The sequence below is a fragment of the Kribbella sp. CA-247076 genome (assembly GCF_050942445.1).
Taxonomy (GTDB): domain Bacteria; phylum Actinomycetota; class Actinomycetes; order Propionibacteriales; family Kribbellaceae; genus Kribbella.
The window spans coordinates 5,014,504-5,460,860 of the sequence record NZ_CP192051.1; the positions used below are offsets into that span (position 1 = coordinate 5,014,504).

Consider the following 446,357-nt stretch of genomic DNA (forward strand, 5'->3'; position numbering starts at 1 on the left):
TTGGTTCCCGCCGTCGGGCCTACAGAAACGGTCCGGGTCACACCTCGCGGTAGTCGTAGTACGGCTTGATCTCGGTGTTGACGTACGCGCCGATGCTGGGCGCCGCGAGCAGAGCGGCGAAGGTGGTCTGCGGCACGTCGAAGTACTGGTACCTGGAGCCGTTGACGAATTCGAGCTCCAACGTGCCGTCGGTCCAACCGACCGATCGCACACTCGACGAGTTCACCGGGCGTCGCCTCACACGCGCTCCCTCCGAGTACGTCGTACGTCGCCTAGTGTGCCGTTGATCGCTCCGGCTCCGCGGACTCCAGGCGCGCCACGGCGCGGGCCAGATCGCCGAGCGCCTCGTTGAGTTGGCTCAACACGTCGTGGTCGAGCACAACCTGCGGCTCGTCGAGACCCAGGTTGGCGGCGAACCTGACCTGTGCATCGGGCGGCGCCTGTCTGAGTGCGCTGTCGAGTGCTTGCTGAATCTGCTTGCTCGGCACCATGTCCGGCCGCTCGCGCCATTTGGTGACCGTCCTCGGCGCGACGTTGAGTTGGTAGGCGAAGGATTCGTTGGTCATCCGGAGCGCGGTGCGCAAGGCGTGCGCGTGCCGGCCCGTCCATTCCTCGATGATCGTCATCGGTATCACTCCCTGCGCGGTTGTCACTCCTTGCAATCAGGTTACGGCGATCAGGTGATCGGCAGAGTGCCGGATTTTTGCCCTGTGGATACCGGTTCAGTTCATGGTGAGGGCGTGGCCGCAGGCGTTGACTGTCGGCATGGACGAGATCAGCGGTCGAACGACCACGCTGCCGCGGACGATCCCGCGACGGCGTCATCTGAAAGTCGCCGGCAGGGCCGGACCACGATGTTTCCAGTTGGTCCGCCACCTCGATGTATCCGGCGTCAGCGGTACGGGCGTTGTCGCCGAGGGGGTCGAGTGGACCGACGGGACGGTGGCCCTGCACTGGGGTGGGCGCTATCCGACCACCACGGTCTGGCCGGACGGCATCGACGCCCTCCTCACGGTCCACGGTCATAACGGCGCGACCACCATCCAGTGGCTGGATGGCTGACATGCGCCCCCAGACTCGGTGGGGCGGGCCCACCCTGCAGACAGTCCGCCTCACCGACCTATTCGGACGAGAACTCCTCGCGGTACATGCCATGTGGTTGTTCGGACGCGGACCTTGGCGTGCCGTTGTGGGAGGTCTGAGACATCGCGTCGTCGCCCGGCGACGGGCTGGTCCGTTCCTTGCCGGGCTCCAGGAGGTGGTCGACTGCTGAGGTGAAATCGAGTTCGGCTCGACTCGGCTGTGCGCGATCGACGACGTCGGCGGGCGAGCGCCGTACCGGAAGGTCGTTCGCCGCAGCCGACAGCTCGGCGAGGGTGTCCAGCAAGCCGAGCGCGGTCTCGACTTCGCCGGGATTGTTGACCAGCCACCAGACGGCCGCCGAGCCAGGCGTGGCGAAGACGTCGTTCTTCAGATACTCGCGCTTGCCCTGTTCCATCCGGCGTTCGAGCAGCGTGGTCTGCTCCCGGCGGTGCAGGGCGGCGAGGTGCTGAAGGTGCTTCTCGTCCGGGTCCGGCAGGCGCAGGCGAACCTCGGTCGCCCAGCTGCGCACCTGTCCCTTCTCGTCGAGCGCGGGCTCGCCGAGCATCGCGGCCAGGCGGTGCTGGTTGAGCGACTCCTCGGTCACCTGCTGCGTGGCGGTCAAGGCGCGGGCGCGCTCGAGTAGGGCATGGACCGCGACCGCTCCGAGGTCCGCGTGCCTCGCGCCGGACAGCACCGTCGACCACTGCACTACCGCCGAGAAGCTGAAGTGGAAGTCAGGTGATGCGGATGGCAGACGTACGTCGGCGACCGTGCGCGACGGCGGCCCGGTGAACACCGGGTCGCGATCCGGCAGTACGACGGAAGGCGCGGGCGGCGGCGGGGTCGCGGCCGGCCGGGGTGGGTCGGGTTGCTTCCAGACCACGGCGAGCAGGACGAGCAGCACCACCGAGAGCACGAGTGCGGCCCAACCCGGCAGGCCGACGATCAGACAGACGACGTACAGGACCAGGACGATGGCGGCAGCTGTCAGGAGGGAGTTGCGATGGAGCTTCATGGTGGCGTTCCTTCACCACGTTGGGCGGACGTCAGGAGGTCGGCCAATGCGTACCGGACGGCTTCCCCGTCCTACCGCCACCCGGGTCACCGGCAACCCAGTGCACGGACCTCGCCAGGCGACGAGCCCACGAAAAGTCTCCCATTCCTAACCCAAAGTAGTCGCCGTCCGCGTGTCGGTGAGCTTGCGGATCAGCGCGGGCTGACCGGCCCTCGGTCAGCCAGTGAGGGAGCGGAGGGCTCGGCGGGAGGGTCTCAGGAGGACCGGCTTGTAGGGGCAGCGGGCGTCGGTAAGGGTCTCGTACGCGCTGATGGCTCTGTTCGCGGCGTCCCAGCCCTGCTCGGCGGGAGTCCGGCCGAGGCCTCGGTTGCGAACGAGGGCGCCGTAGAAGGCCGAGCAGAAGACGGTCGCCTCGTACCAGCCGATGACCGTGCTCGTGCCGATGTAGGTGATGTCGTCCTGGAGACAGTCGCGGATGGCGCGCTGCCATTTGCCGATGCCCGTCTTGCATCCGTCAGCGATCACGACACCGCTGGCGATGCCCCACTGCCGGTCGAGAAACCACTCGGCGAGCGACCTGAGCGAGACCTGGGTCTGGCCGTCGGTGGACAGGAAGGAGGGCTCCTCGCTGTGGTCACCGTGCGCCATCACGTGCAGGACGGTCGACGGCGTGGTGAGCGCCGAGAACGCTGTCTCGTGGTCGCGGGTGCGGACGAAGTTCACGTCGATGACCGGTTGGTCCCAGCCGGCGTTGATGTTCCCGGTGATGCCCTGGACGAAGCTCATCGACGCGTCGAACGAGCTGTCCAAACCGAGATCCACCAGAGTGATCAGCCGGTTCTTCATTCGCCCACCCCTCCTGACGTTCCCATCCCGCCGCACCATGATGAACTACGCCCCCGACAGTTGGCTCCCGCTTGCGATCCGCTGAGACGGGTACGACGTACGGTGGCCGAACCCCGTGCCCGTCCGAGGAGGACTTCGATGAGTTCAGTTCCAGTCGTCACGCTGAGTGGTGGGACCTCGATGCCGCGGATCGGGCTCGGTACGTCGCCGATGGACGACGCCGACGCCGAGCGGACGGTCTCGACGGCGCTGGAGCTCGGGTACCGGCTGATCGACACCGCGGAGAACTACCGCAACGAGACCGGTGTCGGCCGGGCCCTCAAGGGCGTGCCGCGGGACGAGGTGTTCGTGACGTCGAAGTTCAACAAGCGGTGGCACAGTGTCGACGGGGCACGGACGGCGTTCGAGGCGAGCGCCGAAAAGCTCGGCGTCGAGTATCTGGATCTGCTGCTCATTCACTGGCCCAACCCGGATCAGGATCAGTACGTCGAAGCGTGGCAGGGGTTGATTGCGCTGCGTGAGGCCGGGCTGGTTCGGGCGATCGGGACGTCGAACTTCAAGCCGGCTCACTTGCAACGGCTGATCGATGAGACCGGCGTGGCACCGGAGGTCAATCAGGTGCAGCTGAGTCCGGTGTGGGCGAAGTCGGCTGAGCGTGAGTTCCATCAGAAGCACGGCATCGTCACCGAGGCGTGGAGTCCGCTCGGGAAGGGGACGGATCTGCTGGAGCACGCGACTGTGCGCGAGATTGCAGAGGCACATGATCGGACCCCTGGGCAGGTCGTGATGCGGTGGGAGACGCAGCAGGACGTCGTGCCAATTCCCAAGTCTGCCAACCGAGCGCGGCTCGAGCAGAACTTGGCTGTCTTCGACTTCGACCTGACCGATGAGCAGCTCGCGGCTCTGGCATCCCTCGACGGCACCGCTCGTCCCGCCGCCGACTCCGACCACTCAGGCCACTGAACGATCCGCGCAACCCCCGCGGTCCGGAGGCGCACGAGCGGCGGCCTCAGCACTCCACGCGGGTGGGCGGGCTATTTGTGGGCGATGTAGTAGGTGTTGAAGGGGTCGGGGGCTAGGTGGGTGGGGTGGATGGTGGTGAAGCCGGCGGTGGTGAGCATTTGGTGGGCTTTTTGTTCGCCCCAGACTGTGCCTAGGGCGTCGCCGTTGAGGGAGAGGGAGACGGTCATGCAGTGCATGGTGGAGATGCCGTAGAGGAAGGTGGCGAAGGGGTTGTCCAGGTTGTCCTCGAGGTTGCTCGAGGCCCGGATGTCGACCATCAGGAAGACGCCACCGGGACGGAGCGAGTCGGCGATGCCGGCGAGGACCTGGACGGGGTGGGCCTGGTCGTGGATCGCGTCGAAGGCGGTGACCAGGTCGAAGCGCTCGTGCTCACCGAGATCGGCGGCGTCGCGGACGACGAACTCCGCGTTCGACAGTCCTAGCGCGGTGGCTTCAGCCTGGCCGGCGGCGATGCCTTCGGCGGAGAAGTCGTAGCCGACGCACCGGCTGCGGGGGTAGGCGGCGGCGATGAGGTTGATCGCGTGCCCGCTGCCACAGCCGACATCGGCGACCTCGATGCCCTCCGAGAGGCGAGCGGGCAGCCCCGGCACGAGCGGGAGGATCGTGTCGATCAGTGCTGCGTCGAAGATGGCGCCGCTGTCCTCGGCCATGAGCCGGTGGAACTCCACGAACTCCGAGTACGGAACTCCCCCGCCGCGCCGGAAGCACTCGACCAGCGACGATTCGACGCCGGCGAGCAGCGGGATGAACTGCATTGTTCGCGCGAGGTTGTCCGGGCCGGCTGCGCGGGTCAGGAAGGCGGCGTGCTCGCGCGGTAGCCAGTACGTTCGGTCGTCGGCGTCGTACTCGACGATCCGGGCGACGGTCATGGCGACGAGCCACTCGCGCACGTATCGCTCGTGCAGGCCGGCGGCGCCGGCGATCTCGTGGCTGGTGGCGGGTGGCAGGTCAGCGAGGGTGTTGTAGAGACCGACCTGGTGGCCGATGCTCAGCAGGAGGGCGAGCGTCCCGTGATTCAGTACGTCGACCATCTGCTGCCCGAAAGCCTCCACGCGCGTTGTGTCCATCAGTGTCTCGCTCATGGTGAGCTCCTTTCGACACAGCGAGCGTTGCAGCGCTAGGTCGCGCCGGGCATCGGTGAACTCGCCTATTCGCTCACCCGGGTGAGGTAGGCGGCGACTTCGGTTCGGTTTCGGGCGCCGAGCTTGGACAGGATGCTGGCTACGTGGTGTTCGACCGTACGGCGGCTGATGTAGAGCCGGGCCGCGATCTCCGGATTCGGCAGGCCCTCGGCGAGTACGGCGAGCACGTCGCGCTCCCGTTGGGTCAGCAGCCCGAGGCCACGCGGACCGACCCGAGCGGCCGACGCGCCGGCGGCCCGCAACCAAGCGGAAGCCGCATCGGCATCAGCCCGAGCACCCAAGTCCTCGAACACCGCGAGAGCGATCCGGGCCTCGGCCACCGCAGGCGTCGGCTCGTCCGGGCACAGAGCCTGCGCCAGCATCATTCGGGTCCGCGCCACCTCGAGCGGCATCTCCAACAGCCCGAACCAGGTCATTGCCGCTGACAACCGTGCCACGGCCTCCCGAGACTTCCCCTGCGCCAGCAGAGCCCGTCCGCATAAGCGGGCAGCCCGGGCTGCGATCAGCCCGCTGTCGGTCGTCGTACCGAGAGCAGTAAGCCGCTCTGCCTCAGCAACAGCGCCGGCAACATCACCAGCGGCCAGGCAAGCGGCGCCAAGAACCTCGCGCAGCCGCGCTTCGTCCAGTGGAGTGGCCTCGTCGAGGTGACGACGTACCAATGACAGCGCCATCGCCACCTCCCCTGCGGTCAGGTAGGTGGCTGCCAGGACGGGCCGGACGACAGCGCGGTCCTCGAAGCCGGTCAACAGGAGACGGGCCTCCGCAACACGCCCCTGCCCGAGGCGGAGGTCAGCGAGGAAGGCAGCCGCCTCCGCCTGGACCGCGGGTGCTGCGTCCTGTGCCAGCTCCGCTGCGGCGACCAGTTCGTCCTCGGCCCGGGACCAGTCGCCGATCGCGATGAGCACAGCACCGTACGACGCCCGGCACGACGCATTCAGATAGGGGCAGCCGTAGCGCGAGATGAAGCCGTCGAGCGAACGCGTCCACTGCACGACTCGAAGGAAGTCAGCGCCGCGAACACACGAGCGCATCAACAGGCAGCTGGTCAGCACGACCGTGTCAGGCCGGGCTCCCTCACCGCCGAGCGCACCCGCGAGAGCCTCGTCCAGCAAGGCAGTGCCCTCGATGACGTGGCCCAGCTCGATGAGAGCCGAGCCCCACATGCTGAGCGCGCACAGCTCGAGATCCCGGTCCCCCGCGTCCGCCCCGACCTCGTACGCCGCTTCGCACCAAGCGGCCACATCAGCCGCATCGGCCCCGGGCGCAGACCCGGCACGCGCCAGCGACGCCCACGCCGACACCACTGGATCCCCCAGCGATGCAGCCACGCGAACCGCCCGAGCAGCCCAGCCCTGTGCCGCTGCCCGGTCGCCGAAGTTGGCGTCGTACACGAAGCTGAGCCCCAGTGCGGTGAAGACCGCCTCTGCCGGGTCGGACCGGCGGTACAAGGCGTAGGCGCGTTCCCAGCACGAAAATGTGGACCGGGTGTCGCCCAGCCACCACTGCGCGGTGCCCAGCCCGTTGAGGCCCGCAGCGGTGTCTCGCACACCGTCGGACCCGAACGCGGCACGTGCCGCCGGCCAGTCCCCGTCGCCGAGTGCCTTCGCCCCGGCCGCGAGGAGACCGTCGATCTCCTCCACAGCTCGACGGTAGTCGCGCTGCGGCCCCCGGGGAAAGTGGGAAGTTCCCGGGGGCCGTGGCGCTTTCAGCTATCGAGCCGACCGCAGTCGGCGACCGGAGCCGGCCAGCCAACCCAGCCAGCTATCGAGCCGACCAAGCCAGACTGCAGCGAGCAACGTTCAGCTGCAGCCGGACGTGCTGCCGCAGCCTTCGCAGACGTAGCAGGAGCCGCTGGGCCGCATCTTCGTGCCGCAGGTGAAGCACAGTGGCGCGTCCACCGACGTACCGGTGATCAGCTCGAACATCTCCGCCGTGGTCCGCACCTCCGAGGTGTCGACCGGCTTCGCGGTCGCCGCCTCGGCGACCGCCGGCTTCTCCGGCGCGGGCTCGACCGACTTCAGCGACTCGGCCTCGGACACCTCGACCGGGGCCGGCTCGTACGAGCCGGTGTCGAGTTGCCGCGACCGCTCCTCGGCGGAGTAGATGCCCAGCGCGGCCCGCTCGTCGAACGGCAGGTAGTCCAGCGCCAGCCGGCGGAAGATGTAGTCCATGATCGACTGCGCCATCCGGACGTCCGGGTCGTCGGTCAGGCCGGCCGGCTCGAACTTCAGGTTGGTGAACTTCTGGACGTAGGTCTCCAGCGGTACGCCGTGCTGGAGCGCGATCGAGATCGCGATCGAGAACGCGTCCATCACGCCGGCCAGGGTCGAGCCCTGCTTGCCCATCTTCAGGAAGACCTCGCCGAGACCGTCGTCCGGGTAGGAGCCGGCCGTCATGTAGCCCTCGGCCCCGCCCACGCTGAACGACGTGGTCCGCGACGGCCGCGACTTCGGCAGGCGCTTGCGGGTCGGCCGGTACTCGATCACCTTCTCGACGATCTTCTCGGCGACAGCGGCCTCGGCGGCCACCGCCTCCGACGACGCGGCCTTCTTCGCCTTCGCGTCCGCCAGCGGCTGGCCGACCTTGCAGTTGTCGCGGTACACCGCGAGCGCCTTCAGGCCGAGCTTCCAGCCCTGGAAGTAGACGTCGGCGATCTCCTCGACCGTCGCGGTCTCCGGCAGGTTGACCGTCTTCGAGATCGCGCCGGACAGGAACGGCTGCGCGGCCGCCATCATCCGCACGTGGCCCATCGGCTTGATCGCCCGCTCGCCCATCGCGGTGTCGAAGATCTCGTAGTGCTCGGGCTTCAGGCCGGGCGCGTCGACCACGTGGCCGTGCTCGGAGATGTACTCGACGATCGCCTCGATCGTCTCCTCGGTGTAGTTGTACTGCCGCAGCGCCCGCGGGACCGTCTGGTTGACGATCTGCATCGAGCCGCCGCCGACCAGCTTCTTGAACTTGACCAGCGAGAAGTCCGGCTCGATGCCGGTGGTGTCGCAGTCCATCATGAAGCCGATGGTGCCGGTCGGCGCGAGCACCGAGGCCTGCGCGTTCCGCCAGCCGTTCTTCGCGCCGATCTTGAGCACGCCCTCCCACGCCGCGGTGGCGTGCTTCTGGACGTCCTTGTCGATCTCGTGCATCGTGCGGATCGCGTCGTTGGCCGCCGCGTGCTTGCGCATCACCCGGGTGTGCGCGTCCTTGTTCCGCTCGAAGCCGTCGTACGCGCCGACGACACCGGCCAGCTCGGCGGAGCGCTTGTACGACGTACCGGTCATCAGCGAGGTGATAGCGCCCGCCAGTGCGCGACCACCGTCGGAGTCGTACGCGTGGCCGGTCGCCATCAGCAGGGCGCCGAGGTTCGCGTACCCGATGCCGAGCTGCCGGTAGGCGCGGGTGGTCTCGCCGATCGCCTCGGTCGGGAAGTCGGCGAAGCAGATCGAGATGTCCATCGCGGTGATGATCAGCTCGACCGCCTTGACGAACTTCTCCGAGTCGAACTGGTCGTCGTCACGGAGGAACTTCATCAAGTTCAGCGACGCCAGGTTGCAGGACGAGTTGTCCAGGTGCATGTACTCCGAGCACGGGTTGGAGGCCGTGATCCGGCCGGTCTCCGGCGTCGTGTGCCAGTCGTTGATGGTGTCGTCGTACTGCAGGCCCGGGTCGGCGCAGGCCCAGGCGGCCTGGGAGATCTTGTCGAACAGCTCGCGCGCGTCGACGGTCTCGATCACCGAGTTGTCCAGCCGCGCCCGCAGCCCGAACTCGCCCTTGTCCTCGACCGCGCGCATGAACTCGTCGGTGACCCGGACCGAGTTGTTGGCGTTCTGGTACTGCACCGAGGTGATGTCGCGGCCGCCGAGGTCCATGTCGAAGCCCGCGTCGCGCAGGACGCGGATCTTCTCCTCCTCGCGCATCTTGGTCTCGACGAACTCCTCGATGTCGGGGTGGTCGACGTCGAGCACGACCATCTTCGCCGCCCGCCGGGTGGCGCCGCCGGACTTGATCGTGCCGGCGGACGCGTCCGCGCCGCGCATGAAGGAGACCGGGCCGGACGCCGTCCCACCGGAGGACTGCAGCAGCTCCTTGGACGAGCGGATCCGGGACAGGTTCAGGCCGGCGCCGGAGCCGCCCTTGAAGATCAGGCCCTCTTCCTTGTACCAGTTCAGGATCGAGTCCATCGAGTCGTCCACGGCGAGGATGAAGCAGGCCGACACCTGCTGCGGCGAGGACGTGCCGACGTTGAACCAGACCGGCGAGTTGAAGCTGAAATACTGGTGCAGGAGCATCCAGGTGATCTCGTGCTCGAACACCTCGGCGTCGGCCGGGGTGGCGAAGTACCCGTGCTCCTCGCCGGCCTTGCGGTAGGTCTTGACCACCCGGTCGAGCAGCTGCCGGAGGCTCCACTCGCGGTTGTCGTGCCCGACCGCGCCGCGGAAGTACTTCGTGGTGACGATGGTGGACGCGTTCACGCTCCAGTAGTCGGGGAACTCCACCCCGCGCTGCTCGAAGACGGTCTCACCGGTCTTCCAGTTCTGCTGGACGACGTCGCGGCGCTCCCACGTCACCTCGTCGTACGGGTGTACTCCCTCGGTCGTGAAGATGCGCTCGATGGTGAGTCCCGTGGGCGCGTTCTTCCGCCCGCGGAACCCGGCCGCCGACCTCTTGGTCGACCCCGAGTGGCCGGTCACCGTCTCTGTCATGGTTGCTCCTCGCCCTGTGTTTGTACCGCCGCGGTCTGTCGGGACCGCCCCGTTGGTTACTGCCGGTCGTGCTGGTTCCCCGATTTACGTCTGCTGGGTCGGCCGCAGCGGGCGCGGCTCGGTGCCTTCCGGCTCCTTCTCCGCCCGCAGCAGCGCGATCTCCGTCTCGAAGTCGTCCGCGGACTCGAACTGCCGGTACACGCTCGCGAACCGCAGGTAGGCGACCTCGTCGAGCTCCCGCAGCGGCCCGAGGATCGCGAGTCCGACCTCGTGCGCGGGCACCTCCGGCGAGCCGCTCGCCTTGAGCGCGTCCTCGACCCGCTGGCCCAGCCGGGCCAGGGCGTCGACGTCCACCGGCCGGCCCTTGCAGGCCTTGCCGACGCCGTTGACGACCTTCTCCCGGCTGAACGGCTCGGTCGCGCCGGAGCGCTTCACGACCGTGAGCTGCATCTGCTCGACGGTGGTGAACCGCTTCTCGCAGACCGGGCACTGCCGGCGCCGGCGGATCGCTCCGCCGTCCTCGGCCACCCGGCTGTCCACGACCCGGGAATCGACGTGCCGGCAATACGGACAGTGCACGACGAATCACTCCTCCCGTGGGCCGCCGAGGGGGCGTCCTGTGGATCTGCCTGGGGACAACTTGTGTAGAAGCTGTGTGCAACCGACCACTACCTGTGGAAAATTACACCCGTGTAACCACTACATCTAGGGATCCTAGATCGCTGCTCCGACAGTTTGCAAGGACGCCAAGTTGTCGGGCGCGTCTCTTTGTTCCAACAACCGTGCGGCCCCGTGTACTCCCGCGTGGCGCCACCGGAACGAGCCCGGAGAGGCACAAACTACGGCAGCGTCAGAGGGCCGCGGGCGTCCGGCGCAGATGCTCCTCGAGGAGCCGGAACATGCTCTCCGGCGGTACGGCGGCCGGCGGGCGGACCGCGTCGTACGCGATCAGACCCCGGAGCACCAGGCTGCGTTTACGCAGGCCGAGCGCGATCCCGGCCTGGAACTCGAAGTTGACCAGCGGCAGGTAGTCACGCCAGACCGCGCGGGCCGCCTCGAAGCCGCCGTCCCGGAACGCGCCGACACACGCCAGCAGCCCCTCGGGCACGGAAAAGCCGGTCATCGCTCCGGCCGCACCGACGGCCAGTTCGTCGAGCAGGCAGGTGCCGCCCAGGCCGCCGAAGATCGGTACGTCGAGGCCGGCCGCCAACTCGGCGACCGCGGGCGGGCTCGGCGAGGACTCCGACTTCACCGCGACGACGGACGAGACGGCGCGTACGGCGGTCACCAGGTCGGCGGTGGCGATCGGGACGCCGCTGATCACCGGGTAGTCCTGGACGACCAGCGGACATTCGGTGCGCTCCGCCACGGCGTTCAGGTGCTTGCTCAGGGCCTCCGGATCGCTGGAGTTCACTTGAACCATCAGTCCGGCGAGGCGGGATCCGGCCACGGGCAGGACGTTCGCGGCCTCCGCGTAGACGTCCTCCAGCCCGAGCGCGCTGACGCCTACGACCAACGGCAACTCGCCGGAGGCAACGACCGTGTCCACGACAGTACGGCGTTCCGCGGGCGTAAGCCGGGCCGCCTCACCGAAGACACCGAGCACCGTCAGCCCGGTCGCTCCGATCGACTCGTAGTGCCGCACCTGCCGGGCCAGCGACTCGGTGTCGACGGCCGAGCCGTCCTCCGTAAGCGGCGTCGCCAGCACACCCCACACTCCGGGATCCAACGTCATGGAACTCCCCTTCGCCGGTGGCCCGCTTCACGTCACCATGCTCAGAATAACGAGGCTCAAGGAAGGAAGCGGCAGCTCGAGCGTCAGGCGCAACCGGCCATCGACGACCATCCGCGAGTCGTCGGCGAACCGCTCGAGGCCCTGTCGGGCCGTGATCGCGGCGAGTTGCTCCGGCGTCGGATCCTGCGGGGCGCCGAGGTCACGCCAGACCGTGTGGCTGTTGCTGTGACTGCGGTCGATGCGGAAGTGCTGGACGGTCCACTCGCCGTCGATTCCGTCGACCTCCAGGTCGACCCGGGTGGTGCCCGGGTCCTCGGCGTACTGGTCGTCGGTGTGCCGCCAGACCAGGATCGCGACGCTGCCGTCGGTGGAGTGCCGGCCGGCGATGACGTCGACTTCCTCGGGCAATCCGTTGCCGAGGGCGCTGATGTCGGAGATGTCCGCGGACCGGTCGGAGGTTGCCGCCAGTCGTCGGTCACCCAGGCGGGCGAAGGCGCGGTAGGCGTTCATCAGTGGCTTCTCGATGCCGGACGCGGTGACGAAGCTGCGGGTGCCCTCGAAGTAGCGTTCACCCTCCATCGAGAAGCTCCACGTCGTTGCCTCATGCACCTTCGCGGTGTGCTGCTCGTTGAGGTCCAGCACCTTCTTCATCAGCTTGGCCTGGAACACCGGGTAGTACTCGTTGTTGCGGTAGGCGAAGTTCGCGTTGTCGTAGATCCCCCAGTGCGCCGGGACCGAGGCGTCGCACTCGTCCACGATCACCGGCGCACCGACGTACCGCGGGAACTGCTCGATGACTGTGAGCGCGCGGTCGATCTCGCGAAGCATCTTCGGCGTGGACGGTGACTGCCGCTCCGGCGCCGGTGCGCCGATCGGCCCGTAGGTACGCCACGGCGTGAAGTGCGAGCCCTTGGTGTGGAAGGAGATGAAGTCGATCGGCAGGTCGCGGTCGGCGCAGGCCTGCAGGAAGCCGTGCAGGAACACCGCACCCTGGTCGCCACCGGTGACGGCCGGCCCGCCGACACGTGCCGTCGGGTGAACGTCGCGGATCGCCTTGACGGTCACGTCGTACAGGTCGTGGAACTGTTCCGGCGTACCGCGCCAGTAGGAGATGTCCGGCTCGTTCCACAGCTCCCAGAGCCAGGGCTGGATCTCGTCGGCGCCGTAGCGCTCGAGCACGTGTTCGACGAGTGCCGCGACCAGACCGGCCCACTTGCCATAGTCCTTCGGCGGATAGACCACCAGCCGGCCTCGTACGCGCTGTACTGGCTGGGACTGCCCTCGAACGGGAACTCGGTCTTCGCCGACTCCGGCACCAGGGCCAGTGGCGTGAAGGCGAGCTCGACCAGCGGATGGTGGCCGGCACCGACGATTGCGTCGTACGTGAGGTCGGCGATGGTGAAGTCGTAGTACGGCTTGCCGTCGGCGTCCTCGTGGTAGACGTTGCCGCTCCCCCAGTGCGGCAGGCCCAGTCCGGTGCCGCTGGTGAAGATGTTGTGCGGCCGGACGTGGTACGGCGTCTCCGCGAAGCCGCCGATCGTCTGCAACGTCCGGCGGCCCTGCGGCGTGTACGTCCAGTTGATCTCGTCGTACCCGAGGCTGGCCCACGGGCGGGCGAGTACGCCGGTATCGGCCGACGCGTCGACCGTGACGCGAGCCGTCCGCAGCGGAGTGGCCTCGGGGTCGGACGGGGCGTAGGAGAGGCGTTGAACCGCGCTGGGAGACGCGTTCTCGGTCATGTCAGGCTTTCAGCGTGCGGCGAGAGCGTTGGCCTCCGCCACGATCTGCTGACGGCGTTCGGGCGTCAAGCCGCGAGCACCCGGCGTCCGCGCGTACGTCGCGAGGACGGCGTACTGCTTCTGACCGAGGAGCGTGGTCAGCGTCGAAACGGTCGACGGGGTCGCGCCCGAGGTCAGGATCAGGCTCGCCAGGCCCGTCGGTGTGGCGACGACGTCGAAGCTGCTCTGCACGGTCGAGCCGGCGACGGTCGCGGTCAGCACATGCTTCCCGGCGGTCAGCGTGGTCGTGTCGACAATCGCACCGTTGACAATCGACACGCCGTCGAGCGTGATCGCGACGGGCTCGGCGGAGTTGTTGCCGACAGCAACGCGCAGGACCTGGGCCCGGTCGATGCGCTCGCCCGCGGCCGGGCTGAGAATGGTCGCGGCCGGCTTCACCCGCTGCGCGAAGGCGGCGTTCCAGCCCGCCAGCTCGGCCGGCCGGTTCGTGATGATGCCGTCGACGCCGGCCTTCTCCAGCGCGTTCCAGCGGTTCGCGTCGTCCACCGTCCAGACGTTCACCGCGACACCGGCCTCGTGCAGCTCGGCGACGATGCCCGGCCGGGTCTGGAACGCGCCGTCGGACGGGTTGTACGCCGACAGCTCGAGGTCCTTGGCGATCGCGACCGGATCCGGGTCGAGCGTCGACCGCAGCAGACCGAGCGGCAACTCCGGAGCGAGCTCACGCATCCAGCGCAGGTGCTGCGGCTCGAAGCTCTGCACGAACACGCGGCTGCTCATCCCGCGGCTGTGGATCTCCTGCACGATCCGCGCGACCGACTCCCGCGTGTGCTCGCCCTTGACCTCGAGCAGCAGGTTGCCACCCCGCGTCCTCAGCCCGTCGAGCTGCGACGCCAGGGTCGGCACCCGCTGGCCGACGTACGCCGGGGCGAACCACGACCCCGCGTCCAGCCCGGCCACCTGGGCCGCGGTCAGCGAACGCACCGCACCGGTCCCGTCGGTCGTCCGGTCGACGGTGGTGTCGTGCAGGATCACCGGTACGCCGTCCTTCGTCGGCTGGACGTCGTTCTCGATCCACTCGGCCCGGGCCCGGCGGGCGACCTCGTCGGAGGCGGCCGTGTTCTCCGGCGCGGCCGACGACCCACCGCGGTGCGCCCACACACGCAGCGGCGCGCCAGGCTTGCGGATGAACGACTCCTTCTCGAGTGGCGTCACCTTGAGGTGGTCGAACGAGACGGTCGCGCCGTTCACGAGCAGTCCTTGCACGCCCGTCGTACTGCGGTTGACCATCGTGGTCCGCAGCGACTCGCGGCCGTCGACGTACCAGGTCGCGCGGGTGCCGCGGACCTCGACCGCTACGGCGACCTCCTTGCCGACTCCGACCTGCACCGGCGCGGCGGCGGTGTCGGTGACGTTCCAGGCGTTGGCGGGCGTGCGCTGGGCGAACTCGAGGCCGTTCGTGGCGGTCGAGCCGTTCCGCAGGGTGGCGATCGACCACGGGACCGCGCCGGTCGCGGCGAGGTCGAGGCCGAAGGCGACCCAGCGGCCGGCGTCGAGCGCGGACTCGAAGCGCAGGCGGCTCTCGATCCGGAAGTCGGTGAGCGGGGTGCCGAAGGTGATGCGGCTCTGCTGGCCGGAACTGGTCGACGTACCGATGAGCCGGCCGCCCTCGACCTTCCACGTCCCGTCGACGGCGGACCAGCCGGCCGGCAACGTCGTACCGTCGAACGTCTCGTCGACCGTCGGCACCGGCGCGACCGCCGGGATCGGTGCCGCCGCCGAGACCGGCCCCGCCGACGGGATCGGTGCGGCCGCCGGCTCGGCGACTGCGGCTGGCAGTGGCGTGCTCAGGAACGCGGTAATGGTGGCTCCGGTGGCGAGAGCGGCCAAGACTGCACGGGGGCGGCGTGACATCAGCATCATGGCCACCGACCGTAGGAAAGCGACACCAACAGCACCAGAGCAGGTGATGAATTGACTCCCAACGCCGAGTGGATCCGGCGATGCGTGAGGATGGCGCCATGAAGCCGGTGATTCTCGATGTCGACACGGGTCTCGACGACGCGTGTGCGCTGCTCCTCGCCGCCCGCCATCCCGAGCTCGACCTCAAGGCGGTGACCTGCGTCGGCGGCAACGTCGGCCTGGACGACGTCGTGGTCAACACACTGACCGTGCTGGATGCGGCCGGCCGTTCGGACGTGCCGGTGGCGGCCGGTGCCGCCGTACCGCTGCTCCAGCCCGTACGCGCCGCGCCGCACGTGCACGGCGCCGACGGACTCGGCAACCTCGACTGGCCGCGCTCCACGCGTACGCCGGGCACCGGCCACGCCGTCGAACTCCTCCGGGACGTACTGCGGGCCGCGGCGACGTCCGGCGAGTTGGTGACCCTGATCCCGCTGGCACCGATGACCAACATCGCGTTGCTGCTGCGCACGTACCCGGACGCCGCGGCCGGGCTGCGGGAGATTGTGTTCATGGGCGGTGCGGCCGGGATCGGGAACGCGACCGCCTCGGCGGAGTTCAACATCTGGACCGACCCGGAGGCGGCCGCGATCGTGCTCAACGCGGCTGCCGAGCTCGGCGTATCCGTGACGATGTACGGGCTGGACGTGTTCTACGACGTGGTGATCTCGCTGGAGCAGGCGCGCTCGCTGGGCGGTTCGCCGTCGGCCGAGCTCGCGCGGAAGCTAATCGAGAAACGCAGCGAGCTGTACGGGTCCGACGGCGCGAGCATCGGCGACGGCGGAGCGGTGTGCGCGGTCATCGATCCGGCCGGCCTCACGACGCAGTCGTTCCCGCTGCGGGTCGAGCTGTCCGGGAGTTGGTCGCGTGGACGGACGATCGTCGACACCCGCGGCTCGCTCGACCTCGGCCGCGATCCGCACGGGCCGTCGCCGACCGTACAGGTGGCGACTGCTGTGGACGGTGCGCGGTACGCGGACCTCTGGCTGAGCACCGTCAAGTAGCCAGTAAGTCGTCGAGGCGGGCGCGGACGCCGTCCATGAAGAGCTCCAGCCCGTCCTTGAAGCGGTCGGGCGTGGTCGGCTCGGCCACCACGGCGGCCAGGGTCCAGTGGGCGCTGGTCTCGAAGATCTCGCGTGCCTGTGGTTCGGGTACGCCGAGGCCCACGAGTGAGCGGATCTGGACGCGAACGAGCTCCGCGCGGGAGCCGTCGCCGCGGTCGCGGTCCGGGGTCGCCTTCGCCTGGATGAGGGCGGCCAGCCCCGGGTGGTCGGCGTAGAACGCGCGCAGCTCGAGCGCACCGGCCGTGGTGACCGCGATCCAGTCGTCGACGCTGCGGATGTCCTCGTACGCCGCGAGGCCGGCGGTGAACTGGTCGAACGCGTTGCGCGCGACCAGATCGAGGAGCTCGTCCTTGCTGCGGACGTGGTGGTAGAGCGACGGCGCGCGGACTCGCAGGCGCTCGGCCACCGCGCGCATCGTCAGCCCGTTGACGCCCTTGGTCTTGATGATCGCCAGGGCCGCGTCGGCGATCGCGTTCACCGAGATTCCGGCTGCGGCGTGGGACGACGGGTGGCGTGCGGTCACGGAGAAACCTCGTTGTCGCCGGTTACTGCGTTGAACTAGTGTCTAACAGCGTTAGACAGCCTACCCGAGGACGGCACCTGTGCCTGGACTGCGCCCGACGTACCCACTGCGGACCGAGCGGCTCGACCTGCGGCCGCACCGGATGGACGACCTGGACGACCTGAACGCGTTCCACTCGCGACCGGAAGTCGTTCGCTACACGCCTTGGCCGGTCCGCGATCGCGAGCAGACCCGGAAGGCGCTCGAGGCCAAGCTCACCCAGGACGCCCTGACCGAGTCGGGTCAGTGGCTCGTGCTCGCGATCGAGCTGCGCGAGACCGGGACGGTGATCGGCGAGGTCCTGCTCAAGTGGGCGAGCGCGACGGACCGCCAGGGCGAGATCGGCTTCGCGCTGCACACCGACTACCAGGGCAGAGGGCTCGCGTTCGAGGCAGCGGCCGAGGTACTGCGTCTGGGCTTCGAGGACCTGGGGTTGCACCGGATCTGCGCCGTACTCGACGACCGCAACACACCCTCGGCCCAACTCCTCGAACGCCTGGGCATGCACCGCGAAGCCCACCTGATCGAATGCGCCTTCTTCAAGGGCGAATGGGCCAACGAGTACATCTACGCCCTCCGCGCGAGCGAATGGCGAGCCGCCCTGGGTTGATACTGGGCTGGGGGTGGGTGTGGTGGCGGTCGACAACCGGATCTACGACCGGCTCGGCGGGAGTTGGTGGGACGAGGGGAACCCGCTGAACATGCTGCACGGCAGCTTCACGCCGGGGCGGTTCGGCTACTTCCGCGGGGTGCTCGAGCGGGTCGGTCGGGAGCCGGCCGGGATGCGGGCGCTGGATGTCGGGTGTGGCGGCGGATTCATGGCAGAGGAGTTCGCGCGGCTCGGGTGTGAGGTGGTGGGGATCGACCCGTCGCCGGTGTCGATCGGGACGGCCCGGCAGCACGCCGCATCCGGTGGACTGACGATCGGCTACCTGGTCGCGACCGGCGAGCGCCTGCCGTTGGCCGACGAGTCGTTCGAGCTCGCGTACTGCTGCGACGTACTCGAGCATGTGTCGAGCGTGGAGCAGGTGATCAAGGAGACCGCGCGGGTGCTCAAGCCGGGCGGGATCTACCTGTTCGACACGATCAACCGGACGCCGGCGAGCAAGGTGCTCGCGATCAAGGCGATGCAGGACTGGCGGCTCACCCGGATGGTCGACACCCGGCTGCACTGCTGGGAAATGTTCATCAAGCCGGCCGAACTCGAGGAGACGCTCCGCCGGCACTCCCTACGCCTCGACGAAATCACCGGCCTCGGCCCGCGGGCGAACAAACTCGCACTCCTTCGGAATTTCACCCGAGCCCGCCGGGGCCGCCTCACCTACGGCGAACTGAGCCGCCGGATGAACGTCGGCCGAACCACGTCCACCGCCATCTCCTACATGGGCTACGCCACCAAGCAGCCGTGACCGTTCTACGGACGTGCGCAAGTCGCGATCAGCGGGCGATCGGGATCTGGAGGGTCTGGCCGGGAACGACGTCGGCGGGGCCGGCGAGGTTGTTCAGGTCGGCGATCTCTTCGACGACGATCGCCGGGTCCTGACCGGGGTTGGTGGTCTGGGCGATCGACCAGAGGGACTGGCCAGGGGTCACCTGGACCGGGACGGTGTGGGTGAAGTCCGGGCCGGGTTCGAGCACGCCGGTGATGCGGAGGCCGAGCACGACGACCGCGGAGCCGAAGACGAGCACCGACAAGGCGGTGAGCAGCACCCGGCCGCGGCGGGTGAGTCGCAGCGGCCCATCGGCGGCCGCCTGGCGTTGGGCGCGACGGCGGTCGGCGACGCGGGCCGTCTGGGCGCGGCCGAGGTCGGCGCCGGAGCAGGCACGGACCGGGAGGCGCTCGGTGGTCGTCCCGGCGATCGTGGGCCGGCGGCGCGGCCGGGCACCAGGATGCGTGCCGGGAGTCGCGTCAGGAACCGCCCCTGGTGCCTGGCGCGCCGCCAGTGCGTCTGCCGCGAGAGCCGCTGTGCTCATCGGATCCTCCAGACCTCGTCCAGCCTCGTCCTGCGGTGTCGATCCCTGTCTACCGGCCGCCTCCGACAGTTTCCGGATAAGCGACTCCGGCGACCCGGCCCGAACACCTGTTCGATCGAACGCCTGTACGAATGATTAACCGAACCGCACCCGTCGCGCAACCACCTCCAACCGGGACACGCCCAGGAAATTCCCGCTCCACCGGACGACCTCGCCCGCGCCTTATAACCGGACACACGAACAAACGTGCGAACCGACACGCCTTCGAACAGATGTTTGAAGAATCTCAGGATTCGGTCTACGGTCGTGTCATTCGACAAAGCCGGCGCGGGACCGCCCGGCCCGACCCGAGGAGCAAGCACCGATGGCCAGGACGCCGAGCGGTTCCAGCAAGGACGAGCGCAACGCGGTGCGCGCCGGTGGCCACGCCGACGCGACCCCGACCGCATCAACGGCGCCGGACCAGACCGTGACCGAGCTGCCCGACGGCCCGGCCGACGCGACCGGGCTGACCCCGCGGCAGCGCCGGGTGCTGGACGTCATCCGCGACTCGGTGGACAGCCGGGGCTACCCGCCCTCGATGCGCGAGATCGGCGAGCGGGTCGGCCTGACCAGCTCGTCGTCGGTGTCGCACCAGTTGCGCGTGCTCGAGCAGAAGGGCCTGCTCCGTCGCGACCCGAACCGGCCGCGCGCGATCGAGGTCCGCTACCCCGGCGAGGTCGACGCCGCCGCCCGCCGGACGACGGTCGGCCCGGTGCGCCAGACGACGTACGACGAGACCGGTGCGGGCGACGTGCATCCGGACGCGGCCTACGTTCCGGTGGTCGGCCGGATCGCCGCCGGTGGGCCGATCCTGGCCGAGCAGGAGATCGAGGAGGTCTTCCCGTTGCCGAAGGCAATGGTCGGCGAGGGCACGCTGTTCATGCTCCGGGTCAAGGGTGAGTCGATGATCGACGCGGCCATCTGCGACGGCGACTGGGTCGTGGTCCGGCAGCAGCCGACCGCGGACAACGGTGACATCGTCGCTGCCATGATCGACGGCGAGGCGACCGTGAAGACGTTCAAGAAGACCAAGACCGAGATCCTGCTGCTACCACACAACCCGGCGTTCGAGCCGATCGACGGCAAGGACGCGATCATTCTCGGAAAGGTCGTAACAGTTCTGCGGCGAGTCTGACATCTCAGACGGCGCGCGAAGTCGGGCGTGTCGTGTCAGCATTGAGTCATGACGACTGTCTATGACTTCAGCGCCCGGCGGATCGAAGGCAATGAACAGTCTCTTGCCGATTTCCGCGACCAGGTGCTCCTGGTGGTGAACACGGCCTCGCAGTGCAGCCAAACCCCGCAGTACACCGGCCTGCAGAAGCTTTACAAGGCATATCGCCGGCAGGGCTTCTCGGTGCTTGGCTTCCCCTGCGACCAGTTCGGCCACCAGGAGCCTGGTGACGAGAACGAGATCGCGAACTTCTGTTCGACGATCTATCACGTCACGTTCCCCATGTTCGCCAAGATCGACGTCAACGGCTCGAAGGCGCTTCCGCTGTACAACTGGCTGAAGCGTGAGCAGGGCGGCCTGCTCGGCGGGCGGATCAAGTGGAACTTCACCAAGTTCCTGATCGGCCGGGACGGCGGGGTGATCGCCCGGTACGCGCCGACCCATTCACCCGAGAAATTGGTCGACAAGATCGAGGCGGCACTCGCGATTCCGGCGCCTTCCCGGGAAGCGAACGACTGACTCAACCGGCACGGAATCGTGGCGGCGATTCCGGGCCAGGCGGTAACCGACGTGAGAAGCACCAGAGTTCTCCGCGGCATTGCCTGAAATCCGCGCAGAATTGAGACACCTGAACACCGTCCGTCTCAGCGCTACAGGCGCATTCGCCGCATTCCGAACAATCTCCCGGACGTTGCACGCGCGGCGTTTCCCGCGCGCACAGGAACATTCCCGTGCATTCGCACGGACGTCGGCTCAGACCCTAGTCGCGGTCGACCAGCACGGACTCCGGGTCGACGTCCAGCCGCAGACCACGCCAGACCGGGTGACGGAGCCGGGCGTCGGCGGCCCAACCGGAGTAGGTCACCTCGGCGACCAAGGCGGGATCGAGCCAGTGGGCCCGGCGCCGGTCCGAGGTCGGGACCGTGGACGGATCGAACGGCGGACGGTCGATCTCCAGGCCGGTGAGCTCCGCGCTGAGCATGTCCAGCGTGGCGAAGTCCAGGCCGGAGCCGACCTTGCCGATCAGCACGAGGTCACCACCCGGCTCGGAGTACGCGCCGCAGTAGAACGAGCCGATCTTGCCGGACCGGTTGCCTTCGCCCGGGTGCCAGCCGCACAGGATCACGTCCCGGGTCTTGACCGGCTTGACCTTGACCCAGTCCGCACTGCGACGACCGGGCAGGTAGCGCGACTTGCGCCGCTTGGCGACCACCCCTTCGAGTCCGGTCGACGCCGACAGGTCCAGCGCCGCCTCCCCGTCGGCGTACGCCGGCGGCGTCTCCCAGAACGGGTCGCCGATCTCCAGCGAATCGAGCAGCCCACGCCGGTCGTCGTACGTTGCGTCCAGCAACCACTTGCCGTCGAACCGCAGCAGGTCGAAGAGCCGGACGGATACCGGCACCTCGGTGATCAGGCGACGCAACTGCCGCGGGTCCCGCACGTGCATCCGCCGCTGCAGCAGGCCGAACGAGGGCGCACCGCTCGCGTCCAGCGTGACGATCTCCCCGTCCAGTACGGCGGGAAGCCGCAACCCCGGCGCCTCCGCCAGACCGATCAGCTCGGGATACCCACCGGACACGTCGCGACTGTTCCGCGACCACAGCCGGCAGACGCCGTCGTCCACCTCGGCGATCACCCGGATGCCGTCCCACTTCATCTCGTACGACCAGCCGGACCCGGACGGCATCTCCCCCAGCGCCGCCATCATCGGCAGCACCGGCGGACTGGTCACCGGACTCATGTCGACTGCAACCGCTTGAGGGCCCCGAGCACCTTCTCACGATCGGCGGTCGGCCACATCGGGGGCAAGGAGGCGCGCAGGAAGGCGCCGTACCGCTGGGTGACGATGCGCGGGTCGAGGATCGCGACCACGCCGCGGTCGCTGCTGCGGCGGATCAGCCGGCCGGTCCCCTGGGCGAGCAGCAAGGCGGCGTGCGTCGCGGCGACCGCCATGAACCCGTTTCCACCCGCTTCGTCGACCGCCCGCTGACGGGCGGCCATCAACGGCTCGTCGGGGCGCGGGAACGGCACCCGGTCGATGATCACCAGGTTGCAGGTCGAGCCGGGGACGTCGATGCCCTGCCACAGCGACAGCGTGCCGAACAGCGAGGTCTCGGGGTCGTCGACGAACTCGCGGGCCAACTCGCCCAGTTGCGCGTCGCCTTGGCAGAGCACCTTGAGGTCGGTCGCCTCCCGGACCGCGGCCGTTGCCGCCTCGGCGGCCCGGCGGGACGAGAACAGCCCGAGCGTCCGGCCGCCCGCGGCCGTGACCAGGTCGATGATCTCGGTGAACTGCTTCTGCCCGAGCCCGTCGCGATGCGGTGGCGGCAGGTGCTTGGCGACGTACAGGATGGCCTGTTTCTCGTACTCGAACGGCGAGCCGACGTCGAGGCCGCGCCAGGGCAGCGGCCCGGTGTCCGACGAGTCGTCGAGCTCCGGCATCTCGTCGTCGTCGGCGAGCTTGTCCGACGGTCGCAGACCGACCTGCCGGGCGATCGCGTCGAAGTCGCCGCCGAGCGTGAGCGTGGCGGACGTGAGCACGGCCGTCCTGTCCTTCAGGACGAGCTCGCGCAACAGGCCGGCGACGGTCAGCGGAGCGATCCGGAGCTCACGGCCGAAGCGATCGCGGTCGATCATCCAGACGACGTCGAGATCGCTCAGCGCGGCGACCCGCTCGGCGACGTCGAAGATCTCCTTGACCGCACCCTTGGACTGCCGCTTCGCGCCGTCCGGGTCGTCGTCCTTGTCGTCGGTCTTCTTGTTGAGGTCGGAGTACAGCGCGCGGGCGGCGTCACGGACCAGGGCGGCCGCCTCCAGCACCGGGCCGTTCGAGGCCTCGATCCGGCCCTCGCGGCTGCCGTCGAGGGCGGCCCGGAGCGCGTCGGAAGCGTCGATCAGGTCGTCGGCCTTGTCGTCGTCCACGAACCGGCGCGAGCGCTTCGCGGCCCGCTCGACCATCTGCGGTGACAGCTCGTCGCCGGCGGCACCGGTCACCCGGCCCGGCAGCTCGTGCGCCTCGTCGACGATGACGACGTCGTGCTCGGGCAGGACCGTGCGGTTCTCGAAGGCGTCGATCGAGAGCAGCGCGTGGTTGGTGATCACGATGTCGGCCTTGCGCGCTTCCTCCTTCGCCTTCTCGGCGAAACACTCCTCGCCGTACGGGCACTTCTGCGCGCCGAGGCACTCGCGGGCCGCGATCGCGACCTGCTGCCAGGCCTGGTACTGATGCGGGGGCGCGTGGTCGCGGTCGCCGGCCTCGCCGTCGAGCAACTGCTGCTCGGCCCAGTCGCGCAACTCCAGCACCTGCTGGCCGATCTGCCCCGGCGGCGGCACGTCGATCAGCATGCCGTCGTCGTCGGGGGCACCCTCACGGATTCGGTGCAGGCAGGCGTAGTTGTTGCGGCCCTTCTGGATCGCGTACGTCGGCCGGCGCGGCAGCAGCTTCTCGGTCGCGTCGAGCAGCGCGGGGACATCGCGGTCGACGAGCTGGGACTGCAGCGCCAGCGTCGCGGTGGAGACGACGACCCGCCGGTCCTCAAGTGCGTGGACGAGCGCGGGCACGAGGTAACCGAGCGACTTACCGGTGCCCGTGCCGGCCTGGACGAGCAGGTGCGACCCGTCGTGCATCGAGGTGTTGACGGCCTCGGCCATCTCCACCTGACCAGGCCGGGTCTGCCCGTTGATCCCCGAGACAGCGGCTTCCAGCAGTTCGTGTACGTCGACTCCCACCGCCACACCCTAGCCCGCAGGACCGACTAATTTCTGGTCCGGCGGGCTGGGCTGTGGACAAGCCGCGCGGCCGTGTCCTAGACGACCGCGCCGCGGTCCGGTTGCGCGTCCCGGTCGACCTGCGGACGCTTCGGCCGCGGCGGCGGCGCCGGGTAGCGGCGTTCGAGCTCGAGCAGCAGCGGAGCGGCGGTCAGGTTCGACGAGTAGGTGCCGACCAGGATGCCCAGCAGCAACGCGAGCGCGAAGTCGGCCAGCGAGTCGCCGCCGAGGAACAGCAACGCGCTCAGGATGAACAGCGTCGAGATACCGGTGTTGATCGTGCGGGGCAGCACGTTCACGATCGCGGTGTCGATGACGGACCCGAGGTTGTCGGTGGCGCGGGCGTTCCGGGTTTCCCGGATCCGGTCGAACACGACCACCGAGTCGTTCACCGTGTAACCGATGATGGTCAGGATCGCCGCCAGGAAGATGCCGTCGATCGGTTTGCCGAGCCAGGCGAACACGCCGACCACGACCGCGACGTTCTGCACCAGGGCCAGCACGGCTCCGGCCCCGAACGTCCATCGGAAGCGCGCGGCCAGGTACAGCAACTGGACCAGCAGCGCGATCCCGAGGGCGATCAGGCCCTTGTTGCGGATCTCGGTGCCCAGCGACGGGCCGATGCTCTCGTTCCGGATCACCTCGGTACCGCCGCTGATCCGGCCGATCGACTCGCGGATCTTCTCCGTCTCGTCGTCGCTGATCCGCTCGGTCCGCACGGTGATGTCGTCGGTCCCGGAGGACTGGACCACCGCGTTCGGGTAGCCGGCCTCGGCGACCGCGGCGCGGGCCTGGTCGGGCGTGATCCGCTGCGAGGTGCTCACCTCGAGCAACCGCCCACCGGTGAACTCGATGCCGAGATTCAGCCCACGCACCAGGACCCCGGTGGCGGCGATCAGGATCGCCACCACGGTGACCAGCAACCAGCGCCGGCTGTGCTTCATCAGCGCGGGCCGGCGCGCCTCGAGCCACGTCCGGACCCGGCCGTGGCCGGCGATGCCGCTGATCCCCGGACGCTTCTGCACGAACTTGCGGGAGACGAAGAACTCCGCCAGCACGCGCACCAGCACCAGGGCGGACAGCAGCGAGGCGATCACACCGATGCTCAGCGTCACGCCGAAGCCGCGGACCGGGCCGGCGGCCAGGAAGAACAGCAGTCCGGCGGCCAGCAGGGTGGTGATGTTCGAGTCGGCGATCGCGGAGAGCGCGTTCTGGAAACCGCTGCGCAACGACCGCGCCAGACCGTCCGTGCGGCCTTCGATGTAGTCCTCCCGGGCGCGCTCGAAGACGAGCACGTTCGCGTCGACCGCCATCCCGATGGCGAGCACGAATCCGGCGAGGCCGGGCAGGGTCAGGGTGGCGCCGAGCGCGGTCAGCGCGGCGTACGACATACCGGAGTAGGCGATCAGGCCGAGGACGGCCATCAGGCCGACCAGGCGGTAGACCAGGATGATGAACAGCGCGGTCAGCGCCAGGCCGATGATCGCGGCGGTCGCGCTGGCCTCGATGGCGTCCTTGCCGAGCGACGGGCCGACGGTGCGCTGGTCGATGACCTCGACCGGGACCGGCAGCGAACCGCCCTCGATCAGCGCGGCCAGGTCCTTGGCCTCGGCCTCGGTGAAGGTCCCGCTGATCGTGCTGCTGCCGCCGGTGAGGCCGATGTTGCAGAGCTGGCTGCCGCCGTTCGGGTCGACCTGCGGGGCGCTGATCACCTCGTTGTCGAGCACGATCGCGATCATCCGCGGCGGCGTGTTCACCTGCTCGCAGGCGGCCTTGCCGGTGATGTCGGCCCAGATCTTGCCGCCGTCGCCCTTGAAGTTCAGCTCGACGAACCAGCCCTGCGCGACCTGCTGCGGGTCCAGCCGGCCCTCGGCGCTGCCGACCATTTCTCCGGTCATCGCGGGCTTGGCCAGCCGGAGGAAGCCCTGGCCGTCCTCGGGCGGCAGGTACAGCTCGCCGGCGGCCGGTTTGGCCGGCTTCGCGGCGACCTGGTCGAGCACCGCGTGGAAGGTGAGTTGCGCGGTCTTGCCGATCACCCGGGCCGCCTCGCGCGGGTCCTGGACCCCGGGCAGCTCGACGATGATCCGGTTCTCGCCCTGGCGGGTGACGGTCGGCTCACTGACGCCGAGGGCGTCGATCCGGCGGTGCAGGACCGTGGTCGCCTGGTCGGTGGTCTCCCGGTTCGCCTTGACCGTCGGCGAGTCCTTCGCCTCCAGCACGATCTGGGTGCCCCCGCGCAGGTCGAGCCCGAGCTTGGGCGTGGCCGTGAGGACGACGTACGTCGACAGGGCCAGGACGACGAGCGCGAGCAACGCACGGACGATGGACGACCGGTTCACCAATTGCCTCCGGGGCTGGGCACCCGCGCCGCGGGTGTCATAACAGAGCAGACCACACCGGAGCAGGCTCGACGTGGAACGCACAGTGTACGAAGCCATTCAAACGCATCCGGGCGGCCAGTGAGTGCCATGGCATCAGGTCGCAACCGAACTGATTGACGCGTCAGGTGAGCACGCCCTAACTTCACACCACCCTCGGTCCGTAATCGACTGCGGACCGAGGGTGATCACCCCTCCGCCCCGGTGGGTGATGAGTTCCCTGAGGAGGAACCGTGCGTCATCGTCGCATCAGTCTGTCCCTCGCCGCCGCCGCTCTGGTGCCGGCCCTTGCCCTCGGCACCGCCGGAAACGCCGGCGCGGCTTCCACTCCCGAGCCGCAGCGGATCGTCCCGGTCCAGCTCGCTAAGGCCGAGCCCGGTGTCACCGCGGTCAAGGACACCTACATCGTCGAGCTGAAGAAGGGCGCCCGGCTGAAGAGCAAGCTCGGCGTCGCGCCGCAGCGGCAGTTCAGCACGGCGGTCAACGGGTTCAGCGCCAAGCTCACCCCGGCCCAGCTCGCCGAGCTGCAGCGGAACCCGGACGTCATCGCGATCTCGCAGGACGTCTACGTGCAGAACGCCCTGGACGCGACCCAGACCAACCCGCCGTCGTGGGGGATCGACCGGATCGACCAGCGCAACCTGCCGCTGTCGAGGTCGTTCACCTACACCCGGACCGGCTCCGGCGTGCACGCCTACATCATCGACTCCGGCATCGACCCGTCGCACCCGAACTTCGGCGGTCGCGCCAGCTTCGACTTCAACGGCATCGACTCCAACAACACCGACTGCAACGGCCACGGCACCCACGTGGCCGGCACCATCGGCTCCACGTCGTACGGCGTTGCCAAGAACGTCCGCCTGCACGGGGTGAAGTGGCTGAACTGCAGTGGCGGCGGTACGGCGTCGTCGGCGATCGCCGCGGTCGACTGGGTCACCCGGAACGCGGTGAAGCCCGCAGTGGCGAACGCGTCCTGGAACTACAGCGCGAACACCACCCTGGAGAACTCGCTGCGCGCGATGATCAACTCCGGCGTCTTCCTGGCCGCATCGGCCGGCAACACCGGTGGCAACTCGTGTGACCGGCTGCCGCGAAAGATCTCGACCGCTCTGGTCGTCGCGGCGTCCACGAGCACGGATGCGCGGGCGTCGTACTCCAGCACCGGCTCCTGCGTGGACATCTACGCGCCGGGCTCGGCGATCGTCTCGACGCTGCCCGGGAATACCACCGGCTCCTACAACGGCACGTCGATGGCGACGCCGCACGTCGCGGGCGTCGCGGCCCTCTACCTGCAGACCAGCCCGTCGGCCAGCCCGGCGACGGTGAAGTCGTACATCGAGGCCAACGCCACGCCGAACGTGATCAGCGGTGGCTCCACCGGCGGCACGGTGAATCGCCTGCTGTTCTCGAACGGCCTGTAGTACCTCCGTGCGACGCCCCCGGGTCTCTACTCGGGGGCGTCGTCTATTCCGTGCTCGATGGCGTAGCGGACGAGCTCGGCCCGGTTGTGCAGTTGCAGCTTCCGCAGGGTGTTCTGCACGTGGTTCTCCACCGTCCGATGCGACAGAACGAGCCGGGTGGCGATCTGCCGAGCGGTCAGCCCGCGTGCGACCAGCCGGAGGACCTCTGTCTCCCGCTCGGTCAGCTTGGGTACCTCGGGACCTGAGGAGCCGGTCCCGAGCCGCCGGTACTCCCCCAGCAGCAGTCCGGCCAGTCCGGCGCTGAACACCGCGTCGCCCTCCGCGGTACGCCGTACTGCGTCGTCGAACTCGTCCAGCGACGCCGACTTCACCAGATAGCCCGACGCACCGTTCTTCACCGCGGCGAGTACGTCGTCCTGCTCGGCGCTGGCCGACAGCACCAGCACTCGGGTGTCCGGAAGGGCTGTGGTGATCTCACGGGTCGCGTCGACACCGGATCCGTCACCCAACTGCAGGTCCATCACCACCACGTCCGGCCGGGTCGCGAGCGCGATCTTCACCGCACCCGACACGTCCGACGCGGTCGCGCAGACGTCGTACCCCCGGCTGCCCAGGTCCCGCGCCACCCCTTCCCGCCACATCGGATGGTCGTCGACGATCATTACCCGGATCATGTTGTGCTCACCTTCAGTTCCCACTCGGTTCCTTCGCCTGGGGCGGTGCGGACGGCGACGGAGCCGCCCAGGTCGGTGATCCGGCCGCGGATCGACTGGCTGACACCCAGGTGACCGTCGACCCGGGCCTGTTCGAGCCGGGCGGGCGTCGTACCGCTGCCATCGTCGCGGACCGACACCAGCACCTCGTCACCGAGGTCCTCGACCACCACCCAGGACCGGGCCTGCGGGCCCGCGTGCTTGTCCACGTTCTTCAACGCCTCTTTGACCGCGGCAACCAGCTCCCCGGCGACCGCGGCCGGCAGCAGGACCTGTCCGGCGGGTACGACGACGTCGACTCGCGTCGTGGCCAACGGCAACAGCAGCCCGCACAGGTCGATCCGGTCGCCCTGGGCAACGGTCGGCCGGGACGTCATCAGGGTGCGCAGGGCAACCTCCTGCTCGGCGGCCAGCTTCGCCAGCTCGACCGCCTCGCCGCCGATCGCCGTACCGCGCCGCTGGACCTGGGCCAGCACCTGCAGGACGCCGTCGTGGATCGACCGGCTCAGCCGCAGCCGCTCGGCGGTCGCGCTCTCCGCCGCGATCGCCTCCCGCAGCCGGGCGCCCGCCTGCCGCATGGTCGAGGCGGCGTACCCGACGACCAGACCGGCGACCAGCAGCAACTGGACGTTGCTGAGGATCTTCGAGGCGTTGTCGACCCCGCGCAGCGACAGCAGCGCCAGGCTGACGGTCGCGGCGCCGAGCAGTCCGCCGTCGCGGCCGCGGGAGATCGCCAGCGCGATCACCGGTCCGGCCGCCCAGACCGAGGTCAGTACGGACGCGCCGGCGCGGATGTCGAGCAGTGGCTGAGCCAGCAGGGTCGCGTACATGCAGCCGACCGTGACGACCAGGTCGGCGAACGCGAGCCGGGTGTTCCGCCGGCCCCAGCGCCGGCTGTAGCCGATCGAGGAGATGACCGTCCAGACGCCCATGATCGCCAGCTGCAGCACCGCCCCGGACGGCCGGACGATGCCGTCCCACCGGGTCCAGACCCCGAAGCAGGCGAACGCCCAGGTCATCACCCGGAACACGACCAGCGCGCGCCACAGCGGCTGCAGCAGGTCGTCGACAGGGTCACGCTCCATGACCGACAGTCTGCCAACCGGTCCGGTCCGGTCGCCTGAGTAGTTCCCCCGATCCCGCAGGAATTCCCGCACGTTTCCGGTTTTTTCCCGCTGCTACTTCAGCTCTCGCGATTTTGGACGTACTGTCGCGCGAAACACGCTCGGGGGAGCTCTGAACACACCGCGTCACCAAGCGCGGTGCGTCTCGACGAATGTACGGAGGGGAATCGTGCGCAAGCTACCCGCCGGGCTCTTCAGCCTGGCACTGGCGGCGACGGCAGGCTTCGGTATGGCCTCAGCCGGCAACGCCGCACCGCCCCAGGACGTGGGCACGGCGCCGGCCGTGGGCGACGCGCCCATGTCCGACGAGCTTTCCAGTCCGCTTGAGGACAAACGTCGCGAGCTGCGCCAGGAGGCCCTGACCAAGGTGCTGAACGGCCAGGCCAAGGTGGAGAAGCGCGGCGCCAGCAGCGTGGTCAACCTCGGGCCCAAGGCCAAGGGCGCGAAGGGCACCAAGAACGCCAAGGGACGGGTCGACCAGTACGTCGAGCTGGCCCGGGAGAAGACCGACAAGATCTTCGTGGTGCTCACCGAGTTCGGCAACGTCCGGCACCCGAGCTATCCCGACCAGGACACCTCACCGAACTTCCCCGGCCCGGCCACCTTCGAGGGACCGCTGCACAACGCGATCCCGGAGCCGGACCGCTCGGTCGACAACTCGACCGTCTGGCAGCCGGACTACAACCGGCAGTGGTTCCAGGACATGTACTTCGGCTCCGGCAACTCGGTGAAGAAGTACTACGAGAAGCAGTCGTCCGGACGGTACTCAGTCGACGGCATGGTCACCGAGTGGGTCAAGGTCCCGTACAACGAGGCCCGCTACGGCCGGTCCAACGGCTTCCCGTGCCCCGGCAACGTCTGCAACAACACCTGGTACCTGCTCCGCGACGGCCTGGACGCGTGGGTCGCCGGCCAGAAGGCGGCCGGCAAGACCGATGCGCAGATCGCGGCCGAGCTGGCGACGTTCGACGTCTGGGACCGCTACGACTTCGATGGTGACGGCAACTTCAACGAGCCGGACGGCTACATCGACCACTTCCAGGTCGTGCACGCCGGCGGCGACCAGGCCGACGGTGACCCGTGGCAGGGTGAGGACGCGATCTGGTCGCACCGCTGGTACGCCGGTTTCGCCGGCGGCCCGGCGAACAACCCGGCCGGCGGTATCCAGATCGGCCAGAGCGGACTGTGGGTCGGCGACTACACGATCCAGCCGGAGAACGGCGGCATCAGCGTCTTCGCGCACGAGTACGGCCACGACCTCGGCCTGCCGGACCACTACGACACCTCCGGCCCGCCGGTCGAGAACGGCGTGAACTGGTGGACGATCATGGCGCAGAGCCGGGTCGGCAAACCGTCCGACGGCGGCATCGGTGAGCAGGCGGCGGACCTCGGTGCCTGGGACAAGCTGCAGCTGGGCTGGCTGGACTACGAGGTCGTCATCGCCGGGCAGAACCGGACCGTCGAGCTCGGCCCGCACGAGTACAACTCGAAGAAGGCCCAGGGCCTGGTGGTCACGCTGCCGAAGAAGGAACGGGTCAACGAACTCGTCCCACCGGCGGCCGGCAGCAAGTCGTGGTGGAGCGGCCGCGGCCACATGCTCAACAACACGATGAGCCGGCAGGTCGCGATCCCGGCGGGCACGACGACGCTGTCGTTCAAGGCCAACTGGGACATCGAGGACTGCGGCACCACCGCCTGTGACTACGCCTACGTCGAGGTGGACGACGGCACCGGCTACAAGCCGATCGCCGGCAACATCACCAAGCCGACCGAGGGCAACGGGATCGACGGCAAGAGCAACGGCTGGGTCGACGCGACCTTCGACCTGTCGCCGTACGCGAACAAGACGATCGGTCTGCAGTTCCGCTACAGCACCGACCCGGCGGCCGGTGGCAAGGGCTTCTTCGCCGACGAGATCAAGGTCGTCAACGGTGCGACCACGCTGGTGAGCTCCGGTGCGGAGGCGACGCCGGAGGGCTGGACGCTCAACGGCTTCAGCTCGATGGGCGCGAGCTTCATCAGCATGCACGACAACTACTACCTGGCCTCGCACATCAACTACGTGTCCTACGACAAGCACCTGCAGACGGGGCCGTACAACTTCGGCTGGGCCAGCACGTTGCCGGACAAGGTCGAGCACTTCCCGTACCAGGACGGCCTGCTGGTCTGGTACTGGGACACCTCGTTCGACGACAACAACACCAGCGAGCACCCGGGCGGCGGTCTGATCCTGCCGGTCGACTCGCACCCGGTGCCGATCAACCGAATCGACGGCCAGCTGTGGCGCCCGCGGGTCGGCGGGTACGACGCTCCGTTCGGCCTGGAGAAGGCGGACTCGTTCACCCTGCACATCAACGGCCAGCCGAGCTACATCCGTGGCCAGAACGGGGTGTCCACCTTCAACGACAGCAAGACCTACTGGTACCCGGAGCAGCCGAGTGCCGGGGTGAAGGTGCCGAACAACGGCGTCAACATCAAGGTCCTCGAGCGCGACGGCACGACCATGAAGGTCAAGGTGTCCAAGCGCAACTGATGTCCTGAGCACCACGGAGAACGGCCCCGGGAGATCCCGGGGCCGTTTCTCGTTCGCGGCTTACTGCCGGTCTACTGCGCCGTCGCGACCTGGTACGGCGTGAGCTCGCCGGCCAGGGCCGGGTGGACGCGAGCGCTGACGCGGGTGCCGTCGGCGGTGTGCTCGAGCTGGTCGACCGAGCCCTCGGAGTGGATCCGGGAGACCAGGTCGCCGCGGTCGTACGGCAGCAGCAGGTCGAGGGCGACGTCGGGCTGCGGCAGGGCGGCCTCGACCAGCGAGCGCAGCTTGTCGATGCCCTCGCCGGTGTGTGCCGACACCACCAGGGCCCGGGACTCGCGGTGCAGGATCGGCGCCAGCGCGAGCGGGTCGGCGATGTCGCCCTTGTTGATCACGACGATCTCGGGGACGTCGGTGGCGCCGATCTCGGCCAGCACCTCGCGGACCGCCTGGATCTGCGCCAGCGGGTCCGGGTGCGAACCGTCCACCACGTGCAGCAGCAGGTCGGCGTCCGCGACCTCCTCCAGCGTGGAGCGGAACGCCTCGACGATGTCGTGCGGCAGGTGCCGGACGAACCCGACGGTGTCGGTGAACGTGTACACCCGGCCGTCGGACGTGGTCGTCCGCCGGGTGGTCGGGTCGAGGGTCGCGAACAGCGCGTTCTCGACCAGCACCCCGGCACCGGTGATCCTGTTCAGCAGCGAGGACTTGCCGGCGTTGGTGTAGCCCGCGATCGCGACCGACGGGATCGCGTTGCGCCGGCGCTCCTGGCGCAGCGTCGACCGCTTGCCCTTCAGGTCCTTCAGCTCACGCCGCAGCTTGGCGATCTTGGTGTTGATCCGGCGCCGGTCGGTCTCGATCTTGGTCTCACCGGGACCACGGCCGCCGATACCGCCGCCGGCCGCGCCGACGCGTCCACCGGCCTGGCGGGACAGGTTGCCACCCCAACCGCGCAGGCGCTGCTTCATGTACTGCAGCTGGGCCAGCTCGACCTGCGCCTTGCCTTCCTTGCTCTTCGCGTGCTGGGCGAAGATGTCCAGGATCAGCGCGGTCCGGTCGACCACCTTGACCTTGAGCCGGTCCTCCAGGTTGCGCAGCTGCGCGGGCGCCAGCTCGCCGTCGGCGATCACGGTGTCCGCGCCGAGCGAGGCGACCAGCTCGCGTAGGTCGGTCACCTTGCCGGAGCCGATGAAGGTCGCCGGGTCGGGCCGCTTGCGGCGCTGGATCACGCCGTCGAGCACCTCGGAGCCGGCGGTCTCGGCGAGCAGTTTCAGCTCGGTCAGCGAGTTCTCCGCGTCCTCGGCGCTGCCCTCGGTCCAGACGCCGACCAGCAGCACCCGCTCGAGCAGCAGCTTGCGGTACTCGACCTCGCTGATGTCGGTCAGCTCGGTCGACATGCCGACGACGCGGCGCAGCGCCTGGCGCTCTTCGAGATCCAGGCCCTCGGTGGACGGTTCCGGGTCGCGACCCGTCAACGAATCGCCGGAGTCATCGCCCTCAATGAGGTCGAGTTCGACGTCGGTGGTCTCGTCGTAAGAATGTGAATGGGTCGTCATATACCTTCCATCGTGGCACGGGCCACCAGTACAAGCGACCCGATTTCCCACGTCAACGCCCCACGCCCGGGCTGAATTCCCGATCAGACCGGAATCCAGGCCCGATCGAACTCCCCGCGAGCGTGTACGACGGCCGGCCCGGTCATCTCCAGGTGGTTGTCTTCCCGCCACGTCACCGTGATCGAACCGCCGGGTACGCCGACACGGTACGTGACCGGCCGCTCCTGCCGAGCCTGCCGGGCCGCCGCCACCGCGACCGCGCACGTACCCGTCCCGCACGACCGTGTCTCCCCCGCGCCCCGCTCGTGCACCCGCATCTCGACCTCGTTCGGCCCCCGGCGTACGACGAACTCCACGTTCGCCCCGGACGGGAACGCCTCGGCCGGGGTCCACAGCGGCTGGTCGACCAGGTGACCGGGCTCGCTCAGGTCGTCCACGAACGCGACCGCGTGCGGATTCCCCATGTCGACGTGGGTGGCCGGCCACTGGTGGCCGTTGGCCTCGACCACGATGCCCGCCGGACCGGGCAACACGGGCTCGCCCATGTCCACGGTCAGCGTGCCGTCGTCGTTCAGCACGACGTCCTTGCCCCCCGCGCGGGTCCCGACGCGGACCGGCTTGTCCCCGGCCAGCCCCGCGTCCACCAGATACCGGACGAACACGCGGATCCCGTTCCCGCACATCTCCGCGATCGAACCGTCGGCGTTCCGGTAGTCCATGAACCAGTCGCCGCCGTCCTCGACGTACGACTGCTTGCCACCCTCGATCACCCGCAGGACGCCGTCGGCCCCGATCCCGGCGTGCCGGTCGCAGAGGAAGCGCACCAGGCTCGCGTCCAGCTCCCCGTGGACCGATCCGTCGGGGTCGGGCAGCAGCACGAAGTCGTTCTCGGTGCCGTGCCCCTTCAGCCAGGCGAAGGTGCTCATGCGGTAGATCGTACGGTGTGTCCCATGGAGCTGATTGCCTACTTCTGGGAGCAGGAGGACGCCGAGGCGGTCGCTGCGCGGCTGGGCGGTACGGTCCGGCGAGGGCGGTTCCACGGTGAGGACGACGACGAGGACCACCCGTGGATCGTCGTCCTGGACGCGGTGGACCGCGCCGTGGTGGAGGAAGTGCTGACCGAGTACGACGGCTGGCTCGAGAGCGCGGCCGCCCAGCCGCCGTCGGCCCCGCCGCCGTTGCCGAACGGACCCCGCAGGTTCAAGAACCGCTGAGCACGCGCCCCGGCCGGCGACCGGTCGGTACGCCGTCCGCCAGCACCGGGACGCCCGCCACGAGAACGTGCTCGATGCCGACCGACAACTGCCACGGATCGTCGTACGTCGACCGGTCCGCCACCCGATCCGGGTCGAGGACGACGACGTCCGCGATCGCACCGGCCGTCAGCACACCCCGATCGCCGAGACCCAGCCGGGAGGCGGGCAGCGAGGTCATCCGGCGGATTGCCTCCGGCAACGACAGCACCCCCTGATCGCGCGTGTACCGGCCGAGGACGCGCGGGAACGTGCCGAAGTTGCGGGGATGCGGATGCCCGGATCCGGCGGCCGCGAGGATCCAGCCGTCGCTCGCGACACTCGTGCACGGGTGCTGCAGGACCGTCACCACGTCGTCCTCGCTCATCGCGTGGTTGACCACGCTGACCGCGGCCCGGTGGTGTTCGAGGATCCGGAGCATCGCCTCGGCGGCGTCCACGTCGTCGCGGCGGGCGATCTCGGCCAGGCTGCGGCCGCGGCAGTCCTCGTAGCGTCCAGGCGGCAGCGAGGCGATCACGACCGCTTCCGGCGCGAGCCCGCTGTCCGTGCGCAAGGCCACGGCGATCCGCTCCCGTTCGGCCGGATCCGCGAGGCGCGCGAGCAAAGAGGCCGTGCCGCCGGCCATCGCCCAGGTGGGTAGGCGTGCGGTGAGCGTCGTACTCGAGGCCGTGTACGGATAGACGTCCCAGGTGACGTCCACTCCGTCGGCGCGGGCCTGGTCGAGGCGCTCGAGGGCAGCGGTGACGAGCCCGTGGTTCGCTGCGCCGACGGCCTTGAGGTGCGAGACCTCCAGCCGTGCGCCACCGGCCCGCGCGGCGGAGATCGCCTCGTCGAGGGAGGCGAGCAACTGCGCGCCCTCGTTGCGGATGTGGGTCGAGTAGAGCAGCCCGCACTCCCCCGCTGTTGCGACCAGCGCGGCGACCTCCTCCTCGGAGGCGAACGTGCCGGGCGCGTAGATCAGCCCCGTCGAGAAGCCGACCGCGCCCTGATCGGCCGCCTCGCGGAGCAGGTCCTGCATCTGCCGCAACTCGTCCGCCGACGGCGCCCGCTCCGCGCCGCCCATGACAGCGAGGCGCAGGGACGAGTGACCGACCTGGAGCGCGAGGTTCACCGCTAGCCCGTCCCGCCCGACCGCCTCGGCGAAGCCACCCGTGTCCCGCCACGACCAGTCGTGCTCGGGCGCCAGGAACGCCGTACCGGCCTTCATCTGCTCGAGGTCGGTGATCGGGAACGGGGACCAGCCACAGTTGCCGGTGACCAGCGTGGTGACGCCTTGGTACAGCTGGGTGGTCGCGTCCGGCGAGGTCTGCGCGGTGAAGTCCGCGTGCGAGTGCAGGTCGACGAAACCCGGTGCCACGATGTTGCCTGCGGCATCGATCACGTCGGCGTCGGCGACGACCGTGTCCGGAGCGACGACGTCGACGATCCGCTCGCCGTCGACGAGCACGGTCGCGGGGACGGCGTCCGTGCCCGTGCCGTCCACGACCTGGCCGCCGGTGATCGCGATCATGTCGTCACCAGCAGGATGACGGCGTACATGACGCAGGCGGGCAGGAGCAGCATCCAGCCGGTGATGAGCATGCTCTTCAGGTCCGACGATCTGGCCAGGCCCATCGCGCCGACCATGTTGGCGTTCGGGAACGGCCCGTAGGTGTCGGCCTTGGACGCGAACAGCAGTACGACGACCCAGGCGGCCGGGCCGACGCCCGCACTCGCGGCCAGCGTCCCGAACACCTTGTCCAGCAACACGACCTGGGCCGCCGTCGCGCCGGGTACGCCGACCCAGCCGAGCAGCGCGACCGCGATCGCCACCCCGAAGCCGGAGATCGTGGCCATCTCCGGCCCCAGCTCGTCGAGGATCACCTGGAACGGCGCGAGCTGGTCGATCAGCGCGAACAGGGCCGCGAGCAACCAGAACAGCAACAGGATGCTGATCAACTTGGCGCCGCCGCGGTACATGTGCTCGGCGATGTCCCGCGCTCCCAGCCGGCCCGCGAAGCCGGTGACGATCCCCAGCAGCGGCAGGGCCAGCAGCGGGAAGCTCGTGCCCGCCTCGGTGATCGTCGCGTAGACGACCGACGCGAGCAGGACGACGAGGAACGTCGCGGTCGCGAGCCGCGGTGACCGGGCGGTCGTCGCGCTGTCGTCGGACACGAGCTCGGACAGGTCGTAGTCGTCGCCCGTTCCGGTGGTCCGGCGCTGGATGAACGCCACCACGAACGGGCCGAGCACCAGCGACAGCAGCGCCAGTGGCCCGGCGCCGTACCCGAGGTAGGTCAGGTAGTCGACGTCGGCGGCGGTCATGATCGCGACGTTGGAGCCGGCGAACGGCGCCACCGTCAGGCCGGCGCAGCCGCCGATGAAGATCATCGACGCGGTCGCCGCCCGGGTGTAGCCGAGCCGGGCGGTGATCGGCAGCACGATCGGCGCCGCGACCGCCAGCGCCCCGGCCAGCGTGCCGAGGCTCGCGACCAGGATCAGGCAGGCGATCATCACGCCGAGCACGACCGCCACCCGGCTGCGATCGCCCGCGACCCGCATCACGCCGGACACGATCGTCGAGGCGACGCCGGTGACCCGGAGCACCTCGCCGACGCCGGCACCGAGCACGATGATCAGGCCGATCGCGGTCACCGAGTCGGCCAGCGACTCCCCCAGCAGGGTGCCGGTCTTGATCGGACTCAGGCCCGCGATCAGTACGCCGGACAGCACCGCGACGACCGTGCCGACGACGATGTCCATGCCGAGCAGGCAGAGCACGGCGTACAGGACGATCGGGAGCAGGCCCCACAACGTCGGGCCGTCGGTGAGCAGCCCGGCGACGATCGACGTCACCAGGCCAGCGCCAGCGAGCGCGTTCAGCAGGCGACGGCGACCGGGGGCCACGTCCACCTGGTAAGCGTTCGCCGTCTCGGTCCTGGTCTGGTCCTGGCTCATGCGGGGTCCTGTTCTGTCAGAGTGCGAGCGTGGCCACGGTGTGCGCGGCGATCAGGCCGGTGTCGACCTGGTGGCCGAGACCCGTTGCCGTCGGCACCTGTACGACGCCGTGGTCGGCCGTGACCGCGGGCGTGATCACGTCGTGGGCGTAGTACTTGTCCGAGGCGGACACGTCCGAGGGGAGGGTGAAACCGGGCAGGCTGGAGATGGCCACGTTCGCGGCCCGGCCGATGCCGAACTCGTGCATTCCGCCGCACCAGACCGGCAGGCCGGCCTGCCGCGCGCGGTCGTGCGCGGCCCTGGCGGTGGTCAGGCCGCCCATCCGGGAGACCTTGATGTTGAGCACCCGCAAGGCCTCCAGGGCTAGCGCCGTCTCGAGGTCGTCGAGGGTCTCCACGCTCTCGTCCAGGCAGATCGGCGTCACCAGGTGCCGCTGCAGGCGCGCGTGCGCGAGCAGGTTCCGCGGGGCGAACGGCTGCTCGATCATGGTCAGCTCGAACTCGTCCAGCGCCCGCAGTGCGGTCAGGTGCTCGACCGACTCGGTGTAGATGCCGTTGGCATCGACATGGAGATCCAGGTCCGGGAAGTCCGCCCGGACGGCACGGACCGGCTCGACGTCCCACCCCGGCGCGATCTTCAGCTTGACCCGCGGATAGCCGGCCGCGACCTGACGGCGTACCTCGGTCAGGAGGTCGCCGATCGTCGGCTCGATCCCGAGCGAGACGCCGGCGGTGACCTCGGTCCGCGTGCCGCCGAGCGCCTGCGCGAGCGGAACGCCTTGCAGAGAAGCCCAAAGCACCCACGCGGCCACATCCACCCCGGCCTTGGCGAACTGGTTGCCGCGCACCTTCGACCACAGCTGCGAGACCTGCTCCGGCCGTTTCCACGACTGGCCGAGCACGGCCGGGAGCAGGTAGCGCTCGGCAACCTGCCAGCAGGTCTCGACGGTCTCGGACGCGTAGTACGGATCGGTGGGCGACGCGATCTCGCCCCAGCCGACCGCTCCGGACGCGTCCTCCAGCTCGACCAGGATGTGGTCCAGCTCCGTCTTGCGGTGCGAGCTGGTGCGGAACGCGTGCACCAGCGGCAACCGGACGCGGTGCAGCCGGGCGGCGGTGACCTTCAGCTCAGTTGACATACAGCCCCAACTCCGTGTTCAGCCGGTCGCGCTCGCCGAGTCGCCGGCGGGCTCCCTTGGCACTCGCGGTGGTCAGCGTCGCCAGCACGTGCAGCACGGACGCGACGACGGTCGGCGAGTCGACGTACGACGCGCTGCCGGTGGCGACGTAGATGCACTGGTCGGCGATCTTCGCCAGCGGTGCGTCCTCGTAGTCGGTCACGGCCACCAGCTCGCCGCCGGCCTCGGCGAACCGCCGGGCGATCTCGACGGTGTCGCGGCGGTAGCGGCGCAACGAGAATGCCACCATCAGGTCGCTCGACCGGACGTCGGACAGGACGTCGACGCCGCGCACCACCGTGCCGTCGATCAGCGTGACCTGGGACAGGCCGGCGCTCAGGTCGAAGGCGAGCAGCGAGGCGTACGAGAAGGACTTGGCCGAGCCGACGATGAAGCGCCGGCGCGCGGCGACGATCCGGGCCGCCGCCTGGGCGATCGAGTCGTCGGCCAGGATCCGGTCGAGGGCCGCCTCGATCGAGGCGCGCTCCTGCTCGACCACGCGGCGCTGCAGCATCGTCGACGACCGGCGTTGCAGGCGGGCGTCGTACCGCTCCTGGGGGCTGGTCAGCTCGCGGTTGAGATCCTCAGACATCGCTCACCGCCCCGAAGAGGTAGACGCCGGTCCCGTTCGGCAGGCGGCGGCACGAGTCGGCGGCCAGGCCCTTGCCGAGCAGGTCGGTGAAGCCCTGCCGCACCCGCTCGGCGATGTCGGGCGTGACCGCGGCCGGGTCGTCCGGCAGGGCCAGCCACGGCCGGTCCCCGGAGCCGCCCATGACGCCCCAGTCGGCCTCGGTCAGCTCCAGGTCGAGGACCTCGGGTGGACGCGGCGTGGAACGCAGGTCCCACTCGATGATCACCCGGTCGCCGCCCGGGCCGTACATGTCCGGGGAGTACCACCGGCCGCGGGCGCCGAGGACGTCGAGGTTGAAGTGCCCGTTGCGGATCTGGAACGGATCGTAGGTCCAGCGCATCCGCGTCATGCCGTGGCTGAGCGCCACCTCGCGTTGCGCGTGCTTCAGCAGGCGCCCGAGCCCGTGGCCCTGGTGGTTCGCATCGACCACGGCCGACTGGGAGTAGTGGTAGAAGCCGCGCCGGTCGGTCCCACAGAAGCCGTACGCGAACGCGACCAGCCGGTCGTGCTCGTCCAGGACGCCGACGACCGAGCCGCCGTTGCTCACCAGGGCGCCGAGGAGCCGCGGGTTCAGCGCGTAGTCCGGGTCCTGGTAGCCGAAGACCTGGCGGTACAGCACGGTCGCCTCCGCGAACCGCTCCGGAGTGGTGAGCGTGACGGGCCGGAACTCCACCGCGGCCTCCTTCAAAGATACGTAACGGATCTTGACACTGCCCTGAGTAAAACCCTCGTGGACAGAGGGAGTCAATCGATGACCGAATGATGATACGTTGACTATCTATGAGCCTGATCGAGCGCCTGCGGGAGTACGCCGAGCACGAGACGCCGACCGGCGCGGTCGACGCGCTGAACGCCTTCGCCGACCGCCTGGTGCTCCGGTACGGCGAGCTCGGCGGCACCGCCCGCCGGGTCCCGGCGCCGACCGGCGACCACGTGGTCGCCGACTTCCCCGGCCGCGGACCGCGAGCCGGCGACGCTCCCCTGCTCTTCCTCGGTCACCACGACACCGTCTGGCCGATCGGCCAGCTGGAGCAGATGCCGTGGCGCGAGGAGGACGGGGTCATCCACGGCCCTGGCGTCTTCGACATGAAGGGTGGCCTGGTCGTCCTGGAGACCGCACTCGAGCAGGTGGCCGATCAGGACCACCGGCCCGTGCGCGTGATCGTCACCGCCGACGAGGAGGTCGGTTCGCCGTCGGCGCGCGAGCTGGTCACCGCCGAGTCGGCCGGCGTGGTCGCCGCCTTCGGCCTGGAGCCGCCACATCCGAACGGCGATCTGAAGACGTCCCGTCGCGGCAGCACCCGCGTCCGGATCGAGGTCACCGGCCGGGAGGCCCACGCCGCCCTGGACACGAGCAGCGGGGTGTCCGCGATCGACGAGCTCGTCGACCAGCTGATCGCGGTCCGCGCACTCGTCTCGGAGTACGACGAGGTGCTGTGCAACGTCGGCACGATCGCGGGTGGTGGCCGGACGAACGTCGTACCGGGAAGGGCTTCGGCTGAGCTGGGATTCCGGTTCGTCGATCCGGAGACGGAGCGTGCGGTCCTCGACGCGGTGACCGGGCTACAGGCGGCGCGGGAGCACGCCGTACTCAACATCCAGGTGATATCGAGTCGGCCCGCGTGGCAAACGTCGGCGGCGGTCGACGAGCTGCTGGCGAAGGTCGCCTCAGCAGGACGGTCGGTTGGGCAGAAGGTCGGCGGTGCGGCCGCGTCGGGGGCAGCGGACACCAACCTGACCGGCTGGCTCGGGGTGCCGACGCTGGACGGCCTGGGCCCGTTGGGCAAGGGCGCGCACGCCGTCCACGAGCAGGTGATCGCGGCGACCCTGGCCGAACGGGTCGCCTTGGTCGCCGCGATCATCACCACGATCTAGCGGGGGTAGATTTCCCAGACGGTGCCGGCGGAGCCGCCGCCTCGGCGCGTCGGCTCGGCTGCGGCCAGGATCGCGCCACCGGGCAGGAACTCCAGCGCCGCGACCGCGCCGATCTCCGCCGCCGAGGTGAACGCGTCACCGGACGGGACCAGCACGTGCCCGTACGGCGTGAGCGCGGTCTTGTAGGCGTCGATGAACGGCGGCTCGGCGGTCACGGTCGCCGTGTTGCGCTGCGACGCCCGCGGCGCGGCAACGGCCTGCGGCAGCGTCATACCCCGGTCGAGCCGGTTCGTCAGCGTCTGCAGGACGGTCGTGATGATCGTCGAGCCACCCGGCGAACCCAGCGCCAGGAACGGCTTACCGCCGCGCAGCACGATCGTCGGCGACATCGACGACCGCGGCCGTTTGCCCGCCTCGATCCGGTTCGGGTCGGCCGGGTTCGGTGCGGCGGAGAAGTCGGTCAGCTCGTTGTTCAGCAGGAAACCACGACCCGGCACGGTGATGCCGCTACCGCCGGTCTGCTCGATCGTCAGCGTGTACGACACGACGTTGCCCCACCGGTCGGCGGCGACCAGGTGCGTGGTCGACAGCCCCTCGGTGTCCGGCCGCTGAGCCGTCGGGACACCGGACGCACACCGCTCGTACGACCCGTCGGGCGATCCGGCCTGCAGCGGCTTGGCGAGTGCGGTGGTCGGGTTGATCAGGCAGGAGCGCTCGGCGCCGAAGCCGCGCGAGAGCAGTTCCTTCGTCGGTACGTCGACGTAGGCCGGGTCACCGACGTACGCGCCCCGGTCGGCGAACGCCAGTGCGGACGCCTCGAGGTAGGTGTGCAGGGCCTGCGGAGTGCTCATCCGCCGGATCTTCTGCGGCGTCAGGATGTTCAGCGCCTCGCCGACCGTGGTCCCACCGGACGAGGACGGCGCCATCCCGTAGACGTCCAGGCCGTCGTACCGGACCTTCGTCGGCGCGCGGTCGATCACTCGGTACTTCGCCAAGTCGGCGGTCGTCAGCAGGCCGGGGAACACCGGGAGCTCTGCGTTCGCGGTCTTCGGCGGGTTCTGGGCGGTCGCGGCCATCTCGGCCGCCAGCTTGCCGCCGTAGAACGCCGACAGGCCCTTCTTCCCGATCAGCTCGTAGGTGTCGGCCAGATCCGGGTTCTTGAACACGGACCCGACCACGGGCGCGTCGCCGTTCGGCAGGAACAGCTTCGCGGTCGGCACGATCTGCGCGAACCGGGCCTTGTTGTCCAGCGTCTGGCCGCGGAACGTCTGGTCGACGACGAAGCCGCGATCGGCCAGCTCCGCGGCCGGCTTCAGCGCCTTGCCGAGCGACAGCGAGCCCCACTTCCGCAGCGCGGAGTCCCAGGTCGCCAGCGTCCCGGGTACGCCGACCGACAGGCCGGACGTGACCAGCTGCGCGAACGGATACGGCTGACCGGTCGCGGGGTTGACGAAGGAGTCGATCCTCATCCGGGCCGGCGCGGTCTCGCGGCCGTCGATCGTGGAGACCTTCCGCCTCTTCGCGTCGTAGTAGACGAAGTACCCGCCGCCGCCGATCCCGGCGGAGTACGGCTCGGTCACGCCGAGGGCGGCCGCGGTGGCCACGGCGGCGTCGACCGCGTTGCCGCCACGGCGCAGGACGTCCAGCCCGACCTTCGTGGCCTCCGGGTCGACCGAGGAGACGGCACCGCCGAACCCGATCGAGGTCGGCGTCTTGACCGGCGGCTGCGGTGGACGCGCGGTGGCGTTGCTCGCGGTCAGGACGGACAGGACAAGCGCACCAGCAGACAGGGATGCGACCAGCTTCTTCGGTGTCACCGGGTACTCCCGCAGGCGTCGACGGACAGGGACAAGCCCTTGCCTATCCCGAAGTCGCCGGTTGCGCCAGTCGTGGCGCGGCTGGTTGACGATGCAGGGACTCGGTTGCTTGACGGTGGAGGGGCGCGGTTGTTGCCGGCGCAGGCGGTCAGTTGACGGTGCAGGAGGCGAGGAAGCGCTGCAGGAGCTCGTCGTTCCACTCCAGGCTGCCGGCCGGGAGCTCGACCAGGAGCCACCGGTCGGCGAGCTTCACCTGACCCGCGGCGCGCCCGTCCAGCGTGCCGAGGTGGAAGGCCTTGCCGCCCTCGTCCTTCACCCGCACCGAGGTCAGGCTCTGCGCGGTCGCCGCCGAGTGCAGCACCACCTTGGTGGCGGTGTCCGCGGTCCGCGTCGTCGACCGGGACAGGACGACGCGGTCCCGCGCGATCGGGAGCTCCGGCGTCCAGCCCCTCGGCGCGAGCGTGCAGCCGATCGTGTTCCAGGGCTGCCGGTTCGCCACCAGCTGGACCGTCGGGGTGCCGAACGTCGACACCGTCTCACTGCCCTCGGCGATCATCGGTGTCGGCGTCACGGCGCCGGACGCGGTCGCGGGCGCCTGCGAGGTCTTCTCCCCGTCGCCGGTGGCGACCTCGGTGCTGCCGTTGTTCCACCACTTCACCTGGTTGCCGACCGCGAGGACGGCGGCCGACACCGCGGCCACGCAGAGTACGCCGGTCACCCGGCGGCGCCGCTTGATCCGGCGCAGGGCCCGCCGGCCGCGGCTGACATCGGCCTCGATGTCCGCGGGCGGGAGTCCGTCGGCCACCTGGTCGGCGAACCCCTCCAGCAGTTTCTTCACGTCGTCCACAGTTTCTCTCTTCCCCGCCCCGGTCGGGCTCAGTTACTCCCCGTCGCAGGATCCGTTTCCTCGCTCATCAGATCCTTCAGTCGTTTCAAGGCCTTGGCGGTCTGGCTCTTCACGGTGCCCTCGGTGCACTCCAGGATCCGCGCGCAACTGGCCACGTCCAGGTCCTGGAAGTACCGCAGGACCAGGACCGCGCGTTGCCGCGGTGCCAGCTCCAGCAGCGCCCGCCGCACCGCGAGCGTGTCCACCGGGTCCACCTCGTCGGTGAGCCGCGGCTCGAACGTCTCCGCGGTCACCACCTCCGGGTGGCGGCCGGCCCGCCGGCGTTCGTCCAGGAACGCGTTGACCAAGATGCGGTGCGCGTACGGTCCCGCGCCCTCGTGCCGGATCCGGTGCCAGTGCACGTAGACGCGCGTACAGGCGGTCTGGACCAGGTCCTCGGCGGTGTGCACGTCACCCGCGGTGAGCAGCAGCGCCGTCCTCATCAGTCGGGTTCGGTCCGCGAGCAGATACTCGCGGAACTCGGCCTCACGGTCACCCCCTCGCATCTCTGGCCCCCAGGCCTTCTTCCATCCCGACTACGCCGTCGCCCTCGGTTCGGTTGCCTTCGGCTATCACGTTCAGTGCCTTCTCCACCAGATCGGGGTCGTCGTACCGGAGCCAGGTGATGCGACGGTCCTTACGGAACCACGAGTCCTGCCGCCGGGCGAACCGGCGGGTGGACTGCGCGGTCCGCTCCCGCGCCTCCCGCTCACTGATCTCGCCGTCGAGCAGCGCGATCACCTGCGAGTAGCCGAGGGCACGGTTGGCCGTCCTCCCCTCAAGCAAACCCTTGTTCAGCAGATCTCGCACCTCGTCCACGAATCCCGCGTCGAACATCCGGTCCACCCGGCGGCCGATCCGCTCGTCCAGCTCCGGCCGCGGTACGTCGAGGCCGAGCTGGACGGCCCCCGGGTAGACGTAGTGGTGCTCGGGCAGCGTGGCGACGTACGGTCCGCCGGTGAGCTCGATGACCTCGAGCGCCCGGACGATCCGCCGGCCGTTGCTCGGCAGGATCTGCGCGGCCGCGGCCGGGTCCTTCTCCGCGAGCCTGGCGTGCAGCGCCCCGGAGCCGATCTCCGCGAGCTCCTGCTCGAGCCGCTCCCGGATCGCCGCGTCGGTGCCCGGGAAGACGAAGTCGTCCAGGATCGCCCGGACGTACAGCGCCGACCCGCCGGCCAGAACGGGCGTGGTCCGCCGGCTGATGCAGTCGTCGATCGCCGCCCGGGCCAGCTGCTGGAACTCGGCCACGGTCGCGGTCTCGGTCACGTCCAGGAGGTCCAGCAGGTGGTGCGGTACGCCGTCGCGCTCCGACGGGCCGATCTTCGCCGTACCGATGTCCATCCCGCGGTAGACCTGCATGGCGTCGGCGTTCACCACCTCGCCGCGGAGGCGTTTGCACAGGGCAACGGACAGGTCGGACTTGCCGGCCGCGGTGGGACCGACGACCGCGACGACGAGTGGTTCGGCCATCGCTCCAGTGTGTCAGTGCGCGGTTGAAGTCTTGGACAAGAGGGTGCCGCGGACCTTGTGGTTGACCCTGACTGTTCGGTAGGAACTCTGGAGATCGCAACACTCATACGGGAGGATGAACGACGTGACGAATCCGTTCGAGGAAGGCTCCGACGAGGCCAAGGACGCACTGGGTCTGGGGGAGGACGAGCAGGCCGACCAGCTGAAGCGCAGCGGCGGCGATGTCGAGTTCAGTGGTGGTGACGTCGAGTCCGGCGGAGACGTCGAATCCGGCGGTGACGTGGAGTCCGGCGGGGACGTCGAGTCCGAGCCCGACTCCGGCGTCTGATTTCAGGACAGCGGAGATCCCACAGTTCCGGCGTACGAGGTGCGAAGATCACCGTTAGCTGTCTGTAAGCATTCAACTACGCAGGAATGGGAGCCCCGGCGATGGGCATCTTCGACAAGTTCAAGGGCAAGGCTGAGGACCTGAAGGACAAGGCCGGCGACCTGGTCGACCAGCACGGCGACAAGGTGGGCCAGGGTCTGGACAAGGCCGGTGACTTGGTCGACGACAAGACGGGCGGCAAGTACGGCGACAAGATCGACCAGGGTGTCGACCAGGCCAAGAACCGTCTCGACGGTCTCGACGGCCAGAACGACGACATCCCCGACAACCCGAACCGCCCCGCCTGATCACACCACCTGGAGGGCCGCAGGCACCCGCTTGCGGCCCTCCGGCACGTCCACCTCCGGCTGCTACCTGACCGGCGGCCCGGATGTCAGCCGAGTTGGTCGCGGCGGCGGGTGAGGTAGGCGGTTTCGGCGGTGTTGCCGGCCAGGGCGATGGCCTGGTCGTACGCCTCCCGGGCCTGCCGGCTGCGGCCCAGCCGGCGCAACAGCTCGGCCCGGGTCGCCTGGTATGCGTGATAGCCGGCCAGCTTCCCGTCGAGGCGTTCGACCGCCGCCAGCGCCACCTCCGGCCCGTCCAGCTCGGCCACCGCGATCGCCCGGTTCATCGCGACGATCGGCGACGGATCGACCCGGACGAGTTGGTCGTACAGGGCAACGATCTGCGACCAGTCCGTGTCGCGGACGTCGCGCGCATCCGTGTGTACGGCGTTGATCGCGGCAAGGATCTGGTACCTCCCCGGTGCCTCCCCCGCGGCCAGCCGCTCACGGACCAGTTGATGGCCCTCGGCCACCATCGCCGTGTCCCAGGCACCACGATCCTGCTGGTCGAGCGACACCAGCTCCCCGGTCGCCGAGACGCGCGCCGTACGACGGGCCTCGGTGAGCAGCATCAACGCCAGCAACCCCGCGACCTCCCCGTCGTCCGGCATCAAGGCACGGATCAGCCGCGTCAGCCGGATCGCCTCCGCGGTCAACTCGTGCCTCACCGGATCGGTGTCCGGCCCGGACGCCAGGTAGCCCTCGTTGAAGACGAGGAACAGGACGGCGAGTACGCCGGACACGCGGCCCGGCAGGTCCTCCGCGGCCGGCACGCGGTACGGGATGCGCGCCGCCTTGATCTTCGCCTTCGCCCGGGTGATCCGCTGCCCGACCGTGTTCTCCTGCACCAGGAACGCGCGGGCGATCTCGGCCACGGTCAGCCCGCCGATCATCCGCAGCGTCAGCGCCACCCGGGCCTCCATCGCGAGCGCCGGATGGCAGCACGTGAAGATCAGCCGGAGCCGCTCGTCGTCGATCACCCCGAGAGGCTCGGGCGGGTCGTCGGACAACATCTGAGCCTCCCTGTGCTTGTCGTCGCGCTTGCTCTCGCGCCGGATCCGGTCGATGGCCTTGCGGTTCGCGGTCGTGGTCAGCCAGGCGCCCGGGTTCGGCGGTACGCCGTCGTCCGGCCACCGCGCCACGGCCGTCGCGAACGCCTCCGCCGCCGCCTCCTCGGCGATGTCCAGGTCGCCGAAGCGCCTGGTGAGCGCGGCGACCACCCGCGCCCACTCCTCGTGATGGACCCGGGTGATCGTCTGCTCGACGTCCGCCGTACTCACAGGAACGGCCGCACCTCGACCTTCCGGTTGCACGCCTTCGACCCGTCCGCGGCCAGCTTGAGCGCCACGTCCAGGTCGGGCGCCTCGAAGATCCAGAACCCCGCGAGGTACTCCTTCGACTCCACGAACGGCCCGTCGGTGAACAACGGCTCCCCACCCCGGTTGTCGATCACGGTCGCCGTCGTCGGCGAGCTGAGCCCACCCGCGAACACCCAGTGCCCCGCGGCCCGCACGCCGTCGTTGAACGCAGTGATAGCCGCCATCTCGTCCGAAGTCGCCGAGTTGGTCCTGTCGTCAATCACCGAAACGAAGTACTGCATCACGCTCTCCCATCTGTCGGTCACCCCTACAACGAACGCCCCCCACCCGATCCGACACCCACCCCGAAACATGATGTCGAACTACTAGAACACGAAGCCCGCTGCTTGCTCCCCTCGGACCTAGTAACTACCTTTGAGGTATGGCCGAGCTTCCGGAAGTCACCTTCACCGACCTGCTGCAGCGACCGACCGAGACCGTCGAGAAGCTGAAGCGAGGACGTGCGCTGCGAGTACATCGGCGGGGCACGGAGGACGACCTGATCCTCACCACGGCGGCCCGGGCCGACCAGGACGATCAGCTCGTCGAGGTCGCGACCCGGCTGCTGCGAGCGATCATGAGCGACCCGGTGATGCGCTCGACGCACCTGCTCGACGTACTGCCGCAGGTCTTTCCCTGGATGCGGTTCCTTCCCACGGCCGACCGCACTGAGTTCGTCCGAGAGTTGATCGAGGTCATGAGCGCCGGTCAAGAAGTCGGGTCGTCGGTTCCTGCGCTGCAGCTGATCACGGAGTGGCGCAACACCGCCCAGGTCCACGCCGATCCGGAGCTGCTCGAGACTCTCCGCTCGACGACGATCGAGGACGCCGGCAACAGTCCCGAGCCCCCGGCCCCCAACTCGAGCCCCGCAAAGCGCACGCCACACAGCCAGCGCTAGGTGCCGTCGCGATCCACGATGCCGACGAGTCCTTTGGGCATCTCGCGCCCACGCCAGGCTCACCGCAGTCCGGTCGCACAGGAATCACACCCGGCCGCCCGCCTGCTCGCAGCCGTCCGCCGATCGGATTGGCCAGCATCCACGGGTTGCGCGCGCCGGAGGCGCCGACAGGGCAGCCGCCGCGCAGCGGTGTCCTTTCTCGTATTACCGTCGGTGGGGGTGCATAGGGTGGTTGTATGGATCGGTTTCGGGTGGTGCCGGCGGCTTATGTGGTGTTGCGGCGGGGGGACGAGGTGTTGATGTTGCTGCGGGCCAACACCGGTTATATGGACGGGTACTGGGCGGTGCCGGCCGGGCATGTGGAGAAGGGGGAGTCGGTGCTCGCGGCGGCCGTTCGGGAGGTGCGGGAGGAGGTCGGCGTGGAGATCGCGCCGGAAGATCTCGTGCCGGTGACCGCGATGCACCGGACCGGCGGGAACGGGGATCCGATCGACGAGCGGGTGGACTTCTTCTTCACGGCGTCGAAGTGGAGTGGTGAACCGCGGTCGATGGAGCCGGGCAAGGCTGACGGGCTCGACTGGTTCTCGCTCGGCAAGCTGCCCGATCCGGTGGTCCCGCACGAGGCACGCGTCCTGGCCGGCCTGTACGGCGGCGGTCTCCCCGCGGTGATCGCCCACGGGTTCTGAGCCCCCCAACCGCACTGACCCGAAGCACATGCCGGCGGTCAGCGATCGGGGGTATGACCAGGCCGCGGTGGATGTGCACACGTTATTACCTGTCGACGCCCACCAGAACCTGTTCACACCACCGGGCGGCGGCGGTCAACGTTCGCTTCGCGTTTACCGGGTGAGGGGCTGAACCGCTTTAGAGTTCCCTGCTGTGTCAGCGAGCTCTGGAGGCGGGATGAACGAGCGGTACGACGGGACCAGCCGGCGGCGGCTGTTGCAGGCGGGGGCACTCGGGGCCGGCGCGGTGATCGCGCCCGGCGTCCTCGGGGCCGGCGAGGCCGCGGCAAACTCGGCGACAGCGGGCAGCACGACGGCAGCCAATGCAAGGACCGGGACCGACGCCGGGTCCATGTCCGCGGGGCGGCCCGACACGGACAACCCCCGGTTCACGCTGGCCGTCGTACCGGACACGCAGTACCTGTTCGACCTCGACCGGGGTGACTCGGCGCCGCTGATCGCCAGCTTCGAGTATCTGATCGAGCAGCGCGAGCACGACAACATCGTGTTCACCGCGCACCTCGGCGACATCGTCGAGAACGCGCAGGCGTCCGAGTTCGCCCAGGCCGACCCGGTCTTCAAGGTTCTCGACCGCGCTCGGATGCCGTACTCCGTGCTCGCCGGCAACCACGACATCGACGCGTCGAAGGACGACAGCCGCGGCGACTCGGCGTACCTGCGGACGTTCGGACCGCAGCGGTTCCGGCGGATGGCGACGTACGGCGGGTCGACGCCGAACGGGTACAACAGCTACCACGTGTTCCGCGCGGCCGGGCGGCAGTGGTTGCTGCTGGCCATGGACTGGCGGCCGTCGGACGCGAGCTTCGCCTGGGCCCGCGGGGTGATCGCGGCGCACCCGCGGCTGCCGGTGATCCTGACCACGCACGAGCTGGTGAACGCCGATCACGGCAACCCGACCGCGTACTTCAGCGACCACGGCAACCGCGTCTGGGACCAGCTGATCAACGACAACGACCAGGTGTTCCTCACCCTGAACGGGCACTACTGGCCGCCCGGTCGGGTCACCCGGAAGAATGCCGCCGGCAACGACGTACACCTGCACCTGACCAACTACCAGGACCGGTATTACGGCGGCTCGGCGATGATCCGGCTGTACCACTTCGACCTGGCCCGGAACACCATCGACGTCGAGACGGTCTCGCCGTGGATCATCGGCCAGGACCCGGCCCGGCGCACCGAGCTGGCCGAAGGTGAGATCGAGTTGACCGACGACACCAACCGGTTCAGCGTGCCGCTCGACTTCGAGCAGCGGTTCGCCGGGTTCGCCCCGGTCCCGGTCCGCCCGGCGCGGCCGGCGAGGCAGCTCGTCATCCCGGGGACGGCGGCGTACTGGCGCTTCGACGGACCGCTCGCGGACAAGGTGACCGACCAATCCGGACTGGGCAACCACCTGACCCGCGTGGACCTGTCGGGCAACGGGGTCGCCGCGTCTGCCGAGTTCCACCCGGATCAGCCGGGGCACGCGAGCTGGTTGTTTGCCGGCGGCAAGCGGCCGGCCCGCGGGAGCTACCTGCGTACGGCGGACGGCGCGCCGCTCAACGCGATGACGTTCACCCGGGGCTACACGATCGAGGCGTTCGTCAAGCTGACCGACGACGGCGCGGACCACGCGTGGCAAGGCCTGCTGAGCCGGATGGGCACCGGTGCGGACGCGGGCAAGACCGGCAGCGACCCGTCCGAGCCGGTCGTCAACCTCGGCTTCTCCGGCGGCCGCCAGGTGCAGTGGGCGGTGTACCCGGTCAACCGCAACGACACCTTCACCAACTGGGGCCACGAGCAGGTCGCCGGCGAGTGGTTCCACCTCGCGGTCGTCAACGACGGCCGGCATTCCACCCTGTACGTCGACTCGTCGCCGCTGCTCCGGAACCCGGCGACTCCGTCGAGCGGGCTCGCCACCGCGGGCAAGCCGTGGCTGGTCGGGGCGAACCACTACGACAACGTGATCGAGCAGGCCTTCGCCGGGCACATCGGCGAGCTGCGGATCGTCGCGCGTCCGCTGAAGCCCAGCCAGTTCCTGAGTGCCTAGAGGAACGACCTGATCAGCTCGTCCTGCGCGGGTAGCAGCGCCAGCTCCTCCGGGGTGAGGGTGGTGTTGCGCCCGCGTTCGGCGAGCGCGTCGGGGAGGCCCGGCGTCGGGTCGATGGAGTTGGCGAGGTAGACCGCGAGGGCCTCACGCAGCATCGGGCTCAGTGCTTCGAAGGACGGCTCGAGGGCGACCTGGGCGAAGATGATCGCGGTCATCGCGACGTCGAAGGCCGGGGTGCCTTCGACCGCGTTGCGCCAGTCGATGACGACCGGGCCGCCGGCGGTCGCGATCACGTTCTGCGGGTGGAGATCCCCGTGGACGACGACCAGACCCGGCGTACCGCTCGGGGCGGGGATCGCCTGTAGCCGGCGGTGCAGGTCGGCGTGGATCTCGCCGACCTCGGTCGCTGTCAGGTCCCCGGCGATCGCCGCGTCCGCGAGCGTTGGCCCGTCGAGCCGCTGGATGACCATGTCTGGGCCAGCCACCTCGCGGACGGCCGGGACCGGGTAGTCGTACTGAGCGACGTGCCGCATGAAGTCGGCCTCGTCGCGCACCGGATGCCCGTTGCGATACCGCCGCAACACCCACTCCCCGTCCAACGCGTAGACGTCAGCATCCCGCCCGGCCGCAAACGGCCGCGCATCCGGAGCAAGCTTGTCGGTCACGCGGGTTGGCAGCCGCCGGCGGCCGGCTCCAGCGGCTTGGCGCCGATCGTCGGCATCCCGAGCATCACACCCGGCGTGCCCGCGGCGGCCGGCGTGTCCTGCGCCCGCTCCCACGCGTCGCCGGCGCGCGTCCGTCGTACCGATCCGAAGACGTCCGCGACCAGGTGATGCGGGGCGCCGTACGTGACCTCGACCGTTGCCACGTCACCCGGTCGGGGCGCCTCGACGCCCTCGGGGAGCGCGAAGTGGACCAGCCGGTTGTCGCGAGCGCGCCCGCTGAGCCGGTGGGTGGCGGCGTCCTTGCGCCCCTCCCCCTCGGCCACGAGCACCTCGAGCGACCGCCCGACGATCTTCTTGTTCTCCTCCCACGCCATCTCGTCCTGTAACGCGACCAGCCGCTCGTACCGGTCCTGGACGACATCGCGCGGGACCTGCTCGTCCATCGACTCCGCCGGCGTCCCGGGACGCTTGGAGTACTGGAAGGTGAAGGCGCCGGAGAACCGGGCCTGCCGGACCACGTCCAGCGTGCCCTGGAAGTCTTCCTCTGTCTCCCCCGGGAACCCGACGATGATGTCGGTGGTGATCGCCGCGTCCGGCATCGCCGCGCGCACGTCCTCGATGATCTTCAGGTACCGGTCCCGCCGGTACGAGCGCCGCATCGCCTTCAGCACCCGGTCGGACCCGGATTGCAGCGGCATGTGCAGCGAAGGCATCACGTTCGGCGTCTCGGCCATCGCCTCGATCACGTCGGCGGTGAAGTCCCGTGGGTGCGGCGAGGTGAAGCGAACCCGCTCCAGCCCGTCGATCGCCCCGCAGGCGCGCAGCAGCTTCCCGAACGCGTAGCGGTCACCGAACTCGACGCCGTACGAGTTCACGTTCTGACCCAGCAGCGTCACCTCGAGCACGCCCTCGGCCACGAGCGCCTCGACCTCGGCGAGTACGTCCCCCGGACGGCGGTCCTTCTCCCGGCCCCGCAGCGCCGGGACGATGCAGAACGTGCAGGTGTTGTTGCACCCGACGCTGATCGACACCCAGGCCGAGTACGGCGATTCGCGGCGGGTGGGCAGCGTGGACGGGAACACCTCGAGGGACTCGAGGATCTCGACCTGCGACTCCTCCTGGACCCGGGCCCGCTCGAGCAGCACCGGCAGCGAGCCGATGTTGTGCGTGCCGAAGACGACGTCCACCCAGGGCGCCTTCTTGGTGATCGACGCCTTGTCCTTCTGCGCCAGGCACCCGCCCACGGCGATCTGCATGCCGGGCTTCTTGGCCTTCACCGGCGCGAGGTGCCCGAGGTTGCCGTACAGCTTGTTGTCGGCGTTCTCCCGGACCGCACAGGTGTTGAAGACGACCACGTCGGCTTGGTCACCCTCGGGCGCGCGGACATAGCCCGCGTCCTCGAGCAGCCCGCGCAGGCGCTCGGAGTCGTGGACGTTCATCTGGCACCCGTAGGTGCGGACCTCGTAAGTACGCATGACAGCCACCTAGAGTACGTGCCGCGGTAGACATTCCCCTACCTGGGACCGGCGGCCTGCTACCCCTGACCCGCGAGCCCGTGGGCAGAATAGTGATGGGCATGAACAGTTCTCGCCGTCAGTTCCTCGCCCGTACCGCCGCCAGCGCCGCCGTGATCGCCGGCGGCGCGACCTTCACCACCGGCAACGCCCAAGCCTCCGGGCGCCGGCGCGTCACCGCCCTCACGCACGTGACCGTCATCGACGTCGCGACCGGCCGCCGGCATCGCGACCAGACCGTGCTCATCGTCGGCGATCGGATCACCGGTGTCGGCCGCCACCTGCCGATCCCACGCGGCGCGGTCGAGCTCGACCTGACCGGGAAGTTCGTCATCCCGGGCCTGGCCGACATGCACGTCCACAGCATCGGCGACGAGCGGGTGTCTCCCCCGCTGTACCTCGCGAACGGCGTCACCACGGTCCGCGAGATGGCCGGCACCAACCCGCTCCTGTACCAGTGGCGGGACCGGATCGCGGCCGGCACCCTGCTCGGCCCGCGGATGATGGTCGGCAGCAACATCATCGACGGCGACCCGACCCTCTGGGACCCGAACCTGATCCAGGTCATCGTGGTCGACGACGGGCCGTCCGCGCGCGCCGCCGTACGCCGGGTGAAGGCCGAGGGCGCCGACTTCGTCAAGGTCTACTCGCGCCTGAGCCCCACGGCGTACGCCGCCATCCTGGACGAGGCCCGCCGCACCGGCCTGACCGTGCACGGCCACGGACCCGACCAGCTCACCACCAAGCAGGTCAGCAACGCCGGCCAGCGCAGCATCGAGCACATCCACTCCCTCGGCCTCGCGGTCTCCACGCGAGAGGCCGACGTACGGCGGATGGTCCGCGACATCACCGTCTCCGCGGGAGACTACAACTCCTGGTTCCGGCAGTTGCATCCGATCGAGTGGATCGCGGCGAACACGTTCAGCCGGGCCCGTGCCGCGGACGTGTTCGGCACGCTGCGCCGCAACCGCACCCGGGTCACGCCGACGCTGACCATGCACAACGTGCTCGACCAGCCCGACTACAGCGCCCTCGACCCCGCCCTGGCGAAGTACCTGAGCGCCGACGCGGTCTTCAGCTACGAGTACGCCATCGACACCCTCTACAAGCCCAACCGGCCGGCCGAGGAGATCGCCCGGCAGCGCCGGATGTGGGCGTGGCGGAAGCGCTTCGTCCGCGAGTTGTTCGACCACGACGTCCCGATCCTGGCCGGCACCGACACCGGTACGCCGTACTCCGTCCCCGGATTCGCCCTCCACGACGAACTCGAGCACCTCGTCTCCGCCGGCGCGACCCCACGCCAGGCCCTGTACGCCGCCACCGTCGAGCCGGCCCAGTTCCTCGGGATGCGGGCCGACCTGGGCTCGGTCGAACCGCGGAAGGTCGCCGATCTCGTCGTACTCGACGCGGATCCGCTGACCGACATCCGCAACACCCGCCGGATCCACACCGTGGTCACCCGCGGCCGGGTGATCTCGCCCACGGCCCGGCAGCGGATGCTGGCCGAGGTGGAGGCCGCGGTGAAGGAACCGCCGACGGCGGGCACGATCGCGGCCGGCGGCTGCTGCTGAGGCTCATTTCGAGCAGGCTGTGACGGTGGCGTCACAGCCTGCTCGTCATATTGCAGATCGTTACCACCGTGGAACCGACCAGCGCTGCGACGGCACCCCGGCCTCCGCTAGGTTCTGGCCATGAGCGATTCCGGCACCTTGACGACAACTGGTCTGGTGGCACTGACCGACGTCAACAAGCACTTCGGCGACCTGCACGTCCTGAAGGACATCAACCTGTCCATCGACAAGGGCGAGGTCGTCGTGGTGATCGGGCCGTCGGGGTCCGGCAAGTCGACGCTCTGCCGCGCGATCAACCGGCTGGAACCGATCGACTCGGGCACCATCACGCTGGACGGAGAGCCGTTGCCGAGCGAGGGCCGGGCCCTGGCCAGGCTGCGGGCCGACGTCGGCATGGTGTTCCAGTCGTTCAACCTGTTCGCGCACAAGACGATCCTGCAGAACGTCACGCTCGGTCCCTGCAAGGTCCGCAAGACGGACCCGAAGGCGGCCGAGCAGCGGGCGATGGAACTGCTGGAACGGGTGGGGGTGGCCAACCAGGCCTCGAAGTACCCGGCTCAGCTGTCCGGCGGCCAGCAACAGCGGGTCGCGATCGCGCGGGCGCTGGCCATGGACCCGAAGGTCATCCTCTTCGACGAGCCCACCTCGGCGCTCGACCCGGAGATGATCCAGGAGGTCCTGGAGGTCATGATCGACCTGGCCAAGCAGGGCATGACGATGGTCGTGGTCACCCACGAGATGGGATTCGCCCGGACCGCGGCGAACCGGGTGGTGTTCATGGCCGACGGCGAGATCGTCGAGGAGGCCACTCCGGAGACGTTCTTCACCAACCCCACCTCGCGGCGTGCCCAGGACTTCCTCGGCAAGATCCTGAAGCACTGACGCCGGTGACCGTTTCCGTCCGCTGCCGTACCAGCAACCACACGAAGGGGAACCAGATCATGAGAATGCGCAACCTCGTCGCCAGCCTCGGCGTCGCGGCGCTCGCGCTGACCGCCGCCGCCTGCGGGTCCGACGAGCCCGCCGCCGGCGGTGGCGACGGCGGCGGCAACACCGCCTCCGACGCCTGCGGCGAACTGCACAAGTTCGACGTCGCCAGCGGCGCGGACGTCGCCGGCAGCGCGACCTTCACCAAGATCAAGTCCCGCGGGAACCCGGTCGTCGGTGTCAAGGCCGACCAGCCGAACCTCGGCTACAAGGATGCCGACGGCAAGCGCTGCGGCTTCGACATCGAGGTCGCCCGGATGGTCGCGGCCAACCTGGGCTTCGACCCGGAGAAGATCGAGTACAAGGAGATCCCGTCGGCGAACCGCGAGACCGCGCTCGCCGGTGGTGAGATCGACTACTACGTCGGCACCTACTCGATCACCGACAAGCGCAAGACCCAGGTCGGCTTCGCCGGTCCGTACTTCATCGCCGGCCAGGACCTGCTGGTCCGCAAGGACGACACCTCGATGGACGGCGGCAAGACCGCGCTGAAGGGCAAGAAGGTCTGCTCGGCCACCGGGTCCACCCCGATCCAGCGGGTCAAGGACGAGCAGCTCACCGAGGCGAGCAACATCTCTGAGTTCAAGACGTACTCCGAGTGTGTCTCGCAGCTGCTCGACAGCAAGGTCGACGCGGTCACCACCGACGACGCGATCCTCAAGGGCTACGCGGCGACCGCGCCGGACGAGCTCCGGGTGGTCGGCAAGCCGTTCAGCACCGAGAAGTACGGCATCGGCCTGCCGCTGGCCGACAAGGCGCTGCGTACCCAGGTGAACACCATCCTGGAGAAGTCGGCCTCCGACGGCACCTGGAAGAAGATCTACGACGAGACGCTCGGCAAGTCGGGTTCGGACTCGACCCCGCCGCCGCTCGAGAAGTACTGATCCACTCCCGGCCGCGGCGTCCTGCAGGGCGTCGCGGCCGGTCCGCGCTCCGCTGATTCCAGGGACTGCGCGCCACTCATTTCTGGAAGGTCGCGATGCTCTCGGTCCTCACCGACAACTGGGAACTGTTCGTCGACGGGTTCTGGACCACCCTCCGGCTGTTCCTGATCGCCGCGGTTCTGAGCCTGGTGCTCGGCACCGTGCTGGCCGGGTTCCGGGTCTCCCCGGTGCCGGCTCTGCGTGCCATCGGCACCGGCTACGTGAACACGTTGCGCAACACCCCGTTGACCCTGGTGTTCGCGTTCCTCGTCTTCGGCGCGCCCAAGATGCAGATCTCGCTGCCGACGTTCTTCTGGTCCGCGGTGGTCGCGCTGACGGTCTACACCTCGGCGTTCGTCTGTGAGGTCGTCCGCTCCGGCATCAACACGATCCCGGCCGGCCAGGCCGAGGCCGCCCGCTCGGTCGGCATGACGTTCCTGCAGGTGCTGGGCATCGTCGTCCTCCCGCAGGCGTTCCGGGCGATCGTGCCGCCGCTGACCAGCGTGATGATCGCGCTGCTGAAGAACACCACGATCGCGGCCGGCTTCTCGGTCGCGGAGGCCGGTGCGATCCCGGCGGTGATGGCCGAACGCGGTGAGAACCAGATCGCCACGCTGGTCTGGATCACCATCGGCTTCCTGATCCTGATCATCCCCCTGGTCTTCCTGCAGCGGTGGGCCGAGCGACGGACGGCGGTGGCCTGATGAGCGCGGTCCTGTACGACGTACCCGGCCCGCGGGCGAAGGCGCGCAACCGGATCCTGAACGCGATCGTCATCGTCGCCGTGCTGGCCGCCATCGGCTGGGTGGTCTACCGGCTGAACGAGAGCGGACAGTTCGCCGAACGCCGCTGGATCCAGTTCACCTACGAGTCGATCCAGCGGGAGCTGCTCAGCGGTCTGGTCAACACGCTCAAGGCGGCCGGGCTGGCCGCAGTGCTCGCGCTGCTGTTCGGTGCGATCTTCGCGGCGGCGCGGATCAGTGACCACTGGTGGTTCCGGGCACCGGCGACGTTCGTCGTCGAGCTGTTCCGGGCGATCCCGCTGCTGATCCTGATGTTCTTCTTCTACTACGGCAATCTGCAGTTCCAGCTCGGCCTGAGCCCGTTCTGGGCGGTCGTCTTCGGTCTAACCCTCTACAACGGCTCGGTGCTCGCGGAGATCTTCCGCGCCGGTATCGCCGCCGTCCCGAAGGGTCAGCGGGAGGCGGCGTACGCCACCGGCCTGCGGAAGAACCAGGTGGTCCGGCTGATCCTGTTGCCGCAGGCCATCACCTCGATGCTGCCGGCGATCGTCAGCCAGCTCGTGGTCCTGCTGAAGGACACCGCGCTCGGCTTCATCATCACCTACGCCGAGCTGCTGTACGTCGCCAAGCAGATGGGTGGCCGGCTCCAGTACGGCTTCCCGTACATCCCGACGTACATCGTGGTCGCGATCATCTACATCGGCCTGTGCTCGCTGCTGTCGGTGCTGGCGCGCTACCTCGAGGGCCGCTCCCGCCGGCAACGCCGCGTCCGCGGGACTCCCCCGCCGTCGGCCGCCGAAGCGGCGACCTCGTCGGAAGCTCCGCTCTGACCTTCAGGGCCCCCGGTCGACCGGGGGCCCTGTTCTTTGCTCAGCGCAGGGTGTTGAACGAGTCGCGGATGATGTCGAGCGCCTCCGTGGTCTCAGCCTCGGTCAATGTCATCGGCGGCGCCATCCGCAGGACGTTGCCGTAGAGGCCGCCCTTGCCGACCAGGAGGCCGCGATTCTTGGTCTCCTGCTGGAGTTTCGCGGTGGTGGCCGGGTCGGGGCTCTTGTCGTCGGGCTTGACGATCTCGGCCGCCAGCATCAGGCCCTTGCCGCGGACGTCGCCGAGCTCGGGGAACTCCTCGGAGATCCCGCGCAGCCCGTCGGCCAGCTGGGCGCCGCGCTTGGCCGCGTTCGCCTGCAGGTCGTGGTCGAGCACGTAGTCGATGGTCGCCTTGGCGGCGCTGGTCGAGATCGGGTTGCCGCCGAAGGTGGACAGGGAGTTCGCGCTCAGGCTGTCCATCAGGCCGGGCCGCGCGACGACGCCGCCGATCGCGAACCCGTTGCCCAGGCCCTTGGCGAACGTCATCGCGTCCGGGACCACGTCGTGCGCCTGGATCCCCCAGAAGTGCTCACCGGTGCGGCCCCAGCCGGTCTGCACCTCGTCCGCGATCAACAGGATCCCGAACTCGTCCAGGACCTCCTTGAACGCGCCGTACAGCCCGTCGGGCGGGGAGGAGAACCCGCCGACGCCCTGGATCGGCTCGACGATCAGGCAGGCGACGTCACCCGCGGTCGTGGTCTCGATGACGTTGCGGAGGTCGTCGACGCAGACCTTGATGTACTCGGCGTCGGGCAGGTCGCGGAACGGGCTGCGGTACCGGTAAGCGCCCTGGACGTACTGCACGTTCACCGGGGACAGGCTGCTCGCGGACCAGCCGCGGTTGCCGGTGATCGCGACCGTGCCGAAGCCGCGGCCGTGGTAGGAGTTCCGCATCGCGAGGACCTGGTTGGACCGGCGGTTCTGGGTGGCGAGCATCATCGCCGCCTCGTTCGCCTCGGTGCCGGAGTTCGCGAAGAAGACCTTGGCGTCCGGGATCCCGGAGAGCTCGGCGATCTGCTCGGCCAGCTCGATCTGCTTGCGGATCAGGTACACCGTCGAGGTGTGCGCGATCCCGGTGGCCAGTTGCTCGCGCACCGCGTCGGAGATCTCCGCGATGTCGTAGCCGATCGCGTTGGTCAGGATGCCGGCGAAGAAGTCGAGGTAGGTGTTGCCCTCACCGTCGGTGACCCGGCGGCCGGACCCCTGCACGATCTCGATCGGCTCCTCGTAGTACAACGCGAGCCAGTCCGGCATGACGGCCTTGTGACGCTCCCAGAGCTCCGCATGTGTCATGTCCAACCTTTACCTCACCTGATAGTGAACGTCTATCGCGGCCCAGGGGTGCGACTAAGGTGCTCTCCGTGACACTGCCGAGCATCCCGCACGTCGACATCGAGTCGCTCGCCTACTTCGACCGGGTCGTGGCCGCCGGCGCGGTCACCATGGAAGGCTGGCGGGTCCAGTCCGTCGACCTCACTGCCCGGACGGCCAACCTCCTGGGGATGGACCCGCGCGGCTCGCTGTTCCTCGGCTGTGCCCTGGAGGAGAAGGCCGAGGCCTGGATCCGCGACGGCGGCGGCCTGATCTTCCCGGCGATCCCCGCCCTGCCCTTCGACGCCTACCGCGGCACGCTGTACGACGCCGAGGAGCTCTACGCCGGCCTCGAGAACGGGTACGACGCCACCCCGGACGCCCAGATCTACGCGTGGTCCCGGCAGCACGACGAGAAGGGCGACACCAGCCGGACGCTCGCGGCGGCCCTGCACGACCACGCCATCGCCGACGCCCTGACCGAGTTGCCCGACCACAAGCCGTGGATCGGCGTGATGGGCGGCCACGGGATCGCTCGCGGCAGTACGGCGTACCGCTCGGCCGTGCTGCTCGGTCGCACACTCGCCCGGGCCGGTCAGACGGTGGTCACCGGCGGTGGTCCGGGTGCGATGGAGGCGGCCAACCTGGGTGCTTCGCTGGCGGCGTACGACGATGCCGGGCTCGACAGGGCCCTGTCCAAGCTGGCCGCCGTACCATCGTTCCGTCCGTCGGTGGCGGCGTGGGCCGGCGTGGGGCTCGACGTACGGCGGGAGTTCCCGGGCGATGGTGGGGTGTCGATCCCGACGTGGTTCTACGGTCACGAGCCGCCGAACGTGTTCGCGTCGTCGATCGCGAAGTACTTCTCGAATGCCCAGCGCGAGGACGTGCTGCTGAGCCGCGCCCGCGGCGGCATCCTCTACCTGCCCGGTGCGGCCGGCACGGTCCAGGAGATCTTCCAGGCCGTCACCCCCAACTACTACGGCGACCAGGCCACCCAGATCCCGCTCATCCTGGTCGACGTCCACCACTGGACCACCAAGCTCCCGGTCTGGCCCCTCCTCCAGTCCCTGGCCGCCACCCGCCCGATGGCCGCCACCATCCACCTCGTCGACACCATCGAGGAAGCCGCGGCCCTGGTGGGTTGATGGACGGGTCGGCTAGGCGACCCGGCGAGGGGTGAACTCCAGCTTCGGGTGGGCGTACGCCTCCTGTGACTCGATCAGCTGCAACTCGCGCTGACCGGACTCATGGGTTCGGGTGAGCAGCTCGAAGACGCTCGAGGTCGTCCGGGCGAGCGCGTCCGCGAGATCGCCGGTGCGGCGGAGGTGCGCGGTGAAGAGGGCAGCCGTCACGTCGCCCGAGCCGTTGGCCTTCATCGGGATGTACGGCGTCTGCACGAGCCAGGCCCCGTCGTCGCCGACGGCCAGCATCTCGATCGTGCCCTCCTCGCGGTCCGGCCGCTCGACACTGGTGACGAGCACCGTGCGCGGTCCGGTCGCGCGGACCAGCTCCACCGAGGCGAGCGTGGAGTCGAGCGTGTCCGGCTCGGTGCCGGTCAGGAACCCCAGCTCGAACTGGTTGGGCGTGATGATGTCCGCCGCCGGAACGACGCGGTCACGCAGCAGCACCGGAATCGCGGGCGCGACGAAGCACCCGGATTTCGCATTGCCCATCACCGGGTCGCAGGAGTACACCGCCGCCGGATTGGCCGCCTTCACCCGCTTCACCGCGTCGAGGATCACGTCCGCGATCCCCTCACCGCCCTGGTAACCCGAGAGCACCACATCGATCTGCGGCAGAACTCCCCGGTCCTCGATCCCCAGCAGAACCTCGCGTACGTCGTCCGGGCTGATCAACGGCCCCCGCCACGCGCCGTACCCGGTGTGGTTGGAGAAGTTCACCGTGTAGACCGGCAACACCTCCACGCCGATGCGCTGCAGTGGGAACACCGCCGCCGAGTTCCCGACATGCCCGTAGGCCACCGCCGACTGAATCGAAAGGATCTTCACCCCTCGATCATCCCACCGCCCGAATCCACGAGGTCGTGGGCTTGGTCTACTGTGCGCGGCATGGGTGAATTCGTACTCGTGCCCGGGGCTCGGCTGGGTGCGTGGGTCTGGGACGCCGTCGCGGAGCGTCTGCGGGCCGCCGGGCACGATGTGTACGCCGTCACCTTGAGCGGACTCGCCGAACGGGGTGGGCCGGAGGCGCATCGGGTCGGGCAGCAACAGCACGTCGACGACATCGTCTCGGTGGTCGAGGGCTACGAGTTGTCCGACGTGGTGCTGGTCGGGCACAGCTACTCCGGAATCCCCGTCGGGCAGGCGGCCGGACGGATCGGCGACCGCCTGAAGCGGGTCGTGTACGTCGACGCCGGCATCCCGGCCGACGGCAGGTCGTTCGCGGACAGTTGGCCCGAGGACGAGCGGACGTGGCTCGACGAGCAACTGATCCAGGGTGACGGCACGTGGCTCCCCGCGGCTCCGGAGTACTTCGCCGGACAGGACCTCCCGGACGAGGCGATCCGTCTGCTCGTGTCTCGCAGTACGCCGCATCCGGGCTTGACGCTCACTCAGCCGGCGCGGTTGACCCGTCCGATCGGTGAGCTGCCGACGACGTACGTCAGGTGCCTGATGTCGGGCGAGTCGCCCTCCCCCGACGTTCAGGAAGCCCTGCGGTCACCACACTGGCAGTTGGTCGAGTTACCCACCGGCCACTGGCCGATGCTCTCGCGACCTGAAGCCCTCGCTGCGGTCCTCAGCGCCGCGGACACGCCACAGTTGGCCGCGGACACGCCCTAGTTGGAGGCGGCGGCGAGCTGGCCGCAGGCGCCGTCGATCTCCTGGCCGCGGGTGTCGCGGACGGTGGTGGGGATGCCGCCGGCCTGCAGGCGGCGGACGAACTCACGCTCGTCGGCCGGGTCGGAGGCGGTCCACTTCGAGCCGGGCGTCGGGTTCAGCGGGATCAGGTTGACGTGCACCCAGCCCCAGTCGCCGCGGGCGGCGAGCTTCTCCGCCAGCAGGTCCGCCCGCCAGGCGTGGTCGTTGATGTCGCGAATCATCGCGTACTCGATCGACACCCGGCGCTTGGTCTGCTGCGCGTACGCCCAGGCCGCGTCCAGCACCTCGTCGACCTTCCAGCGGTTGTTGATCGGCACGAGCTCGTCCCGCAGCTCGTCGTCCGGCGCGTGCAGCGACAGGGCAAGCGTGACCGGGATGCCCTCGGTAGCGAGCTGGTTGATCCGCGGCACCAGGCCGACGGTCGACACGGTCACCCCCCGCGCGGAGATGCCGAGCCCCTCCGGCGACGGGTCGGTGAACCGCCGGACCGCACCGATGACGGCCTTGTAGTTCGCCATCGGCTCGCCCATGCCCATGAAGACGATGTTGCTGACCCGGCCCGGACCTCCGGCGACCTCGCCGCGAGCCAGCGCGCGGGCGCCGTCGACGACCTGCTCGACGATCTCCGCCGTGGTCATGTTGCGGGTCAGGCCGGCCTGCCCGGTCGCGCAGAACGGGCACGCCATCCCGCAGCCGGCCTGCGAGGAGACGCACATGGTCGCGCGGTCCGGATACCGCATCAGGACGGACTCGACCAGCGAGCCGTCGTGCAGCTTCCACAGCGTCTTCCGGGTCTGCCCGTTGTCGCACTCCAGGTCGCGCACCCGGGTCAGCAGCGGCGGCATCAGCTCAGCGACCAGCTTGTCCCGGGTCGCGGCCGGCAGGTCGGTCATCTCGGCCGGGTCGGACACCAGCCGGGAGAAGTAGTGGTTCGACAGCTGCTTGGCCCGGAACGCGGGCTCTCCCAGCGCGGCGACCGCCGTACGCCGCTCCTCCCCGCTGAGGTCGGCCAGGTGCCGCGGCGGCTTCTTGGCGCGGCGCGGCTCATCGAACACGAGCGGAAGGGAGGTAGTCATAACCGACCCATTGTCGCCCGCCGCCGACGTGCTTCACAAATTCACATCCCCCACGTGCCCAGGATCACAGCCGTGCTCACCGAAGGGGCGGACCGGTGAGCACGGCGGCGCGCCGGTCAGGCCGAGTAGCCCTTGGGCGGGATCAGGGTGGCGAGTTGGTTGAACGTGAGCCAGTACGTCGCGGTCGGGGCGAAGCCGGCCGGGTCGGCGATCAGCACGGTCATGTCGCTGGTGTCGTAGCCGATCACGGTGAAGTAGTGCCAGATCGTGTAGTTCGGGTAGCCCGGCGGGTGGTTGTTGGCCGGAGCAACGATGTTGGCGACGATCGGGTAGTTGTTGTCGATGTCGAGGACGACGTCCCGCCAGAGCAGGTCGCGCTGGGCCTGCGTGGGCGGGTCGTTCGGCATCTCCTTGGTCTCGTACCAGCCGGTGCCGAGGTGGTTGTTGAGCACCCGGGTCACCTGCCCGATCCAGTCGGTGCCGTTCTCGTCGGTCGGCAGTTCGTTCGCCAGTTGCTGCTGGCTCGGGGGCGAGATCCGCGCCGACAGGGCGATCCGGGTGGCCGCGGGACCGCACCAGTAGCCGGTCTGCTGGTACTGGAAGTCGATGTTCAGCGTCTTCAGCGTCTGCGTCGAGTAGCCGAGCGCCGGCACCGGCTTGGCGGCGGCCGCGGCCTGAGCCTGTACGGCGCTGGACACCTCGACTGCTGCCGCAGTGGCGCTCGGTGTGGATGCCAGCGGGAACGCGGTGGCGGCGATCAGCGCCAGACCGCATGCGGCGGCCTTGAGTCTCGTCGTGGTGTGCTTCGGGATCCTCATGTCACTCCTCGGACTCGATGGATGACCGGGCGTAGCCACCCAGCACTCAGTTTCCACCCGCTGGCAGAGCGCGGTGAAAAACTCACCAACCCTTTCGATCCTGATCGAAAGGAATGACCTCACCGAACCGGCCGTTGCACTTCGTATGCCTGCCTTGTCCGGAGTCCCGCTGTCGGTGCTCGACCGCTCGCGGACCCGCATCGGCGAGTCGGAGGCCGAATCCCTCCGGCAGACGGTCACAGTCGCCGGGCAGGTGGAAGAGCTCGGCTACCAGCGGTTCTGGGTGTCAGAGCACCACAGCGTCCCCGGAGTGGCCGGCTCAGCGCCGACTGTCCTGGCAGCGGCCGTCGCAGCCGGCACCAGCCGGATCCGCGTCGGCACAGGCGGCGTGATGCTGCCGAATCACCGTCCGCTCGTCGTGGCCGAGCAGTTCGGCGTGCTGGAGTCACTGTTCCCCGGACGTATCGACATGGGTCTAGGTCGCTCAGTCGGCTTTACCAACGGCATTCGCCGGGCACTCGGCGTCGAGAAGGACGCCACCGAGGACTTCGCCGCCCAGGTACAGGAGCTACTCGCCTACTTCGAGGGCACGCACGAGAATCAGGTCCACGCGCGCCCTGGTGAGGGTCTGCGCGTCCCAACGTTCGTTCTCGCGGTCGGAGACGGTGCACTCATCGCAGCGTCACTCGGCCTGCCTCTGGTCATCGCGGGCGTCAAGGCGGAGTCGGACCTGCTGCGACTGCTGGACCGCTACCGCACCGAGTTCCAGCCGTCCACGTGGGCTCCTGAGCCGTACGTCGTACTGGCAACGACTGCTGTGGTCGCGGCGACCACCGAGGAGGCTCGTCGGCTGCTGCTGCCTGAAGCGTGGTCCAGCGCCTACTCGCGCACGCGTGGCGTCTTCCCGCCGTTGGAGCCGGTGCGGGACCGGGACATGACCGACAAGGAGCGCGAGTACTTCGAGCAGTCGCTGAGCGGGCAGATCTACGGCACCGCGTCGGAGGTGGACGAGGCGCTGGGCGGACTGGTACGCCGTACCGCGGCCGACGAAGTGTTGCTCACGACAAGCACCTACGACCGCTCGGACCTGGTCGCCTCGTACGCCGCCCTGGCCGAGCTGGCCGGCACGCGCAGCACCGTCAGCTGAGCCGGTCCTCGAGCCGCTTGCGGACCGCCGGCCACTCGTCGGCCAGGATCGAGAACACCACGGTGTCGCGGAACGACCCGTCCGCGAGCCTCTTGTGCCGGCGGAGTACGCCCTCACGCGTAGCGCCCAGCTTCGCGATCGCGGCCTGCGACCGCGTGTTCGCCGTACCGGTCTGGATCTTCACCCGGCCGAAACCACAGTCCTCGAACGCGTGCCGCAGCAGCAGGAGCTTGCACTCCGGGTTGACCGCGCTCCCCCACACCGCCGGCGCGTACGCCGTCCAGCCGAGGTGGACCGACTCGTTGGCCAGGTCCACGTCGCCGAGGCTCGACGTACCGACGACGGTGCCGTCGGCAACCAGCCGGACGACGTACGCCACCCGCTGCGCCGACGACCTGATCCACTGCGCGGCCATCTCCGCCGGAGCGGCGGGCAGCCCGGCGACACCGCCGCCGAAGCCCGACGCATACACCTGCTCGTGCGCGATCGCGTCGTACAGCGGCTCGATGTCACCAGCAACTAGCCGGTCCAGCTGTACGACGGTGCCGGCCAGCGACCGCCCGTCGGGCGCGATCGTCATCGGTTCCTCACCGGGCGAGCAGGTGGAGTACGAGCCAGACGGCCGGAGCCGTTGCCAGCAAGGAGTCCAGCCGGTCCATCACGCCACCGTGGCCGGGCAGCAGGTTCGACATGTCCTTGATACCGAGGTCGCGCTTGATCATCGACTCGCCGAGATCGCCCACGGTCGCGGTGCAGACGGCGACCGCGCCGATGATCGCGCCGGCCCACCAGTCCCCGTCCAGCAACCACACGACCGAACCGATCCCGGCGCCGATGCAGGCGAGCGTCGAGCCCGCGAAGCCTTCCCACGACTTCTTCGGGCTGATCGTGGGCGCCATCGGGTGCTTGCCGAACAGCACCCCGGCCGCGTACCCGCCGACGTCGCTGGCGACCACGACCAGGAAGAACGTCAGCACCCGCTGCGGCCCGTCCGCCTCCGGCTGGACCAGCAGGATCGCGAACCCGGCCAGCAACGGGACATAGCCGATCAGGAACACGCCCGCGCTGGTGTCCCGGACGAACCCGACCGAGCCGCCCGGCATCCGCCAGAAGATCGTCGCCAGCACCGTGAGCGCCATCGCGACCAGCAGCGCCATCGGGCCGCCGTAGTACGCCGAGAGGAGCATCGCCGCCGTACCGACGAACAGCGGGATCCGCGGAATGACCGCGCCGCCGGTCCGCAGCGCCTTGATCATCTCGTCGACGGCCAGCAGCACGACCGCCAGCACCAGGAAGGCGAACAGGACCTTCTGCCAGAACAGCGATCCGAGGATCAGCGCGCCGAGGCCGACCCCGACCGCGATCGCGGCCGGCAGGTTGCGGCCGGCGCGGCTCGGGCTGGGACTCGGCGCAGGCGTGCTCTCGACGCCCATCACACCTCGAGCAGTTCGGCTTCCTTGTGCTTGAGCAGGTCGTCGATCGAGTCGACGTACTTCTTCGTCAACCCGTCGAGCCGCTTCTCAGCACTCTTGCCCTCGTCCTCACCCGCGTCGCCGTCCTTGACGGTCTTGTGCACCTGGTCCATCGCGTGCCGGCGGATGTTGCGCACCGAGACCCGGGCCTCCTCGGCCTTGGACTTGGCGACCTTGATGTACTCCTTGCGCCGCTCCTCGGTCAGCTGCGGCATGACCACCCGGATCACCGCGCCGTCGTTGCCCGGGTTGACGCCCAGGTCGGAGTCGCGGATCGCCTTCTCGATCGCCGCCATCGCGCCCTTGTCGTACGGCGAGATCAGCACCGTGCGCGGTTCCGGCACCTGGAAACCGGCCAGCTGCTGCAGCGGCGTCGGGCTGCCGTAGTAGTCGGCCAGGAGGCCCGCGAACATCTGCGGGTGGGCCCGGCCGGTGCGGATCGCGGCGAAGTCGTCCTTCGCGACCTCCACGGCCTTCGCCATCTTCTGCTCGGCTTCGCGGAGAGCTTCGTCGATCACGGCATTCCTCGCTTCCTCAGGGCCGCCTCGGCGCGGCCACCTAACCCTACGAACGCAGGTCTACCAGACAACGGACGTCATGCCCGTGTGTCGACCGATCCTAGTGCTTGTCCCCCGCGAGGCCGATCCCCGGTCCTCGGGACCCGGCTCACTGGCCCGGGGAGACGACCGTCCCGATCTTCTCGCCGTGCACGACCCGGGCGATGTTGCCCTCCTCCAGGCCGAAGATGACGATCGGGAGCGCGTTGTCCCGGGCCAGGCTGATCGCGGTGGCGTCGGCCACCCGCAGACCGCGGGCCAGGAAGTCGTCGTACGACAGCTGGTCGAACTTGACCGCGTCCGGGTTCTTCTTCGGGTCGGAGTCGTACACCCCGTCCACGCCCTGCTTGCCCATCAGCAGCGCCTCGGCACCGATCTCCAGCGCCCGCTGCGCGGCGACGGTGTCGGTGGAGAAGTACGGCATGCCGGAGCCGGCGCCGAAGATGACCACGCGGCCCTTCTCCAGGTGCCGCTCGGCCTTGCGCGGGATGTACGGCTCGGCGACCTGCCCCATGGTGATCGCGGTCTGCACCCGGGTCTCGATGCCGAGCTTCTCCAGGAAGTCCTGCAGCGCCAGGCAGTTCATCACCGTGCCGAGCATGCCCATGTAGTCGGCCCGGTTGCGCTCCATCCCGCGCTGCTGCAACTCGGCGCCGCGGAAGAAGTTGCCACCGCCGACGACCACCGCGACCTGGACACCGGCCCGGGCCACCTCGGCGATCTGCTTGGCGATCGAGTTCACCACGTCCGGGTCGACGCCGAGCTTGCCGCCGCCGAATACCTCACCCGACAGCTTCAGCAGCACCCGGTGATAGGCCGGCGCGAACGGCGAAGAGGCCGGACTCGTCTCGGTACCCAGGGTTTCCGTCACGATTCCGGCCTCCTCGATCGTTGCTGTGGCTGCTCGTCCTTCGGAGGTCAGGCGCCGACCTCGAAGCGGGCGAACCGCTTCACGGTCACGCCGGCCTCGTCGAGCACGGCCTTGACGGTCTTCTTGCTCTCCTGGACCGACGGCTGCTCGAGCAGCACGACCTCCTTGAAGAAGCCGTTCACCCGGCCCTCGACGATCTTCGGCAGCGCCTGCTCGGGCTTGCCCTCCTCGCGGGCGGTCGCCTCGGCGATCCGCTTCTCGTTCTCGACCGTCTCGGCCGGGACCTCGTCGCGGGTGGTGTACAGCGGCCGCATCGCGGCGGCCTGCATGGCAGCGCCCCGGGCGGCGTCCAGGTTGTCACCCTCGAACTCGACCAGTACGCCGACCTGGGCCGGCAGGTCCGCGGCACGCTTGTGCATGTACGCCGCCACCGTGCCGTCGAACACGGCCACCCGGCCGAGCTCGAGCTTCTCGCCGATGACCGCGGCCAGGGCCTCGATGTTCTCGGCGACGCTCTTGCCGTCGGCCAGCTTCTCGTTCAGCAGGCCCTCGACGTCGCCGACCTTGCTGGCGGCGGCGTGCGCGACGATGTCGGCGGCGAGCTGCTGGAACTGCTCGTTCTTGGCGACGAAGTCGGTCTCGCAGTTGAGCTGCACCAGGGCGTTCTCCGCCGCGGCCACCAGGCCGTTGGTGGCGGAGCGCTCGGCGCCGCGCTTGGCGGCCTTGGCCGCGCCCTTGATGCGCAGCTCCTCGATCGCCTTGTCGAAGTCGCCGTCGGTCGCCTCGAGCGCCTTCTTCGCGTCCATCATGCCCGCACCGGTGGCGTCGCGGAGCTTCTTCACGTCAGCGGCGGTGTAGTTCGCCATTCCTCGTTCTCTCGTCTTGTCGGGGCGTCAGCTTGGGGGGACTGCGGCGGGCGGTTTCCCGGCCCGGTCCGCGCCGTGTTCCGGCCTCGTGTTCTCTCCGGTGTCCCGGATCGTGGCCGGGGCGCGCCGTACGGTCCGGGTGCGGCCGCCCGGCGCGAACCGGGCGGCCACGGGCACTCAGGCCTCGTCGGACTTCTCGGACGCCTCGGCCGGGTTGACCGGCACGACCGGGGTGTCGTCGGCCTTGGCGACGGTCTCCGCGACCGCGCCGGACTCGGCGAGCGGCGGCTGCTCGGCCACCGCGTCGGTCTTGGCGGTGCCGTTCTGGCTCTCCAGCAGCTCCCGCTCCCAGGCGGCCAGCGGCTCCTCGGCGCCCAACTCCTCACCGGCCGCGGCGGCACCCTGGCCCGAGCGGGCCATCAGGCCGTCGGCGACGGCGTCGGCGACCACGCGGGTCAGCAGGCCGACCGAACGGATCGCGTCGTCGTTGCCCGGGATCGGGAAGTCGACCTCGTCCGGGTCGCAGTTGGTGTCCAGGATGCCGATGATCGGCAGCTTCAGCTTGCGCGCCTCGTCGACGGCGAGGTGCTCCTTCTTGGTGTCCACGATCCACACGGCGGCCGGGACCCGGGCCATGTCGCGGATACCGCCGAGGGTCTTCAGCAGCTTGTCGTGCTCGCGCCGCTTCTGCAGCAGCTCCTTCTTCGTGACGCCCGAACCGGCCACGTCGTCGAAGTCGATGAGCTCGAGCTCCTTGAGCCGCTGCAGCCGCTTGTTGACGGTCTGGAAGTTGGTGAGCATGCCGCCCAGCCAGCGCTGGTTCACGTAGGGCATGCCGACCCGGGTCGCCTGCTCGGCGATCGCTTCCTGGGCCTGCTTCTTGGTCCCGACGAACAGGATCGAGCCGCCGGAGGCGACCGTGCTGCGGACGAACTCGTAGGCGCGGTCGATGTACGACAGCGACTGCTGCAGGTCGATGATGTAGATGCCGTTGCGCTCGGTGAGGATGTAGCGCTTCATCTTCGGGTTCCAGCGCCGGGTCTGGTGCCCGAAGTGCACGCCGCTCTCAAGGAGCTGCTTCATGGTCACGACGGCCATGAGGGTGTTTCCTCCTGTCGGCCCGGGCGCTCATCCGGGCCTGTTTGTCGGCCCGGGCGCAGTTCCTGTCCGGGCCTACTCGGTTGTCTCGCGACGGACCGGGCGGTCCGCCACTCCTGATGCCCGTCGCACGAACTCATCCCGGCATCAGCCGGGACCGAGGAGAACGCGCTCTTGTGCGGGCATGCGTAGTCGCCCCACTCACATGGGACGCCACCGGAAGTGTACGTGACCACCCCCGCGGGAAGCGAACCGGCCACCCCTTGTCCACAGCCTGTGAAATCACCGTCTGTGAGCGCCCGCCCCGACGGCACATTTCCTGCATGAACCCCATCCGGAGTCTCCTGCCCGTCCTGCCCCTTGTCGTCCCCGTCTCCTGGACCGTTGCGACCACCGCACCGGCAGCCGCGGCGTCCGAGCCTGCCGTCTGGCCGCTCACCCCACGCCCCGCGATCGTGCACCCCTTCGACCTGCCCGCCAAACCCTGGCTCCCAGGCCACCGCGGAGTAGACCTCTCCGGCTCCCCCGGCCAACCCGTCCGCTCCGCCACCGCCGGCACCATCACGTACGCCGGTCACCTAGCCGGCCGAGGCGTCGTCGTCGTGTCCACCGGCCCCCGCCGTACGACGTACGAGCCAGTCGTCCCGTCCGTCGAAGTAGGCACGCCGGTCCACCCCGGCACCGTCGTCGGCCGCCTCTCCGCGGCCGGCTCCCACTGCGCCCCCGCAACCTGCCTGCACTGGGGGCTACTCGAGGGCAAGCACTACCTCAACCCGCTAACCCTCCTCCCCACCCGCCCAGTCCGCCTACTCCCCCACACCCCGAGACCCCAACCTGACCCTGGGTCCGTCCGCCACGCCGCCCGACAACACCCAGCGCACGTCATTCCGCACTTTGCCCCCAGCCCCCCGGCCGAGCACGGGAATCCGGCGCCCACCTCGCCAGGTGCAGATCCACCGCAGGTCCACGCCCTGGCCGACCCACCGGTTCCACGCGGCGAACGCACAGCCGCAGCCGTCGTCGCCACGACCGCAGCCCTCACCGTCGGGGCCGGACTACTGATCAGGCGGCACTGAGATGAGCAGATCCGACTCAGCTGCCGGGGACTCGCGCCTGCCAGGCGTCCTCGTCGCGGGAACGTCGTTCGACCCCGGCCGGAAGCTTGTTCTTGGCGAGGTCGACGAGCGTCGTGTGCTCGAGCACGTCCCGCAGACTCGCGCGGGCGGCGATCCACACCCGCTGCAGCACGACGGCCCGCTCGTTGTACGCGACGCTCTCCGGCCGGACGCCGGAGATGCTCACGATCGGCCCGTCCACCGCCCGCATCACGTCAGCCACGGAGATCTCGTTCGGATCCACCGCCAGCTTCCACCCGCCGGACTGCCCTCGCTGACTGGAGACGACCCCGGCCCGCCGCAGGTCGGCCAGGATGCCTTGCAGGAAGCCATGCGGGATCCCCTGGGCGCGGCTCAGCTCCTCCGCCGAAACCACCGACGGGTCGTTGGCGACCCAGCGTTGAGTGATCTCGATCAGCGCACGCAACGCATAGTCAGACTTCGCCGAAACCCGCATGCCCCGAAGTCTGCCGCATTCCCCCACCGCCCCGCCGCACCCCGCGCACTGCCTCACGTCTCTCGGACGCATCCGCCGGACGGCCGGACCGCCGGGTCGACGCGGCGGCCGGGCACCGGGCGTCACCACCAGTCCGGCCCGGACGGGCTTGCCTCACGCGCGCGGATGCGCCTGCTCGTAAGCCTTCCGGAGGCGATCGGTAGAGATGTGCGTGTAGATCTGAGTGGTCGCCAGCGACGCATGGCCGAGCAGTTCCTGAACGCTGCGAAGGTCCGCCCCACCTTCCAGCAGATGGGTCGCGGCCGTGTGGCGCAGCCCGTGCGGCGACAGGTCCGGTGCGTCGACGACTCCGATCCGCTGGTGCACAAGGCGTCGTACCGCTCGCTGATCGATCCGCCCGCCGCGAGCGCCGAGGAACACCGCCGGCCCGCTCCCCGGCCGGGCCAACTGGGGTCGCGCCTCGTCCAGCCACCGGCGGAGCGCGTCCGACGCCGGCACGCCGTACGGCACCGAGCGCTCCTTCCGCCCTTTTCCGAGCACGCGCACGACCCGCCGCGAGGTGTCGATGTCGTCCACGTCGAGCGCGCACAGCTCGCCGACGCGGATGCCCGTCGCGTACAGCAACTCCATGATCGCCAAGTCGCGGAGGCCGATTGGGCTGCCGTCGTCGGCCGCGACAGCCGCCGCGTCCAGCACCGCACGGGTGTCCGCCTGCCCGAGTACGCCGGGAAGGCTTTTGTGCGGCCGTGGACTCGCCAGCAGCGCGCCCGGGTCCGTGGTGATCCGCCCGGTCCGCTGCGCCCAGGCCGTGAAGACCCGCGCGGCGGTCGCCCGGCGCGACATCGTGCTGCGCGACTTGCCGAGGCTCTGCTGCTTGGCCAGCCAGGACCGCAGCCCCCGGATGTCGAGGGCCTCGAGATCATCGTGACCAAGCCGAATCAAATGTTCGAGTAAATCCGCGACGTCTCCACGGTACGCTCTGACGGAATGTCGACTGAGGTCTCTCTCCGCCGTCAGATGCCGTTCGTAGTCGGTCAGTAACGCTGTGAAACCTTCCGGCCAGGAAGGGTTTGTACTGACTTCGTCCGGCGCCATGCCCCGACGATGCGGGAGCGGACCCGGCATCGCAAGGCACCGCGCGGGGGCCGAGGAGAGGAGGTCTGGTCGATAGCCCGACGGTCGACTACTGTTCGGCCCGATTGCCCTAGTAGCAACGGAGGCACCCCTGACCATGGCCCCCTCAGCGAACGGACAGACCGTAGGCCGGCGCCTGCCGGTCGAGTCGGCGTTCACTCGAGTCGAGGACGCGCGGCACCGTCTGCCGCGCCTGTTCGGTCGTCGCGACCTGGTCGTTCTCGGCCTGGGCGTGATGATCGGGTCCGGCATCTTCAGCATCAGCGGCAACCAGGCGGCCAAGGTCGCCGGTCCGGCCGTGATCCTGTCGTTCGTCATCGCCGCGATCGTGTGCGTGCTGGCCGCGGCCTGTTACGCCGAGCTGTCGTCCACGATCCCCGTCTCGGGTAGCGCTTACACCTTCAGCTACGTGACGTTCGGCGAGATGTGGGCCTGGCTGGTCGGATGGGCGCTCGTGCTCGAGCTCGTCACCGCAGCCGCGATCGTCGCCCGCGTCTGGTCGGCGTACTTCCTGGCCACCCTGGACGGATTCGGGGTGTCACTTCCGGCCGGCGTCGCGCAGTTCTTCGGCCCCGACGCCGAGGTCAACCTGGTCGCCCCCGTGCTGCTGCTGTTCCTGACCGCGATGATCGTCACCGGTACCAAGCTGTCCGCCCGGGTCCTGACCGTCGTGGTCATCGCCAAGGTCGCGGTCATCCTGCTGGTGATCGTCGTCGGCGCGATGCACATCGACACGGGCAACTACCAGCCGTTCGTGCCGATGGCCCGGGCGGCGCCCGCGACCGCGAGCCCGACCTTGCTCGGCTGGATCCTCGACTCGTCGTTCGGCTCGTTCGGCATGATGGGCATCTTCACCGCGGCCAGCTCGATCGTCTTCGCCTACATCGGCTTCGACCTCATCGCGACCGCGTCCGAGGACGCCCGCAACCCGCGCAAGACGGTCCCACAGGGCATGCTGCTCGGCGTCGGTGCCGTCACGATCCTCTACATCGCCATGGCCGTCGTGCTGGTCGGCATGCGCCCGTACGGCGAGCTGGGCGGCAGCGCACCGGTGTCGGAGGCGCTCGCCGCGGTCGGCGTCGGCTGGGCCGCGAAGGTGGTCAACCTGGGCGCGCTGCTCGCGCTGATGACCGTGATCATGGTGGTGCTCATCGCGCAGAGCCGGGTGCTGTTCAACATGGGCCGCGACGGTCTGCTGCCGAAGAGCCTCGGCCGGGTCAGCCGGGTCTACTCCTCCCCCGCGCGTGCCGCCGCCGCGGCCGGCTTCGCGGCGCTGGCGCTGACGCTGTACCCGAAGGTGCTCGAGCTGGAGGAGCTGCTGGTCATCGGTGCGCTCTTCTGCTTCGCGTTCTGTGCGATCGGCGTACTCACCCTGCGCCGTTCCGAGCCGAACCTCGAGCGTGGGTTCCGGGTGCCGATGGTGCCGCTGATCCCGCTGCTGTCGCTCGGCGCGACGTTGTGGCTGATGCTCAACCTGAAGACGAGCACGTGGACCAAGTTCGGCATCTGGATGCTCCTCGGCCTGCTGATCTACGGGCTGTACGGGCGCTGGCACAGCCGGCTGGCGAACGAGGACAGCTGGGACTACGACATGGCCGACACCGACCCCGGGTCGGGACGTCTGCAGGCGATCCGGCCGGAGAGCGAGCTCCGCGCCGTCCGGACGCCGCCGCAGAAACCGACCCGCGGTAAACACATGCGCAACTGAACCCTCGCGACACCGAGCAGTGACCACTGCTCGATGACCCTCAACAGCCGCTCGTGCCTCGGCGCGGGCGGCTGTCGCGTTGTCCACAGCGCCGAAAGTCGCTGAAAATCCGGCGCCCGATCCCGGCATGTTCTGTGTCGGAGGTGGTCATCGATGCGGACCAAGAACGCAGTCGGGCGGTACGGCGAAGATCTCGCCGCCAGATATCTCACGGCCGAAGGTTTCGTCATCCTCGAGCGCAACTGGCGCTGCGAGCTCGGCGAGATCGACATCGTCGCGCGGGACGGCAACGCGCTCGTCGTCTGCGAGGTGAAGACCCGCCGCGGGCTCAACTACGGCAGCCCGCTGGAGTCGATCACGTACCGGAAGCTCACCACCCTGCGGAAGCTCGCCGGCCGGTGGCTGCAGACCCACCAGCTCAATCCGGGGACGGTCCGAATCGACATCGTCGCCGTTCTCTTCGACCACAACACGCCGCCTCAGGTCGACCACGTGAGGGGCGCCGCCTGATGCCGCTCGCACAGACCTGGTCGGTGGCGCTCGTCGGCCTCGAAGGCCACCTGGTCGAGGTCGAGGCGGACATCGCCCAGGGCCTGCCGAAGACGACCCTCATCGGGCTACCGGACGCCTCGCTGTCCGAGGCGCGCGACCGCGTCCGCGCCGCCGTGGTCAACAGCGGCGAGCGATTCCCCGACCGCAAGGTCACGATCGGCCTGTCCCCCGCCACCCTTCCCAAGACCGGCTCGCACTACGACGTCGCGATCGCCTGTGCCCTGCTCACGGCGGCCGGGGTGCTCGAGGCCGGCTCGTTGCGACAGACCGCGATCATCGGCGAGCTCGGTCTCGACGGCCGGATCCGCGAGGTCCGCGGTGCGCTGGCGATGACCCTGGCCGCCGCCCGCTCCAGCTTCGAACGCATCATCGTCCCCGAGCTGAATGCGGGCGAGGCGCGTCTGGTCCCCGGCATCGAGGTCTACGGGATGCGATCGCTGCGACAGGTGGTCGCCATGCTGCGCGGAGCCGAGATCCCGGACGAGGCGCCGCCACGGGCCGAGCCACGGCTGCTGTCGGAGTCGCTGACCAGGGTGCCCGAGGTCGACCTGGACGACGTCATCGGCCAGCAGGAAGGCCGTCGAGCGATCGAGGCAGCGGCTGCCGGCGGCCACCACCTGTTCCTCCACGGACCACCAGGCTCCGGCAAGACGATGCTGGCCGAGCGCTTGGCCGGCTTGATGCCGGATCTGAGCACCGACGACTCCTTGGAGGTGTCCGCGGTGCATTCGCTGGCCGGCCTGCTGACCGGCGACGCGGAGCTGGTGGTCCGGCCGCCGTTCATCGCGCCGCACCACACCGCGTCCCTCTCGAGCCTGGTCGGCGGCGGTTCGGGCATGCCACGCCCGGGTGCGATCAGCTGCGCGCATCGAGGGATCCTGTTCATCGACGAGGCGCCCGAGATGCATCCGCTGACCCTCGACACCTTGAGGCAGCCGCTGGAGTCCGGGTTCATCGAGGTGCACCGTTCAGCGGCGGTCGCCAAGTTCCCGGCGCGCTTCATGCTCGTGCTCGCGGCCAATCCGTGCCCGTGCGGGCTGGCGGGCACGGCCGGTGCGATCTGCAGCTGCACTCCTCAGGTGCTGGCGCGGTATCAGCAGCGCATCAGCGGGCCGATCAAGGACCGGATCGACATCCAGCGCCAGATCCTGCCCGCTGCTCGTGGAGCCACCGGCGAGGTCTCCGAGTCGACCGCGACCGTGGCGCAGCGCGTCGGCGCCGCCCGGGACCGACAAGCGTTCCGCTACCGCCACCTCGGCTGGGGCCTCAACAGCGAGGTCCCCGGGCCGGTCCTGCGCCGTGACTTCCCACTCGATCCGGCCGGCCACACCATGCTCGAGGACCTGTACGCCGCCGGCCGGATCACCGCCCGCGGTTTCGACCGGGTCGTCCGCCTGGCCTGGACGCTGGCCGATCTCCAAGGCCTCGACAGACCCACCGCCGAGCTCACCCACCAAGCCTTCCAACTACGCACCGGCGAACCGCTCACCGACCTGTCGGACCACCGCCCGCTGAAGGGAACCGCAGCATGACCGTCAACTGCACTCAACTGGCCGGCTCGGGTGGACGGGACGAGGTCCCGACGTCATCGATCGGCAGTCCGGACGACAACGAGCGCTTGGTGCGCGCGGGGTTGTCCCGCGTCGTGGAGCCGGGCGACCTCGCCGCCTTGAAGACGTTCGCCGGGCTGGACGTGCTGGAGATCTGGGAGCTGCTTCAGCGGAACGGGCCCCGGACCGAGCGGTGGTCAGCGCGGTTGGACGACGCGCGACCGGAGCGGGACCTCGAGCGCGCGGCTGCGGCGGGAGTGCGGTTCGTCATCCCTGGCGATGACGAGTGGCCGGATCAGGTGGAAGTGCTCGCGGACGCGGGGCAGTTGACACGCCGAGCCGGGGTGCCGTTCGGCCTGTGGGTCCGCGGGGCGGCGAATCTCCGCCAGGTGCTCGAGCGATCCGTCGCGATGGTGGGTGCCCGCGCGAGTTCGTCGTACGGGGAACATGTCGCGGCTGAGCTGGCGGCGGGGCTTTCGGACAACGGGTTCACGGTGGTCTCGGGCGGCGCGTTCGGGATCGACGCGGCGGCGCATCGAGGTGCGCTGGCCGGCTCGGGAGTGACCGTGGCGGTGCTCGCGTGTGGGGCGGACGTCAGCTATCCGACCAGGAACTCGGCGCTGTTCAGCCGGATCGTGGAGTCAGGGCTGGTGATGAGCGAGCTGCCGCCCGGCTGCTCGCCGACGAGGTTGCGGTTCCTCGCACGGAACCGGCTGATCGCCGCGACAACCCTCGGCACGGTCGTCATCGAGGCAGCCGTGCGGAGTGGGGCGCTCAACAGTGCCGGTTGGGCCGATCAGTGCGGTCGGGCGGTCCTCGCCGTGCCGGGCCCGATCACCTCGCGGATGTCCGAGGGTTCCCACCTGCTGGTCCGTGAGCGGGACGCCGTACTCGTCACCAACGTCGAGGACATCATCGAGGCGGTCTCCCCGCTCGGCACCCGACTGACGTCGTACCCACAGGCGCCGAGGAACCCGATCGACGACCTCGACCACGACCTGCGCCGGACCATGGACGCCGTACCGGTCGTCAACCCGGCGCCCGCCGCACGCATCGCCACCACGGCCGGCCTGGACCTGGAGACCACTCAGCACTGCCTGGAAACCCTCGCCGACCTCGGCCTCATCCAGCACACCCCATCCGGCTGGCACCTGACCCCGCTCACCGCCCCACCCTGACAGGCAGGCGGTAGACCGAGGCCGAGACCCGGCGGTTGGGGTGAGGGCCGGCGTCCCCGCGCCGCGACGGCTGACGTGGTCGGAGCCGCCTGCTGACGTGGCCAGCCGGCTGCTGGCTTGGTCCGGGACAGGCTGGCGGAGCGGTCAGGGCCGACTGAAGCAGTCGGGGTGAGGTGGTGCGTGGTGGGGGTCAGCGGCCGAAGTCGGAGTCTTTGGGGACTTCCAGGTCGGACTTGGCGAGCTCTTCGATGTTGACGTCGCGGAAGGTGACGACCTTGGCGTTCTTCACGAAGCGGGCGGAGCGGTACACGTCCCAGACCCAGGCGTCGGCCATGGTCACCTCGAAGTACACGTCGCCGCCCTCGGTGCGCACCTTGAGGTCGACCGCGTTGCAGAGGTAGAACCGCCGTTCGGTCTCCACGACGTACTTGAAGATCCCGACGACGTCCTTGTACTCCCGATAGAGCTGCAGCTCCATATCGGTTTCGTACTTCTCGAGATCGTCGGCGCTCATGCGTCCACCTCGCTGCGCTCGGGTACGGCATGAGCGCTGAGGCGCGCTGTGCTGTTGGTTCGCTCGCTCACAGGCTCTCCACTCCGGTGGGACTGGTCACATTCTGTCCCATATCGGGCCGCAGACTGCGGCGGACATTCTCGAACCGCCGTCGGTGTTGCGGGCACGGGCCGTATTCGTCCAGTGCCGCCTGGTGTTCAGGCGTGCAGTAGCCCTTGTGGATCCCGAAACCGTACTGCGGGTACACCTGGTCCCAATGCTCCATCACCCGATCGCGGGTCACCTTCGCGATCACTGACGCCGCGGCGATACAAGCCGCCACGCGGTCACCCTTCCAGATCGCCAGGCCCGGTACGCCGAGACCGTCGACGCCGAAGCCGTCCGTCAGCACGTACGACGGGCGGACGTCGAGCCGGAAGAGGGCCCGGCGGAGCGCCTCGACGTTCGCGACGTGCATGCCGAGGCGGTCACACTCCGTGGCCTCGATCGCAACGACCGACCAGGCGAGAGCGCGCTTGCGGATCTCGTCGTAGCAGCGTTCGCGGGCCTTCGCGGTGAGGAGCTTGGAGTCGGCCAGCTCGGGGATCTGGCCGCGTTTGCCGTCCGGCAGGACGACCGCCGCGGCGACGAGCGGGCCGGCGCACGGGCCGCGGCCGGCCTCGTCCACGCCGGCGATCGGGTCCAGGCCGACACGGCGCAGGGCGCGCTCGTACCCGTAGAGCCCGGCATCCCGCCGTACCGTGCTGCCCCGAGGCATCACACTCATCCAGCACTCCCAACTCCACCCACAATTCCCACCCTAGGCACCCCCAGCACCCCGTGCAGAACCCGGGGTGAGCCAAGCCCGACGCTGCTTCCGCATCACCGGCAAGCAGACCGCAGAGTCCTCCACGTACGTCCGCGCTCGCTTACTTGGGGGGTGCGGTGAGGGAGATGGAGGGTTTGGCGGGGGGTGGTCCGGCGGCGGGTGGGACGGACTTGAAGGTGTCGGGGACGTTGAGCTTCGACCAGCGGCTCGCGGGCCAGACGACCACGACCGCGCGGCCGGTGACCTTGTCCATCGGGACGAAGGCGGCGTCGCCCAGGTTGCCGCCGCCGTCGGCGTTGGTGTCGCTCAGGTGGACCCGGGAGTCGCCGGAGGCGGACCGGTGGTCGCCCATCACGAACACCTTGTCGGCCGGGACCGTGACCTGGAACTCCATCTGCGACGGCGCGTCGCCCGGGTACAGGTAACTGCTCTCGTCGAGCGGCTGGCCGTTGACCATCAGCCGGCCGCGCTCGTCGCAGCAGGCGACCTTGTCGCCCGGCATGCCGACGAGGCGCTTGATCAGGTGACCGTGGCTGGAGTCCGGCAGCAGGCCGACGACCTCGAAGAACCGGCCGACCGAGCCGCGCTTCTGGCCGCTCTCCTCCGGGCCGAGCCAGCCGCCCGGGTCCTCGAAGACGACCACGTCGCCGCGTTCGACGCCGGTGAGCTTCTCCACCACGACCCGGTCGCCGACCAGCAGGGTGTTCTCCATCGACTCGCTCGGGATGATGAACATCTGCCCGACGAACGCGCGCAGGATCGACGAGACGATGAGGGCCCCGACCACGATCAGGACGAACTCACGGGCGGCGGCGGCGAAACCCGAGCGGTGAGCGGGTTTCTCCGGCGTCTTCGTCGGCGTATCGGTCACTTCATCAGCCCCGGCTTCTTGAAGGTTTCCGGAGGACGCAGCATCGTCATCCGGTCAGACGGCCAGATTACGCAACAGGCCCGGCCAACCACGTTCTCGACCGGGACGAACCCGCCGCCGGGGCCGCCCATGTGGGCGCGGGAGTCGGCGGACTCGGCTCGGTTGTCGCCCATCACCCACAGGTGCCCCGGCGGCACCTGCACGTTGAACGGCAGCATCGACGGCTTCGCGTCAGGCAGCAGGTACTCCTGCTCCTCGAGCGGGATGCCGTTCACGGTGATCCGGCCGGCCCGGTCGCAGCAGATCACCCGGTCGCCGCCGATGCCGATGACCCGCTTGACCAGGTGCCCCTCGCCGCTGCGCGGCAGGATGCCGACGAACTCACCGACGCGGCGGAACGGGCCGGGCTCGACCTGTTCCTCGTTCAGCCAGTTGCTGGGGTCCTTGAAGACGACGATGTCACCGCGATCGACGTCGCGGTGCATGTAGCTGATCTTCTCGGCCAGGATCCGGTCGTTCGTGGTCAGCGTGTCGTACATCGACTCCGACGGCACGTAGAACGCCTCGGCGACGAACAGCCGCAGTACCACCGTGATGACGAGCGCGAGCACCGTGACGCTGCTCATCTCGATGAGCAGGCTGAGCAGCGGGTTGCGCTGCTTCAGCCTGCGGTGACGTCCCTTGCTGCGACGTGCCCTCCTGGCTACCGGGCGAGGGCGAGCGCGAGTCGCAGTGCTCGGCGCCATAGGTGACCGTCGTCGCTAGGACGCTCAGGAGGCCGGGACTTCCCGCTTCTCCTTGATCTTGGCTGCCTTGCCGCGCAGCTCACGCAGGTAGTAGAGCTTGGCCCGGCGGACGTCGCCGCGGGTGACCACCTCGACCTTTTCGACGATCGGGGTGTGCAGCGGGAAGGTCCGCTCGACGCCGACGCCGAAGCTGACCTTGCGGACCGTGAAGGTCTCCTGCAGGCCACCACCCTGGCGGCGGATCACGACACCCTGGAACACCTGGACGCGGGACCGGTTGCCCTCGACGACCTTGACGTGCACCTTGACGGTGTCACCGGGGCGGAAGGCGGGGATGTCGTCGCGCTTGCTCGCGTTGTCGAGCTCGTTCAGGACGTTGCTCATCAGGTGTCTCTTCCTCGCGCGTGCCACAGGTCACCCACGAATCTCGGTGGTGATGAAGTCATCAGAAGGCTGCCGGTCGGTGGTCACCCCCTGTGGCAGGAGCACCGAAGGGCAGCAGCGAACAATCTTGCCACACCGGTCGCACGGTGACGAAATCCGGCACCGCCGGCTGCGCCCGGTGACCGGGTTCAGCGGCGGCGGCGACGCTTCGTGAGGTGGACCAGGTCGACTTTGGGCGTCTGAGGCTCACGGCGTTGCTCTCGGTAGCCGGCTTTCTGGTAGAGGGCGAGATTGCGGGTACTCCGGTCGCCGGTGGTCAGCTCGTACGTCCGGACCTCGGCGGGGGCGAGCTGTTCGGCGGCGCGAAGCAGCCTGAGGCCGAGACCACGCCCCTGCCAGTCGGGAGCGACCACGAGCCGCTCGAGGTGGCCCACCGAGCCCTCGACGACGAGCTGCACCGACCCGACGATGCGGGCGCCGGCGACGGCCTTCAGCACCGTGCCGCGCTCGAGCCGGGCCGCAACAGCGGCGGGGTCGTCGGTCAGCGGCGGGATCGTGTAGTCGTCGTACAGGCGCCCCTCGGAGAGGAAGGCGGCCAACTGAAGAGTGTGGATCTCTCCCGCATCGGCCACAGTCGCCGGCAGCAGCCTGACCTGCGACGACGCGTCATCCGCCACCGCGACCACATCGCCCCACGCCGCGAGCAGATCAGGCCGACGCTCCGCAGTACGCCGTACCGACTCCTCGTGGCGCCAATCCGCGATCAGGCCGTGGTTCCCCGACAGCAGCACGTCCGGCACGTCGTACCCGCGCCAGGTCGGCGGCTTCGTGTAGACCGGGTACTCCAGCAGCCCGTCTCCCGAGTGCGACTCCTCGGACAGGGACTCCGGGTTGCCGATGACGCCGGGCAGCAGCCGGGCGATCGCCTCGACCATCACGAGTACGGCGACCTCGCCGCCGTTGAGCACGTAGTCGCCGATGGAGACCTCGTCGACGCGCATCCGCTCGCCCGCGTACGACGCGACGCGTGCGTCGATCCCCTCGTACCGGCCACAGGCGAAGGCGAGCCACGGCTCGGCGGCAAGCTCGTACGCGAGCTCCTGCGTGAACGGGCGACCAGCCGGGGTCGGCACGATCAGTCGGGGCTGGGTAGCCCCGTCAGCCGGTGCGATGGCGTCCAGGGCCTCGCCCCACGGCTCCGGCTTCATTACCATGCCCGCTCCCCCGCCGTACGGGGTGTCGTCGACGGTCCGGTGGCGGTCGTGCGTCCACTCGCGCAGGTCATGCAGGCGGACGTCCAGCAGACCGCTCTTCGCCGCCTTGCCGACCAGGGACACGTCCAGGGCGGCCAGGTACTCCGGGAAGATCGTGACGACGTCCAGCCTCATCAGTCCGCGCCCGGCTCGGTCGGAACCACCTCGGCGCCCTCCGGGTCGAGCAGGCCCGGCCGGTCGGCCACGACGACGTACCCCTTGTCGACGTTCAGCTCCGGGACCAGCTCCTCGACGAGCGGCACGAGTACGGCGTTGCCGGCCGGACGGCGGATCTCCAGCAGATCCTGCGAGGGCAGGTGGACGACGTCGACGACCTCGCCCGCCTCGTCGCCGTCGGTCGTCCGGACGGCCAGCCCGATCAGCTCGCGGTCGTAGAACTCGTCCGGGTCCTCCGGGCGCTCGTCCTCGGCGACCTCCGCCTGCACGACCAGGTTGCGCAACTGCTCGGCGGCGGTCCGGTCCGGCACCTCGGCGAACTTCACCAGCAGCCGCCCGCTGTGCCACCGGCTGGCCGCGACGGTCAGGGTCCTGGGCACCTTGGCGGCCGTGACCACGGTCGCGCCGTCGGCGAACCGCCGCTCCGGCTCGTCCGTGCGGACGTCCACGCCGACCTCGCCCTTGATCCCGTGCGCCCGGCCGATCCGCCCGACTGTCACCAACACCGCTGCAACCCTTCCGCTGTCACCGATTCACCTGAGGATATGGCGAAGGGCCGCACCCGCGACGGGTGCGGCCCTTCGAGACGTACTACGAGCTCAGCGGCGTCCGCGCCGGTTGAACTCGTCGACGAAGTCGATCCGGATCGACGACTCGGAACTGAGCGCGCCGACGACGGTCCGGATCGCGGTCGCGGTCCGGCCGTTGCGGCCGATCACCTTGCCGATGTCGTCGGGGTGCACGTGCACCTCGAGCGTGCGGCCACGCCGGAGATTGCGCGCCCGGACACTGACGTCGTCGGGGTTGTCCACGATGCCTCGGACCAGGTGCTCGAGCGCCTCGGTCTCCATCATGGTCAGGCCTTGGCGTCGTCGGCGGGCGCCTCGGCCGCGGCAGCCTCGGGCTCAGCAGTCTCAGCCTTGGCCTCGGCGGCCTTGGGGGCCTCGTCCTTCGGAGCCTCGTCCTTCGGAGCCTCGTCCTTCGGCGTCTCGGCCTTCGGGGTCTCGGCCTTCGCGGCGTCGTCCTTCTTGTCGGCCTTCTTCGCCGCGGTCTTCTTCGCGGTGGTGGCCTCGGTCTTCAGCGTGCCGTGCGCCTCGGCCAGGGCCTCGTTGAAGATCTCCTGCTTGTCCCGCTTCGGCTCCTTGACCTTCAGCGGCGCCGGAGCGTCCTCACCCTTGAACTTCTGCCAGTCGCCGGAGGCCTTGAAGATCGCCTCGACGGCCTCGGTCGGCTGCGCGCCGACGCCCAGCCAGTACTGCGCCCGGTCCGACTCGACGTGGATGAACGACGGCTCGGCCTTCGGGTTGTACTTGCCGATCTCCTCGATGGCGCGGCCGTCCCGCTTGGTCCGGGCGTCCATCACGACGATGCGGTAGTGCGGCGCACGCTTCTTGCCGATGCGCTTCAAACGGATCTTGACTGCCACGTTTGTGGGGTCTCCCTTGGATTACATGTCTGGGTGAGCAGCACAGCGTCGTGGGGACAACGGGTGACCACTCGGATGGGCCGAGCCAGGCAGTGGAGTTAGAGGGCTGCACGAACCTGGACGGGCTCAGCAGGCCATTGTGCCAGATCCGCGGCCCGCCAACCAACACGGCGACCGACCGGCGACCGACCCGGCGACCCAGCCGAGGTCAGGGCCGGAACGGCGCCAACTCGGGGAGCTCCCGAGCGTACGCGTCCAGCAGCTTCCGCGCGGCGGTGACCGAGTCGATCAGGGGGTGCCAGGCGAAGGCTCGCAGGGCGGCGTCCCGGGAGCCGCCCGCGGCGGCCTCGATGGTGGCGCGTTCGACCGCCTTCACCGCACAGACCAGGCCGGCCTGGTGGTCGGTCAGCTGGGACACCGTGACCGGCAGGGCTCCGTTGGCGTCCACCGTGCACGGGATCTCCACGACCGCGTCGTCGTCGAGGTGACGCAGTACGCCGCGGTTGCGCACGTTCAGGATCAGCGACGCGCGCTCGTTGTGGGCGATCGCCCGCATCAGCGACAGCGCGACCTGCTCGTACCCGCCGGCCGCCATGTCCCGCTCGTCCCGCTCCCCCGCGTCCGCGACCTCACGGCTCTCCACCATGTACGTCGACTCGCGCTCGGCCCGCGTCTTCTGCCAGAGCTCCAGCGCCTGCTCGGGATGCCGGGCCGTCTCCGCGTAGAACGCGGACTGCTGTTCCAGTAGGAACGTCCCGCGCGTCTGCCGGACAGTCTGTACGGCGGCCAGCGTCTCGCGGGCGAAGTAGTAGTAATGCAGGTACTCGTTCGGGATCGAGCCGAGCGACCGCAACCAGTCCGCCCCGAACAGCCGCCCCTCCTCGAACGACGCCAGCGCCTCACCCGACTCCAGCAGCGCAGGCAGCCGGTCGACTCCACCGGACTGCAGTCCACGCAGCCAGCCGAGGTGATTTAGCCCGGCGTAGTCGTAGAACGCGGTCGACGGGTCCACGCCGAGCGCCAGCGCCGCCCGCCGCCCCAGCCCGGACGGGGAGTCACAGATCCCGATCACCCGGTCGCCCAGGTACGGGATCATCGCCTCGGTCACCATCCCGGCCGGATTGGTGAAGTTGATGACCCACGCCTCCGGCGCCACAGCCGCGATCCGCTGCGCGATCCGGGCGGCGACCGGCAGCGTCCGCAACCCATAGGCGATGCCGCCCGCGCCGACTGTCTCCTGCCCGAGTACGCCGAGGTCGAGAGCGACCCGCTCGTCGACGGTCCGGCCCTCGAGCCCGCCGACCCGAATGGCGGAGAACACGAAGTCCGCACCGCGGAGCGCCTCGTCCAGGTCGGTCGTCTCGGTCACGACCGGCGGCTCCACAGGGCCTGGCTCGGCGATCGCCGTACCAGCTGCCGTTGCCTGCTGCCGCAGTACGGCGCCGATCGAGGACAGCCGGGTGCGGTCGGTGTCGAAGAGCGTGACCGACGTGATCCGGCCGTCGCCGCGGTCGCCGAGCAACGCCTGGTAGACCAGCGGGACCCGGAACCCACCGCCGCCGAGGATGGTCAGCCTCACGTCAACACCACCTGTACGCCTGCCTCCGTCAGTTGGGCCCGGGTCGCCTCGTCGGCGCCGGGCTCGGTCACCACCATGGTCAGCTCACCCGGCTCGCACACGCGCGCGACGCCGTGTCCCGGGAACTTCGTCGCGTCCGCCAGCAGGACGACGCGGTCGGCGGCGTTGATCATCGCCCGCTTGACCGGCACCTCGATCATCGTGCTGTCCATCACCCGTCCGTCCGGCCGCACCCCGCTGGTCCCGAGGAAGAGCCAGTCGACGTGGAGCTGCCGCAGGCTCTCCTCGGTCAGATACCCCACCAGCGAGCGGTAACTCCGCCGGACGAACCCACCGAGCACGATCAGCTCGATCTGCTCGTCGTTCTGCAACTCCTCCAGGACGGCGAGGTTGCTGGTCACCACCGTCAACGAGCGGCCGTGCAGGTGCTGGGCGACCCGCAACGCCGTGGTCCCGATGTCGAGCAGCACCGACTCGCCGTCGGTCACCAGCTCGGCGGCCTTCCGCGCGATCCGGTCCTTCTCCTCGGCATGGACGGCGTTCACGTCGGCGAACGGCTCGTCGCCGCCGTCCACCGCGAGCGCACCGCCGTACACCCGGGTCAGCCGGCCCTCGGCGTGCAGCTGCTCGAGGTCGCGGCGGATCGTCGCCTCACTCACCCCGAGCCGCTCGGCCAGCACTTTCACGCCCCCGGCACCGTCGGCCCGGAGCGCGCGGACGATCTGATCCTGCCGCTGCTTTGGCAACACCGTCAGACCGTATCACGCAAACTCCGTCATTTTCAGTCAAAGTCGTGATCAGCTATTGCGTATCCTGCGCAAGAGATCCAAGATTCATGCACGAGTTTGATCGAGCGTGCAGGAGTGTGGCGACGCCGTGGACGAGCGAAGCGAGTGCACCGTCAGGCACAGCGGGTTTCGAGCCTCAGCCGCGCCCGGAGCGAAGCGAGGACGTGGATGAGCCTGGAGCTGGACGTAGTGGTGTCCGGCCTGGTCTTTCAGGACCTGGTGCTCGGTCTGCCCACCCCGCCGCGCCCCGGCACCGAGGTCTGGGCGACCGACTCGCTCGAGAGCCCGGGCGGGATCGCCAACTTCGCCGTCGCGCTGGCCCGGCTCGGGCTGCGGACCGGCCTGGCCGCCGCCTTCGGCGCGGACGACCTCGGCGACCGCCTCTGGGACCGGCTCACCGACGGCGAAGGCATCGATCTGACTCTCTCCCGCAAGCTCGCCGGCTGGCGGACCCCGCTGACCGTGGCCCTTGCCTACGACAACGACAGGGCACTGGTCGCCCGGGGCACCCCTCCCCTGCTGTCGGCCGACGAGCTGATCACCGCACCGCCGGCCGCCCGGGCCGTCGCCGCCCATATCGGTCCCTGGCCGAACGAGTGGCTGGCGAAGGCAAAGGCGGCCGGCTGTGTGGTGTTCGCCGACGTCGGGTGGGACCCGTCGGAGCAGTGGGACCCACAGGTGCTCGACCAGCTCGAGCACTGCGACGTGTTCCTGCCGAACGCCGGCGAGGCGATGAGCTACACCCGGACGGACAGCCCGGAGCAGGCACTCGAACAGCTGGCCACCAAGGTCCCGGTGGTCGTCGTGTCGAACGGTGCCGACGGGGCGCTGGCGCTTGATGCCGCGACCGGCGAGCGCGTCGCCGTACCGGCGTATCCAGTGCAGGCGGCGGACACCACCGGGGCGGGTGATGTGTTCGCCGCCGGTTTCATCGCCGCCACGCTGTGGGACCTGCCGCTGGCTCAGCGGGTGCGGTTCGCGTCGCTGGTGGCCGCGCTGTCGGTGACCCGGCTCGGTGGCGCGGACGCCGCGCCCCGCTGGGCCGACCTGGCCGCGTGGCAGGCCGCCCACCCCGAAGACCACCACCTCGAAGCGCTGATCAGCGCCCACTCAGGAAGGTAGAACCATGGAGCTCTCACGTCGGACGCTGCTCGCTGGGGGCTTCGCAGCCGTGCTCGGCGGAACGGTCGTCGGCTGCTCGTCCGGGATGGACGCCGGGACGACCCAGAAGAACACCGCCACCGAGCTGACCCTGTGGTGCTGGCCCGGCGGCCTGGGCAAGTCGGTGCTGGACGACACCGTCGCGCACTTCCCGGACCCGAAGATCAAGTACTCCGAGGTCGGCGGCGACTTCAAGCAGAAGCTGATCACCACCTTCAACGGCGGTACGTCGATCCCGGACATCACCGGCATCAAGGGCGAGGACATCGCGTCGATGCTGCCGCAGGCCGAGCGGTTCGTGGACCTGAAGACCGTCGGCGCCGACTCGGTGCTCGGCGACTACGTCGAGTGGAAGGTCAAGCAGGCCACCACGCTGGACGGCAAGGTGATCGGCCTGCCGATCGACATCGGCCCGACCGCGCTGTACTACCGCGAGGACGTGTTCACCAAGGGCGGCCTGCCCGGCGACCCGGCCACGGTGTCGGAGCAGCTGAAGACCTGGGACGACTTCTTCGCCGCGGGCGTCGAGCTGAAGAAGTCGAACCCGAAGGCGCTGATCGTCTGGGACGCCACCGACCTCTACGACCTCGTCGTCGGTCAGGGCACCGAGCGGTACGTCTCCAAGGACAACACGTTCATCGGCGACCAGGACCACATCCGCAAGGCCTGGGACACCGTGGTCAAGGCGATGACGCTGAAGATCGACGGCAAGACCGCGAGCGGTTCGCCGGACTGGAACGCCGGCCTGGACCAGGGCACGGTCCCGGCCCACATCGGCGCCGCCTGGGTGGCCCTCGACCTCAAGTCCGCGGTGAAGTCCAGCGTGGGCAAGTGGCGGCTGGCGCCGACCCCGGGCGGCCCGGCGAACTTCGGCGGCTCGTTCCTCACCATCACCAAGAACGCGGCCGACCCGGCCAAGGCGTTCGAGGTGATCAAGTACATGCTCAACCCCGACAACCAGGCCAAGGCGTTCACCGACGCGCAGATCTTCCCGGCCACGCCGGGCGCCTACGACAAGCCGCAACTGAAGGTGGCGGACCCGTTCTTCGGCGGCCAGGTGCCGATCGACGTGTTCGGCCCGGCGGCCAAGTCGATCCCGGTCGGCTACGAGGCACCGTCCGACGGCGCGGTCGCGCAGCCGTTCAAGGACGAGCTCAAGACCGTGCAGTCCGGCGCCAAGACCTCCGACGCGGCCTGGTCCGCCGCGGTGTCCAAGGCGAAGGCCATCGCCAAGCGTCAGGGCGTGCAGTGACGGTGTCCATGACCAGCGCGCCGGTCGGGTCGTGGCCGGGAGAGGCTCGATGACCGGGACCGCGACGGTGCCGACCGCGCCGGCCGCGCCGCTGACCGGCCCCTCCTCCGGCCAGCGGCACCGCCGGCGCGTCTGGTCGTACTGGCGGTTCTACCTGGCGCTGTCGCCGTTCTACGTTCTGTTCACGGTCTTCGGGCTGTACCCGATGCTGTCCACGATCGTGCTGGCGTTCCAGCGCTGGGACGGCCTCAGCGCCCGCCGGTTCACCGGCCTGGACAACTTCCGGTTCCTGGTCGAGGACCCGACGTTCTGGCTGGCGCTGGAGAACACCGTCGTCCTGTTCCTGATGTCGACGATCCCGACGCTGGTGATCGCGCTCGTGCTCGCGGTCATGCTGCAGTCGGCCGTCCGGTTCACCAGCGTCTACCGGATCGGCTACTTCATCCCGAACGTCACCTCGCTGGTGGCGATGGCGATCTTCTTCGGCTCCGTGTTCAGCACGAACTTCGGCCTGGTGAATGCCGGGCTGCGGGCGCTCGGCATCCCCGAGCAGGACTGGCTCGGCCAGCCGTGGGGGATCAAGATCGCGATCTCGACGATGATCGTGTGGCAGTGGGTCGGGTACAACACGCTGATCTACCTGGCCGGCCTGCAGGCGATCCCGCGGGACCAGTACGAGGCGGCCAAGGTCGACGGCGCCGGCACTGTCCGGACGTTCTTCTCGATCACGCTGCCGCAATTGCGCCCGGTGATCCTGTTCACCGTGGTGATCTCCACCATCGGCGGGCTGCAGACGTTCACCGAGCCGCAGGTGATGGTCGGCAACAGCGGCGGCACCGGCCAGAGCGGGATGACGGTCGTGCTGTTCTTCTACCGGGCGGCGTTCCTGGACAACGACTACGGTTACGCGGCCGCGATCGCGCTCAGCATCTTCGCGCTCGTGCTGCTGTTCACGGCGATCAACTGGCGGATCTTCCGCGGCAGGGGTGAGGACCGGTGACCCGTTACCGGCTACGAGGCGTCGCGCTGCACGTCGTACTGGTGGTCGCGCTGCTGGTGTTCATGTTCCCGTTCGTGTGGACGATCATCATGGCGTCGAACAGCACGGCGGACATCTACCGGTTCCCGCCGAAGTTCAGCTTCGGGTCGCAGTTCGACGACAACGTCCGGCACGTGCTGGCGAACGTCGCGTTCTTCCAGTCGATGCTGAACACCGCGGTGGTGGCGGTCTCGACCACGCTGCTGGTGCTGTTCTTCGACTCGCTGGCCGCGTTCACGTTCGCGAAGTTCCGGTTCCCGGGGCGGAACGCGTTGTTCGTCGTACTGCTCGCGACGATGCTGCTGCCCGCGCAACTGGCCGCCGTACCGCAGTTCCAGACGATGGCGTTGCTTGGGTGGGTGGGCTCGCTCAAGGCGCTCATCATCCCGGGGGCGGCGAACGCGTTCGGGATCTTCTGGATGCGGCAGTACTTCCAGAACTCGATCCACGACGAGTTGGTCGAGGCCGCGACGCTGGACGGGTGCGGCTTCCTGCGCACGTACTGGCACGTGGCGCTGCCGTCGGCGCGGCCGGCGTTGGCGTTCCTCGGCATCTTCACGTTCGTCGCGTCCTGGAACGACTACATGTGGCCGCTGATCGTGCTGACCAACCCGGACCACCTGACGCTGCAGGTGGCGCTGTCCACGCTGAACCGCAGCCACGGCGTCGACTACAGCATGGTGATGACGGGCGCGCTGCTGGCGATGGTGCCGCTGGTGATCGTGTTCGGGATCTTCGCCCGGCAGTTCATCAAGGGGTCGACCGAAGGCGCCATTCGCGGCTGAACACACCGGCCAGGATCAGGGCGTTGCCGAGGAGCGCGAGCAGGAACGCGGGTGGCGAGTCGCCCTCGGTCAGGGCCGGAACGGCCGCGACGACATTGATCACGACGTACGTCGTCGCGGCCGCCGTCAGCCAGGTCCGGGAGCTGGTCCGGGTCGCGGCCAGCGCGAGCCAGGCGAGGCCGATGGCGACGAACGGCTCGACGATCGCCAGCCAGGTGACGTCGACGAAGGCGAAGCCGTCGGGGTGCGGGACGAACGGTTGCACGAGCAGCAGGATGCCACCGGCAACAATCAGGACGCCTCCGAGCGGTGGAACCGGCCACGCGCGCCACGCCCACGGCCGGAGGACGAGCAGGAGTACGACGGCCATCGCGGCGGCGATCCCGGTCGAGATCAGCCAGGCGGTGGTCTCGTCGTCGGAGATCCCGCCACCGAGGATCAGCAGCCCGTCCTCGAGCACCGAGGCGACGCAGCCAGCGACGATCCCGAGGGCGATCAACCCCGCCTGCCGGGCGACGAGGCTCGCCACGAGCGCTCCCACGCAGGACACGAAGACTGGGTCCGTCCAACTCCGGTCGACGTACCAACCAGTGGTCGCCTCGTCGTCCCAGAGCTCCCGCGATTGAGCCGGCCCCGGCCAGTTGAAGTAGATGAGCAGGGCCGCACCGAGGACCAACACCACGACAGCACCCCAAGGCACCGCAAACCCGACACCACGCTCCTCGGGCGCGGCGATCGCCTGCGCATCCGGTGTGCCGCCCCGGTCGACCTCGCGCGTGACGGTCGCCTCAGCCGCGCCGCCGCCTGCGGGTGCGTCAGGTACGGCGGTCGCCGCCAGCCCACCCGGCGCAGTGGTTGCTGCCGGTGTCCCGGGTGTGGCGTCGCTCGTGGATGCGTCAGGTGTGGCTGCCGTCGCCGGCACCCCCAGCGCGGTGGTTGCTGCCGGTGTCGTGGGGGTCGTGGGCGCTCGTAGGGGTTGCTGCAGGAGGTGTTGGGTGTGGGGTGGTTCGGGGGTGGGGGTTGGTTTGGGTGGGTCGGGTTCTGGTTCAGGGGGTGGTGGGGGTGGTTCGGACTCGGTGTCGGGCATGGTGAGGCGGACCGGGACGGTGAGCTCGCCGGTGGGGCCGGTGATCACCACGGTTGCCTGGTCCTCCGTCGGGTTCTCGGCGCGGGCCCGGATCACCGGGCCGTCCTGGTCGAGTTTGAGCCAGTCGGCGGTGGACGACGCCACGGCGGCCAAGGCGAGCGGCGGTCCCGCCAACCGGAGCTCGTTCGTCGTCCCCAGGTCGAGCTCAGCAGGCGTCACCCGCAAGGTGCTCTGCTCGAGCGCCTCCGAGGCAGCGAGCGCCACCCGGCGGCTGTCGTCGTCCACCATCGGGCCCAGCGCCTGCCACGCGGCGTACGCCTGACTCAGATCGCTTCCGAGCAACCGCTCGCGCAGATAGTCGACCACCCCGAACCTTGCTGCCGGCAACGGGCTCTCCATCGCCTCGAGCAGCTCCGGCGCGAGTGGAGCGGGCGTGATCCGGCGTACCCGGCTGCGGGCGATCAGCAGCTCGCCCTGCGAGCCGAACGTCCACATCTGCGGATTCTGGTTCGGCGTCACCCGGCGGACCCGGTCGGAGACGAAGCCGACCAACTCGGTCAGCCCGACCCAGCCGTCACCGTCCCGATCGGCCTCACCTGTCGACAGCCCGTCCACGACCGCGCTGGTGAACACCGACGGCGCCGACGCGTCCGACGCCAACTGCCCACCCTCGAAGGCGTACTCCATCGCACTCGACGCCGTCACGACCACCCGCCCGCGTCCGCCGCCGACCTCCTCCTGGCCGGCGAAGGCGTCCCGCACCTGCGCCTCACCGGCCGCGCGCACGACCATCCCGCGCGGGAACGCGCCGCCGTAGCAACAGTCCAGGAACAGCGCGATTCGTTGCGCGCGGCTGTCCGCCATCTGCCGGTTCACGAAGTCCGCGGCGACGGCGGTCGAGGCCAGCCGCGTCGGCTTGGTGTCGGCGACGGCCAGGAACAGCTCGCCCGCCGCGTTCTTCAGCCCGTGGCAGGAGAAGTGCAGCATCAGCAGGTCCTCGGGCGCGCGGTCGGCGAAGAAGTCCTCGACGGCGAACCGGATCTCCTGCGCGGCCGCGTTGTGCATCACCTGGACGTCGAACCCACCGACCGCCGGATCCGCGAGCACCTCCGCCAGCGCGGCCGCGTCCCGGGCCGGCGCGACCAGGCTGCGCAGGCCGGCGTCGTCGTACCGGTCGTTCGCGATCACGAGCGCGACGCGCGAGCCGTCCATGTCAGGCTGCCGTGTGCTTGCGGACCCAGGCGTCGACCAGTTGTTGCTGGATCGCGTCATTCGCTCCGCTCAGCTCGATGGTGTCGCCGTCGATCGTGACCTTCACGGTCCGTCCGCTTCCGGACCTCCGCAACCAGTCCCGCACCACCGAGACCACCGACCCGAGCACCTGCAGACCGGGCTGCAACGACACACTCAGTACGCCGGCGATCGCAGCCAGCCCGGGACCGCGCGTACCGTCCGGCACGTCGCCTTCCCGGTACGGCTCGACCGCGCGGACGTCGAGCGCCAGCAACTCCTGCCGCAGCAGCAGGGCCAGCTCCTCGAGCCGAGCGTCGTCGGACCCCGCCTCGACCACACCGACCCGGACTTCAGCTCCCATTCAGCTCTCCCCCAACGCCCCCAGGCCGACCACTTCCAACGATGCGCCTGTGCCGTCACGGTCACAAGCCGTCAGGGCACTAGGCTTCGGGAACTGAAGTGGGCCGGGCTACGTCGGAGGGGCGTCATGGTGGGGAAGCGGGGACGCGTGATCGGCCGGATCGGGCCGGGGATCGTCGGCGAGGTGATGCTGCCGGTCCGCGGTGCCACCGAGGCCTTCTACGCTTACCCGGCAACCGACGAGGTGATCGAGGTGGGCACGCCGGTGGTGGTGGTCGAGTTCGACCCGCCGCGCACGGTCTACGTCGCTCGCGCCTTCTGACCGTACTTGTTCCCTTGGAGGGGAAATGCTCTGGACGTACCTGATCGTCGGCGCGATCGCGCTGGTGGTCCTGCTCATCCTGTTCCGGATGGTCTGGCGGGTGGCCGAACCGAACGAGGCCCTGATCATCTCCGGTCTCGGCGCGCACTCCAGCCAGGACCAGGTGAACGAGACCCTGGGCTTCAAGATCGTCGTCGGCCGCGGCACCGCGGTGCTGCCCGGTTTCCAGACCGTACGGCGGCTGCCGCTCGACATCCGCGCCACGCCGCTGACCGTGACGTGCGTGTCCAGCCAGGGCATCCCGCTGCACATCAAGGGCGTCACGGCGTACAAGGTCGGTGACGACTACGGCTCGATCGCGAACGCGGCCCGGCGGTTCCTGGAGCAGAGCGACGAGCAGGTGATGAGCACGATCCACGAGCTGTTCGCCGGCCACCTGCGCGCGATCGTCGGCTCGACCACGGTCGAGGAGATGCTGCACGACCGGGAGACGCTGACCACGAACATCCGCGGCTCGCTGGCCGGTGACATGGAGAAGCTCGGCCTGGTGGTCGACTCGCTGCAGATCCAGGAGATCGACGACGAGTCCGGCTACATCAAGAACCTGGGCCGCCCGCAGGCCGCCGCGGTCGAGGCGGCCGCCCGGATCGCCCAGGCCGAGCGGGACCGGGAGGCGACCGAGCGCGAGCAGGCCGCGGCCGCGAAGAAGGCCGCCGCCGTCCGGGAGAGCTCGATCGCGCAGGCCGGCTACCAGGCCGAGGTCGACCAGGCGAACTCGAAGGCCTCGCAGGCCGGCCCGCTGGCCGAGGCGCTGGCCCGGCAGGAGGTCGTCGTCGCCGAGACCGAGACCGCGAAGCTGAACGCCTCGCTGGCCGAGAAGCAGCTGGAGTCGACCGTGCTGAAGCCGGCCGACGCCGAGGCGTACCGGCAGCGCACGCTCGCCCAGGCCGCCCGGGACGCGCAGATCGCGGCCGCCGAGGCGAACGCGCGGGAGGTCCAGCTGCGCGGTGAGGCGCAGGCGAAGGCCACCGAGCTGACCGGTAAGGCCGAGGCGTCCGCCGTCCAGGCGAGGGCGATGGCCGAGGCGGCCGGTATCAAGGCCCGGGCCGAGGCGCTGGCCACCAACACCGACGCGGTCGTCGCCCAGCAGCTGGCCGAGGCCTACCCGGAGATCGTGTCCGCGGCCGCGGGCTCGTTCGAGAAGGTCGGCAACATGGTCGTGCTGAACGGTGCCCAGGGCATCGAGGACACCCTGGTGAAGACCATCACCATGGGCGGTTCCGGGTTCGCGCTGGCCAAGCAGCTGATCGACTCGCTCGGCGCCAAGAAGGACGACGAGAAGCCGACCCTCGAGCCGGTGCCGAACGAAGCCTGACCACCGCACCGCGGCTCCCCGTGTGCGCACGGGGAGCCGCGGCGTTTCTCAGGCGGTGTGCAGGGTGAGGCCGTACGCCGACAGGATCTCGTTGACCGGCTGGAACCACGTCTCGCCGCCGCTGCTGCAGTTGCCCCAGCCACCGGACGTGACGCCCTGGGCCTGGTCGCCGGTGATGAACGACCCGCCGGAGTCACCGCCCTCGGCGCAGACGCTGGTCTTGGTCGCGCCGTGGAACAGCTGGCCGTTGCCGTAGTTCACGGTCTCGTTCTTCGCCAGGATCGTGCCGCAGTGCCAGTGCGTCGTCGACCCGCTCCGGCAGACCGACGAACCGATCGGCGCCTCCCAGGAGCCGCGGACGAGGTGGTCGCTGACCTGACCCCAGCCGTACACCACCGGCACGGTCCACCAGCCGTTGCCGACGGAGACCCAGCCGTAGTCGTTGTCCGGGAACGACCAGCCGCGGAAGCTGCCGATGTCGGTGCCGTCCCAGCCGCGGACGGTGCCGCCGCGACCGCAGTGGCCGGCGGTGACGAAGCCGCCGTGCACGGAGAAGCCGATCGAGCAGCGGATGTTGCTCACGTAGTACGGGTCGCCGCCGACCGTGCCGGCCGCGAACGTCCGCGGCGCCTGGGCTGCCACCTCGCGGACCGTGACCGCACCCGCCTTCGCGACCTTGGCCACGAACGCGTCGACGGCTTGGGACCGCTTCCCCGACTGCACGTTGATCACCACCGTGCCGGTGCGCGGATCGGCAGCCCAGCCGCTGACGGCGTCGGGCACCGACCTGCCGGCAAGCTTGTCGACCGCGGCCTTGCGCTGGTCGAGCACCGCAGCGGTCACCGGTACGGCGGTGGTCTCGGCACCCGTGGCTCGTACGGCGGCCGCGCGGCCGGGCCGGGCGAGCCCGACCACGAGCTTCTGCCGGTCGGCGTCGTACCAGGCGCCACCGAAGTCGGCGCCCGCGGCCTTCTGCGCGGCAGGCAGCAGCTTCGCGGCCGACGTCTCGGACTTGAGGCGTTGCTGCACCTGCGGCTCGGTCAGGCCGAAGTCTCGGTGCATCGCCGCGGCCTGGGCGGGCACGGCGATCGGCTCGGCCGCGAGGGCCTGACCGGGAACCGTGACCGCGCTCGCGACGAGCACGGCAGCTAGCAGGACTTTCATCGGACTCTCCTCACCTAGGGGCGGTTCGGTGCGTGAGAGCGCTCTCGCACTTGAGGGTGGCCTACCGCGGGCGACGCGTCAAGAGCGGGTGACCGACGTTGTCACAGACCCAGATGCGCGAGTACGGCGAGCACGCGGCGGTGGCCGGAGTCGGTCGGCGGCAGATCGAGCTTGAGGAAGACGTTGCCGACATGCTTGTGGACGGCGCCTTCGGAGATCACCAGCTTCTCCGCGATCGCGGTGTTGCCCAGCCCTTCGGCCATCAGCGCGAGCACCTCGCGTTCGCGGGGCGTGAGCCGGTCCAGCGGGCTGCTCCGCTTCACCATCAGCTGGCTGACCACTTCCGGGTCGAGCACGGTCCCGCCGGCGGCCACTCGCCGTACCGCTTCCAGGAACTCGTCCACCCGGGACACCCGGTCCTTGAGCAGGTAGCCGACGCCCTCACTCCCGGCGGCCAGGAGCTCGGCGGCGTACACCTCCTCGACGTACTGCGAGAAGACGAGCACCGGCAGGCCGGGACGGGTCCGGCGGGCCTCGATCGCGGCCCGGAGGCCCTCGTCGGTGAAGGTGGGCGGCAGCCGTACGTCGACGATCGCGATCTCCGGGTCCTGATCGGCCACGACCTTCGCGAACTCGTCCGCGTCCGCGGCGACCGCGACCACCTCGAACCCGGAGTTGCCGAGCAGCAGACCGAGTCCCTCGGCCAGGATCGGGTTGTCCTCCAGGATCACGACGCGCACGGCAGCACCACCTCGACCGTCGTCGGCCCGCCGATCGGGCTCCGCAGCTCCAGCCGTCCGTCGATCGCCTCCACTCGGTGGAGCATGCCATGCAGTCCGCTCCCCCGGCCCAACTGGTCGGACTGCGCGCTGACCCGCGCACCGCCGATCCCGTCGTCGGTGATCGCCAGGTACAGCTCGGGACCACGCCGTTCCATCAGTACGTCGACATGCCCGGCCGCACTGTGTTTGGTGATGTTGGTGAGCGACTCGGCCACGACGAAGTACGCAGCGGCCTCGACCGCGGCCGGGACGTGGCCAAGCTCGCCCAGCCGGAGCTCCACCGGTAGCGGGCACCGGGCGCACAGTGCGGAGACAGCACCGGCGAGACCGCGGTCCGAGAGGATCGGCGGGTACATGGTCCGCAGTACGCCGCGGAGCTCGTTCATGGCCTGTTCCGCGCCGTCACGGGCGTCGTCGAGCAGCTTGGCGGCCCTGTCCGGGTCCTCGGCCATCATCTGCTTGGCGATCCCGATACGCATCGCCAGCGAGACCAGTTGCGCCTGGGTGCCGTCGTGCAAGTCCCGCTCGATCCGACGGAGCTCGGCACCGTGGGAGTCCACCGCACCGGCCCGGCTGCGGGTGAGCTCCTCCACCCGCTGGCTGAGCTGTTCGGCCTCGTTGGGAGCCAGTACGTCGTAGACCACGCGGGCATGGCGTCGTGCGAGAGCAGGTGCACCCCAGCCGAGCACGGCCAGGCTGACCAGGACCTGCAGCGGGCCGAGTGTCAGCGCCTCGAGCCAGTTGTCGACGCCGAGGCCCATCAAGCTGACGTTGCCGGGGTCAACCTTCCACAGGGCCATGCTGGCAAGCGCTGCCGGCGCACCGACCACGGCGACGACTGCAACGAACAGCTCGGGCACGGCCACGAACGGCAGCCCCAGGAGCGTGAGGCTGCGTTTGAACGACCAGGTGCCGACGGCCTCCGGGAGACCGAGATACCTGGCCGCCTGCGACCGCTCGAAGCGCGCCAGCCGGACCAGGCCTCGGCGCACATCCGGTAGCCAGACGACGAGCAGAGCGAGCGGCAGGGACACCAGCAGCCCCATGCCGATCAGAAAACGAACCGCCAGGTACCCGCAGGCCGGGCCGCCTCGCGAGAGGATCTTGGTCACCATGACCCCATCCTCCGCCAGACGACCCGGCCGGGTCGGTACAGCAGGCTCTACTCTTTCCTCACCCGCCGGCTAGCACTCCGGTACGCCGGGGAGCTTCGCGGCGGGGTGGTCGATGTAGATGTTGGTCATGTAGCCACCCTGGTCGCGCAGCTTGGCCCACCAGTTGTTGGTGGTGCCTTCCGCGGTGACCGGGTCGCCCTGCACCTGGCAGGTGACGAACACCTGGGTCGGTCCGGGCAGTGTGGTCACGACCGAGGCGGACAGTCGCGGCGCCGAGCGGACCCGGACGCCGGTGCCGTAAGTGGTGAAGTTGTACTCCGGCGGGTTCGGGTTCCCGCCGTTCACCAGCTGCATGTAGTAGTTCCAGTTCCAGTGCGGACCCGGGTCGGTGTGGTCGTTGCCGGGGATCTCGTTGTGACCCTTGATGTGGGCCCGGTCCTTCGGGATGCCGCGGCGGTCGGCGATGTTGCGGGTCAGCGCGGCCGACGAGCGGTACATCGCGTCGGTGAACCAGGACGGCTGGTCGACCCAGCCCTCGTGCTCGATGCCGATCGTGTACGGGTTCGCGCTGCGGACGTGCCAGGCGGTGTCCTTCTCGGCCACCATCTGGGTGACCTGGCCGTCGCTGGAGCGGACCACGTAGTGGGCGCTCACCTGGGACGACGGGTTCTTGAACCAGCTGATCGTGCCGGCGTACGAGCCCTGGGTGACGTGGATGACGATCGTCGAGATCGCCGCGGTCCGGCCGACGCGGTAGTTGCTGCTGCTGGCGGCGTTCCAGATCGCGCCCGGGTAGTCCGCGGCCTGCACCGAGGACGGCGTCCGGGTGCCGAGGGGTGCGACATTGGCGTACGCGCCACGGTCCGGCGTGACCTGCTGCGGTGCGGTGGTGACGCCGGCGGCGTTCACGCCCTGACCGATGATCTTGTAGACCTCGTCGGTGTAGAGCCGGCCGGTCGGCGCGTCCGCGGAGTGCGAGTACTTCGCGATCACCTCGTACCACTGGCCGAGGTCCGAACGGTCGGTCAGCTTGGCGGCGTCGGCGTACGAGTCCAGGACGGCGGCCGCGCCGAGGATGTTCGACGCGGTGTCCTTGGCCAGCTTCTCGACCGGCAGGCCGGTGAGCTTCGCCGCCTCGGACATCGTCGGGTTCACGTTGTTGCTGACCAGGTGCATCACGCCGTACCCGTTGGCCTGGCTCGGCAGGCCGTTGTGACCGTCGAGGTGCGATTCGGCGTAGCCGACACCGACGAGCACTTCCTTCGGTACGTCGTACTTGGCGGCCGCCGACTCGAAGGCGGCGGCGATCCCGGTGGTTGTCGTCTGCTCGACCGGCTCGGCCGCGTTGCTCGGCAGGGCACTCAGTGCGAGGGCGCCGGCCGCCGCGGTGGCGAGCAGTGCGGTGAGTCTGGACATGGGTACTCGGGCGGTTTTCCCCATTGGGCGGTTCCTTCCCCTGATTCGGTCCGCCGAGGGGCGTCGGCGGTCCCGAGGTCACGCTAAGCCAAATTCTTCCGCCAGGACCAGGGTTTGGGTGAACTTTTTCCGGTCACGGCGTGAATTCGTGCTGTCACGCGCTGAAGACCACCTTGCCACGCAACAGGATCACCCGCGGATGGGTGAGCACGGCCGGGTTCGCCCGCGGGTCCTCGTCGTACACCACCAGGTCGGCGGGATCGCCCGGCCGGAGGGTGCTCGGAGCCCCCAGCCAGTCGCGCGCCGCCCACGATCCGGCCGCGAGCGCCTGCTCCCCCGACAGGCCGATCGAGGTCAACGCCTGGATCTCCTGCGCCACCAGGCCGTGCCCGAGGACGCCGCCCGCGTCGGTCCCGGCGTACACCGGTACGCCGGCCTCGTAGGCGTCCCGGAGTCGCTCGAGGCGGCGGTCGTACAGGTCGCGCATGTGCGCCGCGTACACCGGGAACTTGGCGGCCGCCTGGTCGGCGTACTGCGGGAAGTTCTCGAGCTGGATCAGCGTCGGGACCACGGCGACGCCGTGCTCGGCCATCCGGTCGAGCATGTCCGGGAGCAGGCCGGTGCCGTGCTCGATGCAGTCGATGCCGGCGGCCAGCAGGTCCGGGAGGGCCTGCTCGCCGAACACGTGCGCGGTGACGCGGGCGCCGAGCTCGTGCGCGCGGGCGATCGCCGCGGTCAGGGCCTCGGCCGGCCAGCAGGCGGTCAGGTCGCCGGCGTCCCGGTCGATCCAGTCCCCGACCAGCTTCACCCAGCCGTCACCGCGGCGGGCCTCCTGCTCGACGTACGCGACCAGCTCGTCCGGCTCGATCTCCCAGCCGTAGTTGCGGAGGTAGCGCTTCGAGCGGGCGATGTGGCGGCCGGCGCGGATGATCTTGGGCAGGTCCTCGCGGTCGTCGATCCACCGGGTGTCCGCGGCCGACCCCGCGTCCCGGACCAGCAGCGCACCGGCCTCCCGGTCCGCGATCGCCTGCTGCTCCTGGGTCTCGCGGTCGACGGCACCGTGCTGGTCCAGGCCGATGTGACAGTGGGCGTCGACCAGGCCGGGCACGATCCAGCCGCCGGTGTGCACGGTGGTGACATCGGCAGCGGTGGGCCGGTCGACGACCAGCCCACCGCTGAGGTGGAGCTCCTGCCGCTCGCCGGCCGGCAACACCGTGCCGACGAGCCTGAGTACGCCCCGGTCTGTCAGTGCACTGTCCGTCATAGCGCGACGGTAACCGGCGTCGGGTCAGCCGTGCGAGCCGCCGCCCGGGGTGCAGGTGGGCGTGGTCGGGTCGGTGCTGGCGCAGGGTGAGCTGGTCGGCGTGTCCGACGGGGTCGGAGTCGGCGTCGGGGTGGGGGTCGGCGTGGGTGTCGGAGTCGGCGTCGGGGTGGGAGTCGGCGTCGGGGTCGGCGTCGGCCGCGTCGTCGGCCTGGTCGGCTTGAACGTCGGCTTGGTGGTCGGCGTCTCCACCGGATCCGGAACGGTCGGCTTCTCCGTGGTCGACGGCGCGGTCGGCTTCGGCGTCGCCGAGGTCGCCGTGGCCGGCTTGTCGTCCGCGACGTCCGGCACCTCGCGCGGGTCCACCTTCCGCTCGGCGTTGCCACTCGCGCGGGCGACCGACAGGCTGCCCTTCTCGTTCGGGATCAGCACCGCGTTCTTGCTGTAGACCCGCATCCACTTCAGCACGGTGGCGACGAAGTCCTTGGAGTGCTGGTACCGCAGCAGGGAGGCGACCAGGTCCCGCGGACGCTTCAGGTCGTCGCCCTCGGAACACAGGTACACCGCGACCGTGGTGACCGCGTCGTACACGTTGTTCGGGTTGCGGAAGCCGTCACCGTTGCCGTCGGCGCCGAACTCGGTCCACACCTGCGGGATGATCTGCATCGGCCCGACGGCCCGGTCCCAGGTGAGATCGGCGTCGTACCGCCCCTTGTCGGAGTCGGTGATCCGGCCGTTGCCGCCGCGGCCGTTCAGCACCGGGCCGAGGATCTTGCCCCGGGTGGTGCCGGCCACGTCGACCCGGCCGCCGCTGGCGTGGTCGGACTCGACCTTGCCGATCCCGGCCAGCAACGGCCAGGTGAGGCCACAGTTCGGCCGGACCACGGCGAGATTGGCGGTGGCGCGGCGGTAGGCGGGGAAGACCCCGCGCGGGATGCCGTTGACGGCATCCGGTCGTCCCGGTCGGACCACCGACCGGCCGTCGGTCGCGCCCTGCACGGGCACGTCGGCGCGGGCAGGCTTGTCCGAACCGAGCCGGCCGTCCACTCCGGGACGCTGCGGGACGATCATCGTCAGTTCGTCGAACTCACCGCTGTTGAGCCCGGCCCCAGGCGATGGGGCGACCGGGCTGTCCGCCGTGAGCTGACCGGAGGCACCGGCCCCGCCCGAGGCGACTGTCACGATGGCCCCGACCAGGAGCGGGGCCGTGCACAGTGAAGCGATGATGATTTTGACCCGACGGTTACCACTACGGGTTAGGCGCATAGTCCCCTCAACGACCCATGCGCCAGAAAGTTACATCAAGTCGACGCTAAGTTACCTGACCCGCCAGGACTCCCGAAAACGGGCGCCGTCCGAGCGTGCGGACGGCCGCCGGGGCGCGGGAGGCCGATGTCATCTGCCCGGCTACTTCGCGGTGAAAACCTGGCTGTTCAGCTGTTCGGCTGAGGTGCCTGGTCCGGAGTCGAGTCACCCTGCGGGGCCGTGGTGTCGCACGGTTCGGGAGTCGGTGTCGGCGTCGGCGTCGCGGTCGGCGTGGGCGTCTCGCAGGACGGCGACGTGGTCGGACTCGTCGTGGTGGGCGACGTCGTCGGAGTCGTCGTCGTGGGCGTCGACGTGGTCGGAGTCTCCGACGGCGACTCCGACGGGCTCTCCGACGGCGAGTCGGACGGCGTGCCCGGGGTGTTCGTCGGCGACGTCGGCCTGGTCGTCGGCGGCTTCGACGTCATCGGCGGCTTGTGGGTCGGCGAGGTCGGCGGCGTCGACGAGGGCGGCTTCGAGGTGGTCGGCGGCGGGGTCGTCGTACTGCGGGTGACCGTCGGGGTCGGCGTGGGCCTCGGCGTCGTCGCCGGGGTCTGCGTGTCGGTGTCGGTGTCGCTCTCGTTGCCGTTGTCCGTGCCGGTCCGGGTCGGGTCGTTCGAGTGGTCGACGTTGCCGGTGTCGTCGGCCGGCGGGTCGATCGTGCCGTCTGTGTCCGGGATCGTCACCGTCTGGTTGGCGTACGTCTGCATCCACCGCAGCACCGTGGACACGTAGTCCATCGAGTGGTTGTACCGCAGCACCGCCTGCACCAGACCCTGCGGATCCGACAGGTTCGCCCCACCCGAGCACAGGTAGTCACCCGCCGACCGGGCCGCGTCGTAGATGTTGTGCGGGTTCTTCACCCCGTCACCGTTGCCGTCAGCCCCGAACGCCTTCCACGTCCCCGGAATGAACTGCATCGGCCCGACCGCCCGGTCCCACGACGTGTTCCCGTCGTACTGACCCTGATCGGTATCGGTGATCGCCGCCATCCCCGGCCCACCGTCCAGCACCGGCCCCAGAATCTGGCCCCGCGTGTTCCCCGCCGCGTCCACCCGGCCGCCGCTGGCATGCGCGGACTCGACCTTGCCGATCCCGGCCAGCAACGGCCAGGTGATGTGACACCCCGGCTTCGCCACCGCCAGATCGTTGGCCGCCTTCTGGTACGCCGCCAGCACCGTCCCCGGGATCCCCGACGGATTCCCGGTGATGCCGGGGATCGGCTGTACCTGACCGTCGACCGTGCCGGTCACCGGCACCTGGATCTGCGACTTCTCCTGGGTCGGCAGGCTGCCGTCGGCCCCGGGCTGGGTCGGCAGGTTCTCCGCCAGTTCGTCGAACTGGGCGTCCTGGCGCGGCTGGGCCAGCGCGTGCGCGTCCACGATGAACGTGTTCGAGGTGACGCCGCCGGCGACGAAGACGGCGACCATCGCGGTGGGCGGAGCCAAGATCACCCAGGTGGCGGTCAGCTTCCCCCGCCACGTGTCCAGGTTCTTGAACTGCTGCCTCATCCAGCCGTCCTTCGACGATCGCAGTACACGGTGGTGCTTCGGGCGTACGCACGATCTTAGTCGCCCGAGGTTTACGGACAACCGCTGACGGTGAGCCACTTCGTGCAGTCACCGAGTACCGAAAGGGCAGCCCCGTCCGCGTCACCGACCGTAGGCGGCTCCTACTGGCCGCCGCCGAGCATCTTCTTCAGGTCGTCGGGAAGCTCGAAATCGCCGCCGTTCTGGGCGCCGCCGCCGAACGCGGCCGGTAGCTGGCCCGGCTGCGGCTCCGACGGCTGCCGGCCCGCCTGGCCGGCCCGCTTGGCCGGGTTGCCCGAGCCGCGCTTCTTGCCCTTCTTCGCCTGCTGCTTCGCCTTCCGGGCGCCGCCACCACCGGCCATGCCCGGCATCCCGGGCATCCCCGGCATGTTCGGCAGGCCCTTGCCGGTCGCCATCGCGTTCATCATCTTGCGGGCCTCGAAGAACCGCTCGACCAGCCCGCTGACGGTGGCGATCTCGGTCCCGGAGCCCTTCGCGATCCGGGCCCGGCGGGAGCCGTTGATGATGTTCGGGTCGGCCCGCTCGGCCGGCGTCATCGAGTGGATGACCGCCTCGATCCGGTCGATCTCGCGCTCGTCGAAGTTCTCCAACTGGTCCTTGAACTGGTTCGCACCCGGCAGCATGCCGAAGATCTTCGTCAGCGGACCCATCTTGCGGACCGACTGCATCTGGGCGAGGAAGTCGTCCAGGGTGAAGTCCTTGCCGCCCTTCTTCTGCAGCTTGGCCGCGGTCTTGGCGGCCTGCTCGGCGTCGAAGGTGCGCTCGGCCTGCTCGATCAGGCTCATCACGTCACCCATGCCGAGGATGCGCGACGCCATCCGGTCGGGGTGGAAGACGTCGAAGTCCTCGAGCTTCTCGCCGTTGCTGGCGAACATCACCTGACGGCCGGTGACCTGCGCGATCGACAGCGCGGCACCACCGCGGGCGTCACCGTCCAGCTTGGACAGGACGACGCCGTCGAAGCCGACCCCGTCGAGGAACGCCTGCGCCGTGGTGACCGCGTCCTGGCCGATCATCGCGTCGACGACGAACAGGATCTCGTCCGGCGTGACCGCGTCGCGGATGTCCGCGGCCTGCTTCATCAGCTCCTCGTCGACACCCAGCCGGCCGGCCGTGTCGACGATCACCACGCTGTGCTGCTTGGTCCGGGCCTCGTCCATCGCCCGCCGGGCCACGTCCACCGGGTCGCCGACGCCGTTGCCCGGCTCCGGCGCGAACACCGGTACGCCGGCCCGGTCGCCGACCACCTGCAGCTGGGTCACCGCGTTCGGCCGCTGGAGGTCGGCCGCGACCAGCATCGGTGTCTGGTGCCTGGTCTCCTTCAGCCACTTGGCCAGCTTCCCGGCCAGGGTCGTCTTACCGGCACCCTGCAGGCCGGCGAGCATGATCACCGTCGGCGGCCGCTTCGCCATCCGCAGCTCACGGGTCTCGCCGCCGAGGATCGTGACCAGTTCCTCGTTGACGATCTTGATGACCTGCTGGGCCGGGTTCAGCCCGCCGCGCACCTCGGACCCGCCGGCCCGCTGCCGGACGGCGCCGATGAACTCCTTCACCACCGGCAGCGCGACATCCGCCTCCAGCAGCGCGATCCGGATCTCCCGTGTCGTCGCCTCGATGTCGGCATCGGTCAGCTTGCCCTTGCCACGCAAGTTCTTGAAGGTGGCCGACAACCGATCAGAAAGCGTATCGAACACGAAACAGTCCGTTCTCCAGAGAAACCCAGTACAACCCCACCGAGTCTACCGACCACCCCACCTGTGGATAACTCCCGCGGCAGATCTCCCGCCCTCGCCAGCGTGACAACCAGCAGCCGACCGACTGCTGGCCGAGGGAGCGGCTTGGGTTGATTGACACCGTCCCTGCTCGACCTGGAGGATCTAACCGGTCAGCGATTATCTAGCGGTTAGGTCGGATTTTATGAGCACTCGGGTCGTGGTGGACGGGCCTTCCAATCTGGGGTTGCGGCCGCCGGTGGTGGGGGCGGTGCCGGGGTGTTACAAGTTGGCGGGGGCGGTTCGGGACCGGGGGTTCGTGGAGCGGGTCGGGGCGGTGGACGGGGGATGTGTGACGCCGCCTCGGTACGACCGGGAGGGGTGGCAGCCCGGGGACGGGGTGTTCAACGCGGCCGGGATGGCGGCGTACACGGTGAAGCTGGCTGACCGGCTGACGCGGTTCTTCGACGACGGGCGGTTCGTCATCCTGCTCGGGGGTGAGTGCAGCAACGTGCTCGGACCGGCGCTGGCGTTGAGACGGCGCGGGCGGTACGGCGTCGTCTACCTGGACGGGCACTCGGACTTCCGGACGGTCGACAACTCGCCGTACGTCGGTGCCGCCGGCGGTGAGGCGCTCGCGTTGATCACCGGGCACGGACAGCCCGACCTCACCGACCTCGAAGGACGCGGCCCCTACATCAAGGACGCGGCCCTTCTGGGCATCCGGGACGACGACGAGTACGTCGACGACGTGAAGGCCGCCGGGATCCCGGTCTGGCCGGCCAAGAGGATCATCGAGGACCCGGCCACGGCGGCCAGCGGCGTACTCGAGCACCTCAAGGCGCTCGACGGGTTCTGGGTGCACCTGGACGTGGACATCCTGGACGCCGCGATCATGCCGGCTGTCGACAGCCCCGACCCCGGCGGCATCGACCACGCCCAGCTGGTCGAGCTGCTGCGACCGTTGCTCGTGGCACCGGCCTGCCAGGGGATCGACGTCGGTATCTTCGACCCCGACCTGGACCCGGACGGACGGTACGCCGACGAGCTCACCGACACCCTGGTCGCCGCCCTCACGTGACGACACACCGTGGTCGCCGCGTTCACGTGACGGCCGGCTCCCAGACCAGGTCCTGGCCGTGAGGCTCGGCCCGGCCGAGGATCCGCGCCTGCCCGGTCGGCCAGACCTGGAGCTCGACCAGGAAGTCGAGCGGACCGTCGGCGGTCCGGCGCAACGGCTCGAGCCGCAGCCGGGCCAGCGGTGAGCCCGAGTCCGCCCGCGCGCCGAGCTCGGCCAGTCGCTCCTCGACCGCGGCCCGGTCGGCACGCGTCATGTACTGCCACATGATCGAGTGCCAGACGACGGTCACGTGCCCGGCCGACAGCTCCAGCCCGCGCAGGAACGAGACCGCGTCCTCCCGCCGTACGTCGGCCGGCACCTGGCGCGCGATCTCGAGCGCACCGCGCAGCCGGGCCAGCCGGACCGGCATGTCCGGCCACACGTACGACGTCAGCGTGCGCGCACCCTCCTCGGACAGCGGGTTGACCGGCGCGATGTCGCTGCCCACCCGCTCGGCGATCCGCAACGGCACCGGCTTCAACGCCTGCCCGGACCACGCGTCGTCGAACACGACCGGGCTGTCCGCCGGGCCGAAGCCGGTCCCGTCGGCCAGGTTGTAGCGGAAGTGGTCCGCGCGCAGGTTCAGTCCGCCGCTCGCCCCGATCTCGAACAGCCGCACCGGCAGCGGCACCGCGTCGACCAGTTGCAGCAGCCCGCCGTACAGTGCGGTCGCCCGGCCGACCTCGTTCGTCTGCGGCGGTTGGGTCAGCAACGAACGCAGCTCGGCCTGCCGGGACTGCAGCACCTGTTCGAACGCCTCCCACCCGAGCACTGGGTCCCACGACCCGCCCACGCTCGGGTAGAACGCCGCGAGCTCCGGCGCCTCCCCTGCCAACACCAACCGATGCACCGAACCCAGCAACCGCAGTGCGATCGCATCACCGAACGGACGGTCCTCGTAGCCGGCCAGAACCTGGGTGGACACGCCACCGAGCTCGTAGTCGTCCACCAGGAGCCGGCACAGCTCGGCGTACATCGCGGACCCGAGGTCCTCGCAGGCGACCGCTTGACGCTGGAGAGTCTCTACGACATGCACACTGCCGACACTAGAAGGTCAGGCGATTCAGGACGGATTTTGCGGTCGTGCGCGCGTCCTCCTCGTCCAGCGGTGAGCCTTGACTGTCCGTGAGGTAGAAGACGTCCACGCACTCGGCACCCAGCGTGCTGACGTGGGCCGAACGGATGTCCGCACCGGTCGAGGCGATGGCCGAGGTGACGTCGTACAGCAGGCCCGGGCGGTCGTGTGCACGCACCTGCAGCACCGTCGCCGTCTCGGATGCGCCAGGCAACAGATCGACCCGGCTGGCGACCCGTGCCTTGACCGCGGACGAGTCACGCGCGGCCAACCGCCGTACGAGGTCGGTGTCGTCGCGCAGGGCCACGGCAAGCCGGTCCCGCAGCCGCACCGGGTCGGGAGCCGAGCCGGCCACGGTCCACTGTGAGATCCCCAGGCCTTCGACCGAGGTGATCACCGCGGACCGTACGGCGAGCCGCTCGACCGCCAGCACCGCCGCAACGGTCGACAACGTGCCCACCTGATCCGGCACGGCGACGTTGACGCGGACGTCTCCGTGATGCTCGGACACGGTCACTCCCAGCCGCCCGACGCCGACGACCGGGTGCAGCACCGGGACCGGGATCGGAGGAGCGTCGTTCCACATGCTCTCCCCTCCCCCGGACAGCTCGCTGCGTACGCGTCGGCACAGCTCACCGACCAGCCGCATCCGCCACGGCGACGAGGCCGCCGGGCCGGCTGCACGCGCGTCGGCGTACGTGAGGGCTTCGAGCAGGTCGAGCGTCTCGGTGTCGCGGACGATCCCGGCGACCAGCTCGACCGTCATCGGGTCGTCCAGGTCCCGTCTGGTGGCGACCTGCGCGAGCATCAGGTGCTGCCGGACCAGCAACGCGATGGTGTCGGCATCCGCCGCAGCAAAGCCGAGTCGCCGAGCCACTCGCGCGGCGATCACGGCTCCGGTGACGCTGTGGTCGCCGTCGACGGCCTTGCCGAGGTCATGCAGCAGTGCGGCCACCAGCAGCAGGTCCGGCCGCCGTACGTCGCGGACCAGCTTGGCCGCCTCGACACAGGTCTCCAGCAGATGGCGATCGACGGTGAACCGATGGATCGCCGACTGCGGCGGCCGGAACCGCACTGTGTCCCACTCGGGCAGGATCCGCGAGATGTACCCGGCCTGATCCAGCGCCTCCCAGACCTCGAGCAGACCGTTGCCCGCACCAAGCAATGCACAGAGCAACCGCCGCGCCTCACCCGGCCAGGGCTCCGGCAAGTCCTGTGCGCGGTTGGCCAGCCGCCCGCACACAGCAGGCGACAGCACCAGCTCCCGGTCCGCAGCCACGGCAGCAGCACGCAGACCGAGTACTGCGTCCCGCTCGGGCCGCGCGTCCGGCATCAACACGACTTCACCCTCGTGTTGACCGACTCCCTCGTCGAGGGCCAGCAGCAACGGTCCCCCGGTCCGGTGGCGACGCCGGGACCGCGGCGGCCGGGTCATCAGGCTCTCGATCCGCCGCCAGGACACGTCGCATACGTGCGCCAACGTCCGGCCGGTCGAGTACACGTGCCGGAGCAACTCGTCCCGCGATCCCAGACCGAGGCCCGCGGCAACCTCTCCGGCCACGTCCGCGACCAGCCGGTCGGTGGAACGCCCCGCCACCATGTGCAGCTCGTCCCGGATGTCCAGCAGGTCCAGTCGCGCCCGCTCCACCACCGGATGCGGTACGTCGATCAGCCACGACGCCACCAACGCCCGCAGTACGACGGCGTCCCGCAGACCGCCGTACGCCTCCTTCAGGTCGGGCTCCGCCAGATGTGCGAGCTCCCCGACGGACGCGGCCCGGTCCTTGCAGGCCTGGGCGAGCCCTGGCAACCGCTCGCGGGCCGTACGTCGCCAGTCCGCCATCAGCACCGAGCGCAACTGCAGCGTGAGGTGTGAGTCCCCCGCGACGTGCCGTGCGTCCAGCAGGCCGAGGGCGACCCGGATGTCGTCGGCAGCGGCCTGCCGCGCCTGCGCGACCGTGCGGACGCTGTGGTCCAGCTTCGTCCGGGAGTCCCACAGGGGGTACCAGATCCGCGCGGCCAACTCGTCCACCCGCGGGTAGTCCTCGCCGTGCACGAGCATCACGTCGAGGTCGCTGTACGGCGACAGCTCCTCCCGGCCGTAGCCGCCGATGGCGACCAGCGCGACGCCCTCGGTGGGCACACCGAGGGCGTCACAGGCTTTCGAGAGGAGCAGGTACAGCAGCGCGTCGGCCTCCTCGGCCCGGACGCGCCGCTGCTCTGCCCGGTCCACCATCTAGAGGGCGTCTCCGTCCAGTTCACCGGTGCGGACCCGGACGATCGTCTCGACCGGGGTGACCCACACCTTGCCGTCACCGATCTTGCCGGTCTGCGCGGCCTTGACGATCACGTCGGTCACGTCGGCGCTGTCGCCGTCCTCGACGACGACCTCGAGCCGGACCTTCGGGACCAGGTCCACCTCGTACTCCGCGCCGCGGTAGACCTCGGTGTGGCCCTTCTGCCGGCCGTAGCCGCTCGCCTCGGTCACCGTCATGCCGGTGACACCGAACGTCTCCAGCGCGGCCCGGACGTCCTCCAGCTTGTGCGGCTTGACCACCGCGGTGATCAGCTTCATGCGTTGGCACCTTCCTTCTCGGACGCCTCGGTGGTGTCATTCTCGACCGCGGCCTGCGGACGTGCGAGGGCGGTGTGCCCCCGCAGCCCGGCCGCGCCCAGGAAGTCGTACGCCGTCTCCGCGTGCTCGACCTGGTCGACACCGGTGACCTCGTCGTCCTCCTTCAGCCGGAAGCCGATCGTCTTGTCGATCAGCTTGCCCAGCAGGAACGCGATCGCGAACGAGTACAGCGCGACCACCACGTTGGCCAGGGCCTGCTTGCCCAGCTGCGAGGCACCGCCACCGTAGAACAGGCCGTCCACGGCCGACGGCGCGGCCGCCGTCCCCAGGAAGCCGATCGCCAGCGAACCGACCAGACCGCCGACCAGGTGGACACCGACCACGTCGAGCGAGTCGTCGAAGCCGAGCTTGTACTTCAGCGAGACCGCGAAGGCGCAGATGCCACCGGCGACCACACCGAGGATCAGCGAGCCGACCGGGGTCAGCGCGCCACAGGCCGGGGTGATCGCGACCAGACCGGCGACCGCACCGGACGCCATGCCCAGCGTGGTGGCCTTGCCGTGCCGGATCCGCTCCACGATCAGCCAGCCGATGACCGCGGCGGCGGTCGCGACCTGGGTGTTGACGAACGTGACCGCCGCGGTGGTGCCGGCGCTCAGCGCGGAGCCGGCGTTGAAACCGAACCAGCCGAACCACAGCAGCGCGGCGCCGAGGACGACCAGCGGCAGGCTGTGCGGCCGCATCGGGTCCTTGCGCCAGCCGATCCGCCGGCCGAGCACGATCGCCAGCGCGAGCGCGGCGGCACCGGCGTTGACGTGCACCGCCGTACCACCGGCGAAGTCGATCGCGCCCAGCTTGTCGCCGATCCAGCCACCGTTGCCCTCGTCAAGGAACCAGACCGAGTGCGCGACCGGGAAGTACACCAGCAGGGTCCAGCCGACGACGAACGCGATCCAGCCCCGGAACGTCGCCCGGTCGGCGATCGCGCCCGAGATCAGCGCCGGCGTGATGATCGCGAACATCAGCTGGAAGGCGACGAAGGCCAGCGTCGGGATCGTCCCGCTGACCGCCTCGGGCGCGATCAGGCCGGACAGGCCGACCTCGGAGAAGTTGCCGATCACGTGCCCGGTGTCACCGCCGAACGTCAGCGAGTAACCGACCAGCACCCACAGCACGGTGACGACGGCGATGGTGATGGCGCTCATCATCATCATGTTCAGCACGCTCTTGACGCGCACCATGCCGCCGTAGAAGAAAGCCAGGCCCGGTGTCATCAGCATCACCAGGGCGGCGCTTACCAAGACCCAGGCGGTATCGCCGGCGTTGATCTCCATCAACGTCATCCCTTCCATCGATCTGGGGAGTGGCCGGCGTCCTCAGTCGAGAAGTTCTCCACAACGCCGGGGAGCCCGCGCTCGGCCACACCGCACACGGTGTCGGCGCGGGGTTTCAGCCGATCGGTCCGTTTGTTTCAGGCATGTGACAAAGAGGGCTTTCAGGTGACATCGAGGTGACATCGGCAAAGTTGTGGCACTCTGGCCTGGACCACACGGGACCGCAGCCGCGCCACTGCACCCGTCCGAGCTGGGGAACACGAAATGGGGACCAATCACGGGGTGAGGCCGCGCCGGGGCAGGCCACGGGATCCGGACGCGGAGCCGAGGATCCGCCGGTACGCCGTGCAACTGCTGCTGGAGCGTGGATTCGACGGGATGACGGTGGACGACGTCGCCGAGGCCGCCGGAGTCGGCAAGGCGACCATCTACCGCCGCTGGGCGAGCAAGGAGCAACTGGCCAACGACGCCCTGGCCGACCTGTTCGACATCGAGATCCCCGATGCCGACACCGGGTCGATCGAGGGCGACCTGCGGCAGGTGTACTTCGACGCCCTGAAGTTCGTGAACAGCAAGGAAGGGCTGGCCCTGATCCGGCTGGCGGTCTCGGAGGCGACCCGCGACGAGCGGTCGGCCGCGATCTACCGGGCCTTCCTGGGCCGGCGGGTCCAGCTGACCGAGGCCGCGCTGCACCGGGCCCGGGCCAGAGGCGAGCCGATCCGGACGAACGTGGACACCACGCTGCTGGTGCAGTGGCTGGCGGGCGTGTTCGTCATCCGCGCGCTCACCGGTGAACCGATGCCGGCGCCCGAGGACGCCGACCGGCTGCTGAAGTTCACCATGCGGTGCATCCTGGACGACGGCTCAGGGCCGGATCCCCGGGCCGAGGGCAACACCGTCGACGGCTAGCTCGGTGATCCGCTGCACCTTGCCGGACCGGACGTCCCAGGCGAGCAGCCAGCCCCGGACCTGGATCACCGGCTGGTAGTCGTCGTACCAGCCGAGGACGGCGCAGCAGCCGGGCTGCCGGAGGTCCTGCGGGTCCATGGCGGGAGAGGTGCGGTCGGTCTCCCCCAGGACCAGCAGGCTGCTCGGCAGGGCACGCAACGTGGAGATGGCGGCGACCACCTGCGGCTGGGAGGCCTTGGTGGGCACCTGCTGGAGGTCGTCCGCGACGAACAGCCGGGCCGTCATCGTGTACGTCGAGAACGTCTGGCCGACCCAGGTGCGGACCGGCAACCGCAGCTCGCTGTCGACCACCCACTGGCCCCTGGCCTGGTAGCGGAGGACGGCGTTGCTCTCGATCCGGAACGGTGCGGTGATCGATGCCGGGTTCATCGACGGCGGGATGGCGACCACCGGCTGCTGCCCACTGTCCCCCTCACGCGCCTGCACGCGGTACGCCTTGCCCGGACCACTCACGAGCACCCGTTGCGCGTCCGGAGTCCACGCGACGCTGCGGAGATCCCTTGTCGGCAAGGGATAACGGGAGACCTCGGCGGTGACCACGTCGAGCGTGACCAGCTCACCCGGCTGCGGGAACGCGGCGGTCCGCCCGTCGGGCGAGACGGCTCCCGAGCTCAGCGGCGAGCCGCCGTCGATCGGCGCCAGTTGGAGATCGGCGCGCGCCCAGGTCGAGTCGGAGCCGAGCAGGAGCGCGTCGTACCGGCCGTTGCGCTCTTCCAGTACGAGTGCGGCCAGGTTCTCGATCGGGTGCTCGGTCAGCGGCTCCGGGTCGTCCGGCTTCTCCAGTCGGTCGCCGAGCGGTGTGTAGACCCGGTCGAGGAATCGCTCGCTTCCGGCCGGCGGAGCGATCCAGTAGTCGATCCCGGCGATCTGTCCCTCCGGCGGGACGTAGCCGGGCGGGAGACTCGGAGTGGTGGGTGGCGGGACGAGCTCGGCGTTCCGGCTGCCACTGACCCCGGCGCCGATCGCCAACACGGCCGCGATCACGAGCACAGCGAGCAGGGCGATCACGATGGTGCGGCGCTGCCGGCGCCGGGCCTCCAGTCCGCCGGTCCAGGCGGCGTCGGCCAGGTCGGGCTCGGGCAGGCCGTCCGCGGCCCGGTACAGCAGCGGCTGGACGTCCTCGCGCCTCATCGCGGCCCGCCTGCGTCCCGCCAGTCGCCCGCGCCGAGCGCCGTACGGAAGCGGCTGAAGGCGGTCAGGCCGTGTCCGTGCACGGTGGTGTGCGACAGGTTGAGGACGTCGGCCACCTCGAACTCGGTGAGCTCCTCGAGGTGCAGCAGCACGAACACGGCCCGCTGGGCCGGAGTCAGCTGGGCCAGCGCGAGCTTGACGGGGTCGTCCTCGTCCGGGAACGCCTTCACCCGGTTCCACCGCACCAGGGCCGGTTGGTAGAGCAGCCGCTGAACGAACGCGTCCGGGTCGTCCACCTTGGTCCACTGCTGGGACAACCGGGTGAAGGCGTGCAGCAGTGCGTCCTCAGCCCGCTCCAGGTCGCCGTACACGAGGTACGCCGTCCGGAGCCACCTGCCCTGCCGCGCGTCGACGTACGAGGCGAAGTCCGGGTCGACCGATGTCTCCATCCACCCTCCCGCCTCTATTCAACTCCTCAACGACTGCGTGCGGCCACCGCCAGCCGGGTCTCTTCCGCGATCAGGTCCGCGTTCACGCCACCGGCCGCCATCAGTCCGCCCGCGGCGGCCGGCATCACGGTCGCCCGGGCGTCGGTGACGTTGCCGGCCACGAACACGCCCGGAACGGCGGTCGCACCCTGCGCGTCGGCCGCGACGATCGTGCCCACCACCAGGCCGTTGCTCTCCTGCTCGACGATCTCCAGGCCCAGGTCGGCCAGGAACCCTGCGCGCGCCCGCAGGCTGGTCTGCACCGCCAGCGCCTGGCGCGGGATCACCCGGCCGCCCTCGAGCCGGAGGCCGGTCAGCCGGTCGTCCTCGACCTCGAGCCGCTCGACCTTTCCCTGGACGACGGAGATTCCACGCGCCGCGAGCTGTTCCCACTGCTCGTCGGTCGGCTCCGGCGCGGTGTGCAGGAACAGCGTGACGTCGTCGCTCAACTGCCGGAACAGCAGTGCCTGGAACGTCGCCATCCCGGTGGTCGCCAGGATGCCGATCGCCTGGTCGCGCACCTCCCACCCGTGGCAGTACGGGCAGTGCAGGACGTCGCGTCCCCACCGCTCCGCCAGCCCCTGGACGTCGGGCAGCGTGTCCGTCAGCCCGGTCGTCACCAGCAGCCGCCGGCCCTGGTACGTCGTTCCGTCGGCAAGCTCGACCGTGAACAGGTCGTCGCGGCGGACCGCGGTCACGGTGCCGGTGGCGAACTCGCCGCCGTACCCGGCGACCTCCTCGCGGCCGAGCGCGTACAGCTCGGCCGGCGGGGTGCCGTCGCGGGTCAGGAAGTTGTGCACACCCTCGGCCGGGGCGTTGCGCGGGGTGCCGTCGTCGACGACCAGCACCGATCGGCGCGACCGCGCCAGCGCCAGTGCACCACTCAGCCCGGCGGCTCCCCCGCCGATCACGATCACGTCATAGGTCTTCATCTTGTCGGACTCCTCTCTCGGTGACTCGAGGATCCGTGATGGTTTTCGTTTTCGACAACATTGTTTGCCACAATGGCAACATGGACACCTTCGACGACGTACTCGAGGCGGTCGGGCCGCGGCTGCGCAAGCTGCGGGCCGAGCGGCGGACGACCCTGGCCCAGCTGTCGGAGTCGACCGGGATCTCGGTCAGCACGCTGTCCCGGCTGGAGTCGGGGCAGCGCCGGCCGACGCTGGAGCTGTTGCTGCCGCTCGCCCGCGCGCACCAGGTGCAGCTGGACGAGTTGGTGGACGCGCCACCGACCGGCGATCCGCGGATCCACGCCAAGCCGATCAAGCACCACGGCGTCGTCCACATCCCGCTGTCGCGGCGGCCGGGCGGGCTGCAGGCGTTCAAGCAGATCGTGCCGGAGGGCTGGCCGGGTGGTGACGTGGAGCAGAAGGTCCACGAGGGGTACGACTGGTTCTACGTGCTGTCCGGACGGATCCGGCTGGTGCTCGGCGACAAGGACTTCGTGCTGGCCGAGGGCGAGGCGGCGGAGTTCGACACCCGGGTGCCGCACTGGTTCGGCAACCCGGGACCCGGCCCGGCCGAGATGCTGTGCCTCTACGGCCCGCAGGGCGAGCGGATGCACGTCCGCGCCCGCACCCGGTAGCACTGTTGCCCCGAGCAACTGAAAATGCTTGCCCGAAGCAACAGACAGTGGAGACAGAGGAAATAAACTTTCACCAGGTGCGGTGAGGATGTCAACGGCTCGCACGACAATCGGACGGATCGTGACCAATCTTCCGCGAGGCCTTGATTTCGACACCGGACAGTGCTCGTATCGTCACCGCTCGGGGACCGATGACGAGGACTGGGAGATGGTTGCGCCGTGGTCGAGCAGGCACACGACAACACCGGGGGAAACAGCGACTACGCGGCGGTCGGCGGTGGTCCGGCGGTCGCCTCGGTGGTGGAGCTCTTCTACCAGAAGGTGCTCGGCGATCCGCAGCTCGCCGGCTACTTCGAGAACACCGACCTGGCCCGCCTCAAGCGGCACCAGGTGCAGCTGGTCTCACAGGTGATGGGCGGCCCGGTGTCGTACGAGGGTGCCGACCTGGCCGAGGCGCACCAGGGCCGCGGGATCACCGGTGAGGACTTCGGCAAGGTGGTCGTGCACCTCGTGCACGCACTGGAGGAGCACCAGGTGCCCGCCGACATCGTCGGGCGGGTCGTGACGGCGCTGGGGGCGACCCAGGCCGACATCATCACCGCCAGCTGACCCGGGGATGGACCCGGCAGCGCTGAAGAACAGCTGGGCCGTGGTCGCCAAGGCGGGCGACGAGGTGCCGTTGTTCTTCTACTCTCACCTGTTCCTGTCCCATCCCGAGGTCCGGGAGATGTTCCCGGTCTCCATGGCCGCCCAGCGGGACAAACTGGTCGGTGCGCTCGGTGCGGTGGTCAGCAACGCGACGCAGCTCGACCAGGTGGTGCCGTTCCTGCAGCAGCTCGGCCGGGACCACCGCCGGTTCGGTGCGGTCGCCGAGCACTACTCGGCGGTCGGGGCGTCGCTGCTGGCGACCTTGCAGCACTTCCTCGGTGCCGCCTGGACCGCCGAGCTGGCAGCCGACTGGGCCGAGGCGTACGGCCTGGTGTCGACGGTGATGGTCCAGGCCGCCGAGGAGTCGGCCGAGGACAGCCCGGCCTGGTGGTCCGGCGAGGTCCTCGGGGTCGACCGCCGGACGATGGACGTGACCGTCGTACAGATCCGTCCGGAGCGACCGCTGGAGTACCAGCCCGGGCAGTCCGTGGCGGTCGAGATCCCGTACCGGCCGCGGCGCTGGCGCTACTACAGCCCGGCCAGCGCGCCCCGGGACGACGGGTCGTTCGAGTTGCACATCGGCCTGGTGCCCGGCGGCCAGGTCAGTGGACCCGCGGTGCGGTCGCTCAAGCGCGGCGACTCCGTCCGGCTCGGCGCTCCGGTCGGCGACTCCCTCAAACTGCCGGAGAACGGCCGCGACATCCTGATGGTGGCCGGCGGGACCGGCCTCGCGCCGTTCCGGGCGATGCTCGAACAACTCGACCGGCGGATGCGACCGGCCGACGTACCGCGGGTGCACCTGTTCCACGGCGCCCGGATGCCGTGGAACCTCTACGAGCACAAGCGGCTCAACAGCCTGACCCAGCGGCCGTGGTTCAGCTACACCGGCGTCGTGTCCGACGACAAGTCGTACCCGGGTCCGCGGGGTCCGGTCGGCTCGGTCGCGGCCGGCCACGGGCCGTGGGCCGGCCGGACCGCGCTGGTCTGCGGTTCACCCGGCATGGTCCGGCACACCGTCGACGAACTCACCGGAGCCGGGGTCCCGGTGGCCGACATCCGCACCGAGTCCCTCGGGACCACGACCTCGGCAGGGGGACCGCAGTGACGCCCGACGACCCGTTCGCCCGCAGACCGGCGCAGTCGCCGTACGCGATCCGGCACCAGACGTTCCGGACCCGGCGCCGGGGCCTGGACCCGGACGAGGTCGCCGCGTACCTGAACGACCTGGCCGACCAGATCGAGTACGCCGACGCGGACCGGGCCGAGCTCCGGTCCGAGGTCGAACGGCACCGCAACAGCAGCCCGGACGCCGACCAGCGGGCGCACATCACCGCGCACGCGGTCGGACTGCTCAGCCAGGCCCAGCAGATCGCGGACAACCTGGTCGCCGAGGCCGAGCAGTACGCGAAGGACCTGGTGGAGTCGGCCCGCGGCCAGCAGCGGGACGCGCTCGAGCAGGCGCGGGACTCGGTGGAGAGTGCGGTCAAGCAGCTACCGCCGAGCGACGCGCAGGTGGTGGCCGAGCTCGAGTACGTGCGCACGTTCACCCAGGTGGCCAGGGTGCAGCTCCGCTCGGTCCTCGACGCGCTGGCGGAGCAGGTGGAGCGGCTCGGTCACCTGCCGCGGGTTCCGCACGAGCCGGCGGCTCAGCAGGAGGAGGTGCAGTGGTGGACCGACCTGTCGGCCGACACGGCGGACGCTATCCGCGATTCCCGGTCGCAGGCCGGTCATCGGAAGCAGATCTGACCGCGGCCGCCTTCGCGGTCAGGTAGTCGCGTTCCGGCATGCTCGTCGTCCGGCGGGCGGCCGCACCGAAGTGATGCGCGGCGGTCTCCGCATCGCCGCGCATCTCGTACAGGTGCCCGCGAACGGCGTCCAGCCGGTAGTGACCGGCCAGCTCCTCGTCCAACGGCTCCAGGAGCTTCAGCCCGGCGTCGGGACCGTGCACCATCGCGGCCGCGACGGCACGGTTCAGCTTCACCATCGGATTGCCGGACAGGTCCGCCAGCAGTCCGTACAACGCGAGGATCTGCGGCCAGTCGGTGTCCTCCGGCCGGTCCACCTCGTCGTGCAGCGCGGCGATCGCGGCTTGCAGCTGGTACTCGCCGAGCGGCGGCGTATCGAAGGCTTCGACCGCCAGGGCGAGGCCTTCGGCGATGTAGTCCTTGGTCCACAGCGTGCGGTCCTGCTCCGCCAACGGGATCAACTCCCCCGCCCTACCTGTGCGTGCGGCCCGGCGGGCGTCGGTCAGCAGCATCAGCGCGAGCAGTCCGGTCACCTGGCCGTTCTCGGGCAGCAACGCGTGCACGGCGCGGGTCAGGCGGATCGCCTCACCGGACAGGTCGCTGCGGTGCAGCTCAGGACCGCTGCTGGTGGCGTAGCCCTCGTTGAACATCAGGTAGAGCACGTGCAGCACGTTCCGCAGCCGCTCGTCGTCCGCGTCCAGCTCGAACGTCGCACCCTTGAGCTTCTGCTTGGCCCGGCTGATCCGCTGCGCCATCGTTGCCTCAGGCACCAAGTAGGCGTGCCCGATCTCCGCGGTGGTCAGACCGCCGACGGCGCGCAGGGTCAGCGCGATCGCGGAGGCGGGCGTCAGCGCCGGATGACAGCACAGGAACAGCAGGCGCAACGTGTCGTCGTGTTCCTCGACGTCCTCGGGCGGTACGTTGCGCAGCGCCGCCCGCTCCTCGCGACGGCGCCGGGCCTGCTCCTGCCGGACCTCGTCGATCAGCCGCCGCGAGGCGGTCTGGATCAGCCACGCCTTCGGCTTGTCCGGCGTACCGTCCCGGGGCCACGTGGTCGCGGCCGCGAGCAGGGCCTCCTGGACGGCGTCCTCGGCCGCGGCGAAGTCACCGGACCACCGGACCACCGCGCCGAGGACCTGCGGCGTCAGCTCCCGCAGCAGCTCCTCGATCGAACGGCCGGTCACATCGCCGGGTCGCTGCGCGGGAGGTCCCCGACGTCGTACAGGTCGGCGTCGGAGTCCATCACCCGGCGGACCTCGATCGGCTGCTCGATCGGCACGCCGCCCGGGCCGGGCGCCGCGGACAGCTCGGCCGCGATCTCCAGCGCCCGTTCCTCCGAGGAGACGTCGACCATCTGGTAGCCGGCCAGGATCTCCTTGGACTCGGCGTACGGACCGTCGGTCACCACCGGCGCGTTCACGCCGGTCGCACGGACCACCTTGGCGTGCGAAGGCCAGGTCAGCGCCTGGGCCTCGACCAGCTCGCCGCTCTCGCGCAGCCGGTCCAGGTGGTCGGTCAGATACTGCAGGTGCGCCTTCATGTCCGGCTCGTCCCACTCCAGCATCGGGGTGTCGACGTTCCCGCCGTCCATGGTCACCAGCAGCAAGAACCTGGTCATGTCGTCTCCTCCTCCGGCCCGGTCCCGCGGCGGTCAGTGCTTCCTGGTCCGCTCCGGACTGGCGGTCTCCAGTGGTACGTCGGCAGCCGGGATGACCCCGAGTTGCGTGGTCTGGCGTCGCAGCACGGCGTCGTACAGCCAGTCTGTCGCGGTGCGGACCCGGTTGCCCGGCATCGAGAGCAGATGGTAGCCACGGGTGACGACCTTAGCCGGTAGGCCGGCCAGCGGGACCTGCAGCGGATTGGCCGCGGCCTGGGTTCCCCCGAGGTCGACGACGAACCCGAGGTCGTGGTGCACGTAGGGCCGGCGCTCTCCGGTCCCGAAGCTCGCCGCGACGTTCTTCGCCGCCTGTCGGCCCTGCCGCTCGGCGTGCTGCGCCGTCATCGGCGTGACCTCCCCCGGCATGGTCAGGTCGGGCACCGCGGCCGCGTCGCCGCACGCGAACACGTCCGGGTGGTCGGGGACGTTCAGGTACTCGTCGACGAGCAGGCGTCCCTTCTCGGTCTTCAGCCCGAGCCCGTCGACCATCGGGTCCGGCCGGACGCCGACGCACCAGACCAGCGAGTGCGTCGGGACGAACGACGAGTCGGTGAGCCGTACGCCGCGATGCGTGGCCTCCTCGACCGACGTACCCATCAGCACCTCGACGTCGCGCTCCCGCAGCACCTTGTCCGCCGTACGGGACAGGCGTTCGTCCAGCTCGGGCAGCACGCGGTCGGCGATGTCGAGCAGCATCCAGCGCATCCGCTGGTGCCGCAGCCGGGGACGGCGCTTCTTGAGCAGCTCCGTGTAGAGCACACCGTGGGCGGCGACCTCGGTCCCGGTGTAGCCGGCGCCGACGACCACGAAAGTGCAGTGCGCGTCCCGCTGGGCCGGGTCGTCGGTGGCGTCGGCCAGCTCGATCTGCTGGGTCAGGTGGTCGCGCAGGAACACGGCCTCCGGGATGCCGCGGAAGCCGTGCGCGTACTCCGTGACGCCGGGGATCGGCAGCAGCTTGTTCACGCTGCCGGCGGCGATGACGAGCCGGTCGTACCCGATCTCCTCGCGCCGGTCGAGCGGATCGGCGTACCGGACCGTGCGGCGGTCGAGGTCGAGCCCGTCGACCTCACCGAGCACCAGCCGGACCTCGGGCAGGCTGTCGGCGAGCGACACGGTCAGCCGCCGGGGCTCGAGAATCCCGGCCGCCACCTCGGGGAGCAGCGGCACGTACAGGAAGTAGTCGGTCGGATTGATCACGACGATCTCGGCCCGGCCGCGGGCCAGCCGGCACAGCGTCCTGGCCGCGTTGTACCCCGCGAACCCGGCCCCGATGATGACGATCCTCGGTCGCTTCATGATCCCTGGGTACCAGATCCCCCGGGGGTGAAACGAGCCCTTCAGTCGAGCAGCGCGTCGACGAACTGCTCCGGGTCGAACGGCGCCAGGTCGTCCGCGCCCTCGCCGAGGCCGACCAGCTTGACCGGGACACCGAGCTCACGCTGGACCGCGATCACGATGCCGCCCTTCGCCGTACCGTCCAGCTTGGTCAGAACCAGGCCGGTGACGTTGATGACCTCGGCGAACACGCGCGCCTGGGTGAGGCCGTTCTGGCCGGTGGTCGCGTCGATGACGAGCAGCACCTCGTCCACCGCCGCGGACTTCTCGATCACCCGCTTCACCTTGCCGAGCTCGTCCATCAGGCCGGTCTTGGTGTGCAGCCGGCCGGCGGTGTCGACCAGGACGACGTCGGCCTCCTCCTCGATGCCCTGCTTGACCGAGTCGAACGCGATGCTCGCCGGGTCGCCGCCCTCGGGACCGCGCACGGTCCGTACGCCGACCCGCTCGCCCCACGTCTGCAGCTGGTCCGCGGCCGCTGCCCGGAAGGTGTCCGCCGCACCCAGGACGACGTGCTTGTCCTCGGCGACCAGGACCCGCGCCAGCTTGCCCACGGTCGTGGTCTTGCCGGTGCCGTTGACGCCGACGACCATGACGACGGCCGGCTTGGCCTCCTTGCGGCTGACCTTGAGCGAGCGGTCCAGTGACGGGTTGACCAGCTCGACCAGCTCCTCGCGGAGGATCTGCCGGGCCTGCTCGCCGCCGACGCCCTCGACCCGGATGCGGGTCCGCAGCCGCTCGACCAGCTCCTGCGTCGGCGCCACGCCGACGTCGGCGGTGATCAGCGTGGTCTCGATGTCCTCCCACGCCTCCTCGTCCAGCTTGTCCCGGGACAGCAGCGCGAGCAGTCCCTTGCCGAGCGAGCCCTGCGACCGCGCCAGCCGGGCCCGGAGCCGGACCAGCCGCCCCTGAGCGGACTCCGGCTTCTCGATCGTCGAAACCGGCTCCTCCGGGAGCGCTGTGTCCTCGATCGTCTGGGTCGGGGTGTCGCGGGGTTCCTCAGCGTCGTCGCCGACCTTGGGCTCGGCCGTGTCCAGCGGCGCCGGCGGGGTGGCCGGCGGCAGCTCGGAACGGCGGCGCCGAGTCACGACGAGTCCGGCCGTACCGGCGACCAGGATCACGGCGGCCACGATGATGGCGATCAGAACGGAGTCGGCGAGCTGGGCAACGAGCTGAGGAGTCAACACGGTTCCCCATCCTGACAGACACTCAGCCCGCCGCCCGCATCCATCACGTCAGGCGCACCAGCTGTCGCGGTACGTGATCAGGAACCAGCTCCGGCCGGTGCGTGAGCAGCACGACCGTCCGGTGACCGGCCGCGGCGAACAGGTCCGCCAGCAGCGCCCGGCCGGTCTCCTCGTCCAGGTGTTCGGTCGGCTCATCCAGCACGAGTACGTCGCGATCGGCCAGCAGCAACCGCGCGAACGCGAGCCGCTGGCGCTCACCGCCCGACAGGCGCGCACCGTGCTCGCCGACCATCGTGTCGAGCCCGTCCGGCAGCCTCTCCACTGACACGCCGAGCCGGGCCCGGTAGAGCGCCCGCCACAGCTGCAGATCGCTAGCACCCGGCTTGGCGAGCAGCAGGTTCTCCCGGATGCTCGTGTCGAACACATGGCTCTCCTGGGTCAGCAAACCGACCACCGAGCGCACCTGGTCACCGTCGAGCCTGGCGAGATCCACACCATCCATCCGGACCGCACCGGCTCGCGGCTCCAGGAACCGCAGGAGTACGGCGGCCAGCGTGCTCTTCCCCGAACCACTCGGCCCGGTGACGACCACCCGGCTCCCGGCCGGCAGGTCCAGACTCAACCCGGCCAGTACGTCGGTTTCGCCGTACCCGACCCGCAGGAGCTCGACCTCGAGGTCACGGCCGTCCGGAAGCGACAACGGCCTCGCGGGCTCGGTGACGGGCTCGGGGGTGTCCAGAAGCTCCTGCACCCGGCCGAGCGACGCGCGCACTCGAATCGCGAGCTGTGCGGCGGCGGGGATGCCACCGAGTACGTCGGCGAGCGCGAGCGGCGTCAGGACGAGCACAGCGAACACCGCGCCGGTGATGTTCGCCGTGTTGCCGAGCACTAGGCCGGCCACGCTCGCCCCACCGACGCACAGCATCAGCAACGCACCGCCAAGTCCTGCGCTCCAGGCCGAACGCCGTTCCGCTCTCGCCAGCTTCGCATCGCTGGCGCTGAAGGAACGCAGTACGTCGTCGACCGCGTTGAAGGCGACCACATCGCCCGTGGTGAGCAGCGCCTCGGTGGCGTTGGCCGCGACCTCACCCCGTGAGCCGGCGACGTTCCGCTCCGCTCGGGCCGCCGTCTGGGCGGTCAGCCACGGGACGACCGTGCAGGCGATCAGAACAGCCAGCGCCACCGCGGCGCCCGCTGCAGGAAGCAGCACGGCGAGAAGCGCGACCGTCGCGGTTGCCGTGACCGCGGCTACCGCGATCGGCAGCAGGACTCGCAGCCACAGGTCGAGAACGGCGTCGACGTCCAGCACGAGCCGTGCCAGCAGATCGCCCTTGCGACGCGAGCTCAGTCCACCTGGCGCCAGCTTCTCCAACCGCCCCGTGATCCTGGCCCGGGTCTCACCGAGCACTCGGTACGCCGCGTCGTGCCCGACCAGCCGCTCGACGTACCGGAACACCCCTCGGCCGACACCGAACGCGCGCACTGCCACGATCGGGACCAGAAGCAGCAGCACCGGAGGCTGGGCTGCCGCGGTGGTGATGAGCCAGGCCGACGTCGCCAGCAGCGCCACCGCGGAGCCAGCTGCCAGCACTCCGGCCAGCAATGCCAGTGAGAGTCGCCACCAGATCCGTCGCTCGGGCCTCACCAGGTCCCACAGCGCGGCCGTGCTCGCACTCATGCGTTCACCAGCTCTCTCGCACGTACGTCGACTGTCCGGTCGGCGGCAGCGATCAGCGCCGGCCGGTGCGCGATCATCAGGACGGTCCGACCACTGGCCCGTAGCCCGGCGACCACGTCGGCTTCGGCCTCGGCGTCCAAGCCTGCGGTCGGCTCGTCCAGCAGGAGGACCGGCGCGTCGGTGATCAACGCCCGCGCCAGCGCCACCCGGCGCTGCTGCCCACTCGACAGCAGTTGCCCCTGCTCCCCCACCGGCTTGTCCAGGTCGAGCTCACTTGCGCCAGCGCCGATCAGTGCCAGCCGAACGTCGTCGTCCGAGGCCTCCGGGCGGCCGAGCCGCACGTTTTCCGCGACCGTGCCCATCCGCAACCCCGGTCGCTGCGGCACCCAGGCGAACTGCCGCCGCCACGCCGTCGGCTCGAACTCGTCCGCCGCACTCCCACCGGCGACGACCACACCGCCCTCGGGCTGGACGAAGCCCAGCAGTACGGCGAGCACGGTCGACTTGCCGGCACCGCTCGGACCGGTGAGCGCGACCACCTCTCCTGGCCGGAGCTCCAGGTCGAAGCCGTCCAAGGCCGGCTCGTCGCGACCCGGGTACCGCACGGTCACGTCGTACAAGTGCAGGGGCGTCGTCCGCAGGTCGGGTACGTCGGTGCGGTCGCCACGCTCGGGTAATGGGGTTTCCAGCACGCGGAAGACCTCCTCGCCGGCCGCGATGCCGTCGGCGCTGGCATGGAAGTGCATGCCGACCTGTCGCAGCGGCAGGTAGGCCTCCGGCGCGAGGATCAGCACCATGAGGGCGGTCTCCAGTCCCAGCCTGCCTTCGACCAGCCGGAGCCCGACTCCGACCGCGACCAGGGCGACCGAGATGCTTGCCAGCAGTTCGAGTGCGAAGGACGACAGGAACGCCAGCCGCAGGCTGCTCATCGACGCCGCCCGGTGCTTGTCGGTCACCCGCCGTACGGCGGCCTGTTGCGCCTTGGCCCGGCCGAACAGCTTCAGCGTGGGCAGACCGGCGACCACGTCGGCGAAGTGGTGGGCGAGCACGGACAGCGCGCGCTGACGCCGGCGGCTGTGCGCTTGGGTCGCCCAGCCGATCAGCACCATGAAGACCGGGATCAGCGGCAGCGTGACCGCCACCGTCCCGGCGGCGATCAGGTCACCGGTCGCCATCCAGCCGATCACCCCGGCCGGAACGGTTGCCGCGAGCACCAATTGCGGGAGGTAGCGGGCGAAGTACGGGTCCAGGTCGTCGAGTCCCTTGGTCAGCAGGGTGGTCAGGGCGCTACTGCGCTCACCACTCAGCCAGACCGGGCCCAGCTTCAGCGAGTGCTCCAGCACCTGCCGGCGCAACGTCGACTTCACCGCGGCCGCCGCCCGCTGTGCGACCACCTCCTGTGCCCAGACCAGCAGCGCCCGCCCGACGACGACCGCACTGAGCCCCCAGGCGACGCCCACGATCGACTCACCGTGCAGGACCACGCCGGCGATCCCGCGGGCCAGCAGGACCGCCTGCGCGATGATCAGCAGCCCACTAACGACACCGATCACCACGGACGCGGCCAGGAACACCCGGGCGGCCCGGGCCCGCCGCAGCAACCGCGGGTCGAGCGGTTTCATGACCCGGACGCCGACACCGCGACCGGCTCGACGGTGATGCGCTTGCGGAACACCCAGTAGGTCCAGCCCTGGTACAGCATCACCAGCGGCAGGAAGATCCCGGCGATGATCGTCAACACCTTCAACGTGTACGGCGTTGACGCGGCCTCAACTGTTGTCAACGCTGATCCGGGATCAAGAGTCGACGGCATGACCGCCGGGAACAGCGCGGCGAACAAGGACGTCACCGCCAGCGCCACCGCGAGCGCCGTCCCGAGGAAGGCCCAGCCCTCGCGGCGGACCCGATTGGCCAGCAGCCCCCCGGCGAATGCGACCACCGCGCCGACCGCGAGGATCACCGAGGCGGTGTCGCCGCGGATCGCCTGGGCCCACCAGAGGAAGGCGATCACCAGGACGGCGGCCGCCCACCCTGCCTGGGAGGCCAGCCGGTTGGCGCGGGCCCGGAGGTCGTCGGTCGTCCGCAGCGCCAGGAAGATCGCGCCGTGGGCGACGAAGATCGCGGTGAAGGCGACCGCCCCGAGGACGGCGAACGGGCTGAACAGGTCGCCGAGACCGCCGACGTACTCGTGGGAGGCGTCCAGCGGCACCCCGCGGACCAGGTTCGCGAACGTCAGGCCCCACAGGAACGCGGGCACGACCGAGCCGATCGCGATCATCGCGTCCATCCGGTCCTTCCACTCCGGCTCGTCCCGCTTCCCGCGGTACTCCAGCGCCACCCCGCGCAGGATCAGCGACACCAGGATCGCGAACAGCGGCAGGTAGAACCCGCTGAACAGCGTCGCGTACCACTCCGGGAACGCGGCGAACGTGGCCCCGGCGGCCACGATCAGCCAGACCTCGTTGCCGTCCCAGACCGGCCCGATCGTGGTGATCACCGCGCGCCGCTCCGGCTCGTCCCGGCCGAGCACCCGCAGCAGCATGCCGACCCCGAAGTCGAACCCCTCGAGGACGAAGTACCCGATCCACAGCGCCGCGATGGCGACGAACCAGACCGTCGTGAGTTCCATCTCCCCTGCCCTCTCAGTACGCGAACGACAGCGGCTTGCGGTCGGACGAGTCGTCCGGCGCGTCGTCCGGCCCGGTCTTCGGATCGGTCCCGGCCAGGCCGCCGCGGATCGTCCGCAGCATCAGCTTCAGCTCGACCACGGCCAGCACGCCGTACAGCACGGTGAACCCGGCCAGCGACGTGATCACCTCGGCACTGGTCGTCCCCGGTGACACACCCGATGCCGTCGGCAACAATCCGAACACCAGCCAGGGCTGCCGCCCGGTCTCGGTGAAGATCCAGCCGAAGGTGTTCGCGGCCAGTGGCAGCAGCGGCAACGGCGCCGCCAGCCAGACCGTCCACCGGCTCGGCGCGCGGCCGCGCCGGGTCACCCACAGCAGCCAGGCCGCGAGCACCGCCGACGTCATCCCGACCCCGATCATCAGCCGGAACGTCCAGTAGGTCAGCGGGATGTTCGGGTTGTAGGAGCCCGGCCCGTACAGCTGCTCGTAGGCCTCCTGCAGCGAGTTGATCCCCTGCACCTCACCGTCGAAGGTCCCGGTGGCCAGGAACGACAGCAGATACGGCACCTTGAGCGAGTAGATCTCCCGCGACCCGTCCAGCGTGCCGACGGTGAACACCGAGAACGAGGCCGGCTTCTCGGTCTCGTACAGCGCCTCGGCCGCGGCCATCTTCATCGGCTGCACCTCGGTCATCACCTTGCCTTGCTGGTCGCCGCTGATCGCGACCCCGGCGCCGGCCACGAGCACGATCACCGCACCCAGCCGGAGCGCCGTCCGGAACACGTCCCGGTCCACGTCCGGGCGCCGTACCAGATGCCAGAGCGCGACACCGGCGACGAACGCGCCGCCGACCATGAACGCCGCGAAGATCGTGTGCGGATAGGTGACCAGCACGACCTTGTTGGTCAGCACCGCCCACAGGTCGGTCAGCTCCGCCCGGCCGCGCGCCTCGTTGACCCGGAAGCCCACCGGGTTCTGCATCCAGGAGTTGGCCGCCAGAATGAAGTACGCCGACAGTTGCGTGCCGAGCACCACCACCCAGATGCAGCCCAGGTGGACCAGCTTCGGCAGCCGGTCCCAGCCGAAGATCCACAACCCGATGAAGGTCGACTCGAGGAAGAACGCGAGCAGTCCCTCCAGCGCCAGCGGGGCGCCGAACACGTCACCGACGAACCGGGAGTAGTCGCTCCAGTTCATCCCGAACTGGAACTCCTGCACGATGCCGGTGACGACCCCCATCGCGATGTTGATCAGGAACAGCTTCCCGTAGAACTTGGTCAGCCGCAGGTACTTCTCCTTGCCGGTGCGGTACCAGGCGGTCTGCAGGCCGGCCGTGATCGCGACCAGCGAGATCGTCACCGGGACGAAGAAGAAGTGGTACACGGTGGTGATCGCGAACTGCCACCGGGCCAGATCCAGAGTGTCCACGCGCCCGCCTCCCCATCTACGACGTTACGTAGTAGATGGTAGCGCGGATCTACTACGATGTGTAGTTATACTGGTCACGTGGCGAACGACGAGAAGGCACCGAGGCCCCTGGGGGACCTGGAGCGACTGGTGATGGAGCAGCTCTGGGCGGCGCCGGGAGCGCTGACCGTCCGCGAGGTGCACGAGCAGCTGTCGGCCTCCCGCGATCTCGCCTACACCACCGTGATGACGGTGCTGGACCGGCTGGCCAAGAAGAAGCTGACCGAGCGGGAGCGCGACGGGAAGGCCTGGCGCTACCGGGCGGCCGCACCCCGCGAGGACCTGGCCGTCGAGCTCATGCGCGACGCCCTCGACCGCGCCGGCGACCGCCGGGAGGCTCTGGTCCGCTTCGTCGGCCAGGTCAGCGACGAGGAGGCTGAACTCCTGCGCGAGGCGCTCGCGCAACTGGAGGAGCGGGCGGGGTGATCACCCCGGTCCTGCTCGCCGCTCTGGCCCTGGTGCTGACCGGCCCGGCGCCGGCGCTGCTGGCCCGCTCGACCTGGCCCTACCGGATCCCGCGGGCCGCAGTGGCTCTGTGGCAGGCGATCGCCATCGCGGCGATCCTGGCCGCTCTCGGCGCGGGCATCTCGCTCTCCTACTCCACCGCAGGCCGGCCAGGTGAGCCGAACTTCGACCCGTCGTCCCTCCGGGACCTGGTGGCCGCGGCCATCCTCGCCCTGACCGCACTGGTCCTGGTGAAGCTCCTCTGGGTAGCCGGACGTGTCGCAGTGGGCACGAGAGCCCGCCGCAAACGGCACCGCGACCTGGTTGACGTACTGGCCACACCGGACGGTCTCGTCCCGGGGCTGCGGGTGCTGTCCGAGGAGACTCCGCTCGCGTACTGCCTGCCGGCGTTGCGCGGTGCGCGGGTGGTCGTGTCGGTCGGTGCGCTCGAGAGACTCGACGAGAGCGAGCTGCACGCCGTACTGGCGCATGAACAGGCGCACCTGCGAGCACGGCACGACCTGGTGCTGGAGGCGTTCACCGCGTTGCACCAGGCGTTCCCGAGGTGGGTGCGCAGTGAGGTGGCGCTGGAGCAGGCGCGCACGCTGGTGGAGCTGCTGGCGGACGACGACGCCCGCCGACGCAACGGACCGCGCCCCCTGGCCCGTGCCCTGGTCGCGCTCGCCGGTGCGCCCGCCCCGGAGGCAGGGCTGGCCGCGGCCAAGTCGGCCACCGTCCTACGGGTCCAGCGCCTGGCCGGCCCGGAACCGCGCTACCCGCTGCTCTCGGCCGCGACGTACGCCCTCGCCGTCGGACTGCTCGTCGTGCCGACCGTCACCGTCGCGGCGCCGATCGTCACCGCGATCGTCGACGCGGTCAGCTGATCGGCCGGTAGCGCAGCAGCGCACCGCCGTTCGCCCACGGTCTGGCCTCGAGGAACTCCATCACCCGGGTCTCCGCGCCGCCGGGGAACACCGGCTTGCCCGCCCCGATCAGCACCGGGCACACCCGCAACTGGATCTCGTCGACGAGCCCGGCGATCAGCAGCGTGTGGAACAGCGAGATGCTGCCCCACAGGATGATGTCCTTGCCCTGCTCGCGCTTGAGCTCGCGGACGTCCTCGACCGCATCCCGGACCACCAGCGCGGAGTCGTCCGCACCCCAGGGCGCGCTGTCCAGCGTCCTCGACACGACCACCTTGCGCAGCGCGTTCAGCTTCGGCGCGATCGGGTCACCGGCCGCGGCCTCCGTCGGCCAGAACGACGCGAACAACCGGTACGTCTCCGCCCCGAGCAGCATTGTGTCGACCGTCTCGAGCAACGCCAGGTTGTCGACGTCCGCCTGCTCGGAGATCGTGCCGGAGAAGTCGAGGCCGCCCTCGGCGTCGGCGGCGTACCCGTCGAGCGTCACGTACTCCTGGAAGATCAACCGTCTCATTCGAGCAAGCTACCCGAAATTCTTGCCTTCCCCCCGCGCGACCGCCAGCAGCACCAGCCCGGACAGAACCAGCAGAACCACCATGGTGATGACGAACGTCAGCACTTCTCTCCCCGAATCCCCACACCCAACCTACTGAAGGTCTTACGCGTTCATTGTTCCAGAAGTTCCCCGTAGGCCTTGGCCACCTCGTCCACCTTCCAGTCCAACGTGCTCGGCGTCACCACCAGCTCGACCCACGACCAGCCCGGTACGTCGGCCGGCCGCCACGGCTGGCAGATCGCCTCGCGGGTGCGTTCCATCCGCTCCACCGACGCCACGTCGATCGCCTCGGCGGCCCGCGGGGCGTAGACGCGGAAGGAGTTGGTGTGCGGCGGCTCCGGGAACACCCGGAATCCCTCGGCCTGCAGGGCCATCGAGAGCTCGACGGCCCGCCGGTACAGCTCGCCCATCCTAGGCAGCACGGTCCGCAGCCCCTCGCGCGCGGACACGGCGTACGGGAAGAGCGTGTAGACGTTGCCACCGAGCCTGCGCTGCCAGCGGCGTACCTCGGCGATCACGTCCTCCGGACCGGCCAGCGCGGCACCGCTCAACCCGCCGAGCACCTTGTAGAAGGACACGTACACACTCGACGCGAGCGCAGCCACCTCAGCCAGGCTGTGCTCCAGGTACGGCGTGCTCTCCCACAGCCGCGCGCCGTCGAGGTGCAGTGGTACGCCGCGCTCCGCACAGGACTCGGCGAACACGACCAGCTCGTCCCACGTGGGCAGGACGAACCCGGCGTCCCGCAACGGCAGCTCCAGCGTGACCGCGGCCAGCTTGCCCGGGATGGCGGCCAGCTCGTCCGGGCGGGGTTGCCGCGGCTCGGCCGTGAGTCGCTCGATCCGGAGCCGGTGGACCTCCTCCAGCGCGTTCAGCTCGTGGACCAGGAGGTGCGAGAGGCCGTGCACCGCGACCCGGTCGGTCCCGGCGCGGTCGGCGTACACCCGCAGGACGCTCTGCTGAGCCATGACTCCGGTCGGCATGAACACCGCCGCCGGCTTGCCCAGCAGGTCGGCCACCTCCCGCTCCAGCGCGGCGACGTCTCCGCCGGCGCCGTACGTGTCGACCTCGTCGTCGGTGGTGGCCTCCACCAGCTCCTGCAGTCTGGTCCGCACCGGCAGCTTGTGCGCGGACAGCCAGCGCTCGCAGTCGGCGGCCGCGGCCGTGCGGCGGACCCGGAGGTCGTCGGAGGTAGTAGCCACGCCCTCATCCTCTCGTGCGCCGCAAACTCAGACCGGCGTGGTCACCACGTGCTGCCCCTGGAGCGTCCGGACTTCCACCGACTTCACCTGGTCGATCGGCACCAGCACGCCACCGGCGAACCGGCTGCCTTCCCGGGCCGACTTCTCCGACACCACCCACGTGCCGGCCACCCAGGTCTTGCCGCCCTTGTCGGTGACGATCATCTCGCACTCGGCTCCGGCCTTCAGATTGGTGAGCTCGACCTCGACCCAGCTCCACCCGGCGCGCGGCTCGACCGTGGTCGCCATCGTCGTCCCGGTGGTGCCGTCCGTCGCGATCACCTGCTTCGACCCGGCCACCGGCGTCTCCGCCGGGCTCGTGGACTGCCGGCCGATCAGGATCCCACCGGCCAGTGCACCGGCGATCAGCACGACCGCGGCCGCCACGAGCAGCCACGGAGACCGTCGCTTCGGTGCGGCCGTCGTACGGACCTCACGCAGGGTGCGCTGCAGCAGGAGGTCGCCGTCCGGCGGCGGGCCGTCCAGGAACGCCTCCGGCGGCACCTCGCCGAGGAACGCCTTCATCTCCTCGAGCTCGGCCAGCTCGGCCCGGCACTCCGCGCACGTGGCCAGGTGCTGGTCGACCTCACGGGCCTCGTCGGGCTCCAGCGCGCCGAGGGCGTAGGCGCCGAGCTGCGAGCTGTCGTGCTCGGTCATCGGGCCACCTCCGTCTCGCTACCGGCCATCACCGCGCGCAGTGCTCGGAGGGCGTAATACGATCTCGATTTCACCGTACCGGGCGGCACACCCAGCTCCTTCGCGGCCTCGGTCACCGACCGGCCGCGGTAGTACAACTGCACCAGGACCTCGCGGTGCTCGGGCGACACCTGGTCCAGCGCGTCCAGCACCACCATGGTGTTCACCACCGACTCGGAGTGGTCGCCCGCCACGGGCGGCCGGTCCTCCACGTCCGCCACCTCGGCCGGGCGGGCCGCCCGCGCCCTGGCCCGGTCGGTGACGAGGTTACGCGCGACCGTCAGCAGCCAGCCGCGGACGGACCCCTTGCCCTCGCTGAGGTCGTCCGCGTGCTTCCACGCGCGGAGCAGCGTCTCCTGTACGACGTCCTCGGCGGCGGCCCGGTCTCCGGTGAGCCTGGTCGCGTAGGCGAGCAGGCTGCGGCCGTGTTCGGCGTACAGGGACCGGACGAGCGTCTCGGCCGCCTCCGGACCCCGATAGTCACCCACCGACCGCACGATACCGGTCAAGGCGGGCACCACCAGGGGGAAAGGCTCAGTAGCCGTAGCTGTCATCGCCGGCCGGCTGGGGCGTGTTCTTCTTGCCGTCCGCGCCCACGACCCACCAGACGCTGCCGACCGCCTGGCCCTTGGCCTCACCGGCCCGGGTGTCCTGGGCGAACAGGTAGATCGGCAGCCCGCCGACGGACAGCTGCTTGCTGCCGTCGCTGCGGGTGACCGTCCCGACCAGGGAGGCGTCGATGCCCTCGAGCTGCGGCGCACCCTCACCGGCCGGTACGACCGGCCACTTGGCCAGGCAGTCGCCCTCGCAGGTGGACTTGCCGGAGGTGTCCTCGTCGAACACGTACACGGTCCGCCCGTTGCCGTCGACAACCACCTTGCCGAGGCCGGGAACGTCTGCGGTCGCCAGCTTCGCCCCGCTGCTCGCCGCCATACTCGCGCTGCCGACGGCCGGGGTCTCGCTCTCGTCACCACAGGCGGTGAGCCCGGCCAGACCGAGCGCGACCACACCGACGAGACTGCTCAGACGCTTCATGACGCTCTCCCCTCCAGGGTCCCGATCTACCCTGCACACGTCTCGCGCGCCCGAACGGTTCAACCGGGAGGAGATATCGTCGGCGGCATGAGCCACGAGATCCCGGCCGCGGTCCAGCGGGTGCTGGCCGCGATCGCCGAGCAGGACAACGACGCCTTCGTCGCGGCCTTCGCCGAGGACGGGTACGTCGACGACTGGGGCCGTCAGTTCCGCGGCCCGGACCGGATCCGCTCCTGGAGCGAGAACGAGCTGATCGGCAAGCGTGCCACCTTCACCGGCACCAATGTGTCGACCCCCGGTAACCCGCTGACGATCGCCACCCTGGTCGGCGGCGACGGCTTCAACGGCCCGTCCCACTTCACCTTCGAGGTCCAGGACGACCGGATCGCCTCGATGACGATCACGGCCTGATCCGCGGAACGGGCTAGGGCGTGTCTGACAATTCAGCGCCGTAGCGAGCAGGTGCTCGGTGCGGTAGCTCGGCGTGCTGGAGTGAAGGCCTCGATGTGGGTTTCATCGTGGCCTTTGCTCCAGTGCGGCGAGGTGCCGTGCCGAGTGCCGCGCAGTAGGCGATGGATTGTCAGACACGCCCTAGACCGGCTCGGGTTCGCGGATGCGTTGGGAGATGACGGAGGAGACGCCGTCGCCGCGCATGGTGACGCCGTACAGGGCGTCGGCGACCTCCATCGTGCGCTTCTGGTGGGTGATGACCAGGAGCTGGCTGTTCTCCCGCAGCTCCTCGTAGATCTCCAGCAGCCGGCCGAGGTTGGTGTCGTCCAGCGCGGCCTCGACCTCGTCGAGGATGTAGAACGGCGACGGCCGGGCCTTGAACAGCGCGACCAGGAAGGCGACCGCGACCAGCGAGCGCTCACCACCGGACAGCAGCGACAGCCGCTTCACCTTCTTGCCCGGCGGGCGCGCCTCGACATCGATGCCGGTGGCAAGCATGTCGTCGGGGTCGGTGAGCACCAGCCGGCCCTCACCGCCCGGGAACAGCCGGCTGAACACGTGCTGGAACGCCACCTCGACGTCGCGGTAGGCCTCGGTGAAGACCTGCTCGACCCGCTCGTCGACCTCCTTGACGATGTCCATCAGGTCGCGCCGCGACTTCTTCAGGTCGTCGAGCTGCTCGGACAGGAAGCGGTGCCGCTCCTCCATCGCCTCGAACTCCTCCAGCGCGAGCGGGTTGATCCGCCCCAGCTGGTTCAGCGCCCGCTCGGCCTGCTTGAGCCGCTTCTGCACCTTGGTCCGGTCGAACGGCTCTCCCTCGAGCTCGAGGGTGTTCTCCTCGCCGTCCTTCGGCAGCGGCGGCACCAGCTGGTCCGGCCCGTACTCGGCAACCAGTGCGTCGACCTCGATCCCGAGCTCGCCGAGCGCCTTCTCGTACAGCGCCTCCAGCCGCATCTTCTGCTCGGCCCGCGCCAGCGCGTCCCGGTGCACGGTGTTCGTCAGCTGCTCGAGCTCGGAGCTCAGGTTCCGCGTCGCGGACCGGGCCTGCGCCAGCGCCTGCTCGCGGTCGGCCCGCTGCGCCTGGATCTCGGCCCGCTCGGCCGCGGCCTGCTGCAGCGAGGTTTCCAGGTGGGCCAGCACGTGCCCGGCGGCCAGGTGAACGGCCTGCGCCGCCTCCGCCTGCCGGGCCCGCCGCGCCGCCCGGGCGATCGCCCGCGCCCGCGCCTCCCGCTCCTGCCGGGCCGCGCGCTCCAGCGAGTCCGCGCGCCCGGACAGTGCCCGGGCCCGCTCCTCGGTGGTCCGCAGCGCCAGCCGCGCCTCCATCTCGGCCGCCCGGCCGGCCTTGGCCGCGTCGGCCAGCCGGTCCCGCTCGCTGGTGTCCGGCTCGTCGCCGTCGTCGTCGAACTGCTCGGCGTCGGTGAGCCGCTCCTCCAGCTCGGCCAGGCCGGACAGGTTCCGGTCGCGCTCCTCCTCGGCCGCCGCGATCGCCTCGGCCATCCGCTGCGCCTCGCCGCGGGACGCCTTCGCCAGCGACCCGAAGTGCGCCAGCTGCTCGGCCACCGCGGCCATCGCCGCGTCCGACTCGTGCAGCCGGGCCAGCGTGATCTCGACGGTGTCCTTCTGCCGGGTCCGCTCGTCCTCGAGCGCCTGCAGCTCGAACCGCAGCCGCTCGCTCCGCGCCGTCGCCTCGGTCAGCTTCTCCGCCGCCTCGTCGACCGCGGACTGCACCTCGATCAGGCTGGGCGCCGCGTCCGAACCGCCGTACGCGAAGTGCGCTCCCAGTACGTCGCCGCCGCGCGTCGTGCAGGTGACGTCGGGCAGATGCCGTACGAGCGACTGCGCCGCGGGGACGTCGTCCACCACGGCCACCTTGCGCAGGAGTCGCCGCAACGCGGGCCGCAGGCTCTCCGGGCAGTCCACGACGTCGACGGCGTACGCCGCGCCGTACGGCAACTGCGGCCAGGTCGTGTAGTCGTCGGCCGGCGCATCACCCAGGAGCAGCCCGGCGCGGCCGAGATCGTGCTGCTTGAGGTGACCGACCGCTTCGAGGGCGGCGTCGGCGTGGGTGACGGCGACGGCGTCGGCGGCTTCGCCGAGGGCCGCGGCGATCGCGGTCTCGTAGCCGGCGCGCACGCTCAGCAGCGCGGCCACGGACCCCATCAGGCCGTTGACCTGCTCGGAGGCGGCCAGCAGGGCGCCGGCGCCGTCCTTGCGGTTCAGGCCGAGCTCGAGCGCTTCCTTACGGGCGGCCAGGCCGGTGCGCTCACGCTCGGCGTCGCGCTCCTCGGCGCGAACCTTGGCGAGCCGCTCGTCCATCTCGTCCAGGACCGCCTGGGCCGCCTCGTACTCCTCGTCCAGCCCCCGCTCACCGGCGTCCAGGCCGGCCACCTGGGTCTCCAGCGCGGTGAAGTCGTGCTGCGCCTTGGCGGCCCGGACTTCCGCCTCGCGCCTGTTGGTCGCCAGCCGGCCGATCTCGGACTCGGCGGCCGCGGCGCGGCTCTTGAGCGCGTTCACCTGGCCGGTCAGCCGGGCCAGGCCCTCGCGGCGGTCGGCCGCGGCCCGGATCAGCGCCGCGATCCGGCGCTCCTCCTCGGCCTCCTGCGCCTCCAGCTGCTGCCGCCGCTCGACCGCCTCGGCGAGCAGCTCCGAGTGCGCCTCGACCTCGGCCTCGATCTGCGCCTCGGTCTCGCGGACCCGGGCGGCCTCCAGCTCGAGCTCGTCCGGGTCCCGCCCGGCGCGCGGCTCCTCGGCCTCGTCGTTCAGCGACCGGATCCGGTCCGCGGCGATCCGCGCCGTTCCCTTGATCCTCTCGGCGAAGCCGGACAGCTGGTACCAGGTGTCCTGCGCGGCCTGCAGGGCCGGCGCGTCCTCACGGAGCGCGTCCTCCAGCTCGGCCTCGAGCTCGCGGGCCGCGCGCAGCTTGGCCTCGGTCTCGGCCCGGCGCTCGGTCAGCAGCGCCTCGTCCTTGAGCTCGGCCTCCAGCGCGGACTGCGCCTGCACGATGTCGTCGGCCAGCAACCGGGCCCGGCCGTCGCGGACCTCGGCCTGGATCGTCACCGCCCGGCGCGCCACCTCCGCCTGGCGCCCGAGCGGCTTCAGCTGACGGCGGATCTCGGTGATCAGGTCGCCGAGGCGGTGCAGGTTGCCCTCGGTGGCCTCCAGCTTCCGGATCGCCTTTTCCTTGCGCTTGCGGTGCTTCAGGACCCCGGCCGCCTCCTCGACGAACCCGCGCCGCCCCTCCGGGGTCGCGCGCAGGATCGAGTCGAGCTGGCCCTGGCCGACGATGACGTGCATCTCCCGGCCGATGCCGGAGTCGCTGAGCAGTTCCTGGACGTCGAGCAGCCGGCAGTTCTGGCCGTTGATCTGGTAGTCCGACCCGCCGTTGCGGAACATCGTCCGGCTGATCGTCACCTCGGCGTACTCGATCGGCAGCGCGCCGTCGGTGTTGTCGATGGTCAGCACGACTTCGGCGCGTCCCAGCGGGGCCCGGCCGGAGGTGCCGGCGAAGATGACGTCCTCCATCTTGCCGCCGCGCAGCGACTTCGCGCCCTGCTCACCCATCACCCAGGCGAGGGCGTCAACGACGTTGGACTTCCCGGAGCCGTTCGGGCCGACGATGCAGGTGATGCCCGGTTCGAAGTTCATCGTCGTGGCCGACGCGAACGACTTGAAGCCTCGGAGCGTCATGCTCTTCAAATACAAAGCGAAGCTCTCCAACCCGTGAAAGGACAGACGATACCGAAGGAACCGTCGTAACTGCTCGTGACGCTGCCGCTACCCGGGGAAGTAGTTCCGCTTCGCAGTCTACAAAGATCTCGACCCGAACCGGTGGAGGCCGACCGCGGGAGCGGCCGGGAAAAGCCGTGGGAGCTCAACATTCAATGAACAAACGGTGCACAAAAAGGGCGGCGGAGGCCCGGACGGGGGCCACCGCCGTGGTTGTGCGGACGGTAGAGATGGAACTCTGGTGTCGCGGCTCGGGTCCTCAGACCGAAGCAGGGGCGCGCAGTGCCTCGTCGACGGTGAGCAGCCGGCCCTCGTGGACCTGTGCGACGAGGTGGTCGTTCTCTGCCTGCAGCCGCATCACGTGCGCCTCCAGGTCGGCGACACGCCGGTTGAGCAGTCGAACCTGCTCGAGCATGCGCGGGTCAGTGCCTCCAAGGTGCCCTAGAAGAGCCTTGGCCATTGTGCTGTCCTCCGGAAGGGTTCTGGCCTGTGAGCGCCCCTGGTCCACGGAGCGCCGAACAAATAATGTGTGCCGTCTTTCAGGGTGACACCGGTGGGGCCGACGGTCAACCTAGGCCCTCACTCTTTAACGATACCTCTCTCACCAGCGGACGTGCCGCGGCACCGGCTGGCATTTCGGGCACCGGTACGACGAACGGTTCATGAACGGCTCGCGACGGATCGGCCGGCCGTCGCGCGGACAGGGCGTTCCCTCCTGGCCGTAGACGTTCAGGCCGCGCTCGAAGTAGCCCGATTCCCCGTTCACGTTGACGTACAGGGCGTCGAAGCTGGTCCCGCCGACGTCCAGCGCCGCGGCCATCACCTCGTGGGCGTGCCGGAGGATCTCCCTTATCTGCAAGGGTTTCAGCGTCTCGGTCGCCCGGGCGTAGTGCAGTTTCGCCCGCCACAACGCCTCGTCGGCGTAGATGTTCCCGACCCCGCTGACCACCCGCTGGTCCAGCAGAGCACGCTTGAGGCCGGTCTTGCGGCGCCGGATCGCCGCCACGAAGGCGTCCGGATCGAACAGGGGATCGAACGGGTCCCTGGCGATGTGGGCGATCTCCGCGGGCAGGTCCGCGCCGCCCTCGGAGTACGACAGACCACCGAACATCCGCTGGTCCACAAACCGGACCTCTCCGCCGTCGTCGGCGAACCGGATCCGGACCCGCAGGTGCGGCTCGTCCGGCGCGCCGACCGGCTGGACCCGGAACTGACCGCTCATCCCGAGGTGGGTCAGCACCGCGTCGCCGGACTCCAGCGGCAGCCAGAGGTACTTGCCGCGGCGGGCCGGCTCGGCGAACACCTGGCCCTTGAGCCGGGCGGCGAAGTCGTCCGGCCCGGCGGCGTGCCGGCGGACCGGGCGGGGGTGCAGGACCTCGACGGCGTCGATCGTCCGGCCGGTGGTGAACTCCGCCAGACCGCGGCGGACGACCTCTACCTCGGGAAGCTCGGGCACCTCAGGCTGACGGGTCGGTGCTGTCGGGATGCGCCGCGCGCAGTGCCTTCCAGGCGGTCTCGGCGGCCTGCTGCTCGGCTTCCTTCTTGCTCCGGCCGATGCCGTGCCCGTAGGTGTCCGAGCCGATCCGGACCCGCGCCTCGAACGTCTTGGCGTGGTCCGGGCCGGACTCGGCGATCACGTACTCCGGTACGCCGACGCCGAGCTGGGCGACCAGCTCCTGCAACGAGGTCTTCCAGTCCAGGCCGGCACCGAGCCGGGCCGACGACTCCATCAGGTCGTCGAACAGCTTGTGCACGACCTCGCCGGCGGTCTCGAACCCGCGGTCCAGGTACACCGCGCCGATCAGCGCCTCGACGCAGTCGGCCAGGATGGACGACTTGTCCCGCCCGCCGGTCGCTTCCTCGCCCCGGCCGAGCCGCAGGTACTTGCCCAGCTTGAGCTCCCGGGCGACCCCGGCGAGCGCGCGCATGTTGACCACCGCCGCCCGAAGCTTGGCCAGCCGGCCCTCGGACAGGTCCGGGTGGTTGCGGAACAGCGACTCCGTGACGATGACGCCGAGGACGGAGTCCCCGAGGAACTCCAGCCGCTCGTTCGTCGGCAGCCCACCGTTCTCGTACGCGAACGACCGGTGGGTGAAGGCGTGCTCCAGTAAATTGTCAGCCAGCGATACGCCGAGCCGCTGGTTCAGCTCGGCGTAGAGGCCCCGTTTCGTTGACCGAGTTCACTGATTGGCGCCGATTAGCTCTCGACGACCTGGCGACGCTCGCCCTTGGCGCCGTACTGGCCGCAGGTCGGGCAGACGGTGTGCGGCAGGTGCTTCGCGCGGCAGGCCGGGTTCACGCAGATCACCAGCGACGGGGCAGTGGTCTTCCACTGGGCCCGGCGGTTGCGGGTGTTGCTGCGCGACATCTTCCGCTTCGGAACGGCCACGGTTATGACTCCTCGGTTCGGCCGGGGGCTGGTGGACCCGGCCGGCTGGCTGGCAAGTGATTCGGTCTTCAGTTGTCCTGCGGTCGTTCGTCCTGCGGGAGCAGGCCGCTGAGCGCGGCCCAGCGCGGGTCGGTCCGGTCCTCGTGCTGGTGGCCGGGCTCGTCCGCCAGGCGCACCCCGCACTCGGGGCACAGACCCGGACAGTCGTCCGTACACAGCGGCTGGAACGGCAGCGCGAGCACCACCTGGTCCCTCAGCACCGGCTCGAGGTCGATCAGGTCGCCCTCCATCCGGCTGGCCTCGTCGGGCTCGGCGTCGCTCTCCGGGTAGACGTACAGCTCCTGGACGTCGGCGAGGAACTCGTCCTCGATGTCGACCAGGCACCGCCCGCACTCCCCGACCAGCCGGCCGCGGGCCGTACCGGTGACGAGCACCCCTTCGACGACCGACTCCAGCCGTAGATCGAACTGGATCGGATCACCCTCGGGGACGCCGATCACGTCGATTCCGAGATCCGCCGGCGCCGGGGCCGTGAAGGTGACTTCGCGCTGGGACCCGGCGCGGCGTGTCAGCTCGTGCGTGTCGATCACGAGTGGGGACCGCGGGTCCAAGACGCTCAGGACATCCCTTTCAGGCGTGGGCAGGCAAGATCTCGGTCTCGTCGAGACCGGTGGTCAACATTACCAACTCCGCGCCCGGTCGCCCAATTCGGGGTTTCTAGAGCTTGTCCAGTAACCGAGCGTGAACGGGCGGCGGCACGAAGGCGACCACGTCGCCACCCAGTTTCGCGATCTCCTTGACCCAGCTGGAGGAGACGAAGGAGTTCTCCGAGCGGGTCGGCAGGAACATGGTGTCGACCCCGGTCATCGCGTGGTTGAGCTGCGCCATCTGCAGCTCGTAGTCGTAGTCGGCGGCCGACCGCAGGCCCTTCAGGATCACCCCGGCGCCCTCGGCCCGGCAGTAGTCGACCAGCAGGCCCTCGAAGCTGCCGACCCGGACGTTGCCGAACGGCGCGGTCAGCTCGGTCAGCATCTCCAGCCGTTCCTCCGGGCTGAACAGCCGGTTCTTGGACTGGTTGATCCCGGCCGCGACGATCACCTCGTCGAAGGCCGCGGCCGCCCGGGTGATGATGTCGAGGTGCCCGACGGTGGGCGGGTCGAAGGTACCGGGGAAGACCGCCTTAGCCATGGCGGTGACCGTACCAAAGCCGGGCCTCGCCGTACTTGCGGTCCCGGAGCGCAGCGAACCCCTCCGGCCAGTCCCACGGCTCCCGCTTGCCGCGCTCGACCACCACCACGGCGTCGTCGGCCAGCCAGCCGTTGGCGGCGAGCCCGGTCAGCACGTCCTGCAGCTCACCGGTCTCCAGCTTGTACGGCGGGTCGGCGTACACCAGGTCGAACGGGCCCTGGCTCTCGCCCGCCGCGACCTTCTCCACCGGCCGGGTCAGCACGGTCGCGCCCGGCAGACCGACCGACCGGACGTTCGCGGCGATCACCTCGGCCGCCCGCCGGTCGGACTCGACCAGCACGACCCGCGCGGCGCCGCGGGACAGCGCCTCCAGGCCGATCGCGCCGGACCCGGCGTACAGGTCGAGGACCGCGAGCCCGTCGAAGCTGCCGAACTCGGACTCCAGCGACGAGAACAACGCCTCCCGCACCCGGTCCGCCGTCGGCCGCGTCCCCGTCCCCGGCGGTACGCCGATCCGCCGCCCACCCGCCGCTCCCCCGATGATCCTGGTCATGTCTTCTCCAGGTACTCGGTGGTCTCCGACTCGAGCGCGCTCCGTACGAAAGACCGCAGAGTCGGATATTCGGCCAGGTCCGCGTCGACGGAGACGATCGAGTTGGCCACGTGCCGCGCGGTCAGGATGATCTCCTCGTCCCGCAGCACGCTCAGCAGCTTCAGGCTGCTCCGCCGCCCCGACTGCGCCACGCCGAGTACGTCGCCCTCCCGCCGCGTCTCGAGGTCGATCCGGGACAGCTCGAAGCCGTCCGTGGTGGCGGCCACCGCGTCCAGACGGCCGTACGACTTCGACCCCGGCCAGAGATCCGTCACCAGCAGGCACAGCCCCGGCACCCGCCCCCGGCCGACCCGGCCACGCAGCTGATGCAGCTGGGAGATGCCGAACCGGTCGGCGTCCATGATCACCATCGTCGAGGCGTTCGGTACGTCGACGCCGACCTCGATGACCGTGGTCGCGACCAGCACGTCCACCTCGCCGGTCGCGAACCGCGACATCACCGCGTCCTTCTCCTCGGCCGGCAGCCGGCCGTGCAGGATCTCGACCCGCAGGTCGTGCAGGATCTCGGCGAGCGCCTCGGCCACCTGCAGCACCGAGATCGGCGGCCGGGCCTTCGAGGTCTTCTCCTCCTCGCCCGCGACGAACTCGCCCTCCTCGTCGGCGGCGTTCTTCACCTCGTCGCCGATCCGTGGGCAGACGACGTACGCCTGGTGGCCCTTGCCGACCTCCTCGCGGACCCGCTGCCAGGCGCGCTGCAGCCAGTCGGGCTTCTCCTTCGCCGGGACCACGGACGACTGGATCGGCGACCGCCCGGCCGGCAGCTCGGTGAGCGTGGACACGGCGAGGTCGCCGAACACCGTCATCGCGACGGTCCGCGGGATCGGGGTCGCCGTCATCACCAGCACGTGCGGGGTGTTCTCGCCCGACTTCTGGCTGAGCGCGGCGCGCTGCTCGACGCCGAAGCGGTGCTGCTCGTCGACGACCACGAGCCCGAGGTCCGCGAACTGCACCTTGTCCTCGAGCAGCGCGTGCGTGCCGACCACGATCCCGGCCGCTCCGCTGGCCGCGTCGAGCATCGCCGTACGCCGGGCCGCCGCGCCGAGCGACCCGGTCAGCAGGCCGACCCGGGTGGCCCGCTCCGCGCCGCCTAGCATGCCCTCCTCGGCCAGGTCGCCGAGCATCTTCGTCAGCGTCTTGTGGTGCTGGGTCGCGAGGACTTCGGTCGGCGCGAGCAGCACGGCCTGGCCGCCGGCGTCCACGACCGACAGCATCGCCCGCAGCGCGACCACGGTCTTGCCGGAGCCGACCTCACCCTGCAGCAACCGGTGCATCGGGTGCGGGCGGGCCAGGTCGGCGAAGATCTCCTCGCACACCTCCGCCTGGCCCTCGGTGAGCGTGAACGGCAGCCGCTGGTCGAACTCGTCCAGCATGCCGCCGGCGGTCCGCGGCCGCGGTACGGCGTTCAGCGCGTCGGTGACCGCCCGGCGCTGGGCCAGGATCGTCTGCATCACCAGCGCTTCCTCGAACCGGAACCGCTGCTGGGCGTCGCGGATGTCCTTCTCGGTGTCCGGCAGGTGCACCTTCTGCAGCGCCTCGCGCAGCCCGAGCAGCTTCTCCCGGCGCAGGATCAGCTCCGGGATCGGGTCGTCGAGGGTCTCGTCCAGGCTGTCCAGGACGATCTTGACCGACCGCTCGATCGTTGCGGTGGGCAACTTCGCGGTCGCCGGGTAGAGCGGGCGGAACGGCCGAGCCCGGCGCTCGATCTCGGCCTCGGACAGGTCCTCCTCGTCGAGGATCTCGGTGCCCGGGCTCTTCAGCTGCATGATGTCGCGGAACATCGTCACCTCGCCCCAGAACAGGGCGGCGGTGCCGGGTGTCAGCTTGGTCGCGAGCCAGGGCTGGTTGAAGAACGCCAGCTCCAGGTCACGCCGGCCGTCGGTGACGACCACCTTGGTCAGGGTCTTGCGCCGGGCCCACTTCTGGACGTCGGCCAGCGGGATGTCCATCTTGGTGTCCAGCGACCGCACGGTGACCTTCTTGACCCGGCCGTTCACGGTCGCCTGGTCGCCGACCTCGAGCTCGTCGAACGGGGTCAGCTCACCCTTCTTCAGGTACCGGCGCGGGTAGTGCCGCAGGAGCTCGCCGACGGTCTCGATCCCGAGCACGTCCGCGAAGGTCTTGGCCGTGCGGGCACCGAGGAAGTCGCGGAGTTTCCGCTCGATATCAGTCTTCATGGTCCGATTTCATTCCACCCCGATCAGCAGCGGGTACCTGTCCTGACCTCCGTCGTACACCACGACGTCGACATCTTTGCGGTTCCGGCGGACGTGCCGCTCCAGCGCGTCGACCAGACCGGGCTCCGCGTCCCGGCCGGTGACGATGGTGAGCAGCTCGCCGCCACCACCGAGGAGCCGGTCGACCACGCCGATCGCGGCGTCCTCGAGATTCTCCGTGATCAGGGCGAAGTCGCCGTCCACCACCCCGAGCGCGTCGCCGACGCGGCACATCCCGGCCATCGTCCAGGCGTCCTTCACCGCGATCGTGACCGCGCCGTGCCGGGTCTGCCCGGCGGCCGCCGATTGGTGTACGACGTCGTCGTCGAAGCTGCGCCCGGGGTCGTGGACGGCGATCGCCGCGAGCCCCTGGACCTGCGCCCGGGTCGGGATCACCGCGACCCGGAGGCCATCCTGCCGGGCCGCGGTCGCGGCCGCCTCGGCGACCGCGATGGAGTCCTTGTCGTTCGGCAGCAGCACGATCTCGGGGGCGTTCGACCGCTCGATCGCCCCGAGCAGCTCACCGGTCGAGCACCGCCGGCCGGGACCGCCCATGATCGTGTGCGCCCCGGCCTCGCCGAACAGTCCGGCCAGCCCCTCACCGGCCACGACGGCGATCACCGCGCGGCCCGGGGCCGGCTCGTGGTGGTGGGTCTGGTCGGCGAAGTGGGTGACCCGGATCCGGTGCGGCCGGCCGATGTCGATGCCCTGCTCGATCGCGGCGCCGACGTCGTCGGTGTGCACGTGCACGTTCCACAGGCCGTCGCCGCCGACGACCACGACGGAGTCGCCCAGTCCGGCCAGGGTCTGCCGGAAGTCGCCGATCTTGTCGTCCGGCGCGTCCAGCAGGTACATCACCTCGTACGCCGGCCCGTCCTGGCTCTCGGCGCCCTCCCCCTGCGGCTCGACCCGCGCCGGTACGTCGACCCGCACCGTCTGCCCGGTCAGCACCGACTCCATCGCGCCGAGGATCACCACCAGGCCCGCTCCCCCGGCGTCCACGACGCCCGCACGGCGCAGTACGTCGAGCTGCTCGGTCGTCCTGGTGAGCGCCTGCCGCGCGGAGGCGACCGCGGCCAGGCAGACGTCGGCGAGGCTCTTGCCGTCGTTGGCGGCCGTCATCGCTCCGGTCGCGGCCGCCCGGGCGACGGTCAGCATGGTGCCCTCGACCGGCTGGGCGACCGCGCCGTACGCGGCATCGGCGGCGTAGCTCAGGGCGTCCGCGAAGGCCACGGGTTCGCTCATCCGGGGATCGGCCAGGACGCCGGTGTCCTGATGCCGTGGGAGGTTCTCGGCGAGGCGGAGGCCGCAGGCGCGGACGAGCTGGGAGGTGATCACGCCGGAGTTCCCGCGGGCGCCGAGCAACGCGCCGCGGCCGAACGCCTGGACCGCCTCGGCGAAGGTCAGCTCACCCTGCGGCAGCGCGTCGCAGGCGGCCTCCCAGGTGAGGTAGAGGTTGGTCCCGGTGTCGCCGTCGGGCACCGGGTACACGTTCAGCTCGTCGATCTCGGTCCGCGCCCGGCCCAGCTCGGCCAGCGCCGTCCGAGCCCAGGCCCGCAACACGTCGACGGTCAGTTCCTCCACGCCCGGAAGGCTAACCGGTCGGCCTACCATGTGCTGTGCCTCGCTCGATTCTGTTCTCGTTCGCGCCGGACAGCTACCGGTACGCCGTCCGCGAGGTGCGGGAGGTGTTTCAGGGCGACTACCGGATCGAGCGGCTCGGAGCGGACCTCGGCCGGATCAGTGAGCACGCGTTCGCGATCGACGAGCTGGCCGCGGCCTGTGACCGGGGTCGCATCATGTTCGTCCGGCACCTGACGCAGGAGCTGGCCGGCTACCCGCTGGACGACCTGCCGACCGGCCACGAGCTCGCGACCACGGTCCTGGAGGGCATGACCGCCCGTTCGGTCGCGGTGCAGACCTGGATCGACGGCGCGGGCACCGGCGGCTCGTACTACCACCTGCTCGGGGACGCGCTCCAGAGCCGCGGGATCAGCGTGAGCCGGTCGGGTCAGGACGTCGTCGTGTCCTGTGTCGAGGTCGGCAAGCAGCTCGTCGTCGGCACCAACCGCCGGGAGCACAGCCTCTCGGACTGGCCGGGCGGGCGGATGCGGCTGGCCCGGTCCGAGGAGCGGGTCTCGCGGTCGGAGTTCAAGCTGGAGGAGGCGATCGCGACCTTCGGGCTGGAGCTGCCGGCGGGTGGGAAGGCCGTCGATCTCGGTGCCTCGCCGGGCGGCTGGACCCGGATCCTGCGGATGCACGGGCAGGAGGTGTGGTCGGTGGACCCCGGCTCGCTGGACCAGCGGCTGCGCGGCGACCGCCGGATCCATCACGCGGCGACCACGGCCGGCCGGTTCTTCGCGGAGAACCGGGTGCGGTTCGACGTGGTGGTGAACGACATGCGGATGGACCAGGTGATGTCCGCCCGGATGATGGTGGACGCTGCCGCGCACCTGCGCCGCGGCGGCCTGGCGGTCGTCACGCTGAAGGGCGGCGGCAAGAACCCGCTGGACGGGGCACGCCGCGGGATGGACGTGCTGCGGCAGGAGTACGCCGTACTGCACGCCCGGCAACTGCATCACAACCGGAACGAGATCACGGTCGTGGCCAAACGCGAATAGGCGCCCGGGGTGATCCCCGGGCGCCTGATTCAGGCCCTACACGGAAGAGAGAGCTGGGTCAGCCGACGACGCGCTGGACCTTGCCGGCCTTGATGCAGGACGTGCAGACCTTCAGGCGGGTCGGGGTGCCCTTGATGAGCGCCCGGACCGGCTGGATGTTGGGGTTGAACCGCCGGGGCGTGCGAGCCTTGACCCGGCGGATCATCGCGCCCTTACCCAGGCGGGCAACGTTGTTGCCGAACGTCGGCTGCTTGCCGCAGACATCGCACTTCTTAGACATGATTCTCCGTGTTCAGGGTCGTGACACCGACAGACCATGTTACATGGGTGCCACTGCACGACCAATTCGGCGTCAGGCGCGGATCACTGCGTGAGCCAGGCCACTTCCTCGGGGGTGAGCTCCACCGACAGGCCCGGCATCGAGGTGCGGGTCTCGCTGATGTGGCGGGGCCCGATCAGCGGGAACACCGGGTACGGCTGGTGCAGCAGCCAGGCCAAGGCTATCGCGGTCGGCTCGACGCCCTTGGCGGCGGCCAGTTCGCGGGCCCGGTCCAGCCGGCGGAAGTTCTCGTCGGAGTAGAAGCAGCGGACCAGTTCCTCGTCCGAGCGGACCTCCGGCGTCGCCCGGCCGGTGAAGAACCCGCGGGCCTGGCTCGACCAGGGGAACAGCGCGACCTGCCGGTCCCGCAGCCAGGCCTGCGACGCGTCGTCGGCAACGTGCCGGCAGCCGGCCCACGGTACGTCGTACGCGCGGGCGAGGCTGAGGTGGTTGCTCAGCAGCGTGAACGGCTGCTTGCCGTTCGCCTCGGCGTACGCGTTCGCCTCGTCGAACCGCTCCAGCGACCAGTTGGACCCGCCGAACGCCTTGATCCGCCCGGCCTTGAAGTGCTCGTGCAGGACGTCGACGAACTCGCCGACCGGGACCTCCTCGTTGTCGCGGTGCATCAGGTAGAGGTCGACGTGGTCGGTCTGCAGCCGCTCGAGGCTCTCGGTCAGCTGCCGGGTGATCGACTCCGGGTCGCAGTGCGGCGTGTGCGCACCCTTGCCGATGACAACGACCTGGTCGCGGTTGCCGCGGGACGTCATCCACTGCCCGAGCAGCTTCTCCCCGCGGCCGCGCCCGTAGATGTACGCCGTGTCGAACGTCGTCCCGCCGCGCTCGACGAAGTCGTCGAACATCGCGGCCGCGTGCGTGAGCGTCTCCTGGTTGTCGACGCCCATCACCAGCCGGGACACATCCTTGTCCAGCCCGGGGACGCGGCCGTACTTCATCGGTGCGTCCTGCTTGCGGGCCAGCGGCCGGCCGGTCGCGGTCGGGATGACCGCGTCGTCGCGCTCGCTCGCGTACTGCTGCCCGATCGCCTTCCGCCAGGCGTCCTGGACGGTCAGGTTGCCGAGGGTGTCGGCCCAGGTCATCTCTGGTGCCTGCCGCTGCTCGATCGCGGCCGCGACCGCCTCCGCCTCGGCGGCGTAGATGAGGGCGGTGTCCGCGGAGATGTCCCGCGGCTCCTCCCCGACCTTGTGCAGGGTGACGTGGGTCGGCTCACCGTCGCCGCCGAACCACGGGTCCTGGACGACGAGGTACCCCTCGCTGCCGTAGATGCGGACCTGGTTGTCGTCGCGCAGCCGGACGCCGGTGCTGACCTGCGCGGTCACTCCGCCCTCGAAGAACAGGGTCGCGACCGACCACTCGTCGGCACCGGTCTCGCCGACGTGTCCGACCGCGGTCACCGCGGCCGGCTCGGCGTACGGCTGACCGGTCGCGGCCCCGGCGATCAGCCGCGCCATCGACACCGGGTAGCCGCCGACATCGAGGATGCCGCCGCCGGCCAGCTCGTCGGCGAAGATCCGGCTCTCCGGCCGGAACGACGAGGCGAACGCGAAGGTGGCCTGGATCTGGTGGACGGTGCCGAGCTCGCCGTCGCGGACCAGCTGGGTGATCAGCTTGGTCTGCGGCAGGCACCGGTACATGTACGCCTCCATCAGGAAGACGTCGTTCGCGACCGCGGCCTCGATCATCGCCTCGGCCCAGGCCTTGTTGATCGCCAGCGGCTTCTCGCAGAGCACGTGCTTGCCGGCCTCGGCGGTCTTGATCGCCCACTCCACGTGCATCGGGTGCGGGGTGGCGATGTAGACCGCGTCCACGGTCTCGTCGGCCAGCAGGTCGTCGTACGAACCGTGCCGGTTGGTGATGTCCCACCTGTCGGCGAAGGTGTTGGCCGAGTCGATCGACCGGCTGCCGACGGCGACGACCTCGTTGTTCGGCGACGTCGGCACCTGGCTCGCGAACCGGGACGCGATGTTCCCGGTGCCGATGATTCCCCAGCGGAGCTTGCTGTCAGTCAAGAGGTGTCCCGTTCGGTTGTGGGGTCAGAACTTCATGGCGCCGGCGGCGATGTCGGCGATGAAGTGGCGGCCGCCGATGATGAAGACGCCGATCAGCGGGATGACGCTCATCAGGGCGCCGGCCATCACCATCGAGTAGTCGGTGCCGTAGATGCCGTTCAGCTGCTGCAGGGCGACCTGGAGCGGCAGCTTGTTCGGGTCCGTCATCACGATCAGTGGCCAGAGGTAGTCGTTCCAGACGTTGATGAAGGTGAAGATACCCAGGAAGGCCAGGCCGGGCCGCAGCACCGGGATGCCGACGGTGAGGTACTGGCGGAAGAAGCCGGCGCCGTCGACCTTGGCCGCGGCGATGAGCTCGTCGGGGATCGCGCCGCGGGCGTACTGGCGCATCCAGAAGATGCCGAACGCGTTCGCCGCGCCCGGGATGATCAGCGCCTTCAGCGACCCGATCCAGCCGAACTCGGCCAGTGTCACGAACTGCGGCACCAGCGACAGCTGGGCCGGGATCATGAACGTTGCCAGCAGCAACGCGAAGAGCCAGTCCCGGCCGGGGAACTCGTACTTCGCGAACGCGAACGCGGCCAGCGAGTCGAAGAACAGCACCAGCACGGTGACCGCGAGCGAGACCACCAGGGTGATCATCATCGCGCCGAAGAAGTCGATGTTGTCCAGCACCTTGCCCATGTTCTCGAACAGGTGCGGGCCGATCACCAGTTTCGGCGGGTAGCTGAAGATGTCCGAGGTGGTGTTGGAGGCCATCACGACCATCCAGTAGAACGGGAAGATCGACAGCAGCACGCCGAACATCAGCACGACGTGGCTGAGCACGTTCCGGGTCCGGTCAGCGCGCATCGGCCGTCTCCTTCGCGGTCGCGGCCCGGCGGGCGGCCCGGCGGCCGACCCGCTCGTCACCACCGCCGATCAGCCTCCAGTTGATGATGCTGAACAGCACGATCAGGATGAACAGCGCCCACCCGATCGCGGCGCCGTACCCGAACTGGTTGTCCAGGAACGCGCTCTCGTACAGGTAGGACACGATCGTCGTCCCGGAGCCGCCCGGGCCGCCGGTGTCGCCCAGCAGCACCTGTGACTCGGTGAAGATCTGCAGGCCGCCGATCGTCGAGGTGACCGCGGTGAACAGGATCACCGGGCGCAGCAGCGGGACGGTGATCCGCCAGAACGTCTGTCGCGGTGACGCGCCGTCGACCTTGGCGGCCTCGTAGACGTCGTTCGAGATCGCCTGCAGGCCGGCCAGGAAGATGATTGCGTTGTAGCCGACCCAGCGCCAGGTGACGATGGAGGCGATCGCGATCTTGATCCCCCACGGCTGGGTGAGCCACTCGATCTGGTTCAGCCCGACCGACTGCAGGAACGCGTTCAGCAGACCGAAGTTGTTGCTGAAGATCGAGCCGAACACCATCGTGATCGCGACCACCGAGGTGACGTTCGGGATGAAGTACGCGACCCGGTAGAAGCTGCGGAACCGGGTGGCGTTGTGCAGCGCGTTGGCGATCACCAGCGCGAGCAGCAGCATCGGCACCGTCGACAGCACCCAGATGATCAGCGTGTTCCCGATCGACTGCCAGAACTTGGGGTCGGCGAGCAGGTAGCTGTACTGCTCCAGGCCGACCCACTTCATCTCGCCGATGCCGTCCCAGGAGTGGAACGAGATCCAGATCGAGAACAGCACCGGGAACGCGCCGAAGATCGCGAACAGGATGAAGAACGGCGAGATCGCGGCGTACTGCGGCAGCGCCTGCCGGTACCGGCCGGGTGGTTTCGGCGGGGCGGGTTCCGCGCTGGTGCCGACCTCGGCGGGGAGGGTCTTGCTGGTGACTGCCATCTCAGATCGCCCCCGCTCGGGTGAGTTCGCGTTCGATCTGCTCCTGGGCGTCGGCCCACGCCAGGTCGGGCGACTTGCCGGCGGTCTCGACGTTGACGAGCTCGGCGGAGATCGGGGCGCCGATGATCGAGTCGTACGGACTGAAGTAGGCACCCGGGTACTTCGTCGCGGACTCGCCGAACACGTCGACGATTTTCTGGCCGCCGAAGAACGGGTCGGGTGCGGTCATCCGCTCGTCGGTGTAGCTGGCCGGCGTGGACGGGAACAGCACCGGGTCCAGGAACGCCTGGGCCTGGTTCTTCGCCGACTCCAGCCAGCTGATGAACGCGAACGCGGCCTCCGGGTTCTTGCAGTACTTCGTGATCGCCAGGAACGACCCGCCACGGTTGCCGGCCCCACCAGGAGCTGCCGTCACCCGCCAGAGTCCCTTGGTCTTCGGGGCCGCGTTCTTCGGCCCGAGCTGCGCCCACCAGACGGCCGCGTTGTAGGCGACGAGCTTGCCGTTGGTGACGACCGCGTCGGCGTCCGTCGTGTCCGCCTGCGCGTTCGCCGACAGCCCTTCCTTGACCACGCGGATCGCCAGGTCGAACTGCTCGCGGATGTGGTCCTGGTCGCCGATGTACTGACCGTCCTCGGTCATGTAGCGCTTCGACTGCTGCGCCAGCGCGTACAGGTAGACGCCGGTGATGTTGTCGGTGATGGCCGAGCCCGGCACGGCCGCCTTGAGCTTCTTGCCGAGCTCGATGTAGGCGTCCCAGGTCGGCGCCAGCTCGGCGACCGCCGCGGGGTCGGTGTTGATCCCGGCCTTCTGCAGCATGTCGGTGCGGTAGAAGAGCGCGGTCGGGCCGGTGTCCATCGGGTAGGCCATCATCTTGTCGTCCGGCGTGATCCCGAGCTTCCACTTCCAGTCCAGGAACTCCGACGCGCGGTCCTTCGCGCCGAGCTCGTTGAGGTCGTGGAACTGGTCGGCGTTCGGGAAGTACGTCGCCACGTCGTCGTTGATCGCGACGATGTCCGGGACCAGCGACTTGCCGGCCAGCGAGGTCAGCACCTTGGTCTTGTAGTTCGTGCCGATCCGGGTCATCGCGAGTCTCATGTCCTCGTGCCCCGGGATCGCCTGCTCCGCCTGGGCGATCAGGTCGTCGTTCACCGAGCCGACCCAGGTCCACATGCTGAGCTCGTTGGATCCACCCAGCGAACTCCGGGACCCGCCGCAGCCGGTGAGGCCGGTCGCGGCCGCGGCGGCCCCGCCGCCGAGCGCGAGGAACGTCCTTCTGCTCACTGTCATACGCCTCACCTGGCGCTTTCTGTTGGATTTCGCCGGAAGGTGTCCAGATATGTTTACGTGGCCATTAGGTAAGCGCATACCGACTGAACCGGTCAAGAGGCCACCCTCCCGGTGTCCGAACCTGGCCTGATTCATCCCTCCCCGGCCTCCGGCCCGGTGCGCCCTGCCAGGATGGGCCGCATGATCTCCGCCGTACTGTTCGACGCCGACGGCGTCATCCAGCGCCCGACCATCGACTGGTGGTCGCGGCTGACGTCGTTCGTCCCCGCGGGCTCCGGCGAGGCCTTCGTCGCCGACCTGATGGCGGCCGAGCGGCCGAGCCTGGTGGGCAAGGGCGACTTCAGGGACGCGGTGGCCGCGGTCCTCGAGCGCTGGGACTCGCCGGTGTCGCTGGCGGAGGCGCTCGAGCCGTGGCACTGCTTCGCGGCCGAGCCGGCGGTGGTCTCACTGATCGCCCGGCTCCGCGCGGACGGCGTCGGCTGCCACCTGGCGACCAACCAGCAGCCGTACCGGCGGGCGATCATGCAGGACGAGCGCGGGTACGGCGAGTGGTTCGACCAGACCTTCTACTCGTGCGATCTCGGGCTGGCCAAACCCGATCCGGCGTACTTCCGGGCCATCCTCGGCGCCCTCGACGTACCCGCGTCGTCTGTGCTGTTCGTCGACGACAACGAAAGCAACGTGGCCGGTGCCGCGAGCGTCGGCCTGCAGGCGGAGGTGTACGACCTGTCGTCCGGGGTGGACGCGCTGGTCGACCTGCTTCGCCGCTACGGACTGGGCTGAACCCTTGTGATGCGGTGACGGTTGTGGCATCGTCGCCGGGCAGATGACAACGTAGGACAGTCACCAGCCGCTCCTGGAGGCACCGCATGTCCGATCGACGACGTCTCACCCGCCGCCACGCCCTCGGCCTGACCGCCGGGCTGGGCCTGGCCTCTGTCGCTCCATCCGTCACCCTGCCCGCGTCGGCCGGGTCGACGTCTTCTCTGTCGGCGTCGACGGCTGACTTGTCGGCGTCTGCTTGGTCGGCGTACCCGAAGGGTCGGCGGCCGCGGCTGCTGAACGTGCTCACCGAGGACTCGCTGAGTCTGCCCGAACGCACGCTCGCGACCACGTTGCAGGGCCTGCTGGCGCGCCGCGGATCCGAGTCGCTGTACCTGAACCTTCCCTCGCTCGGCTACCAGTTCTGGCTCGACGACCTCGTCTCCCGGTACGGCGTCCGCACCCGTCCCGGCGACCTGTGGAAAACCGTCAGCCGCTCGCGCGTGAGTGGATATGTTCTCTTCCGTACGGGCACTCCGTCGGTCAACGTGGCGACCACGCTCGCCGGCGTGACGGGTGCCGTCGCTGTCGAGGAGAGCTTGGAGGCACTCGCGATCCGGCACGGATTGCGCAAGGTCCTGGACGTGCGGGACAAGGACGAACGCTGGGTGGTGGACAACTACTGGCACCGGGTGCGGCACGACGTCGCGGTCGAGCAGCGGGCAGACATCGCGGAGCGGATGCGGGACTACGTCACGATGGCGGGGACGCTCGCCTTCTTCGACGGCAACTCGGCGTTCCGCGCCGAGGTGGTCGGCGCGCTCGACGACGACGCGACGGTGATCGGCTGGGGCGACGCCTCCGAGGGCGAGGACACCTTCATCGGCCCGAACTCCGACGCCGGCGTCAAGGCGATCCCGGCCGACCATGCCCGCAACCTGTCCGTCCTGTCCGGCATCACCGAGGCCCGGTTGAGCCAGCGTGGAGGGGGTGGGGGGAGGGCCCTCGAACCGGACCCGAACGCTCACTACGTCACCTTCCTGATCACCGACGGCGACAACATCCAGTGGATGCTCGGCGACTTCCCGACCGACCAACGCTGGTTCGGCAGCCCGCACCGCGGCCGCGTGAACCTCGGCTGGGGCATCTCCCCCTCGCTCATCGACCTCGCACCCTCGGTGATGCGCTGGTACTACGACCGGTCCGTCAAGGACCGCTGGGTCGTCGGCCCGTCCGGCGGCGGCTACATGTACCCCAGCCGCTATCCCGCCCGCGCTCTCGAGAAGCACACCTCCTCGCTGGCGAGGTCGATGGCCCGCGCGGACCTGTCGGCGGTCCAGATCATCGACTTCGACTCGTTCCCGGACACGCGCCTATGGTCGACGTACCTGAAGCATCGTGAGATCGACGGCCTGATCTACCTCGAGTACTCGCGCTACGACTCCCACAAGGGCAAGGTCGTCTGGGCCGAGGGCAAGCCGGTTATCTCGGCGCGGACCATGCTGTGGGACGGGCTCCCGGGCGCCGACGAGGCCTCGGTCACCGCCGAGCTCAACAGCGCGGTCCGGAACCCGCGTTCGACCGCCGGCTACTCGGTCGTCCTGTGGCATGCCTGGAGCAAGTCGGTCGACGACGTGATGACGGTCGTCAACGGGCTCGCGCCGCACGTCAAGGTCATCCCGCCCGACACCCTGGTGAAGATGGTCGGCAAGTACGCACGTCCCTGACCCACGGCACGACGCACCCGTCTGAGCTCGCGCACACCCGCCGCGAGCCCAGACGAGTGTGGGGTGTTCAGAGCTCGCGGTAGTACACCGCGACGGGTAGCTTGACGCAGCCGAGGCTCTCGTACAGGGCGCGGGCAGGCGCGTGGAAGTCGTCGCCCCCGGTGCCGATCTCGACCACCTCCGCGCCGTGCTGCCGCATCGCATCGAACGCGTGCTCGCACAGAGCGGTGCCGAGATTCGCCCGGCGGTGTTCGCTCGCGACTGCGAGGATCGTGATGGTGCCGTTCCGACCGGAACTGTTGACGCTCCACGCGACGTAGCCCGCGAGTACGTCGTCCTCTTCGGCGATCGCGACGTACTTGTGCGTGCCAGGGTCGTGAAGCTCCGCGACCTACTTGCGGTAGTCGTCGCGCCACCTGCCGTGCTGGTTGGCGAAGATCGTCTCACCGACCAGTGGCCGGAAGGAGTCCTCGTAGAACGGGCCGAAGGTGTCGATCGTCAGCTGAGTGACTCGCTCGAGGTCGGCGTGAACGTACGAACGGATGATCATGGAGCGTGCCTCTCGCACTGAAGGAAATGGGCATGACTCGATCCGCCCACCGCTGGAGAGGCGGCGGCGGTGCTTCAGATACGAGTACGCCCGGCGGCAAAGCACTCCATGCACACAACCTTACTGATCTCCGATCCACGCTCGCTCGCCTTTTGCGCTACCGTCCGGCTGGTGGTTGGGACGGGCGGCGGCGGTCGTGAAAGCGCCGTGAAAGCGGTCGCTGGGATCATGCAGCAGACATCGATGCAGCACTCGGAGGAGCAGCAATGGACACGTCCACGTACTTGAACGCTGTTGTCGAGCAGACGGACACGTTCGCCGGCTGGGTGGACGGCAAGGATGCGTCGGCTCCGGTGCCGACCTGTCCGAAGTGGACCCTGGCCGACCTGGTCGAGCATGTCGGCGCGACGCAGCGGATGGTGGCGATGCTCGTTGGCGAGCGGCTGTCCGAGCCGAGCAGTGCGTTCGCCCGGCAGGCTTCGGCCCCGGCGGACTCGGCCCAGTGGGGCGCCTGGCTGACCGAGGGCGTGGCCGAGGCGAAGCAAGCCTTCGACGGGGTCACCGACGACACGCCCGTCTGGGACCCGTCCGGCGCCGAGGCAGGCGTCCCGTTCTGGTCGCGTCGGCTGTTCGGCGAGGCGTGCATCCATCGCGCGGACGCGGCATCGGCAGTTGGTCAGCAGTACGAGCTGGCGCCGGAGTACGCCGTCGGGGCCACCGAGGACTGGCTGGACACGATGACGTCCCGCGGCTACTGGGAGAACAGGCCGGACTACGCCGACGCGATGCGCGGCAACGGCCAGACCCTGCACGTCCACGCGACCGACGCGCCCGGAGAGTGGCTCGCCCGCCGGGAAGCGGACCAGATCGTGCTCGAGCGCACGCATGGGAAGGCCGACCTCGCGGTCCGCGGTCCGGCCACCGACCTCATGCTCGTGCTCAGCCGGCGCCGGCCGCTGAACGAGTCTCCTGGCTTGGAAGTACACGGCGACCGGGCACTGCTCGAGCACTGGCTCGAGCACATGGACTGGGTCACCGACTGACCTGTCAGCCGGCAACGGCGCGAGTGTGCACCTTCTCGCGCCGGAAGGCGGCCGACAGCCGGTTCGGGCGCTGGGACAGGGCCATCAGGAGAACAAGCAGCGGGATCGTGATCAGATAGGCGGTGCGGAGATCCGCGACTCGGGAGAGGGCAGCCAGGGCTGCCGGGGTCAGGAGGATCGCGGTGCCGGAGGCCAGTGCGCCGATGGCGGACAGACGGGTCGGGTTGAGGCCCGGGGTCGCGACCAGCGCGGCGAGGGTGACCGGGTAGAGCGGAGCAACTCCCGCACCGGCGATCACGAGGCCGAGGGCCACGGCGGCAGGCGTGTCGAACAGGCTGACCAGAAGCGTGCCGATGACGGCCAGCAGACTACCGGGGATGACCGGAGACACGGTGCGCCAGTGGATGGGGCCGATCGCCCGACCGAGCGCCATACCGATCGGAAATGCGCTGCCCAGGAGCGCCGCTGTTGCCACGGGCAACCCGGTGGCCAGGAGTCGCGCGACCGCCCAGACCACGAAGCAGAACTCCACACCGACCGCCAGCACGACCCGCAGCCACCCGAGTGCGACGGTCACGGCAACACCCGTCGGCGGTACGTCGTCCTGCGGCGTCTGGGCACGTGGTTCCTCAGGGGCGCGCTCGACCCTGCCCTTCAGTACGGCGAGGGCCACAAGCGGCGGTACGGCGGCCAGCAACGCCAGACGGCCCGTGGGACCGAGCGAATCGACCGCACCAATCGCAAGCGGAGCCGTGATCCCGGTAGCGCTGGCGACCGCGTTGACTCGGCTCAACCGCGAGGCCGCCGTCGGACCGTGCAGCACGAGTGGAGCGACGAGCACGAGCAGCGCACCACCCAGCCCGATGCCCAGGCCGCCCGCGACCGCCACGCCGTACGCCGGTGCGACCGCCAGCAGCGCCGCTCCGGCCGCGCACACGAGCGAGCCGAACCGCAGCACGGTCGGAAGCGGCCACAACCGCAGCAGCATCGGGCCGATCATCGCGACGGCGATGAGCCCGACCGCGAAGGCGGACGAGAGCAGCGCGAGGCGGCCGGTGGACTCGTCCAGGTCGCGCGCGAGGATCGCGATGCACGCGCCCAGCCCGGCCAGCAGGTATCCCATGGACGAGAGGCCGACTCCGATCCGGAGCGCGTCCGTCCGCGCGGTCATCCCGCTTCCAGGCCGCTGGAGTTCTCCGCCGAGGACGCGGTCAGCAGGGCGGCGAGTTGATGGAGGTCGGCGAGCTCGATGTCGGCCGGGAGCCCCTTCAGTCCGGCCGTGACCGCGCCGGCGGCGCGGCCGGCCGCCAGGCCGACGGGGGCGTCCTCGACGACCAGGCAGTGCTGGGGCGGTACGCCGAGCAGCGAGGCGGCGTGGAGATACCCTTCCGGGTCCGGCTTACCGCGCGAGATGTCTTCCACGGTGACGAGCACGGGCGGCGCGATGCCTGCGACGGCCAGCCGCAGCTTCGCGAGCCGGTCGTCCGCACTCGTCACGATCGCCCAGGGCAGTCCGAGCCGCTCCAGCACGCGGAGAACCTCGTGGGCTCCGGGCGTAGCGGTCACGTCGGACAGGTCGTCGTACTGCAGCTCGAGCTGGCGGACCGCCGCGGCGGCTCGTTCGCCGGCCGGGAGGTCGGGGCAGATGCGGTCGACCGTCGACTCGGCGGGGCTGCCGTGGGCGATGGCGAGGACGTCGGCCGCCGGTACGCCGTACTCCGCCGACCAGACCGTCCAGGCGCGCTCGACGGCGGCGTCGGAGTCGACCAGCGTGCCGTCCATGTCGAACAGCACGGCGCGGATGTCGCGGATCTCCATCACCCCTCCATTAAACTCGTTCTCCGAGCATAAGGTAGAACCATGCCATGACAACACCCGTTCGCCGCGGACAATGGCAGACCGCAGCCGACGTGCTTGCGCAGGTGAGTCGCCGGCCTGGGATCACCCGCGCCGCTGTGGCCCGCGAGCTGCGGCTGAGCACCAGTTCGGCGACCGAGGTGACCGCCCGGCTACGCGACGTACGGCTGCTCACAGAGGTGCCGGCGCCCAGTCAGGGGCGCGGCAGGCCGACGACCGTACTGCGGGCACACCCACAGGGGCCTGTGGTCCTCGCGCTCGACCTGAGGCAGGGCAGTTGGCGGAGTGCTGTGGTCGCCCTGGACGGGTCGTTCCTGGAACAGCAGTCCCGGCGGCACCGGAGCCGACGGCCACAGGCGGTGCTCGGCAACCTGCGGAAGGTCGTGGAGCAGGTGCAGGAGCAATACGGCGACCGGCTCCGACTGGTGAGCCTGGCGGCCCCGGGCACGATCCGCGACAACCGTCTGATGCAGGCACCCACGCTCAACTGGGTCGACCTCGACCTGGAAACGGTCACGGCGGGCACGAACGTGCCACTGCTCGCCGGCAACGACGCAACGCTGAGTGGTGTGGCCGAAGCCCGCACCGGAGCCGCCGCCGGCGCTGGTACGGCGCTGCACCTCATCGTCGAGGTGGGGATCGGTGGCACGCTGCTGATCGACGGCGTACCGGCGCAGGGAGCGTCCGGAGCCGGCGGTGAGTACGGGCACATCCCCTTCGACGACGCCAAGCGCGAGTGTCCGTGTGGGGCCCGCGGGTGCTGGGACCTAGAGATCGACGGACGCGCACTGGCTCGGCACCTCAAGGAGCCGACGCCGGAGGACCCGTACGCCTACACGGAAGCCGTCCTGCGACGTACTGACCGCACTGCGGGCCGTGCGGTCACCAGAGTGGTCACTGCCCTCGCCACAGGCATCGCCGGCCTCGTCAACGCCCATGACCCGGACGTGGTGACGGTGGGCGGGCTGGCCATCCCACTCCGCGCGGCCGCCGAGCCCGCGTTCGAGCAGGCCTACCTAGCCGGCCTCATGACGTTCCACCGGGGCTCTCCCCCGCCGGTGCTGCCGGCCACGCATCAGCCCGATGGTCCGCTGCGTGGTGCCGCGGCGCTGGCACTCGACCGGCTCACCAGCGAGCCGTCGATCGCTAGCTGGGCTGATCGGCGCTGACTTCGTCCTGCGCCTGCTCGGCGGGCGCCTTGGGGACGATCGGCGGCTCGACCTTCGCCAGGATCGTGGTGATGTCGTGGCGGTGGTGCTGGATCTCGTGGGCGGTGTGGCGGATCACCCAGCCCAGAGTGCGCGGCGCACGTACGGGATAGTTGTAGAGGCCCAGCTTGCCGAGTTGCGGCGGCGTGAGCACTCGGGCGGCCGCACCGAACTCGCGAGCGAACCGCATCAGCGCGGCCGCGACCTCCATCGGATCCTGGTCCTCGTACTTGAGCTCCTTGACCCGACCGGTCCGGTCCATCGGCGCGTACACGGGCCGGTCCTCCGCCAGACACTGCGCGATCCGCTGCCGCTGGACCTCGAGCACGTCGCGGACGTGGCAGGCGTACTCGATCGCCGACCACACGTCCGGCTCGGGCCGCAGCCGTACGACGTCCGGATCGGGACCGGCCGCCGCCTTCGTCAACGCCATACTGCAGTCCGCCGCCTGCCGGATCAGCGTGGTCACCGTGCCCTGCAGGTCACCGGTGTCGTAGTTGAACCCGCACTGCTCGCAGTACCCGTCCACCGGCGGCTGCTGCCTGCTCAACTGCTGCTCCCTCGAAATCGCCAGGCGTGATCGACCGGACCGATTCCACCACCGAGCGCGAACCCGGCCGCGATCGCCCCGGTCACGTACTCCTTCGCCGCCCCGACAGCACCGGGTACGTCGTACCCGCGCGCCAGGTACGACGCGATCGCGCTGGCCAGCGTGCACCCGGTGCCGTGCGTGTGCCGGTTGTCCGCCCGTACGGCGCTGTAGGCCCGGCGTACCCCTGGACCGTGCAGCACGTCGGTGGACGCCGTACCGACGTCGTGGCCGCCCTTCACCAGCACCCACGAGGCCCCGGCGTCCAGCAGCACCTTCGCCGCGAGCTCCCGGTCCTCCACCGTCTCCAACTCCATGCCGGCGACCGGACCGAGCTCGGTGAGGTTCGGCGTGAGGACGGTTGCCAGCGGCACGATCTCGGAGCGGACCGCGTCCATCGCGTCGGCGGCCAGCAACGCGTCGCCGTGCTTGGAGACCGACACCGGGTCCACCACGACCGGCACGGACGGCGGCAGGGTGCGGAGCAGCGACGCCACGACCCGGACCATCGACGCCGAAGCCAGCATGCCGGTCTTCACCGCGTCGACGCCGATGTCGTCGACCACACTGCGGAACTGCGCGCGGACCTGTTCCTCCGGCAGCTCCCACGCCCCCTGGACGCCGAGGCTGTTCTGCGCGGTGATCGCGGTCAGCACGCTCATGCCGTGCACACCGTTGGCCAGCATCGCCTTCAGATCCGCCTGGATCCCGGCGCCGCCGCCGGAGTCGGAGCCGGCGATCGTCAGCACTCTGGGCAGCATGTCAACTCCTGAAATGGGCGTGACCGGACTCGGCGGCGTACCGGGCGCCGTCCACCGTGACCGTACCGGCCGGGCGATCCTCGTTGCCCTCAGCAACCGAGCCGATGACGGTCCAGCCCTCGGGGACGTCGGCCGGCTCGAAGGTTCCCACCAGCGCATGGTCCTCGCCACCGGTGAGCACGAACTTGAGCGCGTCCACACCGGTCGCGGCAGCGACGGCCTGCAGCGGCTCGGGCACGCTCAACGCGTGCGAGTGCACGTCGATGGTCACCTCGCTGGCGACCGCGATGTGCCCGAGATCGGACAGCAGCCCGTCGCTGACGTCGCACAACGACGACGCGCCGGCCAGGGCGGCTCGGGGCCCCTCGGCGTACGGCGGCTGCGGGCGCCGGTGCGCCTCGACCACGGACCGCGGGGACCGGAACCCGCGGGTCAGCACGGTGTAGCCGGCCTCCGCCCAGCCCAGCCGGCCCGTGACGGCCACCTCGTCGCCGGGACGGGCACCCGAGCGCAGCACCGGCGGACGGCCGTCCAGCGTGCCGAACGCGGTCACCGAGACGACGATCTTGTCCGACTGCACCGTGTCGCCGCCGACGATGGTGGCCTCGACCAGCTCGGCCTCGTCGACCAGGCCCTGGTTCAGCTCGAGCGCCCAGGCGGTCGGCAGGTCGGCGGGCGCCCCGAACCCGACCACGATTGAGGTCGGCCGGGCGCCCATCGCCATGACGTCGGCCAGGTTCTGCGCGGCGGCCTTGCGGCCCACGTCGTACGCCGACGACCAGTCCCGGCGGAAGTGCCGGCCCTCCACCAGCAGGTCGGTGGTGATCACCATCCGGCCGTCCGGCACGGCCACCACGGCCGCGTCGTCGCCGGGACCGACCAGGACGTCCTCACTGGTGGACAGCCCCTTGGTGACGGCCGCGATCAGGCCGAACTCACCCGTGCTCCCCAACGTCTCTGTCACGTCAGCAGACCTCCCATATCGCCAACCGGAGTCTAGGCGGTACCGTGACCGGGCAACGAAGAGTACGCCCGGCCGGCTCGCAGTACGCCCGGCCGGTGCCCCGCTGAGGACGACTGAGTGGAGAACGACGTGGTGGTCCAGGCCTACATCCTGATCCAGACCGAGGTCGGCAAGGCTGCCGACGTCGCGGCACAGATCGCCGAGGTCCAGGGCGTCACCCTGGCCGAGGACGTCACCGGCCCGTACGACGTGATCGTCCGCGCGGAAGCCCGCAACGTCGACGAACTGGGCAAACTGGTGGTTGCCAAGGTCCAGAACGTGCCCGGGATCACCCGCACCCTGACCTGCCCCGTCGTCCACATCTGATCGCCACGGGGTTCCACCCTCCGTCCGCATGCCCAGAGTCCTGCTCGCTGTCCTCGGCCTGATCCTGCTGGCCGGGTGCAGCCCCGGTCCGGTGCGCGTCGCCGTACCCTCGCCCGGGCCCGAGGTCGCGACGGCCTGCGGACCGCTGATGGAGGCGCTGCCCGCCAAGGTGCTGGACGGCGAGCGGCGCGACACCGAGCCCGTCAGCCCGTTCACGGCGGCGTACGGCGATCCGCCGATCGAGGTGACCTGTGGGGTCTCGGCGCCGGCCGGGATGGCCCAGGCGCAGTCGCAGTGCTTCGAGGTGAACGGTGTGGGCTGGTTCGCCAAGGAGGCCGAGAACGGGATCGTCTTCACCACCATCGGCCGCGCCGTGTACCTCGAGGTCGCCGTCCCGTCGGAGTACGCCCCTGAGGCGAACGCGCTGACCGACGTCTCCGACGCTGTCCACAGGTTCAACAAGCTCGTCTTTCCGTGCACCTGACGACGGCATACTCCAGTCGAACCGAGAATTGTTCGTCGGCGGTGTCCGGTTGATTCCGGCGGGGGCGACGTACCAGGCGAGAGGCACCGCGGTGGTGCCCGGGACGACGGGAGATTCCGATGAAGTACATGATCCTGAGCTACGCGTCGCAGCAGGACTACGACGGGATGGCGGGTCAGGAGAGCGGCAAGCCGGCGTGGACCGCCGAGGACTTCGCCGCGATGGGCGCGTTCATGGAGAAGTTCAACAACGACCTGATCGAGTCCGGAGAGCTGGTCGAGACGCGCGGGCTCGCGGCGCCCGTGCTGACCAGGCGGATCGGGCAGAAGGACGGCGCGGCGGTGGTGACGGACGGGCCGTACGCCGAGACGCAGGAAGTGCTCGCCGGGTACTGGATCGTCGAGTGCGAGTCGATGGACAGAGCGACCGAGATCGCGGCCCGGCTCGGCGACACGCCCGCCCCGGACTTCGTTCGCGCAACCGCGTACGCCGACATCCGGCCCGTGCTCGAGGGCCGCGACGACCTGGTCGGCTGACGGCCATGCCCGCAGCGCTCGAGGATCTGCTGCGTGAGCTGACGCCGCAGGTGCTCGGGGCGTTGGTTCGGCGGTACGGGCACTTCGACACCGCGGAGGACGCGGTGCAGGAGGCCTTGCTGGCGGCCGCGCAGCAGTGGCCCGCGGAGGGTGTGCCGGACAATCCGCGGGCGTGGCTGATCACGGTGGCCTCGCGCCGGCTGACGGATCTGCTCCGCCGGGAGCAGGCTCGTCAGCGGCGGGAGGACCGGGTGGCGCAGTGGGCGACGGCGCCGAGCGAGCCGATCGCGGACACCGACGACACGCTGATCCTGCTGTTCATGTGCTGTCATCCGTCGCTGTCACCGGCGTCGCAGATCGCGCTGACGCTGCGGGCCGTGGGTGGTCTGACGACGGCCGAGATCGCACGGGCGTTCCTGGTGCCGGAGGCGACGATGACCCGGCGGATCACCCGGGCGAAGGCGAGCGTGAAGGACAGCGGGGCCCGGTTCGCGCTCCCGGCGGGCCAGGACCGGGACGAGCGGCTCGGCGCGGTGCTGAAGGTCGTGTACCTGATCTTCAACGAGGGCTACACGAGTACGACGGGGCCGACGTTGCAGCGGGTCGAACTGGCGGCCGAGGGGATCCGGCTGGCGCGGATGCTGCGCCGGCTGCTGCCGGACGACAGCGAGGTCGCCGGGCTGCTGGCGTTGATGCTGCTGACGGACGCACGGCGGCCGGCGCGTACCGGCCCGCTCGGCGAGCTGGTGCCGATGGACGAGCAGGACCGGTCGCTGTGGATCCCGGAGCTGATCCAGGAGGGCGTCGACCTGATCACGGCAGCGCTGCCGCGGGGTCCGGTGGGGCCCTATCAGCTGCAGGCGGCGATTGCGGCCGTTCACGACGAGGCGCCCTCCGCGGCCGAGACCGACTGGCTGCAGATCGTCGGGCTGTACGAGGCACTACTCCGGCTGGTGGACAACCAGATGGTGGCGCTGAACCAGGTGGTCGCGGTCGCCATGGCACGCGGCGCCGACGCCGGCCTCAAACTGCTCGCCACCATCGAAACCGACGAACGCCTCGCCTCCGACCACCGACTGTCCGCCGTCCGCGCCCACCTCCTGGAAATGTCCGGCGACCTGCCCGCAGCCCGAGCCGCCTACGAACAAGCCGCGACCCGAACCACCAGCCTCCCCCAACAGCGCTACCTCCACACCCGAGCCCAACGCCTCTAACCCGCAGCAGATCATCAACCGCCACCACCACACGCACACGACGTACCCGCCTCAACCGCACCCCGCCGTACGGTGACTACTCCCGGCCTCGCTGGACGACCTGGACGGGTGGGCTGTGGGTCAGCGGAGGCCGGTGGGGCGGGTCATGGCCAGGGTGAGGAGGCGGTCGACCAGGGCGGGGTAGTCGAGGCCGGTGGCGGCCCAGAGGCGGGGAAACATGCTGGTCGGGGTAAAGCCGGGCATGGTGTTGATCTCGTTGATCACGACCCGGCCGTCCGCGTCGAGGAAGAAGTCGACCCGCGCGAGTCCTTCACCCTCGATCGCGTCGAAGGCGGTCAGTGCCTTCGCCCGGATCTCGGCCGCGATCTCCTCCGGCAGGTCGGCCGGCACGGAGAGCGCGGTGTACTCCTCCCCCTCCGGCAGGTACTTGGTCTCGAAGTCGTAGAAGTCGTGCCCGCCGCCCGACACCGCGATCTCACCGCACACGCTCACCTCGGCCGGACCGCCGTTCACACCACCGAGTACGCCGACCTCGATCTCACGCGGGTTGTTCGCCGACGCCTCGACGATCACCTTCGGGTCGTGCGCACGTGCCTCGGCGACCGCGTCGTCGAGCTCGTCCAGGCTGTTGACCTTGCTGATGCCGAGGCTGGAGCCGCCCCGGCACGGCTTCACGAACACCGGGTAGCCGAGCGCGTCGACCGCCTCCCGGCACGCGGCCGGGTCGCGGGTCCAGTCGCGGTCGCGGATGACGACGTACGGCGTGACCTCGAGGCCGGCGGCCTGGAAGACGACCTTCATGTGGTGCTTGTCCATGCCGACCGCGCTGGCGAGTACGCCGGAGCCGACGTACCGGATGTCCGACATCTCCAGCAGGCCCTGGATCGTGCCGTCCTCGCCCCACGGGCCGTGCAGCAGCGGGAAGACGACGTCGACCTCGCCGAGCGTGCTCGGCATCTGGTTGGGTTCGCTCACGACGAGCTCACGGTTCGCGCCGAACAGCACCGGCAGCGCGGTCACGTCGACCTCCGGGAGCTTGCCGTCGGTGATCGACAGCCGCTCCGGGTCGCCGCTCTCCAGGACCCAGTGGCCGCTGGTGCTGATGCCGATCGGAACCACGTCGTACTTGTCCCGGTCGATCACCTGCAGGACGTTGGCCGCGGTCACGCAGGAGATGGCGTGTTCGCTCGACCGGCCGCCGAAGACCACGGCGACGCGGGGCTTGCGCTGTTCTTCCCTCGAGTGCTCACTCACCGGCTCGACTGTAGCGGCCCCGGGATCAGGTTCCGATCGGGGTTCGGTTAAGAGCTCTTCAGATCGCGGTCAGTAGCGGTCGCCACACGGTGATCGACCCGTCACTCCCAGGCACGATTCGGGGCTGCGGTCGCCGGCCAGGGAGAATCCCCGGTATGACCTCCCCACTCGACCCCTCCACCGTCGTCGTCCACGCGGGCCGTCCTGAGCGCGTGCCGGACGCCCCGGTCGGCAACTCCCCCGTCTTCAGCTCGACGTACGTCGCGGGCGGCGAGCGCGGGTACGGGCGGTTCGGGAACGACGCGTGGATCGCCCTGGAGGAGACCCTGGGCGAGCTCGAAGGTGGCCGCGGGCTGACGTTCGCATCGGGGATGGCGACGGTGGCCGCGATCGTCGACCTCGTCCCGGTCGGCGGCCGGGTGGTCGCGCCGCAGCACGCGTACTCCGGCGTACTGTCACTCCTCGACCAGCAGGCGACCGCCGGCCGGCTCGAGGTCGACCGGGTGAACGTCGCCGACACCGACGAGGTCGTGAAGGCGGTGGACGGCGCGGACCTGCTGTGGATCGAGTCGCCGACCAACCCGGCGATGGAGGTCGCGGACATCCCGGTGCTGGCCGAGGCCGCCGGCGAAGCGACCGTTGTCGTCGACAACACGTTCGCGACGCCGCTCCTCCAGCAGCCGCTCAGCCTCGGCGCGGACATCGTCATGCACTCGGCCACCAAGTTCATCGCCGGCCACTCCGACGTCATCCTCGGCGCCGCGATCACCGCCGACGAAGCCCTCTGGCAGGCGATCGAGCTCCGCCGCCGCACCATCGGCGCGATCCCCGGCCCGATGGAGGCCTGGCTCGCACTCCGCGGCCTCCGGACGCTCGCCCTCCGGCTGGAGCGTGCGCAGTCGAACGCCGCCTTCCTCGCCGAGCGCCTCCGCGAGCACCCGGGAGTCAGCCGCGTGCGCTACCCGGGCCTCCCGGACGACCCGGGGCACGACCGCGCGGCCGCCCAGATGAGCGGCTTCGGCGCGATCCTGTCGTTCGAGCTCGGCGGTGACGCCGCGGCCGCCCAGCGGGTCTGCGAGAGTACGGCGCTCTGGGTGCACGCGACCAGCCTCGGCGGGGTCGAGTCGATGCTGGAACGCCGTCGCCGCTGGCCGCTCGAGGTGCCGACGATCCCGGTCGACCTGATCCGGCTGGCCGTCGGGATCGAGCACCCCGACGACCTGTGGGCCGATCTCGAGCAGGCGCTCAGGACCGCGCTGACGACCGGGGCTTGAGCACCGGCGCCCCGAGGAACGTCAGCACGCACAGCGCCACCGGCAGGATGAACGCGAGGTTCAGCGGCATCCAGTGGGCCAGCCCGCCGACCAACGCCGGCCCGGCCAGCAGGCCGACGTACCCGAGCCCGACCACGCGGGCCATCAGGGCGCCGGCGGCCCGCGGGTCGAGGTTGCCGGCGGCGGTGAACAGCTGCGGTACGCCGCCGGCCAGTCCGAGGCCGAACAGCGCCCAGCCGAACAGGGACACCGGCACCCACGGTACGACGATGACGATGGTCAGCCCGATCGCGGCCATCGCGGCGCCGTACCGGACGATCGCGGCCGGGCCGACGACGGCCGCGACCCGGTCGGTGAGGAAGCGGCCGACGGTCATAGCGACCGCGAAGGCGCCGTACGCGTAGGCCGCCGTACTGACCGAGGTGCCGAGGATGTCGCGGAACTGCAGGGCCGCCCAGTCGTTCGCGACGCCCTCCGCGAGCATCAGGCCGAAGGCGAGCCCGCCGAGCGCCCAGACCAGCTTGGCCGGTGGCTTCGCCCGGTCCTCCTGGTCCTCGTGCTCCTCGACCGTTGCCTCGATCAAGAACCGGCTGACAGCGAGCGAGACAACGATGCAGATCACGCCGGCCACGCCCAGAGTCACCGCGGTCGGTACGCCGGCTCGCAGGGTGGCGGCACCGATCAGCGCGGCGAAGGCACCGCCGATCGACCACATGGCGTGGAACGCGGCCATGATCGGCCGTGGATAGCCGCGCTCGACCACGACGGCCTGCGCGTTCATGCCGACGTCGATCGATCCGTTCGCGAAGCCGAGCGCGATCAGGGTGAGGCCGAGGCTCCACCAGCTCTGCGCGAAGCCGGGGCCGAACAGAGCCAGGCCGAGGAGTACGCCGGCCGCCGGGACCAGGCGGCGTTGACCGAGACGGTCGACGAGCGGCCCGGCGACCTGCATACCGAGGAAGGCGGCCCCGCCGAGCACGAGCAGCAGGAGACCCAGGGTGCTGTGGGTGATCCCGGCGGCGTGCTCGATGTTGGGGATGTGGACGACCCACATGCCGACGGCGAACCCGTTCAGACCGAAGTAGGTCCAGGTGGCGATCCGGGCGGCGCGGGGCGGTGCGGGCTGTGGACGCAGCTCGGTCGAGGTCAAGACGCCACCTCGACGAGCACGCCGCGTTGGGTCAGCACGGTGCGTTGGTCCTCCGGGGCAGTGGGATCGGTGACGATCAGGTCGGGGCGGTCGGCCGGGCACACGTAGGCGAGCGCGGCCCGGTCCCACTTGGCGCCGTCGGCGAGCACCATCGACCGGGTGGCGACGGCGAGCGCCTCCTGCTTGACCTCGGCATCGCCCAGGTCGAACGCGGTCAGCCCGGCGTCCAGGCTGAACGCGCACGGGCTGAGCACGGCCAGGTCGAAGCGCAGCGCCCGCAGCGAGGCCACGGTCAGCGGACCGACCAGCGCCAACTCGCCCTTGCGGGCCTCACCCCCGGGCATCAGCAGCCGGATCCGCGGCGCGTCGGCCAGCTCCTGCGCGATGTGCAGCGACAGCGGCATAACCGTGACCGCGCGGTCGTGCAGGCGCCTGGCCACCTCGAGAGCCGTCGTACCGCTGTCGAGGACGATGGTCTCGCCGTCGTGGATGTGTTCGACGGCCGCGGCCGCGATGGCTCGCTTGGCGGCGATCGCGGCCTGGGCCCGCAGCGAGTACGGCGGCTCGACGCCGGACGGCATCGCGGCGACCGCGCCACCGTGGACGCGCTTGAGCACGCCCTGCGCGGCCAGGAAGTCGAGGTCGCGGCGGACCGTCATGTCCGACGCCTCGGTGGCCTCGACCAGTTCCTGGACCGAGACTCGTTCCGTCCGGCGTAGTCGCTCTACGATCACTTGATGCCGTTCTGCGCTCCTCACGCGCAGAAATCTACCATCCGGATGTTCGATCAAACAAAGAGAGTGTTTGCCTGTGGCTGACGTGGTACGCCGTTCCAGGTACGCCGTGGCCGCGGTCTTCTGCGTGCACGGCGCGGTCACCGGCTCGTTCGCCACCCGGGTGCCGTGGATTCAGGACCATTCCGGGGTGTCCGCCGGTCAGCTCGGGCTCGCCCTCGCCTTCCCAGCGCTCGGCGCCGCGGTGATGATGCCCCTCGCCGCGCGCGTCAGCCACACCCTCGGCACCCGCAACGCACTCCGCGGCCTGCTCGCGCTGTGGACCCTGGCACTGATCCTGCCGTCCCTCTCCCCGAACCTCCTCACCTTGTGCGCCGCCCTCTTCGTGTACGGCGGTACGGCGGGGATGGCCGACGTCGCGATGAACGCGCTCGGGGTCGAGGTGGAGCACCGGCTCGAGAAGTCGATCATGTCCGGCCTGCACGGCCTGTGGAGTGTCGGCGCGTTGATCGGATCCGCGGTCGGCACGGTCGCCGCGCACGCCGAGCTGAGCGCCCAGGTTCACCACGCACTCGCGGCTGCCGTCCTGACGGTGATCGGCCTGGTGGTGTGTCAGTTCGTGCTGAACATCCATCCCGCGGACGACGAGGAGCCGCCGGCGCGCTTCACCTTGCCGCCGCGATCGGCGTTGCTGATCGGGGCGGTCGGGTTCTGCGCGGTCTTCGCGGAGGGCGCGAGCCTGGACTGGTCGGCCGTGTACCTGCGGGACGTCCTCGACAGCTCTCCTGGCGTGGCGGCCGCGGCGACCACCGGCTTCACCTTGACGATGGCGGTCGCGCGGATCAGCGGTGACGCGGTGGTCGACCGCTTCGGCGCCGTACGGACGGTTCGATGGAGCGGCGTGATCGCCACGATCGGCGGCGTACTGGTCGTCGTCGCGTCGCATCCGGTCGTGGCGATGACCGGGTTCGGGCTGCTGGGGATCGGGATCGCGGTCGTCGTACCGCTCGCGTTCGCCGCGGCCGGGCGGAGCGGCACCAACGCGAGCCAGGCGATCGCGGGCGTCGCGACCATCACCTACGCCTCCGGCCTGGTCGCGCCGTCGATCATCGGCGGGATCGCGCAGGCGAGCAACCTGACCATCTCGTTCCTGGTCGTCACTCTCCTCGCCACCGGCCTGGCCGTCTTCGCCCCGGTCCTGCGCACCCGCGCCCGGTCACAGGTCAACTGACCGATCCTCCGCCGTCGCCGTGATCCGACACCTCCTTTGACGCAACTCATTGGTTGCTATAAAGTAGCAACTAGTCGGTTGCTATTAAGGAGTAGTCATGGTGAACGCCCGTCAACGCGTCGTCCTGCTGGTGCTGCTCGGTGCCGGCTTCATGCTCTCGGTGGACTTCTCGATCCTGAACGTCGCGCTCCCCCAGGCCGGCGCCGGCGTCGGACTCGGACCGGACGGGCTGCCGTGGATCACCTCGGCGTTCGCACTGCCCGCGGCGGGGTTCACCCTGCTGTTCGGTCGATTGGCGGACTACTTCGGCCGGCGCCGGCTCTTCCTGATCGGGATGATCCTGCTCGCGGGCGCGTCGTTGCTCGGCGGTTTCGCGGTCAATGCCGAGACGTTGCTGACAGCCCGCGTCCTGCAGGGCATGGCCAGCGCGATGGCGTTGCCGACGTCGTTGTCGTTGCTGACCACGACCTTCGACGGCTCGACGCGCGAGCGGGTGCTCGGTCTGCGCGGCGCCCTGTTGTCGGCGGGCTTCGCCGTCGGCGCGCTCGTCGGCGGTGCACTGGTCAGCCTGCTCGGGTGGCGGGCGGCGTTCTTCATCAACGTGCCGGTCGTGGTGACGATCCTCGTGCTCACGCCGTTCGTGATCCACGAGACGAGGACGCCCGAGCGGACGAAGCTCGACGTACCCGGTGCCGTGACGGTGACCGGCGGTCTGCTGGCGGTGATCTACGGCGTGATCGAGCAAAGCATCCCGTCGGCCGTCGTCGGCGTCCTGCTGCTGATCGCCTTCTGGCTGATCGAGCGGCGTTCGCCCGCGCCGCTCGTACCGGTCGGGATCGTCCGGCGGCCGTCGGTGTTGTGGGGCAACGTCGCCGGGCTCGTGGTGTGCGCGATGGAGCCCGCGATGATCTTCCTGACCACGCTGTACCTTCAGCAGGTCCTCGGTTTGTCGCCACTCGAGACCGGGCTGGTCTTCGGCATTCCGGGCGTGGCGTCGGTGGCCGCCGGAGTCGTTGCCGGACGCATCATCGGGCGCTTCGGCGTTCGCACGGTGCTGACCGCTAGCATGGCCGCGCAAGGTCTGGCGACGCTGCCGCTGGTCTTCCTCGGCACCTCCCGGCTGGCTCTGGTCGTGCTGATTCCGGCCCTGTTCATCGGCTTCTTCGGACACGTCGCCGCGATCGTCGCGTACACGGTCACCGGGATGGCGGGGGTCCCGGCCGGCCAGCAAGGCCTGGCGGCCGGACTCACGTCGATGACCGACGAGGTCGGCGGCACCCTCGGTACGCCGGTGCTCGCCGCGATCGCCGCCACCCAGGCGGCCCAGCTGACCGGCTTCCACCTCGCACTCTCCGTCGACGTCGCGCTGACTCTCGTCTGCGTCGTACTCGTCTGGCTCGGACTGCGGCCGCGCAGCAGGAAGGCCGACCCGTGCCGATCCACCGCTGAGCTCGCGACCGTCTAGTCGACGTCCGCGCCGGGGCCCGGCAGGAGGTCGATGTCGCGGGCGTGCATGGGCTTGTCGCAGTGGGAGCAGTGCAGGTCGACGTGGCTGATCTCACCGCAGGCGTGGTGGCGGTAGAGGACCGGCGGCCCGGCCTCGCCCGCCAGCCACTTGTCGCCCCAGCCGGCCATCACCATCAGCAGGTCGACGAGCTCGGTGCCCTTCTCGGTCAGGTGGTACTCGTACCGCGGGCGGTTATCGTACGGCCGGCGCTCGAGCACCCCGTGGTCGACCAGGTGGTTGAGCCGCTCGGTCAGCACCTTCCGGGAGATCTTCAGATCGGCCTGCAACTGGTCGAACCGGGTCATCCCTACCCACACGTCCCGCAGGATCAACGGCGACCACGGCTCCCCGATCACGTCCAGCGTGCGCGCGATCGAGCAGACCATCTCACCGAAGTTCGTGCGTTGCATGGCATCAGCCTAGCACTTGGGGTTCCCTTACGGAACTCCAGTCTGCTACGGTCACGGAGTCTCTTCAAGAAACTCACAGCGAGGGAGTACGACGATGGGCAAGGTCATCACCGCGTCGGCGGTCTCGGTCGACGGCTTCATCACCGGACGCGATCCCGGTCCCGGGCGGGGGCTCGGCGACGGCGGCATGCTCTTCGACTGGTACGGCGACCGCGACGAACGCAACACGCGCTTGTTCGACACGCTCTCTGGCCGGGTCGGTGCGATGGTGGCCGGTCGCAACACCTACGACGACTCCGAGGGCTTCGACGGCGGCAGCCCACACCCGACGGCCCCGCTGGTCGTGGTCACCCACCGGCCGGTGCCGGAGGCGAGCGAACGCCAGACGATCGTCACCACAGGCATCGAGGACGCGGTCGAGGCGGCGCAGAAGCTTGCCGGCGGCAAGGACGTGGGTGTGATGGGTGGCGGCGCGGTGACCGCGGCGCTGCAGGCCGGACTCATTGACGAGCTCGTGCTGCACCAGGTGCCGATCATGCTCGGCGCCGGCCGTCCGTACTTCCAGGAGCTCCCGAGCCACATCCGGCTCACCCTGGTCGACGTGGTCGCGGCTCCGGGCGTCACCCACCTGCACTACGAGGTGCAGCGATGATTCTGGTCACCGGCGGTCTCGGGATGATCGGGGCCAGCACGGCGCGGGCGCTGCTCAACCTGGGCGAGCAGGTCGTCGTCACCCGGCACCACAGCGCGACCGTCCCGTCGTTCCTCGAAGGCCGGGTCAGCGTCGAGCACCTCGACGTCACCGATCGGGAGGCGTTCCTCGATCTCGGCAGACGCTACGACGTCACCGGGATCGTGCACCTCGCGGCTCCGCGGCCGCCGTTCGCGCCCTCCCCCACCGGTGAGTCGGTCGCCGACCCGGTCGAGTTCCTCCGGATCAACACGACCGGCCTGCTGAACGCCCTCGACGCCGCCCGGGCGTGGTCCGTCCGCCGGTTCGCGGTCGCCAGCAGCATCGGCCTGTACCTCGGCCGCCCGGAGACCAGCTTCCACGAAGAGCTGGACCTGCCGCCGATGACGATCGACAACCCGATCCTCGCGTTCAAGAAGGCCGCCGAACCGCTCACCAAGCAGGCCCTGGCAGGCAGCGGCGTTCACCCGCTACTGCTCCGGATCGGGAGCATCTGGGGACCGCTCGGCGACCCGGTGTCCCCGTTCTACCCGCTGCCCGCGCTGGTCAACGCCGTCGTCCGCGGCAGCGAGCGCCCGCAGGTGTACGCCGACGACGGTGGCGACCGGTGTTACGCGCCGGACGCCGGCCGGGCGATCGCGCTGCTCATGACCGCTCCGACGCTCAACCACGACACGTACAACGTGTCCAGCGGCCGCCCGATCGCCAACCACGAGTTCGGGGCCGCGCTCGAGGCCGCCGTACCCGGAGCGGGTGTCGAGCTGACCCCCGGCGGCGGTCCGCTGGAGCCGTACCTCGACATCAGTCGGCTCACCGCCGACACCGGCTTCACCCCGAAGTACGACCCCACCGCCGCCATCGCCGACTACGTCGGCTGGCTCGCCACGAACCCACGCTAGGAGCTGTCATGCTGGATCCCGACGTACGCCGGATCGTCGACACCACCGCGGTCGCCCACCTGGCGACCGTGCTTCCCGATGGCGGACCGCACGCCGTACCGCTGTGGGTCACCACCATCGGTGACCGCATCGCCTTCCTCACCGGGCCGGGCTCGCAGAAGGCGCGCAACCTGCGGAAGGACCCGCGGGTCGCGCTGTCGATGACCCCGCTCGACAACCCGCTCGAGCCCGTGATCGTGCGCGGGCGGGTGGTCGAGTGGATCGAGGGCGATCCCGCGTGGGAGATCGCCGACCGGATCGCGATGAAGTACATCGGCCAGTCGTACCCGCGCGAGCAGGAGCGGGTGATCGGCCTGATCGAGCCCGACAGCCAGCAGGTCGGGATGCGCTGAGGGCTACTTGTCCGTGGCGAAGGCCGCGTCGAAGGCCGCCTCGGGCTTGTCGAAGGCCAGGGCGCGGATGACGTTGACCGCCTCCGCGGCGCCGACCTTGCGCTCCATCCCGGCGTCCTCCCACTCGACCGAGATCGGGCCGTCGTACCCGATCGCGTTCAGGACGCGGAAGCAGTCCTCCCACTGGACGTCGCCGTGACCGGTCGAGTAGAAGTCCCAGCCGCGCCGCGGGTCACCCCAGGGCAGGTGTGACCCGAGCCGGCCGTTGCGGCCGCCGCCGACCCGCATCCGGGTGTCCTTGCAGTCGACGTGGTAGATCCGGTCCTTGAAGTCCCACAGGAACGCGACCGGGTCGATGTCCTGCCAGACCATGTGGCTCGGGTCCCAGTTCAGCCCGAACGCCTCCCGGTGGCCGATCGCCTCCAGCGCGAGCGTGGTGGTCCAGTAGTCGTAGGCGATCTCCGACGGGTGCACCTCGTGCGCGAACCGGACGCCGACCTCGTCGAACACGTCGAGGATCGGGTTCCAGCGGTCGGCGAAGTCCTGGTAGCCGGCCGCGATCCGCTCGGCGGGCACCGGTGGGAACATCGCGACGTACTGCCAGATCGAGGAGCCGGTGAAGCCGATGACCGTGTTCACGCCGAGCTTGGCGGCCGCCCGCGCGGTGTTCTTCACGTCCTCGGCGGCGCGCTGCCGGACGCCTTCTGGATCACCGTCGCCCCACACCCGCGAGGGCACGATCGCCTGGTGGCGGAAGTCGATCGGGTCGTCGCAGACCGCCTGACCGACCAGGTGGTTCGAGATCGCGTAGACCTTCAGGTTGTACTTCGCCAGGATGTCGTGCCGGCCCTGGACGTAGGCGTCGTCCTCGACCGCCTGCTGGACGTCGAAGTGGTCACCCGAGCAGGCGATCTCGACCCCGTCGTACCCCGACTCGGACGCGAACTGGCAGACCTCCTCGAACGGCAGGTCGGCCCACTGACCCGTGAACAACGTGATCGGACGTGGCATCTGGCTGGCTCCTCAGCGATTAAGGGTTCTCGACGGTCATCCAGGCGCTGTCCGCGGCCGCCGACCGCAGTACGGCGTCGATCAGCCGGGCGGACCGCGCACCGGCGGCGAAATCGGGCAGGCCGTCCGGGCGGTCGCCCAGCACGGCGGCATAGCTGTCGGCGACGAAACTGTCGAACGCGTCCTGATACCCCTGCGCGTGCCCGGCGGGCAGCCGGTTCACCCGGGCCGCGGGTGGACTGAGGGTCTCGGGGTCCCGGCTCAGCACCTGCGAACCGGCCCGGTGGCCGACCCACAGCCGGTCCGGGTCCTCCTGGTCGAAGCCGAAGCTCGACTCGGTCCCGGAGACCTCGAGGTACAGACGGTTCTTCCGGCCGGCCGCGACCTGGCTGACCACGATCGTGCCGACCACGCCGGCCTCGGTCCGGAACTGGGCGGTGGCCAGGTCCTCGGTCTTCACCTCGACGCCGCCGCGTTCTGCGCGAACCGTCCGCAGTTGCGCGCTGATCGCGGCGATCCGGTCGCCGGTGACGAACTCGGTCAGGTCGCACCAGTGCGAGCCGATGTCGGCGAACGTCCGGGACGGGCCGCCGGCCGCGTCGTCGACGCGCCAGTTCTGGTCGTCTTCACCGGCCAGCCAGTCCTGCAGGTACGAGCCGTGCAGGCTGGTGATCACCCCGGCCTCGCCCTCCGCGATCCGGGTGCGAAGCTCGCGGACCATCGGGTGGTAGCGGTAGACGAACGGCACGGTGCCGACGCGTTCGGCCTCGAGCGCGGCCGCATGGAGTCCGGCCGCGTCCTGGACCGAGGTCGCCAACGGCTTCTCGCAGACGACGTGCTTACCCGCCTCGAGCGCCTTGAGCGTCACCGGGAGGTGGGTGTTGTTCGGCGTACAGACGTGGACCACATCGATGTCGGCGGCAAGCAGTTCGTCGAGGTCCGGGTAGCCGCGCTCCGCCCCGGTCGCCTCCGCGGCCGCCTCGGCCCGCTCCGGCGAGGAGCCGATCGCGCCGACCACCTGGGCGCCCGCGACCAGCGCGGACCTGCCGTGGACGCGGCCCATGAAGCCGCCGCCGACGATCCCGACCCGGAGCTTGCGCGCACTGGTGGACACGTCGAAGGACGCTATGTGACACTTTTGAACCCTGTCAAGCAAAAGTCCGGCGGTCCTTCGACGGAAGTCTTCGTGATGAGTGATCTGGGTACGGCGGGAAGCGGCGCGGTGCTGCGGTTGCTTCTCGACGGCCGGCCGCGGACCCGGGCCGAGCTCATCGACCTCAGCGGGCTCGCGCGGTCGACGGTGACCGGCCGGATCGAGGCGCTGGTCGCGGCCGGCCTCGTCGTACCCTCCGGTGAGGCGGCGTCGACCGGCGGGCGGCCGCCGGCGCGGTTCCGGTTCAACCCGAGCGCGCGGCTGATCCTGGCGGCGGACGTCGGCGCGACCCATCTGTCGGTGGCGCTGACCGATCTGACCGGGACGATCATCGATCGGTCCACGACGGCGCTGAACATCGCCGAAGGACCCGAGGTGGTCCTCGGTGCGGTCGTGCGGACCGGGCGTGCGCTGCTGCGGAGGGCGCGGCGATCGGTGAGCGACCTCGCCGGCACCGGGGTCGGGCTGCCGGGCCCGGTCGAGCACAGCACCGGCCGGCCGAACCATCCGCCGATCATGCCCGGCTGGGACTCGTACGACGTCGTCGGCCGGCTGAGCGGGGAGCTGGCCGGCCCGGTGCTGGTCGACAACGACGTGAACATCATGGCGCTCGGTGAGCACGCGACCGAGTACGCCGACGTCGAACACCTGCTGTTCGTCAAGGTGGCGACCGGGATCGGCGCCGGCGTGATCAGCGGCGGCCGCCTGCATCGCGGAGCCCAAGGGGCCGCCGGCGACATCGGCCACATCCAGGCTCCCGGCCACACCGAACGCTGCCGCTGCGGCAACCGCGGCTGCCTGGAAGCCGTCGCCTCAGCCGCCGCGATCGCCGGTCGACTCGGCGTCGCGGGCAGCGCGGACATCGTCGACCTGGTCCGCTCCGGCGACACCGCCGCCACCGCGGCCGTCCGCCAGGCGGGCCGCGAGATCGGCACCGTCCTGGCCGCCTGCGTCAGCCTCCTCAACCCCTCGGTCATCGTCGTCGGCGGCTCCCTCTCCCAAGCCGGCGACAGCCTCCTGGCCGGCATCCGCGAGGCCATCTACGCCAGATCGTTGCCCCTAGCCACCACCAGCCTCCGGGTCCTCCCCACGACCACCCCGGACGCCGCCCTCCAAGGCGCCGCCACCCTCGTCCTTCAACACCAACTCACCACCAGCTGATCCACGAGCGCAAGGATCCGGTCGAGCTCCGGACCGCCTCGTGCCCGGCCGAACCCGTGCCGCCTGCCGTGGAACGCCGCCTGGACGGCTTGGAGGTGCGCCCACCCGCGGACACGCTCGCGATCCAGCTCGGCCGCCCCGGCGTACAAGTCCAGCTCGTGGTGCAGCGCCTTCGTCAGATCCGCGGAAGAGCTCAAGGCCAACGCACGCGGCTTCAGGAACGTTGCGCCGTCGTACGCTGGATCGCCGGTGCAGCCCTTCGGGTCGACAGCCAGCCACGGTTCACGGGCCGAGGGCAGGATGTTGCGCTGATGGAAGTCACCGTGCACGAGGAGGTCCGGCTGGTCCCGGCCGAGCTCGCCGACGACCGCGAGCGCGGTGTCGACCGAGGCCTTGGGGACGGCGCCTGGAAAGTCCACGACTCCCTGGCGTAGCTCCTCGGCCCAGCGGTCGGCCTGATCCGCGAGCCGCGGCAGCCCGCCTGGTGCCGGGATGGCAAGCCGACGGCTGAGCTGTCCCGCCGCGACCGCGATCTCGTCGCCGTCACCGAGCTCGCCCAGTGTCGACGGCTGCGCTCGCTCGAGCAGGATCGCGAACTGCTCGTCGTCACGCTCGTACAAACGCACTGCGCCGCATCCGTTCCAGGCGACGAACGCGTCCGGCTCGTGCACATTGCCCGGATGCGGGAACGACACCTTGAGCACAGCCGGACCACGAGCGTGCTGGACCGGCACGATCACCCCGACCCGGCCGTGGGTCACCTCGCCGTCGCGAGTGCAGTCCCACCGCGACAGCAGGCCCTCGACGATCGTCGGCAGTTCGGTGAGCCAGCGTGTCGCAGACTCTCCTTCGCGGGCCAGCGTGCCCTGGACGAAGGCCTCCGGGATCATCCCCAGCGTTCCGACTTGGCGGAGCGGGAGACAAGGCTGAAGAGCATGTCCTTGGGGGTCATCTCGCCGGTGACGACCTTGGTGACGTGCTCGGCGATAGGCATCTCCACGTCGTGGTGGTGGGCCAGGTCGGTGATGGAGGCGCAGGACTTCACGCCTTCGGCGACCTGGCGGGTGGCGCCGGCGATCTCGGCGACGGTCATGCCCTGGCCGAGCTTCTCGCCGAACGTACGGTTGCGGGACAGCGGCGACGAGCAGGTCGCGACCAGGTCGCCCAGGCCGGCCAGGCCGGAGAACGTGTGCTCCTGGGCGCCGAGCGCCGTACCCAGGCGGGCGGTCTCGACCAGGCCCCGGGTGATCACGGACGCGCGGGCGTTGTCGCCGAAGCCGAGGCCGATCGCCATCCCGACGGCCAGCGCGATCACGTTCTTGGTCGCGCCGCCGAGCTCGCACCCGATCACGTCGTTGTTCGTGTACGGGCGGAACGTCTGCGAGTGGCACAGCTTCTGCAACCGGGTCGCCGTCCCCTCGTCGGCACACGCGACGACCGACGCGGCCGGCTGTCCTTCGGCGATCTCGCGCGCCAGGTTCGGCCCGGACACGACCGCGATCCGCTCCGGCCCGGCGCCGGTGAGCTCGGCGATCACCTCGCTCATCCGCTTCGTCGTACCGACCTCGACGCCCTTCATCAGGCTCACCAGCGGTACGGCGTTGGGCAGCACGCCGGCCCAGTCCTTCAGGTTGTCCCGCAGCGACTGACTCGGCACCGCGAGGACGACCGCCTCCGCGCCGGCCACAGCCTCGGCCGGATCATGGGTCGCGGTGATCGCGTCCGGGAGCCGCAGTCCGGGCAGGTAGTCGGGGTTCTCGTGCCGGGTGTTGATCGCCTCGCACAGCGACTCCCGCCGGCCCCAGACGGACACCTGGTTGCCCGCGTTCGCCAGCACGGTGGCGAACGCCGTCCCCCAGGAGCCCGCCCCGAACACCGCGACCTTCGTCATGCCTTCTCCTCACCGTCGTCTGCAGCCCGGGACTTGCGCAGGTCGAACAGTTGCTTGGGCGGGGTCTCCGCGCGCAGCTCGCCGAGGGTGTCGGCGATCGCCCGCATGATCACCTCGGTTGCCTCGTGCAACAGCTGGTTGGTGATCGGCTTGCCCTGGAACGCGCTCAGGTCGACCGGCTTCCCGGCCCGCACCTGGATCCGCTTGCGCGGCAGCAGCCCGATCCGCAGCTTGCCGCTGTAGGACTCGATCACCTGGTGCGCACCCCAGTTGGCGATCGGGACCACCGGGCACCCGGTCATCAGCGCGATCCGGGCGGCGCCGGTCTTCCCGGTCATCGGCCACAGCTGCGGGTCGCGGGTGATCGTGCCCTCCGGGTAGACGCCGACGCACTCGCCGCGCTCGACCGCCGCGACCGCGTCCCGGAAGGCGTCGGCGGCCTGCGTGGACTCCCGGTACACCGGGATCTGGCCGGCGCTGGAGATGATCCGGCCGGCCACCGGGATCTTGAAGACCGAGGCCTTGCCCAGGAACCGCGCGATCCGCCGGCACTCCCAGATGTAGAACCCGAGCACCAGCGGGTCGAAGTGCGAGATGTGGTTCGGTGCGAACACCACGCCGCCGGAGCGGGGCATGTTCTCCCGGCCGGTGAAGTCCGGCTTGGTGAAGACCAGCATGAACGGCTTGACGATCGCCACCACCAGGCCGAACCAGAAGCCCCGGCGCGGCCGGGGATCGTTCCGCTGGCCGTCCACTGCTGCCTCCTGATGCTCGTCATTGCCGTCGCTCATGGGAGAATCCTGCCTGATGGCAGACCTACAGGTCGCTCCCTGGACCCTGGCGATCCCGGTGAAGCGTACGGCGATCGCGAAGAGCCGGCTCGCTGCGGCCTACCCGCAGCACCGTCCGGAGCTCGCCCGCGCCTTCGCTGTCGACACTACTGCGGCCGCCCTCGCCTCTCCGCTGGTCCGCGCCGTCCTGGTCGTCACCGACGACCCGGTCGTGGCCGCGGACGTCACCGCCGTCGGCGCGCGCGTCGTTCCCGACCTCCCGGCCGCGGGCCTGAACGACGCCCTGTTGCACGGTGCCGAGGTGGCCGCCACCGAGTTCCCGGACAACGGGGTCGTCGCCCTCTCCGCCGACCTCCCGGCGCTGCGGCCGGCCGAGCTCACCGCCGTACTCGCGGCCTGCGTGGCCCCGCGGTCGTTCGTGATCGACCTTCCCGGCACGGGGACGACGTTGCTCGCGGCAGCTCCCGGGGTCGCGCTGGATCCCCGCTTCGGCGTGGGTTCCGCACTAGCCCACCAGGCGTCGGGCGCGGTCCCGGTCGAGCTGTCCGGAGTCGAGTCGGTACGGCGTGATGTCGACACGGCCGCCGATCTGGCGCACGCCGTCCAACTGGGTGTGGGGCCGGCGACCGCCGACGTGATGTCGCTCGTGCTCGGTGCCGCCACCGGGACCGAGGGTCTAGCCTGCTGACATGCAAGGAACCGTGAGCCGCTACGACAGCGAGACCTTCTCCGGCGCGGTGCTGACCGACCGCGGGGTGGAGCTGCCCTTCACCGTGCACGCCGTCGCCGACACCCCGGTCCGGCATCTGCGCGTCGGCCAGCGGGTCCGCCTGGAGACCAGCGGATCCGGCGACGGCCTGACCGTCACCAGAGTGGACTTCATCACCACCCTGTAGTTGCCATCGGCACCCTGCCGCGACCCTGACCTGGCTCGCAGACACGGCGAAGGCCGGTCGCCCCGGGTGGGGTGACCGGCCTTCGCTGGTGTTGCCGTGCTGCAGTGCGTCGAAGGTCAGCGGGCCGTGCGCTTCGCCGCGGCCTTCTTGGCGGGGGCCTTCTTGGCCGGCGCCTTCTTCGCGACCGTCTTCTTGGCCGGAGCCTTCTTGGCAACGGTCTTGGCCGGCGCCTTCTTGGCCGTCGTGGCCTTCTTGGCGGTGGTCGTGGCCTTCTTGGCCGGCGCCTTCTTGGCGGCGGTCTTGGTCGGCGCGGCCTTGGCCGGGGTGGCCTTCTTCGCCGGGGCGGCCGCCTTGGTGGCGGTCGCGGACGGCTTCGGCACGACCAGCTTCGGCAGCTTCTTCGCACCGGAGACGACGGCCTTCAGCTCCGCACCCGCGCGGAACTTCGGCACCGTGGTCTTCTTGGCACGCTTGGTCTCACCGGTCCGCGGGTTGCGCACGATGCGCGCGCCACGCTCGATGGCCTCGAAGGCACCGAAACCGGTGATGGCGACCTTGCCACCCTTCTTGGTCAGCTCACGCTGGACGGTGTCGATCACCGACTCCAACGCGTGCTGGGCCTGGCGGCGGTTTCCGTCGAAGTGCACTGCGAGCGCTTCGACCAACTGGCTCTTGTTCACTGCTTCCCTCCGTGAACACTAGGCGTCGAGCACAGCGCTCGATCTCACGTGAACGTTATGGACTCAACCGGCGGTTCACAAACACCAACGCGGCAATTCGGCCTTGTTTTGGGCGATTCGGGCCATAATTTCACCCGAATCGGCCGATCCGAGGTCTCCGAAGGTCCCCGAAATCCCTTCAGCGCAACGATCCGGTCCGCGTCCGTGACCGGCTAACGACGCTTGCCGCGCAGGGTTCGCAGGCCCGACTGGGCCGTGTCGAGCCCCCGGGTCACGGCCGACTCGCCCTTCCTGGCACGCAACTCGGCGGCCACCTTCCCGAGCAACCAGTCCAGCAACGGGATGGCGATCGCCAGCACCGCCCACATGATCAAGCGCCGGCGCAGGAACAACCACATGGTCCGCCTCCAAGGTCTACAGGTGTCTGCAGACTAGTGCCCCGGCGAGGCAGCGGACATTCAGAGCCAGCCGCGCCGCTTGAAGATCTGGTGCAGACCCCCACACACCAACGCCATCAGGCCGATCGCGAACGGGTAGCCGTACTGCCAGTGCAGCTCGGGCATGTGGTCGAAGTTCATCCCGTAGACGGTGCCGATCAGCGTCGGGGCGAACAGGATCGCCGCCCACGCGGAGATCCGCTTCACCTCTTCGTTCTGCTCGCTGCTGGCGATGGTGAGGCTCTTCATCTCCTCGTTCTGCTGCTGGGCCACCAGGGTCGCGTTCACCGTCAGGATGTCGCGCAGCAGTTCGCGGAACCCGTCGACCTTCTCCACCACCTCGGTGACGTGGTCGGCCACGTCCCGCAGCGAGCGCTGCAGTTCCTCGTCGACGCCGTACTTCTCGAAACCGCCGCGCAGCGACTCGAGCATGCCGACCAGCGGCCGGGTCGCGCGCTGGAACTCGATCACCTCACGGGACAGCTCGTAGATGCGCCGGGACACCTTCGGGTCGCCGCGGAACACCTCGGTCTCGATCTCGTCGATGTCGTTCTCCAGCCCGGCGACCACCGGCGCGTACCCGTCGACGACCTTGTCCATGATCGCGTAGAGCACGGCCTCGGTGCCGCGCTCGAGCAACTCGGGATCGCGTTCGACCCGGCGCCGTACCGCCGCCAGGTTGGGCGCCTCGGCGTGCCGGACCGTCACCACGAAGTCCGGGCCGACGAACACGTGCACCTCGCCGAACTCGACCTCCTCGGTCGCGTCCCGGTAGCGGGCGGCCTTGAGAACGACGAACAACGTGTCGCCGTACCGCTCGAGCTTCGGCCGCTGGTGGGCCTGGATGGCGTCCTCGATCGCCAGCTCGTGCAGGTCGAACTCCTGCGCCAACGAGGCGAGCTCGCGCCGGTCGGGCCGGTACAGGCCGATCCAGGCCAGGCTGCGCGGCGCCTTGTGCAGGACGCGGTAGGTCTCGGCCAGCGACTCCGGCGACGCGACCCGGCGGCCGTCGCAGTAGATCGCGCTGTCGACGACGCTGTGCCCGTTGGGCTTCGGGGTCGCGGGCTCCCGGAGCGGCTGCTCGGCCGGCTCGGCCGGGCCGGTGACGGCTCGACCGGTGACGGCTCGGCGGGCGGCGGCCCGGATCGGGGTGCGGCTGAACGCGCGGAGCGTGAGCGTACGCAGGTCGGACATGAGTCCTCCAGATGCGGTGGTGCGGGTGAAGTGGGCACACGTCTGCCCGACCCCCGCGGCACCCAGGCCGCATCAAGAGAAGAGAAAGTCAGCCTCTCGAAGGTCGAGCGAGATCGGTATGTCTGGAGGGATCGCTGCTCATGAGCGCCTCACCTCCCGATCTCGCAAGCCTTGTACTGACAACCCCGCAAGGGTAACACCAGAGTTATCGCCGCCGATGTCCTGCGCGTTACGGCGGCGACAACTCCACGGTGGTTCAGGCCTTGGCGGGCAGGGTGGCCGGCTTGAAGCTCGGCCGGGTCGCCTCGTAGGCGGCGATGTCCGCCTCGTGCGACAAGGTGATGCCGACGTCGTCGAGACCGTTCAGCAGCCGGTAGCGGGTGTAGTCGTCGATCTCGAACGGCGCGGACACGTCACCGGCCGAGATCGTCGTGTGCTCCAGGTCCACCGTGACCTTGGTGCCCGGGTCGGTCTCGATCGTGGTCCACAACCGCTCCACGACATCCTGCGTCACCAGGGCCGCGAGCAGTCCGGCCTTGCCGGAGTTGCCGCGGAAGATGTCGCCGAACCGGGACGACACCACGACCCGGAATCCGTAGTCGAGCAGTGCCCAGACCGCGTGCTCCCGGGACGATCCGGTGCCGAAGTCGGGCCCGGCCACGAGCACCGAGACCCCGTCGTACTCCGGCTGGTTGAGCACGAACGACGGGTCGTTGCGCCAGGCCGCGAACAGGCCGTCCTCGAACCCGGTGCGGGTCACCCGCTTCAGGTAGACGGCCGGGATGATCTGGTCGGTGTCGACGTTGCTGCGGCGCAGCGGGGCCGCCGTACCGATGTGCTGGGTGAAGGCTTCCATGATTCCGTTGCTCCTCAGGCGTTCACGGGTACGGCGACGGGCGGCAGGTCGGCCGGAGCGGCCAGGGTCCCGGTGACCGCGGTCGCGGCGGCGACCAGCGGCGAGACCAGGTGGGTCCGGCCGCCCTTGCCCTGCCGGCCTTCGAAGTTCCGGTTCGACGTGGAGGCGCTGCGCTCGCCGGGGGCGAGCTGGTCCGGGTTCATGCCCAGGCACATCGAGCAGCCCGCGCCCCGCCACTCCGCGCCGGCGTCCTTGAAGATCCGGTCCAGACCTTCCGCCTCGGCCTGCAGCCGGACCCGGCCGGAGCCCGGGACCACGAGCATCCGGGTGCCCTCGGCAACCTTCCGTCCGGCCAGTACGCCGGCCGCGGCCCGCAGGTCCTCGATCCGGCCGTTCGTGCAGGAGCCCAGGAAGACCGTGTCCACGTGGATCTCGCGCATCGGCGTACCTGCGGTCAGGCCCATGTACTCCAGCGCCCGCTCGGCCGCGCGCTTGTCGTTGTCGTTGTCGAAGTCGTCCGGGGACGGCACGGTCTCCGACAGCGGGATGCCCTGGCCCGGGTTCGTGCCCCAGGTGACGAACGGGGCGATCTCCTCGGCCCGCAGGACGACCTCGCGGTCGAAAGTGGCATCTTCGTCGGTCGCGAGGCTCTTCCAGTACTCGACCGCGGCCTCCCAGTCGACCCCCTGCGGCGCGTGCGGCTTGTCCCGCAGGTAGGCGAACGTGGTCTCGTCCGGCGCGATCATGCCGGCCTTCGCGCCCCACTCGATCGACATGTTGCAGATCGTCATCCGGGCTTCCATGCTCAGCGCCCGGATCGCCTCGCCGCGGTACTCGACGATGTAGCCCTGGCCGCCGCCGGTGCCGACCTTCGCGATCAGCGCCAGCACCAGGTCCTTGGCCGAGACCCCCTCGGGCAGTACGCCGTCGACCGTGACCGCCATCGTCTTCGGCCGGGCCTGCATCAGCGTCTGGGTGGCCAGCACGTGCTCGACCTCGCTGGTGCCGATGCCGAAGGCAATCGCCCCGAACGCGCCGTGGGTGGAGGTGTGGCTGTCGCCGCAGACCACGGTCATCCCGGGCTGGGTCAGGCCGAGCTGCGGGCCGATCACGTGCACGACGCCCTGGTCCGGGTCGCCGAGGGTGTGGATCCGGATGCCGAACTCCTCGGCGTTCTTCCGCAGCGTGTCGACCTGGGTCCGCGACACCGGGTCGGCGATCGGCTTGTCCACGTCGTACGTCGGGACGTTGTGGTCCTCGGTGGCGATGGTCAGGTCCGGGCGGCGGACCGGCCGGCCGGCCAGCCGGAGGCCGTCGAACGCCTGCGGACTGGTCACCTCGTGCACGAGGTGGAGGTCGATGTAGAGGAGGTCGGGCTCTCCGTCGGCATGGCGCACCACGTGCGCATCCCAGACCTTTTCCGACAGCGTCCTACCCATCAGACCTCTCCTCCTCGGATACTTGTCCCACCCCACGGTCCCCGGTCGAGGGGGTTCCTGAGGTGCTGTATCGCTCACAGTGCTCTCGATTGGGCAGCGGAAGCGACTTGCGTTCCACGATTCGAGACGGCAATATCGTCTCATGGACAACTCTAGCGGAGTCGGCGTTCTCGACAAAGCAGCCCTCGTTCTGTCCGCGCTCGAGTCCGGGCCGGCGACCCTGGCCGGGCTGGTCGCGGCCACCGGCCTGGCCCGCCCGACCGCGCACCGCCTCGCGGTGGCGCTGGAGCACCACCGCCTGGTCGGACGGGACATGCAGGGACGGTTCGTGCTCGGACCGCGACTCAGCGAGTTGGCCTCCGCCGCGGGTGAGGACCGCCTGCTGGCAACCGCCGGGCCGGTGCTGGCGCGGCTGCGGGACATCACCGGTGAGTCGGCGCAGCTGTTCCGCCGCCAGGGTGAGTACCGGGTTTGTGTGGCCGCCGCCGAGCGTCCGTCCGGTCTGCGCGACACCGTGCCGGTCGGCAGTCAGCTGACCATGGCCGCCGGTTCGGCCGCGCAGATACTGCTCGCCTGGGAGGACCCGGAGCGGATGCACCGCGGTCTCCACAACGCGACCTTCAACGCCGCGGCGCTGGCCGGCGTACGGCGTCGTGGCTGGGCGCACTCGGTCGGCGAACGCGAGCAGGGGGTCGCGTCCGTGTCCGCTCCGGTCCGCTCCCCCAGCGGAAAGGTGATCGCCGCCGTCTCCGTCTCCGGCCCGATCGAACGTCTGTCCCGCCAGCCGGGCCGCATGCACGCGCCCGCCGTGATGGCCGCCGCCGAGCGCCTCTCCGAAGCCCTCCGCCGCGCATCAGAGTAGCCAGACCTGACCGGTCCCACTGTCGACCAGAGCTGCCCGGTCGGCGGTGACCTCCAGCGGCAGTACGTCGTACACAGCCGCCGCGAGCACCGGCAACGCAACCAACGGGACGCGGGGTGCGAGGGTGCAGTGCGGCACCCATCGGCCTGGTTCGTAGTGCCGGTGTAGGTCAGCACCTGTCTCCAGGACTGCCGAGACCACGTCCCGCTGCAGTTGCAAGACCTCCACCCCGACCGCCGGCACCAGCCAGACCCGCCCGCGCCGAAAGCTGCCGAGCGCATCGAAGTACAGGTCGACCGCATTGTCACGTAGGGAGGGCTGGACGGCCTTCATCACCTTGTCGTGGTCCCACTCGCGCAGGACGGCCAGCGACAGATGCGGAACGTGCTGCCCGTGGGTGTGCGACTTCAACGTCGGTACGCCGAGATCCTCCAGCCGGTCCCAGAGTCGACGGAGGAGCCGGTCGGAGCGTCGGTCGAACAGCAGGCAGACCGCGAGCGCCATGCGACCACGGTAGGCCGGGCTGTTGTGCCCCGGCCCGGACGGGCTGACCATGACGGTATGGAACGGGAATGGTTCACGGCCGGGTGGAAGATGCTGATCGTCCGTGGCGTGATCGGCATGGTGTTCGGGGTGCTGGCCATCATCTGGCCGATCGAGACCGCGATCGCGCTGGCGTTGCTGTGGGGTTTCTGGGCGCTGACGGACGGCATCGGCTCACTGGTCCAGGCGTTCCGGCCGGAGTCGCGAGGCAGCAGCCGGCTGTGGCTGGTGTTGCTCGGGGTGATCGCGCTCGTCGCGGCGTTCTTTGCGATCTTCAGCCCGGCGGTGACGGCGGTGACGCTGACCTGGATCCTCGGGATCTGGCTGATCGTGCGCGGGGTGTTCGAGGTGGTCGGCGCCTTCGGCAGCACCCGGACCCGGCCGCGCGGGCTGCTGCTGCTGAGCGCCGCGTTCTCGATCCTGCTCGGCATCCTGTTCGTCGCCAACCCCGGCGCCGCCGCGGTCGGGGTCGCGGTCTTCCTCGGCGTCGTCGCCCTGATGTGGGGCGCGGTCTTCGTCCTCGGCGGCCTCGCCCTCCGCCGCGAACTGACCACCGCCGACACCAGCACCACTCCACACCCGTAACCACGACCAGCATCTCCGCCGGCCATGGACAACCTGCTCAGGGTGCTCCCGCTGGCGATCGTGATGGTCGCCGGGCCGCAGATCGTCGTCGCGCTGATGCTGGCGACGAGCCGGCAGGCACGACGGAACTCGGCCGGCTACGTGGCCGGCGCGATCGCCGGCGCCACCCTGGCCACGACCGTCTTCTACTACCTCGGCAAGGCGCTGGACCTGGACGGGTCGCGCCGGTCCGGCGGCCCGGACTGGTTCGGCTGGCTCCTGGTCGGCCTGCTCCTGGTGGCGGCTGTCCGCGTCTTCCTCCGGCGGGCGGACACCGAACCACCAAAGTACCTCCGACGCCTGCAGAACGCGACGCCCGCGCGATCGCTGCTCCTGGGCTTCCTGTTGTTCCTGCTGATGCCGACCGACCTGATCATGACCTTCACCGTCGGGACGTTCCTCGCGTCGCACGATGAGCCGTGGCGGCACTCGATCGGCTTCCTGATCGTCACCGCGCTCCTCGTCGGCGCACCGCTGCTGGCGCTGGTCGTGCTCGGCCGCCGGGCCGACGCCGTGCTGCCGTCCGTACGGCGCTGGATGAACGACAACTCGTGGGTGGTGAGCGAGGTCGTGATCGCACTGTTCCTCGTGCTCCAACTGCAGTCGCTGCTCGGCTCGTGACCGCGCAACCGGGCCAACCGGACCGGACCGGGCGGGGCAACCAGGGCGGCCGGGGCGGGAGGCATGACGAAGGCCCGGACCTAGTGGTCCGGGCCTTGTCTTCTCTGGTAGCCCCGACGGGATTCGAACCCGCGCTACCGCCTTGAGAGGGCGGCGTGCTAGGCCGCTACACAACGGGGCCAGAGGGTTGTCGACCGGTCCTTGCGGGCCGGGCAACGAGGTTGAACTCTACCGATTTCCATCGGTGCGGTCCAATCCGCTGGGGTACTAGGACTCGAACCTAGACTAACTGAACCAGAATCAGTCGGGCTGCCAATTACCCCATACCCCAAAGGCATTTCACTGCCGCTGTGAGTTTGTCTCCGCCCTCACAACCTGGCCCGCTGAGCCTACCCGAGCAAGGGCCCGGATTCCAAAACGGGGTCCTCCGACCGGGTTGTCACTCCCGTCACACCAGTTTCTTGCCCGGCAGCGGAGCCGCGGTCAGCGGCAGGCTGCAGACGGTGGTCAGCTTCGCCCGCCGGGCCAGCCACAACACGACCAGACCGAACGCCGCGAACTTCGCCACGTCGACGGCAACCAGCGACCAAGGCGCGTCGGCGGCGCCCAGGCTGTCGCCCACGCTGTCCGTCAGTGCGGCGTACACGAAGGTCACCACGTTGTTCGCCGCGTGGATGGCGATCGCCGCCTCCAGCCCACCGGTGCGGACGACGAGGAAACCGGCGATCAGCCCGAAGGCGAACCGGTCGAGGAACAGCGCCGGGCTCTCCCACGGCCAGATGCCGTGCGCCATCGTGAACAGGACGGTGGTGACGAGCACGGCCACGACCGAGCTCCGCACCAGCGCACCGACAGCCTGGAGCAGGTACCCGCGGAAGAAGTACTCCTCCCCCGCCGCCTGGAACGTCGACGTCAGCAGCGTGACCGCGATCACCGCGGCCGCGTCCGGTGCGATGCCACCGGTGCCGTCACCGAGCAACTCGACGCCGCCGACCTTGATGACCCCGAGCATCAGCAGCTCGAGCAGTACGGCGGCCAGCGCGAACCACCCGAGCCACCGCCACCGCAGCGTGCCAGTCACCGAGGACAGCAGCCCCGGCGCCTGCCGGTTGAGCTTCTGCGCGACCAGCATGCTCAGCGGGATCAGCACGATCAGCGACAGGTTCGTCGCCAGCAGCCCGAACCAGGAGACGGTGCCCTCGGGGTCCTTCCGGATGACCTGCTGGACGGACAGGATCACCAGGCTGGTGAAGATCCAGCCGGCGAAGATCGTGAACGCCCCGAGGATCACGTACGCGCTCGGGGTCACCTCGTTGCGCAGCAGCCGGTGGTACCGCGGCGGGAGCTCTTCAGGCATCAGTCGGCCGGCAGCGAGGAACGGGCCTGCTCGAGCCGGTGCAGTGACTTCTCCCGGCCCAGCAGCTCCAGCGACTCGAACAACGGCGGCGAGATCCGGCGGCCGGAGATCGCCACCCGGACCGGGCCGAACGCGTTCTTCGGCTTCAGGCCGAGGCCGTCGACGAGCGACGTACGCAGGGCCGCCTCGATCGCCTCGGTGGTCCACTCGACATCGCCGAGGGCCTTCACCGACGCCTCGAGCACCGCGCCGGCGTCACCGGTCAGCACCTTCCCGGCGGCATCCGGGTCGAGCGTGAACCCGGCCTCGTCGACGAACAGGAAGCCGAGCATGTCGACCGACTCCGACAGCGTGTTCATCCGCTCCTGCACCAGCGGTACGGCGGACCGCAGTACGGCGAGCTGGTCGTCCGACGGCTCGGCCGGGAGGATGCCCTCCTTGGCCAGGAACGGGATCATCCGCCGCGCGAACTCGTCCGGGTCCAGCAGCCGCATGTGCGCCGCGTTGATCGCCTCGCACTTCTTCGGGTCGAACCGGGCCGCGTTCGCGTTCACCTTGCGGATGTCGAAGGCCTCGATCATCTCCGCCATGGTGAAGACGTCGCGGTCCTCGGCGATCGACCAGCCGAGCAGCGCGAGGTAGTTGAGCAGGCCCTCCGGCAGGAAGCCGCGCTCCATGTACTCGCCGAGGCCGGAGCCCGGGTCGCGCTTGGACAGCTTCTTGTTGCCCTCGCCCATCACGAACGGCAGGTGCCCGAACCGCGGCGTCCGGCCGCTGCCGATCCCGATGTCGGCGAGCGCCGCGTAGAGCGCGATCTGCCGCGGGGTCGACGGAAGCAGGTCCTCGCCGCGGAGCACGTGGGTGATCTCCATCAGCGCGTCGTCGACCGGGTTCACCAGCGGGTACAGCGGGTACCCGTTCGCGCGCACCAGGACGTAGTCGCCGAGGTTCTCCGGCAGGAAGGTGATCTCGCCGCGGACCAGGTCCTCGAAGACGATCGGGCGGTCCGGCATCCGCAGCCGGACCACGGGCCGGCGGCCTTCGTCGACGTACGCCGTGACCTGCTCGTCGGTGAGGACGCGGCAGTGGCCGTCGTACCCGCTGTGCTGGCCGGCGGTGCGGGCGGCCTCGCGGCGCTGGTCGAGCTCCTCCTGCGAGCAGTAGCAGTGGTACGCCTTGCCGGCCGCGAGGAGTTTCGCGACCACGTCGGCGTAGACGTCCATCCGCTCGGACTGCAGGTACGGGCCGTACTCGCCGCCGACCTCGGGGCCCTCGTCCCAGGTCAGGCCGAGCCAGCGCAGCGACTCCAGCGTGTAGGCGAGCGCCTCCGGGGTGTTCCGGGACTGGTCGGTGTCCTCGATCCGCAGCACCAGCTTGCCGCCGTAGTGGCGCGCGAAGGCCCAGTTGAACAGGGCGCTGCGGATGTTGCCGACCGTCAGCAGCCCGGTCGGGGACGGTGGGAAGCGCACCCGCACCTTGGTCGGTTCCAGGTCGCCCAGCACCTCGTCAGTCACGCACGATCACCTTGTTCGTCAGAGTTCCGATTCCTTCGATGCTGACCGACACCTCGTCGCCGGGCAGCATCGGGCCGACACCCGCGGGGGTGCCGGTGAGCACCACGTCGCCGGGCAGCAACGTGGTGAAGGAGGTGACGTAGGCCAGCACCTCCGGGATGCCGAAGATGAACTGCGAGGTCCGGCCGTCCTGCTTCGGCTCGCCGTTCAGCTCGGTGGTGACCCGCAGGTCGGACACGTCGAGCTCGGTGCTGATCCACGGGCCGAGCGGGCAGAACGTGTCGTACCCCTTGGCCCGGGCCCACTGCCCGTCGGACTTCTGCAGGTCGCGCGCGGTGACGTCGTTGGCCACGGTGTAGCCGAAGATCACCTCGTTCACCCGCTCCTTGGGCAGGTCACGGGTGATCCGGCCGATCACGATCGCCAGCTCGCCCTCGAAGTGCAGGTCGTTCGTCTGCTCCGGGTAGACGATGCCGTCGCGCGGGCCGATCACGCTCGTGTTCGGCTTCAGGAAGATCAGCGGCTCGGCGGGGACCTCGTTGCCCAGCTCCTCGGCGTGCGCGGCGTAGTTCCGGCCGACACAGACCACCTTGCTGCGCGGGATCACCGGCGCGAGCAGCCGGACGTCGGCCAGTTGCAGCTTCTCCCCGGTGAACTGGGCCGCCCGGTAGAGCGGGTCCGAGTCGAGCACCGAGACGGTGCCGACCAGCCCTTCAGGGTCGTCGGTCTCGACGACGCCGTACCTCGGCTCGTCGTCCACGGAGAATCTGGCAATACGCACGGCCCGAGCCTACCGTCGGCATCGGATGAGACAGTTATCCGGTGAGCACTGAGATCCGGCTTGCCGTTCCGGGCGAGTACGACGCGGTGGGTGAGCTGACTGTCGAGGCCTATGCGTACGACGGGTTCGTGCCGGAGGGATCCGACTACGCGTCGACGCTGAGGTCGGCCGCGGACCGGGCGGCCAAGGCGGAGCTGTGGGTCGCGGTCGACAGCGACGGACTGCTCGGGACGGTGACGTTCTGCCCGCCGGGTTCGGTGTACCGCGAGATCGGGCTCGAGGACGAAGGCGAGTTCCGGATGCTCGGCGTGGCCGGGCGTGCACGCGGTCTCGGTATCGGCACGGCGCTGACGGTCCGCTGTGTCGAGCGGTCCCGCGAGCTCGGGCTCAGCCGCGTGGTGATGAGCAGCGCGACGTACATGACGACCGCACACCGCATCTACGAGCGCCTCGGCTTCACCCGCCTGCCCGACCGCGACTGGTCGCCGATCACCGGTGTCGATCTCTACGCCTTCTCCCTGGACCTGTGACCGTCACCCTGACCCGCACTGAATGGACGCCGCTGGCCGACGCCCATCGCGTTCGCGTCGACGCGTTGGTCGCCGATCACCTCGACCGCCGCAAACGCCGCGAGGCACACCCGGTCGAGGACTTCCTCTTCACCTACTACCCGACCCGGCCGAACCAGCTCCGCGTCTGGCACCCCGGCCCCGGCGTACGTCTCCTGGACGCAGTCGAGTACGACGGACGCCGCGGCTACACGTACGTCGACGGCACGGCGACCCTGGATCCGGCCGAGGTGGACCGGCGACGCGACAGCATCACGTGGATCCGGCGGCTGCTCTCCGCGACCGCGGATCGTCAACCGCAGTTCGGCTGTTTCGGGCTGCACGAGTGGGCGATGGTCTACCGGACGTCCGACGTACGGCACGAGAAGTGGCCGCTGCGGCTAGGTGCCGAGGGCACCGATTCGGTGGTCGCGTCGCACAAGATCGCGTGCTCGCACTTCGACGCCTTCCGCTTCTTCACCGCGCCGGCGCGTGGACTGAACGTCCTGCAACCCACCCGGGAGTCGCAGCCGGCGCTGGAGCAGGGCGGCTGTCTGCACGCGAACATGGACCTCTACAAGTGGGCGTCGAAGCTGATGCCGTTCGTCCCCAGTGCGCTGGTGCTGGACTGTTTCGAGTTGGCCCGCGACATCCGCACGCTGGACATGCGCGCGTCGCCGTACGACCTGGCCGCCCTCGGCTACTCCCCGGTCCCGATCGAGACGCCGGCCGGGAAGGCGGAGTACGCCGCCGCCCAGCGTTCGTTCACCGCGCGTGCCCGGCCACTTCGTTCCCAACTCGTGGCCTTGTGCGACGAGTTGCTCGGCTAGGGTCGATCCATGGGGAAGATCGTCGCGATTGCGCTCGGCGCCGTGCTCACCGTGTCCGGGGCGATCTTCACGTTCCAGGGCCTCGGCTACCTCGAGGGCAGTTCGATGACCGGCAGCAGTTTCTGGGCGATCGTCGGCCCGATCATCGCCGCCGCCGGGGTCTCACTGCTGTACGTCGCGATCCGCGGGCCGCAGCAACGCCGCTAGCAGGAGCAGCGCGAACATCACCAGCAGCAGGATCCAGCGCGGGTCGTCGAGCATCAGGTCGTCGTACGCCTGCGTGCGTTCGGCCGGGGTCAGCGGCTCGGTGGAGTGGTCGGAGTCGGCCCAGCCGAGCCGCGCCGGGACGAAGGCCAGGTAGGTCCAGACCCGCATCGCGAAGTACAGGGCCGCCACGGCGACGATCAGGATCCGGCGCCTGCCCGGACGCCAGCCGACGTACAGGATCAGCGGGATGACGAGGATCTCGAGGATGCTGTTGACCGCGATGTAGTACGGGATGGATGGCAGGAACATCTGCTCGAGCGCGTCGCCGGTGAGCGACGTACTGGTCAGCGCGCCCTTGAGCAGCAGGATCGCCATCAACCCGCCGCAGCCGGCGAACGCGAACCCGGTCGCGGCGGCCGCGATCAGTGCATCCTCGGCTCTCCGCCAACGGATCCGTTGGGCGATCAGGCCGACGAGCGCTCCCCAGCTCGCGCCGATGAGGATCGCGAGCGGCCAGGGCAGGAACTCGCCGAGATTGAACAGTCCGGTGATCAGCGCGCTGAACGGCACCACCAGGAAGTACGGCGTCCAGGTCGAGGTGGTCGTGGTCGTTGTGGTCATATTCGGAGTGAAGCATTTCGCTGCTTCAAGCAGCTACTGCTGGAAGCAGTTACCAGGGTTGGTTCAGGGCAACCCGTAGGTTTGGTCCATGGCGAGCAAGCGCGACGAGCTCCTGGACGGGCTGATCCGGGAGATGCCGTGGTACATCTCAGCCGCGACGCGCTTCCAGATCGCCGTCGCCGACCAGCTCGGCATGCCGCTGACCGACGTCCACGCCATCGGCGCTCTGCTGGAGATCGGGCCGGCCGGGGTCCGCCGGCTGGCCGACCTGATGGGGATGACGACCGGCGCGGTCACCCGCATGGTCGACCGCCTGGAACGCGCCGGCTACGTGCACCGCGAGCCGGACCCCGCCGACCGCCGCCGCGTAGTCGTCCAGGTCGTCCCCGAACGCGTCGCCGACATCGCCCGCTACTACGAACCCATCGGCCAACGCTGGCAGCATCAGGTCGCCGGCTACACCGACGCCCAACTCAGGTTCCTCCTCGACTTCCTCCGCCAGGGCCGCGAACACGCCCAACTGGAGACCACGAACCTCCGCACCACCGGCCGCCCCCACGCCACCCGCCGCCGAGCCCCCACGAACTAGGCGCTCGCCGGCTTCGTGGCCTTGAGGGCGAAGAGGAGGGGGACTCGTGGGGACTCGTCGGGGAGGCGCCACCAGCCTTCCGGGGTTTGTTGCATGGACGGCCAGCGGGGCCATTGGAGGACTTCGGACTCGCGGAGGGTGGTGATGGTGAGGCCGGTGGTGGCGAGCGTGGTGAGCAGCTCGCCGAGGCCGTGGCGCCACTCGTAGCTGCGTTGGCGGCCGGGCACCTCGTCGCCGGTGTACGTGACGGTCGAGTCGTGCGCGATCGGGCCGCGGCCTTCGAGGTAGTCGGTGCGGATCGTCAACTCGTCGGACTCACCCGGCAGCGAGACCGGGCGCAACGCGTTGAGCAATGGATGAAACTCGACGACATACAGCGCACCGCCCGGCTTGAGCAGCTCACGCACCACCCTGGCCCACTGCTGCAAGTCCGGCAGATAGCAGAGCGCGCCCTTGCCCGTGTAAACGACGTCGAACTGCCGCCCTGCCAACGCGTTCACCGCGTCGTACACATCGGCATGTGCGTACTCGACCTCGACCCCGGCGTCGGCCGCGATCCGCCGCGCCTCGTCGAGCGACCGGGCCGACAGATCCAGCCCCGTCGTCCGCGCTCCGCGCCGCGCGAACGCGATCGTCTCGGTCCCGAGGTGACACTGCAGGTGCAGTACGTCGCGCCCCTCCAGCGGCCCGAGATCCTCCCACTCGTAGTCGGCGAACCAGAACTCGGCCGGGCGACTGTAGAACCCGCTCGCCGCGTGCAACGGCGCCCGCGCGTCCCAGTCGGCCTCGTTGGCCGCCACCATCTCCCGCGTCTCAGCATCCAGCGTCACCGGCGCCTCCGTTTCTCCACGTTGACCGGCCACCCAGTCTGCCCACAATCGGGTCCACACCTCGCCGCTCATACTCATTCGCACTCCTCGGTTCCTTGTTCAAGGTTGTGGCGTAAGCTTGAACAAAGGAGGGAGCTGCTCATGGCGCGCGTCGAGTTGCATCGGTGGCCCGGGCACCCGGACGGATTCACCCGGGCGGAACGCTTGGGCGGTTCGTACGAGTTGTACTTCCCGGATCCGCTGACCGGGCGGGTGTTCGACCTGAGCGACGAGGTGCTGGCCGCCCTGGAGGACGCCGCCGGCGATCTCGGCCGACTCGACGCGACGGCCGCCGTACTCACGAACAGCGAGGCGCTGGCACGTCTGCTGCTCCGGGCGGAGGCGGTGGGCTCGTCGCAGATCGAAGGGCTGGTCGTCGGGGCCCGGCGCCTGCTGAAGGCCGAAGTCCTGAGCGAGCGGCAACGGGACGTGACAGCCGAGGAGGTGCTCGGCGCGGTCGACGCGATGACCTGGGTGACCGAGTCCGTGCGGGCCGGCGACAAACTCGAGGTCGAACATCTCCTCGAGGCGCACCGGCACCTGATGAGCCACTCGCCGAATCCTGAGCTCGGCGGAGAGATCCGCTACCTGCAGAACTGGATCGGCGGCCGCTCCCCCGCCGAGGCGTACTACGTCCCGCCGCCGGCGCACCTGGTCCCCGACCTGCTGGCCGACCTGATGTCGTTCGTCCGCGAGTCCCGCCTGCCGGTGCTGGCGAAGACCGCGATCGCGCACGCCCAGTTCGAGACGATCCATCCCTTTGCCGACGGCAACGGCCGGACCGGGCGCGCGCTGATCCACCTCATCCTGCGCGCGGACGGGCTGGTCGAGCGCACCGTCCCGCCGGTGTCGCTGTCGCTCGCGACCCACGCCACCCAGTACGTCGAGGCGCTCACGGCCTTCCGGTACGTCGGCAAGCCGACCGGACCACGAGCCCGGACCGCGGCCAACCAGTGGTTGCTCATGTTTGCCGCCGCCTGCAGTCACGCCACCGCCGAAGCGGCGCGCTTCGAACGGACGACGGCCGACCTCAAGGCGGCCTGGCGGAAGCGGGCGGCGCCGATCCGGGCCGGCTCGGCCGTGGAACTGCTGATCGAGACGCTGCCCGCCGCGCCGGTGCTCACCCTGGCCGGCGCGGCCCGATTGATCGACCGGTCGCAGCAGGCCGCCAACCAGGCGCTTGCGCGGCTCGTCGAGGCCCGCGTGCTGCGCGAGGTCACCGACGGCCGGCGGAACCGGATCTACGAGGCGCCCGAGCTCATCGATGCCTTCACCCTGCTGGAACGCCGGTTCGCCAGCCCGGCGGCGGACACCCGGATCGCACCGCCTAGCAGACCAGTCCCGTCGAGGCCAGAACCGACACACCGCGCTCATTGACTTTCTCCTCCCGTTCGAGCCACAATTCGAACACATGTTCGATCGCAGTGCAAAATCCGACCGGGAGCGTGAGGAAAGTGATGCCGGAGCCGTTCGACTGGGACATCCTGCACCGCCCATCGGCGATGGCGATGGTCCGCGGGCAGCTCGGCTTCAGCTGGATGGTCTTGTCCGGCCGGCTCGCTGAGCTGACCGACGAGCAGTACTTCTGGCGCCCGAGCGGCGAGGCGCTGACCGTCGTCCGGCGCCACTACGCCGGCCGGTTCCGGTCGCTGGGCTCCGGGGAGTGGGTCGCCCAGTGGCCCGACGAGCCGGACCACCGCGGCCCCCGCACGATCGCGTGGCTGATCGCGCACCTGACCGAGCAGTTCTTCGAGCGCTGGGAGTGGACGTTCGGGGAGAGCCGGCAGGGCCGCGCCGACATCACCTTGCACGGCAACGCCCAGGATGCAGTGGCCTGGCTGACGCACTGGGTGGACGCCTGGCAGGAGTCGATCGCCGCGCTGGACGAGGCCGAGGTGATGACGGTCGGCCTCAGCCAGGCCTCCGAGCTCGACGCCGCCGAGCCGTTCGGCCACGTCGTACTGCGGCTCAACCGCGAGTTGATCCACCACGGCTCGGAGATCATGACGCTGCAGGACCTCTACGCCGCGGCGGCCTGAGACCAGCCGCGTCACACAATCTGCGAGAACACGGCGTGGCGTTTCAGGAAATGTCGGTGGCGCCACCTAGCATCACTACTGCTGGTGGTTCAGAGTGGTCGACACCACAACATGTGGGTCACTCTGAGGCAACAGGGGAATCCGGTGCGAATCCGGAGCTGCCCCGCAACGGTGAGCGGAAGCCTTCCGCAAGTCCGAGTACCTGCCACCGGCGCGCGCACCGCCGGTGCGCGCGGTCCGAGACCTCGAGGGCGGGTCGCAGGGCGTGACAGCGGTAGACCCGGCCGGTGCCGCCTGTCCCGTCGTGCTCCCCACCCCGAGTCGCGGCCCTTCGGAACTCGCGTGGAGAGAGCACCTGTGACCGTCACTTCCTCATCGCGACCGACGGCTGACCAGCCGGCCCGGTCGATCGAGCTGACCGTCGTCCGCCGCGACGGCACGAGTACGGCGTTCGACCAGTCGAAGATCGCCGTCGCCATGACCAAGGCGTTCCTCGCGGTCGAGGGCGCCGAGGCCGGTACGACGCACCGGGTCCGGGACCTGGTCACCGAGCTGACCGGCCGGGTCGTCGACGCCCTGACCAGCCGCGGCGACGCGCGGCGCAGTGTCCAGGTCGAGGACATCCAGGACCAGGTCGAGCTGGCGCTGATGCGCGCCGGCGAGCACCAGGTCGCCCGCGCGTACGTCCTCTACCGCGAGGAGCGCACCAAGGCCCGTACACCCGCCGACCCGGCCGGTGTCACCGAGAAGCCCGCGATCACCGTCCGCGCCGCCGACGGCAGCACGGCACCGCTGGACGTCGAGCGCCTGCGGGTGATCGTCGCCGAGGCGGCCGACGGTCTGGATGCGGTCGACCCGGAGCTCATCCTCGACGAGACCCTCGGCTCCTGCTACGACGGCATCGCGCAGCACGAGGTGGAGCTCGCGCTGGTGATGGCCGCCCGGTCGTACGTGGAGACCGAGCCGCAGTACAGCTTCGCCGCGTCCCGCCTGCTGCTGGACCAGATCCGCCGGGAGGCGCTCGGCCGCGTCCACGGCGAGCCGCGTCAGGCGATCCAGGCCGACATGACGACGGCGTACGCGGACTACTTCCCGGAGTACATCCGGACCGGGATCGAGGCGGGGCAGCTCGATCCGGAGCTGGCAGACTTCGATCTGACCAGACTCGCCGCGGCGATCCGGCCCGAGCGGGACCTGAACTTCGCGTTCCTCGGTCTGCAGACGCTCTACGACCGGTACTTGCTGCACATCGACAAGGTCCGGTACGAGCTTCCGCAGGCGTTCTTCCTCCGGGTCGCGATGGGGATGGCGCTGCGCGAGGACGACCGCGAGGCCCGGGCGATCCAGTTCTACGAGCTGCTCAGCTCGTTCCGGTTCATGTCGTCGACGCCGACGCTGTTCAACTCCGGCACCACCCGGCCGCAGCTCTCGTCGTGCTTCCTCACCACGGTCGAGGACGACCTGGCCGGCATCTTCACCAAGATCCGCAACAACGCGCTGCTGGCAAAGTACTCCGGCGGCCTCGGCAACGACTGGACGCCGGTCCGCGGCATCGGCGCGAAGATCCGCGGGACCAACGGCGAGTCGCAGGGCGTCGTACCGTTCCTGAAGATCGCCAACGACACCGCGGTCGCGGTCAACCAGGGCGGCAAGCGCAAGGGCGCGGTCTGTGCCTACCTGGAGACCTGGCACATCGACATCGAGGAGTTCCTCGACCTCCGCAAGAACACCGGTGACGAGCGCCGCCGGACCCACGACATGAACACGGCGAACTGGGTGCCGGACCTGTTCATGCAGCGGGTCGAGTCGGACGGCCAGTGGACGCTGTTCTCCCCGAACGAGGTCCCCGACCTGCACGACCTGTACGGCGCCGAGTTCGCCGCGGCCTACCAGCGGTACGAGGCCGCCGCGGACCGTGGTGAGATCAGGGTGTTCCGGCGGGTCCGGGCGGTCGAGCTGTGGCGGCGGATGCTGACCGTGCTCTTCGAGACCGGCCACCCGTGGATCACCTTCAAGGACGCCTGCAACCTGCGGTCGCCGCAGCAGCACGACGGCGTGGTCCACTCGTCGAACCTGTGCACCGAGATCACGCTGAACACCACCGTCGACGAGACGGCCGTCTGCAACCTCGGCTCGGTCAACCTGGTCGCGCATCTGACCGACGGCGGTCTCGACGCCGAGCTGCTCCGCGACACCGTCAAGACGGCGGTCCGGATGCTCGACAACGTGATCGACGTGAACTTCTACACCACGCCCGAGTCCGAGCGCGCCAACCAGCGGCACCGCCCGGTCGGTCTCGGCCTGATGGGGTTCGCCGACGCGCTGTTCGCACTGCGGATCCCGTACTCCTCGGACGCGGCGGTCGAGTTCGCCGACAGCTCGATGGAGCAGATCAGCTACCACGCGATCGAGGCGTCCAGCGATCTCGCCGCCGAGCGTGGCCGCTACTCGTCGTACGACGGTTCGCTGTGGAGCCAAGGTGTCCTGCCGATCGACTCGCTCGAGTTGCTGCGGACCGCCCGGGACGGTGACGTGATCGTTGACGAGGGCAAGCAGCTCGACTGGGACACGCTGCGGGCGAAGGTGCTCCGGGACGGGATGCGTAACTCGAACGTGATGGCGATCGCGCCGACCGCGACGATCTCCAACATCTGTGGGGTCAGCCAGTCGATCGAGCCGACGTACAGCAACCTGTTCGTGAAGTCGAACATGTCGGGTGAGTTCACCGTGGCGAACCCGTACCTCGTCGCCGACCTGAAGGCGCGCGGGCTGTGGGACCAGGTGATGGTGTCGGACCTCAAGTACCACGACGGCATCCTGGCCGGTATCGAGCGGATCCCGGCCGACCTGCGCGAGCTGTACGCGACCGCGTTCGAGATCGACCCGCAGTGGCTGGTCAGGGCGGCGTCGCGGCGGCAGAAGTGGATCGACCAGGCACAGTCGCTGAATCTCTACATGTCGGCGCCGTCGGGGCGGGCGCTCGACGAGCTGTATCGGTCGGCCTGGCGGCACGGCCTCAAGACGACGTACTACCTGCGTTCCCAGTCGGCCACTCACGTGGAGAAGTCCACTCTGAAGGGCACCGACGGCCGGCTGAACGCCGTACCCGTGACCGTCGCGGCGCCCGCAACGGTGCCGTCGCCGTCGCCCGACCCGCTCGCCGCTCCCCTGCCCGAACCCACCGGAGCTGTCTGCTCCCTCGACGACCCCGACTGCGAGGCCTGCCAGTGACCACGACCGACAACTCCTCCGGCCTCGGCTCGATCTCGGTCGGCGCGGACCGGGTGCACGTCGCCGACAAGGCGATGATCAACGCACGCGCCGACGTCAACCAGTTGCTGCCGCTGAAGTACCGCTGGGCCTGGGAGAAGTATCTTGCCGGGTGCAACAACCACTGGATGCCGACCGAGGTGTCGATGCAGGCGGACATCGCCCTATGGAAGTCGCGGGACGGCCTCACCGACGACGAGCGGCTGATGCTCAAGCGCAACCTCGGCTTCTTCGCAACGGCGGAGTCGCTGGTCGCGAACAACATCGTCCTGGCCGTCTACCGGCAGCTGACCAACCCCGAGTGCCGGCAGTACCTGCTGCGCCAGGCGTTCGAGGAGGCCGTGCACACGCACACCTTCCAGTACATCTGTACGTCGCTCGGCCTGGATGAGGGCGAGTTGTTCAACATGTACCGGGAGGTCCCGTCGATCTCGGACAAGGACGCCTGGGCGCTGAAGTACACCCAGCACCTGGAGGACCCGGACTTCCGGACCGGCACGCCCGAGACCGACACTGCGTTCCTGCGCGACCTGATCGCGTTCTACGTGGTGTTCGAGGGGATGTGGTTCTACACCGGGTTCGCCCAGATCCTGTCCCTCGGCCGGCGGAACAAGATGGTCGGGATCGCCGAGCAGTACCAGTACATCCTGCGCGACGAGTCGATCCACCTGAACTTCGGCATCGACTGCATCAACCAGATCAAGCAGGAGAACCCGCACCTGTGGACGGCTGAGTTCCAGGCCGAGGTGCGGCAGATGCTGACCGAGGCGTGCGAGCTCGAAGTCGCCTACGGGCGGGCGACGATGCCGAACGGCATGCTCGGGTTGACGGCGGAGTTGTGCGAGCAGTACATGCACTTCATCACCGACCGCCGGGCCGAGCAGATCGGCCTCCCCCCGATCTTCGGTGAGAGCCGCAACCCGTTCGGCTGGATGTCGGAGGTGATGGACCTGAAGAAGGAGAAGAACTTCTTCGAGACCCGCGTGATCGAGTACCAGTCGTCGAGCGGACTGAGCTGGGACTGAGTTGGGACTGAGTTGGGCCTGAGTTGGCACTGATGGACAGGTGGCGCGCACTGCCGGTAGGCGGTGCGCGCCATGTCCGCTGACGTTCTCCGCGCAGCGCGGGCGGTACTCGCCGCGGTGACGAGCGACCTGCGGTACGCGCACACGAGCCACCTGCAGGTCGTCGTCCGCGGCTCGGTTGTGGTCGACGAGCACCTTCGCGGGCCGATGGTCTCGGACGTGTTCTCGGTGACCAAGAGTGTGCTGGCGACCGTCCTCGGGGTAGTGGCCGGGCGCGGGTTGCTGCCGGAGTTGGACAGCCCGGTCGGCGACGTACTGCCCGCCCTGCGAGGGCAGCCGCACACCTGGCGTCAGCTGTTGACGATGACTCGCGGCGCTCGGATCGAGGATGTCGACGAGCTCACCGCCATGCCGGGCGGGCAAGTCGCGCGGATCGCGGGAGCGCCGCAGGAGCACGAGCCCGGCACCCGTTTCGGGTACGACGACGGAGCCGCGCATCTGTTGTCGGCCGCGGCGTGCGAATTGCTCGGCGAATCGGTCGCGGACTTCGCATCCCGTGCGCTGTTCGACCCGCTCGGGGTCGCGGGCACGGACTGGCGGTGCGACCCGGACGGTATTCCCTTCGGATACGCGCATCTGTCGATGAGCGCCGACGGCCTGGCCCGCGTCGGCCAGCTCTGGCTGGCGGACGGTGCTTGGGACGGTCGCCAACTGCTGTCACCGGCGTACTTCGAGGAGTTCCGACGACCAGAGTCGACCGGCGGTCCGCCTGAGGGGTTGCCGTACGCCTTCCTCACCTGGATCGACGGCGACGCGCTACTCGCCGGCGGATGGGCGGGACAACATGTCCTTGTGGTGCCGCGTGCCGAGACGGTGATCGTGACCACCGGCTTCCTCAACTTCCGCTTCGGCCCCCCACCCGCGGACGACCTCCCTCCGGACTGGCGACCGGCCGTCGACCTGATCCGAGCACACATCCTGCCGACGCTTTGACACGCAAACCATGGTCACCAGAGGTCCCGGCAACGACAGCCGGGCTACGACGGCGGCGCAACGACAGCCGGGCTACGACGGCGGCGCTACGACAGCCGGGCGTCGACGGCGGCGGGTGAGTAGACCTCGTCGACCACCAGGCGGGCCATGCCTTGCAGCGCGGCCTGGTCGGCCAGCCGGGCAGGCACGACCTTGAGATGACGGGTCGCCCTCGGCAGCGTCAGTTGGTACAGGACCTCGTTGACGCCGGTGATGAAGTCGGTGTCGGCCAGGTCGCCGGCGATCATCAGGACGCCCGGGTTGATGACGCTCACCACGGTCGCGAGCACCTCGCCGACCCGGCGGCCTGCCTCGCGCGCGAGCCGGAGCGCGTCCGGTTGACCGGCCGTCAGCAGCGCGCGAACATCCGCACCGGAACGAGCCGTGACGCCCAGGTCGGTGAGGGCTGCCGCCACGGCCCCACCACTCGCGACCGCGGCGAGACAACCGACCGAACCGCACTGACACCTCGCGTCGCCCGCGTCCCGGACCCGGATATGGCCGATGTCCCCCGCGCCGCCGTCGATCCCCCGAAACACCTCGTTGCCGATCACCACGCCGGCACCGATCCCGGTCGACACCTTGACCAGGACGAACGCCGGGCAGTCGGCGTACCCGGCGGCGTGCTCGCCCAGCGCCATCGCGTTCGCGTCGTTGTCCACCACGACCGGTACGTCGAAAGTCCGGCGCAGATGCTGGATCACCGGGTACTCGTCCCAGCCGGGCATGATCGGCGGCCGGACCACCACACCGGCCTCGAACTCCACCGGACCTGGCACCGACAGGCCGATCCCGGCGACCTCATCGAGCGATCGGCCGGCTTGCTCGAGCAAGGACGTGAACCAGGTCGCCAGAGTGTCAAGCACGGGCACCGGGCCCGCGGCGACCACCAGCTCGCCAGTGGTTTCCTGCAAGACCGTGCCGCCCAAGTCCATCACGGCGGCCCTGGCATGCCGAGTATCGAGATCGGCCGTCAGCACCACCGCGTGGCGCTCGTCGAACTGCAGGACAACGGGTGGCCGCCCACCGGTCGAGGTGGTGGACCCGGCCTCGCGCAACCAGCCACGGCGCACGAGACCGTCCAGCCGCAGTCCGACCGTGGACCGGGACAGACCGGTCAGCTCCTGAAGCTCGCCGCGGGTCCGCGCCCTGCCGGTCCGCACGAGCTCCAGGAGGTGACCCGACGACGTCGTGACGTCAGCTCTTATCTGCCCCACTCGTCAACCCCTCCGTCAGCATCCGCTCCGCCGCATAGAACATCAGCACCACCGGCAGTGTCAGCACGACCGAACCGGCCATCAGCACAGTCTTCGGCACTTCCACCCCGTTCGCGAGCTGCTGCAGCCCGAGCGAGACCGTCCAGCGCGTCGGCTCGGCGGCCAGGAACAGCAACGCGAAGAGGAACTCGTTCCACGCGATCATGAAAACGTACAGGGCAGTGGCCATCACCGACGGCGCGGCCAGCGGCAGCACCACCCGGCCGATGATCGCCAGCCGCGAGCACCCGTCCAGCGCGGCGGCCTCCTCCACGCTCACCGGCACGGTCGTGAAGTAGCTGCGGAGCATGTAGATCGCCACCGGGACGGTCTGCGCGATGTAGACGATCACCAGACCGACCAGGCTGCCCTGCAGCCCGGCCTTCGCGAACATCACGAACAGCGGCACGGCCAACAGGGTCGCCGGGAAGAGGTAGACGCCGAGGAACAGCGCGCTCACCTTGCGACGCCCGGTGAACCGCAACCGGCTGACGGCGTACGCGCCTGGGATCGCGACCAGCAGGGTGAGGATCACCGCGCCGATCGAGACGAGCGCCGAGTTCCGCAGCATGGTCAGGAAGCCCTGGCCGCCGTCCTCGACCGAGGTCAGCACCTGACGGTACGAGTCCGCGATGAATTCGCTGACCGACACCCAGATGCGGCCCGGGTCCAGCAGCAGGTTGTCGATCGGCTTCACCGACAGCAGGACCATGTAGTAGAAGGGGAAGAGCGTCGCCACCACCAGCGCGGCGATCACCACCCACCGCATCACCCCGAAGAACCTCTCCTGGAACGCTGCCCTGCTCACGACTCCTCCTCTTCCGCGCGCCGGCCCCAGAACCGGAAGTACAGCCCGAGCAACACGATCAGTACGACGGCCAGCACGACGGCCTGCGCGGACGCGAGTCCGACATCGAACCGCGCGGTCAGGAACCGGTAGACCCGCACGGCGACCACGTCGGTGCCGGCGCCGCCACCGGTGAGCAGATAGACGTCGTCGAACTTGTTGAACGTCATGATGAATCTCAGCACCGAGAGCAGGGCGATCACCGGCATCAACTGCGGCAGCAGGATGAACCGGAATCGCTGCCACGGTGTCGTCCCGTCCACCACGGCGGCCTCCTCCAGCACCGGCGGAACCGCCTGCAGCCTGGCCAGCAGGAACAGGAACGCGAACGGGAAGTACCGCCACGTCTCGAACCCGATCACGGTGAACAGCGCCATCGGCACGGGTACGCCGAGCACGTCGTACGACCGTTGGGTGAGGAACGCGATCGGGCGGTCCCAGCCGAAGACGTTCACCCCCCAGTGGTTCACCACACCGAGGTCCGGGCTGAGCAGCACCTGCCAGACGAACGCCACCGCGACGACGGGCGCGACGTACGGGAGCAGCATCGCCCCGCGGACCAGCGCGCGACCGGGGAACGGCCGCCGAAGCGCGAGGGCCGCGACCAGACCGATCAGGATCGACCCCAGGGTCGAGCCGATCGTGTAGACCAGCGTGGTCCACAACGACGACCAGAACCCTGGTGAGCTGAACACCCGCTCGAAGTTGCGAAGCGTCCAGTGTCCCCACAGGCCCTGGCTCTGGATGTCGACGAGTCGCACGTTCTGGAACGCCAGCACGACGGTCCACAGGATCGGCAGGACGACGACGACCAGCACGATCAGGAAGGTCGGTGAGACCAGCGCCAGGCCGGTCCGGTTCTCCTGCCGGCGCGCGGTGTTGCGGTTGGCGCGGCGCACCGGCTCGACGGCCGGGGGTCGCTCGGTCACAGTGGTCATCGCCGCCTCATCCCAACGTGTCCTGGATCGCGGTGATGTCGTCGGCCGCCTGTTTGGCGGCTTCGTCGGCGGTCACCTGACCACTCGCCTGCGCACTGATCGCCTTGGGCACCGGCAACTCGCCGAGGGTGGCGCCGACCAGGGTGCCCTGCCCCTCGGTGATCCCCCAGCGCTGCATCCGGCCGAGGCCCGCGCGCAACTCGGCGATCACCGGCGCGGGGTAGATCGCGGCGAGCGGCTTGCGTGCGTCGACGCCGATGTCCGCCTTGTCCCAGGCGAGGTCGAACTTGTCCGGGTCCGCCGCGGTACCCCGCCGGACCGGGAACTTGCCCTCGGCAGCCATCCCGAACCACTGCTCGTAGCCGCCATCTAGCATGTACTCGACGAACTGCTTCGAGGCGTCGGCCTTCGCTGTCTTGGTGACGGTCCAGCCGGTCAGCTCGCCGAACTGCGCGGGCTCCTTGCCGTCCGGGCCCTGCACGGCCGTGACGACGCCGGTGTTGCGGGCCAGCCAGCCCTTGTCGTCCTTGCACTGCTCACAGCTCGGCAGGGCGTCGTCCCGCAGCCCCGCCAGCTCGTCGAGCAGGAACGACGACCAGACGACCATCGCGGACTTCCCGGCGAAGTACGACGCGCGCGTCGAGTCCACCGTCTGGGTGCCGGCGGCGCCGTACTCCGTGGCCAGATCACCGTAGAAGCGGAAGGTGTTCCGGCAGGCCGGGCTGTCGAGCGTGACCTTGCCGTCGGCATCGACCAGCTGGCAGCCGTTGGCCAGGGCGAGATGCTCGAAACTCTGCTGGGTGAACGGGTCGGCCGGATCGGTCGCGACCGAGATCCCCTCGACCTCGCCCTTGTCGAGCGTGCGCGCCGCGGTCTCGATGGCCTGGTACGTCGTCGGCGCGGGCAGACCGGCGGCAGCGAACAGGTCCTTGCGGTAGTAGAGCAGCTGCGTCCAGCCGTCGGACGGCACGGCGAGCTGCTGGTCGCCGTCGCGCGTCAACTCGAGCGCCCGCGGGTTGAAGGTGGACTCTCCGAGGTCGTCCACCGACTGCCCCGCGACGTCCGGGTTGAGCAGCCCATTGCTGGACAGCTGCTGGATCGCGGCCAGGGGGACGGCGCCGATCACGTCCGGCAGCTTGCCGGCGGCCGCGGCCGACATCACCAGCTGGCTGAGCTGCGCCTCGTCGACGCCGACGAGCTTCACCTCGATGCCGGTGTCGGCGGTGAACTTCCTCAGGATCTCGCGGGTGGTCTCGAGCCGGCCGGAGACGTTCTCCAGCGACCAGACGGTGATGCTGCGCTGGTCGCCGGCGGCGGAGTCGTTGCCGCAGGACGTCAGCAGTCCCGCGGAGACCAGCAGGGTGCACGCGATGGCGAGCACTCTGGTCAGACGTGGCATGCGCCCTCCTCGATGGATGGTCACCACGCATAACATCAGGACTTCTGCGTTTTGACAAGACCTAAGTCCAGATGATTTGTTGTTCCTGTCCCGCTCGCCAGCGCCGGAGGTGCCCATGGCCCACGTCGTGCAGTTCTCCGCTCCCCATGTCGCCGAGGTGGTCGACTTCGACCCGCCCCCGCTGCCTCCCGGGCACGTCCGCGTGCGTACGGCGTACTCCGGGATCTCGGCCGGCACCGAGCTGACGGCGTACCGCGGCACGAATCCGTACCTGACACGCACGTGGGATCCGGACGCCCGGCTGTTCCGGGACTCGGCCGCGGGGGTGTCGTTCCCGGTGGTCGGGTGGGGGTACTCCGAGTCGGGTGAGGTGACCGAGGTCGCCGACGACGTCACCGGCTTGGCGGTCGGAGACCAGGTGTGGGGGATCTGGGGTCACCGGAGCGAGGCCGTCGTCCCGGCGGAGAAGTTGGTTGGTCACCAGCTGCCGCCCGGAGTAGACCTCGCCGCAGCCGCGTTCGCGCGGGTCGGCGCGATCGCCTTCAACGCGATCCTCGCCGCCCGGATCACCCTAGGAGACCTGGTGGCCATCTTCGGGCAGGGCGTGATCGGCCTACTCGCCACCCGGCTGGCGACGCTGAGCGGCGCGCAGGTGGTGACGGTGGACGCGGTGCCTTCGCGGCGGGAGCAGTCGCTGTGGTTCGGCGCGGTCGAGTCACTGGCGCCCGGAGCGGTGGCCGAGCGGATCCGCGAGCTGCACGCGCCCGGCGCCGACACCGCGATCGAGCTGTCCGGAGCGTACGCCGCGCTGCAGGAGGGGATCCGGTCGGTCGGTGTCGGCGGCCGAGTCATTGCCTCAGGCTTCTACCAGGGTGCGGGTGACGCACTGCGGCTCGGGGAGGAGTTCCACCACAATCGCGTCGAGCTGGTGAGCTCCCAGATCGGCGGCGTGCCGCCGGAGCTGGCTGGTCGCTGGACGGTCGACCGGTTGCAGAAGACGTTCCTCGGCCTGGTCGGCAGCGGTCAGGTCGACGTGGGGCCACTGATCAGTCATCGCGTGCCGGTGGAGAACGCCGCGGACGCCTATACCCTGCTCGACACGCGTCCCGGTGACGCCCTTCAGGTACTGCTGGAGTTTCGATGAAGATCGCTTGTCAGGAGCAACTGCTTCCCGGTACCACCCTGCAGGAGAAGTGGGACTTCGCCGTCGCCGCGGGGTACGACGCCATCGAGTTGCGCGGTCGTGGAGACTTGGCGTTCCGCGACCGGCTGCCGGAGCTGCGGAAGGCGCTGGCCGACGGAGTGGTGATGCCGACGGTGTGTGTCGACATGCTGCACTTCTTCGGTGCGTTCGATCCGGAGCGGCGGGCGGATGCGCTGGTGCAGATGAAGTCGCAGTTGTCGGTGATCGCGGAGCTCGGCGGGCTGGGTGCGCAGACGCCGGCGTCGTACGGGATGTTCTCGCGCCGGCTCCCGCCGTTCGAGCCGCCGCGGGACGAGTCCGGCGACCGGGAGGTGTTGCTGGACGGGCTTCGTGAGCTCGGCGAGCACGCGGCCGCCGAAGGCGTGGAGCTGTTCCTCGAGCCGCTGAACCGGTACGAGGACCACATGGTCAACCGGCTCGCGCAGGCGGCCGAGCTGATCGACGCGGTCGGGCTGGACTCGGTGCGGATCGGCATCGACAGCTACCACATGAACATCGAGGAGGCCGACCCGGCCGCGGCGATCCTGACCGCGGCGCCGTACATCGGGCATGTCCAGCTGAGTGACTCGAACCGGCTGGAACCAGGGGCCGGGCATCTCGACTGGGCCGCGTTCCTGGGAGCGCTCGACGCGATCGGGTACGACCGCTACCTGGCGGTCGAGTGCCGGCTGAGTGGGGATCCGGTCGAGGCGGTTCGGTCGATCCCGGCCGCGGTCAGGCGGTACGGGTGATCCGGCCGGCGGCGGCGCGGGTTCTCTTCGGGAACTGGACCGGCCACTCGACCGTGCCGTCGCGTTCGCTCTATCCGCATCAATGGAGCTGGGACTCGGCGTTCATCGCGATCGGGCTGCGGCATCTGTCGCCCCGGCGGGCCCAGGTCGAGCTCGAGTCGTTGCTCGGGTCGCAATGGGCGGACGGCCGGATCCCGCACATCAGCTTCTCCCCCAGCGTTCCGCGGGACGCGTACTTCCCGGGTCCCGACTTCTGGCGTGCGGAGACGCAAGCCGGGGTCGAGACCTCAGGGATCGTGCAGCCGCCGGTGCATGCGCTCGCCGCCTGGCTCACTCACCAGGCCGACGAGGACGAGTCGGTCCGGCGAAGCTTCCTCCAACGCGTCTATCCGAGACTCGCCGCCTGGCACACCTATCTGCGGGAACGCCGAGACCTCGCCGGGCGTGGGCTGGTGGCGATCGTGCACCCGTGGGAGTCCGGGATGGACAACAGTCCCGCATGGGACGAGGCCCTCGCCCGGGTGGAGCCCGCGCCACTCGATTCGTTCGTCCGCCGGGACACCGATCACGCGAGCGACGACGACCGCCCGACGGACCTCGACTACGGACGCTACGTGCAGTTGGCCGCGACGTACCGGGATCACGGGTACGACGATGCGCGGACGCCGTTCGCGTTCGCCGTCGAGGATCCCTGCTTCAACGCGCTGCTGATCGCCTCGGAGCACGCGTTGGCCACGGTCGCCGAGGAGTTGGCGCTCGATCCGGCGCCCCACCTGACGGCTGCGGCCGACCTCACTCACGCCCTCGGACAGCTCTTTGCTGACGGCAACTTCCACGCCCGCGACCTCCGAACCGATGCAGACAGCGGTGTGGGCGTCGGGCGGCTGATCTCTGCCGATACCGTCGCGGGTCTCGTCCCGCTGGTCGTGCCGGATCTTCCGCAGGCCGACGAACTACTGGTCACCGCGCGCGGGCCCAAGTTCCGGTTGGGCGAGGCGCGGATGGTGCCCAGCTACGATCTGACCGGGCCCGAGTTCGAGCCCGGGCGGTACTGGCGCGGCCCGAGTTGGTTCAACACCGCCTGGCTGGTGCACCGCGGTCTCGTTCAGCTCGGCGAGGACGAGCTGGCCGAGGCGATCCGTGCCGAGGTGCTCGAGCTCGCGGCCACGACTCAGTTCGCCGAGTACGTCGAGCCGTTCAGCGGCGCGGCGCACGGCGCACGCGACTTCTCCTGGACCGCGGCCCTGGCCCTCGACCTCGAGACGACGGGCTGACGGACCACGACACGCTGACCGTGGTCGCGGGCCGCACCTGCTCGCGCACCGACGACAGGTCAGCGGTAGTCGACCTCGAGGACGCCGATGATCTTCTCCAGCCGGGCGGCGACCCGGCCGGCGTCGAAGCCGTCGCCCTCGACGGTGATGCTCAGCGTGCAGTCGTCGAGGGACAGCGACAACTCGCGGACGTCGTACGGGTTGAGGAGTACGGCGATCCGCGCGAGCAGGCCGCCGGTCTCCACCACGCGTGCGGTGAACTCGGTGACGGTGCGTTCGACAGCGACCAGGCTCACCGGGCCACCTCCAGCCGGCTCGCGTTGTCGTCGTGGGTGGCGTTGTGGCGGAGGAGGCCGTAGGTGACGCCGTCGACGAGGGCCTCCCAGGAGGCTTCGACGATGTTGTGGCCGACCCCGACGGTTACCCAGGAGCCCTCGCCGTCCGCGGTCTCGATGAGCACTCTGATCACCGCGTCCGTGCCGTGCCCCTGGTCGAGGATGCGGACCTTGTAGTCCACCAGCTCGAACTTGGTCACCACCGGGTGCGCGCGCTCGATCGCGGTCCGGAGCGCGTGGTCGAGCGCGTTCACCGGGCCGTTGCCCTCGCCGGTGACGATCTCCCGCTCACCCGCTGCCACCAGCTTCACCGTCGACTCCGAGACCGCCTCGCCGTCGGCGCGCGATTCGGTGATCACCCGCCAGGACTCCACGTCGAAGAAGCTCGCCCGCCGGCCGGTGACCTCCTCGGTCAGCAGCAGCTCGAACGACGCGTCCGCGGCCTCGAAGGTGTAGCCGCGGGCCTCCATCTCCTTGACGCGGTCGGTCACCCGGCTGACCAGCTCGCGGTCGCTGCCGAGGTCGAACCCGAGCTCGCGGCCCTTCAGCTCGACGCTCGCGCGGCCTGCCATCTCGGAGACCAGCATCCGCATGTCGTTGCCCACCAGGGCGGGATCCGTGTGCTGGTAGAGATCCGGATCCACCTTGATGGCGCTGGCGTGCAGCCCGGCCTTGTGGGCGAAGGCGGACACGCCGACGTACGGCTGCCGGGTCGACGGCGGCACGTTCGTCACTTCGGCGATCGCGTGCGCGATCCGGAACGACTCGGCGAGCCGGCCGGGCGGCAGCAGCTGCATCGACCGCTTCAGCTCAAGGTTGGCGACGATCGCGAGCAGGTCGGCGTTGCCGGTGCGTTCGCCGTACCCGTTGATGGTGCCCTGGACGTGAGTGACACCGGCCTCGACGGCGGCGATCGAGTTCGCCACCGCGCAGCCGGCGTCGTTGTGGCAGTGGATGCCGAGACGCGCGCCGGTGGATTCGAGGACGTCGCGGACGATGTCCTGCAGCTCCCGCGGCAGCGTCCCGCCGTTGGTGTCGCACAGCGCGACCACGTCGGCGCCCGCCTCGGCGGCGACCCGGACGACCTCCAGCGCGTAGGCACGGTTCGCGCGGTAGCCGTCGAAGAAGTGCTCGGTGTCGAGGAACACCCGCCGGCCGTGCTCGCGCAGGTGCCGGACCGTGTCCGTGATCATCCGGAGGTTCTCGTCGAGGGTCGTCCGCAGCGCGCGTTCGACGTGCGCATCGTGGCTCTTGGCAACGAGGGTGACGACGGCGGCGCCGGACTCGCGCAGCGCGGCGACCTGCTGGTCGTCGGCAGCGGCGGTCTCCGGTTTGCAGGTCGCGCCGAAAGCCGCGAACGTCGCGTTCCGCAGGTGCAGCTCCGTCCGGGCCCGCTCGAAGAACTCGGTGTCCTTCGGCACCGCGCCGGGCCAGCCGCCCTCGATGAAGCCGACCCCCAGGTCGTCCAGGTGCTGCGCGATGGCGATCTTGTCGGCCACGGACAGCGCCAGCCCCTCCTGCTGCGCGCCGTCGCGCAGAGTCGTGTCGTACACGTGGAACTCGTCCGAGATGCTCATTGGTCGACCTTCCGCAGGGGCTGGGCGAACGTGCCGGGCAAACAAAAAACCTCCCGCAAGGTGCGAGAGGTCTGCGCGCTCAGGTACTGCCGGCTGAGCGCGCCTAGGAAATAATGACCCGGTGGTTCTTCATGACAATCCGGAGTCTGCCACAACATGTCCACGGGGTGGCGAGAACGTCTCGAATCACGAACATTCAGTACTGCGGAGTACCGCAGAGTTCAGGTCCTACGCGGTGAGCGACCAGCCCGGGTCGTCCCAGGCGGTGTAGAAGTCCTCGCGGGTGAGCGGGCGCAGGCCCCACTCCGCCCGGTCCAGCGACTGGTCGGTGAGCATGCCCTCGTCGTCTTCGAGACGCTGCCACCAGTACCGCGTGAGCGTGCCGTCCTCGGCCGCGCCGAGCTGGCGGACCACGACCCACTCCCGCTCGTGCCAGACCGCCTCGTACAGCCGGTCGGTGCCGTCGTCGCCGGCCAGCGCGCCGTACGTCCGCGGCGCCGTACCGCGGTCGAGATCCCGGATCAGCTCGACGGTGGAGCGCATCGCCGCCGCCGTCTCGGGCGACCAGCCGCGCCGCTCGGCGAGCTCCGCGTAGTAGGCCTCGACGTCGTCCGGGAAGCTGCTCATGGGCCCCGACCCTATCGAAACCGGCCGCTGCGCAGCGACCGTCGGTCCACAGCGCAGACCTGAAAAGATGCTGTGAAAACACCGTCCCCGCTCTCCGGGCGGGACACCCGACCACCTGAAAGGAATCTCCGTGAGTGACGAGGCGCGTCGCGATGCCTTCGAGGACGACGTCCGTACGGCGCTCTTCCGCCCCGGCGGCGAGCTCAAGCGGCTGCAGTTCCGGCTGATGGGGTTCACGACCGGGATGGCGCTGCTCGTGGTGCTCGCGCCCACCTGGCTGAACACGCGATCCGAGAACGGCCGGATGATCCGGATCTACAGCGGGATGAGCCTGATCGGGCTGACACCTGGCTCGGAGTCGCCGATGGGTGCTCTGGGCACCGTTCTGTTCCTCACCTACCTCTTGCTGGCCGTGGTCCTGCTGGCCGTTCCACCGGAGCTGGTGGTCGCCCTGATCGTCGGCATCGCGGGGGCGGCGGTCACCTTGGCCATCGTGGTCAACCAGCCGGAGGACAGCAGCGGACGGACCGCCGACTGGACCGGCGCGCCGGCGGTCGCGCTCGGCCTGTGGATGGCAGCGGTCATCCTCGCCGGCGTCGCCCACAACACCACCCGCGAGTAACCCCGCGCGATCCGCCCGGGCCGACGCAAAACAGTCCGCCGCCCGGGCCGACGCAAAACAGTCCGCCGCCCGAGGCCGACGTACGACGACCCGCTCCGCGGTTCGGAGCGGGTCGTCGGGGGTCGGGGGTCAGCAGACCTTCGTCATCCAGCCGTGCGGGTCGGCGGCGCGGCCGTACTGGACGTCGAGCAGGGCACTGCGGACAGCGGCGGTCACCGGACCACCGTTGCCGTCGGCCACCTGCACCTCGCCGTCCTTCCACTTCAGCGACGCCACCGGCGTGATCACCGCGGCGGTCCCGCAGGCGAACACCTCGCGGATCCGGCCGGAGGCGGCGCCGTCGCGCCACTCGTCGATCGCGATCTTCCGCTCGGTGACGTGGTAGCCGAGGTCGGTGACCAGCTTGAGGATCGAGTCCCGGGTGACGCCCTCGAGGATCGTCCCGGACAGCTCCGGGGTGACCACCGAGTTGTCGTCGAGGACGAAGTACAGGTTCATCCCGCCGAGCTCCTCGACCCAGGTCTTCTCGACCGCGTCGAGGAAGGCGACCTGGTCGCAGCCGTGCTCGATGGCCTCGGCCTGGGCGAGCAGTGAGGACGCGTAGTTGCCACCCGTCTTCGCCGCGCCGGTACCACCGGGGGCGGCCCGGGTGTACTCCTCGCTCAGCCAGATCCGGACCGGCTTCACGCCGTTCGCGAAGTAGGAACCGGCCGGCGAGGCAATCGCGCAGTACGTGACCTGGGCCGACGGGCGGACGCCGAGGAATGGGTCCGAGCCGAACATGAACGGGCGCAGGTAGAGCGACGTCTCACCGCCGCCGGGCACCCAGGCCTTGTCGAGCTCGACCAGCTTGTGCAGCGAGTCCAGGAAGGCCGCCTCGGGCAGCTCCGGGAGCGCGAGCCGGCGCGCGGACTTCGCGAACCGGGCCGCGTTGGCCTCGGGGCGGAACAGGTGGATCGAGTCGTCGGGATGCCGGTAGGCCTTCATCCCCTCGAAGATCGTCTGGGCGTAGTGGAACACCGCGGTGGCCGGAGACAGCTCCAGCGGCCCGAAGGCGGTGATCTTCGCGTCGTGCCAGCCGTTCTCCTTGTCCCAGGTGGCGATCGCCAGGTGGTCGGAGAAGTGCTGCCCGAATCCCGGGTTCGCCAGGATCGCGGCGCGCTGGTCGTCGCTGGCCGGTTGGGTGTTTGGCTCAACGGTGAACTGCAGATCGGCGCTCATAGCCGCACCGTACCTCTCGCCTCAGTGGTCATGCGAGCCTCAGCCTGCTGCGCGCTTGGTGATCGCGTCGCCGATCTCCGCCGTGGTCCGGGCGGCGCCGGTGCGCTCCTCGATGTCGGCGGTGACCGCGGCCTCGATCGCGGCCGCGGCCTCGGTCAGGCCGAGGTGGTCGCACAGCAGCGCGGCCGACAGGATCGCCGCCGTCGGGTCCGCCTTCTGCTGGCCGGCGATGTCCGGGGCGGAGCCGTGCACCGGCTCGAACATGCTCGGGGCGGTCCGGTCCGGGTTGATGTTGGCGCTCGCCGCCAGCCCGATCCCACCGCTGATCGCGGCCGCGAGGTCGGTGATGATGTCGCCGAACAGGTTGTCGGTGACGATCACGTCGAACCGGGCCGGGTCGGTGACCAGGAAGATGGTCGCCGCGTCCACGTGCAGGTAGTCGACGGTGATCTCCGGGAAGTCCGCGGCCACCGCGTCGACGGTCCGCTTCCACAGGTGGCCGGCGTGCACGAGCACATTGTTCTTGTGCACCAGCGTGAGCTTCTTGCGCGGCCGCGCCTGGGCCCGGGCGAACGCGTCCCGGACGACCCGCTCGACGCCGTACGCCGTGTTGACCGACACCTCGGTGGCGATCTCGGCCGGCGTCCCGACGCGGAGGGCGCCGCCGTTACCGACGTACGGGCCCTCGGTGCCCTCGCGGACGACGACGAAGTCGACCTCGCCCGGATCCGCCAGCGGGGACCCGACGGACGGGTAGATTTTCGACGGCCGCAGGTTGACGTAGTGGTCCAGGGTGAACCGGAGCTTCAGCAGCAGACCGCGCTCGAGCGTGCCGGACGGCACCGTCGGGTCGCCGATCGCGCCGAGCAGGATGGCGTCGTGGCCGCGAATGCTCTCCAGCTCCGCGTCCGGCAGCGTCTCCCCGGTCGCGTGCCAGCGCCGGGCGCCGAGGTCGTACTCCGTCCGCTCGAACGTCACGCCGTGCTGCCCGGCGACCGCGTCGAGCACCTTCAGCGCCTCGGTGGTCACCTCGGGGCCGATCCCGTCACCGGGGACGACGGCCAAGCGGAAGGTCTTCTGAGCGCTCACTTCTTGGGTTCTCCCCCGTTGTAGAGGCGGTTGATGGCTTCCTGCGCCGCCCTGGCCTCGGGCGCGGTGCCGGCGCTGCGGCGGACCGGGCGGCGGCGCCGGGCCGCCTTCCGTTCACGGGCGTCGATCGCGGGCCAGTCGGCTGGGTACATGTCATACATGCTGCACTCCGGAGGGTCGCGTCAACCGCCGGGGCGAACCGACGGCTGCGGGCGGCATGATGCGGCCGAATTTACTCTGACGTCCGACTAAATCGCCACTATGCGGGCAGCATGTCCCGGAATGTGAGATGCCGGTGCGATGACTGGACCGATGCTGTGCGAGTCTCAGCCGGTGAGTGCTCCTCCAGAACTGCCGCCGCTGGTGTCGGCGGCCCTCAGCCTCTCCGGCCGGCGCGGCTTCGTCAGCTCGACCCGCAACGAGACCGGCCGGCTGCTCGCCAGCCTGGCGGCGTCGAAGACCGGGATCGTCGGCGAGCTCGGCACCGGCTGCGGCGTCGGCTCGGCCTGGTTGCGCAGCGGCGCGACCGAGCAGACGAATATCGTCACTGCGGAGTCCGACCCGCAGCTGGCGCAGGCGGTGGCGGAGCTGTTCGCCGACGACGAGCGGATCGAGGTCGTCTCGGCCGACTGGACCGCGCTGATCGAGCGCGGACCGTTCTCACTGCTGTTCGTGGACGCGCGCGAGGCGAAGATCTCGGCCCGCGACATCATCGCCGACGTGGTCGAGCCCGGCGGCTTCGTGGTGCTGGACGACTTCACGCCGTCGGCCGTCTGGCCGCCGATGTACGAGGGCCGGGTCGACACGCTGCGCCAGGAATGGCTGATGGACAAGCGCTTCACCACCGTCGAGGTGATGGTCGCCCCCGACGCCGCCGTCCTGCTGGCCACCCGCCGCTGAGCCCACACAGGCGGCGGGCCCGAGTCATTGGACTCGGGCCCTGATCGGCCGCCATGCGCCTGCGGGCGGCTGACTGCCTCCTAGTAAAGCAGTCGTTGTTTTGAATCAGGCGTCCAGGTCCACCGCGCGGGCGGTGTCGGCCTGGACCGCGGTCGCGATGTCGTCCAGGACCGCGGTGGGGATCGCGGAGTCGACGGCGAGCGCGACCAGCGCCTTGCCGCCCTTGCGGTCCCGGCTGACCTGCATGCCGGCGATGTTCACGTCCGCGTCGCCGAGGATCCGGCCGATCTGGCCGACGATGCCCGGCCGGTCCTCGTAGGTGAGGAACGCCAGGTGCGCCGACAGCTCGACCTCGACGTCGAACCCGTCGACCTCGACCAGCCGCTCCGACTGCCGTACGCCGACCAGCGTGCCACTGACCGACACCTGCGCACCGTCGGCGAGCGTGCCGCGCAGCGTGATCAGGTTGCGGTGCTCGGGGCTGTCGTGGTCGGTGACGAGGCGGACCTCGAGACCACGCTCGGCCGCCAGCAGCGGCGCGTTCACGTACGAGACGTTGTCCTCGACCACGTCCGCGAACACCCCCTTGAGGGCGGCGAGCTCCAGCACCTTCACGTCGTACTGCGTGATCTCGCCGCGGACCTCGACGTCGAGCTGCTGCGCGACGCCGCCGGCCAGCGCGGTGAAGATGCGGCCGAGGTTCTCGGTGAGCGCGATGCCCGGCCGGACGTCCTCGGCGATCACCCCGCCCTGGACGTTGACCGCGTCCGGCACGAGTTCACCGGACAGTGCGAGTCGGACCGACTTGGCGACCGCGATCCCGGCCTTCTCCTGCGCCTCGTCGGTCGAGGCACCCAGGTGCGGGGTGGCGACGACGTTCTCGAACTCGAACAGCGGCGAGTCCGTGCACGGCTCGGTCGCGAACACGTCCAGGCCGGCGGCGGCCACCCGGCCCTCCTTCAGGGCGGAGTACAGCGCCTGCTCGTCGACGATCCCGCCGCGGGCGGCGTTCACGACGATGACCTCGGGCTTGACCTTGTGCAGCTCCTCGTCGCCGATCAGGCCGATCGTCTCCGGGGTCTTCGGCAGGTGCACCGAGATGAAGTCGCTGACCGAGAGCAGCTCGTCGAGGGTCGCGAGCCGGACCCCCATCTGCGCGGCCCGGCCGGCCTGCACGTACGGGTCGTAGGCGATCACGTTCATGCCGAAGGCGGCCAGCCGCTGCGCGACCAGGACACCGATCTTGCCCAGGCCGACGATGCCGACGGTCTTCTCGAACAGCTCGACCCCGGAGTACTTGCTGCGCTTCCACTCACCGTTCTTCAGCGACTGGTCGGCGGCCGGGACCCGGCGGGCGGCGGCCAGCAGCAGCGCGACCGCGAGCTCGGCGGCGCTGACGATGTTGGAGGTCGGCGCGTTGACCACCATCACGCCCGCTTGGGTGGCGGCCTTCACGTCCACGTTGTCGAGGCCGACGCCGGCCCGGGCGACGACCTTCAGCCGCTTGGCCGCGGCCAGCGCCTCGGCGTCCACCTTGGTGGCGCTGCGGATCAGGATCGCGTCGACGTCGGCGATGGCGGGGATCAGTTCGGCGCGGTCGGCGCCGTTCGCGTGCCGGATCTCGAAATCGGGGCCGAGCGCCTCGACGGTGGCCGGGCTGAGCTCTTCGGCGATCAGGACGACGGGCCTGGTTGCGTCAGTCATGGGAGAAGTCTCCTGCAGAAGCGGTAGGGGCTCGAAAGTCAGAGCACCGCGCTGTGCCCGCTGTCACCGATAGTACCCTGTCCCCGGTAACGCCCGCCTGCGGACCAGGATCCGGAAGCTCCGGTCAGTCGCTGTCGCAGCTGCGGACCGGGCTCATCTCCGTGGAGCCGTCCATGCGCAGCTGGCCCTTCTCGCGGACCAGGACGTAGCGCAGATCGAGCAGGTTGCAGGCATGGCCGGCGGCGCCGCTGGCGTTCGGCGAGAACAGGACGGCGAACATCATCCGCACGTTGACACCGCCGGACGGCGTCGGACTGACCTCGGTGATCCGGGAGTTGAAGAAGTACGACGTCTGGTGGTTGTCGCGGTCCCGCTCGAGCGGCAGCCGCCGGCCGAGGCTCTGGGAGTAGACCGGCCGGAGTGCCTCGAAATCGTGCCGGTTCTCCAGGGTCAGGTAGGTGCCGAGCTGCTTCTGGGCCTCGAGCGCGAGCGGGGTGCTCGCAACCAGCAACTCCGGGAGCACCGCGGTCTGCGGCCCCCGGGAACGCTTGCACGTGCCGCCCGGCTCGGCGGTCAGGCCGGTGGCTTTCGGCCCCACGTACTGCTGCAGCCGGTCCAGCGGCACGATCGTGCTGGTCGCGACCGTGTCGCCGGTGACGAGACCGACCACCTGCCCGGACTTGTCGACGACCGGGCCGCCCAGCTTGGACTGGCTCATCACGGAGCTGAGGGCCTGCTGCCGCTCCGCCGTACCGACCGAACGGGACGTCAGGTCGCCGGCCGCGGTGTAGCCGATCAGGGCGCGCTCTGCCTTCGGGTCGGCGGTGCCCGCGGCGAGCGGCACCGGTTCGTTGTCGAGCCGGCCGATCATCCGCAGTACGGCGACGCCGTCCGCGCTGCTGCCGAGCTGGTTCGCCGTGCGGACCCGCCCGTCGCCGGTGACGATCGCGATCGACAGCGGCTGCCTGAGTGCGGACGCGGCGGTCAGGATCAGGCCGTCACCGATCAGTACGCCGCTCGCCTGCCCGGTGCCCTCGCACGTCGTGGCGACGACGTGGACGACGCCGGGCGTGACCGAGTCGAGGACCTTCTCGGTGTCGATCTGGAGGCTCTGCGCGCGGACGTACCAGCCGGCGCTCGCGCCCGCGGCGAGGATCAGCAGCACGACGACGAACCCGGCCAGGAACCGGCCGAACTTCCACGGCCGGCGGGGCGGCGGCTGCGGCGTACTGGTCTGGAGCTGGGTGAGCGTGGCGGCGCCCGCGGGGACGCGCCGAGGCGGCCGCGGCAGCGCTCTGCCGTCCTCCACCACCCGTCACCTCCCCCGCCACCTGCATCGGATCCGTCACTGATTGTGCCAAATCTGCGGCCGACGACCGGGACCTGGGACACGAAACCGGGGCCTTGGACAGGAAATAACCTGTCCAAGGCCCCGGCCGGGTGTTCAAACCCCCTGTGGTCGGCGGGCTAGCGGGCGGCGGTGCCCTCGACGTAGTCCTCGTCGTGGGACTTGACCCACGCCATCAGGCCGCGCAGTTCCTTGCCGACGGCCTCGATCGGGTGCGACTCGCTCTGCTTGCGGAACTCGGCGAACTCCGGCGCGCCGGCGTCCTGGTCGGCGATGAAGCGGGCGGCGAAGGTGCCGTCGGTGATGTCGCCGAGGACCTCCTTCATCCGGGCCTTCACCGACGCGTCGATGATCCGCGGGCCGGACACGTAGTCGCCGTACTCGGCGGTGTCGGAGACCGACCAGCGCTGCTTGGCGATGCCGCCTTCGTAGATCAGGTCGACGATCAGCTTGAGCTCGTGCAGGCACTCGAAGTACGCGACCTCCGGCTGGTAGCCCGCCTCGGTCAGCGTCTCGAAGCCGGCCTGGATCAGCGCCGACACGCCACCGCAGAGGACGGCCTGCTCACCGAACAGGTCGGTCTCGGTCTCCTCGGTGAAGGTGGTCTTGATGCCGCCGGCCCGCAGCCCGCCGATGCCCTTGGCGTACGAGAGCGCCAGGTCCCACGCCTTGCCGCTGGCGTCCTGCTCGACCGCGACCAGCACGGGTACGCCGCGGCCCTCGGAGTACTCGCGGCGGACCAGGTGGCCCGGACCCTTCGGGGCGACCATGAACACGTCCACGCCGGCCGGCGGCTTGATGTAGCCGAACCGGATGTTGAAGCCGTGGCCGAACACGAGCGCGTCGCCGTCGACCAGGTTCGGCTCGATCGCCTCGGCGTACAGCTTGCGCTGGGCCGGGTCCGGCGCGAGGACGACGATCACGTCGGCCTCCTCGCAGGCCTCGGCCGGGGTGAGCACCCGCAGCCCCTGCGCCTCGGCCTTGGCCCGGCTCTTCGATCCCTCGGGCAGACCGACGCGGACGTCGACCCCGGAGTCACGCAGCGACAGCGCGTGGGCGTGGCCCTGGCTGCCGTAGCCGAGCACGGCCACGTGCCGGCCCTGGATCACCGACAGGTCGGCGTTGTCGTCGTAGAACATTTCAGCTGCCACTTGGGCTCTTCTCCTCTGTGATGGTTCGGGGTACGGCGGTCAGCCCTGACGGGCCGGGGCCACGGGCCGGCCCGGCGGCGGGGTGGGCACCGGGTGCGGTCGTTCGGCGGGTTGCGCCTGGACGTTGGGGGTGCCGGACGCGATGTGCGGCGGCGGCACCGGAACCGGGCGCAGCGTGCGGTCGGAGATGGAGCGGCTGCCGCGGCCGATCGCCACCATGCCGGACTGCACCAGCTCGCGGACGCCAAAGGGTTCCAGCACGCGGAGCATGGCCTCGAGCTTCTCGGGATTGCCGGTCGCCTCGATCGTGATCGCGTCCGGAGCGACGTCCACCACCTTCGCGCGGAACAGCTGGACGGTCTCCAGCACCTGTCCCCTGGTCAGGGTGTCGGCCTTGACCTTCACCAGCAACAGCTCGCGCTGCACCGTCTGGCTGGGCTCGAGCTCGACGATCTTGATCACGTTCACCAGCTTGTTCAGCTGCTTGGTGATCTGCTCCAGCGGCTGCTCGTCGACGCTGACCGCGATCGTCATCCGGGACACCTCGGGGTGCTCGGTCGGGCCGACCGCGAGCGAGTCGATGTTGAACCCGCGCCGGGAGATGAGTGCGGCCACCCGGGCCAGCACACCGTGCTTGTTCTCGACCAGGATGCTCAACGTGTGCTTGGACATCACAGCTCCTCGCTGTCCCAGTTCGGCGCCATGTCGCGGGCGATCTGGATGTCGTCGTTGCTGGTGCCGGCCGCGACCATCGGCCAGACCATCGCGTCGCGGTGCACGACGAAATCGACCACCACGGGCGCGTCGGTGACCGCCATCGCCTTCTCGATGGTGGCGTCGACGGAGTCCTTGTCCGAGCAGCGCAGGCCGACGCCGCCCATCGCCTCGGCCAGCTTGGCGAAGTCCGGGATCCGGGCGGAGTGCAGGTCGGTGTTGGAGTAGCGCTGGTCGTAGAACAGCGTCTGCCACTGCCGGACCATGCCCAGCGACTGGTTGTTGATCACGGCAACCTTGATCGGGATGCCCTCGAGCGCGCAGGTGACGAGCTCCTGGTTGGTCATCTGGAAGCAGCCGTCGCCGTCGATCGCCCACACGGTCCGGTCCGGCCGGGCGACCTTGGCTCCCATCGCGGCCGGAACGGCGTACCCCATGGTGCCGAGTCCGCCGGAGTTCAGCCAGTGACCGGGCTTCTCGAAGGGCAGGTAGTGCGCGGCCCACATCTGGTGCTGGCCGACGCCCGCGGTGTAGACGGCGTCCGGGCCGGCGATCTTGCCGATCCGCTCGATCACGTACTGCGGGGACAGCGTGCCGTCGTCCGGTTCGTCGTACGCGACCGGGTACTTCGCCCGGACGGACTCGAGCAGGCCGCGCCAGGCGTCGTACGACGGGGTGCGGCCGGTGTTCGCGATCTCGGTCCGGAGCGCGGCGATCAGGTCGGCGATGACCTCCTTGCAGTCGCCGACGATCGGCACGTCCGCGGCCCGGTTCTTGCCGATCTCGGCCGGGTCGATGTCGGCGTGGATCACCTTCGCCTCGGGGGCGAACGAGTCGAGCTTGCCGGTCACCCGGTCGTCGAACCGCGCGCCCAGGCAGACCAGCAGGTCGGAGCGCTGGAGGGCGCCGACCGCGGATACCGAGCCGTGCATGCCGGGCATGCCGAAGTGCAGCTCGTGGGTGTCCGGCAGCGCGCCGCGGGCCATCAGCGTGGTGACCACCGGGATGCCGAGGAGCTCGGCGAGCTCCTTCAGCTCGGCGTGTGCCTTGGCCCGGATCACGCCCCCGCCGACGTACAGCACCGGCTTCTCGGCGGCCGCGATCAGCCGGGCCGCCTCACGCACCTGCTTCGGGTGCGGGCGGGTCACCGGCCGGTAGCCGGGCAGCGAGAGCTCGGTCGGCCACTGGAAGTCGACCTTCGCCTGCATCGCGTCCTTGGTCACGTCGACCAGGACCGGGCCGGGCCGGCCGGTGGCGGCGATGTGGAAGGCCTCGGCGACCGTGGTGGCGATGTCGTTCGGGTCGTTGACCAGGAAGTTGTGCTTGGTGATCGGCATCGTGATGCCGCGGATGTCGGCCTCCTGGAAGGCGTCCGTGCCGATCGCGGCGCTGGCGACCTGGCCGGTGATCGCGACCAGCGGCACCGAGTCCATGTACGCGTCGGCGATCGGCGTCACCAGGTTGGTCGCACCGGGGCCGGAGGTCGCCATGCAGACGCCGACCTTGCCGGACGCCGAGGCGTACCCCTGGGCGGCGTGGCCGGCGCCCTGCTCGTGACGTACCAGGATGTGGCGGATCTGGGTCGAGTCGAGCATCGGGTCGTACGCCGGGAGGATCGCGCCACCCGGGATGCCGAAGACGGTGTCCACCCCGGCATGTTCCAGTGCGCGGATCAGAGCCTGTGCCCCGGTCAGCTGCTCACTCATGAGTGCCTTCCTTGTCCTGTCACGTGATGCCCATTGGCCGATACTGCGTCTGCGACCGATCCATCCTCGCTCGTGGTTGCCGCCGCTGCTCCTCCGGGTCGCGGATAGTCGCATTGGCAACAAAAAACCCCTTCCGCCGGGTTGGCTGAAGGGGCGCGCTCGACTCTGTGGTCGCGTCAGTCGGCGCGCCGCACAAGTACGAGGAGAATCGATCGCATGTAGGCAACATTCGCCGACAGCCCGCGACCGGGTCAAGTTCGGCGCCGGAGTGTCCCATGATCTGAGATGAGTGTCTTTAGATGCAGACCGCTCCCTCGGACGCCGAACGGACCAGGCGGGTGTACTTGCCGAGCACGCCCTTGGTGATGTTCGGCGCCTTCGGGGCCCAGCCCTGGCGGCGGTTGGCCAGCTCCTCGGCGCCGACGTGCAGGTCGAGGGTGCGGTTCTTCACGTCGAGTGTGATCCGGTCGCCGTCGCGGACGAACGCGATCGGGCCGCCATCCACGGCCTCCGGCGCGACGTGGCCGACGCAGAGTCCCGTCGTACCGCCGGAGAAGCGGCCGTCGGTGAGCAGCAGGACGTCCTTGCCCAGGCCGGCGCCTTTGATCGCGCCGGTGACCGCGAGCATCTCGCGCATCCCCGGGCCGCCCTTCGGCCCCTCGTACCGGATCACCACCACGTCGCCGGGGACCAGCGTGGCGATCGCGTCCATCGCGCCGCGCTCGCCGTCGAACACCCGGGCGGTGCCCTCGAACACGTCGGAGTCGAAGCCGGCGCTCTTCACCACCGCGCCTTCGGGCGCGAGCGAGCCGTGCAGGATGGTGATCCCGCCGGTGCCGTGGATCGGCTTGTCGAGCGCGCGGATGATCACCCCGTCGACGTCCGGCGGAGCGATGTCGGCGAGGTTCTCGGCCATCGTCTTGCCGGTCACGGTCAGGCAGTCGCCGTGCAGCAGACCGGCGTCCAGCAGCGCCCGCATGACCACCGGGATCCCGCCGACGCGGTCGACGTCCGTCATCACGTAGCGGCCGAACGGCTTGAGGTCGCCCAAATGCGGCACGCGGTCACCGATCCGGTTGAAGTCGTCCAGGGTCAGCTCGACCTCGGCCTCGCGCGCGATCGCGAGCAGGTGGAGTACGGCGTTCGTCGAGCCGCCGAGCGCCATCACCACGGCGATCGCGTTCTCGAAGGCCTCCTTGGTGAGGATCTGCCGGGCGGTGATCCCCTTCCGCAACAGGCCGACGGCGGCCTCGCCGGACTTGCGGGCGTAGCCGTCGCGGCGCCGGTCCACCGCGGGCGGAGCGGCCGAACCGGGCAGCGACATCCCGAGCGCCTCCGCGGACGCGGCCATCGTGTTCGCGGTGTACATCCCGCCGCAGGCACCCTCGCCCGGGCAGATCGCACGCTCGACAGCGTCGACCTCGTCCTGGGTGATCAGGCCGCGGACGCAGGCGCCGACCGCCTCGAAGGCGTCGATGATCGTGACGTCCTTGTCGCCGAGCTTGCCCGGCATGATCGAGCCGGCGTACAGGAAGACGCTCGCCAGGTCGAGGCGAGCGGCGGCCATCAGCATCCCGGGCAGCGACTTGTCACAGCCGGCCAGCAGGACCGAGCCGTCGAGGCGCTCGGCCTCCATCACCGTCTCGACCGAGTCGGCGATGATCTCCCGGCTGACCAGCGAGTAGTGCATGCCGACGTGTCCCATCGAGATGCCGTCGGACACGCTGATCGTGCCGAACTCCAGCGGGTACCCGCCGGCCGCGTGCACCCCCTCCTTGACCGCCTTCGCGAGCCGGTCGAGGGACAGGTTGCAGGGAGTGATCTCGTTCCAGCTCGACGCCACCCCGACCTGCGGTTTCGCCCAGTCGTCGTCACCCATCCCGACCGCCCGGAGCATCCCGCGGGACGCGGTCGCCTCGAGTCCGTCGGTCACTGTCCGGCTGCGTGGCTTCACATCGACCATGAGCTCACTCTAGGACTAATCCCGGGTGGCTGTTTCCGGTGAGAGCTGGTGGGTGCCGGAGGCAACGGCTTGGCGGACCACGGCGGCGGTCGCGGCCGGGTCGAGATGGGTGGTGTCGATGACGTGTCGCTCGAGGTCGCCGAGGTCGGCGAAGGCGGCGTGGAGTCCGGTGATCGCGTCGACGTCCTTCAGTTCGCCGGCCGCCCGACCCTGGGCCCGGGTCAGCGTGGTCTCGAGGTCGGGGCGCAGTACGACGTACGACAGCGACCACTGCTCGTCCGCCGCGGCCCGGCGAAACGGCGGCAGGAACCACGGGCCGACCACGCCGTCGACGACCACGTCGTACCCGCCGCGCGCGTACGCCGTCACCGCCGCGACGATCGCGTCGACGACCACCTCGTTCTGCCGCTGGGCCTCGGGCAGGTACGGCGCGACGAAGCCGGTCCGGATCGCCCGGTAGAACTCGTCCGTCGTCACATGCACGGTCGGCCGCCCGGCGTCGGTCGCGACGAGCCGGGCCACCGTCGTCTTGCCCGAGCCGGGCGAACCGGTCAGCACGAGTACGTCGCTCATGTCGCCCGACCGTAGCCGGGACCGCCACCAACCGCAGCCCGGTTTCCCGACCGCCGTCAGCCGCCGGCCACGCTCGGGAGGATCATCAGTTCGTCGCCGTCCTTCAGCGGTGTCGCGAGGCCGTCCAGGTCGCGGATGTTGTCGTTCCCGAGGTAGATGTTCACGTGCCGCCGGACGGCGCCCTGCTCGTCGGTGAGCCGCCGCCGGAGGACCGGGTCCAGCGCGGCGACGACCTCTCCGACGGTGGCGCCGTCGACCTCGACCCGCTCGGCACCGCCCGCGAACGGCCTGAGCACGGTCGGCAGTTTGATCCCGATCGCCATCTCAGCCCACGACGGCGGCGCGGACGGTCAGCACGTCCGGGAGGTGCCGCGCGACCTCGGTCCAGGTGTCGCCCGCGTCGGCGCTGGCGTAGACGCAACCGTCCCGCGTCCCGACGTACACCCCGGCCGGGTCGGCCGCGTCCGTGCACATCGCGTCCCGGAGGACCGGCGCGTACGACGGCACGTCGGGCAGCCCGTCCGACAGCGGCTCCCAGGTCGACCCGGCGTCGCGCGACCGGAACACCCGGCACTTGGCGTCGGTGGGGATCCGGTTCCCGTCGGCGATCAGCGGGAAGACGTACACGGTCTCCGGCTCGTGCGGGTGCACCGCGATCGGGAACCCGAAGTCCGACGGCAGCCCGTCCGCGATCGACTCCCACGACTTCCCGCCGTCGTCGGTCCGGTAGACGCCGTGGTGGTTCTGCGCGAACATCCGCTCCGGTACGTCGGGATGGGCGGCCAGCTTGTGGACGCACTGGCCGAACTCCGGATACGGGTCAGGGAAGAAGTACGCCTTGATGCCCTGGTTGGCGGGCGACCACGACGCGCCGCCGTCGGTCGTCTGGTAGACGCCGCCGGTCGACATCGCCACGCTCACGCGGCCCGGATCGGTCGGGTGCGGCAGCACTGTGTGCACCGCCTGACCGCCGAACCCTTCGCCCCACTCCTTGCGGTGCGGGTGGTCCCACAGGCCGCGGACGAGCTCGAACGTCACTCCCCCGTCGGTCGACTTCCACAGCGCGGACGGCTGGGACCCGGCGTACACGACACCCGGCTGGTCGGACGGGGCCGGCTGGATCTGCCAGACCCGCTCGAGCGAGGTGTCGGCGTCCTCGGGGAACCCGATCGACCCCTCCGGCGGCTCGTCCCAGGTCGTGCCCAGGTCGTCGCTGTGGAAGACGGCCGGCCCCCAGTGCTCGCTGGTCCCACCGGCGAACACGCGCGGGCGGTCACCGCGGGTGTCGACGCCGACGGCGTACACCCCCTGCATCTCGAACTGCGGCACCGGCCCGTCGAGGGTCCACTCCCGGCGCGCGGCGTCGCTGCGGCCGATCCAGAGCCCTTTCTTGGTCCCGATCAGCAGTACGGCTTCGGACATCGTTGTCCTCCCTTATCGCGGTGGACCCCCCACCACGTTGATCAACGGTTCGCCGGCGGCGTACCGCTCCAGCTGGGCCCGCACCAGCCGGGCCACCCGCGGCGCGAACGCCGTCGAGGCACCCCCACGGTGCGGGTTGATCAGCACATTCGGAGCGGACCACAGCGGATGCCCGGCGGGCAACGGCTCGGGATCGGTCACGTCCAGCGCGGCCCGGATCCGGCCGGTCGCCAGCTCGGCGAGCAGGGCGTCGGTGTCGACGATGACGCCGCGGGCGACGTTCACCACCAGGGCGCCGTCCTTCAGGCGGGCCAGGAACCCGGCGTCCACCAACCCGCGGGTCTCGTCGGTCGCCGGCGTCAGCAGCACGACGACGTCCGCGAGCGGGAGCAACTCCGGCAGCTCGGTGATCGGGTGCACGCCGTCGCGCGGCCGGCGCGCGACCCGGATGATCTCGCACTCGAACCCGGTCAGCCGCCGCTCCAGCGCCTCGCCGATCGACCCGTACCCGAGGATCAGCACCGTCCGGTCCGCGAGCGAGTCGTCCATCTCGTCGTACGACGCCGGCCACACCTGCCGGTCCTGGTTGCGGACCGCCCGCGGGAGGCGACGGTACGACGCCAGGATCAGGCCGACCGCGAGCTCGGCGGTCGAGGCGTCGTGGACCCCACGCGCGTTGCACAGGGTCACCCCCTCGGCGAGATGCGGCAGCACGTTCTCGAACCCGGCGGTCTGCAGCTGGACGACCTTCAGCGCGGGCAGGTCGCGGACGATCTCGACCACGTCGGAGCCGCCCATGTACGACGGGACGTAGAACTCCACCCGGTCGAGTGAGGCCGGCGGCTCACCACCGGCGTACCACTCCACGTCGAACCCCGCGGGCACCCCACCGAGGGTGGAGTCCGCGTCCTTCCACGGGAGCCACGCCAGCACCTGATCAGCCATGCCCTGAACCTACTCGCCTGCCTGGACATTTTTCATCCCGTCGTCCACAGGTTCGTCGTACATTGGATCGGTGCCTTCGACATCGGATCTGGCCAGGACCGTCGATCACGATCAGGCCGTGGGGCGGTTGCGTGCGTCGTACCAGCGCATCCCGCAGGGGGAGCCGGTACGGCTGGCGAAGCGCAGCTCGAACCTGTTCCGGCCGCGGACCGAGATCGGCCGGCCCGGGCTGGACGTGTCCGGGCTGACCGGGGTGATAGGCGTCGATCCGGCCGCGCGGACCGCCGACGTCCAGGGCATGTGCACGTACGAGGACCTCGTCGCCGCGACCCTCCCGCACGGCCTGACGCCGATGGTCGTGCCGCAACTGAAGACCATCACGCTCGGCGGCGCGGTGACCGGGCTCGGCATCGAGTCGTCGTCGTTCCGGGCCGGCCTGCCGCACGAGTCCGTGCTCGAGCTCGACGTCCTCACCGGCGCGGGCGCGATCGTCACCGCCCGGCCCGAGGGTGAGCACGCGGAGCTGTTCCGCACGTTCCCCAACTCCTACGGCACGCTCGGCTACGCCACCCGGCTGAAGATCGAGCTCGACCGGATCTCGCCGTACGTCGCCCTCCGGCACGTGCGGGTCGGCCTCGACCGGCTGGCTCCGGTGATCGAGGAGATTGTTGCCTCCGGCATGTACGAGGGCGAGCCGGTGCACTTCGTCGACGGGGTCGCGTTCAGCCCGTCGGAGGCGTACCTGACACTCGGGCGCAACAGCGACGCCGCGGTGCGGACCAGCGACTACACCGGTCAGCAGATCTACTACCGCTCGATCCAGCAGCGCCAGACCGACTTCCTCACCGCGCACGACTACCTGTGGCGCTGGGACACCGACTGGTTCTGGTGCTCGGCAGCCTTCGGTGCCCAGAAGCCGTTGGTACGGCGGCTCTGGCCCCGACGCTGGCGGCGGAGCGACGTGTTCCACAAGATCGTCGGCTTCGAGAACCGGCACCAGGTCGCCGCGCGCCTCAACCGCCGACGCGGCCACGCGGACCGCGAACGCGTCGTCCAGGACGTCGAGATCCCGGTCGGCCGGTTGGCCGGCTTCCTGCGCTGGTTCGACGCCGAGGTCGGGATGCGTCCGGTCTGGCTGTGCCCGCTGCGGCTCCGCGGTACGACGTCCTGGCCGTTGTACCCCCTCGAGCCCGGGACGACGTACGTGAACGTCGGCTTCTGGGGCACCGTGCCGATCGCTCCCGGCGCGGCCGACGGTGACGTCAACCGTCGGATCGAGGCCGCCGTGGCCGACTTCGACGGCCACAAGTCCTTGTACTCCGACGCGTACTACGACCGGGACACGTTCGACCGGCTGTACAACGTCCCGGCCCTGACAGCGGTGAAGAAGCGCTACGACCCCGACGCCCGGCTCACCGGGCTCTACGAGAAGGCGGTGACACGCCGATGACCACCCTCGAGACCCGTGTCTCGATCGCCGAGGCTCTGACGACCGTGACTCCCGACGGGCTGCCGTTCCGCTTCACGGCGTACGACGGCAGCGCGACCGGACCGGAAGACTCCCAGATCCACATGCACCTGGCCTCCGAACGTGGACTGTCCTACGTGCTGACCGCACCCGGGGATCTCGGACTGGTCCGTGCGTACGTCATGGGTGACCTGGAGATCACCGGCGTCCACCCTGGCAACCCGTACGCGCTCATGCAGATGATGCTCAACCAGGTGCACTTCCGGCGGCCGGCGCCGGCCGAGGCGCTGCGGATCGTCCGCGGGCTGGGCTGGAGCCACCTGAAGCCGCCGCCTCCCCCGCCGCAGGAGCACCTGCCGCGGTGGCGCCGTACGTTCGAGGGACTGCGGCACTCGCGGACCCGGGACAAGGCCGCCATCCACCACCACTACGACGTGTCGAACCGGTTCTACGAGTGGATCCTCGGCCCGTCGATGACATACACGTGCGCGGTCTACCCGTCGCTGGACGCGACGCTCGAGGAGGCGCAGTACGAGAAGTACGACCTGGTCGCGCGCAAACTCGACCTGCGCCCGGGGCAACGACTTCTCGACGTCGGCTGCGGCTGGGGCGGCATGGTCCGGCACGCGGCCCGCGAGTACGGCGTCCAGGCGCTCGGCGTCACGCTGTCGGCGTCCCAGGCCGAGTGGGCGACCGACGCGATCAAGCGCGAGGGGCTGGAGGACCGCGCCGAGGTACGTTTCCTCGACTACCGCGACGTCGCCGAACGCGACTTCGACGCAATCAGCTCGATCGGCCTCACCGAACACATCGGCGTGCGCAACTACCCGGCGTACTTCGGTTTCCTGCTCGACCGCCTCAAGCCGGGCGGCCGCCTGCTGAACCACAGCATCACCCGGCCGGACAACCGCTACCGACCGGTCGGCGCGTTCATCGACCGCTACATCTTCCCCGACGGCGAACTGATCGGCTCCGGCCGGATCATCTCCGAAGCCCAGGACGCCGGCTTCGAGGTCCGCCACGAGGAGAACCTCCGCGAACACTACGCCCTCACCCTCGCCGCCTGGTCCGACAACCTCGTCCACCACTGGGACGACGCCGTCGCCGAAGTAGGCCACCCCACCGCCAAGATCTGGGGCCTCTACCTGGCCGCCTGCCGCGTAGGCTTCGAACGCAACACCACCCAACTCCACCAAATACTCGCCACAAAACTCGACGACAACGCCAACGCCCACTTCCCGCTACGCCCCACCTGGCTCAGCTGACACCGGAGACCACAGCCTAGGGAGAAGAAACTACCGAGGCAGGATCTCCAGCTACCGTCCGACACCTTCCGCACTGATGCGAACACCTCCGCTGCCGCGTTCACCCTGGCGACCACTCAACCCAACTCATTGATCGACTGGACTTCATGCAGCAATTTCTGAACTATTACATGAGCCCCAAGGCCGGGGTGCCTATGTGTCAGCATCGCGACCTCACTGAGAACGAAAGCCTTGACGCTGTCGACGAACGCACCGTAGCCCACTGCGATCAACACTGAGTCAAGCGTGCTCGAGATTGTTACCGAGCCATCGTCACTGCGCTCGAAGAAGATCACCTCGTCGACCTCCGTGAACGCGTATTCATATGCCTGACCTGCAACCAAACGCCGACATGCCTCAAGAGTCGAACCCGCGAAATGCAATGCTGGGACGGAACCAACGGACGACGAGATGACCGCATCGTCAAGACCGATTCTCACATCACCTGAAAAGTAATACCATAAGAGGTCCTCCGACGACGCTACTGACGGATCCTTCCGTCGCTCCCATCCCGGGAGGTATTCATTCAGACGATGTTCAATTTCCAAAGTTACCCAGATTCTCCCTTGCTCGGATGCATCGCCGGCGCCATCACCTGTCTGGGCAGGGCGAGCTGCGCTGCGCACCAGTATCATGGCGGTGAGCACCACCGGTGAACAGTTCTTTATCGGCTTGCTGATGGATGTTCGTAGGACGAGTACCACGGTGAACGGATGAGGTACAAGACGCACCGACTGGGGCGCCGTAGACGCTACGCGACTGGCGACAACGAGGCTGCCAAGGCATTTGCGACCTCTATGGCCTGCTCACGAAAGAACCCGAGACGCAGATAAAATTCTTCCTCGCTTTGCATCATCAACGCAGCACCCACGAGCACTGAATAGATTACGTGTAGCTCTTCTATGGCTAACAGAGCGTCTTCCGCCAGAGCCTTCTCCATGATATTTGAAGCAACTGCTTGACCAACACCGAAGCGAACGACAGAATCGCTTGCGTCAGGCCGATCTTGTACGAAGAGGCCAACCGACCTCAATAGCGATCGTTGAGTGTCAGTGAAGTCAACCCGGTATTTCTCCCCGAGCCGAACTGTCGCCACCGTGGTTCTCATTCGACATACCTGCCACTCGTGAACGCGCTTTGACTGAATCGGTATCCATGGATCATGTAGGAATTCTGAACGATCAGGACGCCCCTCGAGCCATCGTAGCCAACACGTGCGCCGGTTCGCGAATCAGTATGCGTCAACCGTCCGCGCCATGATCCGAAGTAGTCGCCGAGTGCACCAGGATCGTGACCGATGCCGGGAATCTCATGGTCACGCGCTGTCGCGGAACCGTCGTGCATCCGCTGGACCTGGTAGTCGACCCCTTCCGCCACGTCCGCACCATGGGAATCCGAAATTCGTTCGTACGCGTCATCGTTCAATCCGCCAGCTACGGGGTCACGTTCCTTGCAGTTATGCACAAGCAGACCGCCGCTACCCACAACATAGTAAGTGTGGATGTTTCGGACGGTGAGGTTATGGACCCTCGAGGTAGCTTTGTAACGCGTGATCGAACCGACTTTCGGGAGCTGACTCGGGTTGGACGCAGCGAGTTCATCTCCTGCCACAAGCTCAGTCGCGTCCACCCAGCGATTCAGTCGTGGCAGGTAGAACGGGTGTCCCGCAGTGGCGGTGATCGTAGCCATGTGGGTGCCGCCATCGACCGAAGCCGTCGCTATTTCCAGGTCAACAAGATCCTTGGGGCCCTCGCCGATGATAGTTCGTACCACGGGTTCGGCCGAAGTCTTGCCCGTGACCGGATCTGTAGCGAGAACCTTGTCGTTGAGTTCGAGTTGCTCGATAGGTTTCTTGGTACCGTCGCCAAGAATCACCAACGTGCCGGGCGCGAAGGAATTGGCGACGCAGCTAGCAGCCTTGAGTTCTTCTTCGGCTTTGCGGAGACCCTTGATGCCGTCGACAGCTTCGCCGACCAAGGCCTTGATTCGGCCGATCAGCTTCCACGCCTTCTTTGCGTGGAAGGCATATTTGGTGATGAGTTTGCCGGCTATGCCGCCGGCGAAGGAGGAGAGGACGGTGACGCCGGTGGCGACGCAGGCGCCGACGTCGCCGTTGGTGAAGCAGTTGAGTGCGTCGGTGATGCCTAGTTCGTCGGCGACGATCTTGACGAGGTCTTTGATGACCTTCTTGGCCTCGCGGTGCTTCGTGATCTTCTGGACCTGTTCACGCTCTTCGCGCTTCTTGACGGTGCGGTCCGGCTCTTCTTTGGTGTCGAGCCAGTGCTGGAACTCGTTGTCGGTCCAGTTCTCCATGATCGCTCAGACAGATCAGGAGCTCGGTGGGTTCGTCCGGGTCGTCACCGTGGATGGTCACGAGGTTCGAGGTCGCCGCGACCGGTAGAACCAACTCGAACGTGCCGGCGGGGTCGTAGATCCTCAAGCTTTTACGGGGCAGTTCCAGCTCGCCGCGGAACAGCTCAGACAGATGCGCCGGAGCGACCTCGCGTGACACGCAAACGACGGTGACAGGTCCGCTGGCGGCCTGCTGGGCCGAGACATAGATCGAGTCCCTGCCCGCGTGCACCGGCTCGACGGCAGCATTCCAGTCCGCATGATCGTCAACGCTGTCCGGCGACGCCACAACCAGGAGCCCGTAGGGAAGCCTCGCAAAGCCCCCGCCAAGGAGGTCCTCCTGCCCGACTCCATATCTAGCCTGGAGGAAACTCATAGCATCCCTGCACAATCCCATCCACTTAGCCACCGTGTTGCCGAGTGTGAACCGTCCCGGGTTTGATCCACGCTCTGTTATGTGAGCGCGACCGGCTGGTCAGCTCGGGTTGTGCATAGTAGTCGGCTTGGTTTCGGTCTCGGGGCTCATGTGTGGTTTGCATGGAGAGGGTGGGGAGTTGGCATTGGACGGGGTGGTGGGGGCGGGGGACGGTGGGGGATGGGTGTTGAGTTTGGGGTGTTGGTGGATGTTCGGGAGGGGGCGTATGGCGAGGAGACGGTTGAGGGGGTGGTTCGGGCTGAGGGGTTAGGGTTTGCGGGGGCTTGGTTGTCGGAGCATCACTTGACGGGGGACGGGATGTTGCCGGCGCCGTTGGTGATGGCGGGGGTGTTGGTGGGGCGGACTTCGCGGATTCGGGTGGGGACGAACATTCTGGTGTTGCCATTGCATCAGCCGTTGCGGGTGGCTGAGGAGGTGGCGGTGCTGGATCGGGTGTCCGGGGGGCGGGTAATGCTCGGGGTGGGGCAGGGGTATTCGGAGCGGGAGTTCGCGGCGTTCGGGGTGGATCGGCGGCGGCGTGGGGCGTTGCTCGAGGAAGGCGTCGAGCTCATCCGGTGGGCGTGGGCAGGTGATCCGGCGCCGGCAGGCAATCCCGCGTGGGCGGGAGGTCCGGCGTCGGAAGGAGGTCCGGCGGCGGCAGGCAATCCCGCGTCGGCAGCAGGTTCGGCGGCGGGAGATGCGGCGCCAGCAGGCGATCTGGTCGCGGAGGGAGGGGCGGCGTGGGTGGGTGGGGAGGTGACGCCTCGGCCGGGGGGTCAGGTGCCGGTCTATGTGGCGGGGGTGACCGCGGCTGGGTTGCGGCGGGCGGCTCGGATTGGGGACGGGGTGATCGTGTACTGCGCGACGCCGAAGGATCTGGTCGCGCGGAGGCAGCTGCTCGACGAGGTTGTCGACAATCCGCCGCCGTTGATCTGCACCGGGATCATGCACGTGGACGAGGACGCGGATCGGGCGTGGGCGGACGCGGCTCCCGGGATCGCGTACCTGGAGGGTGAGATCGCGTCGTACGGCGGGACCGAGCCGCCGGCGCTCAACCGGGCGGACTACCTCGTGGGTACGCCGGACGACGTCGCCGAGCGGTTGATCGCGCTGCACGCGGCGACCGGGTTCGTCCACTTCGCGCACTGGCTCCGGCTGCCGGGGATGTCGCACGAGGTCGCGATGCGGTCTCTCGAATTGGTCGCGGGTCGGGTGATTCCCGCCGTACGGGCTGGTGTGAGCCGCTAACTTGGGAGGCACATCGACCTGAGGAGACGGCGTGAAGGCTCGTGCAGCGGTGATGGTGGCGGCGCTCGCGTTCGTGGCCGGGTGTTCGGACGACGGCGGCGAGCCGTCCGGTTCGGGGACGTCGGCAACCAGCCCCAGCAGTACTACGCCCACGCCGACGAGCCCCGGTACGACGTCCGCGCCGCCGCGGACCACGCCCACCGCACAGGGCCCGGTGAAGCTGGCCGTGGCCTCAACGGTCGCCACCGGGATCGAGGTGCCGTGGGGGCTCGCGTTCCTGCCCGACCAGAGCGCGCTGGTGACCGAGCGCGACTCGGCGAAGGTCAAGCGGATCGCCGGTGGCCGGGTGAGCGAGGTGGGTGAGGTCGACGACGTGGACCCGTCATCCGAGGGTGGACTGCTCGGGCTGGCCGTCGACCCGCAGTACCCGAGCCGCCCCTACGTGTACGCGTACTACAGCGCCGGCGGCGACAACCGGATCGCCCGGCTGACGTACCGGGACAACCGGCTCAGCGACCAGCAGGTGATCCTGGACGGGATCCCGGAGGCGTCGATCCACAACGGCGGCCGGCTCCGGTTCGGGTCCGACGGTTTCCTGTACGCCGGGACCGGCGACGGCGGCGACCGGCCGAACTCGCAGAACGACGGCTCGCTGGGCGGGAAGATCCTGCGCATCACCACCGACGGCAAGGCGGCCCCGGGCAATCCGGGCGGGCGGCTGTGGTTCTCGAAGGGTCACCGGAACGTCCAGGGTCTGGCCTTCGACGGGAACCAGTTGTACGCCGCCGAGTTCGGGCAGAACACGTGGGACGAGCTGAACACGATCACCTCCGGCGCGAACTACGGCTGGCCGGCCGCGGAGGGGATCGAGACCGTGGACGGGATGACGAATCCGATCGCGCAGTGGCGCACGGACGAGGCGTCGCCGTCGGGGATCGCGTTCGCCCAGGGACACGTGTTCATGGCGTCGCTGCGGGGTGAACGGCTGTGGGCGATTCCGGTTGCCGGAGGCAAACGAACAGGTGAACCGCAGGCGTTCTTCACGAACGAGCTCGGCCGGCTGCGGACGGTCGAGACCGCGCCGGACGGCTCGCTCTGGCTGACCACCTCGAACACCGACGGCCGCGGCGACACCCGCGACGGCGACGACCGCATCCTCCGCATCACCATCAGCCGCTGACCCCGCATCACCATCAGCAGCTGATCCCGAGCACTACTAGTCGCTGACCCCGACCACCGTCAGCCGCTGATCCCGAGCACCGTTAGCCCCTGATCCCGACCACCGTCAGCGGCTGATCCCGCGACATCCTGGCCCTCTTCGCGCCAACCGTTTAAGGGCTTTGGTCGTCTGGTACTTGTGGAGAGAGCCCACAGCGCCAGAGGAGGATTGATAGTGATGCGGCCCGACCAGGTGTCCGTCGTACCCAGCAGTGTGATCGCTTCCGTCGGCAGCTTCGAGGACGCTCAGCGGACAGCGGACTATCTGCGAAGTTTCGGGATGGACGCGGGGTCGCTGAGCATCGTCGGGGCCGATCTGCGACAGGCGCGAAAACGGCAGGCCGTGCCGGTCGTCAAGCTCACCGCCGCGGGTGCACTGCGGGGCGCCGTGCTCGGGTTGCTGGCCGGGGTGTTCGTCACGCTGGTCGCCGAGACCAGCCTGACCGGGCTCGCCGTGGTCGTCTGGGGTTTCGTGTACGGCGGCCTGCTCGGCACGCTGCACGGACTCTTCCGCGGGCTGATCCGCAACCGCCCGGACGCTGTCGAGACCGAGGTAGTGCCGACCCGCTACGAACTCCGCTGCCCGGCCGACGAACTGTCCGTCGCCCACACGCTCCTCACGACCGCCGGCGCCACCGACTACACCGCAGACGCCGACCAAGCCCCAGTCGAGCAAGAGGTCGTCGCCGAGCCGGAGGAACGCACCGAACACAAGCGCGCAGCCTGACGTCAGGATCTAGAGCCGGCCGACCGGCCGGCTCCAGATCCCAGCAGTCGGTAAGCCGGGCTACTCCGGTTGAAGCACACGCCCGACCCGCTCGGGCTTGCAGACCGTCGGCGCCCGGCCCGCCGGTTCCGGGTCGTGTAAGAGGTCGGTCCTGAGCCGGCGGAGCGTACCGAGCACAATCGCGCGGCTCGACAACCAGAAACCCCGGAGCCGGACTAGGGCCGGCTCCGGGTCTGGCTCAGATTCCCAGCTTGGTGTTGAGGAGTTCGCGGACTTTGGCTGCGTCGGCTTGGCCGCGCATGTCTTTCATGACGGCGCCGATCAGGGCGCCGGCGGCGGCCGGTTTGCCGGAGTTGACCTTCTCGACGACGTCCGGGTTGGCGGCGATCGCGCGGTCGATGGCTTCGATCAGGGCGGAGTCGTCCGAGACCAGGGCGAGCCCGCGCTTCTCGATGATCTCGGCCGGCGTGCCCTCGCCCTTGATCAGGCCGTCGAACACCTGCCGCGCGAGCTTGTCGTTCAGTGAGCCCGCGTCGACCAGCTTCTGCACCTCGGCGACCTCGGCCGGGCCGACGCCGAGCGCGTCCAGCTCCTGGCCGGACTCGTTCGCCGCCCGGGCCAGCTCGCCCAGCCACCACTTCTTCGCCGCGGCCGGCGTGACGCCGAGCTCGACCGTCTTCACGATCGGCTCCAGCGCGTTGCCGTTGACGACGTCGCGCATCTCCAGGTCGGTGAAGCCCCACTGCTCCTGCAGCCGGACCCGCCGCAAGGAAGGTGCCTCCGGCAACGACGAGCGGATCTCCTCGACCCACTCGCGGGTCGGGGCGACCGGGACCAGGTCGGGCTCGGGGAAGTACCGGTAGTCCTCCGCGTCCGACTTCTCCCGGCCGGACGTGGTGATGCCGGTGTCCTCGTGCCAGTGCCGGGTCTCCTGCACGACCTTGCCGCCACCGGACAGGACGGCCGCCTGCCGGGTGATCTCGTAGGTGATCGCACGCTCGACCGAGCGGAACGAGTTCACGTTCTTCGTCTCGGTCCGCGTCCCCAGGACCGTGGAGCCCTTCGGCTTCAGCGAGACGTTCGCGTCGCAGCGCAGGGATCCCTGGTCCATCCGGACGTCGGAGACGTCGAGCGCGAGCAGCAGGTCCCGGAGCATGCTGACGTACGCCCGGGCGACCGCGGCGGCCTTCTCGGCCGGCACCTCGATCGTCTTGGTGACGATCTCGATCAGCGGGATACCGGCCCGGTTGTAGTCGACCAGCGAGTGCGAGGCGCCGTGGATCCGGCCGGTCGCGCCACCGACGTGGGTGGACTTGCCGGTGTCCTCCTCCATGTGCGCGCGCTCGATCTCGATCCGGTACGTCTCGCCGTCGACGACCACCTCGGTCCAGCCGTCGTACGCGATCGGCTCGTCGTACTGCGAGGTCTGGAAGTTCTTCGGCATGTCCGGGTAGAAGTAGTTCTTCCGGGCGAACCGGCACCACTCGGCGATCTGGCAGTTCAGCGCCAGACCGATCTTGATCGCGGACTCGACCGCGCGCGCGTTCACCACCGGCAGCGCGCCCGGCAGGCCGAGACAGACCGGGCAGGTCTGCGTGTTCGGCGGCGCGCCGAACACGGTCGGGCAGCCGCAGAACATCTTCGACTTCGTGTTCAGCTCGACGTGGACCTCGAGGCCCATCACCGGGTCGTACTGCGCCAGCGCGTCGCCGATCTCGAGAACGTCGACGGTCATCGGGTCACCTCCAGCTCCGGAGCCTGTGCCATCAGGACGCCGCCCCACTGCTCGGCCAGGGCGGCCTCGAGCGCGGAGCCGACCTGGTACAGCAGGTCGTCGCGCATCACCGGGGCCATCACGTGGAAGCCGACCGGCAGGTTGTCCTCGTCGGCCAGGCCGCACGGGAACGACGCGGCCGCGTTGCCGGCCAGGTTGACCGGGATCGTGCACAGGTCGTTCTTGTACATCGCGATCGGGTCGTCGGCGCGGTCGCCGACCGGGAACGCGGTCGTCGGCGTGGCCGGCGAGACCAGGACGTCGACCTGCTCGTAGGCGTTGGCGAAGTCGCGCTGGATCAGCGTCCGGACCTTCTGCGCCTGGCCGTAGTAGGCGTCGTAGTACCCACTGGACAGGGCGTGCGTGCCGAGCATGATCCGCCGCTTGACCTCGTCGCCGAAACCGGCCTCGCGGGTCAGGCTCATCACCTTCTCCGCGCTGTTCTCGCCGTCGTCGCCGACGCGCAGCCCGTAGCGCATCGCGTCGAACTTGGCCAGGTTGGACGAGGCCTCGCTCGGCAGGATCAGGTAGTACGCCGGCAGCGCGTACTCGAAGTGTGGGCAGGAGACCTCGACCACCTCGGCGCCGAGCTTGGTGAGCAGCTCGACCGCCTCGTGGAAGCGGGCCTCGACACCCGGCTGGTAGCCCTCACCGCCGAGCTCCTTGACCACGCCGATGCGCAGACCGTTCACGTCCGCACGCCGGGCGGCCTCGACCACCGGCGGAACGTCCTGCTTGATCGACGTGGAGTCCATCGGGTCGTACCCGGCGATCGCCTCGTGCAGCAGCGCGGTGTCGAGCGTCGTGCGCGCACACGGACCAGGCGTGTCGAGCGACGACGCCAGCGCGATCAGCCCGTACCGCGACGTACCGCCGTACGTCGGCTTGACACCGACCGTGCCGGTGAACGCACCGGGCTGCCGGATCGAGCCGCCGGTGTCGGTGCCGATCGCGAGCGGCGCCTCGTACGCCGCGACCGCGGCCGACGACCCGCCGCCGGAACCACCCGGGATCCGGCTCAGGTCCCACGGGTTGTGGGTGGTGAAGTACGCCGAGTTCTCCGTGGAGGAGCCCATCGCGAACTCGTCCATGTTGGTCTTGCCGAGGATGACGATGCCGGCCGCCTTCAACCGCTTGACCACGGTCGAGTCGTACGGCGGCTTCCAGCCCTCGAGGATCTTCGAGCCGGCCGTGGTCGGCACACCCTCCTGGGTGAGCACGTCCTTGAGGGCGAGCGGGACGCCGGCGAGCGGGCCGAGCTCCTCCCCCGCCGAACGCTTCCGGTCCACCTCGGCCGCCTGCGCCAGCGCGCCCTCGGTGTCCACGTGCAGGAACGCGCGCACGGACGAGTCGACGGCGGCGATCCGGTCCAGGTGGGCCTGGGTGATCTCCACCGAGCTGGCCTGGCCGGACGTCATCAGCTCGCCGAGCTCGACCGCGGTCTTGCGGGTCAGGTCACCCATCAGTCCTCCTCCAGGATCCGCGGCACCCGGAAACGCTGCTCCTCCGCGGCCGGAGCGCCGGACAGCGCCTGCTCCGGCGTGAGGCACGGCACGTTCTCGTCCGGCCGCATCACGTTGGTGATCGGCAGGGCGTGCGAGGTCGGCGGGATGTCGTCCGCGGCCACCTGGCTGACCTGCCCGACCAGGGCGATGATCTGGTCGAGCTGGGGAGCGAGGTGGTCGAGCTCGGCGTCGGTGAGCTCGATCCGCGCCAGTCGCGCCAGGTGCGCGACCTCTTCGCGGGTAATCGATGGCATGAACTGATCCAATGGTTTCGCAGGATGACCGGGCTGGTTTCCGACCGGACCCGGCCATCCTAGTGGGCTCGTGTGACGCTCGTGTTGCCTCGGTCCCGGTGCTGTGGACAACGCCGGACCGGCCGCCGGATGGACGGGCCGGGCGTGTCCTCGCGCTCCGCTCTGTAACATTGGCGGCGACAAGGCGTTACGCGCACGGTGATGGGCTGGGAGATGATCGTTCGGTGTTCCTGCTGCGCTTGATCATCCCGGACCGCCCCGGTTCGCTGGGCACGGTGGCCACCGCCCTCGGCGAGGTGAACGCCGACATCCACGCGATCGAGATCGTCGAGCACCGCCGCGAGAACGGCACGGCCGTCGACGACATCGTGGTCGACCTGCCGCCCGGTGTGCTGCCCGACCGCCTGGTCTCCGCCTGCAACGGCGTGCCCGGCGTCGAGGTCATCTGGTTCTCCCGGTACGGCGCCGGCGGTGGACTGCACATGGACCTCGAGGCCGTCGAGCAGATGACGTCCGCGCCCGCCGACGCGATCGACATCCTGGTCGAGCAGTCGCCCGCGGTGCTGCACGCCGACTGGGCCGCTCTGCTGGACGGTACCGGCAGCGAGGTGAAGGTCGCGCTGGAGACGAGCGCGACGCCGGAGTTCGGTGACATGGCCGAGGCGTGGTTGCCGCTGGAGAAGGCGTCGACGCTGGCGGCGCCCGATCAGCACAAGGGGCTGGCGGAGTCGGTGCTCGTCGCCGCGCCGCTGGAGTCCGGCCACCGGATCCTCGTGATCGGCCGGCGCGGCGGGCCCGAGTTCCTGGGCTCCGAGGTCGCCCGCCTCAGCTACCTGGCCTCCCTCGCCGTCACCATCCGCGCCACCGCGTAACCGCGCGCGGCGCGAAGGTCGTCGTACAGCCAGAAACCCCTCTCCGTGGACGGAGAGGGGTTTCTGTGGTGGCTAGCTGAAGCGGAAGTAGGCGAAGGTCCAGAGGCCGGCCAGGATCAGCAGGACCACGACGCCGACCAGGACGACGATCAGGATCGTCTGGCCGTTGCTGCCGCTGCGGTCCGGGAGGTCGAACTGGGTCGGCCCCCACGGACCGCCGCCGTCGACCCGCTGGAGTGCCTCGGGCGGCGGCGTGACCACCGTCCGGGACTCCCGCTTCTCCTTGGGGAACTTCATCCGACTCCCGTCGTACCGGCTCAGACGTAGAAGGACTCGTACTCGATCTCGATCTCCGACCTCGCGTAGGTGTCGTCCTTGTCCGCGATGATGTTGACCCGCCACCCGGCGACATAGGCAGAGTACGCCTTGCCGTCACTGTGCGCCTGCAGGTACGCCTTCAGGGCCGCGATGTCCTCACCCTTGATCGCGCCGAACGCGTCGTTGACCGCCGCCGGGAACGCCTTCTTGACGTCCTCCGGCTCGCCCGACGCGCTCACCTCGACGCTCCGCAGGCCTTCGCCCTTGGTGCCGTAGGAGTAGACCCGCTGGGTGCCGTACTTGCCGACCTTCTTGCTGCAGGAGGTCGTGCAGACGTAGTTCTTCGCCTTCAGCGCGGCGACCAGCTGCTCCGCGGTGGTGTCGAAGCTCTTCCGGGGCAGGTCGAAGGAGTCCGAGCCGGACTTCCCGCCGGACAGCTCGAGCCGGTCACCGGAGTGCGACAGCTCGAACTCGCCCCAGGTGCTGCCGACCTTCTGCGACTTCTGCCCGGTCTTGACCGCGTCCTGGATCTTCTTCACCTCGCTGCCGCCGAAGGTGTCGTTGCCGATCGCCTGCAGCGCCGAGTCGAAGGTGACCCCGGCGTTGTTGACGTTCTCCCGGTTCGTCGACAGCAGCTTGACGCCGATGATCGTGCCGTCGGGCTGGAACTGGAAGATCGCCTCGGCCGCGGTCGGACCGTCGTACTTGAAGCAGCCGCGGTGCGCGCCCTGGCCGGTGTTGAACAGGTCGCTGCACTGGTAGCCGTCGCCCTGCAGCTTCTCGGTCGCCGTCTTGGCCTGACCGGTCGCGTTGCCGAGCGAGCCGTTGTTCTCGCCGCCGTTGGACGGTTCGCCGGTCGGCTCGGTGGACTGCGAGGTCGTCGGGCCGGCCTCGGGCTCGTCGTCACCGCCGAGCGCCTTGACACCGAGGAACACGAGCAGGCCGATCAGCACGATGCCGACCACGCCACCGCCGATCAGCAGCGGCATCTTGTCCTTGCCGAACCCACCGGAACCGCCCGAGCCGCCGCCCTGCGGCTGCCACTGCGGCTGACCCTGCTGCTGGTGCCAGCCACCTTGCTGCTGGGAGCCCTGCTGACCCCACGGCTGCTGCTGGTAGGAGCTACCGCCCTGCTGCGGGGAACGCTGCCCCCAGCCGCCCTGGCCGCCCTGACCCGGCTGACCCTGGCCCGGCTGACCGTGGGACGGCTGGCCCGGCTGCGGCCGCCCGGGCTGTTGCTGACCCGGCTGCTGGCCCGGCTGCTGACCCCACCCGCCGCCTTGCTGCGGAGGCTGGCCCTGCTGCGGAGGTTGCTGGGGCTGCTGCGGGCGCTGGCCCCAGCCGCCACCACCCTGACCTGGCGGCTGTTGTCCCCAGCCACCCTGGCCTCCCTGACCCCCGTGCTGCCCGCCTGACTGGCCCCCCGGCTGCCCAGGACCCCACGGTCCCTGCGGCGGCGTCGTCATATTCGCTCCTTCTGACCCACGTGTCGACGTGCAAAACTAACAGTCCGACGGCTCAGGCCGGCCGTCGGATCCACCGGTCCGTGGACGTGTTTCCTAACCGTCGCCGGGCTCGGGCGTGCTCGCGACCTTCGACGCCGCGTCGGCGCCGTCGTCGAGCAGGACCTGGAAACCGGCCGCGTCCAGAATGGGAACGCCGAGCTGGACGGCCTTGTCGTACTTCGATCCCGGCGAGTCACCGACGACGACGAACGACGTCTTCTTCGAGACCGAACCGGCCGCCTTGCCGCCACGGGACACGATCGCCTCGGTCGCCTCGTCCCGGCTGAAGCCCTCGACCGTGCCGGTCACGACGATCGAGAGCCCGGCGAGGGTCTGCGGCACGCTCGGACCGGTGCGCTCCTGGCGCAACTGGACGCCGGCCGCCTTCCACTTGTCCACAATCGCCTGGTGCCAGCCGACCTGGAACCACTCGATCACCGCATGGGCGATGGTCGGCCCGACCCCCTCGATCCCGGACAGCTCCTCCTCGCTCGCCGCCCGGACGGCCTCGATGTCGTCGTACACCGCGGCCAGGGCCTGCGCCGCGGTCGGGCCGACGTGCCGGATCGACAACGCGACCAGGCCACGGGCCAGCGGCTGGGTCTTGGCGGTCTCGAGGTTCGCCAGCAGGCGCTGGGCGTTCGCCGACAGCGAGCCGGCCTTGGTGGTGAAGAAGGCACTGCGCGCCAGGTCGTCGGCGGTCAGCCCGAAGAGGTCGCCCTCGTCGGTGATCAGGCCGTCGCCGATCAGCGCGTCCGCGGCCTTGAACCCGAGCACCTCGATGTCGAACCCGGACCGCCCGGCCAGGTGGAAGATCCGCTCCCGCAGCTGCGCCGGGCAGGACTGCGCGTTCGGGCAGCGGATGTCGACGTCGCCCTCCTTCATCGGCCGCAGCGCGGTGCCGCAGGACGGGCAGGTCACCGGCATCACGAACTCGCGCGCCTCGTCCGGGCGCAGCTCGACCACCGGCCCGAGGATCTCCGGGATCACGTCCCCTGCCTTGCGGAGGACGACGGTGTCCCCGATCAGGACGCCCTTGCGCTTTACTTCCTGGGCGTTGTGCAGGGTCGCGAACTCGACCGTCGACCCGGCCACCCGGACCGGCTCCATCCGCCCGTACGGCGTGACCCGGCCGGTGCGGCCGACGTTCACCTCGATGTCGAGGAGCTTCGTGGTGACCTCCTCCGGCGGGTACTTGTACGCGATCGCCCAGCGCGGCGCGCTCGAGGTCGACCCGAGCGCGCGCTGCAGGTCGACCTCGTCCACCTTCACCACGACACCGTCGATCTCGTGGTCGACCGAGTGCCGGTTCTCGCCGTAGTACGCGATGAACTCGTTGACCTGGTCGAGCGTCTCCACCTTGCGCGCGCGGTCGCTGACCGGCAGGCCCCAGGCCTTGAGCTGTTCGTACGCCGACGACAGCCGGTCGACGTGGTAGCCGTCGACCCGGCCCAGACCGTGGACGACGAACCGCAGCGGGCGGCTCGCGGAGACCCGCGGGTCCTTCTGCCGCAGCGAGCCCGCGGCGCTGTTGCGCGGGTTGGAGAACGGGTCCTTGCCGGCCTCGACCAGCTGCGCGTTCAGCTCCTCGAAGTCCTCGACCCGGAAGTACACCTCGCCGCGGACCTCGAGGAAGGCCGGCAGGTCCTTGCCCTGCAGCTGGTTCGGGATGCTCTTGATGGTGCGGACGTTCAGCGTGACGTCCTCACCGGTGCGGCCGTCGCCGCGGGTCGCGCCGGTGACGAGCTTGCCGTTCTCGTAGACCAGGTCGAGGGCGAGACCGTCGACCTTGAGCTCGCAGAGGAAGCCGCTGTCGTGGATCTGCCGGACCGTGACCTCGCGCTCCAGCCGCTTCGCCCACGCCTCCATCTGCTCGGCGGAGAACGCGTTCGCCAGGCTCTCCATCCGGGTCGGGTGCTGCACCGGGGTGAACAGGGTGGAGATCGGGATGCCGACCTTCTGCGTCGGCGAGTCCGGCGTGCGGAGCTCGTTGTACTGCTCCTCGAGCCCCTGCAGCTCGTGCATGAGCGCGTCGAAGTCGGCGTCCGAGATGGTCGAGGAGGCCAGGTAGTACCTGACCCGGTGCTCCTCGATCTCCTGGCTCAGGGCGGCGTGCCGCTCGCGCACCTCCGGCGGCGCGGCGGGCTGTTCGGCGGCAGTCGTCTCCGGGATCTCCGTGCTCATGACCCGAATTTACCGCCGGGCACCGACGTTTCAGGTGTTCTCGGCAGCCTCGGCGACGACGTCGGCGGTCCGGCGGAGCAGGTCGAGTCGCTGCCGGGCGTCGGCCGTCGACGGGGAGGCCGCGAGACCGCAGGCCGGGGTGATCACGACCTGCTTCAGCAGCTCCGGGTCCAGGCCGAGCTCGCGCCAGCGGCGTACGAGTGGATCGGCGGCCTTCTCCGGGTCGGGGATCGGGCCGGTGGTCGGGATCAGGCCGGCGTAGACGGTCGTGCCGGCTTCCGCTGCCAACGCGAGCTGGTCCCAGGCCGCGGGGTTGAGAAGTGAGATGTCCACGGCGATTCCGGAGGCGCCGGCCTTGGTGAAGACCTCGATCGGTGGTCGCGCGGCGCAGCAGTGCACGACTGTGGGTGCCGCGGTCGTCAACAGGCTCAGCAACTCCACAGCGCCCGGTCCGTCGACCGAGCGGTGCTTGCCCCAGCCGGATGCCGTCGGCACGGCTCCCGCGAGTACGGCGGGGAGCGCGGGCTCGTCCACCTGTACGACGACCTCCGCCCCGGGCACCCGCCGCCGTACCGAGGCCACGTGCTCGCTCAGCCCCTGCGCGAGCGCCTCCGCCAGGTCACGCCGGGCGCCGTGGTCGGCGAGCACCTTGTCGCCGCGCGGCAGCTCGACTGTGGACGCGAGGGTCCACGGTCCGGTCAGTTGGACCTTCAGTGGCCCGGTGTAGCCGTCCGCTAGCTCTTCGAGCACATCCAGGTCCTCGGCGAGCAGCGAACGCGCCCGCCGCTGGTCCAGACTCGCCCGCGGGTCACTGCCGCCCGTGAGCCGCCAGCCGACCGGTTGCAGGTCGGCCGCCAGCTCGGTCAGTACGGCGACCGCGCGGCTGACCATGTCGCCGTACGGGCGCGCCGGCAGCTCGGCGAGATACGGGATGTCGACCGCGTCGAGCAGCACCTTCGTCCACTCGCGGAGGTCGTCACCCGGAAGCGAACCCAGGCCGGTCGTGGTCATGCGTGCTGAGCCGCCACGCGCGAGACCGTGTCGATCGTGGCGGAGCCGATGACCCGGGTGCCGTCGTACAGGACGACGGCCTGGCCGGGGGCGACCGCGGACGTGGGCTCATCGAAGGTGACGTGCACCTGGTCGTTCTCGACCCGCGCGGTGACGGCGACCTGCTCACCGTGGGCGCGCAACTGGGCCTTCACGTGCAGCTCCTGCGTCGGCTCCGGGCCGCACCACCGCGGCTTGGACGCGGTCAGCGACGACACCGCGAGCTCCTCCCGCGATCCGACGGTGACCGTGCGGTCGACCGGGCTGATGTCCAGGACGAACCGCGGCTTGCCGTCCGCCGCCGGCGTACCGATCCTCAGGCCCTTGCGCTGGCCGACGGTGAACCCGTGGGTGCCCTGGTGCTCGCCGAGCTTGTTGCCCTGCGCGTCGACGATGTCGCCGGGCGCCTCGCCGAGGTGCTTGCTGAGGAAGCCCGGGGTGTTGCCGTCGGCAATGAAGCAGATGTCGTGGCTGTCCGGCTTGGCCGCGACCGACAGCCCGCGCCGCTCGGCCTCCGCGCGGACCTCCGTCTTCGGCGTGTCACCGAGCGGGAAGAACGCGTGCCGCAACTGCTCCTGCGTGAGGACGCCGAGCACGTAGGACTGGTCCTTCGCCGGGTCGACGGCCTGATGGAGCTCGCGCCCGGCGTCCGTCTCCACGATCCGCGCGTAGTGGCCGGTCGCGACCGCGTCGAAGTCGAGCGCGAGCGCCCGCTCGAGGACGGCGCTGAACTTCACCTTCTCGTTGCAGCGCAGGCACGGGTTCGGCGTGCGGCCGGCGGCGTACTCGCTGACGAAGTCCTCGACCACGTCGGCGTGGAAGCGCTCGGCCAGGTCCCACACGTAGAACGGGATGCCGATCACGTCCGCGGCGCGGCGGGCGTCGCGGGAGTCCTCGATCGTGCAGCAGCCGCGGGCGCCGCTGCGGTAGGACTGCGGGTTGCGGCTCAGCGCCAGGTGCACGCCGACGACGTCGTGCCCGGCCTCGGCCATCCGCGCCGCCGCGACGGCGGAGTCGACCCCGCCGGACATGGCTGCGAGTACCCGCATCAGGTGTTCCTTCCCACGTTCTGCAGACCGGCGGACCTGGCCCGCTCCACCACCGGTCCGATGTTCTCGAGGACCGCGTCGACATCGGCGCGGGTGCTGGTGTGCCCGAGGGTGAACCGGAGCGACCCGCGCGCCCGCTGGTCGTCGTACCCCATGGCCAGCAGGACATGACTGGGCTCGGCGACCCCGGCGTTGCACGCGGACCCGGTGGAGACCTCGATCCCGCGCGCGTCGAGCAGCAGCAACAGCGAGTCGCCCTCGCAGTCGCTGAAGGACAAGTGTGCATTGTTGGGCAAACGGTCGGTCGGGTCGCCGGACAGCTGGGCGCCCTCGATCGTGCCGACCACCCCGTGGACGAGCGCGTCCCGCAGCTCGGTGAGCCGACGCGCCTCGTCGGCCTGGTGCTTGACCGCGTGCTCCACGGCGACCGCGAACCCCGCGGTCGCGGGGGCGTCCAGCGTGCCCGACCGGACGTCGCGCTCCTGACCACCGCCGTGCAGGACCGGCGTCAGCGTCGTCTCCTTGTGCACGACCAGCGCGCCGATCCCGTACGGCCCGCCGACCTTGTGCGCGGACACGGTCATCGCGTCCACACCGAGCTCGGAGAAGTCCACCGGCACCTGCCCGACCGCCTGGACGGCGTCGGTGTGCACCGGGATCTCGTACTCGCGGGCCAGCGCCGCGACCTCCTGGACCGGCTGCAGCGTGCCGACCTCGTTGTTCGCCAGCATCAACGTGACGAAGGACACGGTCTCCGGGTCCTGCTCGACGGCTCGCCGTACGTCGTCCGGCCGCACCCGGCCGAGCTCGTCGACCGGCAGCCACTCGATCTCGGCCTGCTCGTGCTGGGCCAGCCAGACGGCCGGATCCAGGACGGCGTGGTGCTCGATCCCGCTGAGCAGGATCCGGCGGCGGCGCGGGTCCTCGGCCAGGCGGGCCCACCACAGGCCCTTCAGCGCGAGGTTGTCGGCCTCCGTCCCGCCCGAGGTGAACACCACCTCGCTCGGCTGCGCGCCCAGCGCGGCGGCGATCGTCTCCCGGGACTCCTCGACCGTCCGGCGGGCGGCGCGGCCGGAGCCGTGCAGGGACGACGCGTTGCCGGTCCGCGCGAGGTGATGGCTCATCGCCTCGATCGCCGCCGGCAGCATCGGAGTCGTCGCGGCATGGTCCAGGTACACCGTGCGACGGTCGGAAGAAGTCATATCGGATTCAAGGGTATGTCCGCCGCGGTTGTTCCCGCTCCTCGGGCCTCAGCGGTGGGACAGCAGGGTGAGGGTGTAGGCGTGCTCGAACCGGGCGCCGATCCGCTCGAACCGGGCCGCCGCCTCGGTGAGCGCGGCCCGGTCACCGGTCAGCCGCCCCCGGGCGCGCTGCAGCACGGCGTCCGACCAGGCGTTCTCGCTGACGGCGAGCGCGAGGTACCGCTCGGCGTCCGGGTCGCCTGTGGCGGCCGCCAGCTCGGCCCCGGCGGCTCGGGCGTACGGCGCCCACCACGGCTCGGGGAAGTCGGCGAACGCCCGCTCGACCACCTTCCCGGCCTCCTGCGACCCATCGAAGCCGCCGTCCAGGCGCTGGAGCGCGAGGCGGGCGTCGACGAAAGTGGCCGTCGCGACCAGGACCGGAGACTCGGCCGCGTCCCCGACCCGGGCGATCTCCAGCGCGCGGGCCTGCCAGACCGCGTCCTGTCCGGTGCCGAGGAGCCCGTGGGCCAGCGCCGCTGTCGCCGCCGACGACGCCATCCAGGCGCGTGGTGGACAGCCGGCAGCACGCCATCCCGTCCACATCACCTCCGCCGCCTCGACGGCCTCCGCGAACAGCCCGCTGAGCGCGAACGCGCGGATCTTGCGCGGAGCGGTGATGTACGGATGCCCGTGGACCGGGTCGTCGGTCACCCGGGCCAGCCGGAGGGCCTCGTCCAGGTCGCCGACCGCCACGGCGGTCGTGGACGCGACGTGGAAGGCGTCCACGATCTCAGCGACCGCCCGCGGCTCGTGGTCCGGAAGCGTCGCCGCGAGGTCCAGCCTCTCCTCAGCGGTTCGCCGGGCGTCCGCGAGGCGGCCGGCGTTCGCCAGCGCAACGCTGTACACGTCCAGCGCGTTCATCAGGTCGAGCGGGTCGTTCGCCTGGCGGGCGGCCTCGACCGCCGTCTCCGCGAGCGTCAGATCGGTCCGAGCCACCCAGGCCCGGGCGATCCGGACCGCGACGCTGTCCACGTCGTCGGGTATCAGTCCGGCGCCACGGTCGTCCGGGACCGGCCCCGGATCGTAGCGGTTCACAATGCTGACCGCGTACGCCGCCGCGTCCGGCCGATCTGCCTCGGCGGCTGCCCGCATCATCAGCTCGAAGGCATGCCTCGCGTCCGCGATCGCCAACGCCGCGTCGGCCGCGTCGCGGAGGTCGTCGTACAGCTGTGCCGCGTCCTCGGCCTGTGCGGCCGCGGTCAGGTAGTGCTCGCGGGCCTCGACGAACCGTTTGCGCGCAAAGGTCAGGTGTGCCAGTCGCCTCGCCAGTCGGTGGGCCTGCGGGCGACGTACGGCGGCGCGGAGGTCGGCGTTCACGAGGTCGAACTCGCTCTGCCAGTCCTCGCCCTGCTCGAGCCGCGCCTCCAGCCGCTCGGCCGTGCTCGCGGCCCAGGCGAGGTGCAGCGCGGCGACCGCGTCGTACTCCGCCCGCTGATCGAGCTCGTCCCGCGCGAAGGCGCGGACGGTCTCCAGCATCCGCCACCGGCTGGTGTGGTCGAGTTGAGTCCGGTGCAGCAGGCTCTTGTCGGTCAGGCGGCCGAGCAGATCGCTCACCTCGGTCCTGCCGGCCGGGCTGAGGGCAACGGCCGCGTCGAGGTCGAACCCACCGGCGAAGACGGCGAGCCGACGGAACAGGTCTCGCTCGGCGTCGTCCAGCAGGTCGTAGCTCCACCCGATGACCTGTGCGAGGGAGTGGTGACGCTCGCTCGGCCCGCGCCCGCCCGTGACGAGCCGCAGCCGGTCGTCCAGCGCGGCCAGCAACCCGTCCGGCCCGAGCGAACCCGCCCGGGCCGCGGCCAGCTCGATCGCCAGCGGCATACCGTCCAACGCCGCACACAGTCGCGCCGCCACGTCGGCTGCCAGCTCAGGCGCGACCAGGGCGACCCTGTCCCGGAAGAGTTGCTCCGCTTCCGACCCGAGCGCCAGCGGCCCCAGCTGAACCGGCCGCTCCCCCGCCACCCCGATGCGCTCCCGGCTCGTCACCAGTACTGCGGTGTCCGGCGCCCGCTCCAGGATGCGCGCCACCAGGTCACCGACCTCGTCCACCAGATGCTCACAGTTGTCGAGGACGAGCAGGGTCCGCCCGCGCCGCAGCCGCTCGAGCAAGGCCTCGACCACGGTCTGCGGCGGCTGCTCCCGTACGCCGAGCGCCTCGGCGACCGCGGCCACCACGAAGCCGGGGCGCACCGGGACCAGGTCGACGAAGGCACCGCCGTACGGATAGCTGCCGCCGATCTCGGCCGCGACCCGCAGGGCCAGGCGGGTCTTGCCGACCCCGCCCGGGCCGAGGAGGCTGACCAGCCGGTTGCTGGCCAGCGCGGCCAGCAGCTCGGTCTGCTCGTTCTCCCGGCCGACGAACGTCGTACCCGGGCCGGCCTGGACATTGAAGTCCGGCTGATCCGCCAGCCCGGCCAGCTCGCGGCGGTCCGCGACGCCGTACTTGCGCAGCAACGACGAGACGTGGCTCTCGACCGTGCGCACGCTGATGTGGAGCCGCCGGGCGATCTGGGCGTTCGAGCGGCCGCCGGCGAGCGCGGCCAGCACCTCGGCCTCGCGTGCGGACACCTCGGTCATCGCCCCATCATGCCCGGCGGGCGGTGCTTTCCGTGGTGGATCCGTGCCGGCCACGGACGACATTCCGTACGCCCGGAGCCGAGCCTGGAGGCACCAACCCGGAACGAACGGAGAACGACGATGGGACGCGTGCTGCTGGACATCACCACCTCGCTGGACGGATTCGTCACCGGTCCCGGCGCGGACCTCGCCCACGGGCTCGGCATCGGCGGCGAGCCGCTGCACGACTGGATCGTGGCCGACGACCGGACCGGCGCCGACAAGGAGGCGCTCGAGCGGACCCATCGCGGTGTCGGCGCGGTGCTGATGGGACGGCGTACGTTCGACCTCGTCGACGGGCCGCACGGCTGGACCGGGGACGACCCCGGCGGGACCGGCGACGACGAGCGGCCGCCGATCCTCGTGGTCACGTCGCACCCGCCGGCGAAGGTCCGGCTGGACGGCTGGTTCGAGTTCGTCACGGACGGGATCCACCGGGCGCTGGAGCTCGCGCGGAAGGCCGCCGGTGACCGGGACGTGATGATCATGGGCGGCGGGAACCTCTGCCGCCAGTACCTGTACGCCGGCCTGGTCGACGAGGTACGCATCCATGTGGCACCGATCGTGCTCGGCGACGGCACCCCGCTCTTCGAACGGACGACGATCGCACCGCTGCGACTGGTCCAGCGCGAGGCCGTGGCCACCCCGGCCGCGGTGCACCTGACGTACGACGTGGTCCGAGAGGAGCTGTGATGTCCCAGGAGATTCTCGATCAGCGGGCGGCCGCGGTGATCGAGGCGAACAAGTACATGACGCTGGCGACCGTCGGCGCGGACGGGCGGCCGTGGGTGTCGCCGGTGTACTTCACACCGGACGGGCACGCCGACTTCTACTGGGTCTCGTCGCCGGACGCGGAGCACTCGGTCAACGTGGCGCGGAATCCGGACGTCAGCATCGTCGTCTACGACTCCAGCGTCGCCGTCGGCCAGGCGTCCGCCGTCTACCTGCGCGCGCGGGTCGAGCTCGTGCCCGACGACGAGCTCGAGCGGTGTGCTGCGTTCTACTCGGCGCGCCTGGCCGGCCTGCGCTCGTTCGGACCCGACGAGCTCCGGGCCCCGGCCGACCTGCGTCTCTACCGGGCCCGCGCCACCGATCACTGGCTCCTCGTCCGCGGCCGCGACCCCGACTACGGCACCGGCATCGACTCCCGCCGGCCCGTCTGGATTCAGTAGCCGTCGCGCCAACGGCTGCGATGGGTCCACCCGATCACCTCGGCGGCGCGAGTGGAGTCGAAGAGGGAGGTCGTGCCGGGGAGCTCGGCGCGGACCTCGGTGTCCGGGAGGTACGTCGCGACGAGGTCGGCCGTCGGTTGATGCATGCCGGTGTCCTCGGCGGCGATGACCAAGGTGGCGAAGCGGTCCGCCTCCGGACGCGGTCGCAGCGACAGCACACAGGCCCGGGCCGCTTCGCTGAGGTCGACGTACCCCCAGAGGTTGCGGCGGTTGTCCTCCGGCGGCGCCTCGGCGATCGAGCGGCGTACGTCGTCCGGCGTGAGGATCCAGTGGAAGCGCAGGGCGGTGACCTGCAGTCCCCGACGGGCGTACGACGCGCCGGTGCGCTCGAGGATGTCCTTCGTGAGCGCGTACGGATCGACGTAGCGGAGCGGCGTGTCCTCGGTGATCGGGACCTCGGGTACGGCGAGCTCCTCCGGTGACCACGCGGTGCCGTAGATCGAGCCGCTGGAGGCGAGCACGGCCGTCCGGATGTCCTCTTTCCACGCCTCCTCGAGGGCGTTGAACGTCGTCAGCACGTTGATCCGGACCAGCTCCGCCGGCTCGGTGTTCTCCGGGCTGGGGATGGCCGCGCAGTGCACGATCGCCTCGGCTCCTCGCAGCGACCGGGCGACGGCCTCACGATCCAGCAGGTCCACGGCGTCCGGCCCGACGACATCGGCTTCGACGACCGTGTGTCCGTCGGCAGCCAGCTGCCGGCAGACCTCGCCACCCAGTTTCCCTTTGGCTCCGCTCACCCAGATCCGCACCTGGCGGATGCTAGTCCTCCGCACCAGCCCGGGCACAGCGACGGCCCGGTCCGGGAGGGGTTCCGGGCCGGGCCGTCGAGCCTGCGGGTCAGGACTTGCGCTTGGTGACTTCCTCGGTGGCGGCCGGGAGGACCTTGTGCAGGTCGCCGACCACACCGAAGTCGACCAGCTCGAAGATCGGGGCCTCCTCGTCCTTGTTGACGGCCACGATCGTCTTCGAGGTCTGCATGCCGGCCCGGTGCTGGATCGCGCCGGAGATGCCGGCCGCGACGTACAGCTGCGGGCTGACCGTCTTGCCGGTCTGGCCGACCTGGTAGGCGTGCGGGTACCAGCCCGAGTCGACGGCCGCGCGGGACGCGCCGACGGCGGCGCCGAGCGAGTCGGCGAACGCCTCCACCGGGCCGAAGTCGCCACCGGTGCCGCGGCCGCCGGACACGATGATCGCGGCCTCGGTCAGCTCCGGCCGGCCGGTCGCCTCCCGCGGCTTGGAGTCGGTGATCCGCGCCGTCTTGGCGGCGTCGGAGATCGTCACGTCGAACTCCTCCACCTCCGGCGAGGTCTCGGCCGCCTCCGGGGTGGCCGCGTTCGGCTTGACCGTGATGATCGGCGTGCCGTGGGTGATCTTGGCCTGGACCGTGTAGTTGCCCGCGAACACCGACTGCGTGGTCACCGGACCCGGCTGGACGTCGACGGCGTCGGTGATCAGGCCGGAGTCCAGCTTGACCGCCAGCCGGGCGGCGATCTCCTTGCCCTCGGCGTTCGACGAGATCAGGATCGCGGCCGGCTCGACCTTGGCCGCGACCTGCTGCAGCGCCTCGGCCTTCGGCGCCACCAGGAACTGGGTCAGCTCCGGGTCGGTCAGCGCGATCACCTTGGTCGCGCCGTACTGCCCGAGCGCCGGCAGCGCGTCCTGTACGCCGTCGCCGACGAAGACCGCCACCGGCTCACCGAGGCGGCGGGCGATGGTGAGGAGCTCCGCGGTGGTCTTGCGGACCTGGCCGGCGGTGTGGTCAACGAGAACCAGAACGTTCGACATGAACTGATCGCCCCTCAGAGGAACTTGTGGGTGGACAGGAACTCGACGAGCTGGGTAGCACCGCTACCGTCCTCGTCGGCGACGATCGTGCCGGCCGTGCGCGGCGGCCGGGCGGTCACCTCGACCACCTCGGTCCACGCGGCCGAGCCGCCGACCTGGTCGGCCGAGAGCTCGAGGTCGGCCAGCGACCAGGTCTCCACTGGCTTCTTCTTCGCCGCCATGATGCCCTTGAACGACGGGTAGCGCGGCTCGTTCGCCTGGTCGGAGACGCTCAGCACCAGCGGCAGCGTGCCCTCGATCGTGTCGCTCGCGGTGTCGCCGTCGCGGCGGATCCGGACGGTCTGCCCGTCGACGGTCACCTCCGAGCCCAGCGTCACGGCCGGCAGCCCGAGCCGCTCCGACACCATCGCCGGGACGACGCCCATCGACCCGTCGGTCGAGCCCATCCCGAAGATCACCAGGTCGGCCTCGAGCTTGGCCAGCGCCTTGGACAGGACCAGCGAGGTGGCGACCGCGTCCGAGCCGTGGATCGCGTCGTCCAGCACGTGCACCCCGGCGTCCGCGCCCATCTGCAGGCCCTTCTTCACCGCGTCGGCGGCCTGCTCCGGGCCGACGGTCAGCACCGTCACCTCGGCATCACCGGATTCCTTGACGGTCAGCGCGGTCTCGACGGCGTACTCGTCCAGCTCGGACAGCAGCCCGTCGACACCGGCGCGGTCCACCGTGTTGTCCTCCGGGCGGAAGCGGCGGTCCGCGGTGGCATCCGGCACGAACTTCGCGCAGACGACGATCTTCATAGCGTGTGGGACCCCTTCTGGTTAACGGTCTCTCCAAGCCTGCCACGGATGTTACTCGCGAGAAACATCATCCTCTGCGAGTCCCATCACAGTCCGGCGCGCCCTCAGGCTATCGGCTCGCACCACCGCGGGTCCGCCCACTGTGACCCATCGCGCGGACAACATCCTTCCGCCCACTCGGACGAGCAGAAAGTAATCTCCTGATCACCATGAGTGTTTGACCACCGGGTCGTCGGGTACCCGGCGAGCGTTAGTTGCCATACGCAAACAGACACGGGGTTGATCACCATGACCATGCAGGGAATCGAGCAGGTAGTCGGCAGCACGGCGTACGACGCGGCCGGCGACAAGGTCGGATCGGTCGGGAATCTCTACACCTCCGACACCACCGGCACCCCGGAGTGGGTGACGGTGAACACCGGCCTGTTCGGCACCAAGCAGTCGTTCGTCCCGCTCGACGGCGCGCACGTCGAGCGCGACGGACTGCACCTCGCGCCAACCAAGTCGAAGATCAAGGACGCGCCGAGGATCGACGCCGAGGGACACCTGTCCGAGCAGGAGGCCTCCGAGCTGTACCGGTACTACGGGGTGCAGCTCCCGCAGCAGCGGGCCGCCCGCGGTGACCGGCGGACCGAGCAGGCCGGCGGTCGTCAGGACGACGGTCGGCGGGGCAACAGCCGTCAGGACGACGCGATGATCCGTTCGGAGGAACGTCTCCGGGCCGGGACCGAGACGGTCGAGTCCGGCCGGGTCAGCCTGCGCAAGTACGTCGTGACCGAGGAGCAGCAGGTCACCGTGCCGGTCAGCCACGAAGAGGTGCACGTGGTGCGGGAGCCGGTCGCCGACGGCGAGGCCGTGCCGGGGAAGACCGGCCGGATCGGCGACGAGGAACGCGAGGTCGTGCTGCACGAGGAGCGGCCGGTGGTGGCGAAGGAGACCGTCCCGGTCGAGCGCGTCGGCCTCGAGACCGAGACCGTGCGCGACGAGGAGCGGATCTCCGAAACCGTCCGCAAGGAGCAGGTCGAGGTCGAGGGTCTGCCCGACGACCCCGGCACGAAGCACCACAAGCACTGACGAGCGGGCGTCCCTCAGTGGGGCTGTGTCCAGGCCGCGGCGGACGGCCTGGACACAGCCGCGCCGGCCACGGACCGCGGCACCAGGCCGGCGTCACGGAGCGCGGCACTAGGCTGGCCGGGTGAGCGAGACGTTGGCCCTCACCGGGGAGAGAACGGCGCCCGGAATCTGGCACGAGAACTACTGGTTCGCGCGCCACGACGCCGCCTACCGCTGGATCACGGCCAACCTGCCGGCGACCGGGCGCGTCCTCGACGCCGGCTGCGGCGAGGGGTACGGCGCCGAGTTGCTCCGCCTGGCCGGGGCCGACTCCGTCACCGGACTCGACTACGAAGGTACGACGCTTCGGCACGTCCACCGCGTCTATCCACAGGTGAAGGTGGTCCGCGGCAACCTCGTTCAGACCGGGTTCGCCGATGCGACGTTCGGGCTGATCACCTCACTACAGACGATCGAGCACCTGTGGGAGCAGCCCCGGTTCGTCGCGGAGTGCGTGCGGATCCTCGCACCCGGCGGGACCCTGGTCCTCAGCACTCCCAACCGGCTGACGTTCCCGAGCGGGAACTGGTACCACACGCGCGAGCTGACCGCCGCCGAGTTCACCGAGCTCCTCGAGCCGCACTTCGAGCTCACGCACGCGCTGGGCCTCCACCACGGACCACGACTCGCCGCGTGGGAGGCGACGTACGGATCCTGCGTGGACGCGCAGCTTGCGACCGGGTACGACGCGTGGGACCCGAACCTCACCGAGTTGGTCCGGAGCACGCGCTACGACGACTTCGAGATCCGTCCAGGCTCGCTGGACGAATCTCTCGATCTGCTCCTGGTCGCGAGACCGCGGGCCACTAGGGCCGGACGAAGCGCTCGATGATCTTGCCGGCGATCAGGTAGACCAGCGCGGCGATCCCCCAGTTCACCAGCAGGGTGTTCTTCGCGGTCTCGAGCCGGAACAGGTCCTTGAACGGGCCGACCAGATCGTGGCCGCGCTCCAGCACCCAGCGCACGATCTCGTTGCTCTGGTTGGTCTGGTCGAGGGCGGTGAACAGTGCACCGAGCGCCAGCACCGCGGCCGCGATCACCGCGGCCAGCCAGATCAGCGAGGCGATCAGGTTCCGCAGCCGCCGTACTCCGGAGCCCACCGAGCTGAGCGCCTGCTTGCCCTTGCCGGGTGAGCCGGCCTTGTTGCCTCCGGCACTCGTCTTCGCAGCACCCGCCTTCGCGGTGCCGGTCTTCGCCGCGCCGGTCGTCGACCCGGCCGGCACCCGGCTGACGGGCTTGGTCACCGCGGTGTCCGCCGGATCCTTGCCGGCGGCATCGTTCCCCGGTGCCGCCGACGCCGCTGAATCCGCCGAGGCCGGCGCCGCGGACTCGGCGGCCGCGGACTCGGCCGCCGCCTTCTCCCGGGCGCGCTGCTCGGCGACGATCTCCGCCGCGGTCTTCGGCCGGGCCGGCTTCGACACCGTCGCGGTGGTCGCGCGCGTGCCCGTCGTCGCCTCGTTCTCGTCCGTCGCGGCCGGCGTGGTCACCGCCTTGTCCGCCTTGTCCGCCTTCTCACCGTGCGTACCCACGTCGTCCATCTCCTCAGCCGGGGTCGGTTCCTCGTCCGCCGCCGTCGCGGTCACGGTTGCTGCGGCCGGCGGTCTCCTGCGCCGGCTCACCGGGACCGGCCGCGGCGACAGCCTGCGCCGGGCGCCCGCGAACGGGGCCCGTGCCGCTGTCCTGCCGTCCACTGCCTGCACCTCTGGGTCGAGCCTTCGGTTGATGCCCAGGTCCCGCACCGCTGCCGGCGGTTCGGCGGGCGATTCAAGCGCTGGTTCCAACGTAGCGCTGCCGGGTTCCGTGACGATCGGCACCGGGTCCACCGCGCGGATCCGGGCCGGCGTGATCGACGCGTCCGCCGCCGCCTGGTCGAGCGGCGACCGCGCGGACGGGTCGGACCCGGCCTGGTCAGCCACGCTGCGTCTCCTCTCCGACGGTCAACCGGTCGGCCTCGGGCCGAACGTGTGGGACATACTGCACGACCGGCGAGTAACTTGAGAACCCTTCGTCACCGGTCAGGTTCTCGCCGTCACCGTCAGCATCCCCCGGTCCGGCGGTTGTACTCGGCACCACCGGCGGGGCTGCGGTCGGCACCACCGGCGGTTCCGGCGGTTCCGTCCCCGGCATCACCGGCGGGGCTGCGGTCGGCATCACCGGCGGTTCGCCGGACCGCAGCCGGGCCGCGGTCCGGTCGTTCGCCTCGGCCAGCCCGGCCAGGTAGGCCCGGCGGGCGGCGTCGGCGGCGTACCGGGCGGTCCGGTCGCCGACCACCACGGCCGGCACCCCGGCGGCGACGGCGTACGAGGGAATGTTGCCACGGGCAACACTATTCGCGCCGACCACCACGCCGCGGCCGATGTCGGTCCCGCGGGTGACGGTGACCTTGGTGGCCAGCCAGCAGTCCGGGCCGATCCGGACCGGCGACTTCACCAGGCCCTGGTCCTTGATCGGCAGCCCGAGGTCCTCGGTCTTGTGGTCGAAGTCGCAGATGTAGGTCCAGTCGGCGATCAGCGTGGACGCGCCGATCTCGACGTCCAGGTAGCAGTTCACCGTGACGTCGCGGGCGAACACCACCTTGTCGCCGATCCGCAGCGTGCCCTCGTGCGCGCGCAGCCGGGTCTCGTCGCCGAGGTGCACCCACTTGCCGAGGATGATCCGGCCGTGGCCGGGCCGGGCGACGATCTCCAGCTTCTTGCCCAGGAAGACGAAGCCCTCGGTGATCACGCCCGGGTGCCGCAGCTTGAACCAGGCGAACCGCCAGTAGCGCTTCAGGTAGTACGGCGTCCACGCCCGATGGCGCACCACCCAGCGCAGATTCGCCACGGACAGCAACCGCATCAGAACACCCTACTGCTCTGAATCCCTTCCCCGCCCCGCCGCCCCGGTCTGGGCTACCCCGGTGATGCTGACGTTGTAGTACAGCTCGTCGGGAACGACGGCCGACAGCACCTTGTCCACCTTGGACAGGTTCAGCCACGACCGGTACGCGAACATCCGCCAGCCGAACCCGAGCTTCTGCTCCGGTACGGCGGCCTCGAACGTCCGGATCGGCCACCCGACCCAGGCCGCCAGCAGCTCCTCGGTGACGGTCCGGACGTCGGCCGCCCCCGCCCGCGACGCCGTCCGGGCCAGCGTGTCCGGGTCGAACGTGTGCAGGTCGACGACCGCCTCCAGCGCGGCCGCCCGGGAGGACTCGTCCAGCTCCGCCTGCGGTCGGCGCCACTCGGTCAGCGCGGGCAGCCGGGTCACGTTCGTCGTCGCCCACCAGGTGAAGCGGGACAGGCGCCGGGCCACGAAGTCGCCGTACCGGGTGGGCTCGCCGCAGATGACGAACCGGCCACCCGGCTTGAGCACGCGCAGCATCTCCCGGAAGGCGAGCTCGACGTCGGGGATGTGGTGGATGACCGCGTGCCCGATGACGAGGTCGAAGGTGTCGTCGTCGTACGGGAGTTTCTCCGCGTCCGCGACCCTGCCCTCGATCTGGAAGCCGAGGGTCCGCGCGTTCTTCTTGGCCGCCTCGACCATGCCGGGCGACAGGTCGGTGACGTGGGCCTCGTCGAGCACGCCGGCCAGCTTCAGGTTGAGCGTGAAGAAGCCGGTGCCGGCGCCGATCTCGAGGGTCTTGCCGTACGGCCAGCCGTCGGCGCCGGCGATCGCGACGAAGCGGTCCCGGGCGTAGCTGACGCAGCGTTCGTCGTACGAGATCGACCACTTCTCGTCGTACGTCGACGCCTCCCAGTCGTGGTAGAGCACCTGGGCGAGCTTGTTGTCGTTCCAGGCCGCCTCGACCTCTTCGGCGGTCACCGCGGGCTTCTCGGTTGCAGACATCAGATTCCCTTGAACTCGGCCTTGCCCGGGCCGTTCTCGACGAAGGACGTCATCCCGGTCGAGCGGTCCTCGGTGGCGAACAGCGCGGCGAACTGCTGCCGCTCGATCTCCAGCCCGGTGTGCAGGTCGACGCCGAGCCCGGAGTCGATCGCCTCCTTGGCGGCCCGCAGCGCGAGCGCGGCACCCCGGGAGAACTGCGACGCCCACGCGACCGCGGCGTCGTACACCTCGGCGGCCGGCACGACCTTGTCGACCAGGCCGATCGACAGCGACTCGGCGGCGTCCACGAACCGGCCGGTGTAGATCAGGTCCTTGGCCTTGGACGGGCCGATCAGCCGGGACAACCGCTGGGTGCCGCCGGCGCCGGGGATGATGCCGAGCAGGATCTCCGGCTGGCCGAGCTTGGCGTCCTCGGCGGCGATCCGGTAGTCGGCGCACAGGGCGAGCTCGCAGCCGCCGCCCAGGGCGTACCCGGTGATCGCGGCGACCGTCGGCTTCGGGATCGCGGCGACCGCGGACAGCGAGGACTGCAGCGGACCGGAGCGGCGGACCATGTCGGCGTACGACATGTCGGCCATCTCCTTGATGTCGGCGCCGGCCGCGAACACCTTCTCGCCGCCGTAGATCACCACCGCGCGGACGTCGTCGTTCGCGGTCGCCTCGAGCGCCGCGGCCCGGATCTCCTCCTGGACCTGGACGTTCAGCGCGTTCATCTTCGGCCGGTCCAGCCGGATCGTGCCGACACCGCCGCTCACGGTGAGGTTGACGAACTCGCCCATCGTCTCGCTCCTCTACGGTTCCGGGGATTACCCGTGGGTCACATCCCCGGAACCGTACCGGACAGGAGCAAGAACATGCACGCCGCCTCCGGCGGCGGAGAGAAGGCTGGACCGTTCCGGGCCGGAGGCGGCGCGGGTGACGGGGCTAGAGGTTGATGGGTTGGCCGGTTTGGGCTGAGCGGCGGGCGGCGTCGACGATGCGGAGGGTGCGCAGGCCGACGGCGCCGTCGGGCTGCGGTACGACGGCCGGCGTCGTCCCGGCGTTCGCCCGCCCGGACTCGCGCACCGCGGTCAGGAACGTGGACAGCATCGACTCGTCGAAGTTGTCGTGGATCGGCAGGTACGCCTCCCCGCCGGCGTCGGTCCCGGTGACGTGCGGCAGGAACGGCTCGATCTCGACCGACCCGTTGGTCCCGGTCACCTGCAGGTACACCCCACCCCAGGTCGGCCCGTTGTCCGGCACGCTCCACGAGCAGTCGATCGTTGCCAGCAGCCCGTTGTCGTAGTTGATCGTCACCAGGCCGCCCGTCTCCACATCGACCCCCTTGTCCTGGTGCAGCACCCGGTTGGCCGCGGCGTACACCCGCGTCGCCGACGCACCGCCGGTCAGACCGTCGATGAGGTCGGCACAGTGCACGGTGTGGTCGACGAGTGCGCCCCCACCGGCGAGCTTGGCGTCGGTGAACCACTGCCGCGCTGCGTACGGGATCATGCCGTTGTTGGTGCCGAGTACGGCGAAGACCTCGCCGAGCAGACCGGCTTCCACCGACGCGCGCAGCCGCAGGTACGGCGGTGAGAACCGCACCGGGTAGGCGACCATCAGGATCGCCCCGGCGGCCTCGCACGCGGCCACCATCGCCTCGCCGTCGGCGACCTCCGTGGCCAGCGGCTTCTCGCACAGCACGTGTGCACCGGCCGCGGCGGCCCGCTCGACGAGCTCGCGGTGCAGGGCGTTCTCGCTCGTCACCACGACCGCGTCCGGCCCCCAGGCGAACAGTTCGTCGTACGAGTCGACGTACGGGACGCCGAACTGCGCGGCGAAGTCGGCACCGCGCGGACCAGGATCGGGCGCGGAGGCGCCGTCGGGGTCGGCGGACAGCACGTCGACGTCCGGCATCGCCCCGAGCTGCGAGGCGTACGACGCCGCGTGCGTGTGCGCGAACGAGGCGATCGCTACTTTGAGGGTCATGCCGCGGCTCCCGTCGGGTCGAAGCTCTTCATGTCGATCACTCGGCCGGTCTCCATCGAGGCGCGGGCGGCCTCGGCCAGGTAGACCGCGGCCGCGCCGTCAGCGGCCTGGACGCGGGGCTCGGGTCCGCCGCGCAGCGCCACCGCGAGCTCGCGCAACTGCGTCAGGTACGGGCTCTCGCCGAGCGTGTTGGCCGGGATCAGCAGGTCACCGGCCGCGGCGCCGTCCTGCAGCTCCTCGGCGTAGCCGGAGTCCGCGCCGGACGTGTACTTGAGCACGCCGACCGACCCCGCCACCTCGAACCCGGACTGGAACTTCGTCCCAACCGCACCCCACGTCGCGCGGCAGTGGCTGATCGCGCCGGACTCGTGCGTCAGCGTGACGTGCGCGGCCACGTTGACCGGGCTCTGCCCGTCCACGGTCGGCGGGTTCTGGACGGCGTACACCGTGCGGACGTCGCCGCACAGCCAGCGCGCCTGGTCGAGGTCGTGCACCATCAGGTCCATGATCACGCCGCCCGAGCGGGCGACGTCGCGGTACCAGCCGCCACCGGCCGGCGACGACGCCTGCCGGAAGAACCGCGCCACCGCGACCTCGCCGATACGACCGTCCACGATCGCCTGGTGCGCGGCGACGTACGCCGGGAAGAAGCGCACCACGTGGGCCGGGTAGACCCGGACGCCGGCGGCGTCGGCGGCCGCGATCAGCTCGTGGGAGTCGGCCGCCGTGAGCGTCAGCGGCTTCTCGCAGATCACGTTCCGGCCGGCCTTGATCGCGGCCAGCGTGACCTCCTTGTGGGTGACCGACGGCGTGACCACGTCGACGAACTCCGCGTCCGCCAGGCACGCGTCGAGCGAGGCCGCCACCTCCAGCCCGTACTGGTCCGCGAGCTCGCCGGCGCCCTCGACCGAGTGCACCAGCACCCGCGCGCCGAGCGCCTTCCAGGCGCCGACATGCAGATGTGCGATGTTGCCCGCGCCGATCAGACCGACGGTCAGACCGGCCAACTCTTGCGACATGTGATCCCCTACTCGGCGCTCGGTGGAGTCCGGTGAATTAGTAACGGTTCTTGCGTATCATTGCGCACAGGCGTTCGCAACCACCGTCTCACGAACACAACCACCTCCGTTATCGATAACCAAGCCCTGACTGTGCAGAATGTGCCGGTGACCGAAGCGACCGCCGCCCCGAGTGCTCTCGACACCGGGCTCCAGCTGGGGGCAGTGGTCCAGTCCGATGGCACCACCTTCACGCTGTGGGCCCCCGCCGCGGAGCGCGTCGAGCTCGCGCTGATCGCGGACGACGGCAGCCAGCGGAACACGGATCTGACCCACACCGGCGAGTTCTGGACCGGGTTCGTCTCGGGAGTGGGCCACGGGCAACGGTACGGCTACCGCGTGCACGGCCCCTTCGACCCGGCGCACGGACTGCGGTTCAACCCGTCGAAGCTGCTGCTCGACCCGTACGCGCGCGCAGTCGACGGCACGCTGGACTACTCCAGCCCGCTGATCTACGACTCCTCCGACGGCGACTCGGCCGGTCACGTCCCGGTCGGCGTGGTCGTCGCCGGGTCCGAGCCGCCGCCCCCGATCAGCCGGCCGGTGCACTGGGGCGAGACGGTCATCTACGAGTTGCATACCAAGGGGTTCACCAAGCTGCATCCCGACGTACCGGAGCATCAGCGGGGGACGTACGCCGGCCTGGCGCATCCGTCCGTGATCGACTACCTGGTCGAGCTCGGGGTCACGTCGGTCGAGTTGTTGCCCATTCACCACTTCCTCACCGAGCCGTCCATCGCGGCCCGCGGTCTGCCGAACTACTGGGGCTACAACAGCCTCGGGTACTTCGCGCCGCACGCGCCGTACTCGTCGTCGGGTTCGCGTGGTGAGCAGGTCGCGGAGTTCAAGGCGATGGTGGCCGCGTTCCATGCCGCCGGCATCGAAGTGATCCTCGACGTGGTCTACAACCACACCGCCGAGGGCGGCTTCGACGGCCCGACGCTGAGCTTCCGCGGCATCGACAACCGGGCGTACTACCGGCTCGGCCACGGCGGCACGATGTACGACGTCACCGGCACCGGCAACTCGGTCAACACCGCGCACCCGCAGGTCCGGCGGCTGATGATGGACTCGCTGCGGTACTGGGTCGAGGAGATGGGCGTCGACGGGTTCCGGTTCGACCTGGCGGTCACGCTGATCCGCAACGAGCGGCACGAGGTCGACACCGTCGACCATCCCTTTCTGGCCGAGGTCGCGGCCGACCCGGTGCTCGGCCGGGTCAAGCTGATCTCCGAGCCGTGGGACATCGGCCCGTTCGGCTACCAGGTCGGCAACTTCGGCACGCCGTGGTCGGAGTGGAACGGCAAGTTCCGCGACAGCGTGCGGGACGTCTGGCGGAACACCTCCGACGGCGTCAAGGACCTCGCCTACCGGCTGTCCGGGTCCAGCGACCTGTACGGCGACGACGGGCGGTACCCGTACGCGTCGATCAACTTCGTCACCGCCCACGACGGCTTCACCCTGCGCGACCTGGTCACCTACAACCACAAGCACAACGAGGCGAACCACGAGGACAACCGCGACGGCACCGACGACAACCGGTCGTGGAACTGCGGGGTCGAGGGCGAGACCGATGACCCGCGCGTGATCGCGTTGCGCAAGCGGCAGATGGCGAACCTCATGTCCACGCTGATCCTGTCGACCGGCGTACCGATGCTGACCGCCGGCGACGAGTGCGGGCGGACGCAGCACGGCAACAACAACGCCTACTGCCAGGACAGCTCGTTGTCCTGGTTCGACTGGTCGTTGCCGGGTGCATGGTCCGATCACCTCGAGCTGACGAAGAAGCTGCTGGCCCTGCGCGCCGCCCATCCGGTGTTGCGGCAGTGGCACTACTTCTCCGGTGAGCCCGTGGTCGAGGGCGGCCGGAAGGACCTGTCCTGGATCGCGCCGCACGGCGGCGAGATGACCGAGGCCGACTGGTACGACGGCAACCTCCGGACGCTCGGGATGTTCCTGGCCGGCGACGCCCTCCGCGCGACCGACGCCGAGGGGAACGCGCTGACGGACAGCTCGTTCCTGCTCGCGCTGAACGCGACCCCGGAGACCCGGCAGGTCGTCGTCCCCGATGCCTCGTGGGCGCCGGCGTACGAGGTGGTCCTGGACACCAGCAACTCGATGGTGACCGAGGTGGAGGCCGGCGCGACGGTCCCGCTCGCGCCGCGCTGCCTGGTGCTGCTGCGCGCACTCTGAGGTCGTTAACCTTCCTGCAGTACATTCGTCGGTCACCTGCTGTTCATGTGTGGGGGGACCGATGTTCTTACTGCGCCGCGAGGCCCGCGAACGAACGACGCCCATCGGCGCGCTGCACCGAGCCGTGATGCGGCTGGGCGAGGCCGAGCGGGCGAGTTCGCGTCCCTTGCAGCGCTGGCTCGACGGGGTCGCGTACGTCGACGTGCAGGCGCGGACGTACGCGGACTTCTGGCGGCAGCAGAATTCCCTGGCGGCTGCCGCTGACGGTCCGCTGTGGGTCGTCCTGGGCGACTCGACGGCACAGGGGCTCGGCGCGTCCTCGCCGCTGCACGGGTACGTCGGCCAGGTGCTGAACGCGTTGCGTCGGCGCACCGGTCAGACGTGGCGCGTGGTCAATCTGTCGCGGTCCGGGGCGCAGACGCGGCACGTGCTCGAGGATCAGCTTCCGTTGGTCGAGGGGCTCGGCGCCGACCTGGTGACGTGTGGGATCGGCAACAATGACATCCTCGCCACGCCACCTCGTCGCTTCCGGACGCAGCTGCGCTCGGTGATCGACCACCTGCCGTCGTCGTCCGTGGTGATGGATCTGACAGTGCCCGACGGTTTCTGGCGGGTCGGCGGCGTGTGCAGCCCGTACGTCACCGGCATCAACCACCTGATCCACACCTGGGCCACCGGCCGCGGCCTCCCGGTCGCCCACGTCTCCCGCCACGCCCGCCCACCCTGGCGCGGCCTCCTCGCCCCCGACAGCTTCCACCCCAACAACCTCGGCTACCGCCACCACGCCGACGCCCTCCTAGCCGCCCTCCCCCACCAACTCCTACGGTCAGCCCCGGTGTAATCCCCTCCACCATCGCGAGCGAAGCGAGCGGTGCACCCGCACCCGCCACGAGCAGCGAGCGGCGCACTCCCCCACCTCGCCACCAGCGAAGCGCGCGGTGCACTCCCACCCCGCCACAAGCGAAGCGCGCGGTGCACTCCCACCCCGCCACAAGCGAAGCGCGCGGTGCACTCCCACCCCGCCACGAGCGAAGCGCGCGGTGCACTCCCACCCCGCCACGAGCGAAGCGAGTGGCGGGCTTTACCTTGCCCTTGGGGCAGAGGGTTTGATGGTTGGGTGTTGACGATCAGCGAGTTCGGGCGGCGGACCGGGCTCTCGCACAAGGCGTTGCGGTTGTACGACGTGTCCGGCCTGCTCCCGCCCGCCCAGGTCGACCCCTCGAACGGGTACCGCCTGTACGACGAGGAGCAGCTCGAGCGCGCCCGCCGGATCAGCGTGCTGCGACAGCTCGACATGCCGTTGAGCACGATCGCCGACGTACTCGCGGGCTCGGACGAGGAAGCGCTGATCCGGCTGGACCGGTGGTGGGCGGCCGAGGAGGCGACCACCGCGTCCCGGCGGGCGACCCTGGAGTATCTCCGGGCCCGGCTCTCGCAGTCCGGCGTACCCGGGCTGTCACCCCGGCCCGTGCTGACCCGCGACGTACCGGAGACGAAGATCGCGTCGATCCGGACCGAGACCGACCAGCGGTCGTTGGTCGGGGTGATCGTCACGTCGACCGGCGAGATCTGCCGGTACCTCGAGTCCGCCGGCGCGACGCTGACCGGTGAGTCGTGGGTGATCTACCACGGCGCGGTGACGCCGGAGGCCGAGGCGACCGTCGAGGTGTGCGTGCCGTTCGCCGGACTGGTGGATCCGTTCGGGCCGATCGGGATCCGGGTCGAGCCGGCCCACCGGGAGGCGTACTGCACGATCACGATGGACGAGTGCGCGTACCCGCGGATCATGCTCGCGTACGACCTCGTCGGCGACTGGGTCCGCTCGGCCGGCGAGGCCACTGCCGGCCCGCCGCGCGAGGTCTACCGGCCGCACTGCAACCTCATCCCCCGCGACCAGCCGGCTGTGGACATCGCCCAGCCGATCCTCGGAAGGAAAGCCTGATGGACTACGCGGCGCAGACCCCGTTCAGCGACCCCGGCGTACATGCCGCTCTGTTCGACGCCCTGCCGGACGACGTCCCCGGCATCGCCGCGGTGATCCGGGGCCTGGTGATCCACTACCGCGGCGGCGGGATCACGTTCACCGGCGAGCGCCTGGCCGAGATCGACCACCGGTGGGTCGAGGCGATGCTGACGACCGACCAGAAGCGCAACGGTACGCCGCTCGCCGCGCCACGGGAGCCGGTCGACCGGATCGTCGGCTGCTGCCGTGACTTCACGCTGCTGACCGTGGGAGCCCTGCGGCACAAGGGGATCCCGGCGCGCAGCCGGATCGGGTTCGCGGACTACTTCCAGGGCGGGTACAACCACGACCACGTGGTCGTCGAATACTGGAACGGCGACCGCTGGGTGATGCTCGACGCCCAGCTCGACCCGGCCGGCGACCACCCGTTCGACGTCCACGACATCCCGCGCGGCCCGTTCCGCTCGGCGGCCGAGGTGTGGCTGGGCATCCGCGCCGGCGACCTCGACGCGGACGTCTTCGGCATCGATCCCGGCTCGCCGATCGGCGGCGGCTGGTTCGTCCGCAACTACGTGCATTACCAGCACGCCCACCTGCAGGGCGACGAGCTCCTCCTCTGGGACAACTGGGGCCCCATGTCCCCCACCCTCGACGGCGCCGACGTGAACCTCACCGACGAGATCGCCACCCTCCTGGTTGCCTCCGACAACGGAGACGAAACCGCCACCAAGGAACTGGCCGACCGCTACGAGTCCAACCCGGACCTGAGGCCCACCGGCCGCTCCTACATCACCTCCCCCACCGGCGCCCCCCACACCTGGATCGACCTGATACGCCCATCCGGTGCCCATTCTTGAAGGGAACCCTGATGGACTACGCGGTGCAGACCGAGTACAGCGACCCCGGCGTGCACGCCTGGCTCTTCGACGCGTTGCCGGACGACGTCGCCGGGATCGCGGCCGTGGTCCGCAATCTGCTGATCCATTACCGCGCCGGTGGTGTCGAGTTCACCGGCGACCGGCTGGCCGAGATCGACCACCGCTGGGTCGAGGTGATGCTGGCGACCGATCAGAAGCACAACGGTACGGCGCTCGCCGTACCGCGGGAGCCGGTCGACCATGTGGCCGGCTGCTGCCGGGACTACACGCTGATGTTCGTCTCCGTTCTCCGCCACAAGGGGATCCCGGCCCGCAGCCGGGTCGGGTTCGGGGACTACCTAGCGGACGGGTACAGCCATGATCACGTGGTCGCGGAGTACTGGAACGGGGACCGCTGGGTGATGTTCGACGCTCAGATGGATCCCGCCGAGGTCCGCTCGTTCGACGTCCAGGACATGCCACGCGGCCCGTTCCGCTCGGCGGCGGAGGTCTGGCTCGGCGTCCGCGCCGGCGACCTCGACCCGGACCTGTTCGGCACCGGCCCCGGTTCACCGATCGGCGGCACCTGGTTCATCCGCAACTACGTCCACTTCCAACTCGCCCACCTCCAGGGCGTCGAGCTCCTCCTCTGGGACAACTGGGGCGAGCTGGCCGACACCGACCTGACCGGCGCGAACCTCAGCCTCACCGACCGCATCGCGGAGCTGATGGTTGCCGCCGACAACGGAGATGAGACGGCCACCGAACAACTCGCCGACCTCTACCACACCAACCCCGCCCTCACCTTCGCCGGCCGCGCCTTCGTCACCTCCCCCGCCAGCGACGGCAAGTACACCTGGATCGACCTCGTACGCCCAGCGGGGTAGGTGGTTGGTACCGAAGGACAGGAGGTAATCACCCCTGGGTAGGTGCGGCCGGAATTTTCAGCGGGAGCAGGGTGCGACCGGCCGAACACCTCCTGTCCTTCGGTACCCGAGTACGTCGATGGCAGTAGACCGGAAGCCTCCACTCAGCCGACGCGCGCCGTGCCCGGCATCGCTCAGGATCGTAGGTAGTTGATCCGAGTTGATGACGGGAGAGGGAGATGAGTAGCGCGACGTTGGAGGCGACCGCGGCGGTGAAGAAGCCGTGGCGGCTGGGTGCGCGGACACGGAAGGCCGTGCTCGTGCTGCACATCGCGTCCGTCGGGTCGTGGCTCGGCATCGACGTGGTGATGGCGGTGCTGACGTTCACCGCGCTGGGTACGGACGACCAGAGCACGAAGGCGTTGTGCTTCCGCGTCCTCGAGCTCGTGACAGTCTGGCCGATGACGGTGTCCGGGCTGACGTGCCTGGTGACGGGCGTCCTGCTGGCGATGGGCAGCAAGTACGGCCTGACGAAGTACTGGTGGGTCGTGGTCAAGCTGGTGCTCAACCTGCTGCTGAGCACGCTGGTCCTGGTATCCCTCCGCCCTGGCGTAGCGGTGATCGCCGACCGGGCCGAGTCCAACGACCTCGACATCCCCCTGGGCGACATGATCTACCCGCCGATCGTGTCGCCAACTCTGCTGATGGTCGCGGTGGTGCTGTCGGTCTTCAAACCCTGGGGCCTGCTCCGCAAGAAGAAGCAGTAGAGCGAACAGATCGACAGGAGGTGTAGGACCAAGTCGCGGAGAACCACGCTCAACACCTGAGGTGGCTCAGCCGTCCGCCCCTACACCTCCTGTCGAAATGCATGTACTGGGACAGCCCCGCCTGGTGAGGCAGGCGGGGCAGGCGGTCAGAACTCTGCGCCGGCGGGGAGGTCCGGGGTGCTCGGGTCCTCGGGGTCCGACGGGCCGGCGGCGAGGCCGAGCTCGGCGGGGCTGGCGAGGCCGGCGTGCTTCGGGACCACGCGGACGGTGTAGCCGAACGGTCCGGTGCGGTCGAGCTTCAGCTCACCCTCGTACCGGTGCCGGTTGCCCTCGTACGTCTCCGCCAGCGACAGCGACGCGCGGACCGGGTCCTTGATCTCGTCGTTCGAGTCGACCCGCCCGTGGAGCACCTCGACGTCGATGTCCTCGGGCCGCAGGTCGCCGAGGGCCGCGAAGGCCCGGATGCCGACGTTGGTCCCCAGCTGCGGTACGTCGCCCAGCCCCTGGAGCTCCACGTGGTCGACGCGGATCTGCGACCACGCCGCCCGGACCTTCTTCTTCCAGGCGGCCAGCTCGCGCGCACCGTCGTACGTCGAGTTGAGCGAGCGCGACGACTGCGCGGCCGGGACGTACAGCCGCTCGACGTAGTCGCGGACCATCCGGGTGGCGAGCACCTTCGGACCGAGCTCCTTGATCGTGTGCCGCAGCATCTCGATCCAGCGGCCGGGGACGTCGCCGTCGTAGAACCGCGGCGCGACCTGCTTCTCGATCAGGTCGTACAGCGCGTGCGCCTCGAGGTCGTCGCGGCGGTCGGTGTCCTCGATGCCCTCGGCGGACGGGATCGCCCAGCCGTACTCGTCGTCGTACCACTCGTCCCACCAGCCGTCGCGGATGGAGAGGTTGAGCGCGCCGTTGAGCGCGGCCTTCATGCCGGACGTGCCGCACGCCTCGTATGGCCGGAGCGGGTTGTTCAGCCAGACGTCGCAACCCGGGTACATCGGCTGCGCGAGCGCGATGTCGTAGTCGGGCACGAACACGATCCGGTGCCGGATCTCCGGGTCGTCGGCGAACCGGACCATCTCCTGGATGAGCTTCTTGCCGCCCTCGTCGTGCGGGTGCGCCTTGCCGGCGATGACGATCTGGACCGGCCGCTGCGGGTGCAGCAGCAGCGCCTTCAGCCGGGCCGGGTCGCGCAACATCAGCGTGAGCCGCTTGTACGACGGGACGCGCCGGGCGAAGCCCATCGTGAGGACGTCGGGGTCGAGGATCGAGTCGACCCAGCCGAGCTCGGCCTCGCTCGCGCCGCGGTTCAGCCAGGACTGCCGGACCCGGCGGCGGGTGTCGTCGATGAACCGTTGCCGCAGGATCCGCTTGGTCTCCCACAGCTGCGCGTCGGTGGTCTTGTCGAGCCCGGCGAAGATCCCGTCGATGTCGGCGGTGTCGGTGGTCGCGTAGGTCAGCTCGTTGATCTCGCGCGCGACCCAGGTCGGCGCGTGCACCCCGTTGGTGATCGAGGTGATCGGTACGTCGGTCGCGTCGAAGCTCGGCCACAGCCCGGAGAACATCCCCCGGCTGACGACCCCGTGCAGCTTGGACACGCCGTTGGCCCGCTGCGCCAGCCGCAGACCCATGATGGCCATGTTGAAGACGCCCGGGTCGCCGCCCTCGAAGTCCTCGGCGCCGAGCTCGAGGATCCGGTCGACCGGCACGCCCTCGCCGTACGCGTCCGGGGAGAAGTGCTGCTGGATCAGCTCGACCGGGAACCGGTCGATCCCGGCCGGGACCGGGGTGTGGGTGGTGAACACGGTGCCGCCGCGGGCGACCTCGAGCGCGGTGTCGAAGTCGAGGCCCTGGTCGGTGGCGAGCTCGCGGATCCGCTCGATCCCGAGGAAGCCGGCGTGGCCCTCGTTGGTGTGGAATACCTCGGGAGCCGGGTGGCCGGTGATCCGGCAGTACTCGCGGACCGCGCGCACGCCGCCGACGCCGAGGAGGAGTTCCTGGAGCAGCCGGTGCTCGGTGGTTCCGCCGTACAGCCGGTCGGTCACCTCGCGCTCGGCGGGCTCGTTGCCCTCCATGTCGGAGTCGAGCATCAGCAGCGGCACCCGGCCGACCTGGGCGACCCAGATCTGGGCGTGCAGTTCACGGTTCCCGGGCAGGGTCAGGGTGACGGTCGCCGGGGTGTCGCCGTCGCGGAGCAGGCTGATCGGCAGCCCGTCCGGGTCCACCAGCGGGTAGCGCTCCTGCTGCCAGCCCTCGCGGTTCAGCGACTGGGCGAAGTACCCGTGCCGGTAGAGCAGGCCGACCCCGATCAGCGGTACGGCGAGGTCGCTGGCCGCCTTCAGATGGTCGCCGGCCAGGATGCCCAGGCCGCCGGAGTACTGCGGCAGCACGTGGGTGATGCCGAACTCCGGGGAGAAGTAGGCCACCGAGCTGACCGGCGAACCGGCGTCGGTCTGGAACCAGCGGTCGTCGGACACGTAGCCGTTCAGGTCGGCTACGGCCAGCTCCAGCCGGCGCAGGAAGGCTTGGTCGTTGGCCAGCTCGTCGAGCCGGGCCGCCGGTACCTCACCGAGAAGCTTGACCGGGTCACCGCCGGTGCTCCGCCACAGCTGCGGGTCGACGGCCTCGAAGACGTCCTGCGTCTCCGGGTGCCAGGCCCAGCGGAGGTTGTTCACCAGCGTGCCCAGCCCGGTCAGCTGCTCGGGCAGGACAGGGCGGACGGAGAATCGTCGTATCGCTCGCACCGGGACACCGTACAAGCACCCGGCCGCCGGGGCACCCTCGGCATGCATCGATCTTGCAACGCGAGCAAGATTTTGCAGACCCTTATCGGTGGGTGGTCACCGATGTTCCATGCTGTGGACCGAACCGTGACCCCTGCATGTCACGTTGGCGGCCTGGGAACCGCTAACGTCAGTGCTGTAGTTCCGCACCCATTCCCCCACCCGCCGGATCGCAAGCAGAAAGCGAAGGTTCGTCTACGCCATGACTGGGCGCATCCCGATCACCGACGTCACCCCGACCGTCGACGCCGGAGCGTATCCGGCCAAGGCCTCGGTGGGCGAGACGTTCACCATCGCGGCCACGGTCTTCCGCGAGGGCCACGACGCGGTGAACGCGAACGTCGTGCTGACCTCGCCGACCGGGCAGACCAGACGGATGCTGATGACCCCGGTCGGGCAGGGCTCGGACCGGTGGACGGTCGACGTCACGCTGCAGGAGCAGGGCGCGTGGACGTTCGCGGTCGAGGGCTGGAGCGACCCGTACGGCACCTGGCGGCACAACGCCGAGATCAAGGTGCCGGCCGGTCTGGACGTCGACCTGATGTTCGCCGAGGGCGCCGCGTTCTTCGACCGGGCGGCCGCCGGCGTGCCACCCGCCGTCCGTGCTGACCGGGCGACCCTGAGTGATGCCGCGCAGGCGCTGGCGAACGGCGCGCTGCCGCCGGAGGCCCGGCTGGCCGCCGGCATCTCGCCGCAGGTCCGGGCCGCCCTCGGCCGGTATCCGGTGCGCGAGCTGATCACGTCCTCGGAGACGTACCCGGTGTGGGTCGACCGCGAGCGCGCGCTGTACGGCAGCTGGTACGAGTTCTTCCCGCGGTCCGAGGGAGCGAAGTACGACGAGGAGACCGGCCAGTGGACGTCGGGGACCTTCCGGACGGCGGCCAAGCGGCTGGACGCGGTCGCGTCGATGGGGTTCGACATCCTCTACGTGCCGCCGATCCACCCGATCGGCCACTCGTTCCGCAAGGGCCCGAACAACACGCTCGACCCGAAGCCCGGTGACCCGGGGTCGCCGTGGGCGATCGGCTCGGCCGAGGGCGGGCACGACGCGATCCACCCCGAGCTCGGCACGTTCGAGGACTTCGACTACTTCGTCGGCCGGGCCCGCGAGCTCGGCCTCGAGGTCGCCATCGACCTGGCCCTGCAGGCCTCGCCGGACCACCCCTGGGTGACCGAGCACCCGAAGTGGTTCAGCGTCCGCGCGGACGGCTCGATCGCGTACGCCGAGAACCCGCCGAAGAAGTACCAGGACATCTACCCGATCAACTTCGACAACGACCCCGAAGGCATCTACGCCGAGGTGCTGCGGATCGTCCGGCTGTGGATCTCGCACGGCGTGACCGTGTTCCGGGTCGACAACCCGCACACCAAGCCGGTCAACTTCTGGGAGTACCTGCTCGGCGAGATCCGCAAGACCGACCCGGACGTGGTGTTCCTGTCCGAGGCGTTCACCCGGCGGCCGATGATGCGCGAGCTGGCCAAGGTCGGCTTCCACCAGTCGTACACCTACTTCACGTGGCGCAACGAGAAGTGGGAGCTGGAGGAGTACCTGCAGGAGCTGACCCAGGAGACCGCGCACTTCCTCCGGCCGAACTTCTTCGTCAACACCCCGGACATCCTGACCGCCTACCTGCAGTACGGCGGTCCGGGCGCGTTCAAGATCCGGGCGGCGATCGCCTCGACGTCGTCACCGACCTGGGGCGTGTACGCCGGGTTCGAGCTGTTCGAGCACGTCGCGCTCCGGCCGGGCTCGGAGGAGTACCTGGACACCGAGAAGTTCCAGCTCCGGCCGCGCGACTGGGATGCCGCTGCCGCGGAGGGTCGCACGCTGGCGCCGTACCTGACGCTGCTGAACAACATCCGCCGCCGGCACCCGGCCCTGCAGCAGCTGCGCAACCTGGCGCTGCACCAGGTCGAGGACGAGGCGATCATGTGCTACTCGAAGCGGATCACCGGGCCGGACGGGCACAGCGACACGGTCATCGTGGTGGTGAACACCGACCCGCACTCGGTCCGCGAGTCGATGGTCCACCTCGACATGGCCGCGCTCGGCATGCGTCCCGAGGACACCTTCACCGTGTACGACGAGATCAGCGGCGCCACCTGGCGCTGGGGTCAGCACAACTACGTCAAGCTCGACCCGAACGGCGAGCCGGCCCACATCCTCGCCGTCCGCCGCGGCCAGGCCTGATCCCCCGCCGGGTGGCAGGATCCGGTCACGCCCCGGCTCCTGCCCCCGCCGATTCCTAGGATCAGGCCGCATGGTCCGTCGTCTCGCTGCCGCGTGCGCAGTTGCCGCGCTCGCCGTCACCGCAGGATGCTCGGACGACGACCCGACGGCCGGCCGCATCCCGTCCCCGACCGTCACAGGCACCCCGACGCCGAGTTCCATCATTCGAACCGCGCCCAGCCCGACCGCTACCCCGCGCGTCGAGCCCGAGGCAGCCTGCGGGGGCAACCCGTTCGATCCGAAGAAGGTGCGGGCCTACACCCCCGACGGCCCGCCCTACGTCGGCCGGAGTATCCACCTGTCCGAGCTCGTGAATCTGGACTTCGCCGACATCTACACCGAGCTGCCCCGTGAGTGGAACGCGAAGCTCTCCTCCACCCCGGGCGAGGTGCAATTGCTGATCTGTGAGTGGCGCGACGACACCTATCGTGCCAAGACGGTCGACACCTGCGACTACGAGTCGACCGACGACTCGACATCGACGGCGAAGCTCGTGTCGGCCCGCTATCGGTACCGCGTGTTCGAAGCGAAGACAGCGCGGCAGATCACGACCTTCACCCTGCTGGGTTCACTGAACGGCTGTCCCGCGTCCACGGCCGGCGGCGTCAGCGAGCAGTACTACCAGCGCGTCGACTCCGCCGACCTGGCCGCCAAGCTGCGGCCGTTCGTGGTTGGGCCGGCTCGGCGTTAGAGGGGGACCGTCTCCGGGTACTTCAGGCCGAGGCCGGTGTTGAGGGCAACGACCTGGTCGCCGGCGTGGATCCAGCCCGACTCGCGGAGGCGGCGTACGGCGGCGAACGTGGCGGCGCCTTCCGGGCAGACGAAGGCGCCTTCCAGCGCGGCCAGCCGGTGCTGCTCGGCCAGGATGGACTCGTCGTCGACGGCAACGGCCGTGCCGCCGGTGTCCGCGATCGCCTGCAGGACGAGGAAATCACCGAGCGCCTTCGGCACGGTCATGCCGAAGGCAACGGTCTTGGCGTCCGACCACGGCTCGCTCTCCGGCAGACCCTTCTCCCAGGCCCGGACGATCGGCGCGCACCCGGTCGACTGCACGGCGACGAGCCGCGGCAGCGGACCGTCGATCCAGCCGAGCTCGCGCAGCTCGATGAGCGCCTTCCAGATCCCGATGATCCCGACCCCGCCGCCGGTCGGGTAGACGATGACGTCGGGCAGCCGCCAGCCGAGCTGCTCGGCGATCTCCAATCCCATCGTCTTCTTGCCCTCGATCCGGTACGGCTCCTTCAGCGTGGAGACGTCGAAGTACCCGGACTGCTCGCGGACATACGCCGCTGCGTCACCGATCAGCCCGTCGACCAGGTGCAGCCGCGCCCCGACGACCGTGACCTCGCGCCGGCAGATCTCGGGAGCCGCGACCGGCATGGCGATCAACGCCTCCATCCCGGCCCGGGCGGCGTACGCGGCCCAGGCGGAGCCGGCGTTCCCGTTGGTCGGCATCGCGATCCGCCGTACGCCGACCTCGTACGCCCGGGACACCCCGACCGCGGCACCACGGGCCTTGAACGTGCCGGTCGGGATCAGTCCTTCGTCCTTCATCAGCAACCGGTCGACTCCGACCTCTCGCCCGTAGCGCGCCAACGGCAGCAGCGGCGTCATCCCCTCCCCCAGGGTGACCACGTTCCCGGCCGACCGCACCGGCAGCAGCTCGTGATACCGCCACAGGTCCGGCGGCCGGGTGGCCAGCTCGTCCTTGGTCAGCGTCACCGCGGGTACGTCGTACCGCGCCAGCAACGGCGATCCGCACGGGCACAGCCCGATCACCTGGTCGGCGTCGTGAGTCCGGCCGCACTTCGGGCACTCGAGATGGCTCAGCGCTGAGAACGTCACACCGGGAGAACCTACCCGGCGCGCAGGTTGGAGACGGTCGGGCGCTGGTGGTCGGTCAGCCGGAAGCCGGTGCCACGGACGGCGTCGATGGTGACCGTGGTGCCGAGCTCGTCGAGCTTGCGGCGCAGGCGCTTGACCACCGAGTGGATGTCGGCGGTGCCGCGCAGGTGCCGGTTGCGCCAGACGGTCTGGTGCAGGGCGTCGTACGTCCAGACCCGCAGCGGTGCGGACATCAGGCGGGTGAGCAGGTCGTGCTCGAGCTCGGTGAGCTGGACCTCGCGGTCGCGCCAGCGGGCGACCGACCGAGCCCGGTCGATCGTTAGCACGTCGGCGCCGGGCTCGCCGGCGGACGTCTTCTCGGCGGTCGAGTCGACCTCGGCCGGTTCCGGTGGCTCGGGCTGTTCGGGGACCGGTGGCGGCTGGTCTTCCGGAACGAGCAGCCGGCGGAGTTCCTCGAGACTGGAGACCAGCAGCAGCGGCGCGACGTCGTCGACGAGCTCGGCGAGCCGGACACGGTCCTCCGGTGAGGCCGCGACCGCGATCAGCAGCGGGAACGGCGTCCGGTCGGTCGTGGTCAGATCGACGTCCGCTGGGGCGGGGACACGGGCGGTGACCATCTGATCACGATGTCAACCTCTGCCTCGGATCGTCAACGAACTGACAACGTTTGACCACGTTGCCTCGATCGGTGCGACGGCTAGTCACATCTTGCTCACGAAGTGTGCTTGTTACCACGTTGTTCTGACACATAAGGTCCACGACAGGCTCGCGGTGTCACATGTCGCGACCTGGGGGGCACGCAGCGTTCGCTCAACCGGTTCATCCGCCCGATGACGGCACCGCGAACCCGCCTGCACCTCTGCACCAGATGACTCGGGGGAGTCAACTCGGGGTTGTCCACAGTGAGGGGCTGCAGAGATGTCACACGCACGACGAAGGGGGCTCGCCAGATCTCTGGTGGGTGCCCTGGCGACGGTGGCAGTCGTCGCGACCGGGATGGCCGCCGCCGGCCAGGCCCAGGCCGCGCCGCCCACCAAGCCGGAAGCCACTCCGGCCAGCAAGATCAAGCCGGACCTGATGGCGAAGCTGGACGGCAAGGACGCCAAGGAGGCCACCGACTACTGGGTCCGGTTCTCCGCCAAGGCCGACCTGACCGCCGCCAGCGGGATCACCGACTGGAACGAGCGCGGCACCGCCGTCGCCGCGGCGCTGAAGAAGGCCGCCGCCGCGAGCCAGGCGAAGGTGCGCGTCGAGCTGGACGCGCAGAAGGTGCAGTACAAGGCCTTCTGGGGCACGAACGCGATCCGGATCACCAGCGGCACGCTCGCGCTGGCCCAGAACCTGGCCGCCCACGCCGAGGTCGAGGGTCTCTACAACCCGGTCGCCGTCGAGGTGCCGAAGGTCACCCCGGGCGAGCAGGCGCACGAGGTCAACGCGGTCGAGTGGGGCATCGCGAACATCAACGCCGACGACGTCTGGTCGCAGTACGGCGACAAGGGCGCGGGCATCGTGATCGCCAACATCGACACCGGGGTGCAGTACGACCACCCGGCGCTGGTGAGCTCGTACCGCGGCAACAACGGCGACGGCACGTTCGACCACAACTACAACTGGTTCGACGCGGCCGGCACCTCGCCGACCGCCCCGTCCGACGGCAACGGCCACGGCACCCACACGATGGGCACGATGGCCGGCGACGACAACGCGGGCAACCAGATCGGCGTCGCGCCGGCGGTCAAGTGGATCGCCGCGAACGGCTGCTGCCCGAGCGACGCCGCGCTGATCGCGTCCGGCGAGTGGATGCTCGAGCCGACCGACCTGAACGGCCAGAACCCGGACGCCAGCAAGCGGCCGAACATCATCAACAACTCCTGGGGTTCGACCCAGCCGTCGAACGACCCGTTCATGGAGGACATCACCAACGCCTGGAAGGCGTCGGGCATGTTCGGTGCCTGGGCCAACGGCAACAGCGGTTCGCTGGGCTGCCAGAGCAGCGGTTCGCCGGGCTCGCTGACCAGCAACTACTCGGCCGGGGCCTACGACATCAACAACAACATCGCGTCGTTCTCCGGCCGTGGTGTCGGCCAGAACGGCACGATCAAGCCGAACATCTCGGCCCCGGGCGTCAACGTCCGGTCCAGCCTGCCCGGCAGCACCTACGGCAGCTTCAACGGTACGTCGATGGCCGCACCGCACCTCGCGGGCGCCGTCGCGCTGCTGTGGGCCGCCTCGCCGGTGCTGAAGGGTGACGTCGACGCGACCCGCGCGCTGCTGAACGGGACCGCGATCGACAAGGCCGACGCCCAGTGCGGTGGTACGACGGAGAACAACAACGTCTACGGCCAGGGCCGCCTGGACGCGCTGGCGCTGCTGAACGCCGCCCCGATCGGTGACACCGGCACGCTGGCCGGCACGGTCACCGCGGCGACCGGCGGGGCCCCGCTGGCCGGTGCGAGCGTGACGGTGAAGGCCGCCGGTCAGCCCGACCGGGTCCTCACTACCTCGAGCACCGGTGCGTTCTCGTCCGTACTGCCGGCCGGCAGCTACGACCTGACCGTGGCGTCGTTCGGGTACAAGACCCAGACCGACACCGCGACCATCACCACCGGCGCGACCACCACGAAGAACTACGCGCTGGAGAGCGCTCCGCAGGTCAACGTCGGCGGCACCATCACGGACGGCTCCGGCCACGGCTGGCCGCTGTACGCGAAGGTGAGCGTCGAGGGTCCGGGCGGGGTCTTCGACTACACGACGCCGAGCAACGGCCGCTTCAGCCTGAAGGTGCCGTCCAACGCGTCGTACTCGCTGAAGATCGAGTCGCAGTACCCGGGTTACCAGACGGTCAGCGAGCCGATCACCGTCGGCGCCGGCAACCTGGCCAAGAACGTCGCGGTCCCGGTCCGCACCGACGCCTGCGCCACCGCGCCGGGCTACCGGTACGGCTCGGACGGTGTCTACGAGACCTTCGACGCCGGCGCCAAGCCGAACAACTGGACCGTCGTCGACAACAAGGGCAACGGCCAGGTCTGGCAGTTCAACGACCCGGGCAACCGGGGCAACCTGGCCGGTGGCACCGGTGGGTTCGCGGTCGTCGACAGTGACGAGTACGGCTCCGGCGGGTCGCAGGACACCTCGCTGGTCAGCCCGGTCGTGGACCTGACCTCGGTCACCGCTCCGGTGATCCGGTTCAACCAGGACCTCAACTACCTCGGTGGCGAGAAGGCCGACGTGGACCTGTCGATCGACGGCGGGGCCACCTGGACCAACGTGCTCACCCAGGGCGCGGACGTCCGCGGTGTCAAGGAGATCGCGATCCCGCAGGCGGCCGGCAAGTCCGAGGTGCAGGTGCGGTTCCACTACTACGACGCCTCGTACGAGTGGTGGTGGATCGTCGACAGCGTCCTGATCGGCAGCCAGATCACCTGTGAGCCGACCGGCGGCGGCATCGTCACCGGCCACGTCAAGGACGCCAACACCAACGGCTACGTGAACGGCGCGGTCGTCTCCCGCGACGGCAACGCCGCGGAGTCCGGCACCACCGTGGCGACGCCCGAGGACACCGGTCTGGCCGACGGCTTCTACTGGCTGTACTCCTCGGAGTCCGGTCCGCAGGGCTTCACCGCCAAGGCCGGCAACTACGTCAGCGCGCAGCAGAGCGTGGACGTCGAGGCCGACTGGAGCACCACCGCCAACTACACCCTGGCGGCCGGCCGGCTGGCCGTCACGCCGGGCAGTATCTCCGGCAACCTGAAGCTGCCCACCGGCAAGGTGACCAAGTCGTTCACCGTGACCAACACCGGCGGCGCGCCGGTCGAGGTGACGTTCGGTGAGCGCGACGGTGGCTTCGTGCTGCAGAACGCGAACGGCACCACCACCAGCAAGTCCCAGGTGCTGAACAGCACCGGTGCCCCGCTGCAGCGGCTCCAGGTGCCGACCTCGTTCGCGAACAAGTTGTCGGGCAAGCAGGCCGGTACGCCGGCCGCCGCGAAGCCGCTCGCGGCGCCGTGGGCCGACATCGCCGACTACCCGTCGACCGTGATGGACAACCGGGTGGTCAACCTCGACGGCAAGGTCTACTCGATCGCCGGTGGCAACGGCAGCGCGTCGACCGCGAACAGCTACGTGTACGACCCGGCGTCGCTCGCCTGGACCGCCATCGCCCCGCTGCCGGGGGCCCGCAACGCCATCACCGTCGGCGTCGTGGGTGGCAAGATCATCGCCAGCGGCGGTTGGGGTGCCTCCGGTCCGGCGGCGGACACCTGGTCCTACGACCCGGCCACCAACGCCTGGTCGGCGGTCGCCGCCAACCCGGCTCCGCGGGCCGCGGCCGGTCAGGCCGTCGTCGACGGCAAGCTGTACGCCGTCGGTGGCTGCACGACGTCGGCCTGTACGCCGATGAGCAACACCGTCGTCCGCTACGACGCGGCGGCGAACAGCTGGGAGACCCTGGCGAACTACCCGAAGTCGGTCGCGTTCGCGTCCTGCGGCGCCATCGACGGCAAGCTGTACTGCGCCGGCGGCAACGACGGCGTGGCCTCGCTCAAGTCGGCGTACGTCTTCGACCCGTCCGGCAACACCTGGACCGCGGTCGCGGACGCGCCGGCGGACCACTGGGCGGGCGCGTACGCCGTCGCCGGCGGCAAGCTGATGGTCGTCGGCGGTGTCCAGGCCGGTGCGGTCACCAACGCCGGTATGGCCTACGACCCGGCCGCCGACGCGTGGTCGGCCCTGCCGAACGCCAACCTGCCGCGGTACCGCGGTGGCGCGGCCTGCGGCTTCTACAAGGTCGGCGGTTCCTCCGGTGGCTTCACCGCCACCGTGGACAGCGAGGCCCTGCCGGGTCTCGAGGACTGCGCCGAGTCGGCGGCGGACGTGAGCTGGCTGTCCATCGACAAGACCGAGGCCACCCTGGCCCCGGGCGCGTCGACGACGGTCAAGGTCACGCTCACCGCGAACGTCGACCAGCCCGGTGCGTACAGCGGATCGGTCACGATCGGCGAGAACACGCCGTACTCGGTCGACGCGGTCGGGGTGACGATGAACGTCACGCCGCCGAACACCTGGAGCAAGCTGCTCGGAACCGTCACGGGCGTGAGCTCGTCCGGCGCCACGGCCGCCCTTCCGGGGGCGACCGTCCAGGTCGACTCGTGGTCGCAGTCGTACACCTTCATCACCGACAAGGACGGCAAGTACGCGTACTGGCTGGACCGTCGGAACAACCCGCTCACCCTGATCGCCGCGAAGGACGGCTACAAGCCCCAGACCCGCACCACCCGCCTGCTCCCAGGCGAACCGGTCACCGAAGACTTCGCACTGAAGTCGACCAAGTAGTCAGCTAAAGAGCCGGCCCCCGTCCACCAGGACGGGGGCCGGTTCCTTTGTGCTCAGGTTCTGAGGACTAGCTGCCGGCGACGTCCTCGTCACGTACGCGATCCGCGATCCGCACCAACGACCCGACCCCCGGGACGAACCAGCGGCTGGTCCCCTGAACGGCCTTCGTGGTGAGCCCCACCTGCCTGATCATGTGCTTTGCGAGGCCGCTGGGGCTGTAGCGCTTGCCATCGGCCTCCCAGAGGAGCGGCGCACCCCGGTTGTTCACCCAGGTGGCTCTGCCACGGCGGGGGTCCTCCGCGAGCCAGGGGCCGAGGGCAACTCTCTCCGGTCGCGTTTGGGCCCTGAACTCCAGCAGCGTTCCCGGCTCGATCCGCCCAGCGTCGACCAGGACGATGACGGCGTTGGTCCGCCGCTCCCTGGTCAGACGACCACCGGGCGCAACCTCCTGCGCTTCCGGAAGAACAGCATCGTTCCGGATGGACGTCAGCACCCGCTCCGCCAGCAACTCGCACTGCTCGGCGTTCCGGAAAATGGTCGGGACGACGCTGTGACCGTGGATCTCGTTGACGTGATAGACCAGCCAATCCAGCGCCGATGTCGTCAGCTTGCTCACGTCACCGATCGACGCCTCCCAATCGACGCCGGGATCGTTGATCCGGCTGAGGTCGAGCTGCCGGAACACCAGGTGCGCGGTGAGGAAGCCGGCGTGCTCAGTGATCTTCGCGACACGTCCGTCGCGTTCGTCGGAATCGGCGCGGACCTGGTCCAGGACCGCGCGTAAGACTTGCACCGAACGCCAGACGCGGTGTGCACCGGGCCTGCCACCGAACAGCGCTTGATAGGTTCCCTGCCGGCCGGCCTCCCACAGGACCGCGCTGTCGCTGCGCGCACGCGCCGCGAACGCCGGATCCGGGTGCGCGCAGGCGAGCGCGCGAGCCGCCTCGACCACTGAGCAACCCGCCTCTGGGGAGGGGTCGGGCTCACCGCGCTTGATGACGTAGATCTTGTGCAGCGACAGGATGAACTCGTCCCGCAGCTCGGCCTGGATCCGGTCGAGGGCGATGAAGTCTCTCGCCTCGACCCGGTTCTGAGTGTTGGTCGCCTCGGTGATGAGCTTGTCGAAATCCTCTGGGCAGTCCGCGAGCGAGATCAACCGCACCCAGACCCGGCCGGCGACCAAGTCGGCATCCAGCTCGGACATCGCGGCATGAATCGACTGCACTGTCTGCGCACCGTTCACCACACTGGCACCGGTCAGAACGAACCGGCCGGTCCTGTTGGTGGATTCCCGCGCCGATTTTCGCAATGAGTCACATAGGACCGTGATCCCGTTGTTGAAGTACCAGAAGTGCTCCGGGTCGTTGACCAAGGTCGCGCGGATGCCGTTGTTGACATCAGTCAGGCCCAGCGAACGCCTGATGTTCTGGCTGAACAGCTTCTCCCCGTGCTCGGCGTACCAGGCCGCTACATGCGACACCGGCATCGTGCCGTAATAGGCCCGGTACGGCTCCTCGAGTGTGCCCCAGTTGTCGAGCACCGCATCCATGTCGACCTTCGCGTCGGCCACGCCCGCTTTGATCAGCTGATAGAACTGCGGAAAGCCGACGAGCTTGAGCTCGACCAGCGACTCGAGCTGATTGAAGTCGGCGAGCATCTTGTCGAGATCGCTCCGCACCAGGTCCGAGACCTGCGGGCGGCCCATAATGGCCAACGCTGCGGTGATCTTCACTCCGGGAGTGTCGATCGCAGCGCTCACCTTATCCGCCAGCCGCTGGAAACGGCTGTTGAACTGGTCGGACTCACCGTCCAGCAGCAATCTCAGGCCACGCTGAAGCTTCAGCGTTGCTTCCTGATTCACGCTGGCCGCGCCACGATCACTCCACTTCGTCTGCACGACCCAAACGTGCTGCAAGGATTCCGAGACGAAGATGCCGTCGATGCCGTTGTCGTCTCGGCCGTCGATCACTCCGGCCACAGCCTCGTCGAGGCTACAGCCGGCCAGATCCTGGAGTGTCAAGGCGGTGAGAGCTCGCGATAGGAACGCTTGCTCGAGCGCCGGCCCCGGCTGGTTCGCGATGTCCGAGATGTCGATGTACTTCTCGAAGTCCCGGCGTAACGCATCGCGGATATGCCGGATCTGCAACGGAATGTCTGGCACTCGAGCTCCTCCCCACGTCGCAGCGGGGGCCACACGCCGCACTCACTCGACGTTCCCCGTTCCCCACCACTTTGGTCACCCAGAGTGATGTACTGTACCAGCGCATTCGGGCGAGGGCGCTCTCGCGACGCGCTACGGCGATAAGAGCAGGTGGAAGCCGACGCCGCGGACGGCGTGGATGGTGACGGTGGCGCCCAGGTTGGCCAGCTTCTGCCGGAGGCGCTTGACCACCGAGTGGATGTGCGACCCGTGGCCGAGGTGCTCGTTGCCCCAGACGGCGTGGTGCAACCGCTGGTAGGTCCAGACCCGGCCGGGCTCCTCGACCAGGCAGTGCAGGAAGTCGTGCTCGAGCCGGGTCAACGGGACCTCGCGGTCCTGCCAGCGCGCGACCCGGCGGTCCACATCGAGGTACAGCTCGGTCGCCGGCGCGGGGACCGCGGCGGCCACCGGGACCGTGGGCACCGACCGCGGGACTGCCTCGATCTGGGCAGGCTGCACGGTGACGGTGGCCGGCTCGGCGCCGGGCAGCACGGTCGGGGTGAGCACGACCGGGCCCACGGGCGACGACATCGCGGTCAGCTCGAGGAACGCGCGCGCCTGCTCCGCGCTGGACACCAGCAACAGCGCTTCCGCACCACCCAGCAGCCGGACGAGCTGGACCCGCTCGGCCGTGGAGGTGGCCACCCCGATGATCAACGACGAATCCGACGACCTCTCCATCTGAGTCCCCTCCTGGTCGAACGCCAGGCACAAGTACCTTTTACGACGCGAAGTAAGTCAAGGGATTTCCCGCACGTCGGCCTGGCACAAATGCGACCTGTCCGAGACAGGACAGAACAGGGGTGCGTCCGGGCCCGCCGCGGGGAACGGCGCGACGGGCCCGGACGCAGTACCGGAAGATCAGCCGACCGTCTTGACCGCGGTGATCAGGGTGCCGTCGGAGGTGTCACCGGACAGCTCCCAGAAGAACGCGCCGCCCAGCCCCTGCTGGTTCGCGTACGTCATCTTGCCGCGGATCGTGGCGGGCGTGTCGTAGCCCCACCACTGGCCGTTGCAGAACGCGTACGCCGTACCGCCGACGGTCCCGGTGGACGGGCAGCGGGTCGAGATCAGCTTGTAGTCCTCGATCCCGGGCTCGTACTTGCCGGGCGCGGGACCGGTCGCCGTACCGCCGGGCGCGGCCTGGGTCACGCCGGTCCAGCCGCGGCCGTAGAACCCGACGCCGAGCAGCAGCTTGGACGCCGGGATGCCCTTCGACTTCAGCTTCTGGATCGCCGCGTCGCTGTGGAAGCCGGCGGTCGGGATCCCGGTGTACGACGTCAGCGGCGAGTGCGGCGCGGTCGGGCCCTGCGGGCTGAACGCACCGAAGTAGTCGTAGGTCATCGGCATCACCCAGTCGAGCTTGCCGGCCGCGGTCGCGTAGTCGGTGGCGTCGATCTTGCCGCCGTCGGTGCCGTCGGCCGTGATCGCCGCGGTGACGAGGGCGGACGAGCCGAACTTGTTCCGCAGCGCGGTGACCACGGTGTTGAAGGCGTTCGGGCCGGACGTGTCGCAGGTCAGCCCACAGGCGTTCGGGTACTCCCAGTCGATGTCGATCCCGTCGAGGACGTCTGCCCAGCGCGGATCCTCGACCAGGGCGTGGCAGGAGTCGGCGAACGCGGCCGGGTTCCTGGCCGCCTCGGTGAAGCCGCCGGACCAGGTCCAGCCGCCGAAGGACCAGACCACCTTGATGTTCGGGAACTCCTTCTTCAGCTTGCGCAACTGGTTGAAGTTGCCGCGCAGCGCACCGGTGTCCCAGGTGTCGGCGACCCCGTCGACCGACGACGCCGCGTCGTAGAACTTGTCGTACGCCGCGTACGAGTCGCCGACCGCGCACCGGCCGCCGGCGGTGTTGCCGAACGCGTAGACGATCGTGGTCAGCTTCGACGCCGAGCCGCTCGTCTTGATGTTCTTCACGTGGTAGTTGCGGTCGTAGACACCCCACTCGGTGAAGTAGCCGACGACGTGCTTGCCGGCCGCGGGCGCTGCCTGCTGTGCGTCTTGCTGCGCGTCCTGCTGAGCGGCTGCGTCTTGCTGAGCGGCTGCGTCCTGTTGAGTGGGCTGGGCGGCGGTCGCGGCGGGGATGACGCCGGCGCCGAGCAGCGTGACGGCCGCGGCAACGGCCAGAACTCGGATTCTCATGTGGTACCTCCTGGGGGCGGAGAGGAACTGTCCGCACCCTACCGAGCACTTCGGGTTAAGAAAAGAAGAAACCTGAATAAAAATGTTCCCGCGATCATCGCGACGCTCCCTGGACAGGTGTGCAGAGTGAGCGCGCGGCGGAGTAATGTCCACGCGCACGGTCACACTTGACCGCATCCGACGGAGGAACAGTGTCCGGACTCGTTCGGCGGCCGGTCGTCGTCTGGCTGCTTGCGGCCCTCGCCGTACCCGTGCTGCTGACGGCTGTGCTCATTCCGGCCCGAGCGGGCTCCACCGAGGACGACCTCCGGGACCGGTCGCTGGCCGCGTTGCAGGCGCGCGGGATCACCGGCGCCGAGGTTTCCGTGGACGGTCGGGACGCGACGGTCGCCGTACCGGCCGGAGTCGATCGTGGACTGGCCGAGGAGGTCGTGGCCGGGGTCGACGGCGTGCGCGCGGTCCGGGTCGAGGGTGGTGCCACGCCCTCCCCCACGCCGACCACCACCGCCCCGACCACCGCCGAGCCGACCACCGCGTCCTTCGAGGTCGGGCGGACGAACAACTCCATCCGGGTCCGGGTGGCGGTCAAGGACCAGGCGGTGAAGGACGCGATCGCCGCCCAGGTCGACAAGGTGCTCGGCGAGGAGCGCGAGTTCGACGATCGGGTCACGATCGACGCGGCCACCGGTCTCGCCGACGCGACCACCATCGGCGCGCTCATCCACGCGCTCGCGATCGGCACCGGGGACGCCTCCGTGCGCTACGACGGTACGACGATCACCCTGAGCGGGGACGTGCCCGACCAGTCGACCAAGGCGACGGTCGCCCGCGCGGCTGCGAAGGCGGCCCCGGGCGCGGTGATCGCCGATCAACTGCAGACGCCGGCTCCGCCGAAGCCGGAGGTCAGTGAGGCGTGCCGGACGTTCTCGAGCCGGCTGTCGGAGTTCACCCGGCAGCACCCGATCAACTTCCTGTCCGGTACGTCGATCGTGAACGACGCCACCAAGCCGTCGGTGGTCCGGGTCGCGGCGCTGCTGAAGTCCTGCCCGGCGGCTCGGGTGGAGATCGCGGGCCACACCGACAACCTGGGGTCGACCGCCAGCAGCCTGCCGCTGTCCGAGCGGCGCGCGGCCGCGGTCCGGGCGACCCTGGTCCGGCTCGGGATCCCTGCCCGCCGACTGCTGGCCCACGGGTACGGCGAAACTTTCCCGATCGCACCCAACGACACCCCGGAGGGGCGGATCGCGAACCGCCGGGTCGAGCTTCGAGTACTGCAAGGGAACTCTTGACGTCCTCCCCGCCGTGAACGACGAAGATTTCAACTACTCCGCGGAGGCAGCGTGTTGAGGTTCACGCTTCGGCGAGACCCATACAGGCGGCTCTCGGCGTACGCTGACGGCCCGTCCGGCCGCGATGTTAACGGCTGCGTTCACGTCGGCGTTGGCCTGGTGTCCGCAGGCAGCGCACCGGAACACCGCTTGGCTCTTGCGGTTGCCCGGCGCGCGATGCCCGCAGACGCTGCAGGTCTGCGAGGTGAACGCAGGATTGACCCTCTCGACCCGCCCGGCGGCCTTGTCCTCCAAGCGCCGGACGAGCAACCCCCAGCCGTTGGCCAGGATGCCGCGGTTGAGCCCGGCCTTGGCGCGGCGACGGTTGGGCAGGAACACCCCCGGTCGCGCCGGGTCGGGCTTTGGCTTCGGACGGCGAGACATCTGGGGGATGCGCAGGTCTTCCACCCGGATCTGGTCGAAGCGGCGGGCGAGGTCGGTGCTGGTCTTCTCGACCCAGTCCCTGCGCCGGTCGCGAGCACGGGAGCAGAGCTTCGCGATCGCGGTCCTCACGCGCTGGCGCCGGTTGGAGCCGCGGCGGCACCGGGCCAGCCGTCGCTGCAGGTGCTTGAGCCGTTCCAGTTCACGGTCCGACAGTCCGGGGCAGGTCAGAAGGTCGCCCGTGGACAGGGCGGCCGACACGGTGATGCCGCGATCCACGCCGACGACCTCGCCGGTGCCGGGCGCGGGGATCGGATCAGGTACGGCGGCGAACGCGAGATGCCAGCGTCCCGCCCGGTCGCGGGTAATCCGGTACGACTTCGCGTCGGGGATCACGCGGGACAGCCGGAACCGTACCCAGCCCACCTTGGGCACCAGGACCCGCGCCCACTTCCGGCTCAACTGCTCGACACGTCGGGCTTGGGAACCGACGATGTGGAATCCTTCGCGCAGCCCCGCCTTGCGCCAGGTCGGACGCCGGTGGGTTCCCGCGTGGAAGTTCTTGACCGCCTGGGCGAAATCTCGCAGCGCCTGTTGCTGGACGGTCTGCGACCCGGACCGCAACCACCCGAACGCCGCGCGGGCCTCGGTCAGTTGCCGTGCCTGCTCAACGAATCCGGGCGTTGGGCCCTTGGAACGGGTCCACATCGTCCACTGCTCGAGCGCCAGGTTCCACACGTACCGGGCATGTCCGCACTGCTCCAGCAACGCGACTTCCTGCGCGGCGGTCGGGCACAACCGGAACCGGGACACACCGCTAACCCAAGCATCAGGGACCGACAGTCCCCGATCCCCGAAGGGAGGCAGTCGCGGTTCGCCCCAGTCTGACGGGCGGGGCGTGCGCGCGACCTACACGATGAGTTGGCTGATTGCACAGACCTGGATTCTGTTGCTGGGTGCGTTCGTGCTCGGCAGCGTGAGCGCGTGGCTGCTGCACCGCCTGGTCTCGAGAGGGGCGCGCTGATGAGCTGGCTGCTCCGGCACAACTGGCTGTGGTCCCTGCTCGCCTTCCTGCTCGGCGCGGCGATCACGTGGTTCCTGCTGGCGCGGCGTGAGCAGCCCGTGCCGGCCACCTCCCCGGCTGCCGAGCCGGCGCCGGAGAAGGAAGAGGTCCTGGTCGGAGCAAGCATCAGCGCCGAGACCATGCCGGCTTCCGAGTCGGCTCCTGTGTCGGCTCCCGCGCGAGAACCCGTGCAGGCTCCGGTTGCCGACGTACGGCGGGAACCGCAGCCTGCGTTCAGCCGGCGGATGGATGCCGAGCGGGTGACCGAGCCGACGCTGTTCGACGCTGAGCCCGTGGGCGAAACCAACGCGACTGAGCCGCAGGTGCCGGACGTGGTACCGCCCGGCCGGTACGGTGAGGGCTCGGCGGACGCGGTCCCGCACCAGGGCCCGCCGGACGGCTTCACCATCAAGGGCAACGCCCAGTCGATGCTGTTCCACACCCCGGGCTCGCCGTACTACGGCCGGACCAAACCCGAGGTTTGGTTCCGCTCCGAGTCCGACGCCGAACGCGCCGGCTTCACCAAGTACACCCGCCGCCCCCGCAAATCCACGGACCCCCGCCCCGAGGAGTAACCGTGAAGCGCCAGCTCCACGTCCCGTACACCGTCGAACAGGACGAGAACGGCGCATGGTGCGCGTCCGCGGCACTCACCCGACCGCCTTCGCCAACGGCGAGGGCGACACCCGGGAAGCGGCGATCAACGACCTCAAGGCAGCCCTCACCCTCCTAGCCGAAGAGGTCGGCGCCCTAGAGCACCTGATAACGCCCGCCGCAGCCACCGCGAACAGCTTGACGGTCGACCTCGACACCTGACCGCCACGGCCGGCCCGACGAAGGAGCCCCCACGATGCAGCAGGACGTGACGGTCCCGTACACCATCGAACAGGACGAGGACGGCGTCTGGTGCGCGCACGCGCTCCTCGCCCACGGCGTCGGCGCGAACGGCGAGGGCGACACCCCGGAGCAAGCAGTAGAAGACCTCCGCGACGCCCTGACCGGCCTGGTGGAATCCGTCGGCGTCCCCGAACTCGTCACCATCACCGTTGAGAGTTCCTGATGGCCGAGTCTCGGGAGGGGCGTGGGGATGAGGAGATCGTGGATCCGCGGGAAGGGGTTGCAGATGCGCGTGGGGCGGTGCGGCGACGGATGGTTGCCGGTCGGTTCGGTCGGCGTCGGCGCGCGGCTTCCGCAGCTCGGGAGCGCGAGGGGCGGTCTCCTCGCTGACGTAACGCGGGGTTGGGGATAGGGGGATGGGGCCCCTATTTGCTTGTACTGGCAAAGGGGCGTCAGACTGAGCGCAACGCCTGGCCGGAACCGCCCAGTCCCACGGCGTCACCACATCACCGGACCCACCCCGGACCACATCGCTGTCCCCCACCCCTGCCGATGCAGCCGAGTACGAACCTGTCATCGGGGTATGGGAACCAATGCGCGCCTGGGAAAGTCCACCCACACTGTCGCCACGGTCCGTGGCGACAGTCCGCAGTACCGCTAGGTTTGGAGACACCCGATGGAGGTGAGCGTGACCGACATGCTGCCGGAGCAGCACCACGGACTGACGAAGAGTGACCCGCTGTGGTTCAAGCGGGCCGTCTTCTACGAGGTCCTCGTGCGGTCCTTCAAGGACTCGAACGCCGACGGCATCGGCGATCTGCAGGGCCTGACCGAGAAGCTCGACTATCTCGAGTGGCTCGGGGTGGACTGTCTCTGGTTACCCCCGTTCTACCCGTCGCCGCTGCGGGACGGCGGTTACGACATCTCCGACTACACGGGGGTGATGCCCGAGGTCGGCACGATCGCCGACTTCGCCGCGTTCATGGAGGCCGCGCACGCCCGCGGGATCCGGATCATCGTCGACTTCGTGATGAACCACACCTCGGACCAGCACCCCTGGTTCCAGGCGTCGCGCACCGACCCGGACGGCCCGTACGGCGACTTCTACGTCTGGTCCGACACCGACGACAAGTTCACCGACGCCCGGATCATCTTCGTCGACACCGAGTCGTCGAACTGGACCTGGGACCCGGTCCGCGGGCAGTACTTCTGGCACCGGTTCTACTCCAACCAACCCGACCTGAACTTCGACAACCCGGCCGTCGGCGACGCCATGATCGAGGCGCTGAAGTTCTGGCTCGACCTCGGCGTCGACGGCTTCCGGCTGGACGCGGTGCCGTACCTGTTCGAGTCCGAGGGCACGAACTGCGAGAACCTGCCGCGCACCCACGAGTTCCTCAAGCGGGTCCGCAAGGAGGTCGACGCGAACTACACCGACCGGGTCCTGCTCTGCGAGGCGAACCAGTGGCCCGCCGACGTGGTCGAGTACTTCGGCGACCGGTCCTCGGGCGGCGACGAGTGCCAGATGGCGTTCCACTTCCCGGTGATGCCGCGCATCTTCATGGGCGTACGCCGGGAGTCGCGCTTCCCGATCTCGGAGATCCTGGCGCAGACGCCGGAGATCCCGGACACCTGCCAGTGGGGCATCTTCCTGCGCAACCACGACGAGCTCACGCTCGAGATGGTCAGCGACGAGGACCGCGACTACATGTGGGGCGAGTACGCGCAGGACCCGCGGATGAAGGCCAACATCGGCATCCGCCGGAGGCTGGCCCCGCTGCTGGACAACGACGTGAACAAGATGGAGCTGTTCACCGCGCTGCTGCTCAGCCTGCCCGGCTCGCCGATCCTGTACTACGGCGACGAGATCGGCATGGGGGACAACATCTGGCTCGGCGACCGCGACGGCGTCCGGACCCCGATGCAGTGGTCGCCGGACCGCAACGCCTCGTTCTCCACCGCCACCCCGGGCAAGCTCAGCCTGCCGGTGATCATGGACCCGGTCTACGGGTACCAGGCGGTCAACGTCGAGGCCGAGATGGAGAACGCCTCGTCGCTGCTGCACTGGACCCGGCGGATGATCCAGACCCGCAAGCAGCACCCGTGTTTCGGCATGGGTACCTTTACGGATCTGGGGGGCTCCAACCCCAGCGTGCTGTCGTACGTCCGCGAGTTCGGTGACGACGTGGTGCTGTGCGTGAACAATCTGTCCAGGTTCCCGCAGCCGATCGAGCTGGACCTGCGGCAGTGGCAGGGCGTGGAGCCGGTCGAGCTGCTCGGCGGGGTGCACTTCCCGACCATCGGGGAGCTGCCCTACCTTTTGACGCTCGGTGCGCACGGGTTCTACTGGTTCCGGCTGCCGGTGAACAGGCCGGCTGACCACGAGGAGAGCATGTAGTGACTTCCCATCTGGACCAGGTCCAGTCCTTCTGCGCGGGCCAGCGGTGGTTCGGGGAGAAGGGACACGACGTCCATGTCGACGCGATGGCCACCTCGGTGTGGCTGTCCGCCGAGGACGCCTGGCCCGCGGTCCGGATCGGGTTCGTCTACTGTTCCGGTCCGCCCGGGTCGGAGTTCCCGATCCGGGTGTACCAGCTGCCGCTCAGCTACCACCGCGAGCCGGTCGAGAACCTCGGCCACGCGCTGGTCGGCGACTGGGTCGAGCAGGATCTCGGCGACACCCAGGTCTGGGTGTACGACGCCCTGCACGACAAGGAGGCGACGCCGTACTGGCTGGACGGGCTGACGCACGGACGGCAGCTGGACGGGCTGGAGTTCCACCCCGTCCACGCTCCGGACCACGCGACCGTCGTACCGGAGGACTCGCAGTCGCTCGTCCTCACGGTGGAGCAGAGCAACACCTCGCTGGTGTTCGGTGACGTGGCGCTGCTGAAGGTGTTCCGCCGGCTCGAGCCCGGGAGCAATCCCGGGGTCGAGATCGAGTCGGCGCTCACCGAGGCCGGGTCGGAGCTGGTCCCGGAGGTGCTCGGGTCCGCGCGCGGCACGTGGCCGCGGGCGGGTGGCGGCACCGACACGGGCGAGCTGGCGATGCTCACGGTGTTCCAGAAGAACGCGACCGACGGCTGGGCGTTCGCCTGTTCGTCGGTGCGCGACCTGTACGCCGAGGGCGACCTGCACGCCGAGGAGGTCGGCGGTGACTTCGCCGCCGAGTCGTACCGGCTCGGCGCGAGTACGGCGCAGGTGCACTCGGAGCTGGCCAAGGCGCTCGGCACCGATGTGTGGGAGCCGGCCAAGCTGGTCGAGCACGCGGCCGCGATGCGCCGCCGGCTGGACGCGGCCGCCTCGGCGATCCCGGAGCTGGCGCCGCACAAGGACGGCCTGGCGCGGTGGTTCGACGCGCTCGCGCAGTACGACCAGCCGGTCACGGTGCAGCGGATCCACGGTGACTTCCACCTCGGTCAGGTGCTGCGGACGATCGACGGCTGGAAGCTGATCGACTTCGAGGGCGAGCCGGCCAAGTCGCTGATCGAGCGGCGGGCGCTGGACACGCCGATCAAGGACATCGCCGGGATGATGCGGTCGTTCGACTACGCGGCCCGGTCGTTGCTCGCCGACCACCGGGGCGACCAGCAGATCGCCTACCGGGCGGCCGAGTGGGCGAGCCGCAACCAGCAGGCGTTCGTCGACGGGTACGCCGAGGTGGCCGGCAGCGACCCGCGGGAGCAGGGCGTCCTGCTGAGCGCGTTCCTGGCCGACAAGGTGATCTACGAGACCTTGTACGAAGCCCGCAACCGCCCGACCTGGTTGCCGATCCCGCTGGCCGCGGCCGCCCAGCTCGCCGAGCACTGACCGCACCGCTCCGCCCTTTGTGTACGTCGTGCATCGAGGGGTACGGGGTTTCGGTAGATGGCCGACTGATCGGGCAGGATGGGGTCCATGGGATCGAGCGAGCAGAACGCCGGGCCGGCCGGGGCCTTCGAGACGCCTGCGGTGGCGACGGAGGAGCCAGTGGTGACAGCGGTTCCGGTGGACCGGACGGTCCTGGAACAGCTGGTCGGCGGGACCTTCCATGATCCCCATCACGTGCTCGGTCCACATCTCGGCGACAGCGGCGTCACCGTTCGCGTGCTGCGTCCGTTCGCGCAAACCGTCACCGTGCTGTACGACGACCAGCGGGTCGAGCTGCGGCATGAGTTCGACGGCGTCTGGGTCGGGGTGCTCGACGTCGACAAGGTGCCCGACTACCGCCTCGAGGTGACCTACACCGACGGTCCCGCGATCGAGCTCGACGACCCGTACCGGTACTTGCCGTCGCTCGGTGAGGTCGACCTGCACCTGATCGGCGAGGGCCGGCACGAGCAGCTGTGGACCGTGCTCGGCGCGCACGTCCGGCGGTACGACGGCCCGTCCGGGACCGTCACGGGGACGTCGTTCGCCGTCTGGGCACCGAGTGCGCAGGGCATCCGGCTGACCGCCGACTTCAACTTCTGGGACGGCCGCGCGCACCCGATGCGGTCGTTGGGATCGTCCGGTGTGTGGGAGCTGTTCGTACCGGGCGTCGGCCCGGGGACGCGGTACAAGTTCGACATCTGCGGCCGAGACGGTGTCTGGCGGCAGAAGGCCGACCCGATGGCCAACCTGGCCGAGACTCCCCCGGCGAACGCGTCCGTCGTCCACGAGTCGACGTACGAGTGGAACGACGCGGACTGGCTGGAGCGCCGGGCGGCCTCGCAGGCGTACGCCGAGCCGATGAGCGTGTACGAGGTGCACCTCGGCTCCTGGCGCAAGGGCAGGTCGTACCGTGAGCTGGCCGACGAGCTCGTTGCCTATGTCAACGAGATGGGTTTCACCCACGTCGAGCTGATGCCGGTGATGGAGCACCCGTTCGGCGGCTCGTGGGGCTATCAGGTGACGTCGTACTTCGCCCCGACCTCGCGGTTCGGTGACCCCGACGACTTCCGGCACCTGGTTGACCGGCTGCACCAGGCCGGCGTCGGCGTCATCGTCGACTGGGTGCCGGCGCACTTCCCGAAGGACGCCTGGGCGCTGGCCCGCTTCGACGGGACACCGCTGTACGAGCACCCGGATCCACGCCGCGGCGAGCAGCCGGACTGGGGCACCCTGGTGTTCGACTTCGGCCGGCCGCAGGTGCGCAACTTCCTGGTCGCGAACGCGATCTACTGGGCCGAGGAGTTCCACATCGACGGCCTGCGCGTGGACGCGGTCGCCTCGATGCTCTACCTGGACTACTCCCGGCAGGACGGCCAGTGGGTGCCGAACCAGTACGGCGGCCGGGAGAACCTGGAGGCCGTGTCGTTCCTGCAGGAGATGAACGCGACCCTCTACAAGCGGGTGCCCGGCGTCATCACCGTGGCCGAGGAGTCCACCTCGTGGCCCGGTGTCACCCGGGCGACGCATCTCGGCGGGCTCGGCTTCGGGTTCAAGTGGAACATGGGCTGGATGAACGACTCGCTGCGCTACCTGGAGCACGAGCCGGTCCACCGGCAGTACCACCACCACGAGCTGACATTCTCGATGATGTACGCCTACTCGGAGAACTTCGTCCTCCCGCTGTCCCACGACGAGGTCGTCCACGGCAAGGGATCGCTGCTGCGCAAGATGCCCGGCGACCGCTGGCAGCAGCTGGCGAACCTGCGGGCCTACCTGGCGATGATGTGGGCGCATCCGGGCAAGCAGTTGCTGTTCATGGGGTGCGAGTTCGGCCAGGAGTCGGAGTGGTCCGAGAAGGGTGAGCTCGACTGGTGGCTCCTTGACCACAGCGACCACCGTGGCCTGCAGCAACTGGTCAAGGACCTCAACGGCCTCTACCGCGGCAACCCGGCACTGTGGCGGACCGACCACGCGCCGGAGAAGTTCACCTGGATCGACGCCAACGACGCCGGCAACAACGTGTTCTCCTTCGTCCGGTACGGCGACGACGGCGAGCCCGCGATCGCCTGCGTCGCGAACTTCTCCGCGATCCCACACCACGGCTACCGCCTCGGCCTGCCGTTCGCGGGCACCTGGCAGGAGGCGGTCAACACCGACGCGAACGTGTACGGCGGCTCGGGGGTCGGCAACTTCGGCAGCGTCCAGGCCGACGGGCCCGGCTGGCACGGGATGGAGTTCAGCACGGAGCTGTCCGTCCCGCCGCTGGCCACGGTCTACCTGCGTCACAACCCGTCGGCTTGAGTGCTGGGGGCCACCGGGTAGCGTTCACCGGGTGACCGCCGTACATCCGCTGACCGATGGTGAGCTGACCCTGCGTCCCTCCGAGGACGACCAGCAACTGGTCACCTTCGAAGTCGAGCACGGCGGGACGGTCGGCACGGTCTCGGTACGGCGGACGACGCCCGGAGTCGGCGTGGTCACCTGGGCGATGGACGGTGGCCCGGAGGTCGCGCAACGGGCCGTCCGACTGGCGGCGGAGTACGCCTTCGGTGAGTTGGGGCTGGAACGGCTCCAAGTGGAGGTGGACCCAGAGCTTCACTCGTCGGCACGGGTGGCGATCCGGTCCGGCTTCCGGCGCGAGGGCGTCCTGCGTGGTGGGGTCCTGGTCGATGGCGAGCGCCGGGACGTGGCCATCTACGGGATGCGTGCCGGCGACCCGCGCCCGGACACGCTGACCGGCTGGACCGCGCTGATGGATTCCGCGCTGCCGAAGAAGCGAGTGATCGCGCACGTGGTCGTGCGGGACACCGCCGGCCGGGTGCTGCTGTGTCAGGTCAGCTACAAGAAGGACCTGGAGTTGCCGGGCGGTGTGGTCGAGCCGGACGAGGACCCGGCGACCGGGGCGTCCCGCGAGATGCACGAGGAAGTCGGTGTCGCCTTGCCGCTGGTCGGCGTACTCGCGATCGACTGGCTGCCGCGCTGGGAAGGCTGGGGCGACGCCGTCGAGATCCTGTACGACGGCGGCGTACACGACCCGTCGCTGATCGACACTCTGCAGCCGGACGGATTCGAGATCCGCAGCATCGCCTGGCATGCGCCGGACGCATTGGACGGGCTCGTGTCGCCGCTGAACGCGCGCCGGTTGCCGCTGATCCTGGCCGACCCGTCGCGGCTCTACAACCTGCGCAACGGGCTGCCGATCACCGAGGTAGTCGATTGAGGTTGCCGACGCACCAGCGGTAGTGGCCGTCGCCGGCGTCCGGGTCGTAGATGGTCGCGGTCGTGATCGCGTACGCCGCGCGGTACAGGTACATCCGCTTGCGGTCGTGCCCGAGCGCCTCGAAGCGGTCGAGCAGCAGGTTGTCGAGCCGCTGCGCGTCCGGACCGTACATGTCGAAGAATCCGGCCGCGAGCGAGGCATCGAAGGTGTTGTCGCCGGCAGTCGAGTAGAAGCCCCAGTCCACGACGGCCGCGGTCCGGGCGCCCTCCATCAGGAGGTTGGGCGGGCAGATGTCGCCGTGCACGACGCTCAACTCGTCCGGCTCGATGGTCGCCAGCCGGGTGGTCAGGTCCTCGAGCAGGTCGTCGAAGTCGGCGACGTCACGCTTGAGGTGGTCGTGGGACTCGGCGGCGCGTCGTCGTACCAGGGCTGCCAGGGCCTCGCCCCACGACAGGTCGTCCCGCCAGAACGGCTGGTTCAGCACCGGGAGCGCCTTGCTCGCCGGGCCGGCCGTTGTCGTGCCGAGCGCCTCGACCACGGCGACGAACGCATCCAGCCCTTCGTCCTCGGTCAGGCCGGCCTGGTCCAGCGGGGTGCCGGTCAGCAGGTCCTCGTCGCTGACCGCCCGCCCGTCGGCGCCGGCAATGATCTCGCGGATCCGCGGCGTCCGGAACGGCAGCGGCGGCACCTCGTCGAGGAACGCCTTCAACGGCCGTACGTCGTCCGGCCGCCGATCGAACCAGATCTTCCGCACCCGGCCGCCACCGAGATCGTAGACGGCACCTTCCATCCCCTGGCCGATCAGCTCCACCCGCCGCACTCTGCCACATCACGCCCCACGGCTCGCGCGATTATCTGACCAGGCGGACGGCGGCCCGCGACCGCCGCGGGATCATCTGACGAGGCGGATGGTCAGCGGGTAGCGGTACTCGCGACCGCTGGACGCAGCCATGGTCGCCATCACGATGACGACCAGCGCGGCGACCGCCCCGATCAGCACGAGCGGGATGATGATCAGCACGCCGAGGCCGAACGTGATCAGGATCAGCACCACGGCGACCGCGGTGTAGATCAGCAGCGAGAGCTGGAAGTTGAGCGACTCCAGCGCATGCCGGCGGACGAACTCCGACCGGTACCGGTACACCAGCCAGATCACCAGCGGACACAGGAACCCCATCGCGAACCAGGCCGCGACCAACACCCCGACGTGGGCCACCATCCCCCACGTCCGCTCTTCCGACGCCGACAACGGCGCCCCGGTCCCAGGCGCACTCATACTCCAGTCAAGCACGCCCCACAACCCCCGTCACCGATCCCCGCCGTACCTCCGAACACGGACTCGGTGAACCGCTCGGATCGGTAGCTTGGCCCGGGATCTCGTCGAAGGGAGCATCGGTGGCCGTACGACGGACAACTGGAAACATCGTCGTGGTCGGAGTCGTGACGCTGCTGGTTGCTGGCCTCCTGGCCTTCGGGTGGCTCCGTGGTCGACTCCCCGGCGAGACGTCGGGCCTGGACGATGCGTGCACCGGAAAGGTCTACGACAACGCCGCGGCATACGAAGGCGCCGCACCTCACCCGATCGCGGTGTTCATCGAGTCCGAGACCGGAGAGCTCGAGCACACGTCGCCGTACTTCTCCGAGGAGGGGTGGGAGTTGGTCGACCCGGACGAGCCCGAGGACGTGCAGTTGGTCGCCTGCGCGACCGTGGACGGTGAGCAGTCCTTGGGAGCCGAGCACAACTGCGAGTATGGGGCGACGGGATCCACCACGATCCCCATGGTCACCGCGACGTACCAGCTCAGGGTCTACGAACTACGCACCCACCGCGAGGTGCGCTCGATCACCCTCGAAGGCCAGGAGAAGTTCTGTCCACATTCGATCCCGATGGACGACCCACCGCCGCGAATGCTGACCAGGCCCACTCCCGACCAGTGGCGAAAAGCCCTCGCCGACCTGACTACCCAAAACCACTAACCCCAGCCCGCCGCCTACAGGTCAGCTGGGGAGGGCGGTGAGGCGCTGGGTGAAGAAGCGCCGCTCAGCCGGGGAGGGCGGTGAGGCGTCGGGTGAGAAAGTGCTGCTCAGCTGGGGAGGAGGGCAGTGAGGCGTTGGGTGAGGAAGCGGCGTTCGGCTTCGTTGGCGGTGAGCGTGATCGCTTGGCGGTAGGCGTCGGCGGCTTCGCGGCAGCGGCCGAGGCGGGCGAGGATGTCGGCGCGGGCCGCGGGGAGGTACGCGTAGGACTTCAGCGCCGGCTCGTTGCCGAGGGCATCCAGCTCATCGAGCACGGCGTCGAGGTCAGCCCCCGGGACGAGACTGCGTGCCGCGGCCCGGTTGAGGGCGACGATGGGCGTCGGCCAGCTGACCATCATGGCGTCGTACATCCGCACGACCTGTCGCCACTCGGTCCTCTCCCACGACGGCGCTGTCACATGCAGCCCGGCCACGGCTGCCTGCAACGCAAACCGGCCCTGACCATGCTCCAGCGCCGCCGTCGCCCGCGACACGCCTTCCGCCAGCATCCGGATGTCCCACCGCGACCGGTCCTGATCCGCCAGCAGCACCAACTCCCCGTCCTCGCTCACGCGCGCGTCCCCGCGCGCCTCCGTCATCAACAACAAGCCCAGCAACGCCTGCGGCTCCGGCTCGTCCGGCATCAGCCGCACCAGCAGCCGCGCCAACTCAACCGCCCGGCCCGTCAACTCCGTCCGCGTCAGCTCCGCCCCGGCCGCCACGTGCCCGGCCGTGTATACGAGATGTACGACGGTCAGGACGGCGTCGAGCCGCGCCGGCAACTCCTCGTCGGCCGGGATCCGGTACGGGATCGAGGCCGCCGCGATCTTCTTCTTCGCCCGGGTGATCCGCGCCGCCGCCGTCGGCTCGCTGATCAGCAGGCCGGCCGCCACCTCGCGCGTGGTGAGGCCGCAGATCAGCCGCAACGTCAGGGCCACCTGTGAGTCCCGGGCCAGCGCCGGGTGACAGCAGGTGAAGACCAGCCGCAGGGGATCCGTCGGCTGCTCCTCGTCGTCCGGCCCGAGCGGATCCTCGACCAGCAACGGGAGCTTCCGCCGCAGGTTCGTCTCCCGCCGCATCCGGTCGAGCGCCAACCGCCGCGCGACCGTAGTCAGCCAGCCGCCCGGATTCGACGGGATCTCGTCCGGCCAGGACCGCAACGCCCGCACGAACGCGTCCTGCGTGCAGTCCTCGGCCAGGTCCAAATCCCGGGTCAGCCGCACCACCGATGCCAGCACCGTCGACCAGCACTCCCGGTGGGCCCGGTCGACAACCCCGGCGACCTCGGCCGCCGACCGCTCACGCGGATACGCGGACGGCGCGGACGGCGCAGGCGGATGCTCCGAGGCCCCTGACGGCTCACGTAAGTCCGACGACGCCCCCGACGACTCACGCGGATACGCCGACGCGGCTGTCGGCTCACGCGGATAGTCCGACTCCGCTGACGGACCAGGCGATGACGCTGACGCCGCTGACGGATCAGGGGATGACGCGGACGCCGTTGGCGGCGCAGGCGGGTGCTCCGACGGAGGTGGCTCCGTCGGAGTACCCGGCTGCCGCGTCATGTCAGGCCGGCGGCTCGGCATCCGCACCGGTCGGCATCACCGGGCGGACCTCGACGTTCCCCGCCGGGCACAGCTTGGCGAGCTCGAGCGCCTGGTCGAGGTCGCGCGCCTCGACCACGTAGAACCCGCCGAGCGCCTCCTTGGTCTCGATGAACGGCCCGTCGGTGACCAGCGGCTCGGCACCCTCGCGCTGCCGGACCGTGCTCGCGGTGCTGGACCGCTCCAGCGCCTCCCCGCCGAGGACCCGCGCGCCGGCCTTCTCGACCGCCTCCATGAACGCCCCGTGCAGCTTCATCGCCTGCTGCCACTCCTCCGGCGTGACGTTGTCGTACCAGTCTTCGCTGTCGAACAGCAGGAACATGTACTGCGCCATTTCCGGCTCCCTTGTCTCGGGCTTGTACTGAACATCTTGCTGACGATCGGCAGCAGACGGAATCGACAGCACCGGCAAGGAAATTCCCAGTCGTGTTTCCGGTCATGGTCATCCTCACCTCGAGTCACCCGGCGGATACGAACAGCACCATCGTGCCCACCACGCGTACTCTTGACCCGGTACTCAACAGGCACCCACCACGTACGCATCCGGACCCCAGGAGGAACTCGTGGAGCACCTGGACGTCCTCGTCGTCGGCGCCGGCCTGTCCGGGATCGGGGCCGCCTACCGGCTGCAGACGCAGAGCCCGGACCGGACGTACGCAGTCCTCGAGGCCCGCGAGAGCCTCGGCGGCACCTGGGACCTGTTCCGCTACCCCGGGATCCGCTCCGACTCGGACATGTTCACCCTCGGGTTCCCCTTCCACCCGTGGAAGGCGGCCAAGGCGATCGCCGACGGTCCGTCGATCCTGGAGTACCTGCACGAGACCGCGTCCACCTACGGCATCGACAAGCACATCCGGTTCGGGCAACGCGTCGTACGGGCGTCGTGGTCGTCGTCCGAGGCTATGTGGACCGTGGAGACCACGCGGGCGACGTACACGTGCTCGTTCCTGTATGTCTGCAGCGGGTACTACGACTACGACTCGGGCCATGTGGTCGACTTCCCCGGGCAGAACGAGTTCCAGGGGCACATCGTCCATCCGCAGCACTGGCCCGACGACCTGGACTACTCCGGTCAGCGAGTGGTGGTAATCGGCAGTGGTGCGACCGCGGTGACGCTAGTGCCGGCCATGGCTCGTACGGCGGAGCACGTGACGATGCTGCAGCGTTCACCGAGCTATGTGGCGTCCAGGCCGGCGCAGGACGCGTTCTCCGATCGACTGCGCGCCGTACTGCCCGAGAAGCTCGCACACCGGGTGATCCGCGGTAAGAACGTACTGTTCAGCACTGCTGTCTACAGCGCGTTCCGGCGGTGGCCGTCGCAGGCTGCCTGGCTCCTGAACAGCACTGTGGCCAAGCAGTTGCCTGACTCAATCCCACTGGACCCGCACTTCACCCCTCGGTACAAGCCGTGGGACCAACGGCTGTGTCTGGTGCCGGACGCAGACCTGTTCGAGGTACTGCGCGATGGCTCGGCCTCCGTGGTGACGGACGAGATCGAGACCTTCACGTCGACCGGTCTGCGGCTGCGCTCCGGCGCGGAGCTGGACGCCGACCTCGTCGTCACCGCGACCGGGTTGCGCATGGTGGCACTCGGCAACATCGAGCTGACGGTCGACGGGCAGGCCGTGGACCCGCACGACACGTTCGTCTACAAGGGCATGATGCTGAGCGGCGTACCCAACCTCGCCTGGTGCATCGGCTACACCAACAACTCCTGGACGCTCCGCTCCGACCTGACCTCGCAGTACGTCTGCCGCCTGCTCAACCACCTCACCGCTACCGGCACGAGCATCTGCGTTCCGGAGATCGACCAGGCGGAGTACGACGCGCCCCGGCGACCTGTGGTCGACCTCTCGTCCGGTTACATCCGCCGAGCCGCGTCGATCCTGCCGCGCCAGGGGACGCACGGCCCCTGGCGCCTCCGGCAGAACTACCCGCGTGACCTGGTGCTCCTCCGCTTCGGCCCGATCACCGACGAGGCCATGCGGTTCAAGTCCGCTGCCTGACAGGTGCTCACGGCACCGGCACGGGTGGCTGCGGGCCGACGTACGTCGCGATCGGGCGGATGATCTTGGAGTCCATGGACTGTTCGAGGATGTTGGCGGACCAGCCGATCACGCGGCTGACCGCGAACGTGGGCGTGAACATGGCCCGCGGGAGGCCGCAGAGCTCCATCACGACGCCGGCGTAGAACTCGACGTTCGCGTAGAGGTTGCGGCCCGGCTTCAGCTCGGCGAGTACGTCGACGATGCGCTGCTCGACCGTAGTCGCGAAGTCCACGAGGTCTCCGCCCAGTCCGCGGGCGATGTCGCGCAGCATCAGCGAGCGCGGGTCCTCGGTCCGGTAGACCGCGTGCCCGAAGCCCATGATCCGGTCGCCCGCCGACACCTTCTCCCGCACCCAGGCGTCGATGCGGTCGGGGGTGCCGATCTCGTCGAGACTGGCCAGCGCACGGTCCGGTGCGCCACCGTGGAGCGGCCCTGAGAACGCACCGATCGCGCCCGCGATCGCAGCAACGAAGTCAGCGCCGGTCGAGGCGATCACCCGCGCGGTGAAGGTCGACGCGTTGAATCCGTGGTCCACGGTCGCGACCAGGTAGTGCTCGATAGCCGCAGTCTGTACGGCGCTCGGCTCGGCGCCGCTCACCAGGTAGAGCCAGTTGGCGGCGGCACCAAGGTCGGCGCGCGGCTCGAGCGGCTCCTGTCCCTCCCGCAGGCGGTAGAGCGCCGCCAGGATTGTCGGCGTCACCGCGCACACGAGCATCGCGTCGGCCTTGCGGCGGGCCGGATCCGCGTCCCACAACGGCGGCAGCGTCCGCACGGCGGCCAGGAGCGACAACGCCGTGCGGAGACCGGCCAACGGGTTGAACGTCGGGCCGGCGCTCGCGATCGCGGGCAGGACGGCGCGGACCTCATCCGGCAGGACACGCAAGGGCGCGAGCTCGGCGGTGAAGCGTTCGCGCTCCGCGGTGGTCGGTAGGTGGCCCTCGAACATCAGGAACCAGACGTCTTCGAGCGTCTTCGACTTGGCGAGGTCGATCGCCGAGTACTGGCGGTAGTGGTAGAACCCTTCGTCACCGCGGACGTCACCAAGGGTCGTCTCGGTGACGACGACGTTGCGCAGGCCAGGCGGAACATTGATCGTTGTTGACATAGCTATCAGAGTTGACAGCCAATCAACTATTGTCAATGTTGATCCAGTCAATGTGACGGCTCGAAGGAGCGCTGGATGAGCCAGCAGACTGACGAGAATTACCTGACGACGGCCCAGGTCGCGCGACGGTTGCGGGTCAAACCGGAGACTATTTACGCGTACGTCAGCCGCGGGTTGCTGACGAGTGTGCGGGCTCGCGGCCGGCGCGGCAGCCTGTTCGCCGCGGCGGAGGTCGAGCGGCTGGCGAGCAAGTCCGTCGAGCACTCCGGCGTCGTCGAACAGATCGAGTCCGAGCTGACCCTCATCCGCGACGACAACCTCTACTACCGCGGCCACCCAGTCAAAGACCTCGCCACAAGCCTGCCACTCGAGTCAGTGGCCCATCTGCTCTGGACAGGCGAGCTGACCGAGCGGGAGCGGTTTCCGGTGGCGGGGGATGCGGTGGAGCTTGCTCGGGCTGCGATGGGGGTGCTGCCGGAGTCGGCGCGGTTGACGGACAGGTTGCGGGTGGCGGTCGCCGTACTGGGGGCTGCTGATCCGATGCGGTTCGATCTGACTCCTCTGTCGGTCACGACCGCCGTCGAGAAGCTGATCGGCGTACTGGTCGCGGCGTTGCCAGGGCCGGTGCCTGCGCTCAACCCGCAGCAATCGCTGGGGAGCCGGTTGTGGCCGAAGTTCTCGTCTCACCGCGCACGACCGGACGTGCTGGAGTCGGCACTGATCCTGCTGGCGGATCACGGCCTCGCGGTGTCGACCGTCGCAGCCCGGGTCGCGGCGAGCGCGCGAGCCAATCTGTACGCCGTGGTGTCGGCCGGACTGGGGGCGTTGGACGGGCAGTATCACGGCGCGGCGCCCACCCTGGCGTACGAGTTCCTCAAGCGGGCACAGCGGGACCCACTCCAGGCGCTGTCGGATCAGCTGAGGTCAGGCGAGCCCGTGCCGGGGTTCGGTCACCGGATCTACCGTGAGCGCGATCCACGCGCCGAGGTGCTGCTCGGCATGCTCGGCGACCACCCGGTCGTGGAGACGATCCAGGTGCTCGCCGCGCGGATGCCGTCGTTCCCGAACAGCGACCTTGCGGTGGCCGCGATGATGCACGCGTACGACTTCCGGGCCGATGCCGGCGACGCGTTGTTCGCCCTGGCGCGGATGGTCGGCTGGACCGCCCACGCGCTGGAGGAATACGCGGCGCCGGCCCTGCGCTTCCGTGCCCTCGGCATTTACACAGGCCCGACCGACTGAGTGTGCTCGACCGACGGGCGCCGGTCGAGGAACCGCCGGTCGTCGTGAGCGCTCGTTAGTTGGCTTCCAGTTTCAGGAGGGTTGCGGCGCCGGGGGCAAGCATGATCGGGATCGGCCCGGTGCCTCGGGCGCGATAGGTCTGAGTGCGGGGGTTGAAGACGCCTACGGCTGAGACACCGGACAGGCGCGGGGTGAGGGTGCCTCGGGCTTCGGCGGAGTGGGAGCGGTTGGCGACGAGAATCCAGCGGTCGGCCGAGCCGTCGCGCGAGCAGAAGGTGCCCAGCACCAGTGGGGATCCGGAGACGCTGGAGACCAGCGGCGTCGGCGTGAAGCCCACGGTCCCGTTGGGTAGCGGGGTCTCGTTGGCGTGGACGACCGATTCGGACACGAGCGGCTTGAGTTCGCGGCCGACCTGGTGGAGCCAGGTGGTGTTGATCTGGCGCGAGGCGGCGTACCGCGGTGTGCGCCGGCCGTCGACGGTGATCAGCGCCGGGCCGAAGCCTTCGCCGCGTGCGGCCTCGGGTGTCCAGTAGGTGAAGTACTGGATTCCCTTCGCGCCGTAGGCGAGGCTGATGTTGACCTGCCACAGCAGCTCGGACGCGGTCGGCTCGCGGTGGTTGTTGTACAGCAGCGTCTGGATGAACACCCAGGACGGTATGTCGCCGTGCAGGGCGGCGTCGCGGACGATCGCCCAGTTGTGGAAGTAGTTCGCGTCCTCGCGGCCCTCGGACAGCAGCGGGTAGCGGTCGAATGAGATCAGGGACGGCTTCACCACGTCGACGAAGCTGCGATAGTACGCCGGGTCGTCGGACGGGAAGAGGTTGATGTACGGGAGCAGGGACGGCGCGAGCTCACGCGAGACCGCGACCGCCCGGGCCAGTGTGCCGAACCAGCCCGCGCCGGGTTCGTCGTACAGGTTGAAACCGGCGAGGGAGGAGTAGGGGCCGTACGCGTCGCGGGCGCGGGTGTAGAGGGCGCGCGCCTCGGCGGGGGTGATGCTCAGGTGGTCGGCGGGGTTGTCCGAGATCGAGAACCAGCGGGACATGTTGCGGATCTGGATATCGTCGGAGATCAGCATTTGCAGGCCGGCGGTCCGGGCGAGGCCGAGCTGGTGCTGGAAGATGTTGCCGTCGCCGGCGTAGTTGCCGGAGATCACGAAGTCGAAGCCGGCTGCTTTGATCTCGGCGAACCGCTCCGGCGTGCTCTCGTACGGGTGCGGGGGCCAGAAGAGCCCGATCGGGAACTCCGGTCCGCCGGTCAGCGGCAGGTCGTCCGGCGACGGGATCGCCGCCGCCGAGGTGCCGGCAGCTACGGACGCGCCGGTGGGTGCGGCTGCGGACGCGGCGGTCGGTGCTGCGGCGGTGAGGGCGGCAGCGCCGGCGCCGAACAGGAGGGCGCGGCGGCTGGGACCGAGGATCTGGTGCGGGCTCTGCATGATTCTCCTTCACAGGCGGGTGGATGGAGTCGTCGGGCGGGCGCAGTGCACGAGCAGGTGCGGGGGCGCGGGTTTCCGCGGGTTGGCGGAGAGACGAGCGCACGGGGCGGGAGCCGGCGCGGGGCTTGGGCGGGTTGGCGGGCGACGGAGGGCACGGGTGGGCGGAGGGCACGGGTGGGCGGAGGGCACGGGTGGGGAGTTGGGTGATGGGGGCATGGGTGGGGAGTTGGGTGATGGGGGCATGGGTGGGGTTAGGGGCGTTTGCGGTGGGTGGAGACGGCTTCGGCGGTGGCGTCGAAGGCTTGTTCGGCGAGGGGGTAGTCGCGTTGGGCGACGCCGATGTAGAGGGCGTCGAGGACGAGCATCTGTACGTGGCGCGCGGACATCCCGCCGGTGCGGAAGGTGACGTCGCGGGCAGAGGTGAGCAGTACGACGTCCGCGCACAACGCCAGCGGCGACCGGGGATAGTTGGTCACGGCAACTGTCGTGGCGCCGCCGCGTCCCGCGCGCTGCAACGGCTCCAGCACCTCGATCGTCTCGCCGCTGTGCGAGATGCCGACGGCAACGTCACCTGGGCCTAGCAGCGTCGCGCTGGTCAGCGCACTGTGTACGTCGCTCCACGTGCTGGCGGCCCGGTCGATCCGGTGCAGCCGCAACCGCAGGTCCTCGGCGACGGACGCCGACCCGGACACGGCGTACAGGTCGATCCGGCGGGCGTCGGAGATCGCCTGCACCGCTCGGCCGAGGGAGCTCACGTCGATCGAGGCGACCGTATCCTCGAGCGCCCGGGTGTCGGCGCGCAACAGCGTGCGCAGTACGTCGTCCAGCGAGTCGTCCGGGCCGACCTCGGCACCGGTCCCCCGCTCCCAGCTGCTACTGGCCCGGCCGCTCTCGGCCGCGAGTGCCAGCCGCAGCTCGGCGTACCCGGACAGCCCGAGCGCCAGGCAGAACCGGGTGACGCTCGGCAGCGAGGTCCCGCACCGGGCCGCGAGCTGGCCGATCGTGGACGACGCCACGCCGGCCGGATCGCGCAGTACCTCGGTCGCGATCCGCGCCTGCGCCGGGCTGAGTGCGGGCAGCAGCCCATTGATGCGGGCCTCGAGGCTCGGCTGAGGGGACGCGGCGGCAACGCTCATGTGAATTATTCTCAAACCGGATCGGCAGGGATTTCAAGAGTTCACACACGACCGGGACCGGACACACGACAAGACCCCCTCGGCGCGCCGGCGCCGAGGGGGTCTTGAAGGCAGCAGATCAGAACAGCGCGGACATCAGCCGCCGGCGGGCCTTCATCACCCGCTCGTCGTCGGCGCCGACGACCTCGAACAGCTCGAGCAGGTGCAGCCGGACGGCGTTGCGCTCGTCGCCCGAGGTCACCTGGACGGTGTTGATCAGCCGGCTGAAGGCGTCCTCGACGTGACCGCCCATCAGATCGGCGTCGGCGACCAGCATCTGCGCCTCGACGTCGGCGGGGTTGTCGGCGGCCCGCGTCCGGACGTCGGCCGGCACGTCCTGGGTGCGCTTGACCAGCTGGACCCGGGCGAGGCCGGACTTCGCCTCGGCGTCGTTCGGGGTCTCCTTGAGCAGCTCCTCGTACGCCGCGATCGCGCCGTCCAGGTCGCCGGCACCGACCGCGCTCTCGGCCTTCGCGTACCGCGGGTCCGGCTCGGGCTCAGCGGCGGCGGCGTCCGAGTCGGCCACCGGACCGCCGACCGGCTCGGCCCGGCCGGTGATGCCGTTCGCGACCGCCACGGTCATCAACTGGTCGAGGTACTGCCGGGCTTCCGGCTCCCCGAGCGCGCCCTGGAACAGCGGGACCACCTGACCCCGCAGTACGGCGATCACCAGCGGAACCGACTGCACACCGACCGCCTGGGCCAGCTGGGGGTTCGCGTCGATGTCGATCCGGGCGAGCAGGAACTTGCCGGCGTACTCGGTGGACAGATTGGCGAGCACCGAGCTGAGCGCGCTCGAGGCCTGCGAGCGCGGTGACCAGAACTCGACCACCACCGGGACCTGCAGGGAGCGCTCGATCACGTCGGCCTGGAAGGTCGGCTCGCTCACGTTCAGCACATACGACCCCGAGGCGCCGCCACCTGGAGCACCACCGGCCGGAGCGCCCGGCGCCGGAGCACCCCCAGGACCGGCCGGGGCCGCGCCGGGCCTGCGCAGGGACGACAGATCGATCGCCCCGGGACGGGAGAAGTTCGACTGACTCACGACTGCCCTCGCATTCCGTTCACGTTCACAGGCCTATCCTCCCCGAGAGTGTCCGCCGCCGGAAATCGGTACGCCGGAGACGGCGTGCAGAGGTCCGGCAGCAGACGCTTGCTACCCGTGGTGAGCCCGGGTGGCCAGGAGGAGACGGGCCAGGCCGCTGCGGGTACCTGCGACGGCGATCTTGTCGCCGGCCCGGAGCACCTTGCTCGGCGAAGGCGACCAGTCCCACGCGGTCCCGCTCTGGCGGGCCAGCACGAGCAGACCGCCGTCCTCGCTCACCTCGCCGAGCCGCAACCCGCTGGCGACCGATCCCGGCTCGACCGTGACCTCGGTGAGCAGCAGGACGCGCCGTCCGGCGGGCACGGTCACCTGGCTGCGCCGGTTCGCCACCGCGGCCGCGATCGCCGGCGCGACCAGCATCGACACCGATCGGCTGTGGCCCAGCCCCAACCGCCGTTCGACCCGCTGGGCGAGGTCGTGGTCGAACATCCGCATCGTGATCCGCGCCTCGGGGTTCAGATCACGGACGACCATCGCCGACTCCAGGTTGGTGATGTCTCCGTTGGTGATCGCGAGCACCGACTGGGCGCGTTGTACGCCGGCCGACCGCAACGTCTCCTCGTTGCTGCTGTCCCCGATCACCACCGGGATCCGCAACCGGTGCGCGGTCTGGACTCCGGGAGCGTCCTCGTCGTGCTCGACCCCGACCACCGCCACCCCGCGCTCGGCCAGGATCTCGAGGACGCGCGCGCCGACCGTACCGAGACCGCAGACGACCACGTGGTTGCGCGGCCGGCCGCGGACGCCGCCGATCACCCGCGAGAGGCGGGCCCCGATCAACGAGTCGACGACCACCGCGGTCAGCAGGGCCATCAGCACGATGCCGGTCAGCTGGACGACGACCCCGGCCACCTTCGCCCACGGCTCCGCGTCGGAGAACCGGTCGTCCTCGATCCCGGCCGACGTCACCGCACCGAGCGCCAGGTAGAGGGCGCGCAACCAGTCGATGTTCGCGATGTAGTGCGTCAGCAACGTCCCGACGAAGACCAGGAAGGCCATCACCGCGGCGATCCGCCGGACCCGGCGGTCGAAGACGTCGCGCATCGCCATCAGCCACCCGGCCCGCCGTACGTCCTTGGTCCGCCAGACGCTGCGCACCCCGGTGCCGAGGACGATGTCGCCGGTCGGGTCGGTGCTGTCGATCGGCAGCAACTCCGGCGTCGCCGACGACGTGGTGTCGGCCAGTACGGCGAGGTGCGGCTCGCGGATCAGGTCGGCCTGCCCCGCGACCAGCCGCCGTCCGCCGAGGTCGAGCCAGGTCAGCTCGTCGTCCTCGAGCGCGTCCGACACGAACGCGGGCGCCGCCAGCGACGGCCCCGAGATCACCACGCAGTCGCCGAGCAGGCTGTGCAACTGCGCACCCAGCCGCGGGTTCACCATCTGTACGACGATGCGCAGATCGGGATCCATGTCCCGGGCGGTCAGCGCGGTGTGGACGTTGTGGACGTCGTCGTTGTCCAGCAGCACCAGTGCCCGCGCGTGCGACGGCTGACCGTCCTTGGCGTCGATCCCCGCGCGCCGCAGCAACGCCTCACTGACGACGCGGACGCCGAGCACGTGCGCGCCGAGCTCGCCGATCCGCTCGTAGTGGCGGGACGCGGGGTTGACGATCGCGGTGACCTGCTCGCCGGAGCCGACCAGCTCGGTGACGACCCGCAGCATCGTGCGGTCCGAACCGCAGACGACCACCCCGCGACCGTCCGCGGCGCGGAGTGTGGTGCCCGGTTTCGCCGGCTCGGGCTCGGCCGTCGCCTGCTCAGAAGCGGGCGGGCTCTCGGTACTCGCCCCAGAGTTCCCGAAGAACGTGACAGATTTCCCCCATCGTGGCCTCCGCACGCGCCGCCTCCAGCATGGGTTCGATGAGGTTGCCGGTCCCCCTGGCCGCCTCGACCAGAGCCGACAGCGTACGCCGGACCCGGTCCTCGTCGCGGTGCGTCCTGCGCTCCGCGAGCACCCTGCACTGCTCGATCTCGACCTCGTGGCTGACCCGGAGGATGGACAGCTCACCGGAGACCGTGTCGGTCAGGGTGTTCACCCCGACGATCTTCTTCTCGCCCTTCTCCAGCTTCTGCTGGTACTCGAACGCGGCGTCGGCGATCTCGGCCATGAACCAGCCGTCCTCGATGCCACGCAGGATGCCGCCGGTCATCGACCCGTCCGGGCTCATTTCCTTGATCCGGGCGAAGATCTCCTCGGCCTGCGCCTCGATGTCGTCGGTCAGCGCCTCGACGTACCAGGATCCGCCGAGCGGGTCGGCGACGTTGGTGACCCCGACCTCTTCCATCAGCACCGACTGGGTCCGCAGCGCGATCTCGGCGGACTCGTCGGTCGGCAGCGCGAGCGTCTCGTCGAGCGCGTTCGTGTGCAGCGAGTTCGTCCCGCCGAGTACGGCGGCGAGCGCCTCGACAGCCGTGCGTACGACGTTGTTGTACGGCTGCTGGGCGGTCAGGGACACGCCGGCCGTCTGGGTGTGGAAGCGCAGCGACTGGGCCTTCTCCGTGCGCGCGCCGTACACGTCCCGCAGCCAGCGGGCCCAGATCCGCCGGGCCGCGCGGAACTTCGCGATCTCCTCGAAGAAGTCCAGATGGCTGTCGAAGAAGAACGACAGGCCGGGCGCGAACACGTCGACGTCGAGTCCGCGGGACAGGCCCAGCTCGACGTACCCGAAACCGTCGGCGAGCGTGTAGGCGAGCTCCTGCGCGGCGGTCGAGCCGGCCTCGCGGATGTGGTAGCCGGAGACGCTCAGCGGCTTGTACGCCGGGATCGTCGACGCGCAGTACTCCATCAGGTCGCCGATCAGGCGCAGGTGCGGCTCCGGCGGGAACAGCCACTCCTTCTGCGCGATGTACTCCTTGAAGATGTCGGTCTGCAGCGTCCCGTTGAGCTTGGTCAGGTCGGCGCCCTGCCGCTCGGCGGCGACCAGGTACATCACGAAGGCCGGTACGGCGGGACCGGAGATCGTCATCGAGGTGGTGACGTCCTGCAGCGGGATGTCCTTGAACAGCCGGTCCATGTCGGCGGCCGAGTCGATCGCGACCCCGCAGTGGCCGACCTCGCCGAGCGACTTCGGGTCGTCGGAGTCGCGGCCCATCAGCGTCGGCATGTCGAAGGCGACCGACAGGCCGCCGCCACCGCCGTTCAGGATCATCTTGTACCGCGCGTTGGTCTGCTCGGCGTTGCCGAAGCCAGCGAACTGGCGGATCGTCCAGGTGCGGCCGCGGTACCCGGTCGGGTAGAGGCCGCGGGTGAACGGGAACTCCCCCGGCCAGCCGATCCGCTCCATCCGCGGGTCGTCGACCCCCTCGGGAGGCCCGTACACCGGCGCGACCTCGGTGCCGGAGAGCGTGGTGAAGTCCGCCTCCCGCTTGCGGGCGGCGTCGTACCGCTGCTGCCACCGGCTCCGGCCGGCGGCGATCTGCTCGGCATCCATCAGTCGGACCTCCTCGAGAACTGGTCCCAAAATACTAGGACGTCCAACTATTTCCAAGGTGGCGGACCGCCAGGCCATCACAACCGCGCCGGGCGGCGCACACCATCGCCTGACGGCGCCCGCGGCGGTGCGTTGTGATGGCCTGGCGGTCCGGCTGTCAGGTGAAGTCGCCGGCGCTGTGGCGGAGCGGCTCGAGGACGGACCAGAGCATCTTCAGCTGCTCGTCGGTCAGGCCGGACAGGGCGAAGTCGGCGGCGACCAGATCGGCGGTGGCGCGCTCGACCAGGTCGCGGCCCTCGGGGGTGATCTCGCACAGCACGGCCCGGCCGTCGTCCGGGTGCGGTGTCCGCGTCACCAAGCCGGCCGCCTCCAGCCGCCGGACGATCGAGGTCACCGAGGTCGGGTGGACCTGCAGCCGCTCGCCCATCTTGCCCAACGGCAACGACCCGCGCCGCGAGAACGTCAGCAGCACCAGCGCCTCGAACCGCGCGAACGTCAGCCCGTGCTTCCTCAGCATGTCGTCGAGCTCACCGATGACGATCTGCTGGGCCCGCATCAGCGACGTGACGGCCCGCATCTGCTCGACCGCTCCCCACCGCCGTCCCCACTGCCGCGACGCCTCGTCGATAGGGTCGAACGGCAACGCCCTCTTCCTCGCCATGTGCCGAAGATTAGCTGGAGACTGGGCACACCATGGCGAACCTCAGAGATTCCGACTTCCCCGCCCTCGGCCCAGGACTCCCCCGCCGAGAAGATGATCAGCATCCGCTTCCGCTGGTACCACCACCAGGCCGTTCAGGCCCGGATCGCCTACCGGTCCCTGGGTGTGGTGCAACTCGTCGCCGCGCTGCTGATCGCGATCTCGGTCGCGTTCGACGCACCAGACTGGCTGGCTCCCGCGCTCGGTGGTCTGATCGCGCTGGCCGAGGGGATCCGCACGCTGTTCGGCTTCAAGGACTCCTACCCGACGTACCGGCGGGCCGCCGAGGAGTTGCGCGGCGAGGCCTGGCTGTACGCCCAGCAGGCCGGCCGGTACGCCGGCAGCGACGATCCCGCGAAGCTGCTCGCCGAGCGGGTGGTCGAGATCAGCCGGAGCGAGACGACCGATTGGGAGTCGGCGTTGAAGGCCCGGAGCATCTGACAGTGTCGGCGCGGGGTGTCATGCTTCGCGGTATGACGCTGTCGAGGGAGCGGGCCGGGTTCTATCTGGAGCAGTTGCGGGCCGAGGCCGCGCGGCTGGGCGAGGTGGGACGGATGGGATTGGACGCCGCGGTGCCGAGCTGTCCGGGGTGGACAGTGGAGTCGGTGGTGCGGCATGTGGCGACGGTCTACCTGCACAAGGTGGAGATCCTGCGGCTCGGTGCGCTGCCCGACCCGTGGCCGCCGGACTTCGGTGACCGCGACGCCATCGAGCTGTACGACGAGGCGCGCGCGGCGATCGTGGACGCGCTGGAGTCCGCCGGCACCGAGCGGGCGACGTGGACCTTCAACCCGGACGACAAGACGTCCGGGTTCTGGTACCGGCGGATGGCGCTGGAGAGCGTGGTCCACCGGATCGACGTCGAGCAGGCCCACGACGTCGTCACGCCGATCGCTCTCGAGCTGGCGCTCGACGGCATCGACGAGCTGCTGTACCCCAATCTCGCCGGCCCGTGGTGGGCGGAAGGCGATACCGAGCACCCGGTCGACGCCACCGTACGCCTCACCGCCGAGGGCCGGTCGTGGACGGTCCGCGCCGACGCCACGAGTGTGGCGGTGTCCCAGGACGCCGAGGGGGACGTGGCCGCGGAGATCTTCGGGTCGGCCGAGGCGGTGTTCCTGTGGTTGTGGGGGCGGCTGGACGCGTCCGCGGTCCAGTCGGCCGGTGACGAGGACGTCGTCCGCGAGTTCCGCGCCCGGGTGTCCGAGGCGACGCAGTGATGTCCTGATCGGCGGGTGACCGTTCGTTCCTTTGCTGAGAGGCCACAGTGGGCCTGGCGAAGAAGGAGTGTTCCGATGGCGCAGTACCTTGCACTGACCTATACGGCGGACGTCGACTGGTGGGCTCCGGAGCAGGCGGGCGAGCTCGCGGAGTACCGGCAGTTCGCACTGGACCACGCCGGCGCGATCGCCGCGAGCGCGGTCCTGCACCCGACGCCGACGGCGACCGTCGTCCGGGTCGAGGGTGCCCGCGGCGGCAAGGTCGTCACCACGGACGGCCCGTACGCGGAGACGAAGGAGGCCCTGACCGGGTACTACCTGATCGAGGCCGACGACCTGGAGGGCGCGATCGCGATCGCCGCGCAGATTCCGGCCGCGTGGAACGGCGCCGTCGAGGTGCGGCCGGTCATCCTGGCGAAGTAGTCGCCCGATGTACGACGCGCTCGCGGAGACGATCCGGGTCGAGGGGACGCGCATCCTGGCGACCCTGATCCGGACCGTCGGCGACGTCCAGCTCGCCGAGGACGCCGTCCAGGAGGCGACCCTGGCGGCCCTCGGCGCCTGGCCGGTGACCGGGGTGCCGCCCGAGCCGCGCGCCTGGCTGACCGTGACTGCCCGGCGGAAGGCGATCGACATCATCCGCCGGGAGCGGGCCCGGCCCGGCAAGGAGCGGGACGGGCTCGAGTTGCTGGAGCTCAGCCAGGTCGTTCCCGACAGCGTCGTACAGGACGACCTCCTCCGGCTGATCTTCACCTGCTGCCACCCCGCGCTGTCACCGCCGACCCGGATCGCCCTGGCGCTGCGCACGTTGTGCGGTCTGTCGCCCGCGCAGATCGCCGGCGTGCTGCTGACCTCCGAGGTCGCGACGACCAAGCGGCTGACCCGCGCCCGGCAGAAGATCGCGGCGGCGCGGATTCCGTACCGCGTGCCGGCGGATGACGAACTGCCTGCACGACTCCCCGCTGTCTGCGGAGTCATCCACAGCCTCTACACGTCCGGCCACGCTCCGGTCGAGGGTCAGACGGCGTACGACGTCGACGTCTGCGCCGAGGCGATCCGGCTGGCCGAGCTACTGCACGAGCTCCTCCCCGAGCAGCCGATGGCGTCCGCCGTACTGGCCCTGCTCCTGCTCACCGAGGCACGCCGTCCGGCCCGGATCGACGACGACGGCGAGGTCGTCACCCTCGACCGGCAGGACCGCGCGCTCTGGGACCAGCAGCTGATCGACCGCGGGATCGCCCTGCTGAACGACTCACTGCTGCGCTCGGACCGGCAGGCCGACGCGTACCAGCTGCAGGCGGCGATCGCGGCCGAGCACGCTCGTGTCCCCAGCTACTCGGCCACCGACTGGCGCGAGATCGTCCGGCTCTACGACCTGCTCGTCTCGATCGCGCCGAGCACGTCGGCGCAGCTGGCGCACGCGGTCGCGACCGCCGAGGCGGACGGCACCGCCTCGGGCCTGGCCATGCTCGACGAGCTCCCGCCGAGCCCACGCTGGTACGCCGTCCGCGCTGAGCTGCTCGCCCGCGACCACCGGTACGCCGAAGCCGCGGAGGAGCTCACGCGATCGCTGGCCGGGCCGGCTACCGACCCCGAACGCGCGCACCGCGAACGCCGCCGGCAACTCTTCCTCGAGGGCAGCCGGCTTGTCCCCGACCAGCTCTGACCGACGTCAGTCGCGGTCGTCGTCGGTCCAGTTGCCGCGTTCGCTGTTGAAGATCGACTTGGTGCCGGAGGCGGCCGGGCGGGACTGCTGCGCGGCGGGCGTCGGCGCCACCGTGGTGGAGACCTCGTGCGCGGAGTCCATCCCAATCGGACCGGTGCCGTCGTCGTCGGTGTCGTCGTCGCCCTGCACCACGTCGACACTCGCCGACGCGCGCAGCCCGGTGCGCTGGATGACGCGCTGGATGGTCAGGTCGCGGTCGTCCGGGCGGCTGACCCACCGGATCTCCCGGAAGCCCTGGTCCTGCGCCGCGGACTCGAAGACGAAGTGGCCGTAGCCGAAGATCCGCCCGACGATCGGTTTCTGCAGGGTGATGTCCAGGACCCGCGCGATCGGGGTGGTCGCGACCGTCTGGGAGAAGACGCCGCGGATCCGCATCACCCGCATGTTGGTGACCACGAACCGGTCGCGGTGATGGGTGAGGAACTGCCAGAAGGCGTGCATGAGCAGGATCAGCACGATCGCCAGCAGCACCTGGGTGCCGCCGATCGAGTCGGTCGCCAGCGCTACCAGCAGGGCGGTCGCCAGCGCCACTTCGAGCATCGGCGGTATGAACACGACCCAGTGCTGCCGGACCTCGTCGATGACGACCTCGCCCTCGTCCGAGATCAGATGGCGCCGGACCTTCGGATCGAAGATCCGGAACAGGCCTATTCCGGCCATCCGCTCACTCCCCTGTCACGCTGTCGGGTGACCCCGTACAGCCAAGTGTCCCGCACGATCGCTCGCAACGGGACACTCGGACCGCAGATCAGTTGAACAGCGCGGTCAGGAAGGTGATCACGCTCCCGAACGCGTCGCCGACGGCCGAGAACGCGCCTCCCACCGCGTCGGCGGCGTTCGCCGGCTGAGTGAACAGATAGAAGCCGGCAAAGGCGATGACCGACCAGATCAACAGCTTCTTCGGCATGTCACCACTCCTCGTTCGCAACCACTCGGTCGACTGTGTTTGTGTTTGTATCACGGACCGTCACCAATTGTCACTGACTGAACACAGCCCACCGCACAATGCTCACCAGCTACAAGTCCCATTCTGTAACGGATTCGGGGGCATGGCAGCCACCGGCGCGCCGCCGTGAGACGCGGATCGCATCGTCGCGGCGAAAACCGGCGTACTTTGCCCGATTTCGGCACTCGAGTCACTCCTGCCCCACGCGACGACACAAAGTGACAGAGTGTGGTCGAGTGTTGCAGCCCGTACCCGCTCAGAGGGCCGCGATCAGCTCGTCGGCGGCGGTGTAGGGGTCGGTGTTGCCCTCGGCGACCTTGGCCGCGAGCACGTCGAGCCGGGCGTCGCCGTGCAGGTGGGCGAACCGGGAGCGCAGCGCCGTCATCGCGATCGCCTCGATCTCGTCCCGGGCCCGGCTGCGCCGGCGTTCGTCCAGCACGCCGTTGGACTCCATCCAGGCCAGCCGGTCGTCGACCGCGGCGACCACCTCGGCGACCCCCTCGTTGCGCGAGGCAACCGTTTTGAGGATCGGCGGCACCCACGCACCGTCCGGCCGGTCGGCCAGCGCGAGCATCGCCCGCAGCTCGCGGGTGAGGTTCTGGACGCCGTCGCGATCCGCCTTGTTCACCACGTAGATGTCGCCGACCTCGAGGATGCCGGCCTTGGCCGCCTGGATGCCGTCGCCCATCCCGGGCGCCAGCAGGACCAGGGTGGTGTCGGCCATCCCGGCGATCTCCACCTCGGACTGCCCGACCCCGACCGTCTCCACCAGCACGACGTCGAACCCGGCCGCGTCCAGCACCCGCAGCGCCTGCGGCGTCGACCACGCCAGGCCGCCCAGGTGCCCGCGGGACGCCATCGACCGGATGAACACCCCGGCGTCGGTCGCGTGATCCTGCATCCGCACCCGGTCCCCCAGCAGGGCACCGCCGGAGAACGGCGACGACGGGTCGACCGCGAGGACGCCGACCCGCTTCCCGGTCTCCCGGTACGCCGAGACCAGCGCCGACGTCGACGTGGACTTGCCGACCCCCGGCGAGCCCGTGATCCCGACGATGTGCGCGTTCCCGGCGTACGGCGACAGCGCCGCCATCACCTCGCGGAGGAGCGGGGACTCGTCCTCGACCAGTGAGATCAACCGGGCGACGGCCCGGGAGTCGCCCTCCCGGGCCCGCTCGACCAGCTCGCCGACGGGGGCGGTGCGCCGGGGCATCAGGACTTCGGCACCCGCACGATCAGAGCGTCGCCCTGGCCGCCACCACCGCACAGGGCCGCGGCGCCGACACCGCCACCGCGACGCTGCAGCTCCAGCGCGAGGTGCAGCACGAGCCGGGCGCCGGACATGCCGATCGGGTGGCCGAGCGCGATCGCGCCGCCGTTGACGTTGACCTTGTCGAGGTCGACCTGCAGTTCGCGCGCGGACGCGATCCCGACGGCCGCGAAGGCCTCGTTGATCTCGACCAGGTCGAGCGCGGCCGGCTCGATGCCCTCCTTCGCGCAGGCCTTCACGATCGCGTTCGCCGGCTGGCTCTGCAGCGACGAGTCCGGACCCGCGACCGAGCCGTGCGCGCCGAGCTCGGCGATCCAGCTCAGCCCGAGCTCCTCGGCCTTCGCCTTGCTCATCACGACCACGGCGCACCCGCCGTCGGAGATCTGCGAGGCCGAGCCGGCGGTGATGGTGCCGTCCTTGCCGAAGGCCGGCCGCAGCTTGGCCAGCGACTCGACCGAGGTGTCGCTGCGGACGCCCTCGTCGCTGTCGACCACGATCGGGTCGCCCTTGCGCTGCGGCACCTCGACCGGCACGACCTCGTCGGCGAACACGCCGTTCTTCCAGGCCGCGGCGGCCTGCTGGTGCGAGCGAGCGCTGAACTCGTCCTGCTCCTCGCGGCTCAGCTTCAGGCCCTCGGTGTTCGCCTGGTCGGTGAGCGCACCCATCGCCTGGTCGGTGAAGGCGTCCCACAACCCGTCGAACGCCATCGAGTCGACCAGCGGCACGTCGCCGTACTTGAAGCCCTCGCGGGACTTCGGCAGCAGGTGCGGCGCGTTCGTCATCGACTCCATCCCGCCGGCGACGACGATCTCGTACTCACCGGCGCGGATCAGCTGGTCGGCGAGCGCGATCGCATTCAGGCCGGACAGGCAGACCTTGTTGATCGTGATGGCCGGGACGTTCATCGGGACACCGGCCTTGACCGCGGCCTGGCGGGCGGTGATCTGACCGCCGCCGGCCTGCAGCACCTGGCCCATGATCACGTACTCGACCTGGTCCGGCGCGACCCCGGCCTTCGCCAGCGCGCCCTTGATCGCGAACCCACCGAGCTCGGCTCCGGTGAAGCCCTTGAGACCGCCCAGCAACCGCCCGATCGGGGTCCGTGCACCGGCGACGATGACGCTGTGATTCCGCGTGTCAGACATGCTGTCACGATACCTGCGAAGGCAGTGGTACGCCCCTGGTCGGACCCTGTCGATCAGGTCACACGGCGGTCCGGTTTGCCGGTCGGCGTGACCGGCAGCTCGGCCACGAAGGTGACCGTCCGGGGCACCTTCGCCGGACTCAGACGGGCCCGCGCGAACCGGCGCAACTCCCAGGCATCCACCGGGCTCCGGCGGACGACGTGCGCCTCGAGCCGGGCGCCGTACTCCTCATCCGGTACGCCGGTGACGCGGACGTCGGCCACCGCCGGGTGACCGAGCAGGACGTTCTCCACCTCGATCGGGAACACGTTCTCCCCGCCGGTCACGACCAGGTCGTCGGCCCGGCCGTCGACGAAGTACCGCCCGGCCGAGTCGCGGTGCCCGAGATCACCGGAGTCGGCCAGCCGGCCGGCCAGCCGCCCACCGACGTACAGATGGCCGATCGCGCCGGCACGCACCGTCCGCCCGTCGTCCCCGACGACCGCGAGCCGTACGCCGGCCGCCGGGCGACCGATCGTGCCCGGCGCCTCCCGCAGCTCGGCCGGTGTGGCGAGCGTCGACCACCCGAGCTCAGTGGATCCGTAGAGGTTGAACAGCATCGGCCCGAAGGCCTTCGTCAACCGCTCCGCCACGACCGGATGCAACTGCCCACCACCGCTCACCACGGCAGCGAGCGGCACCTCGACCCCGGTCCGCGCAACCTTCGACAACATCGGAGGTACGCCGGTCAGCACAGCGCCGGGGTGGTCGCGCAAAAACCCGGCCACGTCGTCCGGCCGGAACTGCCGGCGGACCACGACCGGCATCCCGAAGACCAGTCCCAGCGCGAGGAAGCCCACCCCGAACCCGTGGAAGAAGGGCTGGGTCACCACCAGCGGAACCCCACGCTGCAAGGGCAATCGGCGCACCAGGGTCGCGATCGGTACGGCCTGGGTCACGCTGATCTTCCGGTCCACGGCCTTCGGCGTACCGGTGCTGCCGGACGTCATCACCACGACCTGACCGCGGCACCCGGCCCGCTGCGATCCGACCTCGACCGCGGGCGCCTGCGGATCGGCGAGCACGACGTCGGCGTTGGCCCGCAGCCCGGCGACGACGGCCGCGACGAACGCGCGGCCGTTCGGCTCGCGGACCGCGATCCGTTCGCCGCCGGGGTGCTCGCGCGTGAGCCGGTCGAGCTCGGCGTACGTGATCGGACCGTCGTCGTCGATCAGCGCGATGTCGCGCGGATAGTTGCGTGCGGCAAGGGTTGTCAGGGTGGCCAGGGTCAGGCCGTGCCGGCGGAAGGCACCGGGCGCGCGCCAGGGCCGGACGCCCGCCAGCAGCCGGCTGAGTCCGATGACGACATCCCCCGCCATCTCCCCAGTGTCGCACTGGGTGCGGTGTCGCATCGGCCACTTTCGATTGGCTTCGTCCGGTCCGCTGGGCCACCCTGACGGCATGGACCACCCCACCGCCACCACGACCGGCCTGTTCGAGGCGATCGACCACGTGGGCATCGCCGTGGCCGACTTCGACGAGGCCGTCCGGTACTACGCCGACGTGTTCGGGATGACCGTCGCGCACGAGGAGATCAACGAGGAGCAGGGCGTCCGCGAGGCGATGCTGTCGGTCGGCGGGTCGGGGTCGTCGATCCAGCTGCTGGCGCCGTTGTCGGAGTCCTCGCCGATCGCGAAGTTCCTCGACCAGCGCGGTCCGGGCATCCAGCAGCTCGCCTACCGGGTGCGCGATCTGGACGCGGTGTCCGCGACCCTGCGCGAGCGCGGTGCCCGGCTGCTGTACGACGAGCCGAGACGCGGCACCGCGGGCTCGCGGGTCAACTTCATCCACCCGAAGTCGGCGGGCGGCGTTCTCGTCGAACTGGTCGAGCCGGCATAGCTGAGGAAGGCTCACTGTTACCGCGCTCCCACGGGCGGTGACGGCACGCGACGAACCCATGCCGACCCGCGATTCGCGGACTACGCTGTTCGGGTGCTGAGGAGCAGCGCCACCGGCTCGGTGGGCGGTGTGCCGACGGGGTTCCAGCACGGCGCCTTCGTCTACGGATCGGACGAGGACTTCGTGCGGCTCGCGACACCCTTCGTCCGCGACGGCCTGGCAACAGGTGAGGCAGTCGTGGCTGCCCTGCCGCCGTCCCGGATCGTCGCCCTGCGTGAGGCCCTCGGGCCGGAGGGCGACCACGTCGGCTTCGTCGACATGACGACCGCCGGCCGCAACCCCGCCCGGCTGATCCCGCTCTGGCGAGACGCCCTCGAGCGACACCCGGGCCGCCCGGTCCGGGGCCTCGGCGAGCCGGCCTACTCGGGCCGGAGCGCGGCGGAGTACGACGAGGCCGTGCTGCACGAGGCCTTGCTCGACGTTGCGTTCGCGCACGACAAGCGCTTCCGGCTGATCTGTCCGTACGAGGCCTCGGTCGGCATCGACCCGACCGCGACCCACTCCGGCGCGGAGGCCCTGGCGGAGAAGACGTTCCGTACGCCGCTGATCGACGTACCCGATCGGGCCGAGCGGTGGGAGTTCGGGCTGGCCGACCTCGGGCAGGTGCGGCAGTGGGTGAACGCGCAGGCGTCGTCGTACGGCGTCTCCCGGGACCGGCTGGACGACCTGGCGCTGGCGTTGCACGAGATCTGCACGAACAGCATCCGCTTCGGCGGCGGCCGCGGGACCTTGTCGGTCTGGGTCGCCGACGGCTTCCTGATCTGCGACGTGGCCGACCGCGGCCGGATCGACGACCTGCTGGTCGGCCGGGTGCTGCCACCGCTCGACGGCCTCGGCGGGCGCGGGGTCTGGCTGGCCAACCAGCTGTGCGATCTGGTCCAGCTGCGATCGGGCGACGACGTCACCCAGGTGAGGCTGCACACCCGCCTGCGGTGATAAGACCACTGACAACGGTGGACTGAAAAAGTGACGGTCGTCTCGTTGTGTTACAACGCACAGCGACACGTGCATACTCAGCGGTAAGTTCCGCTCACCCAAGACCGCCGCTCCAGGAGGTACGACGTGAAGCAGATCCTCGACGCGATCCTGTCCGGTGACACCGCCGCCGTCGGCGCGCTCGACGTACCGGACCACTACCGCGGCATCACCGTGCACGCCGGCGACGCGGGCATGTTCGAGGGTCTGGACAGCAAGGAGAAGGATCCGCGCAAGAGCCTCCACCTGGACGACGTACCGACTCCGGAGCTCGGGCCGGGTGAGGCGCTGGTCGCGGTGATGGCGAGCGCGATCAACTACAACACGGTGTGGACGTCGATCTTCGAGCCGGTGTCCACCTTCTCCTTCCTGAAGCGATACGGGAAGCTGTCCCCGCTGACCGCCCGCCACGACCTGCCGTACCACGTGGTCGGCTCCGACCTGGCCGGCGTCGTCCTGCGCACCGGGCCGGGGGTGAACGCGTGGAAGCCCGGCGACGAGGTGGTCGCGCACTGCCTGTCGGTCGAGCTCGAGTCGCCGGACGGGCACAACGACACCATGCTCGACTCCGAGCAGCGGATCTGGGGGTTCGAGACCAACTTCGGCGGGCTGGCCGAGCTCGCGCTGGTGAAGTCGAACCAGCTGATGCCCAAGCCCGACCACCTCACCTGGGAGGAGGCCGCGTCCCCGGGGCTGGTGAACAGTACGGCGTACCGGCAACTCGTCTCGGCCAACGGCGCGAACATGAAGCAGGGCGACGTCGTCCTGATCTGGGGCGCGTCCGGAGGCCTCGGGTCCTACGCGACGCAGTTCGCGCTGAACGGCGGGGCGATCCCGGTGTGCGTGGTGTCGTCCCCGGAGAAGGCGGAGATCTGCCGGTCGATGGGCGCCTCGCTGATCATCGACCGGTCGGCCGAGGGCTACCGGTTCTGGAAGGACGAGACGACCCAGGACCAGAAGGAGTGGAAGCGGTTCGGCGCCCGGATCCGCGAGCTGACCGGCGGCGACGACCCTGACATCGTCTTCGAGCACCCGGGCCGGGAGACCTTCGGCGCCTCGGTGTACGTCGCCCGCCGCGGCGGCACGATCGTGACCTGCGCGTCGACGTCCGGGTTCATGCACGAGTACGACAACCGCTACCTGTGGATGAACCTGAAACGGATCATCGGCTCCCATTTCGCCAACTACCGCGAGGCGTGGGAGGCGAACCGGTTGATTGCCAAGGGCATGGTCCACCCGACGGTGAGCAAGGTGTACCCGCTGGAGGAGACCGCCCAGGCGGCGTACGACGTCCACCGCAACCTGCACCAGGGGAAGGTCGGCGTCCTGACGCTCGCGCCGGCCGAAGGCCTGGGGGTTCGGGACACCGCGCTGCGGGAACAGCATGCGGACGCGATCAATCGCTTCCGCAACAGGTAATCGCCCTCGGGGCCGATTGGCCGGTTACGCCCGGTTCTGACAGGCTTAAGGTGGGGGATTCACCATGAGCCGCCAGAAGGGAATCTCGGGAAATGCCTGACGAGTCGAGCCTGCCGTTCTTCGACCGTACGGCGACCGCGGCCGGGGGATTCCCGGTCAGTCGCCGTGGGTACGACAAGCAGGCCGTGGACGACTACGTCCGCGCGCTGGAGATGCAACTCGTCGAAGCCCGGAACCGGGCCGACGAGCTCCAGGCCAGTGTCGCTCCGATGCAGCGTCAGCTCGAGGAGACCCGGCGCCAGCTCGAGGCCAGCGCCAACCCGTCGTACGCCGGTCTCGGCGACCGGGCGGCGCAGATCCTCCGGCTCGCCCAGGACCAGGCGTCCGAGGCGCTCGAGGAGGCCCGCCGGGAGGCCGACGAGCTGCGCGCGACCGCGGCCAAGGAGGCGGCCGCGTCCCGGGCGACCGGCGAGCGCGAGGCCGAGGACATCCGCTCGGTCGCGCTGAACGAGGCCGACAGCATGCGCCGGACGGCCGAGGGCGACGCCGCCGAGCTGCGCCGGACCGCGGAGACCGAGGCCGCGGAGGTGCTGCAGACCGCCCGGCGCAAGGCCGAGCAGCTGATGCTGACCGCCGAGTCCCAGGCCAGCACGCTGAAGAACGGCGCCCTGCACGAGGCCGAGAAGATCCGGACCGCGATCCAGCGCGAGTCCGCCGCGCTCCGGGCCCGGCTCGCCGACGAGCGCGAGCAGCAGGCCAAGGAGCTGGCCGACAAGCACCAGCAGATCGCGGCCGACACCGAGAACCTGACCACCCAGATGCGCGAGGCGGCCGAGGCCTCCGAGCGGCGGGTCGCCGAGGCGACCGAGCAGGCCCGCAAGATCCGCGCCGAGGCCGAGGAGTCGGCCGAGCGGACCCTCAGCCGTGCCCGCCGCGAGGCCGAGCAGCTGCTGACCACCGCCCGGACCCGCTCCGAGGCCGAGCTGGCCAACGCCGCCGACGAGGCCGAGCGGTCGCGGACGATCGTCGCCCGCGAGACCGAGCGGCTGGCCAAGCGCCGCGACGGCATCCTCACCCAGATCGCCGGGCTGAACGAGATCGCCAGCAACATCGCCCGGCAGGCCGCGGAGCTCGACTCCGAGACGGCGGCCCCGGCGTACGTGAACCCGTTCGCCCGGCCGCAGACGCCTCCCCCGGCGTCCGGGACCGCACCCGCCTCGCCGGCCGCGGCGCCTGCTTTCGCTCCGCCGGCCGAGACGGTGGCCCCGGCGGGCAGCCCGTTCGCGCCGCGGGACGCCGTACCGCCGGCGGAGTCGGAGGCGGCGAGCGGTGGTTTCACCGCCCGCGAGACCTCTTACACCCCTGCGACGTCGGACGAGGCTCCGGCCGACAGCCCCTTCGCGCCGAAGAACGGGACGCCCGCCGACAATCCGTTCGCGGCTAAGAGCGACGCGTCCGGTCGGGGATCCTTTGCGGCCGAGGACCAGGCGCCGGCCGACAGTCCGTTCGCGGTGAAGAACGGGGCGGCCGGCGGGTTCGCGGAGAAGGACGACGCGTCCGGTCGAGGGTCTTTGGCGGCCGAGGGTGACGCGTCCGGTCGGGGCTCTTTTGCGGCCGCGGGTGATGCGTCCGGTCGGGGGGCTTTCGCTGCCGCGGACGAGGCTCCGGCCGACAGCCCGTTCGCGCCCAGGTCCACGGCTGCTGACGCGGCGTACGACGAGGACGAGGACGGGCCGTTCACCGGCGCGAGCCCGTTCGTCGGCAGCGGCGCGGGTGACGCGCGCGTGGACGAGACGCGGATCGACACCGGCCTGCGGGTGGACGCCAAGGACGCCGACGAGCTGGCCAGCAGGACCGCCGGCGGTCCCGTGGACACCGACGACGAGCCGGCCGACTCGACCAGGATCGACGAGTTCCGGCTGAGTGACCTCGCGGACGAGGAGACTCGGGTGCAGGCGGTTCCGGACGCCTCGGCCTCCGCCCAGGACGCCGACGAGGAGCCGGCCGACGACGAGAAGCCCGACGAGGCCGCTGCCGGCTCGCGATCCCCGAAGGACAAGATGTGACGCCACCCGGCGACGACAACTCCACAGCGACGCCCGACCACGACCTCGCCGAAGCCACCCGCGAGGCCCGGGCCGCCGCGGCCGAGGCGGAAACCGCCGCCCGGCAGGCAGAGACCTCGGCACAATCCGCCGAGCGCTCCGCCGTGGAAGCCGACGCCTCCGCCGGTGAAGCCGACAAGTCTGCTGATGAGGCTGACACCGCCGCCAATCATGCCGGCCAGTCCGCCCACCGCGCCGACACCTCAGCCGACCGAGCCGACTCCTCCGCGGACAAGGCCGACGCGTCCGCAGACGACGCCGAAGGATTGGCAGACCAAGCAGGCACCGCCGCCCGCAAGGCAACCACATCAGCCGGCCAGGCAGACACGTCCGCCGTCGAGGCGGATCACGCCGCCGACAAGGCGGACGACTCCGCCGACGAGGCGGAGGGTGCCGCGGGCAAGGCTGACGCGGCGGCGGAGCACGCTGACCGGTCCGCCGGTGAAGCTGACAAGTCGGCTGATCAGGCTGACAAGTCGGCTGAGTTGGTTGAGCGGTCGGCGGATCAGGTGCAGGGGACGGCCGGGAAGGACGAGAACCTGGCCGGTGAGCTGCTGATCGACCAACGGCACCCCGACGTCGGGATGGGCCGGCCGGGTCCGCCGCTCGGCCGGTCCAACCCCTTCGTGTTCGGGTTCTTCGCGGCCCTCGGCGTACTCGTCGCCTGGGGTCTGTGGAACGCCCTCGGCCAGGCCCGCTCCGTCCTCATCCTGCTGCTGGTCTCGATGTTCATCGCCGTCGGCCTGAACCCGCTGGTCGAGTGGTTCATGCGCCGCGGCCTCAAACGCGGCCTGTCCGTCGGCGTCGTGTTCCTGCTGATGATCCTCGCGGTCGCCGGCGTCGGTTTCGCGATCGTGCCGGTAGTCACCGACCAGATCAACAGCCTGATCCGGAACGCGCCCGAGTGGCTCGACCTGCTGACCAAGTCGCGGACCCTGAACGAGCTCAACGAGCGCTACCAGTTCATCCAGAAGGCCCAGGACTACGTCCAGGACCCGGCGCTGGCGCAGCGTGCGTTCGGCGGCATCCTCGGCGTCGGCCGGGTGGTCGCGAACGCGCTGTTCTCCGCGTTCACCATCCTCATCCTGACGCTGTACTTCCTTGCGTCCCTGCCGTCGGTGAAGCGGGCGGCGTACAGCCTGGTCCCGGCCACCCGCCGGCAGCGCGTCTCCATCCTCGGCGACGAGGTCCTCAGCCGGGTCGGCGGCTACGTCAGCGGCCAGTTCCTGGTCGCGGCCTGCGCCGGGTTCTTCATGTTCGTGTTCCTGCAGATCGTCGGCCTGCGCGAGTACGCCCTGGCGCTGGCGATCGTGGTCATGTTCACCGCGTTCATCCCGATGGTCGGTGGCCTGATCGGCGTCGTCATCGTCGCGCTGATCGGCTTCACCATGGGCCTGTGGACCGGCGTGGCGTGCCTGGCGTACGGCATCATCTACCAGCAGGTCGAGAACTACGTGATCGCCCCGCGCATCATGCGCCGAGCCGTCGACATCCCAGGTGCCGTCACAGTCATCGCCGCCCTCCTCGGCGGCGCCCTCCTCGGCGTGGTCGGCGCTCTCCTCGCCATCCCCTCGGCCGCCGCCATCCTCCTCATCATCCGAGAAGTCTGGGTCCGCAAAGCCGACGCCTCCTGACCCGAATCCCGACGGAGCCCGCAGAACCCCTCGCAGCCGGCTACGCCCGCTCCTGCGTCGCGTGCTCGCCCTGCAGCCCCACCTACCCGTTCGCGCGGCTCATCGCCGCTGACTCAGGTGCTCTCGCCGGCGACCGCGTTCCACCGGGGCACTCGCGGTCGCCGGGCACCGCATCCGCGCGTGCTGTCGCCCGCCTACCGTGGAGAGCACGCGGGAGCGCGCACCAGCCCCGGCGACGGTCGCGCAGCCGCCATCGGACCGCCCGGCCACACCTAGCCGATCTGGCCTTTGGCGTACTGGATGCCCAGGCCGATCGCGCCGCCGATGGCTGCAGTGAGGATCACGAAGGGCAGGAAGCTCATGCCGAGAGCCTCGAGGCAGACGTCGTTTCCTGGCAGGACGCAGTTCGGTGCTGGAGTGGCGGTCTGGTTGAAGATCAGCCAGCCGATGCCTGCTCCGACGAGCGACAAGATGCCGGATGTTGCCAAGTAGCCCTGGATTGCTGGTCCCATGATGTCCCCCATGTGCCGGCACCCGACGCTGTTCGTCGGCTGAACGCGCCGGCACTCCCACCTGGTACATCGGGTGGCGTTGGGACTCGTTACGGAGAGTTGCGGGACCGGCTAGGGGCCGGCGAGTTTGGTGATTTCGGGGGATTGGTTGGTGTGGAAGGCGCAGGCTCGGGGGTAGCCGGCGAGGCAGCCTCGGGTGGTCATGAGGGCGGTGTAGTAGTCGATGTAGCGGAAGCCATAGGTCTCGCCGCGGGCGAAGGCCTGGTGGCGGATGGCGGAGACCCAGCGGTAGAAGGCCTCGTCGGGGATGGGGACGTAGAGCGACGGGGTGAAGCCCTCCATGTCCTCCCAGTTCTCGGCGTGCAGGACGGAGCGGATCCCGTGTCGCGGCAGGGCGGCGAGTTTCCGGAAGCCGTCGCCGAGTGACTCGGCGAGGACGTCGGCCTCGTCCATGGGCAGCCCGGACAGGAAACGCGCCCGCTCGGTGAGGGTGGCGGCGTTCTCGTGGTCGCGGTGAATGCTGTGCTTCCAGTGGGTGATCACCGTGTCCGGCTGCTTCTCGCGGAAGATCGTGGCCAGCTCGACCGCGACGTCGTCGGTGTCGGCGAGGAAACCGTCGCTGTGGTCGAGCACGATGAAGTCCGCACCGATCGCCTCCGCGAACGCGGACCCCTCGGCGATCTTCTGCTTCTTGTACTCCGACGGCGTGAGCCGGGGGTGGCCGCGTTCGCCCGGGGTCAGCGCGACGATGGTCGCGTCGGCCCCTTCCAGCACGAGTTTGGCCAGCGTCGGCCCGGCGGTCAGGTCCATGTCGCCGATGTGCGCTCCGACGGCGAGCACTGTTCTGGTCACAAGCAACTCCTCACTTCAGGCCACTCAGTACGACGCCTCGCACGTAGTACTTCTGGAACAGCAGGAACACGACCAGCACGGGCAGCGTGCTGACGACCAGGCCGGCCATCACGATGGGCATCGTGCGGTCCGGGTCGAGGAAGCTCTGCAGCAGCTGGATACCGACCGGCAGGGTCTGCAGCGACGGCTCGGAGGACGAGATCAGCAGCGTCCAGATGTACTCGTTCCACATCCCGATGAAGGTGATCAGGCCGAGGGTGATCGCGACCGGTTTGGTCTGCGGGAGCACGATCAGCCGCCAGATCTGCCACTGGTTCGCGCCGTCGATCCTGGCCGCCTCGAGCATCTCGTCCGGTAGCGACACCATGAACTGGCGCATCAGGAAGATCCCGAACCCGCTGACGGTGAACGGCAGGATCAGTGCGAGCAGGCTGGTGGTGAGACCGCCGTCGCCGCCGCGGCCGAGGATGTCGTTGCCCCCGGCCAGCGGCCAGTTGAGCATGATCAGGAACACCGGAATGAGCAGCAGGAACGGCGGCAGCATCATCGTGGCCAGGATGAACCGGAAGATCACCGCCCGGCCGCGGAACCGCAGCTTCGCCAGCGCGTAACCGGCCATCGACGACGTGACCAGCACGCTCACCGTCACGCTCACCGTGACGATCACGCTGTTGCGGAACAGCCGGCCGAGCTCGAGCTGGGAGAACGCGTCCCGGTAGTTGTCCAGGCTGAACGACTCCGGCAGGAACTTGTACGGGATCACGCCGTACTCCCCCGCGCCCTTGAACGAGCTCATCACCATGTCGAGGAACGGCAGCACCATCGCCACCCCGCCGATGATCACCACCAGGTACGAGAACCACGGGAAGCGCCGCTTCACGACGTCTCCTCCCCGCGCCGCCGGGCGATCCACAGCTGCAGCAGCGTGATCACGAAGATGACCACGAACAGCACCATCGCCATCGCGCTCGCCGTCCCCCACGCGCCGAACTTGAACGCCTGCTGGTACATCTCGAAGGCTGCCACGTTGGTCGCGTTCACCGGCCCGCCGTCGCCGGTCATCACGATGATCAGTGCGAACGACTGCAAGCCGCCGATGAACTGCGTGATCAGCACGAACAGCAGCGACGGCCGCAGCAACGGCAGCGTGATCTGCCAGAACATCCGCCACGGCGACGCCCCGTCGACGGCCGCGGCCTCGTAGTACATCAGCGGGATCGACTTGAGCCCGGCGGTCAGGATCAGTACGGCGCCGCCGATCGAGGCCCACGCGTGCACCACGGTCACCGCCGGCAGCGCGTACGACGCGTCGGAGAGAAAGCCGATGCTGTTGACGCCGAGCGTGTTCAGCAGACCGTTGATCAGCCCGGCCGGCTGGTACATCATCTTCCACACGTTGCCGATCGCCACCACCGTCGCGACCACCGGCAGGAAGTAGAGCACCCGCCAGAAGCCCTGGAAGTGCAGCTGCTCGATGCAGTGCGCCACCAGCACCGAACCAACCGTTGCCAGCAGCACCGATCCGAAGGCGAACAGCAGCGTGTTCACCAAGATCGGCCGGACGAACGCACCGTCGAAGCTGAGCACCTCGGCGAAGTTCGAGAACCCGGCCCACTCGATCGTGCCGAGGTCGAACCCGCCCCAGTCGGAGAACGCGAGCGCGATCGCGAACAGGAACGGCAGGATCAGGAAGACGCAGAAGAACAGCAGCGACGGCGCCAGGAACAGGTACGCCGCCCGGCCCTCGCGGTGGAGTCCCGACACCCGGGCGGCCGGCGCCCGCAGCGCGCCGATCCGGACCGCGGTCGTCATTGCGGCTTGACCGCCTTGGCGGCCTGGGCCAGCGCCTCGTCCGGACTCTTGCCGTCGGCCAGAACGGTCATGATCGCGTTGTGCAGCGCGGTCTTGGCCTCGTACGCGCCAGGCTGGTTCGGCTCGGGCATCGCGTACGCCGCGGCGTCGTAGATCGGCACCAGGTTCGGGTCGTCCAGCGACTTCTTCAGCGTCGTCAGGTCGGACGTCCGTGGCGGGATCAGACCCATGTCGGCGAGGTACTGGCCCATCCCGGTCACCCCGCTGTCGGCCTTGTGCTCGTTCAGCCAGGTGAGGAACTTCCACGCCTCGTCGGCGTGCTTGCTGCGCTGGTTCACCCCCATGAAGAAGCCGTAGGCGAGCGACCCCTTGCTGCCCGCGGTCGGTCCCGGGATCGCCGTGACGCCCACGTCGGACGCGTACTTCGCCGCCATCTGTGTCTTCAGGCTGCCGACCCACCAGCCGGCCTGGATCGCCATCGCCACGCCGCCGCTCCGGAACTGCTTGGTCGGTGACACCGAGGTGTTGGTCGCCTTGGCGCCGGCCAGGTCGGCCTCGAGCTTCAGCGCCGCCTTGCCCTCGGCGTTGTCGAACTGGGCGGTGCCGTCCGGGCCGAGGAACGTGCCGCCGGCCGCGTCGAGCAGCGACAGGAACGGGTGCACCGACTTGTTGTCGCCGTCCTGGATCAGGCTCAGGCCCTCGACCTGGATGTTGCCCTTGGCATCCCGCTTGACCACCTTGCGGGCGACGTCCTGGAGCTCCGCCCAGGTGGCCGGCGGCTTGGTCACGCCGGCGTCGGCCAGGATCTTCTTGTTGTAGAAGAGCACGTAGGTGTTCAGCTCGGTCGGGTAGCCGAGCAGGGTGTCGCCCGTGGTGACGGCGCCGAGTGCGGCCGGGCTGTAGCTGGACTCGATGCTCTTGGCCACGTCGTCGGGCACCTCGGCGAGCACGTTCGCCTTCTGCAACTGGCCGCCCCAGAGCCCGTAGGCGCTGACGATGTCGGCGCCCCGGCCGCCGGTCTGCCGGACGGTCAGGGTGGTGAGCAGGTCGTCGAACTTCACCACCTCGGACTTGACCTGGACGTCCGGGTTCTCCTGGTTCCACTGCGCGATCATCTTGTCCAGCCCGCCCTTGGCCGGGTCGGACCCGTAGTGGCTCAGCAGCGTGAGCTGCACCTTGCCACCGTCCCCCGAACCCTCGCCACCCGAGCAGGCCGCGCCCGTTGCCAAGAGCCCCAGGACGACGGCCAGCCGTACGCCTCTCTTGAGCATGTCAGTCCTTCCGTCGGTCCGGACCCAGAGGAGCCCGGAGGATGGTGAACGTGCGGGTGATGGTGAACCCGGTCTTGAGGTACAGCTGCCCGGCCGCGGACTGCTCGCCGGTCCAGAGGAACCAGGCACTGTGCGCGCCGAGCCCCGCCATCCGCTCAAGCGTGAGGTGGAGCAGCACCTTGCCCAGGCCGGTGCCGCGCGAGGCCGGCAGGACGCCGAAGGGACCGAACCGGTCGATCACGCCCTCGTACGTCCCGTGCATCGCCCACCCGAGCACCCGGCCGCCCGGGTCGCGCGCGAGCACGATCCGCTCGAGGGGCAGTCCCGCGACGGCGGCCTCTCGGATCGCCCGCGCCCAGTCCGGGTTGAACTCCGACCCCGCGATCGCGATCAACGAGGTCAGCTCGTCCCCGGTCGGCGTACCGAAGCTGTAGCCGTCGGCCACCAGTCCGGCCAGGTGCGCCCGGACCTCGGCGGGTATCGAGTACCCGACCAGACTCCGGTCCATCGCGACCGCGTCGTACTGTCGCTCGAAGCCGAGTCCCGTGAGCAACCGCAACGCCTCCGGGTAACGCTCGACGTCGAGGCCCGGCAAGAAGTAGTTCGGCGTGTACGACGAGAAGTAGGCCACCGACCGTCCTTCCGCCCGGAGCCAGTCCAGCGCCGCGGTCAGCAGCGACCGGCCGAGACCACGACCGCGATGGTCCGGGTGCACGAAGAAGAACGGGATCCACCCGGCCGACGGCTCCAGGTCGTCACCGGACGCCGCGATCAGCCGGCGTACGGCGTACGCGGCGCCGACGATCCGATTGTCGACAACGGCGACGTGGAGCCCGGCGGGGTCGAAGTTCCGGTCGAGCAGGAACAGGTCGCGGAAGCGCTGGTAGCCGATCGGGTCGGCCGGCGCCGCGGCGGTCCAAGCCGCCGCGATCGCCGGGCCGTCGCCCACCTCGAAGGATCGGATCATCACGCGGTCCTTTCGTAGAGCAGGGTCCCGGCCCAGTCGAGGGTTGCCGTAGGCAACAGCGTCAGCGGGTCGTCGCCGGATTCGAGGGCCTTGCGCAACGAATCCGAGCCCCACAACCGGTCGAGTGACGGCAGCAGCCGCAGGTCGTCCGGATACAGCTGCCGCAGCACGTGCAGCATCTCCAGCGCGGTCCGCACCGGCTCGTACGTCGTCCGGTCGACGACGTGCACCTGGACCCCCGGCACGACCTCACCGGCGTACTTGGAGAAGACCGGCTGGAACCAGGTCCGCCGGAAGACGACGCCGGGCAGCTCGAAGTCGCGCAACGCCGGAACGAACCGGTCGTCCAGGAAGGGCGCACCGATGGTCTCGAAGGGACGCGTGGTGCCCCGGCCCTCGCTGAGGTTGGTGCCCTCGAAGAGGCCGGTGCCGGGGTAGACGAGCGCGGTGTCGAGCGTCGGCATGTTCGGCGACGGTGGCACCCAGACCCCGCCCGTCCCCCAGGAGTCCCGGGTCCAGCCTTCCATGGCCACCACCTCGACCGCGCCGAGGTGGTGGCCGAGGTGCAACGCCAACTCGCCGACGGTCAGCCCGTGCCGGACCGGGATCGGCGCACGCCCGACGAAGCTCTCGAAGCCCGGCTGCAGCATCGGTCCCTCGACCCGCACCCCGCCGAGCGGGTTCGGCCGGTCGAGGACGACGAAGCGCTTCCCGAGCCGCTCGGCCGCCTGCAGGCAGTCGTACATCGTCCAGATGTAGGTGTAGAACCGCGTGCCGATGTCCTGGATGTCGAACAGCAGGACGTCGACGTCCGCGAACAACTCGTCCAGCGCGGCGCCCTGCCGCTCGTAGGTGTCGAAGACCGGCAGCCCGGTGTCGGCATCGATCCCCGCGGCCTCGCTCGCGCCGGCCTGGGCCGTGCCGCGCAGACCGTGCTCGGGACCGAACAGCGCGGTCAACCGGAGGCCGGCGTCCAGCAGGCCGACGGCTGTCGGCCGCAGGTCCGGCAGGACGCCGGTGAAGTTGGTGATCAGCCCGAGCCGGCCCTCGCCCACCAGCCCCGGACTGCCGGCCAGACGCTCCGCGCCGGTCCGGACTGCCATCGCGACCACCACCCAGATCGTGGATCATGCAGGACTGGGTAGAAAACTTACCGAGGCAGTCAGTCGAAGGTCAATGGATTACCGACAAACGTTTACCCGCGCAGGATCGATCACTGCAGGGTGGCGAAGTACGCCGCCACCCGGGCCTTGATCTCGTCCTGGGTGAACTCACGCTCCTTCAGCTCGGCCAGCCAGCCGGCCATCACCCCGTTCGACGCGCTCAACTCGAGCGCGATGTTGTCCGGGTCGCGGAAGTTCAGGTGGGACGCGAACTCCATGTCCCGGATCGGCGTGTAGGTGACGCCCAACTCGTCGAAGCGCTTCTCCCACTCGACCAGCTCGTCCCGGCTGGCCGCGTTCAGGCCGAGGTGGTCGATCCCGGTGTTGAGCTCGCTGAACGGCTTCCCCGTCCCCGCCTCGTGCTTGATCAGCGACAGGATGAAACCGCTCGGCCGGTCGACGTACGTCCGGGCGATCCCGAAGTCCATCAGCGGCGTCAGCCCGAGCACCTCGGTGTAGAAGCGCTCGCTGCGGTCCAGATCCGTCACGGACAGGCTGAGATGGTCGATCCCCGAAAAGTTCGGCATGGTGCTCCCCCTTCCCCCACCTCTGACGGTAAGGGATCAGCGGGAGGACAAGTAGGTGAGGACGGCCATCACCCGGCGGTTGTCGTCCTCGGACGGCGGCAGATCGAGCTTGGCGAAGATGTTGTTGGTGTGCTTGCTGACCGCCTTCTCGGTGACGAACAGGGCACTCGCGATCGCGGCGTTCGAGCGGCCCTCGGCCATCAGGCCCAGGACCTCGGCCTCGCGCGGCGTGAGGCGGCTGACCGGCGAGTCCTTGGTACTGCGGGCCAGGAGCTGACCGATCACGTCCGGGTCCATCGCGGTGCCGCCGGACGCGACCCGGCGGACCGCGTCGAGGAAGTCGGCGACGTTGGACACCCGGTCCTTGAGCAGGTACCCGACCCCGCCACCGCCGCCGGTCAGGAGCTCGCGGGCGTAGAGCTGCTCGACGTACTGCGACAGCACCAGGATCGGCAGTCCGGGGACCTTGGTCCGGGCCTCGATCGCGGCCTTCAGGCCCTCGTCGGTGAACGTCGGCGGCAGCCGTACGTCGACCACGGCCACGTCCGGCCGGTGCTCCACCAGCGCGGGCACCAGCCGGGGACCGTTGTCGACCGCCTCGACGACCTCGAAGTCGTGCGCCTCCAGCAGGCGGATCAGGCCGTCCCGGAGGAGGGCGTGGTCTTCAGCGATGAGGACTCGCAAGGCAGCTCCATGATCACGGTGGTCGGCCCGGCACTCGGGCTCACCACGGTCAACGTACCGTCGAAGGCGGCCAGCCGCCGCTCGATACCGTACAGACCGCCACCGGGTTTGATCACGGCACCACCGACCCCGTCGTCGCCGACGATCAGGTGCAGCCGCTCGTCCTCGTGCGTGATCTGGATCCAGGCGTTCGTCGCGGCGGAGTACTTCACCGCGTTCGCGAGCGCCTCGGCGACCGCGAAGTACGCCGCCGACTCGACCGGCGCGGGTGGCCGGCCGGGGACGTCGAAGGTGACGTCGACCTTGAACGGGCAGGACAGCGCGAGCGCCTTGACCGCGCCCTCGAGCCCGCGGTCGGCGAGCACCGGCGGGTGGATGCCGCGGACCAGGTCGCGCAGCTCCGACAGCGCCGTACTCGCGGATTGGCGGGCTTCGGTCAGCAGGGCGGCCGCCTGGGCGGGGTCGCGGTTGACCATCTCCTCGGCCATGCCGAGGTTCATGCTGAGCGCGGCCAGCCGGGCCTGGGCGCCGTCGTGCAGGTCGCGCTCGATCCGGCGCAGCTCGGCCGCCTGGGTGTCGACGGTCTCCGCGCGGGACTCGGCCAGCTCGCGGACCCGCAGCGCCAGCTTGGCGCTCTCGGTCGGGCCGAGCAGCGAGCGGGCCATGAACGCGTTCGCCTTCAGCAACCGCTCACCGGCCGCCATCCAGATCATGAACGCGATCAGCGCGACCGGCATGACCAGGAAGCTGGTCCAGAAGTTGACCGTGACCAGGCCGCCGAACGGCTCGGTGAAGATTCCCTCCGGAGTCACGCCGACGAGCAGCGGGTAGACCAGGTAGAACAGCGTCGCCAGGAACAGGACGGCGGACAGCAGGTTCAGCGTGAACCCGATGGTCGCGTTCACGATCAGCCAGATCATGTCCCGCCAGGTCGCCGGGTCGGTCAGCGTGGTCCGCAGCCACATCAGGATGCCGGGCATCGGCGGCTTCCGGTACGGGCGCGGGATCCGCTCACCGGTGAAGCCGGCCAGCATCGTCCGGTGGCAGTTCGCGAACCAGCGGGTGGCCGGGATGAACGCGAGCAGCATCGGAATGCCGACCCAGACCGCGATCAGCGGCACCGAGACCACGTTGAGCACGAAGAAGGCGATGCCGATCTCGGCCAGCACGGCCAGGAACAGCGCGATCCACGGCTGGGCGAGCCTGGGGTACCGCATCGGCGGCGCCTGGGTGGCAATGGTGTCCATGGCTCAATCATGACTTAGGGTGAGCCTTGTCTCAGTGGTGTTAGGTCCACTCTCGCCGGGGCACTGTCACCCCGGTCGATGCGGGTAGTAGTACTCGTGTGCGGTCGGCCACCGTCCGGAAGGGTTGACCACATGACCAGCACACTGACCAAGGGTAGTGACTTCGCCCCGCTACTCCGTGAGATCAAGGCGGCCGGGCTGCTCCAGCGGCGGACCGCGGCGTACGCGATGGCGATCGGCATCAACACCGGGCTGCTGGCCCTCACCTGGGCCGCGATCGCGGTCGTCGGCAGCTCCTGGTGGGTCCTGCTGCTCGCGATCCCGCTGGCCGTCCTGACCACGCGCGCGGCGTTCTTCGGCCACGACGCCGGCCACCAGCAGATCGCCGGCTCGCGCAGCTGGCACGACCGCCTGGGGCTGCTGCACGGCAACCTGCTGTGCGGGATGAGCTACGGCTGGTGGAACGACAAGCACAACCGCCACCACGCGAACCCGAACCACACCGGCAAGGACCCCGACGTCGGCGAGGGTGTGCTGGTCTGGACGCTGGAGCAGGCCGAGGGCCGCAGCGGCCTGCACGGCTGGCTGACCCGCAACCAGGCGCGGATCTTCTTCCCGCTGCTCACGCTCGAGGGGTTCAACCTCAAGGTCTCCAGCATCCTGTTCCTCCGGCGGCAACACCGTCTGCCCGGCCGGCCGCGTCGGGAGGCCCGGCTGGAGCTCGGCCTGATCGCCGCCCACCTGGCGCTCTACGTCACCGCGCTGGTCCTGATCATGTCGCCGGGCCAGGCGGTGCTCTTCGCGCTCGTCCACCACATGGTCTTCGGCCTGCACCTCGGCGGCGTGTTCGCGCCGAACCACAAGGGCATGGAGATGCCGGACGACGACAGCCAGTGGGGTCACCTGGAGAAGCAGGTGCTCACCTCCCGCAACGTGAACGGCGGGCTGGTCACCGACTGGATGATGGGCGGCCTGAACTACCAGATCGAGCACCACCTCTTCCCGAGCATGCCGCGGGCCAACCTGCGCCTCGCCCAGCCGATCGTCCGGGCGTACTGCGAACGCATCGGCATGCCGTACCTGAGCACCGGACTGATCGCGTCGTACCGGTTGGGCCTGGAGCACATGCACGAGGTCGGCAGCGAGCTCCGCGCCCAGCACTAGGGATTTCCCTACCTGCTCAGGAAAAACCTTCACGAGGTGCAGCGCCCCGGGTGATCGATCGGTTACGGTCTCGCTCTCGGGGCCGCCACCTTGTGAGGAGACCTTCATGACCGAGAAATCAGGTTTGAGTCGTCGCGGCCTGCTCGGAGCCGTCGCCGGGGTCACCGCCGCCACCGCTCTGCCCGCCGCTCCCGCCTGGGGTGCGGACGACCAGCGTCCCGGCGCCGCGCACCACCCGAGGCTCGACCGGTACGACCGGCAGATCGTGTCCGGGTTGTCCTCCGAGCGCGCACTGCAGCACCTGCGCGTGCTGTCCGAGTACATCGGGCCGCGGATCGGCGGGACCAGGAGCGAGAAGCGGGCGGCCGACTACATCGCCGGCCAGCTCGACCGGTACGGGTATCACACCCGGCTGGAGCCGTTCCCGGTGGCGGACAAGTTCACCGCCCAGATCGAGGACGTCCGCGACATCCTGCCGAACGACCTCTGCTGGCAGGCGGGCGCGGCGCCCGGCGGCAAGCTGGACGTCACCGTCGAAGGGCCGGTCCGGGACGTCGGTCCGGCCACCGCGCCGGTGTGGCCGGCCGACGTCGCCGGTGCGATCGTGATCGCCGACGACACCTCGGCCGCACGCCCGGCGCTGGTCGCGGAGGCCGCGGCACGTGGAGCGGTGGGCGTCATCCTGCTGCCGGCCGACCTGGTGTTCCCGCGCCGCGCGCAGGCGTTCTCGCCGGCCGGTCTCACCGACGCTCCGATTCCGGTGATCGGCGTCGCCCAGGTGCAGAAGCGGCTGATCCGCGAGGCGCTGGCGGTGGTGAACACGCTGCCGCTGCGCATCAGCACCACCGCGCACCGCGGCCTGATCTCGAACAACGTGATCGGCGAGCGCCGCGGCAAGGGCGGCCCGAACGCCCCGATCGTCGTCGTCAGCGGTCACTACGACTCGGTCATCGGTGCGCCGGGCGCGAACGACGACGGCTCCGGCACCGTGCTGACGATGGAGCTGGCCCGCGTGTTCAGCCGGATCCCGACCAGGGCGACCCTGCGGTTCGCGCTGTGGGGCTCGGAGGAGCAGGGCCTGATCGGCTCGCGGTACCACGTGGCGCAGCTGGACCAGGCCCAGCGCGACCGGCACGCGGCCGTGTTCCAGAACGACATGGTCGCGACCAGCTGGGACCCGGCGATCACCTACTGGCTGCTGTCGTTCACCGGCCTCGCGAACACGGCGACGGACGCGGTCCGGGCGGCCGGCGTACGGCTCGGGTACGACCCGCAGATGGTCGGCCCGGTCCAGCGCGGCGCGTCCGACCACCAGTCGTTCCAGGAGGTCGGCATCGCGTCGGCCAACTTCTCCTGGCGGGGCGAGATCTCGCCGGCCTTCCTCGAGCCGCCGTACCACTCCCCCGAGGACACCATCGCGAAGAACGTCAGCCTCGAGCGGCTGCAGGTCTCGATGGAGCTGATCGGCACCGCGGCGTACGCCGTCGCCCGGAGCTGATCGACCGTCGGGAATGACCTGACTCAGCCCCGGGTGAGCTGGGTCATACGGCTAGCCTTGAGGGGCTATGTCGCGCCGGAAGCCTTCGAAGTGGCAGCGGCCGGTCAGTGACCGGCCGCTGCTCGGCGGCACTCAGGCCCGGGAGGAGCGGTCCGACGGCGAGTGGATCGTCCGTCGCGTGTCCGGCTCCTCCGCCGGCAAGGCTTATCGTTGCCCCGGCTGCGACCAGCTGATCCCGCCGGCCACGCCGCACGTCGTGGTCTGGCCGGAGAACCCCAGCCTGCTCGCCGCACTCGGCGGCGCCCAGTCCCTCGACGAGCGACGCCACTGGCACACCGCCTGCTGGCAACGTCGCCGCTGACTCCGCTGCACCGCCGCACCCGCGAAAGAGGTTCGATGAAGCTTCCGGTCACGTCGTACGGCGACAGCGGTACGCCGGTCGTGGTCATGCACGGCCTGTTCGGCTCCGGCCGGAACTGGATGACCGCCGCCCGACGGCTGTCGTCGGCCCACCGGGTGTTCGCGTTCGACCTGCGCAACCACGGCACGTCGCCGCACACCCAGACGATGAGCTACCCGGAGATGGCCGCCGACGTCCGGGAGACGATCGAGTCGCTCGGCGTCGGCCCGGTCGCCCTGGTCGGCCACTCGATGGGCGGCAAGACCGCGATGCTCACGGCGCTGCAGCACCCCGAGGTGGTCGAGCGGCTGGTCGTCGTGGACGCGGCCCCGGTCGGCTACCCACCGGCGTTCGTCGAGTACGCCCGGGCGATGCGCACCGCGGACCTGAGCAACGTCCAGCGCCGCGCCGACGTGGACGCCCAGCTCGCCGGCGCGGTCGACTCCCCCGGCACGCGCGCGTTCCTCCTGCAGAACCTGATCCTCGACGACGCCGGCGCTCGCTGGCGGCCCAACCTGCCGGTGATCGAGGCCGCCCTCCCGGCGATCTCCGGCTGGCCTTCGGTCGACGGGCTGCGCTACGACGGCCCCACGTTGTTCATTTACGGCGGCAAGTCCGACTACGTCCAGCAGGACCACCGCGCGACGATCGCGTCGTACTTCCCCCAGGTCCGGTACGCCGAGGTCCCCGAGGCCGGCCACTGGGTGCACGCCGAACGCCTCGACGACTTCCTCGCCGCGCTCACGCCGTTCCTCCCCTAGCTCCTCAACCACGCCGGTAGGCCGTCGGGCTCTGGCCGGTGTGGTGGCGGAAGCGGGTGGAGAAGTAGAGCGGGTCGGGGTAGCCGACCTCGGCCGCGACCGAGGCGATCGGGCGGGTGGTGAGCTCGAGGAGGCGGCAGGCGGCGTCGAGCCGGCGGCGTTCGACGAACTGTGCCGGGCTGACGCCGAGTTGCTCGCGGAACAGGTGCGCGAACCGGGACACCGACAGGTTGACCGCGCGGGCCAGTTTGGGCAGGTCGAGCCGGGCCTTGAGGTCCTGGTCGATCAGCTCGATCACGCGGAGCAGGCGGTCGTCGATCCGGACCGCCTTGGGGTTCTGCGTGTCGCACCACAGCAGGGCGGCTTCGAGGGCGTTCACGCTCAGCTGCTCGCCCTGGGGAAGCACGCTGCGCTGGTGCCGGACGGCGTCCCGCAGGTGGCCGGCGATCCGCTCGGCGGCCGGGGCGGCCGGCCGCAGCTGAAGGATGCCGGGGGCAACTTCCGGCCAGTCGAGCAGCGGTGACCAGTCCGGTTTCGGGTGGAAGTGCGCGTACAGGAAGTGCCAGCGGTCGTCGCGGGTGCCGTAGTCATGAGGCGTGTCCGGCCGGACCAGGACGATCGTGCCGGGATCCGCGTCGACGTCGGCGAACCGGCCGCCGCCGTCCAGGGTCTGCACGAGCAGCCAGTCCGTCGTACCGCGGCGGCGATAGGTCTCGTAGTCCGGTCCCTCGTCGAACTCACCCGTGACGAGTCGCCGGACGACCGGGATCGGCGAGTCCGGCGTAGCAGGATCTCGAAGGTTCACAGCTCGATAGGATATCCACTCGAGCCGGGCTGCCGACTCACACTGCTGGTATGAAGTCATTGGCAGACATCTACCGGCGCGACGGCATCGTCCAGGTCCCGCACCTCCTCGACCAGGCCGAGATCGAGCAGGTCAGGACCGTGTTCATGGATCAGGTCGCGGTCGACCACTCGCTGGCGATCGACGACGGCGTACCGGACGACGACCCGCTGTCCCGCTTCCCGCGGTTCGTGCACCCGCACCGGCGGACCGACGTCGAGGCCGGCAGACTGTCCCTGGAGCTCATGCTGGACAGCCGGATCCTCGATGTCGTCACCGCGCTGATCGGGCCCGCGCTCGGCGCGCAGTCGATGTTCTACTTCAAGCCGCCGGGCGCGCGCGGGCAGGCGCTCCACCAGGACAACACGTTCCTGCGCGCCGATCCCGAGACCTGCCTCGCCGCCTGGATCGCGGTCGACGACGTGGACGCGGAGAACGGCGGCCTCGCGGTCGTCCCGGGCTCGCACCGGACCGAACTGGTGTGTCCGGAGCCCGCCGACCTGAACGAGTCGTTCACCAACGCCGAGGTGCCGGTGCCGGACGGGCTGCGGAAGGTCCAGACCCGGATGACGGCCGGCGACGTCCTGTTCTTCCACGGCAGTGTCGTGCACGGATCGCGTCCGAACACGTCGGCCGACCGCTTCCGCCGTTCGCTGATCTTCCACTACGTGCCCGAGGCGAGCACCGAGATCGCGGCCTTCTACAACCCGCTGGTCCGGCCCGACCGCCGCCCGGCCACGCTGTCCGAAGCGATCGGTGGCGGCCCGTGCGGCGACTACGCCGACGCCGAGCCGTAGGTCCGGACGAGCTCGTCCACCCAGTGCTCGACGTTCTCCGCCCAGGCCGCGCACTCGATCTCGTCCGCGTGCGCCAGCAGCCGGTGCCACGACACCATCCGGTGGACCGTGTGCAGCGGCTCGGCGACCTCGAGCTCCTGCCGCAGGACGTCGACCGGCGCGAGGTCCGACCATCGTTCCAGGTACGCCGTGACGACCGCCTCGTCGACGTCCTCGCGAACGATGGCCAGCGTCGCGAACGGATGCCCCCACACCGCGTCGCCGAAGTCGAAGAAGCGGAACGGGCCGGCCGGATCCGGCCGGAAGACGTTCCGCGCGTGCAGGTCGTTCTGATCGAACGCCATCGGTACGACGCCCGGCAGCCGCTGCTCGATCGCGGTCATCGCGTCGACGACTCGCCGCAGACCGTCGAGGGTCGCCGGGGCGGGCCGGAGCGGGTGGCCGGGCGCGAGACCGGCGAACCAGTCGGCGATCCGCTGGGCGGCGGCCTGCAGCCGTGACGGCTCGACCGAGGTCAGACCGCTGGCCAGCAGCGCGTCGCGGACGGGGACCGTGTCGCGCTGGAAGTCGGCGTACTCGGTCACGAGCCGGCCCCAGTCCGTCTCACCCTGCTCGTCGAGCGTCGTCCCCTGGTCAGCGGTCAGGAGCCAGCCCCGCTCCGGGTCGATCGCCAGCGGAGCGACCACGTGCTGCGGGAGCGCCTGCGCCATCGCGCCGACCAGGGCGGCCTCGAAGGCTTGGCCGGGGTTGTTCTCCTTGAACCAGAACAGCCCGTGATCGGTCGGGTAGCACCAGACGGCCGCCCAGAAGCGGATCTTGAACGGTACGGGCGCGCCGATCACCGACACGTCGCCCAACTGCCTGCGGACCCAGCGGTCGGCTTCGGCGAACCAGTCGTCACCGGTCCAGCGCCGTACCCACTGGCCGTCCGCATCGGGTAGCAAGGAGCGCGGCTGCGGTGCCTGCCTCTGCTCGGTCATCCACTCAGCGTAGGTCTGCGTCGTGGCGCCAGCATGCACAGTACGGCGATGACCAGCAGGACGGCGACCGCGGTGAGGAGCTTGCCGACGGGATGCGGTGGATCGAAGCCCGGCTCGGTCGCGGCAGCGGCCAGGCAGGTGAGTAGCGTCAAGCCGAGCAGTCCGGTGGCCATTGCCGTCATCCTCGCGAGCACCGCACCGGCGGATACATCGAGCCTCGGGCCATTGAAGCGGAGCCCGCGCGCCGGATGCCCGGCTCGTTGACCCCAATCGTCGAGGACGTGGTTCGGGACGGTGCTGCGGTCGAGTATGGCCAGGCGGTGGGTGAGCGACTCCGGGGTCAGCGGCTGGTCGTCGTACAGGACCAGGGCGGTGCCGGCGATGGCCAGTGCGATCGGGCAGGCGTCGAGAAGCGCTTGCATCGTGCGCGGGTGCAGGACGGCGGTCAGATAGCGAGCGTCGTTGCCGATGACATCGAAGCTGCGATTGAAGTCGGCGCTCTCCAGAGTGAGGTCGGAGCGGGACAGCCCACCCGGCCGCACCTCCATCGGCGGCAACGCGGCCGGCAGGCTCGGCGCGACGAACACGGACAGCCTCCGCCGGCGGCAGAGTACGCCGTGCCACTGCAGCCAGCGGACTTCGAACGCCGTGCCGCTCGGTGTCTGGATGACGTTCCGTACACTCCAGGCCCGGCCGACCGGGAGCGGCAGCCGTGGCAACTCCAGCTCACGCTGGTCGGTCAGGCGCCACCCGTTGCGCTGAGCAACGTCTCTGAGATCCCTCGAGGTTGCCTGGGGCCACGAGTAGACGAGCACCACGGCCGCGAGCACGAGAACCGACAGCAACGGGAGCAGCGCGATCACGATCGCCGCGCCGACGTCGTATGCCGACCAGACCAGACGGGCCAGGACCGCACCGACCGCGGCCACCGCGATCCACCGGGCGACCGTGGCGGAGCCGGACGAGATCCCGAGCAACACCCATGCCGTCGGCAACACGAGGACGGCGACGAGCAGCATCAACGATGACCAGCCCGGCCAGTCGGCACCCACCGCCCCGGGCATCATGATCAGCCCGAGACCGGTGACGACGAGCAGCAACGTCGCACAAACGGACACCAGGTCCCGTCGATACCGCATTCTCCGCATGACCCGGAAGTCTTGCAGGTCAGAGGTTCCGCGGACCTCCGTCGATCGACCGCCCACCTGAAGCACGGCCGGCTTCCGACCGGGCCGCGGCTTCGCTCGACGGACCGATGTCGTGCGGCGGCGCGATCCCTGAGCCGGTGACGTGGCGGAGGGCGGCCACCTGGTGGTCGATACGGTCCTCGGCGGACGGCACGCGGTCGTGCTGTTCGGGAGCGGCGCGGGCGACCTCGCGGGTCATCGCCTCGCTGACCACGTCCCGGACCGGTTCGGCGAGGTTCGGCTCGTGCCTGAGCAGGGACATCGCCACCTCGCGGAAGTGCTCGCGCTCCGCCGGCGTCGGCGGACGGTTGCGCTCGGCAATGATCGCCTCGCGGGCGCCGGGTGGGCGCTCCATCGTGCCGTCGGCCTTGCGGTGGTTCTCGTACAGGACGTTGCCGTCACGGTTGACGACGTAGACGTCGTCGACGTACGCCTGCGACTCCAGCGCGTGCGCGGTGTCGGGCACGCCGCGGTACGCGCTGTCGTGCAGCCTCGGCGCCACCCAGCGGCCGATGCCCTGGTCGTCGACGGACTGCTGGTAGCGGTTCGCAACGCCGAGCAGGCTGTTGGCGTCGTTGGTCGCGACGTAGACGACCGCGACCCGGTAGCCGTCGTCGGCGAAGTGGTCGATCCAGGGCTTCGCGCCCTCTTCCCACGACAGCGGTGCGCTGGCCACCACGTCGTACTGCGTCTCTCCCCGGGTGAGGTGTTCGAGGCAGCGGCGGTGCAGCTCCGGCGGCAGGCTCTCGTGCACGTCCCGGTGCGCGTCGATCCCCCGCTCGCCCAGGAGCGCCCGGTACCGCGGATGCGCGACGGCGTGGTCGTCGAAGTCGTACGACGCTGTCGTCTCCGCGCCGAGGGCACGCTGTACGAGGTCCTGGGTCGTCGACTTGCCCGCGCCGGGCTGGCCGCCGATGAGTACGGCGGTCGGACGGACACCCGGTGATCGGTCCGGGCTCCGGAGCGGGGTGAGCTCGGCCAGGCGCTGCGCGACGACCGCGGCCGCCTCGGCCGGGGTGAGCGCGAGCTCGGTCATCGGCCGAGGTCGGCCTGGAGGCGGTTCAGGAGATCGGGGTAGGTGTGCAGGACCTCGGCGCGCTCCGCCGGGGACATCGCGACGCGGCGGCGGAAGGCCTCGGTGTGTAGGGCTCGCTCGGCCTCGAGGACATTCTTGCGGTCGGCGTCGGTCTCCTGGTTGACCAGCGTGTTGTAGCAGGACAGCACGCCCTGGATCAGGTTGCGGACGCGTTCGTGCTCGACCCGCTCGTCGTGGCTCAAGGGTTCGGCCGACTGACCGCCGAGGGCCTCGCTGAGGTGCCGGCCGGGTTCGTCGGGCATGCTCGCTCCTTACGTCCGATCAACCGGCCCCATGGTAGCCGTGGGTCAGGTGTAGTCGCGGAAACCGCGGCCGGTCTTGCGGCCGAGGTAGCCGGCCGTGACCAGGTGCTCCAGCAGCGGGGCCGGGGCGAAACCGGGCTCGCGGAACTCCAGGTAGAGGGTGCGCTGGATCGCCAGCGACACGTCCAGGCCGACCACGTCGAGGAGCTCGAACGGGCCCATCGGGAGGCGGCAGCCGAGCTTCATCGCGGCGTCGATGTCGTCGACGTTCGAGTAGTGCGCCTCGAGCATCCGGACCGCGTCGTTCAGGTACGGGAACAGCAGGGCGTTCACGATGAACCCGGCCCGGTCCCCGCAGCGCACCGGGTGCTTGCCAGCGGCAACGGCCACGGCGGCGACCGTGTCGGCCACCTCGGGCGCGGTGCTCACGGTGCTGACGACCTCGACCAGCTGCATCACCGGCGCCGGGTTGAAGAAGTGCAGGCCGACCACGTCACCCGGCCGCTTGGTCGCCATCGCCAGGTCGATCACCGGCAGCGAGGACGTCGTGGTGGCCAGGATCGCGCCCGGCTTGCAGATCTCGTCGAACGTCTCGAACAGCGCCTGCTTGACGCTCAGCTCCTCGACCACGGCCTCGATCACCAGGTCGGCCCCGGCCAGGTCGTCGAGTTTCGCCGTACCGGTGATCCGGCGCAGCGCGGCGTCCTTCTCCTCGGCGGACAGCTTGCCGCGCTGGACGCCCTTCTCCAGCGAGCGTTCCAGGGCCGCGCGGACGCGGTCGACCTTCTCGGTGCCGCGGGCAACGTAGACGACGTCGTACCCGGCCTTCGCGCAGACCTCGACGATGCCGACCGCCATCGTGCCGGAGCCGACCACGCCGACCTGCTGGACCGGGCGTACGGCGGGTGCGCCCGACGACGCCGGCGGCGTCTGCTCGTCATCCACCACCACCGGGGAGTCCGGGGCCTCGTAGGTGTAGAAGCCGCGGCCGGTCTTGCGGCCGAGCAGGCCCGCGGTGACCATCTGCTTGAGGATCGGGGCCGGTGCGTGCAGGCGGTTGCGGCCCTGCTTGTACATCGTGTCGAGGATCTCGTACGCGGTGTCCAGGCCGATCAGGTCGAGCAGCGCGAGCGGGCCCATCGGGTAGCCGCAGCCGAGCCGCATCGCCGCGTCCACGTCCTCGCGGGTGGCGTAGCGCGACTCCACCATCGAGACGGCGTGGTTCAGGTAGCCGAACAGCAGCGCGTTGGCGATGAAGCCGGCCCGGTCGGCCGCGACCACCGGGACCTTGTCCAGCCGGCGGGCGAGCGCCTGCACGTCCTCGACCACGTGCGGCTCGGTGACGACCGTCTTGATCACCTCGACGAACTCCTGCACCGGGGCGGGGTTGAAGAAGTGCATGCCGACGACCCGGCCCGGGCGCTCGGTGGCGACGGAGATCTCGGTCACGGACAACGACGACGTGTTGGTCGCGAGGATCGCGTCCTCGCGGACGATCTTGTCCAGCGCGGCGAACACCTCACGCTTCAGCTCGAGCCGCTCGACCACCGCCTCGATCACCAGGTCGCAGTCGGCGAGCGCCTCCAGCGTGGTCGCGAACGTGACCCGGTCGAACAGCGCCTCCTGCTCCTCGACCGACAGCTTGCCGCGCTTCACCGCCCGGTCGGTCGAGTGCTGGATGTGCCCGCGTCCGCGCTCGGCGGCCGCCTCGTCCCGCTCGACCCCGACCACGGCCAGCCCGTTGCGCGCGAACACCTCCGCGATCCCGGCGCCCATCGTGCCGAGACCCACCACACCCACCGTCACCAGTTCCCGAGCCATGCGACGAACTATGCCAGTCCCCCACTGGTCCGCCCATGAGCTGAGTCACGTGTGCTGGGCGAGGATGTGGAGCCAGGGGCCGATCTGGGTCTGGCTTCGTTCGAGGTGCTGGATGGTCCAGCCGGTCGTGGTGAGTAGGTCGCGGAGCGGTTTCTCCTGCCAGAGGACGAAGTGGCGGGGGAGGTCGAGGTGGCGGTTGGACCATTCCTCGCCGCTGCCTTCACGGGTGCTGAAGGCGAGGACGGGGGCTGCCTCGGCGGCTTTGCGGAGGACGTGGCCGAGCTCGGCGCGGTCGAAGTGCAGGAACACCGCGTCCGCGAACACCGCGTCGTACGGGCCGCCGAGGTCGTCGGTGATCGCGTTCAGCCGGTCGACGTCGTACCCGTCGGCACGCATCAGCTCGACGAAGGCCGGCGTCGCGTCGGTACGGCGTACGACGAAACCCCGGCGCTCCAGCTCGACCGCGTCCCGGCCGGTCCCGCTGCCGAGCTCGAGCACCCGACCGCCGGGGACCGCGGACGCGAGCAGGTCGATCAACAGGGTGTTCGGCCCGGCCGGGATCGACGCCCGGAACTTGTCGGCGGCCTGCTCGTACGACGCCAGTGTCACCTCGTTGTCCGTCTGCACCCGCGTCCACCCGTCGCCGGTGTGCTCAACGATCGCCGGCAACCGCAGCCCGAGGTCCACGCCGAGCACGACCACAGTCTCGCCCCGGTGCAGGTCCGCGATCGCCAGCAGCTCCTCGTCGGGCCGACGTACCAGCTCGGGTACGACGGTCAGCCGTACGCCGAGCCGCTCCGCCAACCGCGTCCCGGCGGCCGCCTCGCGAGGACCGGCGTAGACCTGAGCCACCCGCTCACCGTCGGCGGCGTCCACCAGCTCGCCGGGCAGCAGGATCCGGGCCGGGCACATGAGGTTCATTCGCGCACGTACTCCAGCGCCTCGGCGGCGTACTCCGGCCAGACCGCAGCGTGGGCCAGCGGGATCACCACCCACTCCTTCATCGGCCGGCCCATCCCCGGATCGAACGGCTCCGCGCCGGGCAGCGCGAGCGCCTTCTCCCGCGGCGCCGGCGGCAGCTTGAAGTTCATCGCGTCGCCGAACAGCCCGGCGACCACCTTCTTGCCGATCTTCAGGCAGGGCATGCCGAACATGCTGCCCCGGACCACGCCGGACGACTCCAGTCCGGCCGCGACCGCGTCGTACTGCGCGATCGCCTGCTCGCTGGGCTTCGGGATCATGGCACCAGACTGCCACTCCACGGGCGGCGTAGGTTCTGGCGCGGTTGTGGACTACGGTGCTTTCTCGTGCGCTTGGTGATCGCTACCTGTTCCGTGGACTACTCCGGCCGGCTGACGGCTCATCTGCCGATGGCGCCGCGGCTGCTGATGGTGAAGGCGGACGGCTCCGTGCTGATCCACGCCGACGGCGGCTCGTACAAGCCGCTCAACTGGATGTCGCCGCCGTGCAAGCTGACCGAGGACGACGGCGTCTGGAGCGTCACCAACAAGGCGGGTGAGGAGCTCCGGATCACCATCGACGTGGTGCACAGCGACACCGCGTTCGAGCTCGGCACCGACCCCGGGCTGATCAAGGACGGCGTCGAGGCGCACCTGCAGGAGCTCCTGGCCGAGCACGTGCACACGTTCGGCGACGGCTGGACCCTGGTACGGCGCGAGTACCCGACCGCGATCGGGCCGGTCGACCTGCTCTGCCGGGACGCGGACGGCAGGCACGTCGCGGTCGAGATCAAACGCCGCGGCGAGATCGACGGCGTCGAGCAGCTGACCCGGTACGTCGACCTGCTCAACCGTGACCCGCTGCTCGCCCCGGTCCGCGGGATCTTCGCCGCCCAGCTCATCAAGCCGCAGGCGAAGGTGCTCGCCACGGACCGCGGCCTGGAGTGCGTGACCGTCGACTACGACGCGCTCCGCGGCATGGAGTCCGACGTACTCCGGCTGTTCTAACTACTGACAAATCAGTGAATTTGCCCGATTTCGGGCAGATCCTTTGCCTTGACCCTGGAAACACTGCACAGTTGACGGGTGATCAGTGAGGCCGCGGCGGGTCCGGTGGACGAACTCGCCGAACAGATCAGCCGGACCACCGGCCTCCCGCCGGAGGACGCGCGGCGGGTGGTCGCGGACGTCCTGGCGTACTTCACCGAGACCACCGAGGAGTACGTCCGGCGCCGGCACCGTGAGCTGCAGACCTACGGTGCCCGCAACGACGAGATCTTCGCCCGGCTCGGCACCGAGCTCCGGCACTGGCCGGTCCGCTCACCCGAACTCTCCGCCCGGCAGCTGCGACGGATCGTCTACGGCTGACGGGGACGGCACGTGGGCCCGCCGCGCGGCGGGCCCTCCCACGACAACCTCCGAAAGGCATGAACACATGTGCGGAATCGTCGGGTACGTCGGCACCAAGCCGGCCGCGCCCATCCTGGTGGACGGACTGGCCCGGCTGGAGTACCGCGGCTACGACTCGGCCGGTGTCGCCGTGCTGGGGTCGAGTGAGCTGAAGGTGCACAAGGACGCCGGCCGGGTCCGCGAGCTGGAGGCGTCGCTGCCGAAGCGGTTCGGCGGCAAGCTGGGCATCGGCCACACCCGGTGGGCGACCCACGGCGGCCCGAGCAAGGACAACGCCCACCCGCACGTGAGCGGCAACGAGCGGATCGCCGTCGTCCACAACGGCATCTTCGACAACGCGGCCGCGCTCCGCACCCAGCTGGAGGACGCCGGCGTCAAGCTGCGCTCGGACACCGACACCGAGGTGCTCGCCCACCTGATCGAGCAGGCCGAGGGCGAGACCCTCGAGGAGAAGGTGCTCGCCAGCCTGCGCCGGATCGACGGCACCTACGGCATCGCCGTGATCGACCTGGAGTTCCCGGACCGGATCGTGGTCGCCCGCAACGGCAGCCCGCTGATCCTCGGCATCGGCGACGGCGAGATGCACGTCGCCTCCGACGCGGCCGCGCTGATCCGCTACACCCGTCAGGTGGTGTACCTGGACGACGGCGAGCTGGCCACCGTCCGCGCCGACGGCTACCGCACCTTCACCCAGGACGCCTCGCCGACCACCAAGACCGCGAAGACGGTCGAGTGGGAGGCCGACGAGTACGAGCGCGGCCTGCACGAGCACTTCATGATGAAGGAGATCCACGAGCAGCCGGACGCCGTCGGCCGGGCCATCCGCGGCCGCCTGGACGAGCGCTTCCACACCGTCCACCTGGGCGGGCTGAACATGGACGCCCGGGAGGCCCGGGAGATCAGGCGGGTCAAGATCCTCGGCTGCGGGTCGGCCTACTACGCCGGCCAGATGGGCGCCCAGTTCATCGAGGAGGTCGCCCGGATCCCGGCCGACGCCGAGCCGGCCTCGGAGTTCCGCTACCGCAACCCGGTGGTCGAGCGGGACACCCTGTACGTCGCGGTCAGCCAGTCCGGCGAGACGCTGGACACCCTGGTAGCGGTCCAGGAGCTGAAGCGCAAGGGCGGCCGGGTGATCGGCCTGGTCAACGCGGTCGGCTCCAGCATCGCCCGGGAGGTCGACGGCGGCGTCTACCTGCACGCCGGCCCGGAGGTCTCGGTCGCCTCGACCAAGGCGCTGACCAACATGGCGGTCGCGTTCGCGATGCTCGGCATCCACCTCGGCCGGATCCGCGACGTCTCCCCCGCCGACGGCCGCCGGCTGATCGAGGGCCTGAAGAAGATCCCCGGTCACATCGCCGAGGTGGTCGCCCAGGAGGAGGAGCTGGCCACGATCGCCGGCCGGCTCGCCCAGCACGAGAGCCTGTTCTTCGTCGGCCGGACCCGCGGCTACCCGGTCGCCCGCGAGGGCGCGCAGAAGCTGAAGGAGATCTCCTACCGGCACGCCGAGGCGTACCAGACGTCCGAGCTGAAGCACGGCCCGCTCGCGCTGATCTCGCCGGACGTGCCGAGTGTCGCGATCGTGCCGGACGACGAGCTGCTCGACCGCAACATCGGCGCGCTGCACGAGATCGGCGCCCGTTCCGGCCCGCTGTACGTGGTCACCCACCCCGGCGTGGACGTGCCGGACGGCGTGGCGGCGAAGATCGTCGTCCCGAAGAACGAGCCCGAGCTCGACCCGATCCTGCTCACGATCCCGCTGCAAATCATCGCCTACTACGCCGCCGTCGCCCTCGGCCACGACGTCGACAAGCCCCGCAACCTGGCGAAGTCGGTCACCGTCGAGTAGCACCAGCGGACCGCCACGCCATCACAACTGCAGTCCCTCGGCCTTCACCACGCTCGGCGCGGTGGAGGCCGCTGCATTGTGATGGCCCGCAGGTCCGGCATTCCGGGCCGGCGCCACCCCGCCCAGCGCGAGCCGGGCGGTCTCCCGATCGGCGCCGAGCCTCTTGTACGGGTGCAGGCCGAAGTCGTTCACCAGCCGCCGGCAGGTCTCGACCCCGCGGACCGAGTTCCCGACCTCGTCCAGCCGCGGCGAGAACACCACCACAGCCATCCGCTTCTGCGGCACGACCATCATCACGTTGCCCGAGACGCCGCTCTTCGACGGCAGCCCGACCTGGTCGGCGAACGCCCCGGAGTCGTTGTACATCCCGCTGTGCCCCATCACGGACAGCACGCGGCCGGCCGTCTCCGGCGAGAACACCCGCTCCCCCGAGTACGGCGCGACGCCGCCGCCGGCCAGGGTCGCACCGGCCGCGGCCAGCCGTCGTGCGTCGACCTCGAGCGAGCAGACGGCGAAGTAGATCTCGGCCGCCTTCTGCGGCGCGTCCCGGTCCGCCGGGTCGACGTTCAGCATCTCCTGGGCCGCCATCAGGCTGGCCAGGCCGCGGTTACCGTGCCCGGTGTCGCGTTCGGCCAGGAAGGTCCGGTGGTCGAATCCGGGCGCTTCGCCCATCATCCGGGTCCAGATCCGCTCGACCTTGGCGAACCGCTCGGACACGTCCTGCCCGGGCTCGACCAGGGCGAGCGTCGCGATCGCGCCCGCGTTGATCATCGGGTTCTGCGGCTTCCCGGCCGCGTCCAGCGACAGCCTGGGGTCGTTGAACGTCCCGCCGCTCTGCTCCTGGCCGACCCACCGGTGCACCTCCTCCGGGCCGGACTGCTCCAGCGCCATCGCGTAGGTGAACGGCTTGGACGTCGACTGCACACTGAACCCGGCCTCGGCGTCGCCGACCTGGAACACCTGACCGTCCGCGGTGCAGATCGCGATCCCGAACCGGTCCGGATCGGCGTCCCGCAGGGTCGGGATGTACTGCGCGACCTCGCCGGAGCGATCGTCCAGCAGGTCGGCGTAGATCCGCTCGACCCCGCGGCTGAGCTCCGCGAACTCGCTCGCCGGCACGGCCAGCTGATCCTGCAACGCCCGCCGGATCACCGGCTCGCGGACGACGGTCCGGAAATGGTCGAGGTCGAGCCACTCGGGCTGCCCGGGCTCGAACGGCGTACCGGTGTTCGCCAGGGTCCAGGTCAGAGCCTGGTCGACCCGCGGGTCGCCGGAGCGCAGCCCGGCCTGCTTGAGCTCCTCGAGCAGCTTCCACTTCCAGACCACGTTCGCCCGGTCGGTGTCGAGGGAGCGGAACAGACTGTCCACGTCGAATTCGGCCATGCGCAGAGCTTCGCCAGTGCGTGTTTCCACGCCGGATCCACGGTGTTACGTCCGGATCAAGGGACAACTCATCAGACATGTTGCTGACTTGTACGATGACTGGATGCCGAGTGATCAGATCCGCCACGTCCGGTTGTCGTCGGTTGTTCTTCCGCTGGAGGGGGCGGTGAGTGATGCCAAGGTGCTGACTGGGCGGCAGCGGCCTATGACCGAGGTCGTGATGTTGTTCGCCGAGATCGCCTCGGAGCAGGGTCACAGCGGGATCGGGTTCAGCTACTCGAAGCGGGCCGGTGGGCCGGCGCAGTACGCGCATGCCAAGGAGATCGCCGCGAATCTGATCGGCGAGGATCCGTCGGACATCGCGAAGGTGTACGACAAGTTGCTCTGGGCCGGGGCGTCCGTCGGCCGGTCCGGGGTGGCGACGCAGGCGATCGCGGCGATCGACATCGCGCTGTGGGACCTGAAGGCCAAGCGGGCGGACCTGCCGCTGGCCAAGCTGCTCGGCGCCCACCGCGACTCGGTCCGCGCGTACAACACCTCCGGCGGGTTCCTGCACGCGCCGATCGAGGAGGTGAAGGAGCGCGCGTCGAAGTCGCTCGCGGACGGGATCGGCGGGATCAAGCTCAAGGTGGGGCAGCCGGACACCCGGATCGACCTGGAGCGGGTCCGCGCGGTCCGCGAGCACCTCGGCGACGACGTACCGCTGATGGTGGACGCGAACCAGCAGTGGGACCGGCCGACCGCGCTGCGCTTCGGCCGGGCGCTGGAGGAGTTCGGCCTGGTCTGGATCGAGGAGCCGCTGGACGCGTACGACGCCGAGGGGCACGCGCACCTGGCCGCGGCGCTGGACACCCCGATCGCGACCGGCGAGATGCTGTCGAGCGTTACCGAGCACGTGCGACTGATCGACGCCCGGGCCGCGGACATCATCCAGCCGGACGCCCCGCGGATCGGTGGGATCACGCCGTTCCTCCGGCTGGCGGCGCTCGCCGATCACCACGGCCTCCAACTGGCCCCGCACTTCGCGATGGAGATCCACCTCCACCTGGCGGCGGCGTACCCGCGGGAGCCGTGGGTCGAGCACTTCGAGTGGCTGAACCCGTTGTTCGACGAGCGGCTGGAGACGCGGGACGGCCGGATGATCGTGCCCGACCGCCCAGGGCTCGGCTTCACCACCTCCGAACAGTGCGCGGGGTGGACGGTGGACGCCTGCGAGTTCGGCACGCGATGAGCGGGCTCGCGCACGAGGTCGTCGACCAACTGCGGGCGCGGATGCTCAGCGGCGAGCTCGCGCCCGGAGACAAACTGCCGGCGGAAAGCGCGCTGGTGGACGAGTTCGGGGTCAGCCGGACGGTGGTCCGGGAGGCCGTCTCCCGGCTGCAGGCCGCCGGGCTGGTCGAGACCTTCCAGGGCCGGGGATCCTTCGTGCTGGCGGTGCCCGAGCGGACGCCGGGGCTGCGGGACGTGCGATCGCACCGGGACGTCCTGGACTTGCTCGACTTCCGGATCGGGGTCGAGAGCGAGGCGGCCGGGCTCGCGGCCGGCCGGCGTACGGCGCCTCAGCTGAAGGCGATCGAACGGGCGCTCGACGACTTCCGGCGGATCGGTGAGGACCCGAGCCGGTCCGTCGAGGCGGACTTCGCGTTCCACCAGAAGATCGCGGCCGCGTCCGGGAACCGCTTCTACCGCGAGCTGATCGACTCGCTCGGCCCGATGATGATCATGCTGCCGCGGACCCGGCTGAACCCGGCGTACGAGGTGTCGGACACCGCCCATCTCGCCCGGGTGGTGCTCGAGCACGAGAACATCTACGACGCGATCGCGCGGTCAGACCCTGAAGCCGCCCGGGCCGCGGCACGGGTGCACCTGGCGAACACCCGTCACCGCCTGACCTCTTGATGCTCAAGCAACGCTGTCCAGCCGCCGACTGATACCTTTCGGGCATCATGTTCTCGCTCGACCAGTTGACAGCGTTCGTCGCCGTCGCCGAGGAACTGCACTTCGGCCGGGCCGCCGAGCGGCTGAGCATGACGCAGCCGCCCCTGAGCCGGCAGGTGCAGAAGCTCGAGCGCGCGGTCGGAGTCCGCCTGCTCGAGCGGGACAACCGGCGGGTGGTGCTGACGGAGGCCGGGCGGGCTTTCCTGACCGAGGCCAGGCGTCTGCTCGCGCTGGTCGAGACCGCTGGTGACCTGGCCCGCCGGGTCGACCAGGGCGCGGCCGGGACGCTGCGGCTCGGGTTCACCGCGACGTCCGCGATCAGGACGCTCGGTCCGCTGCTGCGGCGGATCTCGGCGGACCTGCCGGACGTCGACGTGATCCTGCACGAGCGCGTGACCTCCGCCCAACTCGACGGCCTGCTGCGCGGCGAGCTCGACCTCGGACTCGGCCGGCCGCCGTTCGACACCCGGCTGCTCGACTCCCGGATCGTCTTCCGGGAGCCGCTGTGTGCCGTTGTCCCGAGCAACCATCGGCTCGCGGTCGTCGACCGGCCGCTGACCCCGGCCGACCTCGCCGGCGAGCCGGTGATCAGCTACTCCCCGGACCAGGCCCGCTACTTCCACGAGCTCACGATCCGCTTCTTCGCCGAAGCCCGTCCGCGGATCGAGCAGCGGGTCCAGCAGATCCTCACGGTCACCCTGCTGGTCGCCGCCGGACGCGGGGTCGCGCTCGTCCCGGCGTCGGCCCGCCACCTCGGCGTCGAGGGCGTGACGTACTGCGAGGTCGGCGTACCGGGAGAGCCGGTCGAACTGCACGCGATCTGGCACCGCGAGGCGGCCAACCCGGTCCTGCACCGGGTGCTCACGATGCTCGCGGAGCATGACGAGATCCAGAATTGATCTTGGACAGGCATCGTCACGCGTTCCTACTGTGACTGCGTGACCCACTACTCCCCCGGCGAACTGGCCGCGCGGCTGAAGACCGGGCTGCTGTCGTTCCCCGTCACGCACTTCCACGACGACCTGAGCTTCAACGAGCCGGGCTACCGCGAGCACCTGTCCTGGCTGAGCCAGTACGACGTGGCTGGCCTGTTCGCCGCGGGTGGTACCGGGGAGGGCTTCTCGTTGACCCCGGCCGAGATCGACACCGTCGTCCGGACCGCCGTGGCCGAGATCGACGGCCGGGTCCCGGTGATCGCGCCGGCGACCGGCGGGACCATGGCCGCGATCGCCCAGGCGCAGGCCGCCGAGTCCGCCGGTGCGGACGGGATCCTGCTGCTGCCGCCGTACCTGACCGAAGCGGGTCAGCGCGGTCTGATCGAGCACGTGTCCGCCGTCTGCCGCAGTACGGCGCTCGGCGTCACCGTGTACAGCCGCGCGAACGCGATCCTGACCGACGTCACCGTCGCCGAGCTCGCGGACCGCAACGCGAACCTGGTGTGCCTCAAGGACGGCGTCGGGAACATCGAGCTGATGACCCGCACGTACGCCCGGCTCGGCGACCGGTTGACGTACATCGGCGGCCTGCCGACCGCGGAGACGTTCGCGCTCCCGCTGCTGCAACTCGGCGTCAGCACGTACTCCTCGGCGATCTTCAACTTCGTCCCCGAGTTCGCCCTCGGCTTCTACGCCGACGTGCTGGCGCAGGATCGCGAGTCCGTCTACCGCCGGCTGAACGACTTCGTCCTGCCCTACCTCGACCTCCGCGACCGCGAGAAGGGGTACGCCGTCTCGATCGTCAAGGCCGGCGTGACCGCGATCGGCCGCTCGGCCGGCCCGGTCCGCCCGCCGCTGCAGAACCTCACCGACGACGAGCGCGCCCAGCTGACCGAGCTGATCGGGAGGATCAAGTGACGCCCACGGTCACCTCGGTCGAGGTCGTCCCGGTCGCCGGCCACGACAGCATGCTGCTCAACCTGAGCGGCGCGCACGGACCGTTCTTCACCCGGAACGTCGTGATCGTGACCGACAGCTCGGGGAACACCGGCGTCGGCGAGGTGCCCGGTGGCGGGCGGATCGCGTCGACGATCGTCGAGGCGGCGGAACTCCTGGTGGGCCAGGAGATCTCGCGTTATCGCCAGCTACTGCGGACCGTTGCGCAGACGTTCGCCGATCGCGACGCCGGTGGTCGTGGACCGCAGACGTTCGACCTGCGGACGACCGTGCACGCGGTGACCGCGATCGAGTCGGCGCTGCTCGATCTGTTCGGGCAGCATCTCGGCGTACCGGTTGCTGAGCTCCTGGGCGACGGGCAGCAACGGGATCGGGTTCCGGTGCTCGGTTATCTCTTCTACATCGGCGATCCGGCGCGCACGGACCTGCCGTACCAGACCGGTGACGGGTTCGGCGATCGCTGGTCGGCACTGCGCCGGAAGCCGGCGTTGACTCCCGATGCGATCGTGGCGCTGGCTGAGGCGGCACAGGAGCGGTACGGGTTCGCGGACTTCAAGCTCAAGGGTGGGGTGTTCGACGGCGCGGAGGAGATCGCGGCGGTGACCGCGCTGGCGAAGCGGTTCCCGTCGGCGCGGATCACGGTCGATCCGAACGGTGCGTGGCCGGTGCGTACGGCGATCGCGTTGTGCTCGGGGCTGGGCGACGTCCTCGCGTACGTCGAGGACCCGTGCGGCGCGGAGGCGGGGTTCTCCGGGCGGGAGACGATGGCGGACTTCCGCCGGGCGACGGGGCTGCGGACGGCGACCAACATGATCGCGACCGACTGGCGCGAGCTGGCGCACGCGATCCGGGCCGACGCGGTGGACATCCCGCTCGCGGACCCACACTTCTGGACCATGGCCGGGTCGGTGCGGGTCGCCCAGGTGTGCAACGACTTCGGGCTGACCTGGGGTTCGCACTCGAACAACCACTTCGACATCTCGCTGGCGATGTTCACGCACGTCGGCGCGGCCGCGCCGGGTGACATCACCGCGCTCGACACGCACTGGATCTGGCAGGACGGGCAGGGGCTGACCAAGGAGCCGCTGCGGATCGTCGACGGCGCGATCGCCGTACCGACGCGGCCCGGGCTCGGCGTCGACCTGGACCGGGACGCGCTGGCGGCCGCCCACGAACTGTTCCAGGAGCACGGTCTCGGTGCGCGCGACGACGCGCTCGCCATGCAGTACCTGCTGAAGGACTGGGTGTTCGATCCGAAGCGGCCCTGTCTGGTGCGCTGATGTTCACCCGGTGTTGCCCGGGATAGGTTTCGATCGGTTGCAGTCGTCCAGATTCGCCTTCGCCGGAGGATTGTCATGCGCTGGCACAAGCCGCTCGCCGCTGCCGTTGCCCTGACCGCGCTCGCCACCCCGTTGACCGCCTCGGCCGTGCCCGGCCACCACGGCGGCGGTGATAGAGCCTGCTCGCGGGACGCGAAGTTCCTCGGGTTCAGCGACGCGCTGGACAAGACGACGTACGCCGGTCAGCCGGTGGCCGGGCTGTCCGCGCTGGACGTCACCGGTCGCGACCGTGCACTGGCGTTGGTGGACAACATCGGGACCACACCGGCCCGGGTCTTCGACCTGAGGATCAGCAGCAGGCCGACCGTCGCGGTGGACGGGATGACGATCCTGCGGCGTCCGGACGGTACGCCGTACACGGGCGCCGACTTCGACGGTGAAGGACTCGTGGTCGAGCGCGGTGGGCGGACCATCCTCGCCACCTCCGAGCGGGAGCCGTCGATCCGCCGCTTCCGGCTCGCCGACGGGTTGCAGGTCGGCTCGTTGCCGGTGCCCGCGCGCTTCCTGGTCGCGCCGGCCGGGGAGGCGACCACCAACGCGACGTTCGAGTCGCTCGCGGTCAGCCCGGACGGATGGTCCTTGTACGCCGGGATGGAAGGCCCGCTCGCCCCCGACGGCACCGACGCCGACGGCCGGTCGCGGAACCGCATCATCCGGTACTTCGGTTGGCCGGGTCACGGCTACAAGCCGGTCGCGCAGTACGCCTACCAGACCGACCCGGGGCTGTCGCTGGTCGAGCTGGCCGTGGTGGATCGCGATCAGCTGATCTCCATGGAGCGCACGTTCGTGGCGGGTGTCGGCAACACGATCCGGGTGTTCACGGTGTCGCTGCGGCGGGCCGCCGACGTGACCTCGCGGGCGTCGCTGGCCGACGCACCGGACAAGGTGTTCCTGCGGAAGGAGTTGCTGTTCGACCTGGTGGACTGCCCGCCGTCAGGTGCGGTCGCCAAGCAGCCGCAGCCGAACCCGCTGCTGGACAACGTCGAGGCGCTGGCCCTCGGCGGCTACCTGCCCGGCGGCCGGCGGCAGCTCTACCTGCTGTCGGACGACAACAACGGCGCCACCCAGATCACCCGCTTCTACTCGCTCGCGGTGGACCTGCACTAGCCGCCATGGCGTGATCCCTACCCGCGCGTCACAATGTGTGAATGCGCGTGATCGTGGTGGGTGCGGGCGTGATCGGGCTGACCTGTGCCGTCCGGCTGGCCGAGGGCGGGTACGACGTGGCCGTGTTCGGCCGCGATCTGCCGCTGGAGACGACGTCGGCGGTCGCGGCCGCGATCTGGTACCCATACCTGTCGGCCCCCGAGGACCGGGTGGCGGCGTGGGCCAGGACGTCGTACGACGAGTTCGCCAAGCTGGCCGAGCTCGAGCCGTCGGTGCGGATGCGGCACGGCCGGGAGTTCCTGGTGCACCGGACGCCGGATCCGCGCTGGGCCGACGTACTCTCCGATCTGACCCGGGTGCCGTCGCCACCGACCGGGTTCGAAGACGGGTGGGCGTTCACCGCGCCCGTGATCGAGATGCCCGTCTACCTGCAGTCGCTGGTGAAGCGCCTCGAGCAGGCGGGCGGCACGCTCACCCGCGCGGCGTTGTCGGCGCTGCCCACGACGGCCGACGTGGTGGTGAACTGCACCGGCCTCGGCGCCCGCCTGACCGCGTCGGACCCGACCGTCACCCCGGTCCGCGGCCAGGTGATGACGGTCGAGCAGTGTGGGCTGACCGAGTGGCTGATCGCCGACCGCGCGCCGACGGAGCTCGTCTACGTGATCCCTCGGGACAAGGACGTTGTTGTCGGCGGCACCAGCGAGCCCGGCAACTGGACCCTCGCGCCCGACCCAGAGATCGCGGACCAGATCCTCGACCGCGCGGCCGAGCTGGTCCCCCAGCTCCGCGAGGCGAAGGTCCTCCGGCACCGCGTCGGTCTCCGGCCCGCCCGGCCGACGATCCGCTGCGAGCTCGTCCGGACGACGTCCGGCGAGCCGGTCGTCCACTGCTACGGTCACGGCGGCTCTGGCGTCACGCTGTCGTGGGGCTGCGCCAACGAGGTCTTCGAGCTCGTCCATGGGATCTGACCGGCCGGTCATCCTCGACGGCGGGATGTCGAACGCGCTGGAGGATCGGGGTCACGACCTCTCCGACGCGTTGTGGTCGGCCCGGCTCCTCCGCGATGCACCCGCCGAGATCGCCGCGGTACATCGGGCGTACTACGAAGCCGGCGCGATGGTCGCGACGACGGCCGGTTACCAGGCGAGCGTGGTCGGCTTCGAGCGCGCCGGGGTCCCGCGGGCCGAGGCCGAGCGGCTGATCGGTGACAGCGTGCGGATCGCCCGGGACGTACGCGACGAATTCCCCGGACGCCTGGTGGCCGCTTCGGTCGGCCCGTACGGCGCGATGCTCGCGGACGGCTCGGAGTACCGCGGCCGGTACGGCGTGAGCGCCTCGGTGCTGCGGGACTTCCACGGCCCGCGCCTGGAGTTGCTGATCGACGCGGGGCCGGACCTGCTCGCGATCGAGACCGTCCCCGATCTGGACGAGGCGCTCGTGCTCGTGGACCTCCTCCGCGAGCTCGACTACCCGGCCTGGTTCTCGTACTCGATCGCCGGGTCGGAGACCCGCGCGGGTCAACCGCTCGCCGACGCCTTCGCGGCGGCCGCCGTCGATCGGGTGGTTGCGGTCGGCATCAACTGCTGCGCACCGGAGGACGTCCTGCCCGCCGTCGAGACCGCAGTCGCGGTCACCGGCAAGCCTGCGATCGCCTACCCGAACAGCGGTGAGGCCTGGGATGCCACCGGCCGTCGCTGGACCGGCCCGACCGCGCACACCACGTCACTCGCGTCCGCCTGGTTCGCCGCCGGCGCCACCTACCTCGGCGGCTGCTGCCGAGTCGGCCCAGCCGACATCCACTCGCTCGCCACACAGTTCAGGTCAGACGCCTAGCACCTGGCAGAGGAGGTCGAGGGCGCCCGGGTAGGCGTGGTCAGGAGGGGTTCCGTAGCCGACGATGACGGCCTGGCGCGGGCCCGGGGTGGCGTCGAAATGGTACGTGCCGAGGGTGGTGAGCCCGAGACCTTGGCGGGCGGCCCGCTGGACGATCTCATCGGCGTCGCCCGGTACGTCGAGCAGGACGTGCAGGCCCGCGGAGATGCCGGCCACCTTCACCTCCGGCGCCCGGACGGCGAGCAGTTGGACCAGGCGGTCGCGACGCCGGCGGTAGTGCAGGCGGCAGCGGCGGACGTTCCGGTCGTAGTGGCCGGAGGCAATGAACTCCGCGAGGATCAACTGGTCCAGCGTCGCGGTCTGGAAGTCCGCGGTCCGCTTGGCCGCGACCACCGGCTCGATCAGCCACTGCGGCAGCACCATCCACGCCAACCGCAACCCCGGCGCGAGGCTCTTGCTGGCCGTGCCCGTGTAGACGACCCGCTCCGGGTCCAGCGCCTGCAACGCCCCCACCGACTGCCGGTCGTACCGGAACTCCCCGTCGTAGTCGTCCTCGATCAGCACCGCGCCGGTGTCGCGGGCCCACTCGACCGCCGCCGTACGCCGCTCAGGCGCGAGCGGCACGCCCGTCGGCATCTGGTGCGCCGGCGTGAGCAACGCGGCCTGGCCCGACAACGCGGACACCTGGGCACCCAGCCCGTCGACCGGGACCGGCACCGGGTCGAGCCCGCGTGACCGGATCACGTCCAGGTGCAATGCGTAGCCGAACTCCTCCACCGACACCGTCGTCCCGCCGCGAGCCTTCAGCACCTCGCTGAGCAGGCTCAGCGCCTGCACGTACCCGGAGCAGATCAGGATCCGCTCGGGATCGGCCCGGACCCCACGCGCCCGGGCGAGGTAGTCGGCGAGCACCCGGCGCAACTCGGCCCGGCCCCGCGGGTCGCCGTACCCGAAGGCCTCGTTGGGTGCCGAGGGCAACGCCTTGCGCGCGGCCGCCAGCCACTCGCCGCGCGGGAACATCGACAGATCCGGCGCCCCCGGCCTCAGGTTGTACCGGAACGTGGTCTCCGTCGGCCCGGGCGGCAGCGGCGGTACGGCGCCCGGCGGCGTGCTCGCGCGGTTGGCGACCACCGTGCCGGACCCCTGGCGAGCGGCCAGCCAGCCTTCGGCGACGAGCTGGCCGTAGGCGTCGGCGACCGTGTTCCGGGCGATGCCGAGGTCCTTGGCCAGCGACCGCGAGGACGGCAGCCGGGTCCCGGCCGGCAACCGGCCGCTCCGGATCGAGTCGTGCAACGCGCGCACCAGGTCGTTCCGCCCTCGCGTCGCCGCCAGATCCAGATGCAGATCCGACCCCGCCGAAGTGCCCTCCATGCCCTGGACCTTATCCCGCGGACCGCCCCCGGCCCGGCTTCACACCGTGACCGCGAGCTTGCCCGGACCGCCTTCACACCGTGATCGCGACCTTCCCCCGGACTGCGCCGGCGTCGAGGTGGCGCATCGCGTCCGGAACCTGCTCGAGGGGGTAGGTCCGGTCGACGCTCGGCGTCACCTGGCCGGCCTCGATCAGTGGGGTGAGCCGCTCGAGGTCGCGGCCGCGTTCCTTGTTCACGAACATGGTCAGCCGCTGGCGGACGAACGGTGACGCGATCAGGAAGCCCAGTTGCCGGTGCATCCCGCCGGTCAGGTCGCCGCCTTCCTCGCCACCGGTGACCACCGCCGTCCCGGTGGACTTGAGCGCCCGGCGTACCCGGGACAGCGACGGGTTGCCGGCGATGTCGATGATCACGTCGTAGCGGCCCGGGGTCGCGGCGAAGTCCTCGCGGGTGTAGTCGAGGACGTGGTCCGCGCCGAGCGCCCGGACCAGATCGAGCTTGGCGGTGCTCGCCATGCCGGTGACCTCGGCGCCGAGCGCCTTGGCCAACTGCACCGCATAGCTGCCGACGCCGCCCGATGCTCCGGAGATCAGCACGTGCTGACCCGCCCGGACCCGGCCGACGGTGACCGCGTCCTGAGCCGTCAGCGCGGAGATCGGGACCACCGCGGCCTGCTCGAACGTGAGGTTGGCCGGCTTTCGGGCCAGCTTGTCCTCGTGGCCGACGGCGTACTCCGCGAACGAGCCGGGCGCGACGCCGTACACCTCGTCGCCCACGGCGAACCTGGTCACCGCCGGGCCGACCGCCTCGACGAGGCCGGCGACGTCCCGCCCGGGCACGGGGTTGCGTGGCCTGCGGAGGCCGAAGGCGAGGCGGAGCAGGTACGGCTTGCCGGTCATCAGGTGCCAGGTGCCGCGGTCGAGGCCGGCCGCGCGGACGCGGACGAGCACCTCGTGGTCGCCGATCGTGGGCCGGGCGAGCCGTCCGGCGCGCAGGACGTCCGGCGCGCCGTAGGTGTGCTGCAGGATCGCCCGCATGGTCGTGGCGCTCGTGGTGCTGGTGGTCGTGGTGGTCTTCATGGGTTCCAGCCTTTCGTACTAAGTACGGCCAGCGTATCGTACTTTGTACGAAACTGCTATGGTCCGGGGATGGAGAAAGCTGCGGTGGACAAGTCCCAGGAGCGCACCCGGCTCAGTCGGGAGCGGGTGCTGGCGGCGGCGGTCGCGGTGGCCGATGCGGGCGGGCTCGGGTCGCTGACGATCCGGTCGCTCGCCCAGCAGCTGGGCGTCAAGCCGATGTCGGTCTACTACCACGTGGCGAACAAGGACGAGATCCTCGACGGCATCGTCGACTTCGTCTTCGACCAGATCGAGCTGCCGGCGGCCGGCGGCGACTGGCGCACCGAGATCCGCCGGCGGGCGGTGTCGGCCCGGCAGGTGCTGCGCCGGCACAGCTGGGCGGTCGCGCTGATGGAGTCGCGGACGACTCCGGGGGCGGCGACCCTGCGCCACCACGACGCGGTCATCGCCACCCTGCGCGCGGCGGGTTTCTCGCCGGCGATGACCGCGCACGCGTACGCCGTACTGGACGCGTTCGTGTACGGGTTCGCGGTCCAGGAGGCGGCGTTGCCGTTCGAGGGCCCGGACAGCGTGTCCGGTGTGGCCGACTCGATCATGGAACAGTTCGCGGCCGGCGACTATCCGCACCTGGTGGAGATGGCCACCGAGTTCTACGCGCTGCCCGGGTACGACTTCGCCGACGAGTTCGACTTCGGCCTCGACCTGATCCTCGACGGCCTGAGCGCTCGCCGGGAGGCTTGACCCTCCGGCGACCGGAGGGTGGAGCGTCGGTGGTGACAGCAGCGAGAGAGAGGAACCTGCCGTGATCACCAGCATCTTCCCGGTCGTGTGCGCCGACGACGTGGCGGCGACCCGGGACTTCTACGTGGACCAGCTCGGCTTCCGGTCGATCTTCGACGTCGGGTGGTACGTCCAGCTCGAGGCCCCCAGCGGCGCGCGGCCGCAACTCGGCATCGTCGACCGCGAGCACGAGAGCGTTCCCGAACGCTTTCGGCTCCGCCCGGCCGGGGTCCTGGTCTCGATCGAGGTCGACGACGTCGACGCCGTCCACGACCGGATCGCCGCGGCCGGTCACGAGATCGCCTTCAGCCTGCGGAGCGAGGACTTCGGTCAGCGGCACTTCATGACGCTCGACCCCAGCGGCACGCTGGTCGACGTGATCACGCCGATCCCGCCGTCCCCGGAGTACGCCGCGGCCTACGGCCTCACGGCGGAGGGGACGTCGTAAGCGACTCCGCCAGCATGTCGATCATCGCCGCGTGCCGCTTGAGCGCGGTGTCGGAGCGGCCGAGCGCGATCACGTCGAGGAACACCCGGCTGACGATCAGCTCGGCCGCCGCCCGGACCCGGGCCGGGTCGGCGACCACGTCGTCGGCACCGCTGAGCACCTCGGCGACCGTGGTGGCCGCCTCGGCGAACAACTCGGCCGCGCGGGCGGCGATCTCGGGACGCGCCTGCGCCTCCCGGAACACGATGATCCGCACCGAACGGTTGAGCTCGAGCTCGTCGGCCATCACGCTGACGACCGCCCGCAGCCGCTGCCGGATCGACCGCCCGCGCGCCGCACTGGGGAGTACGTCGCCCGGCGTCGGCCGCTCCTGGACGATCGCGAGCAGCAGGTCCAGCTTGGTGTTGAAGTGGTAGAAGACCAGCCCGGACGGGACCCCGGCCTCGTGCGCGATCCGGGCCGTGGACGTCGCGTCGTACCCGCAGTCGGCGAACAGGCGCTCGGCGGTCTCGATGATCACCTGGCGCTTGGTGTTCTTGGCGGTGGCGTGCGCGGTCATGGATCGCTCCGTCCAGCGGACGGCCGGTGATCCCCCTTCAGATCCGCGGCTGCCTCGGCGGCGCGCCGGAGTGCCTTGAAGATGTAGTCCGGCACCCGCAGACCTTGCCGGTGCGCCCACAACAACTCGTGCTCGACCCGGCCGATCTGGCGGGCGTAGTGCTGCAGGTCGGCCTCGTCACCGGTGCTCATCTCCAGCGCGGTCATCACCTCGCCGAACTCGACGCGCTGCCGGTCGTTGTCAACGCCGACCGGGCCGAAGGTCCGCTTGCGCAAGGTCCGCACCACCCACCGCTGCCAGCCGCCCAGCTGCGCCCAGAGCTCCCGGGCGGCCATCTGGTAGTAGGCGAAGTGGCCCGGCTCCTGCCGTTTGATCGGGCCGACCACGGTGGCCGCGATCGCCCGTTCGCCCAGCTCGATCAGGCCGGCGTGAAGCTTGTTGTAGGCAAGCACCGCGGAGCGCTCGGTGGCCAGGCCGGTCAGGTAGTACAGCATCCGGCTCACGTCCTGGATGCCGCGCGCCCGGCCGAGCGCACCGAGGAACTTCAGCTTGAACGACACGTCGGTCAGGTTGGGCTCGGCGCTCTCGAGGCCGGCCAGCACCTGGACGCGGTCGAGGATGATCCCGTGGTGGGTCTCCTGCGGCAGCCACACGTCGGCGTAGAAGTGCCGATCGACCTCCGGCGGGTCGGGCAGCAGGATGTTCAGCTCGAGCACGTTCCGCTCGACCTCGAGCTCGACCCGCGACATGTAGGACAGCACCGCCCCGAACCGGTCGGCCAGCTCGGCCGGCCGGTTGATCGTGTAGTCCACGCTGTCCAGCGGGATCGGCGGATGCTCCTCCCCGAGCCGGTCGACGTGGTCGGCCAGTTTCGTCTGGTTTCTCCTCCGGCGGTCCCCCCGACGACGAGAGACCGACGCATTCGCCAGCGCCATTTCGCGGCACCTCACTTCGTCGAAGGAACGCCCGGTCGATCACTGTCCAGCATAGCGACCAACTGACTGATCAGTCAGTCAGAAACCTGTGAACTCAGCGACATCTGCTGTTCGGCGCCCGGCCACCGGTGGACGGGTCTGCGGCTAGCATCGCGGCAACGCACCGGGCGGCAACAGTCCCCGGTGTCCGATCTGCTGATACACAGCCGAAGGGGAGAGCCGCGTGACCGACCAGACCACTCCAGCTCCGTCCGCACCGGAGTCCGGGTACGCGCCGGTGAACGGCCTGCAGATGTACTACGAGCTCCACGGCTCCGGGGGGACGCCGCTGCTGCTCCTGCACGGCGGACTGTTCAACATCGACCTGCAGTTCGGCGAGCTGCTGCCGAGCCTGTCGGCGAACCGCCGGGTGATCGCCACCGACTTCCAGGGGCACGGCCGGACGAACGACGCCGACCGCCCGCTCGGCACCGAGTCGCTGGCCGCCGACGTCGTCGGGCTGCTGGAGCACCTCGGCGTACCGGCGGTGGACGTGTTCGGCTTCAGCGTGGGCGGCGCGGTGGCCCTGCACCTGGCCATCCGCCACCCGGAGCTGGTGCGCAAGGCAATCATCTCGTCGGTCTCGTACCACCCGAGTGGCGACCGCGAGGAGAACTCCGACGCGGTCGGCGAGATGAAGGTCGAGATGATCGCCGGTACGCCGATGGAGGCGGACTACCTGGCCAAGTCACCACACCCGGACCACGAGCACCTGCAGGTCCTGCTGACCAAGCTCGGCGGCTACGACATCGGCGGCGACGGCTGGTCCGACGACGACATCCGCGGGTACGCCGCGCCGACGCTGATCACCGTCGGCGACAACGACGCGGTCAAGCTCGAGCACGCGGTGAAGTTCGCGCGGTTGCGCGGCAGCGACGTGAACGGCGACTTCGTCGGCGTCCCGGCCTCGCAGCTCGCGGTCTTCCCCGGGACCACGCACTTCTCCGGTCTCGCCCGGACCGACCTGGTCCGCGATGTCGTCCTGACGTTCCTGGACGCGCCGATGCCGGAGGCCTGAGCCGGCAGAATTGGCCCCTGGATCTACTCTCGAAGTGGACCAGGGGACTGGGCCTTTCGAGGCCTATGTTGGTGCCATGAGCACCTCGACGCGGCGGGTCAAGCTCGCCAACCTCGTTCCCGACTTCTACCAGGCGATGATCGCGCTGGACGCGGTGTCCGCGACCGGGCTGGACCCGAAGCTGGCCCATCTGGTCCGGATCCGGGCGTCCCAGCTGAACGGCTGTTCCTACTGCACCGATATGCACTCCCTCGACCTGCTGCACCTCGGCGACAACCAGCAGCGGATCAGCCTGCTCCCGGTCTGGCGGGAGTCCCGCACGTTCTACTCCGAGCAGGAGCAGGCCGCACTCGAGCTGACCGAGGCGATCACGCTGGTGAGCGTGGACCACGTCCCGGACGAGGTGTACGACGTCGCCGCCCAGGCGTTCGACGACAAGGGTCTCGCCCAGCTGATCGCGCTGATCGTCACGATCAACGCCTGGACCCGGATCGGCGTCACCGGACGGATGCAGCCCGGCCACTACCAGCCGAGCTGACGCGATGGCATCGAAGGCCGAGCTGTTCCGCGCGCTGCACCACGGCGGTCCGCCGCTGATCCTGCCGAACGCCTGGGATCCGGTCAGCGCGCGGATCGTGGCCGAGGCCGGGTTCCCCGCGGTCGCGACCAGCAGCGGAGCGATCGCCCGGGTCCTCGGGTACGACGACGGCCAGCTGACCCCGGTGGCGGAGATGTTCACCGCGGTCGCGCGGATCGCCCGCGCGGTCGACGTACCGGTCACCGCGGATCTGGAGGCGGGCTACGAGCTGCCGCCGAAGGAGTTCGCCGAGCGGCTGCTCGAGACCGGCGCGGTCGGCTGCAACCTGGAGGACTCGGTCGACGACGTCCTCGTCGACCCGGCCGAGCAGGCGGACTACCTGGCCGAGGTGCGGGCCACGGCCGGGGCCGACCTGGTCATCAACGCGCGGGTGGATACGTTCCTCGGGGGCGAGGACGTTGCCGACGCCATCGATCGCGGGCGCCGGTACCGGCGGGCCGGCGCGGACTGCGTCTACCCGATCTTCGCGCCGGTGGACGTGCTGCCCGAGGTCGTCACCGGGATCGGTGGCCCGATCAACGCGCACGCCGCACCCGAGGGTCCGACCGCGGCCGAGCTGATCGCGGCCGGGGCCGGGCGGATCTCGTACGGGACGAGCGTGCACAAGTACCTGATGGGCACGTTGCGCGACTTGTTGCCGCGGCTCAGTCGAGACCCAGCCTGAGTGCGTAGACGAGGGCCCAGTCCTGGTCGTTGGCCAGCGGGTCCGCGACGTACGCCGGCTGGCCGTTGACGCAACTGGGGTAGACGAAGGCACAGGTCGCCGTACCGTCGGTCGCGAAGTTGACCAGGTTCGCGCGCAGGATCGCGTCGGTGGCCGCGTCCAGCCAGGTCGCGGTCTCCGGATCGACCAGCTCGCGCGGCCAGGCGGCGTACACGACCGCACTCAGCGCGGACCAGTAGTGCGGGAAGACGTCGCCCCACAACCGCAGCCGGCCGAACCAGTACCCGTCCCAGTGCCGGATCGGCACGTGCCGGAGCCGTGCGTCGGGCTGGTCGGCGGCGAACGCGGTCAGCCAGCTGAGGCGGCGGTTCAGCTCGGCGCCGTCGAACTCACCGGGCGTGATCCGGTACGCCGAGACGAGGAGCTCGAGCAGTGGCGCGACCATCGACTGCTCGTAGTTCACCTCGTGCGGCGGCAGCTCGTCGCCGTACTCGATGAACGTCCGCGCATGCTCGACGAGCCGGTCGTGCAGGCCGAGCTCGCTCAGCAGCGGGCCGAGGTCGAAGGCGAGGAAGTGCGCGCCGCCGAGCTCGTAGTACCGCTCGAGGATGCGGGTCGCGCCGGCCCGATCACCCTGGCCGAGCAGGAACCGGGCGAACCACGGGAAGTTGTACAGCCGGACTCGTCCCTGATGGATGCTGTCGTCCTGGACCGTGCCGTCCTCGTCGACCAGGTGCTCGCGGACGAACCGCTCGTACCCGGCGAGCGCCTCGTCCAGCTCGGCGCGGTCGCCCCACCCGCGATCGCGGACCTCCTGCAGCAGGATCGCCATCCCGATCCGCTCGCGGGCGTCGGACCAGTCGCCCCACGCGGCGGAGAGCACGGTCAGTCCGCTCTCGTTGTCGAACGGCACGAACGCGTACCGGCGGCTGTCGGCCAGCTCGGGACGACGTTGGTGGTCGAGGATGAACCGGACGCGTCGTTCAACGATCTCCCGCAGCGGTTCGTGGAACAGGACCCCGATCCGCGCGGTCCGCTTCCCGTCCGTCGCCTCCACGTGCTGGAGACCGGGCTCGTCACTCGTCACCTCGGCCGGTCCGCTTCCGCCGAGCCGGATCGTCTCGCCGGTCCGCGCCGCCAGGCGGTCCGCGTCGATCAGCGGTTGCCGGTCCGCGTGAAAGGCGGGCAGGTCGTCGTACCAGGAGAGCTCCCAGGTCCAGCGGTACGACGCTCCCGGCGCGAGCGTGATCGGAGTCTGGCCGCCCATCGCGTGCGGCGCGCGGGCGTGGTCGGTGACGTGCAGATAGAGGTGACCGCGGAGGTTGCTGCTGGTGCCGGCCTCGCGGGACTCGACGGAGTACGCCCACAGCTCGCCCTCCTTGAGCTGGAGCCCCAGACCGGGACCGCTGCCGTCCATCGGGACCGCCCAGACCCACGCATCGGCGCCGCCCGTCCACACGTGCGCGTGCACCGCCCCGGTCAGGCTCTCCCGGCTCGAACGGTAGGTGTCGCGGTACGGCGTACTGATCGCGAGCGAACCGATCTCGACCGGCTCGGCACTCGTATTGCGGAGCTCGTACGTCTCCGTCCACTGCTTGCCGAAGCGGCGGCCGACCCGCAACTCCAGATCATCCAGTTGGTAGAGCAGGTCGATCCCGGTCTGCCGCCAGCGCACCAGCGCCGGATGGTCGAACCGCCGACTGCCGCCGGTGGTGACCACGAACCCCTTGCCCCAGGCGTGCAACGTGTCGTGCACGCCGCCGTCGTCGTCGAGCAGCACCTGCCGGCCGTCCGGGTGCACCACCCGCTCGACCGCGCCGTCGTCACCGACCTGGACCGTCCCGGCACCGAATCCGAAAATCTCCACGATTCGTCAACCTACCGATGTCGAGGACCGTCCGTCGGCTTCGTCCCCTGGGTGAAAGCAACCTCCGATGGAAGGATCCGCACCATGACCACGACCATGACGCCGGAAGAGATCGCCACCATCCTGGCCAAGCCCTACGCCCAGGCGCTGCTGAACGGCAACGAGCCCGCCCGGATGGCCTACACCGGGCTCGACGGCGATCCGCGGGCCATCCCGATCGGCTTCTGGACCGAAGGCACCCAGATCGTGATGGCGACCGCCTCGAAGTCGGCCAAGGTCGCCGCCCTCCGCAAGAACCCGCGGGTCGCACTCACCATCGACACCGGCGCCTTCCCGCCGAAGGTCCTGCTCATTCGCGGCTCCGCCGAGGTCGAGGTCGTCCAGGGCGTCCCCGAGGGCTACCTGACCGCCGGCCACAAGGTGATGACCGACGAGCAGTACCCCGACTGGGAAGCCGGCGTGAAGGCCCTCTACTCCGAGATGGTCGTCATCACCATCACCCCCACCTGGACCAAACTCCTCGACTTCGAAACCACCATCCCCAAAGCCGTCGAAGACCTCATCCAGCAGAAGTCGGCAAGCTCCTGAAGTCCCCCACGCGTGCTACTCAGGCTCACGGCGGACAGGTGTTGGCCTGCGTGGTACAAGAGGTGCATGACCGACAACGCGCAGGCGACCCGAACTCTGTCGAACGGCGAGACGATCCCGGTGCTGGGGTTGGGCGTCTGGCAGGTGCCCGACGGCAAGCAGACCGAGCAGTCGGTCTCGATGGCGCTCGAAGCCGGCTACCGGCTCATCGACACCGCCCAGGCCTACGGGAACGAGGCGAGTGTCGGCCGCGCCATCCGGAGCAGCGGCATCCCGCGGGAGGACATCTTCCTCACCACGAAGTTCTACCCGGGAAGCCGCGACCCGCTGGTCGAGGCGGAGAAGAGCCTGCGGCGGCTCGACACCGAGTACGTCGACCTGTACCTGATCCACTGGCCTCAGGGCGGGCCGACGTGGGCCTGGCCGGGCATGGAGAAGGCCAGCGAGGCCGGCCTCGCGAAAGCCATCGGCATCTCCAACTTCGGCGCGGACGAACTGCAGGAGCTCCTCAAGGTCAGCCAGATCCAGCCGGCGGTCAACCAGATCCTGTTCAACCCGTTCGACTACCGCCGGGCGCTGGTCGAAGCGTGTGAGCAGGCCGGCGTGGTCGCCCAGGCCTACAGCCCGCTGGGCACCGGGCAGCACCTGAATAATCCGGTCGTCGGCCGGATCGCCGAGGCCACCGGCCGCACCCCCGCGCAGGTCCTGATCCGCTGGGCGATCCAGAAGGGCCTGTCGGTCATCCCGAAGTCGACCCACCGCGAACGCATCGAACAGAACTACGCCGTCTTCGACTTCACCCTCGACGACGAAGCAGTCACCGCCCTGGACGCCCTCGACACCACCACCCAAACCCCAGACGCCCTAGCCCCCTCAGACAAGTGGTGGTCTTAACCCCCTCCCCCGACCAGGCACCGGGCAACAGCAGCGCGACGTGAGTTCGAGCCGCACGTGTCAGCTCCGCGGTCACCAATAGGCACAGCCGACTGACGCTTTGCACAGCACGCGTGTGGATGCATACGCCGGTTACCCACGGCGGGCGGTCCGCTGACGAACGGACGCCGACAAAGCCCTCCACCGCGGGCGGCAGCCCGCACAGTGCGGCGGTAGCCGCGGGATCGCGGGCGGTAGCACGCAAGGAGAACTGGGCGGGCGGGAGCGCGCGGAGCGGGGCCGACGAAGGAGGCTCCGCGCAGCACGCGTGGGGTAATTACAGTTTGTTGGCTTGGCGGATGACGGTTACTACGTCGGACATCATGCCGGTGAGGTCGTAGTCCTTGGGGGTGTAGACGGCGGCGACCCCGGCCGACAGCAGCGTCCGGGCGTCGGCGTCGGGGACGATGCCGCCGACGACGACGGGGACGTCTTCGAGGCCGGCTTCGCGGAGGCCGGCGACGACCTGCGGGACGAGTTCCATGTGCGAGCCGGACAGGATCGACAGGCCGACGCAGTGGACGTCCTCGGCGACCGCGGCGGCGACGATCTGCTCGGGGGTCAGCCGGATGCCTTGGTAGATCACCTCGAACCCCACGTCCCGGGCCCGTACGGCGACCTGCTCCGCCCCGTTCGAATGACCGTCCAGCCCCGGCTTCCCGACCAGGAACCGCAACCGCCCGCCCAACTCCTCGGCCGTGGCGGCAACCTGGGACCGTACGGCGGCGATCGCCGTACCGCCCGCGGAGACGCCGACCGACCCGGACACCCCGGTCGGCGCGCGGTACTCGCCGAACGTCTCCCGCAGGACCCCGGCCCACTCCCCCGTCGTCACGCCCGCGCGGGCGCACTCGAGAGTGACCGGCATCAGGTTGTCCGTGGTCTTGGCCACCGCCCGCAGCTTGGTCAGCGCAACCTCCACGGCCGCAGCGTCGCGCTGAGCACGCCATTCCCGCAGAGAGGTCAGAGCGGCCTCCTCGGCGGCCGGGTCGACGGTCTGGATCGCGGTGTCGAGGTCAGCGGTCAGCGGCGACGGCTCGGTGTTCTCGAACTTGTTCACCCCGACTACGACCTGCTCGCCGGACTCGATCCGCTGCCGGAGCTCGGCGTGCGAGGCGACCAGCGCCTGCTTCAGGTAGCCGCTCTCGACCGCCGCGACCGCGCCGCCCATCGCCTGCACCCGGTCGATCTCCTCGCGGGCACCCGCGACCAGCGAGTCGACCTTCGCCTCGATCACGTGCGACCCGTCGAAGATGTCGTCGTACTCGAGCAGGTCGGACTCGTACGCCAGGACCTGCTGCATCCGCAGCGACCACTGCTGGTCCCACGGCCGCGGCAGGCCGAGCGCCTCGTTCCAGGCCGGCAACTGCACGGCCCGCGCGCGGGCGTTCTTCGACAGCGTGACTCCGAGCATCTCGAGCACGATCCGCTGGACGTTGTTCTCGGGTTGCGCCTCGGTCAACCCGAGCGAGTTCACCTGGACGCCGTACCGCAACCGGCGGGCCTTCGCGTCCGTCACGCCGTACCGCTGCAGCGTCAACTCGTCCCACAGACGGACGAACGCGCGCATCTTGCAGGTCTCCTCGACGAACCGTACGCCGGCGTTCACGAAGAACGAGATCCGTTGCACCACCTCGCCGAAGCGCTCCGGCGGCACCTGCCCGGCGTCCCGTACCCGGTCGAGTACGGCGATCGCCGTCGACATCGCGAACGCCAACTCCTGCACAGGCGTCGCCCCGGCCTCCTGCAGGTGGTAGCTGCAGATGTTGATCGGATTCCACTTCGGCATCTGCGCGACCGTGTAGGCGATCACGTCCGTGGTCAGCCGCAGCGACGCGTCCGGCGGGAACGCGTAGGTTCCACGCGACAGGTACTCCTTGACGATGTCGTTCTGCGTCGTCCCGGTGAGCTCGGACGGCAGCGCGCCCTGCTCCTGCGCGGCGACCTGGTAGAGCGCGAGCAGCCACATCGCGGTGGCGTTGATCGTCATCGAGGTGTTCATCCGCTCGAGCGGGATCCGGTCGAACAGCGCCCGGACGTCACCGAGGTGCGCGACCGGCACGCCGACCTTCCCGACCTCGCCCTTGGCCAGCGGGTGGTCGGCGTCGTAGCCGGTCTGCGTCGGCAGGTCGAAGGCGACCGACAGGCCGGTCTGGCCCTTGGCCAGGTTCCGCCGGAACAAGGCGTTGGACTCCGCCGCGGACGAGTGGCCCGCGTACGTCCGCATCACCCACGGTCGATCCTTCTCGGTCGCCATGTACCCGAGAGTAGGACTACGTTCGCTTGTGAGTCCTCACCTCGTGACCGGTGTCACCAGGGGTCTGGATCACACTCAGGCGCTGATCGGCAGTGGGGTGCGTTCGACCCGGAGGATGCGGTGCAGGCGGGTGACGGCGAGGATGCGGACGACCGACGGCACGGGGTGCCAGAGGACGAGCTGGCGGCCCAGCAGTTGAGTACGGCGATGGGTCGCGACCAGCAGGCCGAGGCCGGTGGCGTCGACCGCGTCGACCTGCTCGAGGTCGACGATCACGTCGCCGACCGAGGTGTCGATCACGGTGTTCAAGGTCTGGCGGACGTCGCCGACGGAGCGGACGTCCAGGATTCCGGTCAGGCGGACGACGTTGTCCGGCGCCGTGGTCGGACCAGTCGTGTTCGTTGCTGTTCGGTCGTGGGTCGGTGCGAGCATGTCCGTGCCCTCCGCTCTCCCGGCGGCCCCCGAGTCATCGGCCGCACTGCAGCGTGCTGCTTGTGATCGTAAAGACTCCCCGGGACGGCAGAAGGTTGCCAAGACCTCGCGAGCATTTATTTCGCCGGACGCGAGACAATGGTCTCCGTGTTCGCCGAGCAGTACTTCCTGTTCCCCCTCGTCGCCATCGCCCTGGCCGGGCTGATGGTGCTGCTGTGCCGCTGGGCCTTCTCGAAGGCGAAGGGCGGCTCGCTGGTCCGGCGGGTCGACCAGCGTCCGGCGGAGCGGGACTCGTTCGGCCTGCTGATCGACATCCGCACCTTCCGCACCTACAACGAGGCCCGGGTGAAGGTGTCCATGCTGAAGGACTTCGGCATCAAGGCGACCGCGGCCCGGACGAAGGACGGCTGGACGGTGTACGTCTGGCCGCGCGACGAGGACGCCGCCCGCGGCCTCCTCGACGCGTCCTGATCCCGGCCGGTCCTCAGAGGACCGCTGAAGGTACTTGTGGGTGGGGTCTAGGGTCGGTGTATGGGGATTCTGCTCGAGCTGGATCTGACCCGGGGCGTTCTCGAGACGCCGCCCGCCTCGCCGGTGGCCGCGTTCCGTTCGCGGCACCTGCCGACCCTGCGGGAGCTGGTGGCGGCTCTCCGGAAGGGCGCTCGCGACGACAGCGTCGTCGGCCTGGTCGCCCACCTCGGCGGGCACCGGCTGTCGCTCGCCCAGGTGCAGGACCTGCGTGAGGCGGTCGCGGACTTCCGTACGTCGGGCAAGGCCGCGGTCGCGTGGACCGAGTCGTTCGGCGAGACCGGTCACGGCACGGTGCCGTACTACCTGGCCACTGCGTTCGACGAGATCTGGGTGCAGCCGTCCGGCGATCTCGCGATCACCGGCGTCTCCGTGCAGGCGGTGTTCGTCCGCGCCGCCCTGGACAAGGCCGGCGTGATCCCTCAGTTCGGCAAGCGCCGCGAGTACAAGACCGCCGCGGACACCTTCACCGAGAAGGAGATGACCGGGCCCGCCCGTGAGATGGCGTCCCGGCTCGCGGAGTCGGCGTACGAGCAGGTCGTCGAGGGCATCGCCGTACGACGGCGGCTCGACACCGCGCGGGTGCGGGAGCTCGTGGACAGCGCGCCGCTGCCGGCCCAGGCCGGGCTCGAGGCCGGGCTGGTCGACCGCCTCGGCTACCGCTCCGACGTGTACGACGAGCTGCGCAAGGCGCTCGGTGAGACCACCCGCCTGCTGGCCGAGCGGTACATCCGCCGCGGGCCGCGGACACTGCAGGACCTGCGCAAACAGCTCCCGTGGCCGCAGAAGCCGTTGGTCGCGGTCGTCCGCGTCTCGGGTGGGATCAACGTCGGCCGCAACTCCGGCAGCCCGCTCGGCGGTTCGAGCTCGGGTTCGGACACGGTCGGCGCCGCGCTGCGGGCGGTGGCGGACAACGACAAGGTGAAGGCCGTCGTCCTGCGGGTCGACAGCCCGGGCGGCTCGTACGTCGCCTCGGACGCGATCCGGAACGAAGTACTGCGCCTGCGCTCGACCGGGCGGCCGGTGATCGCCTCGATGGGCAGCGTGGCCGCGTCCGGCGGGTACTTCGTCTCGATGCCGGCCGACGTGATCGTGGCCCAGCCGGGCACGATCACCGGGTCGATCGGCGTACTGACCGGCAAGGGCGTCGTCCGGGACGCGCTCGGCCGGATCGGGATCACGCAGCAGGCCGTGTCCGAGGGCGAGAACGCGCGGATGTTCTCCGCGCAGGAGGAGTTCACCGACGAGCAGTGGGCCCGGCTGGAGGAGACCCTCGACCGGATCTACCGGGACTTCGTCGCCAAGGCCGCGCAGGACCGGGGGCTGCCCGAGGAGCAGTTGGAGTCGCTCGCCCGCGGCCGCGTCTGGACGGGCGCCGACGCCCACGCGCACAAGCTGGTCGACGAGCTGGGCGGCTTCCAGCACGCGCTGACGATCGCCTGCAACCGGGCCGGCCTCGACCGCGACGCCATCGGCCTGGCCACGGTTCCGCACCGCAACCTGCTCGACCAGCTGCGCGCGCCCACGACGACCGACGACCTGGCGGTCAGGGCCCAACCGTTGACCATGGACGGCCTGACCACCGGCATCTACCGCGCGCTGGGCCTGCCGCCCGAGGGACTGCTGCGGATGCCGCTCAACTGGCAGCTGGTGTGAGCGACTGCGGGAACGTGAAGAAACCCTCCGGGTCGTAGGTCTGCTTCACCTTCCGCAGCTGGTCGAGATTCGCGCCGTGGTACGCCTTCAGCGGGTCGTCCAGCGTGGGATCGGGGAAGTTCACGTACGCCCGGCCTGAGCTGAACGGCGCCAACGGGGCGAACAGCCCGGCGAGCGTCGAGCGCAGCTCCGTCTCGGCCGCCTGCAGCGCTGCCTCGCCCGCCGGAAGCGGTGTGCCCGCGACCAGCTCGAGCAGGAACGCCTGTTCGCGGTGGGCGAAAGCACTCCAGTCGAGATCGCGGCGGTTGTACTCCCCGCCCATCGCTGTCAGGTTTAGGACGGCGTCGCCGAGCGACCGCAGCACGTCCTGCCAGGTCCCGGCCGGAACGCTGTCCGCGAAGAACGCCGACTTGCTGATATCGAGCTGCGGCTCCGCGTGCTCGACGTCCCCGAGGCCGACGACCGAGCGCTTCAGCTCGCGATACGGCATCCGCGCGATCGACGTGGACGCAGGCTCGCTGCCGACCGCGACCACGAACCGGTCGACCTGATCGAGATCGTCGACGACGAGTCCGAACACGTGCACGCCCTCCGGCGTCACCTTCACCACCGCACTGACCTCGTCCGGCGCGTACGGCGCCCAGCGCTGCCACGCCTCGACGACGGCGAGCGCATGGTCGCGCGGCCAGATCAGGTGGAGGCGGTGAGCGACCGGCGCCGGCACACCGGTGAACCAGAACCGCGTGGCCACGCCGAACTGCCCGCCACCGGAGCCGCGGATCGCCCAGAACAGGTCCGCGTTCTCCGTGGCGTCGCAGCGCACGACCCGGCCGTCGGCGAGCACCAACTCGGCCGCGGCCAGCTTGTCGGACGTCAGTCCGTGCAGTCTGCCGAGCAGGCCGATCCCACCACCGAGGACCAGGCCGGCGATCCCGACAGTGGGTCCGCAGCCGGCCGGGATCGTCAGTCCCTCGGCGTCCAATGCGTCGTACAACACGGGCAGGCGGACGCCGGCACCGACGCAGGCCATGCCGTCCTTGACCTCGACCGACGACATCGGGGAGACGTCGAGGACGATGCCGGCGGTGGACGACCGGCCGACGAAGCAGTGCCCGCCACTGCGCGGCACGACGGGCTGTCCGGTCCGCCGGGCCTCGGCGAGCACCTCGGCCACGTCGTCGGCGGACGAGCACTGCGCGATCGCGGCCGGGCGCACTTCGCCGTACCGGGGCATGGCCGGGCGGCGGGCGGCCTCGTACTCGGCCGAATCGGGGCGGAGCCAGGTGACGGTCACGGGGTGCGCTCGCCTCCGGGGACCCACAGCACGTCGCCGCCGGAGGACAGGTTGGCGACCCGCCCGAGGATGAACAGCAGGTCGGACAGCCGGTTGAGGTAGGTGAGCGCGAGCAGGTTGACCGACGGGCCGTGGGCCTCGACCGCGGCCCAGCCGGCCCGCTCGGCCCGGCGGACGACGGTCCGGGCGACGTTCAGGTACGCGGCGCCCTCGGTCCCGCCGGGGAGGATGAACGAGCGGAGCTTGGTCAGCCGGCTGTTGTAGTCGTCGCACCAGCCCTCGAGCCGGTCGACGTACTCCTGGGTGATCCGCAGCGGCGGGTACTCCGGGTTCGGCGTGATCGGGTTGCACAGGTCGGCGCCGACGTCGAACAGGTCGTTCTGGATCCGGGTCAGCAGCATCACCAGCGTGCTGTTCAGGTGCCCGGCGGCGATGGCCACCCCGATCGCGGAGTTCGCCTCGTCGACCTCGCCGTACGCCGCCAGCCGCGGATCCGTCTTCGACGTCGTCGAGTTGTCGCCCAGGCGGGTCTCGCCGGCGTCACCGGTCCGGGTGTAGATCCGCGTCAAGTTCACAGCCATGGAAGGACTCTACGCAAAGCCCGGGAGCGTCGAACGCTACAGTCGACCGGTGGAACGGTTTCGGATCGCGGGTGAAGCCCGGCTCGAAGGAGTCGTGGAGGTCGCCGGGGCGAAGAACAGTGTGCTCAAGCTGATGGCGGCGGCTCTGCTGGCGGAGGGGACGACGCTGCTGCGGCAGGTGCCGAGCATCCTCGACGTCACCTTCATGGCCCAGTTGCTGGACACGCTCGGCTGCTCGGTCACGGTGGACGCGGACGAGCGGACCGCGACGATCGCCGTACCGGCCGAGGTCGGATATCAGTGCGACTACGAGCTCGTCCGCAAGCTCCGGGCGTCGATCTCGGTCCTCGGCCCGCTGCTGGCCCGCTGTGGCCGGGCGGAGGTGGCGCTGCCGGGCGGTGACAACATCGGCTCCCGCGGGCTGAACATGCACGTCGCCGGCCTGGAGGCGATGGGCGCGAAGGTGCACATCGAGCACGGGTTCGTGATCGCCGAGGCGCCGCAGGGCCTGCACGGCGCCGAGGTCTGGCTGGACTTCCCGAGCGTCGGCGCGACCGAGACGATCATGATGGCCGCGGTGCTGGCCCGCGGGACGACGGTGATCGAGAACGCCGCCCGCGAGCCGGAGATCCAGGACATCGCCGCGATGCTGGTCGAGATGGGCGCCCAGATCGCGGGCGCCGGGTCGCCGCGGATCGAGATCACCGGCGTGACCGGCCTCCTGCAGCCGGTCGAGCACGTCGTCGTCCCGGACCGGATCGTGTCCGGGAGCTGGGCGTTCGCGGCCGCGATCACCAAGGGTGACGTGACGGTCTCGAACGGCCACGCCGAGCACCTCGAGCTGCCGCTGGACAAGCTGCACAAGGCCGGGGCCGAGATCAGCGTGCTGGAGTCCGGCTTCCGGGTCCGGATGAACGACCGGCCCAAGCCGGTGGACGTGGTCACGCTGCCGTACCCGGGATTCGCCACCGACCTGCAGGCGTTCGTGATCGCGCTGAACGCGATCAGCGACGGCGCCGCGATGGTGACCGAGAACCTGTTCGAGGGCCGGTTCACGTTCGCCCAGGAGCTGACCCGGCTCGGCGCGCAGATCCAGACCGACGGTCACCACGCCGTCGTCCGTGGCGTACCACGGCTGTCCGGCGCCCCCGTCGTGGCCTCGGACATCCGGGCCGGTGCCGCCCTGGTGCTCGCCGGTCTCGCGGCCGAGGGCGAGACGCTGGTGTCCGCCGCGCACCACGTGCACCGCGGCTACACCGACTTCGCCGGCAACCTCCGCCGCCTCGGCGCGGACGTCACCGTCGAGCCGGATGACGCGGAGATGTACTGGAACTAGGGCCCGCATTAGGGTCGTCGGCATGACCGATCGTGTGATCAAGCCCCTCGGCCGTGGATTCCTCTTTCTCGACTCGCATCCGGCCGGGTGCGCCCGGATCGTCCGGGACGCGGCCGCCCAGGTCGAGCGCCGGGCACCGGAACGCCGTACGGCGCTCGTGGTCGGGTCGAGCTCCGGTTACGGCCTGGCCGCGACGATCGCGGGGCTGGCGCGCTACGGGATCGACGGGGTCGGCGTGTCCTTCGAGAAGGCACCGACAGCACGTCGTACGGCGACCGCCGGGTGGTACCGGACCGCCGAGACCGCGGTCCTGGCGGCCGAGTACGGCCGGGAGTTCCACTTCGTCAACGCGGACGCGTTCGCGGACACCACCAAGACCGAGGTGCTCGACCTGATCGCCGAGCGGTGGGGCGGGATCGACCATCTGATCTACAGCGTCGCCGCTCCCCGTCGCGTCGACCCGCGCACCGGCGAGACGTACCAGTCCGCGCTCAAGGCGATCGGCGCACCGCACACCACCAAGAGCCTCGCCTTCGAGGACGGCCGGCCGATGCTGCAGGAGGTCGGCATCGACGTCGCCACCGAGGACGAGATCGCGCAGACCGTGAAGGTGATGGGCGGCGAGGACTGGGCCCGCTGGGTCTCCGCCCTCGAGGAGCGCGGGCTGCTGAAGCCCGGCGCCAACACCGTCGCCCTCACCTACATCGGTTCCGAGCTGACCGGGCCGATCTACCGGCAGGGATCGATCGGCGCCGCGAAGGCCGACCTCGAGCAGACCGCGCTGACGCTGAGCAAGAACGGCGTCCAGGCGATGACCTCGGTGAACGGCGCGGCCGTCACCCAGGCGTCGTCGGCGATCCCCGGCATCGGGCTCTACGTCAGCCTGCTGCACAAGGTCCTCGGCGACGGCCTGCAGACCCCGATCCAGCAGTCGGTCGCGCTGTGGGACCAGCTCACCGGCGAGACGCCGCTCGACCTCGACGACGAGGTCCGCATCCGGCTCGACCGCTGGGAGTTGACCGACGACGTCCAGGCCGCCGTCCGCGCCCAGTGGGAGGCGGCGACCCAGGAGAACATCGCCGACGTCGCCGACACCGAGTGGTTCCTTGCCGAAGTACGGCGGTTGTACGGCTTCGACGTACCGGGGGTCGACTACGAGGCACCAGCCGAGGTCGACGTCGAATGGCCTAGAGGGGTTTGAACGAGACCAGCTCGAGGACCAGGTCGCCGGCCTCGTCGGAGGCGGCCAGGTCCACGGTCGCGCTGATCCGCCAGTCGTGGTTGCCCTCGGGATCGTCGATGATCTGCTGCACTTCCCAGTAGCCGGGGTGCTCCTCGACCAGGAACAGCGCCGGACCACGGGCGGCCGGGCCGGTGTTGAGGGTGGAGTGCTCGGCGTAGTACGCCGTACCGGCCTCGGCCCAGCGGGCGGCGTCCCAGCCCGCGTCGGCGTCGAGCTGACCGAGCTCGGCCCAGCGGTGCAGCGAGATCAGCTCGACCCGGCGGAACATCGCGTTCCGGACGAGCACCCGGAAAGCCCTGCTGTTCAAGGTGATCCGGCGCGGGCCGACCGGTACCGGCTCGGCGACCACCTCGGCCGCGGGGTTGGTCAGCTCCTCCCACTCGTCGAGCAGGCTGGAGTCGGTCTGCCGGACGACCTCGCCGAGCCACTCGATCAGGTCGGTCAGGTCGTCGTCCACCTTGTCCGGCGGCACGGTCTGCCGCAGCGCCTTGTAGGCGTCGCTCAGGTAGCGCAGCACGATCCCCTCGGACCTGGCCAGCCCGTAGAAGCCGATGAACTCGCCGAACGTCATCGCCCGCTCGAACATGTCCCGGACCACCGACTTCGGTGACAGCCCGGTGTCCGCGATCCACGGATGCGTCTGCCGGTACATCTCGAACGTTGCCTCGAGCAACTCGTTCAGCGGCTTCGGCCAGCTGACCTCCTCGAGCAGCTCCATCCGCTCCTCGTACTCGATCCCCTCGGCCTTCATCGCGTTCACGGCCTCGCCCCTGGCCTGGTGCTCCTGCGCCCACAGCACCGGCCGCGGGTCCTCGAGGGTCGCCTCGATGATCGAGACCACGTCCAGCGCGTACTCCGGGCTCGCCGGGTCGAGCAGGTCCAGCGCGGCCAGGGCGAACGTCGACAGCGGCTGGTTGAGGCTGAAGTCCTTCTGCAGGTCGACGGTCAGCCGCAGCATCCGGCCGTACTCGTCCGGCTCGTCCAGCCGCTCGACCACGCCGGCGGTCAGCAGCGTGCGGTAGATCTGGATCGCCCGGCGGATCAGCCGGACCTGGGTCCTGGCGTCCTCGTGGTTGTCACGCAGCAGGTGCCGCATGCTCGCGAACGCGTCGCCGTCGCGGGCGATCACGTTCAGCAGCATCGCGTGGCTGACCCGCATCCGCGACTGCAACGCCTCCGGCTCGGCCGCGACCAGCCGGTCGAACGTGTCCTCGCCCCAGGTGACGAAACCCTCCGGCGGCTTCTTCCGCTGCACCTTGCGCTGCTTCTTCGGGTCGTCCCCGGCCTTGGCCAGCGCCTTCACGTTCTCGACCACGTGGTCCGGGGCCTGGACGACGACCGTGCCGGAGGTGTCGTAGCCGGCCCGTCCGGCCCGGCCCGCGATCTGGTGGAACTCGCGCGCCTTCAGGATCCGTTGCCGGCGTCCGTCGTACTTGCTGAGCGCGGTGAGCACGACGGTGCGGATCGGGACGTTGATGCCGACGCCGAGGGTGTCGGTGCCGCAGATGACCTTGAGCAGACCGGCCTGGGCGAGCTGCTCGACCAGCCGCCGGTACTTCGGCAGCATGCCGGCGTGGTGGACGCCGATCCCGTGCTTCACCAGCCGCTGCAACGTCCGGCCAAAGCCCTTGCTGAACCGGAAGTTGCCGATCAGCTCGTTGATCTTCTCCTTCTCCTCCTTCGAGGAGACGTTGATGCTGGTCAGCGCCTGGGCGCGTTCGAGGGCGGCGGCCTGGGTGAAGTGGACGACGTACACCGGCGCCTGGTGGGTGGTGAGCAGCTCCTCGAGCGTCTCGTGCAGCGCGGTGGTGACGTACTTGTAGATCAGCGGCACCGGGCGCTCGGCGCTGGTCACGATCGCGGTCGGGCGGCCGGTCCGCCGGGACAGGTCGATCTTGAAACGCTCGACGTCGCCGAGGGTCGCGGACATCAGGACGAACTGCGCGTCCGGCAGCTCGAGCAGCGGCACCTGCCAGGCCCAGCCGCGGTCGGGCTCGGAGTAGAAGTGGAACTCGTCCATCACCACCTGGCCGACGTCGGCGGCGGAGCCCTCGCGCAGCGCGACGTTCGCGAGCACCTCGGCGGTGCAGCAGATGATCGGGGCACCGGCGTTCACCGACGCGTCGCCGGTCAGCATGCCGACCTTCTCGGCCCCGAAGACGTCGCACAACGCGAAGAACTTCTCCGACACCAGCGCCTTGATCGGCGCGGTGTAGAACGTCCGCCGGCCGTTGGCGAGCGCCGCGAAGTGCGACCCGGTGGCGACCAGGCTCTTCCCCGACCCGGTCGGCGTCGACAGGATCACGTTCGACCCCGTCATCACCTCGATCAGCGCCTCCTCCTGCGCCGGGTACAGCGAGATCCCCTGCTCCCCCACCCATCCGGCGAAGGCGTCGTACAGGGCATCCGCATCCGTCGTCGCGGGAACTCTCTCGCTCAGCGTCATCGCCGCCCATTCTCCACGAAGGTGAGTGGGACCGAACGACAGGAGGTACCTCCGCCATCCCACGGGGCCGCAGCGGCGCGGCTGTGTCCCGGAGTCCGTCGGAGTGCCCTACCTCCTGTCCTTCGGTCCCCTGTGGACAACCCAAGCGGGGTCCTGGCCACCTGGGGCAGCATCGTCCGATGGTGTCAGTCGCCGAGATCCTCCGGCTTCTGGGGCGTCCGGCCACCTCAGCAGAGCTGGTCGCCGGCACGTCCCGGAAAGCTCTGGCGTCGGCCGTGCGACGCGGCGAGGTGGAGCGGCTGAGACGAGGGATCTACACCCTGCCCGGATCGGCGGCGGACCGGATGACCGCGGTGGCCTACGACGGGGTGCTTTCCCATCTGAGTGCCGCGCGCGTGTGGAACCTGCCCCTACTTGCGGCCCCGGCGAAGCCACACGTGATCGTTCCGGTGAAGCGCAGGCCGCGACCGGGTCCGCCGGCGGTCCTGCACTGGGCCGGGGTATCGGCGGACGAACGCCGAGCCGGGACGACCTCGTTGCTCCGGACTGTTCTCGACTGCGCCAGAATCCTTCCGTTCGCCGAGGCGCTGGCGGTCGCCGACGCCGCCTTGACCCGCGGGCTGCACGCGGAGGAACTGCTCGCCGGCGCCCGCGCGCTCCGCGGTCCTGGCAGTACGAACGCTCGCCGGGTCGCCGCGGCAGCCGACGGCCGATCCGGCAGCTTTCTCGAGTCGATGCTCCGAGCACTGCTGATCAGCAACGGCGTGCCCGGGTTCGAGCCGCAGGTTCTGGTGAGCGCCGGACCATTCCGGGCGCGGGTCGACCTCGGGCATCGGGACGCGCGAGTTGCCCTGGAGGCGGAGGGCTTCGAGTTCCACGGCTCCGCGACCGCCTTCTCCGCCGACTGCGGCCGGTACGACGAACTCGTGGCCGCGGGCTGGCTCGTGCTGCGGTTCACCTACCAGCACGTGCTGGGTGATCCGGGGTGGGTGGTCGCGACGACCAGGGCTGCGGTGAACCGAAGGACAGGAGGTAGTGGGTAGTCGGCGGTATTCGGCGCGGTGGGTCAGGCGCGGGGCGGGCTGCAGAGGTCCGCACCTCCTGTCGTTCGGTCCCTCGGGGAGTTCACAACCGAGAACAGCCGAGCGCACCGCCTATGTGGGCGGTGCGCTCGGCCGGCAGCAGGCACGCGGCCTGGGCTGGTGTGGGGTTACTTGCGGCCTTGGGCGGACATGGCCTCCTCGTACTCGTGGCGGATGGCATCGCCGCCGGACTTTCGCCAGTCGGCGATGGCCTCGTCCCAGGCGCTCAGCTTGGCGCGGCCGAGCTGGATGTCCTTGGTGAGCGCGTCCAGGCGGGTGGTGAAGACCTTGCCCTTGGTGGACTCGGTCGGTGAGTAGAGCCCGTACGTCGTCGGCAGGACGGCCGTGGGCAGGACGGTCTTGAGGTGGTTGTACGCCATGTCGACCGCCTCAGGATGACCCGGGAAGTAGACCGGGTAGCCGCCGTCGGCGAGGTACTGGATCGGGAACTCGCCCAGGCAGACCTCGCTCTGGCCTGCCTCGGTGAGCACCGGGTCGGTGCCGTTCAGCGTGTAGTGCCGATCGGCCTGACCGAACTTGCGGAACAGGTACTCCTCGGTCCCGAACGGCGCGGCCATCCAGTTGAGCACCCCGAGCAGCATCTTCGTCCGCTCCGGCGAGCTGGGCTTGATCGCCGCGATCGAGTTGTTCGGCTTGCCCAGCAGGAGCCGCCCGGTCTTCCCGGCGTCGGTCCGCACGACCGGGATGGTGATCGCGAACTCCTTGACCACACTGCGCCGGTAGAAGCTCTGGATCGACGAGTACGTGTCCTGCGTCATCACCGCCGACCCCTGGCTGAACCAGACCTTCTGGTTGTGCTTCGCCACCCCGTCGGGATGGATCAGCCCGTCGACCACCATCTGCCGGGTGATCGTCAGCATCTCCTTGTGTTCCGGCAGTTCCCAGCTGTGCACCAGCCGGCCGTTCCGAACCTCCCAGTCCCTCGGCAGGCCGAGCATCGCGCTCAACGCCCACTTCGGCGGTACGGCGAACGCCCACCGCTTCTTCTTCTCGTCGGTGACCGCCTTGGCGACCTTGACCAGCTCGTCCAGGGTGGGCGAGCCGAGCTCGACCCCGAGCTTGTCGAGGATGTCCTGCCGGGCCAGCAGCAGGTCCGTCGACATCACGCCGCGCTGGATCGGGACCGCCCGGATGCCGCCGGAGTACACGCAGCCGCGCCAGGACTCGGTCGACAGGTTGGCCAGGAACGGGTAGTCCAGGATCGCGTCGCCGGACAGGTGCTCGGTCAGGTCCTGCGCCCGCGCCTCGAGGAACTGCGGCAGGTAGGCGAACGCCGAGTCGACGTTGAACAGGTCCCCGAGGGTGTCGCCGGCCACGGAGGTCGCGAACTTGTTGGGATAGTCGGCCGCCGACGAGATCGTCAGCTGGAGCGGTGAACCGAGCCGGCGGTTCAGCTCCTGCCAGTACGGGTTGCGGTCCGCGGTCGGCGGGATCGGGTTCGACGTCGGCGCCGTACCGGAGACGTCGCTGCCGTCGCCGGGTGAGCCGTCGGTGGCCCGGACCGGCTGGTCCGGGAACCGGTAGAAGCAGTCCGGCATCAGCGGGTGGCTCCGCGGGAGGTCCGGCTTCGGCCCGTCGTACCGCCGGTACGTCGGCAGCGTGACCGGCTTGTTGAGCGCCGCGATGTCGGTCGACCTGGTCACGGTCGCGCAGCCGCTCAGCCCGCCGGCCGTCGCGACGGCGGCCAGTGAGCCGCCGAGGAGTGTTCGTCGGCTGATCATGCTCATCCCTTCACCGCCCCGGTCAGCATGCCCTTGGCGAAGTGCCGCTGCAGGAACGGGTAGACGATCAGGATCGGTACCAGCGAGATCACCAGGATCGCCATCTGGATCGACTCCTGCGGCGGGAGCTGGTCGGCGCCCGCTCCTCCGAGGTCACCACTGCTGAGCTCGGTGTTGTTGACGACGTACGTCCGCAGTACCAGCTGCAGCGGCCATTTCGCGGTGTCACTGATGTAGAGCATCGCGCTGAAGAACGCGTTCCAGTAGCCGACCGCGTAGAACAGCCCGATGACCGCGAGGACGGCGCGCGACAACGGCAGCATGATCGACCAGAAGATCCGGAAGTCGCCGGCGCCGTCGATCCGGGCCGAGTCGACCACCGAGTCCGGGATGCCCATGAAGAACGCCCGCAGGATGATCACGTTGAACCCGCTGATCGCGGTCGGCAGGATCAGCGCCAGCAGTGAGTCGAGCAGGCCGAACTGCTTGACCACCAGGTAGTTCGGGATCAGGCCGGGGCTGAAGAGCAGGCTGAACAGCACGATCATCAGCATCGGCCGCTGCCCGAAGGAGCCCGGCCGGCTGAGCGCGTACGCCAGCATGGTCGAGCCGGTCAGGCTGAGCAGCGTGCCGCCGATCGTGATCACGAAGCTGACGCCGAGCGCCTGCAGGACCACGCCGCCGTTGAAGATCGTCCGGTAGGAGTCCAGGTTGATGCCGTCCGGCCAGAGGACGAAGCCGCCGGAGTTGGTCACGTGCGCCTGGCTGGCGATGCTGGTCGAGATCACGCCGATGAAGGGCACGATCACCAGCACGCAGCACAGCACCAGCACGATGCCCTTGATCACGCGGACCGGGATCGCCGGATTGTCCTCGATCCCTGGCGCCCGGTCGGGCCGGCGTACTGGTCGTTGCAGTTCTGTCGTGGTCATGATTTGCGGTACACCCCCGCCTCGCCGAAGACGTGCGCGATCTTGTTGGCGCCGATCACCAGGACGACGGCAACGAGACCCTTCACCAGGCCGACCGCGGCCGAGACGCCCCACTGACCCGCGAGGACGCCGTTGTTGTAGACGTAGGTGTCCAGCACCTCACTGGCCGGTCTGCCGACCAGGTTCTGTTGCAGGATGATCTGCTCGAAGCCCACGGTCAGCGAGTCGCCGAGGCGCAGGATCAGCAGCAGGATGATCAGGCCGCGGATCCCGGGCACGGTGACGTGCCACAGCTGCCGGAGTCGCGAGGCGCCGTCGACCCGCGCGGCCTCGTACAGGCCGGGGTCGATCTGGGTGAGCGCGGCCAGGAAGAGGATCGTCCCCCAGCCGGTGTCCTTCCAGATCACCTGGCTGGTGAGCAGCGCGATGAAGCTGTCGGGGTTGCCGAGGAAGTCGATCGTCTCGATGCCCTGCGACCGCAGGACGTTGTTGATCAGGCCGCTGCCGCCGAGGATCTGCTGGAAGATCGCGATCACGATCACCCAGGAGAGGAAGTGCGGCAGGTACAGCACCGACTGGACGATTCGTTTGATCCGCTCCGACAGCAGGCTGTTCAGGAGCAGGGCGAGCGCGATCGGCGCCGGGAAGACGAAGACCACCTGGACGAGCGTGATCAGCAGGGTGTTCTTCAACGCGTTCAGGAACTCGGCGTCGCCGTTGAAGATGACCGCGAAGTTGTCCAGGCCGACCCAGGCGCTGCGGCCCATCGGCACGAACGGCAGGTACTCCTGGAACGCGATCAGGTTGCCGAGCAACGGCAGGTAGTGGAACGCGAGCAGCAGGGCGAGGCCGGGCAGCGCCATCAGCAGCAGGACCTTGTCCCGCTTGGCGCGTGCCCACCAGGACAGCGACGGCTTGCTCGACGATGGTGACGAACTGCCGTCCGGTCGGGCGCCCGGTGGTCCTGATCCGGTCGTCGCGGCCGGATCGGTCCGGGCGGTCTTGTCGGCTTGCGGGCTGAGGATTCCGTCTGTTCGAGCCACGCAACACTCCCTGCGTCGTTGGTGAACGCAGCGTTCCCTCGGGGCGGAGAACGCTTTCCAACCCCCGAGCACGATCTTGGCGCGTCTCGCCCGTCCCCGCAGCCCGCCCGGAGCGTCCTGACCGGAATCGGACACTCAAACCCACAAATTCATCCGACTATCGGACGTCCGGTTAAGGTGAAAGATGTTCAATCATGAGCCCGCGGACTACGACTGCCCGTTCTGCCGACTGATCGCCGGTGGCGAGGACGGCCTCACCCAGCAGCAGGACATCGTCCGCCGCACCAAGCACGCCCTCGCATTCATCGCCTCCCGCTGGTGGCCGAACAACCCCGGCCACGTGCTCGTGTTTCCGCGGTACGACGGGGACGAGCTCTGCAGCACCCGGCACCTCGCGGAGCCCGCTACCCCGGAGGAGCGGGCTCCGTATGCGCGTCACTTGCGGGCGTACTTCAGCGTGGGGTTGCCACGGTGATGTGAGGGTGTTGGCCGGCGAGGGCGATGGGGTGGATGTGGTGGATCTGCCAGGTGGGGTCGTTCCTCAACGTCTCGGTCTGGTGCTGGTTGAGAAGGGCGACGACTCGGTCGGGCTCGGAGCGGCGCCACTGGTCGACGTACGGCGTGAGCTCACCGATGGCCACGCGGACATCCCAGGGCGGATTGGTGAGAATGCGGTCGGCGCGCGCCATGAGGTGGCGCGCGTTGTCGATGCGCCAGCGGATGCGGCCTTCGGAGCGGGTGTTGGCACGGGCAGCGCCGATTGCCGCCGGCGAACGGTCGACCCCGAGGTAGCGTGCGGCCGGCGCGATCGCCTCGGCCTCGAGTACCAGAGTTCCGGCACCGCAGAACGGGTCCAGGACCCGATGGCCGGGCTCGATCTCGGCCAACCGCGCCATCGCAGCCGCGACCGGCGGATGCAGACTGCCGACGACCGTCCGTCGACGCCACTCCCGCCGATGCAGCGGTACGTCGTACGGCCGCATGCCGACCCACATCGTCGTACCGTCGAGCACCACTCGCCAATCCACCCGGTGTTCTGGCGGCCGGCTCCCGTCACGGCGGGAGTGGTACGCGCAACCGGTCAACCCGGCCAGTACATCGCCGACGAGGTCCTCGATGTCGAAGCGGTTGTAGTTCCGTCGACCGCGGAACGAGGCGCTCACCGCGAAGTCGCCGACAACGGGCCGGAGCTCTCCACGAACCACAGCCACGGCGTCCACCAGCGCGGACCGTGTCCGGCCCGGGTCGGGGACAACGGCCTGGAGGACGAAGAGATCGTCGGCCAGGCGGGGCGGGTCGGTGACGATCGTCGCGGACGTCGGTTCGACGACGAGTTGCCGTTGGGACACGTCGATCACGCGATGGCGCGCCGCACCGAGTTCGGCGGCGGCGAGGCGCTCCAGGCCGGTGACGGTACGCACCAGCACCATCGGTCGTCCACCGACAGCAAGCGCCCGCGTGATCGACTCTGCCGCGTCGAGACGCGCAGAGGGCATGACAAGTTCTCCCGGTCAGCGGTCGGGAGCAGCCGATCGGTCCACTCCCGCATCGCAGGCCTCGGGCAAAGCCTCGCACCGGCCGGCGGAAGCTAGCCCAGTCGGAAGAACATGCACATGCCGCAGATCATGACAGACCCCTCACCCGCTGCCCACCCAATTTCCGGGAGGCGCCGGTCAGTGGTAGGTCTGGCTGCTGGGTGGGGCTGATTCCATCCAGGCGAGGACCCCGGTGAGGGCTTCCTCGGTCATCGCGAAGTGGACGGTGCGGTCGCGGAGGTCGGCGTCGACGATGACGTGGCCGGCGTACGTGACGAGGGGCTCGTTGCCCATCGGGCGGCGGCTGGTGATGCTTTCGAGCTGGCGGCGGTTGACCACGAGTTTGGGCCACCAGGCGAGGCTGAAGACGCGAAACCACTGCAGGTCGTCGCCGACGTACCGGGCCAGGCCGAGGGCCCAGCCGCGGCCGTGGTCCTTCTGGGCCAACTGCAGGCTGCAGTCGAACGTGCCGCCGTCCCTGGACAACCAGCGACGACGGCACGCGAAAGCGATGACCAGCAGTACGGCGGCAAGCAGACAGACCCCGACGACATCGAGGACTATCCGCATACCTTGTGACCCCATTTCCGGTGCCCGTGTTCCACGTAATGGTCCGGCACCGCCGGAGAAACGTACTTGTCAGTGACGATATTCGATTATGGCAGGTGGGGTCAGGTCGCCTTCTCGGCGGCCCTCACCCGGGCTTCGGCGAGCCGGAGCTCCTCCTCGCCGGCGTCGGTGTCGATCCCGGTCGCCTGCGCGCGCTCGAGCTCGCGCCGGGCCTCCTCGAGGTCGATGTCGTGACCCATCTCGGCGTTCTCGGCCAGGATCGAGACCCGGTCGTTCGCCACCGAGATGAAGCCGTCCGGCGCGGCCGCGACGAAGAACTCGTCGTCGACGGTCCGCACCTGGACGGTGCCACCCTGCAACAGGCCCAGCAGCGGCGCGTGGCCGGGCAGGATACCGACGTCGCCGTCCGTGGTCCGGGCGATGACGATCTTGGCCTGGCCCTGCCACACGGTCCGCTCGGCCGCGACCAGCGCGACCTCGAGGTGCTTGGCAGATTCGTCGGCCATCTCAGTTTTCCTTCTGCAGCTCGGCCCACCTGCGCTCGACGTCCTCGAGCGAACCGACGTTGAAGAACGCCTGCTCGGCGATGTGGTCGCACTCGCCCTCGGTGATCTTCTTGAAGGACTCGATGGTGTCCTTCAGCGGCACGGTCGAGCCCGCGATGTTGGTGAACTTCTCCGCCATGTAGGTGTTCTGGGAGAGGAACTGCTCGATCCGGCGCGCGCGGGCGACGGTGATCTTGTCCTCCTCGGAGAGCTCGTCGACACCCAGGATGGCGATGATGTCCTGCAGTTCCTTGTTCTTCTGCAGGATCTGCTTCACCCGGACGGCCACGTCGTAGTGCTCCTGGCCGATGTACTGCGGGTCGAGGATCCGCGACGTGGAGGTCAGCGGGTCGACGGCCGGGTACAGACCACGCGACGCGATGTCGCGGGAGAGCTCGGTGGTCGCGTCGAGGTGGGCGAAGGTGGTCGCCGGCGCCGGGTCGGTGTAGTCGTCCGCGGGCACGTAGATCGCCTGCATCGAGGTGATCGAGTGACCCCGGGTCGAGGTGATCCGCTCCTGCAGCACACCCATCTCGTCGGCCAGGTTCGGCTGGTAACCGACCGCGCTCGGCATCCGGCCGAGCAGGGTGGAGACCTCGGAACCGGCCTGGGTGAACCGGAAGATGTTGTCGATGAACAGCAGCACGTCCTGCTGCTTCACGTCGCGGAAGTACTCCGCCATCGTCAGCGCCGACAGCGCGACCCGCAGGCGCGTGCCCGGCGGCTCGTCCATCTGGCCGAACACCAGCGCGGTGTCCTTGAAGACGCCGGCCTCTTCCATCTCGTTGATGAGGTCGTTGCCCTCACGGGTCCGCTCGCCCACGCCGGCGAACACCGACGTACCACCGAAGTTGTGGGCGATCCGGTAGATCATCTCCTGGATCATGACGGTCTTGCCGACACCCGCACCGCCGAACAGGCCGATCTTGCCGCCCTGCACGTACGGCGTCAGCAGGTCGAGCACCTTGATGCCGGTCTCCAGCATCTCGGTCTTCGACTCGAGCTGGTCGAAGGACGGCGCCTTGCGGTGGATCGGCCAGCGCTCGGTGATCTCGAACTCGGACTCGTCCTGGTTCAGGCACTTGCCGGTGACGTTCCAGACCCGGCCCTTGGTGACGTCGCCGACGGGCACGGAGATCGCCGCGCCGGTGTCGCGCACCTCGGCGCCGCGGACCAGGCCGTCGGTCGGCTTCATCGAGATCGCCCGGACGATGTTGTCACCGACGTGCAGGGCCACCTCGAGGGTGATGGTCTGGGTGTCGTCGCCGATGGTCAGGTCGACCTCGAGCGCGTTGTAGATGTCGGGCATCGCGTCCACTGGGAACTCGACGTCGACGACCGGGCCGATCACCCGGGCGACGCGACCGACGCTTGCGGCGCCAGCCTCGTTGTTCTTCTCGGTAACCGTGGCAGTCATCTCTCTCACTCGCTCCCGGCGGTCGCGTCGGCCAGCGCGCTCGCGCCACCGACGATCTCGCTGATTTCCTGGGTAATTTGCGCCTGACGCGCCTGGTTGAACTCCCGCGTCAGCGACTCGATCAGGTCCTGCGCGTTGTCCGTCGCCGACTTCATCGCCCGCTGCCGGCTGGCCAGCTCGGAGGCGGCCGCCTGCAACATGCAGTAGTGGATCCGGCTGGCGACGTACTTCGGCAGCAGAGCGTCCAGCACGTCCTCGGCGGACGGCTCGAACTCGTACAGCGGCAGGACGTCGTCGGCCTCCGGCGGCTCCTCGCCCTCGACGACCTCCAGCGGCAGCAGCCGGATCACGTCCGGGCGCTGGGTCAGCATCGACACGAACCGGGTGAAGACGATGTGGATCTCGTCCACGCCGCCCTCCTCGGTCGGGGTCAGGAAGGCCTCGATCAACGCGTCGGCGACCTCCCGGGCCCGGGCGAAGCTCGGGGCGTCGGACTCGCCGGCCCACGACTGTGCGAGCTCACGCTGCCGGAAGGTGTAGTACCCGATGCCCTTGCGGCCGGTGATGTACGGGACGACCTCCTTGCCGTCCTCGCGCAGCAGCGAGTTCAGCCGCTCGCCCTCACGGATCACGTTGGACGAGTAGGCGCCGGCTTGGCCGCGGTCGGAGGTGATCAGCAGCACCGCCGCCCGCTTCGGGTTCGGCTTCTCGGTGGTCAGCGGGTGGTCGACGTTCGAGAACGTCGCCACCGCCGACACGGCACGGGTGAGCTCACGCGCGTACGGACCGGCCGCCTGGGCGCGTTGCTGCGCCTTGACGATCCGGGACGCCGCGATGAGCTCCATCGCGCGGGTGAGCTTCTTGATCGTCGAGACCGAGGCCCGGCGCTCGCGAAGCTCCCGCAGACTGGCTGGCACGGTCGATCAGCCCCGCTTCTGCCGGACGATCTGCTCCTGCTCGACGTCCTCTTCGTCCATCGCCTCGGCCGGAGCCTCGTTGGCGGTCAGCAGCTGGCCGTCGGAGGTCTGGAAGGTCGGCTTGAACGCGTCCAGCGCCTCGGTCACGGCCGCGGCCGCGTCGTCGTCGAACTGGCCGGACTCGCGGACGGAGTCGAGCACCTTGCTCTCCCGCCGCAGGTAGTCGAGGAAGTCACGCTCGAAGCGGAGTACGTCGTTCACCGGGACGTCGTCGAACTTGCCGTTCGTACCGGCCCAGATGGAGACGGTCTGCTCCTCCACCGGGTACGGCGAGTACTGCGGCTGACGCAGCAGCTCCACCAGCCGCTGACCGCGGTCCAGCTGACGGCGCGAGGTGGCGTCCAGGTCGGAGGCGAACATCGCGAACGCCTCCATCGCGCGGAACTGGGCCAGGTCCAGCTTCAGCGACCCGGAGACCTTCTTCATGCCCTTGACCTGCGCGGCACCGCCGACCCGGGACACCGAGATACCGACGTCGATGGCGGGCCGGATGTTGGCGTTGAACAGGTCGGACTGCAGGAAGATCTGGCCGTCGGTGATCGAGATGACGTTGGTCGGGATGAACGCCGACACGTCGTTCGCCTTGGTCTCGATCATCGGCAGACCGGTCATCGACCCGCCGCCGAGCTCGTCGGACAGCTTCGCGCAGCGCTCCAGCAGGCGGCTGTGCAGGTAGAAGACGTCACCCGGGTACGCCTCGCGGCCCGGCGGGCGGCGCAGCAGCAGCGACATCGCGCGGTATGCCTCGGCCTGCTTGCTCAGGTCGTCGAAGACGATCAGCACGTGCTTGCCCTGGTACATCCAGTGCTGGCCGATGGCCGAGCCGGTGTACGGCGCGACGTACTTGAAGCCGGCCGGGTCGGATGCCGGGGAGGCGACGATGGTGGTGTACTCCATCGCGCCGGCCTCTTCCAGCGCGCCGCGGACGGCGGCGATGGTCGAGCCCTTCTGGCCGATGGCGACGTAGATGCAGCGGACCTGCTTCGTCGGGTCGCCGGACTCCCAGTTGGCCTTCTGGTTGATGATCGTGTCGATCGCGATCGCGGTCTTGCCGGTCTTGCGGTCGCCGATGATCAGCTGGCGCTGGCCGCGGCCGATCGGGATCATGCCGTCGATCGCCTTGATGCCGGTCTGCAGCGGCTCGCGGACCTCCTGGCGGTCCATCACGCCGGCCGCCTGCAGCTCGAGCGCGCGGTTGCCCTCGAGGTCCTTGATCTCGCCGAGGCCGTCGATCGGCTTGCCCATCGGGTCGATGACGCGGCCGAGGTAGCCCTCGCCGACCGGCACCGACAGGACCTGCCCGGTCCGGCGGACCTGCTGGCCCTCCTCGATCCCGTCGAACTCACCGAGGACGACGACACCGATGTCGCGGACGTCGAGGTTCAGCGCGATACCGCGGGTGCCGTCCTCGAACTCGAGCAGCTCGTTCGTCATCGCCGAGGGCAGACCCTCGACGTGCGCGATGCCGTCACCGGCGTCGACGACCGTGCCGACCTCTTCCCGGCTGGTTTCGGCCGGTTGGTACTCGTTGACGAACTGATCCAGGGCGTCCCGGATCTCCTCCGGCCTGATCGTGAGCTCAGCCATTGTGTTTCCTGCTTCCTTGACCTTGCTGGCCTGTTGTGGCCCTAAAGGCTTTGCTGAAAGTTTTCGAGGCCCTTAGCACCATGTTCATGTCGTTAAGAGCCGTCAGCCCGCGATGCGCCGTTGCGCCTCGTCGAGCCTGGCCGCGATGGTTCCGTCGATGACTTCGTCGCCGATGTCCACCCGGACGCCGCCGACGACGTTCGGGTCGACGATGACGTTCAGCTGGATCTCCCGGCCGTACTGCCGGGCGAGGGCGTCGGCCAGCCGCGTGCGCTCGGCCTCGGACAGGTCGGTGGCGACCCGCACGGTGGCGATGCTGGCGCTGCGCCGGGCGGCGGCGGCCACCTGGAACGCGCGCAGCGACGCGGCGAAGCCACGGCCCCGGCCGTCGACCGCGCGCTCGGCCAGCCGCACGGTGGTGGCGTCGGCCTTGTTCTGCAGCAGACCGCGGATCAGCTCCTGCCGGGGCGCCAGCGGGATGTTGCGGTCACTCAGCTTGTCGCTCAGCGCCCGCTCCACCGCGACCACCCGCTCCAGCCGGAACAGCTCGTCCTCGACCTCGTCCAGCTTGCGCCGGTTGTCCGCCGCGGCCATCTCGGCCTCGACGCTGAGCTGGTCCAGCGCGTTGCCGAGGTCCCGGCCGCTGACCCAGCGGCCGGACACGGCGGCGTTCAGGATCTCCTGCGCCTGGGCGGAGATCTTGCCGCCGAACAGCTGCTGCACGAGACCGGTCTTGGCCTCGGCCGGCCGGGCCGGGTCGGTCAGCGCCCGCCGGAGCGAGCCGTTGCCGTCCAGCACCTTGGCGACCGAGAACAGCTCGGTCCCCAGCTCGTCGGATGCGGTGACACCCGCCAGGGCCTCCTCGGCCCGGGCGAGTGACTCCTGCGACGCGCCGCGCATCAGCCGTCCGTTCCGACGGCCTGACGCGCGGAGTCCGACGCCTCGAGCTCGGACAGGAACCGCTCGACGGTGCGGCGCTGGCGCGCCTCGTCCTCGAGCGACTCGCCGACGATCCGGCCGGCCAGGGTGGTGGCCATGTGGCCGACCTCGGTGCGCAGCGAGGCGACCGCCTGGGACCGCTCGGCGTCGATCTGCGTCCGGGCGTGCGTCACGATGCGCTCGGCCTCGGCGTTCGCCTGCTCACGCATCTCCGCGATGATCTGCGCACCCTGCTCGCGCGCGTCCTCACGGATCTTCGCAGCCTCCTGGCGGGCTTCCGCCAGCTGCGCGTTGTACTTCTCCAGTGCCGCCTTCGCCTCGGCCTGGGCCTGCTTGGCCTCGTTCATCCCGCCTTCGATGGCCGCGGTCCGATCGGCGTACGCCTTCTCGAACTTCGGGACGACGACCTTGGCGAATGCGATGGCCAGCAGGACCAGGAAGACGAAGCCGAAGATGATCTCGGCGGTGTGCGGCAGGAGAGGGTTGACTTCCTCACCCTCCGCGGCCAGCGGGAGCACTTTCGTCAACATGTCTGTGTCCTGTCAGTCAGAGGAATGGCTCAGGAGGCGCGGAAGACGAAGGCCAGGGCGATACCGATGATCGCCAGAACCTCGGTGACGCCGAAGCCGATCCAGGCAATCGACTGCAGCTTGCTCTGGGCCTCGGGCTGACGCGCGGTGCCGTTGATCACGGCGGCGAAGATCAGACCCACGCCGACGCCCGGGCCGATCGCGGCGAGGCCGTAACCCAGGACGGCGATGTTGCCGGCAATCTCGAGAGCGAACATTGCTGGTTGTTCCTTTCGGTACGGATAGGGGCTATCCGGGTTTTCCGTTACTACGGTCTAGGGGGTACTGCGGTACTGCGGATCAGTGGTCCTCGGCGATCGCGCTGCCGATGTACTGCGCGGTCAGCACGACGAAGATGTAGGCCTGGATGCACTGGACGAACAGCTCCAGCCCGGCGATCGCGAAGCCCATCAGGAAGGTCAGGATGCCGACGCCGACGAGCCCGATGCTGCCGGACTCGAAGACCAGGTACTCACCGCCGAGCACGAACACCAGCAGCAGGATGTGGCCGGCGAACATGTTCGCGAACAACCGCAGGCTCAGCGAGATCGGCCGGACCAGGATGTTCGAGATGAACTCGATCGGGATCATCAGCGGCATCAGCCAGGCCGGGACACCGGCGGGCATGGTCTGGTGCTTGAAGTAGCCCCAGGCGCCGTGCTTCCTGATCCCGACGGCGTTGTAGATGACCCAGCTCATGATCGCGGCGACGTACGCCCAGCCGATGTGGCTGAAGGTCGGGAACTGCAGCAGCGGAACCGACGCGGCGACGTTGTTCAGCAGGATGAAGAAGAACAGGCCGCACAGGTACGGCACGTACTTCATGTACTCCTGGCTGCCGATGGCGTCCCGGGCGATCGAGTTGCGGACGAAGTTGTAGCCGAGCTCACCGGCGAACTGCAGCTTGCTGGGCACGACCTCGGCCTTGCGGGAGGCACCCCAGAAGAACCACATGATCACCACGACGGTCAGCGCGGCCACCAGCACGGGCTTGGTGAACCAGTCGACCCCGTCGATGATCGGCGGAAGTTCGAAGCTTTCGGGACCGGGCGGGTGGAACTCGGTCGGAACGCCGGCAGTCACCGGGTCTCCTCTCGCGTCGTGCTCAAGTCGGACGCCTTGTGGCAAAGGGCAGGGCGGCTCGGGGCATGGCGGTCATCAACGTCAGACCCGGCAGGGATCAGGACCGCGACCCGTACCGGAAGTGCAGCAACAGAACGGTGAGCCCGGCACCGAGGACGATGCCCACCGGAAGTAAGAACTGGGTGCCGAGCAGGCGATCCAACCCGAAGCCGATGCCGCCGTACACCACGACACCGCCGATCAAGTAGGACAGGACCCGCCAGCCGTCGCCCGAATTCGGGGGTGATGGCTTCGGATCCGTGTGCTCGCTCATTGGCACCCGAAAGGTACCAGTACCGAACAGAGGCGGTCACATCGGCACCCGTAACCTCCACCACAGCAGGGAGATCGCTACCGACGGTGCTCATGCCGTCACCTCCCCGTCCAGGTCGTAGATCGGGACGCGCAGCCGGGACCAGGCCCAGATCTCGCCGGCCATCCAGCCCATCACGACCACCAGCGCGCTGATCCCGAGCACGGTCAGGTTCACGTGCTCGGCCAGGCCGTCGGAGCTCAGCGCGAGCGCGAGCAGGCCTCCGAAGATCGCGATCCGGCCGGTGTACGACGCCATCGCGACCGCGAGCTGCATCGTCGGGGTCGTGCGGCGGGACAGGTGCAGCGCGAGCAGCCCTGCACCGGAGAAGATGACCACCATCAGCAGACCCAGCAACGCGCCCCACAGACCGGCCAGCCCGGCGGCGACGGTGGACACCGCCGCGGCGTTCACGCCGACCACGAGGGCGGCGACCAGCGCGCCACGCAGCATCGCCAGCGCCGGGTGCCTGGTTGCCTGGCCGGCGACTTTCGGGCTCTGGGCCGAGGAAGCCATCTGGTGGTTCCGTCCTGCTGGCGACCGGGTCTCACGGCCCGGTCGTCGGGTGGGCGGGGTCAGGGGTGTCACTGTTCTTCGCTGGTGCTTGTGAAAACTAGCACAAAGTCTGCACGGTCAGCAAAACGAGGGTCCCTGCCGCTGTACAGGCACACCCTATCGGTAGGCCACACGACCGAGTGGTCTGGTCCCTTCCCTGTCAAGGGGTGACCCTTGACGAGGTCACGGGCTAGACCTTGGCGAGCGGTTTCCGGGATCGGCGCGGGAGGCCGGTGGTGAGGAGGACGGCGGTGACCGCGACCGCCAGGACGATCAGGGCGGTCCACCAGAACAGGACCAGGCCGAGGACCACGACGCCGTACGCGATCAGGGCGGTCCACAGGTACATCAGCAGGACGGCGCGGCGGTGCGAGTGGCCGCGTTGCATCAGGCGGTGGTGCAGGTGCAACTTGTCCGCGGCGAAGGGCGACCGGCCGGCCTTGGTACGGCGGATGTAGGCGAGCGTCAGGTCCAGCGCGGGGATCGCGAGCACCGCGATCGGGAGGATCAGCGGGAGCAGGGCGGGCAGCAGGCTGGAGCCGCCGGGCTCGTACGGGACCGCGTTCGGGTCCATCTGGCCGGTCAGGCTGATCGTCGACGCGGCCAGCATCAGGCCGATCAGCAGGGCACCGGAGTCACCCATGAAAACCCTGGCCGGGAAGAAGTTGTGCGGCAGGAAGCCGAGGCACGCACCGGCCAGGGCGACCGTGATCAGGGTCGAGGTGGTCGCCCGGTCGAGGTTCTGCTCGACGTTCAGCAGGTAGGAGTAGGTGAAGAACGCGGTCGCGCCGATCGCGGTCACGCCGGCGGCCAGGCCGTCCAGGCCGTCGACGAAGTTCACCGCGTTGCAGGAGACCAGCAGGATGCCGGCGGTCAGCACCGCGAGCTGCGCGGGCGGTGGCGAGACCACCCCGCCGGGCAGCGGGAGCCAGTACAGCTGGATGCCCTGGACAACCATCACGCCGACCGCGAGCACCTCGCCGGCCAGCTTGGTGATCGCGTCCAGCTCGTACAGGTCGTCGACCACGCCGACGGCGCAGATGACCACGCCGCCGATCAGGATCGCCCGGGCGTCGTGGGCGACCTGCAGGCTGTCACCGAGGAACGGCAGGCTGGAGGCGACCGCGAAGGCGGCGATCAGGCCGCCGAGGATGGACAGGCCGCCGAAGTACGGGATCGGGACCTTGTGCACGTCCCGGGACCGGACCTTCGCGACCGCGCCGTACCGCAGCGCGATCTGCCGGGCCACGCCGGTCAGCAGAAAGGTCGTGGCCATGGCCACGAACAGGACCAGCAGGTACTCGCGCACTAGGTCATGTCTCCTGACTCCAGGCCGTAGCGAGCAGGTGCTCGGCGCGGTAGCTCGGCGTGCGGGGGCGAAGGGTTAGATGCGGAGCATCTTGCCCTTTGCACTCGTGCGGCGAGATGCCGTGCCGAGTGCCGCGCAGTAGGCATGGAGTCAGGAGTCATGGCCTTGGTCCGCAGGCCTCACATCAGATTCGGTCTTCTTCTCGTCGTCCTGTTCCTTGGACGCCGCGACTGGCTCATCAGTTGGCTTCTCGTCCTCGGCCGGCTTGCCCTCGGCCGGGCTGTCGTCGGCGGGCTTCTCGTCCTCGGCCGGCTTCTCGACGGCGGGCTTCTCGTCGTCGGCGGGCTCGTTCTCGGCCGGCTTCTCGTCCTCCGCCGGCTTCTCGTCCTCGGCCGGCTTGTCGTTCTCGGCGGGCTTGTCGTTGTCGGCGGTGAGGTCGGGGACGACGGCGCGGAGCTGGGCGAGGGTGAGGGCGCCGAGGCGGACGACGTGGGGGGTGTCACCGGTGATGTCGACGATGGTGGACGGCTGCCCGCCGGTCACGGTGCCGCCGTCGAGGTAGACCGCGACCGAGTCCTGCAGTTGCTCCTCGGCGTCGTACACGTCCAGCGCGGCCGGCTGACCGCTGAGGTTGGCCGAGCTGACCGCGAGCGGGCCGGTCCGCGACAGCAGCTCGCGGGTGTTCTCGTGGTCCGGCACGCGCAGCGCGACCGTCCCCTGGGTCTCCCCCAGGTCCCACATCAGCGAGGTCTGCGCGTGGCAGATCACCGTCAGCGGCCCCGGCCAGAACTCCTCGCACAGCTTCCGGCCGCTGTCCGGTACGTCGGTGGCGAGCGCGTCCAGCGACTCGACCACCGAGATCAGCACCGGCGGCGGCATGTCCCGGCCGCGGCCCTTGGCGTCCAGCAGCCGCTGGACCGCGTCGGCCTTGAAGGCGTCCGCGGCGATCCCGTACACCGTGTCGGTCGGAAGGACGACCAGGTCGCCGGCCTCGATGGCGTCCACGGCCGCTCGGTAGGCCGGTGCCAGCTCGTCGCCGGTGAAGTCGAAGCGCTCACTCACGCACCGAATCGTGCCACCCGCGCGGTCACCCGCTCCACTCGGGCTCCGGAACGTCCGACCTGACAAATGATTGTCAGCTTTCGGCCGGCCCGCGCCCTGACGTCCTTAGGATCCCGGACATGACCGTCTCGCGTGAGTTTCTCGCCGGCCTGCCGAAGGCCGAGCTGCATGTCCACCACGTCGGGTCCGCGTCGCCGCGGATCGTCGCCGAGCTGGCCGCCCGGCACCCGGAGTCGCCGGTACCGCCGGACGCGGCCGCGCTGGCGGAGTACTTCAAGTTCGACGACTTCGCGAAGTTCATCGAGATCTACCTGACCGTCGTCGACCTGATCAAGACGCCGGAGGACGTCCGGCTGCTGACCTACGAGGTCGCCCGCGAGATGGCCGGGCAGAACCTGCGGTACGCCGAGCTGACGGTGACGCCGTACACGACGGTGACCCGCGGGATCGCGGCCGAGGCGTTCTGCGAGGCGATCGAGGACGCGCGGGTGGCGGCCGAGAAGGAGCTCGGGATCACGCTGCGCTGGATCTTCGACATCGCCGGTGAGGCCGGGCTGCCGGCCGCCGAGGAGACGCTGCGGATCGCGACGAAGCTCCGGCCGGAGGGCCTGGTCGGGTTCGGGCTCGGCGGCCCCGAGATCGGCGTACCCCGGCCGCAGTTCCAGCCGCACTTCGAGGCCGCGATCGCCGCCGGCCTGCACAGCGTGCCGCACGCGGGCGAGACCACCGGCCCGGAGACGATCTGGGACGCGGTCCGGCTGCTCAAGGCCGAGCGGATCGGCCACGGTACGTCGGCCGTGCAGGACCCGGCGCTGGTCGACTACCTCGGCGAGCACCGGATCCCGCTCGAGGTCAGCCCGACGTCCAACATCGCCACCCGGGCGGTCGCGTCGTACGACGTCCACCCGCTGCGCGCGATGGTCGAGGCCGGCCTGGTCGTCACCATCAACTCTGACGACCCGCCGATGTTCGGCACCGATCTCACCAACGAGTACGCCGTCGCCGCCCAACTGCTCGAGCTGGACGAAGCCGGTGTGGCCGACCTGGCCAGGACGGCGGTCAAGGTGTCGTTCGCCGAAGACTCGGTGAAGAACGCGGTGCTCGCGGAGATCGACGAGTACGTCGCGCAGGTCTGACTCGGGATTCCCGGGCCGGCGTGATTCCCTTGGTGGCGTGCGGACTGTTTCAGGAGTAGTGGCGGTGGCCGGGCTGTTGCTGGGCGTCGGGGCCTGCAGCGACGTGCCGGGGGAAGCGGCACCACCGGCGACGACTCCCCCACCGGCCTCGAGTCCCAAGCGGTCCACGCCGACCATGCCATCCACGTCGTCCACTCCGCCCTCGCCGCCGGCTCCGGCCGAGGGTGAGCTGCCGCGCGGCGGGCGCACGATCTTCCCGAAGTACCAGCTGGTCGCGTACGTCGGCCTGCCCGGATCGCCCGCGCTCGGTCCGCTCGACAAGGACCTGGACGTCAAGGCGGCCCAGCTCGAGAAGCTGTCCCGGGCGTACGCCGCCGGCCGGACACCGCAGCCGGTGATGGAGCTGATCACCGTGGTCGCGAAGGCCTCGCCCGGCCAGGACGGGATGTACCGCGGCCGGATCCCGGACGAGAAGATCGAGGAGTACCTCGCGGTCGCGCGGAAGCACAAAATGCTGCTGCTGCTCGACGTCCAGCCGGGCCGGGCGAAGATCCTGCCCGAGGTGAGGCGGCTCGAACGCTGGCTGAAGGAGCCGGACGTCGGGCTGGCGTTCGATCCGGAGTGGGCAGTCGGGCCGAGCCAGGTGCCGGGGCGGGTCTTCGGGCGGACGACGGGCGCCGAGCTCGACAGCATCGCGGCGTACCTGTCGGGTCTGGTGCAGACGCACAAGCTGCCGGAGAAGGTGTTCGTCTTCCACCAATTGTCGGCGCGGATCGTCACCGGTGAGTTGGCGCTGAAGAAGCATCCAGGTGTGGTGACGATCAAGTCCGTCGACGGGATCGGCGCCCGGGCGGACAAGCTGGCGACCTGGGGCAAGCTCACGCAGCGGCTGCCCGCCGGGGTCCACGCCGGCTTCAAACTCTTCTACACCGAGGACAGGCGACACGGGGCGCTGATGACCCCGGCCCAGGTACTCGCGCTGCGACCGAGGCCCGAGCTCGTCGTGTACGAGTGAAGTCAGCCGGGCCAGGACGTGGTGATCAGGGCCGCGGTGAGTGGGAAGTCGCGCAGTAGCTTGGTCACCTCCGCACGGAGATCGTCGGTCAGCGCGACCGGGGCGCCGCGATGCTCAAGCAGCGCGGCGATCCACCAGACCGTCTGCGGGATCGAGCGGGGGTCGCCGGTGAGCAGCGCGGCCCAGATCGCATGCAGCAGCTGGGACACCGCGTCCGCGGCGAGCTCCGGGTCGAGCGCGTTCCGATCACCGGGCCAGTGGGCCGTCAGCTCCACCACCAGCTCGGTGTGCGCGAGCTCCAGCGCGGCCTGTTCGGCAACTGATGCCTCTGGCAACGGTTCGGCCGCGGGCACGACAGCCGGCAGCGTGCGCATCGCCTCGATCGCGCCGGCCGCGTCCGGCGCCCAGGCGGTCGCACCCAGACCGCGGGCCCGCAGGTCGTCCGGACCGAACGCCGGACCGCCGACCAGGATCGGGATCCCGGCCGCCGTGGACGCCTCGACGAACCGCCGGGTGGTCGGCAGCGAGCCGAGCATCGAACAGCTCACCGCGAGCGCGTCCGGGCCGAGGTCCTGCAGGTACTGACTGAGCCGCAAGGCCGGTGTGGAGGCACCGAGCAGCGTGGTGTCCCAGCCGTCGGAGCGCAGGGCGCAGTCGATCATCATCGCGGGCAGCGCGTGCCACTCGCGTTCGGCGCAGGCGACGATCACCCGGCCGCGGGTGATCGGCCGCTGCCGGACCTGACGCGCGATCGCCTCGGTGGCCGCGGTCGCCACCGCGGTCGCCGCGTGTTCCTCGGCGACCGACCACTCGGCCCGCTGCCACTTCTCCCCCACGGTGCGCTGGGCCGTGCCGATGACCTCGGTCAGCAGAGCAACCGGGTCGATCCCTGTGGCCAGTGCGTCGTCGACCACGGCGAGCGCCGCCGTCGTGTCCAGGGACGACACCGCCCGTTCGAAACCGGCGAGGGCGTCGACGACGGTCACGTGTTCACTCCGGTGCAGCCGAGGGCCAGTACGGCGATGTCGTCGTGCGCTCGCCCGTCCAGGTACTCGACCACGTCCTGCTCGATCGCCGCACACAGTACGTCGGCCGCGGCCCCGGCGTACTGGCGGAGCAGACCGACCAGGCGGGCGTGGCCGTAGAAGCCGTCGTCGCCGCGGGCCTCCTCGACGCCGTCGGTGTACATCACCAGCCGGTCGCCGGCCTCAAGCCGGACGGTCACGGTCTCGTAGTCCGCGACCGGGACGACGCCGAGCACCGTGCCCTCGGCCGCCACCTCGCCGACGCTGCCGTCGGCGCGGACCAGGATCGGGGCGGAGTGGCCGGCGACCGCGACGCCGACCGAGAGGGTGCCGTCCGCGTCCGGCCGGACGCGCAGGCAGACCAGGGTGATGAACCGGTGGGAGATGTCCTCGACGAAGACCGCGTTCAGTGCCGACAGCAGTGCGGCCGGGTCACGTTCGAAGTGTGCCGCGGTCCGCAGACTCTGGCGGGCCCGTCCGGTGAGCACTGCCGCGTCGACGCCCTTGCCGCAGACGTCCCCGAGCACCACCAGCCAGTCGTCGTCCGCGCCGAACACGTCGTAGAAGTCGCCACCGACGTCCAGTTGCTCCATCGCCGGCCGGTACCGCGCACCGAGATCGACGCCCGGGACCACCGGGAGGTCGGGCGGGAGCAGGCTCGCCTGCAGGGCGGAGGCGATCCGGGCGCGCTGCTCGTACATCCGGGCCGAGTCCAGCGCGAGTGCCGCCCGGGCCGCGACCTGCTCGGCCACGGCGATGTCGTCCGGTCCGAATCCCCGGCCCTGGCCGCGGACGGCGATCAGCGCGCCGAACGTCGTACCCCTCGCGGTCAGGCCGATGCCGAGTACGTCGGCCGGGCGCAGCGCGACCGCCTGGTCGCGGAGGCCCTGGTGCGGGACCAGGCTGCCCAGCCCGTCCTCGACGCCGTCCAGCGCGACGTGCAGCACCTCGGTCAGGCCGGTCGCGAGCACCCGGTCCAGCGCCAGCCCGGCCACGGCCCGACGGGAGACCTTGATCATCGAGGCGACGTCGTTCCCGCCGAAGAGTTGCAGGCCGCCGGTCCGCGGGTTGCTCAGGACAACGACTACCCAGTCGGCCAGCTCCGGGCACAGGCTGTCGAGCAGTTGCAGGACCGAGCGCCGTGGATTCAACGAGCCCGCCATCGCCTGACCGACCTCCTCCACCAACTCCCGCCGTACCGGCGCGAATCCGTCGGCTGCGGACGCGGACGGGTGGGCCTCGGGGTCCTGAACCTGGTCAGGGCCGGTCATGGGGCTCCGTACCGAACCCCGGGACGACGGTCTCGACGGGAGCCGCGTCCACCTCCAGCGGTGCCGCGAGACCGGCGACGGCCTCGTCCAGCGTCTCGTGCACGGTGAACACCTTGTGCAACTTGGTGATCCGGAAGATCTTCCGCACCCGCGCGCCCGGCGCCGCGATCACCAGCGCACCGCCCTGCGCCGCGGACTCCTTGTGCGCGCCGACCAGGACGCCGAGCCCGCTGGAGTCCATGAAGTCCACCCCACCGAGGTCGAGGAGCAGCGGGCGCGGACCGACCAGGCGCTTGAGCTCCGCGGTGAGGACCGGAGCGCTCTCCAGGTCGAGGTCGCCGTCCACGCGGACGACGACGTGGTCACCGGCGTCGGTGGTGTGGACGGACAGTTCGTCGTCGGACATGACGGCGAGTCTCCTGTCAGGGGCCGGGCCGATGCGCCGGCTACTTGGCAGAACCGATCGACCGCCGTCATGCCTATCACCGCAGCAGGTGCCGATCAACTACCGGCCGCCGTCGCGACCCGGTCGAGTACCGACTGCGACGAACCCTTGACCGAACGCGATGTTTCAGCCGTTTGTCCGGGGGTTAGTTATCTAGGCGGGCACAGACACGTCGCCCGAGGAACACCCGAGGAAAGCAGCATTCGTGGTCACCACCGCCGAACCGTACGCCGTCGAAGTCACCGAGCAGGTCAGTGCACCGCTCACCGCCACCGCACCGCTCAACTCCGCCGCACCGCTCGCCGTCAGGCCGTGGTACGCCGCCGCCGACCGGGTCCGCGCCCGCTGGCTCCGCCTCGGCACCCGCGCCGAGCTCGCGACCGGCGCCGTACTGCTGGTCCTGGCGGCAGTCGTCTTCACGCTGAACGCCGTGCTCTAGCGCACTGTCAGATCCTTCGGCCGGTCGCGAACCTGTTGCGGCCGGCCAGATCTTTGTGGTCCCGGACCTCGGCGAACAGCCCGGTGGCCGCGAACACCCCAGGCGCGGACTCCCCCTGCACGTCCGCGTGCTCGCACGCGAACCAGCCGCCCGGCTTCAGCAGGCGCCCCGCGGTCGCGGCGACGACCTTGATCTCGTCGAGCCCGTCGTCACCGGACCACAACGCCAGCGCCGGATCGTGGTCGCGCACCTCGGCGGTGACCGATTCCCACGCCGTCAGCGGGATGTACGGCGGATTGGAGATGATCGCGTCCACCCGTCCGTCGAGCTCGGGCAGGCACCCGTCGATATCCCCCTCGTGCAGTACGGCGCCCGTCCCGGCGAGATTGCGACGGGCCCAGACACACGCCTCCGGCGACAACTCGACGGCGTGGACGACGCTGTCCGGGCGCTCGGTCGCGACCGCACCGGCGATCGCTCCGGAGCCGGTGCACAGATCGACCACCAGCGGGGACTCGACGCCGGCCAGCTTCTCCAGCATCCAGCTGACCATCACCTCAGTCTCCGGGCGCGGCACGAACACGCCGGGTCCGACGGCGAGCTCCCGGTAGCGGAAGGCCGCCGTACCGGTCAGGTGCTGGAGCGGCTCGCGGGCCGCGCGGCGCTGGATCAACTCGTCGTAGCGGCGGAGTTGCTCCGGGGTCGGTGTGCCGAGGTTGAGCCGGCTCGAGCCCGTGACGAACGCGAGCAGCTCGGCGGCGTCGACGTCCGGCGACGCGACACCCGCATCCCGCAGCCTGGCCGTCGCCTCGGCGAGCAGGACCTTCACGCCCCCGCCGCTGGTGCTCACTGGCTCTCGACGGCCTCGAGCCGGGCAGCGAGGTCGGCGTCGGTCAGCGCCTGGATCACCGGCGCCAGCTCACCGCCGAGGACCTGGTCGAGGTTGTGCGCCTTGTAGCCGACCCGGTGGTCGGAGAACCTGTTCTCCGGGAAGTTGTACGTCCGGATCCGCTCCGACCGGTCGACGGTCCGGATCTGCGACCGGCGGGCGTCGGACGCTTCCTGGTCGGCCGCCTCCTGCGCCGCGGCGAGCAGCCGGGCCCGGAGTACGCGCATCGCCTGCTCGCGGTTCTGCAGCTGGGACTTCTCGTTCTGCATCGAGACCACGATGCCGGTCGGCAGGTGGGTGATCCGGACCGCGGAGTCGGTCGTGTTCACGCTCTGCCCGCCGGGACCGGACGACCGGAACACGTCGATCCGCAGGTCGTTCGGGTCGATCTCGACGTCCACGTCCTCGGCCTCGGGCAGCACCAGGACGCCGGCCGCGCTGGTGTGGATCCGGCCCTGCGACTCGGTCACGGGCACCCGCTGGACCCGGTGCACGCCGCCCTCGAACTTCAGCTTGGCGTACGGCGCCTCGCCCGGCTCCGGCGTGCCCTTCGCCTTGACCGCGACCGTGATCGACTTGTACCCGCCCAGGTCGGACTCGGCCGAGTCGAGCACCTCGGTCTTCCAATTCTGCGACTCGGCGTACTTCAGGTACATCTTCAGCAGGTCGCCGGCGAACAGCGCGGACTCGTCGCCGCCCTCACCGGCCTTGATCTCGAGGATCGCGTCCTTGTCGTCGCTCGGGTCGCGCGGCACCAGCAGCACCTGCAGCCGCTCCGCGAGCTCCTCGCGGCGGGCGGTCAGCTTGGTGGCCTCATCGGCGAACGCCGGGTCCTCGGCCGCGAGCTCGCGGGCCGCCTCGATGTCGTCACCGGTCTGCAGCCACTCGTCGTACGTGCGCACGACCGGGGCGAGGGCGGCGTACCGCTTGCCGACCCGGCGGGCGTTGGCCTGGTCGGAGTGCAGCTCCGGGTCCGCCATCTGCCGCTCCAGGTCGGCGTACTCCGCCTTGAGCGTCTGCACCGCCTCGAACATGCCGCACTCCTGTACTCGGGACCTGCCGGACAACACAAACCGCGCGCCGGTTCCGCGATGCTGCGGAACCGGCGCGCGGCCTGGAAGCTACTTCTTGGCGTACCGCTTCTCGAAGCGGGCGACCCGACCACCGGTGTCGAGAATCTTCTGCTTACCGGTGTAGAAGGGGTGGCACTGCGAGCACACGTCGGCGTGGATCACGCCGTTCTCGGCGGTCGAGCGCGTGGTGAACGTCGCGCCACAGGTGCAGGTCACCGTGGTGTCGACGTACGTCGGGTGAATGTCGCTCTTCAACAGATCTCCTAGGTCTCAGGTGCCCCGGGTCGCCCACGGACGCGAACGTGAACCGGAACCGACACACCAGTTTGCCACCCCAGGGCAGCAAACTGGTAATCGAGTGCGTCTAGTTCCCGTCGTCGGTCGTTCGCGCGCCGCCGGCGGACGGGGTGGTCTTGTTGACCTGGAGGAGGAACTCGATGTTCGACTTGCTCTCCTTCAGCTTGCCGATCAGCAGCTCCAGGGCCGCCTGGCCGTCGAGCGCGGACAGCACCCGGCGGAGCTTCCAGACGACCTGGGTCTCGTCCTTGCTCATCAGCAGTTCCTCGCGGCGGGTGCCGGAGGCGACCACGTCGATGGCCGGGAAGATGCGCCGGTCGGCGAACTCGCGCCGCAGCCGCAGCTCCATGTTGCCGGTGCCCTTGAACTCCTCGAAGATGACCTCGTCCATCTTCGACCCGGTCTCGATCAGCGCGGTCGCGAGGATGGTCAGCGAGCCGCCGTCCTCGATGTTGCGGGCCGCGCCGAAGAACCGCTTCGGCGGGTACAGCGCCGACGAGTCGACACCACCGGACAGGATCCGCCCGCTGGCCGGCGCGGCGATGTTGTACGCGCGTCCCAGCCGGGTGATCGAGTCGAGCAGGACGACGACGTCGTGGCCGAGCTCGACCAGCCGCTTGGCCCGCTCGATCGCCAGCTCGGCGACCGTGGTGTGGTCGTCGGCCGGCCGGTCGAAGGTCGACGCGATGACCTCGCCCTTGACCGTGCGCTGCATGTCGGTGACCTCTTCGGGCCGCTCGTCCACCAGCACGACCATCAGGTGCACTTCGGGGTTGTTCGTGGTGATCGCGTTCGCCAACGCCTGCAGCACCATCGTCTTGCCGGCCTTCGGCGGGGAGACGATCAGGCCGCGCTGACCCTTGCCGATCGGGCTGACGATGTCGACGATCCGGGTGGTCAGCACACCGGGCTCGGTCTCCAGCCGCAGTCGCTCGGTCGCGTACAGCGGGGTCAGCTTGTTGAAGTCCTGCCGCTGCCTGGCGATCTCCGGGTCCGACCCGTTCACGGTGTCGATCCGGACCAGCGGGTTGAACTTCTCCTTGCGCTCACCCTCCTGCGGCTGCTTCACCGCACCGGTGATCGCGTCACCCTTGCGCAGGCCGTACCGCTTCACCATCGACAACGCGACGTACACGTCGTTCGGGCCGGGCAGGTAGCCGCTGGTCCGGACGAAGGCGTAGTTGTCGAGTACGTCGAGGATGCCGGCCGCCGGGACGAGGACGTCGTCCTCGCTGATCGTCGGCTCCGGGTCGAACCGCTCGCCACGGCCGCGGTTGCGGCCACCGTCACGGCCACCGGTCTGGTTGCCGTCGCGGTTGCGGTCCCGGTCGCGGCCCCGGCGACGCCGGCGACGGCCCTCGCCTTCCTCGCCGCGGTCATTCTGGTCCTGCTGCCGGTTGCGCTGGTCACCGCGCTGGCCCTGGTCACCGCGGCTCTGCTCACCGCGGCTCTGGTCACCACCACGGCCCTGGCCGTCGCGGCTCTGACCGCCGTCCCGGCTACCGTCACGGCCGCCGTCGCGGGACTGGCCGTCCCGGTTGCGCTCCCGGCCCTGCTCGCCCCGGTCCCCGGCACGGTTGTCCCGGTCGGAGCGGTTGTCCCGGTCACCGCCGCGGTTGTCGCGGCCCTGGTTGTCCCGGCCCCGGTCGCGGTTACGCCCGTCGCGCTCACCACGGTCGTCGCGGCCGTCCCGGCTCTCGCGGTCACCACGGTCGTCGCGGTCGCCACGGTCATCGCGGTCTTCGCCGTCGCGGCCGCGGTCGGCGCGCTCGGTCCTCGGCTCGCCGACGGTGGTGCCGTTCTGGGTCGCGACCTCGGCCGCGGGCGCGTCCGCGGTCACCGCGGAGGCAGTCGACTCACCGGCTCCACCCGCCGTACGGTCACCGGCACCGCGGTCACCGGCCGCGCGCTCGCCGGCCGAGCCGGCGGCAGTCGCTTCGGCCGGGGTGCCGTTCTGGGCGGCGTCCTTCTCGGCCGCGGCGCGGGTCCGGCGGCTGCCGCCCTCGCGCTTGGCCGGAGCACTCTTGGCCGCGGGCGCCTCGGCGGCTCCCTCGTCCAGGGTCGGCTGGCTCGCCGGGCGCGATCCGCCCGCGGAGCCACCGGCCTGGGCGGCCTTGATCGCCTCGATCAGCTGGCCCTTGCGCAGCGCGCCGGTGCCCTTGATGCCGAGCGTCCCGGCGAGCTGCTTGAGCTCGGGGAGCAGCATGCCCTCGAGGCCGCCTCCGGCCTTCCGGCGACGCGTCGCGGTGGTGGCCGCGGCGTCGGTACCCGGGGCCGGCGTCGAGCCGGCTCCGCTGGAGGCTTCAACAGTTTCTGTCACGTGAGGTCCTTCCCACACGGATCGTCGGTGTCTCGAACGCACCGACCGTTTCATCACCCACGACCGACGCGGTGCCGACTCTTCCGGCTGCGGTGGCTACGTGGGCACAAGAGGCTCTCGCTCGATCTGAGTCCCCCCGGACATCTCCGACGCAGGCGGCGCAAGGTCAAATCCACAGGAGGGTCGCCACACAACACAGGGTGCCGGGAGCACAGCCCGGATCGTGACGAGAGTTCACCGATCACCTGGAGGGGATCGGGTGAGTCGAGACTAGCACCACATCGGGTCGTTCTGCTGACTCAGGGGTTGCAACGCGTGTCAGTGGCCGGGTATTCCGGTCTCAGCCGGCTTCCATGGACCAGACCTGTACACCGACTGGATCGATCCGCAGGTCGTGCCGCTCCCAGCCGTCCGGCGGCGGACAGCTCCGGTCGGCGGCACCCAGCACGACGACCGTCGGGCCGGCGCCACTGACGACCGCGGCCAGCCCGCTCGCCCGCAGTTTGTGCACGAGCGCCAGGCTCTCCGGCATCGCGGGCTCGCGGTACTCCTGGTGCAGCCTGTCCTCGGTCGCCGTGAGCAGCAACTCCGGCCGTGTGGTGAGCGCCGCGACCAGCAACGCCGCCTTCCCGGAGTTCGCCGAAGCATCGGTGTGAGGTACGACGCCCGGCAGCAACCCGCGCGCCTCCTTGGTCAGCACGCGGTTGTCGGGTACGTACGCCACCGCGGCCAGACCGTCGGTCGTCGCCAACCGCACCGCGCGGCCCGTTTCCCCTTCTGTCCAAGCGATTGTGAACCCACCGAGCGCCGCCGCGGCCACGTTGTCCGGGTGCCCTTCGAGCTCGTTCGCGAGGACGACGAGCCGCTCCCGGTCCACCGGTACGCCGGCCAGTCCGTACGCCGCCGCGAGACCGCCGACGATCGCGGCCGACGACGACCCGAGCCCGCGACCGTGCGGAATCCGGTTCTCGCAGCGCAACGTGAACCCGGGCACCGCCGCACCGAGGTCCTCGAGTCCGCGACGGATCGACCGGACCACGAGATGCGACTCGTCCAGGGGTACTTCGCCCTCGCCGGAACCGGTCACCTGGACCGTCATCCCGGATCCGCCCGGGGTGACGATCAGGTCGTCGTACAGGGTGAGCGCGAGGCCGAACGCGTCGAACCCCGGCCCGAGATTCGCACTCGTCGCCGGAACCCGCACCCGCACCTGATCACACGGCCGCCGACGCTCCCCGCTCTCCGCACCGCCCGCCAAGCCCGTGCCCGCCCCCGCAGCCACCCCTGAGCCGGCCGCCGCAGCCGTGTTCGCGCCGCCCTCTGGGGTTTTGTCCTTGCCGTTTTCCATCGCGGTGACCGTCAGATCAGGCCGGCGACGCGGGCGACGGCGTCGGTGTCGGCCGGGGTCACTGGGGAGTCGACCGCCTTGGCGTGGTCGAGCGCGGTGTCGATGTCCTTCAGCCCGTGACCGGTGACGGTGATCACCACGGTCGAGCCGCCATCCAGCCACCCCTGCGCCTTCGCGTGCAGCAGACCGGCCACACCCGCCGCCGACGCGGGCTCCACGAACACCCCCTCGCGGGCGGCCAGCTCACGTTGCGCGGTCAGGATCTGCTCGTCGGTGACCATCTCGATCCTGCCGCCGGACTCGTCCCGCGCGGCCTCGGCCAGCGTCCAGGAGGCCGGGTTGCCGACCCGGATCGCGGTCGCCGCGGTGTCCGGCTGCTCGACGACCGCCTTGCGCACGATCGGGGCCGCACCCTCGGCCTGGAATCCCCACATCCGCGGGGTCTTCGAGGCGACCTTGTCCGCGGCGTACTCCTGGTAGCCCTTCCAGTAGGCCGCGATGTTGCCCGCGTTGCCCACCGGCAGCACGTGCAGGTCCGGGGCGTCGCCGAGTGCATCGCACACCTCGAAGGCGGCTGTCTTCTGGCCTTCCAGGCGGACCGGGTTCACCGAGTTCACCAGCGCGACCGGGTAGTTCTTGCCGAGCTCGCGGACGATCCGCAGGCAGTCGTCGAAGCCGCCGTCGATCGACACCAGTTGGGAGCCGTGCACGATCGCCTGGGCGAGCTTGCCCTTCGCGATCCGGCCGGCCGGGATCAGCACCAGCGGGAGCAGCCCGGCGCGGACGGCGTACGCGGCCGCGGAGGCCGAGGTGTTGCCGGTCGACGCGCAGACGACGGCCTTGTCGCCGGCCTGGGCGGCGAGCGAGATCGCGACCGTCATCCCGCGGTCCTTGAACGAGCCGGTCGGGTTGTTGCCCTCGACCTTCAGCCAGACCTCGCAGTTGGTCTGCTCGCTGAGCCACTGCGCGGCCACCAGCGGCGTCCCGCCCTCGCCGAGCGTCACGACCGGAGTGTCGGTCGAGACCGGCAACCGGTCGCGGTATTCCTCGATCACGCCTCGCCACTGGTGGGCCATGGTGGTTACTCGCCTTCTACCCGCATCACACTGCTGACTTCCCGAACGATGTCCATGTCACGCAGGGTCTCCACGGTCGCGGACAACGCGGCGTCGGTCGCGGTGTGGGTCACCACCACCAGCTGCGCGTCACTGCCCCGGCCTTCTTGCCGGACGGTCTGGATGGACACGTCGTGCTCGGCGAAGGCGTGCGCCACCGCCGCCAGCACACCGGCTTTGTCGGCCACGTCCAGGGACACGTGGTAGCGGGTCGTCGCGTCACCCATCGGCCGCACGGCCCGCTGGGTGTACGACGACTCGCCGACCCCCGGCACACCCTTGAGCCGGTTGCGCGCGGCGGACACGAGATCCCCGAGGACTGCACTGGCCGTCGGGGCGCCGCCGGCACCACGACCATAGAACATCAGCTGGCCGGCCGCCTTGCTTTCCACGAACACGGCGTTGTACGCGTCCCGAACACTGGCCAACGGATGCGTGGCCGGGATCATCGCCGGGTACACCCGGGCGCTGACCGAGTCGGTCGCCTCGTCCAGCTCGCAGATCGCCAGCGACTTCACCACGCAGCCCATCTCGCGGGCCGAGGCGATGTCGGTCGCGGACACCTCGGTGATGCCCTCGCGGTGGACGTCGGCGATGGAAACCCTGGTGTGGAAGGCCAGACTCGCCAGCAGGGCGGCCTTGGCGGCCGCGTCGAAGCCCTCGATGTCGGCGGTCGGGTCGGCCTCGGCGTACCCGAGCGCCTGGGCCTCCTCGAGCGCCTCGTCGAAGCCGGCGCCGGTGGTGTCCATCTTGTCGAGGATGTAGTTCGTGGTGCCGTTGACGATGCCCATCACCCGGGTCACGTCGTCGCCGGCGAGCGACTCACGCAACGGCCGCAGGATCGGGATCGCGCCGGCCACCGCGGCCTCGAAGTACACGTCCCGCTCGTACTTCTCCGCGGCGGCGAACAGCGTCGGCCCGTCCTCGGCGAGCAGCGCCTTGTTCGCGGTCACCACGGACGCGCCGTGCTCGAGCGCGGACAGGATCAGGCCGCGGGCCGGCTCGAGGCCGCCGATCACCTCGATCACCAGGTCCAGGTCGCCGCGCGACACCAGGGCCTGCGCGTCGGTGGTGATCAGCGCCGGGTCGACCGCGATGTCGCGGGCGCGCCCCGGCCGCCGGACCGCGATCCCGGCGATCTCCAGCCGGGCGCCCACGCGGGCGGCGAGATGGTCCGCCTGCTCGGTCAGGATCCGCACCACCTCGGTGCCGACCACGCCGCAACCGAGCAGGCCCACCTTCAGGGGTTTGTCGTTCACTGCGAGACTCCCATGTCCAGTGCCAGCAGGTCGTCCTCGGTCTCGCGCCGTACGACGACCCGGGTGTGACCGTCCTTGACCGCGATCACCGGTGGTCGCGGCACGTGGTTGTAGTTGCTCGCCATCGACCGGCAGTACGCCCCCGTCCCCGGGACGGCGACCAGGTCGCCCGGGCGGACGTCCGACGGCACGAACTCGTCCTTCACCACGATGTCGCCGGACTCGCAGTGCTTGCCGACGATCCGCGCCAGCGTGGGCTCGCTGCCGGAGTACCGGTTGGCGAGGGTGCAGGAGTAGTCGGCGTCGTACAGCGCCGTACGGATGTTGTCGCTCATCCCGCCGTCGACGGACACGTACGTCCGGGACGCGCCGGCGTCGAGCTCGACCTCCTTGACCGTGCCGACCGTGTAGACCGTGCAGACGGCCGGGCCGACGATCGCGCGCCCGGGCTCGATCGACACCTTCGGTACGTCGATCTGGAACGCCCGGCACTCGTGCTCGACGATCTTGCCCATCTCGGTGGCGAGCTGCGCCGGGTCGGACGGGTCGTCCTGGGTGGTGTAGGCGATGCCGAACCCACCACCGAGGTCGAGCTCCGGCATGTCCACGCCGAGCTCCTCGGAAACCCTTGCGTGCAAGGCGAGCACGCGCCGCGCGGCCACCTCGAACCCGGACGAGTCGAAGATCTGCGAGCCGATGTGCGAGTGCAGCCCGAGCAGCTCGAGCTCGGCCGCTTCGTTGACCCGGGCAACGGCTTCGAAGGCCGCGCCGGAGGTGATCGAGAAACCGAACTTCTGGTCCTCGTGCGCGGTCGCGATGTATTCGTGGGTGTGCGCCTCGACGCCCGCGGTCACCCGGACCATCACCGGCGCGACCGTGTCCCGCTCGCGAGCGAGCTCGATCAGCCGGTCGATCTCGAACAGCGAGTCGACGATGATCCGCCCGACCCCGGCGTCCAGCGCCCGGGCCAGCTCGGACTCGGACTTGTTGTTGCCGTGGAACCCCAGCCGCTTCGGGTCGGCCCCGGCCCGCAGCGCGACGGCCAGCTCGCCCCCGGTGCAGACGTCCAGGTTGAGGCCTTCCTCCATCACCCAGCGGACGACCGTCGTACAGAGGAACGCCTTGCCCGCGTAGTAGACGTCGAAGTCCTTGAAGGCGTGCTTGAAGGCGCGGGCCCGGGCGCGGAAGTCGTCCTCGTCCAGCACGTACGCCGGGCTGCCGTGCTCGGCCACCAGGTCACGGGCGTCGACGCCGCCGACGACCAGCGAACCCTCCGCGGTCTTCTTGGCCGTGGACGACCACAGCTGCGGGACGAGGTCGTTGACGTCGCGCGGTGCGCGCAGCCAGGCCGGGCCGCGGTGCCCGATGTCCGCGTGCAGCGCGCCCGCCTCGTGCGCCCTCACATCCGCTCCGGAGCGGAGACGCCGAGCAGGTCGAGCCCGTTGGCGAGCACGGTCCTGGTCGCGCCGACCAGGGTCAGGCGAGCCTTGTGCACCGGCTCCACCTCCTCGTCGCCGCGCGGCAGCACGCGGCAGCTGTCGTAGAACTTGTGGAACGCCGACGCCGTGTCCTCCAGGTAGCGGGCGATCCGGTGCGGCTCGCGCAGCTCGGCGGCGGTGGCGACGATGCGGGGGAACTCGGCCAGCGCCCGGAGCAGATCGCCCTCGCGCTCGTGGCTGAGCAGACCCGGGTCGAACTCGTCCAGCTTGATGCCGAGCTCGTCGGCGTTCCGCAGGATCGACGCGAGCCGGGCGTGCGCGTACTGGACGTAGTACACCGGGTTCTCACTCGCCTGCCGGGTCATCTCCTCGATGTCCAGCGTCAGCGGCGAGTCGGCCGGGTAGCGGCAGAGCGTGTAGCGCAGCGGGTCGACGCCGCCCTCCTCGACCAGCTCGGCCAGCGTGACGATCGTGCCGGCCCGCTTGGACAGCCGCATCTCCTCGCCACCCTTGAGGATCTTCACCAGCTGGCCGATCAGGATCTCGATGTTGTGCTCGGGGTCGTCGCCGGCGCAGGCCGCGATCGCCTTCAGCCGGTTCACGTACCCGTGGTGGTCGGCGCCGAGCAGATAGATGCAGACGTCGAACCCGCGCTCGCGCTTGTTCACGTAGTACGCCGCGTCGGAGGCGAAGTACGTCGGTTCGCCGTTGGACCGGATCAGCACCCGGTCCTTGTCGTCGGTGAAGTCGGTCGTCCGCATCCACAGCGCGTCGTCGGCGTCGTACAGGTGGCCCTGCTCGCGGAGCTTGTCGATCGCGTGGCCGACGCCGTCCTGCTCGTGCAGGCTGCGCTCGGAGAACCAGACGTCGAAGTTCGTCCGGAAGTGCTCGAGCTGGGACTGCTGCTCCTTGAGCTGGCGCTCGTACCCGGCCTCGCGGAAGGCGATCAGCTGCTCGTCCTCGGGCAGATCGCTGACGGCCGGCACCTCGGCGACGATCTGCTTGGCCAGGTCGACGATGTACTCGCCGTGGTAGCCGTCCTCGGGGATCGGCCGGCCGAGGGCGGCGGCCTGCAGGCTGGCGCCGAACTTGTCCATCTGCGCGCCGCGGTCGTTGATGTAGAACTCGCGGGTGACCACCGCCCCGGCCGCGGCGAGCACCCGGGCGAGCGCGTCACCGACGGCGGCCCAGCGGGTGTGACCGAGGTGCAGCGGGCCGGTCGGGTTGGCGGAGATGAACTCCAGGTTCACCGTCTGGCCGTGCAGGGTGTCGGTGCGGCCGTAGTCCGGGCCGGCGTCCACGATCGCCTGCGCGACCTTGCCCTGGGCATCGGCCGCGACCCTGAGGTTGATGAAGCCCGGGCCGGCGATCTCGACCGCGGTGATCGCAGGGTCGTCCTGGAGCTTGGCGGCCAGCAACTCGGCGAACCGGCGCGGATTCAGCCCGGCACGCTTGCCCAGCTGCATGGCGACGTTGGTGGCGTAGTCCCCGTGCTCGGGGTTCTTGGGGCGCTCGACCTTCAGCTCGCGCGGCAGCCCGCCCTCGACGGTGATGGTGCCGTCGTCGGCGAGCGCGGCCAAGGCCTGGAGGATCTTCTCAGCGAGCTGTTCCGGAGTCACCGGATCAGCCTAATGGCCGCGGCCCCTGACCCTTGACTCAGCATCCACAGCCCGGTACGCCGTCAGCCGGCCGCGCTCACCGCGATGTGCTTCTTCGGCGTGAGCGGAGCGTCCCAGGCGGCCTTCTCGCCGTTCACGGTGACTGTGAGTGACCCACAGGCATCGCCCAGGCAGCGGGCGTCGTACCGCACTCCCCAGAGCGTGAAGAACTGCGCGAGCGTCGGGCGCTCACCGGTGGTCTTGGCCTCGACGTACACCAGGCCGTCGTCGGTGTGCGTGTGGACGGCGGCCTGCTCCGCCCGGATGCGGTCGACACCGATCCCGGCCGGGATCTTCACCGGCTTGCCGTCGACCGTGACCGAGACGATCAGCGTGTACGGCGACGGGCCGGAGAAGTCGAGCGGGAGACGCTCGAGACCGGCCTTGTCGATGTACGAGACCGCGTCGCGGGGCACGTCCCACGGCGGCGCCCCGGTCCGGAGCTCGGCCGGACCGGGCGGCGCGGGACCGACCTGGCAACCGCCGGTCACACTGCCGACGAGGAACAGAGCGGCTGCCGTCGCACCCGCCCGGCGCCACCTGCCTGCTCTCATGGAGAGCAGGTTGCCATGGCGCCCGGGCCGGGGCTCGCCGGGGGTCAGCGCTCCGACGGCATCACGATCCAGAGCGCGAGGTAGATCAGGATCTGCGGGCCGGGCAGCAGACAGCTGACCACGAAGATGAGCCGCATCGTGCTCGCCGACATCCCGAACCGGCGAGCCAGTCCGGCGCAGACACCGCCGATCATGCGACCGTTGGAGGGGCGGACCAAAGAGCTAGCCATGGGTACCGAGTTCCTTTCACTGATGGGCTGACATCCACTATGACGCCGTCCCGGCGTGACGTGATCCCGCCGCACCGGGCTTCCAGGGTCCCGTCAGGGTGTCCCTCCCCTCCCCCTCCGGTACCCACCCGACGCACCGGTCCCCGATTCGGGATTCACTCGAGTTTCCTGCTACTGTTCTGCACGTTCCTGAGCCCCCGTAGCTCAGGGGATAGAGCACCGCCCTCCGGAGGCGGGTGCGCAGGTTCGAATCCTGCCGGGGGCGCCGTGTGATGTCTCAGGACATCGGCATAGCTCCGAACCTGCAACAGGTTCGGAGCTATGTGTTTTTGGGGCGGGGTCCGGGTGGGAGTCCGCGGGGCTGGTAGTCCTTGGCGGGGTCGAGGACCAGTTCGCGCAGCAGTTCGCCGGTGGCGGCGTTGATGACGGTGATGTGCAGGTCCTGGATCAGCAGCAGGACGGGTGTTCGGGCGTGGGTTCGGCCGATGCCGATGTGGTGCAGGCGTCCGGCGCGGCGCAGTGAGACGGCGCCGGTGTCGTCGACGCGGTCGGTGCGGACCCGGTGGTGGACCTCGCCGGTGCGGTCGGCGGTGGGGGTGGCTTTGGGGCGGGCGTGGTAGGTGACCGCTGGGGTGGCACGGTGCGGGAGTGACCGGTGCGGGCGGTGGCGGTTGTAGTAGGCGACGAAGGTGTCGAGCAGTGTCTGGAGCTCGGCCAGGGTGCCCGGCTGGGTGGGTTGGGCACGCAGCCACTTCTTCAGCGTCTGCTGGAACCGCTCCACCTTCCCGCACGTGTTGGGGGGTTGGGGCGGGAGTTCTTCTGAACGATGTTCAGGCGGCGCAGTTCGGTCTCGAGGCCGTTGCGGCCGCCCTTCCCGCCCGACAACCTGGTCGTGTAGACCATCCCGTTGTCGGTCAACGTGGACGCCGGGATCCCGTACTGGGCAACGGTTTCACGAAACGACGCGACCACGATCGCCCCGGTGACCCGGACGTGGGCGGTCACCGACAGGGCATAGCGCGAGTGGTCGTCCAGCCAGGTGATGATCTCCACATCCGCGCCGGGACGGCCCCCGGCGGTGGCCAGCCGGTAGTGGGTGAAGTCGGACTGCCAGCACTCGTTGGGCTGTTCGGCGGCGAACCGCAGGTACGACGACCGCGGCCGCTTCCCCGGGTCCGGCACCACCGCGCCGGCCCGGGTCAGGATCCGGTGGATCGTCGCCCGCGACAACCGCACGCCATGGTGGTGTTCCAGGTGCCAGCCGATCGTGTCCGCCCCGGCGTCCAGGCCCGCCTCGACCAGCTGCTTGCGCAGCGCCAGCACCACCTCGATGGTCTCGGCCGGGGTCGACCGCGGTGAGGTCTCCGGCCGCCGCGACCGCGGCTCGAACACCGCCTCGCCCTCGACTGCGTACCGGGCCAGCAACCGGCTGATCCAGCCCTGCGACACCCCGTACACACGGGCGACTTCCGACTGCGAACGCCCCGCCAGCACCGCCATGATCACCAACCGCCGCTTCGACACCCACCAACGGTCAAGCCCTCAACCCATTCCGATGTCTTGAGACACCCCATTCCGATGTCCTGAACCACAACACTGCCGGGGGCGCCGTCTTCTGGGCGACTGATGAAAGACCCCCGCAGCCGCTACGCGTGCTCCTTCGTCGCCCGCTCGCCAGCCGCACCCACCCACCCTGCTCTGCGCGCTTATCGCGCTTCATCGACCGCCCCGGGTGTCGTCGCCCCGTGATCTGCGAGCCGACCGTTGGTCCCAGCGTCCAGTCGACTCCGACTGACAAACACTCCTGGAGATTCCACGGCGGCTACATGGAGTTACGAGGAGCCCATACAATCTATGTACTAGTTGCTGTATGTGTGCAAGTCGTGACATCTCCGACATAGTCACCGGCGTCCATCGAACGTTGCTGGCGTTGGCGTCGGTGACGATCCCCATTGCCATCCCGATGGCGGCGTCAGCGGGAACGTCCACGCAGCCGGCTGCCGGCGTTCTTTATGTCGATTCCGACGCCTTCCCTGAATGGCAGACAGGCGCCAGCGTCGGTCCGGCGACCTTCACGGTCACCTCAGCAGAGCCTGATGCCAAACGCCTGAAGCTCACCGTCGATGGCCGGCCCGAGCCGGATCGGTTCTTCTCGGTGCGGGGTTCGCGAGCGATGACCCAGTTCGAGTTGACTCCGAAGCCGGGATGGCATCAGTTGGTGATGACCGTCGTTGATGCTGACGGCAACAAGAGCGCGCCTCGTGTCTACTCCTTCGGGGCGCGCAACGCCTCGGCTCCCGGCGTCGGCAAGTCGGCTGCGGGCAATGAGACACACGTCGGCGGTCGATTCGTCGAGGCAGACGGTTCACCTGCTGCAAGTCTTCCTGTGGCGGTGTACCCGATACGAATGGGCGGCGTCGATGCCGTGACAGCGCCTCTGGCGAAGACGACGACGAGTGCCGACGGGACCTGGTCCGTCGTTCTCGCGTCGCTGCCCAGTGACCTGCAGAAATGGGCCGCCGACAACGACGGAGTTCTCAACCTGGAAGCCGTCGCCGACGGCGTTGCGCGTGATCCAGGTACTGGGCGACTCCGCGCGATGACCGCAGCCTCGACCTTCTCCACCGGCGTCGCGGTCGGCGGAACCATGACGGCTGCGGCCGTTGCAGCAGCGAATTCCGCTGTCCCGTCGGCGCCGCTCCTGCCCGTTCGCCGGCTGAGCGAACTGCCGCACCCGCCCGAGCAGGCGCCGGCGTCGAACGCACCCGCCTCCGACGGGCCGCAGCTTACGGCTGAGCAGGCCGCACACAACAAGCCAACCTTCTTCGGGGCACCGGACGTTACCGGTCGCCCGGGCGACACCGGGACCGCGGAAGCGCGGCGCATCGGCAACAGCGACTACACCAGCCAACCGGTCTGGAGCCCGTCGGCCGACGAAACGTCGGCCGCACTGGCCGACTTGGAGGACGCGCCCGGAGACGAGTGCCTGATCGAGAACAACCTCTACATGTACAGAACGAAGGGCACAGTGGGGTACACCACGGTGCTCGAGTCCCACGCCGCACGAGACGCGATCGGAGGGGTCGACTACAGCTACACAGCGGGAAGCACCCTGACGAAGGGCCTCAGCTACAACGGCGGCACGAACTGGTCAGTCGGGGGCTCGGTCTTCGTCGGCAACAACTTCGGCTTCTCAACCGGTTTCACCAAGGGACCGAACTGGTCGAAGGAGTGGAAGGTTCCCGTCGCCTACGGCTTCTACACCATCTATCAGTGCACGATGATCAGCGGCGTCAAGAAGCTCGTGTACAAGTACAACTCGATGATGGCGGAGAAGGTTGCGGTTCCCAGCGGTGGATATGCCGGCGTCTACGGTGCCGACGTCTCCAGCTACGACACGTACTACGGATGGAGAGAGGCACCGTACAAAGCCGGCCTGGTAAAGGGCGGGTACTTCGTCCTGTCCTCGGAACATACGAAGGGCACGAGCGGATCGGTGACCGCCTTCGGATTCTCTGTCACGTCGACAACGCTGCGGACCGGCAGTCGCCGGCAGCGCATCACGGCAGGCAATCAGTCCATTTCCCATACCATCTTCGGGTACGAGCCGATCGGTGCAGGGATGAAGGTCTTCTACAGCTACTAGTGATCGCTGAAGGGGCATCCAGGTGAAAAAGAACCGCGTGGTAGCGGCCGCCACTGTAGCTGTTGTCATCGGTGTGGCTCTCGTCGTAGTCGCTGCCAACGGCCGAGACGATCCGGAAGATGCCGGTACGGGCGCTGCGCTGGTCGACGACGGCAGCGTTCCAACGGCGGGTCTGACCACGGTTCGTTCGGGTGAGGAGGCATGGTTCCTTGCGCCTGCGCCGACAAACCGATCTGATGCCCAGCTCTCCATTGAGAATGTCGCGCCTGCCACGGCATCCCCGGGTTTCGAGTTCGTGGAGGCCAGGATCTTCAAGCGCCACACCTTTGCCAACGGAGTCCCGATCGCATGGGACACCGGCAGTGGAGACGCTCTCGATCCAACAAAGCGCCCATCGAGCCCCGCCAAGGGCGTCAGCCTGCAGGCAGGGCAAACGCTTGACGATGTGATTCTGCTGCACTTCCGCGTGTCAACCGACCAGCGCCCCCTGGAAGCAAGCGGGGTGGTAGTCGGATACAAGCAGAAGGGTCGGGCGCTCAAGCAAACGCTAGAGGCCGTCTACAAGATAGAGGAGCCACCGAACAGCACTCCGAGCAAGTAGCCCACTCGTTCGCGGCCTTGCCTGCCAACTTGGCGGCAAGGCCGCGACGTTGCACATCTGGTCATTCAGCCCGCACCGACTTGTCGACGAACTGTCCCGCTGAGCCTGAGCTGCTGTTCAAACTGATCGACCTGATACTCCGGCGGGCGTAGTCACCGCGGCGACTTCTGCGCCCGGTGCGGTAGCCGAGGTCAGGACTGTGTGCGGACGTGCTGGGGGCTGGGGGTCGGAAGACTTTTGGCATGATGATTCCTGGTGTTGTTGCGGCTCTGATCGCGGTTCTGGCCGGGACTCCGTTACCTGCGGCCGGTGGTGTGGTTCGGGTGGAGTCGGGGTGGTTGCGGGGGAGTGTGGGGGCCGATCACGTCAGCTATACGGGGGTTCCGTACGCGGCTTCGCCGGTTGGTGAGCGGCGGTGGCGTCCACCCGGTGGGGTGGAGCCGTGGTCGGGGGTCAGGGACGCGGTTGCGCCGAGCACGCCGTGTCCGCAGCAGGGTGGTGCGGTTGGCGCGGAGGACTGCCTTTATCTCGATGTGAAGGTGCCGCGTCGGGTGCGACCGGGTGAGCGGCTGCCGGTGCTGGTGTACCTGCCGGGTGGTGGCTTCGTTAGCGGTGCGTCGCAGGAGTACGACGGCACCAGGTTGGCCACGTCCGGCCGGCTGATGGTTGTCACGGTCAACTATCGCCTCGGCGCGCTCGGCTACCTCTCCTCCCCCGCTCTCGGCCAGGGGAACTACGGCCTGATGGACCAAGCCGCAGCCCTGCGCTGGGTACGGCGTAACGCCGCCGGCTTCGGTGGAGACCCCGGCAACGTCACCCTGGCCGGCCAGTCCGCCGGAGCGCGATCGGTGTGTGCCTTGCTGGCCTCACCACTCGGAAGAGGCCTCTTCGACCGGGCGATCACCCAGAGCGGCGCCTGCGAGAACCGAGTGCCCACGCTGGCGGAGGCACGAGCGTTCGGAGCCAAGGCGACCGCTGACCTCGGCTGCAGCACGGCACCCGACGTCGCCGCTTGTCTGCGTGCACTCCCACCGGCCGAAGTGCTCAAGGCCCTGGCCGGTTTGCCGCCGGTGAACGGCCGAGCCGGCGACCGGCCCTGGGGCCCGGCAGCGGGTACGCCGGTCCTCCCCCAGCAACCCGGTGAGGCGCTGCGGACGGGCACCGCCGCCCGAGTACCGCTCCTCATCGGTGGCACCGCCGACGAGATGCGCGGGTTCGTCTCGCGGGAGTCCTCGCTCACCGCGGAGCGGTACCGCGCGATGATGGTCGAGACGTTCGGCGACCGGGCGGACGACGTACTCGCGAAGTATCCGGTGACCAGCACGCCGGCGCTCGCGTTGGCGACCGCGCTCGGCGACTGGGGCGGCTTCATCGGTGCCTGTCCGGTACTGCGGACGGCGCAGGCTGCCGCCGTTCGTCAGCCCGTCTACGCCTACGAGTTCGCCGAGGACAGCGGGCGGGTGCTGCCCGACGGGTTCCCGCTCGGCGCGTACCACAGCCAGGACCTGCCCTACCTGTGGAACGTCAACATGCCGCAGAACCCGTACCCGCCGCTCACGCCCGAGCAGGAACGGCTGTCGGCCACGATGATCGGCTACTGGAGCGCGTTCGCCCGCACCGGCAACCCGAACGGCCACGACCGTCCACACTGGCGTGCCTTCAACCACAGCGGCACTGTCCTCGGCCTGTCCACCACCGCTATCGCCCCGACGCCGTACGCCGCCAAGCACCACTGCGGCTTCTGGCAGGACCTCCCCCGCTGACTCATCGGGTGAAGCGGTCGGCGGACTTGCCCGTCAGGTGGTCCACGGGAAGGGTGCGGCCGCACAGAACCAGAAGGAGGTCCTGCGCCTTGCCGGACAGGACCTCCCCGGTTCCGTGGCTCCAGTCGAGGTCGGTGGCACGGAGCTGGATGCCGGTCAGGTCCACGCCGAAGTACTTGAGCTGCCGGGGCTTGAGGTCGTCAAGGATGAGGTGCAAACGGTCCGCGGGTACGGAGCGGTCGATGCCCAGGCCGACCGTGAGGTCGAGGCCGTGGATCACGTCGTGCGAGAGCGCGCCCTCGTAGCCGCCGCCCGGTGGCTTCCAGGGGTGGTCGACGTTCTGCCGCAGGGACTCCGTCAGTTCGGCCGCGGACAGGTCGGCCGCGTCCTGGCGGGCCTGCCGGTCGGCGTACACGTCGAACTTGCCGCGTGCCTTGACCATGCCGAGCAGGAACCGGGGCATGGACGACCGGTACGGCATGGTGATGTGGGCTACCAGCTCTCGCACCCGCCACCCGGCGCACAACGTCGGTCTGTCCCAGTCCTCCGCGGGCAGGTCACTCAGCAGCGCGGCGAGCTCGGTGCGCTCCGCGGCCACAGCAGCTCTGATGTCTGTCATGCCACACCGACGAACAGCATCGGCTCAGACGGACACATCGTGCAGACGATTCTCCAGGTATCTCCGCTCGGCGTCCGTGGTGGCCAGCTCGATCGCTTCGCGGTACGACGCTGCCGCTTCCGGGAGCCGCCCGAGTCGGCGAAGGAAGTCGGCCCGCGTGGCAGGGAGAAGGTGGTAGCCCGCCAGCGGGCCGGCTGCGAGGTCGTCGACGAGCCGAAGCCCGACCGCGGGTCCGTCGGCCATGCCGATGGCGACGGCGCGGTTCAGGGCGACGACCGGGGTCTGCTTGAGCTGCCCGTACAGTGCGGCGATCTGCGGCCAGTCCGTGTCGGCAGCGGTCCGTGCGGACGCATGGCAGGCGGCTATGGCGGCCTGCACCTGATACGGTCCGGGCCGGCCTGCCCCGAGTGCGGTTTCGAGCAGGTGCTCGCCTTCGGTGATCTGCGCGTGGTCCCAACGGGTGCGGTCCTGCTCGTCCAGCGTGACCAGCACACCGTCCGCGCTCAGGCGGGTGTCACGGCGTGCGTCGTGCAGGAGCATCAGGGCGAGCAGTCCTGCCGCCTCCGGCTCGTCCGGCATCAGTTCCACGAGCAGACGGGTCAGTCTGATCGCCTCACTGCTCAGGCTGCTCCGGACGACGTCGGAGTACCCCTCGTTGAACAGCAGGTAGAGCACGGCCAGTACTGCGGGCAGTCGCTCGGGCAGGAGGTGTGCGGGCGGGACGCGGTACGGGATGCCGGCGTGCTGGATCTTGTGCTTGGCCCGGGTCAGCCGTTTCGACATGGTCGGCTCCGGGACCAGGAACGCCCGCGCGATCTCCGCCGTACTGAGGCCGGTCAGTGTCCGCAGGGTCAGGGCCACCCGTGCCTCCAGCGCCAGCGCTGGGTGGCAGCAGGTGAACATCAACCGCAGCCGGTCGTCCGGTACGTCGTACGGCGGATCGGACTCGTGGTCCATGGCAGCCACCTCCTTGAGCTTGGCCGCGCCGACCGCCTCCCGGCGCAGCCAGTCGACGGCCTTGTTGCGGGCGGTCGTGGTCAGCCAGGCACCCGGCTTGTCCGGTATGCCGTCCCGCGGCCACCGCTGGAGAGCCGCCGCGAACGCCTCCTGCGCGCACTCCTCGGACAGCTCCCAGTCACCGGTCAGGCGGATCAGCGTGGCGACCACCTGCCCCCACTCCTGCCGGTAGACCTGCTCGAAGGTCACCCAGCCTCCGGCGGAAGCTCCAGCAGCGGCCGGATCTCGATCGTCCCGTAGCCGGCCGCGGGGTGCTTGGCCGCGATCTCGATCGCCTCGTCCAGGTCGGCGCACTCGATCAGCACGAATCCGCCGATCTGCTCCTTGGTCTCCGCGAACGGCCCGTCGGTCAGCAGCAGCTCCTCCTCGCGCACCCGCACGGTGGTCGCCTCGGCCGGCGGCCGCAGCCCGGCGCCACCGCGGACCACGCCGCGCTGCTCCATCTCCTCGGACCAGCCGCCGCAGCCGTCGTTCGCGTGCTCCGCGGCGGTCTCGTCACCGCAGATCATCAGCAAGTACTTCACGGTCCTCCTCCGAACGGTCTCACCCCACCGACGAACAGCCCCGGCGGAAACGGACACCCCACGGTAGAACGCCGGAGCAGGGTCTGGTCGGCAGGCGGTGCGCGGGTCTAGCGTCGGAGGACGACCGGTACCCAGGGGAGGAAACGATGGCCGGACGAGTGGTGCATTTCGAGATTCCGTACGACGACGCGCAGCGGGCGCGGACGTTCTACGCCGAGGCGTTCGGGTGGCAGCTGCAGGAGCTCCCCGACCTCGGGTACACGATGGTGTCGACCGGGCCGGTGACCGAGGAGGGGTTCCCGAGCGAGCCGGGATTCGTCAACGGCGGCATGTTCCGGCGCGGGGACGGCGGCGTCGACCGGCTGGTGCTGACCATCGACGTGGACGACATCGACGCGGCGCTCAAGTCGGTCGAGCAGCTCGGCGGCAAGCCCGTCGGCGAGAAGGTGCCGGTGGCCGACATGGGCTTCGCGGCGTACTTCGAGGACCCCGAGGGCAACGTCGTCGGACTCTGGCAGAACGCGTAATTCGGTCGCGCACCGCAGCGGTCCACGGTCAGAGTGGACGGCGTGCTGACCGCGGCGCAACGCGACGAGTTCGAGCGCACCGGCCTCCTCCGGGTCGCCGGTGCGGTCCCGCCTGCCGACGCCGAGGCCATGTGCGACCGGATCTGGGCCCACGTCGGCGCCGCACACGGGATCGCCCGGAGCGATCCGGCGACCTGGCTGATCGAGGAACGCCTGGCCGGGCTGCGGACAGTCGCCGGCTGCCGTGAGTTCGCGCGGATCGGGTGCCCGCCGGTCCGCTCGGCACTCGACGGGCTGATGGGCGCCTGGACCGAGCCGTCGAAGTGGGCAACGTTGCTGGTCACCTTCCCGCGCCGGGACGGGACCAGCTGGGACGTGCCGTCGACGGTGTGGCACAACGACTTCGTACCGTTCGGGCCGCGCCGGCTCCGGGCCGTGCAACTGTTCGTCCTGCTGAACGACATCCGTCCACGCGGTGGCGGGACGCTCGTCCTCACCGGTTCGCACCACTTGGTGTGCCGGTACGCCGACCCGGCCGCGGACGGCCCGCACCCGAAGCGGTTGCGTCGCGAGCTCGGTGAGGTCCACCCGTGGCTGCGGGAGCTGTGGAGCGACGAGGACACCGGCGACCGGGTCCGGCGCTACCTGGTCGACGGCACCGAGCTGGACGGCGTACCCCTGCGGGTGGTGGAGCTGACCGGCCGGGCGGGTGACGTCTACTTCATGCACTGCGACACGTTCCACTCGGCCGCGCCCAACTGCCTCGACCAGCCGCGGATGATGGCCACCGCCATGATCACCGCGTGAGCCTAGACTTCCGGGTGACGGCTTTCTCGGGAGGACTTCGATGCCTGACCGTACTCAGACCATTGCCTACCCGGCGCCGGGATCACGGCCGTCGCGGCGGGATCCGGAGCCGCTCGCGCCGCACGTGATCGTGCTGTTCGGGGCGACCGGCGACCTGGCGAAACGCAAGCTCCTGCCGGGGCTGGCGTACCTGCAGCAGTCCAAGTTCGCCCCCGACGTCCGCATTATCGGTACGGCGACCGAGGCCCTCACCCCCGACGAGTTCCGGGCCCGGGCACGGGACGCGGTGGAGACGTACGGGACGCACCGGATGACCGAGGAGGAGTGGGCGGAGTTCGCCGAACGGCTCGACTACGTGCCGGTCACCGCCGGGCCCGAGGCGCTCGCCACCTGTGTGAAGGCCGCGGAGGAGCTGCTCGGACCGGACACCTGCCGGCTGCACTACCTGTCGGTGCCGCCGAAGGCCGCGCAGGCGGTGATCGCGATGCTGCGCGACGCGGATCTGGTCGAGCGTGCCCGGGTGGTGATGGAGAAGCCGTTCGGCGACGACCTGGCCACGGCGATCCAGCTGAACAACTTCGTCCACGAGACCTTCGACGAGTCGCAGATCTTCCGGATCGACCACTTCCTCGGCAAGGAGGCCGCGCTCAACATCCTCGCGTTCCGGTTCGCGAACGGGTTGTTCGAGCCGATCTGGAACCGCAACTTCATCGACCACGTGCAGATCGACATCCCGGAGTCGCTCGGGCTGGACCAGCGGGCCACCTTCTACGAGCCGACCGGGGCGTACAAGGACATGGTGGTCACGCACCTGATGCAGGTGATGTCGTTCGTCGCGATGGAGCCGCCGACCGCCCTGGAGCCGCGGGCGATCTCGGAGGAGAAGAACAAGGTCTTCCGCTCCATGCTGCCGATCAACCCGGCCGACGTGGTCCGCGGCCAGTACTCCGGTTACCGCGGCGAGGACGGTGTCGCGCCGGACTCCGACACCGAGACGTTCATCGCGCTGAAGGTCGGCATCGACAACTGGCGCTGGGCCGGTGTGCCGTTCTACCTGCGGACCGGCAAGCGGATGGCCGAGGGGCTGCGGATCATCTCGATCGCGTTCAAGGAGGCGCCGAAGACGATGTTCCCGGCCGGCTCCGGGGTCGGGTCGCAGGGGCCGGACCACCTGACCTTCGACCTGGCCGACTCGTCGCGGGTGTCGCTGTCGTTCTACGGCAAGCGGCCCGGCCCGGGGATGCGGCTGGAGAAGCTGTCGATGCAGTTCTCCACGCAGGAGACCGAGCGGGCGGGCGACGTACTCGAGGCGTACGAGCGGCTGATCCTGGACGCGATGCGCGGCGACCACACGCTGTTCACCACCGCCGAGGGCATCGAGTCGCTCTGGGACCGCTCCGCCCTGCTGCTCGAGGACCCGCCGCCGGTCAAGCCCTACCAGGCCGGCACCTGGGGCCCCAACGCCATCCACCAACTGATCGCTCCCCGCGCCTGGCGCCTCCCGTTCGAACGCGAATGGCGCGAGTACAAGCCCTGACCTCCCTCGGGGTGTTGCCGCCGCCCGGCTCCAGGCGCACTATCGGTATGTGATGTGAGTCACATACGAATTGTGGTGGCGGGAGGTGGCTTATGACCGGGACGAGGACGCATCTGACCGGGGAGCGGGCGCCGTGTGGACGGGTCGTGGACGCGAACCGGAGTCAGGAGGACGACTTCGAGGGCTTCCGGATGGACGACGTGCACTACGCGTGCGGGTGCCGCCGGATCCGGCACGAGTTCCACGACGGCAGTGTGCGGATCCAGACCGTGCGGCACGACGGGAAGATCCTGCTGGACGAGCACAGCGGGGACCACGAAGCCTGACCGGGGCGGGCGGTGACGCATGAGCTTTCACGATGTGGTGGTGATCGGTGGAGGCGGCGCGGGGCTGCGGGCCGCCATCGCGGTGGCCGAGACCAACCCGGCCCTGCGGGTGGCGGTCGTCTCGAAGGTCTACCCGATGCGCAGCCACACCGTGTCCGCCGAGGGCGGTGCGGCGGCCGTTGCCGCCGACGACGACACGCTCGACGAGCACGCGTACGACACGGTGTCCGGCAGCGACTGGCTGTGCGACCAGGACGCGGTCGAGGCGTTCGTCGCCGAGGCTCCGCGCGAGCTGCTCCGGCTCGAGCACTGGGGTTGCCCGTGGAGCCGGCAGCCGGACGGGCGGATCGCGGTGCGGGCGTTCGGCGGGATGAAGAAGAAGCGGACCTGGTTCGCCGCCGACCGGACGGGCTTCCACCTGCTGCACACGCTGTTCCAGACCGCGCTGTCGTACTCCGACATCGTCCGGTACGACGAGTGGTACGTCACCAAGATCCTGGTCGAGGACGGCCGTGCGTACGGCGTGGTCGCGATCGAACTGTCCACCGGCCGGATCGAGACGATCACGGCGAGCGCGGTGATCGTGTGCACCGGCGGCTGCGGCCGCGTCTACCCGTTCACCACCAACGCGAACATCAAGACCGGTGACGGGATGGCGCTCGCCTACCGGGCGGGTGCGGCGCTGAAGGACATGGAGTTCGTCCAGTACCACCCGACCGGCCTGCCGTTCACCGGCATCCTGATCACCGAGGCGGCCCGGGCGGAGGGCGGCTGGCTGCTCAACAAGGACGGCTACCGCTACCTCCAGGACTACGACCTCGGCACGCCGTCGCCGACCCCGGTCCTGCGCAGCATGGAGCTCGGGCCGCGCGACCGCCTGTCGCAGGCGTTCGTGCACGAACTCGACAAGGGCCGGACGATCGAGACGCCGTACGGACCGGTGGTGAACCTGGACCTGCGGCACCTCGGGGCGCAGCTGATCGACGCCAAGCTGCCGTTCGTCCGGGAGCTGTGCTCGAAGTACCAGAACATCGACCCGGTCACGGAGCTGGTGCCGGTCCGCCCGGTGGTGCACTACATGATGGGCGGGATCCACACCGACCTGCGCGGCGAGACCTCGCTCGAGGGCCTGTACGCCGCCGGTGAGGTGGCCTGTGTGAGCATCAACGGCGCCAACCGGCTGGGGTCGAACTCGTTGCCCGAGTGCCTGGTCTTCGGCAACCGGGCCGGCCGGGCCGCGGCCGTCCACGCCGGCCGGTACCGCAACGTCGTACCGAAGGTGATCGAGGCGCAGGGACGGGACGAGGTACGGCGGCTGACGGAGGACCTGACCCGCCACTCCGAGGGGCACGAACGGATCGCGGACATCCGCACCGAGATGCAGACCACGATGGAGAACGGCGCCGGCATCTACCGCGACGGGGACTCGCTGGCGAAGGCGGCCGAGCAGCTCAAGGAATTGCAGCTGCGGTTCCGGCACGCGGCGATCGACGACCACAGCAGCAACTTCAACACCGAGCTGATCGCGTTGCTGGAGCTCGGGTTCATGCTGGACGTCGCCGAGACCATCATCGCCAGCGCGCACCTGCGGGAGGAGTCGCGCGGCGCCCACCAGCGCACCGACTTCCCGGCCCGCAACGACGAGCGGTTCCTGGCGCATTCCCTGGTACGGCGGGAACCGGACGGCACCGGCCGGGTCACGTATCTACCGGTGACGATCACCCGCTGGCCGCCGGGAGAACGGGTGTACGGGAGGTAGGAATGGCAGACGAGATCACCCTCGAGGTCGCGCGCTACCGGCCCGAGCAGGAGTCCGAGCCGGTGATGGAGTCGTTCCAGGTGCCGCTGCGCGAGCACTGGGCCGTCCTCGACGGGCTGACGTACATCAAGGACCACCTGGACGGCACGCTGTCGTTCCGGTGGTCGTGCCGGATGGGGATCTGCGGCAGCTGCGGGATGACGGTGAACGGCGAGCCGCAGCTGAGCTGCGCGACCTTCCTGACCGACTACGCGCCCGGCCCGGTCCGGGTCGAGCCGCTGCGCAACTTCCCGGTGATCCGCGACCTGGTGATCGACATCGACGACTTCATGACCAAGCTGCCGACGGTGAAGCCGTGGGTGGTCCGGGACGTGCACAGCCCGGTCGAGGAGGGCGAGTACCTGCAGACCCCGGAGGAGCTGGCGGAGTACCAGCAGTTCAGCATGTGCATCAACTGCATGCTGTGCTACTCGGCCTGCCCGGTGTACAGCCTGGAGCCGGACTTCATCGGCCCGGCGGCGATCGCGCTGGCCCAGCGGTACAACCTCGACTCGCGCGACGAGGGGTCCGAGGAGCGGCGCGCCGTGCTGTCGTCGCCGGAGGGGATCTGGGCGTGCACGTTCGTCGGCGAGTGCAGTGCCGCGTGCCCGAAGGACGTGGACCCGGCCGGGGCGATCCAGCGCTACAAGCTGACCGCGGCGACCCAGTCGATCAAGGACCTGCTGCTGCCCCGGAGCCGGCGATGAGCACCTATCAGCGGCCGCTCGCGCTGCTGTGGTGGCTCGAGCGCCGCTCGTATCTGTTGTTCGTACTGCGTGAGCTGAGCGCGGTCTTCGTCGCGTGGTTCGTGGTCTACCTGTTGTTGCTGGTCAACGCGATCGGCGACGGCGCGGCGTCGTACCAGGACTTCCTCGTCTGGAGCGGACGGTGGTGGGTGGTCGCGATCAACGTGGTTGCGATGGCGTTCGTGCTGCTGCACGCGATCACGTGGTTCGGGCTGGCGCCGCGGGCGATGGTGATCCGGCTGCGCGGGCGCCGGGTGCCGCCGCGGCAGGTCGTCGCCGGGCACTACCTGCTGTGGTTGTTGCTGTCGGCAATCGTGACCTGGCTGGTGCTGCGATGAACCGCCGACCTGGTCCCGAACCCGTGCTCTGGATGCTGTTCAGCTCCGGTGGGATGGTGGTCGCGCTGATGGTGCCGATCCTGCTGTTCCTGTTCGGGATCGCGTTCCCGCTCGAGCTGTTGTCGCCGCCGGATCACTCGCACGTGTTCGCCGTACTGCGGAATCCGATCACGCGGCTGGTGTTGTTCGGGCTGTGTGTGCTGGCGCTCTTCCACTGGGCACACCGCTTCCGGTTCACGCTGTACGACGGGCTGCAGCTGAAGCGGTACGACGCGCCGATCGTGGTGCTGTGCTACGGCGGCGCGGTCGTGGGGACGGTGATCGCGGCGGTGCTGTTGATCCGGCTCTGACGCGGTCCGGATCGGGGCCGCGGGGGGCTGACGTAGGGTCGGCGGCATGCGGGAGATCGTGGTGATCGGCGTCGGCGCGGGTGACCCGGAGCAGGTGACGATGCAGGCCGTGGGGGCGCTGCGGCGGGCCGACGTGGTCTTCGTCCTGGACAAGGGCGAGGTCAAACAGGAGCTCGTCGACCTGCGGTCGGAGCTCCTCCGCCGGTACGCGGGTGACCACCGGGTGGTCGTCGGCCGCGACCCCGAGCGGGACCGGACGGCGAGCGCGTACGTCGAGGCCGTGGACGACTGGCGGCGTCGCCGGGCCGACGTGTGTGCGTCGATGATCGCGGCGGAGTTGGGTGCGGACGAGGTGGGGGCGTTCCTGGTGTGGGGCGATCCGTCGTTGTACGACAGCACGCTGGCGATCCTGGACGACATCCTGGCGCGGGGCGAGCTGTCGTTCGAGGTCGAGGTGGTCCCGGGAATCAGCAGTGTGTCGACGCTGGCGGCTCGGCATCGGGTGGGTCTCAACCAGGTCGGCCGGCCGGTGCAGATCACCACCGGGCGGCGGTTGGCCAAGGGGTGGCCGGAGGACGTGGACGACGTGGTCGTGATGCTCGATGCGCAGACGGCGTTCACCGAGCATCTGGATCAGGACGCGGACATCTACTGGGGTGCGTACCTGGGGACTCCGGACGAGATCCTGATCTCCGGACCCCTTCGCGAGGTCGCCGCCGAGATCGAGAAGGTCCGCGCCGAAGCCCGAACCCGCAAAGGCTGGATCATGGACACCTACCTGCTGCGCCGGAAGAACAACTAGCCGCCTCCGGCGGCGCGGCGAGAGAGCGCAGGAAGAACCAGCCGCCTCCGGCGGCGCGGCGAAAGGGCGCAGGAAGAACCAGCCGCCTCCGGCGGCGCGATGAGAGAGCGCCGGAACAAGAACCAGCCGCCTCCGGCGGCGCGGTGAGTTGGCGCGGCGGGTTAGACCAAAGGTGTAGGTGGGTTGGCCGTTGGGGCGAAGCGGGGGGTGGGGGTTTGGGTGAGGCTGCTTCGTATGAACAGATTGCGAAGGAGACTTGTGCCGGCGGTTGCGTTGGCGCTGGTGTGTGTAGGCGTGTTGGTGAGCGGCGCTTCGGCGGCGAGCGATGTCGTGCGGACTGATGCTGGTCTGGTGCGGGGGACCTCGGTCGGCGAGGCGAGGGTGTTCAACGGGATTCCGTTTGCGGCTCCGCCAGTAGGAGAGCTGCGGTGGAAGGCACCACAGCCCGTGCGACCGTGGGACGGCGTACGTGAGTCGGTCGACGCGAACGCGTGCCCGCAGCAAGCGAACCCCGAAGTCCCGAACGGATCCACCACCGAGGACTGCCTCTACCTGAACGTCACCGTCCCGAAGAAGCCGTCCACCAAGCCACGAGCCGTCGTCGTCTGGATCCCCGGCGGAGGGTTCTTCATGGGCACCGCCGGCAACTACGAGGCGTCGAAGCTCGCGACCAGGGGCGACGTGGTCGTCGTCACGGTCAACTACCGGCTCGGCATCTTCGGGTTCTTCGGCTACCCGGGTCTGCCCGGCTCCGGCACGTACGGCCTCCAGGACCAGCAGGCCGCCCTGCGCTGGGTCCAGCAGAACGCCCGCGCCTTCGGCGGCGACCCGCGCAACGTGACAGTGGCAGGAGAGTCCGCCGGCGGCATGAGCGTGTGCGCCCACCTGACCTCCCCGACCGCGACCGGCCTGTTCAGCAAGGCGATCATGCAGAGCGGTTCATGCGCCTTCAACTGGGACGACAACAGCCAGTACCCCGGCCAGGCCGCCGACTCCCCGTGGGTCCCGGTGAGGACCGTCCAGTCCACCGGCAAGGAGTGGGCCGCCGCCAACCACGACAAGCTGTCCTGCCGGCCCGGCCAGTCAACACTCGACTGCCTCCGCGCCGCGAAGTCCGACGTACTCGTGCAGGAGACCCTCCAGTTCACCCAGGTCGGGTACGGCGGTACGGCGACGGTCCCCCTGAGTCCCGCGAAGGCGATGAAGGCCGGGCTGTTCCACCGGGTCCCGATGATGTCCGGCAACAACCACGACGAGGCGACTCCGTGGGTGGCCGCGTTCGGCGAAATCATGGACTACCCGGGCCTGGTGACCAACATGGTCGGCAAGGCACAAGCGGCCAAGGTACTGCGGGAGTACCCGCTGGACCGCTACGAGTCGGCAGCCGCAGCGTGGGCCGCGGTCACGACCGACCGGATCTGGTCCTGCACCCAGGCGGCTACCGACCTGCAGGCGGCCCGCAAGGTGCCTGTCTACGCGTACGAGTTCGCCGACAAGCACTCGCCCCTCGCCCAGCCCGGTCAGGGCGCCGCGCACGCGATGGAGCTCCCGTATCTGTTCCGCCTCGGCGGCTGGGATGCGCCACTGTCCGAGACGCAGCAGGTGTTGTCGAACCAGATGATCGACTACTGGACTACCTTCGCCCGCACCGGCGATCCCAACGGCCCGGACCGTCCGCACTGGTCACCGACGCGCACTCGCGCAGCGACCGGCCTCTCACTGGCGCCGACCGACCAAGGCGGCATCCAGCGCGTCAACCTCACCACCGAGCACCACTGCGACCTCTGGGCAGGCATCAACTGACGGCGTGCGCGCGGCGGGGCCAAGACCCCGCCGCGCGCACCCCCATCACTTGCGAGCAGTCCGGAGCGAGGTGGCCGCGAGCACCAGCCCCGCGAACACGAATCCGGCCGCAGCCAGCCAGGCAGCGCCGTACCCGTCCCGCAGGGCCAGTGCGTCGCCGGCACCTTCACCCAGCCGGCTGGCCGTCGTCGACGCCGCGAGCGTGGCCAGTACGGCGGTGCCGACCGCGGCACCCGCCTGCTGTGCGGTGTTGTTGAGTCCGGAGGCCAGACCAGCGTCACCTGGCTCCGCACCGGACATGGCGAGCATGATCGCCGCCGGGATGGCCAGACCGATGCCGGCACCCATGACCGCGAGCACGGGCGCGACGTGGACGACGTACGAACCGTCGACCGGCGCCTGACTGATCCACAGCAGCGCGGCGAGGAACGCGGTGAGTCCGGCGATCAGCATCGTTCGCGGGCCGAACCGGACGGTCAACCGCGGCGCGATGGACAGTGACATCACGGCGTTCATCAGAGGCGCGGGAAGAAAGGCGAGACCGGTGGTGAGCGAGTCGTAGCCCAGCACCCGTTGCACGTAGAGCGCGGTGGTGAACTGGAATCCGAACCCGGCCGCGAACAACAGCACGACGACCACGTTCGCCACGGTCACCTGCCGCCTGCGGAAGATGTGCAGCGACAGCAGCGGGTTCGCACTCCGGGCCTGACGCAGAACGAAGGCCGCGAGCAGCAGCACCGAAACGACAGCCAGCACGAGCGTGCGAACCAACTCCGCGTGCGGCTCCGCCGTCTGGACGATCGTGTAGACCGCAAGGGAAAGCCCTCCGGTCACCAGCACGGCCCCCAGCACGTCAGCACCCCTTCCGAGGCCCAGACCCCTCTCTCCCGCCAGCAGGCGTACGGCGAACGCCAGCGAGGCCAGCCCGATCGGGACGTTGATAAGGAATGCCCAGTGCCAACCCACCGTCTGCGTGATCACGCCACCGAGGATCAGGCCGATGGACGCGCCACTGGCCGAGGTGAAGCTGTAGACGCCCATCGCCCGCGCCTGTTCGCCCGGAGCCGGGAACAGCCCGACGATCATGCCAAGGATCACCGCGGAGGCCAGCGCCCCGCCGACGCCCTGCAGGAAGCGTCCGGCGATCAGGACCTCGGCACTGGTCGCCACCCCGCACAGCAGGGACGCGGCCGTGAACAGACCAAGGCCGGCCAGGAAGACGCGCTTGCTGCCGAGCAGATCGCCGATCCGGCCGGCCAGCAGCAGGAGACCGGCGAAGGCGATCAGGTACGAGTTCATCACCCAGGCGAGACCCGCCTGCGAGAAGCCGAGGTCGCTCTGGATCGTCGGCAGGGCGACCGTCACCACGGTGCCGTCGAGGATGATCATCAGCTGCATCACGCACAGCACGACAAGTGCTTTCACGCGGCCCGCAGCAGAGCGGGCGGCCGGTGCAGGGGTTACCGAAGTGGTCGTCATGAGAACGACCATAACAGATAGTTTTGTAGCGGACTATCTCTTTCTGGATCAGCTTGCGCGCTGCCGCCCGCGCCGTACCGGCTGCGCCTCGACCGGCGTGGACAGGTGCCCGCCGACGAGCTCGGCGAGCGCGTCCACGAACGGCTTGCGCTGACCGGCGGCGAGCGCGTCGAGCGCCTCGGCGTGCACGCGGTCGACGATCCGCTGACCTTCCTGCGCGACCGCCGCGCCGGCCTCGGTGACCGCGACGATGCGGGCCCGGCGGTCGGTGGCCGACGGTTTGCGTTCGGCGTACCCGGCCTTCTCGAGCGCGTCGACAGTGACGACCATCGTCGTCTTGTCCAGGTACGCCAACTCGGCGAGCTGGATCTGCGTCCGCTCCCCCTCCAGCGCGTGCCGCAATACGCATTGCATCCGCACGGTCAGCCCGACCTCGGCCAGCGCGGCCGACAACCGGGTCTCGAGCACATGCCCGGCGTGGGTCAGATACCCGGTCAGATCAGGAACCGTGCGCGCTGGAGTCTTCGCCATACGTCGAGCGTAGCGCGGGATCATCCGGCGACAGACGATCCCGAGACAGATCATTGCTCCGCCGTCGGCGCGGGCACGTAGCATCTCGCGTGTGGTGAGGACTGAGACGGATCGGTGCCCCGGAGTCCTGGCAGTGCACGAGGCGGCCGACGGCGGCCTGGCCCGGGTGCGGGTGCCGGGCGGGGCGCTGACGCTCGCGCAGCTCGACGTACTCCGGCAGGCGGCCGACGACCTCGGAGACGGGCGGCTGGAGCTGACCTCGCGGGGAAACGTGCAGGTCAGAGGGCTGACGGCGGACGGGCCGCAGGAGCTGTCGCAGCGGTTGTACGACGCCGGCCTGCTCCCCTCCATCACCCACGAGCGCGTGCGGAACATCCTCGCGTCACCACTGTCCGGGCTGGACGGCCAGAGCCGGTACGACGTCCTGCCGGTGGCTGCCGCAGTCGATCACGCCTTGTGCGCCCGCCGGAAACTCGCGGACCTGCCGGGGCGGTTCCTGTTCGCCCTGGACGACGGACGGGGGGATCTGACCGGTGCACGGGCGGACGTCCTGGTCCGGGCGCTGAATGATTGCCAGGCGGTCCTGACCCTGGGCACGAAGGGCGTGCGGGTGAGTTGGGCCGATGCGGCCGACGTGATGATCGCGGCCGCGAAGGCTTTCCTGAAGGTGCGTGCCGGCCAGGAGTGGCGGATCGCGGAGGTCGAGGGCGGCGAGAGCAGGATCCTCGAGCGGCTCGGTCTGCAGGCGACCGTGGAACTGCCGACCGGAACGACAACGATCGATGCTGGGTGGCACGGGGAGAGCGCGCTGGTGGTGACCGTTCCGCTGGGCAGCCTGACGCAGGAACAGGCCGCCGTCGTCGGGGAGGTCGCCGACGAGGTCCGGATCACGCCGTGGCGCTCGCTGGTCCTTCGCGTGCGGGCCGATCCGAGCGATCGGCTCGACGGGGTCGGACTGGTCACCACGGCGGACTCACCCTGGAACGGGGTGACGGCATGTGCCGGCCGGCCGGGCTGCGCGAAGGCGCTGGCGGACGTCCGGGCGGACGCCCGCCAGGTGACGCCGCGACTGCCCCGGCACGGCCGGCCGGTGCACTGGTCCGGCTGTGACCGGCGCTGCGGCAAGCCGGCCGGCGAGTTCGTCGACGTACTTGCTGTAGGCAACGGATACGCGATCGACGGCGAACGGGGAGGACTCGGGTGAAGCACGAGTACGTGAAGGACGGGGCCGAGATCTACCGGCAGTCGTTCGCGACGATCCGGGCCGAGGCCGCGGTCGGTCTCGGCCCGCTCCCGGCCGACGTTGCGCAGGTCGCCGTACGGATGATCCATGCCTGTGGCATGACCGACCTGGTCGAGGACATCCGGCACTCCACCAACGTGGTCAAGAACGCGCGCGCCGCGCTGCAGGACGGGGCTCCGATCCTGTGTGACGCGCAGATGGTGGCATCCGGCGTCACCCGGAAGCGCCTGCCGGCGGACAACCAGGTGATCTGCACGTTGCCGGATCCGCGCACCGTCGAGTTGGCGGAACGCCTGCAGACGACTCGGAGCGCGGCGGCTGTCGATCTCTGGTTCGAGCACCTGGAAGGGTCTGTTGTTGCTATTGGCAACGCTCCGACGACGTTGTTCCGGCTGCTCGAGGTGATCGCGGCGGGTGCGCCGCGGCCGGCCGCGGTCCTCGGCATCCCGGTCGGGTTCGTCGGGGCGGCCGAGTCCAAGGAGGCCCTGGCGGCGAACGACCTCGGGCTGGAGTACCTGATCGTGCAGGGCCGCCGGGGTGGCAGCGCGATCACCGCGGCCGCCGTCAACGCGATCGCGAGCGAGGCGGAATGAGCGGGCCGACGACGGGCCGTCTGTGGGGCGTCGGGTTGGGCCCGGGCGATCCCGAGCTGGTGACGGTGAAGGCGGCCCGGTTGATCGGCGCGGCGGACGTGATCGCGTTCCACAGCGCCCGGCACGGTCGCAGCATCGCCCGCTCGGTCGCGGCGCCGTACCTCACCGACGGGCAACTCGAGGAGCACCTCGTCTATCCGCTGACCACGGAGACGACCGACCACCCCGGCGGCTACCAGGGGGCGATGGACGATTTCTACGCCGACTGCGCCGCCCGGTTGGCCGCGCACCTCGATGCCGGCCGCGACGTCGTCGTCCTCGCCGAGGGCGATCCGCTCTTCTACGGGTCCTACATGCACATGCACAAGCGGCTGGCGGACCGGTACCCGTGCGAGGTGGTCCCCGGCGTCACGTCGGTCAGCGCGGCGGCCGCCGTACTCGGCCGACCGCTGTGCGAGCGGGACGAGATCCTCACCGTGTTGCCGGGCACGCTGCCTCCCGACGTACTGGCGGACCGGCTGCGGCACACGGACGCGGCCGCGGTGATGAAACTGGGCCGGACGTTCGGAGGTGTCCGCGAGGCGTTCGAGCTCGCCGGACGCGCGGACGAGGCCTGGTATGTCGAACGCGCGACCACGGACGCGCAGCGGACCGCTCCCCTGGCCGACATGGACCCGGACGACGTGCCGTACTTCTCACTCGCCCTCCTCCCCAGCCCGATCAACACCACATTCACCGCCCCCGCGACCAGGACCGCAGCGGACGGCGCGGTCACCGTCGTCGGCCTCGGACCGGCCGGACCGGAGTGGATGACGCCCGAGGTGCGGGCCGCGATCGCGAGTGCCGACGACCTGGTCGGCTACGGGCCGTACGTCGACCGGCTGCCCGACCGGGCCCGTCAGCGCAAGCACGGGTCCGACAACCGGGTCGAGTCCGAGCGGGCCGCGTTCGCGCTGGACCTCGCCCGGAAAGGGTCGAAGGTGGTCGTGGTGTCGTCCGGCGACCCTGGCGTGTTCGCGATGGCCAGTGCGGTCACCGAGGTCGCCTCCGAGCCGGAGTACGCCGACATCGCCGTACGCGTGCTGCCCGGCATGACCGCGGCCCAGGCCGTCGCGAGCCGCGTCGGTGCGCCACTCGGGCACGACTACTGCGTCCTGTCGTTGTCGGACCGGCTCAAGCCGTGGGAGGTGATCGCCCAACGGCTGTCCGCCGCCGCCGCGGCCGACCTGGCGATCGCGATCTACAACCCGGCCTCCAAGACCCGCACCTGGCAGGTCGCCGCCACCCGCGACCTCCTGCTCGAGCACCGCGCACCGGGTACGCCGGTCGTCGTCGGCCGGGACGTGGGCGGGCCGGAGGAGGCGATCACCGTCACAACCCTCGCTGAGCTGGAGCCGGAGACGGTTGACATGCGCTGCCTCTTGGTGATCGGGTCGTCGCAGACCCGCACCGTGCCCCGCCCGGCCGGACCCCTGGTTTTCACTCCACGTCGCTATCCGGCGACGGCGAGTGACTCTGAGCCAGAGTCCGGTTAAATCCGCCGTCCGGCTGTGTCGGGGGCGATCCGGGCGGGTAGGCAACGGCCCGGAGCTGACCAGTGAGGAGAAGCGGAATGGTCCAGCAGTACGGCGACACCGCGACGCAGCCTGTCACCGCCACGATGGTGCCCGACGACGACACCACCAGCACCCAGCGGTACGAGGAGGCGCGCGCGGCGGCGCACCGGGCGATGACCAACGTGACGATCATCCCGGACCAGCCGCCCAGCCCGGACCAGCCGCCGGTCGAGCCCGACGTCGATCCGGAACTGCTGGCCTACCGGGGCTTCAAGTTCGGCGCGGCGTTCTTCGGCTGGCTGATCGCGATGGCCATGACCGTCGTCCTCTCGCTCGCGGTCGCGGCCGCGGCCCTGGGGACCGCGGAGATCCTGGACTACTCGCGGGCCGACGCCGAGGCCCAGCCCGGGGCGGCCGGCATCACCGCCGCGACCATCGCCGTCCTCACCCTGACCCTCGCGTTCTACTCCGGCGGGTACGTCGCCGGCCGGCTCGCCCGCTTCGACGGCGGCCGCAACGGGTTCGGCGTGTGGATGTTCGCCTTCCTGTTCTCGGTGCTCGCGGCCGGCGTCGGCGCGCTGCTGAACAACCAGTACGACCTCACCGACGAGGTCAGCCGGCCGGACGTGGCGCTCTCGACCGACACGGTCACCACCGGAGGCATCGTCGCCACCGCGGCGCTGCTCGTGCTGACGCTGCTGTTCTCGATCGTCGGCGGCAAGGCCGGCCGCCGGTACCACGACAAGATCGACCGCCTGCTCGACTGACCGTCAGTCACCTCCTCACCACGCATAGCCAGCGTTCCCGACGGGTACCGGAGGAACGACACGGGGCCGTCTCGTGAGGAGAACTGACATGGTCCAGCAGTACCGGGACGACGCGGACACACAGCATCGCGACGAGCACACCGCCGTTCGCGAGCCCGACACGACCACCCGGCCGGTGACCCGGCCACTGCACCGGGCCCGCATCAAGACGTCGGCCGCCGACGAGGTGGACCCGGCGTACCGCGGGTTCAAGGGCGGGGCGGCGTTCTTCGGCTGGCTGGTCGCGGTCGGCCTGATCGCCCTGCTCACCGGGATCGTCGGGGCGGTCGCGGCCGCGGTCGACTACGCGGTCACCATCGACTGGAACGCGGCCGAGGCGGAGGCCGGCACGATCGGCATCGTGTCCGGCGCGGCCGCGTTGCTCATCCTGGCGATCGCCTACTACAGCGGCGGGTACGTCGCCGGCCGGCTCGCGCGCTTCGACGGTGGGCGGCAGGGCTTCGGCGTCTGGCTGATCGGCGTACTGGTCACGCTGGTCGTCGCGGCGATCGCCGCGCTGGCCGGTTCGCAGTACGACGTACTGAACCGGGTGGAACTGCCGTCGGTCCCGCTCGCCGACGAGACGCTCACCGCCGGTGGGCTGATCGCGGTCGGCGCGGCCGTCCTGATCACGCTGTTCGCGGCCGTGATCGGCGGCAAGGCCGGGCAGCGCTACCACCGCCGCATCGACACCAGCGTGGACTGATCTCCCATCACCGCTCCTCATAACCCTCCCCCAACCCCTCCCAGACCCGGACGGCGGATGACCCCCATCCGCCGTCCGGGTCGTCGTTGTCCCCGCCGCCGAGTGCGGGCAGGATGCCGGACATGACCACGGACGACGGCCGCACCGCGGAGGACGGCCCGACCGCGGAGGACGGCCCGACCGCGGAGGACCGGGGGACCGTGGTCGACCGGCGGACCGTGGAGGACAGCGGCACCGCGGTGGACCGGCGGACTGTGCTCGTGGTCGGGGGGACGAGCGGGATCGGCGCGGCTACCGCGCTCCGGTTCGCCGCCGACGGGCTGTCCGTGATCGCGGCCGGGCTCGACCCGTCGGCAGCACCCGATGGGCTGCGGCAGTCCGCTCGGCTGCACGAGCTCGACCTCCGGACGCCGGACGCGCTCGAGGAGCTGATCGGGTCGCTGGACCGGCTCGATGTGCTGGTGAACGCCGCCGGCATCATCCGGCGCGGCGACGAGCACCGGCCCGAGGTGTTCCGGGACGTCGTCGAGATCAACCTCACCGGCGCGATGCGCGCGGCCGAGGCCGCCCACGACCTGCTCTCGGCGACCCGGGGCTGCATCGTCAACGTGGCCTCGATGCTGAGCTACTTCGGTGGTCCGCTCGTCCCGGCGTACAGCGCCAGCAAGGGCGGCATCGTCCAGCTCACCAAGTCCCTCGCGGTCGCCTGGGCGTCCGACGGCATCCGGGTGAACGCGGTCGCCCCCGGCTGGATCGCGACCGAGCTCACCGCCGCACTGCAGGCCGATCCGGTCGCCGCCGACCGGATCCTCTCCCGTACGCCAATGGCCCGCTGGGGCTCGCCGGAGGAGGTCGCCGGTGCGATCGCCTTCCTGGCCGGCCCGGACGCGGGATTCGTCACCGGCGCCGTCCTGCCCGTGGACGGCGGCTACCAGAGCATGTGAAGGAGCTTCGATGATCCCGGTTTCGGCAGGAGTGCCCGCGGAGATCGCCGTACCGGCGGTGCCCGAGGACGACCGGTTGTGGGTGCCGCAGGCGCCGGACGTGTGGTTCCGGCCGCTGATGCTGAACACGATCACCGGGCAGTGGTGCAACCTGCTCAAGGTGACCCGGTCCGGCATCGTCTCCCGGCACCGGCACCCGAGCGCGGTGTTCGGCTACGTGATCAAGGGCAAGTGGCAGTACGACGAGCACGAGTGGGTCGCCGAGACCGGGTCGTTCGTGTACGAGCCACCGGGTGAGATCCACACGCTCCGGGTGCCGGAGGACTGCACCGAGATGATCACGTTCTTCAACATCTCCGGCGCGATGATCTACGTCGACGACGACGGCAACCAGACCGGGTACGAGGACACGTTCACCAAGATCCAGCTGTGCCGCGACCACTACGGCGCCAACGGCCTGGCCGCCGACTACGTCGACCAGTTCATCCGGTGATCGTCCGGACCGCCTCGACGACCTGATCGAGCGCCGGGGACCGGTGGCCCCGGCGCCGGAAGAGCGCGACCTGCCGGTCGACGCCGGCGTCGTGGATCGGGACCAGCGTCACCCCGTCGAGGTTTGCGGTCGTCACGGCGAGCTCGTTCGTGACGCCGACGCCGAGGCCGTGCCGCACCAACGAGAGCAGCGTCTGCGGCTGGTTGGTGCGAAACGCGGACCGCGGATTGAGCCCTCTGGACGCGAACGCCAGGTGTGACTCGAACTGCCGCGGCCCGTCGCTCTCACCGATAGAGATCAGCGGCAGCTCGGCGAGTTGCTCGAGACCCACCGACCGGTTGCTAGCGAGCGGATGCGTCTCCGGGAAGACCGCGGTCAGGGGCTCGCGCCAGAGCACTTCGTGGACGAGCGACTCGTCCGCGACCAGCGGGTGCACCGGGCGGATGGCGAGGTCGATGTCGCCCCGCATCAGGGCAGCCTCGAGGTCGACGCTCGGACCCTCGACGAGCAACAGCCTGACGTTGTCCGGCAGACGGCGTACGACTTGGGGAAAGAGCCAGGCGGCGGCGCTCGGGTAGGCGCCGAACCGGACCTCTCCGCCGGCCGACAGCCTCTGCACCAGGCGCAGGATCTCCTCGGCCTGCGGGAGCAGCGCGCGTCCCTCCGGGGTGAGCCGGGCCGGGTGGGCGGTGCGGTCGAAGAGCCGTACGTCGAGGGTGCGTTCGAGGTCGGCCACGTGCTCGCTGATCCGCGACTGACCGCGAAAGACCGCCTTCCCGGCCGCGGAGAACCCGCCGTGCCGGGCGACCGCGACGAAGCTGACGAGCCAGTCCATCCGGAAGCCGTACGCCGCGGTCAGGTCCATGGACTCACGCTAGCCGGGGAAGAGCGTGGGAGTCCGGACTGTTGTTTGTGGTGTGAAGGTCGTCGTGATCGGTGCGGGCCAGGCGGGGCTCTCGGCTGCGTACCACCTGGTGCGGCTGGGATTCACGCCGTACGACGAGGTCGTCGTACTGGACCGGAATCCGGCGCCGGGCGGTGCGTGGCAGCACCGGTGGGACTCGCTGACCATGCACGACGTGCACGGGATCGCTGACCTGCCGGGCGTGCCGGTGCCGCCGAGCGCGGCAGCGGATCGGGCGAACGAGTTCGTGCCGGCGTACTTCGCGGACTACGAGCAGCGGTTCGCGCTGCCCGTGCTGCGGCCGGTCACGGTGTCGAGCGTGCATCGGGTGGACGGGTTGTTCGAGGTGCGGACGTCGGGCGAGACGTACCTGACGGAAGCGCTGGTGAACGCGACGGGGACGTGGAACCGGCCGTTCATCCCCTGGTATCCGGGGATCGAGACGTTCCGCGGGCGGCAGTTGCACACGGCCGACTACCGCGGGGCCTCTGAGTTTGAGGGTCAGCACGTGCTGGTCGTCGGCGGTGGCGCGTCGGCGGTACAGCTGCTCGCGGAGATCTCCGAGGTCGCCTCCACAACCTGGGTGACCCGGCGGCCGCCGGAGTGGCGGACGGGCGAGGACTTCACCCCGGAGTACGGGCGCCGGGTCGTCGCCAAGGTGGAGGAACGGGTCCGCGCCGGGCTACCGCCGCGCAGCGTCGTCAGCGTGACCGGTCTCCACCTCCGCGCACAGGAACAGGCCGCGTGGGACCGCGGCGTCTACACCCGGCAGCCGATGTTCGCCCGGATCACCCCCGACGGCGTCGAATGGCCCGACGGCCGCAGCCTGCCCGTGGACACCATCCTCTGGGCCACCGGCTTCCGCGCCGACCTCGCCCACCTGGCGCCCTTGAAACTGCGCGAGCCCTCCGGCGGCATCCGCATGAACGGCACCCAGACCGCCCTCGACCCCCGCATCCACCTCATCGGCTACGGCCCCTCCGCCAGCACCATAGGAGCCAACCGAGCCGGCTTCACCACCGCCCGATCCCTCCGCACCCTCCTCCACCCCTTGGCCGCCTGACGCCCGGCCGAGCGCCTTTCAGCTCGCTGGTTGGGGGCGTTGGGCGATGAGGACGAGGGAGGGGACGCCGGCGGCGCTCTTGGGGAGGCGTAGTTCGGCGACTTCGTCGAGGCCGGCTGTGGTCAGGAGGGTCCGGAGGTCGTCGGGTTGCCAGAGGTGGGTGGTCCACGTGACGGGGATGCCGCCGTACGCCTCGGTGCGTTCGATGTCTCCGTCGCCCAGGTGGGTCCCGATGATCAGGTGACCGCCGGGGACCAGCGCCCGGGCGAAGTCCGCGAGGACCGTCGGGAGGATGTGCCGCGGCAGGTTGAACAGCGACCACCAGCCGAGGATCCCGCCGTACGACGAGTCGGCGAGGTCCAGCTCGGTCGCCGAGGCGACGGCGAACCGGTGGCCGGGATGGCGCCGCCTGGCGTGCTCGATCATCCGCGGTGAGAGGTCGACTCCGGAGACGTCGAGTCCACGCTCGGCGAGGTACGCGGTGAGGTCGCCAGGACCGCATCCGACGTCGAGCACCGGGCCGAGGCCGTGTACGGCGGCCGCGAAGCCGTCGACCGCAGTCCGCAACCACGGGTACGTCGTGATGTCCCCGAGGTTCAGGTCGACGTACGCGTCGGCGACCCGGTCGTAGGAGCTCCGGACGAGGTCGAGATCGGCAGGCTGCGCGCTACGGGAGGAGGACATGGTGCGCGATGCTAGCCCGTCGACGGCCGGGGGCGGACACACCGTGTGGTGGGTCAACCCAGGGAATACCTTGGGTGATCTCCCCATTTCGTGTTCAAGGCCCCAACGAGAGGGTCAGCGCATGATCAGGGTGAGGAGGTCGGTGCCGAGGGCGCGGAGGGCGGACTCGTCGAGGCG

Annotated in this window: 437 protein-coding genes, 3 tRNA genes and 1 riboswitch (1 of these 441 running past the window's edge); of the genes, 174 read left to right on the forward strand and 266 right to left on the reverse strand. The window is 69.8% G+C overall.

Annotation, left to right across the window (positions count from 1 at the left end; translation table 11 throughout):
- Nucleotides 1-37 precede the first annotated feature (37 nt).
- Both ACQPYZ_RS23515 and ACQPYZ_RS23520 read right to left on the reverse strand, forming a co-directional pair.
- Nucleotides 38-226: a KTSC domain-containing protein gene (locus tag ACQPYZ_RS23515; protein ID WP_433159843.1), complete on the reverse strand. Its 189-nt coding sequence runs from the start codon at nt 224-226 to the stop codon at nt 38-40.
- A 46-nt stretch (nt 227-272) separates the two neighbouring features.
- Nucleotides 273-626 (reverse strand): helix-turn-helix domain-containing protein, encoded by a 354-nt coding sequence (locus ACQPYZ_RS23520; RefSeq protein WP_433159846.1) that lies wholly within the window; start codon nt 624-626, stop codon nt 273-275.
- Nucleotides 627-765: 139 nt separating this feature from the next.
- Between ACQPYZ_RS23520 and ACQPYZ_RS23525 the strand changes: the two genes are divergently transcribed.
- Nucleotides 766-1,062, forward strand: a complete 297-nt coding sequence (locus ACQPYZ_RS23525) for a hypothetical protein (RefSeq protein ID WP_433159848.1) — start codon at nt 766-768, stop codon at nt 1,060-1,062.
- Between the two features lie 58 nt (nt 1,063-1,120).
- Here the strand turns inward: ACQPYZ_RS23525 and ACQPYZ_RS23530 are convergent, their stop codons facing one another.
- Both ACQPYZ_RS23530 and ACQPYZ_RS23535 read right to left on the reverse strand, forming a co-directional pair.
- Nucleotides 1,121-2,098 (reverse strand): hypothetical protein, encoded by a 978-nt coding sequence (locus ACQPYZ_RS23530; RefSeq protein ID WP_433159851.1) that lies wholly within the window; start codon nt 2,096-2,098, stop codon nt 1,121-1,123.
- 216 nt (nt 2,099-2,314) lie between these two features.
- Nucleotides 2,315-2,944 (reverse strand): hypothetical protein, encoded by a 630-nt coding sequence (locus ACQPYZ_RS23535; RefSeq protein WP_433159854.1) that lies wholly within the window; start codon nt 2,942-2,944, stop codon nt 2,315-2,317.
- Nucleotides 2,945-3,082: 138 nt separating this feature from the next.
- Here ACQPYZ_RS23535 and ACQPYZ_RS23540 point away from each other — a divergent pair, with 138 nt between their 5' ends.
- Complete coding sequence (locus tag ACQPYZ_RS23540; RefSeq protein WP_433159857.1) at nt 3,083-3,907, forward strand: aldo/keto reductase; 825 nt, start codon at nt 3,083-3,085, stop codon at nt 3,905-3,907.
- Between the two features lie 71 nt (nt 3,908-3,978).
- Here ACQPYZ_RS23540 and ACQPYZ_RS23545 read toward each other — a convergent pair whose 3' ends face one another.
- From ACQPYZ_RS23545 to ACQPYZ_RS23580, 8 genes are all read right to left on the reverse strand, one after another.
- Nucleotides 3,979-5,049 carry a class I SAM-dependent methyltransferase gene (locus tag ACQPYZ_RS23545; protein ID WP_433159860.1) on the reverse strand — a complete coding sequence of 357 codons (1,071 nt, stop codon included), beginning with the start codon at nt 5,047-5,049 and terminating at the stop codon, nt 3,979-3,981.
- A 65-nt stretch (nt 5,050-5,114) separates the two neighbouring features.
- The gene (locus ACQPYZ_RS23550; RefSeq protein ID WP_433159863.1) at nt 5,115-6,749 is read right to left on the reverse strand and encodes a LuxR C-terminal-related transcriptional regulator; all 1,635 of its coding nucleotides are present in this window, start codon (nt 6,747-6,749) and stop codon (nt 5,115-5,117) included.
- Between the two features lie 159 nt (nt 6,750-6,908).
- Entirely contained in the window at nt 6,909-9,806 is a 2,898-nt protein-coding gene (locus tag ACQPYZ_RS23555) for a vitamin B12-dependent ribonucleotide reductase (protein WP_433159866.1), read from the reverse strand.
- Nucleotides 9,807-9,890: 84 nt separating this feature from the next.
- Nucleotides 9,891-10,385, reverse strand: a complete 495-nt coding sequence (nrdR, locus tag ACQPYZ_RS23560) for a transcriptional regulator NrdR (RefSeq protein ID WP_433159868.1) — start codon at nt 10,383-10,385, stop codon at nt 9,891-9,893.
- Nucleotides 10,386-10,656: 271 nt separating this feature from the next.
- Nucleotides 10,657-11,541: a dihydrodipicolinate synthase family protein gene (locus ACQPYZ_RS23565; protein WP_433159870.1), complete on the reverse strand. Its 885-nt coding sequence runs from the start codon at nt 11,539-11,541 to the stop codon at nt 10,657-10,659.
- 27 nt (nt 11,542-11,568) lie between these two features.
- Nucleotides 11,569-12,720: a GH39 family glycosyl hydrolase gene (locus ACQPYZ_RS23570; RefSeq protein WP_433169741.1), complete on the reverse strand. Its 1,152-nt coding sequence runs from the start codon at nt 12,718-12,720 to the stop codon at nt 11,569-11,571.
- The gene (locus ACQPYZ_RS23575; protein WP_433159871.1) at nt 12,603-13,280 is read right to left on the reverse strand and encodes a hypothetical protein; all 678 of its coding nucleotides are present in this window, start codon (nt 13,278-13,280) and stop codon (nt 12,603-12,605) included. The genes ACQPYZ_RS23570 and ACQPYZ_RS23575 overlap by 118 nt, the downstream gene beginning before the upstream one ends.
- A 9-nt stretch (nt 13,281-13,289) precedes the next feature.
- A complete protein-coding gene (locus tag ACQPYZ_RS23580) occupies nt 13,290-15,170 on the reverse strand; it encodes a glycerophosphodiester phosphodiesterase (protein WP_433159873.1) in 1,881 nt (626 codons plus the stop codon).
- Between the two features lie 131 nt (nt 15,171-15,301).
- On the opposite strand from ACQPYZ_RS23580, the gene ACQPYZ_RS23585 reads away from it, so the two are divergent.
- Nucleotides 15,302-16,246 carry a nucleoside hydrolase gene (locus ACQPYZ_RS23585; RefSeq protein WP_433159875.1) on the forward strand — a complete coding sequence of 315 codons (945 nt, stop codon included), beginning with the start codon at nt 15,302-15,304 and terminating at the stop codon, nt 16,244-16,246.
- Here ACQPYZ_RS23585 and ACQPYZ_RS23590 read toward each other — a convergent pair.
- Nucleotides 16,239-16,829: a TetR/AcrR family transcriptional regulator gene (locus ACQPYZ_RS23590; RefSeq protein WP_433159877.1), complete on the reverse strand. Its 591-nt coding sequence runs from the start codon at nt 16,827-16,829 to the stop codon at nt 16,239-16,241. The two genes, ACQPYZ_RS23585 and ACQPYZ_RS23590, sit on opposite strands and share 8 nt — an antisense overlap.
- Nucleotides 16,830-16,908: 79 nt before the next feature.
- Between ACQPYZ_RS23590 and ACQPYZ_RS23595 the strand changes: the two genes are divergently transcribed.
- Together ACQPYZ_RS23595 and ubiG are read left to right on the forward strand one after the other, a co-directional pair.
- On the forward strand, nt 16,909-17,478 hold the full coding sequence (locus ACQPYZ_RS23595) for a GNAT family N-acetyltransferase (protein ID WP_433159880.1): 570 nt from the start codon (nt 16,909-16,911) through the stop codon (nt 17,476-17,478).
- A 22-nt stretch (nt 17,479-17,500) separates the two neighbouring features.
- Nucleotides 17,501-18,277 carry a bifunctional 2-polyprenyl-6-hydroxyphenol methylase/3-demethylubiquinol 3-O-methyltransferase UbiG gene (gene ubiG, locus ACQPYZ_RS23600; protein ID WP_433159883.1) on the forward strand — a complete coding sequence of 259 codons (777 nt, stop codon included), beginning with the start codon at nt 17,501-17,503 and terminating at the stop codon, nt 18,275-18,277.
- A gap of 28 nt (nt 18,278-18,305) precedes the next feature.
- Here ubiG and ACQPYZ_RS23605 read toward each other — a convergent pair whose 3' ends face one another.
- Nucleotides 18,306-18,842, reverse strand: a complete 537-nt coding sequence (locus ACQPYZ_RS23605; protein WP_433159886.1) for a LysM peptidoglycan-binding domain-containing protein — start codon at nt 18,840-18,842, stop codon at nt 18,306-18,308.
- Nucleotides 18,843-19,206: 364 nt separating this feature from the next.
- Between ACQPYZ_RS23605 and lexA the strand changes: the two genes are divergently transcribed.
- Both lexA and ACQPYZ_RS23615 read left to right on the forward strand, forming a co-directional pair.
- The gene (lexA, locus tag ACQPYZ_RS23610) at nt 19,207-20,019 is read left to right on the forward strand and encodes a transcriptional repressor LexA (protein ID WP_433159888.1); all 813 of its coding nucleotides are present in this window, start codon (nt 19,207-19,209) and stop codon (nt 20,017-20,019) included.
- A 48-nt stretch (nt 20,020-20,067) separates the two neighbouring features.
- Nucleotides 20,068-20,577 (forward strand): glutathione peroxidase, encoded by a 510-nt coding sequence (locus ACQPYZ_RS23615; protein WP_433159890.1) that lies wholly within the window; start codon nt 20,068-20,070, stop codon nt 20,575-20,577.
- 241 nt (nt 20,578-20,818) lie between these two features.
- Here the strand turns inward: ACQPYZ_RS23615 and ligD are convergent, their stop codons facing one another.
- The 3 genes from ligD to secD form a co-directional block, all read right to left on the reverse strand.
- Nucleotides 20,819-21,799 (reverse strand): non-homologous end-joining DNA ligase, encoded by a 981-nt coding sequence (gene ligD, locus ACQPYZ_RS23620; RefSeq protein WP_433159893.1) that lies wholly within the window; start codon nt 21,797-21,799, stop codon nt 20,819-20,821.
- Nucleotides 21,796-23,793, reverse strand: coding sequence for an ATP-dependent DNA helicase (locus tag ACQPYZ_RS23625; RefSeq protein ID WP_433159896.1), 1,998 nt, complete (start codon nt 23,791-23,793; stop codon nt 21,796-21,798). The genes ligD and ACQPYZ_RS23625 overlap by 4 nt, the downstream gene beginning before the upstream one ends.
- A 71-nt stretch (nt 23,794-23,864) precedes the next feature.
- On the reverse strand, nt 23,865-26,165 hold the full coding sequence (gene secD, locus ACQPYZ_RS23630) for a protein translocase subunit SecD (protein ID WP_433159898.1): 2,301 nt from the start codon (nt 26,163-26,165) through the stop codon (nt 23,865-23,867).
- Nucleotides 26,166-26,437: 272 nt separating this feature from the next.
- Between secD and ACQPYZ_RS23635 the strand changes: the two genes are divergently transcribed.
- A complete protein-coding gene (locus ACQPYZ_RS23635; protein WP_433159901.1) occupies nt 26,438-27,625 on the forward strand; it encodes a S8 family peptidase in 1,188 nt (395 codons plus the stop codon).
- Nucleotides 27,626-27,651: 26 nt separating this feature from the next.
- Here the strand turns inward: ACQPYZ_RS23635 and ACQPYZ_RS23640 are convergent, their stop codons facing one another.
- The gene (locus ACQPYZ_RS23640; protein ID WP_433159903.1) at nt 27,652-28,299 is read right to left on the reverse strand and encodes a response regulator; all 648 of its coding nucleotides are present in this window, start codon (nt 28,297-28,299) and stop codon (nt 27,652-27,654) included.
- Entirely contained in the window at nt 28,296-29,423 is a 1,128-nt protein-coding gene (macS, locus tag ACQPYZ_RS23645) for a MacS family sensor histidine kinase (protein WP_433159906.1), read from the reverse strand. The genes ACQPYZ_RS23640 and macS overlap by 4 nt, the downstream gene beginning before the upstream one ends.
- Nucleotides 29,424-29,631: 208 nt before the next feature.
- Between macS and ACQPYZ_RS23650 the strand changes: the two genes are divergently transcribed.
- Entirely contained in the window at nt 29,632-31,995 is a 2,364-nt protein-coding gene (locus ACQPYZ_RS23650) for an immune inhibitor A domain-containing protein (protein WP_433159908.1), read from the forward strand.
- 71 nt (nt 31,996-32,066) lie between these two features.
- On the opposite strand, the gene hflX is transcribed toward ACQPYZ_RS23650, so the two are convergent.
- Nucleotides 32,067-33,548, reverse strand: coding sequence for a GTPase HflX (hflX, locus tag ACQPYZ_RS23655; RefSeq protein WP_433159911.1), 1,482 nt, complete (start codon nt 33,546-33,548; stop codon nt 32,067-32,069).
- An 83-nt stretch (nt 33,549-33,631) separates the two neighbouring features.
- The gene (gene dapF / locus ACQPYZ_RS23660) at nt 33,632-34,474 is read right to left on the reverse strand and encodes a diaminopimelate epimerase (protein WP_433159913.1); all 843 of its coding nucleotides are present in this window, start codon (nt 34,472-34,474) and stop codon (nt 33,632-33,634) included.
- Nucleotides 34,475-34,498: 24 nt separating this feature from the next.
- On the opposite strand from dapF, the gene ACQPYZ_RS23665 reads away from it, so the two are divergent.
- On the forward strand, nt 34,499-34,762 hold the full coding sequence (locus ACQPYZ_RS23665; protein WP_433159916.1) for a hypothetical protein: 264 nt from the start codon (nt 34,499-34,501) through the stop codon (nt 34,760-34,762).
- Here ACQPYZ_RS23665 and ACQPYZ_RS23670 read toward each other — a convergent pair.
- Genes ACQPYZ_RS23670 through ACQPYZ_RS23690 form a run of 5 tightly spaced genes read right to left on the reverse strand, consistent with a single transcriptional unit; the run spans nt 34,749 to nt 40,219 of the window.
- Entirely contained in the window at nt 34,749-36,311 is a 1,563-nt protein-coding gene (locus ACQPYZ_RS23670) for an N-acyl-D-amino-acid deacylase family protein (protein ID WP_433159919.1), read from the reverse strand. The two genes, ACQPYZ_RS23665 and ACQPYZ_RS23670, sit on opposite strands and share 14 nt — an antisense overlap.
- Nucleotides 36,308-37,738, reverse strand: a complete 1,431-nt coding sequence (locus ACQPYZ_RS23675) for a Na+/H+ antiporter NhaC family protein (RefSeq protein WP_433159922.1) — start codon at nt 37,736-37,738, stop codon at nt 36,308-36,310. The genes ACQPYZ_RS23670 and ACQPYZ_RS23675 overlap by 4 nt, the downstream gene beginning before the upstream one ends.
- 16 nt (nt 37,739-37,754) lie before the next feature.
- Nucleotides 37,755-38,876, reverse strand: coding sequence for an o-succinylbenzoate synthase (gene menC, locus ACQPYZ_RS23680; protein ID WP_433159925.1), 1,122 nt, complete (start codon nt 38,874-38,876; stop codon nt 37,755-37,757).
- Complete coding sequence (locus ACQPYZ_RS23685; protein WP_433159927.1) at nt 38,866-39,507, reverse strand: MurR/RpiR family transcriptional regulator; 642 nt, start codon at nt 39,505-39,507, stop codon at nt 38,866-38,868. Before ACQPYZ_RS23685 ends, menC begins: the two co-directional genes overlap by 11 nt.
- Nucleotides 39,500-40,219 (reverse strand): GNAT family N-acetyltransferase, encoded by a 720-nt coding sequence (locus tag ACQPYZ_RS23690; protein WP_433159930.1) that lies wholly within the window; start codon nt 40,217-40,219, stop codon nt 39,500-39,502. Before ACQPYZ_RS23690 ends, ACQPYZ_RS23685 begins: the two co-directional genes overlap by 8 nt.
- Nucleotides 40,220-40,326: 107 nt before the next feature.
- On the opposite strand from ACQPYZ_RS23690, the gene ACQPYZ_RS23695 reads away from it, so the two are divergent.
- A complete protein-coding gene (locus ACQPYZ_RS23695; RefSeq protein ID WP_433159933.1) occupies nt 40,327-41,421 on the forward strand; it encodes a M20/M25/M40 family metallo-hydrolase in 1,095 nt (364 codons plus the stop codon).
- Here the strand turns inward: ACQPYZ_RS23695 and ggt are convergent.
- From ggt to miaA, 4 genes are all read right to left on the reverse strand, one after another.
- Nucleotides 41,418-43,238, reverse strand: a complete 1,821-nt coding sequence (ggt, locus tag ACQPYZ_RS23700; protein ID WP_433159936.1) for a gamma-glutamyltransferase — start codon at nt 43,236-43,238, stop codon at nt 41,418-41,420. The two genes, ACQPYZ_RS23695 and ggt, sit on opposite strands and share 4 nt — an antisense overlap.
- Before the next feature lie 148 nt (nt 43,239-43,386).
- On the reverse strand, nt 43,387-44,076 hold the full coding sequence (locus tag ACQPYZ_RS23705) for a hypothetical protein (RefSeq protein ID WP_433159938.1): 690 nt from the start codon (nt 44,074-44,076) through the stop codon (nt 43,387-43,389).
- Nucleotides 44,077-44,114: 38 nt separating this feature from the next.
- Entirely contained in the window at nt 44,115-44,630 is a 516-nt protein-coding gene (locus ACQPYZ_RS23710) for a SigE family RNA polymerase sigma factor (protein ID WP_433159941.1), read from the reverse strand.
- A complete protein-coding gene (miaA, locus tag ACQPYZ_RS23715) occupies nt 44,617-45,594 on the reverse strand; it encodes a tRNA (adenosine(37)-N6)-dimethylallyltransferase MiaA (RefSeq protein WP_433159943.1) in 978 nt (325 codons plus the stop codon). The genes ACQPYZ_RS23710 and miaA overlap by 14 nt, the downstream gene beginning before the upstream one ends.
- A gap of 124 nt (nt 45,595-45,718) precedes the next feature.
- On the opposite strand from miaA, the gene ACQPYZ_RS23720 reads away from it, so the two are divergent.
- Together ACQPYZ_RS23720 and ACQPYZ_RS23725 are read left to right on the forward strand one after the other, a co-directional pair.
- Nucleotides 45,719-45,922 carry a hypothetical protein gene (locus ACQPYZ_RS23720; protein ID WP_433159945.1) on the forward strand — a complete coding sequence of 68 codons (204 nt, stop codon included), beginning with the start codon at nt 45,719-45,721 and terminating at the stop codon, nt 45,920-45,922.
- A gap of 101 nt (nt 45,923-46,023) precedes the next feature.
- Nucleotides 46,024-46,269 (forward strand): antitoxin, encoded by a 246-nt coding sequence (locus ACQPYZ_RS23725; protein ID WP_433159948.1) that lies wholly within the window; start codon nt 46,024-46,026, stop codon nt 46,267-46,269.
- A gap of 86 nt (nt 46,270-46,355) precedes the next feature.
- On the opposite strand, the gene ACQPYZ_RS23730 is transcribed toward ACQPYZ_RS23725, so the two are convergent.
- Together ACQPYZ_RS23730 and ACQPYZ_RS23735 are read right to left on the reverse strand one after the other, a co-directional pair.
- Entirely contained in the window at nt 46,356-47,585 is a 1,230-nt protein-coding gene (locus ACQPYZ_RS23730) for an RNA polymerase sigma factor (protein WP_433159951.1), read from the reverse strand.
- The gene (locus ACQPYZ_RS23735; protein WP_433159954.1) at nt 47,582-47,905 is read right to left on the reverse strand and encodes a YciI family protein; all 324 of its coding nucleotides are present in this window, start codon (nt 47,903-47,905) and stop codon (nt 47,582-47,584) included. Before ACQPYZ_RS23735 ends, ACQPYZ_RS23730 begins: the two co-directional genes overlap by 4 nt.
- A gap of 140 nt (nt 47,906-48,045) precedes the next feature.
- On the opposite strand from ACQPYZ_RS23735, the gene ACQPYZ_RS23740 reads away from it, so the two are divergent.
- The 3 genes from ACQPYZ_RS23740 to ACQPYZ_RS23750 all read left to right on the forward strand — a co-directional run bounded on the left by ACQPYZ_RS23740 (nt 48,046) and on the right by ACQPYZ_RS23750 (nt 51,333).
- The gene (locus ACQPYZ_RS23740) at nt 48,046-48,561 is read left to right on the forward strand and encodes a hypothetical protein (protein ID WP_433159956.1); all 516 of its coding nucleotides are present in this window, start codon (nt 48,046-48,048) and stop codon (nt 48,559-48,561) included.
- Between the two features lie 236 nt (nt 48,562-48,797).
- Nucleotides 48,798-49,247, forward strand: a complete 450-nt coding sequence (locus tag ACQPYZ_RS23745; protein WP_433159958.1) for an NUDIX hydrolase — start codon at nt 48,798-48,800, stop codon at nt 49,245-49,247.
- 217 nt (nt 49,248-49,464) lie between these two features.
- Entirely contained in the window at nt 49,465-51,333 is a 1,869-nt protein-coding gene (locus ACQPYZ_RS23750; RefSeq protein ID WP_433159961.1) for a LamG-like jellyroll fold domain-containing protein, read from the forward strand.
- Here ACQPYZ_RS23750 and ACQPYZ_RS23755 read toward each other — a convergent pair.
- Together ACQPYZ_RS23755 and miaB are read right to left on the reverse strand one after the other, a co-directional pair.
- Nucleotides 51,330-51,998: a phosphotransferase gene (locus ACQPYZ_RS23755; RefSeq protein WP_433159964.1), complete on the reverse strand. Its 669-nt coding sequence runs from the start codon at nt 51,996-51,998 to the stop codon at nt 51,330-51,332. The genes ACQPYZ_RS23750 and ACQPYZ_RS23755 overlap by 4 nt on opposite strands.
- Complete coding sequence (gene miaB, locus ACQPYZ_RS23760; protein WP_433159967.1) at nt 51,995-53,473, reverse strand: tRNA (N6-isopentenyl adenosine(37)-C2)-methylthiotransferase MiaB; 1,479 nt, start codon at nt 53,471-53,473, stop codon at nt 51,995-51,997. Before miaB ends, ACQPYZ_RS23755 begins: the two co-directional genes overlap by 4 nt.
- A 101-nt stretch (nt 53,474-53,574) precedes the next feature.
- On the opposite strand from miaB, the gene ACQPYZ_RS23765 reads away from it, so the two are divergent.
- The 5 genes from ACQPYZ_RS23765 to ACQPYZ_RS23785 all read left to right on the forward strand — a co-directional run bounded on the left by ACQPYZ_RS23765 (nt 53,575) and on the right by ACQPYZ_RS23785 (nt 58,566).
- A complete protein-coding gene (locus ACQPYZ_RS23765) occupies nt 53,575-55,083 on the forward strand; it encodes an amidohydrolase family protein (RefSeq protein WP_433159969.1) in 1,509 nt (502 codons plus the stop codon).
- A 120-nt stretch (nt 55,084-55,203) separates the two neighbouring features.
- A complete protein-coding gene (locus ACQPYZ_RS23770) occupies nt 55,204-55,965 on the forward strand; it encodes an amino acid ABC transporter ATP-binding protein (RefSeq protein ID WP_433159972.1) in 762 nt (253 codons plus the stop codon).
- A gap of 59 nt (nt 55,966-56,024) precedes the next feature.
- The gene (locus ACQPYZ_RS23775) at nt 56,025-56,954 is read left to right on the forward strand and encodes a glutamate ABC transporter substrate-binding protein (RefSeq protein ID WP_433159974.1); all 930 of its coding nucleotides are present in this window, start codon (nt 56,025-56,027) and stop codon (nt 56,952-56,954) included.
- Between the two features lie 95 nt (nt 56,955-57,049).
- Nucleotides 57,050-57,697: an amino acid ABC transporter permease gene (locus ACQPYZ_RS23780; RefSeq protein ID WP_433159976.1), complete on the forward strand. Its 648-nt coding sequence runs from the start codon at nt 57,050-57,052 to the stop codon at nt 57,695-57,697.
- Nucleotides 57,697-58,566 (forward strand): amino acid ABC transporter permease, encoded by an 870-nt coding sequence (locus ACQPYZ_RS23785; protein WP_433159979.1) that lies wholly within the window; start codon nt 57,697-57,699, stop codon nt 58,564-58,566. Before ACQPYZ_RS23780 ends, ACQPYZ_RS23785 begins: the two co-directional genes overlap by 1 nt.
- Before the next feature lie 40 nt (nt 58,567-58,606).
- On the opposite strand, the gene ACQPYZ_RS23790 is transcribed toward ACQPYZ_RS23785, so the two are convergent.
- Nucleotides 58,607-59,896: an aspartate aminotransferase family protein gene (locus tag ACQPYZ_RS23790; protein ID WP_433159980.1), complete on the reverse strand. Its 1,290-nt coding sequence runs from the start codon at nt 59,894-59,896 to the stop codon at nt 58,607-58,609.
- Nucleotides 59,897-59,964: 68 nt separating this feature from the next.
- Here ACQPYZ_RS23790 and ACQPYZ_RS23795 point away from each other — a divergent pair, with 68 nt between their 5' ends.
- Nucleotides 59,965-61,059, forward strand: coding sequence for an LOG family protein (locus ACQPYZ_RS23795; protein WP_433159983.1), 1,095 nt, complete (start codon nt 59,965-59,967; stop codon nt 61,057-61,059).
- Nucleotides 61,060-61,071: 12 nt separating this feature from the next.
- Here ACQPYZ_RS23795 and pdxY read toward each other — a convergent pair whose 3' ends face one another.
- A complete protein-coding gene (gene pdxY, locus ACQPYZ_RS23800) occupies nt 61,072-61,923 on the reverse strand; it encodes a pyridoxal kinase PdxY (RefSeq protein WP_433159986.1) in 852 nt (283 codons plus the stop codon).
- Nucleotides 61,924-61,983: 60 nt separating this feature from the next.
- Here pdxY and ACQPYZ_RS23805 point away from each other — a divergent pair, with 60 nt between their 5' ends.
- Nucleotides 61,984-62,715: an alpha/beta fold hydrolase gene (locus ACQPYZ_RS23805; RefSeq protein WP_433159989.1), complete on the forward strand. Its 732-nt coding sequence runs from the start codon at nt 61,984-61,986 to the stop codon at nt 62,713-62,715.
- Here ACQPYZ_RS23805 and rlmN read toward each other — a convergent pair.
- Complete coding sequence (gene rlmN / locus ACQPYZ_RS23810) at nt 62,712-63,830, reverse strand: 23S rRNA (adenine(2503)-C(2))-methyltransferase RlmN (RefSeq protein ID WP_433159990.1); 1,119 nt, start codon at nt 63,828-63,830, stop codon at nt 62,712-62,714. The two genes, ACQPYZ_RS23805 and rlmN, sit on opposite strands and share 4 nt — an antisense overlap.
- A 116-nt stretch (nt 63,831-63,946) precedes the next feature.
- On the reverse strand, nt 63,947-64,648 hold the full coding sequence (locus tag ACQPYZ_RS23815; RefSeq protein ID WP_433159992.1) for a C39 family peptidase: 702 nt from the start codon (nt 64,646-64,648) through the stop codon (nt 63,947-63,949).
- A gap of 145 nt (nt 64,649-64,793) precedes the next feature.
- On the opposite strand from ACQPYZ_RS23815, the gene ACQPYZ_RS23820 reads away from it, so the two are divergent.
- Entirely contained in the window at nt 64,794-65,795 is a 1,002-nt protein-coding gene (locus tag ACQPYZ_RS23820; RefSeq protein ID WP_433159994.1) for an LLM class flavin-dependent oxidoreductase, read from the forward strand.
- On the opposite strand, the gene ACQPYZ_RS23825 is transcribed toward ACQPYZ_RS23820, so the two are convergent.
- From ACQPYZ_RS23825 to rpsB, 6 genes are all read right to left on the reverse strand, one after another.
- The gene (locus ACQPYZ_RS23825) at nt 65,788-66,375 is read right to left on the reverse strand and encodes a GNAT family N-acetyltransferase (RefSeq protein WP_433159995.1); all 588 of its coding nucleotides are present in this window, start codon (nt 66,373-66,375) and stop codon (nt 65,788-65,790) included. The two genes, ACQPYZ_RS23820 and ACQPYZ_RS23825, sit on opposite strands and share 8 nt — an antisense overlap.
- Nucleotides 66,376-66,382: 7 nt before the next feature.
- Nucleotides 66,383-67,228, reverse strand: coding sequence for a phosphatidate cytidylyltransferase (locus ACQPYZ_RS23830; protein ID WP_433159997.1), 846 nt, complete (start codon nt 67,226-67,228; stop codon nt 66,383-66,385).
- On the reverse strand, nt 67,228-67,782 hold the full coding sequence (gene frr, locus ACQPYZ_RS23835) for a ribosome recycling factor (RefSeq protein ID WP_433169742.1): 555 nt from the start codon (nt 67,780-67,782) through the stop codon (nt 67,228-67,230). The genes ACQPYZ_RS23830 and frr overlap by 1 nt, the downstream gene beginning before the upstream one ends.
- A 151-nt stretch (nt 67,783-67,933) precedes the next feature.
- Nucleotides 67,934-68,695 (reverse strand): UMP kinase, encoded by a 762-nt coding sequence (pyrH, locus tag ACQPYZ_RS23840; protein WP_233712267.1) that lies wholly within the window; start codon nt 68,693-68,695, stop codon nt 67,934-67,936.
- Nucleotides 68,696-68,742: 47 nt separating this feature from the next.
- Nucleotides 68,743-69,561, reverse strand: coding sequence for a translation elongation factor Ts (tsf, locus tag ACQPYZ_RS23845; protein WP_433159998.1), 819 nt, complete (start codon nt 69,559-69,561; stop codon nt 68,743-68,745).
- A 177-nt stretch (nt 69,562-69,738) separates the two neighbouring features.
- Complete coding sequence (gene rpsB / locus ACQPYZ_RS23850) at nt 69,739-70,659, reverse strand: 30S ribosomal protein S2 (RefSeq protein ID WP_433160000.1); 921 nt, start codon at nt 70,657-70,659, stop codon at nt 69,739-69,741.
- 323 nt (nt 70,660-70,982) lie between these two features.
- On the opposite strand from rpsB, the gene ACQPYZ_RS23855 reads away from it, so the two are divergent.
- On the forward strand, nt 70,983-71,735 hold the full coding sequence (locus tag ACQPYZ_RS23855; RefSeq protein WP_433160001.1) for a peptidoglycan DD-metalloendopeptidase family protein: 753 nt from the start codon (nt 70,983-70,985) through the stop codon (nt 71,733-71,735).
- 16 nt (nt 71,736-71,751) lie between these two features.
- On the opposite strand, the gene ACQPYZ_RS23860 is transcribed toward ACQPYZ_RS23855, so the two are convergent.
- Both ACQPYZ_RS23860 and ACQPYZ_RS23865 read right to left on the reverse strand, forming a co-directional pair.
- Nucleotides 71,752-72,231 carry an RrF2 family transcriptional regulator gene (locus tag ACQPYZ_RS23860; protein ID WP_433160003.1) on the reverse strand — a complete coding sequence of 160 codons (480 nt, stop codon included), beginning with the start codon at nt 72,229-72,231 and terminating at the stop codon, nt 71,752-71,754.
- Between the two features lie 153 nt (nt 72,232-72,384).
- The gene (locus tag ACQPYZ_RS23865) at nt 72,385-73,326 is read right to left on the reverse strand and encodes a tyrosine recombinase XerC (protein ID WP_433160005.1); all 942 of its coding nucleotides are present in this window, start codon (nt 73,324-73,326) and stop codon (nt 72,385-72,387) included.
- Nucleotides 73,327-73,462: 136 nt separating this feature from the next.
- Between ACQPYZ_RS23865 and ACQPYZ_RS23870 the strand changes: the two genes are divergently transcribed.
- The 4 genes from ACQPYZ_RS23870 to dprA all read left to right on the forward strand — a co-directional run bounded on the left by ACQPYZ_RS23870 (nt 73,463) and on the right by dprA (nt 78,353).
- Entirely contained in the window at nt 73,463-75,073 is a 1,611-nt protein-coding gene (locus ACQPYZ_RS23870) for an APC family permease (protein WP_433160007.1), read from the forward strand.
- 153 nt (nt 75,074-75,226) lie between these two features.
- Complete coding sequence (locus ACQPYZ_RS23875; RefSeq protein WP_433160008.1) at nt 75,227-75,583, forward strand: YraN family protein; 357 nt, start codon at nt 75,227-75,229, stop codon at nt 75,581-75,583.
- Nucleotides 75,583-77,157, forward strand: a complete 1,575-nt coding sequence (locus tag ACQPYZ_RS23880; RefSeq protein ID WP_433160010.1) for a YifB family Mg chelatase-like AAA ATPase — start codon at nt 75,583-75,585, stop codon at nt 77,155-77,157. The genes ACQPYZ_RS23875 and ACQPYZ_RS23880 overlap by 1 nt, the downstream gene beginning before the upstream one ends.
- Complete coding sequence (dprA, locus tag ACQPYZ_RS23885; RefSeq protein ID WP_433160012.1) at nt 77,154-78,353, forward strand: DNA-processing protein DprA; 1,200 nt, start codon at nt 77,154-77,156, stop codon at nt 78,351-78,353. Before ACQPYZ_RS23880 ends, dprA begins: the two co-directional genes overlap by 4 nt.
- Before the next feature lie 190 nt (nt 78,354-78,543).
- Here dprA and ACQPYZ_RS23890 read toward each other — a convergent pair whose 3' ends face one another.
- From ACQPYZ_RS23890 to ACQPYZ_RS23940, 11 genes are all read right to left on the reverse strand, one after another.
- Nucleotides 78,544-78,867, reverse strand: a complete 324-nt coding sequence (locus tag ACQPYZ_RS23890; RefSeq protein WP_012922325.1) for a DUF2469 domain-containing protein — start codon at nt 78,865-78,867, stop codon at nt 78,544-78,546.
- A 67-nt stretch (nt 78,868-78,934) separates the two neighbouring features.
- Nucleotides 78,935-79,633 (reverse strand): ribonuclease HII, encoded by a 699-nt coding sequence (locus ACQPYZ_RS23895; RefSeq protein WP_433160013.1) that lies wholly within the window; start codon nt 79,631-79,633, stop codon nt 78,935-78,937.
- A gap of 142 nt (nt 79,634-79,775) precedes the next feature.
- Nucleotides 79,776-80,546, reverse strand: coding sequence for a signal peptidase I (gene lepB, locus ACQPYZ_RS23900; protein ID WP_433160015.1), 771 nt, complete (start codon nt 80,544-80,546; stop codon nt 79,776-79,778).
- Complete coding sequence (lepB, locus tag ACQPYZ_RS23905; RefSeq protein ID WP_433160017.1) at nt 80,543-81,172, reverse strand: signal peptidase I; 630 nt, start codon at nt 81,170-81,172, stop codon at nt 80,543-80,545. The genes lepB (ACQPYZ_RS23900) and lepB (ACQPYZ_RS23905) overlap by 4 nt, the downstream gene beginning before the upstream one ends.
- Before the next feature lie 144 nt (nt 81,173-81,316).
- Nucleotides 81,317-81,676 carry a 50S ribosomal protein L19 gene (rplS, locus tag ACQPYZ_RS23910; RefSeq protein ID WP_433160019.1) on the reverse strand — a complete coding sequence of 120 codons (360 nt, stop codon included), beginning with the start codon at nt 81,674-81,676 and terminating at the stop codon, nt 81,317-81,319.
- Nucleotides 81,677-81,864: 188 nt separating this feature from the next.
- Nucleotides 81,865-83,064, reverse strand: coding sequence for a tRNA (guanosine(37)-N1)-methyltransferase TrmD (gene trmD / locus ACQPYZ_RS23915; protein ID WP_433160021.1), 1,200 nt, complete (start codon nt 83,062-83,064; stop codon nt 81,865-81,867).
- Nucleotides 83,064-83,612, reverse strand: coding sequence for a ribosome maturation factor RimM (gene rimM / locus ACQPYZ_RS23920; RefSeq protein WP_433160023.1), 549 nt, complete (start codon nt 83,610-83,612; stop codon nt 83,064-83,066). The genes trmD and rimM overlap by 1 nt, the downstream gene beginning before the upstream one ends.
- 93 nt (nt 83,613-83,705) lie before the next feature.
- On the reverse strand, nt 83,706-83,957 hold the full coding sequence (locus ACQPYZ_RS23925; protein ID WP_337008704.1) for an RNA-binding protein: 252 nt from the start codon (nt 83,955-83,957) through the stop codon (nt 83,706-83,708).
- A gap of 5 nt (nt 83,958-83,962) precedes the next feature.
- Nucleotides 83,963-84,532, reverse strand: coding sequence for a 30S ribosomal protein S16 (gene rpsP, locus ACQPYZ_RS23930; RefSeq protein WP_433160025.1), 570 nt, complete (start codon nt 84,530-84,532; stop codon nt 83,963-83,965).
- A gap of 208 nt (nt 84,533-84,740) precedes the next feature.
- Nucleotides 84,741-86,111, reverse strand: a complete 1,371-nt coding sequence (locus ACQPYZ_RS23935) for a 6-phospho-beta-glucosidase (protein WP_433160027.1) — start codon at nt 86,109-86,111, stop codon at nt 84,741-84,743.
- Nucleotides 86,108-86,860, reverse strand: coding sequence for a DeoR/GlpR family DNA-binding transcription regulator (locus tag ACQPYZ_RS23940; RefSeq protein WP_433160028.1), 753 nt, complete (start codon nt 86,858-86,860; stop codon nt 86,108-86,110). The genes ACQPYZ_RS23935 and ACQPYZ_RS23940 overlap by 4 nt, the downstream gene beginning before the upstream one ends.
- A 207-nt stretch (nt 86,861-87,067) precedes the next feature.
- Here ACQPYZ_RS23940 and ACQPYZ_RS23945 point away from each other — a divergent pair, with 207 nt between their 5' ends.
- The 4 genes from ACQPYZ_RS23945 to ACQPYZ_RS23960 all read left to right on the forward strand — a co-directional run bounded on the left by ACQPYZ_RS23945 (nt 87,068) and on the right by ACQPYZ_RS23960 (nt 91,136).
- The gene (locus ACQPYZ_RS23945; RefSeq protein ID WP_433160030.1) at nt 87,068-88,021 is read left to right on the forward strand and encodes a carbohydrate kinase family protein; all 954 of its coding nucleotides are present in this window, start codon (nt 87,068-87,070) and stop codon (nt 88,019-88,021) included.
- Between the two features lie 4 nt (nt 88,022-88,025).
- Nucleotides 88,026-89,312 carry an ABC transporter substrate-binding protein gene (locus ACQPYZ_RS23950; protein ID WP_433160031.1) on the forward strand — a complete coding sequence of 429 codons (1,287 nt, stop codon included), beginning with the start codon at nt 88,026-88,028 and terminating at the stop codon, nt 89,310-89,312.
- 49 nt (nt 89,313-89,361) lie between these two features.
- Complete coding sequence (locus ACQPYZ_RS23955; RefSeq protein ID WP_433160033.1) at nt 89,362-90,312, forward strand: carbohydrate ABC transporter permease; 951 nt, start codon at nt 89,362-89,364, stop codon at nt 90,310-90,312.
- Between the two features lie 62 nt (nt 90,313-90,374).
- A complete protein-coding gene (locus tag ACQPYZ_RS23960) occupies nt 90,375-91,136 on the forward strand; it encodes a carbohydrate ABC transporter permease (RefSeq protein WP_433169744.1) in 762 nt (253 codons plus the stop codon).
- On the opposite strand, the gene ACQPYZ_RS23965 is transcribed toward ACQPYZ_RS23960, so the two are convergent.
- On the reverse strand, nt 91,102-93,435 hold the full coding sequence (locus ACQPYZ_RS23965; RefSeq protein ID WP_433160035.1) for a caspase family protein: 2,334 nt from the start codon (nt 93,433-93,435) through the stop codon (nt 91,102-91,104). The two genes, ACQPYZ_RS23960 and ACQPYZ_RS23965, sit on opposite strands and share 35 nt — an antisense overlap.
- A gap of 1 nt (nt 93,436) precedes the next feature.
- The gene (locus tag ACQPYZ_RS23970; protein WP_433160036.1) at nt 93,437-93,817 is read right to left on the reverse strand and encodes an effector-associated constant component EACC1; all 381 of its coding nucleotides are present in this window, start codon (nt 93,815-93,817) and stop codon (nt 93,437-93,439) included.
- 126 nt (nt 93,818-93,943) lie between these two features.
- Between ACQPYZ_RS23970 and ACQPYZ_RS23975 the strand changes: the two genes are divergently transcribed.
- Nucleotides 93,944-94,138, forward strand: coding sequence for a hypothetical protein (locus tag ACQPYZ_RS23975; protein WP_433160038.1), 195 nt, complete (start codon nt 93,944-93,946; stop codon nt 94,136-94,138).
- 25 nt (nt 94,139-94,163) lie between these two features.
- Nucleotides 94,164-95,513, forward strand: coding sequence for a flotillin family protein (locus ACQPYZ_RS23980; RefSeq protein ID WP_433160039.1), 1,350 nt, complete (start codon nt 94,164-94,166; stop codon nt 95,511-95,513).
- Between the two features lie 48 nt (nt 95,514-95,561).
- Here ACQPYZ_RS23980 and ACQPYZ_RS23985 read toward each other — a convergent pair whose 3' ends face one another.
- From ACQPYZ_RS23985 to ffh, 8 genes are all read right to left on the reverse strand, one after another.
- A complete protein-coding gene (locus ACQPYZ_RS23985) occupies nt 95,562-96,677 on the reverse strand; it encodes an alpha-lytic protease prodomain-containing protein (RefSeq protein WP_433160041.1) in 1,116 nt (371 codons plus the stop codon).
- A 101-nt stretch (nt 96,678-96,778) separates the two neighbouring features.
- The gene (locus ACQPYZ_RS23990; protein ID WP_433160043.1) at nt 96,779-97,417 is read right to left on the reverse strand and encodes a LuxR C-terminal-related transcriptional regulator; all 639 of its coding nucleotides are present in this window, start codon (nt 97,415-97,417) and stop codon (nt 96,779-96,781) included.
- Nucleotides 97,405-98,574 carry a sensor histidine kinase gene (locus ACQPYZ_RS23995; RefSeq protein ID WP_433160045.1) on the reverse strand — a complete coding sequence of 390 codons (1,170 nt, stop codon included), beginning with the start codon at nt 98,572-98,574 and terminating at the stop codon, nt 97,405-97,407. Before ACQPYZ_RS23995 ends, ACQPYZ_RS23990 begins: the two co-directional genes overlap by 13 nt.
- 69 nt (nt 98,575-98,643) lie before the next feature.
- On the reverse strand, nt 98,644-99,990 hold the full coding sequence (locus ACQPYZ_RS24000; RefSeq protein ID WP_433160047.1) for an N-acetylmuramoyl-L-alanine amidase: 1,347 nt from the start codon (nt 99,988-99,990) through the stop codon (nt 98,644-98,646).
- A 154-nt stretch (nt 99,991-100,144) separates the two neighbouring features.
- Nucleotides 100,145-101,254, reverse strand: a complete 1,110-nt coding sequence (locus ACQPYZ_RS24005) for an amidohydrolase family protein (RefSeq protein ID WP_433160048.1) — start codon at nt 101,252-101,254, stop codon at nt 100,145-100,147.
- A 24-nt stretch (nt 101,255-101,278) separates the two neighbouring features.
- A complete protein-coding gene (locus ACQPYZ_RS24010; protein WP_433160049.1) occupies nt 101,279-102,433 on the reverse strand; it encodes a lytic transglycosylase domain-containing protein in 1,155 nt (384 codons plus the stop codon).
- A 251-nt stretch (nt 102,434-102,684) separates the two neighbouring features.
- On the reverse strand, nt 102,685-104,064 hold the full coding sequence (locus ACQPYZ_RS24015; RefSeq protein WP_433160051.1) for a lytic transglycosylase domain-containing protein: 1,380 nt from the start codon (nt 104,062-104,064) through the stop codon (nt 102,685-102,687).
- A 161-nt stretch (nt 104,065-104,225) separates the two neighbouring features.
- A complete protein-coding gene (ffh, locus tag ACQPYZ_RS24020) occupies nt 104,226-105,797 on the reverse strand; it encodes a signal recognition particle protein (protein ID WP_433160052.1) in 1,572 nt (523 codons plus the stop codon).
- A gap of 370 nt (nt 105,798-106,167) precedes the next feature.
- Between ffh and ACQPYZ_RS24025 the strand changes: the two genes are divergently transcribed.
- Entirely contained in the window at nt 106,168-106,896 is a 729-nt protein-coding gene (locus ACQPYZ_RS24025) for an arginase family protein (RefSeq protein ID WP_433160054.1), read from the forward strand.
- Nucleotides 106,897-106,918: 22 nt separating this feature from the next.
- On the opposite strand, the gene ACQPYZ_RS24030 is transcribed toward ACQPYZ_RS24025, so the two are convergent.
- From ACQPYZ_RS24030 to ACQPYZ_RS24045, 4 genes are read right to left on the reverse strand one after another with little or no spacing between them, the layout of a single operon-like run.
- Nucleotides 106,919-107,971 (reverse strand): DUF2332 domain-containing protein, encoded by a 1,053-nt coding sequence (locus ACQPYZ_RS24030; RefSeq protein WP_433160056.1) that lies wholly within the window; start codon nt 107,969-107,971, stop codon nt 106,919-106,921.
- A 10-nt stretch (nt 107,972-107,981) separates the two neighbouring features.
- Nucleotides 107,982-110,246, reverse strand: a complete 2,265-nt coding sequence (locus tag ACQPYZ_RS24035) for a [protein-PII] uridylyltransferase (protein WP_433160058.1) — start codon at nt 110,244-110,246, stop codon at nt 107,982-107,984.
- A complete protein-coding gene (locus tag ACQPYZ_RS24040; RefSeq protein WP_355483534.1) occupies nt 110,247-110,585 on the reverse strand; it encodes a P-II family nitrogen regulator in 339 nt (112 codons plus the stop codon). It abuts the gene before it with no gap.
- The gene (locus ACQPYZ_RS24045) at nt 110,582-111,928 is read right to left on the reverse strand and encodes an ammonium transporter (protein ID WP_433160060.1); all 1,347 of its coding nucleotides are present in this window, start codon (nt 111,926-111,928) and stop codon (nt 110,582-110,584) included. Before ACQPYZ_RS24045 ends, ACQPYZ_RS24040 begins: the two co-directional genes overlap by 4 nt.
- A gap of 336 nt (nt 111,929-112,264) precedes the next feature.
- Here ACQPYZ_RS24045 and ACQPYZ_RS24050 point away from each other — a divergent pair, with 336 nt between their 5' ends.
- On the forward strand, nt 112,265-112,828 hold the full coding sequence (locus tag ACQPYZ_RS24050; RefSeq protein ID WP_433160062.1) for a TetR/AcrR family transcriptional regulator: 564 nt from the start codon (nt 112,265-112,267) through the stop codon (nt 112,826-112,828).
- Here ACQPYZ_RS24050 and ACQPYZ_RS24055 read toward each other — a convergent pair.
- From ACQPYZ_RS24055 to ACQPYZ_RS24065, 3 genes are read right to left on the reverse strand one after another with little or no spacing between them, the layout of a single operon-like run.
- Nucleotides 112,784-114,019 (reverse strand): hypothetical protein, encoded by a 1,236-nt coding sequence (locus ACQPYZ_RS24055; protein WP_433160064.1) that lies wholly within the window; start codon nt 114,017-114,019, stop codon nt 112,784-112,786. The two genes, ACQPYZ_RS24050 and ACQPYZ_RS24055, sit on opposite strands and share 45 nt — an antisense overlap.
- A complete protein-coding gene (locus ACQPYZ_RS24060; protein ID WP_433160066.1) occupies nt 114,016-114,468 on the reverse strand; it encodes a sigma factor-like helix-turn-helix DNA-binding protein in 453 nt (150 codons plus the stop codon). Before ACQPYZ_RS24060 ends, ACQPYZ_RS24055 begins: the two co-directional genes overlap by 4 nt.
- Nucleotides 114,469-114,494: 26 nt before the next feature.
- On the reverse strand, nt 114,495-115,439 hold the full coding sequence (locus ACQPYZ_RS24065; RefSeq protein ID WP_433160068.1) for an NAD(P)/FAD-dependent oxidoreductase: 945 nt from the start codon (nt 115,437-115,439) through the stop codon (nt 114,495-114,497).
- Nucleotides 115,440-115,519: 80 nt separating this feature from the next.
- On the opposite strand from ACQPYZ_RS24065, the gene ACQPYZ_RS24070 reads away from it, so the two are divergent.
- From ACQPYZ_RS24070 to ACQPYZ_RS24085, 4 genes are all read left to right on the forward strand, one after another.
- A complete protein-coding gene (locus ACQPYZ_RS24070; RefSeq protein WP_433160070.1) occupies nt 115,520-116,095 on the forward strand; it encodes an XRE family transcriptional regulator in 576 nt (191 codons plus the stop codon).
- Between the two features lie 219 nt (nt 116,096-116,314).
- On the forward strand, nt 116,315-116,704 hold the full coding sequence (locus tag ACQPYZ_RS24075) for a group I truncated hemoglobin (RefSeq protein WP_433160072.1): 390 nt from the start codon (nt 116,315-116,317) through the stop codon (nt 116,702-116,704).
- Nucleotides 116,705-116,711: 7 nt separating this feature from the next.
- Complete coding sequence (locus tag ACQPYZ_RS24080; RefSeq protein ID WP_433160074.1) at nt 116,712-117,848, forward strand: globin domain-containing protein; 1,137 nt, start codon at nt 116,712-116,714, stop codon at nt 117,846-117,848.
- On the forward strand, nt 117,845-118,489 hold the full coding sequence (locus ACQPYZ_RS24085; RefSeq protein ID WP_433160076.1) for a DivIVA domain-containing protein: 645 nt from the start codon (nt 117,845-117,847) through the stop codon (nt 118,487-118,489). Before ACQPYZ_RS24080 ends, ACQPYZ_RS24085 begins: the two co-directional genes overlap by 4 nt.
- On the opposite strand, the gene ACQPYZ_RS24090 is transcribed toward ACQPYZ_RS24085, so the two are convergent.
- The 8 genes from ACQPYZ_RS24090 to ACQPYZ_RS24125 are packed head-to-tail and all read right to left on the reverse strand — an operon-like array spanning nt 118,443 to nt 128,403.
- Nucleotides 118,443-119,672 carry an RNA polymerase sigma factor gene (locus ACQPYZ_RS24090; RefSeq protein ID WP_433160078.1) on the reverse strand — a complete coding sequence of 410 codons (1,230 nt, stop codon included), beginning with the start codon at nt 119,670-119,672 and terminating at the stop codon, nt 118,443-118,445. The two genes, ACQPYZ_RS24085 and ACQPYZ_RS24090, sit on opposite strands and share 47 nt — an antisense overlap.
- A complete protein-coding gene (locus tag ACQPYZ_RS24095) occupies nt 119,669-120,106 on the reverse strand; it encodes a YciI family protein (protein ID WP_433160080.1) in 438 nt (145 codons plus the stop codon). Before ACQPYZ_RS24095 ends, ACQPYZ_RS24090 begins: the two co-directional genes overlap by 4 nt.
- Before the next feature lie 33 nt (nt 120,107-120,139).
- On the reverse strand, nt 120,140-121,441 hold the full coding sequence (locus tag ACQPYZ_RS24100; RefSeq protein WP_433160082.1) for an NAD(P)/FAD-dependent oxidoreductase: 1,302 nt from the start codon (nt 121,439-121,441) through the stop codon (nt 120,140-120,142).
- Nucleotides 121,442-121,482: 41 nt separating this feature from the next.
- Nucleotides 121,483-122,667: a signal recognition particle-docking protein FtsY gene (ftsY, locus tag ACQPYZ_RS24105; protein ID WP_433160084.1), complete on the reverse strand. Its 1,185-nt coding sequence runs from the start codon at nt 122,665-122,667 to the stop codon at nt 121,483-121,485.
- A gap of 43 nt (nt 122,668-122,710) precedes the next feature.
- A complete protein-coding gene (cydC, locus tag ACQPYZ_RS24110) occupies nt 122,711-124,345 on the reverse strand; it encodes a thiol reductant ABC exporter subunit CydC (protein ID WP_433160086.1) in 1,635 nt (544 codons plus the stop codon).
- Nucleotides 124,342-125,967 (reverse strand): thiol reductant ABC exporter subunit CydD, encoded by a 1,626-nt coding sequence (gene cydD / locus ACQPYZ_RS24115; protein WP_433160088.1) that lies wholly within the window; start codon nt 125,965-125,967, stop codon nt 124,342-124,344. The genes cydC and cydD overlap by 4 nt, the downstream gene beginning before the upstream one ends.
- The gene (gene cydB / locus ACQPYZ_RS24120) at nt 125,964-126,974 is read right to left on the reverse strand and encodes a cytochrome d ubiquinol oxidase subunit II (protein ID WP_433160090.1); all 1,011 of its coding nucleotides are present in this window, start codon (nt 126,972-126,974) and stop codon (nt 125,964-125,966) included. The genes cydD and cydB overlap by 4 nt, the downstream gene beginning before the upstream one ends.
- A 13-nt stretch (nt 126,975-126,987) precedes the next feature.
- Nucleotides 126,988-128,403, reverse strand: coding sequence for a cytochrome ubiquinol oxidase subunit I (locus tag ACQPYZ_RS24125; protein ID WP_433160092.1), 1,416 nt, complete (start codon nt 128,401-128,403; stop codon nt 126,988-126,990).
- A gap of 78 nt (nt 128,404-128,481) precedes the next feature.
- On the opposite strand from ACQPYZ_RS24125, the gene ACQPYZ_RS24130 reads away from it, so the two are divergent.
- Together ACQPYZ_RS24130 and ACQPYZ_RS24135 are read left to right on the forward strand one after the other, a co-directional pair.
- The gene (locus ACQPYZ_RS24130; protein ID WP_433160094.1) at nt 128,482-128,868 is read left to right on the forward strand and encodes a BlaI/MecI/CopY family transcriptional regulator; all 387 of its coding nucleotides are present in this window, start codon (nt 128,482-128,484) and stop codon (nt 128,866-128,868) included.
- Nucleotides 128,865-129,770 (forward strand): M56 family metallopeptidase, encoded by a 906-nt coding sequence (locus ACQPYZ_RS24135; RefSeq protein ID WP_433160096.1) that lies wholly within the window; start codon nt 128,865-128,867, stop codon nt 129,768-129,770. The genes ACQPYZ_RS24130 and ACQPYZ_RS24135 overlap by 4 nt, the downstream gene beginning before the upstream one ends.
- On the opposite strand, the gene ACQPYZ_RS24140 is transcribed toward ACQPYZ_RS24135, so the two are convergent.
- From ACQPYZ_RS24140 to ACQPYZ_RS24160, 5 genes are all read right to left on the reverse strand, one after another.
- Nucleotides 129,763-130,323, reverse strand: a complete 561-nt coding sequence (locus tag ACQPYZ_RS24140) for a dihydrofolate reductase family protein (protein ID WP_433160098.1) — start codon at nt 130,321-130,323, stop codon at nt 129,763-129,765. The genes ACQPYZ_RS24135 and ACQPYZ_RS24140 overlap by 8 nt on opposite strands.
- A gap of 152 nt (nt 130,324-130,475) precedes the next feature.
- Nucleotides 130,476-131,567 (reverse strand): threonine aldolase family protein, encoded by a 1,092-nt coding sequence (locus tag ACQPYZ_RS24145; protein ID WP_433160100.1) that lies wholly within the window; start codon nt 131,565-131,567, stop codon nt 130,476-130,478.
- 27 nt (nt 131,568-131,594) lie between these two features.
- A complete protein-coding gene (locus ACQPYZ_RS24150; protein ID WP_433160102.1) occupies nt 131,595-132,263 on the reverse strand; it encodes an anti-sigma factor family protein in 669 nt (222 codons plus the stop codon).
- Complete coding sequence (locus ACQPYZ_RS24155) at nt 132,260-132,790, reverse strand: sigma-70 family RNA polymerase sigma factor (protein WP_433160104.1); 531 nt, start codon at nt 132,788-132,790, stop codon at nt 132,260-132,262. Before ACQPYZ_RS24155 ends, ACQPYZ_RS24150 begins: the two co-directional genes overlap by 4 nt.
- A 46-nt stretch (nt 132,791-132,836) precedes the next feature.
- A complete protein-coding gene (locus ACQPYZ_RS24160) occupies nt 132,837-133,337 on the reverse strand; it encodes a hypothetical protein (protein WP_433160106.1) in 501 nt (166 codons plus the stop codon).
- Between the two features lie 87 nt (nt 133,338-133,424).
- Here ACQPYZ_RS24160 and ACQPYZ_RS24165 point away from each other — a divergent pair, with 87 nt between their 5' ends.
- Nucleotides 133,425-133,748, forward strand: a complete 324-nt coding sequence (locus ACQPYZ_RS24165; protein ID WP_433160108.1) for a nuclear transport factor 2 family protein — start codon at nt 133,425-133,427, stop codon at nt 133,746-133,748.
- Nucleotides 133,749-133,928: 180 nt separating this feature from the next.
- On the opposite strand, the gene smc is transcribed toward ACQPYZ_RS24165, so the two are convergent.
- The 10 genes from smc to ACQPYZ_RS24215 all read right to left on the reverse strand — a co-directional run bounded on the left by smc (nt 133,929) and on the right by ACQPYZ_RS24215 (nt 145,500).
- Complete coding sequence (gene smc / locus ACQPYZ_RS24170; RefSeq protein ID WP_433160110.1) at nt 133,929-137,489, reverse strand: chromosome segregation protein SMC; 3,561 nt, start codon at nt 137,487-137,489, stop codon at nt 133,929-133,931.
- Between the two features lie 283 nt (nt 137,490-137,772).
- Complete coding sequence (locus ACQPYZ_RS24175; RefSeq protein ID WP_233712037.1) at nt 137,773-137,928, reverse strand: hypothetical protein; 156 nt, start codon at nt 137,926-137,928, stop codon at nt 137,773-137,775.
- A 186-nt stretch (nt 137,929-138,114) separates the two neighbouring features.
- Nucleotides 138,115-138,969 (reverse strand): bifunctional DNA-formamidopyrimidine glycosylase/DNA-(apurinic or apyrimidinic site) lyase, encoded by an 855-nt coding sequence (mutM, locus tag ACQPYZ_RS24180; protein ID WP_433160112.1) that lies wholly within the window; start codon nt 138,967-138,969, stop codon nt 138,115-138,117.
- Nucleotide 138,970: 1 nt separating this feature from the next.
- Entirely contained in the window at nt 138,971-139,660 is a 690-nt protein-coding gene (rnc, locus tag ACQPYZ_RS24185) for a ribonuclease III (protein WP_433169746.1), read from the reverse strand.
- A 50-nt stretch (nt 139,661-139,710) separates the two neighbouring features.
- Nucleotides 139,711-139,902 carry a 50S ribosomal protein L32 gene (rpmF, locus tag ACQPYZ_RS24190; RefSeq protein WP_433160114.1) on the reverse strand — a complete coding sequence of 64 codons (192 nt, stop codon included), beginning with the start codon at nt 139,900-139,902 and terminating at the stop codon, nt 139,711-139,713.
- A 68-nt stretch (nt 139,903-139,970) separates the two neighbouring features.
- Nucleotides 139,971-140,513: a YceD family protein gene (locus tag ACQPYZ_RS24195; protein WP_433160116.1), complete on the reverse strand. Its 543-nt coding sequence runs from the start codon at nt 140,511-140,513 to the stop codon at nt 139,971-139,973.
- A 106-nt stretch (nt 140,514-140,619) separates the two neighbouring features.
- Nucleotides 140,620-141,090 (reverse strand): pantetheine-phosphate adenylyltransferase, encoded by a 471-nt coding sequence (gene coaD / locus ACQPYZ_RS24200; protein ID WP_433160118.1) that lies wholly within the window; start codon nt 141,088-141,090, stop codon nt 140,620-140,622.
- Nucleotides 141,083-141,643, reverse strand: coding sequence for a 16S rRNA (guanine(966)-N(2))-methyltransferase RsmD (rsmD, locus tag ACQPYZ_RS24205; protein WP_433160120.1), 561 nt, complete (start codon nt 141,641-141,643; stop codon nt 141,083-141,085). Before rsmD ends, coaD begins: the two co-directional genes overlap by 8 nt.
- Nucleotides 141,640-143,877, reverse strand: a complete 2,238-nt coding sequence (recG, locus tag ACQPYZ_RS24210) for an ATP-dependent DNA helicase RecG (protein ID WP_433160122.1) — start codon at nt 143,875-143,877, stop codon at nt 141,640-141,642. Before recG ends, rsmD begins: the two co-directional genes overlap by 4 nt.
- A 9-nt stretch (nt 143,878-143,886) precedes the next feature.
- Nucleotides 143,887-145,500 carry a DAK2 domain-containing protein gene (locus tag ACQPYZ_RS24215; protein WP_433160124.1) on the reverse strand — a complete coding sequence of 538 codons (1,614 nt, stop codon included), beginning with the start codon at nt 145,498-145,500 and terminating at the stop codon, nt 143,887-143,889.
- Nucleotides 145,501-145,535: 35 nt separating this feature from the next.
- Here ACQPYZ_RS24215 and ACQPYZ_RS24220 point away from each other — a divergent pair, with 35 nt between their 5' ends.
- Nucleotides 145,536-146,537: an SAM-dependent methyltransferase gene (locus ACQPYZ_RS24220; protein ID WP_433160126.1), complete on the forward strand. Its 1,002-nt coding sequence runs from the start codon at nt 145,536-145,538 to the stop codon at nt 146,535-146,537.
- Nucleotides 146,538-146,595: 58 nt separating this feature from the next.
- Here ACQPYZ_RS24220 and rpmB read toward each other — a convergent pair whose 3' ends face one another.
- From rpmB to ACQPYZ_RS24245, 5 genes are all read right to left on the reverse strand, one after another.
- The gene (gene rpmB, locus ACQPYZ_RS24225) at nt 146,596-146,817 is read right to left on the reverse strand and encodes a 50S ribosomal protein L28 (protein WP_131355194.1); all 222 of its coding nucleotides are present in this window, start codon (nt 146,815-146,817) and stop codon (nt 146,596-146,598) included.
- 83 nt (nt 146,818-146,900) lie between these two features.
- On the reverse strand, nt 146,901-148,883 hold the full coding sequence (locus tag ACQPYZ_RS24230; RefSeq protein WP_433160129.1) for an aldo/keto reductase: 1,983 nt from the start codon (nt 148,881-148,883) through the stop codon (nt 146,901-146,903).
- A 24-nt stretch (nt 148,884-148,907) separates the two neighbouring features.
- Nucleotides 148,908-149,735 carry a carbohydrate ABC transporter permease gene (locus tag ACQPYZ_RS24235; protein ID WP_433160131.1) on the reverse strand — a complete coding sequence of 276 codons (828 nt, stop codon included), beginning with the start codon at nt 149,733-149,735 and terminating at the stop codon, nt 148,908-148,910.
- Entirely contained in the window at nt 149,725-150,726 is a 1,002-nt protein-coding gene (locus ACQPYZ_RS24240) for a carbohydrate ABC transporter permease (protein WP_433160133.1), read from the reverse strand. The genes ACQPYZ_RS24235 and ACQPYZ_RS24240 overlap by 11 nt, the downstream gene beginning before the upstream one ends.
- A gap of 1 nt (nt 150,727) precedes the next feature.
- On the reverse strand, nt 150,728-152,014 hold the full coding sequence (locus ACQPYZ_RS24245) for an ABC transporter substrate-binding protein (RefSeq protein WP_433160135.1): 1,287 nt from the start codon (nt 152,012-152,014) through the stop codon (nt 150,728-150,730).
- 180 nt (nt 152,015-152,194) lie between these two features.
- On the opposite strand from ACQPYZ_RS24245, the gene ACQPYZ_RS24250 reads away from it, so the two are divergent.
- Nucleotides 152,195-152,797, forward strand: coding sequence for an HAD family hydrolase (locus tag ACQPYZ_RS24250; RefSeq protein ID WP_433160137.1), 603 nt, complete (start codon nt 152,195-152,197; stop codon nt 152,795-152,797).
- An 86-nt stretch (nt 152,798-152,883) separates the two neighbouring features.
- Complete coding sequence (locus ACQPYZ_RS24255) at nt 152,884-154,503, forward strand: GxGYxYP domain-containing protein (RefSeq protein WP_433160139.1); 1,620 nt, start codon at nt 152,884-152,886, stop codon at nt 154,501-154,503.
- Nucleotides 154,504-154,570: 67 nt separating this feature from the next.
- Here ACQPYZ_RS24255 and ACQPYZ_RS24260 read toward each other — a convergent pair whose 3' ends face one another.
- Entirely contained in the window at nt 154,571-154,852 is a 282-nt protein-coding gene (locus tag ACQPYZ_RS24260; protein ID WP_433169748.1) for a GNAT family N-acetyltransferase, read from the reverse strand.
- A gap of 42 nt (nt 154,853-154,894) precedes the next feature.
- Nucleotides 154,895-155,053 (reverse strand): hypothetical protein, encoded by a 159-nt coding sequence (locus ACQPYZ_RS24265; protein ID WP_433160141.1) that lies wholly within the window; start codon nt 155,051-155,053, stop codon nt 154,895-154,897.
- A 266-nt stretch (nt 155,054-155,319) separates the two neighbouring features.
- Between ACQPYZ_RS24265 and ACQPYZ_RS24270 the strand changes: the two genes are divergently transcribed.
- The gene (locus ACQPYZ_RS24270) at nt 155,320-156,096 is read left to right on the forward strand and encodes a maleylpyruvate isomerase family mycothiol-dependent enzyme (protein ID WP_433160143.1); all 777 of its coding nucleotides are present in this window, start codon (nt 155,320-155,322) and stop codon (nt 156,094-156,096) included.
- A 4-nt stretch (nt 156,097-156,100) separates the two neighbouring features.
- Here the strand turns inward: ACQPYZ_RS24270 and ACQPYZ_RS24275 are convergent, their stop codons facing one another.
- Together ACQPYZ_RS24275 and ACQPYZ_RS24280 are read right to left on the reverse strand one after the other, a co-directional pair.
- Nucleotides 156,101-157,267 carry an MFS transporter gene (locus tag ACQPYZ_RS24275; RefSeq protein ID WP_433160145.1) on the reverse strand — a complete coding sequence of 389 codons (1,167 nt, stop codon included), beginning with the start codon at nt 157,265-157,267 and terminating at the stop codon, nt 156,101-156,103.
- Nucleotides 157,264-157,914 carry an HAD-IA family hydrolase gene (locus ACQPYZ_RS24280; protein WP_433160146.1) on the reverse strand — a complete coding sequence of 217 codons (651 nt, stop codon included), beginning with the start codon at nt 157,912-157,914 and terminating at the stop codon, nt 157,264-157,266. The genes ACQPYZ_RS24275 and ACQPYZ_RS24280 overlap by 4 nt, the downstream gene beginning before the upstream one ends.
- Before the next feature lie 47 nt (nt 157,915-157,961).
- Here ACQPYZ_RS24280 and ACQPYZ_RS24285 point away from each other — a divergent pair, with 47 nt between their 5' ends.
- Complete coding sequence (locus ACQPYZ_RS24285) at nt 157,962-159,122, forward strand: ROK family transcriptional regulator (protein ID WP_433160148.1); 1,161 nt, start codon at nt 157,962-157,964, stop codon at nt 159,120-159,122.
- Here ACQPYZ_RS24285 and ACQPYZ_RS24290 read toward each other — a convergent pair.
- From ACQPYZ_RS24290 to ACQPYZ_RS24300, 3 genes are read right to left on the reverse strand one after another with little or no spacing between them, the layout of a single operon-like run.
- Complete coding sequence (locus ACQPYZ_RS24290; protein WP_433160150.1) at nt 159,100-159,711, reverse strand: DinB family protein; 612 nt, start codon at nt 159,709-159,711, stop codon at nt 159,100-159,102. The genes ACQPYZ_RS24285 and ACQPYZ_RS24290 overlap by 23 nt on opposite strands.
- Nucleotides 159,708-160,511, reverse strand: coding sequence for a bifunctional hydroxymethylpyrimidine kinase/phosphomethylpyrimidine kinase (thiD, locus tag ACQPYZ_RS24295; protein WP_433160152.1), 804 nt, complete (start codon nt 160,509-160,511; stop codon nt 159,708-159,710). The genes ACQPYZ_RS24290 and thiD overlap by 4 nt, the downstream gene beginning before the upstream one ends.
- Before the next feature lies 1 nt (nt 160,512).
- Nucleotides 160,513-161,475: a thiamine-phosphate kinase gene (locus tag ACQPYZ_RS24300; protein ID WP_433160154.1), complete on the reverse strand. Its 963-nt coding sequence runs from the start codon at nt 161,473-161,475 to the stop codon at nt 160,513-160,515.
- Nucleotides 161,476-161,604: 129 nt separating this feature from the next.
- Here ACQPYZ_RS24300 and ACQPYZ_RS24305 point away from each other — a divergent pair, with 129 nt between their 5' ends.
- The 4 genes from ACQPYZ_RS24305 (at nt 161,605) to ACQPYZ_RS24320 (ending at nt 164,075) form a co-directional block, all read left to right on the forward strand.
- Nucleotides 161,605-161,841, forward strand: a complete 237-nt coding sequence (locus ACQPYZ_RS24305) for an Lrp/AsnC family transcriptional regulator (RefSeq protein ID WP_026163142.1) — start codon at nt 161,605-161,607, stop codon at nt 161,839-161,841.
- 28 nt (nt 161,842-161,869) lie between these two features.
- Nucleotides 161,870-162,325, forward strand: coding sequence for a DUF3515 domain-containing protein (locus ACQPYZ_RS24310; RefSeq protein ID WP_433160156.1), 456 nt, complete (start codon nt 161,870-161,872; stop codon nt 162,323-162,325).
- Between the two features lie 119 nt (nt 162,326-162,444).
- Nucleotides 162,445-162,861: a YciI family protein gene (locus ACQPYZ_RS24315; RefSeq protein WP_433160158.1), complete on the forward strand. Its 417-nt coding sequence runs from the start codon at nt 162,445-162,447 to the stop codon at nt 162,859-162,861.
- Nucleotides 162,862-162,866: 5 nt separating this feature from the next.
- The gene (locus ACQPYZ_RS24320; RefSeq protein WP_433160159.1) at nt 162,867-164,075 is read left to right on the forward strand and encodes an RNA polymerase sigma factor; all 1,209 of its coding nucleotides are present in this window, start codon (nt 162,867-162,869) and stop codon (nt 164,073-164,075) included.
- Nucleotides 164,076-164,195: 120 nt separating this feature from the next.
- Here the strand turns inward: ACQPYZ_RS24320 and ACQPYZ_RS24325 are convergent, their stop codons facing one another.
- Nucleotides 164,196-165,329, reverse strand: coding sequence for a D-alanine--D-alanine ligase family protein (locus ACQPYZ_RS24325; RefSeq protein WP_433160161.1), 1,134 nt, complete (start codon nt 165,327-165,329; stop codon nt 164,196-164,198).
- Nucleotides 165,330-165,484: 155 nt separating this feature from the next.
- On the opposite strand from ACQPYZ_RS24325, the gene ACQPYZ_RS24330 reads away from it, so the two are divergent.
- On the forward strand, nt 165,485-166,603 hold the full coding sequence (locus tag ACQPYZ_RS24330) for a trans-sulfuration enzyme family protein (RefSeq protein WP_433160163.1): 1,119 nt from the start codon (nt 165,485-165,487) through the stop codon (nt 166,601-166,603).
- Here the strand turns inward: ACQPYZ_RS24330 and ACQPYZ_RS24335 are convergent.
- The gene (locus tag ACQPYZ_RS24335) at nt 166,575-167,753 is read right to left on the reverse strand and encodes an MFS transporter (protein WP_433160165.1); all 1,179 of its coding nucleotides are present in this window, start codon (nt 167,751-167,753) and stop codon (nt 166,575-166,577) included. The two genes, ACQPYZ_RS24330 and ACQPYZ_RS24335, sit on opposite strands and share 29 nt — an antisense overlap.
- Complete coding sequence (locus ACQPYZ_RS24340; RefSeq protein WP_433160167.1) at nt 167,750-168,511, reverse strand: DeoR/GlpR family DNA-binding transcription regulator; 762 nt, start codon at nt 168,509-168,511, stop codon at nt 167,750-167,752. Before ACQPYZ_RS24340 ends, ACQPYZ_RS24335 begins: the two co-directional genes overlap by 4 nt.
- A gap of 52 nt (nt 168,512-168,563) precedes the next feature.
- Between ACQPYZ_RS24340 and ACQPYZ_RS24345 the strand changes: the two genes are divergently transcribed.
- Both ACQPYZ_RS24345 and ACQPYZ_RS24350 read left to right on the forward strand, forming a co-directional pair.
- A complete protein-coding gene (locus ACQPYZ_RS24345) occupies nt 168,564-169,718 on the forward strand; it encodes an MFS transporter (RefSeq protein ID WP_433160169.1) in 1,155 nt (384 codons plus the stop codon).
- Nucleotides 169,719-169,815: 97 nt separating this feature from the next.
- Nucleotides 169,816-171,183: an MFS transporter gene (locus ACQPYZ_RS24350; protein WP_433160171.1), complete on the forward strand. Its 1,368-nt coding sequence runs from the start codon at nt 169,816-169,818 to the stop codon at nt 171,181-171,183.
- Here the strand turns inward: ACQPYZ_RS24350 and ACQPYZ_RS24355 are convergent.
- The gene (locus tag ACQPYZ_RS24355; protein ID WP_433160173.1) at nt 171,180-171,635 is read right to left on the reverse strand and encodes a winged helix-turn-helix transcriptional regulator; all 456 of its coding nucleotides are present in this window, start codon (nt 171,633-171,635) and stop codon (nt 171,180-171,182) included. The genes ACQPYZ_RS24350 and ACQPYZ_RS24355 overlap by 4 nt on opposite strands.
- A gap of 94 nt (nt 171,636-171,729) precedes the next feature.
- On the opposite strand from ACQPYZ_RS24355, the gene ACQPYZ_RS24360 reads away from it, so the two are divergent.
- Genes ACQPYZ_RS24360 through ACQPYZ_RS24370 form a run of 3 tightly spaced genes read left to right on the forward strand, consistent with a single transcriptional unit; the run spans nt 171,730 to nt 173,617 of the window.
- On the forward strand, nt 171,730-172,287 hold the full coding sequence (locus ACQPYZ_RS24360; protein ID WP_433160175.1) for a dihydrofolate reductase family protein: 558 nt from the start codon (nt 171,730-171,732) through the stop codon (nt 172,285-172,287).
- On the forward strand, nt 172,284-173,225 hold the full coding sequence (locus ACQPYZ_RS24365; RefSeq protein ID WP_433160177.1) for an NAD-dependent epimerase/dehydratase family protein: 942 nt from the start codon (nt 172,284-172,286) through the stop codon (nt 173,223-173,225). The genes ACQPYZ_RS24360 and ACQPYZ_RS24365 overlap by 4 nt, the downstream gene beginning before the upstream one ends.
- Nucleotides 173,226-173,233: 8 nt before the next feature.
- Complete coding sequence (locus ACQPYZ_RS24370; RefSeq protein ID WP_433160179.1) at nt 173,234-173,617, forward strand: TIGR03618 family F420-dependent PPOX class oxidoreductase; 384 nt, start codon at nt 173,234-173,236, stop codon at nt 173,615-173,617.
- A gap of 3 nt (nt 173,618-173,620) precedes the next feature.
- On the opposite strand, the gene ACQPYZ_RS24375 is transcribed toward ACQPYZ_RS24370, so the two are convergent.
- Both ACQPYZ_RS24375 and ACQPYZ_RS24380 read right to left on the reverse strand, forming a co-directional pair.
- Nucleotides 173,621-174,628, reverse strand: a complete 1,008-nt coding sequence (locus ACQPYZ_RS24375) for a sugar phosphate isomerase/epimerase family protein (protein WP_433160181.1) — start codon at nt 174,626-174,628, stop codon at nt 173,621-173,623.
- A gap of 19 nt (nt 174,629-174,647) precedes the next feature.
- Nucleotides 174,648-175,742 carry a Gfo/Idh/MocA family protein gene (locus ACQPYZ_RS24380; protein WP_433160183.1) on the reverse strand — a complete coding sequence of 365 codons (1,095 nt, stop codon included), beginning with the start codon at nt 175,740-175,742 and terminating at the stop codon, nt 174,648-174,650.
- Nucleotides 175,743-175,817: 75 nt separating this feature from the next.
- On the opposite strand from ACQPYZ_RS24380, the gene ACQPYZ_RS24385 reads away from it, so the two are divergent.
- A complete protein-coding gene (locus tag ACQPYZ_RS24385) occupies nt 175,818-176,942 on the forward strand; it encodes an ROK family protein (RefSeq protein ID WP_433160185.1) in 1,125 nt (374 codons plus the stop codon).
- Here the strand turns inward: ACQPYZ_RS24385 and ACQPYZ_RS24390 are convergent.
- The 3 genes from ACQPYZ_RS24390 to ACQPYZ_RS24400 are packed head-to-tail and all read right to left on the reverse strand — an operon-like array spanning nt 176,918 to nt 179,624.
- Complete coding sequence (locus tag ACQPYZ_RS24390; RefSeq protein WP_433160187.1) at nt 176,918-177,832, reverse strand: aminoglycoside phosphotransferase family protein; 915 nt, start codon at nt 177,830-177,832, stop codon at nt 176,918-176,920. The genes ACQPYZ_RS24385 and ACQPYZ_RS24390 overlap by 25 nt on opposite strands.
- Nucleotides 177,829-178,833 (reverse strand): NAD(P)H-dependent glycerol-3-phosphate dehydrogenase, encoded by a 1,005-nt coding sequence (locus ACQPYZ_RS24395; protein WP_433160189.1) that lies wholly within the window; start codon nt 178,831-178,833, stop codon nt 177,829-177,831. The genes ACQPYZ_RS24390 and ACQPYZ_RS24395 overlap by 4 nt, the downstream gene beginning before the upstream one ends.
- The gene (locus tag ACQPYZ_RS24400; protein ID WP_433160191.1) at nt 178,830-179,624 is read right to left on the reverse strand and encodes a lysophospholipid acyltransferase family protein; all 795 of its coding nucleotides are present in this window, start codon (nt 179,622-179,624) and stop codon (nt 178,830-178,832) included. Before ACQPYZ_RS24400 ends, ACQPYZ_RS24395 begins: the two co-directional genes overlap by 4 nt.
- 16 nt (nt 179,625-179,640) lie before the next feature.
- Between ACQPYZ_RS24400 and cofC the strand changes: the two genes are divergently transcribed.
- Nucleotides 179,641-180,312 carry a 2-phospho-L-lactate guanylyltransferase gene (gene cofC, locus ACQPYZ_RS24405; RefSeq protein ID WP_433160193.1) on the forward strand — a complete coding sequence of 224 codons (672 nt, stop codon included), beginning with the start codon at nt 179,641-179,643 and terminating at the stop codon, nt 180,310-180,312.
- 1 nt (nt 180,313) lies between these two features.
- Entirely contained in the window at nt 180,314-180,520 is a 207-nt protein-coding gene (locus ACQPYZ_RS24410; RefSeq protein WP_433160195.1) for a hypothetical protein, read from the forward strand.
- Nucleotides 180,521-180,636: 116 nt separating this feature from the next.
- On the opposite strand, the gene ACQPYZ_RS24415 is transcribed toward ACQPYZ_RS24410, so the two are convergent.
- From ACQPYZ_RS24415 to leuC, 5 genes are all read right to left on the reverse strand, one after another.
- On the reverse strand, nt 180,637-181,200 hold the full coding sequence (locus tag ACQPYZ_RS24415) for an HU family DNA-binding protein (RefSeq protein WP_433160197.1): 564 nt from the start codon (nt 181,198-181,200) through the stop codon (nt 180,637-180,639).
- A 212-nt stretch (nt 181,201-181,412) separates the two neighbouring features.
- On the reverse strand, nt 181,413-181,598 hold the full coding sequence (locus ACQPYZ_RS24420) for a hypothetical protein (RefSeq protein ID WP_433160199.1): 186 nt from the start codon (nt 181,596-181,598) through the stop codon (nt 181,413-181,415).
- A gap of 60 nt (nt 181,599-181,658) precedes the next feature.
- Nucleotides 181,659-182,831 (reverse strand): magnesium/cobalt transporter CorA, encoded by a 1,173-nt coding sequence (gene corA / locus ACQPYZ_RS24425; protein ID WP_433160201.1) that lies wholly within the window; start codon nt 182,829-182,831, stop codon nt 181,659-181,661.
- 256 nt (nt 182,832-183,087) lie between these two features.
- Nucleotides 183,088-183,687: a 3-isopropylmalate dehydratase small subunit gene (gene leuD / locus ACQPYZ_RS24430; RefSeq protein WP_433160203.1), complete on the reverse strand. Its 600-nt coding sequence runs from the start codon at nt 183,685-183,687 to the stop codon at nt 183,088-183,090.
- 14 nt (nt 183,688-183,701) lie between these two features.
- On the reverse strand, nt 183,702-185,126 hold the full coding sequence (leuC, locus tag ACQPYZ_RS24435; RefSeq protein WP_433160205.1) for a 3-isopropylmalate dehydratase large subunit: 1,425 nt from the start codon (nt 185,124-185,126) through the stop codon (nt 183,702-183,704).
- A gap of 142 nt (nt 185,127-185,268) precedes the next feature.
- Here leuC and ACQPYZ_RS24440 point away from each other — a divergent pair, with 142 nt between their 5' ends.
- The gene (locus tag ACQPYZ_RS24440) at nt 185,269-185,988 is read left to right on the forward strand and encodes an IclR family transcriptional regulator (protein WP_012922430.1); all 720 of its coding nucleotides are present in this window, start codon (nt 185,269-185,271) and stop codon (nt 185,986-185,988) included.
- Here the strand turns inward: ACQPYZ_RS24440 and ACQPYZ_RS24445 are convergent.
- On the reverse strand, nt 185,980-186,492 hold the full coding sequence (locus tag ACQPYZ_RS24445; RefSeq protein ID WP_433160207.1) for a 2'-5' RNA ligase family protein: 513 nt from the start codon (nt 186,490-186,492) through the stop codon (nt 185,980-185,982). The two genes, ACQPYZ_RS24440 and ACQPYZ_RS24445, sit on opposite strands and share 9 nt — an antisense overlap.
- 57 nt (nt 186,493-186,549) lie before the next feature.
- Between ACQPYZ_RS24445 and ACQPYZ_RS24450 the strand changes: the two genes are divergently transcribed.
- Nucleotides 186,550-187,116, forward strand: coding sequence for an HdeD family acid-resistance protein (locus tag ACQPYZ_RS24450; protein ID WP_433160209.1), 567 nt, complete (start codon nt 186,550-186,552; stop codon nt 187,114-187,116).
- A gap of 24 nt (nt 187,117-187,140) precedes the next feature.
- Complete coding sequence (locus tag ACQPYZ_RS24455; RefSeq protein WP_433160211.1) at nt 187,141-187,776, forward strand: GAP family protein; 636 nt, start codon at nt 187,141-187,143, stop codon at nt 187,774-187,776.
- A 105-nt stretch (nt 187,777-187,881) separates the two neighbouring features.
- Here the strand turns inward: ACQPYZ_RS24455 and ACQPYZ_RS24460 are convergent.
- The 5 genes from ACQPYZ_RS24460 to ACQPYZ_RS24480 form a co-directional block, all read right to left on the reverse strand.
- Nucleotides 187,882-187,957 (reverse strand) — tRNA-Glu (locus ACQPYZ_RS24460).
- A 78-nt stretch (nt 187,958-188,035) separates the two neighbouring features.
- Nucleotides 188,036-188,107 (reverse strand) — tRNA-Gln (locus tag ACQPYZ_RS24465).
- 117 nt (nt 188,108-188,224) lie between these two features.
- Nucleotides 188,225-189,133 (reverse strand): CPBP family glutamic-type intramembrane protease, encoded by a 909-nt coding sequence (locus ACQPYZ_RS24470; protein ID WP_433160213.1) that lies wholly within the window; start codon nt 189,131-189,133, stop codon nt 188,225-188,227.
- On the reverse strand, nt 189,133-190,647 hold the full coding sequence (gltX, locus tag ACQPYZ_RS24475; RefSeq protein WP_433160215.1) for a glutamate--tRNA ligase: 1,515 nt from the start codon (nt 190,645-190,647) through the stop codon (nt 189,133-189,135). The genes ACQPYZ_RS24470 and gltX overlap by 1 nt, the downstream gene beginning before the upstream one ends.
- Complete coding sequence (locus ACQPYZ_RS24480) at nt 190,640-191,428, reverse strand: fumarylacetoacetate hydrolase family protein (RefSeq protein WP_433160216.1); 789 nt, start codon at nt 191,426-191,428, stop codon at nt 190,640-190,642. The genes gltX and ACQPYZ_RS24480 overlap by 8 nt, the downstream gene beginning before the upstream one ends.
- Before the next feature lie 41 nt (nt 191,429-191,469).
- Here ACQPYZ_RS24480 and ACQPYZ_RS24485 point away from each other — a divergent pair, with 41 nt between their 5' ends.
- Genes ACQPYZ_RS24485 through ACQPYZ_RS24495 form a run of 3 tightly spaced genes read left to right on the forward strand, consistent with a single transcriptional unit; the run spans nt 191,470 to nt 193,013 of the window.
- Nucleotides 191,470-191,958, forward strand: coding sequence for a GNAT family N-acetyltransferase (locus ACQPYZ_RS24485; protein WP_433160218.1), 489 nt, complete (start codon nt 191,470-191,472; stop codon nt 191,956-191,958).
- Nucleotides 191,955-192,806 carry a 3-methyladenine DNA glycosylase gene (locus tag ACQPYZ_RS24490; RefSeq protein ID WP_433160219.1) on the forward strand — a complete coding sequence of 284 codons (852 nt, stop codon included), beginning with the start codon at nt 191,955-191,957 and terminating at the stop codon, nt 192,804-192,806. The genes ACQPYZ_RS24485 and ACQPYZ_RS24490 overlap by 4 nt, the downstream gene beginning before the upstream one ends.
- A gap of 9 nt (nt 192,807-192,815) precedes the next feature.
- On the forward strand, nt 192,816-193,013 hold the full coding sequence (locus tag ACQPYZ_RS24495) for a hypothetical protein (RefSeq protein WP_433160220.1): 198 nt from the start codon (nt 192,816-192,818) through the stop codon (nt 193,011-193,013).
- On the opposite strand, the gene ACQPYZ_RS24500 is transcribed toward ACQPYZ_RS24495, so the two are convergent.
- On the reverse strand, nt 192,969-193,634 hold the full coding sequence (locus tag ACQPYZ_RS24500) for a hypothetical protein (RefSeq protein WP_433160222.1): 666 nt from the start codon (nt 193,632-193,634) through the stop codon (nt 192,969-192,971). The two genes, ACQPYZ_RS24495 and ACQPYZ_RS24500, sit on opposite strands and share 45 nt — an antisense overlap.
- 88 nt (nt 193,635-193,722) lie before the next feature.
- Between ACQPYZ_RS24500 and ACQPYZ_RS24505 the strand changes: the two genes are divergently transcribed.
- Complete coding sequence (locus ACQPYZ_RS24505) at nt 193,723-194,223, forward strand: MarR family winged helix-turn-helix transcriptional regulator (RefSeq protein WP_433160224.1); 501 nt, start codon at nt 193,723-193,725, stop codon at nt 194,221-194,223.
- Here the strand turns inward: ACQPYZ_RS24505 and ACQPYZ_RS24510 are convergent.
- A complete protein-coding gene (locus tag ACQPYZ_RS24510) occupies nt 194,220-195,053 on the reverse strand; it encodes a class I SAM-dependent methyltransferase (protein ID WP_433160226.1) in 834 nt (277 codons plus the stop codon). The two genes, ACQPYZ_RS24505 and ACQPYZ_RS24510, sit on opposite strands and share 4 nt — an antisense overlap.
- Nucleotides 195,054-195,194: 141 nt before the next feature.
- Here ACQPYZ_RS24510 and ACQPYZ_RS24515 point away from each other — a divergent pair, with 141 nt between their 5' ends.
- From ACQPYZ_RS24515 to ACQPYZ_RS24535, 5 genes are all read left to right on the forward strand, one after another.
- Complete coding sequence (locus tag ACQPYZ_RS24515) at nt 195,195-196,469, forward strand: Fic family protein (protein WP_433160227.1); 1,275 nt, start codon at nt 195,195-195,197, stop codon at nt 196,467-196,469.
- 80 nt (nt 196,470-196,549) lie between these two features.
- Nucleotides 196,550-197,131 (forward strand): DinB family protein, encoded by a 582-nt coding sequence (locus tag ACQPYZ_RS24520; RefSeq protein ID WP_433160229.1) that lies wholly within the window; start codon nt 196,550-196,552, stop codon nt 197,129-197,131.
- Nucleotides 197,132-197,199: 68 nt separating this feature from the next.
- Nucleotides 197,200-197,355: riboswitch (cobalamin riboswitch) on the forward strand.
- A gap of 133 nt (nt 197,356-197,488) precedes the next feature.
- Nucleotides 197,489-200,362, forward strand: a complete 2,874-nt coding sequence (locus ACQPYZ_RS24525) for a ribonucleoside-diphosphate reductase subunit alpha (RefSeq protein WP_433160230.1) — start codon at nt 197,489-197,491, stop codon at nt 200,360-200,362.
- Nucleotides 200,359-201,426, forward strand: a complete 1,068-nt coding sequence (locus ACQPYZ_RS24530; RefSeq protein WP_433160232.1) for a ribonucleotide-diphosphate reductase subunit beta — start codon at nt 200,359-200,361, stop codon at nt 201,424-201,426. The genes ACQPYZ_RS24525 and ACQPYZ_RS24530 overlap by 4 nt, the downstream gene beginning before the upstream one ends.
- A 72-nt stretch (nt 201,427-201,498) precedes the next feature.
- Entirely contained in the window at nt 201,499-202,419 is a 921-nt protein-coding gene (locus ACQPYZ_RS24535; protein WP_433160234.1) for a serine hydrolase domain-containing protein, read from the forward strand.
- 86 nt (nt 202,420-202,505) lie between these two features.
- On the opposite strand, the gene ACQPYZ_RS24540 is transcribed toward ACQPYZ_RS24535, so the two are convergent.
- The 4 genes from ACQPYZ_RS24540 to ACQPYZ_RS24555 are packed head-to-tail and all read right to left on the reverse strand — an operon-like array spanning nt 202,506 to nt 206,898.
- Nucleotides 202,506-203,675: an ROK family protein gene (locus tag ACQPYZ_RS24540; protein WP_433160236.1), complete on the reverse strand. Its 1,170-nt coding sequence runs from the start codon at nt 203,673-203,675 to the stop codon at nt 202,506-202,508.
- A complete protein-coding gene (locus tag ACQPYZ_RS24545) occupies nt 203,656-204,522 on the reverse strand; it encodes a carbohydrate ABC transporter permease (RefSeq protein WP_433160237.1) in 867 nt (288 codons plus the stop codon). Before ACQPYZ_RS24545 ends, ACQPYZ_RS24540 begins: the two co-directional genes overlap by 20 nt.
- Complete coding sequence (locus tag ACQPYZ_RS24550; RefSeq protein ID WP_433160239.1) at nt 204,519-205,499, reverse strand: carbohydrate ABC transporter permease; 981 nt, start codon at nt 205,497-205,499, stop codon at nt 204,519-204,521. Before ACQPYZ_RS24550 ends, ACQPYZ_RS24545 begins: the two co-directional genes overlap by 4 nt.
- A gap of 7 nt (nt 205,500-205,506) precedes the next feature.
- On the reverse strand, nt 205,507-206,898 hold the full coding sequence (locus ACQPYZ_RS24555) for an ABC transporter substrate-binding protein (RefSeq protein WP_433160241.1): 1,392 nt from the start codon (nt 206,896-206,898) through the stop codon (nt 205,507-205,509).
- Nucleotides 206,899-207,013: 115 nt separating this feature from the next.
- Between ACQPYZ_RS24555 and ACQPYZ_RS24560 the strand changes: the two genes are divergently transcribed.
- Genes ACQPYZ_RS24560 through ACQPYZ_RS24570 form a run of 3 tightly spaced genes read left to right on the forward strand, consistent with a single transcriptional unit; the run spans nt 207,014 to nt 210,107 of the window.
- Complete coding sequence (locus ACQPYZ_RS24560; protein WP_433160242.1) at nt 207,014-208,042, forward strand: zinc-binding dehydrogenase; 1,029 nt, start codon at nt 207,014-207,016, stop codon at nt 208,040-208,042.
- Nucleotides 208,039-208,833, forward strand: coding sequence for a sugar phosphate isomerase/epimerase family protein (locus ACQPYZ_RS24565; RefSeq protein ID WP_433160244.1), 795 nt, complete (start codon nt 208,039-208,041; stop codon nt 208,831-208,833). Before ACQPYZ_RS24560 ends, ACQPYZ_RS24565 begins: the two co-directional genes overlap by 4 nt.
- On the forward strand, nt 208,830-210,107 hold the full coding sequence (locus ACQPYZ_RS24570; protein WP_433160246.1) for an MGH1-like glycoside hydrolase domain-containing protein: 1,278 nt from the start codon (nt 208,830-208,832) through the stop codon (nt 210,105-210,107). The genes ACQPYZ_RS24565 and ACQPYZ_RS24570 overlap by 4 nt, the downstream gene beginning before the upstream one ends.
- A 59-nt stretch (nt 210,108-210,166) precedes the next feature.
- Here ACQPYZ_RS24570 and ACQPYZ_RS24575 read toward each other — a convergent pair whose 3' ends face one another.
- The 3 genes from ACQPYZ_RS24575 to ACQPYZ_RS24585 all read right to left on the reverse strand — a co-directional run bounded on the left by ACQPYZ_RS24575 (nt 210,167) and on the right by ACQPYZ_RS24585 (nt 212,646).
- Nucleotides 210,167-210,403 (reverse strand): hypothetical protein, encoded by a 237-nt coding sequence (locus ACQPYZ_RS24575; RefSeq protein WP_433160247.1) that lies wholly within the window; start codon nt 210,401-210,403, stop codon nt 210,167-210,169.
- A complete protein-coding gene (gene cimA / locus ACQPYZ_RS24580) occupies nt 210,400-212,019 on the reverse strand; it encodes a citramalate synthase (RefSeq protein WP_433160249.1) in 1,620 nt (539 codons plus the stop codon). The genes ACQPYZ_RS24575 and cimA overlap by 4 nt, the downstream gene beginning before the upstream one ends.
- A 228-nt stretch (nt 212,020-212,247) precedes the next feature.
- Nucleotides 212,248-212,646, reverse strand: a complete 399-nt coding sequence (locus tag ACQPYZ_RS24585) for a hypothetical protein (protein ID WP_433160250.1) — start codon at nt 212,644-212,646, stop codon at nt 212,248-212,250.
- 130 nt (nt 212,647-212,776) lie between these two features.
- Here ACQPYZ_RS24585 and ACQPYZ_RS24590 point away from each other — a divergent pair, with 130 nt between their 5' ends.
- Nucleotides 212,777-213,268, forward strand: a complete 492-nt coding sequence (locus ACQPYZ_RS24590; protein ID WP_433160252.1) for a hypothetical protein — start codon at nt 212,777-212,779, stop codon at nt 213,266-213,268.
- Nucleotides 213,269-213,397: 129 nt separating this feature from the next.
- Here the strand turns inward: ACQPYZ_RS24590 and ACQPYZ_RS24595 are convergent, their stop codons facing one another.
- Genes ACQPYZ_RS24595 through ACQPYZ_RS24605 form a run of 3 tightly spaced genes read right to left on the reverse strand, consistent with a single transcriptional unit; the run spans nt 213,398 to nt 215,730 of the window.
- Nucleotides 213,398-214,489, reverse strand: coding sequence for a branched-chain amino acid aminotransferase (locus tag ACQPYZ_RS24595; RefSeq protein WP_433160253.1), 1,092 nt, complete (start codon nt 214,487-214,489; stop codon nt 213,398-213,400).
- A 39-nt stretch (nt 214,490-214,528) separates the two neighbouring features.
- Entirely contained in the window at nt 214,529-215,578 is a 1,050-nt protein-coding gene (locus tag ACQPYZ_RS24600) for a 3-isopropylmalate dehydrogenase (protein ID WP_433160255.1), read from the reverse strand.
- The gene (locus tag ACQPYZ_RS24605) at nt 215,575-215,730 is read right to left on the reverse strand and encodes a hypothetical protein (RefSeq protein WP_433160256.1); all 156 of its coding nucleotides are present in this window, start codon (nt 215,728-215,730) and stop codon (nt 215,575-215,577) included. The genes ACQPYZ_RS24600 and ACQPYZ_RS24605 overlap by 4 nt, the downstream gene beginning before the upstream one ends.
- Before the next feature lie 181 nt (nt 215,731-215,911).
- On the opposite strand from ACQPYZ_RS24605, the gene ACQPYZ_RS24610 reads away from it, so the two are divergent.
- Nucleotides 215,912-216,478: an O-methyltransferase gene (locus ACQPYZ_RS24610; RefSeq protein ID WP_433160257.1), complete on the forward strand. Its 567-nt coding sequence runs from the start codon at nt 215,912-215,914 to the stop codon at nt 216,476-216,478.
- A gap of 105 nt (nt 216,479-216,583) precedes the next feature.
- On the opposite strand, the gene serA is transcribed toward ACQPYZ_RS24610, so the two are convergent.
- The 10 genes from serA to ACQPYZ_RS24660 form a co-directional block, all read right to left on the reverse strand.
- Nucleotides 216,584-218,182, reverse strand: coding sequence for a phosphoglycerate dehydrogenase (gene serA / locus ACQPYZ_RS24615; protein WP_433160259.1), 1,599 nt, complete (start codon nt 218,180-218,182; stop codon nt 216,584-216,586).
- Between the two features lie 124 nt (nt 218,183-218,306).
- Complete coding sequence (locus tag ACQPYZ_RS24620) at nt 218,307-219,491, reverse strand: S1 family peptidase (protein ID WP_433160261.1); 1,185 nt, start codon at nt 219,489-219,491, stop codon at nt 218,307-218,309.
- Nucleotides 219,492-219,649: 158 nt separating this feature from the next.
- Nucleotides 219,650-220,669 (reverse strand): ketol-acid reductoisomerase, encoded by a 1,020-nt coding sequence (gene ilvC / locus ACQPYZ_RS24625; RefSeq protein ID WP_433169750.1) that lies wholly within the window; start codon nt 220,667-220,669, stop codon nt 219,650-219,652.
- A gap of 51 nt (nt 220,670-220,720) precedes the next feature.
- Nucleotides 220,721-221,353: an acetolactate synthase small subunit gene (ilvN, locus tag ACQPYZ_RS24630; RefSeq protein WP_433160263.1), complete on the reverse strand. Its 633-nt coding sequence runs from the start codon at nt 221,351-221,353 to the stop codon at nt 220,721-220,723.
- Nucleotides 221,353-223,101, reverse strand: coding sequence for an acetolactate synthase large subunit (locus tag ACQPYZ_RS24635; RefSeq protein ID WP_433160264.1), 1,749 nt, complete (start codon nt 223,099-223,101; stop codon nt 221,353-221,355). Before ACQPYZ_RS24635 ends, ilvN begins: the two co-directional genes overlap by 1 nt.
- Nucleotides 223,102-223,396: 295 nt before the next feature.
- The gene (gene ilvD, locus ACQPYZ_RS24640) at nt 223,397-225,064 is read right to left on the reverse strand and encodes a dihydroxy-acid dehydratase (protein WP_433160266.1); all 1,668 of its coding nucleotides are present in this window, start codon (nt 225,062-225,064) and stop codon (nt 223,397-223,399) included.
- Between the two features lie 15 nt (nt 225,065-225,079).
- Nucleotides 225,080-225,637 (reverse strand): AAA family ATPase, encoded by a 558-nt coding sequence (locus ACQPYZ_RS24645; protein WP_433160268.1) that lies wholly within the window; start codon nt 225,635-225,637, stop codon nt 225,080-225,082.
- A gap of 56 nt (nt 225,638-225,693) precedes the next feature.
- A complete protein-coding gene (locus tag ACQPYZ_RS24650) occupies nt 225,694-225,960 on the reverse strand; it encodes a MoaD/ThiS family protein (protein ID WP_433160270.1) in 267 nt (88 codons plus the stop codon).
- Between the two features lies 1 nt (nt 225,961).
- Nucleotides 225,962-227,059 carry a WD40/YVTN/BNR-like repeat-containing protein gene (locus ACQPYZ_RS24655; RefSeq protein WP_433160272.1) on the reverse strand — a complete coding sequence of 366 codons (1,098 nt, stop codon included), beginning with the start codon at nt 227,057-227,059 and terminating at the stop codon, nt 225,962-225,964.
- Between the two features lie 12 nt (nt 227,060-227,071).
- A complete protein-coding gene (locus ACQPYZ_RS24660) occupies nt 227,072-228,004 on the reverse strand; it encodes a 2-hydroxyacid dehydrogenase (RefSeq protein ID WP_433160274.1) in 933 nt (310 codons plus the stop codon).
- 70 nt (nt 228,005-228,074) lie between these two features.
- Between ACQPYZ_RS24660 and ACQPYZ_RS24665 the strand changes: the two genes are divergently transcribed.
- Both ACQPYZ_RS24665 and ACQPYZ_RS24670 read left to right on the forward strand, forming a co-directional pair.
- A complete protein-coding gene (locus tag ACQPYZ_RS24665; RefSeq protein WP_433160275.1) occupies nt 228,075-229,454 on the forward strand; it encodes an FAD-binding oxidoreductase in 1,380 nt (459 codons plus the stop codon).
- Nucleotides 229,451-230,737 carry a class I SAM-dependent methyltransferase gene (locus ACQPYZ_RS24670; protein WP_433160277.1) on the forward strand — a complete coding sequence of 429 codons (1,287 nt, stop codon included), beginning with the start codon at nt 229,451-229,453 and terminating at the stop codon, nt 230,735-230,737. The genes ACQPYZ_RS24665 and ACQPYZ_RS24670 overlap by 4 nt, the downstream gene beginning before the upstream one ends.
- Nucleotides 230,738-230,853: 116 nt before the next feature.
- On the opposite strand, the gene ACQPYZ_RS24675 is transcribed toward ACQPYZ_RS24670, so the two are convergent.
- The 3 genes from ACQPYZ_RS24675 to ACQPYZ_RS24685 form a co-directional block, all read right to left on the reverse strand.
- Nucleotides 230,854-231,426 carry a hypothetical protein gene (locus ACQPYZ_RS24675; RefSeq protein WP_433160279.1) on the reverse strand — a complete coding sequence of 191 codons (573 nt, stop codon included), beginning with the start codon at nt 231,424-231,426 and terminating at the stop codon, nt 230,854-230,856.
- 101 nt (nt 231,427-231,527) lie between these two features.
- Nucleotides 231,528-231,884 carry a hypothetical protein gene (locus ACQPYZ_RS24680; RefSeq protein ID WP_433160281.1) on the reverse strand — a complete coding sequence of 119 codons (357 nt, stop codon included), beginning with the start codon at nt 231,882-231,884 and terminating at the stop codon, nt 231,528-231,530.
- A complete protein-coding gene (locus tag ACQPYZ_RS24685) occupies nt 231,881-233,089 on the reverse strand; it encodes a polymorphic toxin-type HINT domain-containing protein (protein WP_433160283.1) in 1,209 nt (402 codons plus the stop codon). The genes ACQPYZ_RS24680 and ACQPYZ_RS24685 overlap by 4 nt, the downstream gene beginning before the upstream one ends.
- Nucleotides 233,090-233,723: 634 nt before the next feature.
- Here ACQPYZ_RS24685 and ACQPYZ_RS24690 point away from each other — a divergent pair.
- The 3 genes from ACQPYZ_RS24690 to ACQPYZ_RS24700 all read left to right on the forward strand — a co-directional run bounded on the left by ACQPYZ_RS24690 (nt 233,724) and on the right by ACQPYZ_RS24700 (nt 236,736).
- Nucleotides 233,724-234,791: an LLM class flavin-dependent oxidoreductase gene (locus ACQPYZ_RS24690; RefSeq protein ID WP_433160285.1), complete on the forward strand. Its 1,068-nt coding sequence runs from the start codon at nt 233,724-233,726 to the stop codon at nt 234,789-234,791.
- Nucleotides 234,792-234,822: 31 nt separating this feature from the next.
- Nucleotides 234,823-235,971 (forward strand): PQQ-dependent sugar dehydrogenase, encoded by a 1,149-nt coding sequence (locus tag ACQPYZ_RS24695; RefSeq protein WP_433160287.1) that lies wholly within the window; start codon nt 234,823-234,825, stop codon nt 235,969-235,971.
- Nucleotides 235,972-236,187: 216 nt separating this feature from the next.
- The gene (locus ACQPYZ_RS24700; RefSeq protein WP_433160289.1) at nt 236,188-236,736 is read left to right on the forward strand and encodes a general stress protein; all 549 of its coding nucleotides are present in this window, start codon (nt 236,188-236,190) and stop codon (nt 236,734-236,736) included.
- Between the two features lie 238 nt (nt 236,737-236,974).
- Here the strand turns inward: ACQPYZ_RS24700 and gatB are convergent, their stop codons facing one another.
- The 3 genes from gatB to gatC are packed head-to-tail and all read right to left on the reverse strand — an operon-like array spanning nt 236,975 to nt 240,269.
- A complete protein-coding gene (gene gatB / locus ACQPYZ_RS24705) occupies nt 236,975-238,471 on the reverse strand; it encodes an Asp-tRNA(Asn)/Glu-tRNA(Gln) amidotransferase subunit GatB (protein WP_433160291.1) in 1,497 nt (498 codons plus the stop codon).
- Nucleotides 238,468-239,973 (reverse strand): Asp-tRNA(Asn)/Glu-tRNA(Gln) amidotransferase subunit GatA, encoded by a 1,506-nt coding sequence (gene gatA / locus ACQPYZ_RS24710; RefSeq protein WP_433160293.1) that lies wholly within the window; start codon nt 239,971-239,973, stop codon nt 238,468-238,470. Before gatA ends, gatB begins: the two co-directional genes overlap by 4 nt.
- A complete protein-coding gene (gene gatC / locus ACQPYZ_RS24715) occupies nt 239,973-240,269 on the reverse strand; it encodes an Asp-tRNA(Asn)/Glu-tRNA(Gln) amidotransferase subunit GatC (RefSeq protein WP_433160295.1) in 297 nt (98 codons plus the stop codon). Before gatC ends, gatA begins: the two co-directional genes overlap by 1 nt.
- Nucleotides 240,270-240,493: 224 nt before the next feature.
- Here gatC and ACQPYZ_RS24720 point away from each other — a divergent pair, with 224 nt between their 5' ends.
- The gene (locus ACQPYZ_RS24720) at nt 240,494-241,141 is read left to right on the forward strand and encodes an ACT domain-containing protein (protein WP_433160297.1); all 648 of its coding nucleotides are present in this window, start codon (nt 240,494-240,496) and stop codon (nt 241,139-241,141) included.
- Nucleotides 241,142-241,213: 72 nt separating this feature from the next.
- Here ACQPYZ_RS24720 and ACQPYZ_RS24725 read toward each other — a convergent pair whose 3' ends face one another.
- Both ACQPYZ_RS24725 and ACQPYZ_RS24730 read right to left on the reverse strand, forming a co-directional pair.
- Nucleotides 241,214-241,438 (reverse strand): hypothetical protein, encoded by a 225-nt coding sequence (locus ACQPYZ_RS24725; RefSeq protein WP_433160299.1) that lies wholly within the window; start codon nt 241,436-241,438, stop codon nt 241,214-241,216.
- A gap of 20 nt (nt 241,439-241,458) precedes the next feature.
- Nucleotides 241,459-242,448: a hypothetical protein gene (locus tag ACQPYZ_RS24730; RefSeq protein ID WP_433160301.1), complete on the reverse strand. Its 990-nt coding sequence runs from the start codon at nt 242,446-242,448 to the stop codon at nt 241,459-241,461.
- A gap of 75 nt (nt 242,449-242,523) precedes the next feature.
- On the opposite strand from ACQPYZ_RS24730, the gene ACQPYZ_RS24735 reads away from it, so the two are divergent.
- Nucleotides 242,524-242,874: a hypothetical protein gene (locus ACQPYZ_RS24735; protein WP_433160302.1), complete on the forward strand. Its 351-nt coding sequence runs from the start codon at nt 242,524-242,526 to the stop codon at nt 242,872-242,874.
- A gap of 144 nt (nt 242,875-243,018) precedes the next feature.
- On the opposite strand, the gene ligA is transcribed toward ACQPYZ_RS24735, so the two are convergent.
- From ligA to ACQPYZ_RS24760, 5 genes are read right to left on the reverse strand one after another with little or no spacing between them, the layout of a single operon-like run.
- Entirely contained in the window at nt 243,019-245,148 is a 2,130-nt protein-coding gene (gene ligA, locus ACQPYZ_RS24740; protein WP_433160304.1) for an NAD-dependent DNA ligase LigA, read from the reverse strand.
- A gap of 30 nt (nt 245,149-245,178) precedes the next feature.
- Entirely contained in the window at nt 245,179-246,159 is a 981-nt protein-coding gene (locus tag ACQPYZ_RS24745; protein WP_433160306.1) for a methionine synthase vitamin-B12 independent, read from the reverse strand.
- Nucleotides 246,156-247,247 (reverse strand): tRNA 2-thiouridine(34) synthase MnmA, encoded by a 1,092-nt coding sequence (mnmA, locus tag ACQPYZ_RS24750; RefSeq protein WP_433160308.1) that lies wholly within the window; start codon nt 247,245-247,247, stop codon nt 246,156-246,158. The genes ACQPYZ_RS24745 and mnmA overlap by 4 nt, the downstream gene beginning before the upstream one ends.
- Entirely contained in the window at nt 247,247-248,449 is a 1,203-nt protein-coding gene (locus ACQPYZ_RS24755; protein ID WP_433160309.1) for a cysteine desulfurase family protein, read from the reverse strand. The genes mnmA and ACQPYZ_RS24755 overlap by 1 nt, the downstream gene beginning before the upstream one ends.
- A 48-nt stretch (nt 248,450-248,497) precedes the next feature.
- Nucleotides 248,498-251,062 carry an ATP-binding protein gene (locus ACQPYZ_RS24760; protein ID WP_433160311.1) on the reverse strand — a complete coding sequence of 855 codons (2,565 nt, stop codon included), beginning with the start codon at nt 251,060-251,062 and terminating at the stop codon, nt 248,498-248,500.
- Between the two features lie 120 nt (nt 251,063-251,182).
- Between ACQPYZ_RS24760 and ACQPYZ_RS24765 the strand changes: the two genes are divergently transcribed.
- Nucleotides 251,183-251,794 (forward strand): dihydrofolate reductase family protein, encoded by a 612-nt coding sequence (locus tag ACQPYZ_RS24765; protein WP_433160313.1) that lies wholly within the window; start codon nt 251,183-251,185, stop codon nt 251,792-251,794.
- Entirely contained in the window at nt 251,794-252,273 is a 480-nt protein-coding gene (locus ACQPYZ_RS24770) for a pyridoxamine 5'-phosphate oxidase family protein (protein WP_433160315.1), read from the forward strand. The genes ACQPYZ_RS24765 and ACQPYZ_RS24770 overlap by 1 nt, the downstream gene beginning before the upstream one ends.
- Here ACQPYZ_RS24770 and ACQPYZ_RS24775 read toward each other — a convergent pair.
- From ACQPYZ_RS24775 to ACQPYZ_RS24785, 3 genes are all read right to left on the reverse strand, one after another.
- Complete coding sequence (locus tag ACQPYZ_RS24775) at nt 252,267-253,082, reverse strand: NAD-dependent epimerase/dehydratase family protein (protein WP_433160317.1); 816 nt, start codon at nt 253,080-253,082, stop codon at nt 252,267-252,269. The genes ACQPYZ_RS24770 and ACQPYZ_RS24775 overlap by 7 nt on opposite strands.
- Before the next feature lie 88 nt (nt 253,083-253,170).
- Nucleotides 253,171-254,118, reverse strand: a complete 948-nt coding sequence (locus ACQPYZ_RS24780; protein WP_433160319.1) for an electron transfer flavoprotein subunit alpha/FixB family protein — start codon at nt 254,116-254,118, stop codon at nt 253,171-253,173.
- 14 nt (nt 254,119-254,132) lie between these two features.
- Nucleotides 254,133-254,915 carry an electron transfer flavoprotein subunit beta/FixA family protein gene (locus ACQPYZ_RS24785; RefSeq protein WP_433160321.1) on the reverse strand — a complete coding sequence of 261 codons (783 nt, stop codon included), beginning with the start codon at nt 254,913-254,915 and terminating at the stop codon, nt 254,133-254,135.
- A 288-nt stretch (nt 254,916-255,203) separates the two neighbouring features.
- Between ACQPYZ_RS24785 and ACQPYZ_RS24790 the strand changes: the two genes are divergently transcribed.
- Nucleotides 255,204-255,989, forward strand: coding sequence for a PRC and DUF2382 domain-containing protein (locus ACQPYZ_RS24790; RefSeq protein WP_433160322.1), 786 nt, complete (start codon nt 255,204-255,206; stop codon nt 255,987-255,989).
- A 121-nt stretch (nt 255,990-256,110) separates the two neighbouring features.
- Nucleotides 256,111-256,860: a class I SAM-dependent methyltransferase gene (locus ACQPYZ_RS24795; RefSeq protein WP_433160324.1), complete on the forward strand. Its 750-nt coding sequence runs from the start codon at nt 256,111-256,113 to the stop codon at nt 256,858-256,860.
- On the opposite strand, the gene ACQPYZ_RS24800 is transcribed toward ACQPYZ_RS24795, so the two are convergent.
- The 6 genes from ACQPYZ_RS24800 to ACQPYZ_RS24825 form a co-directional block, all read right to left on the reverse strand.
- Nucleotides 256,835-257,944, reverse strand: a complete 1,110-nt coding sequence (locus ACQPYZ_RS24800) for a hypothetical protein (RefSeq protein ID WP_433160326.1) — start codon at nt 257,942-257,944, stop codon at nt 256,835-256,837. The two genes, ACQPYZ_RS24795 and ACQPYZ_RS24800, sit on opposite strands and share 26 nt — an antisense overlap.
- Complete coding sequence (locus tag ACQPYZ_RS24805; protein WP_433160327.1) at nt 257,937-258,866, reverse strand: acyltransferase; 930 nt, start codon at nt 258,864-258,866, stop codon at nt 257,937-257,939. The genes ACQPYZ_RS24800 and ACQPYZ_RS24805 overlap by 8 nt, the downstream gene beginning before the upstream one ends.
- A gap of 9 nt (nt 258,867-258,875) precedes the next feature.
- Nucleotides 258,876-259,856 carry a class I SAM-dependent methyltransferase gene (locus tag ACQPYZ_RS24810; protein WP_433160329.1) on the reverse strand — a complete coding sequence of 327 codons (981 nt, stop codon included), beginning with the start codon at nt 259,854-259,856 and terminating at the stop codon, nt 258,876-258,878.
- On the reverse strand, nt 259,856-260,635 hold the full coding sequence (locus ACQPYZ_RS24815; protein ID WP_433160331.1) for an enoyl-CoA hydratase/isomerase family protein: 780 nt from the start codon (nt 260,633-260,635) through the stop codon (nt 259,856-259,858). The genes ACQPYZ_RS24810 and ACQPYZ_RS24815 overlap by 1 nt, the downstream gene beginning before the upstream one ends.
- A 145-nt stretch (nt 260,636-260,780) precedes the next feature.
- Nucleotides 260,781-261,824, reverse strand: a complete 1,044-nt coding sequence (locus ACQPYZ_RS24820) for a Gfo/Idh/MocA family protein (RefSeq protein WP_433160332.1) — start codon at nt 261,822-261,824, stop codon at nt 260,781-260,783.
- The gene (locus tag ACQPYZ_RS24825; protein WP_433160334.1) at nt 261,821-262,843 is read right to left on the reverse strand and encodes a Gfo/Idh/MocA family protein; all 1,023 of its coding nucleotides are present in this window, start codon (nt 262,841-262,843) and stop codon (nt 261,821-261,823) included. Before ACQPYZ_RS24825 ends, ACQPYZ_RS24820 begins: the two co-directional genes overlap by 4 nt.
- Before the next feature lie 147 nt (nt 262,844-262,990).
- Between ACQPYZ_RS24825 and glgX the strand changes: the two genes are divergently transcribed.
- The 6 genes from glgX (at nt 262,991) to ACQPYZ_RS24855 (ending at nt 269,528) form a co-directional block, all read left to right on the forward strand.
- Nucleotides 262,991-265,075, forward strand: a complete 2,085-nt coding sequence (gene glgX, locus ACQPYZ_RS24830; protein WP_433160336.1) for a glycogen debranching protein GlgX — start codon at nt 262,991-262,993, stop codon at nt 265,073-265,075.
- Between the two features lie 61 nt (nt 265,076-265,136).
- The gene (locus tag ACQPYZ_RS24835; RefSeq protein ID WP_433160338.1) at nt 265,137-265,916 is read left to right on the forward strand and encodes an SGNH/GDSL hydrolase family protein; all 780 of its coding nucleotides are present in this window, start codon (nt 265,137-265,139) and stop codon (nt 265,914-265,916) included.
- A gap of 276 nt (nt 265,917-266,192) precedes the next feature.
- Nucleotides 266,193-267,017, forward strand: coding sequence for a MerR family transcriptional regulator (locus ACQPYZ_RS24840; protein ID WP_433160339.1), 825 nt, complete (start codon nt 266,193-266,195; stop codon nt 267,015-267,017).
- Nucleotides 267,017-267,895, forward strand: a complete 879-nt coding sequence (locus ACQPYZ_RS24845) for a transglutaminase-like domain-containing protein (RefSeq protein WP_433160340.1) — start codon at nt 267,017-267,019, stop codon at nt 267,893-267,895. Before ACQPYZ_RS24840 ends, ACQPYZ_RS24845 begins: the two co-directional genes overlap by 1 nt.
- A gap of 11 nt (nt 267,896-267,906) precedes the next feature.
- Nucleotides 267,907-268,782, forward strand: coding sequence for a transglutaminase-like domain-containing protein (locus ACQPYZ_RS24850; protein ID WP_433160341.1), 876 nt, complete (start codon nt 267,907-267,909; stop codon nt 268,780-268,782).
- A gap of 218 nt (nt 268,783-269,000) precedes the next feature.
- Nucleotides 269,001-269,528, forward strand: coding sequence for a hypothetical protein (locus ACQPYZ_RS24855; RefSeq protein ID WP_433160343.1), 528 nt, complete (start codon nt 269,001-269,003; stop codon nt 269,526-269,528).
- A 146-nt stretch (nt 269,529-269,674) separates the two neighbouring features.
- Here the strand turns inward: ACQPYZ_RS24855 and glgP are convergent, their stop codons facing one another.
- Nucleotides 269,675-272,272, reverse strand: coding sequence for an alpha-glucan family phosphorylase (gene glgP / locus ACQPYZ_RS24860; RefSeq protein WP_433160344.1), 2,598 nt, complete (start codon nt 272,270-272,272; stop codon nt 269,675-269,677).
- 241 nt (nt 272,273-272,513) lie between these two features.
- On the opposite strand from glgP, the gene ACQPYZ_RS24865 reads away from it, so the two are divergent.
- Together ACQPYZ_RS24865 and ACQPYZ_RS24870 are read left to right on the forward strand one after the other, a co-directional pair.
- Entirely contained in the window at nt 272,514-274,502 is a 1,989-nt protein-coding gene (locus tag ACQPYZ_RS24865; protein WP_433160345.1) for an alpha-1,4-glucan--maltose-1-phosphate maltosyltransferase, read from the forward strand.
- 70 nt (nt 274,503-274,572) lie between these two features.
- Entirely contained in the window at nt 274,573-275,232 is a 660-nt protein-coding gene (locus tag ACQPYZ_RS24870; RefSeq protein ID WP_433160346.1) for a hypothetical protein, read from the forward strand.
- On the opposite strand, the gene ACQPYZ_RS24875 is transcribed toward ACQPYZ_RS24870, so the two are convergent.
- Together ACQPYZ_RS24875 and ACQPYZ_RS24880 are read right to left on the reverse strand one after the other, a co-directional pair.
- Entirely contained in the window at nt 275,229-276,386 is a 1,158-nt protein-coding gene (locus ACQPYZ_RS24875) for a threonine synthase (RefSeq protein ID WP_433160347.1), read from the reverse strand. The two genes, ACQPYZ_RS24870 and ACQPYZ_RS24875, sit on opposite strands and share 4 nt — an antisense overlap.
- Before the next feature lie 11 nt (nt 276,387-276,397).
- Entirely contained in the window at nt 276,398-277,003 is a 606-nt protein-coding gene (locus ACQPYZ_RS24880) for a winged helix-turn-helix domain-containing protein (RefSeq protein WP_433160348.1), read from the reverse strand.
- Between the two features lie 358 nt (nt 277,004-277,361).
- On the opposite strand from ACQPYZ_RS24880, the gene ACQPYZ_RS24885 reads away from it, so the two are divergent.
- Nucleotides 277,362-281,717 (forward strand): S8 family serine peptidase, encoded by a 4,356-nt coding sequence (locus ACQPYZ_RS24885; RefSeq protein ID WP_433160349.1) that lies wholly within the window; start codon nt 277,362-277,364, stop codon nt 281,715-281,717.
- A gap of 67 nt (nt 281,718-281,784) precedes the next feature.
- On the opposite strand, the gene ACQPYZ_RS24890 is transcribed toward ACQPYZ_RS24885, so the two are convergent.
- The 3 genes from ACQPYZ_RS24890 to ACQPYZ_RS24900 form a co-directional block, all read right to left on the reverse strand.
- Complete coding sequence (locus ACQPYZ_RS24890) at nt 281,785-283,878, reverse strand: AIPR family protein (protein WP_433160351.1); 2,094 nt, start codon at nt 283,876-283,878, stop codon at nt 281,785-281,787.
- Between the two features lie 132 nt (nt 283,879-284,010).
- Nucleotides 284,011-284,598: a winged helix-turn-helix domain-containing protein gene (locus ACQPYZ_RS24895; RefSeq protein WP_433160353.1), complete on the reverse strand. Its 588-nt coding sequence runs from the start codon at nt 284,596-284,598 to the stop codon at nt 284,011-284,013.
- A gap of 180 nt (nt 284,599-284,778) precedes the next feature.
- Nucleotides 284,779-286,059, reverse strand: coding sequence for a glycoside hydrolase family 18 protein (locus ACQPYZ_RS24900; RefSeq protein ID WP_433160354.1), 1,281 nt, complete (start codon nt 286,057-286,059; stop codon nt 284,779-284,781).
- A gap of 191 nt (nt 286,060-286,250) precedes the next feature.
- On the opposite strand from ACQPYZ_RS24900, the gene arfA reads away from it, so the two are divergent.
- Nucleotides 286,251-287,348 carry a channel-forming protein ArfA/OmpATb gene (arfA, locus tag ACQPYZ_RS24905; RefSeq protein WP_433160355.1) on the forward strand — a complete coding sequence of 366 codons (1,098 nt, stop codon included), beginning with the start codon at nt 286,251-286,253 and terminating at the stop codon, nt 287,346-287,348.
- 33 nt (nt 287,349-287,381) lie between these two features.
- Here arfA and ACQPYZ_RS24910 read toward each other — a convergent pair whose 3' ends face one another.
- A complete protein-coding gene (locus ACQPYZ_RS24910; RefSeq protein ID WP_433160357.1) occupies nt 287,382-288,581 on the reverse strand; it encodes an RNA-guided endonuclease InsQ/TnpB family protein in 1,200 nt (399 codons plus the stop codon).
- Nucleotides 288,582-288,666: 85 nt separating this feature from the next.
- Between ACQPYZ_RS24910 and ACQPYZ_RS24915 the strand changes: the two genes are divergently transcribed.
- From ACQPYZ_RS24915 to ACQPYZ_RS24950, 8 genes are all read left to right on the forward strand, one after another.
- On the forward strand, nt 288,667-288,792 hold the full coding sequence (locus ACQPYZ_RS24915) for a hypothetical protein (protein ID WP_433160359.1): 126 nt from the start codon (nt 288,667-288,669) through the stop codon (nt 288,790-288,792).
- Nucleotides 288,792-289,406, forward strand: coding sequence for a sunset domain-containing protein (locus tag ACQPYZ_RS24920; RefSeq protein ID WP_433160360.1), 615 nt, complete (start codon nt 288,792-288,794; stop codon nt 289,404-289,406). Before ACQPYZ_RS24915 ends, ACQPYZ_RS24920 begins: the two co-directional genes overlap by 1 nt.
- A 55-nt stretch (nt 289,407-289,461) precedes the next feature.
- Complete coding sequence (locus tag ACQPYZ_RS24925; protein ID WP_433160361.1) at nt 289,462-289,647, forward strand: hypothetical protein; 186 nt, start codon at nt 289,462-289,464, stop codon at nt 289,645-289,647.
- A 34-nt stretch (nt 289,648-289,681) separates the two neighbouring features.
- Nucleotides 289,682-289,891: a type II toxin-antitoxin system HicB family antitoxin gene (locus ACQPYZ_RS24930; RefSeq protein WP_433160363.1), complete on the forward strand. Its 210-nt coding sequence runs from the start codon at nt 289,682-289,684 to the stop codon at nt 289,889-289,891.
- A 453-nt stretch (nt 289,892-290,344) separates the two neighbouring features.
- Entirely contained in the window at nt 290,345-292,066 is a 1,722-nt protein-coding gene (treS, locus tag ACQPYZ_RS24935) for a maltose alpha-D-glucosyltransferase (RefSeq protein ID WP_433160365.1), read from the forward strand.
- Nucleotides 292,066-293,478 carry a maltokinase N-terminal cap-like domain-containing protein gene (locus ACQPYZ_RS24940; protein ID WP_433160367.1) on the forward strand — a complete coding sequence of 471 codons (1,413 nt, stop codon included), beginning with the start codon at nt 292,066-292,068 and terminating at the stop codon, nt 293,476-293,478. The genes treS and ACQPYZ_RS24940 overlap by 1 nt, the downstream gene beginning before the upstream one ends.
- Before the next feature lie 87 nt (nt 293,479-293,565).
- On the forward strand, nt 293,566-295,821 hold the full coding sequence (glgB, locus tag ACQPYZ_RS24945) for a 1,4-alpha-glucan branching protein GlgB (protein WP_433160369.1): 2,256 nt from the start codon (nt 293,566-293,568) through the stop codon (nt 295,819-295,821).
- Between the two features lie 31 nt (nt 295,822-295,852).
- Nucleotides 295,853-296,740: an NUDIX hydrolase gene (locus ACQPYZ_RS24950; protein WP_433160370.1), complete on the forward strand. Its 888-nt coding sequence runs from the start codon at nt 295,853-295,855 to the stop codon at nt 296,738-296,740.
- On the opposite strand, the gene ACQPYZ_RS24955 is transcribed toward ACQPYZ_RS24950, so the two are convergent.
- Together ACQPYZ_RS24955 and ACQPYZ_RS24960 are read right to left on the reverse strand one after the other, a co-directional pair.
- Nucleotides 296,721-297,551 (reverse strand): phosphotransferase, encoded by an 831-nt coding sequence (locus tag ACQPYZ_RS24955; protein WP_433160372.1) that lies wholly within the window; start codon nt 297,549-297,551, stop codon nt 296,721-296,723. The genes ACQPYZ_RS24950 and ACQPYZ_RS24955 overlap by 20 nt on opposite strands.
- Nucleotides 297,552-297,632: 81 nt before the next feature.
- Nucleotides 297,633-298,016, reverse strand: coding sequence for a DUF4870 domain-containing protein (locus tag ACQPYZ_RS24960; protein WP_433160374.1), 384 nt, complete (start codon nt 298,014-298,016; stop codon nt 297,633-297,635).
- A 119-nt stretch (nt 298,017-298,135) separates the two neighbouring features.
- Between ACQPYZ_RS24960 and ACQPYZ_RS24965 the strand changes: the two genes are divergently transcribed.
- Nucleotides 298,136-298,717 (forward strand): hypothetical protein, encoded by a 582-nt coding sequence (locus tag ACQPYZ_RS24965; RefSeq protein WP_433160375.1) that lies wholly within the window; start codon nt 298,136-298,138, stop codon nt 298,715-298,717.
- 107 nt (nt 298,718-298,824) lie between these two features.
- On the opposite strand, the gene ACQPYZ_RS24970 is transcribed toward ACQPYZ_RS24965, so the two are convergent.
- Both ACQPYZ_RS24970 and ACQPYZ_RS24975 read right to left on the reverse strand, forming a co-directional pair.
- Complete coding sequence (locus tag ACQPYZ_RS24970) at nt 298,825-299,991, reverse strand: RNA polymerase sigma factor (protein WP_433160376.1); 1,167 nt, start codon at nt 299,989-299,991, stop codon at nt 298,825-298,827.
- 328 nt (nt 299,992-300,319) lie between these two features.
- Nucleotides 300,320-300,691: a YciI family protein gene (locus tag ACQPYZ_RS24975; RefSeq protein ID WP_433160378.1), complete on the reverse strand. Its 372-nt coding sequence runs from the start codon at nt 300,689-300,691 to the stop codon at nt 300,320-300,322.
- Between the two features lie 229 nt (nt 300,692-300,920).
- Between ACQPYZ_RS24975 and ACQPYZ_RS24980 the strand changes: the two genes are divergently transcribed.
- Complete coding sequence (locus ACQPYZ_RS24980) at nt 300,921-302,363, forward strand: flavin-containing monooxygenase (protein ID WP_433160379.1); 1,443 nt, start codon at nt 300,921-300,923, stop codon at nt 302,361-302,363.
- A gap of 7 nt (nt 302,364-302,370) precedes the next feature.
- Here the strand turns inward: ACQPYZ_RS24980 and ACQPYZ_RS24985 are convergent, their stop codons facing one another.
- Nucleotides 302,371-303,510, reverse strand: a complete 1,140-nt coding sequence (locus tag ACQPYZ_RS24985; protein WP_433160381.1) for a citrate/2-methylcitrate synthase — start codon at nt 303,508-303,510, stop codon at nt 302,371-302,373.
- A 75-nt stretch (nt 303,511-303,585) separates the two neighbouring features.
- On the opposite strand from ACQPYZ_RS24985, the gene ACQPYZ_RS24990 reads away from it, so the two are divergent.
- Entirely contained in the window at nt 303,586-304,752 is a 1,167-nt protein-coding gene (locus ACQPYZ_RS24990; protein ID WP_433160382.1) for a citrate/2-methylcitrate synthase, read from the forward strand.
- A 55-nt stretch (nt 304,753-304,807) separates the two neighbouring features.
- Here the strand turns inward: ACQPYZ_RS24990 and ACQPYZ_RS24995 are convergent, their stop codons facing one another.
- The 6 genes from ACQPYZ_RS24995 to ACQPYZ_RS25020 all read right to left on the reverse strand — a co-directional run bounded on the left by ACQPYZ_RS24995 (nt 304,808) and on the right by ACQPYZ_RS25020 (nt 312,558).
- Nucleotides 304,808-306,187: a hypothetical protein gene (locus tag ACQPYZ_RS24995; protein ID WP_433160384.1), complete on the reverse strand. Its 1,380-nt coding sequence runs from the start codon at nt 306,185-306,187 to the stop codon at nt 304,808-304,810.
- 251 nt (nt 306,188-306,438) lie between these two features.
- Nucleotides 306,439-307,323 carry a MurR/RpiR family transcriptional regulator gene (locus ACQPYZ_RS25000; protein WP_433160386.1) on the reverse strand — a complete coding sequence of 295 codons (885 nt, stop codon included), beginning with the start codon at nt 307,321-307,323 and terminating at the stop codon, nt 306,439-306,441.
- Nucleotides 307,324-307,441: 118 nt separating this feature from the next.
- Nucleotides 307,442-308,251, reverse strand: coding sequence for a tetratricopeptide repeat protein (locus ACQPYZ_RS25005; RefSeq protein WP_433160388.1), 810 nt, complete (start codon nt 308,249-308,251; stop codon nt 307,442-307,444).
- Between the two features lie 267 nt (nt 308,252-308,518).
- Nucleotides 308,519-310,129: an NAD-binding protein gene (locus tag ACQPYZ_RS25010; protein WP_433160390.1), complete on the reverse strand. Its 1,611-nt coding sequence runs from the start codon at nt 310,127-310,129 to the stop codon at nt 308,519-308,521.
- A 94-nt stretch (nt 310,130-310,223) separates the two neighbouring features.
- Nucleotides 310,224-311,897 carry an acyl-CoA mutase large subunit family protein gene (locus tag ACQPYZ_RS25015; RefSeq protein WP_433160391.1) on the reverse strand — a complete coding sequence of 558 codons (1,674 nt, stop codon included), beginning with the start codon at nt 311,895-311,897 and terminating at the stop codon, nt 310,224-310,226.
- A gap of 157 nt (nt 311,898-312,054) precedes the next feature.
- Nucleotides 312,055-312,558 carry a MarR family winged helix-turn-helix transcriptional regulator gene (locus ACQPYZ_RS25020; RefSeq protein WP_433160393.1) on the reverse strand — a complete coding sequence of 168 codons (504 nt, stop codon included), beginning with the start codon at nt 312,556-312,558 and terminating at the stop codon, nt 312,055-312,057.
- A 93-nt stretch (nt 312,559-312,651) separates the two neighbouring features.
- Between ACQPYZ_RS25020 and ACQPYZ_RS25025 the strand changes: the two genes are divergently transcribed.
- The 4 genes from ACQPYZ_RS25025 to ACQPYZ_RS25040 all read left to right on the forward strand — a co-directional run bounded on the left by ACQPYZ_RS25025 (nt 312,652) and on the right by ACQPYZ_RS25040 (nt 315,483).
- A complete protein-coding gene (locus ACQPYZ_RS25025) occupies nt 312,652-313,038 on the forward strand; it encodes a DUF4231 domain-containing protein (RefSeq protein ID WP_433160395.1) in 387 nt (128 codons plus the stop codon).
- Between the two features lie 32 nt (nt 313,039-313,070).
- Entirely contained in the window at nt 313,071-313,817 is a 747-nt protein-coding gene (locus tag ACQPYZ_RS25030) for a maleylpyruvate isomerase family mycothiol-dependent enzyme (protein WP_433160397.1), read from the forward strand.
- Between the two features lie 75 nt (nt 313,818-313,892).
- Nucleotides 313,893-314,240 carry a YciI family protein gene (locus ACQPYZ_RS25035; RefSeq protein WP_433160399.1) on the forward strand — a complete coding sequence of 116 codons (348 nt, stop codon included), beginning with the start codon at nt 313,893-313,895 and terminating at the stop codon, nt 314,238-314,240.
- Between the two features lie 7 nt (nt 314,241-314,247).
- The gene (locus ACQPYZ_RS25040; RefSeq protein ID WP_433160401.1) at nt 314,248-315,483 is read left to right on the forward strand and encodes an RNA polymerase sigma factor; all 1,236 of its coding nucleotides are present in this window, start codon (nt 314,248-314,250) and stop codon (nt 315,481-315,483) included.
- Between the two features lie 6 nt (nt 315,484-315,489).
- Here ACQPYZ_RS25040 and ACQPYZ_RS25045 read toward each other — a convergent pair whose 3' ends face one another.
- The 5 genes from ACQPYZ_RS25045 to ACQPYZ_RS25065 form a co-directional block, all read right to left on the reverse strand.
- The gene (locus ACQPYZ_RS25045; protein WP_433160402.1) at nt 315,490-316,203 is read right to left on the reverse strand and encodes a PH domain-containing protein; all 714 of its coding nucleotides are present in this window, start codon (nt 316,201-316,203) and stop codon (nt 315,490-315,492) included.
- Nucleotides 316,204-316,291: 88 nt separating this feature from the next.
- Nucleotides 316,292-316,450 carry a hypothetical protein gene (locus tag ACQPYZ_RS25050; protein ID WP_165949072.1) on the reverse strand — a complete coding sequence of 53 codons (159 nt, stop codon included), beginning with the start codon at nt 316,448-316,450 and terminating at the stop codon, nt 316,292-316,294.
- A gap of 295 nt (nt 316,451-316,745) precedes the next feature.
- On the reverse strand, nt 316,746-317,702 hold the full coding sequence (meaB, locus tag ACQPYZ_RS25055; protein ID WP_433160403.1) for a methylmalonyl Co-A mutase-associated GTPase MeaB: 957 nt from the start codon (nt 317,700-317,702) through the stop codon (nt 316,746-316,748).
- Nucleotides 317,702-318,904, reverse strand: coding sequence for an acetyl-CoA C-acetyltransferase (locus tag ACQPYZ_RS25060; protein ID WP_433160404.1), 1,203 nt, complete (start codon nt 318,902-318,904; stop codon nt 317,702-317,704). Before ACQPYZ_RS25060 ends, meaB begins: the two co-directional genes overlap by 1 nt.
- A 53-nt stretch (nt 318,905-318,957) precedes the next feature.
- Nucleotides 318,958-320,262 (reverse strand): AMP-binding protein, encoded by a 1,305-nt coding sequence (locus ACQPYZ_RS25065; protein WP_433160406.1) that lies wholly within the window; start codon nt 320,260-320,262, stop codon nt 318,958-318,960.
- A gap of 82 nt (nt 320,263-320,344) precedes the next feature.
- Between ACQPYZ_RS25065 and mce the strand changes: the two genes are divergently transcribed.
- The 5 genes from mce (at nt 320,345) to ACQPYZ_RS25090 (ending at nt 326,975) form a co-directional block, all read left to right on the forward strand.
- Nucleotides 320,345-320,782: a methylmalonyl-CoA epimerase gene (mce, locus tag ACQPYZ_RS25070; protein ID WP_433160408.1), complete on the forward strand. Its 438-nt coding sequence runs from the start codon at nt 320,345-320,347 to the stop codon at nt 320,780-320,782.
- Nucleotides 320,783-320,875: 93 nt separating this feature from the next.
- Complete coding sequence (locus tag ACQPYZ_RS25075; RefSeq protein ID WP_433160410.1) at nt 320,876-321,778, forward strand: anti-sigma factor RsbA family regulatory protein; 903 nt, start codon at nt 320,876-320,878, stop codon at nt 321,776-321,778.
- Between the two features lie 126 nt (nt 321,779-321,904).
- Complete coding sequence (ccrA, locus tag ACQPYZ_RS25080; protein WP_433160412.1) at nt 321,905-323,236, forward strand: crotonyl-CoA carboxylase/reductase; 1,332 nt, start codon at nt 321,905-321,907, stop codon at nt 323,234-323,236.
- A 92-nt stretch (nt 323,237-323,328) separates the two neighbouring features.
- Nucleotides 323,329-325,302: a transposase gene (locus tag ACQPYZ_RS25085; protein ID WP_433160414.1), complete on the forward strand. Its 1,974-nt coding sequence runs from the start codon at nt 323,329-323,331 to the stop codon at nt 325,300-325,302.
- Nucleotides 325,299-326,975, forward strand: a complete 1,677-nt coding sequence (locus ACQPYZ_RS25090) for an AI-2E family transporter (protein ID WP_433160415.1) — start codon at nt 325,299-325,301, stop codon at nt 326,973-326,975. Before ACQPYZ_RS25085 ends, ACQPYZ_RS25090 begins: the two co-directional genes overlap by 4 nt.
- Before the next feature lie 272 nt (nt 326,976-327,247).
- On the opposite strand, the gene ACQPYZ_RS25095 is transcribed toward ACQPYZ_RS25090, so the two are convergent.
- The 10 genes from ACQPYZ_RS25095 to ACQPYZ_RS25140 form a co-directional block, all read right to left on the reverse strand.
- On the reverse strand, nt 327,248-327,499 hold the full coding sequence (locus ACQPYZ_RS25095) for a hypothetical protein (RefSeq protein ID WP_433160417.1): 252 nt from the start codon (nt 327,497-327,499) through the stop codon (nt 327,248-327,250).
- Nucleotides 327,500-327,598: 99 nt separating this feature from the next.
- A complete protein-coding gene (locus tag ACQPYZ_RS25100; RefSeq protein ID WP_433160419.1) occupies nt 327,599-328,339 on the reverse strand; it encodes a PIG-L deacetylase family protein in 741 nt (246 codons plus the stop codon).
- 10 nt (nt 328,340-328,349) lie between these two features.
- Entirely contained in the window at nt 328,350-329,219 is an 870-nt protein-coding gene (locus tag ACQPYZ_RS25105) for a carbohydrate ABC transporter permease (RefSeq protein WP_433160420.1), read from the reverse strand.
- Nucleotides 329,216-330,151, reverse strand: a complete 936-nt coding sequence (locus ACQPYZ_RS25110) for a carbohydrate ABC transporter permease (RefSeq protein ID WP_433160422.1) — start codon at nt 330,149-330,151, stop codon at nt 329,216-329,218. Before ACQPYZ_RS25110 ends, ACQPYZ_RS25105 begins: the two co-directional genes overlap by 4 nt.
- Nucleotides 330,148-331,422, reverse strand: coding sequence for an extracellular solute-binding protein (locus ACQPYZ_RS25115; protein WP_433160423.1), 1,275 nt, complete (start codon nt 331,420-331,422; stop codon nt 330,148-330,150). The genes ACQPYZ_RS25110 and ACQPYZ_RS25115 overlap by 4 nt, the downstream gene beginning before the upstream one ends.
- A gap of 1 nt (nt 331,423) precedes the next feature.
- Nucleotides 331,424-332,389, reverse strand: coding sequence for a GNAT family N-acetyltransferase (locus tag ACQPYZ_RS25120; RefSeq protein ID WP_433160425.1), 966 nt, complete (start codon nt 332,387-332,389; stop codon nt 331,424-331,426).
- On the reverse strand, nt 332,389-333,492 hold the full coding sequence (locus ACQPYZ_RS25125; protein WP_433160427.1) for an exo-beta-N-acetylmuramidase NamZ family protein: 1,104 nt from the start codon (nt 333,490-333,492) through the stop codon (nt 332,389-332,391). The genes ACQPYZ_RS25120 and ACQPYZ_RS25125 overlap by 1 nt, the downstream gene beginning before the upstream one ends.
- A gap of 110 nt (nt 333,493-333,602) precedes the next feature.
- Nucleotides 333,603-334,079, reverse strand: a complete 477-nt coding sequence (locus ACQPYZ_RS25130) for a VOC family protein (protein WP_433160428.1) — start codon at nt 334,077-334,079, stop codon at nt 333,603-333,605.
- 36 nt (nt 334,080-334,115) lie between these two features.
- A complete protein-coding gene (locus tag ACQPYZ_RS25135) occupies nt 334,116-334,763 on the reverse strand; it encodes a response regulator (RefSeq protein WP_433160430.1) in 648 nt (215 codons plus the stop codon).
- Entirely contained in the window at nt 334,715-336,010 is a 1,296-nt protein-coding gene (locus tag ACQPYZ_RS25140; RefSeq protein WP_433160432.1) for a sensor histidine kinase, read from the reverse strand. The genes ACQPYZ_RS25135 and ACQPYZ_RS25140 overlap by 49 nt, the downstream gene beginning before the upstream one ends.
- Nucleotides 336,011-336,142: 132 nt before the next feature.
- Between ACQPYZ_RS25140 and ACQPYZ_RS25145 the strand changes: the two genes are divergently transcribed.
- The 4 genes from ACQPYZ_RS25145 to ACQPYZ_RS25160 all read left to right on the forward strand — a co-directional run bounded on the left by ACQPYZ_RS25145 (nt 336,143) and on the right by ACQPYZ_RS25160 (nt 339,833).
- Nucleotides 336,143-337,174 (forward strand): fatty acid desaturase family protein, encoded by a 1,032-nt coding sequence (locus tag ACQPYZ_RS25145; protein ID WP_433160433.1) that lies wholly within the window; start codon nt 336,143-336,145, stop codon nt 337,172-337,174.
- Between the two features lie 106 nt (nt 337,175-337,280).
- On the forward strand, nt 337,281-338,672 hold the full coding sequence (locus ACQPYZ_RS25150) for a M28 family metallopeptidase (RefSeq protein WP_433160435.1): 1,392 nt from the start codon (nt 337,281-337,283) through the stop codon (nt 338,670-338,672).
- Nucleotides 338,673-338,739: 67 nt separating this feature from the next.
- Nucleotides 338,740-339,033 carry a hypothetical protein gene (locus tag ACQPYZ_RS25155; protein WP_433160436.1) on the forward strand — a complete coding sequence of 98 codons (294 nt, stop codon included), beginning with the start codon at nt 338,740-338,742 and terminating at the stop codon, nt 339,031-339,033.
- Nucleotides 339,034-339,068: 35 nt separating this feature from the next.
- Complete coding sequence (locus tag ACQPYZ_RS25160; RefSeq protein ID WP_433160438.1) at nt 339,069-339,833, forward strand: alpha/beta fold hydrolase; 765 nt, start codon at nt 339,069-339,071, stop codon at nt 339,831-339,833.
- Nucleotides 339,834-339,837: 4 nt separating this feature from the next.
- Here the strand turns inward: ACQPYZ_RS25160 and ACQPYZ_RS25165 are convergent, their stop codons facing one another.
- Nucleotides 339,838-340,638 carry a helix-turn-helix domain-containing protein gene (locus ACQPYZ_RS25165; RefSeq protein WP_433160440.1) on the reverse strand — a complete coding sequence of 267 codons (801 nt, stop codon included), beginning with the start codon at nt 340,636-340,638 and terminating at the stop codon, nt 339,838-339,840.
- 50 nt (nt 340,639-340,688) lie between these two features.
- On the opposite strand from ACQPYZ_RS25165, the gene ACQPYZ_RS25170 reads away from it, so the two are divergent.
- Nucleotides 340,689-341,474, forward strand: a complete 786-nt coding sequence (locus tag ACQPYZ_RS25170; protein WP_433160441.1) for a phytanoyl-CoA dioxygenase family protein — start codon at nt 340,689-340,691, stop codon at nt 341,472-341,474.
- Here the strand turns inward: ACQPYZ_RS25170 and ACQPYZ_RS25175 are convergent.
- From ACQPYZ_RS25175 to ACQPYZ_RS25205, 7 genes are read right to left on the reverse strand one after another with little or no spacing between them, the layout of a single operon-like run.
- Complete coding sequence (locus ACQPYZ_RS25175; RefSeq protein ID WP_433160443.1) at nt 341,453-342,454, reverse strand: hypothetical protein; 1,002 nt, start codon at nt 342,452-342,454, stop codon at nt 341,453-341,455. The genes ACQPYZ_RS25170 and ACQPYZ_RS25175 overlap by 22 nt on opposite strands.
- Nucleotides 342,451-343,602, reverse strand: coding sequence for a hypothetical protein (locus ACQPYZ_RS25180; RefSeq protein ID WP_433160445.1), 1,152 nt, complete (start codon nt 343,600-343,602; stop codon nt 342,451-342,453). Before ACQPYZ_RS25180 ends, ACQPYZ_RS25175 begins: the two co-directional genes overlap by 4 nt.
- Before the next feature lie 19 nt (nt 343,603-343,621).
- Nucleotides 343,622-344,677, reverse strand: coding sequence for a zeta toxin family protein (locus tag ACQPYZ_RS25185; protein ID WP_433160446.1), 1,056 nt, complete (start codon nt 344,675-344,677; stop codon nt 343,622-343,624).
- Entirely contained in the window at nt 344,674-344,979 is a 306-nt protein-coding gene (locus tag ACQPYZ_RS25190; protein ID WP_433160448.1) for a hypothetical protein, read from the reverse strand. Before ACQPYZ_RS25190 ends, ACQPYZ_RS25185 begins: the two co-directional genes overlap by 4 nt.
- 45 nt (nt 344,980-345,024) lie before the next feature.
- Nucleotides 345,025-346,800: a 3-hydroxyacyl-CoA dehydrogenase family protein gene (locus ACQPYZ_RS25195; protein ID WP_433160450.1), complete on the reverse strand. Its 1,776-nt coding sequence runs from the start codon at nt 346,798-346,800 to the stop codon at nt 345,025-345,027.
- A 45-nt stretch (nt 346,801-346,845) separates the two neighbouring features.
- Nucleotides 346,846-347,721 (reverse strand): class I SAM-dependent methyltransferase, encoded by an 876-nt coding sequence (locus ACQPYZ_RS25200; protein ID WP_433160451.1) that lies wholly within the window; start codon nt 347,719-347,721, stop codon nt 346,846-346,848.
- The gene (locus ACQPYZ_RS25205; RefSeq protein WP_433160453.1) at nt 347,718-348,041 is read right to left on the reverse strand and encodes a hypothetical protein; all 324 of its coding nucleotides are present in this window, start codon (nt 348,039-348,041) and stop codon (nt 347,718-347,720) included. The genes ACQPYZ_RS25200 and ACQPYZ_RS25205 overlap by 4 nt, the downstream gene beginning before the upstream one ends.
- Nucleotides 348,042-348,107: 66 nt before the next feature.
- Here ACQPYZ_RS25205 and nucS point away from each other — a divergent pair, with 66 nt between their 5' ends.
- The 3 genes from nucS to glmS all read left to right on the forward strand — a co-directional run bounded on the left by nucS (nt 348,108) and on the right by glmS (nt 351,015).
- Entirely contained in the window at nt 348,108-348,767 is a 660-nt protein-coding gene (gene nucS, locus ACQPYZ_RS25210) for an endonuclease NucS (protein ID WP_433160454.1), read from the forward strand.
- Nucleotides 348,768-348,845: 78 nt separating this feature from the next.
- On the forward strand, nt 348,846-349,127 hold the full coding sequence (locus tag ACQPYZ_RS25215) for a hypothetical protein (RefSeq protein ID WP_433160456.1): 282 nt from the start codon (nt 348,846-348,848) through the stop codon (nt 349,125-349,127).
- Nucleotides 349,128-349,194: 67 nt separating this feature from the next.
- On the forward strand, nt 349,195-351,015 hold the full coding sequence (glmS, locus tag ACQPYZ_RS25220; RefSeq protein WP_433160458.1) for a glutamine--fructose-6-phosphate transaminase (isomerizing): 1,821 nt from the start codon (nt 349,195-349,197) through the stop codon (nt 351,013-351,015).
- 21 nt (nt 351,016-351,036) lie between these two features.
- Here the strand turns inward: glmS and glsA are convergent, their stop codons facing one another.
- Nucleotides 351,037-352,398 carry a glutaminase A gene (glsA, locus tag ACQPYZ_RS25225; protein WP_433160459.1) on the reverse strand — a complete coding sequence of 454 codons (1,362 nt, stop codon included), beginning with the start codon at nt 352,396-352,398 and terminating at the stop codon, nt 351,037-351,039.
- A 103-nt stretch (nt 352,399-352,501) separates the two neighbouring features.
- On the opposite strand from glsA, the gene ACQPYZ_RS25230 reads away from it, so the two are divergent.
- The 8 genes from ACQPYZ_RS25230 to mmuM all read left to right on the forward strand — a co-directional run bounded on the left by ACQPYZ_RS25230 (nt 352,502) and on the right by mmuM (nt 360,508).
- Nucleotides 352,502-353,629 carry an L-talarate/galactarate dehydratase gene (locus ACQPYZ_RS25230; protein WP_433160461.1) on the forward strand — a complete coding sequence of 376 codons (1,128 nt, stop codon included), beginning with the start codon at nt 352,502-352,504 and terminating at the stop codon, nt 353,627-353,629.
- Complete coding sequence (locus ACQPYZ_RS25235; RefSeq protein ID WP_433160462.1) at nt 353,593-354,297, forward strand: FadR/GntR family transcriptional regulator; 705 nt, start codon at nt 353,593-353,595, stop codon at nt 354,295-354,297. Before ACQPYZ_RS25230 ends, ACQPYZ_RS25235 begins: the two co-directional genes overlap by 37 nt.
- 47 nt (nt 354,298-354,344) lie before the next feature.
- Nucleotides 354,345-355,235 (forward strand): LysR family transcriptional regulator, encoded by an 891-nt coding sequence (locus tag ACQPYZ_RS25240; protein WP_433160464.1) that lies wholly within the window; start codon nt 354,345-354,347, stop codon nt 355,233-355,235.
- Nucleotides 355,236-355,274: 39 nt separating this feature from the next.
- A complete protein-coding gene (gene kdgD / locus ACQPYZ_RS25245) occupies nt 355,275-356,189 on the forward strand; it encodes a 5-dehydro-4-deoxyglucarate dehydratase (RefSeq protein WP_433160466.1) in 915 nt (304 codons plus the stop codon).
- Nucleotides 356,186-357,508: an enolase C-terminal domain-like protein gene (locus ACQPYZ_RS25250; RefSeq protein ID WP_433160467.1), complete on the forward strand. Its 1,323-nt coding sequence runs from the start codon at nt 356,186-356,188 to the stop codon at nt 357,506-357,508. The genes kdgD and ACQPYZ_RS25250 overlap by 4 nt, the downstream gene beginning before the upstream one ends.
- Before the next feature lie 75 nt (nt 357,509-357,583).
- Nucleotides 357,584-358,675, forward strand: coding sequence for an esterase-like activity of phytase family protein (locus ACQPYZ_RS25255; RefSeq protein WP_433160468.1), 1,092 nt, complete (start codon nt 357,584-357,586; stop codon nt 358,673-358,675).
- 41 nt (nt 358,676-358,716) lie between these two features.
- Complete coding sequence (locus ACQPYZ_RS25260) at nt 358,717-359,643, forward strand: FAD-dependent oxidoreductase (RefSeq protein WP_433160469.1); 927 nt, start codon at nt 358,717-358,719, stop codon at nt 359,641-359,643.
- Entirely contained in the window at nt 359,633-360,508 is an 876-nt protein-coding gene (gene mmuM / locus ACQPYZ_RS25265; protein WP_433160470.1) for a homocysteine S-methyltransferase, read from the forward strand. The genes ACQPYZ_RS25260 and mmuM overlap by 11 nt, the downstream gene beginning before the upstream one ends.
- On the opposite strand, the gene ACQPYZ_RS25270 is transcribed toward mmuM, so the two are convergent.
- Together ACQPYZ_RS25270 and ACQPYZ_RS25275 are read right to left on the reverse strand one after the other, a co-directional pair.
- Nucleotides 360,497-361,879 (reverse strand): PLP-dependent aminotransferase family protein, encoded by a 1,383-nt coding sequence (locus ACQPYZ_RS25270; RefSeq protein WP_433160472.1) that lies wholly within the window; start codon nt 361,877-361,879, stop codon nt 360,497-360,499. The two genes, mmuM and ACQPYZ_RS25270, sit on opposite strands and share 12 nt — an antisense overlap.
- Nucleotides 361,880-361,952: 73 nt before the next feature.
- Nucleotides 361,953-362,960, reverse strand: coding sequence for an NAD(P)-dependent alcohol dehydrogenase (locus ACQPYZ_RS25275; RefSeq protein WP_433160474.1), 1,008 nt, complete (start codon nt 362,958-362,960; stop codon nt 361,953-361,955).
- 69 nt (nt 362,961-363,029) lie between these two features.
- Here ACQPYZ_RS25275 and ACQPYZ_RS25280 point away from each other — a divergent pair, with 69 nt between their 5' ends.
- Together ACQPYZ_RS25280 and ACQPYZ_RS25285 are read left to right on the forward strand one after the other, a co-directional pair.
- Nucleotides 363,030-363,701 carry a TetR/AcrR family transcriptional regulator C-terminal domain-containing protein gene (locus ACQPYZ_RS25280; protein WP_433160476.1) on the forward strand — a complete coding sequence of 224 codons (672 nt, stop codon included), beginning with the start codon at nt 363,030-363,032 and terminating at the stop codon, nt 363,699-363,701.
- A gap of 61 nt (nt 363,702-363,762) precedes the next feature.
- Nucleotides 363,763-364,188, forward strand: a complete 426-nt coding sequence (locus ACQPYZ_RS25285) for a VOC family protein (RefSeq protein WP_433160477.1) — start codon at nt 363,763-363,765, stop codon at nt 364,186-364,188.
- On the opposite strand, the gene ACQPYZ_RS25290 is transcribed toward ACQPYZ_RS25285, so the two are convergent.
- Together ACQPYZ_RS25290 and ACQPYZ_RS25295 are read right to left on the reverse strand one after the other, a co-directional pair.
- A complete protein-coding gene (locus ACQPYZ_RS25290; RefSeq protein ID WP_433160478.1) occupies nt 364,166-364,747 on the reverse strand; it encodes a TetR/AcrR family transcriptional regulator in 582 nt (193 codons plus the stop codon). The genes ACQPYZ_RS25285 and ACQPYZ_RS25290 overlap by 23 nt on opposite strands.
- Nucleotides 364,744-365,682 (reverse strand): GTP-binding protein LepA, encoded by a 939-nt coding sequence (locus ACQPYZ_RS25295; protein ID WP_433160479.1) that lies wholly within the window; start codon nt 365,680-365,682, stop codon nt 364,744-364,746. Before ACQPYZ_RS25295 ends, ACQPYZ_RS25290 begins: the two co-directional genes overlap by 4 nt.
- A 223-nt stretch (nt 365,683-365,905) precedes the next feature.
- Here ACQPYZ_RS25295 and ACQPYZ_RS25300 point away from each other — a divergent pair, with 223 nt between their 5' ends.
- The 3 genes from ACQPYZ_RS25300 (at nt 365,906) to ACQPYZ_RS25310 (ending at nt 368,001) form a co-directional block, all read left to right on the forward strand.
- Entirely contained in the window at nt 365,906-366,739 is an 834-nt protein-coding gene (locus tag ACQPYZ_RS25300) for an alpha/beta fold hydrolase (RefSeq protein ID WP_433160481.1), read from the forward strand.
- Nucleotides 366,740-366,815: 76 nt separating this feature from the next.
- A complete protein-coding gene (locus ACQPYZ_RS25305) occupies nt 366,816-367,277 on the forward strand; it encodes a carboxymuconolactone decarboxylase family protein (RefSeq protein WP_433160483.1) in 462 nt (153 codons plus the stop codon).
- Between the two features lie 4 nt (nt 367,278-367,281).
- On the forward strand, nt 367,282-368,001 hold the full coding sequence (locus ACQPYZ_RS25310; RefSeq protein WP_433160485.1) for an isocitrate lyase/PEP mutase family protein: 720 nt from the start codon (nt 367,282-367,284) through the stop codon (nt 367,999-368,001).
- On the opposite strand, the gene ACQPYZ_RS25315 is transcribed toward ACQPYZ_RS25310, so the two are convergent.
- Nucleotides 367,982-369,868, reverse strand: coding sequence for a hypothetical protein (locus tag ACQPYZ_RS25315; RefSeq protein WP_433160486.1), 1,887 nt, complete (start codon nt 369,866-369,868; stop codon nt 367,982-367,984). The two genes, ACQPYZ_RS25310 and ACQPYZ_RS25315, sit on opposite strands and share 20 nt — an antisense overlap.
- Before the next feature lie 84 nt (nt 369,869-369,952).
- On the opposite strand from ACQPYZ_RS25315, the gene ACQPYZ_RS25320 reads away from it, so the two are divergent.
- On the forward strand, nt 369,953-370,456 hold the full coding sequence (locus ACQPYZ_RS25320; RefSeq protein WP_433160488.1) for a pyridoxamine 5'-phosphate oxidase family protein: 504 nt from the start codon (nt 369,953-369,955) through the stop codon (nt 370,454-370,456).
- Nucleotides 370,457-370,522: 66 nt separating this feature from the next.
- Complete coding sequence (locus ACQPYZ_RS25325; protein ID WP_433160490.1) at nt 370,523-371,350, forward strand: aldo/keto reductase; 828 nt, start codon at nt 370,523-370,525, stop codon at nt 371,348-371,350.
- A gap of 316 nt (nt 371,351-371,666) precedes the next feature.
- Here ACQPYZ_RS25325 and ACQPYZ_RS25330 read toward each other — a convergent pair whose 3' ends face one another.
- Nucleotides 371,667-373,646: a protein meaA gene (locus ACQPYZ_RS25330; RefSeq protein ID WP_433160491.1), complete on the reverse strand. Its 1,980-nt coding sequence runs from the start codon at nt 373,644-373,646 to the stop codon at nt 371,667-371,669.
- 75 nt (nt 373,647-373,721) lie between these two features.
- Nucleotides 373,722-374,078, reverse strand: a complete 357-nt coding sequence (locus ACQPYZ_RS25335) for an STAS domain-containing protein (protein WP_433160492.1) — start codon at nt 374,076-374,078, stop codon at nt 373,722-373,724.
- Between the two features lie 138 nt (nt 374,079-374,216).
- Here ACQPYZ_RS25335 and ACQPYZ_RS25340 point away from each other — a divergent pair, with 138 nt between their 5' ends.
- Both ACQPYZ_RS25340 and sppA read left to right on the forward strand, forming a co-directional pair.
- The gene (locus tag ACQPYZ_RS25340) at nt 374,217-374,549 is read left to right on the forward strand and encodes a hypothetical protein (RefSeq protein WP_433160493.1); all 333 of its coding nucleotides are present in this window, start codon (nt 374,217-374,219) and stop codon (nt 374,547-374,549) included.
- 60 nt (nt 374,550-374,609) lie between these two features.
- A complete protein-coding gene (sppA, locus tag ACQPYZ_RS25345) occupies nt 374,610-376,262 on the forward strand; it encodes a signal peptide peptidase SppA (RefSeq protein ID WP_433160494.1) in 1,653 nt (550 codons plus the stop codon).
- Here the strand turns inward: sppA and ACQPYZ_RS25350 are convergent.
- Nucleotides 376,243-377,556 carry an FAD-binding oxidoreductase gene (locus ACQPYZ_RS25350; RefSeq protein ID WP_433160495.1) on the reverse strand — a complete coding sequence of 438 codons (1,314 nt, stop codon included), beginning with the start codon at nt 377,554-377,556 and terminating at the stop codon, nt 376,243-376,245. The genes sppA and ACQPYZ_RS25350 overlap by 20 nt on opposite strands.
- Nucleotides 377,553-378,137, reverse strand: a complete 585-nt coding sequence (locus tag ACQPYZ_RS25355; RefSeq protein ID WP_433160496.1) for a cob(I)yrinic acid a,c-diamide adenosyltransferase — start codon at nt 378,135-378,137, stop codon at nt 377,553-377,555. The genes ACQPYZ_RS25350 and ACQPYZ_RS25355 overlap by 4 nt, the downstream gene beginning before the upstream one ends.
- 49 nt (nt 378,138-378,186) lie before the next feature.
- Here ACQPYZ_RS25355 and murA point away from each other — a divergent pair, with 49 nt between their 5' ends.
- Nucleotides 378,187-379,473 carry a UDP-N-acetylglucosamine 1-carboxyvinyltransferase gene (murA, locus tag ACQPYZ_RS25360; protein ID WP_433160497.1) on the forward strand — a complete coding sequence of 429 codons (1,287 nt, stop codon included), beginning with the start codon at nt 378,187-378,189 and terminating at the stop codon, nt 379,471-379,473.
- Between the two features lie 22 nt (nt 379,474-379,495).
- Nucleotides 379,496-380,674, forward strand: coding sequence for an enoyl-[acyl-carrier-protein] reductase FabV (fabV, locus tag ACQPYZ_RS25365; protein WP_433160498.1), 1,179 nt, complete (start codon nt 379,496-379,498; stop codon nt 380,672-380,674).
- Here the strand turns inward: fabV and ACQPYZ_RS25370 are convergent.
- A complete protein-coding gene (locus ACQPYZ_RS25370) occupies nt 380,661-383,162 on the reverse strand; it encodes a DEAD/DEAH box helicase (protein ID WP_433160500.1) in 2,502 nt (833 codons plus the stop codon). The genes fabV and ACQPYZ_RS25370 overlap by 14 nt on opposite strands.
- A 179-nt stretch (nt 383,163-383,341) precedes the next feature.
- Here ACQPYZ_RS25370 and ACQPYZ_RS25375 point away from each other — a divergent pair, with 179 nt between their 5' ends.
- Nucleotides 383,342-384,205 (forward strand): type IV toxin-antitoxin system AbiEi family antitoxin domain-containing protein, encoded by an 864-nt coding sequence (locus tag ACQPYZ_RS25375; protein ID WP_433160501.1) that lies wholly within the window; start codon nt 383,342-383,344, stop codon nt 384,203-384,205.
- Nucleotides 384,206-384,372: 167 nt separating this feature from the next.
- Here ACQPYZ_RS25375 and ACQPYZ_RS25380 read toward each other — a convergent pair whose 3' ends face one another.
- From ACQPYZ_RS25380 to ACQPYZ_RS25390, 3 genes are read right to left on the reverse strand one after another with little or no spacing between them, the layout of a single operon-like run.
- The gene (locus ACQPYZ_RS25380; RefSeq protein WP_433160503.1) at nt 384,373-385,986 is read right to left on the reverse strand and encodes a hypothetical protein; all 1,614 of its coding nucleotides are present in this window, start codon (nt 385,984-385,986) and stop codon (nt 384,373-384,375) included.
- 2 nt (nt 385,987-385,988) lie between these two features.
- Entirely contained in the window at nt 385,989-386,918 is a 930-nt protein-coding gene (locus ACQPYZ_RS25385; RefSeq protein WP_433160505.1) for a carbohydrate ABC transporter permease, read from the reverse strand.
- Nucleotides 386,915-387,961 (reverse strand): ABC transporter permease, encoded by a 1,047-nt coding sequence (locus ACQPYZ_RS25390; RefSeq protein WP_433160506.1) that lies wholly within the window; start codon nt 387,959-387,961, stop codon nt 386,915-386,917. The genes ACQPYZ_RS25385 and ACQPYZ_RS25390 overlap by 4 nt, the downstream gene beginning before the upstream one ends.
- Before the next feature lie 184 nt (nt 387,962-388,145).
- Here ACQPYZ_RS25390 and ACQPYZ_RS25395 point away from each other — a divergent pair, with 184 nt between their 5' ends.
- On the forward strand, nt 388,146-388,436 hold the full coding sequence (locus tag ACQPYZ_RS25395; RefSeq protein WP_433160508.1) for an HIT family protein: 291 nt from the start codon (nt 388,146-388,148) through the stop codon (nt 388,434-388,436).
- On the opposite strand, the gene ACQPYZ_RS25400 is transcribed toward ACQPYZ_RS25395, so the two are convergent.
- From ACQPYZ_RS25400 to ACQPYZ_RS25465, 14 genes are all read right to left on the reverse strand, one after another.
- The gene (locus tag ACQPYZ_RS25400) at nt 388,414-389,457 is read right to left on the reverse strand and encodes a methyltransferase domain-containing protein (protein ID WP_433160510.1); all 1,044 of its coding nucleotides are present in this window, start codon (nt 389,455-389,457) and stop codon (nt 388,414-388,416) included. The genes ACQPYZ_RS25395 and ACQPYZ_RS25400 overlap by 23 nt on opposite strands.
- Nucleotides 389,458-389,634: 177 nt before the next feature.
- Nucleotides 389,635-390,066 carry a DUF2550 domain-containing protein gene (locus ACQPYZ_RS25405; RefSeq protein ID WP_433160512.1) on the reverse strand — a complete coding sequence of 144 codons (432 nt, stop codon included), beginning with the start codon at nt 390,064-390,066 and terminating at the stop codon, nt 389,635-389,637.
- A 101-nt stretch (nt 390,067-390,167) separates the two neighbouring features.
- A complete protein-coding gene (locus tag ACQPYZ_RS25410) occupies nt 390,168-390,572 on the reverse strand; it encodes a F0F1 ATP synthase subunit epsilon (RefSeq protein ID WP_433160514.1) in 405 nt (134 codons plus the stop codon).
- Between the two features lies 1 nt (nt 390,573).
- Nucleotides 390,574-392,028, reverse strand: coding sequence for a F0F1 ATP synthase subunit beta (atpD, locus tag ACQPYZ_RS25415; protein WP_433160516.1), 1,455 nt, complete (start codon nt 392,026-392,028; stop codon nt 390,574-390,576).
- Between the two features lie 5 nt (nt 392,029-392,033).
- Nucleotides 392,034-392,945 carry a F0F1 ATP synthase subunit gamma gene (locus ACQPYZ_RS25420; protein ID WP_433160518.1) on the reverse strand — a complete coding sequence of 304 codons (912 nt, stop codon included), beginning with the start codon at nt 392,943-392,945 and terminating at the stop codon, nt 392,034-392,036.
- A gap of 6 nt (nt 392,946-392,951) precedes the next feature.
- Nucleotides 392,952-394,592: a F0F1 ATP synthase subunit alpha gene (gene atpA, locus ACQPYZ_RS25425; protein WP_433160519.1), complete on the reverse strand. Its 1,641-nt coding sequence runs from the start codon at nt 394,590-394,592 to the stop codon at nt 392,952-392,954.
- Between the two features lie 102 nt (nt 394,593-394,694).
- On the reverse strand, nt 394,695-395,492 hold the full coding sequence (locus ACQPYZ_RS25430; protein ID WP_433160520.1) for a F0F1 ATP synthase subunit delta: 798 nt from the start codon (nt 395,490-395,492) through the stop codon (nt 394,695-394,697).
- On the reverse strand, nt 395,492-396,061 hold the full coding sequence (locus ACQPYZ_RS25435; protein WP_433160522.1) for a F0F1 ATP synthase subunit B: 570 nt from the start codon (nt 396,059-396,061) through the stop codon (nt 395,492-395,494). The genes ACQPYZ_RS25430 and ACQPYZ_RS25435 overlap by 1 nt, the downstream gene beginning before the upstream one ends.
- Nucleotides 396,062-396,090: 29 nt before the next feature.
- Nucleotides 396,091-396,318: an ATP synthase F0 subunit C gene (gene atpE, locus ACQPYZ_RS25440; RefSeq protein WP_132319363.1), complete on the reverse strand. Its 228-nt coding sequence runs from the start codon at nt 396,316-396,318 to the stop codon at nt 396,091-396,093.
- 82 nt (nt 396,319-396,400) lie between these two features.
- Nucleotides 396,401-397,183 carry a F0F1 ATP synthase subunit A gene (gene atpB / locus ACQPYZ_RS25445; RefSeq protein WP_433160523.1) on the reverse strand — a complete coding sequence of 261 codons (783 nt, stop codon included), beginning with the start codon at nt 397,181-397,183 and terminating at the stop codon, nt 396,401-396,403.
- Between the two features lie 97 nt (nt 397,184-397,280).
- Nucleotides 397,281-397,496, reverse strand: a complete 216-nt coding sequence (locus tag ACQPYZ_RS25450; protein ID WP_433160525.1) for an AtpZ/AtpI family protein — start codon at nt 397,494-397,496, stop codon at nt 397,281-397,283.
- Between the two features lie 90 nt (nt 397,497-397,586).
- On the reverse strand, nt 397,587-398,051 hold the full coding sequence (locus ACQPYZ_RS25455; protein WP_433160526.1) for a hypothetical protein: 465 nt from the start codon (nt 398,049-398,051) through the stop codon (nt 397,587-397,589).
- Nucleotides 398,052-398,280: 229 nt separating this feature from the next.
- Nucleotides 398,281-399,399: a glycosyltransferase family 4 protein gene (locus ACQPYZ_RS25460; protein ID WP_433160528.1), complete on the reverse strand. Its 1,119-nt coding sequence runs from the start codon at nt 399,397-399,399 to the stop codon at nt 398,281-398,283.
- Nucleotides 399,400-399,549: 150 nt separating this feature from the next.
- Nucleotides 399,550-400,461: an L-threonylcarbamoyladenylate synthase gene (locus ACQPYZ_RS25465; protein ID WP_433160530.1), complete on the reverse strand. Its 912-nt coding sequence runs from the start codon at nt 400,459-400,461 to the stop codon at nt 399,550-399,552.
- A gap of 119 nt (nt 400,462-400,580) precedes the next feature.
- Between ACQPYZ_RS25465 and ACQPYZ_RS25470 the strand changes: the two genes are divergently transcribed.
- The gene (locus ACQPYZ_RS25470; protein ID WP_433160532.1) at nt 400,581-401,597 is read left to right on the forward strand and encodes an adenosine deaminase; all 1,017 of its coding nucleotides are present in this window, start codon (nt 400,581-400,583) and stop codon (nt 401,595-401,597) included.
- Between the two features lie 37 nt (nt 401,598-401,634).
- Nucleotides 401,635-402,612: a hypothetical protein gene (locus ACQPYZ_RS25475; RefSeq protein ID WP_433160534.1), complete on the forward strand. Its 978-nt coding sequence runs from the start codon at nt 401,635-401,637 to the stop codon at nt 402,610-402,612.
- A 2-nt stretch (nt 402,613-402,614) separates the two neighbouring features.
- Here the strand turns inward: ACQPYZ_RS25475 and ACQPYZ_RS25480 are convergent, their stop codons facing one another.
- From ACQPYZ_RS25480 to ACQPYZ_RS25490, 3 genes are read right to left on the reverse strand one after another with little or no spacing between them, the layout of a single operon-like run.
- Nucleotides 402,615-403,598 (reverse strand): cobalamin B12-binding domain-containing protein, encoded by a 984-nt coding sequence (locus ACQPYZ_RS25480; protein WP_433160535.1) that lies wholly within the window; start codon nt 403,596-403,598, stop codon nt 402,615-402,617.
- Nucleotides 403,595-404,908, reverse strand: coding sequence for a PP2C family protein-serine/threonine phosphatase (locus tag ACQPYZ_RS25485; protein ID WP_433160537.1), 1,314 nt, complete (start codon nt 404,906-404,908; stop codon nt 403,595-403,597). The genes ACQPYZ_RS25480 and ACQPYZ_RS25485 overlap by 4 nt, the downstream gene beginning before the upstream one ends.
- A complete protein-coding gene (locus ACQPYZ_RS25490) occupies nt 404,895-405,314 on the reverse strand; it encodes an STAS domain-containing protein (RefSeq protein WP_433160538.1) in 420 nt (139 codons plus the stop codon). The genes ACQPYZ_RS25485 and ACQPYZ_RS25490 overlap by 14 nt, the downstream gene beginning before the upstream one ends.
- A gap of 244 nt (nt 405,315-405,558) precedes the next feature.
- On the opposite strand from ACQPYZ_RS25490, the gene ACQPYZ_RS25495 reads away from it, so the two are divergent.
- Nucleotides 405,559-405,792, forward strand: a complete 234-nt coding sequence (locus ACQPYZ_RS25495) for a hypothetical protein (protein ID WP_433160539.1) — start codon at nt 405,559-405,561, stop codon at nt 405,790-405,792.
- Between the two features lie 7 nt (nt 405,793-405,799).
- On the opposite strand, the gene prmC is transcribed toward ACQPYZ_RS25495, so the two are convergent.
- The 11 genes from prmC to ACQPYZ_RS25550 form a co-directional block, all read right to left on the reverse strand.
- Complete coding sequence (prmC, locus tag ACQPYZ_RS25500; RefSeq protein ID WP_433160540.1) at nt 405,800-406,642, reverse strand: peptide chain release factor N(5)-glutamine methyltransferase; 843 nt, start codon at nt 406,640-406,642, stop codon at nt 405,800-405,802.
- Nucleotides 406,639-407,715, reverse strand: a complete 1,077-nt coding sequence (gene prfA, locus ACQPYZ_RS25505) for a peptide chain release factor 1 (protein WP_433160542.1) — start codon at nt 407,713-407,715, stop codon at nt 406,639-406,641. Before prfA ends, prmC begins: the two co-directional genes overlap by 4 nt.
- An 87-nt stretch (nt 407,716-407,802) precedes the next feature.
- Entirely contained in the window at nt 407,803-408,009 is a 207-nt protein-coding gene (gene rpmE, locus ACQPYZ_RS25510; protein WP_130387310.1) for a 50S ribosomal protein L31, read from the reverse strand.
- A gap of 109 nt (nt 408,010-408,118) precedes the next feature.
- Nucleotides 408,119-410,371, reverse strand: a complete 2,253-nt coding sequence (gene rho / locus ACQPYZ_RS25515; RefSeq protein ID WP_433160543.1) for a transcription termination factor Rho — start codon at nt 410,369-410,371, stop codon at nt 408,119-408,121.
- Between the two features lie 340 nt (nt 410,372-410,711).
- Nucleotides 410,712-411,581 (reverse strand): homoserine kinase, encoded by an 870-nt coding sequence (gene thrB / locus ACQPYZ_RS25520; RefSeq protein WP_433169752.1) that lies wholly within the window; start codon nt 411,579-411,581, stop codon nt 410,712-410,714.
- A gap of 149 nt (nt 411,582-411,730) precedes the next feature.
- Nucleotides 411,731-412,795, reverse strand: a complete 1,065-nt coding sequence (thrC, locus tag ACQPYZ_RS25525; RefSeq protein ID WP_433160544.1) for a threonine synthase — start codon at nt 412,793-412,795, stop codon at nt 411,731-411,733.
- 5 nt (nt 412,796-412,800) lie between these two features.
- Entirely contained in the window at nt 412,801-414,093 is a 1,293-nt protein-coding gene (locus tag ACQPYZ_RS25530; RefSeq protein WP_433160546.1) for a homoserine dehydrogenase, read from the reverse strand.
- The gene (lysA, locus tag ACQPYZ_RS25535) at nt 414,090-415,496 is read right to left on the reverse strand and encodes a diaminopimelate decarboxylase (RefSeq protein ID WP_433160548.1); all 1,407 of its coding nucleotides are present in this window, start codon (nt 415,494-415,496) and stop codon (nt 414,090-414,092) included. The genes ACQPYZ_RS25530 and lysA overlap by 4 nt, the downstream gene beginning before the upstream one ends.
- On the reverse strand, nt 415,493-417,151 hold the full coding sequence (gene argS / locus ACQPYZ_RS25540; RefSeq protein WP_433160550.1) for an arginine--tRNA ligase: 1,659 nt from the start codon (nt 417,149-417,151) through the stop codon (nt 415,493-415,495). The genes lysA and argS overlap by 4 nt, the downstream gene beginning before the upstream one ends.
- A gap of 62 nt (nt 417,152-417,213) precedes the next feature.
- Nucleotides 417,214-417,744 (reverse strand): hypothetical protein, encoded by a 531-nt coding sequence (locus tag ACQPYZ_RS25545; protein WP_433160551.1) that lies wholly within the window; start codon nt 417,742-417,744, stop codon nt 417,214-417,216.
- 44 nt (nt 417,745-417,788) lie between these two features.
- Nucleotides 417,789-417,974: a PspC domain-containing protein gene (locus tag ACQPYZ_RS25550; protein ID WP_433160552.1), complete on the reverse strand. Its 186-nt coding sequence runs from the start codon at nt 417,972-417,974 to the stop codon at nt 417,789-417,791.
- Between the two features lie 193 nt (nt 417,975-418,167).
- Here ACQPYZ_RS25550 and ACQPYZ_RS25555 point away from each other — a divergent pair.
- Nucleotides 418,168-418,239: transfer RNA gene (locus ACQPYZ_RS25555), tRNA-Arg, on the forward strand.
- Between the two features lie 54 nt (nt 418,240-418,293).
- Here ACQPYZ_RS25555 and ACQPYZ_RS25560 read toward each other — a convergent pair.
- Both ACQPYZ_RS25560 and ACQPYZ_RS25565 read right to left on the reverse strand, forming a co-directional pair.
- Entirely contained in the window at nt 418,294-418,755 is a 462-nt protein-coding gene (locus tag ACQPYZ_RS25560) for an integrase core domain-containing protein (RefSeq protein WP_433160553.1), read from the reverse strand.
- Nucleotides 418,731-419,498, reverse strand: a complete 768-nt coding sequence (locus tag ACQPYZ_RS25565) for a DDE-type integrase/transposase/recombinase (RefSeq protein WP_433160555.1) — start codon at nt 419,496-419,498, stop codon at nt 418,731-418,733. Before ACQPYZ_RS25565 ends, ACQPYZ_RS25560 begins: the two co-directional genes overlap by 25 nt.
- Before the next feature lie 415 nt (nt 419,499-419,913).
- On the opposite strand from ACQPYZ_RS25565, the gene ACQPYZ_RS25570 reads away from it, so the two are divergent.
- From ACQPYZ_RS25570 to ACQPYZ_RS25580, 3 genes are all read left to right on the forward strand, one after another.
- Entirely contained in the window at nt 419,914-421,620 is a 1,707-nt protein-coding gene (locus ACQPYZ_RS25570; RefSeq protein WP_433160557.1) for a hypothetical protein, read from the forward strand.
- 22 nt (nt 421,621-421,642) lie between these two features.
- Entirely contained in the window at nt 421,643-422,221 is a 579-nt protein-coding gene (locus tag ACQPYZ_RS25575) for a hypothetical protein (protein WP_433160559.1), read from the forward strand.
- A 245-nt stretch (nt 422,222-422,466) separates the two neighbouring features.
- Nucleotides 422,467-423,984, forward strand: coding sequence for a carboxylesterase/lipase family protein (locus tag ACQPYZ_RS25580; protein ID WP_433169754.1), 1,518 nt, complete (start codon nt 422,467-422,469; stop codon nt 423,982-423,984).
- A 1-nt stretch (nt 423,985) separates the two neighbouring features.
- On the opposite strand, the gene ACQPYZ_RS25585 is transcribed toward ACQPYZ_RS25580, so the two are convergent.
- From ACQPYZ_RS25585 to ACQPYZ_RS25595, 3 genes are read right to left on the reverse strand one after another with little or no spacing between them, the layout of a single operon-like run.
- Nucleotides 423,986-424,603, reverse strand: a complete 618-nt coding sequence (locus ACQPYZ_RS25585; protein ID WP_433160561.1) for a maleylpyruvate isomerase family mycothiol-dependent enzyme — start codon at nt 424,601-424,603, stop codon at nt 423,986-423,988.
- Between the two features lie 24 nt (nt 424,604-424,627).
- Nucleotides 424,628-425,809: an RNA polymerase sigma factor gene (locus ACQPYZ_RS25590; protein ID WP_433160563.1), complete on the reverse strand. Its 1,182-nt coding sequence runs from the start codon at nt 425,807-425,809 to the stop codon at nt 424,628-424,630.
- On the reverse strand, nt 425,806-426,144 hold the full coding sequence (locus ACQPYZ_RS25595; protein ID WP_433160565.1) for a YciI family protein: 339 nt from the start codon (nt 426,142-426,144) through the stop codon (nt 425,806-425,808). The genes ACQPYZ_RS25590 and ACQPYZ_RS25595 overlap by 4 nt, the downstream gene beginning before the upstream one ends.
- A 146-nt stretch (nt 426,145-426,290) precedes the next feature.
- Here ACQPYZ_RS25595 and ACQPYZ_RS25600 point away from each other — a divergent pair, with 146 nt between their 5' ends.
- The 10 genes from ACQPYZ_RS25600 (at nt 426,291) to ACQPYZ_RS25645 (ending at nt 435,178) form a co-directional block, all read left to right on the forward strand.
- On the forward strand, nt 426,291-426,671 hold the full coding sequence (locus tag ACQPYZ_RS25600; protein ID WP_433160566.1) for a VOC family protein: 381 nt from the start codon (nt 426,291-426,293) through the stop codon (nt 426,669-426,671).
- Between the two features lie 42 nt (nt 426,672-426,713).
- Nucleotides 426,714-427,478: a phytanoyl-CoA dioxygenase family protein gene (locus ACQPYZ_RS25605; protein ID WP_433160568.1), complete on the forward strand. Its 765-nt coding sequence runs from the start codon at nt 426,714-426,716 to the stop codon at nt 427,476-427,478.
- A 40-nt stretch (nt 427,479-427,518) separates the two neighbouring features.
- Nucleotides 427,519-429,015 carry a glucose-6-phosphate dehydrogenase gene (zwf, locus tag ACQPYZ_RS25610; protein WP_433160569.1) on the forward strand — a complete coding sequence of 499 codons (1,497 nt, stop codon included), beginning with the start codon at nt 427,519-427,521 and terminating at the stop codon, nt 429,013-429,015.
- Between the two features lie 92 nt (nt 429,016-429,107).
- Nucleotides 429,108-429,341: a hypothetical protein gene (locus tag ACQPYZ_RS25615; protein WP_433160570.1), complete on the forward strand. Its 234-nt coding sequence runs from the start codon at nt 429,108-429,110 to the stop codon at nt 429,339-429,341.
- 19 nt (nt 429,342-429,360) lie between these two features.
- On the forward strand, nt 429,361-431,100 hold the full coding sequence (frdA, locus tag ACQPYZ_RS25620; RefSeq protein WP_433160572.1) for a fumarate reductase (quinol) flavoprotein subunit: 1,740 nt from the start codon (nt 429,361-429,363) through the stop codon (nt 431,098-431,100).
- 2 nt (nt 431,101-431,102) lie between these two features.
- Nucleotides 431,103-431,846 carry a succinate dehydrogenase/fumarate reductase iron-sulfur subunit gene (locus ACQPYZ_RS25625; protein WP_433160574.1) on the forward strand — a complete coding sequence of 248 codons (744 nt, stop codon included), beginning with the start codon at nt 431,103-431,105 and terminating at the stop codon, nt 431,844-431,846.
- Nucleotides 431,843-432,223, forward strand: coding sequence for a fumarate reductase subunit C (locus ACQPYZ_RS25630; protein ID WP_433160576.1), 381 nt, complete (start codon nt 431,843-431,845; stop codon nt 432,221-432,223). The genes ACQPYZ_RS25625 and ACQPYZ_RS25630 overlap by 4 nt, the downstream gene beginning before the upstream one ends.
- Nucleotides 432,220-432,573, forward strand: coding sequence for a fumarate reductase subunit FrdD (gene frdD / locus ACQPYZ_RS25635; RefSeq protein ID WP_433160577.1), 354 nt, complete (start codon nt 432,220-432,222; stop codon nt 432,571-432,573). Before ACQPYZ_RS25630 ends, frdD begins: the two co-directional genes overlap by 4 nt.
- Nucleotides 432,574-432,619: 46 nt before the next feature.
- Nucleotides 432,620-433,375, forward strand: a complete 756-nt coding sequence (cobF, locus tag ACQPYZ_RS25640) for a precorrin-6A synthase (deacetylating) (protein ID WP_433160579.1) — start codon at nt 432,620-432,622, stop codon at nt 433,373-433,375.
- Between the two features lie 234 nt (nt 433,376-433,609).
- Nucleotides 433,610-435,178, forward strand: a complete 1,569-nt coding sequence (locus ACQPYZ_RS25645; protein ID WP_433160580.1) for a carboxylesterase/lipase family protein — start codon at nt 433,610-433,612, stop codon at nt 435,176-435,178.
- A 45-nt stretch (nt 435,179-435,223) separates the two neighbouring features.
- Here the strand turns inward: ACQPYZ_RS25645 and ACQPYZ_RS25650 are convergent, their stop codons facing one another.
- Together ACQPYZ_RS25650 and ACQPYZ_RS25655 are read right to left on the reverse strand one after the other, a co-directional pair.
- A complete protein-coding gene (locus tag ACQPYZ_RS25650) occupies nt 435,224-436,657 on the reverse strand; it encodes an MFS transporter (protein ID WP_433160582.1) in 1,434 nt (477 codons plus the stop codon).
- Nucleotides 436,658-436,705: 48 nt separating this feature from the next.
- Nucleotides 436,706-437,188 carry a MarR family winged helix-turn-helix transcriptional regulator gene (locus ACQPYZ_RS25655; protein WP_433160583.1) on the reverse strand — a complete coding sequence of 161 codons (483 nt, stop codon included), beginning with the start codon at nt 437,186-437,188 and terminating at the stop codon, nt 436,706-436,708.
- Between the two features lie 94 nt (nt 437,189-437,282).
- Between ACQPYZ_RS25655 and cobG the strand changes: the two genes are divergently transcribed.
- From cobG to ACQPYZ_RS25690, 7 genes are all read left to right on the forward strand, one after another.
- Nucleotides 437,283-438,392 (forward strand): precorrin-3B synthase, encoded by a 1,110-nt coding sequence (gene cobG / locus ACQPYZ_RS25660; protein WP_433160585.1) that lies wholly within the window; start codon nt 437,283-437,285, stop codon nt 438,390-438,392.
- Nucleotides 438,389-439,024 (forward strand): precorrin-8X methylmutase, encoded by a 636-nt coding sequence (locus tag ACQPYZ_RS25665; RefSeq protein WP_433160587.1) that lies wholly within the window; start codon nt 438,389-438,391, stop codon nt 439,022-439,024. The genes cobG and ACQPYZ_RS25665 overlap by 4 nt, the downstream gene beginning before the upstream one ends.
- Nucleotides 439,021-440,559, forward strand: coding sequence for a precorrin-2 C(20)-methyltransferase (locus tag ACQPYZ_RS25670; protein WP_433160589.1), 1,539 nt, complete (start codon nt 439,021-439,023; stop codon nt 440,557-440,559). Before ACQPYZ_RS25665 ends, ACQPYZ_RS25670 begins: the two co-directional genes overlap by 4 nt.
- A gap of 77 nt (nt 440,560-440,636) precedes the next feature.
- The gene (locus ACQPYZ_RS25675; protein WP_433160590.1) at nt 440,637-441,347 is read left to right on the forward strand and encodes a hypothetical protein; all 711 of its coding nucleotides are present in this window, start codon (nt 440,637-440,639) and stop codon (nt 441,345-441,347) included.
- Between the two features lie 88 nt (nt 441,348-441,435).
- On the forward strand, nt 441,436-442,092 hold the full coding sequence (locus ACQPYZ_RS25680; protein ID WP_433160592.1) for a hypothetical protein: 657 nt from the start codon (nt 441,436-441,438) through the stop codon (nt 442,090-442,092).
- A 122-nt stretch (nt 442,093-442,214) separates the two neighbouring features.
- Entirely contained in the window at nt 442,215-443,036 is an 822-nt protein-coding gene (locus tag ACQPYZ_RS25685) for an SDR family NAD(P)-dependent oxidoreductase (protein WP_433160594.1), read from the forward strand.
- Nucleotides 443,037-443,046: 10 nt separating this feature from the next.
- Nucleotides 443,047-443,529, forward strand: a complete 483-nt coding sequence (locus ACQPYZ_RS25690; RefSeq protein WP_433160595.1) for a 2,4'-dihydroxyacetophenone dioxygenase family protein — start codon at nt 443,047-443,049, stop codon at nt 443,527-443,529.
- Here ACQPYZ_RS25690 and ACQPYZ_RS25695 read toward each other — a convergent pair.
- Nucleotides 443,519-444,394, reverse strand: coding sequence for a LysR family transcriptional regulator (locus ACQPYZ_RS25695; protein ID WP_433160596.1), 876 nt, complete (start codon nt 444,392-444,394; stop codon nt 443,519-443,521). The two genes, ACQPYZ_RS25690 and ACQPYZ_RS25695, sit on opposite strands and share 11 nt — an antisense overlap.
- Nucleotides 444,395-444,446: 52 nt before the next feature.
- Between ACQPYZ_RS25695 and ACQPYZ_RS25700 the strand changes: the two genes are divergently transcribed.
- Entirely contained in the window at nt 444,447-445,496 is a 1,050-nt protein-coding gene (locus ACQPYZ_RS25700; protein WP_433160598.1) for an FAD-dependent oxidoreductase, read from the forward strand.
- Nucleotides 445,497-445,514: 18 nt separating this feature from the next.
- Here the strand turns inward: ACQPYZ_RS25700 and ACQPYZ_RS25705 are convergent, their stop codons facing one another.
- Nucleotides 445,515-446,180: a class I SAM-dependent DNA methyltransferase gene (locus ACQPYZ_RS25705; RefSeq protein WP_433160600.1), complete on the reverse strand. Its 666-nt coding sequence runs from the start codon at nt 446,178-446,180 to the stop codon at nt 445,515-445,517.
- 114 nt (nt 446,181-446,294) lie between these two features.
- Nucleotides 446,295-446,357: the end of a DUF5937 family protein gene (locus ACQPYZ_RS25710; RefSeq protein WP_433160602.1), read on the reverse strand. Its footprint extends 972 nt past the window's final position; 63 of the gene's 1,035 nt are visible here — the last part of the coding sequence; its start codon lies beyond the right edge, outside the window; it ends in the stop codon at nt 446,295-446,297.

Excerpts from the sequence above, each read along its gene's own strand:
- ACQPYZ_RS24095 (WP_433160080.1), bottom strand. The coding sequence starts at position 120,106 with ATGACCAGGTTCTTGCTGCTGGTGACCATGGACGGCGGGAACGTCGAC.
- ACQPYZ_RS24040 (WP_355483534.1), bottom strand. The coding sequence starts at position 110,585 with ATGAAGCTGATCACCGCGGTGGTCAAGCCGCACAAGCTGGAGGACGTC.
- miaA (WP_433159943.1), bottom strand. The coding sequence starts at position 45,594 with ATGGCCGAACCACTCGTCGTCGCGGTCGTCGGTCCCACCGCGGCCGGC.
- gatB (WP_433160291.1), bottom strand. The coding sequence starts at position 238,471 with ATGACCGTCGACGTTCTCGAGATCGGCGACGCGCTGGCGCAGTACGAC.
- ACQPYZ_RS24770 (WP_433160315.1), top strand. The coding sequence starts at position 251,794 with ATGTCCCAGGAGATTCTCGATCAGCGGGCGGCCGCGGTGATCGAGGCG.
- ACQPYZ_RS25050 (WP_165949072.1), bottom strand. The coding sequence starts at position 316,450 with ATGCCGAAGAAGCTGTTGATCTGGTCGGTCATCGCCTTTGCCGGCTTC.
- ACQPYZ_RS23775 (WP_433159974.1), top strand. The coding sequence starts at position 56,025 with ATGAGAATGCGCAACCTCGTCGCCAGCCTCGGCGTCGCGGCGCTCGCG.
- ACQPYZ_RS23895 (WP_433160013.1), bottom strand. The coding sequence starts at position 79,633 with ATGAGTGTGATGCCTCGGGGCAGCACGGTACGGCGGGATGCCGGGCTC.
- ACQPYZ_RS24605 (WP_433160256.1), bottom strand. The coding sequence starts at position 215,730 with ATGTACCCAGCCGACTGGCCCGCGATCGACGCCCGTGAACGGAAGGCG.
- ACQPYZ_RS24420 (WP_433160199.1), bottom strand. The coding sequence starts at position 181,598 with ATGTGGTTGTTCCTGCGCCGGCGCTTGATCATGTGGGCGGTGCTGGCG.
- thiD (WP_433160152.1), bottom strand. The coding sequence starts at position 160,511 with ATGCTGCCCAGAGTGCTGACGATCGCCGGCTCCGACTCCGGCGGCGGC.
- ACQPYZ_RS23995 (WP_433160045.1), bottom strand. The coding sequence starts at position 98,574 with ATGGTGACCAAGATCCTCTCGCGAGGCGGCCCGGCCTGCGGGTACCTG.
- ACQPYZ_RS24595 (WP_433160253.1), bottom strand. The coding sequence starts at position 214,489 with ATGAGCGCCGATCTGCAGTTCACCGTTGAGCCAAACACCCAACCGGCC.
- ACQPYZ_RS23725 (WP_433159948.1), top strand. The coding sequence starts at position 46,024 with ATGGGCATCTTCGACAAGTTCAAGGGCAAGGCTGAGGACCTGAAGGAC.
- ACQPYZ_RS24055 (WP_433160064.1), bottom strand. The coding sequence starts at position 114,019 with ATGAGGCGCGAGGACGTCCAGCCGCTGCTGTACCGGGCCGCGGACGGC.
- ACQPYZ_RS24410 (WP_433160195.1), top strand. The coding sequence starts at position 180,314 with ATGCAAGGAACCGTGAGCCGCTACGACAGCGAGACCTTCTCCGGCGCG.
- ACQPYZ_RS25130 (WP_433160428.1), bottom strand. The coding sequence starts at position 334,079 with ATGCCGAACTTTTCGGGGATCGACCATCTCAGCCTGTCCGTGACGGAT.
- ilvD (WP_433160266.1), bottom strand. The coding sequence starts at position 225,064 with ATGGTCGATGTGAAGCCACGCAGCCGGACAGTGACCGACGGACTCGAG.
- ACQPYZ_RS23545 (WP_433159860.1), bottom strand. The coding sequence starts at position 5,049 with ATGAGCGAGACACTGATGGACACAACGCGCGTGGAGGCTTTCGGGCAG.
- ligA (WP_433160304.1), bottom strand. The coding sequence starts at position 245,148 with ATGAGCACGGAGATCCCGGAGACGACTGCCGCCGAACAGCCCGCCGCG.
- ACQPYZ_RS23670 (WP_433159919.1), bottom strand. The coding sequence starts at position 36,311 with ATGATCGCGATCACCGGCGGCCAGGTCGTGGACGGCACGGGCACGGAC.
- ACQPYZ_RS25400 (WP_433160510.1), bottom strand. The coding sequence starts at position 389,457 with ATGCCCTCTGCGCGTCTCGACGCGGCAGAGTCGATCACGCGGGCGCTT.
- ACQPYZ_RS25270 (WP_433160472.1), bottom strand. The coding sequence starts at position 361,879 with ATGGAGGGCACTTCGGCGGGGTCGGATCTGCATCTGGATCTGGCGGCG.
- ACQPYZ_RS24670 (WP_433160277.1), top strand. The coding sequence starts at position 229,451 with ATGACCACCCTCGAGACCCGTGTCTCGATCGCCGAGGCTCTGACGACC.
- ACQPYZ_RS25585 (WP_433160561.1), bottom strand. The coding sequence starts at position 424,603 with ATGACAGACATCAGAGCTGCTGTGGCCGCGGAGCGCACCGAGCTCGCC.
- ACQPYZ_RS25125 (WP_433160427.1), bottom strand. The coding sequence starts at position 333,492 with ATGGCAGTCCGGACCGGCGCGGAGCGTCTGGCCGGCAGTCCGGGGCTG.
- gatA (WP_433160293.1), bottom strand. The coding sequence starts at position 239,973 with ATGGGTGACCTGACCCGCAAGACCGCGGTCGAGCTCGGCGAGCTGATG.
- ACQPYZ_RS23925 (WP_337008704.1), bottom strand. The coding sequence starts at position 83,957 with ATGGAGACCGAGGCGCTCGAGCACCTGGTCCGAGGCATCGTGGACAAC.
- ACQPYZ_RS23605 (WP_433159886.1), bottom strand. The coding sequence starts at position 18,842 with ATGAGCACAGCGGCTCTCGCGGCAGACGCACTGGCGGCGCGCCAGGCA.
- ACQPYZ_RS23675 (WP_433159922.1), bottom strand. The coding sequence starts at position 37,738 with ATGAGCCAGGACCAGACCAGGACCGAGACGGCGAACGCTTACCAGGTG.
- mce (WP_433160408.1), top strand. The coding sequence starts at position 320,345 with ATGGACCACCCCACCGCCACCACGACCGGCCTGTTCGAGGCGATCGAC.
- ACQPYZ_RS24235 (WP_433160131.1), bottom strand. The coding sequence starts at position 149,735 with ATGCGCGCTGACCGGACCCGGAACGTGCTCAGCCACGTCGTGCTGATG.
- ACQPYZ_RS23815 (WP_433159992.1), bottom strand. The coding sequence starts at position 64,648 with ATGAGGATCCCGAAGCACACCACGACGAGACTCAAGGCCGCCGCATGC.
- ACQPYZ_RS24960 (WP_433160374.1), bottom strand. The coding sequence starts at position 298,016 with ATGAGTGCGCCTGGGACCGGGGCGCCGTTGTCGGCGTCGGAAGAGCGG.
- mnmA (WP_433160308.1), bottom strand. The coding sequence starts at position 247,247 with ATGCGGGTACTCGCAGCCATGTCCGGCGGGGTCGACTCCGCCGTCGCG.
- ACQPYZ_RS24245 (WP_433160135.1), bottom strand. The coding sequence starts at position 152,014 with ATGACAGTGAGCAGAAGGACGTTCCTCGCGCTCGGCGGCGGGGCCGCC.
- ACQPYZ_RS23790 (WP_433159980.1), bottom strand. The coding sequence starts at position 59,896 with ATGACACATGCGGAGCTCTGGGAGCGTCACAAGGCCGTCATGCCGGAC.
- ACQPYZ_RS25430 (WP_433160520.1), bottom strand. The coding sequence starts at position 395,492 with ATGCGCGGCGCGTCGCAGGAGTCACTCGCCCGGGCCGAGGAGGCCCTG.
- ACQPYZ_RS24070 (WP_433160070.1), top strand. The coding sequence starts at position 115,520 with ATGGACACCTTCGACGACGTACTCGAGGCGGTCGGGCCGCGGCTGCGC.
- ACQPYZ_RS24330 (WP_433160163.1), top strand. The coding sequence starts at position 165,485 with ATGACCTCCCCACTCGACCCCTCCACCGTCGTCGTCCACGCGGGCCGT.
- ACQPYZ_RS25205 (WP_433160453.1), bottom strand. The coding sequence starts at position 348,041 with ATGATCCCGAAGCCCAGCGAGCAGGCGATCGCGCAGTACGACGCGGTC.
- ACQPYZ_RS24315 (WP_433160158.1), top strand. The coding sequence starts at position 162,445 with ATGAAGTACATGATCCTGAGCTACGCGTCGCAGCAGGACTACGACGGG.
- ACQPYZ_RS24395 (WP_433160189.1), bottom strand. The coding sequence starts at position 178,833 with ATGACGAAGGTCGCGGTGTTCGGGGCGGGCTCCTGGGGGACGGCGTTC.
- ACQPYZ_RS23880 (WP_433160010.1), top strand. The coding sequence starts at position 75,583 with ATGCCGCTCGCACAGACCTGGTCGGTGGCGCTCGTCGGCCTCGAAGGC.
- ACQPYZ_RS24790 (WP_433160322.1), top strand. The coding sequence starts at position 255,204 with ATGACCATGCAGGGAATCGAGCAGGTAGTCGGCAGCACGGCGTACGAC.
- ACQPYZ_RS24700 (WP_433160289.1), top strand. The coding sequence starts at position 236,188 with ATGCGGCCCGACCAGGTGTCCGTCGTACCCAGCAGTGTGATCGCTTCC.
- ACQPYZ_RS24255 (WP_433160139.1), top strand. The coding sequence starts at position 152,884 with ATGTCCGATCGACGACGTCTCACCCGCCGCCACGCCCTCGGCCTGACC.
- ACQPYZ_RS25190 (WP_433160448.1), bottom strand. The coding sequence starts at position 344,979 with ATGCCCGACGAACCCGGCCGGCACCTCAGCGAGGCCCTCGGCGGTCAG.
- ACQPYZ_RS24645 (WP_433160268.1), bottom strand. The coding sequence starts at position 225,637 with ATGAGCGACGTACTCGTGCTGACCGGTTCGCCCGGCTCGGGCAAGACG.
- ACQPYZ_RS24000 (WP_433160047.1), bottom strand. The coding sequence starts at position 99,990 with ATGTCCAGACTCACCGCACTGCTCGCCACCGCGGCGGCCGGCGCCCTC.
- ACQPYZ_RS25470 (WP_433160532.1), top strand. The coding sequence starts at position 400,581 with ATGACCGTCTCGCGTGAGTTTCTCGCCGGCCTGCCGAAGGCCGAGCTG.
- ACQPYZ_RS24990 (WP_433160382.1), top strand. The coding sequence starts at position 303,586 with ATGAGCCAGCAGACTGACGAGAATTACCTGACGACGGCCCAGGTCGCG.
- ACQPYZ_RS24365 (WP_433160177.1), top strand. The coding sequence starts at position 172,284 with ATGATTCTGGTCACCGGCGGTCTCGGGATGATCGGGGCCAGCACGGCG.
- serA (WP_433160259.1), bottom strand. The coding sequence starts at position 218,182 with ATGACTGACGCAACCAGGCCCGTCGTCCTGATCGCCGAAGAGCTCAGC.
- ACQPYZ_RS25260 (WP_433160469.1), top strand. The coding sequence starts at position 358,717 with ATGCGCGTGATCGTGGTGGGTGCGGGCGTGATCGGGCTGACCTGTGCC.
- cydB (WP_433160090.1), bottom strand. The coding sequence starts at position 126,974 with ATGGAACTCACGACGGTCTGGTTCGTCGCCATCGCGGCGCTGTGGATC.
- glmS (WP_433160458.1), top strand. The coding sequence starts at position 349,195 with ATGTGCGGAATCGTCGGGTACGTCGGCACCAAGCCGGCCGCGCCCATC.
- ACQPYZ_RS25155 (WP_433160436.1), top strand. The coding sequence starts at position 338,740 with ATGTCGCGCCGGAAGCCTTCGAAGTGGCAGCGGCCGGTCAGTGACCGG.
- cimA (WP_433160249.1), bottom strand. The coding sequence starts at position 212,019 with ATGAGCATCTCGGACGAGTTCCACGTGTACGACACGACTCTGCGCGAC.
- ACQPYZ_RS24065 (WP_433160068.1), bottom strand. The coding sequence starts at position 115,439 with ATGAAGACCTATGACGTGATCGTGATCGGCGGGGGAGCCGCCGGGCTG.
- ACQPYZ_RS24505 (WP_433160224.1), top strand. The coding sequence starts at position 193,723 with ATGGCGAGCAAGCGCGACGAGCTCCTGGACGGGCTGATCCGGGAGATG.
- ACQPYZ_RS24925 (WP_433160361.1), top strand. The coding sequence starts at position 289,462 with ATGGTGCGCGTCCGCGGCACTCACCCGACCGCCTTCGCCAACGGCGAG.
- ACQPYZ_RS23640 (WP_433159903.1), bottom strand. The coding sequence starts at position 28,299 with ATGATCCGGGTAATGATCGTCGACGACCATCCGATGTGGCGGGAAGGG.
- ACQPYZ_RS25685 (WP_433160594.1), top strand. The coding sequence starts at position 442,215 with ATGACCACGGACGACGGCCGCACCGCGGAGGACGGCCCGACCGCGGAG.
- ACQPYZ_RS25200 (WP_433160451.1), bottom strand. The coding sequence starts at position 347,721 with ATGAACCTCATGTGCCCGGCCCGGATCCTGCTGCCCGGCGAGCTGGTG.
- ACQPYZ_RS25410 (WP_433160514.1), bottom strand. The coding sequence starts at position 390,572 with ATGGCCGACGAATCTGCCAAGCACCTCGAGGTCGCGCTGGTCGCGGCC.
- ACQPYZ_RS25335 (WP_433160492.1), bottom strand. The coding sequence starts at position 374,078 with ATGCTCGCACCGACCCACGACCGAACAGCAACGAACACGACTGGTCCG.
- ACQPYZ_RS24280 (WP_433160146.1), bottom strand. The coding sequence starts at position 157,914 with ATGGAGATCCGCGACATCCGCGCCGTGCTGTTCGACATGGACGGCACG.
- sppA (WP_433160494.1), top strand. The coding sequence starts at position 374,610 with ATGGGGATTCTGCTCGAGCTGGATCTGACCCGGGGCGTTCTCGAGACG.
- zwf (WP_433160569.1), top strand. The coding sequence starts at position 427,519 with ATGCCTGACCGTACTCAGACCATTGCCTACCCGGCGCCGGGATCACGG.
- ACQPYZ_RS25680 (WP_433160592.1), top strand. The coding sequence starts at position 441,436 with ATGGTCCAGCAGTACCGGGACGACGCGGACACACAGCATCGCGACGAG.
- ACQPYZ_RS24585 (WP_433160250.1), bottom strand. The coding sequence starts at position 212,646 with ATGAGCAGCTTCCCGGACGACGTCGAGGCCTACTACGCGGAGCTCGCC.
- ACQPYZ_RS25290 (WP_433160478.1), bottom strand. The coding sequence starts at position 364,747 with ATGACCGCGCACGCCACCGCCAAGAACACCAAGCGCCAGGTGATCATC.
- meaB (WP_433160403.1), bottom strand. The coding sequence starts at position 317,702 with ATGCCCCGGCGCACCGCCCCCGTCGGCGAGCTGGTCGAGCGGGCCCGG.
- ACQPYZ_RS25060 (WP_433160404.1), bottom strand. The coding sequence starts at position 318,904 with ATGTCTGACACGCGGAATCACAGCGTCATCGTCGCCGGTGCACGGACC.
- ACQPYZ_RS24265 (WP_433160141.1), bottom strand. The coding sequence starts at position 155,053 with ATGATCATCCGTTCGTACGTTCACGCCGACCTCGAGCGAGTCACTCAG.
- fabV (WP_433160498.1), top strand. The coding sequence starts at position 379,496 with ATGACCGATCGTGTGATCAAGCCCCTCGGCCGTGGATTCCTCTTTCTC.
- ACQPYZ_RS23855 (WP_433160001.1), top strand. The coding sequence starts at position 70,983 with ATGAACCCCATCCGGAGTCTCCTGCCCGTCCTGCCCCTTGTCGTCCCC.
- ACQPYZ_RS25490 (WP_433160538.1), bottom strand. The coding sequence starts at position 405,314 with ATGTCCGACGACGAACTGTCCGTCCACACCACCGACGCCGGTGACCAC.
- ACQPYZ_RS25675 (WP_433160590.1), top strand. The coding sequence starts at position 440,637 with ATGGTCCAGCAGTACGGCGACACCGCGACGCAGCCTGTCACCGCCACG.
- ACQPYZ_RS25655 (WP_433160583.1), bottom strand. The coding sequence starts at position 437,188 with ATGGCGAAGACTCCAGCGCGCACGGTTCCTGATCTGACCGGGTATCTG.
- ACQPYZ_RS24845 (WP_433160340.1), top strand. The coding sequence starts at position 267,017 with ATGGACTACGCGGCGCAGACCCCGTTCAGCGACCCCGGCGTACATGCC.
- ACQPYZ_RS23785 (WP_433159979.1), top strand. The coding sequence starts at position 57,697 with ATGAGCGCGGTCCTGTACGACGTACCCGGCCCGCGGGCGAAGGCGCGC.
- ACQPYZ_RS23805 (WP_433159989.1), top strand. The coding sequence starts at position 61,984 with ATGGGTGAATTCGTACTCGTGCCCGGGGCTCGGCTGGGTGCGTGGGTC.
- ACQPYZ_RS25380 (WP_433160503.1), bottom strand. The coding sequence starts at position 385,986 with ATGATCAGCCGACGAACACTCCTCGGCGGCTCACTGGCCGCCGTCGCG.
- cobF (WP_433160579.1), top strand. The coding sequence starts at position 432,620 with ATGCGGGAGATCGTGGTGATCGGCGTCGGCGCGGGTGACCCGGAGCAG.
- ACQPYZ_RS25310 (WP_433160485.1), top strand. The coding sequence starts at position 367,282 with ATGGCATCGAAGGCCGAGCTGTTCCGCGCGCTGCACCACGGCGGTCCG.
- ACQPYZ_RS25625 (WP_433160574.1), top strand. The coding sequence starts at position 431,103 with ATGGCAGACGAGATCACCCTCGAGGTCGCGCGCTACCGGCCCGAGCAG.
- glgB (WP_433160369.1), top strand. The coding sequence starts at position 293,566 with ATGGGATCGAGCGAGCAGAACGCCGGGCCGGCCGGGGCCTTCGAGACG.
- ACQPYZ_RS25375 (WP_433160501.1), top strand. The coding sequence starts at position 383,342 with ATGGTGTCAGTCGCCGAGATCCTCCGGCTTCTGGGGCGTCCGGCCACC.
- ACQPYZ_RS23985 (WP_433160041.1), bottom strand. The coding sequence starts at position 96,677 with ATGAAAGTCCTGCTAGCTGCCGTGCTCGTCGCGAGCGCGGTCACGGTT.
- ACQPYZ_RS24240 (WP_433160133.1), bottom strand. The coding sequence starts at position 150,726 with ATGGCAGTCACCAGCAAGACCCTCCCCGCCGAGGTCGGCACCAGCGCG.
- dapF (WP_433159913.1), bottom strand. The coding sequence starts at position 34,474 with ATGAGCACCTTCGCCTGGCTGAAGGGGCACGGCACCGAGAACGACTTC.
- ACQPYZ_RS23665 (WP_433159916.1), top strand. The coding sequence starts at position 34,499 with ATGGAGCTGATTGCCTACTTCTGGGAGCAGGAGGACGCCGAGGCGGTC.
- ACQPYZ_RS23975 (WP_433160038.1), top strand. The coding sequence starts at position 93,944 with ATGGTGGGGAAGCGGGGACGCGTGATCGGCCGGATCGGGCCGGGGATC.
- rlmN (WP_433159990.1), bottom strand. The coding sequence starts at position 63,830 with ATGACTACCTCCCTTCCGCTCGTGTTCGATGAGCCGCGCCGCGCCAAG.
- ACQPYZ_RS23965 (WP_433160035.1), bottom strand. The coding sequence starts at position 93,435 with ATGGACGGCTCGCGCGTCGCGCTCGTGATCGCGAACGACCGGTACGAC.
- ACQPYZ_RS24455 (WP_433160211.1), top strand. The coding sequence starts at position 187,141 with ATGGACAACCTGCTCAGGGTGCTCCCGCTGGCGATCGTGATGGTCGCC.
- treS (WP_433160365.1), top strand. The coding sequence starts at position 290,345 with ATGGAGGTGAGCGTGACCGACATGCTGCCGGAGCAGCACCACGGACTG.
- ACQPYZ_RS24985 (WP_433160381.1), bottom strand. The coding sequence starts at position 303,510 with ATGTCAACAACGATCAATGTTCCGCCTGGCCTGCGCAACGTCGTCGTC.
- leuC (WP_433160205.1), bottom strand. The coding sequence starts at position 185,126 with ATGGGTAGGACGCTGTCGGAAAAGGTCTGGGATGCGCACGTGGTGCGC.
- menC (WP_433159925.1), bottom strand. The coding sequence starts at position 38,876 with ATGTCAACTGAGCTGAAGGTCACCGCCGCCCGGCTGCACCGCGTCCGG.
- rpmB (WP_131355194.1), bottom strand. The coding sequence starts at position 146,817 with ATGTCTAAGAAGTGCGATGTCTGCGGCAAGCAGCCGACGTTCGGCAAC.
- ACQPYZ_RS23860 (WP_433160003.1), bottom strand. The coding sequence starts at position 72,231 with ATGCGGGTTTCGGCGAAGTCTGACTATGCGTTGCGTGCGCTGATCGAG.
- ACQPYZ_RS24565 (WP_433160244.1), top strand. The coding sequence starts at position 208,039 with ATGAAGATCGCTTGTCAGGAGCAACTGCTTCCCGGTACCACCCTGCAG.
- ACQPYZ_RS24310 (WP_433160156.1), top strand. The coding sequence starts at position 161,870 with ATGCCCAGAGTCCTGCTCGCTGTCCTCGGCCTGATCCTGCTGGCCGGG.
- ACQPYZ_RS23890 (WP_012922325.1), bottom strand. The coding sequence starts at position 78,867 with ATGAGCGCCGACGATCTCGAGAAGTACGAAACCGATATGGAGCTGCAG.
- lepB (WP_433160017.1), bottom strand. The coding sequence starts at position 81,172 with ATGAGCAGCGTCACGGTGCTCGCGCTCGTCATCACGGTGGTACTGCGG.
- ACQPYZ_RS24005 (WP_433160048.1), bottom strand. The coding sequence starts at position 101,254 with ATGACGGACAGTGCACTGACAGACCGGGGCGTACTCAGGCTCGTCGGC.
- ACQPYZ_RS25395 (WP_433160508.1), top strand. The coding sequence starts at position 388,146 with ATGTTCAATCATGAGCCCGCGGACTACGACTGCCCGTTCTGCCGACTG.
- ACQPYZ_RS24685 (WP_433160283.1), bottom strand. The coding sequence starts at position 233,089 with ATGGAGAACTGGACCGACAACGAGTTCCAGCACTGGCTCGACACCAAA.
- ACQPYZ_RS25095 (WP_433160417.1), bottom strand. The coding sequence starts at position 327,499 with ATGGGGGACATCATGGGACCAGCAATCCAGGGCTACTTGGCAACATCC.
- thrC (WP_433160544.1), bottom strand. The coding sequence starts at position 412,795 with ATGGCCCACCAGTGGCGAGGCGTGATCGAGGAATACCGCGACCGGTTG.
- ACQPYZ_RS24250 (WP_433160137.1), top strand. The coding sequence starts at position 152,195 with ATGATCTCCGCCGTACTGTTCGACGCCGACGGCGTCATCCAGCGCCCG.
- ACQPYZ_RS23870 (WP_433160007.1), top strand. The coding sequence starts at position 73,463 with ATGGCCCCCTCAGCGAACGGACAGACCGTAGGCCGGCGCCTGCCGGTC.
- ACQPYZ_RS24820 (WP_433160332.1), bottom strand. The coding sequence starts at position 261,824 with ATGACCCTCAAAGTAGCGATCGCCTCGTTCGCGCACACGCACGCGGCG.
- atpD (WP_433160516.1), bottom strand. The coding sequence starts at position 392,028 with ATGACTGCCACGGTTACCGAGAAGAACAACGAGGCTGGCGCCGCAAGC.
- ACQPYZ_RS25150 (WP_433160435.1), top strand. The coding sequence starts at position 337,281 with ATGACCGAGAAATCAGGTTTGAGTCGTCGCGGCCTGCTCGGAGCCGTC.
- ACQPYZ_RS23960 (WP_433169744.1), top strand. The coding sequence starts at position 90,375 with ATGTTCCCGTTCGTGTGGACGATCATCATGGCGTCGAACAGCACGGCG.
- ACQPYZ_RS25650 (WP_433160582.1), bottom strand. The coding sequence starts at position 436,657 with ATGACGACCACTTCGGTAACCCCTGCACCGGCCGCCCGCTCTGCTGCG.
- ACQPYZ_RS23970 (WP_433160036.1), bottom strand. The coding sequence starts at position 93,817 with ATGGGAGCTGAAGTCCGGGTCGGTGTGGTCGAGGCGGGGTCCGACGAC.
- ACQPYZ_RS24725 (WP_433160299.1), bottom strand. The coding sequence starts at position 241,438 with ATGAAGTTCCCCAAGGAGAAGCGGGAGTCCCGGACGGTGGTCACGCCG.
- tsf (WP_433159998.1), bottom strand. The coding sequence starts at position 69,561 with ATGGCGAACTACACCGCCGCTGACGTGAAGAAGCTCCGCGACGCCACC.
- ACQPYZ_RS25455 (WP_433160526.1), bottom strand. The coding sequence starts at position 398,051 with ATGGCTTCCTCGGCCCAGAGCCCGAAAGTCGCCGGCCAGGCAACCAGG.
- coaD (WP_433160118.1), bottom strand. The coding sequence starts at position 141,090 with ATGGCTAAGGCGGTCTTCCCCGGTACCTTCGACCCGCCCACCGTCGGG.
- ACQPYZ_RS24500 (WP_433160222.1), bottom strand. The coding sequence starts at position 193,634 with ATGACCACAACGACCACGACCACCTCGACCTGGACGCCGTACTTCCTG.
- ACQPYZ_RS24535 (WP_433160234.1), top strand. The coding sequence starts at position 201,499 with ATGTCCGCTGACGTTCTCCGCGCAGCGCGGGCGGTACTCGCCGCGGTG.
- ACQPYZ_RS23740 (WP_433159956.1), top strand. The coding sequence starts at position 48,046 with ATGGCCGAGCTTCCGGAAGTCACCTTCACCGACCTGCTGCAGCGACCG.
- ACQPYZ_RS24995 (WP_433160384.1), bottom strand. The coding sequence starts at position 306,187 with ATGCAGAGCCCGCACCAGATCCTCGGTCCCAGCCGCCGCGCCCTCCTG.
- ACQPYZ_RS23745 (WP_433159958.1), top strand. The coding sequence starts at position 48,798 with ATGGATCGGTTTCGGGTGGTGCCGGCGGCTTATGTGGTGTTGCGGCGG.
- ACQPYZ_RS25615 (WP_433160570.1), top strand. The coding sequence starts at position 429,108 with ATGACCGGGACGAGGACGCATCTGACCGGGGAGCGGGCGCCGTGTGGA.
- cofC (WP_433160193.1), top strand. The coding sequence starts at position 179,641 with ATGGCAGACCTACAGGTCGCTCCCTGGACCCTGGCGATCCCGGTGAAG.
- ACQPYZ_RS24275 (WP_433160145.1), bottom strand. The coding sequence starts at position 157,267 with ATGACCGCGCGGACGGACGCGCTCCGGATCGGAGTCGGCCTCTCGTCC.
- ACQPYZ_RS25240 (WP_433160464.1), top strand. The coding sequence starts at position 354,345 with ATGTTCTCGCTCGACCAGTTGACAGCGTTCGTCGCCGTCGCCGAGGAA.
- ACQPYZ_RS25030 (WP_433160397.1), top strand. The coding sequence starts at position 313,071 with ATGACGCTGTCGAGGGAGCGGGCCGGGTTCTATCTGGAGCAGTTGCGG.
- cydC (WP_433160086.1), bottom strand. The coding sequence starts at position 124,345 with ATGAGTGCGAGCACGGCCGCGCTGTGGGACCTGGTGAGGCCCGAGCGA.
- ACQPYZ_RS23615 (WP_433159890.1), top strand. The coding sequence starts at position 20,068 with ATGACGACTGTCTATGACTTCAGCGCCCGGCGGATCGAAGGCAATGAA.
- dprA (WP_433160012.1), top strand. The coding sequence starts at position 77,154 with ATGACCGTCAACTGCACTCAACTGGCCGGCTCGGGTGGACGGGACGAG.
- ACQPYZ_RS25435 (WP_433160522.1), bottom strand. The coding sequence starts at position 396,061 with ATGTTGACGAAAGTGCTCCCGCTGGCCGCGGAGGGTGAGGAAGTCAAC.
- mmuM (WP_433160470.1), top strand. The coding sequence starts at position 359,633 with ATGGGATCTGACCGGCCGGTCATCCTCGACGGCGGGATGTCGAACGCG.
- ACQPYZ_RS23555 (WP_433159866.1), bottom strand. The coding sequence starts at position 9,806 with ATGACAGAGACGGTGACCGGCCACTCGGGGTCGACCAAGAGGTCGGCG.
- ACQPYZ_RS24870 (WP_433160346.1), top strand. The coding sequence starts at position 274,573 with ATGGTCCGTCGTCTCGCTGCCGCGTGCGCAGTTGCCGCGCTCGCCGTC.
- ACQPYZ_RS23695 (WP_433159933.1), top strand. The coding sequence starts at position 40,327 with ATGAGCCTGATCGAGCGCCTGCGGGAGTACGCCGAGCACGAGACGCCG.
- ACQPYZ_RS24765 (WP_433160313.1), top strand. The coding sequence starts at position 251,183 with ATGGGACGCGTGCTGCTGGACATCACCACCTCGCTGGACGGATTCGTC.
- ACQPYZ_RS24450 (WP_433160209.1), top strand. The coding sequence starts at position 186,550 with ATGGAACGGGAATGGTTCACGGCCGGGTGGAAGATGCTGATCGTCCGT.
- ACQPYZ_RS23950 (WP_433160031.1), top strand. The coding sequence starts at position 88,026 with ATGGAGCTCTCACGTCGGACGCTGCTCGCTGGGGGCTTCGCAGCCGTG.
- ACQPYZ_RS25550 (WP_433160552.1), bottom strand. The coding sequence starts at position 417,974 with ATGGCTAGCTCTTTGGTCCGCCCCTCCAACGGTCGCATGATCGGCGGT.
- ACQPYZ_RS23710 (WP_433159941.1), bottom strand. The coding sequence starts at position 44,630 with ATGCGAGGGGGTGACCGTGAGGCCGAGTTCCGCGAGTATCTGCTCGCG.
- ACQPYZ_RS25485 (WP_433160537.1), bottom strand. The coding sequence starts at position 404,908 with ATGACCGGCCCTGACCAGGTTCAGGACCCCGAGGCCCACCCGTCCGCG.
- ACQPYZ_RS23750 (WP_433159961.1), top strand. The coding sequence starts at position 49,465 with ATGAACGAGCGGTACGACGGGACCAGCCGGCGGCGGCTGTTGCAGGCG.
- ACQPYZ_RS24680 (WP_433160281.1), bottom strand. The coding sequence starts at position 231,884 with ATGAGAACCACGGTGGCGACAGTTCGGCTCGGGGAGAAATACCGGGTT.
- ACQPYZ_RS25085 (WP_433160414.1), top strand. The coding sequence starts at position 323,329 with ATGCCTGACGAGTCGAGCCTGCCGTTCTTCGACCGTACGGCGACCGCG.
- ACQPYZ_RS24060 (WP_433160066.1), bottom strand. The coding sequence starts at position 114,468 with ATGGAGACATCGGTCGACCCGGACTTCGCCTCGTACGTCGACGCGCGG.
- hflX (WP_433159911.1), bottom strand. The coding sequence starts at position 33,548 with ATGACGACCCATTCACATTCTTACGACGAGACCACCGACGTCGAACTC.
- ACQPYZ_RS24850 (WP_433160341.1), top strand. The coding sequence starts at position 267,907 with ATGGACTACGCGGTGCAGACCGAGTACAGCGACCCCGGCGTGCACGCC.
- ACQPYZ_RS25330 (WP_433160491.1), bottom strand. The coding sequence starts at position 373,646 with ATGGCGACCGAGAAGGATCGACCGTGGGTGATGCGGACGTACGCGGGC.
- ACQPYZ_RS24165 (WP_433160108.1), top strand. The coding sequence starts at position 133,425 with ATGAGCCACGAGATCCCGGCCGCGGTCCAGCGGGTGCTGGCCGCGATC.
- ACQPYZ_RS23945 (WP_433160030.1), top strand. The coding sequence starts at position 87,068 with ATGAGCCTGGAGCTGGACGTAGTGGTGTCCGGCCTGGTCTTTCAGGAC.
- ACQPYZ_RS25545 (WP_433160551.1), bottom strand. The coding sequence starts at position 417,744 with ATGAGAGCAGGCAGGTGGCGCCGGGCGGGTGCGACGGCAGCCGCTCTG.
- ligD (WP_433159893.1), bottom strand. The coding sequence starts at position 21,799 with ATGAGTCCGGTGACCAGTCCGCCGGTGCTGCCGATGATGGCGGCGCTG.
- ACQPYZ_RS25175 (WP_433160443.1), bottom strand. The coding sequence starts at position 342,454 with ATGACCGAGCAGAGGCAGGCACCGCAGCCGCGCTCCTTGCTACCCGAT.
- ACQPYZ_RS24370 (WP_433160179.1), top strand. The coding sequence starts at position 173,234 with ATGCTGGATCCCGACGTACGCCGGATCGTCGACACCACCGCGGTCGCC.
- ACQPYZ_RS23865 (WP_433160005.1), bottom strand. The coding sequence starts at position 73,326 with ATGGCGCCGGACGAAGTCAGTACAAACCCTTCCTGGCCGGAAGGTTTC.
- ACQPYZ_RS24755 (WP_433160309.1), bottom strand. The coding sequence starts at position 248,449 with ATGACTTCTTCCGACCGTCGCACGGTGTACCTGGACCATGCCGCGACG.
- ACQPYZ_RS25195 (WP_433160450.1), bottom strand. The coding sequence starts at position 346,800 with ATGGCTCGGGAACTGGTGACGGTGGGTGTGGTGGGTCTCGGCACGATG.
- ACQPYZ_RS25255 (WP_433160468.1), top strand. The coding sequence starts at position 357,584 with ATGCGCTGGCACAAGCCGCTCGCCGCTGCCGTTGCCCTGACCGCGCTC.
- ACQPYZ_RS24350 (WP_433160171.1), top strand. The coding sequence starts at position 169,816 with ATGGTGAACGCCCGTCAACGCGTCGTCCTGCTGGTGCTGCTCGGTGCC.
- ACQPYZ_RS23770 (WP_433159972.1), top strand. The coding sequence starts at position 55,204 with ATGAGCGATTCCGGCACCTTGACGACAACTGGTCTGGTGGCACTGACC.
- ACQPYZ_RS25010 (WP_433160390.1), bottom strand. The coding sequence starts at position 310,129 with ATGCTGCGGGTCGTCACCGAGCTGGTCGGCTCCGGCGAGCAGGTCACC.
- frdD (WP_433160577.1), top strand. The coding sequence starts at position 432,220 with ATGAACCGCCGACCTGGTCCCGAACCCGTGCTCTGGATGCTGTTCAGC.
- ACQPYZ_RS24515 (WP_433160227.1), top strand. The coding sequence starts at position 195,195 with ATGGCGCGCGTCGAGTTGCATCGGTGGCCCGGGCACCCGGACGGATTC.
- ACQPYZ_RS25690 (WP_433160595.1), top strand. The coding sequence starts at position 443,047 with ATGATCCCGGTTTCGGCAGGAGTGCCCGCGGAGATCGCCGTACCGGCG.
- ACQPYZ_RS25295 (WP_433160479.1), bottom strand. The coding sequence starts at position 365,682 with ATGGCGCTGGCGAATGCGTCGGTCTCTCGTCGTCGGGGGGACCGCCGG.
- ACQPYZ_RS23765 (WP_433159969.1), top strand. The coding sequence starts at position 53,575 with ATGAACAGTTCTCGCCGTCAGTTCCTCGCCCGTACCGCCGCCAGCGCC.
- ACQPYZ_RS23825 (WP_433159995.1), bottom strand. The coding sequence starts at position 66,375 with ATGACGATCGCGCCCGACGGGCGGTCGCTGGCCGGCACCGTCGTACAG.
- ACQPYZ_RS25120 (WP_433160425.1), bottom strand. The coding sequence starts at position 332,389 with ATGATCCGATCCTTCGAGGTGGGCGACGGCCCGGCGATCGCGGCGGCT.
- ACQPYZ_RS23585 (WP_433159875.1), top strand. The coding sequence starts at position 15,302 with ATGAAGCCGGTGATTCTCGATGTCGACACGGGTCTCGACGACGCGTGT.
- ACQPYZ_RS25275 (WP_433160474.1), bottom strand. The coding sequence starts at position 362,960 with ATGAAGACCACCACGACCACCAGCACCACGAGCGCCACGACCATGCGG.
- ACQPYZ_RS25185 (WP_433160446.1), bottom strand. The coding sequence starts at position 344,677 with ATGACCGAGCTCGCGCTCACCCCGGCCGAGGCGGCCGCGGTCGTCGCG.
- ACQPYZ_RS24385 (WP_433160185.1), top strand. The coding sequence starts at position 175,818 with ATGAGTGATCTGGGTACGGCGGGAAGCGGCGCGGTGCTGCGGTTGCTT.
- ACQPYZ_RS24805 (WP_433160327.1), bottom strand. The coding sequence starts at position 258,866 with ATGCGGTTGCTGTCCGTGGCGAATCTGCGCTGGGTGGTGCGCCATCGG.
- ACQPYZ_RS24825 (WP_433160334.1), bottom strand. The coding sequence starts at position 262,843 with ATGTCGCAAGAGTTGGCCGGTCTGACCGTCGGTCTGATCGGCGCGGGC.
- ACQPYZ_RS25015 (WP_433160391.1), bottom strand. The coding sequence starts at position 311,897 with ATGGATGCCGAGCAGATCGCCGCCGGCCGGAGCCGGTGGCAGCAGCGG.
- ACQPYZ_RS24560 (WP_433160242.1), top strand. The coding sequence starts at position 207,014 with ATGGCCCACGTCGTGCAGTTCTCCGCTCCCCATGTCGCCGAGGTGGTC.
- frdA (WP_433160572.1), top strand. The coding sequence starts at position 429,361 with ATGAGCTTTCACGATGTGGTGGTGATCGGTGGAGGCGGCGCGGGGCTG.
- ACQPYZ_RS24140 (WP_433160098.1), bottom strand. The coding sequence starts at position 130,323 with ATGAGACGGTTGATCTTCCAGGAGTACGTGACGCTCGACGGGTACGCC.
- trmD (WP_433160021.1), bottom strand. The coding sequence starts at position 83,064 with ATGAGGCTGGACGTCGTCACGATCTTCCCGGAGTACCTGGCCGCCCTG.
- ACQPYZ_RS24635 (WP_433160264.1), bottom strand. The coding sequence starts at position 223,101 with ATGAGTGAGCAGCTGACCGGGGCACAGGCTCTGATCCGCGCACTGGAA.
- ACQPYZ_RS24080 (WP_433160074.1), top strand. The coding sequence starts at position 116,712 with ATGGACCCGGCAGCGCTGAAGAACAGCTGGGCCGTGGTCGCCAAGGCG.
- ACQPYZ_RS25645 (WP_433160580.1), top strand. The coding sequence starts at position 433,610 with ATGAACAGATTGCGAAGGAGACTTGTGCCGGCGGTTGCGTTGGCGCTG.
- ACQPYZ_RS25115 (WP_433160423.1), bottom strand. The coding sequence starts at position 331,422 with ATGCTCAAGAGAGGCGTACGGCTGGCCGTCGTCCTGGGGCTCTTGGCA.
- ACQPYZ_RS24855 (WP_433160343.1), top strand. The coding sequence starts at position 269,001 with ATGAGTAGCGCGACGTTGGAGGCGACCGCGGCGGTGAAGAAGCCGTGG.
- ACQPYZ_RS24865 (WP_433160345.1), top strand. The coding sequence starts at position 272,514 with ATGACTGGGCGCATCCCGATCACCGACGTCACCCCGACCGTCGACGCC.
- ilvN (WP_433160263.1), bottom strand. The coding sequence starts at position 221,353 with ATGTCCAAGCACACGTTGAGCATCCTGGTCGAGAACAAGCACGGTGTG.
- ilvC (WP_433169750.1), bottom strand. The coding sequence starts at position 220,669 with ATGTTCTACGACGACAACGCCGACCTGTCGGTGATCCAGGGCCGGCAC.
- ACQPYZ_RS25355 (WP_433160496.1), bottom strand. The coding sequence starts at position 378,137 with ATGGCTGTGAACTTGACGCGGATCTACACCCGGACCGGTGACGCCGGC.
- gatC (WP_433160295.1), bottom strand. The coding sequence starts at position 240,269 with ATGCCATCGATTACCCGCGAAGAGGTCGCGCACCTGGCGCGACTGGCG.
- ACQPYZ_RS24035 (WP_433160058.1), bottom strand. The coding sequence starts at position 110,246 with ATGGTGGACCGGGCAGAGCAGCGGCGCGTCCGGGCCGAGGAGGCCGAC.
- ACQPYZ_RS24400 (WP_433160191.1), bottom strand. The coding sequence starts at position 179,624 with ATGAGCGACGGCAATGACGAGCATCAGGAGGCAGCAGTGGACGGCCAG.
- ACQPYZ_RS24660 (WP_433160274.1), bottom strand. The coding sequence starts at position 228,004 with ATGGCTGATCAGGTGCTGGCGTGGCTCCCGTGGAAGGACGCGGACTCC.
- ACQPYZ_RS24895 (WP_433160353.1), bottom strand. The coding sequence starts at position 284,598 with ATGGAGAGGTCGTCGGATTCGTCGTTGATCATCGGGGTGGCCACCTCC.
- atpA (WP_433160519.1), bottom strand. The coding sequence starts at position 394,592 with ATGGCTGAGCTCACGATCAGGCCGGAGGAGATCCGGGACGCCCTGGAT.
- prfA (WP_433160542.1), bottom strand. The coding sequence starts at position 407,715 with ATGTTCGAGGCGGTGCAGACGCTCAAGGCGGAGTACGCCGACCTGGAG.
- ACQPYZ_RS24760 (WP_433160311.1), bottom strand. The coding sequence starts at position 251,062 with ATGACCGAGGTGTCCGCACGCGAGGCCGAGGTGCTGGCCGCGCTCGCC.
- ACQPYZ_RS24690 (WP_433160285.1), top strand. The coding sequence starts at position 233,724 with ATGGGTGTTGAGTTTGGGGTGTTGGTGGATGTTCGGGAGGGGGCGTAT.
- ACQPYZ_RS24550 (WP_433160239.1), bottom strand. The coding sequence starts at position 205,499 with ATGACCACTGTGACCGAGCGACCCCCGGCCGTCGAGCCGGTGCGCCGC.
- ACQPYZ_RS25000 (WP_433160386.1), bottom strand. The coding sequence starts at position 307,323 with ATGAGCGTTGCCGCCGCGTCCCCTCAGCCGAGCCTCGAGGCCCGCATC.
- ACQPYZ_RS25670 (WP_433160589.1), top strand. The coding sequence starts at position 439,021 with ATGAGCGGGCCGACGACGGGCCGTCTGTGGGGCGTCGGGTTGGGCCCG.
- ACQPYZ_RS24045 (WP_433160060.1), bottom strand. The coding sequence starts at position 111,928 with ATGACGTTGATGGAGATCAACGCCGGCGATACCGCCTGGGTCTTGGTA.
- ACQPYZ_RS23535 (WP_433159854.1), bottom strand. The coding sequence starts at position 2,944 with ATGAAGAACCGGCTGATCACTCTGGTGGATCTCGGTTTGGACAGCTCG.
- ACQPYZ_RS23955 (WP_433160033.1), top strand. The coding sequence starts at position 89,362 with ATGACCGGGACCGCGACGGTGCCGACCGCGCCGGCCGCGCCGCTGACC.
- ACQPYZ_RS24650 (WP_433160270.1), bottom strand. The coding sequence starts at position 225,960 with ATGGCGATCGGGATCAAACTGCCGACCGTGCTCAGGCCGTTCGCGGGC.
- ACQPYZ_RS25385 (WP_433160505.1), bottom strand. The coding sequence starts at position 386,918 with ATGACCACGACAGAACTGCAACGACCAGTACGCCGGCCCGACCGGGCG.
- ACQPYZ_RS23830 (WP_433159997.1), bottom strand. The coding sequence starts at position 67,228 with ATGGGCGTCGAGAGCACGCCTGCGCCGAGTCCCAGCCCGAGCCGCGCC.
- ACQPYZ_RS25305 (WP_433160483.1), top strand. The coding sequence starts at position 366,816 with ATGAGCACCTCGACGCGGCGGGTCAAGCTCGCCAACCTCGTTCCCGAC.
- ACQPYZ_RS24920 (WP_433160360.1), top strand. The coding sequence starts at position 288,792 with ATGAGCTGGCTGCTCCGGCACAACTGGCTGTGGTCCCTGCTCGCCTTC.
- ACQPYZ_RS25035 (WP_433160399.1), top strand. The coding sequence starts at position 313,893 with ATGGCGCAGTACCTTGCACTGACCTATACGGCGGACGTCGACTGGTGG.
- ACQPYZ_RS23685 (WP_433159927.1), bottom strand. The coding sequence starts at position 39,507 with ATGTCTGAGGATCTCAACCGCGAGCTGACCAGCCCCCAGGAGCGGTAC.
- ACQPYZ_RS24555 (WP_433160241.1), bottom strand. The coding sequence starts at position 206,898 with ATGCCACGTCTGACCAGAGTGCTCGCCATCGCGTGCACCCTGCTGGTC.
- ACQPYZ_RS24930 (WP_433160363.1), top strand. The coding sequence starts at position 289,682 with ATGCAGCAGGACGTGACGGTCCCGTACACCATCGAACAGGACGAGGAC.
- ACQPYZ_RS25065 (WP_433160406.1), bottom strand. The coding sequence starts at position 320,262 with ATGGCGGGGGATGTCGTCATCGGACTCAGCCGGCTGCTGGCGGGCGTC.
- ACQPYZ_RS25040 (WP_433160401.1), top strand. The coding sequence starts at position 314,248 with ATGTACGACGCGCTCGCGGAGACGATCCGGGTCGAGGGGACGCGCATC.
- ACQPYZ_RS24780 (WP_433160319.1), bottom strand. The coding sequence starts at position 254,118 with ATGTCGAACGTTCTGGTTCTCGTTGACCACACCGCCGGCCAGGTCCGC.
- ACQPYZ_RS25630 (WP_433160576.1), top strand. The coding sequence starts at position 431,843 with ATGAGCACCTATCAGCGGCCGCTCGCGCTGCTGTGGTGGCTCGAGCGC.
- ACQPYZ_RS24495 (WP_433160220.1), top strand. The coding sequence starts at position 192,816 with ATGGGGAAGATCGTCGCGATTGCGCTCGGCGCCGTGCTCACCGTGTCC.
- ACQPYZ_RS23780 (WP_433159976.1), top strand. The coding sequence starts at position 57,050 with ATGCTCTCGGTCCTCACCGACAACTGGGAACTGTTCGTCGACGGGTTC.
- ACQPYZ_RS25580 (WP_433169754.1), top strand. The coding sequence starts at position 422,467 with ATGATTCCTGGTGTTGTTGCGGCTCTGATCGCGGTTCTGGCCGGGACT.
- ACQPYZ_RS24390 (WP_433160187.1), bottom strand. The coding sequence starts at position 177,832 with ATGATCCCGGAGGCCTTCGTCCAGGGCACGCTGGCCCGCGAAGGAGAG.
- ACQPYZ_RS25320 (WP_433160488.1), top strand. The coding sequence starts at position 369,953 with ATGACCACGACCATGACGCCGGAAGAGATCGCCACCATCCTGGCCAAG.
- ACQPYZ_RS25370 (WP_433160500.1), bottom strand. The coding sequence starts at position 383,162 with ATGACGCTGAGCGAGAGAGTTCCCGCGACGACGGATGCGGATGCCCTG.
- ACQPYZ_RS24470 (WP_433160213.1), bottom strand. The coding sequence starts at position 189,133 with ATGCCTGAAGAGCTCCCGCCGCGGTACCACCGGCTGCTGCGCAACGAG.
- ACQPYZ_RS23575 (WP_433159871.1), bottom strand. The coding sequence starts at position 13,280 with ATGACCGAGAACGCGTCTCCCAGCGCGGTTCAACGCCTCTCCTACGCC.
- miaB (WP_433159967.1), bottom strand. The coding sequence starts at position 53,473 with ATGCGTACTTACGAGGTCCGCACCTACGGGTGCCAGATGAACGTCCAC.
- ACQPYZ_RS24900 (WP_433160354.1), bottom strand. The coding sequence starts at position 286,059 with ATGAGAATCCGAGTTCTGGCCGTTGCCGCGGCCGTCACGCTGCTCGGC.
- ACQPYZ_RS25340 (WP_433160493.1), top strand. The coding sequence starts at position 374,217 with ATGGTCTCCGTGTTCGCCGAGCAGTACTTCCTGTTCCCCCTCGTCGCC.
- rpsB (WP_433160000.1), bottom strand. The coding sequence starts at position 70,659 with ATGGCCGTCGTGACCATGAAGCAGCTCCTTGAGAGCGGCGTGCACTTC.
- ACQPYZ_RS24285 (WP_433160148.1), top strand. The coding sequence starts at position 157,962 with ATGACAACACCCGTTCGCCGCGGACAATGGCAGACCGCAGCCGACGTG.
- ACQPYZ_RS24880 (WP_433160348.1), bottom strand. The coding sequence starts at position 277,003 with ATGGTCACCGCCCGTGTCCCCGCCCCAGCGGACGTCGATCTGACCACG.
- ACQPYZ_RS25230 (WP_433160461.1), top strand. The coding sequence starts at position 352,502 with ATGCCGAGTGATCAGATCCGCCACGTCCGGTTGTCGTCGGTTGTTCTT.
- ACQPYZ_RS25110 (WP_433160422.1), bottom strand. The coding sequence starts at position 330,151 with ATGACGACCGCGGTCCGGATCGGCGCGCTGCGGGCGCCGGCCGCCCGG.
- ACQPYZ_RS23520 (WP_433159846.1), bottom strand. The coding sequence starts at position 626 with ATGACGATCATCGAGGAATGGACGGGCCGGCACGCGCACGCCTTGCGC.
- ACQPYZ_RS25145 (WP_433160433.1), top strand. The coding sequence starts at position 336,143 with ATGACCAGCACACTGACCAAGGGTAGTGACTTCGCCCCGCTACTCCGT.
- ACQPYZ_RS23980 (WP_433160039.1), top strand. The coding sequence starts at position 94,164 with ATGCTCTGGACGTACCTGATCGTCGGCGCGATCGCGCTGGTGGTCCTG.
- atpE (WP_132319363.1), bottom strand. The coding sequence starts at position 396,318 with ATGTTCGCTCTCGAGATTGCCGGCAACATCGCCGTCCTGGGTTACGGC.
- lexA (WP_433159888.1), top strand. The coding sequence starts at position 19,207 with ATGGCCAGGACGCCGAGCGGTTCCAGCAAGGACGAGCGCAACGCGGTG.
- ACQPYZ_RS23530 (WP_433159851.1), bottom strand. The coding sequence starts at position 2,098 with ATGAAGCTCCATCGCAACTCCCTCCTGACAGCTGCCGCCATCGTCCTG.
- ACQPYZ_RS24100 (WP_433160082.1), bottom strand. The coding sequence starts at position 121,441 with ATGAAGCGACCGAGGATCGTCATCATCGGGGCCGGGTTCGCGGGGTAC.
- ACQPYZ_RS24655 (WP_433160272.1), bottom strand. The coding sequence starts at position 227,059 with ATGTCCGAAGCCGTACTGCTGATCGGGACCAAGAAAGGGCTCTGGATC.
- leuD (WP_433160203.1), bottom strand. The coding sequence starts at position 183,687 with ATGGAAGCCTTCACCCAGCACATCGGTACGGCGGCCCCGCTGCGCCGC.
- ACQPYZ_RS23820 (WP_433159994.1), top strand. The coding sequence starts at position 64,794 with ATGCCTGCCTTGTCCGGAGTCCCGCTGTCGGTGCTCGACCGCTCGCGG.
- ACQPYZ_RS25025 (WP_433160395.1), top strand. The coding sequence starts at position 312,652 with ATGATCAGCATCCGCTTCCGCTGGTACCACCACCAGGCCGTTCAGGCC.
- ACQPYZ_RS25160 (WP_433160438.1), top strand. The coding sequence starts at position 339,069 with ATGAAGCTTCCGGTCACGTCGTACGGCGACAGCGGTACGCCGGTCGTG.
- ACQPYZ_RS23875 (WP_433160008.1), top strand. The coding sequence starts at position 75,227 with ATGCGGACCAAGAACGCAGTCGGGCGGTACGGCGAAGATCTCGCCGCC.
- ACQPYZ_RS23540 (WP_433159857.1), top strand. The coding sequence starts at position 3,083 with ATGAGTTCAGTTCCAGTCGTCACGCTGAGTGGTGGGACCTCGATGCCG.
- ACQPYZ_RS24160 (WP_433160106.1), bottom strand. The coding sequence starts at position 133,337 with ATGAAGCGTCTGAGCAGTCTCGTCGGTGTGGTCGCGCTCGGTCTGGCC.
- ACQPYZ_RS25020 (WP_433160393.1), bottom strand. The coding sequence starts at position 312,558 with ATGGCGAGGAAGAGGGCGTTGCCGTTCGACCCTATCGACGAGGCGTCG.
- ACQPYZ_RS24785 (WP_433160321.1), bottom strand. The coding sequence starts at position 254,915 with ATGAAGATCGTCGTCTGCGCGAAGTTCGTGCCGGATGCCACCGCGGAC.
- ACQPYZ_RS24360 (WP_433160175.1), top strand. The coding sequence starts at position 171,730 with ATGGGCAAGGTCATCACCGCGTCGGCGGTCTCGGTCGACGGCTTCATC.
- macS (WP_433159906.1), bottom strand. The coding sequence starts at position 29,423 with ATGGAGCGTGACCCTGTCGACGACCTGCTGCAGCCGCTGTGGCGCGCG.
- ACQPYZ_RS24355 (WP_433160173.1), bottom strand. The coding sequence starts at position 171,635 with ATGCAACGCACGAACTTCGGTGAGATGGTCTGCTCGATCGCGCGCACG.
- ACQPYZ_RS24815 (WP_433160331.1), bottom strand. The coding sequence starts at position 260,635 with ATGGGCGAGTTCGTCAACCTCACCGTGAGCGGCGGTGTCGGCACGATC.
- ACQPYZ_RS24810 (WP_433160329.1), bottom strand. The coding sequence starts at position 259,856 with ATGTCTGCAACCGAGAAGCCCGCGGTGACCGCCGAAGAGGTCGAGGCG.
- ACQPYZ_RS25600 (WP_433160566.1), top strand. The coding sequence starts at position 426,291 with ATGGCCGGACGAGTGGTGCATTTCGAGATTCCGTACGACGACGCGCAG.
- ACQPYZ_RS25140 (WP_433160432.1), bottom strand. The coding sequence starts at position 336,010 with ATGGACACCATTGCCACCCAGGCGCCGCCGATGCGGTACCCCAGGCTC.
- ACQPYZ_RS24440 (WP_012922430.1), top strand. The coding sequence starts at position 185,269 with ATGGACAACTCTAGCGGAGTCGGCGTTCTCGACAAAGCAGCCCTCGTT.
- ACQPYZ_RS25405 (WP_433160512.1), bottom strand. The coding sequence starts at position 390,066 with ATGCGGATAGTCCTCGATGTCGTCGGGGTCTGTCTGCTTGCCGCCGTA.
- recG (WP_433160122.1), bottom strand. The coding sequence starts at position 143,877 with ATGAAGACTGATATCGAGCGGAAACTCCGCGACTTCCTCGGTGCCCGC.
- ACQPYZ_RS24445 (WP_433160207.1), bottom strand. The coding sequence starts at position 186,492 with ATGGCGCTCGCGGTCTGCCTGCTGTTCGACCGACGCTCCGACCGGCTC.
- ACQPYZ_RS25180 (WP_433160445.1), bottom strand. The coding sequence starts at position 343,602 with ATGCGGAGAATGCGGTATCGACGGGACCTGGTGTCCGTTTGTGCGACG.
- ACQPYZ_RS24975 (WP_433160378.1), bottom strand. The coding sequence starts at position 300,691 with ATGGCGCAGTACATGTTCCTGCTGTTCGACAGCGAAGACTGGTACGAC.
- ACQPYZ_RS24730 (WP_433160301.1), bottom strand. The coding sequence starts at position 242,448 with ATGCCGCTGCTGATCGGCGGTGGCGTGGTCGGCATCGTGCTGATCGGC.
- ACQPYZ_RS24015 (WP_433160051.1), bottom strand. The coding sequence starts at position 104,064 with ATGAGGCAGCAGTTCAAGAACCTGGACACGTGGCGGGGGAAGCTGACC.
- ACQPYZ_RS24270 (WP_433160143.1), top strand. The coding sequence starts at position 155,320 with ATGGACACGTCCACGTACTTGAACGCTGTTGTCGAGCAGACGGACACG.
- glsA (WP_433160459.1), bottom strand. The coding sequence starts at position 352,398 with ATGGCCGAATTCGACGTGGACAGTCTGTTCCGCTCCCTCGACACCGAC.
- rplS (WP_433160019.1), bottom strand. The coding sequence starts at position 81,676 with ATGAGCAACGTCCTGAACGAGCTCGACAACGCGAGCAAGCGCGACGAC.
- ACQPYZ_RS24320 (WP_433160159.1), top strand. The coding sequence starts at position 162,867 with ATGCCCGCAGCGCTCGAGGATCTGCTGCGTGAGCTGACGCCGCAGGTG.
- ACQPYZ_RS24375 (WP_433160181.1), bottom strand. The coding sequence starts at position 174,628 with ATGCCACGTCCGATCACGTTGTTCACGGGTCAGTGGGCCGACCTGCCG.
- rsmD (WP_433160120.1), bottom strand. The coding sequence starts at position 141,643 with ATGACCAGGATCATCGGGGGAGCGGCGGGTGGGCGGCGGATCGGCGTA.
- ACQPYZ_RS25325 (WP_433160490.1), top strand. The coding sequence starts at position 370,523 with ATGACCGACAACGCGCAGGCGACCCGAACTCTGTCGAACGGCGAGACG.
- ACQPYZ_RS25170 (WP_433160441.1), top strand. The coding sequence starts at position 340,689 with ATGAAGTCATTGGCAGACATCTACCGGCGCGACGGCATCGTCCAGGTC.
- ACQPYZ_RS25280 (WP_433160476.1), top strand. The coding sequence starts at position 363,030 with ATGGAGAAAGCTGCGGTGGACAAGTCCCAGGAGCGCACCCGGCTCAGT.
- ACQPYZ_RS23565 (WP_433159870.1), bottom strand. The coding sequence starts at position 11,541 with ATGACGTTGGATCCCGGAGTGTGGGGTGTGCTGGCGACGCCGCTTACG.
- corA (WP_433160201.1), bottom strand. The coding sequence starts at position 182,831 with ATGTCCGACCTGCGTACGCTCACGCTCCGCGCGTTCAGCCGCACCCCG.
- ACQPYZ_RS23735 (WP_433159954.1), bottom strand. The coding sequence starts at position 47,905 with ATGCAGTACTTCGTTTCGGTGATTGACGACAGGACCAACTCGGCGACT.
- ACQPYZ_RS25695 (WP_433160596.1), bottom strand. The coding sequence starts at position 444,394 with ATGGACCTGACCGCGGCGTACGGCTTCCGGATGGACTGGCTCGTCAGC.
- ACQPYZ_RS24150 (WP_433160102.1), bottom strand. The coding sequence starts at position 132,263 with ATGACCGAGCACGACAGCTCGCAGCTCGGCGCCTACGCCCTCGGCGCG.
- ACQPYZ_RS24520 (WP_433160229.1), top strand. The coding sequence starts at position 196,550 with ATGCCGGAGCCGTTCGACTGGGACATCCTGCACCGCCCATCGGCGATG.
- ACQPYZ_RS25450 (WP_433160525.1), bottom strand. The coding sequence starts at position 397,496 with ATGAGCGAGCACACGGATCCGAAGCCATCACCCCCGAATTCGGGCGAC.
- ACQPYZ_RS24835 (WP_433160338.1), top strand. The coding sequence starts at position 265,137 with ATGTTCTTACTGCGCCGCGAGGCCCGCGAACGAACGACGCCCATCGGC.
- ACQPYZ_RS24745 (WP_433160306.1), bottom strand. The coding sequence starts at position 246,159 with ATGACCACGACCGGCCTGGGTTCGCTTCCGGGTGACGACCTCCGCGAG.
- ACQPYZ_RS25045 (WP_433160402.1), bottom strand. The coding sequence starts at position 316,203 with ATGGCCGGAATAGGCCTGTTCCGGATCTTCGATCCGAAGGTCCGGCGC.
- ACQPYZ_RS24175 (WP_233712037.1), bottom strand. The coding sequence starts at position 137,928 with ATGCTCGAGCAGGTTCGACTGCTCAACCGGCGTGTCGCCGACCTGGAG.
- ACQPYZ_RS23525 (WP_433159848.1), top strand. The coding sequence starts at position 766 with ATGGACGAGATCAGCGGTCGAACGACCACGCTGCCGCGGACGATCCCG.
- cydD (WP_433160088.1), bottom strand. The coding sequence starts at position 125,967 with ATGAAACCGCTCGACCCGCGGTTGCTGCGGCGGGCCCGGGCCGCCCGG.
- ACQPYZ_RS25705 (WP_433160600.1), bottom strand. The coding sequence starts at position 446,180 with ATGTCCTCCTCCCGTAGCGCGCAGCCTGCCGATCTCGACCTCGTCCGG.